Consider the following 456,621-nt stretch of genomic DNA (forward strand, 5'->3'; position numbering starts at 1 on the left):
GCCGTGCGGGTCGAACACCGGGCTTGCCGAGCAGGTCAGGCCAGTGTGGCGGCCGCGAAAGTGTTCGTCCTGGTGAATGGTCAGGGACTGGCGCTCCACCAGACAGGTGCCGATGCCGTTGGTACCTTCGCAGGCTTCGCTCCAGTCGGCGCCAAGCCAAAGGCCGGCGCGTTCGAAAATCTTCCGTTCGGCGGGCGCGGTGACGCAGTTGAGGATCACCCCACGGGCGTCGGTCAGCAGCACCGCGTGGCCGGCGCCGGAGAGTTGCTGGTGGAGGCTGGTCATTTCGTTGCCGGCGATCTGCAGCACTTGCTGCAAACGTTCGCGGCTTTCCAGGATGCGGCCATGTTCCAGCACCGTCGGCGCCATGGTCAGGGCCGGGTCGAGGTGATAGTCCTCAAGGCACCGCAGCCAGGAGCGGGCAATGGACGGATCGCTGCCGGGACCGTGCAGGTGGGACTTACCCTGAGTCACGGTCAACACTTGCTGGGCATGGCGACTCAAATGGTTGTCGTGCATTTCTTATTATTCTCCCCGATAGGTGAGTGCCTACCTATAACCACTTCCTGTGGCGAGGGGGCTTGCCCCCGTTCGGCTGCGCAGCAGTCGTAAATCCTGAGCATGCGGTGTATCTGGTAAATCGAGGTGAATGGTTTGGGGGCTGCTTCGCTGCCCAACGGGGGCAAGCCCCCTCGCCACGCAAGCTCCCTCGCCACAGAGGATCACCTGTGTGTCAATTTGAGGCCCAGCATCCTCCAGCCATCGACGCATTGCAATGCTGGCAAGACCCATCGGTCACAGGCTGTGCCACAAGCGGTACAAAGTGTCACACGGGTTGTACCGCAAGCGTCACAAGCACCGCCCAGCCGTCCGACAAAAAATACACAAGCCCTTGATTTAACTGACCTGCAAGGCGGTGGCCCAACCTTTGCTCTACGCTTGTTACCGCGCTCTGGCGCGTCCTCCCTTATAAGCACAAAAGCCAAGGAGAAACCCATCATGCGTTACGCTCACCCCGGTACTGAAGGCGCTATCGTTTCGTTCAAGAGCAAATACGGTAACTACATCGGCGGCGAGTTCGTCGCGCCTGTCAAAGGTCAGTACTTCACCAATACTTCGCCGGTCAACGGCCAGCCTATTGCCGAATTCCCGCGCTCCACTGCCGAAGACATCGAAAAAGCCCTGGACGCCGCCCATGCCGCCGCCGATGCCTGGGGCGCCACGTCCGCCCAGGCACGCTCGCTGGTGCTGCTGAAAATCGCCGATCGCATCGAACAGAACCTGGAACTGCTGGCGATCACCGAGTCCTGGGACAACGGCAAGGCCGTGCGTGAAACCCTCAACGCCGACATCCCGCTGGCCGCCGACCACTTCCGCTACTTCGCCGGTTGCATCCGCGCCCAGGAAGGCAGCGCCGCCGAGATCGACGGCAATACCGTGGCCTATCACATCCATGAACCGCTGGGCGTGGTCGGGCAGATCATCCCGTGGAACTTCCCGATTCTGATGGCCGCCTGGAAACTCGCTCCGGCCCTGGCTGCCGGTAACTGCATCGTTCTCAAACCTGCCGAGCAAACCCCGCTGGGCATTACTGTGCTGATGGAGCTGATCGGCGACCTGCTGCCACCTGGCGTGCTCAACGTGGTGCAAGGCTTCGGCAAAGAAGCCGGTGAAGCCCTGGCCACCAGCAAACGCATCGCCAAGATCGCCTTCACCGGTTCGACTCCAGTCGGCTCGCACATCATGAAATGCGCCGCCGAAAACATCATTCCGTCCACCGTGGAGCTGGGAGGCAAGTCGCCGAACATCTTCTTCGAAGACGTCATGCAGGCCGAACCGTCCTTCATCGAGAAAGCCGCCGAAGGTCTGGTGCTGGCATTCTTCAACCAGGGCGAAGTTTGCACCTGCCCGTCCCGCGCCCTGGTACAGGAGTCGATCTACGACGAGTTCATGGAAGTTGTCATGAAAAAAGTCCTGCAGATCAAGCGTGGCGACCCGCTGGACACCGACACCATGGTCGGCGCCCAGGCGTCCGAGCAGCAATTCGACAAAATCCTTTCGTACCTGGAGATCGCCAAGGGCGAAGGTGCCGAACTGCTGACCGGCGGCAAGGTAGAAAAACTCGAGGGCAGCCTGGCGACCGGGTATTACATCCAGCCGACCCTGCTCAAGGGCACCAACAAAATGCGCGTGTTCCAGGAAGAAATCTTCGGCCCGGTGGTGAGCATCACCACCTTCAAGGACGAAGCCGAGGCCCTGGCCATCGCCAACGACACCGAGTTCGGCCTGGGTGCCGGCCTCTGGACCCGCGACATCAACCGCGCCTACCGCATGGGCCGCGCCATCAAGGCCGGTCGCGTGTGGACCAACTGCTACCACCTGTACCCGGCACACGCCGCGTTCGGTGGCTACAAAAAGTCCGGCGTCGGCCGTGAGACCCACAAAATGATGCTCGATCACTATCAGCAGACCAAAAACCTGCTGGTGAGCTACGACATCAACCCGTTGGGCTTCTTCTGACGCGACGGATCTGAATCTGGCGTAGGAGCTGCCGCAGGCTGCGATCTTTTGATCTTCGCTTGTCGGTAGCTCCCATCGCCTGGTTCAAAAGATCGCAGGCTTCGCCAGCTCCTACAGGATCGCGCATTACCTGCAGGAACATGGCTTGCCAGCGAAGGCGCCTCCATTGACACCACCCACAGCGCCCTGCCGGTCTGGCATGGGCTTTGCGTGCCCGCTCTACACCTGAAAACGCCATACCCGAAAGTCCAACAGATCAAACAATAAAAAAGACAGAGAGGACTTATGACTTCTACTACACAGCTCAAACCCACACTCGGCACCCTGCATCTATGGGGCATTGCCGTCGGCCTGGTGATTTCCGGCGAGTATTTCGGCTGGAGTTATGGCTGGGGCACCGCAGGTACCCTGGGCTTTCTCGTCACCGCATTGATGGTGGCCACGATGTACACCTGCTTCATCTTCAGTTTCACCGAATTGACCACCGCCATTCCCCACGCTGGCGGGCCGTTTGCCTACAGCCGCCGAGCCTTCGGCGAGCGAGGCGGACTGATCGCCGGCATCGCCACCCTGATCGAATTCGTCTTTGCGCCACCGGCAATTGCCATGGCCATCGGCGCCTACCTCAATGTGCAATACCCGGAACTGGACCCGAAGATCGCCGCTGTTGGCGCCTATTTCGTGTTCATGACCCTGAATATCCTCGGCGTCAGCATCGCGGCCACCTTCGAACTGGTGGTCACCGTGCTCGCCGTCGCCGAATTGCTGGTGTTCATGGGTGTGGTCGCACCGGGCTTCAGCTTCAGTAACTTCGTGCTCAACGGCTGGTCGGGCGCCAATGAATTCAGCATGGCCTCGATTCCCGGCATCTTTGCGGCCATCCCGTTCGCGATCTGGTTTTTCCTCGCCATTGAAGGCGCAGCCATGGCCGCCGAAGAAGCCAAGGACCCGAAACGCACGATTCCCAAGGCTTACGTCAGCGGCATTCTGACCCTGGTGTTCCTCGCCATCGGCGTGATGGTCATGGCGGGCGGTGTCGGCGACTGGCGCCAACTGTCGAACATCAACGACCCGCTGCCTCAGGCGATGAAAGCCGTGGTCGGCAACAACTCGAGCTGGATGCACATGTTGGTGTGGATCGGTCTGTTCGGCCTGGTGGCGAGCTTCCACGGAATCATTCTGGGCTATTCGCGGCAGTTCTTCGCCCTGGCTCGCGCCGGTTACCTGCCGGCCTCCCTGGCCAAACTGTCGCGCTTCCAGACCCCGCACCGGGCGATCCTGGCGGGCGGCGTGATCGGCATCGCGGCGATCTACAGTGATGGCCTGGTCAACCTGCAAGGCATGACGCTGACGGCTGCGATGATCACCATGTCGGTATTCGGCGCCATCGTGATGTACATCATCAGTATGCTGAGCCTGTTCAAACTGCGTAAGACCGAGCCAAACCTGGAACGCACCTTCCGTGCGCCGGGCTATCCGATCGTGCCAGGCATTGCGCTGTTTCTGGCGGTGGTGTGCCTGGTGGCGATGGCCTGGTTCAACGCGCTGATCGGCTGTGTGTTCCTCGGTTTCATGGTGGCCGGCTACCTGTACTTCCAACTGACCGCCAAGCAACGTGCCGATGCACCGGCGGATGCGATGCTCGAAGGCGTCTAAGTTGCACCGGCGCCGGGCTGATTCCCGGCGCCTGCCATATTGAAGTGCACCGCCGTCCCACAGGGGTTCGGCGATGCATTTGAGAGATTCATTGAATCAGGAGGACACCGCCCCATGGCCGTATTTGCCCATACCGTCGGCGCCCAGACCTACCGCTTCAACAGCCTCAAGGACGTCATGGCCAAAGCCAGCCCGGCGCGCTCCGGGGACTTTCTGGCCGGCGTTGCCGCCCTCAACGATGGCGAGCGGGTGGCCGCGCAGATGGCCCTGGCCGACACCCCGCTGGCCCACTTCCTGGAGGAAGTGCTGATTCCTTACGAGGCCGATGAGGTCACCCGACTGATCATCGACACTCACGACAAACAGGCTTTTAAAGCGGTCAGCCACCTCACCGTCGGCGGTTTCCGCGACTGGCTGCTCAGCGAAGCCGCCGATGAACAAAGCCTGCGCGCCCTCGCCCCCGGCCTGACCCCGGAAATGGTCGCCGCCGTGTCGAAGATCATGCGCGTGCAGGATCTGGTGCTGGTGGCGCAGAAAATCCGCGTGGTCACCAAGTTCCGCGGCACTCTGGGCCTGCGTGGCCGGCTCTCGACACGCCTGCAACCCAATCACCCCACCGACGAACCGGCCGGCATCGCCGCCAGCATTCTCGACGGCCTGCTGTACGGCAACGGTGACGCGATGATCGGCATCAACCCGGCCACCGACAGCATCGCTTCGATCTGCGCCATTCTGGAAATGCTCGACGCGATCATCCAGCGCTACGACATTCCGACACAGGCCTGCGTGCTGACCCACGTCACCACCTCCATCGAGGCGGTCAATCGCGGGGTTCCGCTGGACCTGGTGTTCCAGTCAATTGCCGGCACCGAAGCGGCCAACGCCAGTTTCGGTATCAACCTCAACGTTTTACAGGAAGGCTACGACGCGGGCTTGAGCCTGAATCGCGGCACATTGGGCCAAAACCTGATGTATTTCGAGACCGGCCAAGGCAGTGCCTTGTCGGCCAACGCCCACCACGGCATCGATCAACAGACCTGTGAAACCCGCGCCTACGCCGTGGCACGGCATTTCAAACCGTTTCTGGTGAACACCGTCGTAGGCTTCATCGGCCCGGAATACCTCTATAACGGTAAACAGATCATCCGCGCCGGCCTCGAAGACCACTTCTGCGGCAAGCTGCTGGGCGTACCCATGGGCTGCGATATCTGTTACACCAACCATGCCGAAGCCGACCAGGACGACATGGACACTCTGCTGACCTTGCTGGGCGTGGCCGGGATCAACTTCATCATGGGCATCCCCGGCTCCGACGACATCATGCTCAACTATCAGACCACCTCGTTCCACGACGCCCTCTACGCCCGGCAAACCCTGGGCCTGAAACCGGCGCCGGAGTTTGAACAGTGGCTGGCGAACATGGGCATCTTCACCCAGGCGGACGGCAAAATTCACTTCGGCAACAGCCTGCCACTGGCGTTCCGCCAGGCATTGGCGCAACTGGGATGAGTGTTTATATGGATAAGCCCCCCGTCGATCCGCAAAATCCGTTGCTGGAACTGCGTCGCCTGACCCCGGCGCGCATTGCGCTGGGTCGCACCGGTACCAGTATGCCGACCAGCGCGCAACTGGATTTCCAGTACGCCCATGCCCAGGCCCGGGATGCGGTGCACCTGCCTTTCGATCACTCGGCGCTCAGTTCGCAACTGACCGAGCGTGGGCGTGAGAGTTTGCTGCTGCACAGTGCCGCCACGGATCGGAACAGCTATCTGCAGCGCCCCGATTTGGGGCGCAAGTTGAGTGATGAGTCAGCGCAGACTCTGCGTGATTACTCGCGAGCCCATCCAGGCGGGGTGGATCTGGCCGTGGTGGTGGCCGATGGTCTCTCGGCACTGGCCGTTCATCGCCACACCTTGCCGTTTCTGGCACGCATGGAAGAACAGACGGCTATCGAAGGCTGGTCCCTGTCGCCGGTTATTCTGGTGGAACAAGGCCGGGTTGCGGTGGCTGACGAGATTGGCGAGCTGCTGGGTGCGAAAATGGTGGTCATACTGATCGGCGAACGTCCTGGATTAAGCTCGCCAGACAGCCTGGGGCTGTACTTCACCTATAATCCCAAGGTCGGACTGACGGATGCCTACCGCAACTGCATCTCGAACGTCCGGCTCGAAGGCTTGAGTTACGGCATGGCGGCACACCGTTTGCTGTATTTGATGCGCGAAGCCTGTCGGCGGCAGTTATCGGGGGTCAGTCTGAAGGACGAAGCCCAGGTTCAGACGCTGGAGTCGGACACAGGAGCAGACTTGAAAGGTAATTTCCTACTCAGCCCGTCGGATGCCTGAACCGTTTCCGCATTGCGTTTCTATTCTGGTTTAAGGCAGGATCGATGCACGGCCGCCAAGGGTTTCCTATCGCCGTCACCATGTAAGACAGCCACTTGAAGACGAGACCTACCATGCGGATTATTCAAGCGACCCTCGAACACCTGGACCTGCTGACCCCGTTGTTCGTCAAATATCGCGAGTTTTACGGTTCCCTGCCGTATCCGGACTCGTCCCGAGCGTTCCTCGAAAAGCGCCTGCGGCGCAAAGAGTCGGTGATCTACCTAGCCCTGGCCGATGACGACAACAACAAACTGTTGGGTTTCTGTCAGTTGTACCCGAGCTTCTCGTCTCTTTCGCTCAAACGCGTATGGATCCTCAACGACATCTACGTCGCCGAAGACGCCCGCCGCCAGTTAGTGGCCGACAACCTGATCCGCACCGCGAAGAAAATGGCCAAGGAAACCAATGCCGTGCGCATGCGCGTTTCCACCAGCAGCAACAACGAAGTCGCGCAGAAAACCTACGAATCCATCGGGTTCAGGGAAGACACTGAGTTCAAGAACTACGTGTTGCCTATCAGTGACGGACTTTAAGGTCACCAAAAAGATCGCAGCCTTCGGCAGCTCTACATTGACCGGGGCGACCTCGAACCTGTAGGCGCTACTGAAGGCTGCGATCTTTTCCGAAAAACCCTGTAACACATCGACATTCCTCGCTACAAACTCGACGCGTTTTTCACTTTTCACCCCGTATAATGCCCACACCTCACGACTCGTAAGAAAAATCACACCCCGCTGTAGTCTTACGCGAAGCTATCCGCACAGGCCTGCTGAGTCGGGCCATCACCACAGGTGCTTTCCATGGATTTCAACCCGATCGACGTTATTCTGCATCTCGATGTTTACCTCGAGATGCTGGTGAACAACTACGGAGCATGGATCTACGCCATCCTGTTCATGGTGATCTTCTGCGAAACCGGGCTGGTGGTGATGCCGTTCCTGCCGGGCGATTCCCTGTTGTTCATCGCGGGCGCCGTGGCGGCCGGTGGCGGCATGGATCCGGTACTGCTGGGCGGCCTGCTGATGCTGGCGGCGATCCTCGGCGACAGCACCAACTACGTGATCGGCCGCACCGTCGGCGAACGGCTGTTCAGTAACCCGAACTCGAAAATCTTCCGCCGCGATTACCTGCAACAAACCCACGATTTCTACGACAAACATGGCGGCAAAACCGTGACCCTGGCGCGTTTCATGCCAATCATCCGTACCTTTGCCCCGTTCGTCGCCGGCGTTGGCAAAATGCCTTACCCGCGTTTCTTTGCCTTCAGCGTTTTCGGCACCATCCTCTGGGTGGGTGGCCTGGTAACCCTCGGTTACTTCTTCGGCAACGTACCGTTCATCAAGAAAAACCTGTCGCTGCTGGTGGTGGGTATCATCCTGGTGTCGCTGCTACCGATGATCATTGGCGTGATCCGCAGCCGTCTCGCTAATGCCGCGTCCAAAGCCGAACCCCGCTGACTGACAATGTGGTCCCTTAGCGCCTGGCGACGCCGGCGCACCCTGGCCAGGCATCCGATTGCCGACGACATGTGGCAACGGGTGCGCCATCACCTGAGCTTCCTCGACGGCATCAGCGCGGCCGAAGACCAGTGGCTGCGCGAAGCCAGCGTGCTGTTCCTGCAAGACAAACACCTGAGCGCCCTGCCCGGCGTCGAACTCCACCAGGAGCAGCGCCTGCTGCTCGCCGCCCAGGCCCAATTACCGCTCATGCATTTGGGTGATCTGAACTGGTATCAGGGCTTTCACGAAGTCATCCTCTACCCCGACGATTTCCTCAGCCCCCAGCGCCATCGCGATGCCAGTGGTGTCGAACACGAATGGGACGGCGAACACAGCGGCGAAGCCTGGCAGCAAGGCCCGATCATCCTCGCCTGGCCCGGCGTGATGGCCAGCGGTGGCTGGGAAGGCTACAACCTGGTGATCCACGAACTCGCACACAAGCTCGACATGCTCAACGGCAACGCCAATGGCCTGCCACCGCTGCACGCCGACATGCGCGTCAGCGACTGGGCCAAGGTCATGCAGGAAGCCTACGACGACCTCGACCGGCAACTGGAGCGCAACCCGGACGCTGAAACCGCCATCGACCCGTACGCGGCGGAAAACCCCGCCGAGTTCTTCGCGGTCACCAGCGAATACTTCTTCAGCGCCCCGGATTTGCTGCACGAGGCTTATCCACAGGTCTACGAGCAGTTGAGGCTGTTTTACCGGCAGGATCCCTTGGCAAGGCTTAGGCAACTTCAGGCCAATGATCCGGTCTATCAAGCTCACGACTAAGGTCTACACGACCTCTGGCACATAGCAACGGTGGCGGAATATGCCTATAATCGCCGCCACTTTTTGGTCAATCCGGCCAAGTGTTTTTGGTCAACTAACGGGGGCACCGCCCAATGAGCTACAGCAAGATTCCGGCTGGCAAAGACCTGCCGAACGACATCTACGTCGCGATCGAGATCCCGGCCAACCACGCGCCGATCAAATACGAAATCGACAAAGACAGCGATTGCCTGTTCGTTGACCGTTTCATGGCCACCCCAATGTTCTACCCGGCCAACTACGGTTACATCCCGAACACCCTGGCTGACGACGGTGATCCCCTCGACGTGCTGGTCGTGACCCCTTACCCGGTTGCTCCAGGTTCGGTGATCCGCGCGCGTCCAGTCGGCATCCTGAACATGACCGACGACGGCGGCGGCGATGCCAAAGTCATCGCAGTCCCACACGACAAGCTGTCCCAGCTGTACGTGGACGTGAAGGAATACACCGACCTGCCAGCCCTGCTGATCCAGCAGATCGAGCACTTCTTCGCGAACTACAAAGACCTCGAAAAAGGCAAATGGGTGAAAATCGAAGGCTGGGACAGCGCAGACGCTGCCCGCGCCGCGATCACCAAGTCGGTTGCCGCCTACAAAGGCTGAGAAGCAACGGTTAGTTTCTAGCCTCACGCTTCAAGGAAAACCCCGGTTGATCCGGGGTTTTTTGTGCCTGCCTGGAACGCTTTTAACAATGAGTTTTGAGCATTTCGGCCTGGGTGTTTGCCTGTTTATTTTTTACGAAAAGCGTCTTACATCCGGTCTTAAATTTCCCTCGAAATTTGAACGGGTCGTTTATTCAAACCCCCATCCTGCGCCCGTAGACTCGTGTTTATGAAAAAGAACACTAGCGGCCCACGGTTCAGAGCGCTCCTCGAAGCAGCCAACATTACAACGACAGGATTTGCCGCTTTCTTCGACACGGAAGCGCAAAACATCCATAACTGGTACACCCGTGGTGTGCCCGCTTATCGCATGGAAGAAGTCTCCCGACTTCTGTCTGTAAACAGTGACTGGCTGAAAACCGGCGAAGGCCCGAAAGAGTCCTCGCGCCTGCGTGTGCTCGACGAGTCCGGCAACACCTTCGACGCCCAGGCCATCCGTGGCATCTACACGGTGATCGAGCCCATCGACGTCGAACTGCCCTTCTTCAAAGAAACCACCACCGCCCCAGGCTCCAATAAAACCCACGTCGTCGAGGACAAGGGTCAATCCATCCGCCTGCCCCACAGCCACCTCGACTCCCTGGAAATCAAACATGCCAATGCCATCTGCACCCATATGATCGGTAACAGCATGGCGGAGAAGATTGAAGACGGTTCTACCCTCGCCATTGATCGCGGGCTTACGCAGATTATCGATGGCGAGATCTATGCGATCGAACATGACGGGATGTTGCGGATCAAATACCTGCACCGAATGCCGGGAAATGCGCTGCGGTTGCGCAGCCACAATCGTGCCGAGTATCCGGATGAGATCTTCAACGCCGAGCAGATCGACAAGCAGAACATCAGGGTATTGGGGTGGGTGTTCTGGTGGTCCACGCTCAACAAACGCAGACCGTCCGTACCGTTCCTGTAAATACGAAGCCCTGTAGCCTCAGCGCAAAGCTCTACCCCACACGCCAAGCTGGGAATTCCTCAAAAAAATCAGTATGCTGCGCCCCACATTTGCGCATCGACCCTTTCCAAGGCTCAGATCGCACCGACAAGGCAGATCACTTTCTCGCCAAGTCCCACAGCCGGACGCAAGATCCGGGTGTACGTTTTGAAGGCTGGCGCGGTTTACCAAAAATAAACCAAGCCAGTCCCCGAGAAGCCGGCCACAAGCCGGCTTTTTAATGCCCGGAATAATCCCGGCTATCGCGCATCGTACAACTCAGTCTGCGACGATTTGCATGCCCCCCTTGCGCGGTACCGCACTGAAAAACAGAACTTTTACCACGATGACCAACACGGCCAGCGCCGCAAACAGCAAACCAGTGTAGAGGGTGCCCTGCAATCCCATCCGCGCCAGGAACCAGCCACCGGTGGTAGAACCAATGGTCACGCCCAGGTTGATGAACGAGATGTAGATGCCGGTGGCGAACTCCGGCGCTTGCGGCGCTTCGGACGTCAGCCAGATTTGCGTGACGATCAACCCGCTGGTATGGGTTGCGCCCCAGATCACCACGATCACCAGCATGGTCATCAGCGACGGGCCAGCGAACAGGTACAGCAACCCATAAGAAGCGGCCAGCAGGATCGGATGCAAAATCGTCGTCCTGACCATGTTCTGACCGATCAGTTTACCGGCATACAGATTGCCGGCGACGCCACCGATGCCGAAGACCACCAGCAGAATACTGATCAGTTGCGCGCTCATGCCAGCTTCTTTGGCCAGGTACTCGGCCGAGTAGCTGTACACGGAAAACATCGCGGCGAAGATCAGGGTCGAAGCAGTGATGTTCAGCCACAGCGGGAATTTACGCAGGATGGCCAACTGCTCTTTATAGGAAATGGCCAGTTTGCCCGGAGCGTCCGGCAGCCTGGCAATGATCCCCAGGCCCGCAATGCAGTTGACCACGGCGCAGAATAGAAACGAGGCTTCGTAGGAGAACTGTGCCGCGATGAGTGTCGTCAGCGGCACGCCCAACACCATGCCCATGCTGGTGCCGACAAAAGCCTTGGCGGCGGCGCGGGTCGATTCCCCTGGCGGGTAAAGCGAAGTAGCCGCGACGAATGCCAGGGAAAAATACACGGGGTGGAACAACGCCGGGATGACGCGCAGCACCATCAGCGATTCAAAGTTGGGCGCATAGGCCGACAGCACGCTGGTCCCGGCGAAAACGAACAGGGCAATCGTGAGCACCTTCTTGCGGTTGAAGCGCGACAACAGCAACACCATGATCGGGCCGAATACCGCAATGATCAGCGCAAACAGCCCCACCAGCTGGCCCGCCTGCGATGCACTGATCGAAAAGCGTTCGATGATCACCGGAAGAATCCCGACCACACCGAATTCGATGGTGTAAACGCCGAACAGCCCCAGCGCCAGGAAGTAAATCGGATGGAGCATTTTCATGACTCAGACTCCAGCCCGTAGACAGCGTTGCAAAGATCCACGGTGAATTGCCCGAACATGCCTTCGAAGGCCGTGTTGGTGAAGGCGACCACGGTCAGTTGCTCTGCCGGGTCGACGAACCACGAATGCCCATAGGCGCCGCCCAGTCGCCAGCTGCCGGCCGACTCGGCGGTTTGTGCCGCTGCCGGGTCCTTGAGTACCGTGAAACCCAGACCGAAGCCTCGGCCGGGCCAGTTGTCCAGCTCCCGTTCGCCGGTCTGGTTGCTGCCCATTTCATCGACCAGTGCCTTGGGCAGTAATGGCTCGCCGCCCTTGCGCAAGGTTTCGAGCAACTGAAGAAACTCACCCGCGGTGCCGACCAGGCCGGAACCGCCGGAGTTATAGGCCTGTGGGTCCAGTGCCCGGGCCGGTTGCAGCCGGATGCCGGCAGTCCCTTCGAACACCGGAATCACTTCCAGCTCATTCATGCGCCGTGGCTGTGGCAGACCGTTCAGGTACGCAAGACTGAGACGACCGACCTCGGAAACACTGAAGCTGGTATCGCGCCACGTCAGTGGTTGGGCAATCAACTCGTCAATCGCTTCGGCGAGGGACGTGCCGTTGACCGCGGCGATCAGTGCGCCCAGCACATCGGTGGCGATCGAATAGCCCCAACCGCTGCCGGGCTTGTACAGCAAGGGGGCTTGGCTCAGACGGCGCAGGTTTTCTTCCAGCGAAATGTCGCTACGATCCAGACCGTCGGACACCCCGGCATAGCGATAAGGGCCGCCTTGATCGCTTTCCAGAAAACCATACGTCAAACCGGCGGTATGACTCAGTAACTGGCGCACGGTGATGGTCGCGGGTTGGCCGTCACCCAGGGTTGGTTTGAAGTAGGGCAACCACTGGCTGATGTCATCGTCCAGTCTGATTTTACCTTTGGCGACCAGTACCAGCGCCGCCACCGAAGTGATTGGCTTGGAGACCGAAGACAGCAGAAACAAGGCATCTTCGCGCATCGGCAATTGCGCTTCACGGTCGGCCAGGCCGGCCGCTCGGTTATAGATAAGCTTGCCCCGGTGAGCCACCAGCACCACGGCACCGACCAGGCGTTGGTCGTGCAGCGTCTGATCGAGCACGGCGTCGACCCGTGAACCTAGCTCGACGGGTTCGAACGAGCGAAGCGATTGTAATGGGCGAAGCGGTTCGTTGACTGACATGTCTGACCCCGAAATGGCTGGAAGAATGACCTGAATGTGGCGATGGTAGAGCCGGCCGTTACGGGGAAACAGAGGTTACACTTCCGAGGTCCACGGACCTTTTTGTCCGCAATCAAAGGAGTGAGGGTTGGATAAGCTCAATGGCATCACGGTGTTCGTGCAGGTCGCCGAAAGCCGCAGTTTTGTAGGGGCCGGCCGCTTGCTCGGCATCTCCTCCTCAGCTGTGGGCAAGAGCATTGCGCGCATGGAAGAGAAACTCGGCGTGCGCCTGTTCCACCGCAATACCCGCAGCATCAACCTGACCAGCGAAGGCTCGTTGTTTCTGGAGCGCTGCCGCAGAGTGCTCAACGAGCTGGAAGCGGCGGAGCAGGAACTCTCCAGCTCCAGCGAGACACCACGCGGCAAACTACGCATCAGCCTGCCGCTGCTCGGCAACGTACTGTTCATGCAACTGTCGCGGTTCATGCAGCGTTATCCGGAGATACAGCTGGAGCTGGACTTCACCGATCGGCTGGTGGATGTGGTCGAGGAAGGCTTCGACGCCGTGGTGCGCACCGGTCAACTGCACGACTCCCGGCTGATGGCCAGGAAACTCGACAGCTTTGGCTTCTATCTCGTCGGCGCCCCGAGCTACTTTGCGAGCAACGGCTATCCGCAGCGTGTCGAGCAACTGCAAGACCATCATTGCCTGCACTACAAGCTGCCCTCCACGGGCAAACTGGAAAAATGGCCATTGTCGGGGCTTGCCGAAGGCACCGAGTTGAAAGTGCCGGCAACGATGGTCTGCAACAATCTGGAAATGCTGATCCACATGGCCAGACAAGGACTGGGCATCGCCTGCGTCCCCGAATTCGCGGTGCGCGAGGCGCTGGACGCCGGTGAACTGGTGTCGATATTGCCCGATCAGGTGCAGCGCACGTTGAACATACAGGTGGTGTGGCCGTCGAGCCGGTACCTCACACCGAAACTTCGGGCGTTTATTGATTTTATTTGTGGTGGCGGGGCGGGAGTGAGGCTGCCGGCGCGGCGCTAGTCCGGCAGTTTGCGTAATCGTTGGCTTACTCGTCAGCATTCAACGCATAAAACTCATGCAACTTGGCCTGCAACAGTTTTTTGTCCGGCAGCTGAGTCTGATACTCCGCGATCAATGCGGGTGATAGTGAACGGTTCAGGGCGTACTCGACGACTTCGTCATCTTTACTGGCGCACAGCAAGACCCCAAACGCCGGGTTTTCATGGGGTTTGCGAACATTGCGATCCAAAGCCTCAAGGTAGAAGTCCAGTTTTCCAAGGTATTCTGGCTCGAAGCGTCCGACCTTGAGCTCAATCGCCACCAGGCAATTGAGCCCACGATGGAAGAACAGCAGGTCTAATGCAAAATCACGACCGCCAACCTGCAATGGATACTGCGAACCGACGAAACAAAAGTCTCGGCCCAGCTCGATCAGAAAATCCTTGAGCCTGCGCAACAACCCGCCATGTAAATCAGCCTCGACATGGCCGTGCGCCAAGTCGAGAAACTCGACCATGTAAGTGTCCTTGAACACACTCATGGCCTCAGGATGCATTTGTCTCACCAGTGGTGAGATTTTTACGGGATTGATGACGCTACGCTCAAACAGCGCAGCTTTGAACTGGCGCTCGAGCTCCCGGCTCGACCACTTCTCCTGAATCGCCATGCGCAGGTAAAACTCACGCTCTTCCGGGCGTTTGCTCTGGTTGAGGATGATCAGATTTTGGGTCCAGGGTAATTGTCTCAGCAGTGCTGAGACTTTTGTATCGTGCCTATATGCCTCGTAAAACTGGCGCATACGGAAAAGGTTCGGTCGGGTAAAACCACGCAATCCCGGCTGAGTACGAGCGAGGTGTGTAGCCAGTTGAGCGACCACTCCATCCCCCCACTCCGCAGCTTCGATCTTCCGGCTGATATAAGCCCCGACCTGCCAATGCAGTTCAATCAACTCGGTATTGACTGCCTGCATCGCTCGCTGCCGGGCAGTGATGATCAGTTGCGTGATTTCGTTAAAATTTGCACCAACGGACGGCGCAGTAGCGCTGAGGTCATTCACGTGAAGGCGCTCCTGCTTAGTAGGTGACGCCCCTTTTTAGTACTCCTCAACTCGAAACAATAAAAATTACGAAGTGTTTCGGCATGAAACGGTGTCATGGAAAACAGACGGAAAAATAAGTTACACAGGAGCGTTCTGTAGTACAAAAACCCACAGCGTCAATATCTTGTTCGCTCGTTGTTGACTCGGTTACTTGCTTCCGCTGGCTCACTAAACGACCCAGCTTGCAGCTATCCATTGAAGGCTTTCTGGCATGAGATAGCGACTGGAAACCGACTCAAGCCGCTGATTGATTGAGCTCTCAACGCACGCAAATAGCACCTTGCTTTGCTCTGGCGTACTTTGAAATTCCAAGCCTATAGCGGGCTCAAGCAGCCAGCGGCTCACAGCTTCCGGATTCAGCAAGGTTTGGCCGTTTCCAACATGACTCATCACAAACTCCTGGCGCATGCGCTTGCCTTGCTGACTCTGCCAACGAAGCATCGCACCAAACACCGCGCCGATACCGAGGCTTGGGTATTCAAAGGCCGCAATGTGGCCACCAAAGTCGTAACTCAGGGCTTCCCGCAATAAGTACTTCATCAATGGCGAGTTTAGATCAAGCAGCTGAACACCTGAGCGGCTCGCCGCCAACTCGCGATTGACAGTTACATCCAATCGCAGGGAGGACTTAAGCGACATCCCAATTTTTGACCTCGCTGCTTCCGGTATACGAATACGTATCAGCTGGTCTTTGAGAATCTGCTCAATGACCTCAATCCCCACCTGATTAAACATCCCTAGCACAAAACTTTGCAGATGATCTTGAGTAACGACTAACTCATGACGCAACTCTGCTGGGTTGCCGCTAGCGGCATGAGCAAACAGCTCCCGTTGTTTTTCCGCTGCAGACTGGGCCTGCCGCAATGCTTCATCTATCCGCTCACGAGTTCGGTCAATACCCTCCTGAGTGGCAGCCAGCAAAATGTCTTCAACGTCAATAAGTTCCGCAACCTCGCCAAGGATTTCGTCCTTGAGCCCTTCATTAAATTCATACTTCTGTACCTGCGCCATGTCATCGACCACGCTGTCGATGCGCTCGTACATAAGATCGATAATCTGCTGATCCAAGGTGTCTGTTTGATGGATGTTAAACACTAAGACCTTTAGTCTTTGCCCATAGCGATACAGTCGACCGATGCGCTGAACAAGTCTCATGGGATTCCAAGGCAAATCATAATTGACCATAATATGGCAATGTCGCTGCAGGTTGATACCTTCACCGCCAGCTTCAGTGGAGATCAAAAACAGCCCCCTATCCTCAAACCGTGCAATCGCTTCGCGACGCTCCGAGTGTTTCATGGAGCCGTTAATAAGTTCCACTGCCGTATCACCGAAACGGCTGTTTAGGGCTTCACGCAGATACTGCTGAGTAGTACGGTACTCCGTAAATATCAACACCTTTTCGCCGGGATGATTCTGTTGAACCTTGCCAATCACGTCGTCAACAAATAGCTGCAACTTCAAATCATTGTCCTTGAGATCCGCAGCTTCTTCGATCAAAGTTTCCAGCAAATGGATCTCTCCATTAAAGAACTCCTTGACGTCCGTGCTCAATTGCTCTTCCCACTCGCCGAAAAACCTCTCATCTGTTGGTTCTTGTGCTGTGAATACTTCATTGCGCTCGTTCACCAGACGTGCAAGGCGATTGCGTAACGCGTTGTGGATAGCTGCCGAACTTGAGGCCGCGAGCTTTCTGTAAACGGTCATCACGAAGCCGATCGGGTTGCCTTTTCGGCCCTGAGCCGCACTAGCCGCATAGCCACGTCGCAGGTAATTCTGAAGAGTCTCATCAAATGCCGACGAATGTGCGCTTGCAGGCACCCTCATGGCGCGCGTGATTTTTCCCTGAAAAATAAAGTTGCCTTCGGCGTCAGTCACATCGGCCTTGTGATTCCGATAGATCATGTCGTGAAGGATTTCCGGTTTAAGGCTGAGCGTCATCAATTCTTGATGACGTTCGGGTCGCAGCAACTCCAATAGTGCGATGAACTTGTCGTGCAAACCTTGGTGCGGCGTTGCACTAAGCAACAATAGATGCTTTGTCTTGCTACGAAGTGCAGCGGCCAGATCATAACGGTCCGAACTGGTTAGTTTTAGACCGTATTGTCTTCGGCTGAGGCGGTGTCCTTCATCGAAGATAATCAAATCCCATTCGTCGGCCTGCATCAGGCTTTCGAGGTGACCTTCCTGTTTAAAGCGGTCGAGTGAGCCAATCACGCGATCATGCATTTTCCAATGGCGTATTTCATGAATATTGAAGTCTTCGCCATAAATCTGAAAATCATCCAAATCGAACCGACATAATTCTTCTTGCCATTGTCGCGTCAGCCCAGCGGGGGTGATTAGAAGCACTCTTTTCGCAGTACCTCGCTGGTTTAAAGCATGCAGCAACATACCTGTTTCGATGGTTTTACCTAAGCCCACGTCATCAGCAATCAGCCAGTTGTAGTTACCGGAGGCGAGTATGTGATGCACCAGATGAATCTGGTGGGGTAGAGGGTCAATGTCGAGATGAGAGAGCGCCCCAGTATTTTCGTTCCAAGTTTCTATGGCGTGGGCTAAAAGCCGAAGGCGTAGACGTTCCGCATCCACAGGTTCAGCTTTCTGGGCATTAAGAAATCGTAACTTTGCCCGACGGACTTGGCGCAAATTCTGATAGGGCAACCAATGCCGCTCTCCACTTTCTGCAAAGTCCACAAGTACTTGCTCACTGCTGGCGAGCACACGCTGTTGCATCACGCCACCAATGCCGAGAGAGGAAACACCAGCACCTGGTGTGACATCCTCCACATCCATGCCATTTGTGAAACCAGATTTAACTTTACTCGCAGCGACACAACTGGTGAAACGTTCTGGAATTAGCCAGTTCACTTCAAGCTCTGCGCCAGTATCCGCTGGCAAAATCCTCTTGACTATGCCCTTCCTATCGCCATTTCCGCTAGGCAATTGCTGGCTGACCCAACAACCGATGACAGGTATCAGTGTGTGCTCAGCCATTAGGATTTTCCTTCAGTGGTTCAATAGAAAAGAGTTGGAGATGTTCCTGTAAGTCAGTCGGGTCTTTGCGAGGTTCGAATGCGGGGTCAGAAGGTGTGAGACCTACGGTTTCCTCCGCCTGGGGCCGTATCGCCTTATCAGCGTCCACCGTAACTACTATCTGATCGTCTTCGGCTTTTGCGGGTAAGTCGCTGAAGTAGCAATAAGGCTCCAATGGATGTCTGTTGCGTATTAGACCATATGCCCTTAAATCGCCCTCACGTTCGACATCCAGCGTATCGTCCAATCCGAGGTCGCTGTACTCCTCTACCGGGAGATCTCTTGGATTACCAAAGCTGAAGGGCATATTGGCGGGTAGACAACCGCGCAGATTAGACATTCGATACCACAGGAATCGATTGAACGAGCGAAACACTTGACGCAAGTGAGCGCTTTCGTACCAGTACTCGAATTGCGAATCGATGAACTGCTCCAGTTCCTCCACTTGGGGCAATGCTTCAAAAGTGCGCACAATCAAAATTGCCGAAGGCCAAGACAGGATGTACTGCGACAAATTACTGCTGCCGTTTTTATCAAAGGCTATCCAGTAGTGATCATTTTCGGCCCATAGTGCTTTTATATGCGCCGCCAAAATCAGCTCGTCGGGTGTCATGCCTTTACTGATTTCCCGCTCCAAAGCAAGCCGAGTCGCACTCCAACCATTGATGATGAAAATTTGGTGCACCATTGCGTGTGCCGATAACGGCCAACCACTTTTATAGATCAGGTCCGTGGCTTTCTGGAAAGCGCGATCTTCCCAGCTAATTTTTTCACTGGAGAGAGGAAGAACTTCGTCGTCATCCCGAAGCTCATAAAACTCTTCAGGGTCAAAGGCATAGGCCGCGTACTCGTCATCAATTCCTTCGACATCAACCTGTACCGGACTATCAATACCCGAGTCATCGAACCATTCGAGACTCTCGTGAGAGTAGATACTGTCCAATTCCGCATCTTCGAAAAAGTCATCAAGCACGTTCTCTTCGATTTCCTCGACTGACGCTATGGGTACGCAAAGTTCGACCGGCCGGAGTAATTCCTGCTGAATTGGTGGATGTTGAACAACGGGGAATTCATCGGCCCTGACTTTTGGCGAGATTGAAGACCGCACTGTGATTTTTAAAGACTTGCTTTCAGTCTTTTTGACATCGACGCCGCGCGGTTTGGGAAGGGACAGCGTCCTTCTAACTGGCAATGCAGGCAACGCATCGTTGGGTGCAAGCTTTACGATCACTGGTTCTTCGAATCGAAGCTCGTCGTACTGCCATAGATTTTCGATCTCCAAGCCATTTAGAGCTTCGGAGTCAGCAGCCAAGGATTGCAGCTCCTGCTCACTGATAGAATCAGTGCTGGCTTCAGGTACCTCAGTGGAGGAGCGATGGGTTGTAGAGGGCATTCAATCTCCCCTTCCACGTTTGCTCCATCTAGGCAGGTTGTAATCCATACGGTCCTCCTCCTTCAGCGGTTCTTCGTCCGCTTGTCCTGTCCTACTGATGCCGACATCACGTTCCACACGGCCGAACTGAGTGGCAAAGTGCCAGAATTTAAATCTAGCGCATTCAAGACAGCACTGCTCGGCTTATCAGACGAAAGACTTAAACTCACTCAGCCCCCGTCTGCATCCAGTGCATAAAGCTCATGCAACAAAATGCAGCACCGCTATCTGAAGATGTGCGGGGCATTTGGCAATTGGTTTCACAAATGCGCCGTTGGATAATCGGCCTATAGAAAGCCGACATCAGCTCAGCCACCGCTAGCCCTGACGACTGTCTCAAACAGGCGAGATGGGAATTGCACAAAGCCACCGCCGCCAACTGACCGCAAACCTGTGTAGGTCACTTCAAATCGATTCGAAGTTATTGCTATAGCCTGGGCACGGCACCAATTGAGATGATCTTCTGTGGATGGCTCCGGGTATGCAGGGATCGACGGCATCATTTCTCTCGACAAATTAGGTCTAGAGAAGGTGTACGTTCAGGCTAAGCGTTGGCAGAACACCATCGTGTCGACCGGAGCTACAAGTCTTCTAAGGTGCACTCGCCGGACAAAAAGCCAAACGGGGAATCTTTATCACGACGTCCGGTTTCACTGCGCACGCCATCGACTTTGCTAAATCAATAGAAGGTATCGTGCTAGTGGATGGAACCCGCTTGGTGAATCTGATGATGGATCATGAAGTGGGAGTAACGTCGCGCTTGCTTAAGATTCCAGCACTGGATCGGAATTATTTCGACGAAGAATGATTGCGAAATTGGTCAGCAGCCTGACCAATTCTGCCCACCTCCTCAGACAATTGGGCAGCAGTTTGCTGCCCAATTTAAATAGTCTCAGCACTGCTGCGACTATTTCCCCTCACGGATAACTAAACCCCTTAACCAACGTCAACTCCCCCACCGCCCGCATCGGCACCAGGAACGTTTCCATTTTTTCATCAGGCGTCCCCTCCTCCGTAATCACCGTCACTTGCGCGGTGGTCAGCGGCTGAACCGCATCCTCCTGCCCTTCGTCATCACTGCGATACCCGCCACCGTAGTAGTTCACATACACCAGGTATTGCCCCTTGATCGGCGCGGGCATGGCGAAGATTTCCGGGCCGTAGCCGGTGGTCACGTCCACATCCAGCGCCGCACCATTGGGCGCGACACGGTCGCCGTACCAGATGTGTGCGCCATCGGGGGTGACGAGGTGCAAGTCCAGATCCGTGCCGTCGCTGTCCCAGGCCAGCAGCACGCGCAATTTGGCTGGGGTGGCGCCGCCGTTGGCATTGAGGAACTGCGTGCGGTGGCGTTGTTGGCCATCGGGGCTGCGGACTTCAACGCTGTTGCTGCCTTTGGGGAATGAGAATGGGCGGTCGAAGCGACCGGCCGGATCGATCTTCAGTGGCATGCTGACGCCGTTGACGATCAGCTTGCCGGGTTCATTGCTCTTGGGGGTGGATTGGATCTGGCCGGTAATGCGCGCCGTGTTGGCCTGGCCCACCGGGGTGTTAACCGACGAAGCCGGGTAATTGACCGTCTGATGAAAGCTTTCGCCTTCGCCTTCAGGGGCGCCGGTACGCCAGCCGCCAATGGGCGTATCAAGTTCGACGGCGGCAAATGTCGCTGGCAGTACGCAAAAAGCGCAAAGCAACAGCAAGATCTGTGGATAACGGAGTTTCATGGCCTATTCCAGCAAGAGGTGACGGGCGAGCCCTTCGATGTAGGTTTCATCCTGGCCGTTAGGGTGTGCTTCGAAGGCCAGGTGCAGGTATTCGTGGGTCAGGTCGAGGCGGTCTTGCAACGACAGCACGCCGCGCACGTAGATGCGCTGACGTTCGCGGTCGACAAACGGACGACCAAAGGCCAGGCGGCAGACCGCAAAGGTGCTGACTTCGTTGTAGCCGACTTCGCTTTCGAGTCGTTGGCGCCAGCCGCGGCGCTGGTTTTGCAGCCAGTCTTGCGCGGCGGGTAGCGCTTCGCAGGAGGCGACCGGGTTGTCCCAGCGACTGAGGCTGGCGCGCGGGTAGGCGTGCAGCAGTATGGCGTCGTAGCGTTGGCCGGCATTGGCTTGTTCGACGGCTTGCTGCCAGGAGAGTTTGTCCGGCCCCGGTTGGTCGGAGTGATAGGTGACGGCGGTGCCGGCGAGAACCAGATCACTGGTCCACGCGGCGATGTTGCGCGACTCAGTGACGGCCGGACGTGGTGCAACGCGTTGTCGACTGCTGCTGTCGTCGATGCTCAAGCAGTCGCCGTTGCGAGTGGCGTTTTGCAGCAGGTAGGTGCGGATCGCGATGGCCAGGGCTTTGGCCGCTTCGACGGGCTCGGGCCTGGCTTCGCGCTGCAGAACGCGGGCGACGTACTCTTCACGATCGAGGCGCGCGACGAGTTTGTCTTTGAGCAAGAACAACTCGCCCTCGCTGTGGATATCGAGTTGATTGCCGTTGGCGAACTCGACGCGGTAGTCGCCTTGCAAAGGGCCGGGCGCTACAACGCGATCCCCCGACAGCACGCGTTTCAGTGGATAACGCGCGAACAGACCGACCTCAACGCACTTCCCTGCCTCGGCTGGCCACGACGAGGGCAGCACCGTCGCCAGCGACTGACCATAATGGCGCAACACCATTTGGCTGGTGCCACGCCCACCGGCCCAGATCGGCGTGCCGTCTAACGTCCAGCCCGCGAATCCGCCTTGGCGCGACGAAGGATCCTGATCCCCCAGCCAGCTCCAGGTTTTCACCCGCAACCGACCGCCGAGTTCACCCAAAACATTGCCATCCGCGGCATTGAGCACCACATCGAGCAACACCCTTCGCGCCTGATCCTGCGCCGGCATCACGGCCAACACCTTCAACAACTCCGCCACCGAAACCCGGGTCTGCGGTTGCAACGACCGCAAATCCAGCAACCATTTCGGCGCTTGTCTGGCCTGCCAATACTCGCGCCACTGTGCGCCGGCAATGCCCAGGCGCGCAGGCTCAAAGTACAAGCCGCAAGACTTCACCAACGCCTGATCGCGCCCGACCTTGCCGCCCGCCGTGCAGCAATAAACTTCTTCCTTCGATTGCCCGCGACACTCATAAGCCGGCTCACGCGCGCCGGTGTCCACCAGCCAGCCGTAGACAAACAGCTTCCACAAGCTGCCCAACGGCGTCTGCAAGTCATCAGGCAATGGCTCACGCGAGATCACCTGAGTCTGGCTCAACGCAAGCAATTCGCCCTTGAAGCCCAGGCGCAACGGCTCGTCCTGCGCTGTCGCCAGCGCAGGAATCAAACACAGCAACCACCAGACCAGACACCGGGTCATGTCAGTTGACCGTGACCTGACCGAGTGCCGGTTTCTGTTCCTGAGCCTGATGCTGTGGCGCGTAGACCTGCGTGAAACGCACCGGCGGCAGGTTGAACTGGCCTTTTTGCGAGAAGCGCACCAGATGACGCAGGCGCAACTCACCGCTCAGCGCATCCACTGGCACCGCATAGGCCATTTGCCCCGGCTCGAAACGGGCTTTCTCCAGCGCGGTCGGCTCGGTGCCGGCCTTGCCCATCAGCTTGATGCCCCACGTGGTGCGCTCGACGTCCGCACCCGGTGGCAGCGGCACTTCGAGCATGCCGTAGCGCAGCGGTTTCGCGGCTTTGCTGGTGATAATCACTTCGTCCAGGTACAGGCTGTCGCTGGACAACGGCTTGGTGCCGACCGCTTCGAGTTTGAATTCGAACGCCTCGTCACCCGGCACCAGACGCGACAGGCGACGGGTGATGGTCACCGCCATCGGATCGATTGCCGGTTGCTTGGTCTGGAAGCTCAACATGGCGCGTAGCGGGCGCTCTTGCGTTCCGCTCAGCGACAATGCCGCCGGCACTGGAGAAGAGCCCTGCCACGTCCAATACATCTCACCGGTATCACTGTAACGTTTCTTCCAGCCTTCACCCGGTGCCAGTGCGATGGTCGGAGAGGCCTGCTCGATGCTGCGTTGCAACCAGGTCAGCGCCAACGCGCGTTCCAGGGTCGATTGCTGCGGCAACAGGCGTTGCAACAACGCTTGTGCATGCGCCTGATCGAAAGCTTGCAGCGACAGGTTCAAGGCTTCGACAAACGGTTGAGCGCTGGCGGCCACTTGTTGTTGCGCAGCGTCCACCTGACGGCTGAACGCCGGCGGCAGATTGACCTTGGCCTGACGCGCCAAAGACGCGGTCAACACCCGAGCACTGGCCAGCCCCAAGGCCGAATCCGGATCGTTCATGACCAGGCTCTCTGCGCCATCGTCCATCACGCTCGCGGCATTGCCTTCGCCGGCTTTCACCAGGTCGTCGATCAAACCGCTGAGCAGCGTGTTCACCGGCAATTGCATCTGTTTGGCAAACGACAGAATCAACGCCCGCTGCAACAACGGCGTGTTCTGCGCCTGTTTCGCGTACACCTCCAGCACCCGCTGCCAGTGCTCCGGCGGCAGGCTCAGTTCCAGCACTTTGCTGGCGTGCCAGTCGGCGTAATAGGCGTAAGCGGTGAGGAACGCATCCGGCTCGCCGTCAAAGCCCCACCAAGTGAAGCAGGCCGACGGCCCGGCCATTTGCACCAGCCGCAGGCGGCTGTTCTGCATGATCAAACGCAAGCGATCACGAATCTGCGGATTCGACGACAGCGTTGGATAGGCGATGCTCAGCGGCAGCAGACGGCTGGCGGTTTGTTCGACGCCGCCATATGGATAGCTCAGAAGATCGTCGAGGGCCGAACGGAACACCGCTTGCGGGCTGTCATCCAGACGCAGGCGAATATCCGTGGCGTCCGCCGGCAAAGTCAACGGCGTGTCGCCGCTGAGCGCGTCCAGGCTTTGGCTCTGGGTCACCTGCCAGCCTTCGCCAGTCGCGGTCAGGCGTACGGCCAAGGCGTCAGCGGTTTTGCCATCCTGCACCAGCTCGGCGGTCCAATCGCCATTGGCCAATGTGAATGCTGGCAATGGGACGTAGTTGACGCCGTTGTTCAGTGTGACCGGCACACGTTGCTCGGCACCCGCGTAATGAATCACCAGCTCGGCCTTGACCGGTTTCTCGGCCTGACTGAAAGCGAATACGCCAAGATCCGGTTTGTCGCCGTTACGGAATTTGGTCGGGCCACTCCACTTCAGGTACAGCGGTTTTTCCGAGCGCACGAATTGCTTCTTCTGCCCGACCTGACCGTCATCGGCGATGGCGCGGGCGGTGATGCGCCAGCGGGTCAAGGAGTCCGGCATCTTGAAGGTGAAGCGGGTCTTGCCGTTGGCATCGGTGATCAATTCCGGCTGCCACGCGGCGGTGTCGACGTCTTCACGACGCGGCCGCTCCAACACTTTCACCCCACGCTCGCTGCGGTTGGCTTTACCCGGCGCGCCCGGGCTGCCCGGCAGTGCCACGTCGTAGCTGATGAACGACAAACTGGCGCTGGTGCGCACGTTGTTGCGGCGCGGGTGATAGAAAAACTGGTCGATGGTCGGCGCCACTTCCGGCTGCAGCGCGTAGATCATTTCGTCGACCACGCTGACCGTCAGGTGCGCCGGAATCGGCTTGCCGGCGAACAGGGTGGTGAGGTCCACGGACACGGTATCGCCGGGCTGATACGCCTCTTTGTCGGTAGTGATCGCCACATCGATCTGTGGCGCGACCACCTTGATACCGGCGTTCTGGAAGCTGTATTGGCCGCCCTTGGTATAGAGCACGGAGAACGTCAGGTTCGGCGCGAAGTTGTCCTTCACCGCGATGCGCGCGCGGTATTGGGTGTCGCTGAGTTTTTCCATCTTCAGCCAGTCGGCGCCCTTGGACAGCAACGCCGTGGCCTCGACCTTGTCGCGCTCGAGCGACAACAACGCATCGCTGACCGGCTCGGGGAAAGTGATCAACGCGAGGGCTTCGTCGCCGGCCTTGTATTCGGGTTTGTCGAGGACGATTTCCACGGTGCCGGGCACGGCTTTGACGCCATCACCCGTGACCGAATGACCGGTCGCGCCAAGCACGCGGCCATGATCATCTTTCAGCGTCAGGTTGTAAGTGCCCGGACGGTCGAAGGCCAGGCTGAAGCCTTTGTCCTTGGCGGCGAGTTTTCCTTCGCCAGTGGTCTGATCTTCGAGTCGCACCCAGCTGTAGCTGCTCGGGTTGACTGCTTTGCTTTGCTCGCTGCCACCTTCGTTGGCATAGCTGAAGGCAACCTTGCCGCCCACCGCGCTGAACCGTTGCGGCGCGCTCAGGCGGAAACTGGCGGCACCACGGTCGATGAGGATTTCCTTGGTGGTCTTGACCCGATACGCCGCGCCATCGCTGGCGAACACGGTGAGCATATAGCGGCTCGGTTTCTCGGCGGCGGGCAGGTCAAGCGTCGCGTTGCCCTTGGCGTCGGTGGTCAGTTCGGCGCTGGTCAGCTCCACCGGGAATTGCCCCAGGTATTGCAGTTCGTTATCGACCATCGACAACTGCTGGGCGCGCAGGCTCAGGCTCACCTTGGCGTCGGCCACTGGTTTACCGTCCGGGTACAACAACACCAGACTGCCCTTGACCGGTTCGCCGGTGCGGTAATCTTGCTTGGCCAGGTTCAGGGAGATCTCGAAGTGCGGCTTGATGTACTCAGCCACGCGGAAGGCGCTGCTGTAGGCCTGATCCTTGTAGCTGAAACGCAGCTCATAACCACCCGCCACCGCATTGTCCGGCAACTGGAAACGGCCCTGGGTGCCGGCCTTGGAATCGAGCTTCAGCGCCAACGATTGCAGCGCTGTGCCGGTAGCGTCGAGTACGGTGACGTTGACGTCGGCAGCGGTCGGTGCCACGGAATCCCGGGCATTCTTGAACTCGCGGCCGACGATTTTCAGCGACACCCAATCGCCCGGTCGATACAGCGGCCGATCGGTGAACGCATAGAGTTTGGTGTCGTAGATTTCGCTGTCGTAGTAGAAGTTCTCGGAGACGAATACCCCGCCCTCTTCGTCCTCGCCGATCACGAACGAACGCTCCGGGCTGACGTGTTTCAAGCGCAGCAAACCATCGGCATCGGTAGCGCCACTGCTCATCACACCCAGGCCATCGGTCCACAACACATTAACCTTCGGCACCGAACTGCCTTCGTGTTTGCGCGCGGCCCACACCAGCAATTCATCACCGGCAATCTTGCTCACGGCCACGGTGTTGGAGACGAACACCATGGTGGTCGCGCGGTACTTGCCGATCAGCGCTTCCACCAGGTACAGGCCCGGTTTCAGGTTGCCCAACGGGATATAAACGTTGCCCGGCGAGACGCTGACGAACTCACTGGAAGAACCAACCAGTTTCACGCCTTCAGGCGGCTGGATCGGTTTGGCTTGCCATAGCGGATAACGGAATTGGCTGACCACCGGCAGACCCGGAATCAACGCGAATTGCGGCTGTGCGTCGTAGGGCGTTGGCGCGGCGATGGCGGTGCCCATCTTCAGTTCCGGCACTTCCTCGGTGACTTGTTTACGCGACTCGTAGGAAAACGCCCGCTGCATCACCCGACGGGATTTGCGGTACCAGTTGTCCCACAGATACGCGAGGGTGTTCGACAGGCCTTCGCCCTTGAACTGGCCGTCGCTGACCACACGGTGCAGGTTCTTCTGGCGCTTGAGGAAATCCAGCGGCTTGTCGATGCGATACACCCGAATGTCCGCACCGCCGTAAGGCTCCATGCGGAACCGGCGATAGTCACGACCCGGCGCTTCGAGGCGTACCACCGCCTGTTCATCGCTGGCGAAACTACTGTCGGCCAACAGGAAAAAGCTTTCACCGGCCACCGGCGTATAGCCGCTCGGCTCGACGGTGTCTTCGGCGTTGACTGCCGACAGCGGCAGAACCAACGCAAGCAAAAGAGGCAGTTTTGAGCAAATGCGCAGCATGCGGGCACCGATCATTGGGAGAGAAAGTTCAGTCGATAGACGCCGATGAAGTTGGGGTTGGCTGCGTCGGGTATCCATCGGGTGTCCTTCCATGTCATGAGTTGCTGCAGGCTTGCGGAGCGCATGCCGTTGTCGGTGGGGGTGGTGGTGCCGGTGTGATAGGCAATGAAGCGGCCCATCCAGATCATCAGGTGCTGGTCATCGCCCTGATCGAAAAACATCAGGTCGCCAGGCCGGGCCAGGGCCAGATCGCGGCCGACCAGATGACTGTTGAACTGAATCAGTTTGATCGCGTTGACGTAAGGCCCGACCTTACCGCCCCCCTGCTGCCATTGCTGGGCGAGGCCGCGCTGGGCGTCACTCAGTTGCAACTCCGGCGGCAGGTAGCGGTTGGACAGGCCATTGCTGCGCAGCCATTTGTCGTCATGGACTTTCAGCGCTTCGTTGGCGGCAAAGCGCACCAGCCCGGCGCAGTCCTGCTGATACCAGCGCGGGCTCGGGCCTTGGGTCAATTGTTCCTGGGCGATGCGCACGAACCAGGCGCGGAATACCTGGGATTGCTGCGGGTCGAGCGCGGCGGCTTCGCTGGCGAATGTGCGAGTCCCCAGCAGCAACGCCAGCAAGCCGAGGCCTCGGATGAGTGCAGTCACAGGGCTTTCCACTCCAGCGGCAGCCATTGCCAGTGGCCGTCGGGCTCGCTGCCTTTGGGCAAGGTCAGGGCGTATTTGCCGTAGCCGCCGAGGGTGCGCAGTTTCGGAATCAGGTAGGTTTGCGCGGCGTTGTAGAACACCGGCTCCATGTCCTGCGGCAGGCTGTCGAGGGTTTCCTGTTGCATCAGTTGCGCCATGGAATCGGGGCCGAAATAGATCGGCATCAGCAGGTCTTTCGGCAGCACGTCAGCCAGCGGCGGGAAGCGTTTGTCGAGGGTGCCCAGCGCTTTGTCGACGAGTTTGTCGTCAAGGGAGAACAGCAGCGTCGAGCCGTGACGGGCCAGGCTGACGCGCATGAAGGCTTTGCCGGTGATTGCGTCTGGCTGCTCGGCATCCTTGGCCTTATAGGGGCCGAAGTTGGAGCTGACCTGGCGCTGCCACTGATGGGTTTTACCGTCCTGTTTCTCGACCACCGGGAATGCGTGCTCGGCAACATTGCCTTCGTAGGCACCGACCATCGAGCCGAACAGGTTGCCCAAGTCACCATCAAGTTTGGCGCTGTCATCGTCATTCAGGCTGGCCACCAGCAGCGGCGTGTACAGCCGGGAATCGGCGTACCAGCACAGACCAGCAGCACCGGCCATGTGTTCGGTCAGGGCCTGGGCCACGGACTCTTCGGCGCCGAGTTTCACCAGCAGCGGTTTCTGTTGTTCGGCGGCCAGCGGCAAGGCCACGCAAGCGCTGGCGCCCATCGGCATGGCTTGCCAGATCGGTTTGAAATCGAAGTCCGGCTGCTTGTCCAGTTCGTCCATGGCGAGGAAGCTGTGCCAGCCCTTGTCGTCCATGTCGAAACGCAGGCCGGCAAAGTTCGGGATGAAGCGCTGATAACCCATGGCCAACACGCTGGAGTTGACCGAGAGGCGTTGTTTTACCTCGGGCGCACGCGGCGGCAGGCCGAAGGCTTCGGGGAACAGTTTGTCGCCGTTGAGCAAGGCGGCGATCGCCTTGGTCGAAACGCCGCCAGTTTCCTCCAAAGCACCGTTTTCCGGATCGTAGAGTTTGGCCGGATTGGACAGCACCACCAATTTGTCGCCATGGGAAGCGAACACCAACGCCTTGCTGGCGTTGTAGTTGAGCTGATAGAGGGTGACGGCGTCGGCACCGACTTTCACTTCGCCGAGCTTGCTCAGCTGCGAATCATCCAGCGCCACTTTCGCCAGCGGCTCCAGCACCTTGGCCAGTCCGCCGCGATCCATCACCAACAGGAAATCCTTGAGACGCCCATCCGCCCCACGCCACAGCGCCACATCCGCCGGTTGGTCGAAGAGCTGCTCGATCAGGCTGTCCTGCAACTTCAGGTCATGCTCGTAAATGATCCGCCGCAGGCTGCCGATCAAACCGAGGCGATCGGCATGGGCTTCGTAATAGAAGACGAAATCTTCGGTCAGGGTTTCCTTGAGGAACGGCACGGCCAGCAAATCCTTGGGCAACTGGCTCAGGGAATGGGTTTCGAGCAGACCGTCCGGGCGGCTCATGCCCAGTTTGTCGCTGGCCAACTGCGCAGGCGGAGCCTTGGGTTTGTGCAGGAACCAGCCTAACCCGCCCGCTACGCCTGCCGCCAGGCACAGCCCGATCAGCAGCGCCGGCCAACGACGTGGAGTTTTGGCTGCTGGTACGTCGGCGGCCGGAGTCACAGTGTTATCGCTCATGTTCACAAAACCCGATTTCATCCGTGGTGCGGGATGTTTAATAGTTGAAAGTCTTGACCAGCAGCAGGTCGCCGATTGCCCGCAAGGGCACGATGAACGTCTCGCGTTTTTCGTCGACGGTGTTTTCATTGAGCACCAGATTGATTTGCGAGGTGATCACCTCGTTCTGGTTGCTGTTCTCATCGAAGTTATAGCCGCCGCTGCCGTAGTTGCCCCAATAGTTCACATAAACCAGATAGGTGCCGTGCATCGGCGCGGTCATGGTGAACATTTCCGGGCCGGGGCCATCGACACCGTCCGGGTCCAGCCCACCACCGTTGCTCATCGCCGGACTGGCCCAGAACGCGTGCTGGCCGTCGGGGGTAATGATGTGCAGGTCGAGTTCGGCCTTGGGATCGTCCCAGCCCAGCACCACGCGAATCCGCGCCGGGGTGCGCAGGTTGTTGGCTTCATAGAATTGAACGCGCTTGAGCGACTTGCCCTCGGAACTGCGCACTTCGACGCTGTTGGAACCGGCGCCGAACGCATACGGGCGGGCAAAACGCCCTTGATCGTCGGTGTACAGATTCAGGGGATTGCCGTTGACCGCCAGGCTGTGGGGCGGACGGAGCGTACCGAGGGCCTTGAGCTGGCCTTCGATCATTGTGCGATTGCGCTGCACACCCCGGTCGATGGGCGGTGTGGGATAGGCGACGCGAGGGTTTTCACTGCGGTCCAGCAAGCCGTGATAGCGCCAGCCGCCCACCGGTTCCGATAGCTCGGCCGTGGGCTCGGCCCACGCAACTTGAGCGCAAACCAGCGTAATCAGCAGTGAAAGAACCCAACGCATGTGACGCCTCCTGCCATGCATAACGAAACCTGGCGCCCGATCCTCGGCGCGTTACAGATCGAAAAAACTGCGTTTCGTCAGAGAGACCCTGAATATAGGGTCGTTGAAGGCGCGAAGATTAGCCATTCGGCAGTTTTTTAACAATCGGATACATCTATATTTGCGGTGGGAATCACGGTGTTTGTTGGGCGTGAGCCGAATACCGATCTTATTCGGCTCATAAAGTGAGCCGAATAAGACTATTATTCGGCTCATTCACCTTGGAGCACCCGAGTTCATGGCACCTCTCTGGATCTGGCAACGGCCTGATTGGCCAAATTTCAACTGGCAAGCCGAGCGCCTGACACCGTTATTACGCGAGTGTGTGCAAGCACAAGGTCGGTTGATGGGCATGGCCAGTTCCGTGGGTAGCTCACTATGCGCGCAGAACGAACTGGATGCGTTATTGCAGAATATCGTGACGTCTTCAGCTATCGAGGGTGAACAGCTTAATGTTGGTTCCGTGCGCTCTTCACTGGCACGACGGTTAGGTTTAAATCTGGTCGACGGCGATAAAGTGAGCCAACGCAGTGAGGGGCTGGCGCAACTAATGCTCGACGCTACGCAGCATTTTGCTGAAGCACTGACGCTTGAGCGACTACTGGATTGGCATAAATGGGTGTTTCCTGATCAGGATACAGACTTCGCCGCCCGGCCAATCCACGTTGGCACGTTACGCGGCGATGAGCCCATGCAAGTGGTTTCGGGGCGACTCGACAGGCCAACCGTTCACTTCGAAGCGCCGCCTCGCCAAGGCCTGGAGCAGCAACTGGACACATTCCTCAGATGGTTTGAAGCCAGCCGAAATCAGGCTGGCCTCGATCCATTGTTGCGGGCCGGTATCGCGCACTTCTGGTTCGTCACTTTGCACCCCTTCGACGACGGCAATGGCCGCCTTACACGAACCATCACCGACCTGGCGCTAGCCCAGGGTGAGGCTCAGGCCATCCGCTTCTATGCCATGTCGGCGAGCATCCTGGAGGATCGCTCCGGCTACTATCGAGTACTCGAAAACAGTCAGAAAGCCACGCTGGATATCACGCATTGGCTGGAATGGTTTCTACAAACGCTCCTGCGTAGTTTGCAACAAGCCATGAACCGGATCGAGTCGGTGCTGGCCAAAGCGCGCTTCTGGCAGGCACATCGGGAGTCTGAGCTGTCAGTTGAGCAGATCAAAGTGTTGAATCGTTTACTCGATGGCGGAGAGCGTGGTTTCGAGGAGGGGATCAGCGCAGCTCAATACCAGGCAGTGGCAAAGGTTTCCAAAGCCACCGCAACCCGTCATCTGACCGAACTGCTGGAGAAGGGCTGCCTGAAACGCCTGCCCGGTGGCGGGCGCAGCACTCGGTACCAGATCCTTCACCCTGAGGGTGAGGCATTCTGAGTTCGGTTTTTCCGACGCCGCGACAGGGGTTTTCAGGCCCGCTCATTTGCCCATACCCCCCATGTCTGCTAGTGTCGCGCCGGTTTAACGTCAACCGGAAATAGCCGCCATGGCCCGCAAAAAAGCTGCACTGGATTTCGAACAATCCCTCGCTGACCTGCAAACGCTGGTGGAGCGTCTGGAGAACGGCGAATTGTCGCTGGAAGACTCGCTGACCGCTTTCGAGCAGGGCATCGGGCTGACCCGTGATTGCCAGGCGGCGCTGGCCCAGGCCGAGCAGAAGGTTCAAGTGCTGCTCGAGCGTGATGGCGAGTTGGCCGAGGAACCCTTCGACGCGGATCAGCCAGAATGATTGCAGCGTATTCGGCAGCCAGCCAGGCCCGCGTCAATGCAGCACTGGAAACCCTGTTCAACCCGCCGAGCCCTGAGCTCGCCCGCCTCTATGAAGCCATGCGCTACAGCGTGATGAATGGCGGCAAGCGTGTACGTCCGCTGCTGGCCTACGCCGCGTGTGAAGCGCTGGGCGGCAAGGCCGAGCAAGCCAACGGCGCAGCCTGCGCGGTTGAGCTGATCCATGCCTATTCGCTGGTGCACGACGATTTGCCGGCCATGGACGATGACGACCTGCGTCGCGGCCAGCCGACCACCCACAAGAAATTCGACGAAGCCTGCGCGATTCTCGCCGGCGACGGTTTACAGAGCCTGGCCTTCAGCGCCCTGCTCGACCCGCGCCTGAGTGCGTCGGATGCCGAAACCCGGCTGCAGATGGTCAGCGCCCTGGCGCTGGCGGCAGGCCCGGCGGGCATGGTCGGCGGGCAAGCCATCGATCTTGGCTCGGTGGGTCTGAAGCTCGATCAAAATGCCCTTGAATACATGCATCGGCACAAGACCGGCGCGTTGATCGAGGTCAGCGTCAAACTCGGTGCCCTGGCCAGTGGCCGTGCCGAGAAGGACGAACTGAAGTCGCTGCAAAGTTATGCACAGGCCATCGGCCTGGCATTTCAGGTCCAGGACGACATTCTCGACGTCGAAAGTGACACCGCCACCCTCGGTAAACGCCAGGGCGCCGACATCGCCCGGGACAAGCCGACCTACCCGGCGCTGCTCGGTCTCGACGCGGCCAAGGCCTACGCTCTGGAACTGCGCGACCAGGCCCTGCACGCACTGCGACCGTTTGACGCTGCAGCCGAGCCCTTGCGTGATCTGGCCCGGTATATCGTTGACCGCCGCAACTGACGGCGTATCCGCCAAAAAAGACCAACGCGTGGGCAGGGGGCGATGCATCAGGTAAACTGCCGCATCTTTTATACCTATAACGATTCGCCTGATGCCCACGACGTTTCATGAGATTCCCCGTAAGCGCCCGACCACGCCCCTGCTCGACCGTGCCAACACGCCGGACGGCCTGCGCCGGTTAGGCGAAGCCGAGCTGGAAACCCTGGCTGATGAGTTGCGCCTGGAATTGCTCTACACGGTCGGCCAGACCGGTGGGCATTTCGGTGCCGGCCTGGGCGTGATCGAGCTGACCATCGCGTTGCACTACGTTTTCGACACCCCGGACGACCGGCTGGTGTGGGACGTGGGTCATCAGGCTTATCCGCACAAAATCCTCACCGGCCGTCGCGGGCGCATGAGCACCCTGCGACAGAAGGACGGCATCGCTGCCTTCCCGCGTCGCTCCGAGAGCGAGTACGACACCTTTGGTGTCGGCCACTCCAGCACCTCGATCAGCGCTGCGCTGGGCATGGCCATTGCCGCCCGCCTGCAACACAGCGATCGCAAGGCGATCGCTGTGATCGGCGACGGCGCACTGACCGCTGGCATGGCCTTCGAGGCGCTGAACCACGCGCCGGAAGTGGACGCCAACATGCTGGTGATCCTCAACGACAACGACATGTCGATCTCGCGCAACGTCGGCGGGCTGTCGAACTATCTGGCGAAAATCCTTTCCAGCCGCACTTACGCGAGCATGCGCGAAGGCAGCAAAAAGGTTCTGTCGCGCCTGCCCGGCGCCTGGGAAATCGCCCGTCGCACCGAAGAATACGCCAAAGGCATGCTGGTCCCCGGCACGCTGTTCGAAGAGCTGGGCTGGAACTACATCGGCCCGATCGATGGCCACGACCTGCCGACCCTGATCGCCACCCTGCGCAACATGCGCGATCTGAAAGGCCCGCAATTCCTGCACGTGGTCACCAAGAAAGGCAAAGGCTTCGCCCCGGCGGAAGTCGACCCGATCGGTTACCACGCCATTACCAAACTTGAACCGCTGGACGCTCCGGCCGCCGCGCCGAAAAAAGCCAGCGGGCCGAAATATTCCGGTGTGTTCGGTGAGTGGCTGTGCGACATGGCGGCGGCCGATCCGCGCCTGGTCGGGATCACCCCGGCGATGAAGGAAGGGTCCGACCTGGTGGCCTTCAGTGAACGCTTCCCGACGCGCTATTTCGACGTGGCGATTGCCGAGCAACACGCCGTGACCCTGGCAGCCGGCATGGCCTGTGAAGGCGCCAAACCGGTAGTGGCGATCTATTCGACCTTCCTGCAACGCGGTTACGACCAGCTGATTCATGACGTCGCGGTGCAAAACCTCGACGTGCTGTTCGCCATCGACCGCGCCGGTCTGGTGGGCGAAGACGGCCCGACGCACGCAGGCAGCTTCGACCTGTCGTTCCTGCGTTGCATCCCCGGCATGCTGGTGATGACCCCGAGCGACGAAAACGAACTGCGCAAAATGCTCAGCACCGGCCACCTGTACAACGGCCCGGCGGCAGTGCGTTACCCGCGTGGCACCGGCCCGAATGCACCGATCGCGAAAGACCTCGAACCGATTGAAATCGGCAAGGGCGTGGTTCGTCGTCAGGGCAGCACAGTCGCCCTGCTGGTGTTCGGCGTGCAACTGGCCGAGGCACTGAAAGTCGCCGAGAAGCTGGATGCGACGGTCGTCGACATGCGTTTCGTCAAACCGCTCGACGAAGCACTGGTTCGCGAAATCGCCGGCAGTCACCAATTGCTGGTGACCGTCGAAGAGAACGCGATCATGGGCGGCGCCGGTGGCGCGGTCAGCGAGTTCCTCGCCCGCGAGAACATCCTCAAGTCGGTGCTGCACCTGGGCTTGCCAGACATCTATGTCGAACACGCCAAGCCTGCGCAAATGCTCGCCGAATGCGGGCTGGATGAAGCCGGGATCGAAGAGGCGGTGCGTCAGCGCCTGCAATTGCTGAATCTCTAATCCTGCCCCCGGTAGGAGCTGCCGAAGGCTGCGATCTTTTGATCCTGATCTTCGGCGGCTCCATATCTGAAAAACAAAATCAAAAGATCGCAGCCTTCGGCAGCTCCTACAGGGGTTACGTCGTATCTGAACTCGTCGTTTTGATCTGACGTCTGTAGTGTTTGAGCAGACCCTTTCGCGCCTCGGTCTTAACGGTCCGGTGCGATCAACTGACAGAGCTTGGCCGTCGCTTCGATCATCTGCCCACTCGGCCGTTCCAGGCCCTTATCCGCTACCAGCAGCAATTGCCCCTGCGCCACCGCCGTCACCTGGGGCCAGGCCTTCCACGCCTCGAGCTGCGCCTGATCGCTGGCCAGAATCACCTCGGGATTGCGCTGCAACACCGCCTCCACACTGACCTGCGGCGCAGGCTGTGGCAGGTCGGCAAACACATTGCGCGCCCCGCAAACCTGTAGCGCATCACTGATGATCTGCCTTCCGCCCACGGTGTACAGCGGCCGATCCCAGACTTGATAAAACACCCGCAGCGGCTCGTCCCTTCGATAGCGCTGGCGCAGGGAGTCGAGTCGCGAACGCAGTTTTTTGGCCAATGCAACGCCCCGCTCCGCTCGCCCGAGTTGCGTGGCTATCGCCTCAACCTGCGCAGTGAGTTGCTCGAGGTCATGCGGCTCGGCGACATAGGTGGGAATGTTCAGCCGCTTGAGCTGTTCACGCTGAGCCGGCCCTACACTGCCCGGCCAGAGCAGCAGTAAATCGGGCTTGAGGCTGAGCAACCGTTCGATGTCCAACTGACCGTAGCGGCCCACCGAAGGAATGTCTTTGAGCTCGGCAGGACGCTCACCGGCATCCAGCACGCCGACCAGCAGGTCTGCCGAACCCAGTTCAATAACGATTTCAGAAAGCGACGGTGCCAGGCTGACAACCCGCTCGGCCGCAGCTGCCGGACCACCGATGGCCAGCAACAGGACTGCCAGCCAGACGCAGCGCATCAGCCGAGTTGACGCGGGATACGGTAGAGGTAGAACAGCACCGCCGTCGACAACGCCAGCAGCATCAGCGGCACGGCTTCCAGACCAACGAAGACTGCCAGTGCGCCGATCCAGGCGGGCAGGCCAGCGACCAGAAACGCAGCACGGCGTTTCGCGGCCAGGGCGATCCAGGCGGCGGGTTCTTCAGGGGTATCGAGGGCTTTTTGGGTCGCGATCAGCGCATGTTTGTAACCGCCAAAGAACTTCAGGCTGACAAACATCGACGCCACACCGGCAATGAAAAACGGCATGGCCAGCACCGGCAGAATCGCCTCGCTTTGGCCGAATAAGCCATTGACCACGAACAGCGGCAGCAAGGCCAACGCCAGATATTGCCACCAGTTGACGGCCAGTCGTCGCCGTACCTGACCGCGGGTCACGCCCGGTCAACCTCGCCCTGATGCTCGTTGCCCATCATGTGGTCGAGCTTGCTGGCCTTGGTGGCCAGGTAGAGTTTGTTGTGCGGGTTGTGCCCGGTGTGCAACGGCACGCGCTCGGCAACCACGATGCCCATGTCGGTCAAGGCTTTGACCTTGCGTGGGTTGTTGGTCATCAGACGCAGGGACTTCACGCCCAGGTGCTCCAGCATCGGCAGGCACATGGCGTAGTCGCGCTGGTCGGCGGCGAAGCCCAGGCGTTCGTTGGCTTCAACAGTGTCAGCACCGCCGTCCTGCAATTCATAGGCGCGGATCTTGTTCAGCAGGCCAATGCCGCGACCTTCCTGACGCAAGTAGAGCAACACGCCACGGCCTTCACGGGCAATCGCCTGCAACGCCGCCTCGAGTTGCGAACCGCAGTCGCAACGCTGGCTGAACAAGGCATCGCCGGTCAGGCATTCGGAGTGCAACCGGCCGAGTACCGGCGCACCGTCGGCGATCTCACCCAGGCTCAGCACCACGTGCTCGCGCCCGTTCTCTTCATCGAGAAAGCCGTGCATGGTGAATTGCGCAAAAGGCGTTGGCAGCTTGGAAGCGGCGACAAAAACGACAGGCACCGGTGTGCTCCTGATCTATAAGTACTGAAGATTCGCAGAGGCGGCATTGTAACAGCACGTTCCTACAGACGCTTAGGCTGAATTATCGGCCATAACGATCAAAAAGTTCGATATCTGCCCCGCTCCCACATAGAACGCTTTCATTTCGAGCCGAACGGATAGGGTTGCTTCCAGCGTTCGAAAATCGGTTTCAACTGGCCGCTTTTTACCAGCAGGTCCATGCGCTGATCGAACAATGCCATCAATTGCCGTGCCCGAGGAGTATCGGCGAAGCACAGGTAAAGCGGCAGATCTGCGATATGCGTGCGGCGAAACTGCGACGGATCCTTGGCTCGGCTGACGATAGAGTTAACCTCGTCCAGCGCGTCAATGTAGTAGTCGACGTGGTTGTGGATCAGCATCGGCAGAATCCCGGTACGCCGCGCGACTTCGTTATAGCGCTGCACATTGGGCAGGTAAGCCTGGTACTTGTAGCCGCGTACCCAGGCCAAACGGTAATTGCCCAGATTTTCCGCGGTCGGCGCCGGATTGGTGGCCAGGCCCAATGCATAGATCGGATCGGTATCGAAACTCCAGCGCGGATAGAGCACGTCACTGACTTCATCCCGATAGGCACCGACACACGCGTCCACTTCGCCACGCTGTGCCAGGCCCGTGGCGCGTGTATAAGGTTCGATTCGAATATCCAGTTTGACGCCCGCAGGCTCGAACACTTCGCGCAACACGTCCCAGCCCAAACCACGGCCATCGGCGGCGGTAAAGTCTTCCCACGCTTCGCTGGCCAGGTGAATCACGGACGGCGTCGTCGGCGCATCCCCCGCCTGGGCGAAGGAGCAAAACGTCGCGAAAACCATCACCATCAACCAGCGAGCCATCTTTTATCCTCGGCTGTATTCTTCAGGCGAAGAACCACACCAGCCCTTGCATCGCCAACCACGCAAACACCCCGGCCAGCACGTCGTCGAGCATGATGCCGACGCCACCGTGCACATGCCGGTCGATCCAGCGAATCGGCCACGGCTTGAGGATGTCGAAGAAGCGGAACATCAGGAACCCCGCCAGCAACCAATACCAACCTTGCGGCACCAGCCACAGGGTGATCCACATCCCGACCATTTCGTCCCAGACGATGCCTTCATGGTCGTGCACGCGCAAATCGTCGGCGACCTTGCCGCACAGCCAGAAGCCGAACAGCATGGTGATGCCGAGCATCAGCCAGTAGCCCCAGTCGGGCAGCATCTGCCACAACGGAATAAAGGGCAGCGCCACCAACGAACCCCAGGTGCCCGGCGCTTTTGGCAGGGTGCCCGAGCCGAAGCCGAACGCCAGGAAATGCCATGGATTACGCCAGACCGACGGCGGTACGAACTCCGACGGAACCTGTTTGGGATGATCTGTCACGGTGTCTCCCGAAAATGTTGGTAACCCCGGATTGGCGGGGTGATGTCGTGTCCGTCGGCGTCCAGCAGAATCACGCCCTGCCCTGCAACCACCTGCCCGAGCACATGGATCGGCCAGCCGTCCGCCAGTAACGATGGCAACTCGGCAGGCGGCAAGGTGAAGGCCAGCACGTAATCGTCACCGCCACTCAGGGCAGCCTGCTCAGCGCCGGATTGACCGAGGAAAGCCAGCAGTGCCTTCGACAACGGTAGCCTGCTGCGCTCTACCTCAATCCCGACTTTCGACGCCAGGGCAATATGCCCGCAGTCGGCGAGCAGGCCGTCGGAGATGTCCAGCGCGGCGGTGGCCTTGCCACGCAAGGCCTGGCCCAACGCCAGTTGCGGTTGCGGCGACCAGTAGTGGGCCAGCAATGGATCGGCGATGGCCGCGTCCGCTGTCCGCTGGCCGAGCACCAGCGGCAATGCGCCCGCGCCGTTACCCAAATCACCGCCCACACAGAGTAAATCGCCCGGCTGTGCGCCACTGCGGGTCAACGCCAGACCGGTCGGCACCCGGCCGAACACGGTCATGGTCAGGCTCAACGGCCCGCGAGTGGTATCGCCGCCCACCAGTGCTACACGGCAATTCTGCGCCATGAGGTTCAAACCACGGGCGAACGCTTCCAGCCAATCGGAAGTCCCGGTCGGCAAGGTCAAGGCAAGGGTAAAGGCAACGGGGGTGGCGCCCATGGCGGCCAGGTCACTGACGGCCACGGCCAGCGAGCGCTGGCCGAGCAGAAACGGGTCGCAGGGGTCGGCGAAATGCACACCGGCCACCAGCGTATCGGTAGAAATCGCCAACTGCTCCCCGGAAGGAACAGCCAGCAAGGCGCAGTCGTCGCCGATCCCGAGGGCAACGCCTTCGCCGCCCTGCGCACAAGGCGCGGCGGCGAAGAAATTGCGGATCAGCTCAAACTCGCCCATGGCAATGGCAGTTCAAGCGCCGATCAGCGCTTGAACGCCTTCACTTCAGCTTCACGCAGACGCGGGGCCAGCTTGTCGAGCACACCGTTGACGAACTTGTGACCGTCGGTGGAACCGAAGACCTTGGCCAGTTCGATACCTTCGTTGATCACAACGCGGTACGGCACGTCGACGCGCTTGAGCAGCTCCCAGGTGGACAGGCGCAGAACCGCCAGTTCAACCGGGTCCAGCTCTTCGATGGTCAAGTCCAGGCAAGGCTTGAGCGCGGTGTCGATTTCGGTCTTGAACTGCGGAACCCCGTGCAGGATTTCGCGGAAGTACGCGCCATCGACATCGGTGAAATCGTTATCGACCCGGAACTGCGCTTCGATCTCGTTCAGCGACTGCTTGGCCATGTGCCATTGGTACAGCGCCTGAGTCGCGAGCTGACGGGCTTCGCGACGCTTGGCGCTTTTCGATGGCTTGCCGGCATCCGCAGGCTTTGGATCGCGCGGGTTGAAACGATCGCTATCGTCGCTAATCACTTGGCCTCCAACTGCGCCAGCAGGCTGACCATTTCCAGAGCGGACAGGGCAGCTTCAGCACCTTTGTTACCGGCCTTGGTGCCGGAACGTTCGATGGCTTGTTCGATGGAATCAACGGTCAGTACGCCGAAAGCGACCGGTACGCCGAACTCCATGGACACCTGGGCCAGGCCCTTGGTGCATTCGCCAGCCACGTATTCGAAGTGCGGAGTACCGCCACGAATGACCGCGCCCAGGGCGATGATTGCCGCAAACTCGCCCTTCTGAGCGACTTTCTGCGCAACCAGCGGGATTTCGAAGGCGCCAGGCGCACGGATGATGGTGATGTCGCTTTCGCTCACGCCATGGCGAACCAGGGCATCAACTGCACCGCTGACCAGGCTTTCAACCACGAAGCTGTTGAAACGGCCCACTACCAGAGCGTAGCGGCCTTTAGGGGCGATGAAGGTACCTTCGATGGTCTTCAGGGTCATTCGTTAGATCTCTTAAAGAGCCGGGACGCGCTTTCTACGCGTCCCTCAGTGATGTGTTAGCCGCGAATCAAGGACTGGAAACAACCGGTCATTATTCGGAGGGCACGTATTCTACAACTTCCAGATCGAAACCGGATATCGCATTAAATTTCATCGGCGCAGACATCAGGCGCATTTTACGCACGCCCAGGTCCCGAAGGATCTGCGAACCGGCACCCACAGTGCTGTAGGTGGTCGGCTTTTTCACCGCCAGGTGGTCGGCGGTTTCGCGGATGTGCGCCAGCAACACGTCGCCATCGAGCGGGTGACCGAGCAACAGCACCACACCACTGCCAGCCTCGGCAACCGCGGCCATGGCGGCGCGCAGGCTCCAGCGGCCCGGTTGCTTGACCATCAGCAGGTCACGCAGCGGGTCCATGTTGTGCACCCGAACCAGGGTCGGTTCTTCGGCGCACACGTTGCCCAGGGTCAGTGCCATGTGCACGTCGCCTTCCACCGAATCACGATAGGTCACCAGGTTGAACTGGCCCAGTTCGCTGTCCAGCGGCTGCTCGGCAATCCGCTGAACGGTACGTTCGTGGATCATCCGGTAGTGAATCAGGTCGGCAATGGTGCCGATCTTGATGTTGTGCTCGGCGGCAAACGCTTCGAGTTCGGCGCGACGGGACATGGTGCCGTCGTCATTCATCACTTCGCAGATCACACCGCTCGGCTCGAAACCGGCCATGCGCGCCAGGTCGCAAGCCGCTTCGGTGTGACCGGCGCGGGCCAGGGTGCCGCCAGCCTGGGCCATCAGTGGGAAGATGTGGCCGGGGCTGACGATGTCTTCAGCCTTGGCGTCTTTGGCGGCAGCGGCTTGCACGGTGCGCGCACGGTCGGCCGCGGAGATACCGGTGGTCACGCCTTCGGCGGCTTCGATGGACACGGTGAACTTGGTGCCGAAGCCGGAACCGTTGCGTGGCGCCATCAATGGCAGCTTGAGCAGTTCGCAGCGCTCGCGGCTCATCGGCATGCAGATCAGGCCACGGGCGTGCTTGGCCATGAAGTTGATGTGTTCAGCCTTGCAGCACTCGGCGGCCATGATCAGGTCGCCTTCGTTCTCGCGGTCTTCGTCATCCATGAGGATGACCATCTTGCCTTGGCGGATGTCTTCAACCAGTTCTTCGATGCTATTGAGCGCCACAAGGCACCCCCTTGAGTCAGGATTTGAGATAGCCGTTTTGGGCCAGAAAGCTTTCAGTAATCGTGCCGCCAGACTTTTGTGAAGAGCCAGGCTCAGCAGCCTTGTCGCCCAGCAGCAGGCGCTCCAGATAACGGGCCAGCAGATCGACCTCCAGGTTCACCCGGCGACCTGGCTTGTAAGAAGCCATGATGGTTTCGCTCAGGGTGTGCGGAATGATCGTCAGCAGGAATTCGGCGCCATCGACCGCGTTCACCGTCAGGCTGGTGCCGTCGACGGTGATCGAACCTTTATGGGCGATGTACTTGGCCAGTTCTTTCGGCGCACGGATGCGAAATTCCACGGCGCGGGCATTGTCGGTGCGCGAGACCACTTCGCCGACACCGTCGACGTGACCGCTGACCAAGTGCCCCCCGAGGCGGGTGGTCGGGGTCAGGGCTTTTTCCAGATTTACTGGGCTACCGCTTTTGAGGTCATTCATGGCGGTGCAGTCGAGGGTTTCGCGACTGACGTCCGCCGCAAAGCCATTGCCCGGCAGTTCAACCGCCGTCAGGCACACGCCGTTGACGGCAATGCTGTCACCCAGTTTGACGTCGCTCAGGTCGAGCTTGCCGGTTTCTACGTAAACTCGCACATCTCCGCCTTTTGGGGTCAATGCACGAATACTGCCGATGGATTCGATGATGCCGGTAAACATGGAGTCCTCCTCGAGAACAGGGCCTTCTGGGCTGCAGCCGGGAATTATACGCTGACCGTTGGGACAGGTATGGCAATGACTCGCCAGTCATCGCCAACCGCGCGGATTTCGGTAATTTTGAGCTCGGGCGCATCTTTCATCTGCGCCAGCGGCCAGTCCAGCAACGGTCGCGCCGTGGAGCCGAGGAACTTGCCGGCAATGAATATCTGGAACTCGTCCACCAACCCTTGCTGAGCAAACGCCCCGGCCAGACGTGGGCCAGCCTCGACCAGCACCTCGTTGACGTCACGGGCAGCCAGTTCAACCAGCAACTTGCGCAAGTCGACCTGGCCATCGTCGCCCGCCACGATCAGGCATTCCGGACCGTTGGCGTATTGCTCTTCGATCGCCATGCACGTCGCGACCAATGCCGGGCCGGCCTTGAAGAACGGCGCGTCCAGCGGCACCCGCAGGCGACCGTCGATCAGCACGCGCAGTGGCGGACGGCTCATGACCAAGGCCGTTTGTTCGGGATCGAGGCCCAATTCATCGGCTCGCACGGTCAAGCGGGCATTGTCCGCCAGCACCGTGTCGGCGCCGGTCAGCACCACGCTGGCCTGAGCGCGCAGCCGTTGTACCGCCGAACGTGCCGCCGGGCCGGTGATCCACTGGCTCTCGCCGCTTTCCATCGCCGTGCGCCCGTCGAGGCTCATGGCCAACTTGACCCGCACGAACGGCAAGCCGTGTTCCATGCGCTTGAGGAAACCTTCATTAAGCTTGCGCGCCTCGCCTTCCAGCACGCCGCTTTCGGTGGCGATACCCGCCTGGGCCAGACGTTGCAGACCGCGACCGGCGACTTCCGGGTTCGGGTCCTGCATCGCCGCAACGACGCGCGCCACACCGGCATTCACCAGCGCATCGGCGCAGGGCGGTGTACGGCCGTGGTGGCTGCACGGTTCCAGGGTCACGTAAGCCGTGGCGCCTCGCGCCTTGTCACCGGCGGCACGCAAGGCGTGGACTTCGGCATGGGGCTCGCCGGCGCGCACATGCCAGCCTTCGCCGACAATCTGCCCATCACGCACCACCACGCAACCAACCCGCGGGTTGGGGTGCGTCGTGTAATGACCTTTGCGCGCCAGTTCCAGGGCACGGGCCATGTAATGGGCGTCGAGGATGGCTTGTTCCGGGGAGGTGGTCATTCTTTCACCGGTTCACGGGCGAGGCGATCGATCTCTTCGCGGAACTCGTTGAGGTCCTGGAAGCGTCGGTACACCGAAGCGAAGCGGATATAGGCGACTTCATCAAGCTTTTTCAGCTCGGCCATCACCAGTTCGCCGACCACGAGGGATTTGACCTCGCGCTCGCCAGTGGCGCGCAGCTTGTGTTTGATGTGCACCAGCGACGATTCCAGGCGCTCGACACTCACCGGGCGCTTCTCCAGCGCTCGCTGCATGCCGGCACGAAGTTTTTCTTCGTCGAACGGCTGGCGACTGCCGTCGGTTTTGATCAGGCGCGGCAACACCAGTTCAGCGGTTTCGAACGTCGTGAAGCGTTCGCCGCAGGCCAGGCATTCACGCCGGCGGCGCACCTGTTCGCCCTCGGCGACCAGACGCGAGTCGATGACCTTGGTGTCGTTGGCACCGCAGAAGGGACAGTGCATGGTGGCAGGCAACAAAAAATGGGAGGGCCATGGTAGCGCATCCCCGTGGCAAGACAAGCCATAGGGTTTGCGGTATACAGACGGGCTATAATGTTTTCACCTTGCCGGAGCCGCCAATGTCGTTACGACCGCTCGTTTTGCTCAGTCTTTTCAGCCTGCTGGTGGCCTGTGGCAGCGATGCACCCAAGCCCCAGCCACCGACGCCCGGCCCGGCGCCGCAACAGGCACAGAAGAAAGCCAAGGCGTCTGCCGAGCTCGGCCCGCTGCCGGCTTACCAACGTGAAATCAGCGGCACCCTGCTGGGCGTGCCGGCCGACGCCGAAGTCGAACTGGCGCTGCTGGTGATCGACGACAAGGGTCGTCCGCAACAATTGCTCGCCAGTGCCAACCTGATCGGCACCAATCAGGTGTTGCCGTTTCGCCTGCGTTTCAACCCTGAATCCTTCCCGGTTGGCGCTCGCGTTGAACTGCGCGGCCGTGCCAGCCAGTCCGGGCAGTTGATACTGCATCTGCCGGCGCAAATCGTCACACAGCCGACAACCCAGGCCCTGGGTCAACTGCAATTCGTCAAAGCGCCATGATTGCACCGCTCGACCTGCAACAGGCGTTGGGTGAACTGCTCGGTGACGCGCAGCTTGTAGCCTGCGAGTTACCGGGCACCGAGCTGAAACTCTGGCTGATCGACGGCGACAACATGGACCGCGCCTTCAGCCCCGAAGAAACCCGGCGGATTCTCCACGAGCCGCCGTACTGGAGTTTCTGTTGGGCCAGTGGGTTGGCCGTGGCCCGCTATCTCGCCGAACACCCGCACTGGGTCGAAGGCAAACGGGTGCTGGATTTCGGCGCCGGTTCCGGGGTGGCCGCGATTGCGGCAGTGAAGGCCGGGGCGCTGGAAGTGGTGGCCTGTGACCTGGACCCGCTGGCGATTGCCGCGTGTCGGGCGAATGCCGAACTCAATGATGTGCAGCTGCGCTACTCGACGGATTTTTTCGCCGAAGCGGATCGATTTGATCTGATTCTGGTGGCCGACGTGTTGTACGACCGGGAAAATCTGCCGCTACTCAACGAGTTTCTCAGCCGTGGCCGGGAAGCGTTGGTGGCGGATTCACGGGTGCGGGATTTTCGCCATCCGCTGTATCGGCGCATCGAGATGCTGGAGGCGATGACCTTGCCGGACCTGGCCGAGCCCGAAGAGTTTCGGCATGTGAGCCTTTACCACGCGCGGCGCGGTTAGCAAAAAGCTTCACGGGCAAGAGTTGGATCACCCCCGCTTTCAGCCGCCCCCCACCAAGCCTTATAGTGGCCTCATCCACGCTTTTACGAGATCCCCCATGAGTCAGGAAACGCCGTACATCTTCGACGCCACGACTGCCGATTTCGACCAGTCGGTGATCGAGAACTCTTTCCACAAACCGGTACTGGTGGATTTCTGGGCCGAATGGTGTGCGCCGTGCAAGGCCTTGATGCCGATGCTGCAAACCATCGCCGAGAGCTATCAGGGTGAGTTGCTGCTGGCCAAGGTCAACTGCGACATCGAGCAGGACATTGTTGCGCGTTTCGGCATTCGCAGCCTGCCGACCGTGGTGCTGTTCAAGGACGGTCAGCCGGTGGACGGTTTTGCCGGTGCGCAACCGGAATCCGCTGTGCGCACGATGCTCGAACCTCATGTACAAATGCCGCCTCCAGCCGCCGCCGATCCGTTCGAACAGGCTCAGGCGCTGTTCGATGACGGCCGTTTCGCCGACGCCGAAGCCACACTCAAGGTCTTGCTGACTGAAGACAACACCAATGCCAAGGCACTGATCCTCTACGCCCGCTGCCTTACCGAGCGCGGCGAGCTGAGTGAAGCGCAAGCCGTGCTCGACGCGGTCAAGACCGATGAGCACAAGGCCGCACTGGCCGGCGCCAAGGCGCAGATCCAGTTTCTCGGTCAGGCCAGGGATTTGCCGGATGCGGCAGACCTGAAAGCACGCCTGGCGAAAAACCCGCAGGACGATGAGGCGGTCTATCAACTGGCGATCCAGCAACTGGCCCGTCAGCAATACGATGCGGCGCTGGATGCGTTGCTGAAACTGTTCATCCGCAACCGCAGCTACAGCGAAGGCTTGCCACACAAGACCTTGCTGCAAGTGTTCGAACTGCTGGGCAACGATCACCCGTTGGTGACCACGTACCGTCGCAAGCTGTTTGCCGCGCTCTATTAAGATTTTTTTGCGGCTTACTCGATCCAGCTGTAGAGCGGCGTATCCCCGCCGCTCACCACTTTGACGTCCGCGCAGTGGCGCAAGCGCACCAACAAGCGCTTGCCCGCCGCTGCGCTGCCGGTCAGCCCTTCCAGTTGCTCCAGCAAATCCGGCCCGCTCAATTGCCCGGCCTTGCGCAGCAATTCTTTGGCGATCTGCCACAGCGCCTCGTCCTGATTCACCGGTTTGGAGGGGGTCACACTCGCCTCGGGTTTGGCTGCCTGCAACTGCGCACCGAGCTGCGCCCAGTCGCCCTCATCCAGCTCCAGGGTCAAATCCACCGGCCAGTCGCCGATGCTTCCGCGTATACGCAACATAAGTCTGCTCCATCACATACCTGACCCGCATGCTCCCATGGGTCTTGCACAACGCCAAGCAGACGGTCAAACTCTCGGCACTTTCGTTATAAGATTACATAACAAATTCTTCATTTTACTTTTCGGAGACCCGCCATGCGCCGTCTGCTGCTCGCTTTGCCGTTTGCCTTGTTGCCGCTGGCTGTCGCCCACGCGGCTGTCGAGCATGATCACGACCATGAGCACGGCAGCCTCGGCGCCCACGAACACGGCGTCGGTCGTTTGAATGCGGCGCTGGACGGCCAGACCCTGGAGCTGGAACTGGAAAGCCCGGCAATGAACCTGGTGGGTTTCGAACACGTCGCCACCACCGACGCCGACAAGGCTAAAGTCGCCGCCGTCCGCGCCCAACTGGAAAAACCACTGACACTGTTCAACCTGCCGAAAGCCGCCGGTTGCGTGGTCGCGACTCAAGAACTGGAAAGCCCGCTGTTCGGTGACAAGCCGGATGCCGACGAAGATGATCACGAGGAGGCCAAGGACGGTCACGAACATCACCATGATCACAGCGAAATCCACGCCCATTACCAATTCAGTTGCTCGGCCCCAGGCGCGCTGAAAACCCTGGATCTGGCGACTGTCTTCAGCACATTCCCGGCTACCCAGAAGATTCAGGTACAACTGATCAGCCCGAGCGGACAGCAAGGGGTTGAAGTGACGGCCAAGGCCGCCGCCCTGAAATTCTGATCCGACACCAATCCCCATGAAATCGGCGCCATGACCCAAGCACTCATCGAACTGTCCGACCTGGGCTTCAGCTGGCCCGGTCACCCGCCGCTGCTGGACATCCCGGCGTTTCGCCTGGAGCCTGGTGAAACCCTGTTCCTCAAAGGCCCCAGCGGCAGCGGCAAGACCACCCTGCTCGGCTTGCTCGGCGGTGTGCAAAAGCCTGATCGCGGCAGCATCCGGTTGCTCGGCCAGGAATTGACCGAACTGTCTGCCGGGGCTCGCGACCACTTCCGGGTCGATCACACCGGCTACATCTTCCAGCAATTCAACTTGCTGCCGTTTCTGTCGGTGCGGGAGAACGTCGAACTGCCCTGTCACTTCTCGAAACTGCGCGCCGAGCGGGCGAAACAGCGCCACGGCAGCGTCGATCAGGCCGCCGCCACCCTGCTCGCCCATCTGGGCCTGAAGGACGAAAACATTCTGGCCCGTCGTGCCGATTCGCTGTCCATCGGCCAGCAGCAACGGGTCGCTGCCGCGCGTGCGCTGATCGGTCAGCCGGAACTGGTGATCGCCGACGAACCGACCTCGGCACTGGATTACGACGCTCGCGAAAACTTCATTCGCCTGCTGTTCGCCGAATGCCGCGAAGCCGGCTCGAGCCTGTTGTTCGTCAGCCACGATCAGAGCCTCGCGCCGCTGTTCGATCGCCACCTGTCGCTGGCCGATCTCAATCGCGCCGCCACCCCGTCCGAGGTTTGAGATGTATTTGTTTCGTCTAGCCATGGCCAGCCTCGCTAACCGTCGCTTCACCGCGATCCTCACCGCGTTCGCCATCGCCCTGTCGGTCTGCCTGCTACTGGCGGTGGAGCGGGTGCGCACCGAGGCCAAGGCCAGTTTCGCCAGCACCATCAGCGGCACCGACCTGATCGTCGGCGCGCGTTCCGGCTCTGTGAACCTGCTGCTGTATTCGGTATTCCGCATCGGCAACGCCACCAACAACATCCGCTGGGACAGCTTCGAGCAGTTCGCCAACAACCCGAAAGTGAAGTGGGCGATCCCGATGTCCCTCGGCGATTCCCATCGTGGTTATCGGGTGATGGGCACCACTGAGGCGTACTTCGAGCATTACCAGTACGGCCATCAACAGCATCTGGAACTGGCCGACGGCCGTGCCTTCGCCAGCGATCCGTTCGAAGTGGTGCTCGGCGCCGAAGTGGCCGACGCGCTGCACTACAAACTCGGCGACAAACTGGTGCTGGCCCATGGCGTGGCGGCGATCAGCCTGGTCAAGCACGACGACAAGCCGTTCACCGTGGTCGGCATCCTCAAACGCACCGGCACCCCGGTGGACCGCACGCTGCACATCAGCCTCGGCGGCATGGAAGCGATCCACATCGACTGGCACAACGGTGTACCGGCGCGGGGTAACGGTCGGGTCAGTGCCGATCAGGCGCGCAACATGGACCTGACGCCGCAAGCGATCACCGCGTTCATGCTCGGCCTTAACAACAAGATTTCGACCTTCGCGCTGCAACGTGAAATCAACGAATTCCGTGGCGAACCGATGCTCGCGATCCTGCCGGGTGTGGCGTTGCAGGAGCTGTGGAGCTTGATGAGCACGGCGGAAAAAGCCTTGTTCGTCGTCTCGCTGTTCGTGGTGCTGACCGGGTTGATCGGCATGCTCACGGCGATTCTCACCAGCCTCAACGAGCGCCGCCGCGAGATGGCGATTCTGCGTTCGGTGGGCGCGCGGCCATGGCATATCGCGACTTTACTGGTGCTGGAAGCGTTTGCCCTGGCGCTGTCGGGAGTGATTGCCGGCGTGGCGCTGCTGTATGTCGGCATCGCCGTGGCGCAGGGTTACGTGCAGTCGAATTACGGTTTGTACCTGCCGCTGGCCTGGCCAAGCGAATATGAATGGACGCTGCTCGGTGGCATCCTGATCGCCGCGCTGCTGATGGGCAGCGTGCCGGCCTGGCGCGCTTATCGCCAATCCTTGGCCGATGGCCTGTCGATCCGCCTGTGAGGACCTTGAACATGCCCCGCGCCCTGCTTGCGTTGTTGATGCTGGTTGCCCTGCCGCTGTGGGCCGCCGAACCGAAAGACCTGACCTGGTCGGAAATGATCCCGCCGGATGCCCCGCCGGAAGTGCCGAACATGACGCCGCTGCACGACCTGTCGAAGATGAGCGACGCGTTGTCCGCGGAGTCGGCGCCGGCAGCCAAACAAGACATGCCGAACGCGCCGGTAGTGAAGAGTCTCGATGGCCAGAACATTCGTTTACCGGGGTACATCGTGCCACTGGAAGTCAGTGAAGAAGGCCGCACCACGGAGTTTCTGCTGGTGCCGTATTTCGGCGCCTGCATCCACGTACCGCCGCCGCCGTCAAACCAGATCGTGCACGTCAGGAGCGAAGTCGGCGTGAAGCTCGATGAGCTGTACCAGCCGTACTGGGTCGAAGGTGCGTTGCAGGTCAAGGCGTCCACCAGCGAATTGGCGGATGCCGGGTATCAGATGGAGGCGCAGAAGATTTATGTGTATGAACTGCCGGAGTGAATCCGGTGGTTATCTGTCGCCTACAAGACTGCCATCGCGGGTTTGCCCGCGATGAGGCCCTCAAAATCAGCCCATCACTGTTTAATTGAGCTGAGTCAAAAGACCGTATCAGTTGGATCCCTACCATTGGACATCAAACATTTTTAACGTCCTTTGGAGCCCCCATGCACAAGTCCCTGCTCAGCGCTTCGCTGCTTGCCCTCGCGCTCGCAGCCCCGCTCACCCATGCCCATGAGGCTGGCAATATCATCGTTCGGGCCGGTGCGATCACCGTCAATCCGACAGCCGACAGCTCCAGCGTCAAAGTCGATCAAGGCCCGCTGAAGGGCGCCGACTTGGGTGGCAAGGCCACCATGAGCAGCGACACGCAACTGGGCCTGAACTTCGCCTACATGATCACCAACCACCTGGGGATCGAACTGCTCGCGGCCTCGCCGTTCGAGCATGACGTGAAGCTCAAAGGCACCGCGCTCGGCGCCGCCAACGGCAAACTCGGCACCCTGAAACACCTGCCGCCGACCCTGAGCCTGGTCTACTATCCGATGGATGCCAAGTCCGCATTCCAGCCGTATGTCGGCGGCGGGATCAACTACACCTGGATCTACGACGAGCACGTCAGCAGCGAAGCCAGCGCCAATGGCTTCAGCAACTTCAACGCGAAAAACTCCTGGGGCCTGGCCTGGGAAGTCGGTGCCGACTACATGCTGACCGACAACGTGATGATCAACGCCCAGGTGCGCTACATCGACATCGACACCCGTGCCACCGTCGAGAACAACGCCGTGGCCCCGGGCACCCGCGCACGGGTGAACGTGGACGTCGATCCGTTCATCTACATGGTCGGTCTGGGTTACAAGTTCTAAAGAACTGTGGCGAGGGGGCTTGCCCCCGTTCGCCTGCGCAGCAGGCGCCATCCAACCGATGAGGACGTCAGGCGAAATGCAGTGGGGCTGCTTCGCAACCCAACGGGGGCAAGCCCCCTCACCACAAAGAACTGCATCGGTCATATTCGACACACAAAAAAGGCGCCTTCAAGGCGCCTTTTTCACGACTGTGTAAAACCTCAGTGCCCCAACAACCGCGCCAGGCCAACGCTCATCGGCGTCTGCTCCGGGTAGGTGAACCGCTCCAGCAAACGCCGGTTATTCGCTCGTGAATGGCGGATGTCACCGGAACGCGCCGGGCCGTAGCTAACGGGCGGCAGCTTGCCGACCACGGCTTCAAGGGCTTCAAGCATCTGCTTGAGAGTCGTCGCCTGATTCCAGCCGACATTCACCGCGCCGACCTCAACCTGCGGTTTCTCGATGGCTTGCACCAGCACGTCCACCAGGTCCTCGACGTAGACAAAATCCCGAGTCTGCTCGCCATCACCGAACACGGTGATCGGCAGGCCTTTCTGCGCGCGCTCGCTGAAAATGCTGATCACCCCGGAGTACGGCGAGGACGGATCCTGGCGCGGGCCGAAGATGTTGAAGAAGCGGAAAATCACCGGTTCCAGACCATGCTGGCGGCGATAGAAATCGAAGTAATGCTCGCTCGCCAACTTGTCCGCCGCATACGGCGTCAACGGTGCCTTGGGCGTGTCTTCATCGATCGACTCGCCTTCACCGTTGTTGCCATAGACCGCTGCGCTGGACGCGTACAACACGCGTTTGACACCGGCCTGACGCATGGCTTCGCAGACGTTCAGCGAGCCGATGAAGTTGCTCTGGTGAGTTTTCACCGGGTTATCCACCGAAGCCTGCACCGAAGCCACCGCGGCCAGATGCGCCACCGCGCTGCAACCGAGCATCGCCTGTGCCACCAGGGCGGCATCAGCGACATCGCCTTCGATCAGTTCGACAAGGGGATTGTCCATCGGCAGGTTGCTGCGTTTGCCGGTGGACAAGTCATCGAGAATTCGCACCGAATGCCCTTTGGCGAGCAAGGCATCGGTCAGGTGCGAACCGATGAAACCGGCGCCGCCGGTGATTAAAACAGGGCCGTCAGCCATGGCGATAAAACCTATCCAGTAAGCCCGGGAGTGCCGCGCGCCAGGCGCGGGGTTTGATCCCGAAAGTGTGCAGAATTTTCTTGCAGGCCAGCACCGCGTGTTGCGGTTCTTCGGCAGCGTCGGGCCGCGCGGCGTGAGCCTGGGCAGTCGGCGCTTCGATGGCCAGCGGGTGCAGGGCGCGTGCTTCAGTGAGAATCGCCTGCCCCAGTGCCAGCGGCGTGGTCGCCTCATGCCCGGCGTAGTGGTAAGTGCCCCACAGCGGCGCCGCGCAATCGAGTTGCTTGAGCACCGAAATGATCACCCGGGCAGCATCGTCCACCGGCGTCGGATTACCGCGACGATCATCCGCCATCAGCAGTTCTTCCGCTTTCTCGGCCCGGGTGAGGAATCGCCCGAGGGTGCCGTCGGGGCTGTCATCGAGCAGCCAGCCGAAACGCAGCAACACGTGCTGCGGACAGGTGGCGCGCACGCTTTGCTCGATGCGCCACAAAGCTTGACCGCGTAGACCCAACGGTACCGGTTCGTCTTTTTCGCTGTAGGCGGTCGCCCGGGAGCCATCGAACACGCGATAACTCGACGGTTGCACCAGCACGATGTTGTGATGCTGGCACAATTCGGCCAGACGCTCGATGGCGCGCTCCTGCCCGGCCAGACGCTGTTCGCTGACGGTCTCGGCCTGGAACCAGTCGAAATAGTAGGCGAGATTGATCAACGCATCCGGACGGGTATCGTCGAGCAGTTGCGTCAGGCTCGCGGCGTCCCAGCCGTCTTGTGGTGGGCGGGGGGCGAGGAAACCGATGTCTTCCTCCGCACCGAGGCGAATCAGCGCCTGCCCAAGGGCATTTCCGCCGCCCAGTAACATAAGGCGCATTCGCATAGAGTCAGCAGGCCCAGTCTGATTGGAACGATGGCTTTATCGACAGCGCCCGCAGGCGATGTCCTCAATAATTGCCGGAATCGTTGCATTTTGCGGGTTTAGTGCGCAACCGTCACCCGTAAAGTGTAGTTCCCGAGGATTTGTGGTGCGGCTACTGGCCTCAGGATCAACACAGAGCCTGAGCGGTACTTGCAACTTCCCGTCCCCACCCGCATAAATTGGTTCATGAACCTGCCCATCCCCGCAGACAGCGCGCTGAACGGTTTCCACCCCGCCGTCAGCGCCTGGTTCAGCAACACCTTCGCGACGGCTACCGCCGCCCAGGCCCGGGCGTGGCCGTTGATCCGCCAGCGCCGTTCAACGCTGATTGCCGCGCCCACCGGCTCCGGCAAAACCCTCACCGCGTTTCTGGCCGTGCTCGACGATCTGGTCCATCGCGGCCTGGAAAACCCGGATGGCCTGCCGGACGAAACCCTGGTGGTCTACGTTTCGCCGCTCAAGGCCCTGTCCAACGACATCCGGATCAACCTGCAAAACCCGCTGGCCGGCATCACCGAGCAGTTACGCCTGATGGGCCTGCCCGACGTGCCGATCAGCACTGCCGTGCGCACCGGCGATACGCCGCAAAAAGACCGCTCGGCCATGCGCAAAACCGCGCCGCACATTCTGGTGACCACTCCGGAATCCTTATACGTGCTGCTCGGCTCCGACTCCGGCCGGAAAATGCTCGGCACCACGCAAACGGTGATCGTCGACGAAATCCACGCCATCGCCGCCAGCAAACGCGGCAGTCACCTGGCCCTGAGCCTGGAGCGCCTGCAAGCGCTTTGCCCGCAACCGCTGGTGCGAATCGGCCTGTCCGCCACGCAAAAACCCATCGAGGCGGTATCGCGTTTTTTGGTTGGCGGTGATCGCGACTGCGAAATCATCGACATCGGCCATGCCCGCCCACGGGATCTCGATATCGAAGTGCCGCCCGTGCCGTTGTCAGCGGTGATGGCCAACGACGTGTGGGAGCTGGTCTATGACCGCCTCGCCGCCCTCGCCCGCGAACACCGGACCACGCTGATTTTCGTCAACACCCGGCGCCTGGCCGAACGCCTGAGCCGACACTTGAGCGAACGCCTCGGCAAAGACGCGGTGGCCGCCCACCATGGCAGCCTGGCCAAGGAGTTTCGCCTGGACGCCGAGCAACGGCTCAAGCGCGGCGAGCTGCAAGTGCTGATCGCCACCGCCTCGCTGGAACTGGGGATTGATATCGGCGACGTCGACCTGGTGTGCCAGATCGCTTCGCCACGCTCGATTGCCGGTTTTCTGCAACGGGTCGGCCGCTCCGGGCACCAGGTCGGCGGCACGCCCAAGGGCCGATTGTTCGCCACCACCCGCGACGACCTGATCGAATGTGCCGCTTTGCTCGATTGCGTGCGCCGTGGCGAACTCGACACCTTGTTGATCCCCGAAGCGCCGCTGGACGTGCTGGCCCAGCAGATCATCGCCGAGGTCAGTTGCCAGGAATGGCACGAGCAGGCGTTGCTGGAGACGCTGCGTAAAGCCTCGCCTTACGCCAAGCTCGACGAAAAACATTATCAGGCGCTGCTGCACATGCTCGCCGAGGGCTACAACGGTCGCCAGGGCATGCGTAGCGCGTACCTGCACCGGGACGCCGTAAGCCGCACCCTGCGCGGCCGTCGGGGCGCCAAGCTGACCGCCGTGACCAGCGGCGGGACGATTCCCGACAACGCCGACTACAGCGTGTTGCTGGAGCCTCAGGGGCTGAACATCGGCAGCGTCAACGAAGACTTCGCGGTGGAAAGCATCTCCGGGGATATCTTTCAGCTGGGCAATACGTCGTATCGAATCCTGCGGGTCGAAACCGGCAAGGTCCGGGTCGAAGATGCTCAGGGCCAGCCGCCGACCATTCCGTTCTGGCTCGGTGAAGCACCCGGTCGCAGCAATGAACTGTCGTTCGCCGTGGCCCGCCTGCAAGCGCAACTCGATGAACTGCTCGCCGCCACACCCGGCGATCTGCAACCGGCCCTCGACTGGCTGACCGACACCCTCGGCCTGAACCTCGCCAGCGCCGAGCAACTGGTCGACTACCTGGCCCGGGCCCGCCTGACCCTCGGCGCCTTGCCGTCCCAGGACACACTGGTGATGGAGCGTTTTTTCGACGAGTCAGGCGGTACGCAACTGATCATCCACTCACCGTTCGGCAGCCGCATCAACCGCGCCTGGGGCCTGGCCCTGCGCAAGCGTTTCTGCCGCACCTTCAACTTCGAATTGCAGGCCGCCGCCAGCGAGGACGCCATCGTGTTGTCGCTGTCCACCAGCCACAGCTTCGAGCTGGACGACGTCTGGCGCTACCTGCACAGCAACAGCGCCGAACATATCCTGACTCAAGCGGTGCTCGAAGCCCCGCTGTTCGGCGTACGCTGGCGCTGGAATGCCGGGGTCGCCCTCGCGCTGCCGCGCTACAGCGGCGGGCGCAAAGTACCGCCGCAGATCCAGCGGATGAAAAGCGAGGACCTGATCGCCAGCGTGTTTCCCGATCAGATCGCCTGCGTGGAAAACCTCGCCGGCGAGCGCGAGATTCCCGACCATCCGCTGGTGGAACAAACCCTCGACGATTGCCTGCACGAGGCCATGGACAGCGAAGGCTGGCTGGCATTGTTGCGGCGCATGGAACAGGGCGATATCCGCCTGATCAGCCGCGACCTGCCGGCGCCTTCGCCACTGGCGGCAGAAATCCTCAGTGCCCGCCCCTACACCTTCCTCGACGACGCGCCGCTGGAAGAACGCCGTACTCAGGCGGTGCTCAACCGCCGCTGGAGCGATCCGCAGTCCACCAACGACCTCGGTGCGCTGGACGCCGAGGCGATTGCCGCGGTGCGCGACGAAGCCTGGCCAACGCCAACCGGCCTCGATGAAATGCATGAGGCCTTGATGAGCCTGGCGTGCATCACCGACGCCGAGGCCCGGGCCAACCCGAATTGGCTCGAATGGCTGAACACCCTGGCCGAGAGTGGCCGCGCCAGCCGTTTGCAGATCAACGCCAAGCAATCGCTGTGGCTGCCACTGGAGCGACTGACCTGCCTGCGGGCGATTTATCCACAGGCCACGTTGTTTCCGTCGTTGGAGGCCTTGCCCGGTTTCAATGAAATCTGGGAGCCGGACGAAGCGGTGCTGGAAGTGGTCCGCGCGCGGCTCAGTGCGTTTGGTCCGTTGCCGCTGAAGGCGATTGCCGAACCGCTTGGTTTACCGGCACTTCAAGTCACTCAGGCCCTGGCCCAACTGGAACGTGAAGGTTACGTGCTGCGCGGGCAGTTCAGCCCGGACGCTTGCGAAGAGGAATGGTGCGAACGGCATCTGCTGGCGCGGATTCATCGCTACACGGTCAAACGGCTGCGCCGGGAAATCGAGCCGGTGGCGTTGCAGGATTTCATGCGTTTTCTGTTCGACTGGCAGCATCTTTCCACCGCGAGCCGAGGCCAGGGCAGCGCAGTGTTGCCGGCGATCATCAGCCAGTTCGAAGGCTACCCCGCCGCCGCTTCGGCATGGGACAGCGACATTCTGCCGGCGCGGCTCAAAGACTATTCGGCGAGCTGGCTGGATGAGTTATGCCGCAGCGGCAAACTGGTCTGGACCCGCCTGACCGCGCGCAACAAGAGCACCGGCACAGCATTGCGCAGCACGCCGATTCTGCTGCTGCCGCGTAATCAGGTCGGATTGTGGAGCAGCTTGACCGAGCAGACGCCGGTCAGCGAACTGTCGCCCAAAACACAAAAGGTCCATGCAGCGCTCAGCCAGCACGGCGCGCTGTTTTTCGATGAGCTGATGCACGAGGCCCATCTGCTGCGCTCGGAACTGGAAATCGCCTTGCAGGAACTGGTCGGCGCCGGACTGGTCAACGCCGACAGTTTCGCCGGGTTGCGGGCGCTGATCACCCCGGCCAGCAAACGCCAGAATCGCAGCAGTCGACGCGGGCGCGGCGCGTTTGTCGGCGGGATGGACGACGCCGGGCGCTGGGCGTTGCTGCGCCGTGGTACTGCCGCGCCGGTTGTGGATAAGCCGGTTGTGGATAAACAACGCCCGACGTCCACACCCACAGAAACCCTGGAACACATCGCCATGACCTTGCTGCGCCGGTACGGCGTTGTGTTCTGGCGCTTGCTGGAGCGCGAGGCGGACTGGTTGCCGAGTTGGCGGGAATTGTTGCGCACGTTCCATCGGCTGGAGGCCCGGGGCGAGATTCGTGGCGGGCGGTTTGTCAGTGGTTTGGCCGGCGAACAGTTTGCCCTGCCCGAGGCGATCCCGTTGCTGCGCGAAGTCAGGCGGCGCCCGCATGACGGGAGTCTGATTGCAGTGTGCGGGGTGGATCCGCTGAACCTCGCCGGCACCCTGTTGCCGGGCGTGAAAGTGCCGGCGCTGGCGAGCAATCGACTGGTGTATCGCGACGGCTTGCCGGCTGCCGCCGAGATCGCCGGCAAGCAGCAGTTCTGGCTGGAGCTGGATCAGCAATCGACTACAGAAGTACGCAACACACTGATCCGCCACTCCCCCTTGTAGGATTCAATCTCCTGTGGCGAGGGAGCTTGCTCCCGCTGGGGTGCGAAGCGCCCCCAAAACCTGCAAACCCATTTCTCCCGAATGCACCACGCGGTGTGGTTTCACGACTGCTCCGCAGCCGAGCGGGACGGTGCGGCGATCCGACAAGCTCCCTCGCCACAAGGTTTAATACCAGCCGTGAGATATTTGACCTGCACGCAAATATCAAATGCCCATCCCTGTATTTTTCTGCCCCCCCCAAACCCCGACACTGCGCTCCATCAAATCAATCCCCCGGAGTTGCAGCCATGCCCATTGCCTTGCTGGCGCTGACCCTCAGCGCTTTCGCCATCGGGACGACGGAGTTCGTCATCGTTGGCCTGTTACCCACCATCGGCGCCGACCTCGGCGTCAGCCTGCCGTCCGCCGGTCTGCTGGTCAGTCTGTATGCGCTCGGGGTGGCCATCGGCGCGCCGGTGCTCACCGCCCTCACCGGCAAAGTCCCGCGTAAATTGCTGCTGTTGTCGCTGATGGTGCTGTTCACCCTCGGCAACTTGTTGGCCTGGAAAGCGCCAAGCTACGAGTCGCTGATCATTGCGCGGATCGTCACCGGCCTGGCCCACGGGGTGTTTTTCTCAATTGGCTCGATCATCGCCACCAGCCTGGTGCCGAAGGAAAAAGCCGCCAGCGCGATCGCCATCATGTTCACCGGCCTGACCGTGGCGCTGGTCACTGGCGTGCCGCTGGGGACGTTTATCGGTCAGCATTTCGGCTGGCGTGAAACTTTCCTCGCGGTGTCTGCACTGGGTGTGATCGCCTTCATCGGCAGCCTGCTCTACGTGCCGAAAAACATCGCCCACAGCAAACCGGCTTCGCTGTTGCAGCAGTTGCAGGTACTGAAACAACCGCGCCTGTTGTTGGTGTATGCCATGACGGCGGTCGGCTACGGCGGCTCGTTCATCGCCTTCACCTTTCTGGCACCGATTCTTCAGGACATTGCGGGCTTCAGCGCCAGCACCGTCAGCCTGGTGCTGCTGGTGTACGGCATCTCGGTGGCCGTCGGCAACATCTGGGGCGGCAAGCTGGCGGACAAGCGCGGCCCGATCGGCGCCCTGAAAATCATCTTCGCCCTGCTCGCCGCCGTACTGTTCGCACTGACCTTCACCGCCGCCAATCCATGGCTGGCCCTGGCCACTGTGCTGGTCTGGGGTGCGGTGGCGTTCGGTAACGTGCCGGGGCTGCAGGTGTATGTGGTGCGTCAGGCCGAACATCACACCCCGCATGCGGTGGACGTGGCGTCGGGCCTGAACATTGCGGCGTTCAACCTCGGCATTGCCGGTGGTGCGTGGGGTGGTGGCTTGATCGTGGCGCATATGGGCCTGATCCATACCGCGTGGATCGGTGGCCTGGTGGTGCTGGTGGCATTGGCACTGACCGCCTGGAGTGGTCGTCTCGATCGATTGGGCCCGGTGTATGCCGAGCCGGCTGAAGGTTCGGCCCGGATCGTCGCCGGGCACTGATAGATCAAATGATCGTCGCTTTCGGCAACTCCTGCGCGCCTGTGGGAAGCTGCCGAAGGCTGCGATCTTTTGCTTTTACCGTCCGTAGCCCCGTCGAAACTTTCTCGCATGCCTGGCAGTCATCAAAAGACAGGGCTGTCCGAGGATGGGAGGCGACATGGCGGCGATTCATATCGGCATTTCAGGCTGGCGCTACACGCCCTGGCGGGGAGGCTTCTACCCGAAGGGGCTGACCCACAAACGCGAATTGCAATTCGCGTCACGGGCAGTCAACAGCATCGAAATCGATGGATCGCTCTACACCCTGCAACGGCCCGAACGTTATGCCCTGTGGTGCGAACCGGTTGCCGAAGGAGCGCTGCCATGAGCACTCCCGAACCGGTCGGTGGGACGGATGAACAGCAACCCATCATCAATGCCGTGAGCCGCTTCACCGTGCTGACGGTCAACACCCACAAGGGGTTCACCGCACTCAATCGGCGCTTCATCCTGCCCGAGTTGCGCGATGCGGTGCGCAGTGTGTCCGCCGATGTGGTGTTTTTGCAGGAGGTCCACGGCACCCACGAACAGCATCCCCAGCGCTACAACAATTGGCCGGCGATGCCCCAGTACGAATTCCTTGCCGATAGCCTGTGGCCGCAATTCGCCTACGGGCGCAACGCGGTCTACCCGGCGGGCGATCACGGCAATGCACTGTTGTCGAAGTTCCAGATCATTCGCCACGACAACCTCGACGTGTCCATCAGCGGCCATGAAAACCGTGGAATCCTGCATTGCGTGTTGCGGATGCCCGGCGATGGCCGGGAAGTGCATGCCGTTTGCGTCCATCTGGGTCTGCGCGAAAGCCACCGGACGGCACAGCTCAAGCTGCTGATCCGACGCCTGGAAGAGTTACCGCAAGATGCCCCGGTGGTCGTCGCCGGCGACTTCAACGACTGGCGCCTGCGCGCCGATGCGTTGCTCAAGCCTTGCGGTTTGCGTGAGGTCTTTGCCGAGCGGCATGGCAAACCGGCGCGCAGTTTCCCCGCGCGTTTGCCGGCGTTACGCCTGGACCGCATCTACGTGCGCCATCTCAAGGCCAGCCATCCGCAAGTACTGGCGGCACGCCCCTGGTCACACCTTTCCGACCATGCGCCCCTGTCGGTGGAGATCGAGTTATGAGCAGCCCGTCGATGGAAAAAACCACGGTCGAACACGTCTCCCCACCTCCCCCCGTGCGCGAGCCTGCGGTGACTGATGTTGAATACGGCTGGCACGGAAACAATCGGGTCGAGTTGCTGGAAAACGGTGAGGCGTACTTTCCACGGGTGTTTGAAGTGCTGCGCCAGGCCCAGAGGGAAATCCTGCTGGAAACCTTCATTGTGTTCGAAGACAAGGTCGGCAATGAGCTTCAACAGATCCTGATTGAAGCGGCGCAACGTGGCGTGCGTATCACGGTCAGTCTCGACGGCTTTGGTTGTGGCGAACTGAGTACGGCGTTCCTCGCCGCCCTGAGCAATGCCGGTGTGCGCCTGCAAATATTCGACCCTGCCCCGCGCCTTCTGGGCATCCGCACCAACTGGTTCCGCCGTCTGCACCGCAAGATTGTGGTGGTCGACGGCACGATTGCGTTCCTCGGCGGGATCAATTTTTCCGCCGACCATCTGGCCGACTTCGGCCCCGAGGCCAAGCAGGATTATTCGGTTGAAGTGCAAGGCCCGGCGGTGGCCGATATTCATCATTTCGCCTTGCTGCAAGGCGGTCGACCGGCCCGGGCCAAATACTGGTGGCAACGCCGCCGGCAGCGGCATGCTGAACTGGCGGTCGACGATCATGACGGTCAGGTGCGACTGGTGTATCGCGACAACGCAGAACACCCAAAAGATATCGAAGAGGTGTATTTACAGGTGCTGCGCAGTGCCCGGCGTCGCGTGGTGATCGCTAATGCCTACTTCTTTCCAGGCTATCGACTGCTGCACGAGATCCGCAATGCGGCACGCCGGGGGGTCGAGGTGCGCCTGATTCTTCAGGGACAACCGGACCTGCGGGTGGCCAGACTCGCCGCGCGCATGACCTACGACTACCTGCTGCGGGCCGGGGTGGTGATCTACGAATATTGCGACCGCCCCCTGCATGGCAAAGTCGCCCTGGTCGACGAGGACTGGAGCACTGTCGGCTCAAGCAACCTCGACCCGCTGAGCCTGTCCCTGAACCTGGAAGCCAACGTGCTGATCCGCGACCGTGCCTTCAACCGCGATCTGTACGAGCGTCTCGACGAGTTGAGCAGCAACCATTGCAAGGTCATGTCGGTGGACACAGCCCCTCGCGGGCGGATCTGGGACATGACCATCGGCTTTCTGGTGTTTCACTTCCTGCGGCATTTCCCCGCATGGGCCGGTTGGTTGCCGGCGCATAAACCGCGCCTGAAGCCCTTCATCCACCCACCCGGGAGCGCCAAGGCATGAGCCATTCCGAAGCGCAGCCTGCGCCGCACTCCGAGACGCCGGGCAAACACCACTGGCACCGCTGGAAAAGGCCGCTGACGATGCTGTTTTTCCTGGCGCTGATCGTATTGTTCACGATGCTCGCCCAGCGCATCGAATGGAACGAAGTGTTCGATACCCTGGCTGATTTCAAAGTACGCACGTTGATCATTGCGTCAGGTGTGACCCTGGCAAGCTTTCTGGTCTATGCCTGTTTCGACCTTATCGGGCGCACCTACATCCGGCAGAACCTGACCTGGCGGCAGATCCTCCCGGTGGGGATCATCAGCTATGCCTTCAACCTCAACCTGAGCGCCTGGGTCGGCGGCGTCGCCATGCGTTATCGGCTGTATTCGCGGCTCGGCGTGAGCAAAGGCAACATCGCAAAAATCCTCGGGCTGAGCCTGGCGACCAACTGGTTCGGCTACATGGTAATTGCCGGCGCGGTGTTCAGCAGCGGCCTGATGCGAATGCCGCCGGGCTGGAAAGTGAGCAGCAATGCACTGCAAGACGTGGGGATTTTGTTGCTGCTGTTGAGCACCGGATATCTGGCAGCCTGCCGGTATTCCAGGCGCCGGAAATGGTCGGTTCGCGGCGTGGAAATCATTCTGCCGTCGCTACGCATGGCAATCCTGCAACTGGCCCTCGGCGCACTGAACTGGGCGCTGATGGCGGCGGTGATCTTCACGTTGCTGCCGAGCAAACTGGATTATCCGCTGGTGCTTGGTGTGTTGCTGATCAGCGCCGTTGCCGGGGTCATCACCCATATCCCGGCCGGGCTCGGTGTGTTGGAGGCGGTGTTCGTGGCGCTGCTGCAGCACGAAGTATCGCGGGGCAGCCTGGTGGCGGGGTTGATCGCTTATCGGGCAATCTATTTCATTCTGCCGCTGTTGATAACGGTGTTGATGTATCTGGTGGTGGAAGCCAAGGCCAAGTCGTTGCGGATCTCGAAGAAACCTCGGTGAGCGGTCGCATCCACGAATGATCGCAAGACCACCGCATCTCTCAACTCGATTGAATGATGCTCAACCGCTCACCCACCACCATCTCGGTGATCCAATCCACCAGAATCGAGGTGTACGCCTGTTGCGAAACCGGGTCGCTCAAGGCGTGATCCGCACCATCGATGATCCGGTGAGTCAGCGAGTGAGTCTGCTGACACGCGGCGCGGTAACTCATGATCGTCGCGTGGGGTACATAGGCATCGGTCTCGGACTCCACCAGCAACACATCCCCGGTGAATTGCGAGCAGGCGTGCAACGCGCGATTGCTGTCGGCGCGCACCAGCGTGCCGCGATAGTCGCGCAAGTCGGCTTTGTCCAACTCACGCTTGGGCGTGTGCCACAAGTCGTCGCGATACAATGCCGGCACCCGCAGCGCCAACCAGCGCACCGGACGCAACGTCGTCAGGATCGCTGCCAGATAACCGCCATAACTGGTGCCGACCACCGCGATCGCAGAGGTGTCGAGCGCCGGGTGGGCGAGCAAGCGGTCGTAGGCTGCCAGCAGGTCGCGCAGGTTGTCTTCGCGGGTGACCCTGGACAACGGAATGCCGGTCCCGCCGGTATGGCCACGCAAGTCGAACGTCAGGCACACACAACCCAACCCGGCAATGCCTTTGGCGCGATCCAGGTCGCGCTCCTGGCTACCGCCCCAGCCGTGGACGAAAAGCACCCCCGGGACTTTCGATTTGGGGCTGAGGAAGGTCCCGCTCATCTGTTCATCGTCGATGTCGATCTGAATGGTTTCGCTTCTAGCCGTCATAGGATTTGACCGTTACGTACTTGAGAAGAAAATCACTGCGCTCCGCCGGCCCGCGGTACACCTCGATAGCGTTCGCCGGCAGCGTTTGATCGCTATAGGTTTCGACCGACGACACGCGAATCGCACGCAGGCCGGGGTCGTTGACAAAGCTCTGCAACGCCGCGACCTCGGCGCTGCTGGCACCGCCCAGGCGCCAGGATTGTTCGAGCACGCCGCTGCGTTGTCGGCCGTTGCAATCCAGCCCCTGGGCGATGTCGTAGTTGCGCCGCGAAGCATAGAAACCGGGGTAGGCTTCATCCGCCGCACTGTCGAATACCTGTGCCTGCTGGATCGCCAGCCTCACCTCATCCGGCAGTTCCAGCGCCAGCAGGTCCTCGTAATAACCCTGCACCACCAACAGGTTGGACCCTCCATAAACCTGCTCGCCCTGAGCGTCTTCGGTCATGTATTGATCACCGCAATAACTCAGCACTGTGTCGCCGATGAAGCTTTGGCCGACGCTGTGGGTGATCACCTCGGTCAAGTCCTGCTCCAGCACCACGCCTTCGGTGAACAGTGTCTTGGCCTCGGGGCGAGCGAGGATGGCGTCGAACTGGTCGAGGCTCTTGATCACTTCCTGACCGCGTCCGGCGCAGGCGTGAATAGGCTTGATGCGGATCGGGCCGCTGTAGAGCAGGTGCTCCGCCGCCGGGCGCGCATCGTCCAGGGAGAACACGCTGAGGCCATCGAGCACGACGCTGCGCACCCGTTCGCAAAACAACGGTGCCCAGCCTTCGGGCGCGAACGCATCGCGGTTCAACAGCCCATGACTGATGGCTTTGGTACCGATGAAATCGTGGTCGACGTAACCGCCCCACAAATCCTCCGGCCCTTTGACGCCCAGCTGCCGGGCGGCAGCGGCGCCCACCAGCGTCTGGGTCGGCAACAGATAGCGGCCACGACCGCTGTGCAGTTGCGGGTCGTAACTGCCGCCGTATTCGAGCCCGACGATCTGCGCCAGCCAACGGGCCAGCGCGCGATTGGTTTCGACTTCGTGCAGCGGAGCATCGGCACGCACAGAATGGGCGAGTACCAGTTTCTTGCGACTTGTTGGGGTCATGGGGTCCCCTTCAATCTGCGTTTGATAAATGTAGCTGGAGGGGTGCAGGGATCAGGCCAATGGCGGCTGATGAAGAACGACTTCTAAATCAGCCGGTTGCCCAGACAATAATGGCATTACGCCTGTTTGATTCTGCACGACGCCCTTCTGGACTCCGGCATTTTGCACGACTCAAACCTTCCACATTTTTTGATCTGGCGTGTTCTGGCTATCGGGCCACAGCCGCTGGCGGCGTCACGCCAAACCGCGTCCGGTAATCACTCGGCGCCAGCCCGGTAATCTTTTTGAACGTCGCGCGAAACGCACTCGGGTCCTGATAACCCACGGTCCAGGCAATGTGATCAATGGTGCCGTTGGTGAATTCGAGCATCTCGCGCGCCTTGCCGACGCGCAGGTGCTGGCAGTACTCGGTGGGTTTCAACCCGGTCGCCGCGCGGAATCGCCGCAGGAAGGTGCGCTCTTCCAGCCCCGCCCGTTCGGCCATTGCCGCCAGCGATACATCGACCGCCCCGGTGCTTTGCAGCCAATGCTGGACCTTGAGAATCGAGGCATCGCCATGGCTGAGAATCGGTGAAAAATTACTGCCGCACTCACTCGCGCTGTCGCTGTGCTCCACCACCAGAAACCGTGCCGTGCTAGTGGCAATGCTCGGCCCCAGCAGGCGGTTCACCAGCCGTAACCCCAGCTCTGACCAAGCCATCAACCCGGCGGTGGTAATCAGGTCACCGTCATCGACGATGGGCGTGTCAGCCTTGAGCTTGATCGCCGGGTAACGCTCGGCGAAGGCTTTGGCCGAGGTCCAATGAGTGGTGGCGCTACGGCCGTCGAGCAGGCCGCTTTCAGCCAACAGGATCGACCCCACGCAAACCCCGCCCAACGTCGCGCCGCTGGCGTGTTGCTGACGAATCCAGCGGATCAGCCCTTGCGGTGCCTGGCCCTCGGAAAAGCCGCCAATCGACGGCGGAATCAACACCGCGACCAACGCTTCGGCCGGGCCGGGTTGACTGTCGTAGACCCGTTCTGGCGCCTGATCGCCCTCGACCTGCCAATGACTGACCCTCAGCAACGGCAACTGCGTCGCCTGATGCTCGGCGGCAATCCGGTTGGCCACCCCGAACAGATCCGTCAACCCATGCACCGCCGCCATCTGCGCGCCGGGATAGATCAGCACGCCCAATTCGACGACTGCCCTTTCTACGCCCATTGTCAGTTTTCCCCCTTCTATTGTCGGTGCGGCCAATCCTCGGACGGCCTGCAGAACCTGATACTTGAATCACACCCAACAAGCACTTCGAGGAAACACTCATGACCAAGCAAGCACTCATCGTAGTCGATATCCAGAACGACTACTTCCCCCAGGGCAAGTGGCCTTTGGCGGGCGCCGATGCCGCCGCAGACAACGCTGCACGGCTGATCCAGGCCTTTCGCGAGGCCGGTGACGCGGTGGTACACATCCGCCACGAATTCACCTCCGACGCCGCACCGTTCTTCACCCCAGGCTCCGACGGCGCGAAGTTGCACCCCAAAGTCCTGAACCGCGCCGATGAACCGGTGGTGCTCAAGCACTTCGTCAACGCGTTCCGCGAAACCGAACTCAAGGCCATCCTCGACCAGCAAGGTATCGAACACCTGGTGGTGGTCGGCAGCATGAGCCACATGTGCATCGACGGCGTCACCCGTGCCGCAGCAGACTTCGGCTATACGGTCACGGTGATCCACGACGCCTGTGCCACCCTCGACCTGGAGTTCAACGGCGTCACCGTCCCAGCCGCCCATGTGCATGCCGCGTTCATGTCGGCCTTGGGGTTTGCTTATGCGAGCGTGGTGTCCACCGATGAGTTTCTGGCTGGTTAGATGAGAGGCTCGTTCCACAGGATTACGCTTAACTGACCGGAATCATGCTGCTTCCCTTCTTTTTCATACACCTGCGCAACCGTCGAAAAAATCTCACGCGTGAGCTATTGAGGGCTGCAAAAATAGCCTGTAGTGTTATCACGCGTGAGTTTTTCACAACGGGATCAGCACCATGAAAAGCAGCTCTCCATCAGATCCGCCTACCGGGTCTGTTACCGATTCAGCGAGCCGCAAGGGAGAGCGCTCGAAACCCTCCGCGAAAAAACCATCGAGCTTTTACATGAAGCAGATGCGCGCGGGCCTGGGTGCCGCCGGCTATGTGAAACACGAGACTTGGGTGCTTCCCGAAAATCGAAGCCTGCTCAAGCAGATGGAGAAACAGCTACGCCAACCGATTCTGGCTGGCTCATTCATGTCGGAGAATTACATGAGCGCAGGTAATAACTGGAACATCGATCGCCTCTACAGCGCCCTCCAGGCCCTCGACGAAGTGGTTGCGAACGAAATCACCCTCTCCCTCGTTCAAGGCTCCGAATCCAGCATCAAGCTGGAAATGAACGATTTCGGTGGCTTGCCGATTTACATCGCGGTGGTTGGCGATCAGATAATCGTCGATACGGTCCTGGTCGATGTCGAATCGATCAACAACGTCCCGGCATTCAATGATGCCGTTTTGCGCAGCCGGGAAATGTTCCCGCTGTCCTCGATCGGTATCGAGTCCATGCCCAACGGGCAGGTCGTTTACAACATGTTCGGCGCGCTGAGCTCCGACTCCAGCCTGACCAACGTCGTGACTGAGATCAAAACCCTCGTCGACAACGTCCAGCGCGCCAGCGAAGCCTTTGAACGCTTCTTCAATTAATTATTCGGGAACAGGATATATCCAATGACTCAGTCCATCTGGAGCAAATTGTTCACCGCGCTGCGTGGCGGTGCCAACGAAGTCGGCGAATCGATCGTCGACCAACAGGCCCTGCGCATTCTCGACCAGGAAATTCGCGATGCTGACAGCGCGCTGGCCAACGCCAAGCGTGAACTGGTCACCATCATGGCCAAGCACAAGCTGTCGGCTGACCGCGTCAGCGAGTACAACGCCAAGATCAAGGACCTGGAATCCAAGGCCCTGGCCGCCATCCAGGCCAACCGCGAAGACCTGGCACTGGAAGTGGCCGAAGCCATTTCGACCCTGACCAATGAACTGGATGTCGAGCAAAAGCAGGCCACCGAATTCGGCGGTTACGCCGACAACATGCGCAAAGACATCACCAAGGCCGAAAACCGCATCAAAAGCCTGCGTCAGCAAGTGGACATGGCCAAGGCTCGTGAAAGCGTACAGAAAGCCCAGGTCAGCGCTTCGATCGCCAGTGGCGGCGCCAACGGCAAGCTGGAAACCGCCGTCGGCACACTGAACCGCCTGCAGGCCAAGCAGCAGCAACGCGCCGCTGAACTGCAAGCCCAGGACGAACTGGCCGATGCGTCGACCGGCACCGACCTGGAACGCAAACTGCGCGATGCCGGCATCACACCGGACGAAGGCAGCGCCAATGCGATTCTGGAACGCCTGAAGAAAAAATCGGCCGAGTAACCCGGTCAGCCAGTCAGTCAAGTGCACTGACCCTGTGGCGAGGGAGCTTGCTCCCGCTGGACTGCGCAGCAGTCCCTTCTTTTTGGGGATAAGAGGGGCCGCTTCGCGGCCCAGCGGGAGCAAGCTCCCTCGCCACAATTTTACTCAGTGCTTGTTCTATCTCTTAACTGACAGGCATTAATTGATCGCCCTTCTTTACTGCCGAATCGAGGTCAAGGATGGATGCCCTGAAGGGTTTCAAGACAATTGCCGGCCTGGCCATCTTCATGGTTGCGCTGCAACTGCTCAATGTTGCGACCGGCTACAGCCTTAACGCCTTCGGCCTGGTTCCGAGAACCCTGCACGGACTGGTCGGCATCATCACCTCGCCTTTCTTGCACACATCCTTTGCGCACCTGAGTGCCAACCTGATTGCCTTTTTGATCCTCGGTACCCTGGTCATCGTCGAAGGGCTCAACCGGTTCATGGCCGTCAGCGCTATCATCATTTTGCTGGGCGGTTCGCTGATCTGGCTGTTCGGTTTTGCCGGCGTGCACATCGGTGCCAGCGGCTGGGTGTTCGGGCTGTGGGCGTATCTCCTGTCGCGCGCCTGGTTCCAGAGGAGCTGGAGCAACCTGATAACCGCCAGTGTCGTGGCCCTGCTCTATGGCGGGCTGGTTGTTGGCTTCCTTCCGCGCCGGGGCATTTCCTTCGAAGGGCATATTTTTGCTGCAATCGCCGGGTATATTGCAGCCAAGGTACTGTTATCTACGCCGCGCAGCAGGTTTAATGCCGCCCGGTAACCGCACTCGAGCACTTAGATGCCCGAGCGATTACGTCGCCAGGAATGAGCCCCCAAGGAGTCAGGGATGTAATGTCGATTTTCCTTTTATTGCGCGCGTACGCGGCGTCCTTCTTCCATCGCTTCGGCTGGGCCGGCCTGGCCATTGCGCTGGGCGTACACCTGAGCACGGCCTGGCTCGGCCTGGCGTTTCTGGGCGAACAACACCTCATCGCTCCCGCCACGTTCACCTACTTCTATCTCACCACCACGCTCACCGTCGGCTACGGCGATCTTGCGCCACAGACAGCCGCGGGACGGATTTTCGTGGCCACCTGGGTCATGCTCGGGGGCATTGCGCTGCTGACGGCAGCCATTGGTAAAACCACCAGCAGTGTCATCGATGTATGGAGAAAAGGCATGAAGGGCAAAGGCGATTTCACCGGCAAGGTCGGCCATACCGTTCTCATCGGCTGGGAAGGCGCATCCAGCGAGCGGGTCATTGAGTTGCTGCTGCAGGACGAAACGTCCAATGACAACCTGATCGTCATTTGCGATTGCGACCTCGAAGAAAACCCCATGCCGGGCAAGGCGGCCTTTATCAAAGGTGAAAGCCTGTCATCTGCCGCGCTTTTGCTGCGTGCCGGCGTGCCTGGCGCCGAACGCGTACTGGTGCGTACCCATTCAGATGATCTGACCCTGGCCACCGTTCTGGCGGTCAATCAACTGAGCCCGGTCGGGCATGTGGTCGCCCACTTCAATGAAAGTGAAATCGCCGCGCTCGCCAGTGCCTACGCACCCAGCCTGGAATGCACCTCAAGCATGGCCATCGAGATGTTGGTGCGCGCCTCTCAGGATCCGGGCTCGTCAGTGGTCATCAATGAATTGCTGTGCGTGGGCCAAGGCGCCACCCAATACCTGATGAAACTGCCCGAAACCTTTGAAGCAACGTTCGGCGATCTGTACGCACAGATGAAAGAACGCCATAACGCGACCCTTATCGGCTACCGCGCCAAAGGCGCCCGACAGCCTTCAATCAACCCGCCCGGCGCCACTCGCGTCAAGGGCGGCGAACTCTTCTACATCGCCTCCACTCGCCTCAAGGAAATCTCCAATGGGATGGTTTAAACAGTTGCTGGGGCTTGAGGCCCCGAACGCGAGCACGAATACCGATTCGAAATGGACAGCCAACGATAACCTGCCAGTCAGCGGCCCGCTGGGCCTGGCGTTGGGCAAGGGCGTGATGTTCGACACGACCCTGAAACTGCTGCTCGACGAAAAAACCGCGGTGACCATCCCCGGTTCCCAGCAGATCTGGAGTGCCGGCACCATTGATCTCGGGCAGTCGACCTGGTTGTCGCGCTATTACATGAACGACGAAGACTACTGGCTGCAAGTGCACACCACCGGTGACATCGCCGGGCAGGTCGAGTCAGTGATCCTGTTCAACTACCTCAGCTACGTCACCATCAACAGTGAAGCGGAGCTGCGTCGGCTGGCCGGCCCTCAAAGCCTGATCGGGCTGCCGACCTACACCCTCAACGGGGTCGAATACACCCGCGAATGGGGCACCGAGAACGGCCAGACCGAACTGGTGCCGTTGAGCGAACACCTGAAGAATCCGGATGAGACCTACAGCATCGGGCATCGTTCGATGCTGTACGCCCGCGAAACCGGCCTGACCGATCGCCGGGAATTCCTGCTGTTTTCCGTCGAAGAAGACGCCGAAGGCACCATCAGCTTGAGCACTTCGCTGGGTATTTCGCTGTACACCACCGACCTGAACACTTTTTAAAAAGGAAGAACTCCATGCTTGAAGCGCTCTCCATCTCCCTGAACAAAGCCGCCGTGCTCGGGTTTGTTTTGTACATCCTCGGCGCCGCCGTGCTGTTCGCGCTGTTCCAGTTCATCTACACCCGAATCACACCGCACCGGGAATTCGAACTGATCCGTGCGGGCAACGTTGCGGCCGCCATCGCCCTGGGCGGCGCCGTCATCGGTTTCGCCATTCCGGCCAGCAATGTGATCGCCTACTCGATCAGCATTCTGGACTTCGTCGTCTGGGCGGTGATCGCCGCTTTCGTACAACTGCTGGCGTTCCTGGTGACCAGCCTGGTGCTAAAAGGCGCCTCTGAGCGCATCAAGAACGGCGAAATCGCTGCGGGTATCTATGTCGCGGCAGTGGCCATCAGCGTCGGCATGTTGAATGCCGCGTGCATGACCCCTTCCCAGAACTGATTGCGCCTCGGAGATTGCGATGAAACGAAGCAAGTACGTTCAGCTCTCGCTGGCGGCATCGGTCGCCATGGCCATATCAGGCTGCGGGCCGACGGAAAAAACCTACGAGATACACAAAAAGTACAACTTCCAGTCCGTCCAGCAGTGCGCCGATGAAAAACTCCCGGTCGACATCTGTTCTGACGCCTATATGAAGGCCATGGCCCAGCATCGAAGCATTGCGCCGGTGTACGACAACCAGGCTGATTGCGACGCTGACTTTGTTGCCGACTGGTGCCAGCAGGATTCCGCCGGCAAATTCATCCCCAAGCTCGGCGGTTTCGAACTGAGTGCCGATGGCGAGGTGACGCAGTCCGAAGTGGACGCGGCCAAGGCTAGATTGCCCGCATCGGAAGCGAATGCCGCAGGGTCGGGTTTCTCCGGCAGTAGCCTGCTGACCGGGCTGCTGATCGGCAACATGCTCAGCAGCAACCGCAACAGCTACTACTCCGAACCGGTCTACCGCTATCGCGATGATCGCGGTGACTACTCGTCCTCGACACTCAGTCAGCGGGTATCGTCAGGTTCAACCTTCAACAGGTCCAATCAGGCGCGCTACGGCAGCAGTGGCAGTTACACCGACACCATCACCCGCAGCAAGCCGGTGTCCGTTGCATCGTCCACCTCCCGCGGCGGGTTCGGCAGCCAGGCCAGCGCACGCAGTGGCTGGGGTGGATCAGGCAAGAGCTTTGGCGGTTCGAGTAGCTAAGGGAACAAGGCCATGAAGAAAATCCTCTGCGCAGAGCGTCATGACTGGAAACAGACCGCCGAAAGCCTCGGTTTCCTGTTCCATACCATCGACGACGAACCCTATTGGGACGAGAGCGCGTACTACCAGTTCACGCTCAAGCAGATCGAGAACGACCTCGAAGACCCGACCACCGAAGTTCATGAGATGTGCATGGACCTGGTGGCGCGAGTGGTGCAAAGCGAAGAGTTGCTGGAGCGCTTGAGCATCCCCGCGCCGTTCTTCGACATGATTCGCACTTCATGGCTCGAAGGCCACCCGCACCTGTATGGGCGCATGGACTTCTCCTACAACGGCAGCGGGCCAGCCAAGTTGCTGGAACTCAACTACGACACGCCGACCAGCCTGTATGAGGCCGCGGCGTTTCAGTGGGGCTGGCTGGAGCAATGCATCGAACGCGGCTTGCTGCCCAGGCACGCCGACCAGTTCAACAGCATCGATACCAAGCTGCATCAGGCTTTTGCCCAACTGCAGCTCAAACAGCCCTTCTATTTCGCCTCGATGAAAGACTCGGTCGAAGACAAGGGCACCACTGATTACCTGCGCCTGGTCGCGGAAAAGGTCGGCATCGAATCGCGGCACATCGACATCGAAGACATTGGCCTCACCAGCGACGGACGTTTCGTCGACCTCGAAGATCGCTGGATCCCTCACCTGTTCAAACTGCATGCCTGGGAGTTCATCTTCCACGAACCCTTCGGCGCAGCGATTGCGCAGAGCGACACACAGTTTTTCGAACCGCCCTGGAAATCCATCATCTCCAACAAGGGCATCCTGCCGCTGCTATGGGAGTTCAACCAAGGTCACCCGAACCTGCTCGCGGCGCACCTGGACTCCGATCCGAGTAAAGCGGTGCCCAAAGGTTGGGTGCGCAAGCCGTTCTTCTCACGGGAAGGCGCAAACATTGAGCTGCAAACCGCTGAGGGTCTGATCGTAAAAGAGGACGGCCCCTACACTGATGCGCCGTTTATCCTTCAGGAGTTTGCCCCGCTGCCGAAATTTGGCGACAGCTACACGCTGATCGGCTCCTGGGTGATCGGGGATCAGGCGGCCGGCATCGGCGTGCGTGAGGACAACAGCTTGATTACCAAGGATTCGAGCCGGTTCTTGCCGCATCTGATACTCGACTGAGCCCTTCATTGCCCACTAAAAAAGCTTGGTGTCGACATATCGTCAGACACCCACAAGACTTACTGCGCAAATGCCGGATAATGGCGGCCATTCGTTTAGCCGTTATTCTGGTAATCCCCCATGGAAATCAAGGTCAACTTTCTCGACAACCTGCGACTTGAAGCCAAGTTCGATGACTTCACGGTGGTGGCCGATCAACCTATCCGCTACAAGGGCGATGGCTCGGCACCGGGTCCGTTCGACTACTTCCTGGCTTCGTCGGCGTTGTGTGCGGCGTATTTTGTGAAGTTGTACTGCAACACGCGCAATATCCCCACGGATAACATCCGCCTGTCGCAGAACAATATTGTTGACCCGGAAAACCGCTACAACCAGATTTTCAAGATCCAGGTCGAGTTGCCGGCGGACATCTCCGACAAGGACCGCCAGGGCATCCTGCGCTCCATCGACCGTTGCACCGTGAAGAAAGTGGTGCAAGCCGGGCCTGAATTTGTGATCGAAGAAGTGGACAACCTCGACGCCGATGCCCAGGCGTTGCTGATGCCTGCTTCCAGCTCAGAGGCGAGCACCTATATTGCCGGCAAGGATCTGCCGCTGGAGCAAACCATCGCCAACATGTCGGCCATTCTGGCGGACCTGGGCATGAAGATTGAAATCGCCTCGTGGCGTAATATCGTGCCCAATGTGTGGTCGCTGCATATCCGCGATGCGCACTCGCCGATGTGCTTTACCAACGGCAAGGGTGCGACCAAGGAAGGCGCGTTGGCGTCGGCGTTGGGCGAGTTTATCGAGCGACTCAACTGCAACTTCTTCTACAACGACCAGTTCTGGGGCGAACACATCGCCAACGCAGCGTTTGTGCACTACCCGGACGAGCGCTGGTTCAAGCCTGGCCGTAAGGATGCACTGCCGACCGAAATCCTCGACGAGTACTGCCTGAAGATTTACAACCGCGACGGCGAGCTGCGTGGTTCCCACCTGATCGACACCAACTCAGGCAATGAAGAGCGCGGCATCTGCTCGCTGCCGTACGTGCGCCAGTCCGACGGCGAGGTGGTGTATTTCCCGTCCAACCTGATTGAAAACCTGTTCCTGAGCAACGGCATGAGTGCCGGTAACACGCTGGCCGAAGCCCAGGTGCAGTGCCTGTCGGAGATTTTCGAGCGCGCGGTAAAACGCGAAATCATCGAAGGTGAATTTGCCCTGCCGGATGTGCCGGCTCACGTGCTGGCGAAGTACCCCGGGATACTGGCCGGGATTCAGGCGCTGGAAGAGCAAGGGTTCCCCGTGCTGGTGAAGGATGCGTCCCTGGGAGGTGAATTCCCGGTGATGTGCGTCACGTTGATGAACCCGCGTACCGGCGGTGTGTTCGCCTCGTTCGGCGCGCACCCGAGCCTGGAAGTGGCGCTGGAGCGCAGCCTGACCGAATTGCTGCAGGGCCGCAGCTTCGAAGGCCTCAACGACCTGCCCCAGCCGACGTTTGAAGGTCATGCCGTGACCGAGCCAAATAACTTCGTCGAGCACTTTATCGACTCCAGCGGCGTGGTGTCGTGGCGCTTCTTCAGCTCAAAATCGGATTACGAATTCGTGGAGTGGGACTTCTCCGGCCAGGGTGAAAACTCGAATGCCGAGGAAGCCGCAACCTTGTTCGGCATTCTCGAAGGCATGGGCAAAGAAGTGTACATGGCGGTCTACGAGCATATCGGTGCAACGGCCTGCCGCATCCTGGTGCCAGACTATTCGGAAATTTATCCAGTAGACGATCTGATCTGGGATAACACCAACAAAGCACTGTTCTTCCGCGCCGACATCCTGAACCTGCATCGCCTGGACGAAGAGGAACTGCAAGCGCTGGTTGAGCGTCTGGTGGAAAGTGAGCTGGACGACTACACCGACATCACCACCTTGATCGGCATCGAGTTTGACGACAATACGGCCTGGGGTCAGCTGACGATCCTGGAGTTGAAGCTGCTGATTTATCTCGCCCTACAGCAATTTGAAGAGGCGAAAGAGGCGGTGGAAATGTTCCTGCAGTACAACGACAACACCGTCGAGCGCGGCTTGTTCTATCAGGCGGTCAATGTGGTGCTGGAAATGAAGCTGGACGAAGACCTGGAACTGGAAGACTACGAGGCCAATTTCCGCCGGATGTTTGGCAACGAGCGGATGGATGCAGCGATCGGATCGGTGGACGGCAGCGTGCGCTTCCATGGCTTGACGCCGACCAGCATGAAGCTGGAGGGGCTCGATAGGCATCTGCGCTTGATCGAGAGCTACAAAAAACTGCACATGGCGCGGGCCAACATGACCGCTCTATCCAGTTAACAGCGCCAACAAAAAAGCGAAGCCAGATCAATGGCTTCGCTTTTTTTATTACTGACTGGATAGCAGCTTTATCAGAACGGAATATCGTCATCAAAGCTGTCGAAATCCGGAGCCGGTTGCGGTGCGGCCTGCGGTGGAGCCGGGCGCGACTGTTGCGGTGCCGACTGCTGCGGACGCGGAGCCTGCTGGCGTGGAGCTGGAGCGGATTGCTGGTAGTTATTGCCCCCGCCTTGTTGGTCGCCCTGTTGTGGACGGCCGCCCAGCAGTTGCATGGTGCCTTGCATGTCGACCACGATTTCAGTGGTGTAACGCTTGATACCGTCTTTTTCCCACTCGCGGGTCTGCAGTTTGCCTTCGATGTAGACCTGCGAACCTTTACGCAGGTATTCGCCGGCGATTTCGGCTACTTTGCCGAACATCGAAACACGGTGCCATTCGGTCTTCTCGACCTTCTGACCGGTTTGCTTGTCGGTCCACTGTTCGCTGGTCGCCAGACTCAGGTTGGTCACGGCGTTACCGTTAGGCAAGTAGCGAACTTCGGGATCCTGGCCGCAAGTGCCGACCAATATGACTTTGTTAACCCCACGGGCCATAACGTTCTCCTAGGCTACGCACGCTGCCTCGGCCGGGTTGTTCACCAGGCGCTCAAGGGTCGTGCGATCCAATAGTTCTGTGTCCAATTTGATGTAAATCGCCGCTTCATCAGCAACGATCACCGCATCTGTTACCCCTACGACGGCCTTCAGGCGCTCAACCAGACCCGCTTCGCGGATCGCCTCGGGCGACAACGGCAAGCGCAGGCTCGTGACATAAGGTGGTTCGCGCATGGTAACAGCAAAGGCCAACCAGAGGGCAGCCAGGCCGGCGCATCCAAGGAATACAACCGACAAACCGCCATGCTGGAACAACCAGCCGCCGAGGATCCCGCCCAGTGCCGAACCGAGGAACTGACTGGTGGAATAGACCCCCATCGCCGTGCCCTTGCCACCTGCCGGTGAAACCTTGCTGATCAGCGACGGTAATGAAGCTTCCAGCAGATTGAACGCGGTGAAGAACACCACCGTGCCAATTACCAGAGCCCGCAAGCTGTCGCCGAACTGCCAGAAGAATAGCTCAGTGAGCATCAGCGTCAGCACGGCGCCCAATAAAACTCGTTTCATTTTGCGTTTCTTCTCGCCGTAAATAATGAACGGGATCATGGCGAAGAAGGAAATCAGCAGCGCAGCCAGGTACACCCACCAGTGTTGCTCCTTGGGCAAACCGGCTTTTTCGACCAGCGCCAGGGGCAATGCAACGAAGCTCGACATCAACATCGCGTGCAACACAAAAATGCCCAGGTCCAGGCGCAGCAGGTCCGGGTGTTTGAGCGTCGGTATCAGCGCCTGACGCGCGACGCCGGACTCGCGGTGCTGCAATGGCCCGGTGGCGCGCGGCACCATGAACATCACGATGACGATACCGAGCAGCGCCATGCCGCCGGTGGCGAAGAACAGCCCCGAGAGGCCGAAGGCACGGGTCAGCAATGGCCCTACCACCATGGCAATCGCGAACGACAGACCGATCGTCATGCCGATCATGGCCATGGCTTTGGTCCGATGCTGTTCCCGGGTCAGGTCCGACAGCAACGCCATGACCGCCGCGGAAATCGCCCCGGCGCCTTGCAGGATGCGTCCGGCGATGACGCCCCAGATCGAATCGGCATTGGCCGCCAGCACGCTGCCCAGGGCGAAGACGATCAGCCCCAGGTAAATCACTGGACGACGACCGATGCGGTCGGAAATGAAGCCAAAGGGAATCTGAAAAATCGCCTGGGTCAGGCCGTAAGCGCCAATCGCCAACCCGATGAGGGCCGGGGTCGCGCCCGCCAGGTCCATCCCATAGGTCGCCAGCACCGGCAACACCATGAACATGCCAAGCATACGGAAGGCGAACACCAGGGCCAGACCGCTTGCTGCGCGGGTCTCACTGCCACTCATGCGTTCGCTGTGGGGATCGTGCATGGAAAAACCTCATGTGAACCGGCGGCGATTCTACCAGTCCCATCGATTGACGGGGTATATCGCGACGCTATGACGCGTACAGATGACGCAATCTTCATGCAAGGTTGCGCGCCCCTCATTTGATAGTGTGCATCCATCCAGTATTTGGCCGTATACTCCTACGTTTTCGACGCCCGCCGAGCGAGGCCACTTTGGACAAGATCCTGATTCGTGGGGCCCGAACCCACAACCTGAAGAACATCGACCTGACCCTGCCACGGGACAAACTGATCGTCATCACCGGCCTGTCCGGATCCGGCAAGTCGTCCCTGGCCTTCGACACGCTGTACGCCGAAGGCCAGCGCCGCTATGTCGAATCGCTGTCGGCCTACGCCCGGCAATTCCTGTCGATGATGGAAAAACCTGACGTCGACACCATCGAAGGTCTGTCGCCGGCGATCTCCATCGAACAGAAGTCGACCTCGCACAACCCGCGCTCGACGGTTGGCACCATTACCGAAATCTACGATTACCTGCGCCTGCTCTACGCTCGCGTCGGTATTCCGCGCTGCCCGGACCACGACATTCCGCTGGAAGCCCAGACCGTCAGCCAGATGGTCGACCTGGTGCTGGCGCAACCGGAAGGCAGCAAACTGATGCTGTTGGCTCCGGTAATCCGCGAGCGCAAGGGCGAACACCTCTCGGTCTTCGAAGAACTGCGGGCCCAGGGCTTTGTGCGGGCCCGGGTCAACGGCAAACTCTGTGAGCTGGACGAGTTGCCGAAGCTGGATAAACAGAAGAAGCACTCGATCGACGTCGTGGTCGACCGCTTCAAGGTCCGCGCCGATCTGCAACAACGCCTGGCCGAATCGTTCGAGACCGCGCTGAAACTGGCGGACGGCATCGCTCTGGTGGCGCCAATGGACGACGAGCCCGGCGAAGAAATCATCTTCTCCGCACGCTTTGCCTGTCCGATCTGCGGCCACGCCATCAGCGAGCTGGAACCCAAGCTGTTTTCCTTCAACAACCCGGCCGGCGCCTGCCCGACCTGCGATGGCCTGGGGGTTAAGCAGTTCTTCGACACCAAACGATTGGTGAACGGTGAACTGACCCTGGCCGAAGGCGCGATCCGCGGCTGGGACCGGCGCAACGTCTATTACTTCCAGATGCTTGGCTCGCTGGCTGCCCACTACAAGTTCAGCCTCGAAGTGCCGTTCAACGAACTGCCGGCCGATCAACAGAAATTCATCCTGCATGGTAGCGGCTCGCAGAATGTCGACTTCAAGTACCTGAACGACCGCGGCGATATCGTCAAACGCTCGCACCCGTTCGAAGGCATCGTGCCGAACCTGGAACGCCGCTACCGCGAAACCGAATCAGCTTCGGTCCGCGAAGAGCTGGCCAAGTTCCTCAGCACCCAGCCTTGCCCGGATTGCCGTGGCACCCGTCTGCGTCGCGAGGCGCGACACGTGTGGGTTGGCGAGAAGACCTTGCCAGCGGTGACCAACTTGCCGATCGGCGATGCCTGCGAATACTTCGGCGTGCTGAAGCTGACTGGCCGCCGTGGCGAAATTGCCGACAAGATCCTCAAGGAAATCCGCGAACGCCTGCAGTTTCTGGTCAACGTTGGCCTGGACTATCTGTCACTGGATCGCAGTGCCGACACGCTGTCCGGCGGTGAGGCCCAGCGCATTCGCCTGGCCAGTCAGATTGGCGCCGGTCTGGTGGGGGTTCTGTACATCCTCGATGAACCGTCAATTGGCCTGCACCAGCGGGACAACGACCGATTGCTCGGCACACTCAAGCACCTGCGTGACATCGGCAACACGGTGATCGTGGTCGAGCACGATGAAGACGCGATTCGTCTGGCTGACTATGTGGTGGACATCGGCCCGGGCGCAGGTGTGCACGGCGGGCATATCGTTGCCGAAGGGACGCCGGACGAAGTCATGGCTCACCCTGATTCGCTGACTGGCAAGTATTTGTCGGGCCGAGTAAAGATCGCTGTTCCAGCCAAACGCACACCCCGTAACAAGAAGTTGTCGTTGTCCCTAAAGGGTGCTCGCGGCAACAATTTGCGCAATGTCGATCTGGAGATTCCGATCGGCCTGCTGACCTGCGTGACCGGCGTGTCCGGCTCGGGCAAATCGACGCTGATCAACAACACGCTGTTTCCTTTGAGCGCTACCGCACTCAACGGGGCAACCACCCTGGAAGCGGCGGCTCACGACAGTATCAAGGGCCTTGAGCACCTGGATAAAGTCGTCGACATCGATCAGAGCCCGATCGGTCGCACGCCGCGCTCCAACCCGGCGACCTACACCGGATTGTTCACGCCGATTCGCGAGTTGTTCGCCGGCGTACCGGAGTCCCGCTCCCGCGGTTACGGACCGGGGCGTTTCTCCTTCAACGTGAAGGGCGGACGCTGTGAAGCCTGTCAGGGCGATGGCCTGATCAAAGTGGAAATGCACTTCCTGCCGGACATCTATGTCCCGTGCGACATCTGCAAGAGCAAGCGCTACAACCGCGAAACCCTTGAGATCAAGTACAAGGGCAAGAGCATCCACGAAACCCTCGAGATGACCATCGAGGAAGCCCGGGTGTTCTTCGACGCGGTTCCGGCCTTGGCGCGCAAGCTTCAGACGTTGATGGACGTAGGCCTTTCGTACATCAAACTGGGGCAATCGGCGACGACGCTGTCGGGTGGTGAAGCCCAGCGGGTGAAACTGTCCCGCGAGTTGTCCAAGCGCGATACCGGCAAGACCCTGTACATCCTCGATGAACCGACTACCGGCCTGCACTTCGCGGATATCCAGCAACTGCTCGACGTGTTGCATCGTTTGCGCGACCACGGCAACACCGTGGTGGTAATCGAGCACAACCTGGATGTGATCAAGACCGCCGACTGGCTGGTGGATCTGGGGCCGGAAGGTGGTTCCAAGGGCGGCCAGATCATCGCCGCCGGTACGCCGGAGGATGTGTCGGAGATGAAGCAGTCTCACACTGGCTACTATCTCAAGCCACTGCTGGCTCGCGACAAGGCCTGAATCGGGCCCATGAAAAAGCCCCTGTCACTTTGTTGGTGACAGGGGCTTTTTTTGTGCGTGATCTGCCTGAAGGATCAGAACTGCGATTGCAGGTAATTCTCCAGACCGATCAATTTGATCAAACCCAGCTGTTTCTCCAGCCAGTAGGTGTGATCTTCCTCGGTGTCATTCAGCTGAATGCGCAGGATCTCGCGGCTGACGTAATCCTTGTGCAGCTCGCAAAGCTCAATGCCCTTGCACAGCGCGGCACGAACTTTATATTCCAGACGCAGGTCAGCGGCGAGCATGTCCGGCACGGTGGTGCCGACATCGAGATCGTCTGGACGCATGCGCGGCGTACCTTCGAGCATCAGGATCCGACGCATCAGGGCGTCAGCATGCTGCGCCTCTTCTTCCATCTCGTGGTTGATACGCTCGTAGAGCTCGGTGAACCCCCAGTCCTCGTACATCCGCGAATGGATGAAATATTGATCACGCGCTGCCAGTTCGCCTGTCAGCAACGTGTTGAGGTAATCGATTACGTCTGGGTGACCTTGCATCGCCCTACATCTCCCTGCTTGAAAGTCTGTAGTTTGAACCAAGCTGACCCGAAGGTCACTCGCCTGACGCAATAAAAGCGAAGATATTCTGAGAAAAGCGGTTTAAATAACGCAAAAACCGCCCAAATGAGGGCGGTTCTGCTTATCGTTTAGACTTCGTTAAGCTATTTGCCTAACAGTGCTGCGATTGCGGCTCCGTACGCCGGGTCAGCCTGGTAGAAATGCGTCAATGCCAGATCGATGACGTCACCAGAGACACCGTCCATCGAACCGGCGATGTTGCTGACCAACAGCGCTTGCTGTGCAGGGGTCATCAGCCGGAACAAATCTCCGGCATAGCTGTAATAATCCCGGTCTACACGATGATCATAACGATCAGCAGCGCCATTCAGTGGCAATGGCGGCTCGTCGTAGCCTGGATCCTGCTTCGGTGCATTCGGATAGCTGTTTGGCTCGTAGTTGGGCGCGCCAGTGCCGTAATTGCCATACGCCATGGCACCATCACGCTGATAGGTATTCACCGGGTTGCGCGGTGCGTTCACCGGCAGTTGCTGGTGGTTGGTCCCCACGCGGTACCGATGCGCATCAGCGTAAGCGAAGATCCGACCTTGCAACATGCGATCCGGCGAGAAGCCGACGCCAGGCACGATATTGCTCGGAGCGAGGGCAGCTTGTTCCACCTCAGCGTGGTAATTGACAGGATTGCGGTTCAACTCCAGCACACCGACATCAATCAATGGAAAGTCGTTTTGAGACCAGGTCTTGGTCACATCAAAGGGATTATCAGGATGGTTAGCGGCCTGAGCCTCAGTCATGACCTGCATGCGTACGTGCCATTTCGGAAAATCTCCTCGCTCGATGGCATTGAACAGGTCGCGCTGGGCGTAATCCGGATCAGTACCCGCAAGTTGCGCCGCGACTGCTGGATCGAGGTTTTTGATGCCTTGTTGGGTCTTGTAGTGCCATTTAACCCAGTGACGAACGCCTTGGGCGTTGATCAGGCTGAAGGTGTGGCTGCCGAATCCGTGCATGTGCCGGTAGCCATCGGGAATACCCCGATCGGACATCAGGATAGTGATCTGGTGCAGCGCCTCCGGCGACTGCGACCAGAAGTCCCAAACATTCTGCGAACTTTTCAAATTGGTGTGCGGGTCACGCTTTTGCGTGTGAATGAAGTCGGGAAACTTCAGCGGATCGCGAATGAAGAACACCGGCGTATTGTTGCCAACGACGTCCCAGTTACCTTCTTCGGTATAGAACCGCAGAGCGAAACCACGCGGATCTCGTGCGGTGTCAGCCGAACCGCGCTCACCACCCACGGTGGAAAAACGCAGGAAGGTCGGAGTCTGCTTGCCTACCGTCGAAAACAGGGCTGCCCTGGTGTACTGAGTGATGTCATGGGTGACGGTGAACGTGCCGTAGGCACCGGAGCCCTTGGCGTGTACACGACGCTCCGGGATGTTTTCACGGTTAAAGTGCGCCAGCTTTTCTATCAGGTGAAAATCCTGGAGCAGCAACGGGCCTCGAGGGCCGGCGGAAAGGGAGTTCTGATTATCCGCGACAGGTGCGCCGCTGGCGGTGGTCAACGTCTTGTTTTGGCTCATTTTGATCTTCTTCCTCTATCAATTTTGATATGCCGGCTAATCGGCTTGAGGGGAAGTATTAATCTTCTATATGAACGCTACCAATGCATTAATCTGTAGGCCTCAATAGGAAATAACTAACAATAATTTCCCCCTGTCTATAATGCAGACCTAGACAGCATAGAAGCTTGTATGCATGGCGCATTTTTTATAGGCACAAAAAACCGGGCACTAGGCCCGGTTCTTTGTTTCAGACTGACGTCTTACTCAGCGGATACAGCTTCACCGCCGACAGCACGATCAACCAACTCGACGTACGCCATAGGCGCGTTGTCGCCAGCGCGGAAACCGCACTTGAGGATGCGCAGGTAGCCACCCTCACGGGTAGCGTAACGCTTGCCCAGGTCGTTGAAGAGCTTACCAACGATAGCTTTCGAACGAGTACGGTCGAAAGCCAGACGGCGGTTAGCCAGGCTGTCTGTCTTGGCCAAAGTGATCAGCGGCTCAGCAACGCGGCGCAGTTCTTTGGCTTTTGGCAGTGTAGTTTTGATCAGCTCGTGCTCGAACAGCGACACCGCCATGTTTTGAAACATGGCCTTGCGGTGCGAGCTGGTGCGGCTCAGGTGACGACCACTTTTACGATGACGCATGGTTCATTCCTTACCAAACACAACGTTCGGTGATTACGACGATCAGGCAGTCGCCTTGTCGTCCTTCTTAAGACTTGCAGGCGGCCAGTTGTCGAGGCGCATGCCGAGGGACAGACCGCGGGAGGCCAGAACGTCCTTGATTTCAGTCAAGGATTTCTTGCCAAGGTTCGGAGTCTTCAACAGCTCTACTTCGGTACGCTGAATCAGGTCGCCGATGTAGTAGATGTTTTCCGCCTTAAGGCAGTTAGCCGAACGTACAGTCAGTTCCAGATCGTCAACCGGGCGAAGCAGGATCGGATCGATCTCGTCTTCCTGCTCGACAACCACTGGCTCACTGTCACCTTTGAGATCGACGAACGCAGCCAACTGCTGTTGCAGGATGGTTGCAGCACGGCGGATAGCCTCTTCAGGATCCAGGGTACCGTTGGTTTCCAGATCAATAACCAGCTTGTCCAGGTTAGTACGCTGTTCGACACGGGCGTTTTCCACCACGTATGCGATACGGCGAACCGGGCTGAACGAAGAGTCAAGCTGCAAGCGACCGATGCTGCGGCTTTCGTCTTCATCGCTCTGACGCGAGTCTGCCGGTTCATAACCACGACCACGAGCTACAGTGAGCTTCATGTTCAGGGCGCCGTTAGACGCCAGGTTAGCGATTACGTGATCGGGGTTAACGATCTCGACATCATGATCCAGCTGAATATCGGCAGCGGTAACCACCCCCGAACCCTTCTTCGACAAGGTCAGCGTAACTTCGTCTCGACCGTGCAGCTTGATAGCCAGACCTTTAAGGTTCAACAGGATTTCAATTACGTCTTCCTGTACACCTTCGATGGCGCTGTACTCGTGGAGCACACCGTCAATCTCGGCCTCGACTACTGCACAGCCGGGCATTGAGGACAACAGGATGCGGCGCAGCGCGTTGCCCAGGGTGTGGCCGAAACCACGCTCGAGAGGCTCGAGAGTGATCTTGGCGCGGGTTGGACTGACAACCTGCACATCAATATGGCGGGGTGTCAGGAACTCATTTACCGAAATCTGCATGGATGCACCTATTTTCTAGCCCTTACTTGGAGTAGAGCTCGACAATCAGGCTTTCGTTGATGTCGGCGGACAGATCACTGCGAGCAGGAACGTTCTTGAAAACGCCCGACTTCTTCTCAGTGTCTACTTCTACCCATTCTACGCGGCCACGTTGGGCACACAGATCGAGAGCTTGGACAATGCGAAGTTGGTTCTTTGCTTTCTCGCGAACTGCGACCACGTCACCAGCACGAACCTGGTAGGACGGAACGTTTACGGTCTGACCGTTAACGCTGATCGACTTGTGCGATACCAGCTGACGGGATTCGGCACGAGTAGAGCCAAAACCCATACGGTATACAACGTTGTCCAGACGGCATTCGAGCAGTTGCAACAGGTTTTCGCCAGTTGCGCCTTTCTTGCCAGCAGCTTCTTTGTAGTAGCCGCTGAATTGACGCTCGAGAACGCCGTAGATACGACGGACCTTCTGCTTTTCACGCAGTTGGGTGCCGTAATCGGACTGGCGACCGCGGCGTTGGCCGTGGATACCAGGTGCTGCTTCGATGTTGCACTTCGATTCGATCGCGCGCACGCCGCTCTTCAGAAAGAGATCGGTGCCTTCGCGACGAGCGAGTTTGCATTTTGGACCAATGTAACGAGCCATTCTTTACAATCTCCTGGATTACACGCGGCGCTTCTTCGGCGGACGGCACCCGTTGTGCGGGATTGGCGTCACGTCGGTGATGCTGGCGATCTTGTAGCCACAGCCGTTCAAAGCGCGGACTGCGGATTCACGACCTGGACCTGGACCTTTGACGTTAACGTCGAGGTTTTTCAGGCCGTATTCCAGCGCAGCTTGACCAGCACGTTCAGCAGCTACTTGAGCAGCGAACGGGGTGGACTTGCGGGAACCGCGGAAACCCGAACCACCGGAGGTAGCCCAGGAAAGAGCGTTACCTTGACGGTCGGTAATGGTCACGATGGTGTTGTTAAAAGAAGCATGGATGTGGGCGATGCCATCAACCACTGTCTTTTTAACTTTTTTACGAGGACGAGCAGCAGGTTTTGCCATGATTAATTTCCTGTCGATTCGCTGGGGCGATTACTTGCGGATCGGCTTACGCGGACCTTTACGGGTACGCGCGTTGGTCTTGGTACGCTGACCGCGTACTGGCAGACCACGACGATGACGCAGACCGCGATAGCAACCGAGGTCCATCAAACGCTTGATTTTCATGTTGATTTCGCGACGCAGGTCACCTTCAGTGGTGAACTTCGCCACTTCGCCACGCAGCTGTTCAATCTGCTCGTCGCTCAGATCTTTGATCTTTGCCGCTGGGTTTACCCCAGTCACTGCACAAATTTTCTGTGCAGTAGTGCGACCAACACCATAGATGTAGGTCAGCGAGATAACAGTATGCTTGTTATCTGGAATGTTAACGCCTGCAATACGGGCCATTCAGTGGGACTCCAATTGACAGCTACCTACGCCCCGGAAGCCAAGAAATAGGGCGCGAGATAATATCGCTGTAATAACAAATAATCAACCCGGCAGCGCACTAGCTGCCGGGCTTGAAGCACAATCACACTCAGCCTTGGCGCTGTTTGTGACGCGGTTCCGCGCTGCAAATTACTCGAACAACACCTTCGCGGCGAATAATCTTGCAGTTACGGCACAGCTTTTTCACCGATGCACGAACTTTCATCACCAACTCCTCGAACCTTATGGGTACTCAGCGCAACATGCCGCTGCCGTAACCCTTCAGGTTGGCTTTCTTCATCAGGGATTCGTACTGGTGCGAAACGAGGTGCGATTGTACTTGGGACATGAAGTCCATCACAACCACGACCACGATCAGCAACGAGGTCCCGCCAAGGTAGAACGGTACGTTTGCTGCAACCACCAGGAACTGGGGCAACAGGCAGACGGCCGTCATGTAAAGAGCACCGAACATGGTCAAGCGAGTCAGAACGCCATCAATGTAGCGCGCAGACTGCTCACCTGGACGGATGCCCGGAATAAAGGCACCGGACTTCTTCAGGTTTTCCGCTACGTCTTTCGGATTGAACATCAACGCCGTATAGAAGAAGCAGAAGAAAATAATCCCTGCACTAAACAGCAGAATATTCAACGGCTGACCAGGAGCGATCGACTGCGAGATGTCCTGCAACCAGCCCATACCTTCAGACTGACCGAACCAGGCACCCAACGAAGCCGGGAACAGCAAAATGCTGCTCGCGAAAATAGCCGGAATAACACCGGCCATGTTCACCTTCAGCGGCAAGTGGCTGGTCTGCGCAGCGAAGACCTTACGGCCCTGCTGACGCTTGGCGTAGTGAACAGCAATACGACGCTGGCCACGCTCAATGAACACCACGAAACCGATAATCGCTACTGCCAGCAAACCGATGGCAACCAGGGCGAAGATATTGATATCACCCTGACGTGCAGACTCGAAAGACTGCCCGATCGCTCTCGGAAGACCGGCGACGATACCCGAAAAAATCAACATCGAGATACCGTTGCCAACACCACGCTCAGTAATCTGCTCACCCAGCCACATCATGAACATCGCACCAGCCACAAAAGTGGATACCGCGACGAAATGGAAGCCAAAGTCACCAGTGAACGCAACGCCCTGCCCCGCCAGACCAATGGACATGCCAATAGCCTGGACGAGAGCGAGGACGACAGTGCCGTAGCGGGTGTACTGGCTGATCTTGCGACGGCCAGCTTCACCTTCCTTCTTCAACTGTTCCAGCTGCGGGCTGACGGCGGTCATCAGTTGCATGATGATCGATGCCGAAATGTACGGCATGATCCCCAACGCAAAGATGCTCATCCGTTCCAGCGCGCCGCCGGAAAACATGTTGAACAAGCTAAGAATGGTCCCCTCATTCTGTCGAAACAGGTCCGCGAGTCGGTCCGGGTTGATACCTGGAACCGGGATGTGTGCGCCTATTCGGTAGACGATAATCGCCAGGAACAGAAAACGCAGACGAGCCCAGAGTTCAGACATACCGCCTTTGCCGAGCGCAGAGAGAGCACCTTGCTTAGCCATTTATTCCTCGAACTTGCCGCCAGCTGCTTCGATAGCCGCACGCGCACCTTTGGTGGCGCCGATTCCCTTTCCGATGGTGACAGCGCGAGTAACTTCGCCGGACAGCATGATTTTCACACGCTGAACGTTGACGTTGATCACGTTGGCATCTTTCAGGGACTGCACGGTGACGATGTCGCCTTCCACTTTAGCCAGCTCGGACAGACGCACTTCTGCGCGGTCCATGGCTTTCAGGGAAACGAAACCAAACTTCGGCAGGCGACGATGCAGCGGCTGTTGACCGCCTTCAAAGCCTGGAGCAATGGTGCCACCGGAACGGGAGGTTTGACCTTTGTGACCACGGCCACCAGTCTTACCCAAACCGCTACCGATACCACGGCCCGGACGATGCTTTTCGCGACGGGAACCCGGCGCTGGACTCAGATCATTGAGTTTCATCGATTAACCCTCGACACGCAGCATGTAGTAAGCCTTGTTGATCATCCCGCGATTCTCGGGAGTATCCTGGACTTCTACAGTGTGACCGATGCGACGCAGACCCAGACCCTTAACGCACAGTTTGTGGTTAGGGATGCGGCCGGTCATGCTTTTGATCAGCGTAACTTTAACGGTAGCCATGATCAGAAGATCTCCTTGACGCTTTTGCCACGCTTGGCGGCAATGGATTCAGGAGACTGCATTGCTTTCAAACCCTTGAAAGTGGCGTGAACCACGTTTACCGGGTTAGTCGAGCCGTAGCACTTGGCCAGAACGTTCTGAACGCCAGCAACTTCGAGGACAGCACGCATAGCGCCGCCAGCGATGATACCGGTACCTTCAGAAGCAGGCTGCATGTACACCTTCGAAGCGCCGTGGGCGGACTTCATTGCGTACTGCAGAGTGGTGCCGTTCAGATCAACCTGGATCATGTTGCGGCGAGCAGCTTCCATTGCCTTCTGGATCGCAGCAGGCACTTCACGCGACTTGCCACGGCCGAAGCCAACGCGCCCTTTACCATCACCAACCACGGTCAACGCGGTGAAAGTGAAGATACGGCCGCCTTTAACGGTTTTGGCTACGCGGTTAACTTGAACCAGCTTCTCGATGTAGCCTTCGTCGCGCTTTTGGTCGTTATTTGACATAACTTAGAACTCCAGCCCAGCTTCACGAGCAGCATCAGCCAGCGCCTTGACGCGGCCGTGGTACTTGAAGCCAGAGCGGTCGAAAGCCACCTGCGAGACGCCAGCGGCTTTAGCACGCGTAGCGACCAGCTGGCCAACCTTAGTGGCCGCGTCGATGTTGCCGGTGGCACCATCACGCAGTTCTTTATCCAAAGTCGAGGCACTTGCCAGGACTTTGTTGCCGTCGGCCGAAATGACCTGGGCGTAGATGTGCTGCGACGAGCGGAACACGCAGAGACGCACGACTTCGAGTTCGTGCATTTTCAGGCGTGCTTTGCGAGCGCGACGCAGTCGAGTAACTTTTTTGTCGGTCATTTGCTATGCCCTACTTCTTCTTGGCTTCTTTACGACGGACGACTTCGTCCGCGTAGCGCACACCTTTGCCTTTGTACGGCTCTGGTGGACGGAAGTCGCGGATCTCGGCGGCCACTTGACCTACCAGCTGCTTGTCGATGCCCTTGATCAGGATATCGGTCTGGCTAGGAGTCTCAGCGGTGATGCCTTCCGGCAGTTCATAATCCACTGGGTGCGAGAAGCCAAGAGCCAGGTTCAGCACTGTGCCTTTTGCTTGCGCTTTGTAACCAACACCGACCAGCTGGAGCTTACGCTCGAAGCCTTGGCTTACGCCTTGGACCATGTTGTTTACCAACGCACGAGTGGTACCAGCCATTGCGCGAGTTTGTTGATCGCCATTGCGAGCAGCGAAACGCAGCTCACCAGCTTCTTCAACGATCTCAACGGACGAATGGATGTTCAGTTCGAGAGTGCCCTTGGCACCCTTCACCGAAAGCTGTTGGCCTGCGAATTTGACTTCGACACCGGCTGGCAGCTTAACGGGGTTCTTAGCGACGCGTGACATGCTTATCCCCCCTTAGAACACAGTGCAAAGAACTTCGCCGCCGACACCGGCAGCGCGCGCAGCACGATCCGTCATCACACCTTTGTTGGTGGAGACGATAGACACACCGAGACCGCCACGAACTTTTGGCAGATCATCGACGGACTTGTACTGACGCAGGCCTGGACGGCTAACGCGCTTCACTTCCTCGATGACCGGACGGCCTTCGAAGTACTTCAGCTCGATGGACAGCAGTGGCTTGATTTCGCTGCTGATCTGATAACCCGCAATGTAACCTTCGTCCTTCAGGACTTTGGCAACAGCTACCTTCAAAGTAGAAGATGGCATGCTTACGACGGACTTTTCAGCCATCTGGGCATTACGGATTCGAGTTAGCATGTCCGCTAACGGGTCCTGCATACTCATGGGCTAGACGCTCCTAATACACAAAAAATTAGCCTTGCGGCTACTACGTGTCGCCGAGTACATCCGCGCAAAAAAAGCACGGGCTCAGGCGAGCCGGGTATTCTAGACACACCCCACAAATGAATCAAGCCCCAATAGGGGCTTGATTCAAGTTCAAGGTCACCGATGGTCAGGATCTTGCGACCCCGAACACCGAGACTTTGACAGTGCTTACCAGCTGGCTTTAACCAGACCAGGTACGTCACCACGCATTGCAGCTTCACGCAGCTTGTTACGGCCAAGGCCGAACTTGCGGTAAACGCCGTGTGGACGACCGGTCAGGCGGCAGCGGTTACGCATGCGCGAAGCACTTGCGTCACGTGGCTGCTTCTGCAGAGCTACTGTAGCTTCCCAACGCGCTTCTGGACTTGCGTTCAGATCAACGATGATAGCTTTCAGTGCTGCACGCTTTTTGGCGTACTTGGCAACCGTGAGCTGACGCTTCAGCTCGCGGTTTTTCATGCTCATCTTGGCCATTTTCCTACTCCAATCAGTTGCGGAACGGGAATTTGAAAGCACGCAACAGGGCGCGACCTTCATCATCGTTCTTGGCAGTGGTGGTCAGGGTAATGTCCAGACCGCGGAGAGCATCGATCTTGTCGTAGTCGATTTCCGGGAAGATGATCTGCTCTTTAACGCCCATGCTGTAGTTACCACGACCATCGAAGGACTTGGCATTCAGGCCGCGGAAGTCGCGAACCCGAGGCAGGGAGATCGACAGCAGACGATCCAGGAACTCGTACATACGCTCACGGCGCAGGGTCACTTTGACGCCGATCGGCCAACCTTCACGGACTTTAAAGCCAGCGATGGATTTCCGAGCGTAGGTCACAACGACTTTCTGGCCGGTGATCTTTTCCAGGTCAGCAACAGCGTGCTCGATGACTTTTTTGTCGCCGATCGCTTCGCCCAGACCCATGTTCAGGGTGATTTTGGTAACGCGCGGAACTTCCATCACGTTCGAAAGCTTAAGTTCTTCCTTAAGTTTCGGTGCGATTTCCTTCCGGTAAATCTCTTTTAGTCGTGCCATGGTCTTCTACCTAGCAGTGTTCAAGCATCAACCGCTTTTTGGGTCGACTTGAAGACACGAATTTTCTTACCGTCTTCTACTTTGAAACCAACGCGGTCAGCCTTGTTGGTTTCGCCGTTGAAGATGGCGACGTTGGAAGCGTGCAATGGCGCTTCTTTCTCGACGATACCGCCCTGTACGCCCGACATCGGGTTAGGCTTGGTATGACGCTTGACCAGGTTCAGACCACCAACGACCAGACGGTCATCAGCGAGAACCTTCAGCACCTTACCGCGCTTACCTTTGTCTTTGCCGGCGATCACGATGATCTCGTCGTCACGACGAATCTTTTGCATGTCGGATCTCCTTACAGCACTTCTGGGGCGAGCGAGACGATCTTCATGAACTTCTCAGTACGAAGTTCACGGGTCACTGGCCCAAAGATACGGGTGCCGATCGGCTCTTGCTTGTTGTTCAGAAGAACAGCAGCGTTGCCATCAAAGCGGATAATGGAGCCATCTGCACGGCGAACGCCGTGACGAGTGCGGACTACAACAGCAGTCATCACTTGGCCTTTTTTCACCTTACCGCGAGGAATTGCTTCCTTCACGGTAACTTTGATGATGTCACCGATACCAGCGTAACGACGATGGGAGCCACCCAGCACCTTGATGCACATAACGCGGCGAGCGCCGCTGTTATCGGCCACATCGAGCATGGATTGAGTCTGAATCATATAATTTCTCCGACCCCTAGTCCTTAGACTTCCACAGCGCGTTCGAGAACATCAACCAGCGCCCAAGACTTGGTCTTGGCCAAAGGACGAGTTTCACGAATAGTGACTTTGTCGCCGATGTGGCACTGATTGGTTTCGTCGTGCGCGTGCAGCTTAGTCGAACGCTTAACGTATTTACCGTAGATCGGGTGCTTAACGCGACGCTCGATCAGAACGGTGATGGTTTTGTCCATCTTGTCGCTGACAACACGGCCAGTCAGCGTACGGACAGTTTTTTCGGCTTCAGCCATGATTACTTACCTGCCTGCTGGTTGAGCACAGTCTTCACGCGAGCGATGTCACGCTTAACTTGCGAGAGCAGATGAGACTGCCCCAACTGGCCAGTTGCTTTCTGCATACGCAGATTGAACTGGTCGCGCAGCAGGCCGAGCAGTTGCTCGTTCAGCTGCTGTGCGGATTTTTCACGAAGTTCATTCGCTTTCATCACATCACCGTCCGTTTAACAAAGGAGGTGGCGAGCGGCAGCTTTGCAGCAGCCAGGGCGAAAGCCTCACGCGCCAGCTCTTCAGAAACACCCTCGATTTCATACAGGACTTTGCCTGGCTGAATCTGGGCAACCCAGTATTCCACGTTACCCTTACCTTTACCCATCCGAACTTCGAGTGGCTTTTTGGAAATAGGCTTGTCCGGGAATACACGGATCCAGATCTTGCCGCCACGTTTAACGTGACGGGTCAGAGCACGACGCGCTGACTCGATCTGACGAGCGGTGAGACGACCACGAGCAACAGACTTCAGCGCGAACTCGCCGAAGCTGACTTTGCTACCGCGCAATGCCAGGCCACGGTTGTGACCAGTCATTTGCTTGCGGAACTTCGTACGCTTTGGTTGCAACATTTGGCGTACCCCTTACTTAGCAGCTTTTTTACGAGGCGCTGGTGCTTGTGGTTTCAGTTCTTCTTGGCGACCACCAATTACTTCGCCTTTGAAGATCCAAACCTTTACACCGATCACACCATAAGTGGTGTGAGCTTCGTAGTTGGCATAGTCGATGTCGGCACGCAGGGTGTGCAGAGGCACACGACCTTCGCGATACCATTCAGTACGTGCGATTTCAGCACCGCCGAGACGACCGCTCACTTGGATTTTGATGCCTTTGGCACCAATGCGCATGGCGTTCTGAACAGCGCGCTTCATAGCGCGACGGAACATTACGCGACGCTCCAGCTGCTGAGCTACGCTCTGCGCAACCAGCATACCGTCGAGCTCCGGCTTGCGGATCTCTTCGATATTGATGTGCACAGGCACACCCATTTGCTTGGTCAGGTCCTGACGCAGTTTCTCAACATCTTCACCTTTCTTCCCGATAACGATACCTGGACGAGCGGTGTGGATGGTGATACGTGCAGTTTGGGCCGGACGATGGATATCGATACGGCTTACGGACGCGCTTTTTAGTTTGTCTTGGAGATACTCACGCACCTTCAGATCAGCGAACAAGTAGTCCGCATAAGTCCGACCGTCTGCGTACCAGACGGAGGTGTGCTCCTTGACGATTCCCAGGCGAATGCCAATGGGATGTACTTTCTGACCCATCTCTTCGACTCCGTTACTTGTCAGCAACCTTGACAGTGATATGGCAAGACCGCTTGACGATGCGATCAGCACGGCCTTTGGCACGTGGCATGATGCGCTTCAGCGAACGCCCTTCGTTAACGAAAACGGTGCTGACTTTCAGGTCATCAACGTCTGCGCCTTCGTTATGCTCGGCGTTGGCTACGGCCGACTCCAGCACTTTCTTCATGATCTCGGCGGCTTTCTTACTGCTGAAAGCCAACAGGTTGAGCGCTTCGCCCACCTTCTTCCCGCGGATCTGGTCGGCGACCAAGCGGGCTTTCTGGGCGGAGATTCGAGCGCCCGACAACTTAGCGGCTACTTCCATTTCCTAACCCCTTAACGCTTGGCTTTCTTGTCTGCCACGTGCCCACGATATGTGCGGGTACCGGCGAACTCGCCCAGTTTGTGGCCGACCATGTCTTCGTTAACGAGAACTGGGACGTGTTGACGACCGTTGTGTACTGCGATGGTCAGACCGACCATTTGTGGCAGGATCATCGAGCGACGCGACCAGGTTTTAACTGGTTTGCGATCGTTCTTTTCCGCCGCCACTTCGATCTTCTTCAGTAGGTGAAGATCGATAAAAGGACCTTTTTTCAGAGAACGTGGCACTGTCGTATCCCTCTATTTACTTGCGACGACGGACGATCATTTTGTCGGTACGCTTATTACCACGAGTCTTCGCGCCCTTAGTCGGGAAGCCCCATGGCGATACCGGATGACGACCACCAGAGGTACGACCTTCACCACCACCATGTGGGTGGTCAACCGGGTTCATGGCAACACCACGAACGGTTGGGCGAACGCCACGCCAGCGTTTGGCACCAGCTTTACCCAGCGAACGCAGGCTGTGCTCGGAGTTCGAGACTTCGCCCAGGGTCGCGCGGCACTCAGCCAGCACTTTACGCATCTCACCAGAACGCAGACGCAGGGTCACGTAGACACCTTCACGAGCGATCAGCTGAGCCGAAGCACCAGCGGAACGAGCGATTTGCGCGCCTTTACCTGGCTTCAATTCGATGCCGTGTACGGTGCTACCAACTGGAATGTTACGCAGTTGCAGAGCGTTGCCCGGCTTGATCGGTGCCAGAGCACCTGCGATCAGCTGGTCGCCAGCACTCACGCCTTTAGGCGCAATGATGTAGCGACGCTCGCCATCTGCGTACAGCAGCAGAGCGATGTGAGCAGTACGGTTTGGATCGTATTCGATACGCTCAACAGTGGCAGCGATGCCATCTTTGTCGTTGCGACGGAAATCGACCAGACGATAATGCTGCTTATGGCCACCACCGATGTGACGAGTGGTAATACGACCATTGTTGTTACGACCACCAGTCTTCGATTTTTTCTCGAGCAGCGGTGCGTGAGGAGCGCCTTTATGCAGCTCCTGGTTGACCACCTTGACCACAAAACGGCGGCCAGGGGAAGTCGGTTTGCATTTAACGATTGCCATGATGCACCCCTTCCTTACTCAGCACTGCTGCTGAAATCGAGATCTTGGCCTGGCTGAAGGGAGATAACTGCCTTCTTCCAGTCATTACGCTTGCCCAGACCGCGAGCAGTGCGCTTGCTCTTACCCAGAACATTCAGGGTAGTAACACGCTCTACTTTCACGCTGAACAGGCTTTCGACGGCCTTCTTGATTTCCAGCTTGGTTGCGTCAGTGGCAACCTTGAAAACGAACTGGCCTTTCTTGTCTGCCAGAACCGTAGCCTTCTCGGAAACGTGCGGGCCAAGCAGAACTTTAAATACGCGTTCCTGGTTCATCCCAGCAGCTCCTCGAATTTCTTCACGGCCGACACGGTGATCAACACCTTGTCGTATGCGATCAGACTAACTGGATCGGAACCTTGCACATCACGTACATCAACGTGCGGCAGGTTACGAGCAGCCAGGTACAGGTTCTGATCAACAGCGTCCGACACGATCAGAACGTCGGTCAGGCTCATGTTGTTCAGTTTGCCCAGCAGGTCTTTGGTTTTCGGCGTTTCAACAGCGAAATCCTGAACCACGACCAGACGATCAGTACGCACCAGCTCAGCAAGGATGGAACGCATTGCTGCGCGATACATCTTCTTGTTCAGCTTCTGGGAGTGATCCTGAGGACGAGCTGCGAAAGTGGTACCGCCGCCACGCCAGATTGGGCTACGGATAGTACCGGCACGAGCACGGCCAGTACCTTTCTGACGCCATGGGCGCTTACCGCCACCACGAACGTCGGAACGGGTCTTTTGCTGCTTGCTACCTTGACGGCCGCCGGCCATGTAGGCCACGACTGCTTGGTGAACCAGCGTCTCGTTGAATTCGCCGCCAAATGTCAGTTCGGAAACTTCGATCGCTTGAGCGTCATTTACATTTAATTGCATGTCAGCTTCCCCTTAACCGCGAGCCTTGGCTGCTGGACGTACAACCAAGTTGCCGCCAGTAGCGCCAGGAACAGCGCCCTTGACCAACAACAGATTGCGTTCAGCGTCCACGCGCACTACTTCGAGGGACTGCACGGTCACGCGCTCAGCGCCCATATGACCGGACATTTTTTTGCCCTTGAATACACGACCAGGAGTCTGGCACTGGCCGATAGAGCCTGGAACGCGGTGGGATACGGAGTTACCGTGGGTGTTATCTTGCCCGCGGAAATTCCAACGCTTGATCGTACCCTGGAAGCCTTTACCCTTGGACTGACCGGTTACATCAACCAGTTGACCAGCAGCGAAGATTTCAGCGTTGATCAGATCGCCGGCCTGGTACTCGCCTTCTTCAAGGCGGAATTCCATTACGGTACGACCAGCGGCAACGTTCGCCTTAGCGAAGTGGCCAGCTTGCGCAGCTGTAACACGCGAAGCACGACGCTCGCCTACAGTGACTTGCACTGCACGATAGCCATCGGTCTCTTCAGTTTTGAACTGGGTGACGCGATTCGGCTCGATCTCAATGACCGTGACCGGAATGGAGACACCTTCTTCGGTGAAAATACGGGTCATACCGCATTTACGACCGACTACACCAATAGTCATGTTGTAAACCTCATGAGTGTACGGGGCTTTCACCCGCTATGGCCGCCCATTTCAGAGCGTTACACGACTAAGACCGAGTCTTAGCCGAGGCTGATCTGCACTTCCACACCGGCCGCAAGATCAAGCTTCATAAGAGCATCAACGGTTTTATCCGTTGGCTGGACGATGTCCAGAACGCGCTTATGAGTACGGATCTCGTACTGGTCACGCGCGTCTTTGTTGACGTGCGGGGAGACCAGAACGGTGAACCGCTCTTTACGGGTAGGCAGTGGAATTGGACCACGCACTTGAGCACCAGTACGTTTCGCGGTTTCCACGATTTCCTGGGTGGATTGGTCGATCAGGCGATGGTCAAAAGCCTTCAACCTGATACGGATTTGCTGATTTTGCATTGGATTTCAGACTCCGGCTGCTATTCCCACCGGGCGCAATACGCCCGTTAAAAGGAGGCGCAATTCTATAGACGCCCCCGATAGGTGTCAACCCAATAAAAAAGCCCCCGCTAAGCGGGGGCTTTTTCAAAGCATCGAAGCTATCTCAGAAGAGAAGCTTACTCGATGATTTTAGCTACAACGCCAGCACCAACGGTACGGCCGCCTTCGCGAATAGCGAAACGCAGACCGTCTTCCATTGCGATGGTTTTGATCAGGGTAACAGTCATTTGAATGTTATCGCCTGGCATTACCATTTCAACGCCTTCTGGCAGCTCGCAGTTACCAGTCACGTCAGTAGTACGGAAGTAGAACTGTGGACGGTAGCCTTTGAAGAACGGAGTGTGACGACCGCCTTCTTCTTTGCTCAGAACGTAAACTTCTGCGGTGAACTTGGTGTGCGGCTTAACGGTACCTGGCTTAACCAGAACCTGACCACGCTCCACGTCATCACGCTTGGTGCCGCGCAGCAGCACGCCGCAGTTCTCGCCAGCACGACCTTCGTCGAGCAGCTTGCGGAACATTTCAACACCGGTGCAGGTGGTGACGGTGGTGTCACGCAGACCAACGATTTCCAGTGGATCCTGAACGCGAACGATACCGCGCTCGATACGACCAGTCACAACAGTACCGCGACCCGAGATCGAGAATACGTCTTCGATTGGCATCAGGAACGGCTTGTCAGTCAGACGAACTGGTTCTGGGATGTAGCTGTCCAGAGTTTCAACCAGTTTCTTGACGGCAGTGGTGCCCATCTCGTTATCGTCCAGACCATCCAGCGCCATACGAGCGGAGCCGATGATGATTGGAGTGTCGTCGCCTGGGAAGTCGTAAGTGCTCAGCAGATCGCGCACTTCCATCTCAACCAGTTCCAGCAGCTCAGCGTCGTCTACCAGGTCAGCCTTGTTCAGGAAAACCACGATGTACGGAACGCCTACCTGACGGGACAGCAGGATGTGCTCACGGGTTTGTGGCATCGGACCATCAGCGGCCGAGCAAACCAGGATAGCGCCGTCCATTTGAGCAGCACCGGTGATCATGTTCTTCACATAGTCAGCGTGACCTGGGCAGTCAACGTGAGCGTAGTGACGGATCTTCGAGTTGTACTCAACGTGAGCGGTGTTGATGGTGATACCGCGAGCTTTTTCTTCTGGTGCGCTGTCGATCTTGTCGAAGTCAACACGAGCCGAACCGAAAACTTCGGAGCAGACGCGAGTCAGAGCAGCGGTCAGAGTGGTTTTACCGTGGTCAACGTGACCGATAGTGCCAACGTTGACGTGCGGTAGGGAACGATCAAATTTTTCTTTAGCCACGACAATTAACTCCTTGCCTAAAGGACTGAATCAGCCTTGTTTTTTGGTAACGGTTTCGACGATGTGCGACGGAGCCGTATTGTATTTTTTGAATTCCATAGAGTAGCTTGCGCGACCCTGAGACATGGAACGAACGTCGGTCGCATAACCGAACATCTCGCCCAACGGAACCTCGGCACGAATTACTTTACCGGAAACCGTATCTTCCATACCCAGAATCATGCCGCGACGACGGTTAAGGTCGCCCATCACGTCACCCATATAGTCTTCAGGCGTAACAACCTCTACCGCCATGATCGGCTCAAGCAACTCACCACCACCCTTCTGGGCCAGTTGCTTGGTCGCCATGGAAGCAGCCACCTTAAACGCCATCTCGTTCGAGTCGACGTCGTGGTAAGAACCATCAAACACGGTAGCCTTCAGGCCGATCAGCGGATAGCCGGCAACAACACCGTTCTTCATCTGCTCTTCGATACCCTTCTGGATAGCCGGGATGTATTCCTTAGGAACCACACCACCCACTACTTCGTTCAGGAATTGCAGACCTTCCTGACCTTCGTCAGCAGGTGCAAAACGGATCCAGCAATGACCGAACTGGCCACGACCGCCGGACTGACGAACGAACTTGCCTTCGATTTCGCAGCTCTTCGTGATGCGCTCACGGTACGAAACTTGAGGCTTACCGATGTTGGCTTCGACGTTGAACTCACGGCGCATCCGGTCAACCAGGATGTCCAGGTGCAGCTCGCCCATGCCGGAGATGATCGTTTGACCAGTCTCTTCATCAGTTTTGACGCGGAAAGACGGGTCTTCCTGAGCAAGTTTGCCCAGAGCGATACCCATTTTTTCCTGGTCATCCTTGGTCTTAGGCTCTACGGCAACCGAAATAACCGGCTCCGGGAAGTCCATGCGAACCAGGATGATTGGCTTGTCAGCGTTGCACAAAGTTTCACCAGTGGTGACGTCCTTCATGCCGATCAAGGCCGCGATGTCACCAGCGCGCACTTCCTTGATTTCTTCACGGGCGTTTGCGTGCATTTGCACCATACGACCCACGCGCTCTTTCTTGCCTTTTACCGAGTTGATCACGCCGTCGCCGGAGGCCAACACGCCCGAGTAAACCCGAACAAAGGTCAAGGTACCCACGAATGGGTCGGTAGCGATTTTGAACGCCAGAGCCGCGAAAGGCTCGTCGTCGCTTGCATGACGCTCCATTTCCTCTTCCTCGTTATCCGGGTTGGAACCCTTGATAGCAGGAATGTCGGTTGGAGCAGGCAGGAAGTCGATAACGGCGTCGAGAACCAGGGGAACACCCTTGTTCTTGAAGGAAGAACCGCAAACAGCCAGAACGATCTCACCAGCGATAGTACGCTGACGCAGAGCGGCCTTGATTTCCTCGATGGAGAGCTCTTCCCCTTCGAGATACTTGTTCATCAGCTCTTCGTTGGCTTCGGCCGCAGCCTCGACCATGTTGCTGCGCCACTCTTCAGCCAGCTCTTGCAGCTCAGCAGGAATGTCCTTGCGAACAGGGACCATACCCTTGTCAGAGTCATTCCAGTAGACAGCTTGCATGTTGATCAGATCGATCTGACCCTGGAAGTTGTCTTCGGAACCGATAGCCAACTGGATTGGCACCGGAGTGTGACCCAGACGCTGCTTGATCTGACCGATCACGCGCAGGAAGTTAGCGCCAGCACGGTCCATCTTGTTCACGTAAACAAGACGTGGAACGCCGTACTTGTTGGCCTGACGCCATACGGTTTCCGACTGAGGCTCAACACCCGAAGTACCGCAGAACACAACGACAGCGCCGTCGAGTACGCGCAGGGAGCGTTCAACTTCAATAGTGAAGTCTACGTGGCCCGGGGTATCGATAACGTTGAAACGGTGTTCGTGCGAGTACTGCTTCTCAGAACCTTTCCAGAAGGCGGTGATAGCAGCAGAAGTAATGGTAATACCACGCTCCTGCTCCTGCACCATCCAGTCTGTGGTCGCGGCGCCGTCATGCACCTCGCCCATTTTGTGACTTTTGCCAGTGTAAAAAAGGACGCGCTCGGTGGTGGTGGTTTTACCAGCATCCACGTGAGCAACGATACCGATGTTACGGTAGCGGCTAATCGGAGTAGTACGAGCCATAAAGCCCTCGCAAAATTAGTGAAGCTAAAATTAGAAGCGGTAGTGCGAGAAAGCCTTGTTGGCTTCAGCCATACGGTGCACGTCTTCACGCTTCTTAACAGCAGCACCTTTACCTTCAGCAGCGTCCAACAGTTCGCCAGCCAAACGCAGAGCCATAGACTTCTCGCCGCGCTTACGGGCGAAGTCTACCAACCAGCGCATTGCCAGCGCGTTACGACGGGACGGACGAACTTCGACCGGAACCTGGTAAGTAGCACCGCCTACACGGCGCGACTTTACTTCGACCAGCGGAGCGATGGCGTCGAGAGCTTTCTCGAAGATTTCCAGGGGGTCGCTGTTCTTGCGCTCTTTAACCTTTTCCAGCGCGCCATAAACGATACGCTCGGCAACGGCTTTTTTGCCGCTTTCCATCACGTGGTTCATGAACTTGGCCAGGATTTGGCTTCCGTATTTTGGATCGTCAAGCACTTCGCGCTTGGCTGCTACGCGTCTTCTTGGCATGGATAAGCCCTCAAACGGTCTTCAGGTTCGCTCGGAATCGGTGCCCTTTCGGGACGCCTCCGACCTTACTCTTATCGACTCAGAAAAATAGAAATCGGTTTTTTGCTGCAAGCGACTATTACTTCGGACGCTTGGTACCGTACTTCGAACGACCTTGGTTACGACCTTTAACGCCGGAAGTATCCAAAGAGCCGCGAACGGTGTGGTAACGAACACCTGGCAAGTCTTTTACACGACCGCCGCGGATCAGTACCACGCTGTGCTCTTGCAGGTTGTGGCCTTCACCACCGATGTACGAGGAAACCTCGAAACCGTTGGTCAGACGCACACGGCATACTTTACGCAGTGCCGAGTTAGGTTTTTTCGGCGTAGTGGTATACACACGGGTGCATACGCCACGACGTTGCGGGCAGTTCTGCAGCGCAGGCACGTCGGATTTCTCGACGATACGCTTACGCGGCTGACGTACCAGCTGGTTGATAGTTGCCATCTACTAGCTCCACTGTTGTCTTGCGACGCTATTGTCTTGCAAGAAAAGCAAAATGGCAGGAACGAATCCCCGCCAAATTTAGGGGTACAAGAGTCTAAAGAGGATCTTGTCCCCAGTCAAGGCAAGGCCCCGACCTCTCCCCCCATCCAACCTCGACAAATTGTCTCGACTGGATGAACGGAGCGATCAGGGCCTGCACTCATTTACTACCGCAGAACTCAGTTACCGCTCGAGTTCAGCGCTTCGGTCAGTGCAGCTTCCACTTCACTGGCGCTCACGCGCAACGGTTTGTCAGCATCACGGCGGCGCTTGCGCTCGCTGTGATAAGCCAGACCGGTACCGGCCGGGATCAGACGACCCACGACCACGTTTTCTTTCAGGCCGCGCAGGTAATCGCGCTTGCCGGTTACCGCCGCTTCGGTCAGTACGCGAGTGGTTTCCTGGAAGGAAGCCGCCGAGATGAACGATTCGGTGGACAACGACGCCTTGGTGATACCCAGCAGTACACGAGTGAACTTGGAGACAAATTTGTCTTCAGTGCTCAGACGCTCGTTCTCTACCAGTACGTGAGTCAATTCCATCTGGTCGCCCTTGATGAAACTGGAGTCGCCGGACTCAGCGATCTCAACTTTACGCAGCATCTGACGCAGGATGGTCTCGATGTGCTTGTCGTTGATCTTCACGCCTTGCAGACGGTAAACGTCCTGGATCTCGTTCACGATGTACTTGGCCAGCGCACTCACACCCAGCAGACGCAGGATGTCGTGTGGATCGCTCGGACCGTCGGAGATAACTTCGCCGCGGTTTACCTGTTCGCCTTCGAAGACGTTCAGGTGACGCCACTTCGGAATCAGCTCTTCGTACGGATCGCTACCGTCGTTCGGGGTGATAACCAGACGGCGCTTGCCTTTGGTCTCTTTACCGAACGCGATGGTGCCGCTGACTTCAGCCAGGATCGAGGCTTCTTTCGGACGACGGGCTTCGAACAAGTCGGCAACACGCGGCAGACCACCGGTGATGTCACGGGTCTTCGAAGTCTCTTGCGGAATACGAGCGATAACATCACCGATCGCGATTTTCGCACCGTCCGCTACACCGACCAGGGCGTTAGCAGGCAGGAAGTACTGAGCAATTACGTCGGTACCCGGCAGCAAGAGATCCTTGCCGTTGTCATCAACCATCTTCACAGCAGGACGGATATCTTTACCGGCAGCTGGACGGTCTTTGGCGTCGAGTACTTCAATGTTGGTCATACCGGTCAATTCGTCAGTCTGACGCTTGATCGTGATGCCTTCTTCCATGCCCACGTAGGTCACGGTACCTTTCATTTCGGTAACGATTGGGTGAGTGTGCGGATCCCACTTGGCCACGATTGCGCCAGCGTCGACCTTGTCACCTTCTTTAACCGAAATCACAGCACCGTACGGCAGCTTGTAGCGCTCACGCTCACGACCGAAGTCATCAGCGATTGCCAGCTCACCGGAACGGGACACAGCAACCAGGCAACCATCCACTCGCTCAACGTGCTTCAGGTTATGCAGACGGACGGTACCGCCATTCTTCACCTGAACGCTGTCGGCTGCGGAGGTCCGGCTTGCCGCACCACCGATGTGGAACGTACGCATGGTCAGCTGGGTACCCGGCTCACCGATGGACTGGGCAGCGATAACGCCGACCGCTTCACCGATGTTCACCTGGTGACCACGAGCCAAGTCACGGCCGTAGCACTTGGCGCAAATGCCGTAGCGGGTTTCGCAGCTGATCGGCGAACGCACGATCACTTCGTCGATGCTGTTCAGCTCGATGAACTCGACCCACTTCTCGTCTACCAGAGTGCCGGCAGGAACGATAACTTCCTCGGTACCTGGCTTGAATACGTCACGGGCAATGACACGACCCAATACGCGCTCACCCAACGGCTCAACAACGTCACCGCCTTCAATGTGCGGAGTCATCACCAGGCCATGTTCGGTGCCGCAATCGATCTCGGTCACAACCAGATCCTGCGCCACGTCTACCAGACGACGAGTCAGGTAACCGGAGTTCGCAGTTTTCAACGCGGTATCCGCCAGACCTTTACGAGCACCGTGAGTAGAGATGAAGTACTGAAGTACGCTCAAACCTTCACGGAAGTTCGCAGTAATCGGCGTTTCGATGATGGAACCGTCCGGCTTGGCCATCAGGCCACGCATACCGGCGAGCTGACGGATCTGCGCGGCAGAACCCCGTGCGCCCGAGTCGGCCATCATGTACATCGAGTTGAAGGATTCCTGGTCGACTTCGACGCCATGACGGTCGATGACTTTCTCTTTCGAGAGGTTGGCCATCATCGCCTTGGAAACTTCGTCGTTCGCCTTGGACCAAAGGTCGATCACCTTGTTGTACTTCTCGCCCTGGGTTACCAGGCCGGAGGCGTACTGACTTTCGATCTCTTTCACTTCGTCGGTGGCTGCACCGATGATGCGGGCTTTTTCATCAGGGATAACGAAGTCGTTAACACCGATGGAAACGCCGGAGATGGTCGAATAGGCAAAACCGGTGTACATCAACTGGTCAGCGAAGATCACGGTCTCTTTCAAACCAACCACGCGGTAGCACTGGTTGATCAGTTTGGAGATCGCTTTCTTCTTCATCGGCAGGTTGACGACGTCGAAGGACAGACCTTTTGGCACAACCTGGAACAACAGCGCACGGCCGACGGTAGTGTCGACGATACGAGTGTTGGTCACGCTGCCGCCATCACGATCGTTCACGGTTTCGTTGATCCGCACCTTGACCTTGGCGTGCAGTGCGGCTTCGCCGGCACGGAACACACGGTCAACTTCTTGCAGATCCGCGAACACACGACCTTCGCCTTTGGCGTTGATCGCTTCACGAGTCATGTAGTACAGACCCAATACAACGTCCTGCGAAGGAACGATGATTGGCTCACCGTTGGCTGGCGACAGAATGTTGTTGGTCGACATCATCAACGCACGCGCTTCCAGCTGGGCTTCCAGCGTCAGCGGTACGTGCACGGCCATTTGGTCGCCGTCGAAGTCGGCGTTGTACGCAGCACAGACCAGAGGGTGCAGCTGGATAGCCTTACCTTCGATCAGTACCGGTTCAAACGCCTGGATACCCAGACGGTGAAGGGTCGGTGCACGGTTGAGGAGAACCGGGTGTTCGCGAATCACTTCAGCGAGAACGTCCCAAACCTCTGGCAGCTCACGCTCAACCATCTTCTTGGCCGCTTTGATGGTGGTAGCAAGACCACGCATTTCCAGCTTGCCGAAAATGAACGGCTTGAACAGCTCGAGAGCCATCTTCTTCGGCAGACCGCACTGGTGCAGACGCAGAGTCGGACCTACGGTAATTACCGAACGACCGGAGTAGTCAACACGCTTACCGAGCAAGTTCTGACGGAAACGACCTTGCTTACCCTTGATCATGTCAGCCAGGGATTTCAGAGGACGCTTGTTGGAACCGGTGATAGCGCGGCCACGACGACCGTTGTCGAGCAGTGCGTCGACGGCTTCCTGCAACATACGCTTTTCGTTGCGCACGATGATGTCCGGAGCGGACAGATCAAGCAGGCGCTTCAAACGGTTGTTACGGTTGATCACTCGACGATATAGATCGTTGAGGTCGGAAGTCGCGAAACGACCGCCATCCAATGGGACCAGTGGACGCAGATCTGGCGGCAGAACCGGCAGAACGGTCAGCACCATCCACTCTGGCAGGTTGCCGGAACCCTGGAAGGCTTCCATCAACTTCAGACGCTTGGACAGCTTTTTGATTTTGGTTTCGGAGTTGGTTTGCGGAATCTCTTCACGCAGACGGCCAATCTCGTGTTCCAGGTCGATAGCGTGCAGCAGTTCACGGACAGCTTCGGCACCCATGCGGGCATCGAAATCGTCGCCGAACTCTTCCAGCGCTTCGAAGTACTGCTCGTCGTTGAGCAGCTGACCCTTTTCAAGGGTGGTCATGCCTGGATCGATAACGACATAGCTCTCGAAGTAGAGAACGCGCTCGATATCACGCAGGGTCATGTCCATCAGCAAGCCGATACGGGACGGCAGCGATTTCAGGAACCAGATGTGGGCTACTGGCGAGGCCAGCTCGATGTGCGCCATGCGCTCACGACGAACTTTTGCCAGCGCGACTTCAACGCCGCACTTCTCGCAGATCACACCACGGTGCTTCAAGCGCTTGTACTTACCGCACAGGCACTCGTAATCCTTTACCGGGCCAAAGATCTTGGCGCAGAACAGGCCGTCACGCTCAGGTTTGAACGTACGGTAGTTGATGGTTTCCGGCTTTTTAACTTCACCGAACGACCACGAACGGATCATCTCAGGCGATGCCAATCCAATACGGATGGCGTCGAACTCTTCGACTTGACCCTGGTTTTTCAGCAAATTCAGTAGGTCTTTCAAGGCCTTTCCTCCTGGCGGAGCAGAGAGCGGGCAATCCTGCCCCGCTCTCGATTCGCGTCACGTGTTATTCGGTTTCCAGATCGATATCGATGCCGAGGGAACGAATTTCCTTGATCAACACGTTGAAGGACTCGGGCATGCCCGGCTCCATACGGTGATCGCCGTCCACGATGTTTTTGTACATCTTGGTCCGGCCGTTCACATCGTCCGACTTCACTGTGAGCATTTCTTGCAGAGTGTAAGCAGCACCGTATGCTTCCAGTGCCCAGACCTCCATCTCCCCGAAACGCTGACCACCGAACTGCGCCTTACCACCCAGCGGCTGCTGGGTAACCAGGCTGTACGAACCGGTAGAACGAGCGTGCATCTTGTCGTCTACCAAGTGGTTCAGCTTCAGCATGTACATGTAGCCAACAGTAACCGGGCGCTCGAACTTGTTGCCGGTACGGCCGTCGGTCAGCTGCATCTGGCCGCTTTCTGGCAGGTCTGCCAGTTTCAGCATGGCCTTGATTTCGCTTTCCTTGGCGCCGTCGAACACTGGAGTGGCCATTGGAACGCCGCCACGCAGGTTCTTCGCCAGATCCAGGATTTCCTGGTCGGAGAAGCTATCCAGATCTTCGTTACGACCGCCGATCTGGTTGTAGATCTCGTCCAGGAAGGTGCGAAGTTCAGCAACCTTACGCTGCTCTTCGACCATCCGGTTGATCTTCTCGCCCAGACCTTTGGCCGCGAGGCCCAGGTGGGTTTCAAGGATCTGACCAACGTTCATACGCGAAGGTACGCCCAACGGGTTGAGGACGACGTCGACCGGGGTGCCATTGGCATCGTGCGGCATGTCTTCAACCGGCATGATCACGGAGACCACACCCTTGTTACCGTGACGACCGGCCATCTTGTCGCCCGGCTGGATGCGGCGACGGATTGCCAGGTAAACCTTGACGATTTTCAGCACGCCTGGAGCCAGGTCATCGCCCTGCTGCAGCTTGCGCTTCTTGTCTTCGAACTTGTCGTCCAGCAGACGGCGGCGATCAACGATGTAGGCCTGAGCCTTCTCGAGCTGCTCGTTCAGAGCATCTTCAGCCATGCGCAGCTTGAACCACTGGCCGTGCTCAAGACCGTCGAGAACTTCGTCGGTGATTTCCTGACCTTTCTTCAGACCGGCGCCGCCTTCGGCTTTGTGGCCGACCAGAGCGGAACGCAGACGTTCGAAAGTAGCGCCTTCAACGATACGGAACTCTTCGTTCAGGTCCTTGCGGATCTCGTCGAGTTGAGTCTTCTCGATCGACAGTGCACGAGCATCACGCTCAACGCCGTCACGGGTGAAGACCTGTACGTCGATGACAGTACCCTTGGTGCCGGTAGGCACACGCAGGGAGGTGTCTTTAACGTCGCTGGCTTTTTCACCGAAGATCGCACGCAGCAGTTTTTCTTCCGGAGTCAGTTGGGTCTCGCCTTTCGGAGTGACCTTACCTACCAGGATGTCGCCTGCGCCTACTTCAGCACCTACGTAAACGATACCGGCTTCGTCCAGCTTGTTCAGTGCAGCTTCACCCACGTTCGGGATGTCTGCTGTGATTTCCTCTGGCCCAAGCTTGGTGTCACGCGCCACACAGGTCAGTTCCTGGATGTGGATCGTGGTGAAACGGTCTTCCTGAACAACACGCTCGGACAGGCAGATGGAGTCTTCGAAGTTGAAGCCGTTCCATGCCATGAACGCGATGCGCATGTTCTGACCCAGAGCCAGTTCACCCATATCGGTGGACGGACCGTCGGCCATGATGTCGCTGCGCTGAACCCGATCACCTTTGCTCACCAGCGGACGCTGGTTGATGCAGGTGTTCTGGTTGGAGCGGGTGTACTTGGTCAGGTTGTAGATGTCGACACCAGCTTCGCCGGTTTCAACTTCATCATCAGCAACACGAACCACGATACGGCTGGCATCGACGGAATCGATCACGCCGCCACGACGAGCCACGACGCAAACGCCGGAGTCGCGAGCCACGTTACGTTCCATGCCGGTACCTACCAGCGGCTTGTCAGCACGCAGGGTTGGTACAGCTTGACGCTGCATGTTCGAACCCATCAACGCACGGTTGGCGTCGTCGTGCTCGAGGAACGGGATCAGCGACGCAGCAACCGAAACTACCTGCTTCGGCGACACGTCCATCAAGGTGACATCTTCCGGCGCCTTGACGGTGAACTCGTTCAAGTGACGAACAGCTACCAGCTCGTCGATCAGGACTTTCTTGTCGTTCATCGTGGCCGAAGCCTGAGCGATCACGTGATCAGCTTCTTCGATGGCGGACAGGAAAACGATCTCGTCGGTGACCAGAGCGTCTTTCACCACACGGTACGGGCTCTCGAGGAAGCCGTACTGGTTGGTGCGCGCATAGGCGGCCAGGGAGTTGATCAGACCGATGTTCGGACCTTCCGGCGTTTCAATCGGGCATACACGACCGTAGTGAGTCGGGTGTACGTCACGGACTTCGAAGCCTGCACGTTCGCGAGTCAAACCGCCTGGGCCGAGTGCAGAGACGCGACGCTTGTGGGTGATCTCGGACAGCGGGTTGTTCTGGTCCATGAACTGGGACAGCTGACTGGAACCGAAGAACTCTTTCACCGCCGCAGCCACTGGCTTGGCGTTGATCAGGTCTTGCGGCATCAGGCCTTCGCTTTCCGCCATCGACAGACGCTCTTTGACCGCACGCTCAACACGTACCAGGCCAACGCGGAACTGGTTCTCGGCCATTTCGCCTACGCAGCGAACACGACGGTTACCCAGGTGGTCGATGTCATCGACGATGCCTTTACCGTTACGGATGTCGACCAGAGTCTTCAGAACCGCGACGATGTCTTCTTTGCACAACACGCCCGAACCTTCGATCTCGGTACGACCGATACGACGGTTGAACTTCATCCGGCCGACCGCAGACAGGTCATAGCGCTCAGGACTGAAGAACAGGTTGTTGAACAGTGTCTCGGCAGCGTCCTTGGTTGGCGGCTCGCCTGGACGCATCATGCGATAGATTTCGACCAGCGCTTCCAATTGGTTGCTGGTGGAGTCGATCTTCAGGGTGTCGGAGACGAACGGACCGCAGTCGATATCGTTGGTGTACAGAGTTTCGATGCGAACAACGCCCGCCTTGGCAATTTTTGCCAGGATTTCGGTGTTCAGCTCGGTGTTGCACTCTGCCAGGATTTCGCCGGTAGCCGGATGCACGATGACCTTGGCGGTAGTGCGACCCAGGACGTAGTCCAGAGGCACTTGCAGCTCTTTGATCCCGGCTTTTTCCAGCTGGTTGATGTGGCGAGCGGTGATACGACGACCTTGCTCGACAATAACCTTGCCTTTGTCATCCTGAATATCGAGGACAGCAATTTCACCACGCAGGCGCTGAGGCACCAGTTCCAGGCTGAGGTTTTCACCCTGCACATGGAAGACGTTGGTGGTGTAGAACGCGTCCAGCACTTCTTCAGTGGTATAGCCCAGCGCGCGCAGCAGTACCGATGCAGGCAGCTTGCGGCGACGGTCGATACGCACAAATACGCAATCTTTCGGGTCGAACTCGAAGTCCAACCACGAACCGCGGTAAGGAATGATGCGCGCGGAGTACAGCAGTTTGCCGGAGCTGTGCGTCTTGCCACGGTCGTGGTCGAAGAACACGCCCGGGGAACGGTGCAGCTGGGAAACGATTACACGCTCGGTACCGTTGATTACGAAGGTACCGTTCTCAGTCATCAGGGGGATTTCACCCATGTAGACTTCTTGCTCTTTGATGTCCTTGATCGCTTTGTTCGACGATTCTTTGTCGAAAATGATCAGGCGCACTTTTACCCGCAAAGGTACGGCGTAAGTTACACCGCGCAATACGCATTCTTTGACATCAAATGCCGGTTCGCCCAGGCGATAACCGACGTACTCCAGCGCAGCATTGCCGGAGTAGCTGATGATCGGGAAAACGGATTTGAAGGCCGCATGCAGGCCCACGTCGCGGAACTGATCTTTAGTCGCTCCCGCTTGCAAGAATTCACGATACGAATCCAGCTGGATGGCCAGGAGGTACGGCACATCCATGACGTCCGGCAACTTGCTAAAGTCCTTGCGGATACGTTTTTTCTCAGTATATGAGTAAGCCATCAGCGTTCCCCAGCTTGGTCACCTGCTTGTTTGGCCCCTCCCGACGGGAGCAGCCAGAAAATCGTGCAAACCCCATGGTTTGCGCCACCACATCGGGTGGATACAGCTCGTTACCAGCACCGACCCAGTCGGCTGCCAATAACGGAAAAAGGCCGGTGGCAAGAGCCACCAGCCATCAGCCTTTCGCTTAACGCTCGGGCTGGAGGAGCAAAGTCGATGCTTATTTCAGCTCGACTTTAGCGCCTGCTTCTTCCAGAGCTGCTTTGGCTTTGTCAGCTGCGTCTTTGGCAACAGCTTCCAGAACCATGGCAGGAGCGCCGTCAACTACAGCCTTGGCTTCTTTCAGGCCCAGACCGGTCAGCTCACGTACAGCCTTGATCACGTTAACTTTCTTCTCGCCAGCTTCGGTCAGCATGACGTTGAATTCAGTTTGCTCTTCAACAACAGCGGCAGCAGCAGCTGGACCAGCAGCAGCAACAGCAGCGGTAACGCCGAAGGTTTCTTCCATTGCTTTGATCAGCTCAACAACTTCCAGAACGGTTTTCTGGCCGATTGCTTCGATGATTTGTTCGTTAGTCAGAGACATGACTTGAATCCTGTATTGGGGTGACAGCTTACGCAGCCATCAAATTAAACATATGATTTTGAAAGGTCTCGCTGTGCCTTAGGCAGCAGCAGCTTCTTTCTGGTCGCGAACGGCTGCCAGGGTACGAGCCAGCTTGCTGGTAGCGCCTTGGATCACGCTCATCAGTTTCGCAATAGCTTCGTCGCGGGTCGGCAGGGTAGCCAACACGTCGATCTGGTTAGCGGCAAGGAACTTGCCATCAAACGCAGCTGCCTTGATCTCGAACTTGTCCTGACCCTTGGCGAACTCTTTGAAAATCCGGGCAGCAGCGCCTGGATGTTCTTTGGAGAATGCAATCAGGGTAGGGCCGGTGAACACGTCGTTGAGGACACTGAATTCAGTGTCAGCAACAGCGCGCTTGAGCAGGGTGTTACGTACGACACGTACATAAACGCCAGCTTCACGAGCCTCTTTACGGAGTCCGGTCATCGCGCCTACTGTTACGCCACGGGCATCAGCCACGACAGCGGACAGAGCGACTTTGGCAGCCTCGTTGACTTCAGCGACGATGGCCTTCTTGTCTTCGAGTTTAATTGCCACGGGTTTAACTCCTGCTTGTTACCGTTTCATCCAGTCGAAACCGGATGTCGTTTTGGTGTCTGATTCGGTAAGGAACCGGGAGCACCATCTGCGTAGGCTTGAGGTTTAAGACTTGCGTCGCCTACGGTCTTGGATAGCCCCCGCCAGGCAGGGACCCCAATCTTTCAATTGGCGCAATTACTTGCGCCAACCTGCGTCTTACGCGTCGAGCGAACCCTGGTCGATGACCAGACCTGGACCCATAGTAGTGCTCAGGGTAACGCGCTTGACGTAAATACCTTTCGAGGAAGCTGGCTTGATACGCTTCAGATCAGCGATCAGGGCTTCAACGTTTTCCTTCAGCTTGACGGCATCGAAGCCGACTTTGCCAACGGAAGTGTGGATGATGCCGTTTTTGTCGGTGCGATAACGAACCTGACCAGCCTTGGCGTTTTTAACCGCGGTAGCTACGTCTGGAGTTACTGTGCCGACTTTAGGGTTAGGCATCAGACCACGTGGACCGAGGATCTGACCCAACTGACCTACAACGCGCATTGCATCCGGGGATGCGATCACTACGTCATAGTTCAGGTCGCCGCCTTTCATTTCGGCAGCCAGGTCGTCCATACCTACACGGTCAGCGCCGGCAGCCAGAGCGGCCTCGGCAGCTGGACCCTGAGTGAACACAGCAACGCGAACGGTCTTGCCGGTACCGTGCGGCAGCACGGTAGCGCTACGAACGACCTGGTCGGATTTACGCGGGTCAACACCCAGGTTCACAGCTACGTCGAACGACTCGCTGAACTTGACAGTCGACAGCTCGGACAGCAGAGCAGCAGCGTCTACAAAGTTGTAGGCCTTGCCTGCTTCGATTTTGCCGGCGATAGCCTTTTGACGCTTGGTCAGCTTAGCCATTACACACCCTCCACGTTAAGGCCCATGCTACGAGCAGAACCGGCGATAGTACGCACGGCTGCTTCCATATCAGCTGCAGTCAGATCCGCGTTTTTGGTTTTCGCGATTTCTTCCAGCTGAGCACGAGTCACAGTGCCAACCTTAACGGTGTTCGGACGAGCGGAACCGCTAGTCAGACCAGCAGCCTTCTTCAGCAGAACCGAAGCAGGAGTGGATTTGGTTTCGAACGTGAAGCTACGGTCGCTGTAGACAGTGATGATCACTGGAGTCGGCAGACCTGGCTCAAGACCCTGAGTACGGGCGTTGAAAGCCTTGCAGAATTCCATGATGTTCACGCCGTGCTGACCCAGAGCAGGACCAACAGGTGGGCTTGGGTTAGCCTGAGCGGCCTTCACTTGCAGCTTGATGTAAGCGGTAATCTTCTTGGCCATGAGGCACTCCAATTACGGGTTCAAACGCCTCGAAAGGCTCCCCGGTTACTTGCGCGTTTATCCCAGTGACGACAAAACCCCACAGCCTAGGGCTGCGGGGTTGGGATGCTTGCTCAGCTAGACCTTTTCGACCTGGCTGAACTCCAACTCTACCGGAGTAGAGCGACCGAAAATGAGCACCGCCACTTGGATCCGGCTCTTTTCGTAGTTAACCTCTTCAACCGTGCCGGTAAAATCGGCAAACGGCCCGTCGTTGACACGTACCGACTCACCCGGCTCGAACAACGTCTTCGGCTTCGGCTTGTCGCTACCATCAGCAACGCGACGCAGAATCGCTTCTGCTTCTTTATCTGTGATTGGTGCAGGCTTGTCGGCAGTACCACCGATGAAACCCATCACCCGAGGAGTATCCTTGACCAAGTGCCAAGTACCCTCGTTCATGTCCATCTGAACCAGCACATAACCAGGGAAGAATTTGCGTTCGCTTTTGCGCTTCTGGCCATTACGCATTTCAACCACTTCTTCAGTGGGAACCAGAATTTCGCCGAAGCCATCTTCCATGCCAGCCAGCTTTACGCGCTCGATCAACGAACGCATGACATGCTTCTCGTAACCGGAGTAAGCATGCACAACGTACCAACGCTTAGCCACGGGACACCCTTAGCCGACGATCAAGGAAACAAGCCAACCGAGCAGGGAATCAAGCCCCCACAACAGCAACGCCATAACCAGAACAACAGCCACAACGATCAACGTGGTCTGCGTAGTTTCTTGGCGAGTTGGCCAAACGACTTTACGAATCTCGGTGCGCGCTTCCTTAACCAGTACAAAGAAAGACTTGCCCTTAACCGTCTGCAGGCCTACAAAGGCAGCTACAGCAGCAATGACCAGCAAAGCGAGCACGCGGTACAGGATCGGCGAAGCAGAGTAATACTGATTGCCAACAACGCCAACAATCACCAAAGCAACTACTACCAGCCACTTGAGTAGATCGAAGCGAGAGCCTTGAGCTTCAGCTTTAGGAGTCATCTATGAAGATCCTGTGAAAAGAAAGCCAGACACACCTGGTGAATCTGGCAGGTCAGGAGGGAATCGAACCCCCAACCTACGGTTTTGGAGACCGTCGCTCTGCCAATTGAGCTACTGACCTAAAACAAAATCAGGCCGACCATTATGCCGGCCCGAAAAAGACTTTACAACAATTTACTCATCGATCCTGGCCATGCACACCAGCACCAAAGACGCACAACACCCTCTCAGGCAACAACGCGCATCTACAAGCCATTAAAACAAAGGCAGATATTTTCATATCTGCCTTGTTATATGGAGCTCTTGAGCGGATTTGAACCGCTGACCTCACCCTTACCAAGGGTGTGCTCTACCAACTGAGCTACAAGAGCGTAACACTTTGCAGGACCTGCAAACCTGGAGCGGGTAGCGGGAATCGAACCCGCATCATCAGCTTGGAAGGCTGAGGTTCTACCACTAAACTATACCCGCGGAGCTTGCAGCTCTCGCTAAAAATGGTGGAGGGGGAAGGATTCGAACCTTCGAAGTCGTAGACGTCAGATTTACAGTCTGATCCCTTTGGCCGCTCGGGAACCCCTCCTAAGCGAGCCGGCATTCTATACTATGCCAGCCTTCTGTCAAGCATTTTCTCATTAAAAACCTGAGGTTAGCTGCGTTGACCTCGCTTCGCACCGTCAACCTTTAAAAGGTCTTCACTGCGAAGCGGGCGCCATTCTATGCAAACTATTCGACAGGTGCAACCCCCTCACACGGCATTATTTTATGTTTTAACTCATTGAATTCTTTAGAAAGGCTTTGCAACTGCAAGTCGTCCAGCAAACGCCGGCTTTCCGGCGCCACACGCACCCAGTAACCCGCATATTCAGGGAGATCCTTCGGCAAGGGCTGAAACTTGATGTCCATGCCACTCAATCGATGCTCGACTGCCTGAGCGACTTCCTGCCGGGCAGAACCGCCCAGATAGAGACAACTGCTTTCCGTCTGCGTGGATTTTCCTTTGTCTCGGGTCGTATCAGTCGCCTCGCTCAACAAACGAATGTCCTGCTGAGAGCCCCGATACATACTCAAGGGGGTTACATCCTTCGCGCGAAGCGGAGCCTCCTGTTGGTGCCAGACGTAATAGAACACATTGAGAACAAGCAGCAGCAGGAACAACCAACGCATAAAAACCTCAAGACAAGGGACACGCCATAGCCAACCCTACAAACACCAAATCTGGAACCACCCTGGCCCCAGGCACAACCTCGGAGACCAGATCAGCATCTCCTCCTGTGAGGAATACAGCGAAATCCTCCCCCCAATAGCTGCGCGCCAACTCTAGCTGAGCCTGAACAAAGCCTCTCAACATCAGCAAGCAACCTCGCTCGACCGCCTCGACGGTAGTACGCCCAGGAACAAGACTCTCCAAAGCGCGCTCGGCAGCAAGGTCGCCATAGCGGATTCTACGGGTATGAGTACGCAACTGGTTACGCATTAAGGGCATTCCCGGACAGATGAAGCCTCCAAGATGCTCGCCATCCCTAGCGACAAAATCAGCCGTGACTGCGGTACCGAAGTCGAGCACCAGACAAGCACCTGAAGCCAGGTGAAATCCTCCGAGCATTGCAAGCCAGCGATCAAGCCCTAGCCGCTCGAACTCTTCATAGCCATTACGAACCCCGGACATTTCGCGAGCCGGCGTAGCGCACACTACGGAAACACCGAAAGTCTCTGACAACAAAGAGATCAAGGCTCCGGTTTCTTCAGCGGTTCTGACGCTCACTAACCGACAATGCTTGAGAGCGAGCCCCTTGAGCCCCTTCAAACTCTCAAGCAGCGCGAGATCCGAATCAACGACACCCTCACCAACCACCCGCCCGACATCCACGCCGAGCACACGCCACTTGATGAAACTGTTTCCACAATCGAGCTCAAGAATCATCACGCAACCTCAGGCTGAGCTCACCACCACTAAAGACTTTTTCCACGCCATTCACCTTCAAGCGCAAGGCACCCTGACCATCGATACCCAACACCTCTCCATCTATCTGACTAGCTCCAGCAATCAACGACACGGCGCGCCCCTGCCATAGATGATTTTGCTCCCACTCCGCCCGGATAGCCGGAAATCCGTCGACCTGGTGGCGACTCAAGTAGGCCCGGAGCATCACGCCCAACTTCGCAACCAGGTGATTGCGATCAACCGCCTTGCCCGACTCGAGCCGCATGGACGTCCACTGCTGGTCAACCTCATCAGTCATCTGCATGTTCACATTGATCCCGACACCGATCACTACGTGACACACATCTGCAGGATCGCCCACTAATTCGAGCAATATTCCAGCAATTTTTTTCTGACCAACCAGAACATCATTAGGCCACTTCAACCCCGCGCCTGAAATACCAAGCTCTCGCAAGGCCTGCAGTACGGCGAGCCCAACAACTAGACTCAAGCCTTCCAGCTGCCGCATCCCACCCTCAATGCGCAACACCAGGCTGTAATAGATGTTTTCTGCGAACGGACTCACCCACTTGCGTCCACGCCGTCCGCGACCAGCCGTTTGCCGCTCGGCAAGCACCAGAAATGGCGCGATCTGGCCACGTTCGATAGCGCGCAAGGCTTCAGCATTGGTTGAGTCAATTGAGTCGAGGACCAGGATGGGCCACTCACAGGAAGGCTCACGCGCGCATATCTCGACAGGATCAAGCAGCGTCAATGGCGCAGCCAGCTGATAGCCGCGACCGCGCACTTTATGAATGGATAAGCCGAGCTCAGCCTCCAAATGCTGAAGCTGCTTCCATACAGCGCTACGACTGACGCCCAAGGCTACGCCCAGGGCCTGGCCCGAATGGAATCGGCCATCCTTAAGAAGCTTTAACAACGTCAGCATGCAAGTCTCGCCTCACAATGAGGCCCGCATGATAGCCATACACCGAGCAGTTGCATAGAAACCCTAAACGTCAGTTTTTCTGCGGGCAAAACAAAACCCCTACCTGCATACGCAGATAGGGGTTTCGGAATTTAATCTTGACGATGACCTACTCTCACATGGGGAAACCCCACACTACCATCGGCGATGCATCGTTTCACTTCTGAGTTCGGGATGGGATCAGGTGGTTCCAATGCTCTATGGTCGTCAAGAAATTCGGGTACCGAACCGTCTTTCGACGCTTCAGCAAATTGGGTATGCGATAGTTTGTGCGGCTTTTGTGAATGGTTGCGAACTTTCGGTTCATTGCGTCTTCACACACCGCAATCTGGCTCTTAAGCGCAAATTGCTTGGGTGTTATATGGTCAAGCCTCACGGGCAATTAGTATTGGTTAGCTCAACGCCTCACAGCGCTTACACACCCAACCTATCAACGTCGTAGTCTTCGACGGCCCTTCAGGGGACTCAAGGTCCCAGTGAGATCTCATCTTGAGGCTAGTTTCCCGCTTAGATGCTTTCAGCGGTTATCTATTCCGAACATAGCTACCCGGCAATGCCACTGGCGTGACAACCGGAACACCAGAGGTTCGTCCACTCCGGTCCTCTCGTACTAGGAGCAGCCCCTCTCAAATCTCAAACGTCCACGGCAGATAGGGACCGAACTGTCTCACGACGTTCTAAACCCAGCTCGCGTACCACTTTAAATGGCGAACAGCCATACCCTTGGGACCGGCTTCAGCCCCAGGATGTGATGAGCCGACATCGAGGTGCCAAACACCGCCGTCGATATGAACTCTTGGGCGGTATCAGCCTGTTATCCCCGGAGTACCTTTTATCCGTTGAGCGATGGCCCTTCCATACAGAACCACCGGATCACTAAGACCTACTTTCGTACCTGCTCGACGTGTCTGTCTCGCAGTCAAGCGCGCTTTTGCCTTTATACTCTACGACCGATTTCCGACCGGTCTGAGCGCACCTTCGTACTCCTCCGTTACTCTTTAGGAGGAGACCGCCCCAGTCAAACTACCCACCATACACTGTCCTCGATCCGGATAACGGACCTGAGTTAGAACCTCAAAGTTGCCAGGGTGGTATTTCAAGGATGGCTCCACGCGAACTGGCGTCCACGCTTCAAAGCCTCCCACCTATCCTACACAAGCAAATTCAAAGTCCAGTGCAAAGCTATAGTAAAGGTTCACGGGGTCTTTCCGTCTAGCCGCGGATACACTGCATCTTCACAGCGATTTCAATTTCACTGAGTCTCGGGTGGAGACAGCGCCGCCATCGTTACGCCATTCGTGCAGGTCGGAACTTACCCGACAAGGAATTTCGCTACCTTAGGACCGTTATAGTTACGGCCGCCGTTTACCGGGGCTTCGATCAAGAGCTTCGCGTTAGCTAACCCCATCAATTAACCTTCCGGCACCGGGCAGGCGTCACACCCTATACGTCCACTTTCGTGTTTGCAGAGTGCTGTGTTTTTAATAAACAGTCGCAGCGGCCTGGTATCTTCGACCGGCGTGGGCTTACGCAGCAAGTGCTTCACCCTCACCGGCGCACCTTCTCCCGAAGTTACGGTGCCATTTTGCCTAGTTCCTTCACCCGAGTTCTCTCAAGCGCCTTGGTATTCTCTACCCAACCACCTGTGTCGGTTTGGGGTACGGTTCCTGGTTACCTGAAGCTTAGAAGCTTTTCTTGGAAGCATGGCATCAACCACTTCGTGTTCTAAAAGAACACTCGTCATCAGCTCTCGGCCTTAGGAATCCCGGATTTACCTAAGATTCCAGCCTACCACCTTAAACTTGGACAACCAACGCCAAGCTGGCCTAGCCTTCTCCGTCCCTCCATCGCAATAACCAGAAGTACAGGAATATTAACCTGTTTTCCATCGACTACGCTTTTCAGCCTCGCCTTAGGGACCGACTAACCCTGCGTCGATTAACGTTGCGCAGGAAACCTTGGTCTTTCGGCGTGGGTGTTTTTCACACCCATTGTCGTTACTCATGTCAGCATTCGCACTTCTGATACCTCCAGCAAGCTTCTCAACTCACCTTCACAGGCTTACAGAACGCTCCTCTACCGCATCACCTAAGTGATACCCGTAGCTTCGGTGTATGGTTTGAGCCCCGTTACATCTTCCGCGCAGGCCGACTCGACTAGTGAGCTATTACGCTTTCTTTAAAGGGTGGCTGCTTCTAAGCCAACCTCCTAGCTGTCTAAGCCTTCCCACATCGTTTCCCACTTAACCATAACTTTGGGACCTTAGCTGACGGTCTGGGTTGTTTCCCTTTTCACGACGGACGTTAGCACCCGCCGTGTGTCTCCCATGCTCGGCACTTGTAGGTATTCGGAGTTTGCATCGGTTTGGTAAGTCGGGATGACCCCCTAGCCGAAACAGTGCTCTACCCCCTACAGTGATACATGAGGCGCTACCTAAATAGCTTTCGAGGAGAACCAGCTATCTCCGAGCTTGATTAGCCTTTCACTCCGATCCACAGGTCATCCGCTAACTTTTCAACGGTAGTCGGTTCGGTCCTCCAGTCAGTGTTACCTAACCTTCAACCTGCCCATGGATAGATCGCCCGGTTTCGGGTCTATTCCCAGCGACTAGACGCCCTATTAAGACTCGCTTTCGCTACGCCTCCCCTATTCGGTTAAGCTCGCCACTGAAAATAAGTCGCTGACCCATTATACAAAAGGTACGCAGTCACCCAACAAAGTGGGCTCCCACTGCTTGTACGCATACGGTTTCAGGATCTATTTCACTCCCCTCTCCGGGGTTCTTTTCGCCTTTCCCTCACGGTACTAGTTCACTATCGGTCAGTCAGTAGTATTTAGCCTTGGAGGATGGTCCCCCCATATTCAGACAAAGTTTCTCGTGCTCCGTCCTACTCGATTTCATGACTAAGAGATTTTCGCGTACAGGGCTATCACCCACTATGGCCGCACTTTCCAGAGCGTTCCGCTAATCTCAAAGCCACTTAAGGGCTAGTCCCCGTTCGCTCGCCACTACTAAGGGAATCTCGGTTGATTTCTTTTCCTCAGGGTACTTAGATGTTTCAGTTCCCCTGGTTCGCCTCTTGCACCTATGTATTCAGTACAAGATAACCATCTTATGATGGCTGGGTTCCCCCATTCAGACATCTCCGGATCAAAGTCTGTTTGCCGACTCCCCGAAGCTTTTCGCAGGCTACCACGTCTTTCATCGCCTCTGACTGCCAAGGCATCCACCGTATGCGCTTCTTCACTTGACCATATAACCCCAAGCAATCTGGTTATACTGTGAAGACGACATTCGCCGAAAATTCGCACTTGCTCAATTAAGAGCAACTCACAAATTTTACCTTAGCCTGATCCGTTACCAGTGAAAGTAACGTTCAGTCTATCTTTCTATCACATACCCAAATTTTTAAAGAACGATCTAGCCAAAGACTAGAAATCAACATTCACCATCATCACGATGGAATGCTCATTTCTAAGCTTTCAACAACAGAAGCAGTAGTGGTGGAGCCAAACGGGATCGAACCGTTGACCTCCTGCGTGCAAGGCAGGCGCTCTCCCAGCTGAGCTATGGCCCCGTATTTCTACAGGTATTCCCACACAAAATTGGTGGGTCTGGGCAGATTCGAACTGCCGACCTCACCCTTATCAGGGGTGCGCTCTAACCAACTGAGCTACAGACCCAATTTCGGGCTGCTTCGTATCGTCTTCTTCAATGAATCAAGCAATTCGTGTGGGAACTTATGGAGCAGCTGATGTCGTCGATTAAGGAGGTGATCCAGCCGCAGGTTCCCCTACGGCTACCTTGTTACGACTTCACCCCAGTCATGAATCACACCGTGGTAACCGTCCCCCCGAAGGTTAGACTAGCTACTTCTGGTGCAACCCACTCCCATGGTGTGACGGGCGGTGTGTACAAGGCCCGGGAACGTATTCACCGCGACATTCTGATTCGCGATTACTAGCGATTCCGACTTCACGCAGTCGAGTTGCAGACTGCGATCCGGACTACGATCGGTTTTGTGGGATTAGCTCCACCTCGCGGCTTGGCAACCCTCTGTACCGACCATTGTAGCACGTGTGTAGCCCAGGCCGTAAGGGCCATGATGACTTGACGTCATCCCCACCTTCCTCCGGTTTGTCACCGGCAGTCTCCTTAGAGTGCCCACCATTACGTGCTGGTAACTAAGGACAAGGGTTGCGCTCGTTACGGGACTTAACCCAACATCTCACGACACGAGCTGACGACAGCCATGCAGCACCTGTCTCAATGTTCCCGAAGGCACCAATCCATCTCTGGAAAGTTCATTGGATGTCAAGGCCTGGTAAGGTTCTTCGCGTTGCTTCGAATTAAACCACATGCTCCACCGCTTGTGCGGGCCCCCGTCAATTCATTTGAGTTTTAACCTTGCGGCCGTACTCCCCAGGCGGTCAACTTAATGCGTTAGCTGCGCCACTAAGAGCTCAAGGCTCCCAACGGCTAGTTGACATCGTTTACGGCGTGGACTACCAGGGTATCTAATCCTGTTTGCTCCCCACGCTTTCGCACCTCAGTGTCAGTATCAGTCCAGGTGGTCGCCTTCGCCACTGGTGTTCCTTCCTATATCTACGCATTTCACCGCTACACAGGAAATTCCACCACCCTCTACCATACTCTAGCTCGACAGTTTTGAATGCAGTTCCCAGGTTGAGCCCGGGGATTTCACATCCAACTTAACGAACCACCTACGCGCGCTTTACGCCCAGTAATTCCGATTAACGCTTGCACCCTCTGTATTACCGCGGCTGCTGGCACAGAGTTAGCCGGTGCTTATTCTGTCGGTAACGTCAAAACAATTACGTATTAGGTAACTGCCCTTCCTCCCAACTTAAAGTGCTTTACAATCCGAAGACCTTCTTCACACACGCGGCATGGCTGGATCAGGCTTTCGCCCATTGTCCAATATTCCCCACTGCTGCCTCCCGTAGGAGTCTGGACCGTGTCTCAGTTCCAGTGTGACTGATCATCCTCTCAGACCAGTTACGGATCGTCGCCTTGGTGAGCCATTACCTCACCAACTAGCTAATCCGACCTAGGCTCATCTGATAGCGCAAGGCCCGAAGGTCCCCTGCTTTCTCCCGTAGGACGTATGCGGTATTAGCGTTCGTTTCCGAACGTTATCCCCCACTACCAGGCAGATTCCTAGGCATTACTCACCCGTCCGCCGCTCGCCACCAGGTACAAGTACCCGTGCTGCCGCTCGACTTGCATGTGTTAGGCCTGCCGCCAGCGTTCAATCTGAGCCATGATCAAACTCTTCAGTTCAAACATCTTTGGGTTTTTAAGAAACCCTAAACTTGGCTCAGCAATCGTTGGTTACATCTTTGATTTCTCGCGGAGTAACTTGTGATGCTGATAATCTTGTTGACTATCAGTCTGACTCCACAAGCACCCACACGAATTGCTTGATTCAGTTGTTAAAGAGCGGTTGGTTAAGATCTTTCGTCTCAACCGAGGCGCGCATTCTACAGCAGCCTCTGTTACTGTCAAGCGGTTATTTTCAGAAGTTTTCAAAGTTTCCCTTGCAACTTCAACCACTTGCGCTTCCGATCTCTCGTTAGCGGGAGGCGAATTCTACAGCGTTAGTCGCTGCTGTCAACACCTCTTTTTCTCCGCTTTCGACCGAGAAGATCGAACCGTCAATAAGGCGACAACACCCTGCCCTACCAACTCCTTCTGGCTTCGATGAACTGAAGCGTAACCGCTGTCGAAAACCGCGTAACTCATTGTTTACCAAGGAGTTTTCCGTTTCGACTGCGCCGGAAGTGGGGCGAATTATAGACGCCCAGGATCTGCCGTCAACCCCTGATTTCAGCTTTATTCGGATTTGAGCGTAATACGCGCAAATGCCTTCTTCCCGGCCTGGCAAACGTGGGTCGCGCCCAGTGCGTATATAAAGGTGCGATCGACAACTTCACCATCTATACGCACACCACCGGAACCCAGAAGGTCACGCGCCACGGCAGAGTTCTTCACCAGACCCGCCTTATTAAGAACAGCGGCGATCGGCATATCTTCGGCAGCGGTCAATTCGATCTCTGGCAAATCATCCGGCAGCTCGCCATCTTTCATACGGTTGCCTGCTGCACGGTGAGCATTGGCCGCAGCCTCCTCACCATGGAAACGCGCAACGATCTCTTCGGCCAACTTGATCTTGATGTCACGCGGATTCGCACCCGCCTCGACGTCAGCCCGCAAAGCATCGATCTCTTCCATGGAGCGGAAGCTGAGCAGTTCGAAGTAGCGCCACATCAGCACATCAGGAATAGAGACCAGCTTGCCGTACATGACACCCGGCGCCTCCTGGATACCGACATAGTTGCCCAACGACTTGGACATCTTCTTCACGCCATCCAGCCCTTCGAGCAACGGCATGGTCAGAATGCATTGAGCCTCTTGACCATAACTACGCTGCAGCTCACGCCCCATCAGCAGGTTGAACTTCTGATCGGTACCGCCCAGCTCGACATCCGCGCGCAAAGCGACCGAGTCGTAACCCTGAACCAGCGGATAGAGGAATTCGTGAATGGCGATTGGCTGATTGGTCGTGTAGCGCTTGTCGAAGTCGTCGCGCTCGAGCATGCGTGCCACAGTGTATTGCGAAGTCAGGCGAATGAAGTCAGCCGGCCCCATCTGATCCATCCAGGTGGAGTTGAACGCCACTTCGGTTTTGGCCGGATCAAGAATCTTGAAGACCTGAGTCTTGTAGGTCTCGGCATTCTCGAGAACCTGTTCACGAGTGAGCGGTGGACGTGTCGCGCTCTTGCCACTCGGATCACCGATCATCCCGGTGAAGTCACCGATAAGGAAGATCACCTGATGCCCCAGATCCTGGAACTGGCGCAGCTTATTAATGAGCACGGTGTGACCCAGGTGCAAATCCGGCGCGGTCGGATCGAAGCCTGCCTTAATACGTAGCGGCTGGCCACGCTTGAGCTTTTCGATCAGCTCGGACTCGACCAACAGTTCTTCTGCACCACGCTTGATCAGCGCTAGCTGCTCTTCAACCGACTTCATAACAGACCTGCAAGACTCGAATTCAAAGGGGACCAACCATACAAGATCGGGCGTCAAATACAAGTTTTGCCCGGCGCACGGACGCCAATCCACGGACAGAGCGTCCGCAGGCTTGCTTCAGAGATGATTTGGTTATATTTTATACAGTTATTTCGTCTTCATCATGTCATTCATCTTTTCCAATTCATTTTTTCAAAGTCAAAATTACTTATGACCAAAGAATCGTCTAAAGCGCCACCGCTTTACCCGAAGACCCACCTGCTCGCAGCAAGCGGTATCGCCGCCCTTCTGAGCCTGGCGCTTCTGGTATTTCCTTCCAGTGATGTTGAAGCCAAAAAGACGACCCTGAGTCTTGAACTGGAAAGCCCTGTAGAACAACTGACACAAGATCAAGACGCCGCCGACGTCGTCCAAGCCACAAATGAGCCGGCAGCCTCCCCTTTCGCGCAGATCGAAAACAGCGCCGAAAATACTCAGGAAGCCGCCCAGGCCGCCCCCGCGCCAGTCGTCGAAGAAAAGAAGGCGCCAGGCCACAGGGAAGTGATCGTTGCCAAAGGCGACACTCTCTCGACATTGTTTGAGAAAGTCGGCCTTCCGGCCACTTCGGTGCATGAAGTGCTGGCCAGCGACAAGCAGGCCAAGCAGTTCAGCCAGCTCAAACATGGCCAGAAGCTCGAGTTCGAACTCGGCCCGAACGGCCAACTGACCAATTTGCACAGCAAAGTCAGCGACACGGAAAGCATCAGCCTGACCAAGAACGATAAGGGTTATACATTCAACCGCATTACCGCCAAGCCCACTGTTCGCACCGCCTACGTACATGGCGTGATCAACAGTTCGCTGTCGCAATCCGCAGCCCGTGCCGGTTTGTCCCATAGCCTGACCATGGATATGGCCAGCGTGTTTGGCTATGACGTCGACTTCGCCCAGGATATTCGCCAGGGTGACGAGTTCGATGTGATCTATGAACAGAAAGTCGTCAACGGTAAAGCGGTCGGTAACGGTCCGATTCTTTCCGCACGCTTCACCAACCGTGGCAAGACTTACACCGCTGTGCGCTACACCAACAAACAAGGCAACAGCAGCTACTACACGGCTGACGGCAACAGTATGCGCAAGGCGTTCATCCGGACTCCGGTAGACTTCGCCCGCATCAGCTCGAAATTCTCCATGGGCCGCAAGCACCCGATCCTGAACAAGATCCGCGCCCACAAGGGTGTCGATTACGCAGCACCGCGCGGCACACCGATCAAGGCTGCCGGCGACGGCCAGGTATTGTTGGCCGGTCGCCGTGGCGGTTACGGCAATACCGTGATTATCCAACACGGCAGTACTTACCGTACGCTGTACGGCCACATGCAGGGCTTCGCCAAAGGCATCAAGACTGGCGGCAGCGTCAAGCAAGGTCAGGTGATCGGCTACATCGGCACCACCGGCCTCTCCACCGGCCCGCACCTGCACTACGAGTTCCAGGTCAATGGTGTGCACGTCGATCCACTGGGTCAGAAGGTAGCGATGGCCGATCCGATCTCCAAAGCTGAACGCTCACGCTTCCTTGCGCAAAGCCAACCGCTGATGGCGCGTATGGACCAAGAGAAAGCCACCCTGCTGGCTTCGAGCAAACGCTAAGCCATGGCGCTCTATATAGGTGTGATGTCCGGGACCAGCCTTGATGGCCTGGACATTGCGCTGATCGAGCAAGCCCCGGCGATCAAGCTGATCGCCACGCATTACATCCCCATGCCCGAATCCCTGCGCGCCGAGCTGCTTGGCTTGTGCGCCAGCGGTCCGGACGAGATTGCCCGCTCCGCCATTGCCCAGCAAAACTGGGTGAAACTGGCCGCACAGGGCATTCACACCCTCCTCGACCAACAAAACCTCAAGCCCGACGACATTCGCGCGATTGGCAGCCACGGCCAGACCATTCGCCACGAACCGGCACGCGGGTTCACGGTGCAGATCGGCAACCCTGCGCTGCTCACCGAGCTGACCGGCATCACCGTGGTCAGCGATTTCCGAAGCCGCGACGTAGCCGCTGGCGGACAAGGCGCCCCATTGGTTCCAGCCTTTCACGAAGCCTTGTTTGAACAGCAGCCCGGTAACCGCGCGGTGCTGAACGTCGGTGGGTTCAGTAACCTCAGCCTGATCGAACCCGGCAAGCCTGTCGCGGGTTTTGACTGCGGCCCGGGGAACGTCCTGCTGGATGCCTGGATTCACCGGCAACGCGGCGACAACTTCGATCGCGATGGCCAGTGGGCCGCCAGCGGCAAGGTTGAACCGGCTCTGTTGAATGAGCTGCTCAGTGATCCGTTCTTTGTCACTCAAGGCCCGAAGAGCACTGGCCGCGAAGTGTTCAATCTGCCATGGCTGATGCAGCATCTGTCACAGCTGCCAACCTTCGCAGCCGAAAACGTACAGGCCACACTGCTTGAGCTGACCGCCCTGACCATCGTCGAGTCATTGCAAAGCGCTCAATCGGATACCCGGGAGCTGCTGGTCTGCGGCGGTGGCGCACACAACGCCACATTGATGAAACGGTTGGCCAACCTGTTGCCGAACGCGAAAGTCAGCAGCACTGCCGCTTATGGTGTAGACCCGGACTGGGTTGAAGCCATGGCCTTTGCCTGGCTGGCTCATTGCTGCCTGGAAGGTATCGCGACCAACCGCCCAAGCGTCACCGGCGCGCGTGGCCTGCGCATTCTCGGCGCCATCTACCCCGCCTGAACCTTAACCCCAGACAGCAAAACGCCGCAGAGTCCTGAGACCCTGCGGCGCTTGTTGATGCGGTGAGTTGCGATCAGATCGAGAACGAAGAGCCGCAGCCACACGTGGTGGTGGCATTCGGGTTTTTGATCACGAAACGCGAACCTTCCAGACCTTCCTGGTAATCCACCTCGGCACCTGCCAGGTACTGGAAGCTCATCGGATCGACCACCAGGCTGACGCCTTCGCGCTCGACAATGGTGTCGTCATCGGCCACTTCTTCATCGAAGGTGAAGCCGTACTGAAACCCTGAACAACCGCCGCCCGTAACGAATACGCGCAGCTTCAAGCGATCATTCCCCTCTTCATCGACCAGGCTCTTCACCTTGTGCGCAGCACCGTGGGTGAATTGCAAAGCCGTGGGGGTGAAGGATTCGACGCTCATGCTGACTATCTCCCGGCGTTACGCCGCCATAATGCGTGATGACGCGCATTATCCGCTTCTCCCAGAAAATCGGTCAACTATTGTTACGGTATATCAATCAACCCAATTGTCAGACCAGAATGCAAAAAGGCCCGTTCAACGGGCCTTTTTGCATTGCGGATAAAGCCTTACGGCAGCATGCCCGCATGGGAAAGGCCCAGGCGCTCATCCAGACCGAAGAGGATATTCAGGTTCTGCACAGCCTGACCCGACGCGCCTTTGACCAGATTGTCGATGACCGACAACACCACCACCAGATCACCATCCTGCGGACGATGCACGGCGATACGGCAAACGTTGGCACCACGCACGCTGCGGGTTTCCGGATGGCTGCCGGCTGGCATTACGTCGACGAACGGTTCGTTGGCATAACGCTTTTCGAACAGCGCCTGCAGATCCACCGAGCGGTCCACGACAGTCGCGTAGAGCGTCGAGTGAATACCGCGAATCATCGGCGTCAGGTGCGGAACGAAGGTCAGGCCAACGTCCTTGCCCGCTGCACGGCGCAGCCCCTGACGGATTTCCGGCAAGTGACGGTGACCTTTTACGGCGTAGGCCTTCATGCTTTCCGACGTCTCGGAGTACAGCGAACCTACGGAAGCGCCACGACCGGCACCACTGACACCGGATTTGCAGTCCGCAATCAAGCGTGTGGTATCGGCCAGACCGGCTTCGAGCAATGGCAGGAAACCCAATTGCGTCGCGGTCGGGTAGCAACCCGGTACAGCAATCAGGCGTGCCTGCTTGATCTGCTCGCGATTGACTTCCGGCAAGCCGTAGACCGCCTCATCCAGCAGTTCCGGCGCACCGTGCGGCTGGCCGTACCACTTGGCCCATTCATCGGCGTCTTGCAAACGGAAGTCTGCCGACAGGTCGATAACCTTGGTTCCGGCAGCCAGCAACTCACCCGCCAGGGCATGGGCGACACCGTGCGGCGTGGCGAAGAACACTACATCGCAAGCCCCGAGGGTCTTGATGTCCGGAACGCTGAACGCCAGGCCGTCGTAATGGCCTCGCAGGTTCGGGTACATGTCGGCCACGGCCAGGCCGGCCTCGGATCGGGAAGTGATCACCACCACTTCTGCCTGCGGATGCTGTGCCAACAGACGCAGCAGTTCGACACCGGTGTAACCCGTGCCGCCGACGATACCGACCTTGACCATAAACCTGCCCTCAACGAACCCACTGGAAAGCCGTCGATAATAGGGGCCGCGCGGCCCTGCGACAACCGTCAAGGTGACGTGCGGGCGCTCTACCCCCTACTATCTTCACTACCGTGAACCTGGGAATAACCAAAAATGCTTTATCTGTGGCTCAAAGCGCTTCACATCATCAGCATGGTCTGCTGGTTTGCCGGCCTGTTTTACCTGCCGCGCCTGTTCGTCTATCACGCGCAAAGCGAAGACACCGTCAGCAAGGAACGCTTCAGCATCATGGAGCGCAAGCTGTACCGGGGGATCATGGGGCCAGCGATGATCGCCACCCTGGTGTTCGGTATCTGGCTGATCAGCCTCAACCCGAGCGCCTATTTCGGCCAGGGCGCGTGGATGCACGCCAAGCTGACCCTGGTGGTGATCCTGATCGGCTACCACCACATGTGCGGCGCACAGGTAAAACGTTTTGCCCGTGGCGAAAACACCCGCAGCCATGTCTTTTATCGCTGGTTCAATGAAGTGCCGGTTCTGATATTGCTGGCTATCGTAATTCTGGTCGTCGTCCGGCCGTTTTAAATCCGACAGGCACACTCACCCGGGGTACTTCCAATGTCGCTGCCCGCTTTGCTCGAACAACGCTTGCGTCTGCCCGTGGTGGCGGCGCCGATGTTCCTGATTTCCAACCCTGAGCTGGTGCTCGCCTGCTGCCGTAATGGCGTGGTGGGCAGTTTCCCTGCGCTGAACCAGCGTGAGAGCAGCGGTTTCAAGGCCTGGCTGGAGGAAATCGAAGCAGGGCTGGCGACACTGGAAAACCCCGCGCCTTACGCGGTGAACCTGATCGTCCACCACAGCAATCCGCGATTGCAGGCGGATCTGGCGATCTGCATCGAACACAAAGTACCGATCGTGATCACCAGCCTCGGCGCCGTGAAGGAAGTGGTCGATGCCGTGCACAGCTACGGTGGCCTGGTGTTTCACGACGTGACGACCCGTCGCCACGCAGAAAAAGCCGCCGAAGCCGGTGTCGACGGTTTGATTGCCGTTGCCGCGGGGGCCGGTGGTCACGCCGGGACCTGGAGCCCGTTCTCACTGATCGCCGAGATTCGCCAGTTTTTCGACAAGACCCTGTTGCTGGCTGGCTGCCTGAACCATGGCCACGAGATTCTTGCCGCGCAATTGCTCGGTGCGGATCTGGCCTACTTCGGTACGCGATTTATCGGCACCACCGAAAGTCATGCGCCTGACGCCTACAAGGAGATGCTCCTGACTGCCAGAGCCGCGGACATCGTCCATACTCCAGCGGTGTCCGGGGTTCCGGCAAGCTTCATGCGTCAGAGCCTGGAGGCCGCCGGTTTCGACATGGCGGCGCTGCAAAGCAAGGGCGAGGTGGACTTCGGCTCCAAGCTCAAGCCGTTAAACGATGAAGCCAAAGCCTGGAAAACCGTGTGGTCTGCGGGCCAGGGTGTCGGGGAGATCGAGGATCTGCCGAGTGTCGACCAACTGGTCGAACGTCTCGGCACCGAATACCGCAAGGCGCTGGAACTGGCGGCAGCACTGCCCAAACGCTGGCCGCGCTGACAGGAAAGTTTGGCCAGCCCAACCCGGCCAGCCTTACACTCCCTCTTGTTACACTTTCCATTACAACTCTCGCGACAAGGATGCCTCGGCCATGAGCGAAAACCGTTTCAAGATCGTCTTCGATGGTGCTTTGCTGCCCGGTGTTGATGCCACCACCGCCAAGCTCAATCTCGCCGAGCTGTTCAAAAGCGATGTCGCAGCTATTGAACGCCTGTTCAGTGGCCGGACGGTTGCCCTCAAACGCGACCTGTCACATGCCGATGCGCAAACTTATCTTCAGGCGCTGACGAAAACCGGCATCGATGCCCGAATTGAAGCCGTACCCTCGATCGAGCTGAACCTGTCCGACGTTCACACCAGCCCATCGCCATCGGCAGAGCCTGAGTCCCCCTACGCTCCACCGCGCGCCACCGTCGGCGAAGCGCTGCCGGAGTTCGCCACACTCAAGGCATTCAGTTTCAGTGGCCGCATCGGCCGACTGCGCTTTCTGGCCTGGACAATGGCTCTGACGCTGGTGACGTTGGGCATTGGCTCGGTGCTGGCCATTTTCGGCTTCGGCCTCATCAGCACCAACTCGACTGCCGGCCTGATTGTCGCGGGTCTGCTGGCCGTTATTCTGATCGTGATACTCGCGTTCATCAGCATTCAGTTCAGTGTGCAGCGCCTGCACGATATCGGCTGGTCTGGCTGGCTCTGGCTGTTGAACCTTGTGCCGTTCGTGGGGGGCGCTTTCCCGTTCGTGATAATGATCGTGCCGGGTAACAACACTGCCAATCGATATGGCGCACCGCCGCCGCCCAACAGCAACGCAGTCAGGGTACTGGCTTCATTGTGGCTGGTGTTTATTGCGATCATGTTCGTTGGCGGGCTGACCGGAGGTCTCACGGCAATTCAGGATGAGTATGAAAGCGCCACTGATAGCGCCTATCAAAGTAGCTCTGTGACCACCGATGAAGTCGAAGCTGCGCCTGTCGAAGTCGACTCGGCAGCAGATTCAACCGACGATGCAGCCGAAGCGGCCCAGCCCCCTGTAGACTCTGCAAAAGAATGAACAGCGCTCCCCGCCCGTGACACCTGCGTCGCTGGCGCGGAGCTGTTGCGATGGAGAACTGCATGACCCGTTACGCTCTGATCACTGGCGCTTCCAGCGGCATCGGCCTGGCGATGGCCGAAGCGCTGGCCCGGCGCGGCCGCAGCCTGTTACTGGTGGCCCGACAGCGTGATCAGCTGGAAAGTATTGCGATTGAACTGACTCAACGTTTCGGCGTGGAAGTGTTGTTTCGTGCCTGTGACCTGGGAGAACCGTTGCGCCTGTCCGGTTTTCTACTGGAGCTGGAGGAAGGTGAGCGGCAAATCGATCTGCTGGTCAACTGCGCCGGCATCGGTACCTGTGGACCATTCCTGGCCCAGGACTGGATGACCGAGCAGGATCTGATCGAAGTGAACATCCTGGCCCTCACTCGCTTGTGTCATGCCATCGGTAACAGCATGGCCTTGCAGGGCGGCGGGCAGATTCTGAACGTTGCCTCGGTTGCGGCGTTCCATCCCGGCCCCTGGATGAGCACTTATTACGCCAGCAAGGCTTATGTGCTGAATTTTTCCGAAGGCTTGCGCGTCGAACTGAAAAAATGCGCGGTCAAGGTGTCAGTGCTCTGCCCCGGTCCGACCCGCACGGCGTTTTTCCGCACCGCGCAACTGAACACCGATAAGCTGGGCGAGAGCAAACTGCTGATGAGCCCAGAGGAAGTCGCGCTCTATACCGTGCGCGCCCTGGAGAAAAATCGCGCCATTATCATCCCCGGTCGCCTGAATCGCTGGTTCGCCTTCCTGCCACGGCTCGGCTCGCGCTGGCTGACCCGGACAATCGCGGGCATGGTCAATAAGGCGTACTGCCCGCGCTGACCAGCCTTCAAGGTAAAAAACTGGGCTCAGGCAGGGCCCATGCGTACACTCAAGCCAGCCAAACAACGGAGAAAACAGCTGTGGATACTCTGTTCACCAAGATCATCAACCGGGAAATCCCGGCGAAGATCATTTACGAGGACGACCAGGTACTGGCCTTCCACGACATCGCGCCACAGGCCCCCGTGCATTTCCTGGTGGTCCCGAAGAAACCGGTACGCACCCTTAACGACCTCACCGAGGACGATAAGGCTCTGGCCGGGCATATTCTGTTCACCGCGCAGCGTCTGGCTCTGGAACTGGGCTGTGAAGAAGGTTTCCGGGTGGTCATGAACTGCAATGAATTGGGCGGGCAGACCGTTTATCACATACATATGCACGTTCTGGGTCAACGCCAGATGCACTGGCCTCCGGGCTGATTGCAAGCGGTACCGGTTTATGTGGCGAGGGAGCTTGCTCCCGCTGGGTTGCGAAGCAGCCCCAAATCCACGCATCGAGTTTTTCCAGACAGAACCGATGGGCTGAATTTACGATCGCTTCGCGGTCGAGCGGGAGCAAGCTCCTTCGCCACAGATGACCCAGCGCAAACCCTCCCCGGCCGATTGGGTTAAACTGGCCGCCGAGATTCTTCCCGGAGGTCAGCATGACTACCCAACGTCACTACTCGCCAATTGACCGTCTTCTGCTGCAAGCCGATGCCGCGATGCGTACTTTGCTGCCCTTCAGTGGTCAGCCCTATCGTCCGTCGCCTGCCATCGTGCAGCCGGATGCGCAAATGAACGACGAGGACACCCGGCACGTCGCCGGTTTGATGCGCATCAACCATACCGGCGAAGTCTGTGCCCAGGCGCTGTATCAAGGTCAAGCCCTGACCGCCAAGTTGCCGCAAGTGCGCGCTGCCATGGAACATGCCGCCGAAGAAGAAATCGATCATCTGGTCTGGTGCGAACAGCGCATCCACCAGTTGGGCAGCCACACCAGCATTCTCAATCCGCTGTTCTACGGAATGTCGTTCGGGATTGGCGCGGTGGCCGGGTTGATCAGCGACAAAGTCAGCCTGGGTTTCGTTGCCGCCACCGAGCATCAGGTTTGCAAACACCTGAACGAACACCTTGAACAACTGCCCGCCGAGGACGAAAAATCCCGGGCGATCCTTGAGCAGATGCGCATTGATGAAGAACATCACGCCGAAAGTGCGCTGGATGCTGGAGGGTTCCGTTTTCCTGCGCCGGTGAAGTTCGGGATGAGTCTACTGGCCAAGGTGATGACCAAGAGCACTTATCGGATCTGACGGTTGTGTTGTTTGATCGGGCCTCTTCGCGGACAACAGCAATGAAAAAGGCGACTACCTTGCGGTAGTCGCCTTTTTTTGTACTCGGAACTCTCAGCTCGGCATGTTGCGCGCGTAGAAGATTTCGAGCATTTCGTGTTTCACACGCTCAGTCACCTGGGCACGCTGCTCAGAGGACAGGTTGCTGGTGGCGTCGCCGAACAGGTAGTTATCCAGTTCGAAGTTCTTCAGCAGCATTTTGGTGTGGAACAGGTTTTCCTGGTACACGTTCACGTCGGTCATCTGGTACGCGTCGCGGGTGTCTTCGGAGAGATAGTTCTGGATCGAGTTGATCTCGTGGTCGATGAAGTGCTTCTTGCCTTCAACGTCACGGGTGAAGCCGCGCACGCGGTAATCCACAGTCACGATATCCGAATCGAACTGGTGAATCAGAAAGTTGAGCGCCTTGAGCGGTGAAATGACGCCACAGGTCGACACGTCGATGTCCACACGGAACGTCGCGATACCGTCCACCGGATGGATTTCCGGGTAGGTGTGCACCGTGATGTGGCTCTTGTCGAGGTGGGCCAGGATGATTTCGGGCAACGGGCCCGGAGACTCTTCAATCTGACTGTCGGTGGGGGTTACCGGCTCTTCAGAGATCAGAATCGTGACGCTGGCGCCCTGGGGTTCATAGTCCTGACTGGCGATGTTCAGGATATTGGCACCAATGATATCGACAACTTCTGTGAGGATCTGCGTCAGGCGCTTGGCGTTGTACTCTTTATTGATGTACTCGACGTAAGCCTGCTGGTCTTGCGGGGTTTCCGCGTAGCAGATGTCATAGATGTTGAAGCTCAAGGTCTTTGTCAGGTTATTGAACCCGTGGAGCTTGAGTTTGCTTTTCACCGTTAAAAACTCTCTATGTATTGCGGGCTGGCCGCGTGATCAAGCATGCCCGTCAGATGCGAACGACGCACCTGCGTAGGACGGTTAACACCTCTTCGCGATGGCGATTTTGGTTGTCTGTTCAGGCAAGCGACCTGTCGGGTGACCGATCACTGCCCTGAAAAAAGTGGCGCATTATGCAGACGTCAGCTATGGATCACCAGAGTCTGCACCGCTTTTATGATAGTTGAATGTCGATTCAACCGAGCTCGATAATCTCGTAGTCGTGGGTAATCGCCACGCCAGCCGCGCCGAGCATGATCGAGGCCGAGCAGTACTTCTCGGCCGACAGCTCGATGGCACGCTTGACCTGGGCTTCTTTCAGCCCGCGGCCCTTGACCACGAAGTGCATGTGGATCTTGGTAAACACCTTCGGATCTTCGGTCGCACGCTCGGCTTCCAGGAAGGCTTCGCAGCTTTCGACGGCCTGACGCGACTTCTTGAGGATGCTGACCACATCGAAATTGCTGCAACCGCCAACACCCAGCAGGAGCATTTCCATCGGCCGGACACCCAGGTTACGACCGCCGGCATCGGGCGGACCGTCCATGACCACGACATGACCGCTGCCGGATTCACCGAGGAACATGGCTTCGCCTGCCCATTGGATGCGTGCCTTCATCGCCAAGACTCCACTGTATAAAAAAGGGTCGCCAGCTTAGCACAGGGCCCTTGATTGGCAGCGCTTCGCCTTACTAGGACATAACCGTATGCGTCGTAGGTAAATTCTCGAATCTTGAAGGAATGTGTCTGTTAAGCTGACGCCAATTCACTGGCGCTTAGCCAGCTTTGTAGCAAACAAAAAACCAGGCTTCACCAGCCCCCTACAAAAAACAAACACACCGTGCAGTCTTTTCGGGATACAACCATGGTTGCTATTACCCCCATATCCAAAATCAAGAACCTCGACAAACTGTTGATGCACTGCCAGCGCCGTCGCTATGCCGCCAAGAGCAACATCATTTGTGCCGGCGACCGCTCGGACACGTTGTTCTTCATCATCAAGGGTTCGGTGACCATCCTGATCGAGGATGACGACGGCCGTGAAATGATCATTGCCTACCTCAACTCCGGCGACTTCTTCGGTGAACTGGGTCTGTTCGAGCAAGCCGGGCTGGAACAGGAGCGCAGCGCCTGGGTTCGCGCCAAAGTCGAATGCGAAGTCGCGGAAATCAGCTACGCGAAATTCCGCGAGTTGTCTCAACAGGATCCAGACATTCTTTACGTGCTCAGCGGACAAATCGCACAACGCCTGCGCAATACCACGCGCAAGGTCGGCGACCTGGCGTTCTTCGACGTGACCGGTCGCGTTGCTCGCTGCCTGTTGGAGCTGTGCAAGCAGCCAGACGCCATGACCCACCCGGACGGCATGCAGATCAAGGTGACCCGTCAGGAAATCGGCCGGATTGTCGGTTGCTCCCGTGAGATGGTCGGCCGCGTGCTCAAGGATCTGGAAGAGCGCAACCTGGTCGACGTCAAAGGCAAGACCATGGTGGTCTTCGGTACGCGCTAGGCTCTGAAAACCGACGCCTGGAACACTTAAGCCCCGAGCACTTCTGCCAGCATTTGGCGATACAACGCATCGAGCCGTTCCAGCGCATCAGGAGCGGCAAACTTTTCATGCAGGGCAATGTGGCTTTCTGCGCGAACCCGCTGTTCCAGACCGCAGGCTTCGTTGAAACGATTGACCGCTGCGACCATCGACTCTCGCTCGTTATCGATCAGCATCGCCCCGTGCACCAGCCCGACCGGACGCTGACCGCCCTTGCTCTGCCGCCAGCGCTGAGCGGTTCCGACCATCTTGCGACCATCGAGGTTGACGTTGAAACGGCCGTCGCAGAACGCGCCCTCAATTTCGCCCAGGGACGACACGCCGCCCAACTCGTCAAGAAGCTGGCAAATCGGGTCGCAGAGCCGGCGATAGGCGGTTTCGATCCGATTCTGGTCACCCTCGCTGCGCGGTGGCGCGTAGACCAGCGCGATGTTGAGGGTCGATGCCGATTGCGGCACCGGCTCGCCGCCAGTTTCGCGCAGCAGTACCGGCCAACCGGCAGCGGCTGATATCTCGCACGCCGCCTCGAAACCCGGCAAGCGATTCAAGCGGCGCGGCATGACCAATGCCTGGTCTGTGGGTTGCCAGAATAGCAAGCTGAACTCCGAATCACCGGTGCACACATGGGCCAACAGGTCCTGTTCGGCGAGCAGGCCGGCTTCGATGGTCAGAGAGGTTGGCTGGGACATGGACGACTCCGTAAGACATGAAGTCTTTGGGGGGCTTGATGACCTACTCGCGGGCAAGCCCGCTCCCAGAGGGGATCGGGTTGCCTGCGAAAATGTGTTCAGTCGAGCGTAGAGCCGCTCACTGGAACACCGCGTTCAGGAAAGAACAGGCGCTGAAGTTCAGTACCCGGGCTTTCGGCGCGCATGAACGCTTCGCCGACCAGAAACGCATACACGTCGCTGATTTCCATCAACTCGACATCGGCGCGGTTAAGAATGCCACTCTCGGTGACCACCAGACGATTACGCGGAATACGCGGCAACAGGTCGAGGGTGGTTTCCAGGCTGACCTCGAAGGTGTGCAGGTTGCGGTTGTTCACGCCCACCAGCGGCGTGTCGAGGGTTTTCAAGGCCCGCTCCAGCTCGTCGCCATCGTGGACTTCCACCAGCACATCGAGGCCGACACTTTTGGCCACGGCCGCCAGCTCGGCCATTTTCACGTCATCCAGTGCGGAGACGATCAACAGCACGCAATCAGCGCCCAGGGCGCGGGACTCGATGATCTGGTACGGATCGATCATGAAGTCTTTGCGGATCACCGGCAGCTTGCACGCCTCCCGGGCTTGTTGCAGATACGCATCCGCACCCTGGAAGTAGTCGATGTCGGTGAGCACCGACAGGCAAGTAGCCCCGCCCTTCTCGTAACTCCTGGCAATGTCCGCAGGCACGAAGTTCTCGCGAATCACGCCCTTGCTTGGCGAAGCTTTCTTGATTTCAGCAATCACCGCCGGCTGTTTCTTCTTGGCCTGATCGATCAATGCCTTGGCGAAACCACGGGGTGCATCGGCCGCCTTGGCCAGGTTTTCCAGCTCTGCCAGGCTCACACGAGCGCTACGCTCGGCGACTTCCTGGACTTTGCGGGCCAGAATTTTTTCCAGAACCGTCGGTACACTCATCCCTCATTCTCCACTTTGAATACCGCGGTAAATGCACCCAACTCCTCAAGTTTTTCCCGAGCGAGGCCTGTGTGCAGCGCATCGTGCGCCAGGGCAACGCCTTCTTTCAAACTGCTGGCATGGTCGGCGGCGTACAGCGCGGCGCCGGCATTGAGCACGATCATCTCGGCGGCTTTCTGACCATTCTCGGTCTTGCGCTTGCCCAAGGCATCGCGAATCAGTTCCAGGGAAGCCGCCGGGCTTTCCACCGACAGACCGTGCAGGCTCTGGCTCTTCATGCCGAGGTCTTCGGGCTCGACCCAATACTCGGTGATCTGGTCATTCTTCAACTCCGCGACAAAGGTCGGGGCCGCCAGGCTGAACTCGTCCAGGCCATCCTTGGAGTGCACCACCAGCACGTGCTTACTGCCCAAGCGCTGCAAGACTTCGGCCAATGGCCGGCACAACGCCTGACTGAATACACCCACCACCTGATGTTTCACGCCGGCCGGATTCGTAAGCGGGCCGAGCATGTTGAACAAGGTGCGCAAGCCCAGCTCGCGGCGCGGGCCGGCGGCGTGCTTCATGGCGCTGTGATGGGTCTGGGCAAACATGAAACCGATGCCAACGTTGTCGATGCAGCGTGCAACCTGAACTGGGGTCAGGTTCAGGTAGATACCCGCTGCTTCCAGCAAATCGGCGCTGCCGCTTTTGCCCGACACCGCACGGTTACCGTGCTTGGCCACGGTGCAACCGGCCGCCGCGACCACGAATGAGGAAGCAGTCGAGACGTTGAAGATATTGGCCCCGTCGCCGCCGGTGCCGACCACATCGACCACGCCGTCGAGGGTGTTGAGTTCGACCTTGTCCGCCAACTCGCGCATCGCCGTCACGGCGCCGACGATCTCGTCGATGCTTTCGCTCTTCATGCGCATGGCCATCATGAACGCACCAATCTGTGCGTCCGTGCATTGCCCGGTCATGATTTCGCGCATGACATCACGCATTTCATCGGTACTGAGGTCGAGGTGGCCGACGATACGGCTCAGGGCTGTCTTGATATCCATGGAAAGTCCTTAGCGCGTGCCGCCAGTTTGTTTGAGGAAGTTGGCGAACAGCTCGTGCCCCTGTTCGGTGAGGATAGACTCGGGGTGGAATTGCACACCCTCGATGTTCAGCGTCTTGTGACGCAGGCCCATGATCTCATCCACCGAGCCGTCTTCGAGCTGGGTCCAGGCAGTCAGCTCCAGGCAATCGGGCAGGGTTTCGCGCTTGACGATCAGCGAATGGTAGCGGGTGACCGTCAACGGGCGATTCAGACCTTCGAATACGCCCTTGTCCTCGTGAAATACCGGGCTGGTCTTTCCGTGCATGACCTGACGGGCACGGACCACATCGCCGCCAAACGCCTGGCCGATGGATTGGTGACCCAGGCAAACGCCGAGAATCGGCAGCTTGCCGGCGAAGTATTTGATCGCTTCGATGGAAATACCGGCTTCGGTCGGGGTGCAAGGACCGGGAGACACGACGATGCGCTCAGGCTTGAGGGCTTCGATTTCGGCAATGGTGAGTTCATCGTTGCGCACGACTTTGACCTCGGAGCCTAGCTCGCCGAGGTATTGCACAACGTTGTAAGTAAAAGAGTCGTAGTTATCGATCATCAGCAACATGGCGTTAAGAACCTCTTGAATTCACTGACTTTTAATACGGCCTTCGAATGATTTACCCGCAGTGCGCTGCGCTTTGACGGGTGCTGGAGTGGCGCCAGCAAAGCGGCATTTCGTACAGGTAAAGAAGGCAAAGCGGTACAGGTCCGGCCAGGCCGGCAGAAAAGATTCAGGCGCGCCAACGCCAACGGGCGTGTGCCTTGATGACTTGATCCAGGAGTTTGCTGACGATCAACACGGGAAAGGTCTCATTCATACGTCTGGGCACAGTAACGTAGCTGGGCAGAGCGTGCAATATGGCCGGAGCGACAGCTCGCGAAACAATCGAAGGGTTAGCGACAGATGGCAAAAAGCTGGAAGTTTTTTGGCGGTGTCGAGAGCGGCCGAAGCACAAGATCAAAAGATTAAAAGGGGAATGACAGGCATAAAAAAACGCGGCGCCCTCGCAGGCACCGCGTTTTCTATGTGGATCAGTTTTCCGGGGTTTGTTCGGCCAGGGCCACGGCGCGGAACATCGCGCGACGCTTGTTCAGGGTTTCTTCCCATTCCAGCGCCGGTACCGAGTCGGCGACGATGCCGCCACCGGCCTGCACATGCAGTTCACCGTTCTTGATCACGGCGGTGCGAATCGCAATCGCGGTGTCCATGTTGCCGTTCCAGGCGAAGTAACCGACCGCGCCGCCATAGACGCCCCGCTTGACCGGTTCCAGCTCGTCGATGATTTCCATCGCGCGAATCTTCGGTGCGCCGGACAAGGTGCCGGCCGGCAGGATCGCCCGCAGTGCGTCCATCGCTGTCAGCCCGGCCTTCAATTGGCCGGTGACGTTAGACACGATGTGCATCACGTTGGAATAACGCTCGATGACCATCTTCTCGGTGAGCTTCACCGAGCCGATTTCCGAGACGCGCCCAGTATCGTTGCGGCCCAGATCGATCAGCATCAAGTGCTCGGCGATTTCCTTGTCGTCCGACAGCAGGTCTTTTTCCAGCGCCAGGTCCGCCTCTTCGTTGGCCCCGCGTGGGCGAGTGCCAGCAATCGGGCGCACGGTGATCAGGTTGTCTTCGACCCGCACCAGCACTTCCGGCGAACTGCCGACGACGTGGAAGTCGCCGAAGTTGAAGAAGTACATATACGGCGTCGGGTTGAAGCAACGCAGCGCCCGGTAAAGATCGATAGGCGCAGCCTTGAAGTCGATCGACATGCGCTGGGACGGCACGACCTGCATGCAGTCACCGGCCAGGATGTATTCCTTGATGGTGTCGACGGCTTTCTCGTAATCGTCCTGGGTGAAACTCGAACGAAACACTGGATCGGCCGATTGCTGCTTGCTGAAGTCCAGGCCACGGCGCGGAGTGATTGGCTGACGGAGTTGTTCCAACAGCGCTTGCAGACGCGCCTGACCTTGTTCGAAGGCATCTTCCTGCGACGGATCGGCCAGGACAATCGCATGCATCTTGCCGGCGAGGTTGTCGAACACCACCACCGCATCGGACACCATCAGCAGAATGTCCGGCACGCCCAGCGGATCCGGGTTCGGGCATTTACCCAGACGCTTCTCCACATAACGCACGCAGTCGTAACCGAAGTAACCCACCAGACCGCCGTTGAAGCGCGGCAGACCGGCAATGGTTGGCACGTTGTAGCGCGCCTTGAAGGCTTCGACGAAAGCCAGCGGGTCTTCAACGTCATGGCTTTCGATCTCGACACCGTCGTGGGTCACACTGACGTGGTGATCGTGAACCCGCAATACAGTGCGGCACGGCAGGCCGATGATCGAATAACGGCCCCACTTCTCGCCGCCCTGCACCGACTCCAGCAAATAGGAGTTCGGCTTGTCGGCCAGTTTCAGGTAGATCGACAGCGGCGTGTCGAAGTCGGCCAGGGTTTCGCAGGCAAGCGGGATGCGGTTGTAGCCGGCAGCGGCCAAACGCAGGAATTCTTCGCGGATCATGAGGTGCCTCGTGGCTTGAGGGTCTAACGGTCAGGTATGCAAACGCGCCGGTACGCCGGCCAGGAACAAGTCAGGCGCGCCAACGCCAGCGGGCCAGGGCCTTGATGACTTTCATCCAGAGTTTGCGAGTGACCACCACGATGGCGTTTCCAGCAGGGGGTTGAACAGCGTCGGGCAACGTTATCTCAGCGGCCGGATCCAGGCAACCGGGAATTAGTTTGCGCAGATCATCGATCACCAGCGCCGGCGACTCTTCGGCAATCGGTCGACCGTGGTTATAACCGTAACTGAGGGCCACGCATTTGACCCCCGCCGCTTTCGCCGCCAGCACATCGCTGCGCGAGTCGCCGACGAACAACGATTGCGACGCCGGAATGTTGGCCATTTTCATCACGAAAAACAGCGCGGCCGGGTCGGGTTTCTGTTGTGGCAGGGTGTCGCCGCCGATAATCCATTTGAAGTAACGGCCGATTTTCATCTGATCCAGCAGCGGCGCGACGAAGCGCTCCGGCTTGTTGGTAATCAGCGCCATCGCCACGCCCTGCTTGTTCAGCCATTTCAGGGTGTCGCGCACACCGGGATAGACCACGGTCAGCTCATGCCCCTCACCGTAGGCCTCCATGAAAATCTGCAGTGCACCTTCGGCTTCGCCGTCATCGACCGACGAATGATCGATGCCGCCGGCCAGTGCACGGCGCACCAGCACCGGCGCGCCGTTGCCGACCCACTCACGCACCGGTTCGATGCCGACCGGGTCACGCCCGAGTTTGAGCAGCATGTTATCCACAGCCGCTGCGAGGTCAGGGACCGAATCGACCAGCGTGCCATCCAGATCGAACATCACCAGCCGCGGCAAACGCCCCGGGAACAGCTGCTCAAAACCGCTCATGGGCGAGCCAGCGCCAGTTCGGAGCGCATTTTTTCAATCACTTCCTGGTAGTTCGGCGCATTGAAGATCGCCGAGCCGGCCACGAAAGTATCGGCACCGGCAGCGGCGATTTCGCGAATGTTGTTCACGTTCACCCCACCGTCGATTTCCAGGCGAATGTCACGACCGGAAGCATCGATCAGTGCCCGCGCCTCACGCAGCTTGTCGAGGGTGGCTGGAATGAACTTCTGCCCGCCGAAGCCCGGGTTGACGCTCATCAGCAGGATCATGTCGACCTTGTCCATCACGTACTTGAGCACGTCCAGCGGAGTCGCCGGGTTGAACACCAGGCCCGCCTTGCAGCCGCCTTCGCGGATCAGTTGCAGGGAACGGTCGACGTGCAGCGTGGCTTCCGGGTGGAAGGTGATGTAGGTCGCACCGGCTTCGATGAAGTCACCGACGATGCGGTCCACCGGGCTGACCATCAGGTGCGCGTCGATCGGCGCGGTCACACCGTACTTGCGCAGCGCAGAGCAGACCATCGGGCCGATGGTCAGGTTCGGCACGTAGTGGTTGTCCATGACATCGAAGTGCACGAAGTCGGCGCCGGCGGCCAGGACGTTGTCCACTTCCTCGCCCAGGCGGGCGAAGTCGGCGGAGAGAATCGACGGAGCAATAACGAAGGGCTGCATGACGCACCTTTTTTGAGCAGAATCACGATGGCGCGCATTGTATACCTCATGCTTTGACGCGCGCACCGTGCTGCGATGATTGGGGCAAGTCCTAATAGGCCGCTCGGTAGATCTTCTCGATATCGGTGGCGCTCAACTTACGCGGATTGTTGCGCATCAGGCGTTCGGTGCCGGCGGCTTCCACGGCCATGGCGGGGATCGCCTCCTCGGGTACCCCGAAACTGCGCAGACCTCGCGGGATCTCCACGGCGGCGCACAGCTCGGTCATCGCCTCCACGGCTTTATCCGCCGCTTCATAGGCGCTCAGATGAGCGGTCTTCACCCCCATGGCCTCGGCAATATCCTGCATGCGTTCCACGCAGGCCATCTTGTTCCAGGTCATGACATACGGCAGCAGCAAGGCATTGCTGACACCATGGGCAATGTTGAAACGCCCGCCCAGCGGATACGCCAACGCATGCACCGCGCCGACCCCGGCATTGCCGAACGCCATGCCGGCCATCAGGCTGGCGGTGGCCATGTCTTCGCGGGCTTGCAGGTGGGAGGGATTGGCGTAGGCCTTGGGCAGCGCCTTGCTAATCAGCTTGATCGCGCCAATGGCCAAGGCATCGGTGATGGGCGAGGCGTTGAGCGACAGGTAGGACTCGATGGCGTGCACCAGCGCATCGACGCCACTGGCGGCGGTGACACTGCGTGGGCAGGTCAGGGTCATTTGCGGGCTGACCAGTGCCACATCCGGCAACAGGTAATCGCTGATAATGCCCATCTTCAGCTGCGCGACCTTGTCTGAGAGGATGGCCACGTTGGTCACTTCCGAACCGGTGCCGGCGGTGGTCGGGATGGCGATCAGCGGCGGGCCTTTGCGCGGCACCTGATCGATGCCGAACAAATCCTCCAGCGCGCCGTGATAACCGGCATAGGCGGCAACACTCTTGGCGATATCGATGGCACTGCCGCCGCCGAGGCCGATCAGCCCGTCATGCCCACCCTCACGGTAAACCCGCATACAATCTTCGACGATGGCGATTTCCGGGTCCGGCAACACCCGGTCGAAAATCTCATAACTGCGCTCGCCCAGCTGCGCCAGCGCCAGCTCCACCGTGCCGGACTTGACCAGCGCGGCATCGGTGACGATCAGCGGGTTGTCGATGTCCAGACGTGTGAGCTCGGCCGCCAGTTGCTCGATGGCACCTGCGCCGGTGATCAGTTTGTGAGCGATTTTGAAAGAGGAAAGACTCATGTGCGCAGCCTCTTATAGATAGGGGAGCTGGGCACAATAGTAGCTGGGGATTGGGGTTTGTCTGCAGTAGGAGCTGCCGAAGGCTGCGATCTTTTGACTTTGCTTTTGGAAAATCAAAAGATCGCAGCCTTCGGCAGCTCCTACAGAGGACCGCGTCAGGCTTGGGCGGTACGCAGTTTTTCGCTGCGCCCACGCAGCCATTCCAGGGTCAGCAACAGGATCACCGAGAATGCGATCAGCAGCGTCGCGGCAGCGGCGATCGTCGGGCTGAGGTTTTCGCGGATGCCGCTGAACATCTGCCGAGGCAAGGTCGCTTGTTCGGGACCGGCGAGGAACAGCGTCACCACCACTTCATCGAACGAGGTAGCGAAGGCAAACAGCGCACCGGAAATCACCCCCGGCGCAATCAACGGCAAGGTCACCCGGCGGAACGTCGTCAGCGGCGAAGCGCCCAGGCTGGCCGCGGCCCGCACCAGGTTCTGGTTGAACCCCTGCAAGGTCGCCGACACCGTGATGATCACGAACGGCACGCCCAGCACGGCGTGCACCACGATCAACGAGGTATAGCTGTTGCCGAACCCCAGTGGCGCGAAGGTCAGGTAACTGGCCACACCAATGATCACCACCGGCACCACCATCGGCGAAATCACCAGCGCCATCACCAGCGCCTTGCCCGGGAAGTCGCCACGGGTCAGGCCGATCGCCGCCAGCGTACCGAAGATCATCGCCAGCACGGTCGCTGCCGGAGCCACGATCATGCTGTTCTTCAACGAACGCATCCATTCCGCCGAGGCAAAGAAGTCCTGATACCAGTGCAGCGAGAAGCCTTGCAGCGGGTAGACCAGAAAACTCCCCGAGTTGAACGACAGCGGAATGATCACCAGCACCGGCAAGATCAGGAACAACAAAATCAAGCCGCAGAGAATCCGCAAGCTGTAGAACCACACCCGTTCGATGGGCGACATATAAGGACTCAGCATTTCACTCTCTCCTTAGCTCAGGCGCAGGCGACTGGCGCCCACCAGCCAGCTGTAAATCAGATAAAGCACCACGGTCGCCAGCAGCAACAGCCCACCGAGTGCGGTCGCCATGCCCCAGTTGATGCTGGTGTTGGTGTAGAAGGCGACGAAGTAACTGACCATCTGATCGTTCGGGCTGCCCAGCAACGCCGGGGTGATGTAGTAGCCGATGGCGAGGATGAACACCAACAGGCAACCGGCGCCAACACCGGCATAGGTCTGCGGGAAGTACACCCGCCAGAAACTGGCGAACGGGTGGCAGCCCAGGGAAATCGCCGCACGCATGTAAGTCGGCGAGATACCTTTCATCACGCTGTAGATCGGCAGAATCATGAACGGCAGCAGGATGTGCACCATCGAGATGTAGACCCCGGTGCGGTTGAACACCAGCTCCAGCGGCTTATCGATGACGCCCATGGCCATCAGGCCACTGTTGATCAAGCCGCCCGATTGTAGCAACACGATCCACGCCGCGACCCGCACCAGAATCGAGGTCCAGAACGGCAACAGCACCAGAATCATCAGCAGGTTGCTTTGGCGCGAGGGCAGGTTCGCCAGCAGGTAGGCCAGCGGATAGGCAAGCACCAGGCAGATCATGGTGATGATCAGGCCCATCCAGAACGTACGGGCAAAGATGTCGAGGTAGATCGCCTGATCGGGAGTGGCCCGGGCCAGTTCGCCGAGGTCGTCGATACGGTGGTCGACGGCGGCCAGCAGGTAATAAGGCGTCACGCCACTGGTGTTGCGGCGCACCACCTGCCAATAGGCCGGATCGCCCCAGCGCTCGTCGAGTCCTTCCAGCGCTTCTTTATATGAAGCAGGCTCCGTGGCGAACGGCAAGGCGCGCGCGGTTTTGGTCAGCAGGCTGCGGTAGCCGGCCAACTCCATGTTCAAGCGCTTGGACAAATCACCCAAGGTCTGATTCTTGCGGGCTTCGGCGAGGTCTTCGCTGGCGGCCTTGTACACAGGCTCTGCCGGCAGGCCTCGGCCATCCCAACTGGTAATGGCAGCCACGGTGCGCGGCATCACGCCGACCACTTCCGGGTTACCGACGCTTTTGTAGAGCAGCGCCACGATCGGCACCAGGAACACCAGCAACAGAAACAGCACCAACGGCGCGATCAAGGCTTGTGCTTTCCAGCGGTTGATTCGCTCGGCGTGCTTTAGCCGCTGCTTCAAGGTGGGGTCGGTGCCCGCGTTCACGGGAACGGCGATAGCCATGGCGTACTCCGGAAATCTTTGATCAATCGATAAGGGGGAGCGAAATTGTGGCGAGGGGGCTTGCCCCCGTTCGGCTGCGAAGCAGCCGTGAAACCATGCATCCGGTGTACCTGATACATCGCGGTTGCAGGTTTTAGGGCCGCTTCGCGACCCAACGGGGGCAAGCCCCCTCACCACAAAGGCTCGCCCTCACAAGAGGGCTAGCCCTCTGGTTACTTCGCAGCCCAGGAATTGAAGCGCTGCTCCAGTTGCTCGCCGTTGTCAGCCCAGAAGCTGACGTCGATCTGCACCTGGTTGGCGATGTTTTCCGGGGTGGTCGGCATGTCTTTCAGGACATCCTTGGCCAGCAACGGCACAGCCTGGGTGTTGGCCGGGCCGTAGGCGATGTTTTCCGAGTAGGTCTTCTGCTGTTGCGGCTGCACCGAGAAGGCGATGAATTTCTTCGCAGCTTCGGCACGGGTCTTGTCCAGACCTTTTGGAATGGCCCATGCGTCGAAGTCGTAGATGCCGCCGTTCCACACCACTTTCAGGTTGCTTTCTTTTTGTACCGCGGCGATCCGGCCGTTATAGGCCGAGCTCATGACCACGTCACCGGAGGCGAGGTATTGCGGCGGTTGTGCGCCGGCTTCCCACCACTGGATGCTTGGCTTGAGTTCATCGAGTTTCTTGAACGCGCGGTCCTGGCCATCTTTGCCGGCCAGCACTTTGTAGACGTCTTTCGGCGCAACGCCGTCAGCCATCAGTGCGAATTCCAGGGTGTACTTGGCGCCTTTGCGCAGGCCGCGCTTGCCCGGGAATTTCTTGGTGTCCCAGAAATCAGCCCAACTGGTCGGAGCGGTTTTCAGCTTGTCAGCGTTGTAGGCCAGCACGGTCGACCACACGAAGAAGCCCACGCCGCAAGGCTGGATAGCGCCTTTGACGTAGTCTTCAGACTTGCCGAACAGCTTCGGATCGAGTTGCTCGAACATGTCTTCGTCGCAACCACGGGACAGTTCCGGCGATTCAACTTCCACCAGGTCCCAGGACACGCTCTTGGTGTCGACCATGGCTTTGACCTTGGCCATTTCGCCGTTGTATTCGCCAGCGACGATTTTGCCGTGGCCCGCCGCTTCCCATGGTGCGTAGAAGGCTTTGACCTGCGCCGCCTTGTTCGCCCCGCCAAAGGACACCACGGTCAGGTCCGGGCCAGCCGCCATCGCGTGCGCCGCGCCGATCATGCCGACGACCAGGGCGGTGAATTTCAGGGATCTCAACATTTATTGTTCTCTCCACGTGCAGGGTTGGTGTTGGTGAAGCAGGGGGCGATCAATGCGCCTCTAGAAGTGGGTCGAGCGCGCGAACGTGTTCGACCTGCCAGCCAAGCGGTACCACGTCGCCGACAGCCAGCGCAGGATCGAGCTCGGCAATCGGTTGTTTCACGAAGAAGTCGGTCTTGCCGCAGACTTCCAGGCGAACCCGGACGTGGTCGCCCAGATAGATGAATTCCGCCACCCTTCCCGAGAAGCGGTTGACACAGGACTCGCTCGAGCCATTGAGGCTCACGCGCTCCGGACGAATCGACAGCGTGACGGGTTCGCCGGTCTTGCCGACGTTGACCGCCAGTGCTTCAACCTTTTCACCGCGACCGAGCTCGACCACGCAGCGATCACCGGTATGGCTGTGCAAGCGGCCGTTGAGGCGGTTGTTCTCGCCGATGAAGTTGGCGACGAAAGTATTTTTCGGCTCTTCATAGAGCGTGCGCGGTGGCGCGATCTGCTGGATCTCGCCCTGGTGGAACACGGCGACACGGTCGGACATGGTCAGGGCTTCGCCCTGGTCGTGGGTCACGTAGACCACGGTCACGCCGAGGCGCTGGTGCAGGTGTTTGATTTCCATCTGCATGTGTTCACGCAGTTGTTTGTCCAGTGCGCCGAGCGGTTCGTCCATCAGCACCAGTTGCGGTTCGAACACCAGGGCGCGAGCCAGGGCCACACGCTGCTGCTGACCGCCGGACAGTTGTGCCGGATAGCGCTGGGCGAAGGTGTCGAGCTGAACCATGCTCAGCACACGCTTGACCCGGTCACTGACGTCGCTTTTGTTCAAGCCGCGCACGGTCAGCGGGAACGCCAGGTTCTCGGACACGGTCATGTGCGGAAACAACGCGTAGTTCTGGAACACCATGCCGATGTCGCGCTTGTGCGGTGGCACGTTGTTGATGGAACGCCCGGCCAGTTGAATCTCCCCGGCGGTCGGCGTTTCGAAGCCGGCGAGCATCATCAGACTGGTGGTTTTGCCGGAACCGGACGGCCCGAGCAAGGTCAGGAATTCGCCTTTGCGAATTTCCAGGTTGAGGTCTTTGACAATCAGGTTCTCGCCGTCGTAGCTCTTTTGCACTCCACGAAAGCTGACCAGAATATCGCTGGCCCCTGCACTTGAATCAACCTGGCTCATACCCACACCTTTGTTATTGATGACTGCTGTGGACTAAGCCTAGTGGACGCTGGGAGCCGCGCAAATCGGGGCGCAGGAGAGAATCGCCTCAGCCGGATGGAAGGTTGGGGGTAGGGATTGCCCTACAAGGATGGCGGGGATGGATATGTCGATTCTTGATGGCGACAGACGGTGAGCTGCAAGCCGCAAGAACCGGCGAAAACAGTGTTTAAGGCATGTCGCAATTGGGCATGCCGTTACGGTCCCTGTAGGAGCTGCCGCAGGCTGCGATCTTTTGGCGGCTTCAAGATAGCCGAAGATCAAGATCAAAAGATCGCAGCCTGCGGCAGCTCCTACGGGTGATCGCGTACTGCTTCAGAGGAGTTTGTGTTCCATCGCGTACTTCACCAGTTCGGCCAGGGAGGTGATGTTGAGCTTCTGCATCAGCCGCGCCTTGTGGGTACTGATGGTTTTGCTGCTCAAGGCCAGTTGCTGGGCGATGTCGTTGACGTTGGCGCCCTGGGCCAGGCGTTCGAATACCGAGAATTCACGCTCCGACAGCAACGAATGCAACGGCCGTGTATCGGTCAGGCCAACCTCGAAAACCATGCGGTCGGCCAGGTCTGGATCGATGTAGCGCCCGCCCGCCGCGACCTTGCGAATCGCCGTCAGCAACAATGCCGGATCGCTGTCCTTGGTCGCGTAACCCGCAGCGCCGACCTTCAACGCCCGAGCGGCCATCTGCGCTTCGTCGTGCATCGACAGCACCAGAATCGCCGGCGGATTGTTCAAGGCGCGAATCCGCGGGATCGCTTCCAGGCCGTTGACCCCGGGCATGGAGATGTCCAGCAACACCACTTCGCAGGGAACATGGCGCAAGGTATCGAGCAACTGCTCGCCATTGCTCGCCTCCCCGACCACCAGCAAGTCCTTGGCCAGGCCGATCAATTGCTTGATGCCTTCGCGAACGATGGTGTGGTCTTCGGCTACCAATACACGGATCACGTTCTTCTCCATTCTTCTTATGTCAGAACCAGGATCTATCGCGGGCTTGCCTGCAAAGGCGCCAGCTCAAACAACACAAAACCATCAGGCTTCATCCAGCGGCACTCGCACCGTCAGTGTCGTGCCCTCCCCCGGCTCACTCTCAAGCGACAATTGCCCGCCCATGATCAACACCCGCTCACGCATGCCGACCACGCCAAAGGATGTCGGCCTGCCAGGCGCGGCGACAAATCCTACGCCATCATCGCTGACAGTCAGACAAAGCTCATCGCCCTCAAGGGCCAGCGTCAGTTCAACAGTATGCGCCTTGGCGTGACGCATGACATTGGTCAGCGCTTCCTGAAGGATGCGGAACAGGCCGATGGCCTTGGCATCGCTGAGCACCGGCAAGTTATCCGGCACTTGTACCAGACACGGAATATGGGTGCGTGCCTCGAACCGTCGGGCCTGCCACTCGATGGCCGAGGCGATCCCGGCATCGAGAATCGGTGGCCGCAGCGCCGTGGCCACATCACGCACCAGTTGAAACAGCTGCGCGATCAAACGCTTCATGCTGTTCAAGCGCTCGTGCAGGCCAGGGTCGAGCTGCGCATAAGCCAGTTCGCACATGGACGTTTCCAGCTTCAACACAGTCAACATCTGCCCCAGCTCGTCGTGAACTTCCCGGGCAATCCGCGCCTTCTCCTCTTCCCTCACGCTCTCCAGGTGCGCAGACAACTCGCGCAACTGCTCACGGGAGCTGGCCAGCTCCAGCTCGATGCGCTTGCTCTCGGTGATGTCCCAGACAATCCCGTCCCAGACATAGGCGCCGTCTTCCAGTCGGCGGGTAATGGCCTTGATCTCGGCCCAGCGCTGTTCGCCCTGACGAGTCAGAATCCGCCCCTGCCACGACCAGTCGCTGTCGGTGTCCAGCGCATGGTCCTGAGTCTGGTGATAACTGGCCTTGTCATCCGGATGCACCAGGCTGCGCAGGCCTTTGTCCCGATGGGCCAGGGTGGCCGGCGAGTACCCCACCAGGCTCTCGCTGCCTTCACTGATGTAGGCAAAGTCGATCTGCCCGGTTACTGGTGCGCGCTCCAGACGAAAGACCAGTCCGGGGACGTTGGCGGCGATGCCTTGCAGCCGCGCTTCGCTTTCCTGCAAGGCGGCCAGGGCGCGACGACGCTCGGTGACGTCGTTGAGGTAAACCACCAGGTATTCGCCCTCACGAAACCGCAAGAAACTCAACGAAACATCCGCCGGCAGAATACTGCCATCGGCCCGCACGCAATTGGTTTCGAAACTTAGCGGCCCTTCCTCACTGGCCCGGGCGCGCTTCCACAGACTCAGCCAGCGGTCCATGTGCAAACCGGGCTCGAAATCGATCAATGGTCGATCAATGATCCCGCCCGCCGGATAGCCGAGCATACTTTCGGCGGCACGGTTGGCGTAGCGCACATGGCTGTCCCAGTTGACCCAAAGGATGCCGACGGTGCTTTGATCGATGGAGAACTGCGTGAGGCGCAAGGCTTCTTCGCTGGCCTCGCGCAGGGCAATGTCTTCGCGCGCCGCCAGCAAACGTTGCTCCAGACTGTGTTGCTGACGACGCTGCCAGTACACAATGGCCATGCTGCTCAGCAATAACACCAGCAACAGCAGACAGAGGTTTTTCCAGAAAACCGGTGAATCGGACAGCCGCGGGTACTTGGGTTGCAGCCATTGATCGTGCAGTCGCTCGAGGTCTTTGGCCGGTATCGCGCGCAGCGCGTTTTCGACGATGCCGGCCAACTCCGGCCAGTCCCGACGCGTGGCCACTCGCAACAGTTGCGGGAAACCGATGTCGCCCACCACGGCCAGCCCGGCGAACTCAGGCTCTGCAGCCAGACGCCCGAATTGCGCTTCATCGACCACCGCGTAACCGGCTTGCTGACTCAACAACAGTTGCAGCGCCTGGCGCTCCAAAGGCACGCCTTGCAGGTTCAGATGCGGATAGGTGCTACGCAAAAAATCCGCGGTGACGCTGGGCATGCGCACGGCGACGCGGGTCTGACTGTCGAGTTTTTCCAGCTCCACCACACCGGTGCTCTTCTGGTCGCTGACCACCAGTTGCGGCACCCGCATGTACGGATCGGAAAATTGCCAGAGTCGTAAACCGGCGGGAGTCTGGGTCAGTCCCGGCGCGATATCGATATCGCCTTCGCGCGCGGCGGCTTCCAGTTGCGCAAGATCAGGATAATTACGCCAGCTCAGCTCGACCTTGAGCGACTTGGCCAGCCACTTCATCAACTCGATGTTGACCCCGGACAGGCGCTGCAAGCGGCGATCGTATTGGGCATAGGGCGCTTGCAACACCACCCCGACCCGCAACTCTTCATGCTGCGCCAGCCATTGCTGTTGCGCCGAAGACAATGACACGACGTGCGCCGGTGGCGCGGGAGCCGCCCAGCCCATCAAGGGAAACCACAAACAGCCGATAACCCACAGGCAGCGAAAATGCATCATCGAAGTCTCACACACTGACAAATACTGACCAACCCATTAGGCTGCCGGAATAACTTCTGGCCTGGAATATCCGATGCCCCCTGTCTACCGCCTGGCACTGCCAGCATTGTGCCTGTCGTTGATCCTGCCGTGCGCCTTTTCCGTCGAGGCGGCCGACCCGGCATCTGCCACTGCGGAAAAAACCGCCGAAGAAAAACCGGTCGAACGCCAGCCGCTGCTTGAGCGTAGTCAGGAAGAAGCGACGGCACTTGAGCGAAAAATCCCGGCGCAGGAACAGCAACAACTGCAAGCCGGTTCCGACAGCTTTCTCGCCTTGTGGAAACCGGCCAATACCGCCGAGCCCAAAGGTGCGGTGATTATCATCCCGGGTGCCGGTGAAACCGTTGACTGGCCGCAAGCAATCAGCCCATTGCGCCGCCAATTGCCGGACGCCGAGTGGAGCAGCCTGAGTATCACCTTGCCGGATCTGCAAAGCGAAGCCATTGCGCCACGTATCATCGAAGTGGCGCCCGCCCCCAAAGCGCCTGATACCGGCAGCAAAGACTCGACCACCGCGGCGCCCATCGAACAGGCCGCCGGCGGCGAAGCGGAGGTGGCCGACAAGGCTATCGCCGAAACCACCGAAGAACACGCCAAAGCCGACGCCGAGCGAATCTTCGCTCGCATCGACGCGGCCATCGCTTATGCCGAACAGCAAAGCGCTCGAAAAGTCGTCGTGCTGGGGCATGGCACCGGCGCTTACTGGGCCGCGCGCTATCTGAGCGAGAAGCAGCCATCGCAAGTCGAGAAGTTCGTGATGGTCGCCGCCCAGACGCCTGTTACGGCGAAGCCTGAGCTTGCCGAGTTGACACCGACGATCAAGCTGCCGACTGCCGACATCTTCTATATGGACAAACCACTGGATCGCAACGCGGCACTGGAACGCTTGCAGGCCAATAAACGCTTGAAGACATCGGCGTTCAGCCAGGTCTCGCTCAAGGCACTGCCGGGCAATGCCAAGGCTGAGCAAGAGCAGTTGGTTCGCCGGGTGCGGGGATGGTTGAATCCGCAGCCTGCGGCGGACTGATGGATCGCGTCGCCCCATTCGCGGGCGACACAACTCTGCCCTGCTATCGAAAGTCCCGCCGTTCACGAATCAACGTGTAGGCGTTGTGCAATTCACGAGTCTTGTCCGTCGCCTCACGAACCTGCAACGCCGTCGCACCGCTGCCGGCAATCTTGTCCGGATGATGGCGACTGAGCAGGCGTCGATAGGCGCGTTTGATCTGTGCCGGCTCGCTGGTCGCCGACACTCCCAAGAGCCGCAAGGCGTCCTGATACGTAATCGCGCTGCTGACCAATGGTCGCTTCGGCTCATAGTCGCTCGCCAGTGCCTGCACCTGTTGCGGCGTCCAGCCCAACCATTTGCCCCACTGGGCAATCAGTTCGCGCTCGCTGCTACCGGCGCGACCATCGGCCCAGACCATCCGCCAACAGGCACGCAACACGCCTTCCGCGGCATAGGGCTGAGCACTCAAGCGTCGCAGATAACCACGCAACCGATCGTGCCCCGACTTGCCGCGGTTGAACGCCGCTATCGCCCGACGTTGCGCCGACTCGGTCATCTCCAGCGCACGCATTTCCTGCCGTGCCTGCTGGATGTGGCCATCCACTACCCGCCCATCACTCTTGGCCAATCGGCCCAGCAACACGAACAGCAGTTCATCGTTGCGCAGCACCGAGCGGCCACCGAATTTTTCCCATAAATGCGCCCAGCTCTGCAGGTGCAAGCGCCGATCCAACGCCTGTCCCAACAAAGCACCGAGCATGGCCCCCGGAATGCTGGCTATGGCAAAGCCCACTCCGGCTCCAATCAGAGTCCCTGGCCACAACATGTCAGCGTCTCGCTTCTATCAAGGTTTCTACTTCAGCCAGGCGCTCGTGAGTGCCGACATCCACCCAATGTCCATTCAGGCGCTCGCCCGTCACTTGTCCATCGGCCATGGCTTTGCGCAACAATGGCGCAAGCTTGAAGGCCCCGGCCGAGCAACCGTCAAACAGCTGCGGGTGCAGCACGGCGATGCCGCTGTAGGTCAGGGTTGAGGTATCCGGCTGACCGTCCTGCACATGGCCATCGACCAGGGTGAAATCCCCGTTCGGGTGATGTACCGGGTTGTCCGCCAGGATCAAATGGGCGAGCCCGACGATGGGCTGGTGCAACACGCTGAAGTCGTAGTCGGTCCAGATGTCGCCATTGACCACCACAAAAGCCTCATCACCCAACAACGGCAACGCGCGGAAAATACCACCACCGGTTTCCAGCGGTTCACCTTCCGGCGAATACTGAATGCTCACGCCATATTTCGAGCCATCGCCCAGATAATCTTCGATCTGCTGACCGAGCCAGGCATGGTTGATCACGATCTCGGTAAACCCTGCCGCCGCCAGCGCGTGCAGGTGATACTCGATCAAGGGTGCTCCGCCGGCGCGAACCAGCGGTTTTGGCGTGGTCAGGGTCAGCGGACGCATGCGCTCGCCTTTACCCGCCGCCAGAATCATTGCCTTCATGCCTTCACTCCAGCACGCAGACTGGCCAGCAACACATCCAGCTCAGCCAGTTCAGGGCGACGGGCAATGACCGCGTCTATATAAGCAAAGAAACGCGGCACATCGCCGAGATAGCGTGGCTTGCCGTCGCGATGGCAGATGCGGGCGAAGATACCGATGACTTTCAAGTGACGCTGCACGCCCATCAGGTCGCTGGCGCGCAGAAAGTCTTCAAAGTCCGGCTGAACCGGGATGTCGAGCGCACCGGCTTGCTGCCAGTAATCTTCCAGCCAGCCGCGCACGCGTTCTTCAGGCCAGCTGAGGAAGGCGTCCTTGAACAGGCAGGTCACGTCATAAGTCACTGGTCCGTAGACCGCGTCCTGGAAATCCAGCACGCCGGGATTCGGCTCGCTGCGCATCAAATTGCGCGGCATGTAGTCGCGATGTACCAGGACTTTGGGCTGAGCCAGGGCGCTGTCGATCAGCAGGTCGCTGACCTGCTGCCAGAGCACCTGCTGCGCAGCATCGAACTCGATACCCAGTTCGCGCTTCACGTACCACTCGGGGAACAGTTCGAGCTCGCGACGCAGCAACGCGACGTCATAACTCGGTAGCGGCGCCACCATCGGCAACTGCTGGAAAGCCAACAACGCTTGCAGGGCATCCTTGAACAAATCATCGGCGTTTTCGCTGTCGATCACGTCCAGGTACGTCTTGTTGCCCAGGTCATTGAGCAAAAGAAAACCGCGTTCAAGGTCTTCAGCATAAATTTTCGGCACGTTTATGCCGGATTTCGCCAGCAGAAAAGCGATATCCACGAAGGGTTTGCAGTTTTCCTGGGGCGGTGGCGCATCCATCACGACGAAACTTCTGCCTGCGCCTTCCCAGCGGAAATAGCGCCGAAAACTCGCGTCGCTACTGGCCGCGGTCAACGTGGCCGGGGGCACGGCGCCCCAACCTTGTTCTGCAAAGAGGATAGCCAACTGTTCATCGAGCCAAACTTTCAGGTGTTGCAAGCGTACATCTTGGTCAGGCATTGCAAGGGTCTCCGACGGCGCTAGCCGTCAAGCGGGTCATGCTTTATTATCCGACATCTTTTTCAGACCATCGAGAGGCGTGCGGCCCACACCGCGGGCAGATGGCACGCAGGAAGCCCGGACTAATAAGATGGCATTGAAATCCCCCGCGTTTCGTAAAAAATTTCCGTTGTTGGTTACCGGCAGTCTGCTGGCCCTGCAACCCCTGGCCACGTCGTTCGTGGTCGCCGCGGAACAGTATGACTGCTCAGTCTCTGCTTCGGGTGCCTGGGACTGTGCGCCAAAATCACCGGCCGCTGCATTGCCGCCGCGCCCCGTGCATGAGGGCAGCGCAGTCTCCGCCACTGGCGAAGCCCCGGCAGGCACCGCCTCCAGCGAAGACACCGGCGCCAAGCCTGTGCTGGTTACCGAGTCCAAGGGCCGCGGCCTGAAGTCGCGTAGTGAAGACTACAGCCACCTCGACTGGGTTCCGCGCGAGAAGCTCACTGCAGCGCAATTGGCCGAAACCGGTCCTTACTGCTCTGGTTCCTATATCGAACCGATTCGTCCTGGCATGAATGACAAGACGAATAAAAGCGACGCTCCAACCTTTATCGGCGCCAAGGCCTCCCGCTATAAGCAGGAAGAGCAAGTCGCGACCCTGGCCGGTGACGTGGTCATGCGTCAGGGCAGCATGCAGGTCGAAGCCGACGAAGCGAACCTGTACCAGGCCGAGAGCCGTGGCGAACTGGCCGGCAACGTGCGCATTCGCGACAATGGCGCACTGATCGTCGGCGACCACGCCGACGTGCAGCTCGACACCGGTGAAGCCAAGGTCGACAACGCCGAATACGTGATGCACAAGTCGCGCATCCGCGGTAACGCGCTGTACGCCAAACGTGCCGAGAACGCGATCATCCGTCTCAAGGACGGTACGTACACCACATGCGAACCGAACAGCAATGCCTGGCAGCTCAAGGGCAACAACATCACCTTGAACCCGGCCACCGGTTTCGGTACCGCGACCAACGTGACGCTGCGGGTCAAGGACATTCCGGTTCTGTACACGCCGTACATCTATTTCCCGATCGACGACCGTCGCCAGTCCGGCTTCCTGCCGCCGACCATCGGCACAGGCAGCGATACCGGCTTCATGCTGGTCACCCCGTACTACTTCAACCTGGCGCCAAACTACGACGCCACGTTGTACCCGCGCTACATGAGCAAGCGCGGCCTGTTGATGGAAGGCGAATTCCGTTACCTGACCAAGTCCAGCGAAGGTCAGTTCGGCGCCGCGTACCTCAACGACGAAGATACTGAGCGCAGCAAGCAGACCGACTACGAAAAAACCCGCTACATGTACAACTGGCAGCACAAGGGTGGCCTCGACTCGCGCGTCTTTACGCAAGTCGACTACACCAAGATCAGCGATCCGTATTACTTCCAGGATCTGCAGACTGACCAGATTGGCGTGAAAAGCGCTGACTACGTGAACCAGCAGGGCTCTGTCACCTATCGTGGCGACAGCTACACCGCTCGCTTGAACGCCCAGGCCTATCAGCTGGCGACCGTTTCGAACATCACGCCGTATGATCGTTTGCCGCAGATCACCTTTAATGGTCAGCTGCCGTATCATCCGGAAGGTTTGAACTTCGATTACGAGACAGAGATCGTTCGATTTGACCGGGATCTGAAGAGCGGTGACTTCGTAAACCAAGACGGCACGGTTGCATCACGTCTTGATAACAACGTGACCGGCCTGGCACGTGCCAACGGCGACCGCTTGAATCTCAAACCGGCTGTCAGCCTGCCGTTGAACTGGACCTATGGTTTCCTGAAGCCTTCGCTCAAGTACCAATACACCCAGTACCAACTGGATCTGGACGGTACTGGCAAAAGCCAAATCGTAGCCCAGGATCAAGCCGCAGCTGCAGCCGGGACTGAAAACCTCAATGGACATTTCGGCAGCAACCAGAACCGTGGCGTGCCGATTGTCAGTATCGACAGCGGCCTGTATTTCGATCGCGACACCCAATGGTTTGGCAAGAATTATCGCCAGACCCTCGAACCGCGCCTGTTCTACCTCTATGTACCTGAGGAAGACCAGAAGGATATTCCAGTATTCGACACCGGCGAATACACCTTCAACTATGCCTCGCTGTTCCGCGACAACCGCTTCTCCGGCTCCGACCGCGTCGGCGACGAGAACAAACTGTCGCTGGGCGTGACCAACCGCTGGATCGAAGACAATGGTTTCGAACGTCAACGCATCAGCGTTGGCCAAGCCTTGTACTTCAAGGACCGCGAAGTCCAGTTGCCAGGTATCGATGCAAAAACCCGCGCTGATGCTCAAGCCAACGTTTCGCCATATGCACTGGAATACGAATACCGCTGGAACCGCGACTGGCGCACCACGGCAGACTACAACTGGGACCCGGACAGCCGCAGCCCTCGCTCGGGCAGCGCGATGTTCCACTACCAGCCTGAAGACAACCCGAACAAGGTCATCAACGCCGGTTATCGCTATCGCAATGACCAGATCCGTTATGACCAGAACACTGGTAAATGGTCGGTGGGCGGTGGCGATTACGGCACCCCGGGCCAACCTGGCTACGTGAAGGACTACTACAAGATCAAACAGCACGACTTCTCGGTGATCTGGCCGATCGTGCCGCAATGGAACGCCATCAGCCGCTGGCAGTATGACTACAACCGCAACCGTACCCTGGAAGCCTTTGGTGGTTTCGAGTACGACAACTGCTGCTGGAAACTACGCCTGATCAACCGTTACTGGGTTTCCTATGACGAATTCAGTCAGGAAGCTCCACAAAACGAAAAAGGCGACCACGGCGTCTTCCTCCAAATTGTTCTGAAGGGACTCGGCGGCCTCACCGGCGCCAAAGTAGAGAGTTTCCTCGACAAAGGCATCCAAGGTTATCGTGAACGTGAAGACCAAGCTTTCTGATTGTCTGCGCCCGCTGATGCTGGGCGCGCTGTTCCTGGGTACCGCGGCCAACGCCGCGGTACAGTCCATCGATAAAGTGGTGGCTATCGTCGACAATGACGTGGTCATGCAGAGCCAACTGGACCGGCGCGTTCACGAGGTTCAGCAAACCATCGCCAAACGCGGTGCTGCCGTACCGCCTACCGGCGTACTGGATCAGCAAGTGCTCGAGCGTCTGATCGTCGAAAACCTGCAATTGCAGATCGGCGAACGTTCCGGCATTCGCATTACCGATGAAGAACTGAACCAGGCTGTCGGCACCATTGCCCAGCGCAACAACATGTCGATCGAACAATTCCGCGCCGCTTTGGCTCGCGACGGCCTGTCTTATGACGATGCCCGTGACCAGATCCGCCGCGAAATGATCATCAGCCGTGTGCGTCAGCGCCGTGTGGCGGAGCGCATCCAGGTGTCCGAGCAGGAAGTGAAGAACTTCCTGGCGTCCGACCTGGGCAAGATGCAACTGTCCGAAGAGTTCCGTCTGGCCAACATCCTGATTCCTACGCCGGAAAGCGCCAACTCCGACGCAATTCAGAATGCGGCCAAACAAGCCGACGCGGTTTACCAACAGCTCAAGCAAGGCGCTGACTTCGGTCAGTTGGCAATCGCCAAATCCGCCAGCGAAACCGCACTGGAAGGCGGCGACATGGGCTGGCGTAAAGCCGCTCAACTGCCACCTCCGTTCGATCGTTTGCTCGGAACCATGGCCGTTGGCGACGTGACCCAGCCAATGCGCACCCCGGGCGGCTTCATTATCCTGAAGATCCTCGACAAGCGTGGCGGCGAAGCCCAGGTGCGTGACGAAGTACACGTACGGCACATCCTGGTCAAACCGAGCCCGATCCGCGACGAAGAAAAAACCAAGGCCCTGGCTCAGTCGCTCTATACCCGTATCGAAGCGGGCGAAGATTTCGGCGAGCTGGCGAAAAGCTTCTCCGAAGATCCGGGTTCCGCCCTCAACGGTGGTGACCTGAACTGGATCGACCCGAACGCGCTGGTGCCTGAATTCCGCGAAGTGATGGCCAAGACCCCGCAAGGTCAGCTGTCCAAGCCGTTCAAGACCCAATATGGCTGGCACGTACTGGAAGTCCTTGGCCGCCGCGCCACCGACAGCACCGTCCAGGCCCGTGAGCAGCAAGCGATGACCGTACTGCGTAACCGCAAATACGACGAAGAGCTGCAAACCTGGCTGCGTCAGATCCGTGACGAAGCGTACGTAGAAATCAAACTCCCTGGTGCAGACCAGGCAGCGCAGTGAAACCCAAGCGTTTCGCGCTGACCCCCGGCGAACCAGCCGGCATAGGTCCCGACCTGTGCCTGCTGCTCGCCTCGCAAGCTCAGCCACATCCCTTGATTGCCATCACCAGCCGCGACCTGCTCATCGAGCGGGCCGCGCAGCTGGGCGTGGTTGTCGATCTGCTGCCGGTCACACCGGACAGTTGGCCGGATGTTCCTGCACCGGCCAACAGCCTGTATGTGTGGGATACGCCTCTCAACGCCAAGGTCACCGCCGGGCAACTGGACAAGGCCAATGCGGCCTTCGTTCTGGAAACCCTGACCCGCGCCGGGCAAGGCTGCCTTGACGGGCATTTCGCCGGCATGATCACCGCCCCGGTGCACAAGGGCGTGATCAATGAATCCGGGATCGCCTTTTCCGGGCACACGGAATTTCTCGCTGACCTGACCCACACCGCACAAGTGGTGATGATGCTCGCCACCCGCGGCTTGCGCGTGGCGCTGGTCACCACTCACCTGCCCCTTCGCGAAATTGCCGACGCAATCACGCCGGAGCGGCTGGAGCGGGTCACACGGATTCTGCACACCGACCTGAAAGAAAAGTTCGGCATCACCCAGCCACGCATCCTGGTTTGCGGGCTTAACCCGCACGCCGGCGAAGGCGGTCATCTGGGCCACGAAGAAATCGACATCATCGAACCTACATTAGAGCGCCTGCGCGGCGAGGGCATGGACCTTCGCGGCCCCCTGCCCGCCGACACTCTGTTTACCCCCAAATATCTGGAGCACTGCGACGCGGTGCTGGCGATGTACCACGACCAGGGCTTGCCCGTGCTGAAATACAAAGGCTTCGGCGCGGCAGTCAACGTGACCCTCGGCTTGCCGATCATCCGCACATCGGTCGACCACGGCACCGCCCTGGACCTGGCCGGCAGCGGCAACATCGATACCGGCAGCCTGCAAGTCGCCCTGGAAACCGCCTACCAGATGGCCGAGACCCGTTTATGACCGAGCATTACCAACACCGGGCGCGCAAGCGCTTCGGCCAGAACTTCCTGCACGATGCCGGCGTTATCGACCGCATCCTGCGCTCCATTCACGCCAAACCTGAAGACCGCCTGCTGGAAATCGGTCCGGGCCAGGGTGCATTGACCGCGGGCCTGCTCAACAGCGGCGCCCAACTCGACGTCGTGGAGCTGGACAAGGACCTGATCCCGATCCTCAACCAGCAGTTCGCTGGCAAGAGCAACTTCAACCTGCATCAGGGCGACGCGCTGAAGTTTGACTTCAACAGCCTGAACGCCGCGCCAAACAGCCTGCGAGTGGTCGGCAACCTGCCGTACAACATCTCTACGCCGCTGATTTTTCACCTGTTGCACAACGCCAATCTGATTCGCGACATGCACTTCATGCTGCAAAAAGAAGTGGTCGAGCGTCTGGCGGCGGGTCCTGGTGGCGGTGACTGGGGTCGGCTGTCGATCATGGTTCAGTACCATTGCCGGGTCGAGCATCTGTTCAACGTCGGCCCGGGCGCGTTCAATCCTCCGCCGAAAGTCGACTCCGCGATCGTACGCCTGGTGCCCCACGCGGTACTGCCGCACCCGGCCAAGGATCATCGCCTGCTGGAGCGCGTCGTGCGCGAAGCTTTCAACCAGCGCCGCAAGACCCTGCGCAACACACTGAAACTATTGCTGAGCAATGCTGAAATCGAAGCCGCCGGCGTCGATGGCAGCCTGCGCCCCGAGCAGCTCGACCTGGCCGCCTTCGTACGCCTGGCCGACAAGCTCAGCGAACAAGTCCTACAAAAGCCTGCCACCGACTGACAGGCGATGAGCGCTATCGGGTAGGACGCCACTCTGGTTTACTACCCGATACTTGGCCTAGACTGAGTTCTATCAGCTACGCCCCGCGTTCCGCTTCGTTTCTAAGGCCTTTTGCATGTCCGATCCTCGTTATCAGGTCGACGTCAGCGTCGTCACCCGCTATCTGGCAGAACAATCGCAACCCGAGCACGACCGCTTTGCCTTCGCCTACACCATCACCGTGCAAAACAATGGCCTGCTACCCGCCAGACTGCTTTCACGGCATTGGGTCATCACCGACGGTGACGGCCATGTCGAGGAGGTTCGCGGTGCGGGCGTCGTCGGCCAGCAGCCGTTGATCGAAGTGGGCAAGAGCCACACTTACAGCAGCGGCACCGTCATGACGTCCAAGGTCGGCACGATGCAGGGCACCTACCAGATGCTCGCCGAAGACGGTAAGCACTTCGACGCCATCATCGCGCCGTTCCGCCTGGCGGTACCCGGAGCGTTGCACTAATGGCGACGTATGCCGTCGGTGATGTGCAAGGTTGCCTTGAACCGCTCAAATGCCTGCTCAAGCAAGTGGCCTTCGACCCTGCACGGGACCGTCTGTGGCTGGTGGGTGATCTCATCAACCGCGGCCCACAGTCGCTGGAAGCCTTGCGCTTCCTCTATAGCATCCGCGAGTCGCTGGTGTGCGTACTCGGTAACCATGACCTGCACTTGCTGGCCGTCGGGCAAAACATCGAGCGCCTGAAGAAAGCCGATACCTTGCGCGAGATTCTTGAAGCACCCGATCGTGCGGAGCTGCTGGAGTGGGTTCGCCAGCAAAAGCTCATGCACTACGACGACCAGCGCGATATCGCCCTGGTCCATGCCGGCATCCCCCCACAATGGTCGCTGCGCAAAGCCTTGAAATGCGCCGCCGAAGTCGAAGAAGCCCTGCGCGATGACAACCGCTTCGCGCCTTACCTTGACGGCATGTACGGTAACGAGCCGGTGAAATGGGACAACGACCTCAAAGGCGCGGCCCGTCTGCGAGTCATCACCAACTATTTCACCCGGATGCGTTTCTGCACCAGCGACGGCAAACTCGACCTCAAGGGCAAGGAAGGCATCGACACCGCACCGCCGGGTTATGCGCCATGGTTCGCGCACAAGGAACGCAAGACCAAAGGCCTGAAGATCATCTTCGGCCATTGGGCGGCGCTCGAAGGCCAGTGCAACGAACCCGGGCTCTTTGCCCTCGACACCGGTTGTGTCTGGGGTGGCGCCATGACCCTGATGAACGTCGACACCTTCGAGCACCTGCGATGCAAATGCGACGCCCATGGCCACGTTCGACCGGCAGTCGCCACCTCTATTCCCGAACAAACGTCAGCCAGCGCCCCGCGCTAGACTGCGCTTTCAGCCGAGCCACAGGAGCCCGCCATGAGCGAATTCAAACGTATCCCCCCAGAACAGGCCCAGGCCCTGCGCGAACAAGGCGCGGTGGTGGTCGATGTCCGCGACCCGGCAACATTTGCCGCGCTGCACATCAAAGGCTCGAAGCATCTGGATAACCATTCTCTGCATGCTTTCATCCAGGGCGCCGATCTGGATGCGCCGACGGTAGTGGTCTGCTATCACGGAAATTCCAGCCAGGGCGCAGCTGCTTATCTGATCAGCCAGGGCTTTTCCGACGTCTACAGCATGGACGGCGGTTTTGAGCTGTGGCGTACGACCTACCCTTCGGAAACGGCGCAAGGCACTTCCGAATAATTATTTTGTAATGCGCAAGCCCCGGCCCCCGTGGGCTCGCGCGATTACAGACGAACGGTCTGCCACAACTAATTACGTATCTTGCCTTTACCTCCCAAATTCCCAACTATCCTTAAGCGCAGGCCATCCAAAACAGGGGAGAGCCGGTACACCGGCGCACGGGTCATCGGGAGTAGCTTTCGGAGTAGTCAGCTCCGGAAGAGTTCTGGGGGGTAAACAGCAACTGCCTGTTCGGTTGCTGCCAGCATCGACTGAGTGATCCGGCGTCGGCTCCACGTATCGAGCGAGGTGACGTCATGAGTATCTTTAGCCACTTCCAACAACGCTTCGAGTCCACGCGCCAGGAAGAACTCTCGCTGCAAGAGTATCTGGAACTGTGCAAAAAGGACCGCAGCGCCTACGTTTCCGCGGCCGAGCGTCTCTTGCTGGCCATCGGCGAACCGGAACTGCTCGACACCTCAACCAACTCGAGGCTGTCGCGCATCTTTTCCAACAAGGTGATCCGCCGCTATCCGGCCTTTGAAGACTTCCACGGGATGGAAGAATGCATCGACCAGATTGTGTCGTATTTCCGCCATGCCGCTCAGGGTCTGGAAGAAAAGAAACAGATCCTCTACCTGCTGGGCCCAGTCGGTGGCGGTAAGTCATCTTTGGCCGAAAAGCTCAAACAGCTGATCGAGAAAGTGCCCTTTTACGCAATCAAGGGCTCGCCGGTTTTCGAGTCGCCCCTGGGTCTGTTCAACGCCACTGAAGATGGCGCGATCCTCGAGGAAGACTTCGGCATTCCCCGGCGCTACCTCAACACCATCATGTCGCCATGGGCTACCAAGCGCCTGGCCGAATTCGGCGGCGACATCAGCCAGTTCCGCGTGGTGAAACTCTATCCATCGATCCTCAACCAGATTGCAGTTGCGAAAACCGAGCCGGGCGATGAAAACAACCAGGACATCTCGGCACTGGTGGGCAAGGTCGATATTCGCAAACTGGAAGAGTTCCCGCAGAACGACGCCGATGCCTACAGCTATTCGGGCGCGCTGTGCCGGGCCAACCAGGGCCTGATGGAGTTCGTCGAAATGTTCAAGGCACCGATCAAGGTGCTGCACCCATTGCTGACGGCCACTCAGGAAGGCAACTACAACAGCACCGAAGGCTTGGGGGCAATTCCGTTCACCGGGATTCTGCTGGCCCACTCCAACGAATCAGAATGGCACACCTTCCGGAACAACAAGAACAACGAAGCCTTCATCGACCGGATCTATATCGTCAAAGTGCCGTACTGCCTGCGTGTCAGCGACGAGGTGAAGATCTACGACAAGCTGCTGTTCAACAGCTCGCTGGCCAAGGCCCATTGCGCGCCCGACACCCTGAAAATGCTCGCTCAGTTCACCGTGCTCTCGCGCCTTAAAGAGCCGGAAAACTCCAACATCTACTCCAAGATGCGCGTGTATGACGGCGAAAACCTCAAGGACACCGATCCGAAGGCCAAGTCGATACAGGAATACCGCGACGCAGCAGGTGTCGACGAAGGCATGAACGGTCTGTCGACCCGCTTCGCCTTCAAGATCCTGTCGAAAGTCTTCAACTTCGATCCGCACGAAATCGCCGCCAACCCGGTGCATCTGCTCTACGTGCTGGAACAGCAGATCGAACAGGAACAATTCCAGGCCGAGACCCGCGAACGCTATCTGCGCTTCCTGAAAGAGTACCTGGCGCCGCGTTACATCGAATTCATCGGCAAGGAGATCCAGACTGCCTACCTCGAGTCTTACAGCGAGTACGGCCAGAACATCTTCGATCGCTATGTGCTGTACGCCGACTTCTGGATTCAGGATCAGGAATACCGCGATCCGGAAACCGGCGAGATCCTCAACCGCGTAGCCCTGAACGAGGAACTGGAGAAAATCGAGAAACCGGCCGGCATCAGCAATCCGAAGGATTTCCGCAACGAAATCGTCAACTTCGTACTGCGCGCCCGTGCCAACAACAACGGCAAGAACCCAACCTGGCTCAGCTACGAAAAACTGCGGGTGGTCATCGAGAAGAAAATGTTCTCCAACACCGAGGACCTGCTGCCGGTCATCAGCTTCAATGCCAAGGCCAGCAAAGAGGACCAGCAGAAACACAACGACTTCGTCACACGGATGGTCGAGCGGGGCTACACCGACAAACAGGTACGACTGCTGTCCGAGTGGTATCTGCGGGTCAGAAAATCACAGTAACCCGCTGCCGGTCAGACCGGTTGTCGTTAGCCAGAGGCCTGTGTACGCTTTTTCTGTTACACAGACCTCTGGGAGGTGTTCGAAAGTCGGTAACGAGGTTCAGGCAGCATCCAGAAGCGCTTGGGGGAGCGTGAACATCCCTCGGCACAGGTGTCGATGCTGCGTAACCGCTCGCCCCTTTCAGGACAGCTTCTAAGGAGCAGTCATGAGCTATGTGATCGACCGACGTCTCAATGGCAAGAACAAGAGCACGGTAAACCGTCAGCGGTTTCTGCGGCGCTACCGTGATCACATCAAAAAGGCCGTCGAAGAGGCGGTAGGCCGGCGTTCCATTACCGACATGGAACACGGCGAGCAAATCAGCATTCCCGGCCGCGACATCGACGAGCCGGTGCTTCACCATGGCCGGGGCGGCAAGCAGACCATCGTGCACCCGGGCAACAAGGAGTTCACCAGCGGCGAGCACATTGCCCGTCCGCCCGGAGGTGGCGGCGGCAGAGGCCCCGGCAAGGCCGGTAACTCGGGTGAAGGGATGGACGAATTCGTCTTCCAGATCACCCAGGAAGAATTCCTCGAATTCATGTTCGAGGACCTTGAACTGCCTAACCTGGTCAAACGTCACCTGACTGGCACCGACACCTTCAAGACCGTACGCGCGGGCATCAGCAACGAGGGCAACCCGTCACGGATCAACATTATCCGCACGCTGCGTTCGGCCCATGCCCGGCGAATCGCCCTGTCCGGCAGCAGCCGGGCAAAACTGCGCGAAGTCAAAGAGGAGCTCGCCCGGCTTAGACGGGAGGAGCCGGACAACTTCGGCGACATCCAGGAACTCGAAGCGGAAATCGAGAAACTCAGTGCGCGCATTCACCGAGTGCCATTTCTCGACACCTTTGACCTCAAGTACAACCTGCTCATCAAGCAGCCGAACCCCAGCTCCAAAGCAGTGATGTTCTGCCTGATGGACGTGTCCGGCTCCATGACCCAGGCGACCAAGGACATCGCCAAGCGCTTCTTCATCCTGCTGTACCTGTTCCTCAAGCGGAACTACGACAAAATCGACGTCGTGTTCATCCGCCACCACACCAGTGCCCGCGAAGTGGATGAGGAGGAGTTTTTCTACTCCAGGGAAACCGGCGGCACCATCGTCTCCAGCGCCCTTAAACTGATGCAGGAGATCATGGCCGAGCGTTATCCGAGCAATGAGTGGAATATCTATGCCGCCCAGGCGTCCGACGGCGATAACTGGAACGACGACTCGCCGATCTGCCGCGACATTCTGATCAACCAGATCATGCCGTTCGTGCAGTACTACACTTATGTAGAGATTACCCCGCGCGAACACCAGGCCCTGTGGTTCGAGTACGAACGCATCGCCGAAGCCTTCTCTGACACTTTTGCCCAGCAGCAACTGGTCTCGGCCGGAGATATCTATCCGGTCTTCCGTGAACTCTTCCAGCGCAGGTTAGTGACATGACCGCCAAAGAGCAGAAGCGCCAACCCATTTCCACCGGCTCTGAATGGACGTTCGAGCTGATCCAGGCCTACGACCGCGAAATCAGTCGTCTTGCGGCCCGCTATGCGCTCGATACCTACCCCAACCAGATCGAAGTGATCACTGCCGAACAGATGATGGACGCCTACGCCTCTGTGGGCATGCCCCTGGGTTATCACCATTGGTCCTATGGCAAACACTTCCTAAGTACCGAAAAATCCTACAGCCGCGGCCAGATGGGGCTGGCCTACGAGATTGTGATCAACTCGGACCCTTGCATCGCCTATCTGATGGAAGAAAACACCATCTGCATGCAGGCCCTGGTGGTGGCTCACGCCTGCTATGGCCATAACAGCTTCTTCAAGGGTAATTACCTGTTCCGCACCTGGACCGACGCCAGCTCGATCATCGATTACCTGGTGTTCGCCAAGCAGTACATCATGCAGTGCGAAGAACGCCACGGTATCGACGCGGTAGAGGACTTGCTCGATTCCTGCCATGCGCTGATGAATTACGGGGTCGACCGTTACAAACGCCCTTATCCGATTTCCGCCGAAGAAGAACGCCGTCGGCAGAAGGATCGGGAAGAACATCTGCAAAAGCAGATCAACGATTTGTGGCGAACCATTCCAAAAGGCGCGGACAAATTCAGCGACAAGGACAACGCACGCTTCCCCGCCGAGCCCCAGGAAAACATCCTGTATTTCATCGAAAAACACGCCCCGCTGCTGGAGCCATGGCAACGTGAAATCGTGCGGATCGTGCGCAAGATCGCCCAGTATTTTTATCCACAGCGCCAGACGCAGGTGATGAACGAAGGCTGGGCCACCTTCTGGCACTACACCTTGATGAACGACTTGTATGACGAAGGCCTGGTCACCGATGGCTTCATGATGGAGTTCCTGACGTCCCATACCAGCGTGGTGTTCCAGCCGGGCTTCGACAGCCCCTACTACAGCGGAATCAACCCCTACACCCTCGGTTTTGCCATGTATCGCGATATCCGGCGGATATGCGAACAGCCTACCGAAGAGGACTACCGCTGGTTCCCGGAAATCGCCGGCACAGACTGGCTGTCCAGCATCAAATTCGCCATGAGCAGCTTCAAGGACGAGAGCTTCATCCTGCAGTACCTGTCACCGAAGGTAATCCGCGACCTGAAGCTGTTCAGCATTCTCGATGACGATCAGAAGGACGATCTGCTGGTTCCGGCGATCCACGATGAAGAGGGCTATCGAACCATCCGCGAAACCCTGGCGGCGCAATACAATCTGGGCAATCGTGAACCCAACATCCAGATCTATAGCATCGACCGGCGCGGCGACCGCTCGCTGACCTTGCGTCACCAGCAGCACGACCGCAAGCCACTGGGCGATTCCACCGAGGAAGTGCTCAAGCACCTGCACCGGCTGTGGGGCTTCGACATTCACCTGGAAACCCTGCAAGGGGATCAGGTGGTGAAAACCCATCATGTTCCACCCAGAAGCGAGCACGGCGAGGGGGATTACGGCCGGCTAGACCTGGCTGTCATTCATCTTTGATCCTGTTTCGGCCTCCGGAAGTTCGACGCAAAGGTTATTCTGTCGGGCTAACGGAGGTTTTTTATGCAGATTTATAAAGTCGGTGGTGCGGTACGCGATCGCCTGCTGGGCAGGCCTGTCACCGATATCGACTGGGTCGTGGTAGGCGCCACCACCGAAGAAATGCTCGCCAAGGGCTTTCGCCCGGTGGGTGCGGATTTTCCGGTGTTTCTTCACCCCAAAAGCGGTGAGGAATACGCCCTCGCCCGCACCGAGCGCAAAAGCGGGCGCGGTTACGGCGGCTTCACCTTTCACGCCAGCCCCGAAGTCACGCTCGAAGAAGACCTGATACGTCGTGACCTGACGATCAACGCCATGGCCGAAGACGATCAGCAGAACCTGACCGACCCCTACCATGGCCAGCGGGATCTCGAGGCTCGCCTGCTTCGTCACGTTTCCCCCGCGTTCGCCGAAGATCCGCTCCGCGTTCTGCGCGTTGCCCGCTTCGCCGCGCGTTATGCAGGGCTGGGTTTCACCGTCGCCCCCGAGACACTGGCGCTGATGCGGCAACTCAGCGAATCGGGTGAACTGGAGGCACTGACCGCGGAACGCAGCTGGAAAGAAATCGCCCGCGCGCTGATGGAAGACCAACCCCAGGTGTTCATCCAGGTGCTGCGCGAGTGCGGTGCGCTCAAAGTGCTGATGCCGGAAGTCGATGCGCTGTTCGGTGTACCGCAACCCGAAGCCCATCACCCGGAAATAGACACAGGCGTGCATACCCTGAGCGTGCTGGAGCAAGCGGCACAGCACAAACAACCGCTGACCGTACGCTGGGCCTGCCTGCTGCATGACTTGGGCAAAGGACTGACGCCCGAGGAGGAATGGCCTCGCCACATCGCCCACGAGCACAAGGGCCTGAAGCTGATCAAAGCAGTCAACGAGCGCTTCAAGGCACCGAAGGATTGTCAGGAACTGGCACTGCTGGCGGGCGAGTATCACACCCACGGCCACCGGGCTCTGGAGCTGAAACCGTCGACCTTGCTGGAGTTGCTGCAGAGTTTCGACGTCTATCGTCGACCTCAGCGCTTTGAGGAGTTTATCGCGGCGTGCGAGATGGACGCTCGAGGGCGCAAAGGCCTGGAGCAGCGAAGTTATCCACAGGCGGATTATTTGCGTGGCGCGGCGACTGCGGCGCGAAGCGTGGCGGTTCAGCCATTGCTGGAGAAGGGATTCAAGGGACCGGAATTGGGCGAGGCGATCAAGCGCGAGCGGCTCAAGGCGTTGAAGGCTTACAAAGAACAAGCGTAAGCAAGGGCAAAAGATCGCAGCCTGCGGCAGCTCCTACAGGGCCTGGCATACACTCGCGATGTCGCGGGGTGAACCGGTTCGACGTAGGAGCTGCCGAAGGCTGCGATCTTTTGCTTTACAGCATATCGGAGGGGGTCAACTGCTCACCGCGCCACTCAAAAGCCACCGGCGCCAACACCTGATCGATCCGCGCCTCGCTCCACAAGGTCGCAAAGCTTTTGCCTACACCCGGATGCACTCTGTCCGGCGCAATCAGCGACAACGGCCACAGCACGAAGGCGTTTTTCAGAATCTCTGCCCGCGGCAAGACCAAACCATCGAAATTGCCCACCAGATCGCCGAACAGCAGCACGTCGATATCCAGCGGCAAGCCCTTGCGGTCCGGCGCGTAGCGGCCGTTATCCGCTTCGATGAATTTCAGCCGTCGATCCAGTTCCATCAGCGGCAGATCGGTATAGGCCGAGACCACAAAGTTGAAAAACGGCCCGCTCTTGATCCCCACCGGCTGGCTTTCGAACACCGCCGAGCAACGCATATCCACCAGGAAACCCGCCAGGGCGTCCAGGCCAGCCTGCAAATGGGATTCGCGCTCGATGTTGCTACCGAGCCCGAGATACACCTGAGTCAGCGACATCCGCGCTCGATCTCCACGCCCACGCCCTTGGCCGCCGGAACGGCACCTGGCTTGGTCAGCCTGAGGTGCATCCAGGTGATCTTGAATTCACTCATCAGCACTTCAGCCAGACGTTCGGCAAAGGTTTCGACCAGCTGGAACTGCGCCTGCTCGGCAAAAGCCTGGATGCGTGACGAAACGCTCGCGTAGTCAAGCGCCAGGGTCAGGTCATCACCGGCGGCGGCCGGACGATTGTCCCAGGCGAAGCTCAGATCAAGTCGCAGACACTGTCGGATGCCTCGTTCCCAGTCGTAGGCACCAATCACGGTGTCGACTTCCAGGCCCTCGATAAACACTCTGTCCAAGCACTTCTCTCCGCTGCACGACAAGGGCGCAATGCGCCGTTAGAATCAGGGCGTCCTCGCCCGGAATAGTTAGCATGTTTTGGTCACTGGCGATTTTCGCCTACCTGCTCGGCTCTCTGTCCTTCGCCATTTTGCTCAGCCGCCTGACCGGTAACCCCGATCCGCGAATGAGTGGCTCGGGCAATGCCGGTGCCACCAACATGTTGCGTCTGGCCGGCAAAAAACTCGCCATCCTGACCTTGCTCGGCGACCTATGCAAAGGCCTGCTGCCAGTGCTGGTCGCAGGTGCAATGGGCCTTTCACTACAGGAACAAGCCTGGATCGGCGTCTTCGCCGTCATCGGTCATCTGTTCCCACTGTACTTCCGTTTTCGTGGCGGCAAAGGTGTCGCCACTGCGGCCGGCATGCTGCTGGGGCTCTATCCTCCCGCTGCGCTGCTGGCAGTCTGTGCCTGGCTGTTGACGTTCTACCTGACCCGCACCAGCTCACTCGCCGCCCTGATTGCCACACCCCTGACCCTGCCGCTGCTCGCCTGGCAAGAACCGGCGGCACTGCTGCCCATGAGCGCGCTCACGGGGCTGATCGTCTGGCGTCATCGCGGCAATCTACGCGACCTGTTTGCCGGGCGCGAACGGCATTTTTAAATGCCACACGTGAGCACCGCTCATCACAGCGCCGACAGCTGCTCCATCGGCCAACGCGCCTGCACGCTGATCGCCAGGCTTTCGTGCTGACCAGCCTGCAAGCGCTGGCAGCCGGCAAACGCAATCATCGCACCGTTGTCGGTGCAGAACTCCGGACGGGCATAAAACACATCGCCCTTCATGTCGCCGAGCATTTTTTCCAGTGACGTGCGCAACGCCTTGTTGGCGCTGACGCCGCCAGCGATCACCAGACGCCTCATGCCGGCCTGTTTCAGGGCACGCTTGCACTTGATGGTCAAAGTCTCCACCACGGCCTGCTGGAACGCCAGCGAGATGTCGCAACGGGCTTGCTCGCCGTCGTCCCCGGCGCTGACGCATTGCTGCCAGGTGTTCAAGGCGAAGGTTTTCAAACCGCTGAAGCTAAACGCCAGGCCCGGACGATCACACATCGGACGCGGGAAGACGAAACGTCCGTCAACGCCTTGCGCCGCCAGACGAGCAATCTCCGGACCGCCCGGATAATTGAGGCCCATCATTTTTGCAGTTTTGTCGAACGCTTCGCCGGCGGCATCGTCGAGGGTCTCGCCCAAGAGCGTGTACTGACCGATCCCGTCGACCTGAACCAGCTGCGTATGACCGCCCGAGACCAACAAAGCGACGAACGGGAACTCCGGTGGCTGCGGCTCCAGCATCGGCGCCAGCAAGTGACCTTCCATGTGGTGCACGCCCAGCGCCGGGATACCCCAGGCAAAAGCCAGCGCCTGAGCGCAGGAAGCCCCTACCAGCAAGGCTCCGACCAGGCCGGGGCCGGCGGTATAAGCGATGGCGTCGATCTCGGTCGGCACGCAGTCGGCCTCCGCCAGCACCTGACGGATCAAGGGCAGCATGCGTTTGACGTGATCGCGCGAAGCCAGCTCCGGCACAACGCCGCCATAGGCGCGATGCAGGTCGATCTGACTGAACAGCGCATCGGCCAACAACCCGCGTTCACTGTCGTAAAGTGCGACACCGGTTTCGTCGCAGGAGGTTTCTAATCCCAGTACTAGCATGGGTTTGCGCCTTGTAGAGGCTGAATTCGAAGGCGCGCATAATAGTCGTCGCGTGATGCCCCGACCAGCGGTTTTCGATCAGAGGCTTTGCATTCCGAGCGATGAGGGGTTAACATCCGCAACCCTTAAAAACCGACGTCTTCAAGTGCTCTTTTGCCGCGAGGATGTTGACCCCGGTAATGAATGAAGGTAGCTCTGGATGCCAGCCGTCAAAGTTAAAGAGAACGAACCCTTCGACGTAGCTCTGCGTCGTTTCAAGCGCTCCTGCGAAAAAGCCGGTGTACTGGCTGAAGTTCGTAGCCGCGAATTTTACGAGAAGCCTACTTCTGAGCGTAAGCGTAAAGCAGCAGCCGCTGTTAAGCGTCACGCCAAGAAAGTACAGCGCGAACAGCGCCGCGCCGTTCGTCTGTACTAATACGCAGACGATCGTAGCAAGCTTCTGCCAAGCCCGGCCCTCAGCCGGGCTAATGGCATTTGCGGACAACGCTTGATGCTTCACCGTCAAAGCCGCAGACGCGACCGAGACAAACCTGCTTCACAGCGTCAGACCTGGCTCTTTTGCCAGCGGTGCACGTCTTTTCTGACGAGCCTTTCAAGGCTACTGACGAGCACACCCACTGATTCCTCTCACGACGATCAGCCCAAGGCACCTTCTTGCGTGCCCGCTTATGAGCTATCCGAGGCCATTGACTGGCCGTCGCCGGACTCAGCGAAACACTTTCATATAGTCGAATGCTGATCGGTACTAACGTCAGCGGATTTTCGGCAGATACACTTCCTGACAGCGATTACGCAGACGACACCGGTCGAGCCGCACACCCTGCGCGCCTCAAACAATGACCCGCGTTCGGCCGCACTTCGTTTCGGGTCCATTTCAGCGCAGATGACGAGAACGCCATGGCCGGGCTAATTCCCCAGAGCTTCATTGACGACCTTCTGAACCGCACCGACATCGTCGATGTGGTCAGCTCGCGCCTGCAAATGAAAAAGGCCGGCAAGAACTACACTGCCTGCTGCCCGTTTCACAAAGAAAAAACCCCCTCTTTCAGCGTCAGCCCCGACAAACAGTTCTATTACTGCTTCGGCTGCGGCGCTGGCGGTAACGCCCTCGGCTTCATCATGGACCACGACAACCTGGACTTCCCCCAGGCTGTAGAAGAACTGGCCAAAGCCGCCGGCATGGAAATCCCCCGCGAAGAAAGCGGCCGACCGCACAAACCGCGGCAGCCCACCGACTCGCCTCTGTATCCACTGCTCACTGCCGCCGCCGATTTTTACCGTCAGGCCCTGAAAAGCCATCCATCGCGCAAAGCGGCTGTGGATTACTTGAAAGGTCGTGGATTGACCGGCGAAATCGCCCGGGACTTTGGCCTCGGTTTCGCCCCGCCCGGCTGGGACAATCTGTTCAAGCACTTGAGCAGCGACACCCTGCAGCAAAAGGCCATGATCGATGCCGGCCTGCTGGTGGAGAACGCCGAAACCGGCAAGCGCTACGACCGCTTCCGCGATCGCGTGATGTTCCCGATCCGCGACAGCCGCGGGCGCATCATCGCCTTCGGCGGCCGGGTGCTGGGCGACGACAAGCCGAAATACCTGAACTCGCCGGAAACCCCGGTTTTCCATAAGGGCCAGGAACTCTATGGCCTTTACGAAGCGCGCAAGAACAACCGCAACCTCGACGAAATCATCGTCGTCGAAGGCTACATGGACGTCATCGCCCTCGCCCAGCAAGGCCTGCGCAATGCTGTGGCGACCCTGGGCACCGCCACCAGCGAAGAGCACTTGAAGCGACTGTTTCGCGTCGTACCCAACGTACTGTTCTGCTTCGACGGCGACCAGGCCGGCCGCAACGCTGCCTGGCGTGCACTGGAAGCGACGCTGCCGAGCTTGCAGGACGGACGGCGCGCACGCTTTCTATTCCTGCCCGAAGGCGAAGACCCGGACACGCTGGTCCGCTCCGAAGGCACTGACGCCTTCCGTGCGCGGATCAATCAGCATGCACAGCCATTGGCTGATTATTTTTTCCAACAGCTGACCGAGGAATCGGACCCGCGCTCGCTCGAAGGCAAGGCCCACATGGCCACCCTCGCCGCGCCGCTGATCGACAAAGTCCCGGGCGCCAACCTGCGCATTCTGATGCGCCAGCGCCTGACCGAAATTACCGGGCTCAGCGGTGAAGCTGTGAGCCAACTGGTGCAAAGCGCACCTCAGGAAGCACCACCGGCGTACGACCCGGGCATTGATTACGACGCCATGCCGGATTACAGCGACTACCATCAACCGCAGGCGCAAGAGATGTATGTGCCGCAGCAGGAGTGGACGCCGAAGAAACCGGGTGCCGGCGGCAAGAAGTGGGACAAGAAGCCGTGGGACAAGAACGGCAAACGCGGCGGCGATCGCGATCAACCACGCGCGCCACGGGTACCGGCCGCTGTAGAGCCACCCACCCTGGCCGCCTTGCGCACGCTGCTGCATCACCCGCAACTGGCCGAAAAAGTCGAGGATGCCGGGCACTTTGCGGCCGAAGACCACACTAACACGCAACTGCTGGTCGCCCTGCTCGAAGCCGTACAGAAGAATCCCAAGCTAAACTCATTTCAACTGATTGCGCGTTGGCACGGCACTGAACAGGGCCGACTACTGAAAGCGCTGGCAGAAAAGGAATGGCTGATTGATGGAGATAACCTTGAACAACAGTTTTTCGACACCATTACTAGCTTGTCAGCCCGCCAACGCGAGCGAAATCTGGAACAACTTCTTCGAAAAGCGCGTCAAAGTGAGTTGAGTGCCGAAGAGAAAAATCAACTGCGCGATCTTTTAAGCCGCAATGTTTGCGCATCAAACCCGACCTCAACTGGCGCGTGAGGTCATAGCTCAGGTATAATCCTCGGCTTGTTTTTTGCCCGCCAAGACCTTCAGTGGATAGGGTGTTATGTCCGGAAAAGCGCAACAGCAGTCTCGTATCAAAGAGTTGATCACACTTGGTCGTGAGCAGGGCTACCTGACTTACGCGGAGGTCAACGACCACCTGCCGGAGGATATTTCAGATCCGGAACAGGTGGAAGACATCATCCGCATGATCAATGACATGGGGATCAACGTATTCGAGGTTGCGCCAGATAAGGATTCCCTTATGCTGGCCGACGCCGATACCGACGAAGCCGCGGCCGAAGAGGCAGCTGCAGCGTTGGCAGCGGTCGAGACCGACATTGGTCGCACCACCGACCCAGTGCGCATGTACATGCGTGAAATGGGTACGGTAGAGCTCCTCACACGTGAAGGCGAAATCGAAATCGCCAAGCGTATTGAAGAGGGCATCCGCGAAGTGATGGGCGCAATCGCGCACTTCCCTGGCACGGTTGACCATATTCTCTCCGAGTACACTCGCGTCACCACCGAAGGTGGCCGCCTGTCCGACGTCCTGAGCGGTTATATCGACCCGGACGACGGCATTGCGCCGCCTGCAGCCGAAGTGCCACCGCCTGTCGACCCGAAAGCCGCTCCAGCTGCCGACGACACCGACGACGATGACGCCGAAGCAAGCGATGACGAAGAAGAAGCCGAAAGCGGTCCGGATCCGGTCATCGCCGCACAGCGTTTTGGCGCTGTCGCCGACCAGATGGAAATCACCCGCAAGGCGCTGAAAAAGCACGGTCGCTACAACAAGGCTGCGATTGCCGAGCTGTTGGCCCTGGCTGAGCTGTTCATGCCGATCAAACTGGTGCCGAAGCAATTCGAAGGCCTGGTCGAGCGTGTTCGCAGCGCCCTGGATCGTCTGCGTCAGCAAGAGCGCGCGATCATGCAATTGTGCGTTCGTGATGCCCGCATGCCGCGTGCCGACTTCCTGCGCCAGTTCCCGGGCAACGAAGTCGACGAAAGCTGGAGCGATGCACTGGCCAAAGGCAAAAGCAAATACGCTGAAGCCATTGGTCGCCTGCAACCGGACATCATTCGTTGCCAGCAGAAGCTGACCGCGCTGGAAACCGAAACCGGTTTGACGATCGCCGAGATCAAGGACATCAACCGTCGCATGTCGATCGGTGAGGCCAAGGCCCGCCGCGCGAAGAAAGAGATGGTCGAAGCGAACTTGCGTCTGGTGATCTCCATCGCCAAGAAGTACACCAACCGTGGCCTGCAGTTCCTCGATCTGATCCAGGAAGGCAACATTGGCTTGATGAAAGCGGTAGACAAGTTCGAATACCGCCGTGGCTACAAATTCTCGACTTATGCCACCTGGTGGATCCGTCAGGCGATCACTCGCTCGATCGCCGACCAGGCCCGCACCATCCGTATTCCGGTGCACATGATCGAGACGATCAACAAGCTCAACCGTATTTCCCGGCAGATGTTGCAGGAAATGGGTCGCGAACCGACCCCGGAAGAGCTGGGCGAACGCATGGAAATGCCTGAGGACAAGATTCGCAAGGTATTGAAGATCGCTAAAGAGCCGATCTCCATGGAAACCCCGATCGGTGATGACGAAGACTCCCATCTGGGTGACTTCATCGAAGACTCGACCATGCAGTCGCCAATCGATGTCGCCACCGTTGAGAGCCTTAAAGAAGCGACTCGCGAAGTCCTGTCCGGCCTCACTGCCCGTGAAGCCAAGGTTTTGCGCATGCGTTTCGGTATCGACATGAATACCGACCACACCCTCGAGGAGGTTGGTAAGCAGTTCGACGTGACCCGTGAACGGATTCGTCAGATCGAAGCCAAGGCGCTGCGCAAGCTGCGCCACCCGACGAGAAGCGAGCATTTGCGCTCCTTCCTCGACGAGTGATCACAGAACCCCCGGCCCAGGCCGGGGGTTTTGCTTTATACAGATTAAATGCCCCGCACGTCCCACCCGCCGAATAGCCCGTCTACACTCGAAGCATTCCCCCAAAGCCATAACGAGACCGTTATGCCCAGATGGTCGACCGTGCTTTTTTTGCTGTCGCTGATGACCTGGACCGCAACGGCTGGCGCGCTGACTCTGACCGACGAAGAACGTAGCTGGCTGGCGGCTCACCCGGAATTGCGCCTGGGCGTCGATGCGTCGTGGCCGCCGTTTGAATTTCGCGACGACCATGGGCGTTATCAGGGCCTGGCAGCAGACTATATCAACGTCATCCGGCAACGGCTGGCCATCAAACTCACGCCCATCGAACCGGTCAGCTGGACTGAAGTGCTGCAGCAGGCCAAACAAGGCAAGCTAGACATCTTGCCGGGCATCATGTCGACCCCCGAGCGCCAGACCTATCTGTCGTTCACCCGCCCCTACCTCGACTTTCCGATTGTCATTCTGGCCCACGTCGGAGGCCCCCAACCGCGCAAACTCAAAGACCTGTACGGGCTGAAGATCGCCGTGGTGGAAAACTACGCCCCCCATGAACTGTTGCGCACCCAGCATCCCGACCTGAATCTGGTGGCGATGCCCAATGTCAGCTCGGCATTGCAAGCGCTGGCTACCGACGAAGTGGACGCGGTCGTGGGCGATCTCGCCTCAAGTGTCTGGAGCCTGCGCCAGCTCAAGCTCGAAGGGCTCTACGTCAGCGGTGAGACGCCCTACCGCTACCAATTGGCGATGGCCGTCCCCCCGAACAACAAGCTGCTGGTCAGTATCCTGGACAAAGTCCTGGCAGACATGAGCCCGAGTGAAATCAGTGCCATCCAGGAACATTGGGTCGGTAACGTCCTGGATCATCGGACCTTCTGGTCCGACGTGCTGATTTACGGCCTGCCAGGGCTATTGGCTCTGATGATCGTGCTGGCAGTGGTGATCCGGATCAATCGCCGACTGAGTTCGGAAATAGCCCGCAGGGTCGACCTGGAACAGGAGCTGCGCAGCAGCGAATACCATTACCGCGGGCTGGTGGAGAGTCTTTCAGCCATCGCCTGGGAAGCGCAGATCAGCGATTACACCTACAGTTACGTGTCGCCCCACGCCCAGGACCTCCTCGGTTATCCCCTGTCCCATTGGCTGATTCCGGGCTTCTGGCGCAACATCATCCACCCCGCGGACCTCACCCGGGCCCAGGCCTTCTGCGACCGCGAAGTGGCGGCCGGGCGCGATCACAGCGTCGATTACCGGGTCATCACCGCTGACGGCCGCTGCCTGTGGGTCCGCGATATCGTCAGCCTGATCGAACACGGCCATGAACCGGTCCTGCGCGGGCTGATGATCGACATCAGCGAAGCCAAACGCACCGAAGAGGCGCTGCGCCTGTCGGAGCAGAAGTTCGCCTCAGTGTTCCAGCAATGCCCGGATATTCTGGTGATCGCACGGCTTTCCGATGGCTGCCTGCTGGAAGTCAACGAAGCGTTCGAGGAACAGATCGGCCTCAAGGCCGAAGACGTCATAGGCCAGACGGCCACCGACCTGAACATCTGGGGCGTTCCCGGCGTGGGACCGGGTTTGCTGCAGCGGTTGCAGGCCGGCAGTATCCGCAACCTGGAGATGCCCTTTCGCCGCAACAATGGCCAGGTGTTTACCGGCCTGATTTCCGCCGAGCCTTTCGACCTCGACACGACCCCGGCCCTGGTGGTGGTCGTGCGAGACATCAGTCAGCTCAAGGAAACCCAGCAACAGCTGCAAACCTCCGAAGAGAAATTCGCCAAGGCCTTCCACGCCTCCCCCGACGGCTTGCTGCTGTCCCGGCAGAGCGACGGCCTGCTATTGGAAGTCAACGAAGGTTTCAGCCGTATAACCGGGTTCAACAGTGCGATGTCTGTGGATCGGTCGGCGCTGGACCTGGGGATCTGGGTCAATCTCAACGAGCGCAAACAGATGCTCGAATTGCTGCACCGGGATGGTTTCGTCCGCGACTTCAGTTGCCACATCCGCCGCAAGGACGGGCAGATCCGGCTCTGCGAAGTTTCAAGCCGGCCACTGCCCATCGGCGATGAAGACTGCATGCTGACCATCGCCCGGGACATTACCGAACGGCACCTGATGCAGGAAAAACTGCAACAGGCCGCCACCGTGTTCGAAAGCACCGCCGAGGGTGTCTTGATCACCGATACCCAACAGCACATCAGCGCGGTCAATCGGGCCTTCACCGAAATCACCGGCTACAGCGAGACCGAAGCACTGGGCCACACCCCTCGCCTGCTCGCCTCGGGCCTGCACGACAGCGCCTTCTATGCTGCGATGTGGCATCAACTGACCGCCGAAGGTCATTGGCAAGGCGAGATTTCCAACCGGCGCAAGAACGGCGAGCTCTACCCGAGCTGGCTGACCATCAGCGCCGTGCGCAACCGGGACAAACTCATCACCCACTTTGTCGCGGTGTTCGCGGACATTTCCAGCCTCAAGCATGCGCAAGCCAAACTCGACTACCAGGCGCACCACGATCCACTGACCGGCCTGCCGAATCGCACACTGTTCGAAAGCCGCCTGCTGACCGCGCTGAACAACCAGCAGGAAAACGGTGGCCAGGGCGCCGTACTGTTCCTGGACCTGGACCGTTTCAAACACATCAACGACAGCCTCGGTCACCCGGTCGGCGACCTGCTGCTAAAAGGCATCGCCGTGCGCCTCAAGGAGCAGTTGCGCGATATCGATACCGTGGCGCGACTGGGTGGCGACGAATTCATCATCCTGCTCCCCGGCCTGCAACAGGCCAGCGATGCCGATAACATTGCCACCAAGCTGCTCAATTGCTTCAGCGCCCCTTTCCAGGCGGGCGAGCACGAGTTTTTCATCAGCGCCAGCATCGGCACCAGCCTGTACCCCAAGGACGGCTGCGACGTCGCCACACTGGTCAAGAACGCCGATGCCGCGATGTATCGCTCCAAGGCCAAGGGCCGTAACCGGGTTGAAAGCTACACCCGCGACCTCACCGCCCAGGCCAGCGAACGCGTGGCACTGGAGCATGAACTGCGACGTGCCATCGAGCGCAATGAGCTGTTTTTGTACTACCAGCCCAAAATCAGCCTCAAGGATCATCGGCTGGTCGGCGCCGAAGCGCTGATTCGCTGGCATCACCCGACCTTCGGCGATGTGCCCCCCGAGCACTTCATTCCCCTGGCCGAAGAGAACGGCATGATCCTGCAAATCGGCGATTGGGTACTGGAAACCGCCTGCCGGCAAATGTACGAGTGGAATCAGGTCTATGAGTGCCTCGGCCCGCTCTCGGTCAACCTCGCAGGCGCTCAATTACGCCAACCGAACCTGCTCGGCCGGATCGAGCAGCTGCTCAAGGACAACCGCCTCAAACCCGATTTTCTGCAACTGGAGATTACCGAAAACTTCATCATGAGCCAGGCCGAAGAAGCGCTGGCGGTCCTGCATCAACTCAAACGCCTGGGCGTGCAACTGGCGATCGATGACTTCGGCACCGGCTATTCATCCCTGAGCTACCTCAAGCGCCTGCCGCTGGACATCCTCAAGATCGACCAGTCCTTCGTCCGCGGCTTGCCGGACGACCCCCACGATGCGGCGATTGTCCGCGCAATCATTGCCCTGGGCCGCAGCATGCAATTCACCGTCATCGCCGAAGGCGTCGAAACCCATGCCCAGCAACAATTCCTCACCACCGAAGGCTGCGAACAGATCCAGGGCTACATCGTCAGCCTGCCACTTTCCCCCGACGAATTCGCCGCGACGTTTCTTCGTATAGCCGTATCGGATTTTTCGGATAGCACAGCCGAGAAACCATCGCTATAATCCGCGGCCTACTGAGGGCCTATAGCTCAGTTGGTTAGAGCAGAGGACTCATAATCCTTTGGTCCACGGTTCAAGTCCGTGTGGGCCCACCAAACTCAAAGCCGCGCATTGCGCGGCTTTTGTGTTTCTGGCTGGTCCATCACAGATACCGTCCTATGGTCCAAGGGTACAATTCTGGTTCGCCAGCCGCCAAGGCGCTTCAAGGAGGTGCCTTGGCCTACAGGTCATCCTCTGAATTGCGCAACAGCCGCAACTCACCGCGTGCAACCTCATCCGGCACCGCGAAGGAGTACCGTCCCAGCATAGTGCCCAGCTCCAACGCAGCTGACATCTCCCGAGCACGATCATACTGATCGTAAGCCGAATCCAGGTCGAAGCTATTGTTCTCTTGCTTCAGGTCCCACAGCACACTTTCGGACGCCGAATGAGCCGTCGCTGTTGCCGCTGACCGAAAACTGACCTTGCGGGGGTGCGGTAGCTGACGATGAGACCCGTGCAGACGTCAAACTCCCCGGAGCCTCACAACAAAGACCGTTTGCATCTTAGTCACCGCTTGTTGAAAATCATCGTCTTTTTGCACGAATGGATACGCGCATGAAGTTCGAGAAGACTACGCAGTACAGGTCCGAGGAAGGGATCGTCTTCAATCTGTCTCAAATCACCCTCATGGAAAGCGACCGAGGTCGCCTGCGCGAGCTGCACTTTGGCGAAGCGAAACGCGCCCATTACCAAGTCAACAGCATGGTCGTCGATATGTACGACCGAATGCAGGCTCGAAACCTGCCATGCCTGCTGACAGTCTGCATTTCCAATCCCCTGACCCGGCAGCAGGCCGATGCTATCATCACTATGTGCGGCAACGTCGCCAAGGGAATTGCTGCGGCCTCAGGTGGCGTTGCCGGGAGGGTAGGTGCGTTGGGCGGGCCGCTCATTGGCTGGGCTTCAGGTGCAGTCGTGACGACAGGTGTCAACTGGTACCTCAAAGGGGCCCTGCCGAACCTGCATGCAGGTGACGTGCTGGTCAGCATCGAGGGAGAGGTCCATGGCGGGATTGGCCCACAGCGCTCTGTCGTGACGCTGGTCATCAAGGTCTGAGGAACTGCACATGCCCTACATCATGCAAACTGTCGTCCTTCTGGTGCTGGGCGCGATCCTCGTTCAGTTTCTGAAACCATACCCGCTGCGCAAGTGGCTGGGTTTGGCGCTGCTGGCAACGGGCTTGGTCAGCATCTTCAAGGTTGGTGAGCAGCAGGTGCTGGGCTTTGACCTGGAGCTGCTAGCACTGCTGGCCGTGCCGCTGGGCGTGGTGCTTTTCCTGACGCGGCGGCGGTTCACGGAGGGGGACTGAAGCCCTGGCACGATTTCTCGGTGCCGTCTCTGACCCAAAAGCATATGGGACAACAGTCGATCAACAGCGCGTTGATCGATGATCTTAGCGTTGGACCTTGCCGGCGGATTGGGGGTTACTTTGAACATACTGGTAACTCCTAACGTAGGTTAGATGCCGCCAAAATCACTGCTAAATGATGGGTGGCGGCTGTAACGCAGGCCAGGTGCAGTCGGAAATGTGTAATGCCACATTTGACCAGCCTCGCCAACTCTCCGGGCGCGGCCTAATTCTGATCCTAGACAGCACGGATCTAGCGCACATGAAAGGTCACCAGGGCCAGCGCGGCGCCGAGCCCGAACGGCAGTAGTATCGCTCGGGTCGCGGTGGGGGCCGGGCTACGCATGTCTTCAGCCAAAGCAGCCACGTCTCGGTGCAACTGTTCAATGCTGGCTTGAGTCGTGGGAGGTAAGGACATACAGCGTCTTCCTGTCGGAGCTCGGGTCGCGCCTTGTGCGCTGCTCCGAGGCCGGTCGTGCGTTATTTTTCCTGTCTGCCGTCCAGGTTATATTTTGCGCGGACGGCGGGTTATCGGATGACGTCCGCCAAGGTTGTAGGCAAACTCCGAGAGTTGCGTAATGGGCGCATTTGGGCACTTTGCCGCCTTGTGGGGCTTTTCTTCGACGGGATACTCTCCGGACGTCGCTGCCAATCAGCTTACGCCCAAACACCCAATGAAGGGATCGCCTGCACTGGCCCCAGCCGTTCAAGCATTCCCCCCGTCAACACAACCTCATACGTATCCGCCGGCCGCCCCCACTGCTCCACAATGACCATGCGCTCCACCAGAAGCCCTGCCAATCCAGTAATCGTCTCGGCCAATGCCTCGACGATTTCTTGAGTGCGCAACCACAAGCGATCATTAATGTCTGTCAGCTCAGCAATGATGCTGTCGGACGACGCTGGATCCGTATCGGGATAGGCGATATTTCGAAGCAAGTACCGCAATTCTCTTATTTTTGCGTGATCCTGTTCCGCTCCAAACTCTCCGTTCAGGATGGCTGCCGCTTTCGACTTATCGACGCGTTTCTCGGGCGAATGCTTTGGCGGTAATGTCTGCGCCATGGCGCCGGCGAAGAGGACCATTATCCGGGCTTCCAAATGTTCCTTCATGGCTTCGAGCGACGAAATGGACCGCGTCAAGGTAATGGAGGCCCCGCCATGGTGCGTCAGGCCCATGGTCACTTTCAGGGTCACATCACCCGTTTCAAAACCCAGGGCTCGGGCTACGACGTAATGCCCCATTTCGTGATTGGCAATTTGCAATGCATAGTCGCGCAGAGCCGCAGGCATACCCTTCATTTCATCCCCTCGCTTCACAGCCCCTGGTTGCGCATTCGACTACGAGTGACAATTTGTGTCCATCCAATTAACCCGTTGAGGGCATGGACTGCCTGTAATATGCCTGCCCATTGCTCTATACCGCTGGAGATACCCCTTTGCCTGACACTCGCCCGCCTGTTCTCGACGAAATCGACCGCCAATTGATCGCCGCCCTGCAGATCAATGCCCGTGAAAGTGTGGCCATGCTCGCCCGGCAACTGGGCATCGCCCGCACCACCGTCACTTCGCGCCTGGCACGGTTGGAAAAGGCCAAGGTGATCACCGGTTACGGTGTGCGACTGGGTCAGCGTGTGGTGGATGGCGGATTGCAGGCTTACGTCGGGATTACGGTGCAACCGAGGTCTGGCAAGGAAGTGCTGCGACGACTTAGCGCCATGGCTCAGGTGCAGCAGCTGTGTGCGGTGAGTGGCGAGTTTGATTATGTGGCGTGGTTGCGCACCGATTCGCCGGAGCAGCTGGATCAGTTGCTGGATCAGATTGGCAGTGTGGATGGGGTGGAGAAGACGACGACTTCGATCATCCTGAGCAGCAAGATTGATCGGGGGCAGCCGGTTTGAGGCCTTCGGTGTCTGGTCGGGACTCTTCGCGGGCAAGTCGGATCGCTGCACTGCTCACACCTACAATATGTAGTGATACATCGTCATATTGATAAAACAATTAGCAAAACGACGACACATTGCGTCTTATTAACGTGTTCTACGCTCTCTAGAATGGCTGCCATCTTTTCCTATACTCAGACGCGCATCCTGCGTCGGGTCGCCAGCAAGGTCAGCCATGAACAAGAACAATCGCCATCCTGCAGACGGTAAAAAACCAGTCACTATTTTCGGCCCGGATTTCCCTTTCGCCTTCGACGACTGGATCGAGCACCCAGCCGGCCTGGGGAGCATTCCAGCGCACAATCACGGCGCCGAAGTGGCGATCGTCGGGGCTGGCATTGCCGGTCTGGTGGCCGCCTATGAACTGATGAAACTGGGCCTCAAACCGGTCGTCTACGAAGCCTCGAAAATGGGCGGTCGTCTACGCTCCCAAGCGTTCAATGGTGCCGAAGGCATCATCGCCGAGCTCGGCGGCATGCGCTTCCCGGTGTCGTCCACTGCGTTTTACCACTACGTCGACAAGCTCGGCCTCGAGACCAAGCCCTTCCCGAACCCGCTGACCCCCGCGTCTGGCAGCACAGTGATCGATCTGGAAGGCAAAACCCATTACGCACAGAAACTGGCGGATCTTCCTGCACTGTTCCAAGAAGTCGCTGATGCCTGGGCCGATGCCCTGGAAGACGGTTCGCGCTTCGGCGAGATCCAGCAGGCGATCCGCGATCGCGACGTGCCGCGCCTCAAGGAATTGTGGAACACCCTCGTGCCGTTGTGGGACGACCGCACGTTCTACGATTTCGTCGCCACCTCCAAAGCCTTCGCCAAGCTCTCGTTCCATCACCGTGAAGTGTTCGGCCAGGTTGGTTTCGGCACCGGCGGCTGGGACTCGGACTTCCCCAACTCGATGCTGGAAATTTTCCGCGTGGTGATGACCAACTGCGACGATCACCAACACCTGGTGGTCGGCGGCGTGGAACAAGTGCCGCAGGGTATCTGGCGCCATGTGCCGGAGCGTTGCGTGCACTGGCCGGAAGGCACCAGCCTGAGCTCGCTGCACAACGGCGCGCCACGTACCGGCGTGAAGAAAATTGCCCACGCGGCAGGCGGCCGTTTTGCGGTCACCGACAACTGGGGCGATACCCGCGAATACGCAGCGGTGCTGACCACTTGCCAGAGCTGGCTGCTGACCACCCAGATCGAATGCGACGAGAGCCTGTTCTCGCAAAAAATGTGGATGGCCCTGGACCGTACCCGCTACATGCAGTCGTCGAAAACTTTCGTGATGGTCGACCGCCCGTTCTGGAAGGACAAAGACCCGGAAACCGGCCGCGACCTGATGAGCATGACCCTCACTGATCGCCTGACCCGTGGCACGTACTTGTTCGATAACGGTGACGACAAGCCTGGGGTGATTTGCCTGTCGTACTCGTGGATGAGCGATGCTCTGAAAATGCTTCCACAGCCAGTGGAAAAGCGCGTGAAGCTGGCGCTGGATGCGTTGAAGAAGATCTACCCGAAAGTCGACATCGCCGCGCGGATCATCGGCGATCCGATCACCGTGTCGTGGGAAGCCGACCCACATTTCCTCGGGGCCTTCAAAGGCGCGCTGCCCGGTCACTACCGCTACAACCAGCGCATGTATGCGCACTTCATGCAGGACGACATGCCGCCCGAGCAACGCGGGATTTTCATCGCCGGCGATGACGTTTCGTGGACGCCGGCGTGGGTTGAAGGCGCGGTGCAGACGTCGCTCAACGCGGTGTGGGGCATCATGAAACACTTTGGCGGTGAAACTCACGCCGAAAACCCGGGTCCAGGAGATGTGTTCAACGAGATCGGTCCGATCGCCCTGCCCGAGTAAGAGGAATCCGAAATGCGCGTAGCCCTTTACCAATGTCCACCGCGGCCCCTGGATGTCGCAGGCAACCTGCAACGCCTGCATCAACTGGCGCTGGAGGCCAAGGGCGCGGACTTGCTGGTGCTGCCGGAGATGTTCCTGACCGGCTACAACATCGGCATAGACGCCGTCAGCGTGCTGGCGGAGGTGCACAACGGTGAATCGGCGCAGCAAATCGCGCGCATCGCCAAAGCAACCGGGATCGCCATTCTGTATGGCTACCCGGAGCGTACCGAGGACGGGCAGATCTACAACGCCGTGCAGTTGATCGACGCCAATGGCGAGCGGCTGTGCAACTACCGCAAAACTCATCTGTTCGGTGACCTCGATCACTCGATGTTCAGCCCCGGGCCGGATGAGTTTCCGTTGGTTGAACTCAATGGCTGGAAGCTTGGCTTTTTGATCTGCTACGACCTGGAGTTCCCGGAGAACGCCCGGCGTCTGGCGTTAGCCGGTGCCGAGCTGATCCTGGTGCCGACGGCGAACATGATTCCCTACGATTTCATCGCCGACGTCACCGTCCGCGCCCGGGCCTTCGAAAACCAGTGTTATGTGGCTTACGCCAACTACTGTGGGAGCGAGGGCGAGATCCAGTATTGCGGCCAGAGCAGCATCGCCGCGCCGGATGGCAGCCGTATCGCCCGGGCCGGCCTAGATGAATCGCTGATTGTCGGTGAACTGGATCGCCAACTGATGATCGATTCCCGCGCCGCCAACCGCTACTTCCTCGATCGCCGTCCCGAGCTTTACGGCGCGCTGAACAAGCGCTGATCCACTTAGGGGGCGTTCTCAATCAGTTTCCCCGGCGCAGTGTGGAAACTGATTGAGAACGTCCCCTAATCCGCTAGCATTAGCGCTTCTCTGTTCTGGAAGTGCTCATGCCTGCGCTGAATCACCCCCACCTTCACACTGAAACCCTGGCCAACGGTCTGCGGGTGACGCTGCGTCATGCTCCCGGTTTGAAGCGCGGCGCCGCTGCGTTGCGGGTCGCTGCCGGCAGTCACGACGTGCCATCGGCCTGGCCGGGGCTGGCGCACTTTCTCGAGCATTTGCTGTTCCTGGGTACAGAGCGCTTTCCCGCAGGACAAGGGCTGATGGCCTATGTGCAAGGTCATGGCGGGCAGGTGAATGCGCGCACCAGCGAACGGACGACGGAGTTCTTTTTCGAACTGCCGCCCCAGGCGTTCAGCGCTGGGCTGGAGCATCTGTCAGACATGCTCGCCCATCCGCGTATGAATCCGGACGATCAGCGGCGGGAACGGGAAGTGCTGCACGCCGAATTTGTCGCCTGGTCGCGGGATGCCACAGCCCAACAGCAATTCGCGCTGTTCGACGGGCTCTCGGCGGCTCACCCGTTACGGGCGTTTCATGCTGGCAACCGTTACAGCCTGCCGATTCCGCAGCCCGAGTTTCAGCAAGCGTTGAAGGACTTCCATCAGCAGTTTTATCAGACCGGGCAAATGACGTTGAGCCTGGCCGGCCCGCAGAGTCTCGAAGAATTGAAAGGGATGGCGCAGGCGTTTGCCATTGCCATTCCCGCCGGTAAAAAAGTCCCTCAGGCAAAGCCCAGCCTGTTGATGGATTCATCGGCCAATAGTTATCAACAGGCTGGAGAACGTCGACTGGATCTGCTGTTCACCTTCGAAGGGCTGCCCGACTCATCGCCCGAAGCGCTGGCGTTCCTGTGCCATTGGCTGACCGCCGCAAAGCCCGGCGGCCTGTTGGCGCAGCTGCGAGACAGCGGGCTGGCAGACAACCTGAAAGCCGCGCCGCTCTACCGCTACGCCGGGCAAGCCTTGCTGCACATCGAATTCACGTTGCCCGCGAACGCCACGCAATCGGGCAGCGCGATCCGTGAACGGATTCTGGATTGGCTGGGCTTTTTTGCCTCCCGTCAGGATTGGGCCCCATTGCGCGAAGAATATGCCGCCCTGCAACAGCGCCAACAGCAAGTCAGCAGTGCCTTGCAGCTGGCCCAACGGGACAGCGAGCAACTTGAACCGGGGTTATCCGAACAAGGCGTCGTCGCCCTCAAGGCAATCCTGAAACAAATCGGCGCTGTGGATAACTTCACCGGCCAGTGGCAACTACCGACTCCCAACCCGTTTTTGCGTACCGAGACTCCAGCCCCGAATGCCGGCTTGATTCGCGGCCAGACCAGCGCCCACCGCGGCCTGCGGACCTTTGCCCAGGATCGCTCGCGCAGTCGCCGCGAACGATCGCCGATGCAGTTCAGTCAAGCATTGCCGGACAACACGGATGAAGGTGCGGTTTATCTGCGCTGGCGCCTGGAATCCGCACCTCACAGCCGCCTTCAGGCGAATCTGGAAAACAGCCTGCAGCCGTTGCACGAAGATGCTCGTCAGGCCGGTGTCGACGCTTCCTTCAGCGCATCGGGCAATGAATGGCTGCTGAGACTGACGGGGCTGCAGGAACCGATGCCAACAGTCCTCGAACATGTGCTAAAAGCGCTGACAAAACCTGATGCCCGTTTCTCACAGGAAGCACCGACGGCCATCCCTTTGATGCCGATTCGACAGCTGCTCAAGGCGCTGCCCGATTTATGCGCTGAGCACAAAGCAGCCTCGGATGACTTGCAGCAACTCTGGTCGAGTGCGCGCTGGGATGGCCTGACGACCGGACTGTCGGCCCAGACGCAAGCGGCGATGGGGCTGGTCTTGAGTCGTGTGCCGGGAACGCCGGACCATCAATCGACGTCACCTCTATCGATCGGCTCACAGCATCTCTGGAACGCCGTCGATACCGGCTCCAGCGAACACGCGCTGTTACTCTTTTGTCCGACGGCAACCCACGACATCGCCGACGAAGCTGCCTGGCGCTTGCTCGCACACCTGTGCCAGACACCGTTCTATCAACGCTTGCGGGTAGAGCTGCAACTCGGTTACGCGGTATTCAGCGGGCTGCGCCAGATCAACGGTCAGACCGGGCTGTTGTTCGGCGTGCAATCGCCAAGCGTCGCACCTCTGGACTTGTTGCAGCACATCGAACAATTCCTCGGCGAACTGGAAGGGATGATCGAAAGCATCGATGAGCTGACCTTCATCGCCCAACGCCAAGCCCTGGCCGATCAATTCGACAGCACCACCCTGCCCAACGCCCAGGCCGCCGAACTGCTCTGGCAAGGGAAACTGGCCGGCCACTCGTCGGATTATCTGGGCCTTCTACCTCAAGCGATTCTGATGATCGACCGCAAAGCCTTGCTGGCCGCGGCACAGCGACTGAATAGGGCCGAAGGTGGCTGGCGCTGTCTGGCCAGCGGACCTTGCCCGACTACGCGTTGGCAAGTGGCAAAATGATCATTACCGGCGCTGCAATTAGCTTTCTCAAAGATTCGCAGCCAATCGCTCCGTAATTTTGAGTAACATAGCCACCTAACTATCTGAACATCTCCGACTGGAGGTGGACTATATGTATAGGCCTCAACTGTCCCATCCACCTGAAGGAGCGCTCCTATGTCCTGGTCCAAACCTGCTTACACCGACCTGCGTATCGGCTTCGAAGTCACCATGTACTTCGCAAGCCGCTAAGCTCTGCCGTTTGGTAGAGAATGCAGTGCTACGCCTCGGCTTGCCGGGGCGTTTTTATTTTCAGTTTTCAATGATGGAGCGGCCATGTTTGTCCAGATTCTAGGTTCCGCCGCCGGCGGCGGTTTCCCCCAGTGGAACTGCAACTGCGCGAACTGCGCAGGTTTTCGCGACGGCAGCCTGCGGGCCGAGGCGCGTACCCAGTCGTCCATCGCAATTTCCGATGATGGCGTGAACTGGGTGCTGTGCAATGCTTCGCCGGACATCCGCGCCCAGCTCCAGAGTTTCGCGCCGATGCAGCCGGGACGCGCGCTGCGTGATACCGGCATCAGCGCAATCATCCTGATGGACAGCCAGATCGACCACACCACCGGCCTGCTCAGCCTGCGCGAAGGTTGCCCGCATCAGGTCTGGTGCACTGACATGGTCCACGAAGACCTGAGTACCGGGTTCCCGTTGTTCACCATGCTGACCCACTGGAACGGCGGGTTGAACTGGAACCGTATCGAACTCGATCAGAGCTTCACCGTGCCGGCCTGCCCGAACCTGCGCTTCACCCCGCTGCCCCTGCGTAGCGCCGCCCCTCCGTACTCGCCGCACCGCTTTGACCCGCATCCGGGCGACAACATCGGCCTGATCGTCGAAGACCTGAGCACCGGCGGTAAACTGTTCTATGCACCGGGCTTGGGCAAGGTCGATGCTCCGCTGTTGAAAATCATGGCCAGCAGCGATTGCCTGTTGGTGGACGGTACGATGTGGGACGACGACGAAATGCAGCGCCGTGGTGTCGGCACGCGCACTGGCCGGGAAATGGGCCACCTGGCGCAGAACGGCCCCGGCGGCATGCTCGAAGTGCTGGAACAACTGCCCAAGCAGCGCAAAGTGCTTATCCACATCAACAACACCAACCCGATTCTCGATGAGGATTCGCCAGAGCGTGCGGAGCTGGCCCGTCGTGAAGTTGAAGTTGCTTATGACGGCATGAGTATTGTGCTGTAGCGGATGGCCCCATCGCGGGCAAGTCGGATCGCCGCACCGCTCGCTCCTACAGGGATAGCGCTATCCCTGTATACCCGCGAAGGCGCCCGACCAGACACCAAAGAATCCACCGGTTGTTCCCGGAGAACCGCAATGACTGATACCCCAATGTCCCCCGCCGAATTCGAAGCGGCCCTACGCGCCAAGGGCGCCTATTACCACATCTATCACCCGTATCACGTGGCGATGTATGAAGGCCGGGCGACTCGCGAGCAGATCCAGGGCTGGGTCGCCAACCGCTTTTACTATCAGGTGAACATCCCGCTCAAGGACGCCGCGATCCTGGCCAACTGCCCGGACCGAGAAATCCGTCGCGAGTGGATTCAGCGCCTGCTGGACCATGACGGCGCCCCCGGTGAAGACGGCGGTATCGAAGCCTGGTTGCGTCTTGGGCAAGCGGTCGGCCTTGACCCGGATCAGCTGCGCTCCCAGGAGCTGGTGCTGCCCGGTGTACGTTTCGCCGTGGATGCCTACGTCAACTTCGCCCGCCGGGCCCGTTGGCAGGAAGCCGCCAGCAGCTCATTGACCGAGCTGTTTGCGCCGCAGATCCACCAATCGCGCCTCGACAGTTGGCCGCAGCATTACCCGTGGATCGACCCGGCCGGTTACGAATATTTCCGTACGCGGCTGGGCCAGGCTCGCCGGGATGTGGAGCACGGTCTGGCGATCACTCTGCAGCACTACACCACGCGAGAAAGTCAGGAGCGCATGTTGGAAATTCTCCAGTTCAAACTGGACATTCTTTGGAGCATGCTCGATGCCATGAGCATGGCCTACGAACTGAACCGCCCGCCGTACCACAGCGTGACCGAACAGCGGGTCTGGCATAAAGGAATCACCTTATGAGTTTTGATCGCAGCAAAACCCCGACCTGGCGTCCCGGCTACCGTTTCCAGTACGAACCGGCGCAAAAGGGCCATGTATTGCTCTACCCCGAAGGCATGATCAAACTCAATGAGAGCGCCGCGCTGATCGGCGGCTTGATCGATGGCCAGCGAGATGTCGCGGCCATCATCGCCGAGCTCGACAAACAGTTCCCCGGCGTGCCCGAGCTCGGTGACGACATCGAGCAATTCATGGAGGTCGCCCGTGCTCAGCACTGGATCGAACTTGCCTGAGTCTGCGTCAGGCAAGTTGCCAGCCAAACCCGAAATCGGCCTGCCGCTGTGGCTGCTGGCCGAACTGACTTACCGCTGCCCGCTGCAATGCCCGTACTGCTCCAATCCACTGGATTTCGCCGAGCAAGGCAAAGAATTGACCACCGAGCAGTGGATCAAAGTCTTTCGCGAAGCACGGGAGATGGGCGCGGCGCAGTTGGGCTTTTCCGGTGGTGAGCCGCTGGTGCGCCAGGACCTCGCCGAATTGATCGCCGAAGCACGCAAGCTGGGGTTCTACACCAACCTGATCACTTCCGGCATCGGCCTCACCGAGCAGAAAATCAGCGACTTCAAGAAGGCCGGTCTGGACCATATCCAGATCAGTTTTCAGGCCAGCGACGAGCAGGTGAACAACCTGTTGGCCGGCTCGAAAAAAGCCTTCGCGCAAAAACTCGAAATGGCCCGTGCGGTGAAGGCCCACGGCTATCCGATGGTGCTGAACTTCGTCACCCATCGGCACAACATCGACAAGATCGACCGGATCATCGAGCTGTGCATTGCCCTTGAGGCAGACTTCGTCGAACTCGCGACGTGCCAGTTCTATGGTTGGGCTCAGCTCAATCGGGTCGGCCTGCTACCGACCAAGGAACAATTGGTTCGCGCCGAACGCATCACCAACGAATACCGCGCGAAACTGGAAGCCGAAGGGCATCCGTGCAAGCTGATTTTCGTGACACCGGACTATTACGAAGAACGTCCGAAAGCCTGTATGAACGGCTGGGGCAGTATTTTTCTGACGGTCACACCGGACGGAACCGCACTGCCCTGTCACGGCGCCCGACAGATGCCGGTGCAGTTTCCCAACGTGCGCGACCACAGCATGCAGCACATCTGGTACGACTCGTTTGGCTTCAACCGCTTTCGCGGTTACGACTGGATGCCCGAGCCGTGCCGCTCCTGCGACGAAAAAGAAAAGGACTTCGGCGGCTGCCGTTGCCAGGCGTTCATGCTCACGGGTGACGCGAGCAATGCCGACCCGGTGTGCAGCAAGTCGGAACATCACGGCGTGATCCTCAAGGCCCGCGAAGAAGCCGAGCACGCGACCCAGACCATTGAACAACTGGCCTTTCGCAATGAACGAAACTCACGCCTCATCGCCAAAAGCTGAACCCTTGAGCGCCGCCAGGGCCGTCGCGGCCGGCATCGACTTCGCCGAGTTGCAGGTCGGGCCACATGGCCTGTTCTGGAACGAGTACCGCCCCGAAGATGCCGCCTGCCGGATCTGGCAGTGGCGCGACGGTCAGGCGCATTGTCTGACGCCGCCCACCTTCAGTGTGCGCAGCCGGGTGTATGAATATGGCGGTGGCGCGTTTTGTCTGACCGATGACGGGCTGGTATTCGTCAACGAGGCCGATCAGCAGCTGTATCGGCAATCGCTGTCAGATGAAACACCTGAGGTACTGACTTCAAGTGAATGCCGGTACGGCGATCTGCAGTTCGCCAACGGGCAAGTGCTGGCGGTGGAAGAGAACCGCGATCGACATCGCCTGGTGGCAATCGATCTGGCTGACGGCCAACGCCATCTGCTAGCCGAGGGTGCCGATTTCTACGCGGCACCGACCCTGAGTCCTGACGGTCGGCGTCTGGCCTGGATCGAGTGGAATCGCCCGGATCAGCCCTGGACCGCAACACGCCTGATGGTTGCCGAGCGCCAGCGCGATCACACCTTTGCGCAGCCGCGTTGTGTGGCCGGTGACGGTGCTCAGGAGTCACTGCAACAACCGAGATTCGATGATCGCGGCCGTCTGTATTGTCTGACCGATCGCGGCGGTTTCTGGCAGCCGTGGGTGGAGTCGACAGAAGGACTGAGCCCACTTCCGAGCGCTGCCGCCGACCATGGACCGGCGCCTTGGCAGCTGGGTGGTTGCACTTGGTTACCACTGAGCGAAGACACTTATCTGGCGAGTTGGACCGAAGGTGGGTTTGGCCGATTGGGGCTTTGTCATGGCGATGGCTCCTGTGAGGATTTCATCGGCGACTACAGCCGCTTCCGCCATCTCGCACAGGATGAGCAGTTCATTTACTGCATCGCTGCTTCACCAGTCAGTTCGGCGTCGGTGATTGCCATTGAGCGCAAAAGCCGTCAGGTGAAGACCCTCGCCGGTGGCGTTGTCCCCCTGCCGGCCGATCAGATCAGCCGCCCGCAAACCCTGCGTTATCCGAGCGGTTCGGGCGAGGCCCACGGGTTCTTCTACCCGGCAATGAACGACGATACGAAACCGCCCTTGGTGGTGTTCATTCACGGCGGACCGACTTCAGCCTGCTACCCGATGTTCGACCCGCGAATCCAGTATTGGGCACAACGGGGCTTCGCCGTGGCCGACCTCAACTACCGAGGCAGCAGCGGCTACGGCCGTGCTTATCGCCAGGCGCTGCATTTGAGCTGGGGCGACGTGGACGTGGAAGATGCCTGCGCAGTGGTCGGCTACCTGGCCGAGCGCGGACTGATCGACGGCGATAAAGCGTTTATCCGTGGTGGCAGCGCCGGCGGGTACACCGCATTGTGCGCATTGGCCTTTCACAAGGTCTTTCGTGCGGGCGCCAGCCTGTATGGCGTCAGCGATCCCGTTGCGCTGGGCCGCGTCACCCACAAGTTCGAAGGCGATTATCTGGACTGGTTGATCGGCGACCCGGTAGAGGACGCTGAACGCTACGCCGCGCGCACTCCGTTGCTACACGCGAACAACATCAGCGTTCCGATGATCTTCTTTCAGGGTGAACTGGACGCCGTGGTGGTGCCGCAACAGACCCGCGACATGGTCAAGGCGCTACAGGACAATGGCATTCTGGTCGAAGCGCATTACTACGCCGACGAACGCCATGGCTTTCGCAAGGCCGGTAACCAGGCCCACGCGCTGGAGCAGGAATGGTTGTTTTATCGGCGGGTGATGGAGTAGGTGGGCTGAAATCGTAGCGCCTCATTTAATCAACCTGCGGTGTTCGTCAGGGTTCAGTGCGATGCTTCAGGCCAGTATCTCCAGGCCGTGTTTCTGAACAATGCTCAGCAACTTCAGAGCCATACCGCTGGGGTGTTTGGCTCCCGCCTCCCATTGCTTGACTGTCGAAGCGCTGGTGTTCAAATAACGCGCAAATACTGGCTGGCTGACGTTGTTGCGTTCACGTAGCGCTTTGATCTGCTCAGCCGGGATCGCGTCCGGAACCGTTGCAAGGCATGACTCGTCGAATTCGCGCATGGTTGCCTTACTGATGGCACCGATGGCATACAAAGCACTGGCTGACTCGTGTACCGACTCAAACACGTCACTTTTGAATTTCTTACTCATGGGATATCTCCACAAACTCCTCAATGTCCAGCAAGTGCTGGACCTGCATCTCGGTCAATGTGCCATAAACCTTGGCTAATCCCCGCAGTTGAGTCAGCTCCGCAAGGCTGATATTGCTTCGATCCTTCTTGGCGAACAGCAATTGATAGATCCAATAATGCCCACCCTTTGCCAGAACAATTGAGCGGTGACGGTTGGCATTCAAACGTTTTTTCCAGACCCCGCCGCCGAGATTGTCCGCCTGACCATCGAGCATTTCGGTGAATGCCTCCCGAAGTTCTTCATCGCCGACCCAAGCCTTACCGGCCTGCATCGCAAAACGCTTTGTCTTGAATAACCTCGGTGACATCGGCATCCCTTCCACAAAACATACCACCCAGTGGTATAGAATTCAAAGCCATCGCCACAACCATGTTGTTTCGCTGGCACCGGCACTCCTTGCCGACTCCCTCTAAAAAGCCATTGATCCCGCTATCGCTCAAGCACTGAAATGCCTTCGGCAAAACGCAGAGACAAAAAAACGCCCCACGCGAAAAGAGTCAAACGTGGGGCGATGCGTTATACCGCGAGACGGTTCGGAAATTCGTGTAGGGCGGGTCTGATCAGACCGCAATACCTTTGCGGCACTGCAGTTGCGCGGTGCGTACGCGGGAGAAGGCGCGGGCCAGGCGCAGGAGCATTTCGTCGATGTTGGCCTTGCTGACGGTGAGGGCCGGGGTAAAGCGCAGGCAATCGGGTTGCGGGGCGTTGAGCAGCAAGCCTTCATACAACGCGGCCTTGACTACGGCGTCGGCGGAATCGTCGGACAGATCGAGCCCCCAGAGCAGCCCTTGCCCGCGCAATTCGCCGTGACCATAGCGATGGGCCAGACGACTCAGGCCTTCGCCCAGATGCTGAGCGGTTTCCCGCATATGGTCGAGAAAGCCCTTGTCCTGCACGCTGTCGAGCACGACAAGCCCGGCGGCACTCATCAACGCATTGCCATGATGAGTGCCGCTCATTTCGCCGACTTCGAAACAACAGGCCTTGCCTCGCGCCAACAATGCCGCCAATGGCACGCCACCACCGAGCCCTTTGCCGAGCACCACGATATCTGCCCGTACGCCGTAGGACTGTTCGGCAAGCAATGTGCCGCAGCGACCGACGCCGGTTTGCACTTCGTCGAGTATCAGCAGAATGCCAAGCTCTCGACACAGGCGCTCGACACCCTTGAGGTAGTGCTCGGTGGCGGGAATCACCCCGGCCTCGCTCTGGATCGGTTCGAGCATGATCGCGACTGTCTGGGCATCCACGGCCGCATGCAAGGCCGGCAGGTCATTGAACGGAACAGGACTGAAGCCCGGCAGCTGTGGCTCGAATCGGTTGATCAGATTCGAACTGTCCGACGCCGAAATCGTCCCGAGACTACGGCCATGACAGCCTTTACTGGCTACGATGATCCGCGAAGCGCCACCACGATATTGCTGGCCCCATTTGCGCGCCAGTTTGATCGCCGCTTCACAGGCTTCGCTGCCACTGTTGAGCAGGTACGCCTGGTCACTGCCGGTACTGGCGCAGAGCCTTTCGGCGAGGTTGAGCATGTCGCGGTTGTGCAGTCCGAAACCCGGATTGATCAGCGACTGAGCCTGTTCCGAAATCGCTTTGACCAGTGCTGAAGGGCTGTGTCCGAGGCTATTGGCGCCGCCACCCTGAGAGAAATCCAGGTAAGCGCGGTCATCGCTGTCCCACAGCCAGGAGCCTTGGCCACGCACGAAAATCTGTTTCGGCCGTTCGACACTGGGCATCAGGCACTCTCTGGAAAAGTTGTCGCTTCTGGCCGGCAGGGAAGTGTCCATCGCCAGGTCATCAAGGCTCGGTGGCTTGCGTCGCAGGTTGAACAGATTCATCGGATAAAATCTCGTCCGAGGTTTTTTGCCTTGCCTATGTAAACACCATCGCTGTAAACGGTATTCATCGTGCTTTATGGCCCTGTAAGCCTTGTGAATGCAGTTAGACTAGGCGTAGGCAAGGCACTGAGCCATTTCGATTTCTCAGCATTTTCGATAAGTATTACTTATGGATTTCAAACAACTGCGTTATTTCGTCGCGGTCTACGAAGAGGGCCACGTCGGTCGGGCCGCCGAGCGACTTTCAATCTCCCAGCCAGCGTTGTCCCAGCAGATCCGCCAACTCGAACAGAATCTCGATGTGAGCCTGTTCGAACGCAGTAGCAAACGTCTGCTGCCAACCCTGGCGGCCCACACGTTGTACAACCATGCCCTGCCCTTGCTCGATGGCCTGCAACGCGCGCGCGAAGCCTTGGGCAATTTCAAGGGCAAGGCGCTCCGAACCTTGGCCATTGGCGTGCTGCAAACCGTCCACTCCAGCCTGGTGCCGCAAATGCTCGAACGCGTGCGCAAGGCACAGCCGCATTTAGTGGTGCAGATCTATGAACTGACCGGCCTGGAAATCGAGCGGCGACTACTCAATGGTTCGCTGGATATCGGCATCAGTTACCTGCCGCCCCGTCAGCCGGGTTTGCACGGCGTGCAGTTGTATGAAGATGAGCTGACCCTTGTCATCCCGGCCGACCATCCGTTGCGCGAATTCAAGAAGGTCTCCATGAGTCAGGCCGCCGAGCTGCCCATGTTGCTGTTGGGTGAAGAGTTCCAGATACGGCAGATCTGGCAGACACAATTGGCCAACCTGGGACGCCGTCCGCAGGTGCAGGCCGAGTTGAACAACATGACAGGGATTCTCGACAGCCTGCCGCACACGCGGCTGGCGACCGTTCTGCCAGGGCGCTCACAAAAGACCCATGGTGACCAAGAGCTGCTGTGGAAACCACTGAGTGAGCCGCGGGTGCCGCTGAAAGTGGGGTTGGTGTGTCGGGATGTGCAGCGGCAACAGGCTTCGCTGGCGTTGTTGCGAACGCTGCTGGAAGAGGTGATGGATGAGCACTTGCATAGCCCGACGGCCCTGGATGGGTTGAGCTGAACTTTTTTGCGCCCAAAAGAAAACCCCGCCGAAGCGGGGCTTTGCAGACTGTTTCCCTGACATCCATTTCACTCCGCCGTCCTGGCAGAATCCTACGTGTCCGTGTTGTTGCTTTGCGCTTCCTGCGCGACGTCCATGTGAAGTAGATTAGCTCTGGATCCAATCTGCGCATATGGGAAAACAGCAGCACGTCACGTAAGAGAATGCTTACATAACGCTACAGGGTCAGAATTGTCCTGCATCCAACAGGAACAGCGATTCGCTCCCCGCCTTCACCGACGCACTCAACGAGTGAATACGCGGCAGCAAACGGGCGAAATAGAACCGCGCTGTACCGAGTTTGCTCGCGTAGAAATCGTCCTGCGCTTCTTTACCGAAGGCTGCCTTGGCCATCAGTGCCCACATGTAGGCGTAGGCTGTGTAACCGAAAGCTTGTAGATACTCGACCGACGCAGCGCCGATTTCGTTCGGGTTGTTTTTCGCCCGGTCCAGCAGCCATGCGGTCAGATCGTCAAGGGTGTCCACTGCATCGTTCAGCGGTTTGGTGAACTCCGCCAGATCAGCACTGGCCGTCGCGGTGAAATGACGAATCTCGTCAGCGAACAGTTTGTAGAACGCCCCGCCGCTGCCGACGATCTTGCGCCCGACAAGGTCCAGCGCCTGAATACCGTTGGTGCCTTCGTAGATCTGCGTGATGCGCACGTCGCGAACCAACTGCTCCTGGCCCCACTCACGGATGTAGCCGTGGCCGCCAAAAATCTGCTGGCCGTGAACCGTGGTTTCCAGCCCCAGGTCAGTCAGGAATGCCTTGGCCACAGGCGTCAACAGTGCGACCAGGTCTTCTGCACGTTTGCGAGTGGTGGCGTCTTCGCTGAACTTGGCGGTGTCCAGCTGCATCGCCACGTAAGTGGAAAATGCACGGCCGCCTTCGTTCGAGGCTTTCATGGTCAGCAGCATGCGACGCACGTCCGGGTGGACGATGATCGGGTCAGCCACTTTGTCCTTGTTCTGCACGCCGGTCGGCGAACGGCTCTGCAGGCGGTCGCGAGCGTATTCAATAGCGTTCTGATAGGAACGTTCACCCGAGGCCAGGCCCTGGATGCCGACACCCAGACGCTCGTAGTTCATCATGGTGAACATCGCCGCCAGGCCTTTGTTCGGCTCGCCGACCAGGTAACCCACGGCTTCGTCGAAGTTCATCACACAGGTTGCGGATGCCTGGATACCCATCTTGTGTTCGATCGAACCACAGGTCGCCGGGTTGCGCGCACCGAGGCTGCCATCGGCATTGACCATGAACTTCGGCACCAGGAACAGCGAGATACCTTTCGGGCCTGCTGGCGCGTCCGGCAGCTTGGCCAGTACCAGGTGGATGATGTTCTCGGTCAGGTCGTGTTCACCGCCGGTGATGAAGATCTTGGTGCCGCTGACCTTGTAGGAACCGTCAGCCTGAGGTTCGGCCTTGGTGCGGATAATCCCCAGATCAGTACCGGCGTGCGGCTCGGTCAAGCACATGGAACCGGCCCAGACACCGGCGTACATGTTCGGCAGGTACGCGGCTTTCAGCTCTTCGCTGGCGTGGGCGTTGATCGACAGGCAGGCGCCGGCGGTCAGCATCGGGTACAGACCGAACGACAGGCTGGCGGAGTTGACCATTTCTTCGACCTGCGCCGAAACAGCCTTGGGCATGCCCATGCCACCGTAGGTCGGATCGCCACCGACACCGACCCAACCGCCTTCAGCGTAGGTCTGATACGCCTGTGGGAAACCAGCCGGGGTGCTGACGGCACCGTCGGCCCAGTGGCAACCTTCTTCGTCAGCCGCTCGGCTCAGGGGCGCGATGCTTTTGCTGGTGACCTTGCCGGCTTCTTCCAGAATGGCCTCGACAGTTTCAGCATCGACAGTCTCGGCGAGCGCAGGCAGTTCGGCCCAGAGCTTGGCGACCTCGAAAACTTCATTGAGGACGAAGCGCATATCGCGCAGGGGCGCTTTGTAGTCAGCCATGGCAAACCTCGCAAGATCTAAACAGGTGGTTCATAGGAATAGTGATTTCGCTGTGTCCGAGTGTACCTCAACAACTTTTACGACACATAGGGTCAGCCTATGACCATTTTGTTATTTTTAGTCACTGGCTTACTCCCCCATAAAGAAGCCCGCAGCGAGGCGGGCTTCTTTATGGCTGATTTGAATGATTAAAGTGCAAACAACTCCGCCGGCAACTTCATCAAACAGTCGCTACCCGCCTCGATGGCCGCCCGATGAGCAGCCGTACGCGGCAGTAAACGCTTGAAGTAAAACTCGCTGGTCGCCAGTTTTCCTCGGCAGTAATCGGCATCACCGCTGCCCGCCTCCAACTGCGACTGAGCCACCAGCGCCATGCGTAGCCACAGGTAGCCGAGGATGATGTAGCCGCTGTACATCAGGTAATCCACCGAGGCGGCGCCGACCTCATCCGGATTTTTCATCGCGGCCATGCCGATCCTGGAAGTCAACTCGCCCCACTGCTGGTTCAGTCCGTTGAGTTGCGCAAAATAACTGCCGAGTTGCGGATGCTCAGCGTTTGCCGCACAGAACTTGTGGACGATTTTAGTGAAGCCGCGCAGCAGTTTTCCCTGACTGCCAAGGACTTTGCGCCCAAGCAGATCCAGCGCCTGAATGCCGTTGGTGCCTTCGTAGATCGGTGCGATCCGGCAGTCGCGAACCAACTGCTCCATGCCCCACTCACGAATGAAACCGTGGCCGCCAAACACCTGCATGCCGAGGTTGGTCACCTCCAGCCCAGTGTCGGTCATGAAGGCTTTGCAGATCGGTGTGAGGAACGCCAGCAAATCCTCAGCGTCCTGACGCGCCGCTTCATCCGGGCTCAGGTGCGCAGCGTCCAGCAACTGTGCGGTGAAGTAAGTCAGTGCCCGATTGCCCTCGTTGAAGGCCTTCATCGTCAGTAACATCCTGCGCACATCGGGATGAACGATGATCGGGTCGGCGGGTTTTTCCGGCGCTTTCGGACCGGTCAGCGAGCGCATTTGCAGACGGTCGTTGGCGTATTTGATTGCGCCCTGGAAGCTCGCCTCCCCCAGACACAAACCTTGCATGCCGGTGCCGAGCCGCGCGTGGTTCATCATGGTGAACATGCAGTTCAGGCCCTTGTTCGGCTCACCGATCAAGAAACCCTTGGCGTCATCGAAATTCAGCACGCAGGTGGCCGAGGCCTTGATGCCCATTTTGTGTTCGATCGAGCCACAGGAAACGCCATTGCGCTCGCCCGCCTCGCCCTCGGCATTGGGTAGGAATTTGGGCACGATAAACAGCGAAATGCCTTTGGTCCCCGCTGGCGCGTCCGGCAGTTTGGCCAGCACCAGATGAATGATGTTGTCACTCATGTCGTGTTCGCCGGCGGAGATGAATATCTTGCTGCCGGAGATCGCGTAACTTCCGTCGGCCTGCGGTACGGCGCGGGTCTTGATGATGCCCAGATCGGTGCCGCAATGGGCTTCGGTCAGGCACATGGTGCCGGTCCATTGGCCTGCGGTGAGCTTGCTCAGATAGGTCTGTTTCTGTTCTTCAGTGCCATGCGCATGGATGGCCGACATCGCACCGTGGGTCAGGCCGGGGTACATGCCCCAGGACGTGTTGCTGGAGCCGACCATTTCGCTGATGACCAGCCCCAAGGAACTTGGCAAGCCCTGACCGCCGTAAGCAGGATCCGCCGCCAGACCATGCCAGCCGCCTTCCACGTATTGTGCGAATGCTTGCTTGAAGCCTGTAGGCGTTGTGACTACACCGTTGTCGAAATGACAGCCTTCTTCGTCGCCGCTGCGGTTCAGCGGTGCGAGAACGTTCTCGCAGAATTTCGCGCCTTCTTCGAGGATCGCATTGACCATGTCCGGGCTGGCATCGGTGGCCCCCAGCGCGGCGTAGTTGCTGTGAAAATCGAAGACGTGATCGATCAGAAAGCGCATGTCGCGCAGGGGAGCTTTGTACTCGGGCATGGTCATTTCTCCGGCAGCAGATGGCTCAAACCTACTGCCGTGCATCACACCTCACAATCACAGTCCAGACGCTGAATGCGCCATCATCACTCAACCCGCAGCAGCGTCCATGCGCACTGCGCCACGGCGGTTCTGACCGAATGCCATCACACAGTTTCGCCCCGCGCCCTTGGCGCTGTAGAGCGCCTGGTCGGCGGATTTGAGCACTTCTTCAGGGGTGCGTTGTTCCAGCCGTTCGGCGACGCCGATGCTGACGGTGACCGAAACACTCGAGGCGCCCGAACCCGCGCGACGCTGGCGTCCCTGCTGGTCATCCTGGGGACGGCTGTCCTGATTGCGCAGCTGGATATTGTAAGTGGCGATGGATTCGCGGATGACTTCCAGGTGCGGCATGCACTCTTCGAGGGTCTTGCCTGCGAACACCAAGGCAAATTCCTCACCGCCGTAGCGATATGCCCTACCGCCACCACTGATTTTCGACAGTTTGCTGGCGACCAGACGCAACACTTGGTCGCCGACATCGTGGCCGTGGGTGTCGTTGAATTTCTTGAAGTGGTCGACGTCGCTCATCGCCAGCACGTAATTGCGCCCCAGCCGTTGCATGCGTTCGTTCAGGGCGCGGCGCCCCGGCAGGCCGGTGAGTTCGTCGCGGAAGGCCATTTGATAGGCCTCATGCGCAACCGCGGCGGCAATCATCAACATCACCTGGCTGCACATGATGTTCAGGGTGAAGGGCAGGATGAAGGTTTTCGGCAACATCCAGAACAATCCCAACAGCCCCACCAATTGCGCAGCGTGCAAGGGTCTTGGGTTGCGCCAGTATTGCCAGGCAAGCAACAGGAACGAGGCGATGAACACGGGATAAGACAATTGGATCAAGCTCATCCACGCACCATGCAATGCTGGCCAGCGGATCTCCGACAGCCACATCAGCAGCGCCTGTGGGTAACTTTGCTCCAACCCCAGCGCCACACTGCCGAACGCCAGCAACACAGCGAAGCGCGCCACCATGTCCTGGAACAGGTGAGTGCGCTCTTGCCAGGCGGCGAACAAGCCAAACAGCAACGGCAACAACAGACAGCACAGATGGAACACTACGGCGGCGTCTTCACGAACCTTGCCGTTGTCGCGGTAATAGTCGGTCTGGGTGTCGAGCAGGAAGTAGGCAATGTACACCGTGACCATCAGAAACAGTTCACGCTGACGTCGGTAAACCGCGCAATACGCACCGCCGAGCAACAGCACCAGAGTGGGCAGCACGTTGAACAGCGAAGTGAAGAAGACGTTGAGATCCTTGACGTAGGCAGCCGCAAGCCCCGCGAGCAACAACAGCAGCGATGGCAAAAAATGGCTGAAACGTACAGCGGAAGAACGCGGCAAGGGTAAAGCTCCGACCCGGCAAACAAAGATGGCATTGTGCCTGCATTTGGAGCAGCTAAGCACGTGCAATGTGACACGTGTCACATCGCAGCCTCTTTAACGGCAGCAAAGTCGTTCTTCTTAGCGTTTTAGTCAGGAATATTTAAAGACGTGATCGTTTGCGTCAGGCATAAAAAAGCCGCTGCTTCCGAAGAAGCAGCGGCTTTGTGAAGAGACTGCGTAGGGCTTAGTAACCCAGTGCGAAGTCTTCTTCTTTCATGTCCATCAGGTTGTTGGCGCCCGACAGCATGGTTGCAACGTGAGTGCGGGTACGCGGCAGGATGCGCTGGAAGTAGAAGCGCGCAGTCTGCAGCTTGGCGGTGTAGAACGCCTCTTCGGTGGTGCCGGCAGCCAGTTTCTCGGCCGCCAGACGCGCCATGTCAGCCCAGAAGTAGGCCAGGCAGGCGTAACCGGAGTACATCAGGTAGTCCACGGATGCTGCGCCGACTTCTTCGCGATCTTTCATGGCCGCCATACCGACCTTCATGGTCAGCTCGCCCCATTCTTTGTTCAGCGCAGCCAATGGCTCGACGAACTCTTTGACCGCGTCATTGCCTTCGTTGCTCTGGCAGAACTTGTGGACGATCTTGGTGAAGCCCTTGAGCGCTTCGCCTTGAGTCATCAGCACTTTACGGCCCAGCAGGTCGAGTGCCTGAATGCCGGTGGTGCCTTCGTACAGCATCGAAATACGGCTGTCGCGAACGTTCTGCTCCATGCCCCACTCGGCGATGAAGCCGTGGCCACCGTAGATCTGCACGCCGTGGTTGGCGGATTCGAAACCGACTTCAGTCATGAAGGCTTTGGCGATCGGCGTCATGAAGGCCAGCAATGCGTCGGCTTTCTTCTTCTCTTCTTCATCGACGCCGTATTTGACGATGTCGACTTGCTTGGCGGTGAAGTAAACCATCGCACGGTTGCCTTCGGCGAACGCCTTCATGGTCAACAGCATGCGACGTACATCAGGGTGAACGATGATCGGGTCAGCGGCTTTGTCCGGCGCTTTCGGGCCAGTCAGGGAGCGCATTTGCAGACGATCGCGAGCGTATTTCAGGCCGCCCTGAAAGCCGATTTCGGCGTGTGCCAGACCTTGCAGCGCGGTACCCAGACGTGCGGTGTTCATGAAGGTGAACATGCAGTTCAGGCCTTTGTTCGCCGGGCCGATCAGGTAACCGGTGGCCGCGTCGAAGTTCATCACGCAGGTGGCGTTGCCGTGGATGCCCATCTTGTGTTCCAGGGAACCGCAGCTCACAGCGTTGCGCGCGCCGATCGAGCCATCTGCGTTCGGCAGGAATTTCGGCACGATGAACAGCGAGATGCCTTTGGTGCCGGCAGGTGCGTCCGGCAGACGTGCCAGAACGATGTGGACGATGTTGTCGGCCATGTCGTGCTCACCGGCCGAGATGAAGATCTTGGTGCCGGACACTTTGTAGGAGCCGTCGGCCTGAGGTTCGGCCTTGGTGCGCAACATGCCCAAGTCAGTGCCGCAGTGCGGTTCGGTCAGGCACATGGTGCCGGTCCATTCGCCGGAAACCAGTTTGGTCAGGTAAGCCTCTTGCTGCTCAGGCGTGCCGTGCTCGGAAATAGTGTTCATCGCGCCATGGGACAGGCCTGGGTACATGCCCCACGACCAGTTGGCTTCACCCACCATTTCGCTGACAGCCAGGCCCAGAGACTCCGGCAAGCCCTGGCCGCCGTGCTCTACGTCGTGGGCCAGGCTTGGCCAGCCGCCTTCAACGAATTGCTTGTAGGCTTCTTTGAAGCCGGTCGGGGTTTTAACGCCGGACTCGCTCCAGGTGCAGCCTTCGGTGTCACCCACGCGGTTCAGCGGCGCCAGCACCTGCTCACAAAACTTGGCGCCTTCTTCGAGAATGGCGTCAACCATGTCCGGAGTTGCGTCCTGGCAAGCCGGAAGGCTCTGATAGTGCGCTTCGTAGCCGAGCAGTTCGTCACGAACGAAGCGAATATCACGCAAGGGGGCCTTGTAGTCAGGCATAGCGATAAACCTCTGCTGATGTAACCGGGAATGAACGACCGTGGTGATTTGTTGTGACGGTCAAACAGTTGTTTGAAACATACGTTTACGCCCAAATCTTGTCAAGCGCCGATCTTTTGCCGTTCGTCTTCGATCTAGGGAAATCACGGGCGCGCGGTTGCGCAACGTCGTTGATTGAGCAACACGTCATGTAGGAGAGATTAGTTGAGGGAGAAGGACTTACGCAGAAAAACGCCGCGGACAGACGCGGCGCTGGGATAGTGAATTCAGTGAGGAATCAGGCGAAGGTATCGATCAACGTACCGAGCATTTCATCGGAGGCCTTGGCGACTTTGACGCCAAGTTCCACCTGGAACTTGCCTTGAGACATCTCGACCACATTGCTGGCCAGATCCGATTGCTGGCTGCGGTCTACCGAGCGCAGACGATCGACCTGAACCTCGGAGGACTGACTGGTGACCGAACGCTCGATGGTGTTGTTGGCGATCTGCCCCGAAGCCTGATCGACACGGTTCTGCCCTGTCTGAATAGTGCTCAGACCGGCATAAAAAGCGGTGTTTCCTGAGATTTCCATGGGAGAACTCGTCCTACAAAGGATCAACAGCGGCCATTGAACCAGACACGCCGCTAAAAGGCCCGACAAAAACACTAATGGCACAGTGCCTTATCATAGGTAAAACCCACGCCAGAAACGTCAGTCCAGCAGATCCAGCTGTAGATGTTCGGCCACCGCTTCGGCCGTCACCGACTTGAGTTTCGGCACCCGCCCCAGGCACGGCGCGGGAATGCGCTCGGCCAGCGTCGCCAGGTTCTCTTCAAGACGCGAGGTCTTCGGATCGATGATGTTCGCCACCCACCCCGCCAACTGCAAACCATCCCGAGCAATCGCCTCGGCCGTCAGCAGCGCATGGTTGATGCAGCCCAGGCGCACGCCGACCACCAGGATCACCGGCAGATCCAGCGCCATGGCCAGGTCTGACAGATTGTCTTGATCCGCCAACGGCACTCGCCAGCCGCCAGCGCCTTCGATCAAGGTGAAGTCCGCCCGCATATCGAGAATCTGCCGCATCGGTGCCAGCAGCGATTGCACGGTCAACGCCACGCCGGCCTCCCGTGCGGCCAGATGTGGTGCAATCGCCGGCTCGAACGCAACTGGATTGACCTGTTCGTAAGTCAACGGCAATGAACATTCGGTCCACAGTGCCAGCGCATCGGCGTTGCGTAGCCCCTTGGGCGTGAGCTCACACCCGGAGGCTACCGGCTTACCCGCCGCGGTGCTCAAGCCCGCCAATCGCGCGGCATGCAGCAAACCTGCGGCGACGGTGGTCTTGCCGACATCGGTGTCAGTACCGGTGATGAAATAGGCTGCGCTCATAAGGGTTTCTCCAGCACGGCGTAAACCACTTGATAAGTCGCCGGCAGTCCCTGTGCCTGACGAAACTGCTCGTAAGCCTCGATCAAGCCGAGGATTCGCGCCCTGCCGGTCAAACCACCCGGCCGACCGGGGTTCAGGTTATGCGCCCCGAGTGCCTTGAGCTCATGGGTCAGGCTGCGGACATCGGGGTAATGCAACACATGTGGATGTGTTTCAAGACTGATGACCTTCAAGCCACTGTCCGCGCAAAGCTGCTGGTAAACACCGAACTCGCGGAAGCGGTTGACGTGCACCATGCCATCCACCTGACGCCAGCTGTCGCGCAATTCGTACAGAGTCCCTACACACAGACTAGCAAACGCGAAAATACCGCCCGGTTTCAGCACCCGATACGCTTCGTTGAGCACCGAGGCGAAATCCGCGCACCATTGCACCGCCAGGCTGGAGAAGACCAGGTCGCAGGTCGAATCCTGCAACGGCAAGCGTTCGGCATCACCGGCGATGAAATGGTTGGCGCCGCCCAAGGGACGGGCGTGATTGAGCATCCCCTCTGCGATATCAAGGGCCAGCCCGTTGCCGGCGGGAAAACGCTCACCGAGCGCACGGCTGAAATACCCGGTGCCACAACCCATGTCCAGCCATCGACCCGGGACAAAATCCTCCGGCAAGCGACGCAACAATTCATTGCCAACGTCGCGCTGCAATTCGGCCACGCTGTCATAGCTCGCCGCCGCTCGGGAAAAGGACGCCGCGACCTGGCGTTTATCGGGCAAGCCGCCGGGCAGGTTGGGAAGGGACAAATCAGTCATCACCGGACTCATGCAAAAAGGCCTGAATCGCCCCCGCCACACCGTGGGGGTCTTCCAGAAGAAACGCGTGGCTGGCCTGTTCAATCAGACCGATTTCGACATCCGGCAGCAGCGCCAGCAAATCCCCCGCCGCTTCGGCCGGGACCAATCCGTCGAGACCACCGAACAAGTGCAATTGCGGACCGCGAAACGCCTGCAACGCTTGCCGGGTATCCAGCTGTGCAAGCAACTCCAGGCCGCTCATCAGCACCGATGGAGACGAAAGCGGTGCGCCAGCGAGCAACAGCCGCGATAGCCCGCGCGGGTCTGCGGCACCTTGGGTGCACAGCAGCGAGAAACGTTTCAAAGTCATGCCTGGGTCGGCTTTGCAACCGGCCAGAAACGCGTCGAAGGTCTCGCCGGGCATCCCGCTCGACCACTGCTCATGGGCGACAAAAGAAGGATTACTCGCCAGGGTCACCAAACCGCAGCAACGGTCACCACGCTTCGCCGCCAATTCGGACGCCAGCATGCCGCCCAATGACCAGCCACCGAGCCAGGCATCCTGGGGCAGCGTCGAATCCAGTTCATCGAGCCATTCTTCAAGGTCGCTCGATTCCAGTTCCGGCAGTGGTTCGATTTCGACGCGCAGATGCTCATCCAGGCCTTGCAAGGCAGCCGCCAAGGGTTCCAGCGGAGAAATCCCGAGACCCCAGCCCGGCAGCAGAATCAGACGATCACGCATGGCTTGGCTCCGGTCCCAGTTGTTGAAAACAATCGGCCAGTCCATTTAACAATAGCTGCACCTGCGCCTCGCTGTGGGCGGCGGTCAGGGTTACGCGCAAGCGGGCGCTGCCGGCAGGCACGGTCGGTGGACGGATCGCGGTCACCATCAGGCCACGCTCACGCAGCATCTGCGACAGCCGGACCGCGCGCCCGGCATCGCCAATCATGATCGGCTGGATCGGCGTGGAGCTGTCCATCAACTCCAGGCCAATCTGCTCGGCGCCTTGGCGGAACTGGCGAATCAGCGCCTGCAAATGCTCACGTCGCCAATGTTCGCTGCGCAACAATTCCAGGCTTTTAAGCGTCGCGCAGGCCAGTGCCGGCGGCTGGCTGGTGGTGTAGATGTAGGGGCGAGCGAACTGGATCAGGCTCTCGATCAACTCCTCACTGCCAGCCACAAAAGCACCGGCCGTACCGAACGCCTTGCCGAGGGTGCCAACCAACACCGGCACGTCCTCCTGACACAGGCCGAAATGCTCGACGACCCCACCGCCATTGGCGCCCAGCGGACCAAAGCCGTGAGCGTCATCGACCATCAACCAAGCACCTTTGGCCTTGGCTTCCCGCGCCAGCGCCGGCAGATCGGCGATGTCGCCGTCCATGCTGAACACGCCGTCGGTGACCACCAGCGTATTGCCGGTGGCCTTCTCAAGGCGTTTGGCCAGACTGGCCGCGTCGTTATGCAGATAGCGATTGAAACGCGCACCGGACAGCAGCCCGGCATCCAGCAACGACGCGTGATTGAGCCGGTCTTCCAGCACCGTATCACCCTGCCCGACCAATGCGGTAACCGCGCCGAGGTTGGCCATGTAGCCGGTGGTGAACAGCAGTGCGCGCGGGCGGCCGGTGAATTCGGCCAGGGCTTCTTCCAGCGCGTGATGCGGGCCGCTGTGGCCAATCACCAGATGCGAAGCACCACCGCCCACGCCCCAACGCGACGCGCCGGCGCGCCAGGCTTCGATCACTTGCGGGTGATTGGCCAGGCCCAGGTAATCGTTGTTACAGAACGCCAGCAACGGCTGACCATCGACCACCACTTCCGGGCCTTGAGGGCTTTCAAGCAGCGGGCGTTGGCGATAAAGGTTTTCGGCACGACGGGCAGCAAGGCGCGCGCTGAGATCGAAAGACATGCAGACCTCGCGAGTAGAAGAGAGGCACGAACATCTGTAGGAGCTGCCGAAGGCTGCGATCTTTTGATCTTGCCCGTATCAGCGTCGATCCAGAAAAGATCGCAGCTTTCGACAGCTCCTACAGAAAAGCCTGAACGTGGTTAAACAGCAGCGTTATAGAACTGCTCGCTGCTCTTCTGCTCCACCAGTGCCTGTTCGATGGCGGCCTGATGCACTTCGTCGGCGTGCTCTTCGCGGGCTTCCGGCAGGATGCCCAGACGCGAGAACAGTTGCATGTCCTTGTCTGCCTGCGGGTTGGCGGTGGTCAGCAGTTTTTCGCCGTAGAAGATCGAGTTGGCGCCGGCAAAGAACGCCAGGGCCTGCATCTGCTCGTTCATCGCTTCGCGACCGGCGGACAGGCGTACGTGGGATTTCGGCATCAGGATGCGTGCAACGGCGAGCATGCGGATGAAGTCGAACGGGTCGACGTCGTCGGCATTTTCCAGCGGCGTGCCGGCGACTTTCACCAACATGTTGATCGGCACCGACTCTGGATGCTCCGGCAGGTTGGCCAGCTGGATCAGCAGGTTGGCGCGGTCGTCGAGGGACTCGCCCATGCCGAGAATGCCGCCGGAGCAGATCTTCATCCCCGAATCACGCACGTAGGCCAGGGTTTGCAGGCGCTCGCTGTAAGTGCGGGTGGTGATGATGCTGCCGTAGAACTCCGGCGAGGTGTCGAGGTTGTGGTTGTAGTAGTCCAGGCCGGCTTCGGCCAGGGCGACGGTCTGGTCCTGATCGAGACGACCGAGGGTCATGCAGGTTTCCAGGCCCATGGCCTTCACGCCTTTGACCATCTCCAGCACGTAAGGCATGTCTTTGGCCGACGGGTGTTTCCACGCCGCGCCCATGCAGAAACGGGTCGAACCGATGGCCTTGGCGCGAGCAGCCTCTTCGAGGACCTTCTGCACTTCCATCAGTTTTTCTTTTTCCAGGCCAGTGTTGTAGTGACCCGACTGCGGACAATATTTGCAATCTTCAGGGCACGCGCCGGTCTTGATCGACAGCAGGGTGGAAACCTGGACGCGATTGGCGTCGAAATGCGCGCGGTGCACCGTCTGCGCCTGGAACAACAGGTCATTGAATGGCTGAACGAAGAGTGCTTTGACTTCAGCCAAAGACCAGTCGTGACGCAGGGTGGCAGTGGTGCTGGCGCTCATGGGCGATTCCTTGGTTATGCTTGGCAAGCGACTGGGGAATGGAATACCCACAGACGCGACACGGATGTTCGGCATATTTAAGGAAGACTCATGCACTGTCAACCACGATACGAAGGACCGGTTTACATCTGGTTAAAAAACAAACAATCCTGTTTGCTCTGCTCAGAGGTCGCGGACGACACCCTACCGATCTGCATGGCCTGCGAAACCGAGCTGCCCTGGCTGGGCGACCAATGCCATACCTGCGCCCTGCCCTTGCCCGCCACCGGTCTGACGTGCGGCCAATGCCTGAAACAACCGCCAGCTTTCGAGCGAGTCGCCGCTCCCTGGACTTACAGCTTTCCCGTCGACAGTTTGATCACCCGCTTCAAGCACAGCGCAAAATGGCCGTTTGGCCGCCTGCTCGCCGAACTTCTTGCTCAGTTCCTGCAAAATCGCTTCGATGAAGATCTGGATCGGCCCGACGCGCTGATACCGGTACCGCTGGCCCCCAAGCGGCTGCGCCAGCGGGGTTTCAACCAAGCGGCGATGCTCGCCCGCTGGCTCAGCGCCGGCCTCGACATTCTTTGTGATGAAACGCTGTTGGTGAGGACTCAGGACACCAGCGCGCAACAAGACCTTAATGCCGATGCACGTAAAAAGAACCTGCGCCACGCCTTCGCCCTGGCGCCCGAGGCTTCGGTCAAAGGTCGCCACTTCGCACTGGTGGACGATGTGCTGACCACCGGCGCCACCGCACAGGCCCTGGCCCGGCTGTTAATGGCGGCGGGTGCGACGCGGGTCGACGTCTACTGCCTGGCCCGTACCCCCAAACCTGGCGATGGGGCCTGACTTGACTCCCGCACGCCAAGTCGCCAACGTCCCATCCATCGCCACAGCCCAAAGCGCCTTGCCATGTCCTTGCCTACGTTGTTGTCCCAGCACATTGTCCGTCGTCCGCAGCGCATCGCGTTGCTGCAACACATCGCCGAACAGGGCTCGATCACCCGCGCCGCAAAAAGCGCCGGTCTGAGTTACAAGGCCGCGTGGGACGCCATCGACGAGCTGAACAACCTCGCGCAGAAACCACTGGTGGAGCGCAGCGTTGGTGGCAAGGGCGGCGGTGGCGCCAAATTGTCCAGCGAAGGCGAGCGCGTGTTGCGCCTGTATCAAAAGCTGCAAGCGTTGCAGGCTCAGGTTCTGGAAGCCGCCGAAGAGGCCAGCGACCTGGACTTGCTCGGTCGGCTGATGCTCAGAACCAGCGCGCGCAATCAATTGCACGGCAAGGTCGTGGCGATCGATGCACAGGGGCGCAACGACCGGATCCGCCTTGAACTGGCCGAAGGCTTGCTCATTGACGCGCAGATCACTCACGACAGCACCCTGCGCCTGGAGCTGGAAACGGGTACCGAAGTGGTCGCACTGATCAAGGCCGGTTGGCTGGAACTGCTTGGCATCGATCAAGCTGCAACACATGGCAACAATTGCCTGAAGGGCACGATCGAAGAAATCCTCGACGCTGAAGACAGCCCCAGCGAAGTGCGCATCGGCCTGCCCAATGGCCAGACACTTTGCGCCCTGGCCGAGCCGCTGCACCTGAAAAACCTCGGGCTTGCCGCCGGTAAACCGGTGCAGGTGCAGTTCGCGCCATCGAACATCCTGCTGGGTACACCGCTGTAGGAGCTGCCGAAGGCTCGGGCCGCGTTCGGACGATCTTTTGATCTTAAATTCAGGATCAAAAGATCGCAGCCTTTGGCAGCTCCTACGAGGTGACTGCAACAAAAGCTTCATCAACCGCCCTTAAGGTGGCTGCAAAAACCCGCAGGGAGCCTGATGTGAGCCTATTAGAAGACAACCAACCCACCGACCTCGAAAAAATGGTCGGCCTCAGCCGTCGTGGCTTCATCAGCGCCGGCGCCCTCTGCGGTGCGGCGATGTTTCTCGGTGGCAACCTGCTGAGTCGCAGCGTGCTGGCCGCCAGCGTCAGCGCCGGTTCCAGCAAGCTGTTGGGCTTCGACAGCATTGCCGCCGCCACCACCGATACCATCACCCTGCCGCCGGGCTACAAGTCCTCGGTTTTGATTAGCTGGGGTCAGCCTCTGCAAAAGAATGGCCCGGCATTCGACCCTAGCGGTAACGGCACGGCCCAGGCGCAGGAAGTCCAGTTCGGCGACAACAACGACGGCATGAGCCTGTTCGAATTCCCCGGTGACAAAGACCGGGCGCTGATGGCGATCAACAACGAATACACCAATTACCGCTACCTCTACCCCCACGGCGGCATGCCGCAATCGGCGGAAGATGTGCGCAAGGCCCTGGCCTGCGAAGGCGTGTCAGTGATCGAAGTGCAGCGCAAGAACGGCCAGTGGCAGTTCGTCCAGGGCTCGCGCTACAACCGGCGCATTCACGGTAATGCGCCCATCAAACTGAGCGGCCCCGCAGCGGGTCACGACCTGCTGAAAACCAGTGCCGACAAACACGGCAAGAAAGTCCTCGGCACCTTCCAGAATTGCGCCAACGGCAAAACGCCGTGGGGCACTTATCTGACCTGCGAAGAGAACTTCACCGACTGCTTCGGCAGCAGCAATGCCGAGCAAAAATTCGACGCCGCGCAGAAACGCTACGGCGCAGTGGCAACCAGCAAAGACATCAACTGGCATCAACACGATCCACGCTTCGACCTGGCGAAAAATCCCAACGAACTCAACCGCCACGGCTGGGTGGTGGAAATCGACCCGTTCGATCCGCAATCGACGCCGGTCAAACGCACCGCGCTGGGCCGCTTCAAACATGAAAACGCTGCCCTGGCCGAAACCAACGACGGTCGCGCCGTGGTGTACATGGGCGACGACGAACGTGGCGAGTTCATCTATAAATTCGTCAGCCACGACAAGATCAACCACAAAAACCCCAAAGCCAACCGCGATCTGCTGGACCACGGCACCTTGTACGTGGCGCGTTTCGATGCGGGCGACGGCAACGCCGATCATCCGAAAGGCCAGGGTCAGTGGATCGAACTGACCCACGGCAAGAACGGCATCGACGCCAGCAGCGGCTTTGCCGATCAGGCCGAAGTGCTGATTCATGCACGTCTCGCAGCCAGTGTGGTAACCGCCACGCGCATGGACCGCCCGGAATGGATCGTCGTCAGCCCCAAGGACGGCCAGGTTTATTGCACCCTGACCAACAACGCCAAGCGCGGCGAAGAAGGCCAGCCGGTGGGCGGCCCGAACCCGCGCGCGAAGAACGTCTACGGGCAGATCCTGCGCTGGCGCACCGACCGCGACGATCACGGTTCGAATAGCTTTGCCTGGGACCTGTTTGTGGTCGCCGGCAACCCGGGCGTCCACGCCGGCACGCCGAAGGCCGGCTCGTCGAACATCACCCCGCAGAACATGTTCAACAGCCCGGACGGCCTGGGCTTCGACAAGGCCGGGCGCTTGTGGATTCTGACCGACGGCGACTCGAGCAACGCGGGTGACTTCGCGGGCATGGGCAATAACCAGATGCTCTGTGCTGACCCGGTGACTGGCGAGATCCGCCGCTTCATGGTCGGGCCGATAGGTTGTGAGGTGACGGGGATCAGCTTCTCGCCGGATCAGAAGACCTTGTTTGTCGGGATTCAGCATCCGGGGGAAAACGGCGGTTCGACGTTCCCTGAGCATCTGCCCAACGGCAAGCCACGGTCTTCGGTGATGGCGATTACCCGCGAGGATGGCGGGATCGTCGGCGCCTGACAGGGCCTCTTCGCGGCAAGTCTCGCGCCTACTGTAGGAGCAAGGCTTGCCCGCGAAAGCGTCAGCCCAAACAACTCTTACCTCAAGCCCACCCCCTAAAGATGCCCCGTCTGCGCTACCATGCTTGGCCGGACGCGGCAGCCTGCCGCGCGCAGGAGTCAGCATGGCCCACCCGTTTGAAACCCTCACCCCAGACCTCGTGCTCGATGCCGTCGAAAGCATCGGCTTTCTCAGCGACGCGCGCATTCTGGCGCTCAACAGCTACGAGAACCGTGTCTATCAGGTTGGCATCGAAGACTCCGAGCCGCTGATCGCCAAGTTTTACCGTCCGCAGCGCTGGACCAACGAAGCGATTCTCGAAGAACACCAATTCACCTTCGAGCTCGCCGAGTGCGATATACCGGTGGTCGCGCCGATGATCCACAACGATGAAAGCCTGCACGAACACAACGGTTTCCGTTTCACCCTGTTCCCTCGCCGTGGCGGCCGCGCTCCGGAGCCGGGCAACCTTGATCAACTGTATCGCCTGGGCCAACTGCTGGGTCGTCTGCATGCGGTCGGTGCTACAAAACCGTTCGAGCATCGTGAAGCGCTAGGGGTGAAGAATTTTGGTCATGACTCGCTGACCACCTTGCTCGAAGGCAATTTCATCCCGCGCAGCCTGCTGCCCGCCTACGAATCCGTGGCCCGCGACCTGCTCAAGCGCGTGGAAGAGGTCTATCAGGCCACGCCACACCAGAACATCCGCATGCATGGCGATTGCCACCCCGGCAACATGATGTGCCGCGACGAGATGTTCCACATCGTCGACCTCGATGACTGCCGCATGGGTCCGGCGGTGCAGGATATCTGGATGATGCTGGCGGGTGACCGTCAGGAATGTCTGGGGCAGTTGTCGGAACTGATGGATGGCTACAGCGAATTCCACGACTTCAATCCGCGGGAACTGGCGCTGATCGAACCGCTGCGCGCCTTGCGGTTGATGCATTACAGCGCCTGGCTCGCCCGCCGCTGGGACGACCCGGCCTTCCCCCGCAGCTTTCCGTGGTTCGGCACCGAGCGCTATTGGGGTGATCAAGTGTTGGCGTTGCGTGAGCAATTGGCGGCGCTGAATGAAGAGCCATTGAAACTCTTCTAAACACCGCGTCCCTGTAGGAGCGAGCGGTGCGGCGATCCGACTTGCCCGCGAAGAACGATAATGCGGTTTGCCTGACATACCGAGTCATCGTTCTTCGCGGGCAAGCCTCGCTCCTACAAAAAAGGCCACACATCTATACAATCCCTTCTTTGTTAGCTGCCTAAGCAAGGATTCTCATGCAAGCCGCCAACCTGCGTCGCGGGTACATTCTGGGCCTGAGTGCCTACATCATCTGGGGATTGTTCCCGCTCTACTTCAAAGCCATCGCCAGCGTGCCCGCCGTGGAGATCATCATCCACCGAGTGCTTTGGTCCGCGTTGTTCGGCGCCTTGCTGCTGCTCGTCTGGAAGCATCCCGGCTGGTGGCGCGAGCTGCGTGAGAATCCACGGCGGCTGGCGATCCTGGCCCTGAGCGGCACGCTGATCGCGGCCAACTGGCTGACTTACGTCTGGTCGGTGAACAATGGACGCATGCTTGAAGCCAGCCTCGGTTACTACATCAATCCATTGGTAAACGTGTTGCTGGGGATGCTGATCCTCGGCGAACGGCTAAGGCGCATGCAGTGGATTGCGGTGGGGCTGGCAGCGGTCGGTGTCGCGCAGCAAGTGTGGCAAGTCGGCAGTCTGCCGTGGGTGTCGCTGGTGCTGGCATTGACCTTCGGCTTCTACGGCCTGATCCGCAAACAGGCGCCGGTCAAGGCGCTGCCGGGGCTGGTGGTGGAAACCTGGATGCTGGTGCCGATTGCTGTCGCCTGGCTGCTGTTCAACCCGACGGCGACCAGCGCGCAAGCCGCATTCTGGACCAGCTCCGAAGCCTGGTGGCTGGTAGCCGCCGGTCCGGTGACGTTGGTGCCGCTGGTGTGTTTCAACGCCGCCGCACGGCACTTGCCATACACCACCCTCGGATTTCTCCAGTACCTGGCGCCGACGCTGGTGCTGTTGCAAGCCGTACTGCTGTTTGGCGAACACTTGTCGTCCAGCACGCTGGTGGCGTTCATCTTTATCTGGGCAGGTCTGGCGGTTTACAGCATCGACGCGTGGATAAGTCTGCGCCGCCGCAGCTGATCAGAAAACGTACAAACCTCTACAGGCCACGTCTCCCGTGGCCTGCATCCATCCTTCCCAAGGTTATCCACAGCGTGATCCCCGGCGTTTGTGCGCAAGTCACTGAAACTGCTGGTTTTTTGATCAGATCCTGAAGAGCCCCGGCCGGCGCGGGCTGGCGGGGTGTCTCTACAGGTTATCCACAGGCAGGTGCACGTATAACTTGGATAACCTGTTCAAGGTTCGCTGCGCAGCACCAATTCGACCATCAGGTCGTCCGCCAGGGTTTCCAGGCGCGATTGCAGCACCTCCAGCGACAAAGTCAGGGGCACCGCGAGAATTGCTTCGGCATGGAACAACGGCTCGCTGCTCATCGGCGCCGGACGCACTTCGGTCACCAGCCGCTCCAGGCTCACCCCTTGCTCACTCAGCAGACGCGTAATGTCTCGCACAATGCCCGGACGATCATTGCCCACCAGTTCCATGGCAATCGGCTTCCAGGTGCAGGATTGTTCGATGCTGCTTTCGGCGATCATCACGCGGATGCCCTGGGTCGACAGTCCCTGTAGGGCGTCTACCAGTTCATCGTAGGCTTCGGCGGGCACGCCCACCCGAAGAATCCCGGCGAACTGCCCGGCCATGCGCGACATGCGGCTCTCCAGCCAGTTGCCGCCATGCTCGGCAATGCATTGGGCAATGCGCTCGACCTGCCCGGGCTTGTCCGGGGCGAATACCGTGAGTACGAGATGGTCCATGGCGCAGCCCTCTTGTCATGACTTTTGTTATGGAAAGGCAAGTATAGGCAAGGCGCTGGTTGTGGCGAGGGGGCTTGCCCCCGTTGGGTCGCGAAGCGGCCCCTTGAGTTTCTCCAGCGTATTCGCATCAGGCGATCTACGACTGCTTCGCAGCCGAACGGGGGCAAGCCCCCTCGCCACAAAAACCCCCTCTCCATAGCAGGGCATCGAAGATTATGTGTACAAGTTTTTATATTTAGCTGGAACAATCCAATGGTTTTTTGAGAACATCCCGCTCCCCGACATGACTGCAATGCGTCATAGGGTCGCAGAACGACGTAATTAGTCTAATTTTCACAACCGCAATTCATCATGTAGTATGCCGCAGCGCGCACTACATAACGTTGGATCGATGTCTGCCGCAGGCACACTCGCAACCCTGAAAGCCCCGTCAGCAAGGCCGCAATGCCGTTGATCGGAACGAACCCAGCCGCCAGCAATGGCATGTACTGGTAGAAGGGTTTGTGGTTTAAATGGCCAGAGGCTTCATTGTTAAATTGAAGAGCTGAAAAGCGAAATAGCTGAGCAGAGTGAGGCAAGCAATGACTGAACACGTTCAAGTCGGTGGCCTGCAGGTCGCCAAAGTCCTGTTCGACTTCGTGAACAACGAAGCCATTCCCGGTACCGGCCTCACCGCCGACACGTTCTGGGGCGGTGCCGACAAGGTCATCCATGACCTGGCGCCGAAGAACAAAGCCCTACTCGCCAAACGCGATGATTTCCAGGCTCGCATTGATGCCTGGCACCAGGCTCGTGCAGGTGTTGCGCACGATGCGGTGGCCTACAAAGCCTTCCTGCAAGACATCGGTTATCTGCTGCCAGAAGCGGCCGATTTCCAGGCAACGACACAAAACGTCGATGACGAAATCGCCCGCATGGCCGGCCCACAGTTGGTGGTGCCGGTAATGAACGCCCGTTTCGCGCTCAACGCCTCGAACGCCCGCTGGGGTTCGCTGTATGACGCGCTCTACGGCACCGACGCCATCAGCGAAGCGGATGGCGCGGAAAAGGGCAAAGGCTACAACAAGGTACGTGGCGACAAGGTCATTGCTTTCGCCCGCGCCTTTCTCGACGAGGCCGCGCCACTGGCTGCCGGTTCCCACGTCGACTCCACCGGCTACAAAATCGTTGACGGCAAACTGGTCGTCGCCCTCAAAGGCGGCAGCAACACTGGCCTGCGCAACGATGCTCAACTGATCGGTTTCCACGGCGATGCGGCGGCTCCGACCGCGATCCTGCTGAAGAACAACGGCCTGCACTTCGAAATCCAGATCGATGCCAGCACCCCGGTCGGCCAGACCGACGCAGCCGGTGTCAAAGACATCCTGATGGAAGCCGCGCTGACCACCATCATGGACTGCGAAGACTCGGTCGCCGCAGTCGATGCCGATGACAAAGTGGTGATCTATCGCAACTGGCTCGGCCTGATGAAGGGCGACCTGTCGGAAGAAGTCTCCAAGGGCGGTCAGACCTTTACCCGCACCATGAACGCCGACCGCACCTACACCGCTCTCGATGGCAGCGAACTGAGCCTGCACGGTCGCTCGCTGTTGTTCGTGCGCAACGTCGGTCACCTGATGACCATTGACGCGATCCTCGACAAAGACGGCAACGAAGTGCCAGAAGGCATTCTCGACGGTCTGGTGACTTGCCTCGCGGCGATCCATAGCCTCAACGGCAACAGCTCGCGCAAGAACAGCCGTACCGGATCGGTCTACATCGTGAAGCCGAAGATGCACGGCCCGGAAGAAGCCGCGTTCACCAACGAGCTGTTCGGTCGCATCGAAGACGTCCTCGGCCTGCCGCGCAATACGCTGAAAGTCGGGATCATGGACGAGGAGCGCCGTACCACGGTCAACCTCAAGGCCTGCATCAAGGCTGCCAGCGAGCGCGTAGTGTTCATCAACACCGGTTTCCTCGACCGCACGGGCGATGAAATCCACACCTCCATGGAAGCCGGCCCGATGGTGCGCAAGGCCGACATGAAGGCCGAGAAGTGGATCAGTGCCTACGAGAACTGGAACGTCGATATTGGCTTGAGCACCGGCCTGCAAGGTCGTGCCCAAATCGGTAAAGGCATGTGGGCCATGCCGGACCTGATGGCAGCGATGCTGGAACAGAAAATCGCTCACCCATTGGCCGGTGCCAACACCGCCTGGGTTCCATCGCCGACCGCTGCTGCGCTGCACGCGCTGCATTACCACAAGGTCGACGTGTTCGCCCGTCAGGCCGAACTGGCCAAACGTGCGCGTGCTTCGGTGGACGACATCCTGACTATCCCGCTGGCTGTGAATCCGAGCTGGACTGCGGAACAGATCAAGAACGAACTGGACAACAACGCCCAGGGCATTCTCGGTTACGTGGTGCGCTGGATCGACCAGGGCGTAGGTTGCTCGAAAGTGCCGGACATCAACGACGTCGGCCTGATGGAAGACCGTGCGACGCTGCGTATTTCCAGCCAGCACATCGCCAACTGGCTGCGCCACGGCATCGTTACCGAAGCGCAAGTGATGGAAAGCCTCAAGCGCATGGCGCCGGTGGTTGACCGTCAAAACGCCAACGACCCGCTGTACCGCCCGCTGGCACCCAACTTCGACAGCAACATCGCCTTCCAGGCGGCGGTCGAGTTGGTGGTCGAAGGCACTAAACAGCCGAACGGCTACACCGAGCCGGTTCTGCACCGTCGTCGTCGCGAGTTCAAAGCTGCCAATGGCCTTTGAGTAGACGCTGAAGCCGGACGTAAAAAAGCCCTGATCGAGAGATCAGGGCTTTTTCATTTACGCTGTCTAGTCCTGAAATAGGTTCACACCTGTTTCAGGACTAGACATGCAATTCCTGTGGTGAGGGGGCTTGCCCCCGTTGGGTTGCGAAGCAGCCCCATGCACTTTTTCAGTGAGAATCTACGACTGCTGCGCAGCCGAACGGGGCGGTGCGGCGTTCCGACAAGCCCCCTCGCCACAACAGCCCCTCGCCACAAAAGCTGCCAACCTGGAAGTCCGCGCTATACATCCATCCCCAGCTCATGCTTGACCAGTTCAAGCAATTTTTCGCTATCAATGGGCTTGAGCAGAAAGTCCACGACGTGCAAGTGCATCGCTTCGATCGCATCCTTCACATCGGCATCGCCGGAAACGATGATGATCGGCATCGCCGCACGTGCCGATTCCCGCACCTGGCGGATCAATTCCAGGCCATCGACATGCCCCATCCGCAGATCGGTAATCACCAGACCGATCGATGGCTTCTCCGCCAGCATTTTGAGCGCCGTTTCGCCGCTGGCCGCCGTCATGCAGTGAATGCCATCGAGCCCCAGAATTTCCAATAGCAATTCGCGGGCATCCTTATCGTCATCGACGATAAGCACCCGCTGCGGCGGCAAGTCTGGTTCCAGCATGACGGCGCTGAGCGCTTCGCGCTCGGCATCACTCAAAATATCGTGGTCGGACATGGCGTTCTCAACGTTTTCGATGCGATCCCTGACACAGGGCGTCAGACATCGCTCAGCAGACTTCAATGTGCACTTCGTCGGAAACTTTTCCAATAGACAATGTAGGAGGTTTTTCCCACCGTTGTGTCAGACATTTCCCATATTTCGGCCGCTGCACCGCCTACCTAGACTTACGTCCAATGGGCACCCTGCCCGCAGGGGTCGACCATGCCTGGAACGATCTGAAACAACGATCCGACACAACAATCAGAAAAAGACTGCGGTAATGGTTATGAGTAAAGCGGACGCCTTCACCCAGGCAGGGAAAACCGCGGTGTTGCAGAACATCCAGGGCACTTTGCAATTCCTGGGGCGTTTCCCACCCTTCAATCAGATGGAAAACGCCCATCTGGCTTATCTGGTCGAGCAGTGTCAGCTGCGCTTTTATGCCCCCGGCGAAAGCATCATTAAACCCGCCGATGGCCCGATCGAGCATTTCTACATCGTCAAACAGGGCCGGGTCGTGGGCGAACGCCCGCACACGGCCAAGGGTGGCACCGAAACCACCTTCGAAATCACCACCGGCGAGTGTTTTCCCCTGGCCGCGCTGCTGGGCGAACGTGCGACCCGTACCGAACACCTGGCGGCCGAAGATACCTTTTGCCTACAACTGAACAAGCTGGCGTTCATCAAACTGTTCGCACTGTCCAACCCGTTCCGCGACTTTGCCCTACGCGGTGTCAGCAGCTTGCTGGATCAGGTCAATCAGCAAGTCCAGCAAAAAGCCGTGGAAACCCTCGGCACCCAGTACTCGCTCAATACCCGGCTGGGCGAATTGGCCATGCGTCACCCGGTAACCTGCAGCCCGATCACGCCCCTGCGTGAAGCGGTGACGCTGATGCACGATCAGCAAGTCGGCAGCATTGTGGTGGTCGATGAGCAAAAGGCGCCGCTGGGCATTTTCACCCTGCGTGACTTGCGGCATGTGGTGGCCAACGGCACCAGCGATTTCAATGAATCCATCGAGCGGCACATGACCCGGGCGCCGTTTTTCCTGACGCCGGACCACAGTGCCTTCGACGCAGCGATCGCCATGACCGAGCGACACATCGCCCACGTCTGCCTGGTCAAGGACCAGCGCCTGTGTGGCGTGGTTTCGGAGCGTGACCTGTTTTCCCTGCAAAGGGTCGATCTGGTGCACCTGGCGCGGACCATTCGCAGCGCCCAGCGGGTGGAAAACCTGGTGGCGATCCGCGGCGAAATCGGCCAATTGGTCGAGCGGATGCTAGCCCACGGCGCGTCCTCGACGCAGATCACCCATATCATCACCCTGCTCAACGACCACACCGTCTGCCGGGTGATCGAACTGGCCATCGCGGAGAAAGGTGATCCCGGTGTGCCGTTCAGTTGGCTTTGCTTCGGCAGCGAAGGCCGCCGCGAGCAGACGCTGCACACCGATCAGGACAACGGCATTCTGTTCGAAGCTCGCGATGCGGCCCACGCCGCCGAGATTCGCGGCAAGTTGTTGCCCATCGCCCAGCAGGTCAATCAGAGCCTCGCACTGTGCGGCTTTACCTTGTGCAAAGGCAACATCATGGCCGGCAACCCCGAGCTGTGTTTGTCCCGGATCGAGTGGGCACGACGCTTTGCAGCGTTTATCCGCGAGGCAACGCCGGAAAACCTGCTGGGGTCGAGTATCTATTTCGATCTGCGCGTGGTCTGGGGCGATGAGCGGGGCTGCGAGCAACTGCGCCGGGGCATTCTCGATCAGGTCGGCGACAACCGGTTGTTCCAGCGCATGATGGCCGAGAACGCCCTGCGCAACCGTCCGCCCGTAGGACGTTTCCGCGAATTCGTCCTGGCGCGCAAGAATGGCGAGAAAGCCACCCTCGACCTGAAACTCCAGGGCCTGACTCCATTCGTCGACGGCGCGCGAGTGCTGGCCCTGGCCCACGGCATCGATGCCAACAACACCCTGGAGCGCTTTCGCCAATTGGTGGAAAAAGAGGTCATCGATCAGCTGGACGGCGCGGCCTATGAAGAGGCGTATCACTTCATCCAGCAAACCCGCATGCAGCAACATCAGCTACAGACCCGTGAGAACTTGCCCTACTCCAACCGGGTCGATCCCGACAGCCTCAATCATCTGGACCGACGCATCCTGCGTGAATCCCTGCGCCAGGCCCAACGCCTGCAAAGCAGCCTGACCCTGCGGTATCAGTTATGAGCCTGTTTTCATGGCTGCGCCCGGCCAGTCCCGTTTTGCCCGGCGAACTGCAACACCGTCTGGAGCGCTTGCCGGCCGTGACCCAGCTGAGCGACTGCAGCCTGCGCGAGCAACGCTGGGTGGTGCTCGACCTGGAAACCACCGGGCTGAACCTGAACAAGGATCGGCTGCTGTCCATCGGGGCCGTGGTGATCGAGGACGGCGCGATCGATTTCAGCCAGCAGTTCGAGCGCACGCTGCAATGCAACGAACTCAAACTCGGCCCCAGCGTGTTGATTCACGGCCTGGGCCCGAGCGCCATTGCCGCCGGCAGCGACCCCGCGCAGGCCCTGCTCGAATTCATGGAATTTGTCGGCGACAGCCCGGTGCTGGCCTTTCATGCGCCGTTCGACCAGCACATGCTGGGGCGCGCACTGAAAGAACATCTGGGTTACAAGCTGCAGCATCCGTTTCTGGACGTGGCAGACATCGCCCCGCTGCTTTGCCCCCAGGCACACTTTCGCGAGGCCGGGCTGGATGAGTGGATCGACTGGTTCAAGCTGGAGGTCTTCGAACGGCATAACGCCAGTGCCGATGCCTTGGCAACGGCGGAGCTGATGCTGATTTTGTTCAGCCGAGCGCGGCAGCAACAGATTCATAGCCCGTTGAACCTGCAGCAGCGGTTGAGTCAGTGGAAGCGGCGGCGGCAAGCGCCTTCTTTCTGACCTGTGGCGAGGGGGCTTGTCGGACCGCCGCACCGCCCCGTTGGGTCGTGAAGCGGCCCCCTGCATTTCGCCATATAGACCGCATTCGGCGGTTTTACGACTGCTGCGCAGCCGAACGGGGGCAAGCCCCCTCGCCACAAGCTCGCTCCCACACTCAAACACTAAAGCGCTATGCTCCCGACACTGCCCATGATCGAGATGCCGACATGTCCGCCCCCAGCATGACCCTGTTCCACAACCCCGCGTCGCCCTTTGTTCGCAAAGTCATGGTGCTGTTGCACGAGACCGGTCAAACCAACCGCGTGGCGCTGCAAGCCAGCCAGCTCACGCCGGTCAGCCCGGATCCGGCTCTCAACGAAGACAACCCGTTGGGCAAGATTCCTGCGCTGCGCCTGGCCGACGGCAATGTGTTGTACGACAGCCGGGTGATCCTCGATTACCTCGATCACCAGCACGTCGGCAATCCGCTGATTCCTCGTGAAGGCTCGGCGCGCTGGCGGCGCTTGACCCTGGCCTCTCTGGCAGACGGGATCATGGATGCCGCAGTGATGGTTCGCTATGAAGTGGCCCTGCGCTCGCCGGAAAAACATTGGGACGCATGGCTCGACGGTCAGCGCGACAAGATTCGCCGCGCCTTGGCGCTGTTGGAGGCCGATGCGATTGCCGAGCTGACCAGCCATTTCGATGTAGCGGCGATCAGTGTTGCCTGTGCCTTGGGTTATCTGGATTTGCGCCATCCGGATCTGGAATGGCGCACGGAAAATCCAAAGTTGGCCGAGTGGTATTTCGAAGTGAGTCAGCGGCCTTCGATGATCGCGACGATGCCCAAGGTTTGATCGTTGGTCGGCCATGCCGGCCTCAGAAGATCGCAGCCTTCGGCAGCTCCTACGCCGAACGCGTGCTCCTGTGGGAGCTGCCGCAGACTGCGATCTTTTGATCTCTGTGCAAACAACCTGGCAATCCGCGTCGCCAACACCTCACCCACACGCTGATCCTCGCGCAACCCCAACCACCGGCTCATTCCACGGCACCTATATCAAAGTCCAAGGGCTTCGCGGTTTTCTGCCCGATCCCGTACCAGTCCAGCTTGCGGGTCAGCACCATGAACACACCCAGTAGCCCGAACAACAGCAGCGAGCCCATCAACAGCGCGTAATCCTCGGCGCTCAACAAGCCGTAAAGCAGCCCGTATAACGCCGCCAACCCCGCCGAAAAGCTCAAACCGTGACGCACGCTGCGCAGCACATGGCAGACATAAAAACCGATCAACGCCACACAGCTACTCGCCGACAGCAGATACGCCAGGGCAAAGCCGATGTGTTCGGACAGCGACAGCAACAACAGGTAGAAGAACGCCAGCGCCACACCCACCAAGGCGTACTGCACCGGGTGCACCGCCAGGCTTTTCAGCACTTCGAAGAGGAAGAAACCGGCGAAGGTCAGGACGATGAACAGCAATGCGTATTTGATTGCCCGATCGCTTTTCAGGTACTGGTCCACCGGGTCGATGAAACTCACGCCGAAACTGCGACCGCTGAACGCCTCGCAATGACCGCCCGACACGCAACTGTTCAACGCTTCTTGCAGGTTGGTGGAGAAAAACGACGTCTGCCAGTTGGCGGTAAAGCCCTGATCGGTGATTTCCCGCTGGGCCGGCAGGTAATTGCCGATGAAGCTGGGGTGAGGCCAATTGGCGGCCAGTGAAACCTTGCTGGTCTTGCCCACCGGCAGAACTTGTAACTGGCCGGTGCCTTGCAGACGCAAGTCGAAACCGAAGGCCAGTTCCGTGGCCTGTTGGGTGTCCAGCGCCGGCAGCGTCACGTGCACACCCTCGCCCAGCCAGCCCACCTGGCTACCCGGTACAAAATCCAGCTTCTGGCCATTGAGTTCGAGTTTCAGCGCATTCTCGATGCCGCGAATGTCGCTGATGCCAACGGCCAGAAACGGCTGATCGAAGCGGTAATCGGCGAAGTCCTCCTTGATGCCCAGTTGTGCCGGAACCGAAAAATGCCCGCTGATGCGGTTATCGGCATGGAACAGTCGCGCCTCGTAGATACCCCGGGCGCGCAGCTCGGTCTGGACCTGGCCGTCGAGTTCGAAACGCTCCGGCAAGAAATACAAACGCCCGCGCTCCTCGACGACATCCTGATAACGCTGGTTGGTTTTTTCGTTGGTTTTCCAGGTGCGCACTGTTTTGCGATAGGGCACCACCATCAGCGGGCCGCTCAATTGCTGGCTGTAACTGGAACTGCGGGCGATGTCTTCGAGTACACCGTCACGCAGTTGCTGGCGCTCCTGGATCACACCGTTGATCATCAGTAGCGGGATCAGCAGCAACAGAATCAGCAGGGCAATTGCCCCGAGTTTTAGGGTCAGGCTTCGGTTCATGGGACTCTCCCTGTTTGGATGGGGAAAGTCTGGATTGGGTATGTGGGGGTTTTGTGGGAAGAATGTGGAGAGTGTGTGGAATTTGCGCTCGGCGCAGGTGCTGACGAAGGCTGCGATCTTCAGCGGCTTGAAGGCAACCGCAAACGCACTTGAACACCGCCGTCGACGTTGCCGATACTCATCGCACCGCCATGCAGCTTGACCACTTCCTCAACGAAGTTGAGCCCCAAACCGGTGCTCTTGCGTCCACTGTCCGGACGCGGCAGTGAGTAGAAGCGCTCGCTCAAGCGTGGCAACGCATAGTCGGGAATCGCTTCGGCCTGGTTGAACAGCCTGAACTCGATCTGCTCACCGACTCGCTCGGCACACAATCGCAGCACGCCGTGCGCTGGGGTGAAGTCCAAGGCATTCTCCAGCAGATTGCCCAGCGCCTGGCGCAACAGAAACGGCTCGCCAAGCAGATTCAGATCCGCTGCAATTTGCCGTTCCACACGCAATTGCTTGCCTTCGATTCGCGCAGCCTGCGCGTTCAACAGTTCTTCCACCAGGCCCGCCAATGGCACCGCCACCCGCTCCTCCAATCCTTGGCGTTGTTCAACCTGCGCCAGATTCAGCAGTCGCTCGATCAACTGCTGCATGCGCGCACTTTCGCTGTCGATGTTACTGACGAAGCGCTGCTGCTGGGCCGGCGGCATTTCGCCTTGCAGCAGCTCCGCCGCGCCGCGAATCGCCGCCAGCGGGCTTTTCAATTCATGGGTCAGGGTGTGCACATAACGCTCGACGTAGGCTTTGCCCTCGAGTTGGGTACGCATGTGCTCCAGCGCCGTGGCCAGTTGCTCCAGCTCGCCGCCGCGGTAATGCGGCACCTCGACCCGTCGACCTTCGCTGACGGCCTGGGCATAAGCCGTCAACCGCCGCAGTGCCGCGCTCAGCCACCAGGACAACAGCGCACCGAACAACAAACCGAGGCCAATCAATCCGGCGCCATACGTCAGCAATCGCCGTTCGGTGCGATCGACGTAAGGCTGCAGTGAGCTGTTGGGTTTGGCCACGGTCACCACGCCGATGATCTGGCCGTTGTCGCGAATCGGTGCCCCGACGTGCATCACCGACGAGTTCGAGTCATCGGGGTTGCTGCGCGTCGAACGCGCGCCGTACTCGCCACGCAGAGTCAGGTAGACGTCGTTCCAGCGCGAGTAGTCCTGGCCCACCGCAATCCCGCTGGAATCCAGCACCACAATGCCCTTGGCATCGGTGACGTAAATGCGGTGATTGACCTGATTCTTCGACAGGCCCCAGATTTTCGCCTTCGGTTGCCGCTCGCCATAAGCCTTGAGCAACTCGGGCCAGCGGTTCTGGCTGAGGGTGCCGGCCTTGAAGTCGTCGCGCAGGATCTCGGCCATCAGGTTGGCGGTGTCCACCAGGGTTTCTTCAGTGGACTGGCGCACACCGGGGCGGACTTCTTCCATCACGGTGTTGAGCACGAAGTAGCCGGTCAGGCCGATGAACAGCACGTAGACCAGAAAAATCCGGATCCCCAGTGACATCAGCTGTGCCCCGGGCTGTAGCTGTAGCCGAGGCCGCGATGAGTCTGGATCGGCTCGGCGTCGGCCTTCACCAGGCGCAACTTGGCGCGCACGCTCTTGATATGGCTGTCGATGCTGCGCTCGTAACCGGCATCGGCGGACACACCCAGCGCATCGAGCAATTGCTCGCGACTGAAGACTCGCTCAGGTTGTTCCAGCAGGCATTGCAGCAAACGAAACTCATGGCGAGTCAGGCTCAGCGGCTGGTTGCGATAGCTGATCTGCACCCGTTCGCCGTCGATGCGAAACAGCGCTGAAGCCACCTCCGACATCTCCGCCACCGGTCGTGGCGCCATGCGCTTGAGAATCGCCCGGACCCGCGCCGCCACTTCCCGAGGGCTGAACGGCTTGACCACGTAGTCGTCGGCGCCGATTTCCAGGCCCACCACGCGGTCGATCTCGGCGTCACGTGCACTGAGGAACATCACCGGCACTTCGCTGAAACGCCGCAATTGCTTGCAGGTCTCGAAGCCGCTGATATCCGGCAGGCCGATATCGAGAATGATCAGGTCGGCCGGCGTGGCGCGCTGATGTTCGAGCGCCGCCGCGCCAAGGCTCAACCAGGTGGTGGTAAAGCCCTCGCCCTGCAAGGCGAAAATCAGGGTGTCGGCAATCGCCGCTTCGTCTTCGACAATCAGGATATGAGGCATGGCGTCCGAGCCCGCTGGTTAAGTGGACGAACGGTGCCCCAAGGCTGATTCGCCGTCAATCAGCAGTCGGGTTTGTCGGCTGTAAAGCGACGCGCCGGGTTCACTGCCGCGCCAAACTCGCGCAGGGCTTTGGCGCCGATCAGCAACGGGTAATTGAAGCTGCTGCGGTCGGTGAGGTTGACCTCGACGGTGCGCTTGACGTTGCCCAGGCACAGTTCCAGATCGACCACTGGGCGCTTGGTCACTTCGCTCACGGCCTTGTCTTCATCTTCTTCATCGGCACGGTTCTTGATCTTGCTGATACGCGCGACCTTGTGTTCATAGACCTTGTTGCTCGCGCCTTTGGTGGCGAGGCGAAAGCGCACCCACTCGTCGCCGTCGCGGGTGAAGGTTTCGATGTCTTTGGCCGACAGCGATGCGGTCAGGGCACCGGTGTCCATTTTGGCCTTGAGGACTTCACCGCCGATTTCCGGCAGCGCGATGTATTCGTAACGCCCGTAAAGGGTCGGCTCAGCGGCCAGAACCGGCAAGGTCACGAGGGCAAGCAGTGCAAGGAGAGATTTCACGTAAGGGGCTTCCTTGAGGATGTGGACGCATGGCCGAATTCTAGACCGCAAAAAACAACGATAGTTGGACCACTTCCCACTTTTGTGGCGAGGGAGCTTGCTCCCGTTCGGGTGCGCAGCACTCGTAAAACCGTTGCCTGCGGTACACCTGAAAATCGCGGTGCCTGGTTTTGGGGCCGCTACGCAGCCCAGCGGGAGCAAGCTCCCTCGCCACAAAGGCAATTGTCGATACGTCGAGAGCATATCGCCGCAAAGGTGAAACATTCGTCATCGGTGATTTGGCCTGTCACCCGAAGCTGCTTATCATGGCGCGCCCACACGCTTTCAAGAGTTATCTATGCGCCGCCTGCTCACCGGCTGTTTCGTTACCCTGCTGCTATTGCTTAACACGCTGGTCCTGTTCGGGCCTTTGATGGTGTTCGCGCTGCTCAAACTGCTCCTGCCCGGGCGCTTTCGCGATTACGCCTCGGCGGCGGTGATGTGGATTGCCGAGACCTGGGCCGAGATCGACAAGCTGATCTTCCGCCTGTGCATTCCCACCCAATGGGATATTCGCGGCGGCGATGAGCTGCGCGGCGACACCTCGTATCTGGTGATCGGTAACCATCAGTCCTGGGTCGATATCCCGGCGCTGATCCAGGCACTGAACCGGCGCACGCCGTTCTTCAAGTTCTTCCTCAAGAAAGAATTGATCTGGGTGCCGTTCCTGGGCCTGGCCTGGTGGGCGTTGGACTATCCGTTCATGAAGCGCTACAGCAAGGCGTTCCTGGAGAAGCACCCGGAGCTGGCCGGCAAGGACCTGGAGATCACCAAACAAGCCTGCGAGTTGTACAAGCGCCAGCCGGTGACCGTGGTCAACTACCTGGAAGGCACCCGCTACACCGCGGCGAAAAGCGCCCAACAACAGTCACCGTTCACCCACCTGCTCAAGCCCAAGGCGGGCGGCGTGGCGTTCGTGCTGGCGGCGATGGGCGAACAGTTGGACGCCATTCTCGATGTGACGGTGGTGTATGCGCAGCAGAAGATTCCGGGGTTCTGGGATTTGCTCAGCGGCAACGTACCCAAGGTGATCATCGACATCCACACCCGCGAACTGGACCCGGCGCTGTGGCAAGGCGATTACGAAAACGATCCGGAGTTTCGCGAAACAATCCAGAACTGGGTCAACCAGCTCTGGATCGAGAAAGACCGGCGCATCCAGGCACTACGCGCAGAGGGCTGACTCAGCTACCGGCGCCTGTGCCCCAGATCCCGCCGAGGTTTTGCAGCAACGAACCGGCAACGCCTTGCTGACCGAGGTATTGCAGGATCACCGGGGCAAACACGCCGACCATCCCGGTGTCCATGCCCAGGGCGCTGAAGGCGTTGTTCAGGTCCTTGGTGTCCTTGACGTTACCCAGCAAGCCATTGAGCAACGCATTCTTGTCTGAACCCGCACCGAGCAACCCACCCAAGCCAGTCAGGCCACTGATCGCGCTGTTGCCGGCGATCTGAGCGAGGCCCGGCACGGTTTTGCTCAGTTCGGAGAAGTCCTGGCCGCTGAGCTGATTCCTCGCCAGCCCCAGCATCGCACCGGCACCGCCGATGGCCTGCTCCGGGGTAATGTCGAGCTGCGAACCCAGGGTATTAAGCAAACCGGCCGCCTTGGGCGCCGCCGCCACGATGCCGTCGACATCATCGGCCTCGACACCCTCGACATCCTCGTCGTCCTGCATCGATGACACCGCCTTGACCGCATCGCTGAGGCTTAACTGTGCAAAAGCCGGGCTGGCGGCCAGCGTCGTCAACGAAGCGACAACCATGAGCGATGCCAGTGCAAAACCGCGTGAAACGTTCATCCAGACATCCTCTTGTGCCATGAAAAACCGCCCGGTAACGGGAGCGGCAAAACTGCCGATTGGACCGGGTATCCGGAGGCATGTTCCTTGTCTAGTTCGCTTATTTCATATTCGAATAATTAAGCTACTAACGATTCGAAAACAGCATAAAAAACTATCAAATCTGACAGTAGGCACAAAAAGGAAAGCCCACCAGCATTGGCACTCCAATTACGTAATGGAGTACTAAATAATGCAAAGCAAAATTGCGGTGGGTGTGTTTGCAATGATGGCGCTGATGGGCAATGTTTATGCAGCAGACGTCAGCACCTGCCCTAAAGTGGGTGATATCAAATCATCGCCTTATACAAGTGACGACAAGAATATTCCCGCCCCTTTCAATGAAGGTTACAAATACACCGCGACCGCCAATGGCAAAACATGGACTGGCGTCACAATGGCTACCAACGATGATTATCTGGCCAAAAAATACGAACTGAAAGCCGAAAGCTTTGATGGCTCCATCTGCAGCTACGGCGGCAAAACGTTAGTAGAGAATGGCGAGACAGCGGTTCCTTATCTGAAGCTCAAGGCAAGCTAATGCCGGGTACCTTTTACTGAGTACCTTTGATTCATATAAAAAACGGGCGACCCAAGGGCCGCCCGTTTTTTTACTTATGCCGCACTAAACAACTTGTGCGGATCGATCACAAACTTCTTCGGCACGCCGGCATCGAACTCGCCGTAACCCCGTGGCGCATCATCCAGGCTGATGACTTCCACACCGACGATGTCGGCAATCTTGATGCGGTCCCACATGATCGCCTGCATCAGCTGGCGGTTGTACTTCATCACTGGCGTCTGGCCGGTGTGGAAGCTGTGGGATTTGGCCCAGCCCAGGCCGAAGCGGATGCTCAGGCTGCCCATTTTCGCGGCAGCATCCACTGCACCCGGATCTTCGGTGACGTACAGGCCAGGAATACCGATTTTGCCAGCGACGCGAACCACGCCCATCAGCGAGTTGAGCACGGTGGCCGGAGCCTCGTGCTTCACGCCGGCATGGCCGTGACCGCGAGCTTCGAAGCCTACGGCATCGACGGCGCAGTCCACTTCCGGTTCGCCCAACAGTGCAGCGATTTGTTCGTGCAGCGGGGTGTCTGTCGACAGGTCAGCGATTTCGAAGCCCTGAGCCTTGGCATGGGCCAGGCGGATCGGGTTGACGTCACCGATGATCACCACCGCAGCACCCAGCAGGCGAGCGGAAGCGGCAGCTGCCAGGCCAACCGGGCCGGCGCCGGCGACGTACACGGTGCTGCCAGGGCCAACGCCGGCAGTCACTGCGCCGTGGTAACCGGTCGGCAGGATGTCGGAGAGACAGGTCAGGTCACGGATTTTTTCCATGGCCCGGTCGCGATCTGGAAGTTTCAGCAGGTTGAAGTCGGCATACGGCACGAACGCGTATTCAGCCTGGCCACCGGTCCAGTCACCCATGTCGACATAACCATAGGCACCGCCCGGACGCGCCGGGTTAACGCTCAGGCAGACGCCAGTATGTTGCTCTTTGCACGAACGGCAACGGCCACAGGCAACGTTGAAAGGTACCGACACCAAGTCGCCGATCTGCAGGTTCTCGACACCGCTACCCTTCTCGATCACTTCACCCGTGATCTCGTGGCCCAGCACCAGACCGGTCTGAGCGGTGGTACGCCCGCGCACCATGTGCTGATCGGAACCACAGATGTTGGTGGAAACTACGCGCAGGATGACACCGTGCTCGATCTTCCTGCCGCGCGGGTCCTGCATTTTGGGATAGTCGATTTTCTGTACTTCGACCTTGCCTGCGCCGAGATACACCACACCACGATTACCAGACATGCTTTCACCTCGCTGTTGTTTTTATGTAGCGGTCGCGTCGCCAGGAAACGGCGGCGCGTTGATTGCTCGATAAATCAAAAGATCGTCCGAACGCGGCCCGAACCTTCGGCAGCGTCTACAGAGACAGGCGATCTTTTCAGGCAGTAAAAACGCTAGAGAACAACTGTCCTGTTAGCGTTAAGGAACACGCGTCTTTCAATGTGATAACCCACGGCCCGCGCCAACGTCAGCCCTTCGATATCCCGCCCCTTGGCGATCAAGTCTTCGGGATAGTGACTGTGATCAACGGCTTCCACGCCTTGGGCGATGATCGGACCTTCATCCAGATCGTTGTTGATGTAATGCGCCGTGGCGCCGACCAGTTTCACGCCTTTGTTGTAGGCCTGGTGATACGGCTTGGCGCCCTTGAAGCCCGGCAGCAGCGAGTGGTGAATGTTGATCGCCTTGCCGTCGAGTTTGCGGCACAGCTCTGGCGACAGAACCTGCATGTAGCGGGCAAGGATCACCAGCTCGGCGCCGGCTTCTTCGATCACCTGCCAGACCTGGCGCTCTTGCGATGGTTTGTCGTTGGGGTCCAACGGAAAGTGGTAGTACGGAATCTGGTGCCAGTCGGCCAACGGCTTGAGGTCCGGGTGGTTGGAGACCACCGCGACCACGTCCATCGACAACTGGCCGATGCGCTGGCGGTAGAGCAAGTCGTTGAGGCAGTGATCGGCCTTGGAGACCATGATCACCACTTTCGGCCGGTAGTTCGGCGGGGTCAGCTCGAAGACCATCCCGAAGGCGGCACCACGCTCCGCCAGGCCTGCGCGGAAGGCTTGTTCGTCGAAAGCGTCGGGTTGCCGAAACTCCACTCGGATGAAGAAACGGCCTGAGAGCCGGTCATCAAAGGAGTGGTGCTCGGTGACGTAGCAGCCCTGCTCGAACAGAAAGCGGGTCACCGCATCCACGGTGCCGAGGACGCTTGGGCAGTCGGCGGTCAGAATCCATGTGTCTGGGGCGCGGCTCATAGTGCGGTGACTCCTGCTGCAACATCTGTGATCAGAGAGAACTCTGTGGCGAGGGGGCTTGCTCCCGCTGGGTTGCGAAGCGACCCCAAAATCAACATCCGCATTCCTGCAGAAGGAACGCGGAGGCAGGGTTTACGACTGCTGCGCAGCCGAGCGGGAGCAAGCTCCCTCGCCACAAAAGCAGTCACAAACCTAATTACGCCTGGACGCTAAGCCCGTACTCAGCCGCCGCATCCTGCAACCACAACCACCAGTAATCCGAGAAGCTGCGGCGAATCAGCAGTTCCCAGGTGTCTTCGGCGGTATGGCGGATCATCAGTTGCGACTTGGCGAACACTGTGCCAACAGCCTTGCCCACCGGGAAGTTGTTGGGGTGCACGTCGTAGCTGGTGGATTTCATCAGCACTTGACGTACGTTCGGGCCGCTGAGTTCGAGGATCTGCTGGCCACCGCTGACGTTGACGATCTGAATGTGCAGGTCGCCCAGCGCTTCACGGAGTTTTTTCTCGGCGGCGAATTCTTCACCGGTCGGCACGATCAGCAGCCATTCATCCGGCCCCATCCATTGCAGGCTGGTTTCGCCTTTGATGATCACGGTCAGCGCACCTGGCAATTCGATGCCAAGGGCCTTGTGCACACCAGCAGCGAACGCGGCGTCGTGGCCATCGCCACGGATGGTCAGGTGACCGAGGAGTTTTTTCTCACGCACGATCACGCCGGCGTTTTTGCGACCCTTGCCCACCAGGCTGGCGAGGTCGGCGTGATGCAGCGACGACTCGGCCTTGGCCCCAGTGGTTGGGCGTTGTTGGTAAACATTGGCTGCGGTCATAAAGCACCTGTCCTGAATTCTTTGTCGCCCCCCGCGCCTGGCGCGGGGGGTGATCGATTACACGTTCTGGCGATCGCCTTTCGGATCGAAGAACACCGAAGAAACGATTTCCGCCTCGATCACGCTGCCGTCGGCCAGCGGTGCGAACACCCGCTCACCCATGCGCTTCAAGCCGCCTTTCACCACGCCCATGGCAAACGAATAGCCCAGGGAGTTGTGCAGGTAACTGGAAGTCACGTGGCCCACCATGGTCATCGGGATGGCTTGCTTGGTGTTGAACACCAGTTGAGCACCTTCCGGCAACCATTTGGTCGGATCGATCGGCTTCAGGCCAACCAGCTGTTTGCGCTGATCACGCACGCAGTCTTCACGGTTCATGCCACGCCAGCCGATCCACGAGAACGGTTTGGTGCGACCGACACACCAGCCCATGTTCAGGTCGTCCGGGGTCATCGAACTGTCAGTGTCCTGACCGACGATGATGAAGCCCTTCTCGGCCCGCAGTACGTGCATGGTTTCAGTGCCATATGGCGTCAGGTTGTACTTCTTGCCAGCATCGACAATTTTTTCCAGCACGCCCATCGCATAGTCGGCCTGCACGTTGACTTCGTACGACAGCTCACCGGTAAACGAAATCCGGAAAATCCGCGCCGGCACGCCACCGACCAGGGCTTCTTTCCAGGTCATGAACGGGAAGGCTTCGTTGCTCAGGTCGGCGTCGGTGACTTCGCTGAGCAGCTTGCGGCTGTTCGGCCCGGACAGGGTCATGGTTGCCCAGTGATCCGTCACGGAAGTGAAGTACACCTTCAGGTCTGGCCATTCGGTCTGGTGGTAGATTTCCAGCCATTGCAGCACGCGCGCAGCGCCGCCGGTGGTGGTGGTCATCACGAAATGGTTGTCGGCCAGGCATGCAGTCACGCCGTCGTCGAACACCATGCCGTCTTCTTTACACATCAGGCCGTAGCGCGCCTTGCCCACGTCGAGCTTGGTCCAGGCGTTGGTGTAGATACGGTTGAGGAACTCGCGGGAGTCCGGGCCCTGGATGTCGATCTTGCCCAGGGTCGAAGCGTCCAGCAGGCCGACGCTGTCGCGCACGGCTTTGCATTCGCGCTTGACCGCGGCATGCAGGTCTTCACCGTTTTTCGGGAAGTACCAAGGACGTTTCCACTGACCGACGTCTTCGAACTCGGCGCCGTTCTTCACGTGCCAGTGATGCAGCGCGGTGAAGCGAACCGGCTCGAAGATGTGCCCACAGTGACGACCGGCCACGGCGCCGAAAGTCACCGGCGTGTAGTTCGGGCGGAACATGGTGGTGCCCATCTGCGGGATGGTCACGTTCAGCGAACGGGCGGCGATGGCCAAGCCGTTGACGTTGCCGAGCTTGCCCTGATCGGTGCCAAAGCCCAGTGCGGTGTAGCGCTTGACGTGCTCGACCGATTCGAAACCTTCGCGGGTCGCCAGTTCGATGGCGGCTGCGGTGACGTCGTTCTGCAGGTCGACGAATTGCTTCGGCGCACGGGCAGTGGCTTTTTCGTGAGGCACCTGGAACAGCGCCAGCGTCGGCTCTTCGAGTCGGCTCAGGGCTTTGGGCAGTACGCCTTCGACCTTGCCGAAACCAGCTTCGCTGGCAGCGCGAGCACCGCCTTCAAAACCATCGGCCAACGAATCGCCGAGGCTGTAGACGCCGTTGATGCCACCGACGCACACGCGTTTCTGCGGTGCTTCGCCCGGTACGAAACCGAGGATGTCTTCACGCCAGATCGGCTTGCCACCCAGGTGCGAAGCCAGGTGAACCACTGGGCTGTAACCGCCGGAACTGGCGACCAGGTCGCAATCGAGCCATTCGCCCGGGCTGGTCACGGTGTGTGCTTTTACATCAATCGCTGCAACGCGAGCGGCGGTCACGTGCTTGCTGCCACGGGCCTCGATCACGGCGCTGCCGGTCAGGATGCGAATGCCTTTGGCGCGCGCTTCTTCCACCAGCGCACCGCGAGGGTTGCTGCGGGCGTCGGCGATGGCCACCACTTGCAGGCTGGCGTCGAGCCAGTCCAGGGCAACGCGGTAGGCGTGGTCGTTGTTGGTCGACAGCACCAGTTTCTTGCCCGGTGCCACGCCATAGCGACGTACATAAGTCGACACAGCGCCGGCGAGCATGTTGCCCGGCACGTCGTTGTTGCCGTAAACCAGTGGACGCTCGTGGCTACCTGTCGCCAGCACCACGCGCTTGGCGCGAACCCGGTGGATGCGCTGACGCACCTGGCCGATCGGAGCGCGGTCGCCGAGGTGATCGGTGAGGCGCTCGTGAATGGTCAGGAAGTTATGGTCGTGGTAACCGTTGACCGTGGCGCGCGGCAACAGCAGCACGTCAGGGGTGTTTTTCAGCTCGGCGATGACGCTGGCAACCCACTCGGTAGCTGGTTTGCCATCGAGGCTTTCGCGGGAGTCGAGCAGGCTACCACCAAACTCTTCCTGCTCATCGGCCAGGATCACACGGGCGCCGCTGCGGGCAGCCGCCAGTGCAGCCGCCAGACCCGCAGGGCCAGCGCCGACGATCAGCACGTCGCAGTGCTGGTTCATGTAGTCGTAGGTGTCCGGATCGTTCTCGGTCGGCGAACGGCCAAGACCGGCTGCCTTACGAATGTACTTCTCGTAAGTCATCCAGAACGATTGCGGGTACATGAAGGTTTTGTAGTAGAAGCCCGGTGGCATCAGCTTGCCGCCGACCTTGCCGAGAATCCCCATCATGTCGTTGTTCACGCTTGGCCAGCCGTTGGTGCTGGTGGCGACCAGGCCTTGATACAGCGCTTGTTGCGTGGCGCGTACGTTCGGGATCTGCGTGGCTTCGGTCGCACCGATCTGCAGCACGGCGTTCGGCTCTTCGGCACCGGCGGCGAAGATGCCGCGTGGGCGCGAATACTTGAAGCTGCGGCCGACGATATCGACACCGTTGGCCAGCAAGGCTGCGGCCAGCGAGTCGCCTTCAAAACCTTTGTAGACCTGGCCGTTGAAGGTGAAACTCAGCACTTTGTTGCGGTCGATGCGTCCGCCGTTGGACAGGCGATTGATCTGGCTCATACCTTCTCTCCCAGAGCCGTGGCGGCCGCTTTCGGGCTGTCGGTCTTGTCGGTGAACTGCGGCTTGGTGCCGATCTTGTAGGTTTCGAGAATCTCGTAGGTCACGGTGTCACGGGTCACGTTGAAGTACTGACGGCAACCGGCGACGTGATCCCACAGTTCGTGGTGCAGACCGCGAGGGTTATCGCGGAAGAACATGTAGTCGCCCCACTCCTCGTCGGTGCAGCTGTTCGGATCCAGTGGACGCGGGATGTGCGCCTGGCCGGATGCATGGAATTCCTCTTCGGAGCGCAGTTCGCCACAGTGAGGACAGAAGATATGCAACATAGGGATTTCTCCTGTTAGTGGGCGACTGCTGCAGCGCCGTGTTCGTCGATCAACGCACCGCTGTGGAAGCGGTCGATGGAGAAAGGTGCAGCCAATGGGTGCATTTCACCCTTGGCCAGGCTTGCGGCAAACACGTTGCCCGAGCCAGGTGTAGCCTTGAAGCCACCGGTGCCCCAACCGCAGTTGAAGAACATGTTCGGTACCGGAGTCTTCGAGATGATCGGGCACGCATCCGGCGTGGTGTCGACGATGCCGCCCCACTGACGGTTCATGCGTACGCGCGACAGCACCGGGAACATCTCGACGATGGCCTGGATGGTGTGCTCGATCACCGGGTACGAACCACGCTGGCCGTAGCCGTTGTAGCCGTCGATACCGGCGCCGATCACCAGGTCGCCCTTGTCGGACTGGCTGATGTAACCGTGTACGGCGTTGGACATGATCACGCTGTCGATAATCGGCTTGATCGGCTCGGACACCAGCGCTTGCAGCGGGTGCGATTCGATCGGCAGGCGGAAACCGGCAAGTTTGGCCATGTGCCCGGAGTTACCGGCAGTCACCACGCCGACGCGCTTGGCGCCGATGAAGCCCTTGTTGGTTTCAACACCGATGCACACACCGTTTTCCTTACGGAAACCGATCACTTCGGTCTGTTGGATCAGGTCCACGCCCAAGGCGTCGGCGGCACGGGCAAAGCCCCACGCCACGGCATCGTGACGGGCCACGCCGCCGCGACGCTGGACGGTAGCGCCCATCACCGGGTAGCGGGTGTTCTTGGAGCAGTCGAGGTACGGGATCTCGTCTGCCACTTGCTTGGCATCGAGCAGTTCGCCGTCCACGCCGTTGAGGCGGTTGGCGCTGACCCGACGCTCGGAATCACGAATGTCCTGCAGGGTGTGGCACAGGTTGTAGACGCCACGCTGGGAGAACATCACGTTGTAGTTCAGGTCCTGGGACAGGCCTTCCCACAATTTCATCGCGTGTTCGTACAGGTGTGCCGACTCGTCCCACAGGTAGTTGGAGCGCACGATGGTGGTGTTGCGCGCGGTGTTACCGCCGCCCAGCCAGCCCTTCTCGACCACGGCCACGTTGGTGATGCCGTGTTCCTTGGCCAGGTAGTAGGCGGTCGCCAGACCATGCCCGCCACCGCCGACGATGACCACGTCGTAGACCTTTTTCGGGGTCGGCGTACGCCACATGCGCTGCCAGTTTTCATGGTGGCTGAGGGAGTGTTTGAAGAGGCCGAAGCCCGAATAGCGTTGCATAGTCATTTACTCCAAAACCGCGCTCAGCGATAAACCGGGAAGTCCGCGCACAGGGCTGCCACATGCTGCGCGACATTGGCCTCGACATCGGCGTCGCCGAGGTTGTCGAGGATGTCGCAGATCCAGCCAGCCAGTTCAACACACTGGGTAACCTTGAAGCCGCGAGTGGTCACCGCCGGGGTGCCGATACGCAGGCCGGAGGTCACGAACGGCGACTGTGGATCGTTCGGGACAGCGTTCTTGTTCACGGTGATGTGGGCGCGACCGAGTGCTGCGTCCGCCTCTTTACCGGTGAGGCCCTGACGGATCAGGCTGACCAGGAACAGGTGGTTATCGGTACCGCCGGACACTACATCGTAGCCGCGTTTGATAAATACGCCGGCCATTGCCTTGGCGTTGTCGATCACTTGTTGCTGGTAGGCCTTGAAGCCAGGCTCCAGTGCTTCCTTGAAGCACACTGCTTTACCGGCGATGACGTGCATCAACGGGCCGCCCTGGGCACCAGGGAATACCGCGGCGTTGAGCTTCTTCTCGATTTCTTCGTTGGCCTTGGCCAGGATCAGCCCACCACGTGGACCGCGCAGGGTCTTGTGGGTGGTGGTGGTCACTACGTCGGCGTAAGGCAGCGGGTTCGGGTACAGGCCAGCAGCGACCAGACCGGCGACGTGAGCCATGTCGACGAACAGCAGGGCACCGACCTTGTCAGCGATCTGGCGGAAACGTGGGAAGTCGAGGGTCTTGGAGTAGGCCGAGAAACCGGCAACGATCATTTTTGGTTTGTGCTCGACGGCCAGGCGCTCGACTTCGTCGTAGTTGATCAGACCGGTGTCGGTGTCGATGCCGTACTGCACAGCGTTGTACAGCTTGCCCGAGGACGACACTTTGGCGCCGTGGGTCAAGTGACCGCCGTGGGCCAGGCTCATGCCCAGAATGGTGTCGCCGGCTTGCAGCAGGGCCAGATAAACGGCGCTGTTGGCCGAAGAACCGGAGTGCGGCTGCACGTTGGCGTAATCGGCACCGAACAATTGCTTGGCGCGTTCGATGGCCAGGGCTTCAACCTTGTCGACGTGCTCGCAGCCACCGTAGTAGCGCTTGCCCGGATAGCCTTCGGCGTATTTGTTGGTCAGGCCACTGCCTTGCGCTTCCATCACGCGCTTGCTGGTGTAGTTCTCTGACGCGATCAGCTCGATGTGATCTTCCTGGCGTTGCTCCTCGGCATTCATCGCCGCCAGCAGTGCATCGTCGTAACCCTGAATCTGGTCTTGCTTGCTGAACATCGCGTCTCTCCCAGCGGCGGCGGTGCGCCTTTCGTCTCGGTGAGGCACTGGCATTTCGGCAGTGCCCTTTGATAGCGATGGTATGACCGGCGCAGACAGGTCAAATGCCTATGGACGCCACGCAAAGGTGCGTTTACGACATGGGCCGAAATGGGTGAACGGGCGAACACTCCTGTGGCGAGGGAGCTTGCTCCCGCTCGACTGCGAAGCAGTCGTGAAACCGACAAATTCGATCTAACTGACTAACCACATGCGCCGGGTTTGGGTCTGCTGCGCAGCCCAGCGGGAGCAAGCTCCCTCGCCACAGGGGACGGGCGTCAGGCGACGAGTTGGCGCAAGGCCAGAAGCGCGAGGAAATGCCCAGGATAAAGGGCATAGGCCCAGCGGCGCATCGGCGGTGGCTGGATGCCTTGGGCATGTCGCAATAGCAGCAGGCCCGACAATGGCGCAATCAGACAAACGACAATACCCAAAATCGCCGCACCGCTGCCGAACCAGGCAGCGGAGTACAGCACTTGCCATTGATTGGCCGCCAGGCACACCAGCCCCGGCAACAGGCCGAAATACCAGGGCCGCTGGATCACCAGCAACATCGCCAGCGGCAACAGCACGCCGAAGAAACCGAACATCAGTCGCTGCGGGAACAGTGCCGCCAGCACCAAGGCAACGACCGCCAACAGACGCGACTGAACTGGCCCGTGCTGCCAGCCACGGGCCACCAGCAACCCCATGACCAGCGTAGGCAATACATTCAAGGTGTCGTGATCAGGAATGTACATCCGATACGGAATTTCGCTCAGGGCACTGAACAGCAACAACCAACCGAGGTAGCGCCACTGGCCGTCGGTCGTCACTGTACGGACACGCGCCAGGTTCGCCGCCATCGCCAGACAGAACCACGGGAACGCCAGTCTGCCCGGCACATACAGCAGATCGAGGGAATAACCGACATATCGCAGGTGATCGAGCACCATGCTCAACAGCGCCAGCCACTTGAGCAGATCCAGTGCACCGTCCCTCTGCGTCATGTGCATAATTGCCCAAGGTGTTTGTATTTTTCTGACAGACTCATCCCGTGTGCTCCCCGGACGATCTTCGGTAAAGTGCACATCATCATTGACCAACGAAGCGCCACAAGCGCCTCGATCACGGAAGCCGGCCATGACCGACAAGAGCCAACAATTCGCCAGCGACAACTATTCCGGTATTTGCCCTGAAGCCTGGGCTGCCATGGAACAGGCCAACCACGGCCACCAACGCGCTTACGGCGACGATGAGTGGACCGCACGCGCGTCCGATCAATTCCGTAAGCTGTTCGAAACCGACTGCGAAGTGTTCTTCGCTTTCAACGGCACCGCGGCCAACTCGTTGGCCCTGTCGTCGCTGTGCCAGAGTTACCACAGCGTGATCTGCTCGGAAACCGCCCACGTCGAAACCGACGAATGCGGCGCACCGGAGTTTTTCTCCAACGGTTCCAAGCTGCTCATCGCCCGCACCGAAAACGGCAAGCTGACGCCGGAATCGATCCGCGAAATTGCTCTCAAGCGCCAGGACATCCACTATCCCAAACCACGCGTCGTGACCCTGACCCAGGCCACTGAAGTCGGCAGCGTGTACACCCCGGAAGAAATCCGCGCCATCAGCGTCACCTGTAAAGAACTGGGCTTGAACCTGCACATGGACGGTGCTCGTTTCTCCAACGCCTGCGCGTATCTGGGTTGCTCGCCAGCCGACCTGACCTGGAAGGCCGGCGTCGACGTGCTGTGCTTTGGCGGTACGAAAAACGGCATGGCGGTGGGCGAAGCGATTCTGTTCTTCAACCACAAACTGGCCGAAGATTTCGACTACCGCTGCAAGCAGGCTGGGCAACTGGCGTCGAAGATGCGCTTCCTCTCGGCCCCCTGGGTCGGGATTCTGGAAAACGACGCCTGGCTTAAATACGCCCGCCACGCCAACCACTGCGCGCAGTTGCTGGCCGAACTGGTGAGCGACATTCCTGGCGTCGAGCTGATGTTCCCGGTGCAGGCCAACGGTGTGTTCCTGCAACTCTCCGAGCCGGCCATCGCCGCACTGACCGCCAAGGGCTGGCGCTTCTACACCTTCATCGGCAACGGCGGCGCACGGTTCATGTGCTCGTGGGACACCGAAGAAGAACGCGTGCGGGAACTGGCGGCGGATATTCGGCACGTGATGGCGGCCTGACTCCCTCCCTCCCAGCCACAGGCTCTGTGTTCCACCTCAGCTATTTGGTTGAAATGCGACTTTGTGGCGAGGGAGCTTGCTCCCGCTCGGCTGCGCAGCAGTCGTAAAACCAGCCAACGCGGTCCACCTGACAGACCGCATGCTCAGGCTTTGGGGCTGCTTCGCAACCCAACGGGAGCAAGCTCCCTCGCCACAGGTTCTGCGCTCGACCTCAGCTATTTGATTGGCAAGAGATCTTATGGCGAGGGGCTTGCCCCCTTGCCACAGTCCCGCACGAGTTGGTCTACATTGACTGCGAGCCGTTTCGATCCGCTCGGATCACGCCAATCGGGAGCGTCCGCATGTCATTACAAGGCAAAACCCTGTTCATCACCGGCGCCAGTCGCGGGATTGGTCGCGAGATTGCGCTGCGGGCCGCGCGCGACGGGGCCAACATCGTGATTGCCGCGAAAAGCGCCGCCCCTCACCCCAAACTGCCCGGCACCATCTTCAGCGTTGCGGCGGAAGTCGAAGCTGCGGGCGGCAAGGCGCTGGCATTGGAGGTGGATGTGCGCGAGGAAGCCATTGTGCGCCACGCGATGGCTGACGCCAGCGAACATTTCGGCGGCATCGACGCACTGATCAACAATGCAGGAGCGATCAAGCTGACCGGCGTGCAGCACATCGAACTCAAGCGCTTCGACCTGATGCACCAGATCAACACCCGCGCCGTGCTGCTGTGCAGCCAGGCCGCCCTGCCCTATCTGAAAAAATCCAGCGGCCACATCCTCAACCTGTCACCGCCGCTGAACCTGGCCACCAAATGGTTCGCCCAATACAGCCCCTACACCGTCACCAAGTACGGCATGAGCATGCTCACCCTGGGCATGAGCGAGGAATTCGCCGCCTACGGTATCAGCGTCAACTCTCTATGGCCGCAGACCATGATCGCCACCGCGGCAATCGAGTTTCAGCTCGGATCGCGCGAATCATTCAAACATGCCCGCACACCCGCGATCATGGCGGATGCCGCCCACATCATTCTCGACAGCAGCTGTCGCAGCATTACCGGTCGGTTGCTGATCGATGAGGAGATTTTGGGCGAGCATGGGGTGACGGATTTTGAAGGGTATCGGTATGCACCGGACAGCGACGCGCTGCTGATGCCGGATCTGTTCGTTGATTGATGGATCTACACACACCCTGTAGGAGCTGCCGAACGCGGCCCGAGCCTTCGGCAGCTTCTACGGGAGTTATTCAGTGGTCATCTCGACCGATCAATACTCGATCCGCACGTCACCCTTCGGCACGCTGCAGCAAGACAGGATGAACCCTTCGGCTTCGTCTTCCTCGGTAATCCCGCCGTTGTGTTCCATTTCCACTTCGCCGGCAAGCTTCATTACCTTGCAGGTGCCGCAGATGCCCATGCCGCAAGCCTTGGGGATCATCAGGCCCAGTTTGGCGGCAGCGGCGTGAACGGTTTCGCCCGGGGCCACGCGGATGCTTTTGCCGGAGGCGGTGAATTCCACCTGGTTCAGGTCGGCGGCGTCGATTGCGGGGGCGTCGGCCGCTTGTTCAGCGTGTTCCTCTGCATCGGCGATTGCCTCTGGCGGCGTGGCGCCGAAGGACTCTTCGTGGTAGCGCTTCATATTGAAGCCGGCGTTCTCCAGCAAGCGCTTGACCGCGTTCATGTATGGCGTTGGGCCGCAGCAGAACACTTCCCGCTCAAGGAAGTCCGGGACCATCAGTTCGAGCATCTTGTGGTTGAGATAACCGCGGTATCCGGCCCACGGCTCACCAAAACCGTGTTTCTCGCAGATCAGGTGCAGGCTGAAGTTTTCGATCCGCGACGCCATGTGCTCCAGCTCGCGGTGATAAATGATGTCTTTCGGCGAGCGGGCGCTATGGATGAAGGCCATATCGACATTGCCGTTGGTATCGAAGAACCAGCGCGCCATGGACATCACCGGGGTGATGCCCACGCCGCCGCTGAGGTACAGCACTTTCGGGTTCGGAAAGTCGATGGCGTTGAACAGCCCGACCGGGCCGTGCACCGCCAGTTCGTAGCCTTCATGCAGGGTGTCATGCAACCAGTTCGAGACCTTGCCGCCCGGTACGCGCTTGATCGTCACCGAGAAGCTGTATGGCACCGACGGCGAGCTGGAAATGGTGTACGAACGCATGATCTGCTGGCCTTCGATTTCCAGCTCCAGGGTGACGAATTGCCCCGGTTTGAAGAAGAACATGATCGGCTGGTCGGCCATAAAGCAGAAGGTGCGCACATCCCAGGTTTCCTGGATGACTTTGACGCAACGGACAATGTGTCGACCATTGGCCCAGGTCTGGGTGGTTACCGGGTTCAGGAAGTTGTTGGACATGCTGATCTCCACGGCCGACTACCGGCCTTTATGTTGGCGATTCTGCGTATAGAGCAGCCCCGCCATTTACCTATCTGCGACATTGACATACTTATCGCGACCAGCCCCCAATTACCGGGGGTTGCGCGTCGGGAACAGATTGGGCCATGTCGCCCATGGATAAGGTTCCGGGGAGCGCCGGCCCCACACTCGCCCCATACCAAGACACAACCTTTACACCTTGCGTAGCAAACCTGATTAGCCACTTTCGCCGGCCACACAGAATGGCCTTGAGGATTAAACGATGGACGTCACCACTACCCTGAGCCTGGGCGATCCACTGGAACCCGCACGCAAGGCCACTGCGCAGATGCTGCAAGAGCGCGAGCGCACTTTCTCGCTGCCGCAGCCGTTTTACTCTGACGAGCGGCTGTTTGATATCGACATGCAGGAAATCTTCCAGAAAGAGTGGTTGATCGCCGGCATGACCTGCGAGATCCCGACCAAGGGCAACTACCTGACGCTGCAAGTCGGCAAGAACCCGATCATCGTGATTCGCGGCGCCGATGGCGTGGTGCATGCGTTCCACAACGTCTGCCGCCACCGCGGTTCACGGCTGTGCACCAGTGAAAAAGGCAAGGTCGCCAAACTGGTCTGCCACTACCACCAGTGGACGTACGAGCTGGACGGTCGCCTGCTGTTCGCCGGCACCGAAATGGGCGCCGACTTCGACATGAAGCAATACGGCCTCAAACCGGTGAACGTGAAGACCGCCGGCGGTTACATCTTCATCAGCCTGGCAGAAAACCCGCCGGCCATCGATGACTTCCTGTCGACGCTCAGCCATTACATGGAACCGTACGACATGGAGAACACCAAGGTGGCGGTGCAAACCACCTTGATGGAAAAAGCCAACTGGAAACTGGTGCTGGAAAACAACCGCGAGTGCTACCACTGCGGCGGTTCACACCCCGAATTGCTGAAAACCCTGCTGGAATGGGACGACGTCACCGACCCGCGTGCCGACCAGGCCTTCAAGGACCACGTAGCCGCTTCCGCCGCTGCCTGGGAAGCCGAGAAGATCCCTTACGCCCACGCCAGTTTCGGCCTGCGTAACCGTATCGTGCGCATGCCGCTGCTCAAGGGCACCGTATCGATGACCATGGACGGCAAACAGGGCTGCGCCAAACTGATGGGCCGCATCAAGAACCCGGACCTGGGCTCGATGCGCATCCTGCACCTGCCGCACTCGTGGAACCACTGCATGGGCGACCACATCATCGTGTTCACCGTGTGGCCGATCAGCGCCCAGGAAACCATGGTCACCACCAAGTGGATCGTCCACAAGGACGCGGTCGAAGGCGTGGACTACGACGTGGAGCGCATGCGCCAGGTCTGGGATGCGACCAACGACCAGGACCGTCGCCTGGCCGAAGAGAACCAGCGCGGGATCAACTCCACCGCGTACCAGCCAGGGCCTTACTCCAAGACCTATGAGTTTGGTGTGGTGAACTTCGTGGACTGGTACAGCGAGCGCCTGCTGAACAACCTCGGGGCCGAGCCTGCGCCTTACCTCAAAGGCGTGCCGGTTCAGGGTTAATCAAGATCAAAAGATCGCAGCCTGCGGCACCTGTAGGAGCTGCCGCAGGCTGCGATCTTTTCAACGGCAACGCACAATTACTGTAATACCGAAGACCACCGCACCGAACCATCCTCGCCAATAAACGTCTCTTCGATGTTCTCCCCCACCAGCCGCACCTTCACATAACCGTTCAACACCCGATCCGGGTACGCCTCATCCCGCGCATTCTGCGTTTCCGACCACAGCACCCCCGGATGCCCGTTCAGCTCGCTGGCATTGCCATAGGGAATCGCCCCATGCCCTGCGCAACGTGCATGCAAGCCACCTTGAGTGGCATAGCAGATGCCGTTATGCAAATGCCCCCAATACCAGTAATCCGGCTCGCGTCCCAAGGCATCGCACACCGGCTTGTACAACGCGGTCTTGTCACGCCCGGTAATGTCAAAGCCCTGGTGATGACTGAGCACCATGATCTTCTTGCGTTTGGGCAAGTCTTTCATCCAGTCGATCTGCTGCTTGTTCAGCGCGCCGTCCATATACAGGTTGATTGGACTGGAGGCATAAGCCGAGTCGATCCCGACCACCAGCCAGTCATCGTTGTACAACGCAAAATAACTGGTGCCCTGCTGTGCTGGAAAACGCTTGGCCAGTTCCTTGAAGTAGCCATGGGCGCCGCTGTACATCTCGTGGTTGGAGTTGAGGGTGAACGAGCCGTGCTTGCCCATCGGCCAGCCGACCATGTCGACGTCTTCCTGGGAGCGGGTGCCGGCGTAATACACATCCCCCAAATGGATGGTGAAGTCGGCCTGGGCCAGTTGCATCTGATTGGCCACCGCTACCGCCGGGGCATGACTGTCGAACGGCCCGGTGCCCCAGTCGCCGGCGATGGCCAGGGTCACGTCACTGTCCATGCGCATCAACGCCGGATTGGTGGCGAACGGTGCGTGATGCCGCAGGTTCTCGATCCACTTGAGCAGCGCTTCGCTCCACAACAGATCCAGCAGCTCCCATTTGCGACAACCGAGCAGGCTACCGTCCTTGAGCACTCGGGTTTGCAGTTCATCTACCGATTGCGGCAAGGGGCTGGCGTTGCCGATGTGCAAGATCGACAAGCCGTGGGACAACTCCCACGGCACACTCGGTTGATCGTCCGGCATGTCGCCGTGCTTGAGCACGTATTGCGCCTGATCGTGCCCCCGCTGCAGCAGCGCGACGATGGCCTGGTACTCCTCAGGCTCAAGCTCACTGACGAGCTTCTTCCAGGCCATTTCCAGGCGGGTGACCAAACCATGCAAACGTAGCTTGACCTTGACGTACTCATGTTCCCAATGACTGACCAATGACATGTCGACTTCCTCCATCCGTAGTGGAATCACAGGGTTTTCATGAACTCGATGAGCGCCCGCTTATCGAGTTCCGACAATTGCGTGCCGTACAGGTGACCACCGTTGTGGTTGCCCTCCAGGCGCGTGTCGTATTTGAAGTCCGCCGAGGCTTTCACCTGCTCGCCACCGGTGACGAAGCCGACCTTGTCCTTGTCGTAAATGTCGGAGCCGGTGAAGAACACCTGCGGCCGCAGTTCCGGTGGTTGCAGCAAATCCCACAGGGTCGGCACCGAACCGTTGTGCAAGTACGGCGCGCGCAACCAGATGCCGTCGGTGGGCGTGTTGCTGTAGCTCTGGGTCTTGCGGTAAGCGCCAAAGTCGAACGGCGGTTTCTTGAAGCCGTGGAAGGCTGTCACTAAACCGGTGGTGAACGAGTTCAGCCGATGGGGATCGGTGCCCAGTTCATCAATAGTGGTGGTGACCTGACCGGTGTCGGTGCGGCCGAAGTCATGGCAACCGGCGCAATTTTTTTCCCAGACCGGCTTGCCCCGGGCGATTTTGGCCTGATCCAGCGCGAACGGCCAGGCCGGTGCCTTGTGGCCCAGCAGCCAATTGGTCACCCGGTTGAAACTGTCCGGCAGCACCGACTCCGGCGTCGCGCCCACGGCCATGGCCGCCGCGTAGTTGCGCTCATGGATATCGTTGTTGTTGCCGTCCCAGTGCAGGTACAGCGACTCCCGGGGTTTCTGGTTCCAGACTTGCGGCAAGTCGACGGTGCCGATGGTCGAGTCATCCGGGAAGCCGAACACCACCATTTTCGTCGGGTTGAAGGTGTCGGTACGCCCCGGCCCTTGCGGTGCGCGCAGCTTCTGCCAGGCATAGGCCTGCTTTTGTTTGATCAGCGCGCTGGTGGCCATCGGGATGATCAGATAACGGTTGTACAGGCGCTCGAAGAACCCAAGCTGAAACTTGCTGTTGATCGCCGTCATCACCGCGTCAGGCGTGAATTTGGGGTCACTCGCGCAATCGTAGGCGAACCACTGGAAGGCCTGCAGCTGCAGGGTATTGGCCGGCGCGGAGGCCACCGGGGTCGCAACGTCGCTGGCATTGGCGCGGTAGGAGCCGGTGTGGCACAAGGCGCAGTTGGGCTCCACGGTCGGGTAGCCGATCTGCCGCTTGGCCATGCCGATCGGCAGGTCCTTGCCGTTCTCGTAGAGGAAACCGAACACTTCGTAACCGCCGGGCTTCGGCAGTTTCTCCGGGCACATCTGCGGCAACACGGCGAACAGGTAATAGGGAATCCGTGCTTCGATGCCCAGCCCGATGGCGGCGTATTTGTAGTGGTCTTCGTCAGAAGCGTATCGCTCGGCCGGCACCACTCGCAGCATCTGGTACCAGGTTTCGTAGCCGATAAACCCCAGCGCCAGCACCACGACCAGCGTGGCGACCTTGAAGCTGTGCCGCCGCCAGCGTCGCGCCCACGCTGCGCACCACTCACGCCAGCCATCGCGAAGCAGGGCGAACGGCCGATTGGCCGGCGCGCTGCCCAGGTACAGCAGAATCCCGAGGATCAGGAACATGCCCAGGTCGCCCAGCAGCATCGGCACGAACACCTGGGCCTGGTTGCTGGTGTTGATCAGGTAAATCCAGAACGCCACGGCGACCAACCGCGACAATACGCACAGCCACGAATGCACCACGTATTTGGGGGCATTGAAGCCTGACGGCATGTAAAAAAGGCTGATCCCCACCAGCAACATGCCGGCGTTCTCCAGCCAAGGATCGGAGAGTTGTGGAGGCATCCCGAGCATCGAGGTCAGCAACGCCGGTGCAAACAGCGCCGGAATCGCGAAGACCATGTTCATTGCGATGCCTATCCAGATGAAGCGTTGAAACCAGCGGATGTAACTGTCCATGGCATCCATTTCCTTGTAGTCGCCAATCCCAAGTCAGCACACGGCTATTGTGGCGAGGGAGCTTGCTCCCGTTCGGCTGCAAAGCAGTCGTAAAACCAGAAAACGCGGTGTATCTGATCGATCGCATCCTCAGGTTTTGGGGCTGCTGCGCAACCCAGCGGGAGCAAGCTCCCTCGCCACAAAAAGCCCGATCAGCCGAGGGCGGTTTTCTCCAGGTGCTGCAGGATGATCGGGTACACATCGACCACCGCGTTCTTGCCGAACATGCAGTCAATATGCCCGTAACCCGGCACCACATGCCGGCTGTAGCGCTCCGGCCCATGGACTTTGCACACGCGCTCATAGGTCCTGAGCGTGCTTTCGGGCAAGTAGCACTGATTGTCTTCGCCGCTGATGAAGCAGATCGGCATGGTCAGCCGGTCGAAGTGCGGCATGTAGACGTCCTGGCCCTTGAAGTCCACCAGATGGCCTTTGCGCAGGATCAGCGCCAGGTGTTCGAAGGTCTGTATGTTCGACTCACCGAACAGCTCGTGCAGGTTGTCGTGCAGGGTTTCGTTGAGTGTGTCGTGGCGGTACAGCGACGCGTACATGAAGGTGATGCGGTGGCACACCGGGTTGGTGCAGTAACCTTGAGCCTCGATGCGGGCGTAGATGTTGAGGGCCTTGTCATAGAGTTTGTTGAACCAGCTCTCCTTGTTGTCGGCATACGCGGTGAGGGATTTGATGCCGATGGCGTCGAGCATCCCCGGCAAATGCAGACCGGCCTTGAGCCCCGTTGCCGTGGCGACCACCGTGTCCGCGGCGATCTGCGAACAGACCACCGAACGCACGCCCTGCAATCCGGCCAGCAGTGACATGAAGAAGGTCGTCGCGCCGTAGCAATGCACCACGCACTGCACGTCAGCGGCGAGGGTGGCCTGCTGGATATGCTCGATGGCGGCCTTGAAGTCGTACTGGGCAATCTGGTCGCCGTTCCATTCATGTTTGCTGGCCGGCAGCAGGATGCTGACCCGGAAATCCAGGAGCCAGACGTCGTACTCGTGCTTGCACAGGTACTCCAGCAGGTTGGTCTGGATGGTGTCGGTGGAGAAAATATTCGAGCCCACACCCAAACCATGCACCAGCATCACCGGCCCCTTGGTGCCGCCCTGATAACGGGTCAGGCGGAGCTGGACGCTGTCTTCGGTCTGGAAGAACTGCACGCTTGGCGTCGGCGCATCCAGCGGCCGTTTCTGCCGGGGCGGCGCATCGGGGTTGAAGTAGATGTCGCCCGCGAACACCCCGCCGTAGCTCTCCCACAAGATGCCGGCGAAGAACTTGCCGAACCGCGCCAGCCCTTCAATGCGCTCACGTTCGTTGCGCGCGTTGAGCACCTTCATGGTGGTCATCTGCTTGGCAAAATCGGCCGGCTCGATGTGCATCACCCCCGAGCCGATCACCTCGCCTGTCTTGTCTGGCCCGCGATACAGCGTCACATAGAGCGTACTGGTGTCGTGCCAGACGTTCAGCACGCCGTTGTCTTCGGGCACGGTCTTGAATGCGCTGAAGTAATAATCGCTGCCGTCCTCAGCGGTCAGCTTCATGTCGTAATTCATGTGCCGCACGCCAACCTGTTCCTGATATTCCTCGAACAGATTGAACACACCATTGCTGGCGGTCAGTGGTTCCGGCGACAAGCCCGGCGCATCCAGAGAGCCGACCAGTGTCGCGGCGTGTTCTGGCTCCTTGATCATGCGATTGAGGTCGTTGGCGGTGATGGTCAAGGTGAATTCGATCGGCGAGTTATCCGACTTGCCGCGTTTGGCCGCCGCTTCGTAGAGTTTGAGATCGGTGCCCTGGGGCTGGGTGAAATCTTTGGAGAAATAGCCCTTCATGGTTTCGGTGAACTGCACGCCGAGGGTCGGTGCCACCACCGGTTTGCGCGGTGCCGAGGGCAACGTGTAGTCGATGTGCCAACCACGATCGGCCGCCAGCAGCCCCATGTTGCGCTCGCTCACGGCAGAGATGGTCAGCAACGGATTGACCGCCAGTGAGGTCGGGATCACCGCACCGTCGGCCACGTATAGCCCGGCATAGACATCGGTGCCGCTGACGCCGCTAAACACCTGGCCCTTGTGGTTGACCACGCCTTGCGTCGCATCCTCGCCCATCACACAACCGCCCAATGGGTGCACGGAAACGATGCTGTGTTTGAGCAGCTCGGTCCAGATCGGGTTCTCGACCCAGATCCCGCCCAATGCCTTGGTGCTCTGGTGCAAGCGCTCGTTGCCGATCTTGACGTTTTCCTGCTCGCCAACGCCCGGCCAGTCGATGCGCAGCTGATCCTTACTGTCGAGCACCATGCGCCCCTTGCCGTCGTCGTGGCTCATGATCAGGTAGGTCTGCATGTTGTGCAGGGCGCCGTGGTACGGGCCGCGCAGGAAGCTTTCGGCTTCGCGCTCGGCATATTTGAGCTTGCCGGTGAAGCTGTCATCGGTGGGTTTGCCGATCAACCCGGCGAATGTGGCCATGCTCGGCACCATGGGCCGGCCGAGTGCGCCGGGAATCGAGCCTTCTTCGATAACCATGCGGCTGCGCCAGTCGCCTTCGGTGCGCATGTCGATGATCGAGGTGATGCACGGGCCGACCGGTTTCATTTCCGAGGCCGGATGGGCACCGAAACCGATGCCGTTGATCGTTTCATCGCAGTTGTGGCCGAAACCGAGGATGTCGCCATTGCCGCTCATGTTTTCGCCGAGCTGATCGGACGTCGACAGGCCTTTGTCCCGAGAGCGCAGGAGGATTTCGGTGGACCCCAGGGTGCCGGCCGACACCACGACAATGTCCGCCTTGACGAACAGCGTCGGCGCGGAGAATTTCTCACGGCCGCTGTCCAGGTATTGGAAGTGCACGATCCAGCCATCGCCGTCGCGCTCCAGATGCCGCACCTCGGCCTGGCAGAAAATCTCTGCGCCGTGGTTGCAGGCATCCGGCAGGTAATTCATCAACGTGGTGTTCTTGGCCTTGTTGTTACAGCCCGAAACGCAGTCGCCGCAGTGGTTGCACGGCAATTGCTCGACGCCGACGTGGTTGAGGTTGTTCGGCAGTTTGTCGAAGGTCACGTTGATCGGCGGCTTGTAGAAGTGCGCGCCTTGCTTGAGGTAATCGGCGGACTTCTGGTTAGCCTCGAGTTTGGGCAAGGTCGGAGCGGTTTTCGGATAGGGATTGGGCTTGAGCATCTCCCGAGCCCGGGCGTATCCGTCCTTGAGCAGCGTGTCGCGATGTTCACGTACCGCCAGCGGCCAACGCGGATCGTCGAACACACCGGGTTCCGGTTCCAGCGCGACGTTGGCGTTGATCAGCGACGTGCCACCCAGGCCGCAACCGACCACTACGTTCTGCTGGGCGTTGACGTGCAGGTCGAACAGCCCGGTGCGCGAACCGATGTGCCCGTCCGGGTCATGCACTTGCAGCTCTTCAGTGGCCGCCAGCATCGTATTGGGGTATTCGCCGGGCTGGATTTCCCGGCCTCGCTCCAGCAGGCATACCCGCTTGCCGGCCCGGGACAGGCGCGACGCCGCGATCCCGCCGCCGTAGCCGGAGCCAATGACGATCACGTCGTAATGTTCCTTGATATCGCTGATGGGCGTGGCGATCCGTGTCATGGGTCATTTCCTCTCAGGCAGATGGAGCAACTCTGCGGTTGCCTGCAATCGATAGACGAACAAACGCCTGGTCACCGGGCACGGTCGGGCCTCAATGGCAGCGGCGTAATGGCATAAGGGGGCCAGGTGCTATAGACGAGCGCGCTGATTGGCGGCGCGACGATGAATCCGCTTGTGCAACAAGGTGGCGGATGTCGGGACACAGGTCGTGCAGGGGCTTTGGTGCGAATGTGGCTGCGAGCGATGTGGCTGGCTATCCATCACGCGTTCTCCCTGAACCAGATGTGGATAAGTGACAGTTGTCCTTATGCGATGAGAGTGAAGACAGGCGACAGATCGAAGTCAAGGAAGTGCCTTAGAACTGTATGAAATCTGATCTATCGCGTTCCGGCCTATACGGGCCGTGGCTTACAGGGTTCAGCGAACAAGTTATCCACATCTCCACCCACAGCAAATGGGGACAACTGTGGGTGACAGGCTAAATCTATTCACAAAAACCGAAGAAAAACCGTGACTTATCCAGAAGCAGGGTTTTAGCCAGACACTGGTTATTTTTTAATCAGAAGCTTGCAGAGCACGGTTTACATGGCGCGCAGGGGATGGCGAACACCTTATCCACAGAAGCACCAACAGACTTTGGGGGCAACTTTGCTCGTTCTGTGGAAAACCGCTGAAACCCGCGAGAATTCGGGGTTTGCGGGAGGATTAGTGGGGGAAAACGTCGAATTGGACAATATTTGATCAACCTACTGAAAGCCGCGATCTATATGGGCTGTAGCGATGGGCGAACATGTTATCCACAGAAGCGCCAACAGAGATTGGGGGCAAGTGTCGGCCAGTGAGCGAGGTTATGCTGTGGAAAAAGCCCGAAAAAACCGTGGCTTAGGCTGGTTGTTTTTTGTACGGAGGGCTGCAGGGCTTGATTGGCATGGGGTGTAGCGAGGGGCGAACATGTTATCCACAGAAGCGCTAACAGGGATTGTGGGTAATGTTGGGGCCAGGTGTTGGGAGTGCATATCCATTTCTGCGGTAACGGCGGCTTATGGTTCCGCTCTTACAGCGGGTCACTTTGGAAAAGCGCCAAAGTAACCAAAACGCTTTTGCCCCGCCATTCGGTGCCTCGCCTAGGCTCGGCATGCCCTCACTCCGGCATTGCTCCGGGGGCCCGCCGCCATCGGCCATCCATGGCCGGGGGCGGCTACCGCGGCATCCCTGCCGCGGTGCCCCCTGCGCAACGCCTGCGTTCGGCCTCTGGGAAAGGGGCGTACAGATCAAGATCAAAAGCCAAAGCAAAGCAAAGCAAAGCAAAAGCAAAAGCAAGATCAAAAGATCGCAGCCTCGCTTCGCTCGACAGCTCCTACAGGGAAATGCGTGCACGTGAGATCAGGCCGGCCGGTAGGCCGCCTTGCTTTTGATTTTGACGCACCGCCCCCTCGAGAGGCCGAGTGGAGGTTCTGCGTAGTGGGCAACCCGGCATGGATGCCGGGTTAGCCGCCCCCGGCCATGGATGGCCGATGGCGGCGGGCCCACGGAGCAGGACCGGAGCGAGGGCACCCTGAGCCTAGGCGAAGGGCCGAACGAAAGGGGCAAGAGCGCTTTGGTTACTTTCGCGCTTTTCGAAAGTGACTCGCTGTAAGAGCGAAACCGCCAGCCGCCATTACCGCAGTAAAGGATATGTACACAATCAAAACCGGCCTCTTAAGGCCGATGCATGAGATAGGCATCACCCGTCACCCGAATCATCGGATGAGGAACAACCTGGCAGGTTTTAACAATCCCAAAACCGTGGCGTTCATAAAAGCGCCGGGCCCCGATATTCGCCGCATAGTCGATCAGGCTCAGGCCGTTGAGTTCCAGTTGATCGGCACGCTGTTGAGCATGCTCGAGAAAGCGCACACCCAAGCCTTTGTTGCGCCAACCTTCATGCAGGGCCAGGCTCGAAATATAGAGGGTATCGGGGACTTCCATGTCGGCGTAAGGCGCCAGGACCGGATCAGTCACCGGAGCCGCCAACGGATCGTGACGCGTCACGTAACTGTGCATCATGCCGATGACCCGCCCCTGCACCTGCGCGATAACGCAGTTCTGATAGGAGAAATCGACATCTTCACGGGCGTAACGAATGGCCCCCACTTCCAGCAGATCCTGCCCGGGCTCCGCCAACTGGCTCCAGATGTAATCCGAAGCCCCCTCTGACGAAATCTGGAACAAACGGGCAATCTCCCGCGCATCCGTGCGCAATGCCGGACGAAATTCAACTTCCATTATTTCCCCATAAACTTCGGTGAGATGGTTTTCAGGCCTGCGTCTCCAGCACGTCAGGAGCACTTTGTGGCGAGGGGGCTTGCCCCCGTTTGAGTGCGTAGCACTCACAGGATCTTTGGTACATCAGAGATTTCAGGACTGCTGCGCAGCCCAACGGGGGCAAGCCCCCTCGCCACACAGGCTCCCACATCTATGGTGACTACTTGTCAGCGGACTACGCCTTCTTCAATCAGCAACTTGAGAATGGCTTCAGCGCCCGCCTGCGCGGTCACGCCCTTGAGCACTTGCCCGCCGCCGCCACTGGCCTTGGCCGTCGCGGCCTTCATGCGGTCGGCACCGCTCTTGGCCTTGATCACTTTCAAGCGTTTGGGTCGTGGCTTGGCCGGTTGCAGCGTGGCCACAGCCAGCAGTTCATCGTCGACCACTTCCACTTCATCCGCCTGCAACACCCCGCGTCGCGCCGGACCGTAGGCGCTCTGCCGAGGCTTGGGCGCTGCGTTATCCACAGTCGCCAGGAACGGCAGACGCACTTTCAAGCGACGGCGCTGACCGCGAGGCAAGGCCTGCAGCACCAGCGCCGAACCGCCGTCGATGGATTCGACTTGCGCCAAACCCACCACCAGCGGCCAGCCAAGGCTTTCGGCCAGCAGGAACGGCAACATGCCCGAGCCTTCACCGGTTTCCGCCTGGCTACCGGTCAACACCACCTGTGCCCCGGCGTCACGCAAATAAGCGGTCAATGCCGGCAGCGCATCTGCGCCGACCGGTTGTTCCAGCACATGCAACTGTTCCAGGCCCATGCCCAGATAGGCACGTAGCGCCGGTTCCGCAACGTCGCCGGCGTGCAGCACTTGCAGGTTATCCCCAGCCAGTTGCAAACCCAGCTCAACGGCCCGCGCGTCCTGCTCGGCGCGGCGTGGCCGGCCGGAGGTCGGGTGGGCGCCGATGGACACCAGGCTGATGATTTTCGTGCTCATAACCCTTTCCTTCCCTTAAGCCGCATCGCGCTTGGCGTCGTTGCGGTAAGCCTCTACCGCATCGATCAAGGCTTGAAGAATCTCGGCGCTCTCGCCGATCACCGACAGGTCGGCCCGTTTGATCATGTCGCAACCCGGATCGAGGTTGATCGCCACCACCTTGTCACAGGCACCGATGCCTTGCAGGTGCTGGATCGCCCCGGAAATCCCCACCGCCACGTAAACCCGCGCGGTGACCCAGGTGCCGGACGCGCCAACCTGACGGTCGCGCGCCATGAAACCATCGTCCACCGCCACCCGCGACGCACCTTCGGTCGCGCCCAACGCTTCGGCCGTCCTGTGGAAAAGTCCCCAGTCCTTGACCCCGTTGCCGCCCGAGAAGATGAACTCGGCTTCGGCCATCGGAATCGCCGCCGGGTCCACCGCCACCGCGCCCAGATCTTCGATCCGCGACAGGCTGCGAGCGACCGCTGTGGATAACTCCACCGGCAACGCTTCGTGACGGGTTTCGCTGACCGGTTCGGCGCATTCGGCAGCCGCCAGAATCAAGCGTGCCACCGGCCGCGCAAGGTCCTGCAAACCGGCACCGGCACGGCCGATGCACTCTTGATCCTTGACCTGCCAGACCCGTGTGGCCGGACGTTCGCCCAGTGCGGCAGCAAAGCGTCGACCCAGTTCGCCGCCACCGCTGCGGCTGTCCGGCAGCAACCAGTGACGCGGGCTGAACTGGTTATCCACAGCCCGCAGGCCCTGCACGCGTTGTTCCGGTGCATATCCGCTGAATTCGTCGCCTTCCAGTACCAGCAAGCGGTCAACGCCAGCCGTGGCGAAGGCATTTTCCTTGTGCTCACCGAAGACCACCGCCAGTACCGCGCCGTCCTTGCCGGCCAATTGATGGGCCAGGCCGAGCAAATCGCGGTCGTGGCTGCTCAAGCGCCCGCCGACCATGTCTGGCACCACGCTGATGTAGAACGCCGGTGCAGGCACTTGATGCAGCGGCAATTGCACTTCAACCGCGGCCGAGCGTTTAGTCGCCCCGCCCTGCTGAGCGCCACTGCGGTCGATCCGTTTGATCCCGTTGGGACCGATAAAACCGATCCCGTGAGGATTCTTGCGAATGACGCCGTTAGGCCCCATCCAGCTGTGTTGCGCCGGTTGCATGGCCGCGTGCAGCGGGTGCAGACGGTTGCGGGCGATCCATTCAGCGCGAGGGTCGCGGCGGATAATGTCGCTCATCAATGCACCTCCGCAGGTTCACGTTTGGCCGGTGCCGAAGGCTTTCCCGGCGCGGCGTCTTCAAGCAGCGCATCAGCAACCAGTTCGGCGATGTCCTTGATCAACGGCCGTGGTTCGACCACGCCTTCAAGCATCGCGGTGCACTGTGGACAACCCACGGCCACCAGTTCGGCGCCGGTTTCGCGGATGTCTTCCATGCGCATGTCAGGGATCCGTTGCTTGCCCGGAATGTCGGTGATCGGCGCACCGCCACCGCCGCCGCAGCAGCGCGAACGGAAACCGGAACGTTGCATTTCCTTGATCTCGATGCCCAGGGCGCGCAGCACTTCGCGTGGCGCCTCGTATTCGCCGTTGTAGCGGCCGAGGTAGCACGGGTCGTGATAAGTCACGCTGCTGCCTTTGTGCTGACCGAGATTCAGAGCGCCTTCGCCAATGATCTCCGCCATGTAAGTGCTGTGGTGCTGCACGAGGTAGTTGCCATCGAAAGCGCCGTATTCGTTTTTCAGCACATGGAAGCTGTGCGGGTCGCAGGTGACGATGCGGTTGAAGCGGTATTTGGCCAGGGTCTGGATGTTGCGTTTGGCCAACAGCTGGAACGTCGCCTCGTCGCCCAGACGCCGGGCCACGTCACCGCTGTCGCGCTCTTCAAGGCCCAGCACTGCGAAGTCGACCTTGGCCGCTTTCAGCACTTTGACGAAGGCACGCAGGGTGCGCTGGTTGCGCATGTCGAAGGCACCGTCGCCGACCCAGAACAGCACGTCGGTGGTTTTCTTTTCGCTGAGCAGGTTCAGGTTCAGATCCGCCGCCCAGTTCATCCGCCCGCCCGGCGCGAAGCCGCCAGGGTTGTCGGTGGCGATCAGGTTTTCCAGGACCTCGGCGCCCTTGTTCGGGGTCGCGCCTTTTTCCAGGGTCAGATGGCGGCGCATGTCGACGATGGCATCGACGTGCTCGATCATCATCGGGCACTCCTCGACGCAGGCGCGGCAGGTGGTGCAGGACCACAGGGTTTCAGCGTCCACCAGACCGTTGACGATCGGTTGATGCGGATTACCGGCGTGCTCACCGATCGGCTTGCCTGGGTAAGGGCTGCCGGCAAACTTGGCATCCGTACCACCGGCCAGGCCGACGACCATGTCCTGAATCAGTTTTTTCGGGTTCAGCGGCTGGCCGGCGGCGAACGCCGGGCACGCAGCTTCACATTTACCGCACTGCACGCAGGCGTCGAAGCCGAGCAGTTGGTTCCAGGTGAAATCCTTGGGTTTTTCCACGCCCAGTGGCGCGGTCGGGTCGTTCAGATCCAGCGGCTTCAAGCCGGTGGAGCGACCGCCGCCGAAACGTTCTGAGCGACGGTGCCAGGCCAGGTGCAGGGCACCGGCGAAGGCGTGCTTCATCGGCCCGCCCCAGGTCATGCCGAAGAACAGTTCCGACACGCCCCACAGCACACCGACGCCGAGAATCGCCGCCAGCACCCAGCCACCGAAGTTTTCCGGAAGGATGCCCGCCACCGGCAGGGTCAACAGGAAGAACGACGCCGAGAACGCCAGCAGGCTTTTCGGCAGGCGCATCCACGGACCTTTGGACAACCGGGCCGGCGGATTGCGGCGGCGCAGGAAGACAAAGATCGCACCGACGAACATCACTGCCGTCATCAACAGCAGTGCATAACCGAGGATGCGGTTATGCAGGCCGAAACCGTGAACCAGAATCGCCAGCACAATGGACGCCACCGCACCACCGGCCGTGGCGACGTGAGTATTGGCGATGTATTTGTCCCGCGCGACGACGTGGTGCAAATCGACCATGTAACGCTTGGGCATGGCGAACAGACCGCCGATCAGGTCGACTTTCGAAGCCCGGCCCTGACGCCACATAGCCACCCGCCGCAACGCGCCCAGGACAGCCAGGCCCAGGGCAGCAAACAACAGGATTGGAAGAAGGGTGTTCAACATGGTGGAGCTCCCAAAGACCTCGGGGTCATGTGCGTGCCGATGAGAGCGACGCACCTACTTGTGGCGAGGGAGCTTGCTCCCGCTGGAGTGCGAAGCGCTCCCAAAACAGTCTCAGGTGTACACCTGATACACCTCGACTGCAGGTTTTGGGGCTGCTTCGCAGCCCAGCGGGAGCAAGCTCCCTCGCCACAGGTGATGGTGGTAAATCCGTTAGAAATCCTTGCACAACCGCAGCGCGTCGTAGATCGCCGCGTGGGTGTTGCGCTGGGCTACGCAGTCACCGATGCGGAACAGCAAGTAGCCGTCGCCCGCCTGGCTCAGCGAAGGTTGTGGCTTGATCGCGAACAGGGCTTCAATGTCCATCTGGCCTTTGTTGCGCGAGCCTTCCTTCAGTGCGTAGTAGATTTCTTCGTCCGGACGCACGCCGTTCTCGACGACAACCTGGTCCACTACCCGCTCCTCTTTGGCGCCGGTGTATTCGTTTTCCAGCACCGCCACCAGCTTGTCGCCTTCGCGGTAGACCTTTTCCAGCATCATGTCGCCGGTCATGATCACTTCTTTCGGGTACATGCTGCGGTAGTAAGTCGGGAACGACGTACCGCCGATGGCCACGCCCGGCTTGATGTCGTCAGTGACGATCTCGACCTGGCTGCCCTTGTCGGCAAGGAAGTCGGCAACCGACATCCCGGTGAACTCGCAAATGGTGTCGTAGACCAGCACGTTCTTGCCCGGCGCAACCTTGCCGTCGAGCACGTCCCAACTGCTGACCACCAGGCCTTCAGCCGCGCCCCAGTGCTCGTTCTGCTCCAGGAATGGATGGCCGCCAACGGCGAGCACCACTACATCCGGACGCAGGTCGAGAATGGTCGCCGCATCCGCCGCCACGCCCAGGCGCAGGTCGACTTTCAAACGCGCCAGTTCCAGCTGGAACCAACGGGTGATACCGGCGATCTGGTCCCGTTGCGGGGCTTTCGAGGCGGTGGTGATCTGCCCGCCGATGAATTCTTTCTTCTCGAACAGGGTCACGTCGTGGCCACGTTCGGCGGCTACACGAGCGGCTTCCATCCCCGCAGGGCCGGCACCGACCACCACGACTTTGCGTTTCGGCCCGGTGGATTTCTCGATGATGTGCGGCACGCCCATGTATTCACGGGAGGTCGCGGCGTTCTGGATGCACAAGACGTCCAGACCCTGGTACTGACGGTCGATGCAGTAGTTGGCACCCACGCACTGTTTGATCTGGTCGACCTGGCCCATCTTGATCTTGGCGATCAGGTGCGGGTCGGCGATGTGAGCGCGAGTCATGCCGACCATGTCGACGTAACCGCCTTCCAGAATACGGGTTGCCTGGTTCGGGTCCTTGATGTTCTGCGCGTGCAGCACAGGAGCCTTCACCACTTCCTTGATACCGGCGGCCAGGTGCAGGAACGGCTCCGGTGGATAACTCATGTTCGGAATAACGTTGGCCAGGGTGTTGTGAGTGTCGCAACCCGAGCCCACGACACCGATGAAGTCGATCATGCCGGTGTCGTCGTAGTACTTGGCGATCTGCTTCATGTCCTCATGGCTCAGGCCATCAGGGTGGAATTCGTCACCACAGATACGGATACCAACGCAGAAGTCCGGACCGACTTCCTTGCGCACAGCCTTGATCACTTCCAGGCCGAAACGCATGCGGTTCTCGAAGCTGCCGCCCCATTCGTCGGTACGCTTGTTGACTCGCGGGCTCCAGAACTGGTCGATCATGTGCTGGTGCACGGCAGACAGCTCGACGCCATCCAGGCCACCGGCCTTGGCACGCGCAGCGGCGCTGGCGTAGTTGCCGATCACCCGCCAGATTTCTTCCGGCTCGATGGTTTTGCAGGTCGCGCGGTGCACCGGCTCGCGGATGCCCGACGGCGACAGCAGGGTTGGCCAATGCTCACCGTCCCAGCGCGAGCGGCGACCCATGTGGGTAATCTGGATCATGATCTTGGCGCCATGCTTGTGCATGGCATCGGCCAGATTCTGGAAGTGCGGAATAATCCGGTCGTCGGCCAGGTTGACCGACTTCCACCAGCCTTGCGGGCTGTCGATGGCCACGCTGGAGGAACCGCCGCAAATCGCCAGGCCGATCCCGCCCTTGGCTTTCTCTTCGTAATACTTGACGTACCGATCGGTGGTCATGCCGCCGTCGGTGGCGTAGACCTCAGCATGCGCGGTGCTGAGCACGCGGTTGCGGATGGTCAGTTTGCCGATCTGGATCGGCTGGAACATTGCTTCGAAAGCCATGGCGGGTTCCTCGACTTACAACGGCTTGACGGTGAACAAACCGTCGTCGTGGCCTTCTTCGGAGCCACCGTAAACTTGTTCGGCGACGGTGCGGATCTTGCTGCCGCGAGCGGCCAGGATCTGGTCCATGGCGCCGGCGAACCAGCCAGTGAACATGTAGTCGACCTTGCGTCCGACCTTGCCGTACACGTAGACGAATGCGGAGTGTTCGAGCTTGACGCTGGCGGTGCCTTTGTCGAGGTCGATGTCCTGGATCTTGAACAGGCCCCAACCGCGCTGCGACAGGCGCTTCATGTAGTGCTCGAACACCGCGACGCCTTCCAGGCCGTGGCATTCGGCTTCTTTTTCACACCAGTGCCAGGCGGACTTGTAGCCGGCCTTGTAGAGGATTTCGGCGTAGGCGTCGGCGCCCAGCACTTCCTCGATGCCCATGTGGTTGTTGACGAAGAAGTGACGCGGCACATACAGCATCGGCAGGGCATCAGAGGTCCAGATACCGGTTTCGCTGTCGACTTCGATTGGCAATTGCGGGGCGATCTTGGCCATGGAAACTTAACTCCAGAAAATTTGTTGTATTGCCCCCGGCACGGACGGCCGGGGGAAAGGATTCTTCAGGTGCGGCGGCTTATTCGCCCCAAACGTCTTTCAAAACGTTGACCCAGTTTTCGCCCATGATCTTGCGCACCACGCGCTCGGAATGGCCGCGCTTGAGCAGGGTTTCGGTCAGGTTCGGGAACTCGCCCACGGTGCGGATGCCCAGCGGGTTGATGATCTTGCCGAAGCTGGTCAGACGGCGGGCGTAGCCCTTGTCATGGGTCAGGTATTCGAAGAAGTCCTGGCCATGGCCCTGGGTGAAGTCGGTGCCGATGCCGATGGCGTCTTCGCCGACGATGTTCATGGTGTACTCGATGGCTTCGGCGTAATCGTCGATGGTCGAATCGATACCCTTGGCCAGGAACGGCGCGAACATGGTCACGCCGACGAAACCGCCGTGATCGGCGATGAACTTCAGTTCTTCATCGGACTTGTTGCGCGGGTGCACTTTCAGGCCCGACGGCAGGCAATGGGAGTAGCAGACCGGCTTCTTGGATTCGAGGATGACTTCTTCGGAGGTCTTCGAGCCGACGTGGGACAGGTCGCACATGACACCGACGCGGTTCATCTCGGCAACGATTTCACGACCGAAACCCGACAGGCCGCCATCGCGTTCATAGCAACCGGTACCGACCAGGTTCTGGGTGTTGTAGCACATCTGCACAATACCGACGCCCAGTTGCTTGAAGACTTCGACATAGCCGATCTGGTCTTCGAAGGCGTGAGCGTTCTGGAAGCCGAACAGGATGCCGGTCTTGCCCTGCTCCTTGGCTTTGCGGATGTCGGCGGTGGTACGCACCGGGATCACCAGGTCGCTGTTCTCGCGAATCAGCTTCTGGCTGGCAGCGATGTTGTTGACGGTGGCCTGGAAGCCCTCCCACACCGACACGGTGCAGTTGGCCGCGGTCAGACCGCCCTTGCGCATGTCTTCGAACAGCTCACGGTTCCACTTGGCAATAATCAGGCCGTCGATAACGATGCTGTCGGCGTGTAATTCGGCTGGGCTCATCAGGCAGTCCCCTATTAGCGATTCATGCGCCGAATCGTGTGCCGGCGCTTTGGGGCCAGCATATGCCTGAGGGACGGTGCAGCCGGGTGCAAAAACGACAGGGGAATTGCCGAAAGCGTCAATCCGCGACAAAGGGTCGCCAACCGACGTGATTGCCTACCTGTTCAAGCCCGTTCGCATGGGCCAGAATTCGTCGCATCACCAAATGTTTCACTGAATTAAGGGCGGCGACGCAATGAAATCCATCTTCCTGGCTTTGGCACTGATAGCGACCGGCGTACAGGCGGCCGAAGAGGCCGACGACAACCCCTGCGACGCCGTCGCAAACGAAGTCCAGACCCTGGAGTGCTCGGCTTACAGCAGAAACACCGCCGAACAGCTGCTGAGCGACAACTACCAAAACCTGAGCGAACGCATGCAAACGCGCTACGGCAGTAACAAGGCGCAACTGGCCGACATCACCGCCAAAATCAAGACCGCGCAACAGCAGTGGCTGAAAACCCGGGATGCCGATTGCGCGGTGGAAGCGTTTCCGGCGACGAGCGGCAGCAAGGCATTCAATATTGCGCAAAACGATTGCGTGGCGCGGATGAGTGACGAGCGGTCGGAGTTTTTGGAGTCGATTGGGCAGGAGTGATCCTGAATCGTCCGTCGAAAGCTGGTAGCCCTACCAGCTTTTACCCCCCAATAAAGACCTTTCCCACAAGCCTCACTGAGCAAGACTACAACTCCCCGCCGAGCAAGGCTTAACACAGCTTTTTCGAGCAACATGCTGACAAATTTCATTTGTTGGCCACCTGAAAAATATAAGTAAAGATTCGCAAATCTTATAAAAGACTTATATTCTTCCATGAACAGCATTCACTGGACTCGAAAGGCCGTTAAGCAGCTCTTGAAATTGCATTCCGTTCATCAGATCCAGGTTAGGGATGCCATCACGGCGCTAACTGACATGCCTGACGTAGGCAACGTCAAAGCACTGGTTGGCCATGACTATGCCTATCGACTGCGAGTCGGTAGTTATCGGATCATGTTCGACTGGGATGGCGCGATCAAAGTGGTCAGTATCCAAGAGGTCAAAAAACGCGATGAACGCACCTACTGACATTCAAATTATCAATGATGCGGAGGGAAAACCGGCATTCGTGGTCATTCCGTACGCACAGTATGTGGCACAAAAGATCGAGCCCGATCTGATCCCCCATGAAGTGGTCAGTCGCATCGTCGACGGCGCGACACCGATTCGCGCCTGGCGTGAACACCTGAACCTTACGCAGGATGAAGTGGCCAAACGTATGGGCATCTCCCAACCAGCCTTTGCCCAGCAGGAAACTGTCGCCAAGCCCCGCAAGGCCACGCGTGAGAAAATCGCCGCGGCTTTTGGCATCACCGCCAATCAACTAGAGCTGTAAGCTGAACGCCAGCATCAGGAAAAGGGATTCAAATGAAAATCTGCGGTATCGAAATCAAAGGCAGCGAAGCAATCCTTGCCGTGGCCTCCCTCGACGATCAGGGGCTGACCCACGTCGCGCTGGCCACCAAGAAAATCGCCCTCGACGATGACGACGAAGCCGCCAACGTCAAAGTCTTTGCCGCTCAGGCCGCATCGTTTATTCGTGAGAATTCAATCGACCGGATCGCGATCAAGAAGCGCAGCAAGAAAGGCGAGTTCGCCGGCGGGCCGACCACGTTCAAGATCGAAGGGGTTTTCCAGTTGCTGGAAAATTGCGAGGTGACGCTGCTGTCGCCGCAGACGATCAATGCGCAGAACAAGAAGTTCGACTTTGAACTGCCGGCCACGCTGAACAAGTATCAGCATGAGGCTTACAAAGCGGCCTGCTCGGCACTGATGAAGAAGTAAAAACGACACATCTCCTGTAGGAGCGAGGCTTGCCCGCGAAGGCGTCGTGTCAGACAACAATGATTTCGAATGTGCCGGCCTCTTCGCGGGCAAGCCTCGCTCCTACAGGAGGTCGGTATCAGGCCTTCTGGCTTTGCCGGCGATCCTCCCGCGGGCACCGCTCAAACCTCGCCCGATAACTGCGGGTGAAATACGACGGCGATTCAAACCCGCAGGCGATACTCACCTCCAACACACTCATGTCCGTCTGGCGCAGCAGCTGCCGCGCCTTCTCCAGCCGCAGGCGCAAGTAGAAATTGCTCGGTGTGTCGTTCAGGTGCAGGCGAAACAAGCGCTCTAGTTGACGTCGGGTCACTTTGATCGATTCCGCCAGCTCCAAAGTGCTGAGCGGCGGTTCGCTGTGCTGTTCCATCTCCCCAATGACATGCACCAGTTTCTTGTTGCTGATGCCATATCGCGTGGCGACTTCCATGCGTTGGTGGTCTTTGCGCGGGCGGATGCGCCCGAGTACGAATTGTTCGCTGACCTGAATCGCCAGTTGCGGCCCGTGGGCCTGGGCGATGAGGTCGAGCATCAGGTCGATGGACGCGGTGCCGCCCGCCGAGGTGATGCGCCGGCGATCGATCTCGAACAGCTCCTGGGTGACGCTCAGCTGTGGATAGGATTCCTTGAAGGCGTCGATGGCTTCCCAGTGCAGAGTCAGGCGGTGACCGTCGAGAAGGCCGGCTTCGGCGAGGATGAAGCTGCCGGTGTCGATGGCGCCTAGCGTCACGCCTTCGTTGTCCAGACGACGTAACCAGTGTTCCAGGGCCGGGGTGGCGAACTTCAGCGGTTCGAAACCGGCGACTACCAACAAGGTTGCGCCTTTCTTCAGCGGCTCCAGCGCCGCATCGGCGTTGACCGACATGCCATTACTGGCCAGAACCGCCCCGCCATCGGCGCTCAACACATGCCAGCGGTACAACTCGCCGCGAAAGCGATTGGCGACCCGCAGCGGCTCGATTGCCGAGATAAAACCGATCGCCGAAAAACCCGGCATCAACAAGAAGTAGAAATCCTGGGACATGGAGCGCACTCGACTGGCAGGTAACGAGAGGGCGGGAAGCGTGTGGACGTTGATACGCCACTTGCCGGTGGCATTCAAGTGCGCAGGTCGCCGCAGTGCAAGAGCTGGTCGCCGCAGTGCGTTTTCACGGGGGCTTTGCTGCGTAACTTGGGCATCACCGGCGCATCAGACACCGGAACCCACAATAAACGACCTGCCGAGGAACCCCGACATGAAACGACTGATCAGCAGCTGTGTTCTTGCACTCAGCGGTACTGCTTTCTTGAGCGCCAGTGTCATGGCAGCCGAACCCGCGTCGTGCCAGAACGTGCGCATGGGCGTAGTGAACTGGACCGACGTGATCGCCACCAGCGCCATGACCCAGGTCCTGCTCGACGGCCTCGGCTACAGCACCAAACAAACCAGCGCCTCCCAGCAAATCGTCTTTGCCGGCATTCGCGACCAGCGCCTGGATTTGTTCCTGGGCTACTGGAACCCGCTGATGACGCAGACCATCACGCCGTTTGTCGATGCCAAGCAGGTCAAAGTGCTTGAAGCGCCAAGCCTCAAGGACGCCCGCGCCACCCTCGCAGTACCGACTTACCTTGCCGACAAGGGCCTGAAAACCTTCGCCGACATCGCCAAGTTTGAAAAAGAACTGGGCGGCAAGATTTACGGCATCGAACCTGGCTCGGGCGCCAACACCCAGATCAAGGCGATGATCGCCAAGAACCAGTTCGGCCTCGGCAAGTTCCAACTGGTCGAGTCCAGCGAAGCCGGCATGCTGGCGGCAGTGGATCGTGCGGTACGCCGCAAGGAAGCCGTGGTGTTCTTCGGCTGGGCGCCGCACCCGATGAACGTCAACGTGAAGATGACCTACCTCACCGGCAGCGACGACGCCCTCGGCCCGAACGAAGGCATGGCCACGGTCTGGACCGTCACTTCGCCGAGCTACGCGCAGCAATGCCCGAACGTCGGTCGCCTGCTGAGCAACCTGACGTTCACCGCCGAAGACGAGAGCCGGATGATGCAGCCGCTGCTGGATCACAAGGACGCTTTCGAATCGGCCAAACAGTGGCTCAAGGATCACCCGCAAGACAAGCAACGCTGGCTCGAAGGCGTGACCACTTTCGATGGCAAGCCGGCCGCTGAAAACCTGAAGCTGACCAGCAAATAGAACCGAAATGAACCACCGATTCGCAGCCCGATGCGGGCTGCGAGCGGGATCGCCACGCCCAAGCTCCGCCAAAAACTCAAGCCTGAAGGAAACCGCCTCATGAACCACGACGTCATCATCACCTGCGCACTCACCGGTGCTGGCGACACGACCGCCAAGAGCCCACACGTGCCGGTCACCCCGAAACAAATCGCTGCAGCCGCCGTGGAAGCCGCCAAGGCGGGCGCTACCGTGGTCCACTGCCACGTTCGCGACCCACAAACCGGCAAGTTCAGCCGTGACGTGGCGCTGTACCGCGAAGTGATGGAGCGCATCCGCGAGGCGGACGTCGACATCATCGTCAACCTCACTGCCGGCATGGGCGGCGATCTGGAAATCGGCGCGGGCGAGAACCCGATGGAATTCGGCCCGAACACCGATCTGGTCGGCCCACTGACCCGTCTGGCCCACGTTGAAGAATTGCTGCCGGAAATCTGCACCCTGGATTGCGGCACCCTGAACTTCGGCGACGGCGACACCATTTACGTGTCCACCCCTGCCCAGCTGCGTGCTGGCGCCAAACGCATTCAAGAGCTGGGCGTTAAGCCTGAGCTGGAAATTTTCGACACCGGTCACCTGTGGTTCGCCAAGCAGATGATCAAGGAAGGTCTGCTGGATAACCCGTTGTTCCAGCTGTGCCTGGGCATCCCATGGGGCGCGCCGGCTGATACCACCACCATGAAAGCCATGGTCGACAACCTGCCGGCCGACGCGGTCTGGGCCGCGTTCGGCATCGGTCGCATGCAGATGCCAATGGCCGCACAGGCCGTGCTGCTCGGTGGCAACGTGCGGGTCGGTCTGGAAGACAACCTGTGGCTGGACAAGGGCGTACTGGCGACCAACGGCCAACTGGTCGAACGCGCCTCGGAAATCCTCAGCCGCCTCGGCGCCCGCGTTCTGACCCCGGCAGAAGGCCGCAAGAAAATGGGCCTGACCAAGCGCGGCTGACCCCAAATCACCCTTTCCCCCTGTGGGAGCGAGTTTGTGTGGCGAGGGGGCTTGTCGGACCGCCGCACCGCCCCGTTCGGCTGCGAAGCAGTCGTAAAACATTGCATGCAGTGTGGCTGATGCACCGCGGCAACAGGTTTTGGGGCCGCTTCGCGACCCAACGGGGGCAAGCCCCCTCGCCACACAGGCTCGCTCCCACATTTTTTTTGAACCCAATTCAGGAAGTCGCCATGAGCTTTATCACTGATATCAAAACCTTCGCAGCACTGGGCAGCGGTGTCATCGGCAGCGGCTGGGTGTCCCGCGCCCTCGCCCACGGCCTCGATGTGGTGGCCTGGGATCCGGCGCCCGGTGCCGAAGCGGCGCTGCGCAAACGCGTCGCCAATGCCTGGGGCGCGCTGGAGAAACAAGGCCTGGCACCCGGCGCATCGCAGGATCGGCTGCGCTTTGTCGCCACCATCGAGGAATGTGTTCGCGACGCGGATTTCATTCAGGAAAGCGCCCCCGAGCGTCTGGACCTGAAACTGGAACTGCACAGCAAAATCAGCGCGGCGGCCAAGCCCAATGCATTGATCGGTTCCAGCACCTCGGGACTGTTGCCGAGCGAGTTTTACGAGAGTTCGACGCACCCGGAACGCTGCGTGGTCGGGCACCCGTTCAACCCGGTTTATCTGCTGCCATTGGTGGAAGTGGTCGGCGGCAAGAACACCGCGCCAGAAGCGGTGCAAGCGGCGATGAAAGTCTATGAATCCCTGGGGATGCGCCCGCTGCATGTGCGCAAGGAAGTACCGGGATTTATCGCCGACCGTTTGCTCGAAGCCTTGTGGCGTGAGGCGCTGCACCTGGTCAACGACGGCGTGGCGACCACCGGTGAAATCGACGATGCGATTCGTTTTGGCGCAGGCCTGCGCTGGTCGTTCATGGGCACCTTCCTGACCTACACCCTGGCCGGTGGCGATGCCGGGATGCGGCACTTCATGGCGCAGTTCGGGCCAGCGTTGCAGTTGCCGTGGACGTACCTGCCGGCACCGGAGCTGACCGACAAGTTGATTGACGATGTGGTGGATGGCACCAGCGATCAGTTGGGCAAACACAGCATCTCGGCACTGGAACGCTATCGTGACGATTGCTTGCTGGCGGTGCTGGAGGCGGTGAAAACCACCAAAGAGAAGCATGGGATGGCCTTCAGCGAATAAACACACACCCTGTGGCGAGGGAGCTTGCTCCCGCTCGGCCGCGAAGCGGTCGTAAAACCAGCAAACGCGATTCGACTGATACCTCGCATCCACCGGTTTTGGGACTGCTTCGCAGTCCAGCGGGAGCAAGCTCCCTCGCCACACATGTGTACACCAGCGATTATCTGTGGAGTTCCACCATGCCCACCCTCACCACCTACCAAACCAGAATCATCCCCGACTGGGTCGACTACAACGGCCATCTGCGCGATGCCTTCTACCTGCTGATTTTCAGCTACGCCACTGACGCGTTGATGGATCGGCTAGGTATGGACAGCAACAACCGCGAGGCCAGCGGCCACTCGCTGTTTACCCTCGAATTGCACCTCAATTACCTGCACGAAGTGAAACTCGATGCAGACGTCGAAGTGCATACGCAGATCATCGGCCACGACCGCAAGCGCCTGCACCTCTACCACAGCCTGCATCTGGTGGGCGGTGACAAGGAGCTGGCGGGAAATGAACAAATGCTGCTGCACGTCGACCTCGCCGGGCCGCGATCCGCACCGTTCAGCGAAGAAACCTTGAGCAAGCTGCAGGCCATTGTCGCCGAACAGGCCGACTTGCCCGCACCCGCCTGGATCGGCCGAGTGATCGCATTACCCCCAGAGAAATAACAAGGAGCCCAACCATGAACACCGCCGCCGCTTTTGCCGATTTCCGCACCTATCCGTTGATCAGCGCGTTGACCGCCGTGCACACCCTGGCGGACCGAATTCAAGTGAAGTGGGCGGACGGTCGGGTCAGCCCTTTTCATCATCAATGGCTGCGGGACAACTGCCCGTGCCCACTGTGCGTCTACACGGTGACCCGTGAGCAAGTGCTGGAAATCGTCGATGTCGCAGAGCACCTGATGCCTGAAAACGCCACGGTCGATGCCGAAGGTTGTCTGTGCGTCGATTGGCAGGACGGTCACCTCAGCCGCTTCGATCCGGGCTGGCTGCGGGCCCATGCCTATGACGATGAATCTCGCGCCGAACGCCAGGCCGGAAAACCGAAAGCCAGGCTTTGGCACAGCGATTTGCAGCTGCCGGTATTCGAATACCAGGCCCTGATGGAGAACAACGACGCCTTGTTGCAATGGCTGCTGGCCGTGCGCGATATCGGCCTGACTCAAGTGCGCGGCGTCCCCACCGAGCCGGGCTCGCTGAAGCTGATCGCCCAGCGGATTTCGTTCATCCGCGAGAGCAATTTCGGCGTGCTGTTCAACGTGCAATCCAAGGCCGATGCCGACAGCAATGCCTATACCGCCTTCAACCTGCCACTGCACAGCGATTTGCCGACCCGGGAGTTGCAACCGGGGCTGCAATTTCTGCATTGCCTGGTGAATGACGCCGACGGTGGCGAAAGTATTTTCGTCGACGGTTTTGCCATCGCCCAAGCCTTGCGTCAGGAAGATCCAGAGGCGTTTCAAGCCTTGTGTGAAATCCCCGTGGAGTTCCGCAACAAGGACCGCCACAGCGACTACCGCTGCCTGGCGCCGATCATCGCGCTGGATGCGTTCGGGCAAGTGTCGGAAATCCGCATGGCGAACTTTCTGCGTGGGCCATTCGATGCTTCAGTGGAGCAGATGCCCAGGCTGTATCGCGCTTACCGGCGTTTCATTGCGATGACCCGCGAGGCGCGTTTCCGGGTGATGACACGGCTCAACCCCGGCGAGTTGTGGTGCTTCGACAACCGCCGCACCCTTCACGCCCGCAACGCCTTCGACCCCGCCACCGGTGCACGGCATTTCCAGGGTTGTTATGTCGACCGGGATGAATTGCTGTCGCGCATTCTCGTTTTGCAACGCTAGACCGCGTCATCGTTCATCGCGGGCAAGCCACGCTCCCACAGGTTACTCACGACCCCTGTGGGAGCGTGGCTTGTCGGATCGCCGCACCGCCGCGATGGCGTCCGCACAAACAACACAAATTCTGGATTCGCAGGCAAAAAAAACCCCGATCAAGCCGTGACAAGATCGGAGCTGAGGAGGGTACTGTTGAGGAGCTGATGCGCGAGGGTGACCAAACCTTCGTGAAGCCAGCTGAGTCCAGTGTGCCTACTCCCCTCTTTTGCAAGTTAGCCGAAAGCGACCTGTTCATAGGTATTGCGGCCATTGCGACAAATCGTCCTTGCCGACACCCACAGCCCCTACCAGAATCGAACCACGACACCGTTCCCTGAAGAAGGATTGCGTCATGATGTACGCCGATTTGATAGACCAGGAAGACCTGTTGAGCCAGCTGAAAGCGTTGGGGTTTTCAGTGCCCCCCGGCGCAACCGCCGAGCAAGCCTGCGAATGCGCAGTACGGGGCTTGAACAACGAGCGGGCAATGGAACTGCGAACCATGGTCAAGCAGATGTACACCAGCAGCGCGTCAATCCAGCCGGCCGTGCGTCAGGCCATTGACAAGCAACTGTTACCGGCATTGGCGCAATACCAACAGAGCCATAGCGCCTGATTTCCGGGGTGTGAACACTTTGTGGCGAGGGAGCTTGCTCCCGCTCGAGCGCGAAGCGGTCGCAAAACCGGTACATGTGAATGAAGAATGCATGTACCGGTTTTGGGGCTGCTCCGCAGCCCAGCGGGAGCAAGCTCCCTCGCCACTATAGTTTGCCTGGTTTAGAGCCTTACGCTGGCAAACGTCGATTCATTACGCGCCTGGCTCAACGCCGACAGCGGCCCGGACAACGGCGACAGCACCAAGGCTTGCGGCAGCGGCATCATCGCCACTTGTTGCGTGGTATTGGAGCCTACGCGCTCGTCACGCGGTGGAATGCCGAAGTATTCGCGGTAGCACTTGGAGAAGTGCGGCGTGGACACGAACCCACACACCGACGCCACTTCGATGATCGACATCGGCGTTTGCTTGAGCAGTTGCCGAGCACGGATCAGGCGCAGTTTCAGGTAGTAACGCGACGGCGAACAGTGCAGGTATTTCTGGAACAGCCGCTCCAGCTGACGACGCGAAACGGCGACATAAACCGCCAGTTCATCAAGGTCGATCGGCTCTTCGAGGTTAGCCTCCATCAGCGCCACGATTTCCTGCAGTTTCGGCTGGTTGGTGCCGAGCATGTGCTTGAGCGGCACGCGCTGGTGATCCTGCTCGTTGCGGATACGCTCGTAGACGAACATCTCCGAAATCGCGGCCGACAGTTCACGACCGTGATCACGGCTGATCAGGTGCAGCATCATGTCCAGCGGCGCAGTGCCGCCGGAGCTGGTGAACCGGTTACGGTCGAGGGTGAACAGACGGGTACTCATGGCCACACGCGGGAAAGCTTCCTGCATAGCGGCCAGACATTCCCAGTGCACGCTGCAATCGAAACCGTCCAGCAGGCCGGCGCACGCCAGGGCCCAGCTGCCGGTGCAGACCGCGCCGAGACGACGGGACTGACGCGCCTGGCTTTGCAGCCACGACACATGCTCACGGGTTACGGTGCGCTGAATGCCGATGCCGCCGCAGACAATGACGGTGTCCATGGGTGGTGCTTTGTGCATGGAGGCGTCGGGGGTGATCTGCAGGCCGTCACTGGCCCAGACCTGACCGCCATCGACGGTGAGCGTGGTCCAGCGATACAGCTCGCGGCCGGACAATTGGTTGGCCATGCGCAGGGGTTCTACTGCGGAGGCCAGAGAAATCAGCGTGAAATTGTCCAGCAGCAGAAAGCCGATGGATTGAGGCGCACGGTTCTGGGGTTGGGCCCCGGAGTTGAACGTCGTCATCGCGGTATCTCCTCACACAAAGCGGGTGATGGCCTCAGGCGGAGGCTCTTTTTATTGCCATCGTTCTCGCGTGGGAGACGGGCTTTGTAATGACAGAGCAATTGCCATGCCTAAATTGAATGCGCGTTCAATAACTCCTGAAAACGACGTCGCGATGCGTCTAGATATGGCGCGCAGAGATAAGAGGTTAAAAGTGCCATCAAAGGCCCCAAACCCGTGCCCCTGTTGCGTGTGAGCAAATCGGTAGCACTTGTGGGAACAGGTCTGCGACGCGGCGGTCAAGAGTGTCACCGCTGGCACAGGTGACGAACGGTCAGGGTTTGAATTTGATCCCCGACCGGGGAGCCGGGCTTGCCTGTTTGCGACGCGCCAAAAGGTGGCGCGTTTTAGTGCGCGTGTTCACTTGGTGCGCAGTTTTGACTGGTCTGGTGTAGCACATGAGGTCTTTGTGGAGAGCAGGCTTGCCCCCTCTCCACAGGTCAACTCGGTTTCAGCACTCCACCGCGCTAACCGCCAAGCCACCGCGCGATGTCTCTTTATATTTGTCGTGCATGTCGGCACCGGTATCACGCATGGTACGGATCACCCGGTCCAGCGAGATAAAGTGCTGGCCATCACCGCGCAGCGCCATTTGCGCGGCGTTGATCGCTTTCACCGCGGCAATCGCATTGCGCTCGATGCACGGCACCTGCACCAGCCCGCCCACCGGGTCGCAAGTCAGGCCGAGGTTGTGTTCCAGGCCGATTTCCGCCGCGTTGCACAACTGCTCCGGCGTAGCACCGAGAACCTCCGCCAACCCGGCCGCCGCCATGGCGCAAGCCGAACCGACTTCCCCCTGGCAACCGACTTCGGCACCGGAGATCGAGGCGTTCTTTTTGCACAGAATCCCTACCGCCGCGGCACTGAGGAAGTAATCGACCACATTGGCGTCGGTCACTGCCTCGCTGAATTTCATAAAGTAGTGCAACACCGCCGGAATGATCCCCGCCGCACCGTTGGTCGGTGCCGTGACCATGCGCCCGCCGGCAGCGTTTTCTTCGTTGACCGCCAACGCGAACAGGTTGACCCACTCCATCGCGCTCAAGGTCGAGCCGATCACGTTGGGCTTGTTCAGCTCTTGCAAGCTGCGGTGCAACTTGGCCGCGCGACGGCGCACATTAAGACCGCCGGGCAGGATGCCTTCGTGCTTGAGGCCTTGCTCCACACAATCCTGCATGGCGCGCCAGAGCTTCATCAGGCCGCTGCGGATTTCTTCTTCGCTGCGCCAGACTTTCTCGTTGGCCATCATCAATTCGGCCACGCGCAGGTTGTGCTTCTTGCACAGGCTGAGCAATTCGACGGCACTGGAGAAATCGTAAGGCAGCACGGTGTTATCCAGATCCACCACACCGCTGGAAGCTTGCGCCTCGTCGACGACAAAACCGCCGCCGATGGAATAGTAGGTATCGCGATGCAGCTCGCCGTGATCGCCTTCGGCGACCAGGGTCATGGCGTTCGGATGGAACGGCAGGTTCTCGTCGATCAGGCGCATGTCCCGAGCCCAGATGAACGGGACCGACAAGCGGCCGTCGAGCAATAGCGTGTGGGTTTCACGCAAGGCTTCTATACGGATGCCGATTTGCGACGGATCGATCGCGTCGGGCCACTCGCCCATCAACCCCATGATCACCGCGTTGTCGCTGCCGTGGCCGATGCCGGTGGCCGAGAGCGATCCGTATAGCTGAACTTCGATGCGACACACCTGCTCCAGAAGCCCCCGCTCGCGCAAACCTTGCACGAACAGCGCCGCGGCGCGCATAGGCCCCACGGTGTGCGAACTGGAAGGGCCGATGCCGATTTTGAACAGGTCGAAAACGCTGATAGCCATTACTGCTGAACTCCTGGATGTGCCTGCTCCAGGCGCAAAAGCGCCCAGTGACGGAGCTGCTACTCTCAAGCTGCAATCCGTCGAGATGGCCGCATCATCAGGCTTTTACCATGTCGTTCAACGTCTCACACCGACGCACTCATGCCCACTAGCGCCGCAGGTCTCTTACGCAATGTTTTCGCCGCTTTTTTGCGGATCAGCGGGGCAAATCGGGCTGAAAAAAGCTGTAAACGACGTCACCGACACTGGATGCGACCATCCCTGTACTGGTTACGACGCACCCTGTAGGCGTCAGATTTTCACTGGTACATGATCGTATCGACTCGATTGCAAGGCGCTGTGGTAGAGCTGTCTCCAAAACGCCATCCAACCGCAACAGATAAGTGCGGTGGTCCAGTCGGAACACTGCCAAAAAAAACACTTAGGAGTCGCCCCTATGAAAGGTTCCCCGTCGTTGTTGTTGGCCGCCATGCTGAGTCTGCCGTTCCTGGCTCAAGCCGCAGAGCCGGCCCAATGCAGCACCGTAAACTTCTCCGATGTCGGCTGGACGGACATTACCGCGACCACCGCGACCACCAGCGTTGTGCTCAACGCCCTCGGCTACAAGACCAAGACCACGATGATTTCCGTGCCGGTGACCTACAAGTCCCTGGCCGACGGCAAGAACATGGACGTGTTCCTGGGTAACTGGATGCCGACCATGGAAAACGACATCAAGGCCTATCGGGATGCCGGCACCGTGGAAACCGTGCGCACCAACCTCAAAGGTGCCAAATACACCCTCGCCGTACCACAAGCGCTGTACGACAAAGGGCTGCATGACTTTGCCGACATCGCCAAATTCAAGAAAGAACTCGACGGCAAGATCTACGGTATCGAACCAGGCAACGACGGCAACCGTCTGATCCAGAGCATGATCGACAAAGACGCCTTCGGTCTCAAAACCGCCGGTTTCAAAGTCGTCGAGTCCAGCGAAGCGGGCATGCTGTCGCAAGTCGACCGTGCGCAAAAACGCGACACCGCCGTGGTGTTCCTCGGCTGGGCACCGCACCCGATGAACAAACGTTTCAAGATTCAGTACTTGACCGGTGGCGATGACTTCTTCGGCCCGGATTTCGGTGCTGCCACCGTTGCGACCAACACTCGCAAGGGGTATACCCAAGAGTGCAGCAACGTCGGCCAACTGCTGAAAAACCTGGAGTTCACCGTCGACATGGAGAGTACGCTGATGGGCAACATCCTGGACGACAAGATGAAGCCTGAAGCGGCCGCCAAGGCCTGGCTGAAAAAGAACCCACAGGTGCTCGATACCTGGCTCGCTGGCGTGACCACCATTGACGGTAAACCAGGCCTGGAGGCCGTGAAAGCCAAGCTCGCGCAGTAATCGCTTACGCCGGGCAGGCTCGCCTGCCCGGGCTGTTTATTTCCTTGCATGCGGACGTTCACTACCATGCTGATTGATCAGAAAATACCCTTAGGCCAGTACATCGCGAGCTTCGTTGAATGGTTGACGCAACACGGCGCCAGCACCTTCGACGCCATCGCCGTGTCACTGGAAACGATGATCCACGGCGTGACTTTTGCGCTGACCTGGTTCAACCCGCTGGCATTGATCGGCCTCATCGCGCTACTGGCACATTTCATCCAACGCAAATGGGGCCTGACCGTTTTCGTCATCGCCTCCTTCCTGCTGATCCTCAATCTGGGGTACTGGCAGGAAACCATGGAAACCCTCGCCCAGGTGTTGTTCGCCACCCTGGTCTGCGTGGTGATCGGCGTGCCGTTGGGCATCGTCGCCGCGCACAAACCGATGTTCTACACAATGATGCGGCCGGTGCTCGATCTGATGCAGACCGTACCGACGTTCGTGTACCTCATTCCTACCCTGACCCTCTTCGGTCTGGGTGTGGTCCCGGGTCTGATCTCGACGGTGGTGTTCGCGATTGCCGCGCCCATCCGCCTGACCTACCTGGGCATCCGCGATGTTCCGGACGAACTGATGGACGCCGGCAAAGCCTTCGGCTGTTCCCGCCGTCAGTTGCTCTCGCGCATCGAACTGCCCCACGCCATGCCAAGCATCGCGGCCGGTATCACCCAGTGCATCATGCTGTCGTTGTCGATGGTGGTGATTGCGGCACTGGTGGGCGCCGACGGCCTGGGCAAACCCGTGGTCAACGCACTGAACACTGCTGATATCGCACTGGGCTTCGAAGCAGGCCTGGCGATCGTACTGCTGGCGATCATGCTCGACCGTATCTGCAAACAACCCGAAGCCAAAGTAGGGGGTGACGCATGAGCATTATTCGCTTCGAAGACGTGGACGTGATCTTCTCCAAAGATCCACGCGCGGCTCTCAAACTGCTCGACCAGGGCATGACCCGCAACGAGATTCTGAAAAAGACCGGGCAAATCGTCGGTGTCGAAAAGGCCAGCCTGGACATCGAAAAAGGTGAAATCTGTGTGCTGATGGGTTTGTCCGGCTCCGGCAAATCCAGCCTGTTGCGCTGCATCAACGGCCTCAACACCGTTAGCCGTGGCAAGTTGTTCGTCGAACACGAAGGCCGGCAGATCGACATCGCGTCCTGCACCCCGGCGGAACTGAAGATGATGCGCACCAAGCGCATCGCGATGGTGTTCCAGAAGTTCGCCCTGATGCCCTGGCTGACAGTGCGCGAGAACATCAGCTTCGGTCTGGAAATGCAGGGTCGCCCCGAGAAAGAACGCCGCAAACTGGTGGACGAGAAGCTTGAGCTGGTGGGCCTGACCCAGTGGCGCAACAAGAAACCCAATGAGCTCTCCGGCGGCATGCAGCAGCGTGTCGGCCTGGCCCGCGCGCTGGCGATGGACGCCGACATCCTGCTGATGGACGAGCCGTTCTCGGCCCTCGACCCGCTGATTCGCCAAGGCCTGCAAGACGAACTGCTGGAACTGCAAAACAAGCTGAGCAAGACCATCGTCTTCGTGAGCCACGACCTCGATGAAGCCCTGAAGCTGGGCAGCCGTATCGCGATCATGAAAGACGGCCGGATCATCCAGTACAGCGTGCCGGAAGAAATCGTCCTGAACCCTGCGGACGATTACGTGCGCACCTTCGTCGCCCACACCAATCCGCTGAACGTATTGTGTGGTCGCAGCCTGATGCGCACCCTGGACAACTGCAAACGCATCAACGGTTCGGTGTGCCTGGATCCGGGCGGCGATTCTTGGCTGGACCTGGCCGAAGGCAACACCATCAAAGGCGCACGCCAGAACGGCTCGAGCCTGGACCTGCAGAACTGGATACCGGGGCAAGCGGTTGAAGCCCTGGGTCGTCGACCAACGCTGGTGGACTCCAACATCGGTATGCGCGACGCGCTGCAGATTCGTTACCAGACCGGCAACAAGCTGGTGCTGCACGACAACAACAAAGTGGTCGGGATCCTGGGCGACAGCGAGCTGTACCACGCGCTGCTCGGCAAGAACCTGGGGTAAGCAAGACAGCAGACACGAAAACGCCGCGAGATGATCGCGGCGTTTTTGTTTGTGCAGATATTCAGCTGTAAACGCGGACTACTGTGGCGAGGGGGCTTGCCCCCGTTGGGTCGCGGAGCAACCCCACACCCCGACACCCCGACACCCCGACACCACGGTCATTCAGACTGAGCATGCTATCCGGATTTGCGACTGCTGCGCAGTCGAGCGGGAGCAAGCTCCCTCGCCACAATCGATCAGCGAAGCGCAAAAAAGGGGCTCAATTGAGCCCCTTGGCGTTCCCACGCAAAGCGCGGGAACGATCTATCACTACTCAGCTATAAACCCGGCCAAGCAGCTGCCGATGGCTTTCAAACTGATCGAGCACGTCACGGGTGATCTGATCCTGAGTGAAGCCCATCAAGTCATAGTCCTGGCTGCCGTTGTGCAGGTACACCTCAGCGCGGTAGTAACGTGCGCGCGGTTCATCGGCACTTTCGGCCGACACCGTTTCGCTCGCCGCCGCCAGATAACCGTCCAGGCTCACTTCGTAGACAAAAGGATTGCCCTCTTCCATCTCGATCCGCAGGCCCATGCAACGCTTGGCTTTGCCCAGCAACGTTTGCACGTCCAGGCCCTTGCCGCGCAGTTGAACCACGGCCTCTTCCAGCGCCGGGCTGACTTGTTTGTCCATGAAACGCTGAACAATCGACTGATTCGGCTGCAAATCCAGCTGGGTCAGACGCTCGCTGAAACCACGACGACCACGCGCCGCCAGTTCCGCTTGCTCCTGTTCGATCTGCACGTCCTGGCGCATGGCCTTGTGCAAGCCGAACATGAAGAACACCAGCACCACCGAGAACGGCAGCCCTGCCAGCACCACCATGGTTTGCATAGCTTCGAAGTTACCGGCGAACAGCAGACCGATGGTTACCAGGGTGATCACCACCGACCAGAAAATCCGCAGCCAGTGCGGCGCATCTTCGTCGACGTTGCCGCCCTTGCACGAAAGGTTGGCCATCATCACCGCGCCGGAGTCCGCCGGGGTCAGGAACAGCACGAAACCGACAAAAATCGACACGCCAATGACAACTTTCGACGCCGGGTAATGCTCAAGCAACTGGTAGATCGCCATCGATGGCTGTTCCAGCGCCGTCTTCCCGAGCTCCACCGCCCCATGGTTCATCACCAGGTCCAGGGCCGAGTTACCGAAGATCGACAGCCATGCCAGGGTGAAACCCAGCGGGATCAGCAGCACACCGGCGACCAGTTCCCGCACCGTGCGACCACGGGAAATACGCGCGATGAACATGCCGACAAATGGTGCCCAGGAAATCCACCAGGCCCAGTAGAACAGGGTCCACAGACCCAGCCAGCGGTCAGACTTCTCACTGTCGCCTTCATACACGTAGAGGTCGAAGGTCTTTAGCACCACGCCATTCAGGTAGTCACCAATGTTCTGCACAAAGCCGTTGAGCAGGTGCAGGGTCGGGCCGAACAACAGCACGAAAATCAGCAGACCGCTGAACAGCACGATGTTCAGGTTGGACAGACGACGAATGCCGTTTTCCACACCGGACACCGCTGCAATGGTCGCCACGGTGCTCATCACGATGATCACGATCAGCAAGTTGGTGTTGCTGTGCGCCATGCCGAACAGGTTTTCCAGCCCCGACGAGACTTGCAGCGAACCAATCCCCAGGTTCGTCACCAGCCCCAGCAGGGTCACGAACATGCCGAAACCGTCCACCGCATGACCGGCCGCGCCTTTGACCCAACGCTCGCCGACCAACGGATACAGCGCCGAACGCAGCGCCAGCGGCTGGTTATGACGATAAGCAAAGTACGCCACGGCCAGGCCGACCAAAGCGTAGATCGCCCAGCCATGCAGGCCCCAATGCAGGAACGTCAGCTGCACTGCCTGACGTGCGGCAAGGTTGCTGCCGGCCACGCCTTCCGGCGGGTTGAAGTAATGGTCCAGCGGCTCGGACGCACCGAAGTACAACAGCGAGATGCCGATACCCGACGAGAACAGCATCCCCGCCCAGGCGCCATAGCTGAAGTCCGGGGTATCGTCCTTGCTGCCCAGCTTGAGCTTGCCATAGGACGAAAACGCCAGGCCAACCACAAACACCAGGTAGGCGGCGATCACCACCATGTAGTACCAGCCGAAGCTGCGGGACAACCACGCCTGGGCAATGCCGAGCATTCTGCCGGCCTCTTGCGGGGCGATGATCAGAATGGCGGTCAACAACAGAATCAACGCGGTAGAGGTGTAGAACACCCAACCGTTGACCGTCACCTTCTCGGGTGGGGTCTTTATTAGAGAGGCAGAACTCATGGCACAGATGCTCCGGGCAGTGCGAGAGAAGAACACAAGGCAACGCGTTACCCGACCAATCGATTAGTTGGCAGCCGACCGGCGGGTGATATAAAGACACCCCGAAAAAAGCCCGAAACCCATGGAACGCCAGTGCGTGTGGGTTTCGAGCATGTTCAGATGTCGTTTTTCCGCCCACTACACGTAGGAAAAACCTGTAGGCAGCGACGAATTGTCGCAGATCTTATTCTTTGTTGATTGAACGTTCAATCAAAACAAAATAGACTGGCCCTCAATCCGGTAGGCGTATTTCGTCCACCGGAAGGCCTAAGGAGATGTGCAAGATGCCCAAGGTCGGTATGCAACCCATCCGCCGCCAGCAATTGATCGAAGCCACGCTACAGGCCGTCGATCAGGTCGGCATGGGGGACGCCAGCATTGCGCTGATCGCCCGTTTGGCCGGTGTCTCGAATGGCATCATCAGTCACTATTTTCAGGACAAGAATGGCCTGATCGCCGCCACGATGCGGTATCTGATGAGCGTCCTCAGCGAGAACGTCACCGCGCGCCGTCAGGCGATGGCAGATGACAGCCCACGGGCGCATCTGCAGGTGATTATCGAAGGCAACTTCGACGCCAGCCAGGTCAATGGCCCGGCAATGAAAACCTGGTTGGCCTTCTGGGCCACCAGCATGCACCAGCCGTCTTTGCACAGGTTGCAGCGGATCAACGATCACCGTCTGTATTCCAACCTGTGCTGCCAGTTCCGCCGTGCGTTGCCGCTTGATCAAGCGCGCAGCGCCGCCCGGGGCCTGGCAGCCCTCATTGACGGTTTGTGGTTGCGCGGCGCGCTGTCGGGAGATGCTTTCGACACCGAGCAGGCGCAAAGAATCGCTTACGAATACATGGATATCCAATTGGCCAAGCAGGTGAGTTAGAGCACACATAAAACCGCTCAGCCCCTGAACGCCACTGATCAGCGTCGCCAACGCTACACGGCACGTCCCAGTGGTCAACGCCAACCAACTTATGCACTTGCGAGGACTTTATGGCCCGTTTCGAACTGCAAAAACTCTACATCGACGGCGGCTACAGTGACGCCAGCAGCGACGCCACCTTCGAAGCCATCAACCCGGCTAACGGTGAAGTCCTCGCAAAAGTACAACGTGCGACCAAGGAAGACGTCGAGCGTGCAGTGGTCAGTGCCGAAAAGGGCCAGAAAATCTGGGCCGCGATGACCGCCATGGAGCGTTCGCGCATCCTGCGTCGTGCCGTCGACATCCTGCGCGAGCGCAACGATGAACTGGCCGCCCTGGAAACCCTGGACACCGGCAAGGCGTACTCCGAAACCCGTTACGTCGACATCGTCACCGGCGCTGACGTGCTGGAATACTACGCAGGTCTGGTACCGGCCATCGAAGGCGAGCAGATTCCACTGCGCACCACTTCTTTCGTCTACACCCGTCGCGAGCCACTGGGCATCGTGGCCGGTATCGGCGCGTGGAACTACCCGATCCAGATCGCCCTGTGGAAATCCGCTCCAGCCCTGGCGGCCGGTAACGCGATGATCTTCAAGCCAAGCGAAGTCACCTCGCTGACCACCCTGAAACTGGCCGAGATCTACACCGAAGCCGGCCTGCCGGCTGGTGTGTTCAACGTGTTGACCGGCAGCGGCCGTGAAGTCGGCACCTGGCTGACCGAACACCCACGCATCGAAAAAGTCTCCTTCACCGGCGGCACCGACACCGGCAAGAAAGTCATGGCCAGCGCTTCCGCTTCCACGCTGAAAGACGTGACCATGGAACTGGGCGGCAAATCCCCGCTGATCATTTTCGACGACGCCGACCTCGATCGCGCCGCCGACACCGCGATGATGGCCAACTTCTACAGCTCCGGTCAGGTCTGCACCAACGGCACTCGCGTGTTCGTCCCGAGCCACCTGAAAGCCGCGTTCGAAGCCAAGATCGTTGAGCGCGTTGCACGCATCCGCGTTGGCAACCCGGAAGACGAAAACACCAACTTCGGCCCGCTGGTCAGCTTCGCCCACATGGAAAGCGTGCTGGGTTACATCGCCAAAGGTAAGGAAGAAGGTGCTCGCCTGCTGTGCGGCGGCGCTCGTCTGACCGACGGCGAATTCGCCAAAGGCGCATTCGTGGCGCCGACCGTGTTCACCGACTGCACCGACGAAATGACCATCGTGCGCGAAGAAATCTTCGGCCCGGTGATGAGCATCCTGAGCTACGAAACCGAAGAAGAAGTGATCCGTCGCGCCAACGACACCGACTTCGGCCTGGCTGCCGGCGTCGTTACCAAAGACCTGAACCGCGCGCACCGCGTGATTCATCAACTGGAAGCCGGTATCTGCTGGATCAACGCCTGGGGCGAGTCCGACGCCAAGATGCCGGTCGGCGGCTACAAGCAGTCGGGCGTGGGCCGTGAGAACGGCATCAGCTCGCTGAACAACTTCACACGCATCAAATCGGTACAGGTCGAACTGGGCGATTACGCCTCGGTTTTCTAAGGCCTGCGAGGTCTCTGTGGCGAGGGGGCTTGTCGGAACGCCGCATCGCCCCGTTGGGTCGCGAAGCGGCCCCCATCCAGACATCGCAAGTCTTCAGATAGAGCGTGGTCGCTGATTTTACGACTGCTGCGCAGCCGAACGGGGGCAAGCCCCCTCGCCACAGGTCACGCAGCGCATCGGCGACCCGCGACCTGACCAACTTCAAAGAGGGTGCATTCAATGTCCCAAGTATTCGATTACATCATCATCGGTGCCGGCTCCGCCGGTAACACCCTGGCGACCCGTCTGACTGAAGACGAAGGCGTCACCGTCCTGCTGCTCGAAGCGGGCGGCCCGGATTACCGTCTGGATTTCCGCACACAAATGCCAGCGGCTTTGGCGTTCCCGCTGCAAGGTCGTCGCTACAACTGGGCGTACGAAACCGATCCAGAGCCACACATGGACGGTCGCCGGATGGAATGCGGTCGCGGCAAGGGCCTGGGTGGTTCTTCGCTGATCAACGGCATGTGCTACATCCGCGGCAACGCCATGGACTACGACGGCTGGGCAAAACTGCCAGGTCTGGAAGACTGGACTTACCTCGACTGCCTGCCGTATTTCCGCAAGGCGGAAACCCGTGACATCGGCCCGAACGACTACCACGGTGGTGAAGGTCCGGTCAGCGTGACCACGCCTAAAGCCGGCAACAACCCGCTGTTCAGTGCGATGGTTGAAGCAGGCGTACAAGCAGGTTACCCGCGTACCGAAGACTTGAACGGTTACCAGCAGGAAGGCTTCGGCCCGATGGACCGCACCGTGACGCCGAAAGGCCGTCGCTCCAGTACCGCTCGCGGTTACCTGGACATCGCCAAGAAGCGTTCGACCCTGACCATCGTCACCCACGCCCTGACCGACAAGATTCTTTTCGAAGGCAAGCGTGCAGTCGGCGTGCGTTACCTGATCGGCGCGGCTGAAGAGCGCGTTGAAGTCCGTGCCCGCAAGGAAGTGTTGCTGTGCTCCGGCGCCATCGCGTCGCCGCAGATCCTGCAACGCTCCGGTGTCGGCCCGGCCGAACTGCTGAAAAAGCTTGATATTCCGGTGGTCCACGACCTGCCGGGCGTCGGTGAAAACCTGCAGGATCACCTCGAGTTGTACCTGCAATACGCCTGCACCCAACCGGTTTCGCTGTACCCGTCGCTGCTCCTGCACAACCAACCGGCCATCGGTGCCGAGTGGCTGTTCAACGGCACCGGCATCGGCGCCAGCAACCAGTTCGAAGCCGGCGGTTTCATTCGTACCCGCCCGGAATTCGAATGGCCGAACATCCAGTATCACTTCCTGCCGGTAGCGATTAACTACAACGGCAGCAACGGCGTGAAAGAGCACGGCTTCCAGGCGCACATGGGTTCCATGCGTTCGCCAAGCCGCGGTCGTATCCAGGCCAAGTCCAAGGATCCGCGCGAATACCCGAGCATCCTGTTCAACTACATGGCTACCGAGCAGGACTGGCAGGAATTCCGCGATGGCATCCGCCTGACCCGTGAAATCATGCAACAGCCGGCGCTGGATGCCTTCCGTGGTCGCGAAATCAGCCCCGGCATCGACGTGCAAACCGACGAGCAGCTGGACAAGTTCATCCGCGAGCACGCCGAAACCGCGTTCCACCCGTCCTGCTCGTGCAAGATGGGCACCGACGAAATGGCCGTGGTCGATGGCGAAGGTCGTGTACATGGCATGCAAGGCCTGCGCGTGGTCGATGCCTCGATCATGCCGATCATCACCACCGGCAACCTGAACGCACCAACGATCATGATGGCCGAGAAAATCGCCGACAAGATCCGCGGTCGCAAGCCACTGCCACGCAGCAAGGCCAAATACTACGTGGCCGGCGGTGCACCGGTGAAGGGTAAGCCGTTGCGGGATGTGAGCCCTACCGCTCAGTAACGCAGTTACACCGAGGCGCGGCCTTGATCATTCCCACGCTCCGCGTGGGAATGCATCCCGTGACGCTCCGCGTCACACAGCGGACACAGAGCTTCCATGGCGGCATTCCCACGCAGAGCGTGGGAATGATCAGCCTATAAATTCCTGGCTCAGCCAACCTCAACTCTTCCTACACCTCTCTTCACTTGATCCTACCCCCACGCAGGCCTAATCTAGCGCCACGCAAACGTTTCACCCCCCCTCGCAACACCGATTCGCCGCCACTCCATACCAAGGAGGTTCCCGAATGTTCGATTTCCACCCCCAGCTCAAGCAGCGCTTTGCTGCGTTGCGCACGGGCGCTGAATTCTTTTCGCTGCGTTATGTACGCGAATCCGGCCAGTACCTGTCGGTGCGCAAGAACGTCGCCGAACCGCCGAGCCTGAGCCGGGACGAAGGTGCGATGCTGACCGTTCGGGTCAACGGCGTCGAAGCCTATGCCGCGACCAACGACCTGTCCCAGTCCGGGCTACAAGCCGCGCTGGAGAAAGCCGAGCAGCAAGCCCGTCGGCTCAAGCCCCACGCGCTCCTCGACTTGCGTGAGCAAGCGGTTTCCAGCGACCGCGCCGACTATTTCTCGCCGAGCCTCGACCAGCCCTTCCCGTCTCTCAGCGAATGCTACCAAGTGCTTGGCGCTGAATCCGCCGCCGTGCCCAAGGACGAACGCCTGGTGAACTGGCAGGCGAGCATCGGCATCACCAACGTCGAGCAGATCTACCTCAACAGCGCCGGTGCTGAACTGCGCCAGGCCCAGCGCTTCGTCTACCCGAGCATGGACGTCACCGCCTACGACGGTAGCGACAGCCAGACCCGCACCCTCGGCCGCGAAAATTTCGGTCAGCAGGGCGGCTTTGATGTGATCAGCCGCTGCGGCCTGATCGGCGCCGGCCCGAAAGTCGCCGACCAGGCGTTGCAATTGCTGCTGGCACCGAACACCCCGCAAGGTCCGCGCGACCTGTTGCTGATGCCCGACCAGATGATGCTGCAAATCCACGAGTCCATCGGTCACCCGCTGGAACTGGACCGCATCCTCGGCGACGAGCGCAATTACGCCGGCACCAGTTTCGTCAAGGCAGAAGACTTCGGCCGCCTGCAATACGGCTCCGAACTGCTCAACGTGACATTCGACCCGGACATCCCCGAACAGCTCGCCAGCTACGGCCATGACGACGAAGGCACCGCCGCCAGCAAGCAATTTCTGATCAAGGAAGGTTTGCTGCTGCGACCATTGGGCGGCGCGCTCTCGCAGTTCCGGGCCAGCCTCGACGGCGTGGCCAACAGCCGCGCCTGCGGCTGGAACCGCCCGCCGATCGACCGCATGGCCAACCTCAACATCGAGCCTGGCGATCAATCGCTTGAGCAATTGATCGGCAACATCGAGCACGGCATTTTGATGAGCACCAACCGTTCGTGGTCCATCGACGATGCGCGCAACAAGTTCCAGTTCGGCTGCGAATGGGGCCAGTTGATCGAAAACGGCGAACTCAAAGGCGTGGTGAAGAACCCGAATTACCGGGCGATTTCCGCGCAATTCTGGAAGAGCCTGCGCGCCGTCGGTGACGTCAGCACCTTCAAGGTGCTGGGCACGCCGAACTGCGGCAAGGGCGAACCGAACCAGGTGATCCGTGTCGGCCATGCGTCGCCGGCCTGTGTGTTCAGCAATGTTGATGTGTTTGGGGGAGATGCCTGATGAGTACGTCCACGAGCACTTCAAAAAGCCAGGCCGATTCGTTCAAGGCCTTGGTTAACTGGCTGCGCGATGCGTTGCGCACGCCTGAGCAGTTCACCCTCAGCTACGCCGCCGAATCGTCGGCCTTCGTGCGCTTCAACCACGCCAAGGTGCGTCAGGCCGGGCAGGTGCAGCAGGCAAGCATCGGCTTCAAACTGATCGACGATGGGCGCCACGCCGACCTCGATATCACGTTGTCGGGCGATCCGGAAGTCGATCTTCAGCGTCTGGCCGAGGGGCTGCAGCAGTTGCGCGAGACCCTGCCGCTGCTGCCTCAGGACCCGTACCTGCTGCTCAACCATGACGACTGGCAGAGCAACAACGTGCAGGATCATCCGCTGCCGGATACCGAGCAGGTGGTCGCTGAAATCACTCAGGCCGGCGAGGGGCTGGATCTGGTCGGTTTCTATGCCGCCGGGCCGATCAGTCGCGGTTTCGCCAGTTCTTCGGGCGCGTTCGGCTGGCATCAGGCCAACAGCTTCAACTTCGATTTCAGCCTGTTCCATGAAAACGGTCAGGCGGTGAAAGCCAGCTATGCCGGGCACGACTGGAACAGCAAAGGCTTTGCCCGGCGTTTCCAGCAGGCCCGCGAGCAGTTGGCGTTTCTGGGTCGGCCAACGCGCACGCTGGCGCCGGGTCAGTACCGCGCGTACCTCGCGCCGGCAGCCCTGGAAGAAATCATGGGCATGCTCAGTTGGGGCGGGTTCTCGGCGCAGTCGATTGCCAGCAAGAGCAGTCCGCTGCAGAAGCTCTACGGTGGCGACAGCTCGTTCAGCCCGTTGGTGTCCCTGGATGAAAAAGTCAGCGGCTCCCTGAGCCCGGCGTTTTCGGGTGAAGGTTATCCGCGCAGCGATCTGCGGCTGATTGTTGAGGGCAAGGCGGGCGAGCAACTGGTCGGTTCACGCAGCGCCGCCGAATACGGCCTGACCGCCAACGGCGCCGGCGGCGGTGAAGCCCCAAGTGCATTGAACATGGCGGCCGGCGCTTTGCCTGAAGCCGAGATTCTCAAGCAACTGGGCACCGGTCTGTACATCAGCAACCTGTGGTACCTGAACTACTCGGACCAACCGGCAGCGCGCCTGACCGGCATGACACGGTTCGCGACCTTCTGGGTCGAGAACGGCGAGATTCAGGCACCGGTCAGCACCATGCGTTTCGATGACAGCGCCTACAGCCTGCTCGGTTCGCAGCTGGAAGCGTTGACCGAGGAACGCGAGCTGATGTTGTCGGCCAGCACCTACAGTCAGCGGAACACGTCTTCGGCATTGCTGCCAGGAGCGCTCGTCAGCCGATTGACCTTGACCCTGTAAACACAAAAACCTTGTGGTGAGGGGGCTTGCCCCCGTTGGGCTGCGAAGCGGCCCCAGACCGGCAAATGCGCTCTGTCAGACAGACCGCATTCACCGGATTTACGACTGCTACGCAGCCGAACGGGGGCAAGCCCCCTCGCCACAGGGACCGAGCACTACCTGACAAAGAGGTCCCATGCCCAACCGCCCACCTCTCGACGCTGTCACCGCCCGCTGGTTGCCGTGGGTCGTGGCCATTGCCTTCTTCATGCAGTCCCTCGACGGGACAATCCTCAACACCGCCCTCCCCGCCATGGCCCGGGACCTGGCCGAAGACCCGCTGCGCATGCAAGGTGTGATCATCGCCTACATGCTCACCGTCGCCTTGCTGATTCCCGCCTCCGGCTGGATCGCCGACCGTTTCGGCACCAAGAAAATTTTCTTCGGCGCCATCCTGTTGTTCAGCATCGGCTCATTGCTCTGCGCCTTGTCGAGCACCCTGAGCATGCTGATCGGCGCCCGGGTGATCCAGGGCCTGGGCGGCGCCTTGATGTTGCCGGTCGGACGCTTGGTAGTGCTGCGCGCGTATCCGCGCTCGGATCTGGTGCGGATCATGGGGTTCATCACCATTCCCGGCCTGCTCGGCCCGCTGATCGGCCCGACCATGGGCGGCTGGATGGTGCAATACCTGACCTGGCACTGGATCTTCCTGATCAACCTGCCGGTGGGTGTCATCGGCTGCTATGCGGTGTGGAAATTCATTCCCGACCTGCGCGGCAGTGAACGCACCCGCTTCGATAGCCTGGGCTTCTTGCTGTTCGGCGCGGCGATGGTGCTGATCACCATCGCCATGGAAGGCCTCGGCGAACTGCGTCTGCCGCACTTGCGGGTGATGTTGCTGTTGTTTGCCGGCATGGCCTGTCTGGCGGCCTATTGGCTGCGGGCCGGGCACATCGACAATCCACTGTTTGCGCCATCGCTGTTCAAGACCCGGACCTTCGCCGTGGGCATCCTCGGCAACCTGTTCGCCCGGTTGGGCAGCGGCGCATTGCCGTTCCTGGTGCCGTTGCTGCTGCAAGTGGCGCTGGGCTATTCGCCGTCACAGGCCGGGATGAGCATGCTGCCCCTGGCTGCGGCCGCGATGGTCGCCAAATCGGTGGCGCGGCCGTTGATCGAACGTTTTGGCTACCGCATCGTGCTGACCGGCAACACACTGGCGCTGGGGATCATGCTGGCGAGCATGGGCCTGGTCAGCGAGCAGACGCCGTATTGGCTGTTGCTGGGCCAGTTGGCGATTCTGGGGGCGATCAACTCCTTGCAGTTCACCGCGATGAACACCGTCACCCTGATCGACCTCGACGACGCCAGCGCCAGCAGCGGCAACAGTTTGCTATCGGTGGTCGCGCAATTGTCCCTGAGCCTCGGCGTGGCCTGCGCCGGTGCGCTGCTCGGCGGCTTCACGGCGGAGATCGGCAATGACGGCGTGGACACGGTTCTGGGCGCGTTCCAGCTGACGTTTGTGACGGTCGGAATCATGGCGATGCTGGCTGCAACCATCTTCTCGCAGCTTTCACCAAAGGATGGCCGACGGATGGTCAGCCGTGAGCACGATATCGAGCACTGACCCGTAGCAGCTGCCGAGGCACGAGGCTGCGTTGGGCTGCGAAGCGGCCCCCCGGGGCGGTCCTGCGGACACGCAACGCAGCCTCGTACCTCGACAGCTGCTACGGCTATTCGTCCAGAATTTGCAGGTGGAGAGCCTGGGACTGATACACTGCGCGACATTTTGTTTTGCAGGCCAGTCCCGTGACCACCATCGCCACCGCTTTTAATACTTTGCCGCTGTCCGCCGCCATGCTGGCTAACCTCGACTCCCTCGGTTATGCCCAGATGACGCCGATCCAGGCGCAAAGCTTGCCGGTGATCCTCAAGGGGATGGACCTGATCGCCCAGGCCAAGACCGGCAGCGGCAAGACCGCCGCCTTCGGTATCGGCCTGTTGAACCCGATCAATCCGCGCTTCTTCGGTTGCCAGGCACTGGTCATCTGCCCGACCCGTGAGCTGGCCGACCAGGTCGCCAAGGAAATCCGTCGCCTGGCCCGCTCCGAAGACAACATCAAGGTGCTGACCCTGTGCGGCGGCGTGTCTTTCGGCCCGCAGATCGGCTCGCTGGAGCACGGCGCGCACATCATCGTCGGCACTCCGGGGCGCATCCAGCAACACCTGCGCAAGGGTTCGCTGGTGCTTCACGGCCTGAACACGCTGATCCTCGACGAAGCCGACCGCATGCTCGACATGGGTTTCTACGATTCCATCGAAGAAATCATCGCCCAGTGCCCGGAACGTCGCCAGACCCTGCTGTTCTCCGCCACCTATCCGGTAGGCATCAAGCAGTTGGCGTCGAAGTTCATGCGTAATCCGCAGCAAGTGAAGGCCGAGGCATTCCACGACGACACGCAGATCGAGCAGCGTTTCTACGAAATCTCCCCGGAAGAGCGCATGAGCGCGGTGACCAAGGTGCTCGGCCACTTCCGCCCGGCGTCCTGCGTGGCGTTCTGCTTCACCAAGCAGCAAGTTCAGGAAACCGTCGATCACCTGACGTCCAAAGGCATTTCCGCCGTCGGCCTGCACGGCGATCTGGAACAGCGTGACCGCGACCAGGTACTGGCAATGTTCGCCAACCGCAGTACGTCGGTACTGGTTGCCACCGACGTCGCCGCACGCGGCCTGGACATCGATGCGCTGGACATGGTGATCAACGTCGAACTGGCCCGTGACTCGGAAATCCACATTCACCGTGTCGGCCGTACCGGTCGTGCCGGCGAGAAAGGCATCGCGATCAGCCTGGTCGCACCGTCCGAAGCGCATCGCGCCCAAGCCATCGAGCAACTGCAGAAGTCGCCGTTGAATTGGGATCAGGTGGATAACCTCACGTCCCAGGGCGGCGGTCCGCTGCTGCCGCTGATGAGCACGCTGTGCATTGGTGCGGGCCGTAAAGACAAAGTCCGTCCGGGTGACATTCTCGGTGCACTGACCGGCGAGGCGGGCATTCCTGGTGCCCAGGTCGGCAAGATCGCGATTTTCGACTTCCAGGCGTATGTGGCCGTGGAGCGCGGGATCGCCAAGCAAGCCTTGCAGCGCCTGAACGACGGTAAAATCAAAGGCCGTTCGCTGCGCGTGCGCATCCTGTAAACCGCCACACTTCCCCTGTAGGAGCTGCCGAGTGAAACGAGGCTGCGATCTTTTGATCTTGAAAAGCAAAGTCAAAAGATCGCAGCCTGCGGCAGCTCCTACAGGTATTCCATTCTGAGGACACCGTTTTGCGCTCTACCGAAGTCGTGATCATTGGCGCTGGCGCCGCAGGGTTGATGTGTGCGCTGACCGCCGCCGGGCGCGGGCGCAAGGTGATGTTGCTTGACCATGCCAACAAGGCCGGCAAGAAAATCCTCATGTCGGGCGGTGGCCGCTGCAATTTCACCAACATGTACACCGAGCCGAGCAATTTCCTCTCGCAGAACGCACATTTCTGCAAATCTGCGTTGGCACGTTACACCCAGTGGGACTTCATCGGTCTGGTGGCCAAACACGGCGTGCCATACCACGAGAAGAAACTCGGCCAGTTGTTCTGCGATAACAAATCCAGCGACATCCTCGACATGCTGCTCGACGAGTGCAATCAGGTTGGCGTCAGCCTGCACCTGGACACCTCGATCCAGACCATCGAGAAGCTCGAAAGCGGTTATCTGCTGGATACCACGCTGGACCAGATCACTTGCCAATCCCTGGTGATCGCCACCGGCGGCCTGTCGATTCCGACCCTCGGCGCCACCGGTTTCGGCTATCAGGTGGCCAAGCAGTTCGGCCACGACCTGCTGCCGACCCGCGCCGGCCTCGTGCCGTTCACCATCACCGATCAGCTCAAGGAGCTGTGCACCGAACTGTCCGGTACGTCGGTGGATTGCCTGGTGAGCTGCAACGACCAGAGTTTCCGCGAGAACATCCTGTTCACCCACCGCGGTCTCAGCGGCCCGGCGATTTTGCAGATTTCTTCGTTCTGGGAATCCGGCGACACGGTAGAGATCAACCTGATGCCGGATCACGACGTACCGAGCTGGCTGCAACAGCAGCAAGTCGAGCGCCCGAACAGCGAGTTGAAAACCCTGCTCGGTGAGATCTTCACCAAGAAGATGGCCAACTTGCTGGCAGACAACTGGTTCGTCTCCAAACCGATGAAGCAATACACCCACGCAGAAATTGCAGACATCGCTGAAAAACTGGCGAGCTGGAAAGTCGTGCCGGCCGGCACCGAGGGCTACCGCACGGCCGAAGTGACCCTGGGTGGCGTCGACACGCGCGAAGTGTCATCCAAGACCATGGAGTCGCTGAAAAGCCCCGGCCTGTATTTCGTCGGTGAAGTGCTCGACGTCACCGGGCATCTGGGTGGTTTCAACTTCCAATGGGCCTGGGCGTCCGGTTACGCGGCGGCGCAGTACGTCTGACTACACCGCTCCCCTGTAGGGTGATGCTGTTCACTGATGCTGTTCACTTAAGAGCGTCTTGAATCAGAGAAACCTGTGGCGAGGGAGCTTGCTCCCGCTTGAGTGCGTAGCACTCACAAAAATCGGCAATAGTTGTCAGATTTTTGGGGCCGCTACGCAGCCCAGCGTCGGAACGCCGCCCGGAGCAAGCTCGCTCGCCACAAAGGTAGCCATGATTGGAGAGTGCGTTTAAGTGAACAGCATTACCCCTGCAGGGGAGCGTGTTTCGCCAGGAAGGAACAGATTTTGCTGTCTGATGTGATCGGCGCCATTGCGTCGGCGTCATTAGTGGCTCAATTTAGCGTCATCGCCTCGGAAGGCCTTCGCACTTCATGTCATCGACCACATTTCGGCAGTCTCTGCGTCGCCTCTGGGCGCTGGATAAATTCAGTTACAGCGTTCGGGTGTTCATCGCCCTGACCGGCACCATGGCGCTGTGTTGGTATCAGGATGAAATGGGCCTGCTGATCCCGTTGTTCCTGGGGATCATCGCCAGCGCCCTGGCCGAAACCGACGACAGTTGGCAGGGCCGCCTCAACGCGCTGGCCGTGACGCTGGTGTGTTTTATGGTCGCCGCCCTGTCCGTCGAACTGCTTTTCCCCTACCCCGTTCTCTTTATCATCGCCTTTGCCCTGGCCAGCTTTTGTCTGACCATGCTCGGCGCGCTGGGCGAACGTTATGGCGCGATTGCTTCAGCGACGCTGATTCTGTCGGTCTACACCATGATCGGCGTGGACCAGCGCGGCGGTGCAGTCACCGATTTCTGGCACGAGCCGGTGCTGCTGGTGGCCGGTGCAGCGTGGTATGGCTTGCTCTCGGTGCTGTGGCAGGCGCTGTTTTCCAACCAGCCGGTGCAACAGAGCCTGGCGCGGTTATTCCGTGAACTGGGTTATTACCTGAAACTGAAATCGTCGTTGTTCGAACCGATCCGGCAGTTGGACGTGGAAGCGCGCCGCCTGGAACTGGCCCAGCAGAACGGTCGGGTGGTGGCAGCCCTGAACGCCGCCAAGGAAATCATTCTGCACCGGGTCGGCGATGGCAGGCCGGGGGCGAAACTCAGCCGTTACCTGAAGCTGTACTTCCTCGCCCAGGACATCCACGAGCGCGCCAGCTCCTCGCACTACCCTTACAACGCGCTGGCCGAGGCGTTCTTCCACAGCGACGTGCTGTTCCGCTGTCAGCGCCTGCTGCGCCAACAGGGCAAGGTGTGCCGCGCGCTGGCCGAATCGATCCAGATGCGCCAGCCGTTCATCTATGACGCCAGCTTCGCCGAAGCCTTGAGCGACCTGCACGCCTCCCTCGAACACCTGCGCATCCAGAGCAATCCGGCCTGGCGCGGTCTGTTGCGCTCGTTGCGGGCATTGGCCGCCAACCTCGGCACCCTCGACCGTTTGCTCAGCGACGCCAGCAACCCCGATGCGCTTGCAGACGCCACCGACAGCAGCCTGCTCGACCGTTCGCCACGCAGCCTCAAGGATGTGTGGATTCGCTTGCGCACACAGCTGACGCCGACGTCCTTGCTGTTCCGCCACGCCCTGCGCCTGCCCCTGGCGTTGAGCATCGGCTACGCGATGGTGCATTTGATCCACCCCTCGCAAGGTTACTGGATCATCCTCACCACGCTGTTTGTCTGCCAGCCGAACTACGGCGCCACCCGCCGCAAACTTGGCCAGCGGATCATCGGCACCGCCATCGGCCTGACTGCGGCCTGGGCGTTGTTCGATCTGTTTCCGAGCCCGTTGGTGCAGTCGTGCTTCGCGATCGTGGCCGGGGTGGTGTTCTTTACCAACCGCACGACCCGCTACACCCTGGCGACCGCGGCGATCACCTTGATGGTGCTGTTCTGCTTCAACCAGGTCGGGGATGGTTACGGGCTGTTCCTGCCACGACTGCTCGATACCTTGCTCGGCAGCCTGATCGCCGGCCTGGCGGTATTCCTGTTCCTGCCGGACTGGCAGGGCCGACGCCTGAACAAAGTGCTGGCCAATACCCTGACCTGCAACAGCATTTACCTGCGCCAGATCATGCAGCAATACGCCGCCGGTAAAAGCGACGACCTGGCTTATCGCCTGGCCCGACGTAACGCGCACAACGCCGACGCGGCGTTGTCGACGACACTGGCCAACATGCTGATGGAGCCGGGGCACTTCCGTAAGGAAGCCGATGTCGGGTTCCGATTCCTGGTGCTGTCGCACACCCTGCTTAGCTATTTGTCGGGGCTTGGGGCGCACCGTGAAACCCAACTGCCGTCGGATGTGCGCGAGCACTTGATCGACGGTGCGGGCGTGAGTCTGGCCGCCAGCCTCGACGACATCGCCCAGGGCCTGGCGAGCAAACAGCCGGTGGCAATTCAGAGTGATGAAGAAGAAGCGCTGGCCAATGCGCTTGAGCAGATGCCGGATGAAATCGATGAAGGGCAGCGCCTGGTGCAGACGCAACTGGCGTTGATCTGCCGGCAACTGGGGCCGTTGCGGACGTTGGCGGCGCATTTGATCAAGGACACTGGCGAAGCCTGAGATGTGTAGCGACGAGGCTTGCCCGCGAAGGCGTCAGCCCAGAAACGGCAGGCCTTTCAGATCACATCCCATGTTGCCTGAGCAACTTGTCATAACTCCCATCAGCCTTCATCGCCGCAATTTCGCGGTCGAAACCGGCGACGATCTGTTCATGCTCCGGGTTCTTCAGGCTCACCAGAATATGCAGGCTGTTCTCGCTCAACGGCTTGGGCAGGAACTCCACGGCATTGCGCACTTTGGGTGATTCCCGCGCCAGGTAATACCGGGCGACGAACTCGTCTTCCAAAGTCAGCTTGACCCGATCGGCCGCGACCATGCGCACAGCCATGGCGAAGTTATGCACCGGGACTTTCTGCAACGACACATCCTCATCAAATTCCTGCGAATAGGCATAACCGCGTACCACCGCTATCGGGTAGGTGTGCAGTTGTTGCAGGTTGTTGTATTCGATTGGCGTGTCTTTGCGCTTGAGAAAGCGCACGCGGTTGAGCAAGTACTCGCCGGAAAATTGCCCCAGCTTCGTGCGCTCATCGGCGTACCAGGTGTTGACCAGTACGTCGTAACGTCCCTCGCCCACCCCAAACAAGGCCCGCGCCCACGGCACTTGTTCGAAATCGCTGGCGTAACCGGCCCGGGCCAGCGCGGTACTGACGATGTCCGTGGCCACACCGCCATTGACCAGCGTGGCGTCGGTAAAGGGTGGCCAGGCATCGGCGACCAGACGCAGCTTTTCCGCAGCTTCGGCCTGAGTCAGCAACAGCAATCCGATCAAAGCAAACGCTCGATGAAACCGCGGCATGCCAGAAATCCTTAGCGGGCGAGCTGCCCGACGTGTTTTTCAGCCAAAACTCCAAGGTTCCTCTACCGGCGAACCCAGGTCCTAACATTAGCTCATTGAGGCCATTGCACAGCGCTTCATCGCAGATTACACAAAGAAGACAACTTCGCGAGAAATGAATGATGGCATTTTGGCTTTTATCACAGATTCCTCTGCCATAAAGACATCCCGCCTCAGGGCGCTTAGTATCGGAGCAACGTTGTTCAAGGAATGTGAAGATGACAATCGATTGGGTCTGCAAACACCACAGCGATCTGGGTAAAGAGCAGCTGTATGCCATTTTGCAACTGCGCGCCGAAGTGTTTGTCGTCGAGCAGAAATGCGCTTATCAAGACATCGATGGCCAGGACCTGGAAGGTGACACTTGCCATTTGATGGGCTGGGACGGGGATCGGCTGGTGGCCTACCTGCGATTGCTCGACCCGGAGTTGCAGGGCGGCGATGTGGTGATTGGCCGGGTGATCATTGCACCCCAGGCACGCGGTGCCGGGCTTGGGCATGAGTTGATGAGCCAGGCGTTGAAGCAGGCCGAGAAGCACTGGCCCGAGGTGCCGATCTACCTCTCGGCCCAGGCGCATTTGCAGGGGTACTACGGGCGGTACGGGTTTGTGGCGGTGGGTGAGGAATACCTGGAGGATGAGATTCCGCATATCGGGATGCGTCGCCCGCAATGATCGTTCCCACGCTCTGCGTCCGCTCTTGGGACGCGGAGCGTCCATGGCTGCATTCCCACGCAGAGCGTGGGAACGATCGGGGTCGGTAATTCAGGGATACTCGAGCACCGCTTTAATCTGCCGCAGATTACGCTCGATCCACCCCCGATCAATCGCCCCCCACTCGCGAATCCGATAGCGCCCCGCGTGGTTACGTGCGCCCTCTTCCTGCTCGAATTCACAAACGATATCCAGATCCGCCAACGCCGCGATGGTGTCCTGAGCCGTGCGTCGGGGCATACCGGTCACTTCGGTCAATGCAGGGACGTTACTGGCCAGCCCGCTGTCGATCAGGTACGCCACGTACAATCGGCGGTAGAAGCTGCTCTTGGTCTTGCTCACGTCCATCCATGCGCTCCCGATTAATTAGCAGATTTGTTCAGTGCATATCCCGCCATGTCAGGTATACCCGCAAATCGAACTCCACCTGGTGATACCCCGGCAACATGTGCTCGCACAGCTTGTAGAACGCCTTGTTGTGATCCGACTCTTTGAAGTGCGCCAGCTCATGCACCACGATCATCTTCAGAAACTGCGGCGCCGCGTCCTTGAACAGCGAGGCGATGCGAATTTCTTTCTTGGCCTTGAGCTTGCCACCCTGCACCCGTGAGATCGCGGTGTGCAGACCGAGCGCGCGGTGGGTCAGGTCCAGACGGTTGTCGAACAACACCTTGTCGATGGCCGGGGCGTTACGCAGGTATTCCTGCTTGAGGTCCAGGGCATAGGCGTATAGCGCCTTGTCGCTCTGCACCCCGTGTTTTTCCGGATAGCGCTGGCTCAGGTAATCGCCCAGCCGACCTTCGGCGATCAGTTGGCGCACCTGGTCCTGCAACGCGGCAGGATAAGCCTGGAGGTATTTCAACACAGTCATTGGAGCGGCAACACGCATCACGAAAAGGTCGCCAGTGTAGCGAATTCAACTCGTCAGCGCGCCCCAGTCGAACGGCTCGACAAAGTGACCGGTGTCCTCGGCCATCAACGGCCGCGCCACCAGGAAACCCTGCACATACTGGCAACCGTTGGCTTGCAGCCACTCATATTGCGCCACCGTTTCAACCCCTTCGGCGATCACCAGCAGCCCTAACCGGTTGCACAAATCGATGACACTGCGTGCCAGCGCCGCATCCCGTTCAGACCCCGGCAACCGGGCGATCAAATGCCGGTCGAGCTTGAGCGTGTCCAGTTCCAGGTCGCGCAAATGCGCCAGCGAACAAGCCCCGGAGCCGAAGTCATCCAGCGCCACCCGCACCCCCAGATTGCGCAGTAAACGCAGTTGTTTGCGGGTCTCGTCGGGGTTAGACATCAAGGCCTCTTCCGTGACCTCGACTTCCAGCTGCTGCGGCCTCAGGCCATGGCGCTCCAGCACCTGACGCAGCTCGGTGACCAGGTTGGGCAACCCGAATTGGGTGCTGCTCAAGCTGACGCCCAGCACCAGATCTTCGGCAAACAAGGTTTCCCAGGCTTTGCGCTGTTTGGCCCCGCGATGATAAATCCAGCTACCCAGGCGACTGATCAACCGCGCCTCTTCCAACAACGGCAAAAACAGCCCCGGCGGTACATCGCCGACACTCGGATGCTGCCAGCGCAACAACGCTTCGAACCCGCGGATCTGCCCATCGGCAATCGCCACCTGGGGCTGATACACCAGGTTGAAATCGCGGTTCTCGATGGCCGTGCGCACGCTCTCTTCAAGCATCAGCCGCGAGCGTGCCCGGCCGTTCATTTCGTGATCGTAGAAGCGATATTGCTGACGCCCGGCGCGCTTGGCTTCGTACATGGCAATGTCGGAGGCGCGCATCAGCCCGTCCAGATTAGACCCGCAATCGGGATAAGTGGCGATGCCGATGCTGGCACCCAAGGCGATGTCCATGCCTTCGATCTGCTGACAGATCGACACCCGCTCGATGAGCTTCTCGGCAATCTTTGCCGCCTGCTCGGGGAGCTCAAGATCCAGCAACGCAGTGAACTCATCGCCCCCCATCCGCGCCAGAATATCGAAGGGCCGCAGGCACGCCTTCAACTGCTCGGACACCCAACGCAGCACCCGGTCGCCGGCATCGTGGCCGAGGGAATCATTGACCCGCTTGAAGCCGTCGAGGTCCAGGTACAACAGCACCCAAGTGCTGTCGGAACGTTCGCCGCGCAGCAGCAGGTTTTCAACGGTCTGGTAGAAACCCCGGCGATTGAGCAGCCCGGTCAGCGGGTCGGTCACCGCCTGGAACTCCAACTGCTGATGCAGATGGCGCACCACCGACATGTCCAGCACTGTCACCACCATCGCATGTTGTTCGGCGGGCAAAGGCGCGCAAGACAACGCCACCGGCACTTGCTGGCCGGGCGCGGTACGCAGCAGCGCATCGTGCAAGCGCAGGGTTTCACCGCGTTTGTAACCGGCAAACAACTCGGAATCGGCCCAGATCGGGATGTGCGGTTTTTGCAGGAAATCCAGAAACTCCTTGCCTTGCAGGTCGTTCACCGTGGCATTGAGCAGGCGCGACATCGCCGGGTTGGCAAAGCGAATCAACCCGTCCTCGCCCACCACCAGAATGCCTTCGGCGGCGTTATCCAGCACCGAAGCATTGAAAGCCCGGGCGACTTCCAGATCATGGCTCAACCGCTGCAAGGCACGGCGATTACGCTGGTGCTCGAGCAACGCCTGGACTTTGGGTTTGAGTATTTGCGGGTCGAACGGCTTGAACAGGTAATCCACCGCGCCACTGGCGTAACCCTTGATCACGGCGTCCTGGGACTGTTCGTTGGCGGTAAGAAAAATGATTGGCGTAAGACGGGTTCGCTGGCTGCCGCGCATCAAGCGCGCCACTTCAAAACCGTCCATGCCCGGCATCTGCACATCCAGCAGCACCAGGTCGACATCGTGTTCGAGTAACAGGCCAAGGGCTTCAAAACCGGAAGCCGCGGTCATGACCTGCCAATCCTGGCGCTGTAATAACGCGCGCATGCTGATCAGGTTTTCAGGGTAATCATCAACAATTAACAGGATTGAGTTGCCTTCAGCTGGCTTAGATTGTGCGCATTCCATGCTGCATCTCTTGTTCGGGGCGTCAGGCCGGCCTTTTGTTAAAACCGGTCACCTATTGCGACTTCACTCTAGACCCGGATCCCTTAAAGCAGAAGCTGTCAGTGGGCCAGCATTTAGACAAAGCTTTAGAAGCCGACTAACGGTAAGTCCTACAGCCCCCGGAAACCGGGAAAGATGGCATTTCGACAGGATGTTGGCGTCAACCATTTGCCGAACGGGCATTAACAAAGATCTTTTCTACGCTTATAAAGACCCCCCCCCGAAGGCGCGGGCTAGAGCTTCTGGTACGCGCGTGCAGTAAAAAATGTGGAAGCTTGAATTATGATCGATCTCGCAACCTGGAACCTCAGCGTTCCCGTCGGCAGCCCGCCGTACACCGTCGAAACCACCAAGCTGGTGGACGGCTTCAAGGATCAATACTTCCACTCCGACACCGGCACCTTGTTTTTCTGGACCCCGGTCACCGGCACCCGCACTGAAAACGCGGTCTACCCTCGCACCGAACTGCGCGAAACCTACAGCAACGGCACGCTGAAAAACTGGTATTACCCCGACGCGGACAATTCCCTGCGTGCGACCCTCGCGATCAATAAGGTGCCCAGCTCGGGCAAGATCGTTATTGGCCAGATCCATGCCTACAACAGCCAGAAGCCGATGGTGAAGGTCGAGTATCAATACAAAACCTCCAGCGCGACCGGCAACATCGTCGCCAAAGTCCGCATGCACCCCGACGACGACACCCCCCGGGTCATCACCATCGCCACCGGCGTGAAACTCGATCAGGAATTCTCCTACTTCATCCACCTCAGCCCCGGCGGTGCATTAGGCATCAGCGCGGCGGGCTACCAGTGGGACACCGACATCAGCGCGATGTGGCGTGATAAGCCGCTGTACTTCAAGGCCGGGGCCTATGTGCAAGACAACACCGGGTACACCACTGAAGGCGGGGAAGTGACGTTCAGCAAGCTGGATATCGATCACGATACGTAATCCCTGAAAGACCGCAGGAATCCACCCTTTGTGGCGAGGGAGCTTGCTCCCGTTGGGCTGCGCAGCAGACCCTCTTTTTGGGGGCCGCTTCGCGGCCCAGCGGGAGCAAGCTCCCTCGCCACAGGTTCTTTATGTCCAACTCCATCTCTTCACTGACCGGCATCAGCCCCCACTTAAACGTCCACGTTTAAAGACATTCAGCGTTACTTCATGAGGCCTACAACGGCTTGCGTCACCGCCTACAGGTACGCCAGAATCCGCCGGCTTGTGCGTCTGGGAGGCCATCGGTAACTTGATTCGTGTCACTGATTCGCAGTGATCGGGTTTAGTAGCCCGGCGTGTCCACCAACGTACAAGCGTCATTTAGTCAGGCATTTACCTGTACTTGATGGTGGCTGTGCGCATGGCGCCCTCGGGTGCGCCGGGATTTTGGTGGATTCGCCCGGTCTACTAACTTGCGTACAGCCGCCACCCTTTCGTGTAGTAGCGGATTGGTTGCGGCCCAATTGGGAATACACCAAATGTTCAAAGCTACTCCGAATCCGCCGGTCACAGACCCGGCATCCCCCTACGAATCCCCCGATTCAAAGAAATTCCACGAAGCCGCCGAGCGCGCCCTCGACCATTACCTCAACCCGGCCGCCAAAATCATGGCCACCACCCACGAACCCGAGCCCATGTACCTCGCCAATCCGAAGTACAACACCGAATCCCTGCTGGCCAATGCCAGCGAAACACTCGGCTCGGCCACCGAAATGCTCAACAATTTCGCGGCGTCGCTAGAGACCTCACATCGCAAGACCCTGCTGGGCATCGCCCAGGTGGTCATGCTCGGTGAACTGGCGGTGAACCAGGCGCTGGATCACGTCGAACCGAAGGAGTAATCGCGGCTCGGTTGGTGCTAGGCGAGCTAACTTGCTTCCAATAAGAAACCCGCCTCTTTTCGGCGGGTTTCTTATCTGCGCGGAGCCCGTACGGGTTGATGATCGCCAGCCATCACGAAAATCAACGGTCCGTCTTACCCACAGGTTTGCGCCGTAGCCCCGACGCAACAGTATCGTTCAGCGCAGCCACCCGCCCCGCATCCCATTCACTCTGCATGCCCGCAAGCAATTCACCATCCACACGACTCCGATTGGCCTCTAACGCTTGAGTCATCGCCTCGGCAATACGCTCAATAACCAAGGCCGGCCGCTCCACCGCGCAGTGTTTTCGACCAAACTCAATCAATTGCTGACGATCCGGGTAGCTTTTCACCTTGTTCATCTTGATTGCCAACGTACGGTCAACCAATGAGCGGCCGGATTTGGGGTTGTAGTTTTCGTAGACAGTGGTGCTCGTAACATCGAAGACCGGTGCCAACTGCACCGTTTCAAGCGCGTCTGGATGGGTGTAAATCACTCCGAAATTCTTCAGGTGTGCATCGCCGTTACGCACCATGACCGAAAGGCAGACCGAAGAGAAAAAGCGCTCCAGTTCACGTAACGGATCACCATGCCGGCAGACTTGGCCAATCACGGCGGCAAGGGTTTCATAGCTTTGGGAATACTTGTAGTTGTCATGGGGATCTTTGTTGAGCCCCAAAAGGACGGCCATATCTTCAAACCCGAGCCGACCGGAAGCGGTCAGATCGAATCGCTCCATCACAAACAAATCACCATTCTCCGACAGCCAGAACGGCGGCGTTTCCAGCCCGGCAAGGCGAGCCGCTTCCAGACAGAGAAATTCATTTTGAGCCAGGTGTGCATACTCATCGGCGCCTGACTTAACAATCAGATCGGAGCTGAGCATGGTTTTTCGGTTACCGGTGAGTTTGTCCAGATCAGGCACCAGTACCTTGGGCTGCACACCTGAAATGCCCGATTCGAAGTAGGTATCGACGAGAAAATCGAATACACCTTGCGAGGCATCCGCAGACAGGATTTCTTGCAGCCCGACCTGGGCACGGACGGACACGGGTGCCTCTATCGGATTCTGGTAGGTGATGCGCCCGATTTGATTCCCTCCGATGACCGATAACAGGCGCATTTCATCCACCTGCATGTGCTTGGCCATCCGGCGTTTGATCTGATCGGCCAGAAACCCTTCCGGCACGTTCATATCGAAAATTGGATGCAGCACATTGCTTACCGAAGGCGTCGGGTCATAGGGCATGACCAGCGAGACCTCCCTGGATGCATCGGCAGATTCGTAGGCAAACGAAAACTGTGAGCCCTTGGACAGCTCGCCCGAAAAGCCCTGCGGTGTCATGACGTTGAGCCGTTTGACCTTACTCATCGGGCTCTACCAGATCAGCCAGGGATTTGAGGTCAATCCGGTTATCAACAATTTCAAGCGCCATGCCCAGCGCTGATAACACCCTGAACGCGGTGTAAAGCGCGACATTTTCACCGGCCTCAAGATCAATGATGGTTTTGCGGCTGCATTTTGCTCTGTGCGCCAGTATGGCCTGGCTATAGCCTTTGGCGCGTCGTAACTGGCGGACCCTGTCACCGAACACAGAGGGGTTTTGCAGGAGCATGAATGTCACCTATATCGAACTTTTCTATCTAATAGTTTAATTATGTCCACTATAGGTGACATTTCAAGCGCCTTATGTCAGGCCACGCGTTGGTATTAATTCGCGGGCCAAAAAAAACCGCCTCTCTCGGCGGTTTTTTTATGCGACTCAAACGCTGAAGGTCTTAGTTAACCTTAGCGTTCAACTCACCTTTCAGGTAACGCTGGAACATCGCTTCCAACGAAATCGGCTTGATCTTCGAAGCATTACCGGCAGTACCAAACTGCTCATAACGCGCAATACACACGTCACGCATCGCAGTAACAGTCGCGCCGAAGAATTTACGCGGGTCGAACTCGCTCGGGTTGGTGGCCATCAGGCGACGCATCGCACCGGTGGACGCCAAACGCAGGTCGGTGTCGATGTTGACCTTGCGCACGCCGTGCTTGATGCCTTCGACGATCTCTTCAACCGGTACGCCGTAGGTTTCTTTGATGTCGCCGCCGTACTGGTTGATGATCGCCAGCCACTCTTGCGGAACCGAAGACGAACCGTGCATTACCAAGTGGGTGTTCGGGATGCGTTTGTGGATTTCCTTGATGCGGTCGATGGCCAGCACGTCGCCGGTAGGTGGCTTGGTGAACTTGTAGGCGCCGTGGCTGGTGCCGATGGCGATGGCCAGGGCGTCGACCTGGGTCTTCTTGACGAAGTCCGCGGCTTCTTCCGGGTCGGTCAGCATTTGGCTGTGATCCAGAACGCCTTCGGCGCCGATGCCGTCTTCTTCACCGGCCATGCCGGTTTCCAGCGAACCCAGGCAGCCTAGCTCGCCTTCTACCGAAACGCCGCAGGCGTGAGCCATGGCCACGGTTTGTTGGGTAACGCGAACGTTGTACTCGTAGTCGGTCGGGGTCTTGCCGTCTTCGCCCAGGGAGCCGTCCATCATGACCGAGCTGAAGCCCAGTTGGATGGAGCGCTGGCAGACGTCAGGGCTGGTGCCGTGGTCCTGGTGCATGCACACCGGGATGTGCGGGAATTCTTCGATGGCCGCCAGGATCAGGTGACGCAGGAACGGGGCACCTGCGTATTTGCGAGCACCGGCCGAAGCCTGGACGATCACCGGGGAGTCAGTCTTGTCAGCGGCTTCCATGATGGCGCGCATCTGCTCAAGGTTGTTGACGTTGAAGGCTGGAACGCCGTAGCCGAACTCGGCTGCGTGGTCCAGCATCTGGCGCATGCTGATAAGTGCCATTGTGTGTGTCTCTCCCGGTTGAGGGTCGTTAATCGTGCCAGCCTGCCGTAGCGGCGGCGGCTATTCAAGTTATTGCAGATCGGGGGTTGGCCCGGGCTGCGAATTCGGTACAACAAAAATCCTGTGTCGCTGAAACCCTGTGGCGAGGGGGCTTGCCCCCGTTCGGCTGCGCAGCAGTCGTAAATCGGACAACGCGGTCTAACTTAGCCCCGCGTCCGCTGGCTTCGGGAGCGCTTCGCACTCCAACGGGGGCAAGCCCCCTCGCCACAAAAGCTCGCTCCCACATTAGGTCCGTGGCATGTCAATTACTGCGCTTTACAACCGCGGCCAATCAAATCATTGGTGGCGACCCAGTACACCAGGCCTTCCTCACCTTTTACGTGAAACGCCAGCATGTCGTTGCTGTACAGCGAACCTTCGGCGCCCGGTTCAAGCTTCAGGCGGTAGACCTGATCGGCGCCGCCCAGGCGAACATCGACTGCCTTGCGGCTCACGTCAGTGTAGCGCCAGAGCACTTTGGCCTGGCTGTCGCAGGTCCAGGTGGTCCAGTTGTCCGTTGATTCGGCAGGCTTGAACAGGTCGAAATTCGAACAACCTGCCAGCAATGCCAGCGCCGTAACGGCGATAAAACCTTTCATCCATGTTCCTCGACTGACGGCGCATGCCGCCAGCCCTGAGTAAAGAGTCAGACCCGTCAAGGGCAGCCATGTTCCTTGGCCGGGGTCTGTGTCTCGTATTTGTCCAGGCCATCGGGCCCGGAACGCTTGTTGATCACCGGGTTGGTTTCCGCTTGCCAGTCAGCCTGGTAGCAGCCTTTATCCGACTCGGATGGCGCGGGTTCCGACGTGGCTTTCGGGTTACTCCCGCAAGCCGCCAGCATGCCCGCGGCGATCAACAGCATTAATGTCCTGACCATCTGAACACTCCTTTGCCTGGTCAAATGAGCGGCCTCAGGCCTTGGCCCGGCTTTCCAGGACTTCAACGGCCGGCAGCACTTTGCCTTCGACGAATTCGAGGAACGCGCCGCCGCCGGTAGAAATGTAGGAGATTTGCTCGGCAACGCCATATTTATCGATGGCCGCCAGAGTGTCGCCACCGCCGGCAATGGAGAACGCCGAGCTTTCCGCGATGGCCTGGGCCAGCACTTTGGTGCCGTTACCGAACTGGTCGAATTCGAACACGCCCACCGGGCCGTTCCACAGGATGGTCTTGGACGACTTCAGCAGCTCGGCGAAATTCGCCGCGGTCTGTGGGCCGATGTCCAGGATCATGTCGTCTGCAGCCACGTCGGCGATCAGTTTGACAGTCGCGGTCGCGCTTTCAGCGAATTCCTTGGCGACCACCACGTCCACTGGCAATGGCACGCTGACTTTCGCCGCGATTTCACGGGCGGTGTCCAGCAGGTCCGGCTCGTACAGCGATTTGCCAACCGGGTGACCGGCAGCGGCCAGGAAGGTGTTGGCGATGCCACCACCAACGATCAGCTGGTTGCAGATCTGGCTCAGGCTGTTGAGCACGTCGAGTTTGGTCGACACTTTGGAGCCCGCAACAATGGCGGCCATTGGCTGAGCCGGGGAGCCCAGGGCCTTGCCCAGTGCGTCCAGTTCGGCGGCGAGCAACGGGCCAGCAGCGGCGACTTTGGCGAATTTGGCCACGCCATGGGTCGAGCCCTCGGCGCGGTGAGCGGTGCCGAAGGCGTCCATCACGAACACGTCGCACAGGGCGGCGTATTGCTGGGCCAGTTCATCGGCGTTCTTTTTCTCGCCTTTGTTGAAGCGCACGTTTTCGAACAACACGATGTCGCCGGCTTTCACGTCGACGCCGCCCAGGTAATCGGACACCAGCGGCACTTCACGGCCCAGAGCCTTGCTCAGGTAGTCAGCCACTGGCTTGAGGCTGTTCTCGGCCGAGAACTCGCCTTCGGTCGGACGGCCAAGGTGCGAGCAGACCATCACTGCCGCGCCTTTTTCCAGGGCCAGCTTGATGGTCGGCAGCGAAGCCAGGATTCGCGCATCGCTGGTGACAACACCGTCCTTGACTGGGACGTTGAGGTCTTCGCGGATCAGTACGCGCTTACCTTGCAGATCGAGGTCGGTCATCTTCAACACGGTCATGGGTCGCATTTCCTGGATAGCTGTTTTAGAGAGCAGGTTTTTGAGAAACAGAGAGCGAAGTAGCTGTTTGCAGATAGTGTGTAGCAACGTCCAGCATTCGATTGGCAAAACCCCATTCGTTGTCGAACCAGGCCAGGATGTTCACCAGCCGTGGGCCGGAAACGCGGGTCTGACTGGCATCGACGATGGCCGAATGTGGGTCATGATTGAAATCACAACTGGCGTGAGGCAACTCGGTGTAGGCCAGAAGGCCTTTGAGCGGGCCATGGGTGGCGGCCTCGCGCAGAATCCGGTTGACCTCGGTGGCGTCGGTATCGCTTACGGTCTGCATCGTAATATCGAGGCAGGACACGTTAACCGTCGGCACCCGCACGGCTTTGGCCTGAATTCGCCCGGCAAGTTCCGGCAGCAGGCGTTCAATGCCTCGCGCCAGACCAGTGGACACCGGAATCACCGACTGGAACGCCGAACGGGTGCGGCGCAGGTCTTCGTGGTGATAGGCGTCGATCACCGGCTGATCGTTCATCGCCGAGTGGATGGTGGTGATCGACACGTATTCCAGACCAATGGCCTGATCCAGCAGGCGCAACAGCGGTACGCCGCAGTTGGTGGTGCAGGACGCGTTGGACACCAGCAGCTCGTCGCCGGTCAGGCAATCCTGGTTCACGCCGTAGACGATGGTGGCGTCGACATCCGCCTCGCTGGCCATCGGCTGGGAAAACAGCACCCGTGGCGCACCGGCGTCGAGAAAACGCTGGCCATCCTGACGGGTGTGATAAGCGCCGGAGCACTCCAGCACCAGATCGACGCCCAACGACGCCCAATCGATGCCTTCGGGGGTGGCACTGCGCAGGACCTTCACGCAGTCGCCCTTAATATGCAGACAATCGCCCTCAACCCTCACTTCACCGGGAAACCGCCCGTGAGTGGAGTCGAAGCGTGTCAGGTATTCGATGCTGGCCATATCGGCCAGATCGTTGATCGCGACAATTTCAAACCCGGCCTTATCGCCTCGCTCAAACAACGCACGCAAGACACAACGACCAATCCGGCCGTAGCCGTTGAGTGCAACTTTGTAAGGACGCGGTTGAGGCATGGGGTTCTCGATAGTCGCGGCAGACGAATTCTTGCTAACAACACAAATCCCTGTAGGAGCTGGTAGGAGCTGTCGAGTGAAACAAGGCTGCGATCTTTTAAGATCAAAAGATCGCAGCCTGCGGCAGCTCCTACACAGGGAACGCGGTGGCCATAAAACCACCGCGGCGTGCCTTAGTCTTCCAGCAGCTCTTCAGCCTGACCCAGGATGTTTTCCAGGGTGAAGCCGAACTCTTCGAACAAGGCCGGCGCAGGCGCCGACTCGCCGTAGGTGGTCATGCCGATCACGCGACCTTCCAGGCCCACGTACTTGTACCAGTAGTCCGCGTGGGCGGCTTCGATGGCGATACGCGCGCTGACCTGCAATGGCAGAACCGATTGCTTGTAGCCGGCGTCCTGGGCTTCGAAGACGCTGGTGCATGGCATCGACACCACACGAACCTTGCGGCCTTGCTCGGTCAGTTTGTCGAAGGCTTGAACGGCCAGGCCGACTTCCGAACCGGTGGCGATCAGGATCAGCTCAGGCTCGCCTGCGCAGTCCTTCAACACGTAACCGCCACGGGCGATCTCTTCGATCTGGATCGCATTGCGGGTTTGGTGCTGCAGGTTCTGACGGGAGAAGATCAGCGCCGAAGGACCGTCGTCACGCTCCAGGGCGAACTTCCAGGCCACCGCCGATTCAACGGCATCGGCCGGACGCCAGGTGTCGAGGTTCGGCGTGCAGCGCAGGCTGGCCAGTTGCTCGATCGGCTGGTGAGTCGGGCCGTCTTCGCCCAGACCGATGGAGTCGTGGGTGAACACATAGACGATGCGCTTCTTCATCAGCGCCGACATGCGTACCGCGTTGCGGGCGTATTCCATGAACATCAGGAAGGTCGCGCCGTAAGGCACCAGGCCGCCGTGCAGGGCCACGCCGTTCATGATCGCGCTCATGCCGAACTCGCGAACGCCGTAGTACATGTAGTTGCCGCTGGCGTCTTCGGCGGTGACGCCTTTGCAACCTTTCCACAGGGTCAGGTTGGAACCGGCCAGGTCAGCCGAACCGCCAAGCAGTTCCGGCAGCAGCGGGCCGAACGCGTTCAGGGCGTTCTGGCTGGCTTTACGGCTGGCGATGGATTCGCCCTTGGCCGCGACTTCAGCGATGTAGGCCTGGGCCTTCTCGGCGAAATCGGTCGGCAGGTCGCCGCTCAGGCGACGAACCAGTTCATTGGCCAGCTCAGGGAAGGCGGCGGAGTACGCAGCGAAACGCTGATCCCACTCGGCTTCGGCAGCGCGACCGGCTTCCTTGGCGTCCCACTCGGCATAGATATCAGCCGGGATTTCGAACGGGCCGTAGTTCCACTTCAGCGCTTCACGGGTCAGGGCGATTTCCGCGTCACCCAACGGGGCGCCGTGGCAATCTTCCTTGCCTTGCTTGTTCGGCGAACCGAAGCCGATGGTGGTCTTGCAGCAGATCAGCGTCGGTTGTGCGCTTTTGCGCGCGGTTTCGATCGCGATCTTGATTTCTTCCGGATCGTGACCGTCGACATTGCGGATCACTTGCCAGTTGTAGGATTCGAAACGCTTCGGCGTGTCGTCGGTGAACCAGCCTTCGACTTCGCCGTCGATGGAGATGCCGTTGTCATCGTAGAAGGCGATCAGTTTGCCCAGGCCCAGCGTACCGGCCAGGGAACTGACTTCGTGGGAAATGCCTTCCATCATGCAGCCATCACCCAGGAATACGTAGGTGTGGTGATCGACGACGTTATGGCCAGGACGGTTGAATTGCGCCGCCAGGACTTTTTCCGCCAGGGCGAAACCAACTGCGTTGGCCAGGCCTTGGCCCAGTGGACCGGTGGTGGTTTCAACGCCCGGGGTGTAGCCATATTCCGGGTGACCCGGGGTACGGCTGTGCAGCTGGCGGAAGTTTTTCAGGTCATCGATCGACAGGTCGTAGCCGGTCAGGTGCAGCAGCGAGTAGATCAACATCGAGCCGTGACCGTTGGACAGCACGAAGCGGTCACGGTCGGCGAACGATGGATTGCTCGGGTTGTGCTTCAGGTAGTCACGCCAAAGTACTTCGGCGATATCCGCCATACCCATAGGGGCACCGGGATGGCCGCTGTTGGCTTTTTGCACGGCATCCATGCTGAGGGCACGAATGGCGTTGGCACGCTCACGACGGCTGGGCATCGCTGATCTCCTGCGGATATTGAATCGAGAGTGAATAAAACGAAACGGAAAAAAGGCGAGCATTTTCCCTCACCGACCCGCCTCGGGGCAATGACAGATAGTCATCCAAAGGCGTTTTTCCAATGGATAACGACGTATTCGGCTGATGAAACCTTTCCGCTGTTGGTTTGTGGACTGAAACTAACGTTAAGAAGTGCCATCTATCGACCAATATCAAAACTTTTTGATATTGCTCTTGCGGTGTTTTCTGAGCGTCACTAGACTGCTGGCCTTATGAATCTGCGCGTGCCTTCCATTCAACATGACGATTGCGATGAGCTGGCGGCCCTGTGCAAGGCCGGCGGCGATCCTCTGCGGCTGAATGTATTGCGCGCGCTGGCCAACGATTCGTTCGGCGTACTGGAACTGGCGCAGATCTTCGGCATCGGTCAGTCCGGCATGAGTCATCACCTCAAGGTATTGGCCCAGGCCGACCTGGTGGCGACCCGCCGTGAAGGCAATGCGATTTTCTACCGTCGTGCCCTGCCCCACACCGACCTGCTGGGCGGCAAGCTGCATGCCGCGCTGCTCGAAGAAGTGGATAACCTGACCCTGCCGACTGACGTCCAGGCGCGGATCGGTCAGGTCCACGGGCAACGTGAGGCGGCCAGCCAGGACTTTTTCTCGCGGGTCGCGGAGAAGTTTCGCGCCCAGCAAGACTTGATCGCCGGCCTGCCGCAATACCGCGAAAGCGTGGTGGCACTGCTCGACAAGCTGAGTTTCGGCCCCGGCGCCACGGCCATCGAAGTAGGCCCCGGCGATGGCGCATTTCTGCCGGAGCTGGCGCGTCGTTTCACTCAGGTCACGGCGCTGGACAACAGCCCGGCGATGCTCGAACTGGCCCGTCAGGTCTGCGAACGTGAAACGCTGGCTAACGTCAGCCTGCAATTGGCCGATGCATTGAACGGCGTAAGCCTGCAGGCCGACTGCGTTGTACTGAACATGGTGCTGCACCATTTTGCCGCGCCGGCCGAAGCGCTCAAGCACATGGCCGGCTTGCTGCAACCAGGCGGTAGCCTGTTAGTGACAGAGTTATGTAGCCACAACCAGAGTTGGGCCAGGGAGGCCTGCGGTGATCTCTGGTTGGGGTTTGAACAGGACGATCTGGCCCGTTGGGCCACCGCTGCGGGACTCGTTCCCGGGGAAAGCCTCTATGTAGGCTTACGTAATGGTTTCCAGATTCAGGTCCGCCATTTTCAGCGACCGGCTGGCGACACTCACCATCGGTAAATTCAGGAAAAAATCGAGATGAGCGAATACTCCCTCTTCACCTCCGAGTCCGTGTCTGAAGGACATCCGGACAAAATCGCCGACCAGATTTCCGATGCGGTGCTGGACGCCATCATTGCTGAAGACAAGTTCGCCCGCGTGGCGTGCGAGACTCTGGTGAAAACCGGCGTGGCAATCATCGCAGGTGAAGTCACCACGTCGGCCTGGGTCGATCTGGAAGACATCGTCCGTAACGTGATTCTCGACATCGGCTACAACAGCTCCAATGTCGGCTTCGACGGCGCGACCTGCGGCGTGATGAACATCATCGGCAAGCAGTCCCCCGACATCAACCAGGGTGTTGACCGTGCCAAGCCTGAAGACCAGGGCGCCGGCGACCAGGGCCTGATGTTCGGCTATGCCAGCAACGAAACCGACGTGCTGATGCCAGCACCGATCACCTTCTCGCACCAACTGGTTCAGCGCCAGGCCGAAGCCCGCAAGTCCGGCCTGCTGCCTTGGCTGCGTCCAGACGCCAAGTCGCAAGTGACTTGCCGCTACGAAAACGGCAAGGTTGTCGGTATCGACGCCGTTGTACTGTCGACCCAGCACAACCCGGAAGTGTCCTACAAAGACCTGCGCGAAGGCGTGATGGAACTGATCGTCAAGCACGTACTGCCTGCCGAGCTGCTGTCCAAGGACACCCAGTTCCACATCAACCCGACTGGCCAGTTCATCATCGGTGGCCCGGTGGGCGACTGCGGCCTGACCGGTCGCAAGATCATCGTTGACAGCTACGGCGGCATGGCCCGTCACGGCGGCGGCGCGTTCTCCGGTAAAGATCCATCGAAGGTTGACCGTTCGGCTGCCTACGCCGGTCGTTATGTGGCCAAGAACATCGTAGCTGCCGGCCTGGCCGAGCGTTGCGAGATTCAGGTTTCCTACGCAATCGGCGTCGCTCAACCGACTTCGATTTCGTTGAACACCTTCGGCACCGGCAAGATCAGCGACGACAAGATCGTCAAACTGGTCCGCGAAGTGTTCGACCTGCGTCCATACGCGATTACCACCATGCTCGACCTGCTGCACCCGATGTACCAGGACACCGCGGCGTACGGCCACTTCGGTCGCACCCCGGAAACCAAAACCGTGGGCGACGATACGTTCACCACGTTCACCTGGGAAAAAACCGACCGCGCCGACGCTCTGCGTTCTGCTGCCGGCCTGTAAGACTTCTCCAGTTGTACAAAAAGCCCCGCACGGTTCGCCGTGCGGGGCTTTTTCATGACCCCGAAACACGCAGAATTACACCTCTGCACTCCACACCCGAAACCTGTCTAGCCTTGAAAGCATCCCAACGAGCAAGGACGCTCTCGATGCTGCTCAACCTGCGCCTGTTTTTCGGTTTCCTGCTGACTCTCACCTGCCTGACCGCCAATGCCGCCGACTGCCCTGATTGGCCGCCGGCCCGCGCTCTGGACGAAATCAACGCACTGCAAAAGCGAATCGACCTCTGGGACGACAGCTATCATCGCGAAGGACGCTCTTTGGTCGCCGATGAACTCTATGATCAATCCCGCATACGACTAAGTGAATGGCGCGAGTGTTTTGACTCAGGCCCTTCAGCCGAACCGTTGCGTACTGCCGGTGGCACGATTGCTCACCCCATCGCCCACACCGGCCTGGAAAAACTGCGCGACGAGCACGCCGTCGAAGCCTGGCTGAAAAGTCGGGATGAGGTCTGGATTCAACCCAAGGTCGACGGCGTGGCGGTAACGTTGATCTATCGCAACGGCTGGCTGCACAAGGCGATCAGTCGTGGTGACGGAGTAACCGGCCACGACTGGACTGCCTCGGCGCGCCAGATCGCCGCCATCCCTCAAAAACTTGCGCAACCGCTGGACCTGCTGCTGCAAGGCGAACTCTATTGGCGCCTGACCGAACACGTGCAAGCCGAGGCCGGCAGCCTCAATGCCCGCGCCACAGTGGCCGGATTAATGGCACGCAAAGCGCTGAACCCTGAGCATGCCGCCGGTATCGGCCTGTTTGTCTGGGACTGGCCGCAAGGCCCGAAAAGCCTGCCCACCCGCGTGGCGGCTCTGGATGAGCTGGGGTTCCCGAGTACCGTGCCCTACAGCCTGCCGATCGAGGCATTTGCCGATGCCAAACGCTGGCGCGATCACTGGTATCGCTCGCCTCTACCCTTCGCCAGTGATGGCGTCGTTTTGCGTCAGAGCCAGCGCCCGGCGGCCGAGCGCTGGCAGGCGAAAACGCCTTACTGGAGCGCTGCCTGGAAATACCCCTTCGCCCAGGCATTGGCCGAAGTGCGCAAGGTCCACTTCAAGATTGGACGAACCGGCCGGATCACACCGGTGCTGGATCTGGCACCGGTGATGCTCGATGACCGGCAGATCAAGCGTGTCAGCGTCAGTTCCCTGCAGCGCTGGGAAGCGCTGGACATTCGTCCCGGCGATCAGGTCGCCATCAGCCTGGCCGGGCTGACCATCCCCAGGCTCGACGGTGTGGTATTGCGCAGCACCGAACGGACTGAATTGAACGCACCGCTGGCAGCAGATTTTCATCCGTTGAGTTGCTGGCAGCCGACACCCGGATGCGAAAGCCAGTTTCTCGCACGCCTGGCCTGGCTCAGCGGCAAACAGGGGCTGGCCTTGCCGCATGTCGGGCCGGGCACCTGGGAGAAACTGCTCAAGGCCGAACGTCTCGACAACTTGCTCGATTGGTTGACCCTCGACGAGCAAGAGCTTGCTAACATTGACGGCTTCGGCGAACGCAGTAGTGCTCGTCTTTTGGACAGTTTCAACAGCGCCCGACAACGACCGTTCGCTCGCTGGCTCAAAGCCCTGGGCTTGCCGCCGACCGGCCAGGCACAGCTCGCAGATTCATGGCAGGTGCTGGCGCAACGAAACACCGAACAATGGCAGGCCGAAACCGGCATCGGCCCGGGACGCGCGGCGCAATTGAGCGCATTTTTCCGCGACCCGCAGGTGCTGGCCTTGAGCGAGACATTACGTGTTGCCGGGATTGACGGTTTTTAGCGGCCCGGCGACGCCCGTCAGCCTGGGAACCCATAGGTACCGATGCGCTCAAACAGCCCATCGCTACATCGATTTTTTCACCTGGAGCCTTTATGAAACTTCTTTCACCGCTCGCCGTGTTAACCCTGTGCAGCGTGATGGCCGCTCCATTAATGGCCGACGAAGACGCCCCGGGCCTGACCGGCTGCGCCGCCAAAAAACAAGGCATCATCAACCAGATCGAACTGGCCAAGTCTCACGGCAACGCCGATCAACAGGCTGGCCTGGAAACCGCCCTGAGCGAAGTAACCGCCCATTGCACCGACGCTTCCTTGAAGAAGGAACGGGAAAACAAGGTGCTCGACGCCAAGCACGAAGTCAGCCGGCGTCAGGCCGACCTCGACAAGGCGATGAAAAAAGGCGACGCCGAGAAGATCAACAAACGCAAAGACAAACTGGCTCAATCGCGCAAGGATTTACAGGACGCGCTCGACGAGCTGGATAAGTAATCCGGTTTGAACACGCCGCCTCAATGATCCCGAAACTCTTTATGGCAGGCACTACAGGCGTCTTCGACTTTCTGCACCGCCGGCCCCAGGTTGCTGGCCTTGTAAGGTTGAACCTGGCTGGCGATCACCAGTTCACCGGTGGCGCCTTCAAGGGTGCGGGCCATTTCCTGGAAGCGTGCCTGCTTCTGCCAGACATCGTCCTTGGCGCTGGTGTGATCTTCTTCGCGCACCTGCGGGAAATGCTTCCACGGCTCATGGGACAACGCGTCGAGCTTCACGGCACCGTCGGCGAATTTCGGGCCATCGAACGGAATACGCCCACGCAACATGCCACCCAGGTCTTCGCCGGTCTTGAGCATTTGCTTGAAGATCGCCTTGCGCTGGCCCAGAGGCGAGTTCGGGTCGACACCGCCGCAGGCGGACAAGGTCAGGCAGACCAGCAATACAACAGAGAGTCTTTTAAGAGTCATGGTGGCTTCAGATCACTGGAAACGGCGGCCAGTATCCTCGCGTCACCGGCAAAGACCAATAGCCCTATTATCAATACGGGTTGTTTGAGCGCATGGAGCACTCAGGCAACCGGCAAAGGAATTACTCCATGAACAGCCGTTTCAAGGCGTGGCGTCACAACCTGGCCTGGACCCTTCCGATGGTGGCCGTGCTTGCGGGCTGCACCGGTGGCGACAGCAGCACACCGAAAACCCACGCACTGGCGACCTACTCCAGCGCTACCTGGGAAGCCCTTCCAGCGGTGTCCGACAACGACCTCGTCGCCGGTTTTGGCTCCTGGCGCAGCGCCTGCACCCGACTCAAGGCCGACCCGGTCTGGGGTGGCACCTGTGCCGCTTCCGCCAACGTGCAGCCAACCGCCAGCGACATCCGTGGTTTTCTCAAACAGAACCTCGACGTCTACGGCCTGCGCGCCGCCAATGACAACCCCAACGGCCTGATCACCGGTTACTACGAACCGGTGTATCCCGGCAGCCTGACCCAGACCAAGCAAGCGAACATCCCGGTGTACGGCGTGCCCGAGGACATGATCATCGTCTCGCTGGACAGTATCTACCCGGAGCTCAAAGGCAAACGCCTGCGCGGACGACTCGAAGGTCGCGTGCTCAAGCCTTACGACGATGCGGCAACCATTGAAACCAAAGGCGTGAAGGCGCCGGTGATTGCCTGGCTGACCGACCCGATGAACCTGCAATTCCTGCAAATCCAGGGTTCGGGGCGCATCCAGCTCGATGATGGCCGTCAATTGCGCATTGGTTATGCCGACCAGAACGGCCACCCCTATCGACCTATCGGCCGCTGGCTGGTGGATCAGGGCGAGCTGAAGAAAGAAGAGGTGACCATGAGCGCCATCGATAACTGGGCCAAGGCCAATCCGACGCGCATTCCCGAACTGCTCGGCAGCAACCCCAGCTACGTGTTCTTCAATCGCAACCCGGACAGCAACGAAGGGCCGCGCGGTTCGCTGAATGTGCCATTGACCGCAGGTTATAGCGCGGCAGTGGATCGCAAGGTGATTCCGCTCGGCAGCTTGTTGTGGTTATCGACGACGCGACCGGACGGCAGCGCACTGGTGCGTCCGGTAGCCGCCCAAGATACCGGCGGCGCGATTGCCGGCGAGGTCCGCGCGGATCTGTTCTGGGGTACGGGCGATGCGGCCGGGCAGTTGGCTGGCGACATGAAACAGCAGGGGCAGATCTGGATGCTCTGGCCTAAAGGGGCGGCGTTGCCTCAAGTACCGCAGGTGGCTGACAAACTTTAAACGCAAAAAGATCGCAGGCTCCGCCAGCTTCTACATTGAGCGCGTTCGTCGCAATATCGCAGATGAACACCGATCCCGTAGGAGCTGCCGCAGGCTGCGATCTTTTGATCTTGCTTTCTCAAACAGACACCACAAAGAAACTGACGATCAACCCCATCCCCACAAACCACACCAGCGACCGCAGAATCGCCCAGTCCGCCAGACAGCAAATGATGTACAGCAGCCGACTGGTGATGAACAGCACCGACAGCACATTGATCGTCACCAGTTCGGCATTGCCAGCCAAATGCGCCACGATCACCGCCGCCGCAAACGCCGGGGTCACTTCAAAGCTGTTCAACTGCGCCGAATGCGCACGCCTGGCCACGCCTTCGAGCGAATCCAGAAACGCCCTCGGGTCGTGATTCTGTTTCAGCCCGAACTTGCCACCGCTGAACCTGGCGACGCCTGCGCACAGATACGGTAAGCAGATCGCAATCAAAATGCACCACAGAGCAACCGTCATAACGCAGTCCCTTCTTCAAGTTATAGAGAATCGAATTCCATCAGCGGCGACTAAAACTTCATCACCAACATGCCGATCAATACCAATCCACAGGCTAAGAGCCGTGGCCTGCCAAAAGGTTCTTTGAGGTAGCGCATACCGAACAGCACCACCAGAATCACGCTGATCTCGCGCAGCGCCGCTGCCTCGGCAATCGATCCGAGCTGCATGGCCCACAGCACCAGAGCGTAGCTGAACAATACGCAGAACCCGACCGCCAACCCCAACCGCCACTGCTCACGCCAGAACAGCATGAACGCCGGGCGTTTGCGCACCAGCGCCAGCAATGGGAATGGCCAGGCACTGAGCACTGTGACCCAAACCAGGTAGTCCAGCGGATGGGACCAGCGCCGCAAGGCCTGGCCATCGATGAAGGTGTAGCAACCGATGCACAACCCGATCAGCGCCACCACCGGCAGCATCGACCACGGCAGGCGCACCCCGCCACCGCCCTGCCAGAGCAGGCACACCATGCCGAACGGGATGAGCAAAATCCCGAAGATCTGCTGAGCCGTCAGCACTTCTCCAGCGAAGATCAGCGTCAGTGCCAGCACCACCAGCGGCGACAGGCCACGCATCAACGGATAGACCAGACCGAGATCGCCGACCCGATAGGCCTGGATCAGCAGGTAGCGATAGAGCAACTCGAATGCCGCCGACGCAAGAATCCACGGCCACATATCCAGTGGCGGCAGCGCCACGAAGGGCAGCATCAGCGCGACAAACAGCAACGCCACGCTGTCCATGCAGGCCACCACCAACAGCCGCTCCGCGCTGAACTTGATCAGGGTATTCCACGCCGCATGCAACAGCGCCGCCACCAACACCAGAATCGTCGCAAGCACGGCACACTCCTTGTATTGCCCCCTACATCGCGGGACAGAGATTTGATTCGCCATATGTCCGCAGCTGTTTATACTGCAAGCGACCACGCCGCACTCAGTTGCGCACAGACTAATTCCAATAATTCCTGCCTCTGCCCGCTCTCATCGAGAACGGTCGTCGGCCTGCGTATGCCTGATCAAAGCGTCAAGACTACCGACAGAGACCTTGCGCATGCCACTAGCCTTGCTTGCACTGGCCGTTGCCGCTTTCGGCATCGGCACCACTGAGTTCGTCATCATGGGCTTGCTGCCCGATGTCGCCCGCGACCTCGCCGTGAGCATTCCTCACGCCGGCCTGCTCATCACCGGTTACGCCCTGGGCGTGGTGTTCGGCGCGCCGATTCTCGCGGTCGGCACCGCCAACATGCCGCGCAAAGCCACACTGCTGGGCATGACGCTGATGTTCATTCTCGGCAACATCCTCTGCGCCCTGGCGCCGAACTACGCCACCTTGATGGCTGCACGAGTGATCACCGCGCTGTGCCATGGCGCGTTTTTCGGCATCGGCTCAGTGGTCGCTGCCAGTCTGGTAGCACCGAACAAACGAGCCCAGGCGATTGCCATGATATTCACTGGCCTGACCTTGGCCAATGTGCTGGGCGTGCCCTTAGGCACAGCACTTGGGCAATATGCCGGCTGGCGCTCGACCTTCTGGGCGGTGTCGGTGATTGGCGTGATTGCGGCCATTGCGCAGTGGGTCTGGCTGCCCAAGGAAATCCCCATGGACAAAGCCAACCTGGCCAGCGAATTCAAAGTGCTGGGCAAGGTCAATGTGCTGCTGGCGCTGGGCATGAGCGTGCTGGCGTCCACCAGCCTGTTCAGCGTGTTCACTTACATTGCGCCGATCCTGCAGGACATCACTGGCGTCAGTCCGCATGGCGTAACCATCATGTTGCTGTTGTTCGGGGTCGGCTTGACCGGGGGCAGCATGCTCGGCGGCCGATTGGCGGACAGTCGCTTGCTGCCTTCGCTGGTGGGGATGACATTGGCCGTGGCCATCGTGCTGGCCGCCTTCAGCCAAACCAGCCATTCAGTGATACCGGCGGCGATCACGCTGGTGTTGTGGGGCATCTTCGCGTTTGCGCTGTGCCCGATCCTGCAATTGCTGATCATCGATCAGGCCCATGAAGCGCCGAACCTCGGGTCGACCTTGAATCAAAGCGCATTCAATCTCGGCAACGCCGCCGGGGCGTGGATTGGCGGGCTGGTGGTGGCCAGTGGCGCGGACCTGGCGGACTTGCCGTGGACCGGCGCACTGGTCAGCGTATTCACGCTGCTGACGGCGCTGCTCTTCATCTACCTGCAACGTCGCAGTGCTGCCGCGATCAATGTCTCTGGCTGACATTGATCATTTTTTGACCTTCTGCGGTTCGGATTCCTGAGCCCGCTCCGCAGAGGTCTTCGGCGGCCCGCCTTCACTGCGAATCTGCGCGTGACTGATCAGCGCAAAGATAAAACTGCCGCCAATAATGTTTCCCACCAGCGTGGGACCTGCGAACACCCACCAAAAATCCTTCCACGGCAACTCGCCGGCAAACACCAGGTAAGAAACCTCGACCGATCCGACCACGATGTGGGTGAAATCGCCCAGCGCCATGAAATAGGTGATGAGGATGATGATCCACATCTTGGCGCTTTCCATGGACGGGATCATCCAGACCATGGTGGCGATCATCCAGCCGGAGATGATGCCTTTGGCGAGCATCTTGCCGGCATCGTTCTCCATGACCTTGCGCCCGATCTCAAGGAAGGCCAGATCGGTCTTGCTGTCGAAAATCGGCAGATGCAGCATCACATACGCCACCAGCAAGGTACCGCAGAGATTGCCCACCAGCACCACCGTCCAAAGCCGCAGCAACCGACCGACATTACCCAGCGTCGGCTTGCTCATGATCGGCAGCACGGCGGTCAGGGTGTTTTCGGTGAAGAGTTGCTGACGAGCGAGAATCACCGCGAGAAAACCGGCGCAGTACCCGAAGCTGGCGATCACCTTGAAGCCTTCGCCGTCCGGCAGGCGCGAATTGAGCAGCCCCATGCCCATCAGCGACAGGCCCATGGTCAGGCCAGCCGCCAGGGCCGACCACCACAGCGCCGCAACACTGCGCTCGAGTTCCTGGTCGCCTTGGGTGCGAATGATTTCGTGCAGCACCGCCGCCCGCGGGGGCTGGTTCTTGTCGACCTCGCGCTGTTCCTGTGCCGAGAGCTCCGGGGTCTTGCCGTCTTTGGGCGTGTCCATAAGGCTGCTCCTGAACCGGTGGCGTGTCGTTTACGTACGACACGCGGGGTTCGGAGCTGTTCACTACCAGGGGAACGCAGCAAACCCTGTGGCGAGGGAGCTTGCTCCCGCTGGGGTGCGAAGCAGTCGTAAGCTGACGTGAAGCCTGCCTGAAAGAACCCAATGACAGATTTCAGGGCCGCTTCGCGCTGGAGCGCCAGCCCGGCCCAACGGGAGCAAGCTCCCTAGCCACAGAAACAACAATCACCCGCCGATCACGTCATCCTTGAACTGGTCTTTGACGTACCTGATCTCGGTCCGGCCATGCGCCGCGGGCAAGCCGTCTTCGCCCAGGTTCACGAACACCATCTTCTCTACGGTCAAGATGCTCTTGCGAGTGATCTTGTTGCGCACTTCACAGGTCAGGGTGATCGAGGTGCGACCGAACTCGGTGGCGGTGATGCCCAGCTCGATGATGTCGCCCTGACGCGAGGCGCTGACGAAGTTGATTTCGGAAATGTACTTGGTGACCACGCGCTGATTACCCAGCTGGACGATGGCGTAGATCGCCGCTTCTTCGTCGATCCAGCGCAGCAAGCTGCCGCCGAACAGCGTGCCGTTGGGGTTGAGGTCTTCGGGTTTTACCCATTTGCGGGTGTGGAAATTCATACTCACTCCTGACCGTCTTGCCGATTGATGCCGGCCATCATGGCAGAGCCCGGACTAGAGCTCTATTCAGCATCGACTATGGTCTCGATTACCGTTCGGACATTGACCAACAGAAACGCTTTGGAAGATCAGCATAGCCCGCTATAATCGCCCCCGTTTCAAAACGGTAACGTTCCATTGATACCGTTTTCCCGCCACCTGTCCGAGGGGCGCTGCAGCAGGTTCAACCTGTCAGGCTCGGATGGGGCGTTGACTGGCCACGGCCAGACACTAAACGCACAACGGCGCCCATTCGCATACATTACGAATGGAGGCTCTTCATGAGCGCTGTTATCACGCCTGCAGATTTTAACGATTACAAAGTCGCCGACATGTCCCTGGCTGCCTGGGGCCGTCGCGAAACCATCATCGCCGAATCCGAAATGCCGGCCCTGATGGGTCTGCGCCGCAAGTACTCCGTCGAGCAACCGCTCAAGGGCGCGAAGATTCTCGGCTGCATCCACATGACTATTCAGACTGCCGTGCTGATCGAAACCCTGGTTGCCCTGGGTGCCGAAGTACGCTGGTCGTCCTGCAACATTTTCTCGACTCAGGATCAGGCCGCCGCTTCCATCGCCGCTGCCGGCATCCCGGTGTTCGCCTGGAAAGGCGAGACTGAAGAAGAGTACGAGTGGTGCCTGGAGCAAACCATCCTGAAAGATGGCGCGCCTTGGGATGCCAACATGATCCTCGACGATGGCGGCGACCTGACCGAGCTACTGCACAAGAAGTACCCACAAGTACTGGATCGCGTTCACGGCGTCACCGAAGAAACCACCACCGGCGTTCACCGTCTGCTGGACATGCTGGCCAAGGGCGAGCTGAAAATCCCGGCCATCAACGTCAACGACTCGGTGACCAAGAGCAAGAACGACAACAAGTACGGCTGCCGTCACAGCCTGAACGACGCGATCAAGCGCGGCACCGACCACCTGCTGTCCGGCAAGCAAGCGCTGGTCATCGGTTACGGTGACGTGGGCAAGGGCTCGGCCCAGTCCCTGCGTCAGGAAGGCATGATCGTTAAGGTCTCCGAAGTCGACCCGATCTGCGCCATGCAAGCCTGCATGGACGGTTTCGAACTGGTTTCGCCGTTCATCGACGGCATCAACAACGGTACCGAAGCGAGCATCGACAAAGCGCTGCTGGGCAAGATCGACCTGATCGTAACCACCACCGGTAACGTCAATGTTTGCGACGCGAACATGCTCAAAGCCCTGAAGAAACGCGCTGTTGTCTGCAACATCGGTCACTTCGACAACGAAATCGACACCGCTTTCATGCGCAAGAACTGGGCATGGGAAGAAGTGAAGCCGCAGGTTCACAAGGTTCACCGCACCGGTCCAGGCGCTTTCGACGCCCAGAACGACGACTACCTGATCCTGCTGGCTGAAGGCCGTCTGGTTAACCTGGGTAACGCCACTGGTCACCCAAGCCGCATCATGGACGGTTCGTTCGCCAACCAGGTTCTGGCGCAGATCTTCCTGTTCGGCCAGAAGTACGCCGACCTGTCGCCAGCCCAGAAAGCCGAGCGCCTGACCGTTGAAGTACTGCCGAAAAAACTCGACGAAGAAGTGGCCCTGGAAATGGTCCGCGGTTTCGGCGGCGTGGTCACTCAACTGACCAAGCAACAGGCTGACTACATCGGCGTCACCGTCGAAGGCCCGTTCAAGCCGCACGCTTACCGCTACTGATACGCTGATTGACCGCTCTGCGCAGGAGCTGGCGAAGCCTGCGATCTTTTGATCTTAAAAGATCGCAGCCTAAGGCAGCTCCTACCGGGGCCAGCGTCCGGCTTACGTGTTTCCAAGGATATGACCATGTCCCAAGAACGTCGCTACAGCTTCGAATTCTTCCCGACGAAGACCGATGCTGGGCATGAAAAACTGATCGCCACTGCCCGTCAGCTGGCGACCTACAATCCCGACTTCTTCTCCTGCACCTACGGCGCTGGCGGTTCGACTCGTGATCGCACCCTCAACACCGTGTTGCAGCTGGAAAGTGAAGTCAAAGTCCCTGCCGCTCCGCATCTGTCTTGCGTGGGTGACAGCAAGAACGACCTGCGCGGTCTGCTGACCCAGTACAAGGCAGCCGGCATCCAGCGAATCGTTGCGCTTCGCGGTGACCTGCCCTCGGGCATGGGCATGGCCAGCGGCGAGTTGCGCCACGCCAATGACCTGGTTGAATTCATTCGTGAAGAGACTGGCGATCATTTCCACATCGAAGTCGCCGCTTACCCGGAAATGCATCCGCAAGCGCGCAATTTCGAAGATGATCTCAACAACTTCGTGCGCAAGGCCAACGCCGGTGCCAACAGTGCGATCACCCAGTACTTCTTCAACGCCGACAGTTATTTCTACTTCGTCGAGCGTGTACAGGCGAAGGGTGTGAACATCCCGATCGTGCCGGGGATCATGCCGATCACCAACTACAGCAAGCTGGCGCGCTTCTCCGACGCTTGCGGTGCGGAAATCCCGCGCTGGATCCGCAAGCAACTGGAAGCCTACGGCGACGACACCCAGAGCATTCAAAGCTTTGGTGAGCAAGTCATCACCGAGATGTGCGAACGCCTGTTGCAAGGTGGCGCACCGGGGCTGCACTTCTACACCCTGAACCAGGCTGAACCGAGCCTGGCGGTGTGGAACAACCTGAAGTTGCCGCGCTAATAGCCGTTAACGCAAGATCAAGAGATCGCAGTCTTCGGCAGCGCCTCCAGGGGAATATGTACCTCTGCAGGCGCCGCCGAAGGCTGCGATCTTTTGCTTTTAATGCCCGATCCAGAGCTTCTGGATCCGGTTTCTGGCTCTTTATGATTTCTCGTCGTAATCTCAAGCCATGCCCCTGATCGCCCAGTTACTGACCGTGCTTCTATTCACTTGCCTGAGCTCCACCGCTCGGGGCGAGAAGCTGCGTATTGTCACCGAACCCTGGGCGCCCTACGTCTATGAAGAAGGCGGCAAGAACCTCGGGCTCGACTACGAAACCACGGCCATTGTCTTCAAACGTCTCGGGATTGACGTGGAATGGCAGTTCTTGCCGTGGAAGCGCTGCCTGTCGATGCTTGAGCAAGGCCAGGCGGACGGTGTGCTGGATATTTTCCACAGCGATGAACGCGAAGCGACTCTGCTCTACCCCAGCGAACCGCTCTCGCAAGTCGAATTCGTGATGTTCTACGCCAATGAACGGCCGTTCCCGTTTCGCACCCTGGACGACCTGAAAGGCCTGACCATCGGCACCTCGCCGGGCTACCTGTACAGCAAGGACTTCAGCGAATCGACGTTGTTTACCCGGGAACCGGCGCCTACCCATGAAGCCAACTTCGGCAAACTGGTGCGCGGGCGGATCGACCTGTTGATCACCGATCACCGGGTCGGCCAGCACTTGCTCGATCAACTGGACATCCGCGACAAGATCACCGAGAACCCGACTGTCATCAGCCAGCAAAGCCAGTATCTGGCGGTGCGCCGCAATGCCGGGATGGATTTGTTGGTGCAGCGTTTCGGTGCCGAGCTCAAGCGCTTCAAGCGCGAACCGGCCTATGCCGAACTGAGCTCCCGCTATGGTGCCGGTCCGGCTACCGAAGCCCGGGCCGCCAGCGCCACCGCAACCGGCGGAAAAACCGTTGAGCAGCAGGAAAGCGGCGCGCAGTGATTGCTCTGTTATACTCCGGCCTTCCCGCCAGGCTCACGCCCGGACGCTCGGACTTGTTCAAGGCATCTCGATCCCGCTACAGCGCAGCTTTTCAGCCCGCGCGAGCGCTCCAGACGAGCCTTCGAGGCCCAGCAGGACCGGACGGGATTGCGTCCTCTTAAACGCCATTCGCGCCAGGCAAGACTCCCATTGGGCCAAGCCCTAACTAAAACAGGATTACTCATGTCCTTTGCTTCCCTCGGTCTCTCCGAGGCTTTAGTCCGCGCCATCGAGGCAGCGGGCTATACCGAGCCTACTCCGGTGCAACAGCGGGCCATTCCCGCCGTGTTGCAAGGTCGCGACCTGATGGTTGCGGCTCAGACAGGTACTGGTAAAACCGGTGGCTTCGCCCTTCCGATTCTGGAGCGGTTGTTTCCCAACGGTCACCCGGACAAATCCCAGCGTCACGGCCCGCGCCAACCACGCGTACTGGTCCTGACCCCAACCCGCGAACTCGCAGCTCAGGTGCACGAGAGCTTCAAGGTCTATGCCCGTGACCTGAAGTTCGTCAGCGCCTGCATCTTCGGTGGCGTCGGCATGAACCCGCAGGTTCAAGCCATGTCCCGTGGTGTCGACGTGCTGGTGGCCTGCCCGGGTCGCCTACTCGACCTCGCCGGCCAAGGCAGTGTCGATTTGTCCCACGTGGAAATCCTCGTGCTGGACGAAGCCGACCGCATGCTCGACATGGGCTTTGTCCATGACGTGAAAAAGGTCCTCGCCCGCCTCCCGGCCAAACGGCAGAACCTGTTGTTCTCGGCGACGTTCTCCAAAGACATCACCGACCTCGCCGGCAAGCTGCTGCACAACCCGGAACGCATCGAAGTCACGCCACCGAACACCACGGTCGAGCGGATCGAACAACGCGTATTCCGTCTGGCCGCCAGCCACAAGCGTTCGTTGCTCGCGCACCTGATTACTGCCGGCGCCTGGGAACAGGTGCTGGTATTCACCCGCACCAAGCACGGCGCCAACCGCCTGGCCGAGTACCTGGACAAACACGGCCTCACCGCCGTCGCGATCCACGGCAACAAGAGCCAGAACGCCCGCACCAAAGCCCTGGCCGACTTCAAGGCCGGTGAAGTGCGCATCCTGGTCGCCACCGACATTGCTGCTCGTGGCCTCGACATCGACCAGTTGCCTCATGTGGTCAACTTCGAACTGCCAAACGTCGACGAAGATTACGTGCACCGTATCGGTCGTACCGGCCGTGCCGGTCGTTCGGGCGAGGCGATCTCGTTGGTCGCTCCGGACGAAGAAAAACTGCTGAAAAGCATCGAGCGCATGACCAAGCAGAAAATCGCCGACGGCGACCTGATGGGCTTCGACTCCAGCGCTGTGGAAGCCGAGAAACCGGAAGTTCGCGAGCGTCCGGATGTACGTAACCCACGCGCTCCACGTGGCCCGCGCGGCGACGGCCCGAACGGCAGCGGTGGTGGTGGCGGTCGGAAAGACAAAGGCAAGGACAAGGGCGGCAAGGAAAAGCCTGCCGCTGGCCGTGGCGAGCGCCCGGCCCGTGAACACAAGCCACGCGAAGGCACTCCGGCCCGCGAACAACAGCGCCCGGCTCCTCGCGCCGCCGACCGTGCTCCGGACGAGTTCCTGGACGACGATATCGATAACTTCGGTAACCGCGTCGACTACGTGCCCCAAGCCAAACCGGCTCAGGGCCGTGGCCGCCGTCCGGGCGCACCGGCACAAGGCGCTGGCGCTCCGCGCGCCGGTCAGCCACAAGGTCGCCAGAACGGTCCGCGCAACAGCAGCGGCGCAACCACCGGCACCCCACCGGCCAAGCGCAGTGGCCCACGCAACGGCGCTCCACGTGACGGCCAGGCCCGTCGCGAAGAGTCCCGCAACCGCCGTCCGGCCCGTGACGACCAGTCTCGTTCGGAACCGGCCGTGCAAAACCCGAGGAGCCCGGCACCGAAGATCATTCACAAGGAGTCGAAAAGCGATCGCTTCCCGACCCCTGAGCAACTGGATCAACTGCCAGGCCGTCCGCGCGGCGAAAAACCAGCGTTGCTGACCCGCAACCGCTGAGTTTTTCAAAACCATGAGAAATGCCCCGGATCGAAAGACCGGGGCATTTTTTATGCTCGCGAAGAAACCTGCGGGAGCGGGCTCGGTGCCGTCCGTATGGATTCTGGCAGACCATAAAAAACGCCCCGGATCATGAGATCAGGGGCGTTTTTTATGTCAGGCGCGCAGGTTACTTCGCTTTGACACCTTCAAACGTCACGTACAGATCGACCGCGTCGGACGCTGGGCCCAGGTCTTTCTGCTTGCCGAAATCGGAACGCTTGATGCTGGTGGTGCCTTCGAAGCCGGCACGGTAGCCGCCCCATGGATCCTTGCCTTCACCCAGGAACGTGGCTTTGACCACGATTGGCTTGGTCACGCCCAGCAGGGTCAGGTTGCCGGTCACGTCGGCAGTGTCTTTGCCTGCGGCGTTTTTACCGGTAGGTTTGACGCTGGTGGAGACGAACTTGGCGTCGGCGAATTTGCCCACGTTCAGGAAGTCACCGCTGGCGATGTGCTTGTCGCGTTCGGCGTGGTTGGTGAACACGCTGGCGGTGCGCACATTGAACTCGATCTTGCTGTCTTCAGGCTTGGCAGCGTCGAAGCTGAACTTGCCGTCGATATCCTTGAAGGTACCGATGATGTAGCTGTAACCCAGGTGGCTGATCTTGAAGTCAACAAAGGCGTGCTGGCCTTCTTTGTCGACCACATAGTCGGCCGCCATCACGTTAGCCGACAGCAGAGCAGAACCGATTGCCAGAGCGGCGAGCGTCTTTTTCAACATGCTTTCTATTCCTTTGGAGTCGAGGTAGAACATCAGGCTTTGCGCCCCAGCATTCGCGTCAGGGTCGCATCACGATCGATAAAGTGGTGCTTCAATGCAGCCAACGCATGGAAACCGGAAAAAATTACCAGCAGCCAGGCCAGGTACAAATGAATCACACCCGCGGTGTCTGCCTGGTCCGGTAGTCCGGAAACCAGTGCAGGAATTTCAAACAGGCCAAACACCGGAATTCCGACACCGTCTGCGGTGGAAATCAGATAACCGGCAATCATCACAGCGAACAGACTGAGATAAAGGAACGAATGGCCGAACTTGGCGCCAAGGCGGGTCATGCGGCTATAGCTTGGCAGGAGCGGCGGCGGTGGGCTGATGAAGCGCCACACTACCCGCAGCAACATCACGGCAAATAACACCAGACCAATGCTCTTGTGCAGATCCGGCGCGTCTTTACGCCAGGTGCTGTAGTAATCGAGACCGACCATCCACAACCCCAACGCAAACAGGCCGAAGACGGCCAACGCCACACCCCAGTGCATAAAGATGCTGACCCAACCGTAGCGGGAAGAAGAGTTACGTAGCTGCATTGCCCAAATCCTGTAAGAACTGCGCCCAAGACTATCGAGTTATCTATCGATTTAAAGCGGAAAATTTCGCTCTGAAATATCGAGAAATACGATCAAGACCTTGGGGCCGAGAGGTTAAGAGAGTGTTAACCGGAGGAAAAAACCTTCACGTACCCTCCTTATATTCCTTTGAGGGCCGATACCACTCGTCAGATCTGTCACATTTAACAGTGGCTTTCATTGCAGGTCATTGATGAACTTGAACTTGGACGTGAGTCCAAGCGTCTGAACAGGAGTTCTACCATGAGTCACAATTCGAGTTCATCCCCCGTGATAACACGCAATCAATCCAATTCGATACCCGTAGGGGAAGGACCGCGAGGGATGGCCATCAGCAACGATGGATCGCACTTATTTGTTTGCAATCGCATGTCGGGCAACGTGTCCGTCATCGACACCCGGATCAAAAAGGTAATCCGCACCATCGCCGTGGAGCAGTATCCCCAAAGCATCATTCTCGGCCATAAAGGGAAAAGGGCTTATGTGACCAACTATGGTTCACGCTCGGTTTCGGTTATCGATACCAATACATGCGCGGTTGGGAACGTCACGGTGGGGAGACACCCTTGGGAAATCGTCTTGAGCCGGGATGGAAAGCAGGTTTTCGTCACCGTTCGACAGGATAAAGAGTGGCTGGCAATTATGGATACCCGTACTTATGCGGTAAGCAGAGTCCAAGGTTTACCCTCACCGTCCATCAGTGTGGGTATCAGCCAGTACGATTCGCGTCTTTATATTTCCAGCACCAACTACCCTGGCGGCCCTTATCAGGACGCTCTCACGGTCCTCAGCAGCAAGACTTTCGAAGTCATCAATATCATCAAAACCGAACAATACCCGTCAGCGGTTACTGTCAGCCCCGATGGTAAAAAGGTGTATATCGTGTGTCAGGATGCTCGAAAGTTGACCGTGCTGGACACTGACTCATCGACCATCCAGCATCTCGACTTTGTGACTTGCGAAGGGAAAATAGTGTTCGGCGAAAAGAACGCTTATGCCGTTGATCAAACTGAAAAAGAGGTCGTGGAAGTGAATACCTCCACCCATAAAATTGTTCGCAGGGTTCCCATCCCTGGCGCTTTCGATCCGCGTTACATGGTTGTTGATCGACACAACCGCGCCTATATCAGCGACTACCAAAGCGACCAAGTCCATATCGTCAATCTACCTTAGTACCAAAAAAATCAGCTGCCTCCACGGGAGGACAAAGACATAAAAAAAGCGCGGCATCACTGCCGCGCTTTTTTTTTGATCCCAAAACTTACTGTGTCTTGGTTTCAGTCGCCACCGGGGCCTTCGCAGCGGTACTCGCCACTGGTTTCTTCACTGGCTCAGTCTTTTTCGCCGTTGCCTTGGCCGGAGCCTTTTTGGCCTCGGTTTTGGCAGCAGGCTTTTTCACTGGCGCTTTGGCCGGTGCTTTCTTCACCGGCTCGGCTTGCGCCGGCACCACTGGCTTCGGTGCCTCAACCGGTGCAGGTGCCGGAGCCGGCGCAGCGACTGGTGCGGGTACCGGAGCAACGGGGGCCACGGGTTCTGCCTTGTCGGCCGCTTTATCGGACGAACCACCGAACAGGTTGCTGAAGAAATTGCCTTTCTTCGCCACTACCGCGCCTGCCGCCGCAGCGGTCGCTGCCGGCACAACTTTCACCGGTTCAAACGATTTGCCCGCTGCCAGGTCTTCCAGCTGACTGGCTGCACGCTGACCGGTGCGCAAGGCGCCTTCCAGGGTGCCTGGGTACAAGGTGTCAGTGTGTTCGCCGGCAAACGCTACACGTTGCAACGGACGTTCCCACAGGCGCCAGTATTTGCTGATCTGCCCCGGGCCGAAGGCCAGGTAAGCGCCGCCCATTGATGGGTCGGTGCTGTAGCGGCGGATTTCATAACCGGTGAACGAACCGCGTGCCTGTGGATAAAAGGCGTGCAGACGAATCAGCACCTGATCGGCCATTTGCTTGTCGCCAAAGGCCTGCATCACCCGCGCGTTGTCGCCGGAAATGTTGATCACCACGTTGGCGCCGCCCTTCAAGGCCGGCTCGATCCACAACATGCCCAGACCGGCGTTGCTGTAGATCTCGCCAGACATGCGCGCCTTGCTTTCCCACACTGGCGTCTTGAACTTCAGCATGATCTGGTCACGCCAGCCGTAGTTGGTACCCTTGATGGCGCCCATGTGCTGGGCGTCCAGCGCCGGAGTCATCTGGATTTTGTTCAGTGCGCGCAATGGCACGGCCAGTACGACGTAGTCCGCCTGATAGCCAACGCTGCCGACCTTGACGCTCACACCGTCCTTATCCTGGGTAATGGACGAAACCGGGGAACTGGTCTTGATGGTTTTCAGTTGCTTGACGAAGGCCTGGGCCAACACCGGGCTGCCGCCGGGCAGGCGCGAGGCGCGCAGGTCACGGTCAGCAATGCCACGGTAGACGCGGCTTTGTTGGGCAAAATACAGCAGCGACAGGCGCGAAGGTTCGTCGTAACGGGTACGAATCTCCTGATTCACCAACTGACGCGCAGTGGCTGGCAGATTCAGGCGATCGAGCCAGTTGGCCACGTTGATCTGGTCCAGGGCGAACAGCGTGCTGTTGGCGGCCGGGTTTTGCGGGTCTTCGATCGAACGCGCCAGGTCATCCAGGGTCTTTTCGTAGCGTTTCAGCGCGTCGCTGGTGGCCGGTTGCTTAGTCGCCAGATCGGCGGCGCTAAAGTATTCACCGTCGATCAGGTAACCCGGGGTCCGCACGAACTCGGGGGCTGGCGTGGTGCTCAGCTTGAACGTCGAGATGTACTTGTTCAAAACCGGTTGGGTCTTGTCGTTGCCGATCCACTCGCTGGTGGCCATGCCGGAACGACCGCCCAGGGTCGGTTTGGCTTCCAGCAGGGTGACCTGCCAGCCTTTGCTCTGCAGTTCGTACGCCGCGGTGAGGCCCGAAAGCCCGCCGCCGACCACGATCGCTGTTTTATCCTTGGCCAGCGCCGAAACGCTGAACAGCCCTAACATCACCAGCGCACAGGCGCGCAGCCAACCAGCAGACATTCAGAGAACTCCGGAAATACACGAGGAAATAGCGGTTTTACGAGTCAGACGACTCAAAGAGCCGCGAAGAATACGTCAGCCATCAAAACGCCGCCAGCGACGTCTATCGTCCTATACAAAGTAGCTCAATCGACACAATGGGTTGTCCCCGTGACGCGCATTGCATAGGCTTGCGCGATTGTTTACCCGCCTACGTCACGGGTAGCCTCGAGGAGACAGAAAATGGGCCTGAATAAACAGTGGATGGAACGCGATCTCGCCGTGTTATGGCATCCCTGCACCCAGATGAAAGACCACGAACAGCTGCCGCTGATCCCGATCAAGCGCGGTGAAGGCGTGTGGCTGGAAGACTTCGAAGGCAAACGCTACCTCGACGCCGTCAGCTCCTGGTGGGTCAACGTGTTCGGCCACGCCAACCCGCGGATCAACCAGCGCATCAAGAATCAGGTCGATCAGCTGGAACACGTGATCCTCGCCGGTTTCAGTCATCAGCCGGTGATCGAGCTGTCCGAGCGTCTGGTGAAGATGACGCCCGAAGGCCTGACCCGGTGTTTTTATGCCGATAACGGTTCATCGTGCATCGAAGTCGCGCTGAAAATGAGCTTTCACTACTGGCTCAACCGCGGCCAGCCGAACAAGAAGCGCTTCGTCACCCTCACCAACGGCTACCACGGCGAGACCATGGCGGCGATGGCAGTGGGCGACGTGCCGCTGTTTACCGAAACCTACAAAGCCCTGCTGATGGACACCATCAAGGTGCCGAGCCCCGATTGCTACCTGCGCCCCGAGGGCATGAGCTGGGAAGAACACTCGCGCAACATGTTCGCCGCCATGGAGCAGACCCTGGCCGACAACCACGATACCGTGGCCGCGGTGATTCTGGAGCCGCTGATTCAGGGCGCCGGCGGCATGCGCATGTATCACCCGGTGTACCTCAAGCTGCTGCGCGACGCCTGTGATCGTTATGGCGTGCACCTGATCCACGATGAAATCGCCGTCGGCTTCGGTCGTACCGGCACAATGTTCGCCTGCGAACAGGCCGGTATCCGCCCGGACTTCCTCTGCCTGTCCAAGGCCCTGACTGGCGGTTACCTGCCGTTGGCGGCCTGCCTGACCACCGATGAGGTCTACAGCGCGTTCTACGACGACTACCCGACCCTGCGCGCCTTCCTGCATTCCCACAGCTATACCGGCAATCCGCTGGCCTGCGCGGCGGCATTGGCGACGCTGGATATCTTCGAAGAAGACAACGTCATCGAGAACAACAAGGCCCTGGCCCAGCGCATGGCCTCCTCCACCGCGCACCTGGCCGATCACCCGAACGTCTCTGAAGTGCGCCAGACCGGCATGGTGCTGGCGATCGAGATGGTCAAGGACAAGGCCAGCAAGACCGCTTACCCGTGGCAGGAACGTCGCGGTTTGACCGTGTTCCAGCATGCACTGCAACGAGGTGCTTTACTGAGGCCGTTGGGCAGCGTGGTGTATTTCCTGCCGCCTTACGTGATTACCCCGGAGCAGATCGATTTTCTGGCCGAAGTGGCCAGCGAAGGCATCGACATCGCCACCCGTGACAGCGTCAGCGTGGCGGTGCCGAAGGACTTTCATCCGGGCTATCGCGATCCGGGTTGAAGCCTTGCCCAGATCCCTGTGTGAAAGAGCTTAACTGTGGCGAGGGGGCTTGCCCCCGTTCGGCTGCGAAGCAGTCGTAAATCCGGTTGATACGTTTTCACTGGAATAGCGCAGTTGCAGGTTTTGGGGTCGCTTCGCGGCCCAACGGGGGCAAGCCCCCTCGCCACAAAAGCGACTCGATCCAAATTTCTGATTCAGTAGAGACCCAAGATGAGACTGTCCCGCTTCTTTATCGACGCCCCTTTGAGCACCGGCGAACACGAGTTGCCCGAAGCCCAGGCGCATTACATCAGCCGTGTGCTGCGCATGGCCGAGGGTGATGCGGTGCAACTGTTCGACGGCTCGGGCCACGAGTTTCGCGGCACGCTGGTGGAAGTCGGCAAGAAGCGCGTGGTGGTGCAAATCGATGAAAGCTTTACCGGTCAGGTCGAGTCGTCGCTGGCGGTCCATCTCGGCCAGGGTTTGTCCCGTGGCGAGCGGATGGACTGGGCGATTCAAAAAGCCACCGAACTGGGCGTCACCGAAATCACCCCGATTTTCACCGACCGCTGCGAAGTCCGCCTCAAGGACGAACGCGCCGACAAACGCCTGATGCACTGGCGTCAGGTGGCGATCAGCGCCTGCGAGCAGTGTGGGCGTTCACGGGTGCCGGTGATTCATCCGCCATTGCTGTTGGCTGACTGGTTGAAGCAGACCGCGGCCGAATTGAAACTGGTGCTGCATCCGGTGGCCGAGCCGCTGGTGAGCCACGCCAAACCTGCAAGCCTGGCGTTCCTGATCGGCCCGGAGGGCGGCTTGTCCGACGTCGAAGTCGAACAGGCCAAGGCTGGCGGTTTCCACGCCGCCCGCCTCGGCCCGCGCGTACTGCGCACCGAAACCGCGCCGGTGGTGGCATTGGCGGTTGCCCAACAACTCTGGGGTGACTTCTAGAGCCTTGTGGCGAGGGGGCTTGTCGGAACGCCGCACCGCCCCGTTCGGCTGCGAAGCAGTCGTAAATCCGGTTTATGCGTTGTATCTGAGAAGACGCGTTGCAAGACTGGGGCCGCTTCGCAGCCCAACGGGGGCAAGCCCCCTCGCCACAAAAGCAGTCACAAGACGTAGAACCAAATCGCCACAAAGTGCAGCAAACTCCCGGCGATCACGAACAGATGCCAGATCCCATGGGCGTGGCGCAGACGATGGTCGAGGGCAAAAAAGATAATCCCCACGGTGTACAACACCCCGCCCGACGCCAGCAAGGTAAAGCCGACAGGGCCCAGTGCCGCCAGTAACGGCTTGACCGCCACCAGCACGATCCAGCCCATCACCGCGTAAATCACGACCGACAGAATCCGTGCTTCCGAGCGCGGTTTGATCTCTTGCAGGATGCCAATCAGCGCCAGCCCCCAGACAATCCCGAACAGCGTCCAGCCCCACGGCCCGCGCAGGGTCACCAGGCAGAACGGCGTGTAACTGCCGGCGATCAGCAAGTAGATCGAAAAGTGATCGACCTTCTGCATGATCGCTTTCTTGCGCCCACGCACGCTGTGGTACACGGTCGAGGCGCTGTAGAGCACCAGCAAGGTAAACGCGTAAATCGCCACACTGACGATCTTCCACGGACTGCCATCCATACTGGCGATCACCAGCAGCCACACGCCCCCGACCAATGCCGCCACCGCCCCAACCAAATGCGTCCAGGCGTTCAATCTTTCCCCGTGATACATGTGTTGCTCACCTCAAAATTCATTAACACAAAGCCCCTGCAAGAACTGTGTAGGAGCTGTGTAGGAGCTGTGTAGGAGCTGTGTAGGAGCTGTCGAGTGAAACGAGGCTGCGATCTTTTGATCTTAGGCATCTTCAAGGACACCGAAAATCAAGATCAAAAGATCGCAGCCTTCGGCAGCCCCTACGAAAGCCATCAAGCCAAACGTTAGCCAATTGGGCACAATCAGGTCATTCCAAAAAGAGTTTGGCCCATGCTGATCGATGAAGAGTTGACCCTGAAAAAACTCGAAGTGTTCCTGGCCTTCATGCGCACCGGCAACCTGGCCCGCGCCGCCGTCGAGTTGCAGACCAGCAACGTCAGCGTGCACCGCGCCATCCATTCCCTGGAAAGCGCCTTGCGTTGCCCGCTATTCAAGCACGAAGGCCGCAACCTGACCCCGTTGGAAAGCGCTTATGTGCTGGAAGAGCGGGCGCAGAAGCTGATTCAGGATGTGCTCGAAACCGTGCGCCTGACCCGCGAAGCCGCCGGGTTCTCCGCCGAGCGTTTCAAACTCGGCTCGCTGTATTCGCTGACGGTGAAGACTGTGCCGCAGCTGATCATGGGCCTGAAAATCCGCCGTAGCGAACTCAATATCGACCTGATCCTGGGCTCGAACATCGACCTGTTGTACAAGCTCAAAAACATGGAAGTCGACGCGATCCTGGTGTCGCTGGACGACAGCGTCAACGACCCGGACTGTGAGCAGATCCCGCTGTTTTCCGATGACATCTTCCTCGCCACCCCGGCTGACTCGCCGTTTGCCCAGCGGAGCGAAGTCGATCTGGCCGAGGTGCGCGACGAAACGTTCATCACCCTGACCCAAGGCTTCGCCACGCACCAGGACGGTATTCGGGTGTTCAAGCAGGCGGGGTTCGAGCCGAAGGTGGCGATGCAGGTCAACGACATCTTCACCCTGCTGAGCATGGTCAGCTCGGGGGTGGGTTATGCGCTGCTGCCGGGGCGGATTGCGGCGGTGTATGAGAACCGGGTGAAGCTGATTCCATTGCAGGAAAAGTACCGGTTGCAGCAGCACATTGGCGTGGTATTTCTCAAGGCCAAAGAGCGTGACCCGAATCTGCTGGCACTGTTGGCGGAATGCCGGATGTATGCCAATCGCCAGGCTTGAATGTGGTGAGGGAGCTTGCTCCCTCACCACAAGAAGCAGTCATTCGTTAACCAACAATCCCGCGAACAATGAAGTACAGCAACGAAGGCCCAAGCAAGCACCCCAGCCCGGTGTGGAACGTCGCCGTCAGCGCGCCATACGGCACCAGCCGCCGATCCGTCGCCGCCAACCCGGCGGTCACACCGCTGACAGTCCCGGCCAACCCACCAAACACCATCGCCGAGCGCGGGTTATCCAGGCCCATCCAGCGCGCCGCCACCGGCGTGCCGACCATCACCAGAATCGCCTTGATCAACCCGGTGGCAATCGACAGCGCCATCACATCGGATGAGGCACCAATCGCAGCACCCGTCACCGGCCCGACGATGTACGTCACCGCGCCTGCGCCAATGGTGGTCATGCTGATCGCATCGCGATAACCGAACACCCAGGCAATGCTCGCCCCGACAATGAACGGCAGAATCGTGCCCAGCAGCAGCGCGATGACGCCAATCATCCCGGCCTTTTTCGCTTCGGTGGCCTGCACCTCGAACGCCGTGGCAACGATGGCGAAGTCACGCAGCATGGCGCCGCCCATCAAGCCGATGCCGGAAAACAGTGACAGATCCGCCAGGCCTTTTTGCCCGCCGGTCATGGTGCCGCCAACCCAGGCCAGCACCAGGCCGATGACGATGGCAATCGCCGAGCCGTGAATCCGCCCGAAAGTCAGGCGCTTGGACAGAATCACCGACACCCACATGATTACGCCAACAAACGCGAATGCCGTGACCAGACTGTTATTTACCAGGCCTTTCTCAATGAGTTCCCACATATCAGCGACCTCCTACTGGCGTGCCGACCGGTGTTATGTCCACCGGTTCATCGGGCAAGGGTTCGCCTTTGTGGGTCCGGCTGATCAACGCAATGGTGCAGCCGCAGAGCACCACCGAACCGATCGCCGCCAGCACCGCCACCGGGCCGCCGTGCAGGGCGGTGACGACGTTCTGTTGCGCCGCCATGGCAACCACCACCGGAATGTACATGGCGCCCCAGAAGCCGACGCCCATCTCGCAATCCTTGGTCATGCCGCCGCGTTTTTGCATCCACAACCGCGCGCAAATCAGCAGGATCATCGCGATCCCGACCCCGCCGACGTTGGATTTCACACCCAGCAACACGCCGAGCATGTCACCCATGATCACCCCTGCCAGCGTACAGATCGCCAACAGCGCCACACCGTAAATAATCATTGTTGTAGTCCTCAAAGTGCATCGTCGGAATTGTTGTTTTTGTAGTTCGCAACCTGAGTCGGTGATCTAGGGTTGGCGGCTTCCCTCCTCACGCAACAGCGCCTGCAAGGTATCGAGCCGTGCACCGTCGAAGGCAATCACGGTGCCCTGCTCGAACACCCGGCGCGCCAGCCCGGTCAACACCGCACCGGGCGGCAGTTCGATTTGTAGACGCACGCCGCGCTCGTAAGCGCTTTGCACCGTACCGCGCCAATCGACGACGCGGCACATGTTGAACGCCAAATCATCGCGCAAGGCATCAGTATTGATGACGGGGCGTGCGCGGCTGCCGCTCAGGTAACCCAGGGTCGGCGTTTTCAATTGCACCCTGGCGAACGCTTCGGCCAAGGTCTTTGCGGGAACTTCCAGCAGCGGACAATGGGACGGCACGCTGACCGCCAAGCGCTTGGCCAGACCGGCGCCACGACCTTTCGCCAATTCGGCAACCGCTTTCATCGCAGCATCGCTGCCGGCGATCACCACCTGGTTATCGGCATTGATGTTGGCCAGGTAAACCGGCGTGTCGACGCTGTGAACCTGCGCCAGCAACCCTTCCACCGTCGCCAGTTCCAGCCCGATGATCGCGGTCATGCCATAGCCCTGAGGATAAGCCTGCTGCATCAGCTCACCGCGCAGGCTGACCAGATGCAGCGCATCACTGAAACTCAAGGCGCCCGCAACCACCGCCGCCGGATAGGCACCGATGGACAGTCCCGCCACGTAATCCGGTGCCATTGATAACTGACGCGAAGCGGCGACGCCGGCAATCAGCAGGCACAGCTGAACCGCCCTTGTCGACTGCAACGCCTCGGCAGAATCGAGCAGCAAGACGTCTTCGCCAAGCACCTCGCTCGCCTCGATCAGCGTTTCCCGAGGTAAACGATGAAGCATGCCCGGCTGCTGCGCGCCCTGACCGGGGAACACCAGCAAGCTGCTCACGCTGCTTGCTCCTGCGGGTTCCACGGATCGGACACCAGACACGCTTCATGGGCGTTCTTGAGTAGAACCCGTTGCGACGGGCCAGCCCATTCGCGCAGGGCAACAGCGCCACTTGGCGTCTGCAACTGCACGTCCACCAGACACTCGGCGCTGCCGAGAAGCGTCATCAATGCCCGCGCTTGAGTACGGCTCAACGGCTGCGGTGTACGCAGGATCAAGTCGAGATCGCTGCGCTCATGGAGCGCCGTAAAACCGCTGGCCAATTCGAACCCGGCGCTGCCGCTGACACCCCACACCCAACCGCAGGCGTCGAGCATCGGACGCAGTTGCGCCAGCGCTCGCAGGCTCGGCAGCTTGCGAGTGCTCTCGACATGACAGAGGTCTTCCGGCCGTACCTGATGCGAAATCGCAGCAACGGCCATCGACGTTGCATAACGCTGTTCGCGCAAGCGTCCACGCACCCCGACTGCGACCTGATTCGAAGCGGTTATCGCACGCCGAACCACCACCGGCTGACCCGCGCTGATCGACTCGACCACCCACCCAGGCGCATCCGCCGGCAACTGCTCCGGGGTCATCCCCCAGAGCAGGTCGTGGGCCAGAAACGTGTTCACCACTGCGCTCTCAGCAGTTGGCGAACCTTGCTCGACGCGGCGCGGTTACTCGCGCCCAAGCGGCTGCTCAGATCGCGACCGCTGGTAGCGACATCGCCAATCGCCTGGTGCAGACACTCCGTCACGCGAGCCAGATCCGCCGTCGTCGGCTGCTCGATCTGCTCCACCGACAAGGTTTCCCAGAGCAAACCCAGGCTGGCGAAGCTGTCGATGTCATAGGCCATCGGCGGCACGCTGGCGGCCAGGGCTTCAAGCTCTTCGACACTGCGCAACGTCACCCGCGCCGCCGAAGCCTTGCCCATCGCATGCACCATCACACCCGGATCGCGCAACGCGATCAGCCGGTTGGCCTGATAACCATGAGCGAGAAACGCCCCGGACATCGCCTTGCCCACCAGCAAACCGATCACCGCATGGCCGGCCAGTCGGGCGCGGGCATAACTGTCCGCCGCACCGGCCAACGCCTGATGAATGCCGAGCGCTTCTTCGCGCCGACCGTAAGCCTGGCTCGGCACATCGACGATGGCGATCAACGCCCGTTTGTGCGGTTTATCCCGATCGGCTTCGATCACCTCATCCACCGATTTAGCCAGCCCCCAACCTTCCAGCAGACCCACCTCGCCATTGCGGGCGCGGGCGAAGCGGTTGTCGGGGTCGGCCACCACCGCAATCAATCGCACGGGCTGATCGCCCAGTACACCGTCGGCAACTTTCAACGAAGCCGGCAAACCCTCGACCGATTTCGCGCCAGCGCTCAAGGCGTTGAACCAGTTCAGGCCTCTCAGGGAATACGAACTCATGAGCGCTCTCCTTGATACAGATCGCGAACCGTCGCCGGCTCGATTTGCGGTTCGGCGTCCAGACGGGCCAGCCGTTGCAGGAACCATTCGGCTTGGCGACTACGTTGTTGCTCCGGCAAACCTTGCTTGAGCAATTCGCCGACCTGCTGCTGAATCTGCGCCACGTCGTCCTCGACATAGCGATCCACCAAGCCACTGGCGAACCGTTGCTCACCGCCGGTCAGGCTCCAGATAAACGGGCGATCACGGGAGTCGTATTCCTCAAGCCCGGCTTCCTGCTCGATCACCTGCGGGCCGTTGAGTCCAAGGCGTGCTTCCTGGGTGACCAGTAAGTAGCTGCACAACCCGGCAGCAATCGACATCCCACCAAAACAGCCGACGCTGCCGGCGACCACGCCGATTACCGGTTGGTACTGGCGCAAATCGACGATCGCCGCATGAATATCGGCAATCGCCGCCAGCCCGAGATTGGCTTCCTGCAAACGCACGCCGCCGGTTTCCAGCAGCAACACGGCGCAAGTGGCAATGCCTTTGCGGTTGTCCTCGGCGGCCAGTTCCAGCGCACCGGCAATCTTCGCCCCGCCGACTTCACCCAGGCTGCCGCCCTGAAACGCGCCTTCGATGGCCGCGATCACCACCGGCAAACCGCCAATGCTGCCCTTGGCGATCACCACCCCGTCATCGGCTTGCGGCACCACGCCCTGGCGCGACAGCCATGGCGACATGACGCGCTGAAACGGGTCGAGCAGTTCACGAAAAGTGCCGGCATCGAGCAGCGCTTTTGCCCGTTGCCGGGCACCGAGTTCGACGAAGCTCTGCCTTTCAAGGAATGGGTTGAGAAGTGCTGCGCTGTCAGTCATGGCCAATCTCCTCAAAGCCCTGTTCCAGACGCAAGCGCACCACGCCAGGGGTGGCGCCGAAATCGTGGATATCGATCGCCATCGCGGGCGGTGTCTGGCCATCGAACATCCGTGCGAACAGATGCTGCCAGCGTTGTTCACTGCCATTGACCGAGGTCTGCACCTGGATCGTCAATTTGCCCGCCAGCCCCGGCTCGATCAGCACTTCCAGATCGCCCGAGCCCACACAGCCCACCAGCGCCCTGCCCCGTGGCGGCTGCCCAGCGGGGAATTCAAAGGATAAGGTTTCCATCAAAACGCTCCCTGGAAGATGCCGTCGCACGACTCAATGCGGTCGATGAACAGACAGGCTGCGAGCAAGTCCGCAGCGCCGCCGGGCGAGGCATTCAACGCGATTAATTGTTGGTCCAGCTCATGCAAACGACGGCGACCGGCGAGGCTGGCGCTGCCGCCGGCGTCGAGCACGGCTTGCGCGCCGAATTGCATGGTGTGCAGGCCGGTTTCGCCTGCGCGGTAAAGGACGCAGGTGTCGGCCAGTGTCGTCATGATCGCCAGCAAGGCATCGAGCCGGGCGTTCTGTTCGCCATGGCCGGTAGCGCGGCTGCGTTTGAGTTGCGGCAGTGCGCGTTGAATCACCGCCGGGAAACCGAGCTGTGCCTCTTCACGGGCACCGCGTGCGCCGTAGCGTTGGGCGACCTGGGCACCGTGGCTGAAAGGACGTGGCGAGTAACGGTCGTCGAGCAAGGCCAGGCGTGCAGCGCGCAAAGCGATTGAGCTTGCGGCACAGGATTCAGGTTCCAGCGCGACGACTGTGACCAGAAGCCCCAAGGCCCAGATCGCCCCACGATGGGTGTTCACACCGCCTGTAGTAGCGAGCATCACTTGCTCGCCTTCACGACCAATGCACCCGACAGCTTCACGCAGGGGCAGGCCGACTTCGCCGAACTCGATGGCCGCGTCCGCCATTGCCTTGAACGCCGGCCACAGGGACAACGCCGAAGCGTGCATCAGCCCAAGGTGCAAATCGGTGTGCGCACCATTGCCGCGACGGTCCACTAGCGCCGGTTTCGGCGACAGGTCCGCTTCGTCGATCAGCGCGTCCACCGCCAGGTCCGCCAGCCGTTCGGGCATCGACAAGGGCTGGGTTAACGTTCTCGGTTGCAGGTTGAATGCGTGCATTACCAGCTCCTGAACTTGGCGGGCGGGTTGTAGAGGCCACCGGACCACTCCACCAGATCGGCCACGCTTTTCGCAGCGAGCAGTTCGCGAGTGGCGTCGGTACGGCGGATGCCGAGGTCTTCGGGCAAGGCGATCAGGCCTTCGCGGCGCATGCGCGCGGTGTCTTTGGGGTTGTGGCGCAAGCCGATGGCGGTCACCCCGGCGACAGCAGCGATCATCGCCTGGCGCTCTTCGAGGGAGCGGGCCTTGTACAAGTAGGCGATGCCTTCTTCGGTGAGCAGATGGGTGACGTCGTCGCCATAGATCATGATCGGCGCCAGCGGCATGCCGCTTTTCTTCGCCACCTCCACCGCGTCTAGGGTTTCGACGAAGGTCGGTTTACCGCCCTCCTGGAAGGTCTCGACCATCTGCACCACGAGCTTCTTGCCGCGTTCGAGCATCGGCTCGGCCACGTCGGTGTGGCGCATGTCGAGCCAGGCTGGCGTGCCGTGACGACGCCCGCGCGGGTCGTGCCCCATGTTCGGCGCGCCACCGAAACCGGCCAGGCGACCGCGAGTTACTGTCGAAGAATGACCGTCGCCATCGACTTGCAAGGTCGCGCCGATGAACAGGTCCACCGCGTATTGCCCGGCGAGCTGACTGAACATCCGGTTGGAGCGCAGGGAGCCATCGCGGCCGGTGAAGAACACATCAGGCCGGGCGGCGATGTAGTTTTCCATGCCCAGTTCGGTGCCGAAGCAATGCACGCTTTCGACCCAGCCACTTTCGATGGCCGGAATCAGGGTTGGATGCGGATTGAGCGTCCAGTTGCGGCAGATCTTGCCCTTGAGGCCGAGGGACTCGCCGTAAGTCGGTAGGATCAGTTCGATGGCGGCGGTGTTGAAGCCGATGCCGTGGTTCAGCGACTGGACGTTGTGTTTTTCGTAGATCCCGCGGATCGCCATCATCGCCATCAATACGTGCACAGGCTTGATGTGGCGTGGGTCGCGGGTGAACAGCGGCTCAATGTAAAACGGCTTGTCCGCCACCACCACGAAATCGACCCAGGACGCGGGGATATCCACGCGAGGCAGGTCGCTGACATCGTCCACCAGTTGATTGACCTGGACGATGACAATGCCGTCGCTGAAGGCCGCCGGTTCGATCAACGCCGGGGTGTCTTCGGTACTTGGGCCGGTGTAGATGTTGCCGGCGCGGTCGGCCATGAAACCGGCCGAGAGCACGACGTTGGGAGTCAGGTCCACCACCAGCCGCGCATAGAGCTCGATGTAGGTGTGGATCGCGCCGATTTCCAGCAAACCGTCTTCGAGCAACTGGCTGATGCGCAGGCTTTGGGTACCGGCGAACGAGAAATCGAGCTTGCGCGCGATACCGCGTTCAAACAGATCCAGGTGTTCGGAGCGCCCGACGCTGGGCATGATCATGTGCAAATCATGCAGCTTGCCCGGATCGGCCTTGGCCAGGGAGCGGGACAGGAAATCCGCCTGCTTCTGGTTATTGCCCTCCAGCACCACACGGTCGCCAGGCAGGATCAACGCCTCCAGCGCTGCCACGATCTTGTCGGTGGGCAACACCACACCGTCGGCAAGCCCCTTCACCAATTCGAGACGCCGCTGCTTTTCGCTGCGCCGCCGCGTCCATCGCGAGTCGGGGGATATTGTTGTTGTCATGACCACTCCACGGGTTCGCTGTCGTGGGAGTCACCTTAGGAGTGTTGGGGGCGGGGCATCAATCAAGCGGAGTGTTGGATCGTTACGGTCAGGGTAATGGTTGATCGTTCCCACGCTCTGCGTGGGAATGCCTCAACGGACGCTCCGCGTTCGGCTCTTGGGACGCAGAGCGCCCCGGGCTGCATTCCTTTGCTGCGCGTGGGAACGATCAGGTCCGCGATGAACTGAAGGATGCCATCTGTTCCTGCACTCGAATCAGAAGCTGCCCGGTGCTTTCCAATAGCTGCGCCAATAACGCCGGATCTTCATCCATATAGCCTTCGTATTCCGCCAGGTTTCGTCGCTCATGACACAGGGCGAATAGCCGAACCTGTACTTTGCCAATATCAGCGGTATGAACCAGGCACTGAAACACCAGATAGCGTTTGTCCGAACGGTAGCCGCACAAGCGAAGAGCCGTCAGTGCAAGGGCATGGGCAGCGTTGTAAGCCAGGTCGAAACGACTCGCGAAGGAAAGCGAAGACGTTTGGGCGTCTTTCAATCGATCCACAGCCGAACGCATCAGCCCTTCGCATTCCTTGCGATCCGGCGGCTCAGCTTTCAGTCCACCACTACGTAACAGGTTTTCCAGGTTCTCGTTGCTGCCCATCCTTGGACTCCAAAGGGTTTCCCCCCATCAGATTGATCTTGTCCTGCTGCGCTACCCGCACGACAAAGCTGTTTTCAGCCGCCAGTTTTGCGGCCCAGTCTTCAGGGGTGTAGAGCGTCGGGTTGAGAGTGCGGCCCAGTTGTTCTTCCATAGGCATGAGCCGCTCCATCACTTCACTGTAGTGCAGGCCCTCGCCGATCAGCATGAGATCAATGTCACTGGATGCGTTTGCCTGATCCTTGGCGATAGAGCCGTACACAAATGCCCAAGTGATCTGTGCGACAAAGGGTTGGAGCGCCTGACGCAGAGGCTCGGCAATACCAAAGGTTTTGCGGGCGATGCCCAGCAGTTCGGCATAGATCGGGCAGTCGGGATTGGCTTGATAGTGGGTCTGGTTGCCCTGACGGGTCATGGTCAGCACGCCTGCCCGCTGCAACCGATCCAGCTCGCGCATGAGACTGCCTTTACCCACTTGAGCCCAGCGGGCGATCTCGTTGGCGTAAAAACTTCGGTCGGGTTTACCAAACAGCAGGCCGAGCACTTTTTGCTGGGTGGTGGTGAACAAGGCTTCGCTCAATGACAGGTTTTTCACGGCAACGACCGATAAGTCCCAAAAAAGGAACGATAGGTCCCTTTTTGGGAATCTTCAACCCAATGCAGAAACCTTTGTGGCGAGGTCCGACCGCTTGGGGTTTTGTGTTTAAAAGTTTGTCCGCAGTAACGGTGCGAGGCTACACAACCTTGCGTCGTGACCTACAGCAATGCCGGAACCCGCTGACTGGTGCGGTTTTGCGTTGATCTTTATCGTTTGGGGGTCGCTGCAAACTCAGCGACCGGGATTGGAACCCCGTGGTGTTAACGAGGCAAAAGCGCCTTTCATAACGTATGCTTGCGCACCTTTAATGTGTGCACTCCGTTATGGCGGCTGTGCGCGGGAGACCTTCGGGTCTGTCGGGTTTTGTCCGTTTGCCCGGGTTCCAGCCCGCGTACAGCTGCCACCCCTTCGATTGGAACCCGATGGAGCAGCTGAAACTCATTAAATGGAGCTTCACTATGTTCAAAGCTACTCCCAACCCCCCGGAAACCGGCGTCGATTCCCAAGCTTCCCTCGAAGCCGAGAAACTCAAGGAAGCCGCCGACCGCGCCTTCTCCCATTACTTCCCGCCACCCCACGAAAAACCGGCCAAACGCCGTAAATCCCGCCTCTTCAGCGTCTCCCCCGACATCGACACCGAAGCCCTTCTGGCCAATGCCTCCGAAGACCTGCTGTCTATCAGCGCCATTGCTGCTGACCTCGCGGACGATGTGGAAGGCTCACGTCGCTCTGTAGCCTTGGCGCTCAGCCGTTTGGCAGATGGCGTGCAGTTGTTGGTGGAGCGGGTGCTGGATCATCATGAGTCGTTGCAGATGAAGGCTCGGGCCGGGGTTTAGCGCACACCCCCCTGTGGCGAGGGAGCTTGCTCCCGTTCGGCTGCGAAGCAGTCGTAAAACCATTGTTCTTGGTGTACCTGACACACATCGATGACAGGTTTTGGGGCCGCTTCGCGACCCAGCGGGAGCAAGCTCCCTCGCCACAGGGTCCGGTCAGACCAGACCCGCACTTACAAGCAACTCCTCCAGCGCGAGCAAGTCAGGCACCTTGGCCACTTGCTCCCCCACCTGCACCGCCGCCTTTTCCAGCGAACACAACGGCACATCCACATAGCTCAACTGACTGTCGAGTTTGTAAGAACGTGGAATTCCCTGCACCAGCAGCGCAATGAACTTCAACTCAGGCCGCCCGCCAAGGGCATTGAGGATGACGATCCGCGCCCGTTCCCCGATCACCACTTTGCTGCCACACGCCGACTCGAAACTGAGCAGTGGAATCTGCCGTTCGCGCCAGGTCACCCGCCCCAGGTACCACGGCGGTGTATCGAGATCGAAAGCCCCCGGCTGATAGTCGATGAGTTCAGCGACGGCGACGTTGGGCAGGATCAGGTTGCGGTCGGCCAGGGGCAGCAGCAAGCCGGTAAGGTTGCTGGAGCGGTGTTCATGCATGGATTTTGCTCCAGCGGGCGATGCTGTCGAGCAGCACCGATTCCTGATACGGCTTGCCGAGGTAGTCGTTGACGCCGATGGCCATGGCGCGGTCGCGGTGTTTTTGACCGGTGCGGGAGGTGATCATGATGATCGGCAGATGTTGCAAGCGTTCATCGGCGCGCACCTGGGTCGCCACTTCGAAGCCGTCCATGCGTGGCATTTCGATGTCCAGCAGCATCAGGTCGGGCATGTGCTCTTCGAGCAGCAGCATGGCGTCGACACCGTCCTTGGCGGTCAGTACGTTCATGCCGTGGCGCTCCAGCAGACGGCTGGTGACCTTGCGCACGGTGACCGAATCGTCGACCACCAGCACCAGCAACGGCCGTTGCGCCTCGGGCTCTACGTCCTGCGTCACCGGTCGTTGCGGCACCTGCGCTTGCATCGCGCGGATCGGTGCCAGCAAGTCGAGAATCAGCACCACCCGACCATCGCCGAGAATCGTCGCACCGGACAAACCCTGCACTGCGGCAAATTGCGGGCCGAGGCTTTTGACCACGATTTCCCGGGTGCCGGCCATGGCGTCCACCTGCACCGCAACGTGCCGCTCGTTGCACTGCACCAGCAATACCGGCAACGGCAGGCTCTGGCCCAGCAGTTTCGGGCGGGTGCTGGTTTTCAGCAGATCGCCGAGGTAGCACAGCTCATAGCGTTGCCCGGCGTATTCGTAGCTCGGTGGATCGAGCCGGTAGTGCCCTTCGAGTTCGTTGGGCAGCACGCGAACGATGCCGTCGATGGTGTTCAGCGGGATCGCGTATTGATCCTCCCCGCATTGCACCATCAGCGCGCGGTTGACCGACACCGTGAACGGCAGGCGAATCCGGAAATGCACGCCCTGCCCCAAAGTCGAGTCGATGCTCATGGTCCCGCCGAGCTGCCGGACTTCTTCGTGAACCACGTCCATGCCGACGCCACGCCCGGAAATCTGGGTGATTTTCTCGGCGGTGGAGAACCCCGGTTGCAGGATGAATTGCAGCACGTCGCGGTCGCTGATGTCGCTGTCCGGGGCGAGCAGCCCGCGCTTGATCGCCTTGCGCCGCACGGCGTCCAGCGGCACGCCGGCACCGTCGTCGCAGATGTCGAAAATGATGTCACCGCCCTCTCGCGACAAATCGAGGGTGATCTTGCCTTGAGCCGGTTTACCGGCCGCGATCCGCACCTCGGCCGATTCCAGCCCATGGTCGACGGCGTTGCGCAGCATGTGTTCCAGCGGCGCGGCCATACGTTCGAGGACATTGCGGTCCATCTCGCCTTCGGCGTTGCCGACAACGAAGTCCACGTCCTTGCCCAGTTCGCTGGAAACCTGACGGACGATGCGCTTCAAACGCGGCAGCATTCGCTCGAACGGCACCATGCGCGTGCGCATCAGGCCTTCCTGCAATTCGGTGTTGATGCGGCCCTGCTGTTGCAGCAGGTTTTCCGCATCCTGATTGCGCCGGTCGAGGGTTTCCTTGAGGTCGAGCAGGTCGGAGGCCGATTCGAACAACGCCCGCGACAGCTGTTGCAACTGCGAGTGACGGTCCATCTCCAGCGGGTCGAACTCTTCGTAGCCCAAGCGCTCGGCCTCGACTTGCTGACGACTGAGAATCCGCCCCTGGGTTTCGGTATCGAGGCGGCGCAACTGGTCGCGCATACGCTCGATGGTTGTTTCCATCTCGCTCAGGGCTACTCGTGCATCGTTGACCTGTTGTTCGATACGGCCACGAAAGATCGAAGTCTCCCCGGCGAGGTTGACCAGGTCGTCGAGCAACTCCGCCGAGACCTTGACCGTGTCGGCGCCTTCGGGTTGCAGCGTGGCTGGCTCGGCTTTGGGTGCTGCGGGCATCGCCACCGGTGTCGGTGTTTCGGGCACCGCCGGATGGCTGAAATTCTTGATTGCCTCGATCAGCCGATCGGCCGGTGGCAGTGGCTGACCGGCGCGGGTGGCGTCGAGCATCTGCGCCAGTCGGTCATGGCTGCTCTGCAACAACGTGAACAGCGCCGCAGTCGGTTGCAGCACGCCAGCGGACAAGCCTTCGTAGAGGAATTCCAGCTCATGGGCCAGGTCGCCGATCGGCGCGATTTCGACCATTCGCGCGCCCCCCTTGAGGGTGTGCAGGTCGCGCAGCAGAGTTTCCACTTCCTGACGATTCGAAGGCTCGGCCTGCCAGCGCAACAGCGCCGCGCCGGAGTTTTCAATGATGTCGAAACCTTCTTCGAGGAAGATCTCCAGAAGCTCTGAATCATGGCTCGCTGAATCGTTGCTGGCCGCAGGTTCAATCACGTCCGCACTGCCGGCATTGCCCACGCGAAACTCACGAATGGCCTCGATCAATTCGCCCGGGTCACCCAACGGACGGTTGTGCTGCAACTGCTCGAGGAACTCGGCCAGTCGGTCATGGCTCTGTTGCAGCAACTGCGCCAGCGCTTCGCTGTGGCTGTAACGGCGGTCCACCAGGCCCTCGTAAAGGCTTTCCAGCTCATGGGCCAGATCGCCGACCGGCTCGACCTCGGCCATCCGCGCTCCGCCCTTGAGGGTGTGCAAGTCGCGCTGCAAGGACAATAGCGGTGCGGCGTTATCCGGGTCACCCAACCAGCGCTGCAAGGCCTGGCCGGCGCTGTCGAGGATATCCACCGCCTCCTCAAGAAAGATCGAAACGATTTCGTCGTCCAGATCTACCTGCGTCGCGGCCTGCTCCATTTCGGCCGTGGCGCTGCCCAGTTCCCGAATGCTCAGGGTGCGGCTGCCGTCACTTCGAATCAGGCCCATGGAGGATGGGTCGAGACTCTCATCCAGCAAGTCGCGCAAGGCCCTGACCCGCTGCGGTTGCGCGGTGACTTCCTGGCCGGCGGCCAACTCGTCGAGCATGTTGATCAGCGCTTCGTGGGCACTTTGCGCCTCGTGGAAAAACCTGTCGCTGACCGCCAGGCTGCTTTCTTCCACAGCGCCATAGAGATCGAGCAAGGCTTCACAAAGTTCGTCCACCGGATGCAGGTCGGCCAGGTGCGCACCTTCGCCGAGGGTGGTCAATTCATCCAGCAGCGCGCTGAGTTCCTGGCGCTCGCCGGGATGCTGCTGCCAGCGCTGCAACAGGCTTTCGGCATCCAGCAGGATGTCCATGCCCTGGGCGAGGAAGTTGTTGATCAGTTGCGGATCGCGCTTGATCCGCAACCCCGTATTGGGCGCGCTCGACAGGCTTTGCAGACGTTCGGCCAGCAATGTCCGCGTGCGTTCAATCAACGAACGGGCGCCGGGGATTTCAGCCAGCGGATCGCTCTTGAGCTGTCGCAGCCCCAGGCGGAACAAACCTTCGGCTTCCAGCAGCAATTCGACTTCGTCCAGGTCGAGGGCAATCCGGTGAGCCTTGTATTCCCGGGCCAATTGATCCAGCGACGCCGCCAGCTCGGCAATCGGCAACACGCCGGCCATCGAGGCACTGCCCTTGAGGGTGTGCAAGGCTCGCTGCAACTCGTCACTGGCCTGCAGCGGTACGTGCTCGGCGGCCTGATCGAGGAAGCGATTGAGGCTGTTCAAATGGGTTTCGGCTTCGTTGCGGAAGATCTCCAACAACAGTGGATCGAGCGCCGCGACATCCTGCGCGTCCTCATCGGACAGCGGCTCATCGCCCTTGGCGAGGGCATGGGCACGGGCAGCCAGTTGGTCGACATCGTTGCGCTGGCGCTGGGCATGGGCGGCGAACTCGGCCACCAGTTCCGGCAGCAATTTCAGCGTATCGCCCACCAGTTGCTGCACTGCAGGCCCAGGTGCAACGTTGTGTTCAAGCACGCGGTTGAGCAGGTTTTCCACCGCCCAGGCCAGCTCGCCCAGCACCAGCGCACGGACCATTCGGCCACTGCCTTTGAGGGTGTGGAAGGCGCGGCGTAACTCACTCAAAGCCGATGGGCTGTCGGGATTGGCCGACCAGCGCGGCAGATACTCCTGGAGGATTTCCAGAACCTCATCGGTTTCTTCGAGGAAGACTTCCCGCAGCTCATCGTCCACCGGTTCTTCACCGGCGGGCGGCGGCAATAGACTGCCCGGCATAGTCAGTGCGGGTGGATTGACCGACGACACCGGGCTAGCCAACACATCGGCCAGAGACTGAACGATCTCGGGATCATCCAGCTCCTGCATGTCCTGCATGACCAGGGCTTCATTGGGGCTGAGCACATCCTCAAGCATCGGCACATGCTGTTCGCTGGGGAAGAAGCCGAGTGCGGCCAGGCCTTTTTCCGCGACGTCGAGCAGTTGTTCACCGGGCGCTTCGGGGTCGTCGCTGAGGCGCTCCAGGTAATACTCGATGCTGGTGATGACGTCGGCCAGGCTGTCCAGTTGCTGCCAGCCGGGCTGGCCCGGGTCCACCAATAGATGCTCGCGGATGAAACCGTTACAGGCCTCGACCAGGCTCGCCGCGCGGGCCAACGGAATCATCGCCAGCGCACCGCGCACTTGGGTCAGCAACGCCGGCAACGGTTGCAAATACTGACGGTCCCAGTCGGCTTCGATGTAGTCGACGATCATGTCCTTGGCCTGTTGCAGACAGATGCGCGCTTCCTTGATCACGATCTGGTGGATCTGCGTCAGGTCAGTGGTTGGCAGACGGCTGTCTTCCTGGCTTTCCGGCTCCACGGTACCGACCATGCCGGCCAGGGTCGCTTCGACATAAAGCAAGGCCCCGGCGACGTCCATGAGGGTCGCGTCGTTGGGTTCGCGCTGGCCCTGGGCGAGGCTCAGCACCACCGCCAGTTGATCGATGATGACCTTGCGCGGCTGGCCGAAACCGAGCACCGCCAGGGTGTCGGCGATTTGTCGCAGGGGCGCCAGCAGGCTTTCGAGGTCCGAGGTGTGCTGGCGGTCGCTGCGCACGAACAGGTCCAGGCGCTCCTTGACCCGCACCAGCTCTTCGCACAACGCCGCCAATACCGAGCGCATGGCGTCGCGATCAGGGCCGGCCAGCCTTGCCCGTTCTTCATCGACCATCGCACTGTCGGGTAGCGCGTCGTCCAGTGAGTAGCGATCTTTCATGGTCAGCATCTGCCCGGTGGGGTGTTCGGCCTTGGCAATATAGAACAACAAACTCTTGAGCAGCTCTGGCGGTGCCGGTTGATTGATCGCGGGCATGCCTTGTTCGAGCAAGCGCTTGAGTTCTTTGTCGGCGTCCCTGAACAGGCTGCGCAGCGCGGGGCTGTTGGCGATCGAGCCATTGCGCATGCCTTCGACCAGCGCCGAAGCAACGTGCCATAACGGGCTCAGGGGCGCATTGCCGCACAGCCCTTCAAGGCGTGTAAAAACCCTGGCCAGATAAGCCAAGTGGGTTTCGTCATCCTGCTCACGCAGCAAGCCGACCAGCGCCATCTGCAGCATTTGCCGCAACTTGCGCAGCACATTCGGCAAGTCGGACGGCTCCAGCAGCGCCACGGCTTCTTCGCTCAGGGGCGGCAGTTCAGGAAGTTGTGGGCTGAACAGGCTGGTTTCCGACAACAGGCTTTCGCCACGGGCACTGCGCAGGTCGTTGATCAGCGGCAACACCACCAGCGGCAAGTCACGCCGTGCGCCTTGCACCCGGTCGAGGTAAGTCGGCAATTGCCCCAGGGCATGCAGCAGCAGACGGATGGCTTCGTCACGATGGTTGACACGGTTCTGCTGCAAGGCGCTGGTCAGTTGCTCGATCTCTTCGGCGAGCAGCGCCGCGCCGTAGAACTCGACCATCTGCAAACTGCCGTGCACCTGATGGACACAGGCCAGGCACTCACTCAGCGCGTGCGTCGCCTGCGGGTCGTCGATCAGGGTTTCGATCGCCTGATGAGCCTGCTTCAGCGTTTCGGCAATCTCGCCTTTGACCCATTCGAGGGCCACATAGTCGTGCCGATCACCCATAACTACTCCAATCAAATGCATACGCCCTGAGGCGGTTCAAGCGTTGTCCGCAGCTTGCGCAGGCTTGGCCGGCAAGGTGAAACCGGACACCGAGCGCCGCAGCTGGCTGGCCATTTTCGCCAGGTTGCCAATGCTCTCGGCGGTGGCGGTGGAGCCAGACGAGGTCTGCGTGGTGATCTGCTGGATCACGTTCATCGTCAGGGAAATCTGGCCGGCCGAAGACGTCTGTTGCTGTGCGGCGTTGGAAATACTCTGGATCAGTGCCGCGAGGGTCTTCGATACGCCTTCGATTTCTTCCAGGGCCACTCCGGCATCCTGCGCCAGACGCGCGCCGCGCACCACTTCGGTGGTGGTCTGCTCCATGGAAATCACCGCTTCGTTGGTGTCGGTCTGAATCGCCCGCACCAGCGTTTCGATCTGCCGGGTCGCCGCGGATGAGCGCTCGGCGAGCCGCTGTACTTCGTCGGCCACCACCGCAAAACCGCGCCCGGCGTCACCGGCCATGGACGCCTGAATGGCTGCGTTGAGGGCGAGGATGTTGGTCTGATCGGCAATGTCATCGATCAAGCTGACAATGTCGCCGATTTCCTGAGAAGACTCACCGAGGCGTTTGATGCGCTTGGCGGTGTCCTGAATCTGTTCGCGAATATTGTCCATGCCGTGGATGGTGTTGTGCACCACTTCGTTGCCCTTGTTGGCAATTTCCACCGAACGTTCGGCCACTGCTGAGGACTCGGCGGCGTTGGCCGAGACCTGATCGATGGACTCGGCCATGTCGTTGATCGCCATGGAGGCTTCGGAAATCTGCTGCGCCTGATGTTCCGAGGCCTGGGCCAGGTGCATGGCGGTGGCCTGGGTTTCCTGCACGGCGGCGGCGACCTGGCCGGCGGTGAGGTTGATGGTCGCCACCAGATCGCGCAGTTGGTCGACGGAATAGTTGATCGAGTCGGCGATGGTCCCGGTGAAGTCTTCGGTCACCGAGGCAGTCACGGTCAGGTCACCGTCGGCCAGGTCTTCGATCTCGTCCAGCAGGCGCATGATCGCGTTCTGGTTGCGCTCGTTCTTTTCGGCGGTTTCACGCAGCTGACGGTTGGTTTCGCGCACCATCACCAGACCGATGAGGATGATCGACATCAGAGCGAGCAAACCCAGCACGTAGCCGCCGATGGTATCGGTGTTGCGCCCGCCGGCGAGGTTTTCGAAACGGCTGGCCAGGTGCGAGGCTTCATCGAGCAGGGTTTGTGACAGGGTAAAAATGTTGCTGGCCGATTCGCGGACCTTGAACAGCTCCGGCGAAGTTTCAAGGATTTCGTCCACCGAGCCCGAGACGAATTCAAACAGCTCGGAAATCTCGGTCAAGCGGGCGCGGGCATCACGGTCTTCGACCTGGCTGATTTTCAGGGCCGCATTGCCTTGAAGCATGCCGTTGAGTACCTGGCCGAAACGCGCTGCGTCGCGACCGAACGCGTCGGCGGCTTGCTGCGAGTTTTCGTCGCCGGACAGCACGGTGTTCACCGCACCGAGAATCCGCTCGGCCAGCAGCGACTGACGCTGGGCCATCGCCACCTGAGCGGCCGGGGCGCCACGTTGCAGGAGGGTTTCGACGACTTTTTCATACTCGACCTGCAATTGCGGCACGGTTTCGGCCAGCGTCGCGGCGACTTGATGCAAGGACAATACGGTCTGTTCGCTGGAGAGAATAGCGTCAGTGTTTTTCAGCAACCGCTCCCAATCCAGCTGCACCGCGCGCATTTCCGCGCGCACGGTGGACGGTGCCGGCGGCAGGCCGGTGGAGGGATCGCCTTTTTTCAGATAGCCCCAACGCAGGGCGAAGTCGTTGCGCGCATCACTGAGCAACTTGAACGCCGCAGCCTTGCCGGCGGCGGCTTCGGTGGCATTCTTGGCGATGCGTTGCGACAGCACGCGCAGCTCACCGGCGTGGCCGATGTACTGCTTGTCGTAATTCGCCTGGGTGTTGAGGTACGCGAAGTTGGCGAACAGCAGCATGATGAAGATGATCAGCGCGATGAACAGCACGATGATCTGCGACCGGCTGCGCGACCCTTCCGGCGTACCTGCGTTTGCTTTAATCATCGGTCCTCGCCTGTCCTGCCCAATTCAACCTACTCCCCGGCTACAGCGCTACATTCATGAAACCTTGCGACTGCGCCAACGCAAACGGGCTGAACACCTGCCAATTCTGCTCACGCTGAAAGCGGCCTTTGACGAACGGCGCGATCGGCCCCTGCAGCTCATCCATGGGCACCGGTTCCAGGCTGTCCTGGGCAAAGTGCTGCAAGCCGAAGACCTCATCGACCAGCAACCCGGCGAACACGTCGTTGTGCTCCACCACCAGTATCCGCCGCTGCTTGCGCGAGGCCGACAGTTCATGGCCGGCCTCATAACCATAAAAGAAGCCGTACACATCCATGATCGGCAGCAGCCGCCCACGCAGGTTCGCTACGCCCTTGACCCAGGGCTTGACCCCCGGCATTTGGGTAACGCGCGGTTCGTGCAGGACTTCGCTGACTTCGCCCATGGGCGCGACGTACCCGTGCTCGCCCAAGCGAAAACCGATGCCGCTCCAGCTGTCCTGTCGAGTCGGCTGGGACGGCAGGTCCGCCGCCAGCAGACGACAACGTTGATCAATCTGCAGCAGCAGTTCGAAGGCCGTCAGCGACTCGGTCATGGCCGGACGATCAACCGGCCAGCACGTTGTTCAGCGTCTTGATCAGGGTGTCTTCATCGACCGGTTTGGTCAGGTAGTCCTTGGCGCCCTGGCGCGTGCCCCAGACCTTGTCGGTTTCCTGATCCTTGGTGGTGATGATGATCACCGGGATGTGCCCGGTTTCCGGGTCTTTGGTCAGCTGACGGGTCGCCTGGAAACCATTGAGGCCGGGCATGACGATATCCATCAGCACCGCGTCGGGTTTTTCCTGACGGGCCAGGGCCACGCCGTCGGCGCCGTTTTCGGCTTTCAACACTTCATGACCGTGCTTTTCGAGCATGCCGGTCAGTTTGTACATTTCAGTCGGCGAATCATCGACGATCAGAATACGTGCCATGGTCTTCCCCATTCTTGTCGACGCAAGGCCCACTGGCCGAGCGTCACTGTGCGTGTCCTACTGCGGCGAAACGACGGCAAAGCCCGGTACGTGGGCCTGGATCGCGTTCAGCAGTTCTTCCTTGCTGAAAGGCTTGGTCAAAAACTGGTCGGAGCCGACGATCCGCCCCTTGGCCTTGTCGAACAACCCGTCCCTGGACGACAGCATAATCACTGGCGTGGACTTGAACGCACTGTTGTTCTTGATCAACGCGCAGGTCTGATAACCATCCAGACGCGGCATCATGATGTCGACAAAGATGATGCCCGGGTGATTGTCGGCAATCTTGGCCAGGGCATCGAAACCATCGATTGCGGTGATGACTTCACAGCCCACGTTTTTCAACAGCGTTTCGGCGGTGCGACGAATCGTTTTCGAATCATCGATCACCATGACCTTCAAGGCGCTGGAATGCTGTTCCATAGGGGCTCTACCGTCGCCTTTGTGAATCAATTTGTCCGTTTGCGGCCCGAAACCCTTGATACTCAAGGGCCAGCACCACTTGGCAGCCTTTTTAGCACAGTCTCCCCGTCCAATCTATCGGGTGACCTTTGCGGTGGTTTTTCCTTGACCGGGAACCCACTCAGCGCCACTCTGACGCCACTTTTTCATCACACTTTCCACCCCAATTTCGAGGAAAACCCCATGAGCGTTCGCGTCGGGATTGTCATGGATCCTATCGCCAGCATCTCCTATAAAAAGGATAGCTCGCTGGCCATGCTGCTGGCCGCGCAAAAGCGTGGCTGGGAACTGTTCTATATGGAACAGCGCGATTTGTATCAGGCCGAGGGCCAGGCGCGCGCGCGGATGCGTCCGCTGAAAGTCTTCGCCGACCCGCACAAGTGGTTCGAGCTGGGCGCCGAATCCGACGCACTGCTGAGTGACCTGGACGTGATCCTGATGCGCAAGGATCCGCCGTTCGACATGGAGTTCGTCTACTCCACTTACCTGCTGGAGCAAGCCGAGAACGCTGGCGTGCTGGTGGTCAACAAGCCGCAAAGCCTGCGTGACTGCAACGAGAAGCTGTTCGCCACGCTGTTCCCGCAGTGCACGCCGCCGACCATCGTCAGCCGTCGCCCGGACGTGTTGCGTGAATTCGCCGACCATCACGGTGACGTGATCCTCAAGCCGCTGGACGGCATGGGCGGTTCGTCGATCTTCCGTCATACCGCGGGCCACCCGAACCTGTCGGTGATCCTCGAAACCCTGACCCTGCATGGCAAGCAGCAGATCATGATCCAGGGCTACCTGCCGGCGATCGTTGATGGCGACAAGCGCATCCTGATGATCGACGGCGAGCCTGTGGATTATTGCCTGGCGCGGATTCCGGCAGCAGGCGAAACCCGCGGCAACCTCGCCGCTGGCGGCCGTGGCGAAGCCCGACCGCTGACCGAGAAAGATCGCTGGATCGCCGCGCAAGTCGGCCCGACCCTGCGCGAGAAGGGCTTGCTGTTCGTCGGTCTCGACGTGATCGGTGAGCACCTGACCGAAATCAACGTCACCAGCCCGACCTGCATTCGCGAGATCGATAACGCGTTCGGCACCGACATCGGCGGCCAGTTGATGGATGCCATCGATCAGAAGCTCAAGGCTCGTTGATCGAGAACAGCCAAGAGACAACCAACATTGCGTTATCATCGCCGGCCTGTAAAAAACGCGATGTTGGTTTTCTTGTCATGACACTCCCGTCCGATCTGCCCCCTGAACTCGCCCATCGTGGCGTGCGCCCGGCCGATCGCCTCGGTTTTACCCTGTTTCTCGCGGCGCTGATTCACCTGGCCTTGCTGTTGGGCGTCGGGTTCACCATGGTCGAACCCAAGCAAATCAGCAAAACCCTGGAAATCACCCTCGCCACCTTCAAAAGCGAAACCAAGCCGAAAAAAGCCGATTTCCTCGCTCAAGAGAATCAGCAAGGCAGCGGCACCCTGGATAAAAAGGCCATTCCCAAGACCACCGAGGTCGCGCCCTTCCAGGACAACAAGGTGCAGACGGTCACTCCGCCGCCAACCGCCAAACCCCAAGTGCAGGAAGCCGCGCCCAAGGCCGCCGTGACGACTGTCGCGCCGAAGCCGAAAAAAGCCGCGACCAAGCAGGAAGACGTCAAGACCGAGACCAAGCCCAAGGTCGAAGCACCGACCTTCGACAGCTCACAGCTGTCCAGCGACATCGCCAGCCTGGAAGCAGAACTGGCCAATGAACAACAGCTGTACGCCAAACGCCCGCGCATCCACCGCTTGAGCGCCGCGTCGACCATGCGCGACAAAGGTGCCTGGTACAAGGATGAATGGCGCAAGAAGGTCGAGCGCATCGGCAACCTCAACTACCCCGACGAGGCCCGACGCAAACAGATTTATGGCAATTTGCGCCTGATGGTCTCGATCAACCGCGACGGCTCGCTGTATGAAGTGTTGGTGCTGGAATCGTCCGGCCAACCGCTGCTGGATCAGGCGGCGCAGCGCATCGTGCGGCTGGCCGCGCCGTTCGCACCGTTTACCGGGGATCTGTCGGACATCGACCGTCTGGAAATCATCCGCACCTGGAAGTTTGCGCGTGGGGACCGGTTGTCCAGTAATTAGCCGGAAGATTTGCAGTGATCGAGCCAATGCCTTCGCGGGCAAGCCCGGATCAAAAAGACACCTGCACAGGCATTTCCTGTGCATCCTCAGCTTGTCAGTTCGCCCCTCCAACGCCACACTAGCGCTCATGAAGAACGTCAGCCCCAGCTACCTCAAGCATCACTTCCTGATCGCCATGCCTCACATGGCCGACCCGAACTTTGCGCACACCTTGACCTACATCGTCGAGCACACGGCCAATGGTGCCATGGGGCTGGTGGTCAACCGTCCGCAGGACCTGAACCTGGCCGATATCCTCGAGCAATTGCGCCCCGATATCGAACCGCCAGTGCTCTGCCAGCACGTGCCGATCTTTATCGGCGGCCCGGTGCAAACCGATCGCGGCTTTGTCCTGCACCCGTCGGGAAAAACCTATCAGGCTACCGTTGATCTGGATGGCGAATTGTCGCTGTCGACCTCCCAGGACGTGCTGTTCGCCATCGCCGACGGCGTCGGCCCTGCGAAAAGTGTGATCACCCTCGGCTATGCCGGTTGGGAAGCCGGGCAACTGGAAGCCGAACTGGCCGACAACGCCTGGCTGACTTGCCCGTTCCATGCCGACATCCTGTTCAACACCAGCAGCGAGTTACGTCTCGAAGCGGCGGCCAAGCACCTGGGTATCAACCTCAGCCTGCTCACCAGCCAGGCGGGGCACGCCTGATGGCCCTGCGGCTGATTCTGGGTTTCGACTACGGCACCAAGCAGATCGGCGTTGCGGTCGGCCAGGTGATTACCGGCCAGGCCCGCGAGCTGTGCACCTTGAAGGCACAAAACGGCATTCCCGACTGGAATCAGGTCGAAGCCCTGATCAAGGAGTGGAAACCCGACGCCGTGGTGGTCGGCCTGCCGTTGAACATGGACGGCACGCCCAGCGACATGTGCCTGCGGGCCGAAAAATTCGCCCGGCGCCTGAACGGCCGCTACAACCTGCCCTTCTATACTCACGACGAACGCCTGACCACCTTCGAGGCCAAAGGCGAACGCCTGGTCCGTGGCGGCCAGAAGGGCAGTTACCGCGACAACCCGGTCGATGCCATCGCCGCCGCCCTGCTACTGCAAGGCTGGCTCGACGAAAACACCGCACTGTTCGAATCCTCAAGCACCTGATCCTGACGAGTCGCTGCGCGTCTCTTTTAGCTACAACCCGAGCCCCCACCCAGGCGCTATACCCCAAAAGCAGGGCTCGGGACCAAGAAGGAGCAAACCATGAGCCTGCCTAATCCCGCCGAACTGATCAGCCAGATGGCGATCCGTCTCAAGGCTTACCTGGAAAACCGTGGCATCAGCGAACCGCGTTATATCGGTATTCGGACCGGTGGCATCTGGGTCGCTCAGGCGTTGCTCAAGGAGTTGGGCAGCGACGCGCCGCTGGGCACCCTTGATGTGTCCTTCTACCGCGACGACTTCAGCCAGAGCGGCCTGCACCCGCAAGTACGCCCTTCGGCGCTGCCCTTCGAGATCGAAGGCCAGCATCTGGTGCTGATCGACGACGTACTGATGAGCGGTCGCACCATCCGCGCCGCGATGAACGAACTGTTCGACTACGGCCGCCCGGCCAGCGTGACGCTGGTGTGCCTGCTGGACCTGGACGCCGCTGAGCTGCCGATCCGCCCGAATATAGTCGGAGCGACCCTGTCACTGGCGGCCCACGAACGGGTGAAGTTGTCCGGTCCGGAACTCAAGCTCGAACTGCAAGACCTCGCCCTTTAATTCGCCCTATTGAGAGTCCCCCTCGCGATGACGCCTCTAGAAACCAAGCGCCCGCTGCAGCTCAATGATCAGGGCCAGCTACGCCACTTCCTCTCGCTCGACGGTTTGCGCCGCGAGCTGCTGACGGAAATACTCGACACCGCCGACTCGTTCCTCGAAGTCGGCGCCCGGGCGGTGAAGAAAGTCCCGTTGTTGCGCGGCAAGACCGTGTGCAATGTGTTCTTCGAGAACTCCACCCGCACCCGCACCACCTTCGAACTGGCGGCCCAGCGGCTGTCCGCCGACGTGATCACCCTGAACGTGTCCACGTCATCGGCGAGCAAGGGCGAAACCCTGCTCGACACCCTGCGCAACCTCGAAGCCATGGCCGCCGACATGTTCGTCGTGCGTCACGGTGATTCTGGCGCGGCGCACTTCATTGCCGAACATGTCTGCCCGCAAGTGGCGATCATCAACGGTGGCGACGGCCGTCACGCGCACCCGACCCAGGGCATGCTCGACATGCTCACCATTCGTCGGCACAAGGGTGGCTTCGAAAACCTCTCGGTGGCCATCGTCGGCGACATCCTGCACTCGCGGGTAGCACGCTCGAACATGCTGGCCCTGAAAACCCTCGGCTGCCCGGACATTCGCGTGATCGCGCCGAAAACCCTGCTGCCGATCGGCATCGAGCAATACGGTGTGAAGGTCTACACCGACATGACCGAAGGCCTGAAAGACGTCGACGTGGTGATCATGCTGCGCTTGCAGCGTGAGCGCATGACCGGCGGCCTGCTGCCGAGCGAAGGCGAGTTCTACCGCCTGTTCGGCCTGACCACCGCGCGCCTGGCCGGCGCCAAACCCGATGCCATCGTGATGCACCCTGGGCCGATCAACCGTGGGGTGGAAATTGAGTCGGCGGTGGCCGACGGTCCGCACTCGGTGATCCTCAACCAGGTGACCTACGGCATCGCGATTCGTATGGCCGTGCTGTCCATGGCCATGAGCGGGCAAACAGCCCAGCGCCAATTCGAGCAGGAGAACGCCCAGTGAAGCTCAGCATTCTCGGCGCACGCGTTATCGATCCGGCCAGCGGCCTGGATCAAGTGACTGACATCCATGTTGAAGCCTGCAAGATCGTCGCCCTTGGCGCCGCTCCGGCCGGTTTTGTTGCCGTCGACACCATCGACGCCAAGGGCCTGGTGGCCGCCCCGGGTCTGGTTGACCTGAACGTTGCCCTGCGCGAGCCGGGCTACAGCCGCAAAGGCTCGATCGCCAGCGAAACCCGCGCAGCCGCCGCCGGCGGCGTGACCAGCCTGTGCTGCCCGCCGAAAACCAAACCGGTGCTGGACACCTCGGCCGTGGCCGAACTGATCCTCGACCGTGCTCGTGAGGCCGGCAACACCAAAGTTTTCCCAATCGGCGCCCTGAGCAAAGGCCTGGACGGCGAGCAGCTGGCCGAACTGGTCGCCTTGCGCGATGCCGGCTGCGTGGCTTTCGGCAATGGCCTGGAGAGCTTCCGCAACACCCGCACCCTGTGCCGGGCACTGGAATACGCGGCGACGTTCGACCTGACGGTGATTTTCAACTCGCAGGATCACGACTTGGCCGAAGGTGGCCTGGCCCATGAAGGCCCGACCGCAAGCTTCCTCGGTCTGCCGGGCATTCCGGAAACCGCCGAAACCGTGGCCCTGGCCCGGGATCTGCTGCTGGTCGAGCAAAGCGGCGTACGTGCGCACTTCAGCCAGCTCACCAGCGCGCGCGGCGTAGCGCTGATCGCTCAGGCCCAGGCTCGCGGGCTGAAGGTCACGGCGGATGTGGCGTTGTATCAACTGATCCTCACCGACGAAGCGCTGATCGACTTCAGCAGCCTCTATCACGTCCAGCCGCCACTGCGCACCCGCGCCGACCGCGATGGCCTGCGGGCAGCGGTGAAGTCCGGTGTGGTATCCGCCATCTCCAGCCACCACCAGCCCCATGAGCGCGACGCCAAGCTGGCACCGTTCGGCGCGACCGAACCGGGCATCAGCAGCGTTGAACTGCTGCTGCCGCTGGCGATGACCTTGTTGGAAGACGGTTTGCTCGACCTGCCGACGCTGTTGGCACGCCTGAGTGCCGGCCCTGCCGAGGCGTTGCGCCTGCCGGCAGGGAAATTGGCAGTAGGTGGCGCGGCAGACATCGTGCTGTTTGACCCGACGGCCTCGACCGTGGCCGGTGAAACCTGGCTGTCCAAGGGCGAAAACTGCCCGTTCATTGGCCACAGCCTGCCAGGCGTAGTGCGTTACACCCTGGTGGATGGGCGGATCAGCCACCAGGCGTAGAACCCTGTGATGAGGGAGCTCGCTCCCTCATCACAACTTACTGGAAAGCGCCTCTGTTCTGCGCGTTACGAATCGAAATCTGATCGTTCAGCGTCCAGAAGTCATACAACACCCCCAGAAAGAACAACCCGCCCGTGACCAGGTACAGCAACCCGCTGATCCACTTCCCCTGATACATCCGGTGTACGCCGAATACCCCAAGGAACGTCAGCAGAATCCACGCGACGTTGTATTCGATGGGGCCGGCGGTAAAGCGCAGGTCTGCTTCACGATCCATGGCCGGAATCAGGAACACGTCGATCAACCAGCCAATACCCAGCAAGCCCAAGGTCAAAAACCAGATCGTCCCGGTCACTGGCCTGCCGTAATAGAAGCGGTGAGCCCCGGTAAAACCGAAAATCCACAGCAGGTAACCAATCACTTTGCTGTGCGTGTCTTGTTGTGAAACGGGTTGTCGATAGGTGTTCATGGATGGCCTCGATTCACGCGATAGAGAAATATTCTTGAATTCTTTGTGACTTTTTTACAGGCAGCCGACATACGGCGAATGCTACCTTGGGTCCCGTCAAAGCCTTGTAACACCTGACTTGTGTCCGACAATTGCGCCAAATTGCCGCTTATTTGGTTCCGTTGACCCCAAGGTTGAATCGACCAACGGCCTCGGAAGGGACAAAAAAGCTGTTATAAAGTTGCGCGCTAACCCATACGAGCCTTGCCTAATGCGTCCATTTTTCAAGACATGGCTAACCATTTGCCTATTATTGCCCCTGGCCGCCCACGCCACCAATCGTGAGCAACGTCTTCCGAACGTTAATGGTTACACCCCAAAATCCCATGTTTCTGCTCCTTCGAGCAAAAACCAACAGACAGTAAAACGTTCCACCCAACTGAGCCGCGCCAACGGCAAGCTGGTTCCGCCGATGGCGACCAAGGAAAGCAGCAACGTGTTGAGCCGCGCGGTAAACGTGCTCGGCACACCTTATCGTTGGGGTGGCAGCAGCCCAAGTAAAGGGTTCGATTGCAGCGGCCTGGTAAAATACGCGTTCAACGACGCCACCTTCGACCTGCCACGCACCTCCAATGCCATGGCCAGCGGTCACGGTGAGAAAGTCGATCGCAACGAACTGAAGCCAGGCGACCTGATCTTCTTCAACATCAAGAGTCGCCGGGTCAACCATGTGGCCATCTACCTGGGCAACGACCGCTTCATCCACGCACCACGCCGTGGCAAGTCGGTAAGCATCGACACCCTGAAGAAGCCGTATTGGGATAACCACTACGTGGTTGCCAAGCGGGTTCTGCCGAAAGAACCGAATCAACTGCGCGTCGTACAGCGCTGATTTCAAGCAAGATCAAAAGATCGCAGCCTTCGGCAGCTCCTACGCAGGAATACGCGTTTTCCTGTAGGAGCTGCCGAAGGCTGCGATCTTTTGCTTTTAAGGCACTCAAAAATTATCCGGCGAGCGCGCCTTCTCCCGCGCATGCTCGCGACTGATCACGCCTTTGGTCACCAGCTCCTTCAGGCACATATCCAGCGTCTGCATCCCCAGCGACCCTCCGGTCTGAATCGACGAGTACATCTGCGCCACCTTGTCTTCACGGATCAGGTTACGGATCGCCGAGGTGCCGAGCATGATTTCGTGGGCGGCAATCCGCCCGCCGCCGATTTTCTTGATCAAAGTCTGAGACACCACCGCCAGCAACGACTCGGAGAGCATCGAACGCACCATCGATTTCTCGTCGCCCGGAAACACGTCCACCACCCTGTCGATGGTTTTTGCCGCCGATGTGGTGTGCAGCGTGCCGAACACCAGGTGGCCGGTCTCGGCGGCGGTCAGTGCCAGCCGAATGGTCTCCAGGTCACGCATTTCCCCGACCAGAATCACGTCCGGGTCTTCACGCAGGGCCGAACGCAGGGCCGTGGCAAAGCTGCGGGTGTCGCGATGGACTTCACGCTGATTGATCAGGCATTTGCGCGATTCGTGGACGAACTCGATTGGGTCTTCGATGGTGAGGATGTGGTGATGGCGATGGTTGTTCAGGTAATCGATCATCGCCGCCAGCGTGGTGGACTTGCCGGAACCGGTCGGGCCGGTCACCAGCACCAGGCCTCGGGGGGATTCGGTAATCTTGCGAAACACTTCCCCCATGCCCAGGTCGTCCATGCTCAGGACCTTCGACGGAATGGTCCGGAATACCGCGCCCGCGCCACGGTTCTGGTTGAAGGCATTGACCCGAAAACGTGCCACGCCGGGCACTTCGAAGGAAAAGTCGGTTTCCAGATGCTTCTCGAAGTCCACCCGCTGGAGGTCGTTCATGATGTCGTAGATCAGCTCATGCACCTCCTTGTGGTCCAGGGCCGGCAAGTTGATGCGTCGCACATCGCCATCGACACGGATCATCGGTGGCAGGCCGGCGGACAGGTGCAGGTCGGACGCGCCCTGTTTGGCGCTGAAAGCCAGCAGCTCAGTGATATCCATAGCGCTCCTCAATTCCAGTAGAATGCCGCGAACCTCAGACCCGCTGGCGCCTCTTGAATGTCCACGATAGCAGACAACATTGCTCAGGTTAGTTCACGCATCCACGCTGCGGCCCTAGCCGCAAAGCGTGACGAACACAGCATCCAGCTACTGGCCGTGAGCAAAACCAAGCCCGCCGAGGCCCTGCGTGAGGCCTATGCCGCCGGGATCCGCGACTTTGGCGAAAATTACCTGCAGGAAGCCTTGGGCAAACAGCTCGAATTGGCCGACCTGCCCTTGATCTGGCACTTCATCGGCCCCATTCAATCGAACAAGACTCGTGCTATCGCCGAGCACTTCGACTGGGTGCACTCCGTGGATCGTTTGAAAATCGCACAACGCCTGTCTGAACAGCGCCCTGCCGATTTGCCGCCCTTGAACATCTGCATCCAGGTCAACGTCAGTGGTGAAGCCAGCAAATCCGGCTGCACCCCGGCCGATCTGCCCGCCCTGGCCGATGCCATCAGTGCGCTGCCGCGTTTGAAATTGCGCGGGCTGATGGCGATTCCCGAGCCGACTGAAGATCGCGCCGCCCAGGATGCCGCCTTTGCTGCCGTGCAAAGCCTGCAAGCCAGCCTGAACCTGCCACTCGACACACTTTCCATGGGCATGAGCCACGACCTCGAGTCGGCCATCGCCCAGGGCGCCACTTGGGTCCGCATCGGTACGGCCCTGTTTGGCGCCCGCGATTACAGTCGACCATGAACATGGCTGACTCACCTCTCTATAAGGACCTGACATGAGCAAGACTCGTATTGCCTTTATCGGAGCCGGCAACATGGCCGCCAGCCTGATCGGCGGCCTGCGCGCCAAAGGTCTGGACGCCGCGCAGATCCGCGCCAGCGATCCGGGCGAAGAAACCCGTGCCCGCGTGCACGCCGAACACGGCATCGAAGTGTTTGCCGACAACGCCCAAGCCATTCAGGGCGTGGACGTGGTCGTGCTGGCGGTCAAGCCACAGGCGATGAAAGCCGTTTGCGAAGCCATTCGCCCAAGCCTCAAGCCGAATCAGCTGGTGGTGTCGATTGCGGCCGGCATTACCTGCGCCAGCATGAACAACTGGCTTGGCGCCCAGCCGATCGTGCGCTGCATGCCCAACACCCCGGCTCTGGTGCGTCAGGGCGTGAGTGGCTTGTATGCCACGGCCCAAGTGAGCACCGAGCAACGCCAGCAGGCGCAAGAGCTGCTGTCGGCAGTCGGCATCGCTTTGTGGCTGGACGAAGAACAGCAATTGGACGCGGTCACTGCCGTTTCCGGCTCGGGCCCTGCGTATTTCTTCCTGCTGATCGAAGCCATGACTGCTGCTGGCGTGAAGCTCGGTCTGCCACCCGAAACCGCTGCACAACTGACCCTGCAAACCGCGCTGGGCGCCGCACACATGGCGGTCGCCAGTGATGTCGACGCGGCTGAACTACGTCGCCGCGTGACCTCGCCTGCGGGCACCACGGAAGCGGCGATCAAGTCGTTCCAGGCCGGCGGTTTCGAAGCCCTGGTGGAAAAAGCACTCGGCGCCGCCGCGCACCGCTCGGCCGAGATGGCCGAACAACTGGGCAAATAAGGAGCCTTACATGATTGGATTGAACACTGCAGCGATTTACGTGCTGCAAACCCTCGGCAGTCTGTACCTGCTGATCGTGCTGCTGCGTTTCGTGCTGCAACTGGTGCGTGCAAACTTCTATAACCCGCTGTGCCAGTTCGCCGTAAAAGCCACCCAGCCACTGCTCAAGCCGCTGCGCCGGATCATCCCGAGCCTGTTCGGCCTGGACATGTCCTCGCTGGTGCTGGCGATCCTCGTGCAACTGGCGTTGATGGCGCTGACCCTGCTGCTAACCTTCGGCACCACCGGCAACCCTCTGCAATTGCTGATCTGGTCGCTGATCGGCGTAACGGCGCTGTTCCTGAATATCTTCTTCTATGCCCTGATCATCAGCGTGATCCTGTCCTGGGTCGCACCGGGCAGCCATAACCCCGGCGCCGAGCTGGTGAACCAGATCTGCGAGCCGGCCCTGGCGCCGTTCCGCAAGATTCTGCCAAACCTCGGCGGCCTGGATATCTCGCCGATCCTGGCGTTCATGGTGCTCAAGCTGATCGACATGCTGGTGATCAACAACCTCGCGGCCTTGACCATGATGCCGCAAATCCTGCGCCTGCTGATCTGATCCGGTGAGCTACTTTCGCTGGGACGGTGATGACCTGATTCTGGAATGTCACCTGCAACCTGCGGCCCGCAGCGATGATTTCGCCGGGCTGCACGGTGATCGCCTGAAGATCCGCCTGACGGCACCGCCGGTCGAGGGCAAGGCCAATGCTTACCTGATGGCGTTTCTGGCCAAGGCATTCGGGGTTTCCAAAAGCCAGGTCAGCCTGATCAGCGGCGAGTTGAACCGGCAGAAGCGGGTGCGGATTTGTTCGCCGAAGAAGCTGCCGGATTTGCCGGATCTGGTGCGCCCGGCCTGACCTGCGGGGCTGCACCCTGTAGGAGCTGCCGAAGGCTGCGATCTTTTGATCTGATCTTTGCTTTGGATTCAATTGGCAGGGAAAAGATCGCAGCCTCGTTGCACTCGACAGCTCCTACGGGGGCCGCTTCGCGCCCCAACGGGAGCAAGCTCCCTCGCCACAGGTACGCCAGGGAAAAATCAGGCCCGGCCTTTGCTTGCCGCTAGCCACAGCGGTCTTTAGACTTACGCCTCATTTCAATGAGAGCAGGGTCGATGCCAGCTGCCTTCCCCCCCGATTCTGTTGGTCTGGTGACGCCGCAAGTGGCGCACTTCAGTGAACCGCTGGCCCTGGCCTGCGGCCGTTCGCTGCCAGCTTATGACCTGATCTATGAAACCTATGGCACGCTGAACGCCACGGCGAGCAATGCCGTGCTGATCTGCCACGCCTTGTCCGGTCACCATCACGCCGCCGGCTTCCACAGCCCCGACGACCGCAAACCCGGTTGGTGGGACAGCTGCATCGGCCCCGGCAAACCGATCGACACTCGCAAATTCTTCGTGGTCAGCCTGAACAACCTCGGCGGTTGCAACGGTTCCACCGGCCCCAGCAGCATCAATCCAGAAACCGGCAAGCCGTTCGGCGCCGATTTCCCGGTATTGACCGTGGAAGACTGGGTGCACAGCCAGGCACGCCTCGCCGACCTGCTCGGCATCGGCCAATGGGCAGCGGTGATCGGCGGCAGTCTGGGCGGCATGCAGGCCTTGCAGTGGACCATCACTTATCCTGACCGCGTGCGGCACTGCCTGGCCATCGCCTCGGCGCCGAAACTGTCGGCACAGAACATCGCGTTCAACGAAGTCGCACGCCAGGCGATCCTCACCGACCCGGAGTTCCACGGCGGTTCGTTCCAGGAAGCGGGCGTGATACCCAAGCGCGGACTGATGCTGGCGCGAATGGTCGGGCACATCACGTATCTGTCCGATGACTCCATGGGCGAAAAATTCGGTCGCGGCCTGAAGAGCGAAAAGCTCAACTACGACTTCCACAGTGTCGAGTTCCAGGTCGAAAGCTACCTGCGCTATCAAGGCGAGGAGTTTTCCGGACGTTTCGACGCCAACACCTACCTGTTGATGACCAAGGCGCTGGACTACTTCGACCCGGCGGCGAATTTCGACGATGACCTGGCGAAAACCTTCGCCAATGCCCAGGCCAAGTTCTGCGTGATGTCCTTCACCACCGACTGGCGCTTCTCCCCTGCCCGCTCGCGGGAGCTGGTGGACGCGCTGATGGCGGCCAGGAAAGACGTCTGCTACCTGGAGATCGATGCTCCGCAAGGCCACGATGCCTTTCTGATTCCGATCCCGCGTTACTTGCAGGCCTTCAGCAATTACATGAACCGCATATCGCTTTGAGGAAGACATGAGAGCCGATCTGGAAATCATCCAGGAATGGATCCCCGCCGGCAGCCGCGTGCTCGACCTCGGCTGCGGTGACGGCGAGTTGCTGACCTGGCTGCGCGACCACAAGCAGGTCACCGGCTATGGCCTGGAAAACGACCCGGACAACATTGCCGAGTGCGTGGCCAAGGGCATCAACGTCATCGAGCAGGACCTGGACAAGGGCCTGGGCAACTTTGCCAGCAACAGCTTCGACATCGTGGTCATGACCCAGGCCCTGCAAGCCGTGCATTACCCGGACAAGATCCTCGACGAAATGCTGCGGGTCGGTCGCCAGTGCATCATCACCTTCCCCAACTTCGGTCACTGGCGCTGCCGCTGGTACCTGGCGAGCAAGGGCCGGATGCCTGTTTCGGAGTTTCTGCCGTACACCTGGTACAACACGCCAAACATTCACTTCTGCACCTTCGAAGACTTTGAAGCGCTGTGTCGCGAACGTGAAGCCAAGGTCATTGATCGACTTGCCGTGGATCAACAGCATCGACACGGGTGGGCCAGTAAGCTATGGCCTAATCTGTTAGGTGAGATCGGTATCTATCGCGTCAGCAGCCCCGGTCTGCCGGACCACAAGGTCGCGGTCTGAATCACGACACTTCGAGGAGAACGATCATGGGTCGTCTAGCGCTGTTTTTACTCACTGCCTGCCTGAGCGTCACCGCCATGGCCGCCGACGTCATCAAAGGCGAGCGCAAGGAAACCTTTGGCGACGTGACGGTGCATTACAACACCTTCAATTCGACCTTCCTGACACCGGACATTGCCAAAGCGGCCGAGCTGATCCGCAGCAAAAACCAGGGCGTGATCAATATCTCGGTACTCAAGGACGGCAAACCGCAAACGGCGCAAGTCAGCGGGACGGTCAAAGACCTGACCAGCCAAAGCGTTCCATTGAAATTCAAACAGATTACCGAAACAGGCGCGGTCTACTACATCGCCCAGTATCCGGTGGATCAGCAGGAAGTCCGCACCTTTGAAATCAAGGTGCAAACCGGTGACAAAATCAACACCATCAATTTCAACCAAGAGCTCTTCCCCGGCGAATGATCAATTTCACGCAACTCGTATTGGCCAGCCATAACGCCGGCAAACTCAAGGAACTCCAGGCCATGCTCGGCGAATCGGTGCACTTGCGCTCGATCGGCGAGTTCAGCAGCGTCGAGCCTGAAGAAACCGGCCTGTCGTTCGTCGAAAACGCCATTCTCAAGGCCCGCAACGCCTCGCGCATTTCCGGCCTGCCGGCATTGGCCGACGATTCGGGGTTGGCGGTGGATTTCCTCGGCGGTGCGCCGGGTATCTATTCGGCCCGTTACGCTGACGGCAAGGGCGATGCGGCGAACAACGCCAAACTGCTCGACGTCATGAAAGACGTGCCGCAAGCCGAGCGCGGCGCGCAGTTCGTCTGTGTATTGGCGCTGGTGCGTCATGCCGACGATCCGTTGCCGATCCTCTGCGAAGGCCTGTGGCATGGGCGCATCCTGACCCAGGCCAGCGGTGAGCACGGTTTTGGCTACGATCCGCTGTTCTGGGTGCCTGAACGCGAGTGCTCCAGCGCCGAGCTTAAGCCCAGCGACAAGAACCAGATCAGTCACCGCGCCCGTGCAATGGATCTGCTGCGCCAGCGTCTGGGCTTGAAATGACCATTGAATCATCCGCGTCGCCGCTGATCTTCGGCGGCGCGCAATCGCCTCGGGCCGCTTTGCCTGTGCTGCCGCCCCTGGCGCTGTACATCCACATCCCGTGGTGTGTACGCAAATGCCCTTATTGCGACTTCAACTCCCACACCGCCAGCCCGGTGCTGCCGGAACAAGAGTATGTGGACGCCTTGCTCGCCGACCTCGATCAGGACCTGCATGCGGTCTATGGCCGCGAACTGAGCTCGATCTTCTTTGGTGGCGGTACGCCGAGCCTGTTCAGCGCCGAGGCGTTGGGCCGTTTGCTCAAGGGTGTCGAGCAACGTATTCCGTTTGCCAGCGACATTGAAATCACCCTGGAAGCCAACCCCGGAACGTTCGAGCAGGAGAAATTCCGCGCTTACCGGGCGTTGGGTATCAATCGCCTGTCGATCGGCATCCAGAGTTTTCAGGAAGAGAAACTCAAGGCCCTGGGGCGGATTCACAACGGCGACGAAGCCGTGCGTGCCGCCGGCATGGCCCGTGAGGCCGGCTTTGATAACTTCAATCTGGACCTGATGCACGGCTTGCCCGATCAATCTCTGGACGATGCCCTGAGCGACCTGCGCCAGGCCATCGCCCTGAAGCCGACGCACCTGTCCTGGTACCAGCTGACCCTGGAGCCGAACACGGTGTTCTGGAACCAGCCGCCGACGCTACCGGAAGATGACGCCCTGTGGGACATTCAAGAGGCCGGCCAGGCGCTGTTGGCCGAGCACGGTTACGCGCAATACGAAGTCTCGGCCTATGCCCAGCCCGGCCGTCCGGCGCGGCATAACCTCAATTACTGGAGTTTCGGCGACTTCATCGGTATCGGCGCCGGTGCCCACGGCAAGCTCAGCCATCCGGACGGGCGTATCGTGCGCACCTGGAAGACTCGCCTGCCGAAGGATTACATCAATCCGGCCAAAAGCTTCAAGGCTGGCGAGAAAGCGCTGACCAACGAAGAACTGCCGTTCGAGTTCCTGATGAACGCCTTGCGCCTGACCGAGGGTGTCGAAGCGCGGTTGTATCCGGAGCGCACCGGGCTGCCTCTGGAAAGCCTTGCAGAAGGGCGCCGCGAGGCCGAACAAAGTGGCTTGTTGCAGGTCGAACCGTCACGTCTGGCAGCCACGATGCGCGGACAACTCTTTCTTAATGACTTGCTGCAGACTTTTCTGACATAAGGAAATCGAATGGATCTGGTACTCGACCTGCTCGCCACCGTGTCCCGCTGGAGCCGTAGCAACCTGTCGGAAATCTCTCTGGCGCTGGTGGGCTGCCTGCTGGTGCTGTTTGGCGCCGACCTCAAGGGCTGGGTCGAGCAACGCCTGGGCAGCATCGCCGGCGCCTTGCGCATCCCGCTGATGGCCCTGCTGTGCATGGTCGGCAGCGGCGTAGCGCTGATCTATGCCACGCCATGGATCATCAAAGGCCTGAGCCAGTTCAACAACTACAGCCTGGCGCCGGTGTTGTTGGTGGTGCTGGTGCTGATCGGGGTTGTGGCAGACCGTCGCTGACGTCGAATAACACACAAAACAATGTGGGAGCGGGCTTGCCCGCGATGAGGCCATAACATTCAACCTCTGCGTTGATTGTTAGACCGCTATCGCGGGCAAGCCCGCTCCCACAGTTTTTACAGCGCCGTACTTAAGCCAGTTTTTCGAACTTCAGATCCCACACGCCATGTCCAAGACGTTCGCCGCGACGTTCGAACTTGGTGATCGGACGTTCGGCCGGGCGCGGCACGCATTTGCCGTCTTCGGCGAGGTTGCGATAGCCCGGGGCGACGCTCATCACTTCCAGCATGTACTCGGCGTACGGTTCCCAGTCGGTGGCCATGTGCAACACACCGCCGACCTTCAACTTGCTACGCACCAGCTCAGCGAACGATGCCTGAACGATACGACGCTTGTGGTGACGGCTCTTGTGCCACGGATCCGGGAAAAACAGCATCAGGCGGTCGAGGCTGTTGTCGGCGATGCAACGGTTGAGCACTTCGATCGCATCGCAATCGTAGACACGCAGGTTGGTCAGGCCCTGAGTCAGCACGCCATTGAGCAGCGCGCCGACACCCGGACGGTGAACTTCAACGCCAATGAAATCCTGCTCCGGCGAAGCCGCGGCCATTTCCAGCAGCGAATGGCCCATGCCGAAACCGATTTCCAGCGAGCGCGGCGCCGAACGGCCGAACACCTGATCGAAATCCACCGGCGCATCGGCCAAAGGCAGTACGAACAATGGAGCACCCTGCTCCAGACCGCGTTGCTGGCCTTCGGTCATGCGCCCGGCGCGCATCACGAAACTCTTGATGCGGCGGTGTTGGCGCTCTTCGCCTTCTTCCTGCTGGATAGGCGTGTCGTTTGATTCAGTCATCAATGGCTCTTACTTGATCAGACCATCCAGCGGCGAGGAGGCGCTGGCATAGAGTTTTTTCGGCATGCGCCCGGCGAGGTAGGCCAGACGACCTGCCACGATGGCGTGTTTCATGGCTTCGGCCATCATGATCGGCTGCTGGGCATGGGCGATGGCCGAGTTCATCAGCACCGCTTCACAGCCCAGCTCCATGGCGATGGTGGCGTCGGAGGCAGTACCGACACCGGCATCCACCAGCACCGGAATTTTCGCTTCTTCGAGGATGATCTGCAGGTTGTACGGGTTGCAGATCCCCAGGCCCGAGCCGATCAGACCAGCCAGCGGCATGACCGCGATACAGCCGATTTCCGCCAGTTGACGGGCAATGATCGGATCATCGCTGGTGTACACCATCACGTCGAAGCCTTCCTTGACCAGCACTTCGGCGGCCTTGAGGGTTTCGATCACGTTGGGGAACAGGGTCTTCTGATCCGCCAGCACTTCCAGCTTCACCAGGTTGTGGCCGTCGAGCAGCTCACGGGCCAGGCGGCAGGTGCGCACGGCTTCAATGGCGTCGTAGCAACCGGCAGTGTTCGGCAGGAAGGTGTAGCGATCCGGCGACAGGACTTCGAGCAGGTTCGGTTCGCCCGGGTTCTGGCCGAGGTTGGTCCGGCGCACGGCGAAGGTGACGATCTCGGCACCCGAAGCCTCGATGGCCAGGCGGGTTTCTTCCATGTCACGGTACTTGCCGGTGCCTACCAGCAAACGCGACTGGTAAGTACGACCGGCCAGGACGAAGGGCTTGTCGCTACGAACGATGCTCATGGGAAATCCTCTGTTGGGGTGAGGTTCTTGCACAATGATTCTGTGGCCGCTCGGGCCAGACGGCTAGCCGCCGCCGATGGCGTGTACCACTTCGACCGAGTCGCCGTCGTTCAGCGCGGTTTCAGCGTGCTGGCTGCGCGGGACGATATCCAGATTGAGCTCGACCGCCACCCGGCGCCCGGTCAGTTCCAGACGGGTCAGCAGGGCCGCAACGGTTTCACCGTCGGGCAGTTCAAGGGATTCGCCGTTCAACTGAATGCGCATGCCGAATGCCGCCATCATTTTTAGGGGCTGGCATTCTAGCCCGATCAGTCAGGTCGACCCAAGCCATTCGTCTTGAAACACGATCCTGTAGGAGCTGCCGCAGGCTGCGATCTTTCGACTTACAAAAGAACAAAATCAAAAGATCGCAGCCTGCGGCAGCTCCTACAAGGTCAGCTCAGCCGCCAGGCGGCAAGCCCCAGGCAAACCCAGCCGACCAGAAACGCGAGGCCACCGAACGGTGTAACGATCCCGAGCTTGCTGACGCCGGTCATCGTCAGCAGGTACAGGCTGCCGGAAAACAACACAATGCCAATGGCAAACGAGGCGCCGGCCCAGGTAATCAGACGACCGGGAATCTGCGTGGCCAGCAATGCAACACCCAGCAACGCCAGGGTATGCACCAGTTGATAAGTGACGCCCGTGTGGAAAATCGCCAAATACTCAGGCGTCAGGCGGTTTTTCAGGCCGTGGGCGGCGAATGCGCCCAAGGCAACGCCGGTGAAGCCGAAGAAAGCGGCCAGCATCAGAAAGCCACGCAGCATGAAGAACTCCAGTCAGACTCGATCAACAGGGTCTGTATAATGGCCGGCTCAACGGGTTCGGCCAAGCCATCTCTATGCTGCAGTTAATTTTCCGTCGTTTCATAAAGGCCCTGCTCTGGTTCGCGGTCGGCAGCGTTTTGCTGGTTCTGCTGTTTCGGGTGGTGCCGCCACCGGGAACGGCATTAATGGTCGAGCGCAAGATCGAATCCTGGTTCGACGGCGAGCCCATCGACCTGCAACGCACCTGGAAACCTTGGGATGAAATCTCCGACGACCTGAAAGTCGCGGTAATTGCCGGTGAAGACCAGAAGTTTCCCGAGCATTGGGGCTTTGATTTCAGCGCGATTCAGGCGGCGTTTGCACATAACGAGCGCGGCGGCTCGATTCGCGGCGCCAGCACCCTGAGCCAGCAAGTGTCGAAAAACCTTTTTCTGTGGTCTGGCCGCAGCTGGCTGCGTAAAGGCCTGGAAGCCTGGTTTACCGGGTTGATCGAAGTGTTCTGGCCCAAGCAGCGGATTCTTGAGGTGTACCTCAATAGTGCCGAGTGGGATGAAGGCGTGTTCGGCGCCGAAGCAGCGGCCCGGCATCACTTTGGCGTGGGCGCTGGTTCGCTGTCCCGGCAGCAGGCAAGTTTGCTGGCGGCGGTACTGCCGAACCCGCGAGTGTGGAGTGCCAGCCATCCGACTTCTTACGTTGCAAGGCGGGCGGGGTGGATTCGCCAGCAGATGAATCAGTTGGGCGGTGACAGCTATCTGGTCGGCCTCAACGATTCGCGCCGGGCACCGTGGGCGCAATGATTTGGATTCGAATCGGCAGGTAGAAAAAGATCGCAGCCTTCGGCAGCTCCTACATAGGAATGCGAAACCCTGTAGGAGCTGCCGAAGGCTGCGATCTTTTGATCTTCAAACAAAAACGCCCCGATCAATGATCGGGGCGTTTTTTATTGCCTTCGCGTGGGTTACGCGGCGATCGACAACTTGAGCTTGTTCATCGCGCTCTTCTCGAGCTGACGAATACGCTCGGCCGACACGTTGTACTTCTGCGCCAGGTCGTGCAGCGTGGCTTTTTCTTCTGCCAGCCAGCGCTGGTAGAGGATGTCGCGGCTGCGGTCGTCCAGCACTTCAAGTGCTTCGTGCAGGTTGTGATTGGAGTTGTCGCTCCAGTCGGCGTCTTCCAGTTGACGAGCCGGATCGTACCGGTGGTCTTCCAGGTAGTTGGCCGGCGATTGGAAGGCACTGTCGTCGTCCGCTTCCGCGGCCGGGTCGAAGGCCATGTCATGGCCGGTCAGGCGACTTTCCATCTCGCGTACTTCCCGCGGCTCTACGCCGAGGCTTTCCGCCACACGGTGGACTTCCTCGTTGTTCAGCCAGGCCAGACGTTTCTTCTGGCTGCGCAGGTTGAAGAACAGCTTGCGCTGAGCCTTGGTGGTCGCGACTTTGACGATCCGCCAGTTGCGCAGGATGAACTCGTGGATTTCCGCCTTGATCCAGTGCACCGCAAAGGACACCAGGCGCACACCCATTTCCGGGTTGAAACGCTTGACCGCTTTCATCAGGCCGACGTTGCCTTCCTGGATCAGGTCAGCCTGGGCCAGGCCGTAGCCGGAATAGCTACGGGCAATGTGTACGACAAAACGCAGGTGGGCGAGCACCATCTGCCGAGCCGCCCCCAAATCCTGCTCATAATAGAGACTCTCGGCCAGTTCACGCTCCTGCTCCGGCGTCAGCAATGGAATGCTGTTCACCGTGTGCACATAGGCCTCCAGGTTCGCACCCGGGACCAGAGCATATGCAGGCTGCAAAGAATTGGTCATACGAAAAAACCTCCGACTTACATAACTCGTGCAGTTCAGCACTGCGAAAATTGACCGGAAACCAAAAAACAAGTTCCCATAAACGCTGAAAGGTCAATACGAGCAAAATGATATTACTTTGGCGCAAGCTCCCGCAGGTGGCGTGCGACTGCAATCCATGCACCGATATACCCCAACAGCACCGCGCCAAGCAAGAGCGACAGACCGTCGGCAACTGGCACTCCGGCCAGCGCAAAATCACTGCCGTACAAACCGGCCAGTCCAACCACCGCGTCGTTCAGCCAGTTCAGGCCGAACGCCAATACGCCCCAGGAAAGAATCCCCGCACCGAAGCCATAAAGCGCGCCCATGTACAGAAAGGGCCTGCGCACATAACTGTCCGTGCCGCCGACGAGTTTAATCACTTCTATCTCTGTGCGGCGGTTTTCAATATGAAGACGAATGGTATTGCCTATCACCAAAAGTAATGCAGAAACCAAAAGCACGGTCAGACCGAAGACAAAACGGTCGCCCAGCTTGAGGATGGCCGCCAGACGCTCGACCCAGACTAGATCAAGTTGGGCCTGTTGTACCTTCGGCAACTCGGAAAGTTTTTGTCGTAATGCTTCAAGCCCGGGCTTGTCGACCTCTTTCGGTGTCACCAGAACCACGCCCGGCAGGGGGTTTTCCGGCAGTTCCTTAAGGGCTTCGCCCAGTCCGGACTGCTGCTGGAACTCTTCCAGTGCCTGATCGCGGCCCACGTATTCGGCATCCGCTACGCCCGGCATGCCCTTGATCTGCTCGCGCAACGACTCGCCCTGCTCAGGGCTGGCCTCAAGTTGCAGGTACAGGGAAATCTGCGCCGCACGCTGCCAGGAGCCACCGAGACGCTCGACGTTATTCAGCAAAAGTGACAGGCCCATCGGTAAGCTCAGGGCCACAGCCATCACCATACAGGTGAAAAAGCTGCCGATCGGGTGCTTGCCCAAGCGACGCAAGCTGTCCAGCAGACTGGCGCGATGGCTTTCGATCCAGGCGCGGAACAGCGTGGCGAAATCCGGGCCATCGTCATCGTCGCGTTTTTTCTTCTGCTGTGGTTGCGGATCGGCGGCCTTCGGGGCCACGCGCTCGGAAACCTTGGGGCTACGTGTCGCACTCATACGCCGGCCTCCCCGTCGCCGATCAATCGACCACGCTGCAGGGTCAGCATGCGATGACGCATGCGGGCAATCAGCGCCAGGTCGTGACTGGCGATCAGCACGCTGGTGCCCAGACGGTTGATGTCTTCGAACACGCCCATGATTTCTGCCGCCAGACGCGGGTCTAGGTTACCGGTCGGTTCATCCGCCAGCAGCAAGGCCGGGCGGTGAACGATGGCGCGAGCGATGCCGACGCGCTGTTGCTGGCCGGTAGACAGGTCGCCGGGGTAGAGATCGGTTTTGTCCGAGAGCGCCACGCGCTCCAGGGCCGAGTCCACGCGCTTGACGACCTCGGCCTTGGACAGGCCAAGGATCTGCAACGGCAACGCGACGTTATTGAACACCGTGCGATCGAACAGCAACTGGTGGTTCTGGAACACCACGCCGATCTGTCGGCGCAGGAACGGAATCTGTGCGTTGCTGATGGTGCTCAGGTCTTGCCCGGCCAGCAGCAATTTGCCGGTGGTCGGACGTTCCATGGCCAGCAACAGCCGCAACAAGGTGCTTTTACCGGCGCCGGAATGGCCGGTAACAAACAAGAATTCGCCCCGACGGACTCGAAAGCTCAGCTCATGCAAGCCGACGTGACCGTTCGGGTAGCGTTTACCGACCTGTTCGAAACGAATCATGAACGCTCCCGCTCGGCAAACAATGCCTGGACAAAGGGTTCTGCTTCAAAAGTACGCAAATCGTCGATGCCTTCACCAACGCCGATGTAACGGATCGGCAAGCCAAACTGCTTGGCCAGGGCGAAAATCACCCCACCCTTGGCGGTGCCGTCGAGTTTGGTCAGCGCCAGGCCGGTCAGTTCGACGGTCTGATTGAATTGCTTGGCCTGGTTGATGGCGTTCTGGCCGGTACCGGCATCGAGCACCAACAGCACCTCATGAGGCGCGTCGGCGTCGAGCTTGCCGATCACCCGGCGAACCTTCTTCAACTCTTCCATCAAATTGTCTTTGGTGTGCAAGCGACCGGCGGTGTCGGCGATCAACACATCAATGCCACGGGCCTTGGCGGCCTGCACAGCGTCGAAAATTACCGAAGCCGAGTCGGCGCCGGTGTGCTGGGCGATCACCGGGATCTTGTTGCGCTCGCCCCAGACCTGCAGTTGCTCGACCGCTGCGGCGCGGAAGGTGTCACCGGCGGCGAGCATGACTTTCTTGCCTTCCAGTTGCAGCTTTTTCGCCAGCTTGCCGATGGTGGTGGTTTTGCCGGCACCGTTGACGCCGACCACCAGAATCACGAACGGCTTGTTCTGCGAGGTGATTTTCAGCGGCTGCTCGACCGGTTTGAGCATCGCTGCCAATTCGGCTTGCAGGGATTTGTACAGCGCGTCGGCATCGGCCAGCTCCTTGCGGGCGACTTTCTGAGTCAGACGCTGAATGATCACCGACGTCGCTTCGACGCCGACATCGGCGGTCAGCAAACGGGTTTCGATGTCTTCGAGCAGTTCGTCATCGATGATCTTCTTGCCGAGAAACAGGCTGGCCATGCCCTCGCCAATGCTGGCGCTGGTCTTGGACAGGCCTTGCTTGAGACGGGCGAAGAAACCGGCTTTGGTCTCTTCGGTACGCACAGGCTCGACTGGAGTTTCGAGGGGCGCAACCGGTGTGGCGGCAACAGGAGCGATGACCGGTGCAGGTGCAGGTGCAGGTGCAGGTGCAGGTTCTGGCGCTTGAGCAACCGGAGCAACAAATGCTGGCACTGGAGCCACCGGTGCAGGTTCGGCCACGAACACGGGAGCAACAGCTGCCGGTTCAACCACTGGCGCCCGAACCGGCTCCGGAGCAAACGCAGTCGGGGCCGGAATCGGTGGAGTGATGTGCGGCGCTTGCTCATCTTCAACCAGCGCCACCGGCTCTTCCGCTACCGGCAAAGTCAGCCACGGCGTGGCAACTGGCGTCAGCGGCAATGGGGCCGCGACTTCGGTTTCAGGTACGAGCGCGGCCGCAGGTTGCAGCACCGGCTCGGCAATCGGCGCAGGCTTTTGCTCTATAACCGGTGCCGGGGTTGGCTCAGAAAGTGGCTGTGGCTGTTCGATAACGGGTTCCTGCGGCTTTTTGCGCAGCCATCCGAACAGGCTTTTCTTCTCACCAGCCGCAGCTGGGGTCTTCTTGTCGTCGTTGGAACCAAACATGGAGGACGGCTATCTCACGGTAGCGACGCGCCAAAAGGCGCCTCGGCAAATAAATAATTCGATGCTGAACAGACTGCGATTCATCCAGCTTGTTCACGCGCAACATTTTGTCGAGGAGCCAACGGCGCCTCAAAGGTCGACTAATACGAAGGACTGGAACGGCATCGTCGGCGAAAACGCAGAGTTTAGCTGACAAACTCAAAGCTTCTGCCGGTAACCCATACAACCTGCAAGCCGATCAAAGGCTTGATAGGCGTGGCCGCCAGTAAAACGGATCAGTATCCTAGCACCCTCTCGCCCGCCGACGCTAAGACCAAGCGGGCAGCCCAACAGGTTTAAAAACGAATGAATGCTCTAGCCCGCCGCGCTGCAGGCCTGCTGCTCAGCACAGTTTGTCTGCCCCTCTCGGCCCTGGCTGCCGATCCACAACCGACCCACGAATTCACCCTCGACAACGGCCTGAAGGTTGTCGTGCGCGAAGACCATCGTGCGCCGGTCGTCGTTTCCCAGATCTGGTACAAGGTCGGCTCCAGCTACGAGACCCCGGGCCAGACCGGGTTGTCCCACGCACTGGAACACATGATGTTCAAGGGCAGCGAGAAAGTCGGCCCCGGCGAAGCCTCGCTGATCCTGCGCGATCTCGGTGCCGAGGAGAACGCTTTCACCAGCGACGACTTCACCGCGTATTACCAGGTGCTGGCCCGCGACCGTCTGGGCGTAGCCTTCGAACTGGAAGCCGACCGCATGGCCAACCTGCGCCTGCCGGCCGACGAGTTCACCCGCGAAATCGAGGTGATCAAAGAAGAGCGTCGCCTGCGCACCGACGACAAGCCGATGTCCAAGGCCTACGAACGTTTCATGGCCATCGCCTACCCCGCCAGCGGTTACCACACGCCGACCATCGGCTGGATGGCGGACCTCGATCGCATGAAAGTCGAAGAGCTGCGCCATTGGTACCAGTCCTGGTATGTGCCGAACAACGCCACCCTGGTGGTGGTTGGCGATGTGACCCCGGACGAAGTCAAAACCCTGGCCCAGCGTTACTTCGGCCCGATCGCCAAGCGCGACGTGCCACCGGCGAAAATCCCGCTGGAGCTGGCTGAGCCCGGCGAACGCAAGATCACCCTGCATGTGCAGACCCAATTGCCGAGCCTGATGCTGGCCTTCAACGTGCCGAGCATCGCCACAGCCGCAGACAAACAATCGGTGAACGCCCTGCGCCTGATTTCCGCCCTGCTCGACGGTGGCTACAGCGGCCGCATCCCGACGCAACTGGAACGCGGCGAAGAGCTGGTGTCCGGCGGGTCGTCGAGCTACGACGCCTATACCCGTGGCGACAGCCTGTTCACCTTGTCGGCTTCGCCGAACACCCAGAAAAATAAAACCATGGCCCAGGCCGAAGCCGGCCTGTGGAAACTGCTCGAACAACTGAAAACCACCGCGCCATCCGCTGAAGAACTGGAGCGGGTACGAGCGCAGGTCATTGCCGGCCTGGTTTTTGAGCGTGACTCGATCACCAGCCAGGCCACCGCCATCGGCCAACTGGAAACCGTCGGCCTGTCGTGGAAACTGATGGACACCGAACTCGCCGACCTGGAAAGCGTGACCCCGCAAGACATCCAGAAGGCCGCCAAGCTGTATTTCACCCGCGAACGTCTCAGCGTCGCCCATGTACTGCCACAGGAGACGACTCATGAGTGAGCGTAAAAAGTCGCGTCTGGCCCTGATCGGCCTGATCGCTGTTGCACTGATCGGGTCTGCCGCCTTCTATCTGTCAAAACCCGACGAGTCCAACGCCAGCGAAGCCCTCGACAAGGCCAAGTCCAGCCAAAAGCTGCAATCGCTGGCCGAACTCGACGGCAAGGCCCCAAGCCATCGCTCGCTGAACGTGCAGACCTGGAACACCGCCGAAGGCGCCAAGGTGCTGTTCGTCGAAGCCCGTGAGTTGCCGATGTTCGACATGCGCCTGATCTTCGCCGCCGGCAGCAGCCAGGACGGCGATGCACCCGGCCTGGCACTGCTGACCAACGCCATGCTCAACGAAGGTGTAGCCGGCAAAGACGTCGGCGCCATCGCTCAGGGCTTCGAAGGATTGGGCGCCGACTTCAGCAACGGCGCGTACAAGGACATGGCGCTTGCCTCCTTGCGCAGCCTCAGTGCCGTGGACAAACGCGAGCCTGCCTTGAAGCTGTTCGCTGAAGTCGTCGGCAAACCGACCTTCCCCGCCGACTCGTTTGCGCGCATCAAGAACCAGATGCTCGCCGGCTTCGAATTCCAGAAACAGAACCCCGGCAAACTCGCCAGCCTGGAGCTGATGAACCGCTTGTATGGCGATCACCCGTATGCGCACTCCAGCGACGGCACGGCGAAGAGCATTCCACCGATCACCCTGGCGCAGTTGCGAGCCTTCCATCAGAAAGCCTACGCCGCCGGCAACGTGGTGATTGCGCTGGTAGGGGACCTGTCGCGAACCGAAGCCGAGGCGGTCGCCGCCCAAGTGTCCGCCGACCTGCCCAAAGGCCCGGCCCTGGCGAAAGTCGAACAACCGACCGACCCCAAGCCCAGCATCGGCCACATTGAGTTTCCGTCCAAACAGACCAACCTGATGATCGCGCAACTGGGTATCGACCGTGACGATCCGGATTATGCAGCGCTGTCCATGGGCAACCAGATTCTTGGCGGCGGCGGTTTCGGCACCCGGCTGATGAGCGAAGTGCGCGAGAAGCGTGGCTTGTCGTATGGCGTGTATTCGGGTTTCAGCCCGATGCAGGCTCGTGGCCCGTTCATGATCAACCTGCAAACCCGCGCCGAAATGAGCGAAGGCACCCTGAAACTGGTGCAGGATGTGCTCGCCGACTACCTTAAGACCGGCCCCACCGAGAAAGAACTCGACGACGCCAAGCGTGAACTGGCCGGCAGCTTCCCGCTGTCCACCGCCAGCAACGCCGATATCGTCGGTCAGCTCGGCGCCATGGGCTTTTACAACTTGCCGCTGAGCTACCTGGAAGACTTCATGCAACAGTCCCAGAGCCTGACCGTCGAGCAAGTCAAAGCCGCACTGAGCAAACACCTGAGCACGGATAAACTGGTCATCGTCAGCGCTGGCCCGACCGTGCCACAAAAGCCGTTGCCGGCCCCTACTGACAAACCTGCCGAGCAGCCGCTCGGGGTTCCGGAGCATTAATGGCCAGTTCATCCCGTCCAAAGAAACCCGTTCACAACGTGCATAACGGTGTAAACCAACTGCGTATCATCGGTGGCGAATGGCGTAGCCGAAAGCTCAGTTTCCCTGACGCCCCAGGCCTGCGCCCAACGCCGGACCGGGTGCGTGAAACCCTGTTCAACTGGCTCGCGCCTTACGTCGCCGGGGCCAAGGTACTCGATCCGTTTGCCGGCAGCGGCGCGCTGTTCCTGGAAGCCTTGTCCCGTGGCGCGGCCATGGGTCAGGCGCTGGACGCCAGCAACGTTGCGGTGTCCAGCCTGAAAGAACATCTGGGCACCCTGCGCTGCACCAACGGCCAGGTACAGACTGCCGACGCCTTGCGCTATCTGGAAACCCAACCGGCCACGGCGTTCGACCTGGTATTCCTCGACCCGCCGTTCAATCAGAATCTGTTGCCTGTGGTTTGCACTCTGCTCGAAGAACGTCATTGGCTGGCTGACGATGCGTGGGTCTACACTGAAAGCGAAAGCGCACCGTCGATATTGGGTTTGCCAGAAAATTGGCGCCTGCATCGGGAGCAAAAATCGGGACGTGTGTACTACGCGTTGTGGCAACGTATGGCAGGGATCGCCGGCTAGTCCGGCCTGAGAAAACGGTGCGAAGCTCAGTCAGCTAACGCTGCGGGTACGCGCCGCAGCATCGAGAGCAATCGTGTCCCATCTGCCAGAACGTTTCACCCCTGCCTTCACGCCCGCCTACGGCCTGGGTAATCCGCACTTACAAACCTTGTGGGGACCGCTATGGCGCAAAACCACACATATCGAGCGTGAGCGCGAGCGATTGTGGCTTGAAGATGGCGATTTCCTTGACCTGGACTGGCACGGCCCACACAGCGCGAATGCACCGTTGGTGCTGGTATTGCACGGCCTGACCGGCTCGTCGAATTCGCCTTATGTGGCCGGGATGCAGAAGGCGCTGAGCACCCAGGGTTGGGCCAGCGTCGCGTTGAACTGGCGAGGTTGCTCCGGCGAGCCCAATCTGTTGCCGCGCAGCTACCATTCCGGGGCCAGTGAAGACTTGGCCGAAACCATCAGGCACCTGCGCACCCAACGCCCCCTCGCGCCGCTGTATGCGGTCGGTTATTCCATGGGCGGTAACGTGTTGCTCAAGCATCTGGGTGAAACCGGCAGCAACAGCGGTGTACTTGGTGCGGTGGCAGTGTCGGTGCCGTTTCGCCTCGATCACTGTGCCGATCGTATCAGCCAGGGTTTTTCCCAGTTCTACCAAGCGCATTTCATGCGAGAGATGGTCGCCTACATCAAGAACAAACAGCGCAGATTCCAGCATGAGGGCCATGAGGTTGGCCTGGCGGCATTGGAGGCGCTGGGCTCTTTGGAGAACTTGCGTACCTTCTGGGACTTCGACGGCCGGGTCACCGCACCGCTCAATGGTTTCGCCGATGCTGCAGATTACTATCGTCGCGCTTCGAGTCGTTATTTCCTTGGAGAGATTCGCACGCCAACCCTGATTATCCAGGCGGCTGACGACCCGTTTGTGTTTCCGCATAGCCTGCCGCAAGCCGATGAATTGTCCGCCAGCACTCAATTCGAGCTGCAGGCCAAGGGCGGGCATGTCGGTTTCGTCGAGGGTTCGTTCAGACAACCGGGTTACTACCTGGAACGGCGCATTCCCCAATGGCTGGCCGCCACAGGGCGCAAGTAAACAGTGGAAGTCGATCAGGGCGAGTCGATCCACTTCTGGCAAACGGCACCGCTGGCCGGGGTCGAGTTGTTGTCTGCGCGCTACATCGAGCACCGTTTCGCCCCTCATGTGCATGACGGCTATGTGAACGGCATGATCATGGCCGGCGCCCAGCGTTATCGCTATCGCGGTGCCGAGCATCTGGCGGGCAGCGGCACGCTGGTGCTGATCAACCCGGACGAACTGCACACCGGCCACAAAGGTACGGAAGACGGTTGGTTGTACCGGGCGTTTTATCCCGACAGCGGGCAAATTCTCTCGCTGCTGGAAGAGCTTGAACTGCCGAGCGACACCTTGCCGGTGTTTGGCGCCACGCTGTACCGCGACCCGGATCTGGTGAGGGGGTTCTGCCAATTGCATCGGCTGCTGGAAAGTCCATCCTCGGCCCTGCAGCAGCAAACGGTCTGGCGGGAAATGATGCTGTCGTTGTTGCAACGCCACGCAGCCGTCCCGATCGCCGGCAAACCCGGCAAGGAACACCGCGCAGTGACCTTGGCCAAGGAACGGCTGCAATCGCAATTGGCGGCGCCGCCCTCGCTGGAAGAACTGGCGGCGACGGTGAACCTGTCCCCCTTCCACTTCGCCCGGGTGTTCCGCCGCGCCACCGGCATGCCGCCGCACGCCTGGTTGATGCAGCAGCGCATCGCTCGGGCACGGGCGTTGTTACAGGGCGGTTGCCTGCCGCTGGAAGTCGCGACGCAACTGGGTTTTGCCGACCAGAGTCATCTGAGCCGGCAATTCAAGCAGGTTTATGGCGTTGGACCGGGAGCATATCGCAGCGCGCGGCAATTGCCCGACCATAGATGACAACGAAGATCCAAATGTGGGAGCAGGCCCGCTCCCACATCGGCTCTGCGCTTACTCGCCGGTGGCGACGCCTCGCGCGGGATCGTTAATCCACTCGCTCCACGAACCGGCATACAACGACCCCAACGGATAACCCGCCAGGCACAGGGCGAACAGGTTGTGGCAGGCCGTCACGCCGGAACCGCAATACGCGACCAGCTCCGTCGGCGAACGATCACCGAGCTTCGTGGCAAACCGCTGCTTGAGCTGATCGGCGGGCAGAAAACGCCCGTCGCTGCCCAGGTTTTCGGTGAACGCGGCGCATTGTGCGCCGGGGATGTGCCCGGCAATCGGATCGATTGGCTCCACTTCGCCCTTGAAGCGCGGCATGGCGCGGGCGTCGAGTAAGGTCAATGCGGGCTGACCGAGACGTTTCTGGAGCTGTTTGGCGCTGAGCACCAGCGAAGCATCCGGCGTCCCGGTGAAGGTGCCGCGAGTGATCGACGGCGGATCAAGACTCAGGGGCAATCCGGCGGCATGCCAGGCCTTCAGCCCGCCATCGAGAATGAACACACCGTCGCGCTTGCCCAGCCAGGCCAGCAACCACCAGGCCCGCGCCGCGTAGGCGCCAGGACCGTCATCGTACAAAACCACTTCGCTGTCGGCATTGATGCCCCAGGCTTGCAGGCGCTCGATCAGCTTTTCGGGTTCAGGCAACGGATGACGCCCGGTAACCCCCTTGACCACCGCCCCGCTCAGATCACGCTCGAGATCGGCAAAGCTCGACCCGGCAATATGCCCTTCGGCATAGCTGCGCTGACCGTAATCCGGGTCTTCGAGGGCAAAACGACAATCCAGAATCACCAGCCCCGGAGTCTCCTTTTTCAGGTCCAACGCTTGCGGGCTGATCAGTTGCGCAATGGGCATAACGGGCTCCTGTGATGTTGTCAGTCTTGAATCCTAATGCACTTCTTCCAGCGCCTGGGCCAGCGGTACGTAAAATTCGTCGAACAGCGCATTTACCGCGTCGCGCGATTGATCGGTAACGAACCCTGCCTCAAGCACCAACACCTGATACACGCCGCGCTTAATGGCCTGCTCGCTCAAGTGGTTGGAGTTTTCCCGCGTGGTGCACAGAAACCGCACCCACGACGTGAGGATGATCCAGGCGTTCAGCGTCAGGGACTCGATCTGAACCTTATCCATGTTCAGGATGCCAGCGGCTACGAACCCTTCGTAAATGGCGGTGCCCTGGATCAGGCAGCGCTGGGAAAAGCGCCGGTAACGGGCGGCCAGCTCGGGATCGCTGTCGAGCAAGTGCTCGAGGTCGCGATGCAAAAACCGATAGCGCCACATGGCAGCGAGCAATTCCTTGAGGTAGAAGCGCTTGTCTTCGACCGTCGCGGCGCGGCCCTGAGGCGGGCGCAGGAAGCTGTCCACCAGGCTTTCGTACTCACTGAACAGCACAGCGATGATCGCCTGCTTGTTGGGGAAGTGGTAGTACAGGTTGCCCGGAGAAATCTCCATGTGGGCAGCAATGTGGTTGGTGCTGATGCTGCGCTCGCCCTGCTGATTGAACAGCTCCAGGCTGTTCTGCACGATGCGCTCGCTGGTTTTGATCCGAGGGGCCATGGCTTGAGCTTTAATTCAGAGTGCGGTGACGGGCATCTTACGACCTATCCGGGAGTGGATAAAACAAAGCTGCGTCAGGATGTCATTTGACTTTCTAGAGCATAGACTCTAAAAATCCTCTCATTACAATAAATCCGGAGCCGACCATGCCTGCTGACATCGCCTACCTGAAGAACCTGCAGCAGCCTCTGGACGAGCTCCAATCCCTGTTCGATGCTCAACGCGCGGCGTATGCAGGCAACCCGATGCCACCCGCGGCTCAGCGCCAACAATGGCTAAAGGCGTTGCGGGACCTGTTGAGCAATGAGCGCCAGGCCTTGGTCGACGCCATCAGCCAGGATTTCAGCCACCGCAGCGCCGACGAAACCCTGCTCGCCGAATTGATGCCCAGCCTGCATGGTATTCACTACGCCAGCCAACACCTCAAAGGCTGGATGAAAACCTCACGGCGTAAAGTCGGCATCGCTTTTCAACCGGCGTCGGCCAAAGTCGTTTATCAACCGCTGGGCGTAGTCGGGGTGATCGTGCCCTGGAACTACCCGTTGTATCTGGCCATCGGGCCACTGGTGGGGGCGTTGTCGGCGGGCAACCGGGTGATGCTCAAACTCAGCGAATCGACCCCCGCCACCGGTTTGCTGCTCAAGGAATTGCTGGGGCGGATATTCCCTCAAGACCTGGTTTGCGTGGTGCTCGGTGAGGCCGACATCGGCGTGGCGTTCTCCCGGCTGCGCTTCGATCACCTGCTGTTCACCGGCGCCACCAGCATCGGCAAACACGTGATGCGCGCCGCCGCCGAAAACCTGACCCCAGTGACCCTCGAACTGGGCGGCAAGTCCCCGGCCATCGTTTCCCGCGATGTACCGCTAAAGGATGCCGCCGAACGCATCGCTTTCGGCAAGACCCTCAACGCCGGGCAAACCTGTGTCGCCCCGGACTACGTGCTGGTGCCGGAAGACCGCGTCGGCTCTTTCGTCGAAGCCTATCGCCAGGCAGTTCGCGGGTTTTATCCGACCCTGGCCGACAATCCGGACTACACCGCCATCATCAATGAGCGACAACTGGCGCGGCTCAACGGCTACCTCAGCGACGCCACCAGCAAGGGCGCGCTGCTGATTCCGCTGTTCGATCAGGGCCAGGGCCGACGCATGGGGCATAGCCTGCTGCTCAACGTCAGCGACGACATGACGGTGATGCAGGACGAAATCTTCGGCCCGTTGTTGCCGATCGTCCCCTACAAGGATCTCGATGAAGCGTTTGCCTACATCAACCAACGGCCTCGTCCGCTGGCGCTGTATTACTTCGGCTACGACAAGCGCGAGCAAAACCGTGTTCTCCACGAAACCCATTCCGGCGGCGTATGCCTCAATGACACCTTGCTGCACGTTGCCCAGGACGACATGCCGTTCGGCGGCATCGGCGCCTCGGGCATGGGCCACTACCACGGCCATGAGGGTTTCCTGACCTTCAGCAAGGCCAAGGGCGTGCTGATCAAACAGCGTTTCAACGCGGCGAAGCTGATCTATCCGCCGTACGGCAAATCCATTCAGAAACTGATCCAGAAGCTGTTTATCCGCTAACGATCAACACCGCCGGGTAATAACAATAATGAGCCCAAGCCTGTCCGACACACCCGCGCTGTCACGGCGCGGCCTGCTTAAATTCAGCCTGGGCGCCAGCGCCTTTCTGGCCACGGCCGGATTAGGCGCGAGCCTCAGCGGCTGCTCGTCGAGCACGGCGGCCAGCGGTTTCGCGACTTTGCGCAGCGGTGACCTGTTGTTTCTGCGGGCACTGATCCCGGTAATGCTCGACGGTGCCGTGATCGTCGAGAAGATGCCGGCCGCCGTCGAAGGCACCCTCAAAAGCCTGGATTACAGCCTCGATCACCTGTCGCCGGAAATGCTCAAGCTGACCCGGCAATTGTTCGATGTGCTGGGGATGAGCATCACCCGCGGCCCACTGACCGGGATCTGGGGCAGTTGGGAAAATGCCAGCAGCGAAGACATCCGGCACTTTCTCGATCGCTGGGAAAACAGCTCGCTGAGCTTGCTGCGCATGGGCCATAGCTCGTTGCTGCAAATGGTGATGATGGCGTGGTACAGCCGGGCGGAGTCTTGGGTGCATTGTGGGTATCCGGGGCCGCCTACGGTCTGAAACCGTGGCGTCCCTTTCGCGGGCAAGCCGCCTCACCATCGCACCCAAAACATAACAACAAGAGAACCCGAACATGCCCGTACCCGATCCGTTTCGCGAAGGCCTGGCCCGTGGCTGGAAAACCTATAACGGTTCGCAATTGCCCCAGGACCTGACCCTCGAAGCGGATGTGGCGATCATCGGCAGCGGTGCCGGCGGCGGAACCACCGCCGAAATCCTCAGCGCCGCAGGCTACAAGGTCTTGCTCATCGAAGAAGGCCCACTCAAGACCAGCAGCGACTTCAAGATGCTCGAAGATCAGGCCTACACCAGCCTCTATCAGGAAGGCATCGGGCGCATGAGCAAGGACGGTGCGATCACCATCCTCCAGGGCCGGGCGGTGGGCGGTACCACGCTGATCAACTGGACTTCGAGCTTTCGCACCCCGGATCAGACGCTCGAACACTGGGCCAAAGAACATGACGTCGTAGGCCACACACCGGCCGAGATGGCGCCCTGGTTCGAGAACATGGAACAACGCCTGGGCGTCGCCCCGTGGCTAGTGCCGCCCAACGCCAACAACGACGTCATCCGCAAAGGCTGCGAAAAACTCGGCTACGCCTGGCATGTGATCCCGCGCAACGTGCGCGGCTGCTGGAACATCGGCTACTGCGGCATGGGTTGCCCGACTAACGCCAAACAATCGATGCTGGTCACGACCATCCCGGCGACCCTGGAAAAAGGTGGCGAGCTGCTCTATCTGGCCCGCGCTGAAAAGCTGTCGATCAAGGACGGCAGAGTCACTGGCCTGCACTGTGTGGCGATGGATGAGCGTTGCGTTGCCCCTACCGGACGCACAATCACAGTCAAGGCGCGGCATTACGTGCTGGCCGGCGGCGGGATCAACAGCCCGGCGCTGCTATTGCGTTCAGAGGCGCCGGATCCGCATGAGCGACTGGGAAAACGGACGTTCCTGCATTTAGTCAACATGTCCGCCGGGCTGTTCGACGAGGTGATCAACCCGTTCTACGGCGCGCCGCAGTCGATTTATTCCGACCATTTCCAGTGGCAGGACGGCATCACCGGCAAGATGTCCTACAAATTGGAGGTCCCACCGCTGCACCCGGCGCTGGCCACCACCCTGCTCGGTGGCTTCGGCACGGAAAACGCCCGGCACATGGAAAACCTTCCGCATACCCACGCCATGCTGGCATTGCTGCGAGACGGTTTTCACCCGGACAGCCCCGGCGGCAATGTCGAATTGCGCAGTGACGGCACGCCGGTACTCGACTATCAGGTTTCACCGTATGCCTGGGACGGGTTGCGCCGGGCGTTCCATAGCATGGCCGAGATCCAGTTCGCCGGTGGCGCCAACGCTGTGATGCCGATGCATGCCGACGCCCGTTACGTGAAAACCCTCGCCGAAGCGCGTGCATTAATCGACGGGTTGAGCCTTGAGTTGTATCGCACGCGCCTGGGCAGTGCTCATGTGATGGGCGGTTGTGCCATGGGTGAAGACCCGAAAAACGCCGTGACCGACAGCCTCGGCCGACATCACCAACTGCACAATCTATCGATTCACGACGGCTCGCTATTCCCCACCAGCATTGGTGCAAACCCACAATTGTCGGTCTACGGACTGACGGCACAACTGGCGAATTCACTGGCCGAACGTTTGAAAAACCCATGAAAACGCGGAATATTCCTATCGTCTATAGTGCTTTCTTACCCAACAGGCGACTTGGCCGACCGGGAAGGCTGCGATACCATCCGACTCCCCAACGGACTCCCGCCAGGACGACGCGATGAACCGAGTGTTGTACCCAGGTACCTTCGACCCTATTACCAAGGGCCATGGCGATCTGGTCGAACGCGCCTCGCGCCTGTTCGATCACGTGATCATCGCCGTCGCCGCCAGCCCGAAGAAAAACCCGCTGTTTCCCTTGGAACAACGTGTGGAGCTGGCCCGCGAGGTCACCAAACATTTGCCGAACGTTGAAGTCGTCGGCTTCTCGACGCTGCTCGCGCACTTCGCCAAAGAGCAGAACGCCAATGTGTTCCTGCGTGGTTTGCGCGCGGTGTCGGACTTCGAATATGAATTCCAGCTGGCCAACATGAACCGCCAACTGGCACCGGATGTGGAAAGCCTGTTTCTTACCCCGTCCGAGCGTTATTCGTTCATTTCCTCGACACTGGTCCGTGAAATCGCGGCCCTGGGCGGCGATATCACCAAGTTCGTCCACCCGGTGGTGGCCGACGCCCTCACTGAACGCTTCAAAAAGTAGGCGCTGCCGAAGCTGCACTTGATCGCGCCCGCGTGCACTGCGGGCGCCAATGCGGCACAATTGTGCGCATTGGTTTATTGCGCCAGGGCCTGCCGCCCCGGCTGGAGTTAGCATGTCCCTGATCATCACCGACGATTGCATCAACTGCGACGTCTGCGAACCCGAGTGCCCAAACGCCGCCATTTCCCAGGGCGAAGAGATCTACGTGATCGACCCGAACCTGTGCACGCAATGTGTCGGCCACTATGACGAACCGCAGTGCCAGCAGGTCTGCCCGGTGGATTGCATTCCGCTGGACGAAGCCCATCCGGAAACTGAAGAACAGTTGATGGAGAAATACCGGAAGATTACCGGTAAGGCTTGAAAGCCTGGAAAGATCGTCCGAACCGCGTCCGGACGATCTTTTTTATGCCTCACTCCCGCTGCTCAAACCCTTCCCCGATGCACCCCAGACACCGCACAAACGCCGCTTTCGCCGGGTCGACCACCAGCGCCTGCCCTGCATCGCCAATGCCGCCGCCCAGCGCGGTAAATGGCAGCGACACCACAAACGCCCCGGCACCGATCACTGTCGCCACCACCAGCAACGGTCGGGCAATCAGCAGATCGCCAAGCATGGCGTAGGCCGGTGGATTCTGGATGGTGTAACGCGGGTCGCCGCTGCCGTTCTCAGTAGCCAGCGTGGGCGCAGCGATGCTCAGCAGCAGCGTGACGACAAAGGTTCGAAACAGATTCATGGCACGGTCCTTCGGCTAGGCAGTGAGAACACTGACTATAGACCGTAGCCGATATCAGCTCTGACAGCGCGGACAAAAGACGCTGGCGCGCTGCCCGAGTTTGACTTCCCGCAGCCCCGTGCCACAGACCTTGCAGTGTTCACCACCACGGCCGTACACGAACAGCTCCTGCTGGAAGTACCCCGGTTGGCCGTCGCCGCCGATAAAGTCCCGCAACGTGGTACCGCCCCGTTCGATGGCGAGCGCCAGGATGCGCTTGATCTCGATCGCCAGCTTCAAATAACGCCCCCGGGAAATGCTCTTGGCCTCGCGGCGCGGGTCGATGCCGGCAGCAAACAGCGCTTCGGTCGCGTAGATATTGCCGACGCCAACCACCACCGCGTTATCCATGATGAACGGCTTGACCGCCATGGATCGCCCGCGGGACAGCTGGAACAGACGCTCGCCATCGAACAGATCGGTCAACGGCTCCGGCCCCAGGCGAACCAGCAGTTCGTGATTCAGCGGGTCGAGACTCCAGAGCATCGCCCCGAACCGACGCGGGTCGGTGTAACGCAGGGCCAGGCCCGATTCCAGCTCGATGTCCACATGCTCATGCTTGGCCGCCGGCAAGCCAGCTTCCACCAGCCGCAGATTCCCCGACATGCCCAAATGGCTGATCAACGTGCCGACTTCGGCATTGATCAGTAAATACTTGGCCCGCCGTTCCACCAGCACGATGCGCTGGCCCGACAGCCGCACATCCAGGTCTTCGGGGATCGGCCAGCGCAGACGGCGCTCACGCACGATCACCCGGCTGACGCGCTGGCCTTCCAGGTGCGGTGCAATTCCGCGGCGGGTGGTTTCGACTTCCGGCAGTTCTGGCATGGGGCTCTCGAATCAGGCGAGGTTCGACACTCAACGCGTGGCGAGGTCGCGAATTTCTTGTTTCTGGGTTTCGAAATCGTATTCCGATAGACCGATGTAATCGAGCACCAGATGCCCGACATTGTTCCATTCGTGGTCTTCGGCCTGGTTGCCCAACACTCTATAGGAGGCGCAAATGTGCTCGGCCATCTTCAGGATTGCCAGCAGGTTTTTCAGCGGTGTATTGCGGCACGACTCATCGCTGAAAATGGCCAGGGCATTGTGGTGGTTGGCAATGGCCTGGGTGACATGTTCCGGCAGACGCCAGGACTTGGCGGTGTAATACCCGACCACGGCGTGGTTGGTGTTGTATTGCTTGTTCTCGGTATCCACCACGCGGCATTCGGCGCTGGCGTTGGCATAGGCCTGCTCCAGCACTTTCATGTAGTCGGGGAATTTCTTGAGCATCAGCGGGATGCCGCAATCGTGGAACAGGCCCAGCGCATAAGCTTCATCGCCGGCCTGGACACCGACGCGCTTGGCCAGGCTCAGGCAGGTCATCGCCACGTCCTGCGCCGTGTCCCAGAAACGGTTGAGGGTGACGATTGCATCGTCGTTCAGCTCGCCCTTGATCGACTGCGCGTTGATCAGGTTGATGATCGAACGGCTGCCCAACAGGTTTACTGCACGCTGGATCGCGGTGATCTTGTTACTCAAGCCGTAGTACGGCGAATTGACGATTTTCAGCAAGGCGCCGGAAAGGCCAGGGTCCTGGGAGATCAGCTTGGCGATCACCTCCAGGTCCGGGTCGGGCATATATTGCTCCATCTGCAGATCCACCATGATCTGCGGCTGGGCCGGCACACTGATGCCTTGCAGGGACTGTTGAATCTGTTCAGAAGACAGCTCTTGGGACATAAGTACGCACTCCGGGTCAGGCGGGGATTCTACCCCTTAAAAAGATCGATCCGACAGCCAGTCAAACTCAATCCATACGTGTGCGGGCCCGCGATGGCGTCATGCGCGTTTCATCGTCAGTCAAACCCGCCACTCCCTCAACACGCTATACTCCCGCTCTTTTTTCCGGAGCGACGTCATGTCCCTGCCTAGCCTGCGCCTCAAAGCCAACGCCGACCGACGCCTGCGCAACGGTCACTTGTGGGTCTACAGCAACGAAATCGATGTAGCCGCCACCCCATTGCACGGCTTCAAGGCTGGCGATCAGGCGATCCTCGAAGCCGCCGGCGGCAAGCCGCTGGGCATCGTTGCCATGAGCCCGAACAATCTGATCTGCGCCCGCCTGCTGTCGCGCGACATCAAGTTGCCGCTGGACAAGTCGCTGCTGGTGCATCGCCTGAACGTCGCCCTGTCGCTGCGCGATCGCCTGTTCGACAAGCCGTTCTATCGCCTGGTCTACGGCGACTCCGACCTGCTGCCAGGCCTGGTGGTCGACCGTTTCGGCGACATCCTGGTGGTCCAGATCGCTTCGGCGACCATGGAAGCTCACAAAGATGACGTGATCGCGGCGCTGACCCAAGTGCTCAAGCCAAGCGGCATCCTGTTCAAGAACGACTCCGCCGCCCGTGACGCCGAAGGCCTCAACCGTTACGTAGAAACCGTGTTCGGCCTGGTGCCGGAGTGGGTAGCGCTGGAAGAGAACGGCGTGAAGTTCGAAGCGCCGGTCATCCAGGGCCAGAAAACCGGCTGGTTCTATGACCACCGCATGAACCGCGCGCGTCTGGCACCTTATGCCAAAGGCAAACGCGTACTGGACTTGTACAGCTACATCGGCGGCTGGGGCGTGCAAGCGGCCGCCTTCGGCGCCAGTGAAGTGTTCTGCGTCGATGCGTCGGCCTTCGCCCTCGATGGCGTGGAGCGCAACGCCGCACTGAACGGCTTCGCCGAAAAAATGACCTGCATTGAAGGCGACGTGTTCGAAGCCCTCAAAGAGCTGAAAGCCAGCGAAGAGCGTTTCGACGTCATCGTGGCCGACCCTCCTGCATTCATCAAACGCAAGAAAGACATGAAAAATGGTGAAGGCGCCTACCGTCGCCTGAACGAACAAGCCATGCGCCTGCTCAGCAAGGACGGCATCCTGGTCAGCGCGTCGTGCTCGATGCACCTGCCGGAAGACGATCTGCAGAACATCCTGCTGACCAGCGCCCGTCACCTGGACCGTAACATCCAGATGCTGGAGCGCGGCGGACAAGGCCCGGATCACCCGGTTCACCCAGCCATTGCCGAAACCCGCTACATCAAGAGCATTACCTGCCGTCTGCTGCCAAACAGCTGAGTACGCCGGTTTGACGGGGAGCCGACAGGCTCTCCGTCAGCCATTCTGACGCCGCGACATATCCTCTCCCGCCCCATCGTCTTACTCTTGCAGTCCTACAGACTTGCAGGACATTTCCCTGCACATTTGATTTGAAAGAATATAACTTACAAACTTTCTCCAACCCCAAGACCGCTCCGACAAAATTACTGGAATATTCCTACTTGATCTCCCCTTGATAAGAGCCCATTAAAGCCTATGATTGAGTTGTCACCTCGAAGTGACACTCACTACCAAATGACAAGGAGTCAACAACATGAAAGCAATTACTCTGGAAGCTAACAAAATCGCCAACCTGGCTTTTCTGGTTGCTCCAAAAGCCCGCTAAGTAAATGAGACGCTGGGGAGTGCCGGCTACCCAGCGTTTTCTATGGCACTCGTCCAGAGCGAACCACCCACCATGCAGATAAACCCATATCTATTCATACTTCCTCGCACGCCCGGCCAAATAGTCTGGGATTACAAAAATCACAAACAATTTGAACTAAGCCTTGAATACTCAAGCAGACTTACGCAACTTATCAACAACCCTGAACTGTATAACGACAGCAACATAGTTGATACTCAACTCCTGAACGCAGGAATACTGACAACATCAATACAAGGTACTGTTGAATGGGGTTGGGATGAACTGTCGAAGATATTCCATATCGGTACCAAAAACATCCCCTGCGAACATGTCCCTCAGGATATTCATGAATGGTCCAGACACTACCTGGACCATTGCACCGAAGTGCTGGCCACTCCTGCGCCGAGCAACCGGCCCACAGAACGCCAGGCGCGGGAGCTGATTGACCTGCCAAAGCCTTCCTGCCTGCCGGAAGGGTCTCTGGCCAACGTCCTGATCGGCCGAAAAACCTGCCGCACCTTCACGGATGCAGCGGTTTCACTGGAAGCTATTGGCACGCTGCTTTACCTGTCCCTTGGCTACTTGCATGAGCGCGAAAACGATGTCGACGAAACCCTCGTCGAAGGTCTCGATGCCCGGCGCAGCAGCCCATCCGGTGGCGGGCTGAATGCCTGCGAAGGCTTTCTTCACGTACACAACGTCAGCGGCCTGAAACCCGGGCTCTACGCCTATCACCCCACCGACCACGCCTTGAGTTTCGTCAACCCGACACCTGACTCACCACTGGGGCAGTTGCTGTGTGGGCAGCACTTCATCAACAACCTGCCCGTGGGCCTGTTCATCACCAGTCGGTTCGACAAGCTGTGGTGGAAATATGAACACTCGCGAGCCTACCGAATGGCCTTTGTGGAAGCGGGGCATATTTCTCAAACATTCCAACTGGTGGCCACTGCACTGGGGTTGAACACCTGGCTGACGGGGGCGTTGGCCGATGATCAGGTCGAGGTCTTGCTGGGGATCGAGGACAGCGCGGAACAACCGTTGTTTTTTGTCGGCTGTGGCTACAGCGACGGACAGTTGATGTGCCAGGAATTGAAAGATCTTCTGAGCAGTCGGGAGCCGCAACAATGACCACTCCCATCGTTGCCCCGCTGGACCACCCGGTGTCCTGGGCTCATCGTTACACCCTGGGCGACTGGAATACCCGCGCGTCAGTGCGCACCAGCGAACACGACTATCTATTACCGCCAGATCTGGAGCAGCAACTGGAAACGCGCCACTGGTTTCCTCCAGGCTTCCTGGCTTACCTGACTCACCCGGCTATCCAGGCGGCAGGTCAAACCGTCATCCATCGGCTGTCGGCCAATCATCTAGTGTACTTCCTCGACTACACCACCTTGCTTGAGCACCGCATCGTCAACCGCTCCGTGGAAACCATCATCCATGATGAACTGAACGTCCACATTCCCGCACGGATGAAGACCGCCGCGCTTCAGCTTTATACCGACGAGGGTTATCACGCCCTGTTTTCCAACAGCCTTGCCGAACAGGTTGCCAGGTTCTATGGGATCAGCCGGCGTCCGGTCATGCCCCACCGCATCATGCGATTGAACGCCCTGCTTGACGGCGCCCCTGAAAGATACAGGGCGCTGGCCTGGTTTCTCGTCGGGTTCGTGTCGGAGACGATCATTGCCAAGGAACTGCTCGATGTCTGCCGTAACGACCTGGTTTCCAGCGTCCAGGCAATGCTCAGGGATCATCTGGCGGACGAGGCGCGCCATAGTCGCTATTTCTCTGAAGTATTCCATTACCTGTGGCTGACGCTGAACAGCCCTCAACGCACGTTTGTCGCCAAAGCGCTGCTGGACATCATCCGGATGTTCTTCGAGGCCGATGAGCGATGGATGCGCGAAAGCCTGCACAGCGCGGCTCTTGGCGACACAACCGTCACGGAAATTCTCTGCGGACTGACCAACCCCCAAGCCACCCATCAACGGGCGCGATCCGGTGCTGGCGCAACGCTTCAGGCGTTAAAAAAGGCTGGTTTCTTCGACCTGCCCTCCAACCAGCAACTGTTTATGAAGGCAGGGCTTATCGATGGCTGAAGGACAATCCACGGCAACCGTCAAACAACGTCGGGGAGCGGTCAGCCTGTTGTTGGCCATGGTGCTGCTTGGCGTGTTCCCGCTGGATGTCCTGTTGCCCTCTTTCCCGGCGCTCGCCGAACACTTTCGCAGCACGCCCGCCGATATTGCGCTGTCGATCAGTCTGTTTGCCGTCGGCATAGCGGCCTCTCAACTGCTGATCGGGCCGCTGTCGGATGTGATCGGGCGCAAAGGGCTGTTGCTCGCCGGAATAACCATCTCGATGCTGGGTGCGGTGGGCTGCACACTGACCACGGACTATGTCCACTTCCTGCTGTTCCGTGTCGTTCAGGCGCTCGGCTGCGGGTGTTTCGTGCTGTCGCAGGCACTGATTCAGGACCTGTTCGAGGGTGAGGAGCGTGACCGGTTGCGGATCCTGATGGTGACTGCCACCGGCGTTTTCATCTCGGTCTCACCGTTGGCCGGCACGTTCCTGCAAGCCACGCTGGGCTGGCAGGGCAGCTTTGGGGTGTTTACCGCACTGGCTGGAATAGTGCTGCTCAAGGCCTGTTTTTCTCTCGAAAACACTCGGCCAGCGGCAACCGGAGCGCTATCGAATATCTTCCAGCCCTACCGCCGGGTCTTGTGCAATGTCGACTTCCTGTCCTACTGGCTGATTTCCGCCTTTGCTTTCGCCTGCCATTTTTCCTTCATCGTGATTTCGCCGCTGATTTTCATGGATCAACTCCAGCTGTCAGCCTATGACTTCTCGCTGATCCTGCTGGTATATGGCGGCGCCTACATTGTCGGCGGCACGGTTGCGACGTTGTTGGGTAAACGTATCAGTCCCGGTCATCAAGTCATCAGCGGGCTGAGCCTGATCCTGCTGTCCGGCCTGATCATGCTTTATCTCTCAAGCCACTTTACGCTGTCCCCGATCACTGTCCTGGTACCGATGCTCATCTGTACTGCCGGCACCACCATCGCCCGGCCCGCCGCTACGTCCAAAGCCATGAGCCTGTTCCCCGAAAATGCGGGAACCTCGGCGTCGGCCGGCAGCACGGTGATTTTCATCTGCGGAGGGTTGATCAGTGCGCTCATCAGCTTGAGCCCGGCCAACCTGCAATCCACGCTGGGATACAGCTTCGTCATCTTGAGCAGCGTGGCGCTGGTGCTCAACAGTCGTATCCATAGCCGAGCCAAAAGCCCGGGAGCCAGCCCAAGCGTCGAATAATCCTGCCGGTCGTCATCCCACACGCGCCGTCAGCACTGGATCAGCACTTTCCGGCATTCCCTCCTGACGCCAGCGGTGTAGAATCGCGAGATTCATCGCCAGTCATCCCCCGGCGGGTTTATGAGCTCAAGCTGAAGCGCGCGGCGATCCCGCAAAGTTATCGGCAACTTCCGGACACACGGCCATTTCTGAGTGTTCCAGACGTCAATAGAAGCTCACTTCCCTTTTGATACCTGATTTGCCGCCCGGAGTGCTCCATGCCTGATTACCGCTCGAAAACATCCACCCACGGCCGCAACATGGCCGGTGCTCGCGCACTGTGGCGCGCCACGGGGATGAAAGATGACGACTTCAAGAAGCCGATCATCGCCATTGCCAACTCCTTTACCCAGTTCGTACCGGGCCATGTGCACCTGAAGGATCTGGGTCAACTGGTCGCACGTGAAATCGAACGGGCCGGCGGCGTAGCCAAAGAATTCAACACCATCGCCGTGGATGACGGCATCGCCATGGGCCACGACGGCATGCTCTATTCGCTGCCGAGCCGCGAGATCATCGCCGACTCCGTCGAATACATGGTCAACGCCCACTGCGCCGACGCCATTGTCTGCATTTCCAACTGCGACAAGATCACCCCTGGCATGCTGATGGCCGCCTTGCGCCTGAACATCCCGGTAATCTTCGTGTCCGGCGGCCCGATGGAAGCCGGCAAGACCAAACTGGCCAGCCACGGTCTCGACCTGGTCGACGCCATGGTGATCGCCGCCGACTCCAGCGCCTCTGACGAGAAGGTCGCCGAGTACGAGCGTAGCGCCTGCCCTACTTGCGGTTCCTGCTCCGGCATGTTCACCGCCAACTCGATGAACTGCCTGACCGAAGCCCTTGGTCTCGCATTGCCGGGCAACGGTTCGACCCTGGCCACCCACAGCGACCGCGAACAGCTGTTCCTGCAAGCCGGCCGCACCATCGTCGAGCTGTGCAAGCGTTACTACGGCGAGAACGACGAGTCGGTGTTGCCGCGCAACATCGCCAACTTCAAGGCGTTCGAAAACGCCATGACCCTGGACATCGCCATGGGCGGTTCCACCAACACCATCCTGCACTTGCTGGCCGCGGCCCAGGAAGCCGAGATCGATTTCGACCTGCGCGACATCGACCGCCTCTCCCGCCATGTACCGCAACTGTGCAAGGTCGCGCCGAACATCCAGAAGTACCACATGGAAGACGTGCACCGCGCCGGCGGGATCTTCAGCATCCTCGGCTCCCTGGCCCGTGGCGGCCTGTTGCACACCGACCTGCCGACCGTACACAGCAAGACCATGGCCGAAGGTATCGCCAAGTGGGACATCACCCAGACCAACGACGAAGCGGTGCATCACTTCTTCAAGGCTGGCCCTGCGGGCATCCCGACGCAAACCGCGTTCAGCCAGTCGACCCGCTGGGAAACCCTGGACGACGACCGTGAAAACGGCTGCATCCGCAGTGTCGAACACGCTTACTCGAAAGAAGGCGGCCTGGCCGTTCTGTACGGCAACATCGCGCTGGACGGTTGCGTGGTGAAAACCGCCGGTGTCGACGAGTCGATCCACGTCTTCGAAGGCAACGCGAAGATCTTCGAAAGCCAGGACAGCGCCGTACGCGGCATCCTCGCCGACGAAGTGAAGGCTGGCGACATCGTGATCATTCGTTATGAAGGCCCGAAAGGCGGCCCGGGCATGCAGGAAATGCTCTACCCGACCTCTTACCTGAAATCCAAAGGCCTGGGCAAAGCCTGCGCCCTGCTGACCGACGGCCGTTTCTCCGGCGGCACTTCGGGCCTGTCCATCGGCCACGCTTCACCAGAAGCTGCTGCCGGTGGCGCGATCGGTCTGGTGCAGGACGGCGACAAGGTCCTGATCGACATTCCGAACCGCTCGATCAACCTGTTGGTCAGCGACGAAGAACTGGCCGCGCGCCGGGTCGAACAGGACAAGAAAGGCTGGAAGCCGGTGGAGAAGCGTCCACGTAAAGTGACCACCGCTCTGAAAGCCTATGCCCTGTTGGCGACCAGCGCCGACAAGGGTGCCGTGCGTAACAAAGCGATGCTCGACGGGCTGTAATACTTAACCGTCGAACAAAAAAATGCCCCGCCAAGTGCGGGGCATTTTTTTGATCGTTCCCACGCAGAGCGTGGGAACGAGATCACAGCGCTTATTGAATCTCTTCAGGCTTGACGATCACCCAGTTCTTGTCCGCCGTCACCGCCAACCCTTCTTTGGCCTGAGCTGCAGCGTTTTTGGCCATCATGCCGTTAATCTGGGTCATGTACTTGTCTTTGCGGTTAACCCACAAATGGATGCCGCCCTTGGACACGTCGACACTGTGGAACAGCATGTAACCATCGCTGGTCGGGGTATCGCCGCCCACCAGGACCGGTTTTTTCCATTCATCGATGTAGGTCAGGATCGCCGCTTGCTTGCCGGCCATCCAGGTTGCCGGAGTCCACAGGTACGGGGTCAACTCGAGGCCAAGGTTGGCCTTCTCGTCATACTTGCCCGCAGTAATCTGCTTACGCGCCGTGGTCAGCTCGCCAGTCTTGCGGTCCTTGAGCAGCGTGGTCACGCCGATCACGTTCTGCGGTTTGACGTTGTAGCCGTACTTCGGATCGGCAGCGACCATGCGCACCAGCTCTTCGGAGGCAGCGGTCATCACGTAGACCTCAATGCCATTTTCCATCAGCTTGTTGTAGAGCTCGGCCTGGCCGGTGAAGACTTTCGGCGGCTGGACGTCGATGGTCTTGACCACATCGCCGTCGTAATAAGTGCTCGGCACCGGTTTGCCAGACGCCATCAGCTCATCGACGTAGCCCTTGAGCTCTTGAAGCGTGAAGCCGGAAAACACTTGGGCGACCCATGGATAGCAGACCATGTCGTCGATTTCGCAGAGACGATAGTAGTAGCTGAACAGGCTCTCCTTGTGGTCGGCGGTGTCTTTGAACGGGATCAGTTTCAGCGAGGGGTCGAGGCTCTCGCGGGTGATCAGGCCCTTGTTTTCCATGAACGGCAACAATGACTCTTCGAGGTCGTAGCGGTAACTGGTGTTGTCCATGTCGAACACCGCGAAGTTACCCTTGTTGGCATTGGCCGCGATCATCGCGTCCAGCGCCTTGGCCTGATCCGCTGGCCAGTGCTTCAGGTCGGTAGCGAACGCCTGGCCGGCAAGGCCAAGACTCAAACCCAATCCAAGTGCAGCAGCAAGAAATTTCGGTGCAAGCTTCATCGGCGTTTCTCCCCGGTTCAAAGAAATCGACGCTAACAAATAAGTGTGACAGTCCTCGCCTGCCCGCGACCGCTTGCATCCTGATTCCGTCAGCGGCATTCCTTATAGCGGCATTGGCTTATTCCAAAAACGACAGTTGACCGCTGTTTTTGATATTAAATCATTACATATCAAGCTGTTAGGCTCACCGGTTCGCAGTCACACACGAAGGTGGCTGGCACAAGTCTATGGAGCCTCTATGAATCTGCCACTGATCCTCAATCTGCTGGTGTTCCTCGCCTTGCTCTTTGGCCTGGCGCAACCCCGTCACACCACCTGGAGCCTGGCGAAAAAGGTGTTGCTGGCGCTGGTGCTGGGCGTGGTATTCGGTATCGCCCTGCACACGATTTATGGTGCGGGCAACCCGGTGCTGAAAGCCTCGATCGGCTGGTTCGATCTGGTGGGCAACGGTTACGTGCAGTTGCTGCAGATGATCGTGATCCCGCTGGTGTTCGCCTCGATCCTCAGTGCCGTGGCCCGTCTGCACAACGCTTCGTCTCTGGGCAAGATCAGTTTCCTGACCATCGGCACGCTGCTGTTCACCACCGCCATCGCGGCGTTGATCGGTATCGGCCTGACCAACCTGTTCGGCCTCACCGCCGAAGGACTGGTCGCCGGCACCCAGGAAATGGCTCGCCTGCAAACCATCCAGACCGACTACGCGGGCAAGGTCGCCGACCTGAATGTGCCGCAACTGTTGTTGTCGTTCATCCCGCAGAACCCGTTCGCCGACCTCGCTCGCGCCAAACCGACGTCGATCATCAGTGTGGTGATCTTCGCCGCATTCCTTGGGGTCGCGGCGCTGCAACTGCTCAAGGATGATGTCGAGAAAGGTCAGAAAGTGATCAACGCCATCGACACCCTGCAAGCCTGGGTGATGCGCCTGGTGCGCCTGGTGATGAAGCTGACCCCGTACGGCGTGTTGGCGCTGATGACCAAAGTGGTCGCCGGCTCCAATCTGCAAGACATCATCAAGCTCGGCAGTTTCGTGGTGGTGTCCTACATCGGCCTGGGCCTGATGTTTGTGGTCCATGGCGTGCTGGTATCGGCCGCCGGGATCAACCCGTTGCGCTTCTTCCGCAAGATCTGGCCGGTGCTGACGTTCGCCTTCACCAGCCGCTCCAGCGCCGCCACCATTCCATTGAGCATCGAAGCCCAGACCAGCCGTTTGGGTATTCCACAGTCCATCGCCAGTTTCGCCGCCTCGTTTGGCGCGACCATTGGCCAGAACGGCTGTGCCGGTCTGTACCCGGCGATGCTGGCGGTGATGGTTGCACCAACCGTGGGCATCAACCCGCTGGACCCGCTGTGGATCGCGACGTTGGTGGCGATTGTGACGCTGAGTTCGGCCGGGGTGGCCGGGGTTGGTGGGGGCGCGACCTTCGCCGCGCTGATCGTGTTGCCGGCCATGGGCTTGCCGGTGTCACTGGTGGCGTTGCTGATTTCGGTTGAACCGCTGATCGACATGGGTCGTACGGCGTTGAACGTCAGTGGCTCGATCACCGCCGGGGCGATCACCAGCCAACTCATGCAGCAGACGGATAAAGCGCTGTTGGATGCAGATGAGCATTCGGAGTTGGCTCACGCTTAACCCGTACTGATCGTTCCCACGCTCCCGCGTGGGAACGATCTATGTGCGCTCCCAAACCTCGAAGCTGTACGCCGGCTTGTCGCCTTCCGCCGGATTTGGAACATTCGACACCAGCTTCCACTGGTTCAAATCAAACTCCGGAAACCACGCATCCCCTTCCGGGCTCAGCGCCACGCGCGTCAGGTATAGCCGATCGGCCTGCTCCAGACCTTGCGCATACAACTGCGCGCCACCTATCAGCATCAACTCATCGACGCCCTGCTCCAGCGCCCATTCCTCGGCGCGAACCACGGCCGCCTCCAGTGACGGATAAACCTCCGCGCCTTCCAGCTGCAAATCCGCCTGGCGACTGACCACGATGTTCAACCGGCCCGGCAGCGGACGACCGAGGGAATCCCAGGTCTTGCGCCCCATGATGATCGGCTTGCCGAGGGTGGTGGCCTTGAAGTATTTGAAGTCCCCCGGCAAGTGCCAGGGCATGCTGTTGTCGACGCCGATCACACGGTTTTCACCGAGGGCTGCGATCAGGCTGAGGGGGAGTGATTTAGTCATGCCGGCGAGGATACCAGAGCCTCCCTTACCCCGATAAGCGTCACAGCGGTTATGCTCATCGCTCAATGAAGCGACGGGATGCCGCGTGACTGAACTGACGCCCCTGCAAAACCTCTGGCTGAGCGAAACCATCCGCCTGCGTGAAGAACACGCCGGCCCCCTGGATGATCTGGAAGCCAACCGAGTCGCCCGTAGCGCCGGCGGCGACCTGCCGACGCGCATTCAATGCCGCGCCCGGTGGCTGGCCGAGCGCGACGGGCAGACCCGCGCCCTCAAACACTGGCTGCAAGGCGCGCGACTGGCGTTGATCGTGCTCGCCGTGCTGGCCGTGATCAGTGGCGCCGGCCTGGCGTTTGCCGCGCTGGGCGACGGCCAGACCCCGGTCAATGTGTTCTGGGCCTTGGGCAGCCTGCTGGGGCTGAACCTGATTCTGCTATTGAGCTGGGCCCTGGGCCTGGTGTTCGCCGGCGAACAGAGCGCCGCCCTCGGACGCTTGTGGTTGTGGCTCAGTGAAAAACTCGCCCGCGATGCCAACGCCGCGCAACTGGCGCCAGCCCTGCTGCTGTTACTGCAACGGCAGAAACTCAATCGGTGGGCGCTGGGTGTGCTGGTCAACGGCTTGTGGTTGTTGGCGATGCTCAGTGCCTTGGTGATGCTGCTGACGCTGATGGCGACCCGGCGCTATGGCTTCGTCTGGGAGACCACTATTCTCGGCGCCGACACCTTCGTCGCCATGACCCAGGCCCTCGGCGCCCTGCCGGCCTTGCTCGGTTTCAGTGTGCCCAGCGTGGAGATGATCCGCGCCAGCGGCGATACCGCGCTGAACATCGAAAGCGCCCGCCAGGCCTGGGCGGCGTGGCTGGTGGGCGTGCTGCTGGTGTACGGCGTGTTACCGCGCCTGCTGCTCGCATTGTTCTGCCGGTGGCGCTGGAAAACCGGCCAGGCAGCCTTGCATCTGGACTTGAACCTACCCGGTTACGCCCAACTGCGCGAACGGCTGATGCCCACCAGCGAACGCCTGGGTATTAGCGATGCCGCGCCTGAGCAACTTCACCGGGTTGAAAACGCGGCCAGCGATCTGCAAAGCGATGGCGCACTGTTGGTGGCCATCGAGCTGGACGATCAACGCCCCTGGCCACCGCAGCTGCCGAAAAGCGTCAACGACGCCGGCATCCTCGACAGCCGCGAATCCCGGCACAAACTGCTTGAACAGCTGAGTCGCTTTCCCCCGGCCCGCCTGGCCATCGCCTGCGATCCACGGCGTTCGCCGGACCGTGGCAGCCTCGCGCTGATTGCCGAACTGGCTCGCAGTGCTACGGCTACCCGCGTGTGGCTGCTGCAAGCGCCGCCCGGCGAAGCGCTGGATGCCGAACGCCTGGGCGACTGGCATGTTGCGCTACAACAACTGGACCTGCCATTCGCCGATTGCGCGCCGTTGAACTGGCTGGAGACGGGTCATGACTGATACCTGGAAACAGCCCTTGAAGCTCGCCGTGGTCGGCCACACCAACGTCGGCAAAACCTCGTTGCTGCGCACGCTGACGCGGGATGTCGGCTTCGGCGAAGTGTCCCATCGCCCCAGCACCACGCGCCACGTCGAGGGCGCGCGATTGTCGGTGGACGGCGAGCCTCTGCTCGATCTGTTCGACACGCCGGGCCTGGAAGATGCCATCGCCCTGCTCGACTACCTCGAGCGCCTGGAGCGACCCGGTGAACGCCTCGACGGCCCGGCGCGGCTGGCGCGCTTCCTTGAGGGCAGCGAAGCCCGGCAGCGCTTCGAACAGGAAGCCAAGGTGTTGCGACAATTGCTCGCCTCCGACGCCGGCCTCTATGTGATCGACGCTCGGGAGCCAGTGCTGGCCAAGTACCGCGACGAACTGCAAGTGCTGGCCAGTTGCGGCAAACCGCTGCTGCCGGTGCTGAACTTTGTCAGCAGCGCCCAGCAGCGCGAACCGGATTGGCGTGAAGCCCTGGCGCGGTTGGGCTTGCATGCCTTGGTGCGGTTCGACAGCGTCGCGCCGCCGGAAGATGGCGAACGCCGACTGTATGAAAGCCTCGCGCTACTGCTGGAAAACTCTCGCGGACAACTGGAGCGCCTGATCGCCGATCAGCAGGCCCAACGCTTGGCCCGTCAGCAGAGTGCAGCGCAGCTGATTGCCGATTTATTGATCGATTGCGCCGCCTGCCGCCGCAGTGTCGCCAGCGAAGCGGAGCAGGAACAGCAAGCGATCAGTGAATTGCGCAAAGCGGTGCGTCAGCGCGAACAACGCTGCGTCGAAGCCTTGCTCAAGCTCTACGCCTTCCGCCCACAGGACGCGGCGGCCAGTGACTTGCCGCTGCTCGATGGCCGCTGGGGCGATGACTTGTTCAACCCGGAAACCCTGAAACAGCTCGGTGTACGGGTCGGCGGCGGTATCGCGGCCGGTGCAGCGGCCGGGGCCGGAGTCGATTTGCTGGTGGGCGGCCTGACCCTCGGCGCGGCGGCACTGGCCGGAGCGATCGCCGGCGGCGCCCTGCAAACCGCCCGCAGTTACGGCAGCCGCCTGCTGGGCAAGATCAAGGGCCAGCGAGAACTGACCGTCGACGACAGCGTGCTGCGGCTGTTGGCCTTGCGCCAGCGGCAATTGCTGCAAGCCCTGAACCAGCGTGGGCATGCGGCAATGGACAGCATTCAGGTCGCCACACCGCAGGACAAAACCTGGCGCGAAGGCAAACTGCCGGAAGCGCTGAACAAGGCCCGGGCGCATCCGCAGTGGTCGTCGCTCAATCCTCATTCGAAGCTGAATCAGGCAGAGCGACAGGAGCAGGTTGAGGTGTTGGCTGAAAAGGTGATTGATAGTTAAGTACGCAGCACACGCAACGCCTTTTCCTTCAACACATCCAGATCAATCACCGGCACCCACATCTGCTTGGCCAACTCATCCCACTGGCGCATCCGCAAACTGACGGCACACAACGGATCCTGCTCAAAGGCCTCAGCCTCTTCAGCGCTCATCAGCCCGCCCTGATACTCCAGCGTCCGCCGACTGGCTTCACTCAGACGCTCGTAGTACCCAGGCTCTTTGAGCGTCAGATAACGCTTCGCCTGCACGTGATACTCCACAAGCCGCGCCATGCGTTCGCTGAAGCCGGCCCGACGCAAATAATCAGCGCCCAAACACTCATGGCTGACCACACCAAAGCCGCCCATGCTCTCGACCCCCTCGGCACAGAGATGCCCGATGTCGTGAAAGAACGCCGCCAGTACTACTTCATCATCGAAGCCCTCGGCCATCGCCAGTTCGGCCGCTTGCGACATGTGCTCGATCTGCGACACCGGTTCGCCGATGTAGTCGTTGTCGCCAAACCGCTCGTACAGACCGAACACCTCGACGATCACTTGCTGATGGCGGTCCATCAACCGTCCCCCAATAAGCTGGCGACGTTACGTTCCGCCAACGCCGGCCCGACACTCATGCCGACACCAGTGTGCATCAGCGCCACGCTCACACCCGGCATCGGCCGCAGAAAGGAGAACGGGCCGGGGCCGCGCGAACCGTAAACACCCTGCCAGCGCTCGATCACTTGCACCTTGCAACCCAGGGTTTGTTCGGCCAGTTCGAGCATCCAGTCGTCCACCTGCTCGGCATTGAACGGCGACGGATCGCTGCCGTAATGGTGGGAGTCGCCGATGATTAATTCACCGTATGGTGTCGGGCTGATCAGCAGGTGAATGCCGTTTTCATGCAGATGAGGCGCCTCGCGCAGAATCTGCGCCTGTACCGCCGCAGCTTCCGGCAGATCGGCGAAGGCGCCGTAGTGCACACAACTCAGACCGGTGAGCAGTGCGTGTCGCAGGTTGAGGTTGATCTGCGGCCGGGCGCGGAGCATTTGCAGCCGACAGACTTGCGGGTTGAGTTCGGCAATCGGCTCGGCCAGCAAAGTTTGATAATCGTGGCCGGAGCAAACGATGATCTGCTCGGCGTTGAAGGTGCCGGCGGTGCTGTGCACGCGGCCCGGCTCGATGTCGCGTACCAGGGCAGAGAAGTGAAACTCGACGCCCAACTCACGGCGCAGATAGTCGATCAATGCCGGAATCGCCTCGCGGGAATACAACTGTTGGTCGTCCATGCCGTGCAACGCGGCGCGGTGATGGCTGAACTGACCGCTGTATAAATCCCGCAATGGGTTGCCGCGCAACAGCTCGACACGGTAACCGTGCTCCACGGCACGCCCGGCGCAGAAGGCTTCCAGCAGGTGTTCTTCCGCTTCGGTACGCGCGAACAGGTACGAGCCGTTGCGCTTGAGGTGCAGGCCGGCGAGTTCTGCCCATTGGCCCCAGATTTCTCGACTGGCTCTGGCCAGTTCCAGCATTGGTCCCGGTGGTTGGCCGGTGACCAGTGCCTGGCCGAAGTTGCGTACCGAAGCGCCCAATGGCGTGGCGCTGCGATCGAAGACTTTGACCTTGAGGCCGCGCCTGGCGGCGGCATAGGCGTGGGACAGGCCGAGAATGCCGGCGCCGACGATCAGCATGTCGCTGTGGTGTGTCATGAAGATAATCCCGCTTTTTGTGGCGAGGGAGCTTGCTCCCGCTGGGGCGCGTAGCGGCCCCCCCTCTCTATCTGAAAAGAAGGGGCCTGCTGCGCAGTCCAGCGGGAGCAAGCTCCCTCGCCACAAGGTGTGAGTCAGTTACTTGGCAGCTACTTTCTCGGACTTGCCGTCATAGCGCTTGCGCCATTCAGTCAGGATCTCGTCGCGATTCTTCGAGGCCCAGGCAAAGTCGTTCTTGATCAAGCGCTGCTCATAGTCCGCCGGCAATTCGGTCTGCGGCTTGGCGATACCCGGTTGCGCGAGCACCGCGAAGTTCTCTTTATAAAGTTCCATCGCCGCCGGGCTTGCGGAGAAGTCGGCCAGTTTCTTCGCCGCGTCTTCATTCGGTGTGCCTTTGATCACGGCGGTCGCTTCGATCTCCCAGCCCAGGCCTTCTTTCGGCAGGATGATGTCGAGCGGCGCGCCTTGGCGCTTCAACTGAACAGCCGGGTATTCGAAGGAAATGCCGATCGGGAATTCACCGGCAGCGGCGAGTTTGCACGGCTTGGAACCGGAGTGAACGTACTGGCCGATGTTCTGGTGCAGGTCGTCCATGTACTGCCAGCCCTGCTTCTCGCCGAAGGTTTGCAGCCAGGCGCTGACGTCGAGGAAACCGGTGCCGGACGAGGCCGGGTTGGGCATGACGATCTTGCCTTTGTACTCAGGCTTGGTCAGGTCCTGCCAGCTCACGGGCTTGCTCAAACCCTGCTTTTCGGCTTCGACAGTGTTGAAGCAAATGGTCGCCGCCCACACGTCCATGCCGACCCAGGCCGGTGGGTTGGCAGCATCACGGTAGTTGCCGCCGATCTTGCCCAGGTCCTTCGGCGCGTAGCTTTGCAGCATGCCTTGCTGATCGAGGATCGCCAGGCTCGATGCCGCCAGGCCCCACACCGCATCGGCTTGCGGGCGGGCTTTTTCGGCCAGCAGCTTGGCGGTGATGATGCCGGTGGAGTCGCGCACCCACTTGATCTCGACGTCCGGGTTGGCCTTCTCGAAGGCTTCTTTGTAGGTCTTCAGTTGTTCGGCTTCGAGGGCGGTGTACACCGTCAACTCGGTTTTCGCAGCGAAGGCGTTCAGGCTGAAAGCGGTGAGGACAGCAGCGGCCAGGGCCAAGGGCTTGAACATGGTGCAATTCCTGTGTGAGTTGAAGGTGTGAATCAAAGACCGGGCGCGGTCTGCCGCCAGGCCTGGGAGCGACGCAATAAACCGCGCGAGGCCCAGGCCAGCAGCAGGGACACGCCTGCCGAGGTGAACAGAATCAGGGTCGACATCGCCGCCGCGCCGCCGACGTTGCCGGCGTCGTCCATGTTCAGCACCGCCACCGCCGCGAGAATGGTGTCGGGGCTGTAGAGGAAGATCGCCGCCGAGACGGTGGTCATGGCCGAGACGAACAGGTAGCGCACGATGTCCAACAGCGCCGGCAGGCAGATCGGCACGGTGACCCGCAGGTAGTGCCGATACAGCGGCGCCTTGAGCGACAGCGCGGCGGCTTCGAACTCGGCGTCGAGTTGGCGCAGCGCGGTGGTGGCGGTCATTTGCGCGGTGGTCAAATAGTGAGCAATGGTGCAAACCACCAGCAGGCTCATGCTGCCGTAGAACACATGCAACGGATTGCCGTTGAGGTTGAAGAAGAAGACGTAACCCAGCCCCAGCACCAGGCCCGGCACCGCCATCGGTACGAAACTGAGCATGCGCAACATCAGATTCAGGCCGCGCTGACCACGGGTCTTTTCCATCAGGTACGCGCCGGTGAAGATCAGCACGCTGCCGATCAACGCCGTGCACAGCGCCATCTTCACGCTGTTGCCGTAGGCCAGCCAGCCGCCTCCCGCGGTGTCGTTGAACTGGTAATGGTTGAGCGACAGCGACAGGTTGTACGGCCAGAACTTCACCAGCGACGAGTACACCGCCATGCCGAACACCAGCAGCAATACCGCGCAGATCAGCAGCACGATGGCCAGATAACAACCGTCGCGCAGCTTCGACGGCGCTGGTTGAAACACTTGCGCCCGACCGCTCATGGAGTCGCCGTGACGCCGACGCAGCCAGGCGTCGACACCAAAGCTGAACAGCGCCGGCAGCAGCAGGACCATGCCGATCAGTGCGCCGCGACCGAATTGTTGCTGGCCGACCACCGCTTTGTAGGCTTCCAGCGCCAGCACTTGATAGTCGCCACCGACCACCACGGGCACACCGAAGTCGGTGATGGTCAGGGTGAACACCAAACAGAACGCCGCGAATACCGCCTGACGCGTCGCCGGCCAAGTGATGCTGCGAAAGGCTTTCGCCGGACTGGCGCCCATGCTGGAGGCGGCATCGAACAGTCGCGCATCCGCCAGGGACAACGCCGACAGCAAAATCATCAAGGCGTGTGGGAAGGTATAGATGACCTCGCCGAGCACAATGCCCCAGAAACCGTAGATGTTGTCCGAGAGCAGACCGCGCAACAGGCCCTGATTACCGAACAGATAAACCAGCGCAATCCCCGGCAACATCGACGGCGCCATCAACGGCAGCAGCGACATGCCGCGCCAGATACCTTTGCCGGGAATCATCGTGCGTTGCAGGGCGTAGGCAAACAGGTAGGCCAACGGTACGACAATCGCCGCCACGCTGAGGGAAACCTTCAGGCTGTTACCGAGCAACCAATGGAAATTCGCACTGGTCAGCAATTCACCGGCAGCCACCAGACCACCGCCCTGCCCGGCCTGCGAACTGAGCCCGCGCCAGAAGATCGCCAGCAACGGCATCAACACCGCCACGCCGAGCAACACCAGCAACAGCACCTTGCCGCCGACCACGAACAACCGGTCGCCGATCTCGGCGCGGGAGGTCTGCCGAACCTGCTTGTGCGGTATCGGCAGCGCGACGTTCGCGTTCATCAGGCAAACACCTGCAGGCTGCGCGGCGGCAAGGCGACCATGATCTGTTGCGCACCGAGTCGCGGCATGGCTTCCGGCGCCAGTTCCGCCAGTAGCGCATGGCCCGGCAGCTGATCGAGTTCGAAGCTCATGCGGCAACGATTGCCGAGGAAAGTGATTTCGCGAACCTTGGCCGGGAACAGGTTTTCTTCATGCACCAGCGGATTGACGTTGATCGCTTCGGGGCGGCAGAACAACCGGCCCGACGCGGTTTTCGCACTGCCTTCGGCCAGGCGCATGTGCATCCCGCCGACCTGGGCATGGCTGTCGCTGCTACGGCGGAACGGCAGCCAGTTGCCCTGACCGACAAACTCCGCCACAAACGGTGTGGCCGGACGGTCGTAGATATCCTGCGGCGTGGTGTACTGCTCGACCTTGCCGTTGTTCATCACGGCGATTCGGTCGGCCATCAGCATGGCCTCGTCCTGATTGTGGGTGACCATCAGGGTGGTGATGCCGAGATTGCGCTGCAATTGGCGCAGTTCGGTGCACAGATGCTCGCGGACCCGGGCGTCGAGCGCCGACATCGGTTCGTCCAGCAACAACAATGACGGCGCCGGAGCCAAGGCCCGAGCCAGGGCCACCCGTTGCTGTTGGCCGCCAGATAACTGGCCGGGGTATTTTTTTTCACTGCCGATCAGGCCGACCAGTTCCAGCATCTGACCGACTCGCTGGCGCACTTCCTCGCGACCGCTGCCGGCGAGGCCGTAGGCGATGTTCGCTTCGACGGTGAGATTGGGGAACAACGCGTAGGACTGGAAGAGAATGCCGTAGTCCCGGGCTTGAGGTGCCAGGTGGGAAACGTCGCGATCGCCGAGGTACAACTCGCCGCTGTCCTGGCGCTCAAGGCCGGCGATGCAGCGCAGCAAGGTGGTTTTGCCACAGCCCGACGGCCCCAAGAGGCACACCAGCTCACCCGCTGCCACGTCGAGGGAAACGTTATCCAGCGCGGTGAACGCGCCGAAGCGTTTCTGCACGCCGCGCACTTTCATCGGCGCGCCGGGGTTGGTCAGGGCAGTTGCGATCGAGTGGTTCATGGACAGGCCTCATCAAGCAGATGAGGGCCATCCTAGGTTTGCAATGCGTCTGTCATGTGGCAACGAGGCAAAAACGGCCGATAGTGGTATTCGGGGATTTTAGTTGGATGGAACGAACAGTGAATAACCTGTGGCGAGGGAGCTTGCTCCCGCTGGGTTGCGAAGCGGCCCCAGAAAATGGGCCTGCTGCGCAGTCCAGCGGGAGCAAGCTCCCTCGCCACAGGGATCTACGCCGGGGCCATTTCCTGCGCCAACCCGAGAAACGCCGCCGGCAGCCGGGCGCCTTTTCGTTCCTTGAGGCAGTACAGGTATTCGGGAATCTGCGGCGCATTTTCGAGGGTCAACACCCGCAATTGCGGATCGTGCGGCACTTCCTGCCGGGCGATGATGCTGATGCCGATGTTGCGCAGCACCGCTTCACGAATCGACTCGCGACTACCAATCTCCAGCAACGGCCCGAAACTCACTCCTGCGCTGGCCAGCAACTCTTCGGTCAAGCGCCGAGTGGTCGAGCCCGACTCGCGCATCAACAAGGTATGCCCCGCCAGCGCACTGAGCGGTACATGATCATGCACCGCCAGCGGATGATTGCGATGCACCGCCAACACCAGCGGATCGCTGCCGAGCACCCGGCGAATCAACCGCGCATCGTCGAGCAACTGCGAGGACGCGGCAACATCGACCCGGTAATCCTCCAGCGCTTCGAGCACCTGCTGGGAGTTGCCGATTTCCACCGACACCTCCACCTGCGGCAAGCGCTCGCGAAAGGTCTTCACCAGATCGAGGATGTAATACGGCGCCGTGGCGGCGATGCGCAACGTGCCCTGGACCTGACCACTGTTACGCAGGAAGAACTCGATATCGGCTTCCTGCTGCAACAGTGCCTTGACCATCGGCAACAGCCGCGCGCCTTCGTCGCTGACGCTGAGGCGGCGGCCGCCACGGTAGAACAGCTCAACCGAATACTGGCTTTCCAGATGCCGAATCTGGGTCGTCACCGTCGGTTGGCTCAGGCCGAGCTTTTTCGCCGCCAGGGTAATGCTGCCCAGCCGGGCCACCATGTAAAACGCCTTCAGCTCGGCACTCAGCACACCCGTCCCTCATCGTCTATTTGCGCAACAGGCGCAAACCGTTGAACACCACCAACAGGCTCACGCCCATGTCGGCGAACACCGCCATCCACATGGTGGCGATCCCGGCGAAGGTTACCCCAAGAAAGATCGCTTTGATGACCAATGCCAGGGCAATGTTCTGTTTGAGGATGTTAGAGGTCTGCCGCGACAGGCTGATGAAGGCAGGGATCTTGCGCAGATCATCGTCCATCAGGGCGACATCGGCGGTTTCGATGGCGGTATCGGTACCGGCCGCTGCCATGGCGAAACCGATCTCGGCCCGCGCCAGCGCCGGGGCGTCGTTGATGCCGTCGCCGACCATTCCCACGCGATAACCCTGGGCATACAGCGTTTCGATGGCTTGCAGCTTCTCGGTCGGCAACAGATCGCCCTGCGCCTGATCAATGCCCACATGGGCGGCGATGACCTGGGCGGTGTGAACGTTGTCGCCGGTCAGCATCAGGGTTTTGACGCCCAGCTCATGCAATTGCTGGATCGCTTCGCGGCTGGACGCTTTCACGGTGTCTGCCACGGCGAACAGCGCCAGGGGACCTGACTTGTCGAGCAACAGCACCACCGACTTGCCCTGTTTCTCCAGCGCAAACAGTTTTTCTTCCAGCGCTGGAGAACACAGGCCCAGATCTTCCACCAGTCGATGGTTGCCCAGGTGATAGAGCTCACCATTGATCTCACCGCGTACTCCACGCCCCGCCAAGGCTTCGAAGTTATCCACAGTCAGCGGCGCGCGCTGGTTATCCACAACTGCCGCGTTGGCGATGGCCAGCGACACCGGGTGATCCGAGCGACCAGCCAGCGCCGCCGCAAGGGCCGGGGCTGTTTGATCGGCGGTCGGGTCGAGGGACAAATAGTCGGTCTGCACCGGTTTGCCATGCGTGAGGGTGCCGGTCTTGTCGAGAGCCAGGTAATCGAGTTTGTAGCCGTGCTCCAGGTAGACGCCGCCCTTGACCAGAATCCCTTTGCGCGCCGCTGCCGCGAGGCCGCTGACGATGGTCACCGGAGTGGAAATCACCAAGGCGCATGGGCAGGCGACCACCAGCAACACCAGCGCCCGATAGATCCAGTCGAACCACAGCGCGTCCATGAACAGCGGCGGGATCACCGCCACGGCGAGGGCCAGGATGAACACCGCCGGTGTGTAGATTTTCGAAAAGCTGTCGACGAAACGCTGGGTCGGCGCCCGCGCCCCTTGGGCCTGTTCGACGGCATGAATGATCCGCGCCAGGGTCGAATTGCTCGCTGCGGCAGTCACCACATATTCCAGCGAACCGGACTGGTTGATGGTGCCGGCAAACACCTTGTCGCCAACGGTTTTCTCGACCGGCAGGCTCTCGCCGGTAATCGGCGCCTGATCGATGGTCGAGCTGCCGGACACCACTTCGCCATCCAGACCGATCCGCTCGCCGGGACGCACTCGCACCCGCGCACCCAGCTCGATGTTTTTCACCGGTTGTGCGACCCAACTGCCATCGGCTTGCTGCACCGTGGCTTGCTCGGGCGCCATCTGCATCAGTCCGCCGATGGCGTTGCGCGCCCGGTCCAGGGACCTGGCTTCGATCAACTCGGCGACGGTGAACAGGAACATCACCATCGCCGCTTCCGGCCATTGGCCGATCAGGACCGCACCGGTCACCGCGATGCTCATCAGCGCGTTGATGTTCAGGTTGAGGTTTTTCAGGGCGATCCAGCCCTTTTTATAGGTACCCAGGCCGCCACTGAGGATTGAGATCAGCGCAATCACCGCCACCACCCAATTGGGCGCCGCGTTAGTGAAGTGGATCACTTCAGCCGCCAACGCACCAACGCCGGACAGCGCCAATGGCCACCAAGGTTTTTTCTCTGGCACAGGTATTGGCGCTTCGACGCCTTGTTCCAGCGGCTCGGCGTGCATGCCGAGCGACTTGATCGCCTCGATGATCGGCGCGGTGCCCGGCAGGTCATGGGTCACGCCCAACACCCGGTTGATCAGGTTGAACTCCAGTTGCTGCACACCCGCAAGCTTGCCGAGCTTGTTCTGGATCAGCGTCTGCTCGGTCGGGCAGTCCATGGCCTCGATGCGGAAGCTGCTCAGCCGCGCGCCAGCGGTCGGCGTTTCGCTCAACTTGATCAGCGATGGCGCTGCGGCTTTGGAGGAACAGCAGGAATCGCCGTGGCCGCCATGATCATGGCTACCATGGACATGCTGGGGCACAGGCTGCAGCTTGTGGCTGTGATCGTGATCGTGATCGTGATCAGCCTCGGGTTTGTGGGTGTGAAGAGAATCGCTCATTGGTCGCGTCCATGAAGGTGCCTGTTGCCAAGTAAAGACCCTGTAGCCACTATAGGGTCAAGCACCCTTTTGGAGATTGACGCGATGAAAATAGGAGAACTGGCGAAACTCACCGACTGCGCCGTGGAAACCATCCGCTACTACGAGCGCGAAAACCTGCTGCCGGAACCGGCCCGCAGCGACGGTAATTACCGCGTCTACACCCAGGCCCACGCCGAGCGCCTGACCTTCATCCGCAACTGCCGCACCCTCGACATGACTCTCGAGGAAATCCGCAGCCTGCTGGCCCTGCGCGACAGCCCGCAGGATCAATGCGAAAACGTCAACGCGTTGATCGACGAACATATCCACCATGTGAAGGCACGAATCGACGGTTTGCTGGCGTTGCAGACACAACTGCTCGACCTGCGCCAACGCTGCAGCGAAGGGCCGGATATCGATCAGTGCGGGATTTTGCAGCGGTTGGAGGTGAGTGGCGGGGTTGTGGCGACGGAGGTGGAGCATTCCCATGTTGGCCGCAGTCACGGCCACTAAAAACACCACAACCCCCGTAGGAGCTGCCGAAGGCTGCGATCTTTTGATCCTTAAAGATCAAGATCAAAAGATCGCAGCCTTCGGCAGCTCCTACAGGGGAATCGGCGTGACGCTTTAGACCGCCATCGGCGCGGTCATTGGGGCGTGGTGCTCGTAGCCTTCGAGCGAGAAGTCACTCGGCTCGATCAGCTCCAGCCATTCCGGCTGGTACACGCCGGTCTTGGCGAATTCCGGCACACGGTCGGATATCTTCAGCTTCGGCATAGCGAACGGCTCGCGCTTGAGCTGTTCGTTGAGCATATCCAGGTGGTTTTCGTAGACGTGGGCATCGCCGATGAAATAGGTGAACCAGCGCGGCGTGTAACCGGTCAGGCGGCCGATCAGGCTCAGCAGCGCGGCGCCTTCGGTGAGGTTGAACGGCGTGCCCAGGCCCAGGTCGTTGGAGCGGATGTAGAGGGTCAGGGAGATTTCCCTGGTCTCGACATTCGGGTGGAACTGGTACAGCAAGTGGCACGGCGGCAGGGCCATCTCATCGAGCTGCGCAACGTTCCAGCCGTGGAACAGGATGCGACGGCTGCCCGGGTCCTTGATGATGGTGTCGACGCACTGGCGGATCTGGTCGATCGCCTTGTACAGCACCACATAAGCCTGGCCGTCTTCTTCGCCTTCGGCGATCTGCCGATAACCCTGGCTCAGGGTCTGCTCGATGGCGGCCTGGTTGCTGACCGGAATCTGCTTGTACGCCGGCCATTTGCGCCATTGCACGCCGTAGATCTCGCCGAGGTCGTCTTCGCCCTGACGGAACGGGTTGGCCAGCCACTGGGCGTTTTCGTTGGCATTCTGGTCCCAGACCTTGCAGCCCAACGCACGGAATTCAGCGGCGTTGTTCACCCCGCGCAGAAAACCGCACATCTCGCCGATGGCCGACTTGAACGCCATCTTGCGGGTGGTGATCGCCGGGAAACCTTCCTGCAAATCGAAGCGCAGCATCGCACCCGGAAAGCTGATGGTGTTCACGCCGGTGCGGTTGGCCTGTTTGGTGCCGTTCTTGATGACATGGGCGACCAGTTCGAGATATTGCTTCATGAATTACCTGTGTCCTTGAACCCGGAGCCGTCGCCCCGGGGTTCGAATTTTTTGCGCCGGCTTCTTATGCAGCTGCGGGGGCCGCCGGGGCGCGTCGATAAGCCAGCCAGATCAGGAATAGACCGCCGACGATCATCGGTACGCACAGCACCTGGCCCATGGTCAGCCAGTTCCAGGCCAGATAGCCCAGCTGCGCATCCGGTACGCGAACGAATTCGACGATGAACCGGAAGATGCCGTAGAACAGCGCGAACATCCCGGACACCGCCATGGTCGGCCGTGGCTTGCGCGAGAACAGCCAGAGGATCAGGAACAGCGCCACACCTTCCAGCGCAAACTGGTACAGCTGCGACGGATGACGCGGCAACTGCGCCGGGTCGCTGAACGGCGGGAAGATCATCGCCCACGGCACGTCGGTCGGCTTGCCCCACAACTCGGCGTTGATGAAATTACCAATGCGTCCGGCGCCCAGGCCGATCGGCACCATCGGCGCGACGAAATCCATCAGCTGGAAGAACGACTTGTTGTTCTTTTTACCAAACCACAACGCTGCGAGCATCACACCGATGAAGCCACCGTGGAACGACATGCCGCCCTTCCACACTTCGAAGATCAACATCGGGTTGGCCAGGTAAGCGCTCAGATCATAAAACAGCACATAACCCAGGCGGCCGCCGACGATGACGCCCATCGACATCCAGAACACCATGTCGGAGAGTTTCTCCTTGGTCCAGGTCGGGTCGAAGCGGTTCAGCCGACGGGACGCCAGCAGCCACGCGCCGCCGATGCCGACCAGGTACATCAGGCCGTACCAGTGGATTTTCAGCGGACCGATGGCCAGGGCCACCGGGTCGATCTGCGGGTAAGGCAGCATTGCGACTCCTCGTTAGAGTTGAAACCTTCAAAATTCCCGGGCGACGCTGTCACGCCAGGATTAAGCCAGGATTGCGTTACGTGTCAGAGCAGGAAGTTCAAGCCGACGCAAAACAGCAAAGCGGCAAACAGTCTTTTCAGCAAGCGTGGCGACAGCCTGTGGGCCAGTCGCGCACCGAGGCGGGCGAAGACCATGCTGGTCAGGGCGATCCCCAGCAGCGCCGGCAAATAAACAAAACCGAGACTATGGGCCGGCAGCAGTGGATCGTGCCAGCCCAGAATCATGAAACTTAATGCACTTGCCAAGGCGATGGGCAGGCCACAAGCCGACGACGTCGCCACCGCTTGTTGCATCGGTACGCTGCGCCAGGTCAGGAACGGCACGGTCAGCGAACCGCCGCCGATCCCGAAAATCGCCGAGGCCCAGCCAATCACACTGCCGGCCACGGTCAGGCCGACTTTACCAGGCACCGTTCGGCTGGCCTTGGGTTTGAAGTCCAAAGCGAGTTGAACCGCGATGATCAACGCGAATACGCCGATGATCTTCTGCAGATTCGGCCCGGAGATCGCTTCGGCGGTCAGCGCGCCGAAACCGGCACCGATCAGAATGCCGAGGGTCATCCAGGCAAAAATCGGCCAACGCACGGCGCCGCGGCGATGATGCTCGCGAACCGCATTGACCGACGTAAAAATGATCGTCGCCAGGGAAGTGCCGACTGCAAGATGCGTCAGGATCGACACATCAAATCCCTGCAAGGTGAAGCTGAACACCAGCACCGGAACGATAATGATCCCGCCGCCTACCCCAAACAGCCCGGCCAGCACGCCCGCACAGGCGCCCAGCGCCAGATAGAGCAGAAATTCCATGGCCACATCCCCAAGCATCCCGAAACAGGAGCGGCATGGTAACGGATGCATGGCCTCGGGCTCCACTGCGGATGGCGATGGATCGATGAGCGATGTCTGCGTAGAGTGAGCAAAAAACACACAAGGACCACCTTATGTGCCTGATTGTCTTTGCCTGGCGGCCGGGTCATGCCCAACCGCTGATCGTGGCGGCCAACCGCGACGAATTCTATGCCCGGCCCAGCCTGCCTTTGGCGCAATGGCCGCAAGCTGCGCACGTGTACGCCGGTCGTGACCTTGAGGCCGGCGGTACGTGGCTCGGTGTCGGCGCCCATGGGCGCTTCGCCGCGCTGACCAACATCCGCGATCCACTTCAGCCGCCGGCCGCCAGGTCGCGAGGCGAACTGGTGGCGCAATTTCTCATCGGCGACATGCCGATTGAAGACTATTTAAACGACGTTGTCCGACGTTCGCCTGAATATGCCGGGTTTAATCTGCTGATCGGCAATGCCAGCGAGTTGTGGCACTTCAATGCCCGGGAGACCGAGGCGGTCAGGCTCAAGCCTGGGGTTTATGGGCTATCGAACGCGGGGCTGGATACACCGTGGCCAAAAGTGCTCAAGGCCAAGGCAGCACTGAGCGAAGTACTGGACGACCCGCAGCCGCAGGCGCTATTGGCCTTGCTCAGCGATCCGCAGACGGCGCCGCTTGCCGAGCTGCCGGACACTGGCGTGGGGCAAACCACCGAGACGTTGTTGTCGAGTGTGTTTATCAAGAGCCAGGCTTATGGGACACGGGCGAGCACGGCGTTGATTGTTCAGGCGGATGGGGTGCGGCATATGGTCGAACGGAGCTTCGGGCCGTATGGGGGGCATCTTGGGGAAATAGAGATCAAAATCTAAAAGATCGTCCGAACGCGGCCCGAACCTTCGGCAGCTCCTACAGGGCTTTGCGTACACCTGTAGGAGCTGCCGAAGGCTGCGATCTTTTTGCGTCCACTCGGTTAGAGGGTCTTGACCGAAGCCGGATTGATCATCCGCGCCAACCCAAGGTTCTTCAGCGCCAGTTGCAGTGAGCTGTGGATAACTTGCGGGTTGTCGATGGTCATCAGCTCCGCCAGCAACTCCTTGGCCTTGCTCAGGTTGATCTGACGCAGCATCCACTTCACTTTCGGCAAGTTGGTGGCGTTCATCGACAGGCTGTCGAAGCCCATTGCCATCAACAGCACCGCCGCCGCCGGGTCACCGGCCATTTCGCCGCAGATACTCACCGGTTTGCCTTCGGCATGCGCATCGCGCACCACGCTCTGCAGGGCTTGCAGCACCGCCGGGTGCAGGTAGTCGTAGAGGTCGGCCACCCGTGGGTTGTTTCGGTCCACGGCCAACAGGTACTGGGTCAGGTCGTTGGAGCCGACCGACAGGAAGTCCACTTGCCGCGCCAGTTCCTTGGTCTGGTACACCGCCGCCGGAATCTCGATCATCACGCCAACCGGCGGCATCGGCACGTCGGTGCCTTCGTCGCGGACTTCGCCCCAGGCCCGGTGGATCAGGTGCAAGGCTTCTTCCAGTTCATGGGTGCCGGAAATCATCGGCAACAGAATGCGCAGGTTGTTCAGGCCTTCGCTCGCCTTGAGCATGGCGCGAGTCTGCACCAGGAAGATTTCCGGGTGGTCGAGGGTCACGCGAATGCCGCGCCAGCCGAGGAACGGGTTGTCTTCCTTGATCGGGAAGTACGACAGCGCCTTGTCACCGCCAATGTCCAGGCTGCGCATGGTCACTGGTTGTGGATGGAACGCGGCGAGTTGCTCGCGATAGATCGCCAGTTGTTCCTTTTCACTCGGGAAACGCTGGTTGATCATGAACGGCACTTCGGTCCGGTACAGACCCACGCCCTCGGCACCGCGCTTCTGCGCCCGCGCCACGTCCGCCAGCAGGCCGGTGTTGACCCACAGCGGCATGCGGTGGCCATCGACCGTTACGCACGGCAGGTCGCGCAATGCATCCAGCCCGAGGGCCAGTTGTTTCTCTTCCTCGACCACGTCGGCGAACTGCTTGCGCAGCACGTCACTCGGGTTGGTGTAGACCTCGCCGTGGTAGCCGTCGACGATCATCTGGATGCCGTCGACCTTGGAGTACGGCAGGTCGACCAGGCCCATCACCGTCGGAATACCCATGGCGCGCGCCAGGATCGCCACGTGGGAGTTGCCGGAACCGAGTACCGACACCAGGCCCACCAGCTTGCCTTCCGGCACCTCGCCGAGCATCGCCGGCGTCAGTTCTTCGCTGACCAGAATGGTGTTGTCGGGGTAGACCAGCGTCTGCTGCCGCTCTTCCTGCAAGTAGGCGAGCAAACGGCGACCGAGGTCTTTGACGTCCGAGGCGCGCTCACGCAGGTAGGCGTCGTCCATCAGTTCGAAACGGTTGACGTGATCGGTAACCACCTGACGCAATGCGCCCTGGGCCCACTGACCGGTCTTGATCACGGTGGTGACTTCGCTGCCGAGCGAGGCATCATCGAGCATCATCAGGTAGACGTCGAACAGCGCCCGCTCTTCAGGCCGCAGCTGGGTTGCCAGCTTGGCGGACAAGGCACGCATGTCGGCGCGCACGCCTTCGATGGCCGTCTTGAACAACCCAAGTTCTGCATCGATGTCGGTGATGGTCTTGTCCGGCACCACGTCCAGATCGGCCGGTGGCAGCATGACGACCGCGGTGCCGACCGCCGCGCCCGGCGAACCCGGTACGCCGACGAACTTTGCTTCCTGAATACCTTTGCCCTGACGGCCCAGGCCACGGATCGAACCGGTGGCCTCGGCGTGGGCGATAACGCCGGCGAGCTGCGCGCTCATGGTCACGAGGAAGGCTTCTTCACCCTCATCGAACTGGCGGCGTTCCTTTTGTTGAATGACCAACACGCCGACGACGCGGCGGTGGTGAATGATCGGCGCCCCGAGGAACGACGCGTAGCGCTCTTCACCGGTCTCGGCGAAGTAACGGTAGCGCGGGTGATCCGCGGCGTTTTCGAGGTTCAGGGGTTCTTCACGCGTGCCGACCAGGCCGACCAGACCTTCGTTGGGTGCCATGCTGACTTTGCCGATCGAGCGCTTGTTCAAGCCCTCGGTGGCCATCAGCACGAAGCGGTTGGTCTCTGGATCAAGCAGGTAGACCGAGCAGACCTGGCTGCCCATGGCCTCTTTGACGCGCAACACAATAATCCCCAACGCCGCCTTGAGATCCTTGGCGGAGTTAACTTCCTGGACGATCTTGCGCAGCGTATTGAGCATGGCTCGGGGTCGAACTCCGTCGTCAGTCGCGCGCTAAAAGGCGCGGGGCAAGCTCTTTGAGAGCGCGTCGATACACCTCGCGCTTGAATGTCACCACCTGGCCCAACGGATACCAATAGCTGACCCAGCGCCAGCCATCGAATTCCGGTTTACCGGTCAAATCCATCCGCACCCGCTGCTCGTTGGAGATCAGGCGCAGGAGAAACCATTTCTGCTTCTGGCCGATGCACAGCGGTTGGCTGTGCGTTCTGACCAAACGTTGCGGCAAACGATAACGCAACCAGCCCCGGGTGCAGGCGAGAATTTCAACATCTTCGCGCTCCAGGCCCACTTCTTCGTTCAACTCGCGGTACAAGGCGTCTTCCGGCGTCTCCTGGGGGTTGATCCCGCCCTGTGGAAACTGCCAGGCATCTTGATTGATTCGGCGAGCCCATAGCACCTGGCCAGCATCATTCGTCAGAATGATCCCGACATTGGGGCGGAAACCATCGGGGTCGATCACGGCAACAACCTCGCAAACGCATGTCGCCGCATTGTTCCACAAAGGTTGTGAAAGCAGCAACGAGCCGACCTACCTTATGTGCACTCTTGTGAAAAGTCCGTATTCTGGAGACCTTTCTACAGACTTTTCAGCGAGTAACTGCAATGCGGCTGGCTTTATTCGACTTGGACAACACGCTTCTGGGCGGCGACAGTGACCACGCCTGGGGCGATTATCTGTGCGAACGCGGTTTCCTCGACGCCGTCGCCTACAAGGCACGCAACGACGAGTTCTATCAGGACTACCTGGCCGGCAAGCTGGATCAGGCCGCCTACCTGAACTTCTGCCTGGAAGTCCTTGGTCGCACCGAAATGGCGACACTGGATCAATGGCACCTGGATTACATGCGCGACTGCATCGAACCGCTCGTGCTGCCCAAAGGCCTCGAACTGCTGGCCCAACACCGTGAGGCCGGCGACAAGCTGGTCATCATCACCGCCACCAACCGCTTTGTGACCGGGCCGATCGCCACGCGTTTAGGCGTTGAAACCCTGATCGCCACCGAATGCGAAATGATCGACGGCCGCTACAGCGGGCGCAGCACCGATATCCCGTGCTTCCGTGAAGGCAAGGTGACCCGGTTGAATCGTTGGCTGGAAGAAACCGGCCACAGCCTGGAAGACAGTTATTTCTACAGCGACTCGATGAACGACTTGGCGTTGCTGGAGCAAGTGACGAATCCGATCGCGGTCGATCCGGACCCTAACTTGCGGGCCGAGGCCGAGAAACGTGGCTGGCCGGTGATCAGTCTGCGCGATTGATTACGCCTGTAGCAGCTGCCGAGGTACGAGGCTGCGTTGCGGTCCGCAGGACCGCCCTTCGGGGCCGCTTCGCAGCCCATCGCAGCCTCGTACCTCGGCAGCTGCTACAGATTCCGCGCTATACCGGCTTGGCGCCCATCAACCCCGCAATGGCGATAAAGCAGACAAAACTGAACAACGCCAACGCCAACGTAAACTTCCCATTGCCCGCCGAAGGCGCCTTGCGCAGCCGATTGAGCCGCACCAGCAGCCAGAACCAGCCCAGCGCCGCCACGGTGTACAGCACACTGGACGCCAGCAACCAGGTCTGCCCCAACGGCCAGCCCACCAGATGCACCATCCACCAGCCGGTGAACGGCATGCTCAACAGCGCCAGGCCCATCAACAGCCAGATGAACACCTGCGGTCGCTGCAAGGTACGCGCAGGCGCCGTCGCATCACCGTTACGACGAGTGCGCCAGACCCAGATTGCCAGCCCCAGTGCGCTCAGCAACAGCAGCACCGTCGCCACGCCATGCGCGACTTTGAGGGCGGTTAACGTTTCCATTGTTCGATTTCCTTATAGGCTGCCCATCAGCGTAGCCGCTCAGCCGAGAAACAGCTGATAGGCCGGGTTGTCGCTTTCGTCCCAGTACGGGTAGCCGATTTCTTCCAGCGCCGCCGGTACCAGATGACGTTCGTCGTGGGGCACTTGCAGGCCCGCGACCACACGGCCATCCGCCGCGCCGTGGTTGCGGTAGTGGAACATCGAAATGTTCCAGCGCCCACCGAGTTTGTTGAGAAAGTTGAACAACGCACCCGGACGCTCCGGGAACTCGAAGCGCAGCACCACCTCATCGACCACCTGGGCGGCACGCCCGCCAACCATGTGGCGTATGTGCAACTTGGCCAGTTCGTTGTCGGTCAGGTCGAGTACCGGGAACCCCTGCTCGGTCAGACTGCCGAGCAGCGCACTGCGCGGGTCGTTTTCCGGATGGGTCTGCACGCCGACAAAAATGTGCGCTTCGCTGCCGGTGTTGTAGCGGTAGTTGAATTCGGTGATCTGGCGCTTGCCGATGGCTTCGCAGAACGCCTTGAAACTGCCCGGTTTCTCGGGGATGGTCACGGCGATGATGGCTTCGCGGCCCTCGCCCAGCTCGGCGCGCTCGGCGACGTGTCGCAAGCGGTCGAAATTGACGTTGGCGCCAGAATCAATGGCCACGAAGGTGTGACCGGTGACGCCGCGTTGCTCAACGTACTTCTTGATCCCGGCCACACCCAAGGCGCCGGCAGGTTCAGTGATCGAGCGGGTATCGTCGTAGATATCCTTGATCGCCGCACAGATTTCATCGGTGCTGACGGTGATCACTTCATCAACGTAGTCTTTGCAGATATCGAAGGTGTGCTGGCCGATCTGCGCCACCGCGACGCCATCGGCAAACAGGCCCACGGTCGGCAACACCACGCGCTCGCCGGCCGCCATGGCGGCTTGCAGGCAGTTGGAATCATCCGGTTCGACACCGATGATCTTGATGTCCGGACGCAGGTATTTCACGTACGCCGCAATCCCGGCGATCAATCCGCCGCCGCCCACCGGAACGAAGATCGCATCCAGGCGCCCCGGGTGCTGGCGCAGAATCTCCATGGCCACCGTGCCCTGCCCGGCAATGGTGTGGGGATCGTCGTAGGGGTGAATGTAGACGTAGCCTTTTTCGTCGACCAGTTTCAGCGAGTAGGCCAGGGCTTCCGGGAACGAATCGCCGTGCAGTACCACTTTGCCGCCGCGCGAACGCACGCCTTCGACCTTGATCTCCGGGGTGGTCTTGGGCATCACGATGGTCGCTTTCACGCCCAGCACTTTGGCTGCCAGGGCCAGGCCTTGCGCATGGTTGCCCGCCGAAGCGGTGACCACGCCACGCGCTCGCTCTTCATCGCTCAGTTGCGTCAGCTTGTTGTAAGCGCCGCGAATCTTGAACGAGAACACCGGCTGCAAGTCTTCACGCTTGAGCCAAATCTCGTTGCCCAGCCGCTCGGAGAGCTGGCGAGCAGTCTGCAATGGGGTTTCTACGGCAACGTCATAAACGCGCGAGGTGAGGATCTTTTTGACGTACTGTTCGAGCATCGGAAAGCATCACTGAACGGGTTGGGCAGGGCCAAGGAGTCTAACCCGGCTTTTGGGCGTGCGACCACACGAATCAAGAGGTTTTAGCCTTTGCAGACATCGCGGATCCATTGTGGCGAGGGGGCTTGCCCCCGTTCGGCTGCGAAGTAGTCGTAAAATCTGTTTATGCGGTATGTCTGAAAGAATGCCAGGGGAGCGCTGCGCACTCCAACGGGGGCAAGCCCCCTCGCCACAGGAGTGTTTCCCCCAGCACTATCGCGAGGCCTATAATGCCGGCCTTTCGTCCCCCTCTTCGGCACCTCGGAGCCCGCATGACCCAGGATCAACTCAAACAGGCAGTGGCTCAGGCCGCCGTCGACTTCATCCTCCCGAAACTCGATGACAAGAGCATCGTCGGGGTCGGCACCGGCTCTACCGCCAATTGCTTCATCGACGCCCTGGCCAAGCACAAAGGCGCGTTTGACGGCGCAGTGGCCAGTTCCGAAGCCACCGCCGCGCGCCTCAAGGGCCACGGTATTCCGGTGTATGAGCTCAATACCGTCAGCGATCTGGAGTTCTACGTCGACGGCGCCGATGAAAGCGACGAGCACCTGCACCTGATCAAGGGCGGCGGCGCAGCCCTGACCCGCGAGAAGATCGTGGCGGCCGTGGCCAAGACCTTCATCTGCATCGCCGACGCCAGCAAACTGGTGCCGGTGCTCGGTGCGTTCCCATTGCCGGTGGAAGTGATCCCGATGGCCCGCAGCCACGTGGCCCGCGAACTGGTGAAGCTCGGCGGCGACCCGGTTTACCGTGAAGGCGTGCTAACCGACAACGGCAACATCATCCTCGACGTGTTCAACATGCAGATCACCAACCCGGTGGAGCTGGAAACACAGATCAACGCCATCGTCGGCGTGGTCACCAACGGTTTGTTCGCGGCCCGCCCGGCTGACTTGCTACTGCTGGGCACGAGCGAAGGCGTGAAAACCCTCAAGGCCTGATGCCTTAGCCATCTGTAGGAGCGAAGCTAGCTCGCTCCTACACTTGGTTTTGGGGTGTTGGTCAGGGCTGTGCCGGTTTTTTGAACACGTAGAACAGGTTCGGCTCACTGACCAAGTACAGGGTACCGTCGTCATCCATGGCAATGCCTTCTGCTTGCGGCACAGGCTTGAGCAACCCCTGACGGCCCTTGCTCAGTGACAGCGTACTCAGCGGTCGCCCGTCCACATCCAGCTCGAGAATCAACCGCGACTCATCGGACAGCGCCAGCAAATGCCCGCTGCGCTCGTCGTATTGCAGGCTCGACAAGTCCCGCACGAACATTCCGCCATCGCGCTTGGGATTGTTCACCACGTGCACCGCGTAGGACTTCTCCGGGTTGTAATGGGGAAAGCCCTGCACTTCGTAGATCAGCATCGGGTCGCGCTCCTTGGCGACGAACAAGCGCTTGCCCACCGAGTCATAGGCCAACCCCTCAAATCCCTTGTTGCCGCTCATGTGCACGCCGAGGGCCATCTGCTCGGCGTCCGCGGCATCGAGGAACGTCGTGCCCTTGCGCAGATGAATCTTGATCAGCCGTTGCTCACGCTCATCGGTGATCACGTAAGTGTCAGCGCTAATGAACTCGACTGCTTCCGGGTCGCCGAACCCGACCAGCGCCACACGCCGCAGGATTTTGCCTTCCAGGGACAACTCGATCAGCTCGGCTTTTTTGTGGGTGACAGTGAACAGGCTTTTGCGCACTGGATCGAAGGTCAGCGCTGAAACATCGTCGTCCAGACCGTCAATGACTCGCGCCTCGATCGCCACCTGATACTGGTCCAGGCCAATGGGCTGGGCATTCATCGGCTGCCATAGCGCCTGCACATTGAACCCACTGCGCTCGAACAGGCGCGGGTATTGGCCGACGGCAACCAACACGATCAGGGCAATGACCGACAGGATCAGCATCAGGGGTTTGGGGCGGACAAGTCGACGCATTCAGGCAAACTCGGAAACAGGACGGGCGGATGAAACACCACGGCTGCCTGAATTAAAACCCTAATGGCCCGCGACCTTCTACCGCAACTACCGAACCTGTTGCTTTTCGAAGCGGTAGAACAGGTTCGGCTCGCTCACCATGTACAACGTGCCTGCTTCGTCCATGGTGACGCCTTCGGCACGGGGAATGGTTTTCTTCAGGCCATTGAACCCTCCGAGCAAGGTCATGAAACTGACCTGCTCACCCTTCTCGTCCAGTTCCAGCAACAAGTGAGAGTCGGCGGACAGCACCAGGGTGTGGCCGGTGCGCGGATCGATGGCCAGGGCCGACAGGTTACGGACATCCAGTGCGTCGCTGGAAAGTTTTTGCTTGTCACCCTTGAGGATCTGGCTGCCATCGCTTTTCCAGCTGAACAGCGCCGGTGGACGCTCTTCACCCAGCAGAAGTTGCTGGCGGCGGGCATCCCAGACGACGGCTTCGAAGCCTTTATTCTGGTTTTTCGAGGGACCAAGATCGTATTTCGGGAAATTGGCGATGTTCAGCTCGCGCGTATCGGCATCGACCTTCACGATCGAGAGCAGGTGTTCGCGCTCATCGGTAATCGCCAGCAAACCATTGCCCATTACCGTCACCCCTTCCGGGTTGCTCCAACCCACCAGCGGCATTTTGCGCAACACGTCGCCCTGCAACGTCAGCTCGACCAGGAACGGGTTCTTGCCCATCACGGAGAACAGGGTTTTGGTCTGCGGGTCGTAAGACACGTCCGACGCTTCGTCCTTCTCCATGCCCGGCAGCAGTTTGGCGTCGATCACCGCCCGATAGTCCGGCAGCCAGACACTCTCTTTGCGTTCGGCAGGGCTTTCGAAGCGCTCCTTCACCCAGAGCACACCGCGATCATCCCAATGCATCGCAAACGCAAGGCCATAAGCAGCGACCGCCACCAGTAAAAGCCAGGAATACCAACGCATGACAAAACGCGAGCGGCGTGCAGTTTTCAGCTTGGGCAGCGATTCGATGGCCATTCAGGGATGCGTTCCAGAAATTCAGGCTATGGGTAATAGCACATTGGGACAGGCTCAGATGCCATAAGCCCCGGAATTATCCAGACAAAATGTGAAAAAAACGGGAAATGGCCGGATTGCCCTGTGTGGGCAGCCAAGATCAAAAGATCGCAGCCTGCGGCAGGCTGCGATCTTTTGCCTTTTAGAGAACGCTACTGGTAAAGCGGCTGACACCCGGCAATTCGAGCACCAGTTCGTCACCGACATTCAACGGGCCAACGCCCACCGGCGTGCCAGTGAGGATCACGTCCCCGGCCTGCAGCGAGAAGCAGCCGGCCATGTACTGGATCATCGGCACGATCGGATTGAGCATGTCCTTGCTGTTGCCATCCTGACGGACTTCGCCATTGATGGTCAGGCGGATGCCGATGTCGGTCAGATCAGCAAACGTGCTGCCGGCCACGAATGGCGCAATCACCGCCGCACCGTCGAAGCACTTGGCGATTTCCCACGGCAGGCCCTTGGCTTTAAGCTCGGCCTGCTTGTCGCGCAGGGTCAGGTCCAGGGCCGGGGCGAAGCCGGAGATGGCATCCAGCACTTCTTCGCGGCTCGGCTTGGTCGACAATGGCTTGCCGATCAGCACCGCTATTTCTGCTTCGTAATGCACCGAACCGCGCTCGGTCGGAATGCTGAAGCTGCCTTCCAGTGGCACCACGCAGCTGCCGGGCTTGATGAACAGCAGTGGTTCGGTGGGCACCGGGTTGTCCAGTTCCTTGGCGTGTTCGGCGTAGTTGCGGCCGATGCACACCACTTTCCCCAGCGGGAAATGAATACGCGTTCCGTCGACATACTGGTGCTGATAGCTCATTGACCGACTCCTGCTTCGTGCTCTTAAAGTTCGAAGAATCAAACAGCGAAAATCTTGCCTGGGTTCATGATGCCATTCGGGTCGAACACCGCTTTGACGGCTTTCATGTACTCGATCTCAACCGGTGAGCGGCTATAGGTCAAGTAATCACGCTTGGTCATGCCCACGCCATGTTCGGCGGAAATCGAACCGTTGTACTTCTCGACGGTTTCGAACACCCACTTGTTGACGGTGGCGCACTTGGCGAAGAACTCATCCTTGCTCAGGTTATCCGGCTTGAGGATGTTCAAGTGCAGGTTGCCGTCGCCGATGTGGCCGAACCAGACAATTTCGAAGTCTGGGTAGTGTTCGCCGACGATCGCGTCGATTTCCTTCAGGAACGCTGGGACTTTCGACACAGTGACCGAAATGTCGTTTTTGTACGGCGTCCAGTGGGAAATGGTTTCGGAGATGTACTCGCGCAGCTTCCAGAGGTTCTGCAACTGGGTATCGCTCTGGCTCATCACGCCGTCCAGCACCCAGCCCTGCTCGACGCAGTGCTCGAAGGTTTCCAGGGCGTGGTTGGCCACATCGACGGTGGTCGCTTCGAATTCCAGCAGCGCATAAAACGGGCAGTCGGATTCGAACGGCGCCGGTACATCGCCGCGCGCCATGACCTTGGCCAGGGCTTTGTCGGAGAAGAATTCGAACGCAGTCAGGTCAAGTTTGCCCTGGAACGCGTGCAATACCGGCATGATCGAATCGAAATCGGCAGTGCCGAGGACCATCGCGGTGAGGTTTTTCGGCGCACGGTCCAGACGCATGGTGGCTTCGACGACAAAGCCCAGCGTGCCTTCGGCGCCGATGAACAGCTGACGCAGGTCGTAGCCGGTGGCGTTCTTGATCAGGTCTTTGTTCAGCTCCAGCAGATCGCCCTTGCCGGTGACGACTTTCATGCCGGCCACCCAGTTGCGGGTCATGCCGTAGCGAATCACCTTGATCCCGCCGGCATTGGTGCCGATATTGCCGCCAATCTGGCTGGAACCTGCCGAAGCGAAGTCCACCGGATAGTACAAACCGTGCTCTTCAGCCTTGTTCTGTAATTGTTCGGTAACCACGCCCGGCTGACAAACGGCCGTGCGATCGGTCAGGTTCACATCGAGGATCTGGTTCATGTAGTCGAAGGACACGACCACTTCGCCATTGGCCGCCACTGCTGCGGCAGAAAGCCCGGTACGACCGCCGGACGGCACCAGCGCAACCCTGTGTTCATTGGCCCAACGGACAATGGCCTGGACCTGCTCAATATTCTTGGGAAACACAATGGCCGTCGGGGCCGGGGCGAAATGTTTGGTCCAATCCTTGCCGTAAGCGTTCAGGGAGTCGGCGTCGGTCAGGACCTTGCCAGGCTCAACCAGGGTCTTCAGCTCATCAATCAGCGCAGGATTGGTCATCGACAGAACTCTCGAACAATTCATGGTCATCCTGAGTACGCTTCACGTCGCAGAATGAGTGTTAGCAGGTCGCATATGCTAGCATACCGACCCCGCAGGATAGTGCCCAAAGGCTGTTCTGCGGCGACGGCTTTCCTGCCGTCCGGGTCAGCTCTGGCTGCTCCCTTCCCTGCCATTTTTTCTCCGGGACACAGGTTTACGCAGATGAGCAAGACTTCTCTCGATAAGAGCAAGATCAAGTTCCTTCTTCTCGAAGGCGTCCACCAATCGGCTGTCGACGTCCTCAAGGCGGCGGGCTACACCAGCATCGAGTACCTCACAGGTTCTCTGCCGGACGCCCAGCTGAAGGAAAAGATCGCTGATGCTCACTTCATCGGCATTCGCTCCCGCACTCAATTGACCGAAGAGATCTTCGATCACGCGAAGAAACTGGTGGCTGTCGGCTGTTTCTGCATCGGTACCAACCAGGTCGACCTCAACGCGGCTCGCGAACGCGGTATCGCGGTATTCAACGCGCCGTACTCCAACACTCGCTCCGTTGCGGAACTGGTGCTGGCCGAGGCGATCCTGTTGCTGCGCGGCATCCCTGAGAAGAACGCTTCCTGCCACCGTGGCGGCTGGATCAAAAGCGCAGCCAACTCCTTCGAAATCCGCGGCAAAAAGCTGGGTATCGTCGGTTACGGCTCGATCGGTACTCAACTGTCGGTCCTGGCTGAAGGTCTGGGCATGCAGGTTTACTTCTACGACACCGTGACCAAGCTGCCACTGGGCAACGCCACCCAGGTCGGCAACCTGCACGAGCTGTTGGGCATGTCCGACATCGTCACCCTGCACGTTCCGGAAACCGCTGCCACCCAGTGGATGATCGGCGAGAAGGAAATCCGCGCCATCAAGAAGGGCGGCATCCTGATCAATGCCGCGCGCGGCACCGTGGTCGAATTGGACGCCCTGGCGGACGCGATCAAGGACAAGCACCTGATCGGCGCGGCCATCGACGTATTCCCGGTGGAGCCACGCTCCAACGAAGAAGAGTTCGAAAGCCCGCTGCGTGGCCTGGACAACGTGATCCTGACCCCGCACATCGGTGGTTCTACCGCTGAAGCACAGGCCAACATCGGTCTGGAAGTAGCAGAAAAACTGGTCAAGTACAGCGACAACGGTACGTCGGTATCGTCCGTGAACTTCCCGGAAGTGGCCCTGCCGGCTCACCCTGGCAAGCACCGTCTGCTGCACATCCACGAGAACATTCCGGGTGTGATGAGCGAGATCAACAAGGTCTTCGCCGAAAACGGCATCAACATTTCCGGTCAGTTCCTGCAGACCAACGAGAAAGTCGGCTACGTCGTGATCGACGTCGATGCCGATTACTCGGAAATGGCGCAAGAGAAGCTGCAGCACATCAACGGCACCATTCGTTGCCGCGTGCTGTTCTGATTCAGACTTGAGCGACAAAAAAAGGGAGACCCTCGGGTCTCCCTTTTTTCATGGCAGCTTTTTCATGGCCGCTTTTTCATGGCTGCGGAAAAGTTACTTCACAGTGATGGTGATTTTCTTTGAAACGATCGGCGGATCGAACGGCATGTGACCGCTGTCGCCCAGTTCGAGCTGCAAGGTGTGCTTGCCCGGTGCCAGTTTGATTTCAGCGTGAGTCTGCGCTTTGCCGAAGTGCATATGATTGGCATCGTTTGGAATCGGAGCACCGGCGGCTGGTAGTTTGTCGACATCGATCAGCAAATGGTGATGGCCAGTATTTTTGGTGACATCGCCTGCTGGTGCCAGCGCGATTTCCTTGACGCCGAAATTCACGGTAAAGGTTTGCGCGACCGTGGCTCCGTCCTCAGGAGATACGATGAACACTTCTGCCCCCTTCGGAGCCGGGGTGGCGGCACTGGCCAGCACCGAAACACCCATCAGCACACCAGCCAATGCTGCTCGTGACATAAAGCTTTTCATTCTCTTCTCCAGTTTTTCCGTAAAATTCGCTCAGCCGTGAACAACTTAACGGCCATTCGTTGTCGAAGGCACTCATAACCATAGCAAAGCGAGCCTGAACAGCGCGTCGCGATAAATGAATTCAAAGGAGTGACCATGCGCTTTTTGCCTGGCCTGATCTGCCTGCTACCCCTTTTGAGCCCTTTGGCTCATGCCGAACTGATTGACGATGTAAACGACCGCGGCGAATTGCGCATTGCCCTTGAGGCTAATACACCGCCCTTCAATTTCAAGGACGACGGCAAATTGACCGGGTTCGAGGTCGAGCTGGGTCAATTGCTGGCCAATGAGCTGGATGTACGGGCCGACTTCGTCGTCACCGATTCCGACGACCTGTTGACCGGCGTCGAAAGCGGCAAATACGACGTTGCCATCAATCACATAGCACTGACCCCGGACCTGAAGGATCGTTTCGACTTCAGCGAACCTTACATTCACACCAACGCGCAATTGATCGCGCAGAAAGAAGAACAACCGCGATCAATCCTGTTGGTGCAGTCGCTGACGGAAGAAAAGCCGAAAGCCGCCCCGGCGGTAAGCCTGGCGATTCCGTTTCAGAAGGGTAACCCGGCGTTCCATGCCAGCCTGGAAAACGCCTTGCAGCGAATCAAGGCCGATGGCCGGCTGGAGGCGCTGGAGCAGAAGTGGTTTGGGGCGGATGCGGGTGTGGCGCCGAAACCTTGATTTCGAGCGAATGAGTCACCCTGTGGGCCGTTACTTCAGGGTTGCCAGGGCCTGAGCCGCTTGCGGCAACTCCAGTTCGCTGAAGACTTGCACACCATGGCGCTTGAGCAGCGCGGCGGTCACGCCCTCACCGCTGACCTTCACGCCACTGAACGTCCCGTCATAGGTCAGCAGATTCCCGCAAGACGGGCTGTTGGCCTTGAGCACGGCAATCCGGATGCCGTGCTGTTGCACTAGCTCCAGCGCCTGAGAAGCCCCTGAAAGAAACTCGGCACTAACATCCTCGCCCTCAGTGGTGATGACCGACGCAAGGCCATCAAGCACTTCACCACCCTGCCCGCCGGGAATTTCCGCCGCGGCCCTGGGTGTCGGCAACCCGCCGGCGACTTCCGGACACAACGGCACCACCCGGCCTTCGGCAATCCACTGCTCCAACAGATCGAACGGCCCGCTGGCCCCGCCGTCATAACGGACGCGGTGACCGAGCAAACAGCGGCTTACCAGAATCTTTTGCATGATCAGAACGGCTCGTTGCCACGACGGCGGAACCAGCCCGTCAACGACAGGCGTTCTCGGGTCGCGGGCAGGACTTCGTGAGGGACGTCGCCCGACAGGAACACCACCAGGCATCCACCGGTGGGCACTACATCGTGTTCGACGCCTTCGTCCAGGTACATGCGCAACTGACCGCCATGCTCGGGCAGCCAGGCGTCGTTGAGGTAGATCACCGCCGAGACCATGCGCCGGTCGTCGTCACGGAAACGGTCGACATGCTTGAGGTAGAAAGCACCGGGCGGGTACAGGGCGAAATGGCTTTCGAAATCTTCCAGGCCCAGGAACAAACCACGATTCATCGCCTCACGCAGGCTGTCCATCAACCCCAGGTAGCTGTCGCAGGACTCGGCCTGGCCGGGTTCGAGCCACTGGATATGGTCGCCGCGAATGCCTTCGCGAATCTCCGAAAACGCCCCGCGCCCCACGGCGGCCGGGGCGAGTTCACCCTCAGCGGCACGTTTACGACACTCGGCCGCCAGCGCCCGGGTCAGGTCCAGGGGCAGGAAAATATTCTGCTGCGACCAGCCGTGTTCGGCCAGGTCGTCGACGATTCGTAACAGCAGTGGATGATCAGAGGGTATGTGCATGGCGCGCATAGTATTCCTGTGCCCGCAAATCCGACAGAGCCACGCAGCGGAGGATTGGTCGGATAAGGTACTCAACCTGATACGAATTCTCGACAAGTACGAATGCCGCACGGAGAATAGTCGCCTGCTGACAGGAGTCCCTATGCGTCGCTTGCTTTTCTCACTGTTGATGTTCTGCGTTTTGCCCGCCTGGGCGGACGGCCACGACCAGTTGTACAAGGTCGCCGGTTGGCCAGAACAACGCGCGCATTTCAACGATGCTCTCTCGGCCGCTCAGCAGCGCTATCAGAACAGCTTGCCACCGGCAGTGTTCCAGGCCCTGGTCGACAACAGCAATCTACGGTTCGCCCCCAAGGCCATGGACCAGCGCGCCGAAGCGCAACTGCGCAAGAAGCTCGCCGACCCGAAACCTGCGCTGACCTTCTTTCAATCGCCCCTGGGCAAGAAAATCGTCGCCGCCGAACTGCTGGCGACCCGTCGCGATCAATTGGCGAAAAACGCCAAGGGCTTGCCGAAGATGCAGGCCAGCGATACCCGTCAACTGATCATCGGCCACCTGGCCCAGGCCCTGCCCGCCCGCGAGGCCGGCGCAGAAGTCAGCCTGGCGATCGCAGGCGTGGCGGCCGACAGCCTGAGTTCGATGATCCCCGGCCTGCTCGGCGGCGGTCAGGCTCAGGGCATGTTGAACGGTCAGCGCCAGCGCCTGATGGAGCAGATCGGCGCCGATCTGAACAACACGCTGCTGTATGTCTATCGCGACCTGTCGGATGACGAACTGGAAGAGTTTTCGACCTTTGCCGAGTCCGCTGAAGGCAAGGCTTACTACCAAGCGGCATTGGCGGCGATTCGGGCGGGGTTGGCGGTGGGGCAAAGCACGTCGAGTCTGCAGCCTTGAAATAAGTATCGCGCCGGAAAAGATCGCAGCCTTCGGCAGCTCCTACAGGGATTTGTGAACACCCAAGGAGCTGCCGAAGGCTGCGATCTTTTGATCTTGCCTTATCGATTCTGACGACTCATCCGCTTGGTCAAAAACCCGAAATACTCCTGCCGCAACCCCGGCGACTCATTCGCCAGATGATGCCGCGCCTCAGGCAGCATCAACACCTGAGGCCGATCGAACTTGCCTCGTAACACTTCAAGGTTGTGCTCCCAATCCACGGTCATGTCCGCCTGCCCCTGCACGATCAGCGGCCGCCGCGGGCTGCTCGGTGCCGCTTCGATACGCTTGATCCACCGTCCCAGCGCACCGACCCAGGCCGTCGGCAGGCGTAGCGGCTGCAGCGGATCAGCCTGCAGGAACGCGAGGAAATCAGGGTCGTTGGAGTTCTCGCTGAAGCGCCGTGCGATGCCTTTGACAAACGGCTTGAGCAGGTAATAACTGAGCCGCGACCAACCCCAGGCACGCGGCCGCACCAAGGGCGACAGCAGAATCACTTGCCCCTGGGCCGGGCTGCTCGCACCTTGATTGAGTACATGGTCGATCACAATCGCTCCGCCGGTGCTTTGCCCGCACAAGTGCCAGGGCTGCGGAAGGTCCAACGACTGCGCCTCGGCCAGCAGGCCTTGCAGGGCGCTCTGGTACTCGGCGAAGTCCTTGATACTCGCCCGCTCGCCACTGGACAGGCCATGCCCCGGCAGGTCACAGGCGATTACCGCAAACCCTTGGTCCAGCGCCCACTCGATCACATGCCGGTAGAGCCCGGTGTGATCGTAGAAGCCGTGAAATAGAAACAGCGTCGCCTTCGCCCGCTCGGGCCACCAGAGCTGGCTGACCACTTCATAGCCATCGATCTCGAAACGCCCCAAGCCACGGCGCAGGGTCCGCTGTGGAAAATCCAGCCCGTAAAAACGCTGATAGGCCATGGCCTCCGTCGACAGCGGCTGCCACTCGGCCAATGGCCGCAGGCTGGCACGCAGATGATCGGGGTCGAAAGTGGCAGGCATGAACTATTCCAGAGCGCGAAACAGACTTTATGGACCTGCGATATTCATCTGTCGCGGCAAGCATGGCAAGCTAGCCGACCTTCGAGGATTGAAACCCATGCGCCCGGCCTATCGCACCACACTGCTTGCCAGTCTGCTCGCCCTTGTGTGCGCCGCTGTGCTGTGGGCCGCTTACGACTGGTTTCAGGGACGCTACCTGCGGGCATTCAGTTCGCACACCGCTGTGTTCTCCGGCGACCCGTTGCGCCTGCCGGACGAACTCGCCGGCCCCGGGGCCATTCGCCTGGTGCACTTCTGGGACCCGGCCTGCCCGTGCAATGTCGGCAACCAACAACACCTGAGCGAACTGGTTGAGCAATATGTACCGCAGGGCGTCGAGTTCTATACGGTACAAAAGCCCGGCAGCCACGGTCAGTTGCCCGGCACCTTGAGCCGCCTGAAAACCCTCACGGTCCTGCCTGGCTCCGAACAGATCCCTGCCAGCCCGGCGGTAGCGATCTGGGACCGCAACGGCCAGTTGGCGTATTTCGGTCCGTACAGCGAAGGCCTGACCTGCAATTCGAGCAACAGTTTTATCGAGCCCATTCTGCAAGCACTGAACGCAGGCAGGGCGGTGAACGCCACCCACACGCTGGCGGTGGGTTGCTACTGCCCGTGGCCCGCAGAGGCGAAGTAAGGCATTCCTGACTTTTCCAGGACCGCGATGCCCGGCACAGGAGGTCTGTGCTACACGTTTGCAGCCCGCACGGGTGGCAACCCCCGAAAGAACAAGGAGTCACCATGAAACGCGTCCTGACCGTACTTGCCTTGCTGATCGTCGTACTCGTCGCCGGGGGCGGCTGGTATGTGTACAGCAAACAACCGACGCGCCAGGGCCAGGTGGCGTTGCAACACCTGCAAGGTTCGGTGACCGTGCGCTACGACGAGCGCGGCGTGCCGCATATCCGTGCTGAAAACGAAACCGACCTCTACCGCGCCCTCGGCTACGTGCACGCCCAGGACCGGCTGTTCCAGATGGAAGCCATGCGGCGCCTGGCCCGTGGTGAGCTGGCCGAAGTCCTCGGCCCGAAACTGCTCGACACCGACAAACTGTTTCGCGGCCTGCGCATTCGCGAACGAGCCGAAAGCTACGTGGCCGCGCTGGATCGTCAGTCGCCGGCATGGAAGGCCCTGCAAGCCTATCTGGACGGTATCAATCAATATCAGGACGGCCACGCTGCGCCGGTAGAGTTCGATGTACTGGGAATCCCCAAGCGCCCTTTCACCGCCGAAGACAGCATCAGCATCGCAGGCTACATGGCCTACAGCTTTGCCGCAGCGTTTCGCACCGAACCCTTGCTGACTTACGTGCGCGACCAACTGGGCAGCGAGTACCTGAACATCTTCGATCTCGACTGGCAGCCCAAGGGCGTGCTAGTCAAAGGTCACGCCAACCCTGCGCCAACGCTCGCCGCCAGTGACTGGAAGGATCTGAACGCCCTCGCCCGCCTGAGTGAACAGGCGCTGGCCGACCACGGCCTGCCGCAATTCGAAGGCAGCAACGCCTGGGTGATTTCCGGCAACCGCAGCAAAAGCGGCAAGCCGCTGCTGGCCGGTGACCCGCACATTCGCTTCTCGGTGCCGTCGGTGTGGTACGAGGCGCATCTGTCGGCGCCGGGCTTCGAGCTGTATGGCTACCATCAGGCGCTGGTGCCGTTTGCATTTCTCGGTCACAACCTGGACTTCGGCTGGAGCCTGACGATGTTCCAGAACGACGATCTGGACCTGATCGCCGAGAAGGTCAACCCGGACAACCCGAACCAGGTCTGGTATCGCGGCAAGTGGGTGGACATGGTCAACACCGAACAACAGATCGCGGTGAAAGGTCAGTCACCGGTCACATTGACGCTGCGCCAGTCGCCCCATGGCCCGATCGTCAACGATGCGCTCGGCACCGCCGCCGGCAAGACGCCGGTTGCCATGTGGTGGGCGTTCCTCGAAACCCCGAATCCGATCCTCGACGGCTTCTACCAGCTCAATCGGGCCGACACCCTGGCCAAGGCCCGCGCCGCAGCAGCCAAGGTTCAGGCTCCAGGGTTGAACATCGTCTACGCCAACGCCAAGGGCGACATCGGCTGGTGGGCCTCGGCGCTGCTGCCCAAGCGTCCGGCCGGGGTTAAGCCCGGTTTCATCCTCGATGGCAGCACCCCTCAGGCGGACAAGGAAGGTTTTTACCCGTTCAGCGCCAACCCGCAGGAAGAAAACCCGGCGCGGGGCTACATCGTCTCGGCCAACTTCCAACCGGTGTCGCCGATCGGCATGGAGATTCCCGGCTACTACAACCTCGCCGATCGCGGGCAGCAGCTCAATCGCCAGCTCAGCGACAAGAACGTGAAGTGGGACAACGCCGCCAACCAGAAGCTGCAACTGGGTACCACCACCGCCTACGGGCCGCGCTTGCTGGCACCTTTGCTGCCGGTACTGCGTGAAGTGGTGAGCGATCCGGCCGAACTCAAACTGGTGGAACAACTGGCGCAGTGGAGCGGCGATTACCCGCTGGACTCCATCAGCGCCACCCTGTTCAACCAGTTCCTGTTCAACCTCGCCGACGCGGCGCTGCGCGATGAACTGGGCAATGACTTCTTCGAAACGCTGCTCCCGACCCGGGTGATCGATGCCGCGCTGCCGCGTCTGGCGGCCTCCGCCGATTCGCCGTGGTGGGACAACCGCAACACTCCCGGCAAGGAAACCCGCGCCGATACGGTCAAGTTGGCCTGGCAAGCGAGCATGGCTCATCTCAAAACCACCCTTGGTGCCGACTCCTCGCAATGGCAGTGGGGCAAGGCGCACACCCTGACCCACGGCCATCCGCTGGGGATGCAAAAGCCCCTGGACCAGATTTTCAACGTTGGCCCGTTCGCGGCACCCGGCACCCACGAAGTACCAAACAACCTCTCGGCCAAGATCGGCCCGGCGCCGTGGCCCGTGACCTACGGCCCGTCGACCCGGCGACTGATCGACTTCGCCGACCCGGCCCACAGCCTGACCATCAACCCGGTGGGTCAGAGCGGCGTGCCGTTCGACAGCCACTATGCCGACCAGGCCGAGTCGTACATCGAAGGGGTTTATTACCAGGCGCATTTCAATGATGAAGAAGTGACGGCCAATACCCGTAGTACGTTGAAGCTGTTGCCAGCGCGTTCAGGGCAATAGATTTTTTGTTGGCCCGACTGACGCCTTCGCGAGCAAGCCCGCTCCCACAGTTGACCGAGTTGTTCAGACAGGCACGGTCTAATGTGGGAGCGGGCTTGCTCGCGAAGAGGCCCTGACAAGCAACACCAATTGCCGCTAAACCATCGCCGCAAAATTCAACCTGAACTGCTTCGGCGTCACCCCCAGCCTGCGGTTGAACACACTGCGCATGTGCTGGGCATCGCGAAACCCACACTGGTACGCCACGGTTTTCAGCGGCGCATGGGTGCTTTCGAGCATCACCCGCGCCGCATCCACCCTCGCCCGTTCGACGAATTCCGCCGGGGTGATTTTCGCCTCCTTGGCGAACACCCGGGAAAAGTTGCGCGTGCTCATATTGGCGGCGTTGGCCAGATCAGCAATGGTCAGGTCGCCATTGAGGTTGGCCAACACATAGAGCTGGACCAACGCCACCGCCGAAGTCGGTTCGGCATGGGGCGTGAGGAACGGACTGAACTGCGATTGCCCGCCCGAGCGCTGGGTGAACACCACCAGCCGCTTGGCCACGCTGAGTGCCACGTCCGGCCCGTGATCCCGGGCCAGCAGATACAGCGACAGATCGATTCCCGCCGTGACCCCGGCCGAGGTGTAGAGCTCGCCGTCCTGCACGTACAAGCGATCAGCCTCGACCTGAGTCGACGGGCACAACTGCGCCAGCGCCGCGGCGTCGCCCCAATGAGTGGTGACGGTTCGCCCGTCGAGCAATCCGGCCCGGGCGAGCATGAAGGCACCGTTGCAAATCGAGCCGAAACGTTGCGCACGCGCACACGCATCGCGCAACCAGGCATCGAACACCGCGCCAAAATTCAGGAACGGCAACTGCGGGCCGCCCGCCACCAATAGCAGGTCATACGCTTCCAGCGCTTCACTGAAATGCCGATGGGCATTGAGCGACAACCCGTTGGAGCACGCCATCACACCGCGCTCGACACCGATCACCTCCAGCCGATAGTGATCTTCCTGTGCCAGGAAACGATTGGCCTCGGAAAACACATCCATGGGACCAGTGACGTCCAGCGACTGGACGCCTGGGAATACGACAATGGCGACGGTTTTGTGCATGGCATGAAACGCCTTTTATGGCACTGGGCTGGATGTCAGCTGCTACAGGACTGCATTCTTTCGGGGAACCTGCGCCAACCCTAGCCAATTCGTGCCCGACAAGCGAGGCTTGGCACGATATGTAGGCTGATTGGCCGGGATCGCGGCCATGGATCGATTGTCCGGTGTCTGGTGCGCAGACAGACTAAACCCATCAGCGCCGCCACGGCGTTCGCCATGAGGACAGCACCATGAGCAGCAGCATCGCCGGCATCAAGATCCCCGACAGCGCGTTAGCCAAGACCACCACTGAATATATTCGCGACGCAGAGTCCGACCTGCTGTATCACCACTCACGCCGGGTATTTCTGTTCGGTGCCCTGAGTGGTGAGCGCAAGCAGTTGGCCTACGACCCGGAGCTGCTGTACGTCGGTGCGATGTTTCATGATTTGGGCCTGGTGGAAGGACATCGCAGCGATGACGAACGTTTCGAAGTCGACAGTGCCAACGCTGCCAGAGCCTTCCTCAAACCCTATGGTTTGTCTGACGACGATGTCGAACAAGTGTGGTTGTCGATTGCCCTGCACACCACACCGGGTGTACCGCAACACCTGCGCCCGACCGTGGCGCTGGTGACCGCTGGTGTTGAGATGGATGTGTTGGGCATCGACTATGCGGCGTTTTCGACGGCGCAGCGTGAAGCGGTGGTGCATGCGCATCCACGGGGGGAAGGATTCAAGGAGTGCATCATCTGCGCCTTTGCCGATGGCTTGCGTCATCGCCCTCAGACCACGTTCGGCAACGTGAAGACCGATGTCCTGGCGGATCAGCAACCAGGGTTCAAACCAATGAATTTCGTCGAGGTCATCCGCCAATCACCTTGGGTTGCCTAAAACAACTGTGGGAGCGGGCTTGCTCGCGAAGCGGTATCACAATCAACAAGGATGTTGAATGTCAATCCGTCTTCGCGAGCAAGCCCGCCCCCACATTAAATCCCGGTTGGCCATGACTCCGTAGCCAACCGGGCAAAGCCTACGCCGCTTCCGGTGCCTGCGCCCGACGTACGTCCGGTTGTTTCCAGGAGTCGGCAGCGGCTTCCTCGATGGCTTGCTGGATCGCACGCTTGCGGCTTTCTTCGGCGCGACGGCTGAAGAACCAGACCAGGAAGGTCACCAGCGACACCGCCAGCAGAATCAGGCTGGCCACGGCATTGATCTCAGGCTTCACCCCCAGGCGCACCGCCGAGAACACTTCCATCGGCAGGGTGGTCGACCCTGGCCCGGACACGAAGCTCGCCAACACCAAATCATCCAGCGACAAGGCAAACGACATCATGCCGCCGGCCGCCAGTGACGGCGCGATCATCGGGATGGTGATCAGGAAGAACACCTTCCATGGCCGCGCACCGAGGTCCATGGCGGCTTCTTCGATCGACAAATCCAATTCTCGCAAGCGCGCCGACACCACCACCGCCACATACGCTGCACAGAATGTGGTGTGGGCGATCCAGATGGTGACGATGCCGCGCTCCTGCGGCCAGCCGATCATCTGCGCCATGGCCACGAACAGCAGCAACAGCGACAGACCGGTGATCACTTCCGGCATCACCAGCGGTGCGGTGACCAGCCCACCAAACAGTGTGCGGCCCTTGAAGCGGGTGATGCGGGTCAGCACGAACGCCGCCAGCGTGCCCAACGCCACCGCGGCAATCGCGGTGTAGCAGGCGATCTCCAGGGAGCGCACCACAGAGCCCATCAGTTGCGTGTTGTCGAGCAGGCCGACGTACCACTTGACCGACCAGCCGCCCCACACCGTCACCAGTTTCGAGGCGTTGAACGAGTAGATCACCAGGATCAGCATCGGCGCGTAGATGAACAGCAGACCCAGCACCAGCATCAGGTTCGAGAAACGGAAGCGCTTCATTCTTTACCCTCCATTTCCTTGGCCTGACTACGGTTGAACAGGATGATCGGCACAATCAGGATTGCCAGCATCACCACCGCCAGGGCAGACGCCACCGGCCAGTCGCGGTTGTTGAAGAACTCTTGCCAGAGCACTTTACCGATCATCAGGGTTTCCGGACCGCCGAGCAGTTCCGGGATCACGAACTCCCCCACCACCGGGATGAACACCAGCATGCAACCGGCGATAATGCCGTTTTTCGACAGTGGCACGGTGATCTTCCAGAAGCTGTTGAAGTTGCTCGAACCCAGGTCCGATGCGGCTTCCAGCAGGCTGTGATCGTGTTTCACCAGGTTGGCGTAGAGCGGCAGGATCATGAACGGCAGATAGGAGTAAACCACCCCGATATAAACCGCCAGGTTGGTATTGAGGATCTGCAGCGGTTCGTCGATCCAGCCCATGCTCATCAGAAAACCATTGAGCAGCCCGTTGTTGCTGAGGATGCCCATCCACGCGTACACGCGGATCAGGATCGCGGTCCAGGTCGGCATCATGATCAGCAGCACCAGCACCGTTTGCAGCTCTTTGCGGGCGGTGGCAATGCCATAGGCCATCGGGTAGCCGATCAGCAGGCAGAGGATGGTGCTGAACAGCGCCATCTTCAGCGAGCCCAGGTAAGCGGCGATGTACAACTCGTCATCGCCCAGCATCGCGTAGTTGGCCAGGTTGAGCAGCACCTGCAGTTTCTGGTCAACGAAGGTGTAGATCTCGGTGTACGGCGGAATGGCCACGTCGGCTTCAGCGAAGCTGATCTTCAGGACGATGAAGAACGGCAGCATGAAGAACATGAACAGCCAGATGAACGGAACCCCGATGACCAGCTGACGGCCACCGGGAAGTATTCGATTGAGCCGGCGTTTGAGTTTGCGCATGTTCATGAGCGAAGTACCACGCCGCTGTCGTCTTCCCACCACACGTAAACCTGGTCACCCCAAGTCGGGCGCTGGCCACGGCGCTCGGCGTTGGCGACGAAGGACTGCACCAGCTTGCCGCTCGGCAGTTCGACATAGAACACCGAATGGCCGCCGAGATAGGCGATGTCGTGCACCTTGCCGCTGGACCAGTTGTGTTCGCAGGTCGGCATTTCGGCCGTCACCAGCAGTTTTTCCGGACGGATCGCATAGGTAACGGACTTGTCCTGCACCGAGGTGCTGATGCCGTGACCCACGTAAATGTTGCGGTCCAGATCCTTGCAGGTGATCAGTGCATGGCCCTCGGCGTCGTCCACCACTTCACCTTCGAAGATGTTGACGTTGCCGATGAATTCGCAGACCAGGCGGCTGGTCGGGGTTTCGTAGATGTCGATCGGGCTGCCGATCTGGGCGATCCAGCCCAGGTGCATGATCGCGATGCGCTCGGCCATGGTCATGGCCTCTTCCTGGTCGTGGGTCACCATGACGCAGGTTACGCCGACGCGCTCGATGATCTCGACCAGTTCCAGCTGCATTTGCGAACGCAGCTTCTTGTCCAGCGCGCCCATCGGTTCGTCGAGCAACAACAGCTTCGGCCGCTTGGCCAACGAACGCGCCAGGGCCACGCGCTGACGCTGACCACCGGACAACTGATGCGGTTTGCGCTTGGCGTACTCGCTCATCTGCACCAGCTTGAGCATCTCGGCCACGCGGGCATCGACCTCGGCCGCCGGGATCTTGTCCTGCTTGAGGCCGAAAGCGATGTTCTGCGCCACGGTCATGTGCGGGAACAAGGCGTAGGACTGGAACATCATGTTGATCGGCCGCTCGTACGGCGGCATGTCAGTGATGTCTACGCCATCGAGGAAAATGCGCCCCTCCGTGGGCCGTTCGAAACCTGCCAGCATCCGCAGCAAGGTGGATTTGCCCGAACCCGAGCCGCCGAGCAAGGCGAAGATTTCGCCTTTCTTGATTTCCAGGGACACGTCGTCCACGGCAATCGTCTCGTCGAACTTTTTGGTGACCCGGTCGATTTTGACCAACACCTGTTTAGGTGATTGGTCGCCCTCGAGGGCTTTCTTATAGGCGCCGGAGGCAACTGCCATTTACGAAACTCCCAACAGAATTTGCAGTTCGCTCAATGTGGCGAACCTGGATAGTTTGACGCTATTTGCCCGACTTGACCTTGGTCCAGCTGCGCGTCATCAAACGTTGAATGTTCGGCGGTAACTCGATGGACACGTACATCTTGTCGAGGACCGCTTGCGGCGGATAAACCGACGCGTCAGTGCGTATGGATTGTTCCATCAGTTTGTCCGACCCAGGGTTTGGGTTGGCGTAGCCCACGGCATCGCTGACCTTGGCGATCACCTCAGGCTTGAGCAAATAGTTGATGAAGGCGTGCGCTTCCTTGACGTTGGCTGCGTCCTTGGGGATCGCCAGCATGTCGAACCAGAGCGCGCCGCCCTCTTTTGGAATCGAGTAGGCGATGTTCATGCCTTTGCCGGCTTCAGCCGCGCGGGCCTTGGCCTGGAACATATCGCCGGAAAAACCGATCGCAACGCAGATATCGCCGTTGGCCAGGTCCGCGATGTATTTGGATGAGTGGAAGTACGTCACATAAGGCCGCACCGCCAGCAATTTAGCCTCGGCCTTTTTGTAGTCTTCGGGGTTGGTGCTGTTGGCGTTCAGGCCCATGTAGTTAAGGACCGTAGGCATCATTTCATCGGCGGAGTCGAGGAACGCGACACCGCAGCTGTGCAGCTTCTTGAGGTTCTGCGGCTCGAACACCACATCCCAGGAATCGATCTTGTCGAGGCCCAGCACAGCCTTGATCTTGTCGACGTTGTAACCGATGCCGTTGGTGCCCCACAGATACGGCACGGCATATTGGTTACCCGGATCGTTCTGCTCCAGGCGCTTGAGCAACACCGGGTCGAGGTTGGAATAGTTGGTCAGCTTAGACTTGTCGAGCTTCTGGAAAGCGCCGGCCTTGATTTGCTTGCCAAGGAAGTGGTTGGACGGCACGACCACGTCGTAACCGGTACGCCCGGCCAGCAACTTGCCTTCCAGGGTTTCGTTGGAATCGAATACGTCGTAAATCGGCTTGATACCGGCTTCTTTCTGGAAGTCGGCCAGGGTGGTCTCACCGATGTAGTCCGACCAGTTATAAATATGCACCGTGCCGGTGGCCTGGGCACTGACGGCAAGCGTCAGCCCGGCGCCGACCAGCAGGGCATTGCGCAAAAAAGAAAAAACAGGCAAGTGGAGGTCCTCTAAAATTAGTTGGGCCCAAGTTGCCCCGCGTTACATGACAGCCATGGCTGCCTGACAACAAAACCGGCGCGCAACTTACCCTCGAAAAACCGTTCCAGCAAACTTTATGAAGATCCTGTAGCAGCTGCCGCAGGCTGCGTTCAACTGCGAAGCAGTTGTGCTGTCGAAAAGCGGAGGTCCTTCGGACCTCAACGCAGCCTTCGGCAGCTGCTACAAGGTTTATTACTTATTTACCGGATTTGATCTTGGTCCAGCTGCGGGTCAGTTCACGCTGGGTTGCGGCTGGCAAATCAGCGATCGCATACAGCTTGGCCTGCACTTCAGGAGTCGGATAGATGCCCGGATCCGAAGTGATGTCCTTGCTCACATACTGGGTGGCTTCAGCATTACCGTTAGGGAAACGCACGGCGTTAGTGATGTCAGCCATTACTTTCGGTTGCAGCAGGTAGTTCATGAACTTGTAGGCCCCCTCGACGTTTTCCGCATCCTTGGGGATTGCGACCATGTCGTAGAAGCTGCCAGCGCCTTCTTTTGGAATGGCGTAGCTGACTTTCACCTTGTCACCGGCTTCGGCAGCACGGGACTTGGCTTGCTGGACGTCCCCCGAATAGCCGACGGCTACGCAGATGTTGCCGTTGGCCAGGTCCGAGATGTACTTGGACGAGTGGAAGTAGGTGATCGAAGGACGAATCTTGAGGAACAGTTCCTCGGCTTTCTTGATGTCTTCTTTCTTCTGGCTGTCGGTTGGCAGACCCAGGTAATGCAGGGCGACCGGCAGCATTTCGGTAGGCGAATCCAGGAAGCTCACACCGCAGCCTTTGAGCTTGGCAATGTTTTCAGGCTTGAGCAGGGTGTCCCAGGAATCGATCGTGTCGACGCCCAGTGCTGCCTTGACCTTCTCGGGGTTGTAACCGATCCCGATCGAGCCCCACATGTAAGGGAAGGCGTGTTTGTTGTCCGGGTCACTGACGGAAACCGCTTTAAGCAGTGATTTGTTCAGGTTGCCGTAGTTGGACAGCTTGGACTTGTCCAGCTCCCGGTAAACACCGGCCTTGATTTGCTTGGCGAGGAAGTTGTTCGACGGTACGACAACGTCGTAACCGGACTTGCCTGCCAGCAACTTGGCTTCCAGGGTTTCGTTGCTGTCGAATACGTCGTACACCACCTTGATCCCGGACTCTTTTTCGAAGTTCGCGATGGTGTCCGGTGCGATGTAATCGGACCAGTTGTACACGTGCAGCACTTTATCGTCGGCCTGAACGGCGCCCGCCATCACGCCCATCAGGGACATGGCGAGGAGGGTCTTGCCAGTTATCTTCATACCTAATGCCTTCATGGGTAATGCTCCAGTTTTTCTTTTTAACCACGTGCTCAGCAGCCTGTTACAGGGCATCCGAACAACCGTTAGTCTGGCAAGATCCAAGGCAGGCTTTCAAGGAAAGACCCATCCTTTGTTTGCACTAAGCGAAGTGCAGACATTGCACCTCGCTCAGAGCCTAGCACTTAGCCCTGCAACGCACTCAGGGTCAGGTCCAGGCACTTGCGCGCCTTGGTCACCAACTCGTCGATTTCAGCCGGTGTAATCACCAGTGGCGGAGCAATGATCATGGTGTCGCCGACCGCACGCATGATCAGGCCGTTGTCGAAGCAGAACTGCCGGCAGATCATGCCGACGCCCTTGCCTTCGTAACGTTTGCGAGTGGCCTTGTCCTGAACCAGCTCGATAGCCCCCAACAGACCGACCCCACGCACTTCCCCCACCAACGGATGATCGTTCAGTTCCCGTAGACGCTTTTGCAAATAAGGTGCCGTTTCTGCCCGCACATGCTCGACAATTTTCTCATCGCGCAGGATGCGGATGTTTTCCAGCGCCACCGCCGCGGCCACCGGGTGCCCGGAATAGGTGAAACCGTGGTTGAAATCACCACCTTCGTTGAGCACCTCGACCACATCGTCATGCACGATCAGGCCACCCATCGGGATGTAGCCGGACGTCAGGCCTTTGGCGATGGTCATCATGTGAGGCTTGAGGTCGTAGAAATCGGTACCGAACCACTCACCGGTACGACCGAAACCGCAGATCACCTCGTCGGCCACGAACAGGATGTCGTACTTGGCGAGGATTTCCTTGATGCGCGGCCAGTAGCTGTCTGGCGGAATGATCACGCCGCCGGCGCCCTGGATCGGCTCGGCAATAAAGGCACCGACGTTGTCGACGCCGATTTCCAGAATCTTCTCTTCCAGCTGATTGGCCGCCCAGATACCGAACTCTTGTGGCGTCATGTCACCGCCTTCACCGAACCAGTACGGTTGGGCGATGTGGACGATGCCCGGGATCGGCAAATCGCCCTGTTCGTGCATGTACGTCATGCCACCCAGGCTCGCGCCGGCCACGGTGGAGCCGTGATAGCCGTTCTTGCGGCTGATGATGACTTTCTTCTTCGGCTGGCCCTTGATCGCCCAGTAGTGGCGAACCATCCGCAGCATGGTGTCGTTGCCTTCAGAACCGGAACCGGTGAAGAACACATGATTCATGCCTTCAGGCGCGATGTCGGCGATGACCTTGGCCAGTTCCAGCACCGGCGGGTGAGCGGTCTGGAAGAACAGGTTGTAATAAGGCAGTTCACGCATTTGCTTGGCGGCGGCATCGGCCAGTTCATCGCGACCATAGCCGATCGCGACGCACCACAGACCGGCCATGCCGTCGAGGATCTTGTTGCCTTCGCTGTCCCAGAGGTAAACACCCTTGGCATTGGTGATGATCCGCGGGCCTTTCTCTTTCAGCTGCTTGAAGTCGCTGAACGGGGCCAGGTGGTGATCATTGCTCAGGGTTTGCCATGCACGGGTTTGCGGGTTGTTGCTGGTCATGCGAATTCTCCTTGGATTGCAGTGACGGCGCGACGTCAGAGGGCAATCACGCCCCTTGTCGCGCCCGGCGCATCAGACGGCGAAGAGCAGGAACTCCCGCTCCCACGAACTGATCACGCGCTTGAAGTTTTCATGCTCGGCCCGCTTGACCGCGACGTAGCCTGTGATGAATTTCTTGCCCAGATACTTTTCGATGGTCTTGCTGTTTTCCATGCGATCCAGCGCATCTTCGATGGTTAACGGCAGGCGCAGATTGCGCCGCTCGTAACCACGCCCCACCACCGGGGCACTCGGGTTATGCCCTTCGAGCATGCCGATCAGGCCGCACAACAGGCTGGCGGCGATGGCCAGGTAAGGGTTGGCGTCGGCACCCGGCAGACGGTTTTCCACCCGACGGTTCTGCGGCCCGGCATCCGGCACCCGCAGGCCCACGGTGCGGTTCTCTTCGCCCCACTCCACGTTCACCGGTGCCGAGGTATCCGGCAGGAAGCGGCGGAACGAATTGACGTTGGGCGCGAACAGCGGCAGCAACTCAGGGATGAATTTCTGCAAACCGCCGATGTGATGGAGGAACAGCTGGCTCATGGTCCCGTCTTCATTGGAGAAGACGTTTTTGCCGGTCTCGATGTCGATGATGCTCTGGTGCAAATGCATGGCACTGCCCGGCTCGCCAGTCATGGGCTTGGCCATGAAGGTCGCCGCCACGTTGTGCTTGAGTGCGGCTTCTCGCATGGTGCGTTTGAACACCAGAATCTGGTCGGCCAGGGACAGGGCATCGCCGTGACGGAAGTTGATTTCCATCTGCGCAGTGCCGTCCTCGTGGATCAACGTGTCGAGGTCCAGCTCCTGCAATTCGCACCAGTCGTAGACGTCTTCGAACAACGGGTCGAATTCGTTCGCCGCTTCAATGGAGAACGACTGGCGACCGGTTTCCGGACGACCGGAACGGCCAATCGGCGGTTGCAACGGGTAGTCCGGGTCATCGCTGCGCTTGGTGAGGTAGAACTCCATCTCCGGCGCCACGATCGGCTGCCAGCCGTGGTCGGCGTAGAGCTTCAGTACCTTCTTGAGCACGTTGCGCGGCGACAGCTCGATCGGGTTGCCCTGCTTGTCGTAGGTGTCGTGGATCACGATGGCGGTGGGTTCGATGGCCCAGGGCACTAGGAACACGGCGTTCTGGTCGGGGCGGCAGACCATGTCGATGTCGGCCGGGTCGAGCAGTTCGTAATAGATGTCGTCTTCGACATAGTCGCCGGTCACGGTCTGTAACAGAACGCTTTCGGGCAGGCGCATGCCTTTTTCGGCGATGAACTTATTGGTCGGCGAGATCTTGCCCCGGGTGATGCCGGTCAGGTCGCCAATCATGCATTCGACTTCTGTGATCTTGTGGTCTTTCAACCAATCGGTGAGCTGGTCGAGGTTGTTACTCATAAATGCCTCTTAGGCTTGAGTTTCCTGACTTTTATAAGTCAGGCGTTGTTTGACGCATCGGCGTCGCGTTGTAATGCGCGCTTGCGGCAGGCATCGCCAAATGCCTGGAAAATCGCAAGGTAGTCAGGATTCAAGCTTACCTGCCATTCGGGATGCCATTGCACGCCTAAAGCAAAAGCCTTGCCTTCGATCACAGAGACCGCTTCGATCAGCCCATCGGGCGCCACAGCTTCCACACGAAGGCCCGGCGCCAGCCGCTCGACGCCCTGACCATGAATCGAGTTGACTTGAATGTCGCTCGCCAGACCCAGCCCCGCAAGTACACCACCCGGCTGGACGTGCACCGGGTGACTGGGGGCGTACTGCCCTTCGAGCGGCAGGCTGTCGTCTTCACGGTGGTCCATGAAGGGACCGGCCTCGTGGACCTTCTGATGCAGGCTGCCACCGAACGCCACATTCATTTCCTGGAAGCCGCGACAAATACCGAGCACGGGAACGCCAGCCTCGACAGCGGCGCGGATCAGCGGGAGAGTGGTGGCATCGCGTGCAGAATCATGAGCAGTGCCTGGCGCGCTGGCCGGGCCGTTGTAGTGAAACGGTTCTATATTAGAAGGAGAGCCTGTAAACAGAATGCCGTCCAGAGCGTCCAGAATATCGGACGGCGCCAGTCGATCTGCCAGGGATGGAAGAATCAACGGCAGGCCTTTGGCAGCTGATGCCACGGCGCGTACGTATTTGTCGCCACTGATGTGATAAGCATGCAGACCGATCTGCTTTGAGCAGGCGGTGACGCCGATTAACGGCAGGCGAGACATGAAGCACCCCGGTATTATTGCTGTTATGGGTTTGAATCGAGCTTAGCCTTGTTCATTTTTTTACACAACACCCCCGTAAAAAATACAACACGGCCCGCTCAAGCCCGCGGGCGCCAAGACGTCAGAAGACAAAAATACGCCCCAAAGTGCCTCAAAAAAGCCTTGCGAGCGCTTTTTTAGGGCAAAAAAGGCCTCGCTTGACTTCGGCATGCCGTTCGGGTTGACTGGAATCTGAAAAGATCAATGATTGATATTTTTAACAACAAAGGTGTTGCATCATGTCGGTACCCCCGCGTGCCGTTCAGCTTAACGAAGCGAACGCGTTCCTTAAGGAACATCCTGAGGTTCTGTACGTTGACCTTCTGATTGCGGATATGAATGGTGTGGTGCGCGGCAAGCGCATCGAACGCACCAGCCTCCACAAGGTTTACGAGAAAGGCATCAACCTGCCGGCCTCTCTATTTGCTCTGGATATCAATGGCTCGACGGTGGAAAGCACCGGCCTGGGCCTGGACATCGGCGATGCTGACCGAATCTGCTATCCAATCCCCGACACCCTGTGCAATGAGCCCTGGCAGAAGCGCCCGACTGCGCAACTGTTAATGACCATGCACGAACTCGAAGGTGAACCTTTCTTCGCCGACCCGCGCGAAGTCCTGCGTCAAGTGGTGACCAAGTTCGATGAGATGGGGCTGACCATCTGCGCCGCGTTCGAACTGGAGTTCTACCTGATCGACCAGGAAAACGTGAACGGTCGCCCGCAACCGCCACGCTCGCCGATCTCCGGCAAACGCCCGCATTCGACCCAGGTCTACCTGATCGACGATCTCGACGAATACGTCGACTGCCTCCAGGACATTCTGGAAGGTGCGAAAGAGCAAGGCATCCCTGCCGATGCAATCGTCAAGGAAAGTGCCCCGGCGCAGTTCGAAGTGAACCTGCACCACGTGGCCGACCCGATCAAGGCCTGCGACTACGCGGTCCTGCTCAAGCGTCTGATCAAAAACATCGCCTACGACCATGAGATGGACACCACCTTCATGGCCAAGCCTTATCCAGGCCAGGCGGGTAATGGTCTGCACGTCCACATCTCGATTCTTGATAAAGATGGCAAAAACATTTTTGCCAGCGAGGATCCCGAGCAGAACGCCGCACTGCGTCACGCGATCGGCGGTGTGCTCGAGACCCTGCCTGCGCAGATGGCTTTCCTCTGCCCGAACGTCAACTCCTACCGTCGTTTCGGCGCGCAGTTCTACGTGCCGAACTCGCCGTGCTGGGGCCTGGACAACCGCACCGTGGCGATTCGCGTACCGACCGGCTCCTCCGATGCCGTGCGCATCGAACACCGTGTGGCGGGCGCCGATGCCAACCCGTACCTGCTGATGGCCTCGGTCCTGGCCGGTGTGCACCACGGTCTGGTCAACAAGATCGAGCCGGGCGCGCCCGTGGAAGGCAACAGCTACGAGCAGAACGAGCAAAGCCTGCCGAACAACCTGCGCGATGCACTGCGCGAGCTGGACGACAGCGAAGTCATGGCCAAGTACATCGATCCGAAATACATCGATATCTTCGTCGCCTGTAAAGAGAGCGAGCTGGAGGAGTTCGAACACTCCATCTCCGACCTCGAATACAACTGGTACCTGCATACCGTGTAAACGGTTGCCGTAAAAACAACGCCGCCGGCTTTACAGCCTGCGGCGTTTTTTTTATGGCCAACCACTAAACATTGTGGCGAGGGGGCTTGCCCCCGTAGGGCTGCGTAGCAGCCCCAGAACAGGCAATCTCGTTGTATCAGGGATACCGCGTTAGCTGGATTGGGGACTGCTGCGCACTCCAACGGGGGCAAGCCCCCTCACCACGGGGTATGGATCATCTCTGCGCTCTGCGTACAATGCCCGCTGCCCTGCAGGAGACTTCAATGACCCGACTCGCCACCCCACGCAAACCCCGCGCACGCAGCCAGGCCCGGATCGATTCGATACTCGATGCCGCCCGCACGCTGCTGGCCGCCGAGGGCGTGGCCAGCCTGTCGATCTACAGTGTCGCCGAACGCGCAGAGATCCCGCCCTCCTCCGTCTACCACTTTTTCGCCAGCGTCCCGGCCCTGCTCGAAGCCCTGACCGCCGACGTCCACGCCGCGTTCCGTGCTTGCCTGCAAGCGCCCATCGACCACCACGCCCTCAACGGCTGGCGCGATTTGTCGCGACTGGTGGAACAACGCATGCTCGACATCTACGACGAAGACGCCGCCGCCCGCCAGTTGATCCTCGCCCAGCACGGCCTGACCGAAGTCACCCAGGCTGACCGCCAGCACGACATCGAACTCGGCGACCTGATGCACAAACTGTTCGACCACCACTTCGAACTGCCGAAACTGCCGACAGACGTCGATGTGTTTGCCCTGGCCATGGAGCTGGGGGATCGAGTGTATGCACGCTCGGTGCAGCAACATGGGCAGATCACGCCGCGCATGGCTGAAGAAGGGATGCGGGTGTTTGATGCTTATCTGGGCCTGTACCTGCCGCCGTACCTGGCCAAGCGCGCAACGCTTTAAAAGATCGCAGCCTTCGAATACAGCATCACTACAACTGCACGCATAAAAAACCCCGAAGGGCTCACACCCTCCGGGGTTGTTGTTGGCGCACGCACTTACAACTTGGCGATCGACACCTCGGTGGATTTCACAAACGCGATCACTTCGCTGCCGACCACCAGTTCCAGCTCTTTCACCGAACGAGTGGTAATCACCGAAGTGACGATGCCGGAGGCAGTCTGCACATCGATTTCCGAGAGGACGTCGCCGAGCACGATTTCCTTGATCGAGCCTTTGAACTGGTTACGAACGTTGATGGCTTTGATAGTCATGATGTTGATTCCTGTCGTTGATGAATCTTTAAGTTATTGAGCCCAGCGCAATTGCGTGGGCAAGGGTGAAACAGGTTCCGGTTCCGGCGGTTGGCCGGGTACCGACAGCACGCGGTTAAGCACTTCGGTTTCCAGCGCCGCTAGCCGATGGGAACCGCGAACCCGAGGGCGCGGCAATTCCACTGCCAGGTCGAGGCCGACTTCGCCCTCTTCAATCAGAATCACCCGATCGGCAATCGCCACCGCCTCACTGACGTCGTGGGTCACCAGCAACACGGTGAAACCGTGCGTCTGCCAGAGCCGTTCAATCAGTTGCTGCATTTCAATACGGGTCAGGGCATCCAGTGCGCCCAGCGGTTCGTCGAGCAACAGCAGGCGCGGTTGATGGATCAGCGCGCGGGCCAAGGCCACGCGTTGCTTCTGGCCACCGGACAGCGCCGCCGGCCATTCGTGGGCGCGGTCCGCCAGGCCGACCGACTCCAACGCGTCCAGCGCTTGCGGCCGCCAGTTGCCCTTGAGCCCGAGACCGACGTTGTCGATGACCTTTTTCCACGGCAGCAGCCGCGCTTCCTGGAACATCAGCCGGGTGTCTTCCCGGGCGTCACTCAGCGGCGCGGAGCCAGCAAACAATTCGCCAGCCGTGGGTTTGTCGAGACCAGCGAGCAAGCGCAGCAAGGTGCTTTTGCCGCAACCGCTACGCCCGACCACCGCCACAAACTGCCCGGCCGGAATGTGCAGGTCGATTTCACGCAGCACCTGCCGCGAACCGAAGATCTTTTGCAGCTTGCGCACTGCCAGCGGAATTCCGCGCAGCAGGCGTGGAGGTTGTTGAGCCGTCATGCGGCACCTCCCTTGGCAACCTGATAGGCCGGATGCCAGCGCAGCCACACACGCTCGAGCCCACGGGCCGCGAGATCAGCGAGTTTGCCGAGCACGGCATACAACAGAATCGCCAGCACCACCACGTCGGTCTGCAAGAACTCCCGGGCATTCATCGCCAGGTAGCCGATGCCGGCGTTGGCGGAGATGGTTTCGGCGACGATCAGGGTCAGCCACATGAAGCCCAGGGCAAAACGCACACCGACCAGAATCGAAGGCAGCGCACCGGGCAGGATCACCTGACGGAATAGGCTGAAACCGGACAGGCCATAACTGCGGGACATTTCCACCAGCGCCGGATCGACGTTGCGGATGCCGTGGTAAGTGTTGAGGTAGATCGGGAACAACGTGCCCAACGCCACCAGGAAAATCTTCGCCGACTCATCGATGCCGAACCACAGGATCACCAGCGGAATCAGCGCCAGGTGCGGTACGTTGCGGATCATCTGCACCGAACTGTCGAGCAGGCGCTCGCCCCACTTCGACAGGCCGGTGATAAAGCCCAGCGCCAGGCCAATGCCGCCGCCGATGGCGAACCCGAGTGCCGCGCGCCAGCCGCTGATAGCCAGGTGAGTCCAGATTTCACCGCTGCGGAACAGGCTCACACCGGCTTCGATCACCGCGATTGGCGCCGGCAGAATCCGCGTCGACAACCAGCCCGCCGACACCGACAACTGCCATACCGCCAGCAACAGAATCGGCAACACCCAGGGTGCGAGGCTGTGGATAGTTTTCTTCATGGCCACGCCTCAGCTCTGGGACGCGGCTTTGGGAAGAATGTCGTTGGCCACCATCTCGCCGAACGGGCTGACGTAACCGGCGCTTTTCGGCAGCTCCGGGCGCTCGATGTCCAGGTGCGGGAACAGCAACTCGGCCACCCGATAGGATTCTTCCAGGTGTGGATAACCGGAGAAGATGAACGTATCGATGCCCAGATCGGCGTATTCCTTCACCCGAGCGGCCACGGTCGGACCATCGCCGACCAGCGCCGTACCGGCCCCGCCGCGCACCAGACCGACACCGGCCCAGAGGTTGGGACTGACTTCCAGGTTGTCGCGACTGCCGCCATGCAAAGCGGCCATCCGTTGCTGGCCGACCGAATCGAAACGCGCCAGAGAAGCCTGGGCGCGGGCAATGGTGTCATCGTCCAGATGAGAGATCAGTCGATCCGCCGCTTGCCACGCCTCGGCATTGGTTTCGCGAACGATCACATGCAGGCGAATACCGAATCGCACGGTGCGGCCGAGCTTCGCGGCTTTGGCGCGAACCTGTGCGATTTTCTCGGCAACGGCGGCCGGCGGCTCGCCCCAAGTCAGGACCATTTCGACCTGCTCTGCCGCCAGATCCTGCGCCGCTTCCGACGAGCCGCCGAAATACAGCGGCGGACGCGGTTGCTGGATCGGCGGATAGAGCAACTTGGCGCCCTTCACGCTGATGTGCTGACCGTCGTAATCAACGGTTTCGCCTTCCAGTACCCGGCGCCAGATGCGGGTGAATTCCACCGAGGCCTGATAGCGCTCTTCGTGACTGAGGAACAGACCGTCGCCGGCCAGTTCTTCCGGATCACCACCGGTGACCAGGTTGAACAGCGCACGGCCGCCGGACAGACGATCCAGGGTCGCGGCCTGACGCGCCGCTACCGTCGGGGAAATGATCCCGGGGCGCAGGGCGACGAGGAATTTCAAACGCTGGGTCACCGGGATCAGGGAGGCTGCCACCAGCCACGAATCTTCGCAGGAGCGACCGGTGGGAATCAGCACCCCGCCGAAACCCAGACGATCCGCCGCTTGCGCGACTTGTTGCAAGTAACCGTGGTCGACGGCGCGAGCGCCTTCGGCGGTACCAAGGTAATGGCCGTCGCCGTGGGTAGGCAGGAACCAGAAGATATTGAGGCTCATGGAGTGGTCTCCTTGGGGAATCGAATTACGGCGCTTTGGCGACGGCTGCCGGTGGCGTCCAGATCACGTCCTTGATACTCAAGGGCTTGGGAATCAGCTTGAGCTGGTAGAAGCTGTCGGCGATTTTCTGTTGGGCGGCGACCACCTCAGGGGTCAGGAACAGCGCGCCGTAACCCTGGCGCTTCACCGAAGTCAGGGTGATGTCCGCCGGCAGGCCGAGCAGTGGCGAAACCTGTCGGGTTACGTCCTCGGGATTGGCCCGGGACCATTCACCGACCGCGCGCACTTCTTCCACCAGGGTTTTGATCACTTGAGGATTTTTCTGCGCGTAAGGCTTGGTCGCCAGATAGAACTGATGGTTGTCGACGATGCCTTTGCCATCGCGCAAGGTGCGCGCTTGCAGTTGCTGTTCGGCGGCAGCCTGGTACGGGTCCCAGATCACCCAGGCATCGACACTGCCGCGCTCGAATGCGGCGCGGGCATCGGCGGGTGGCAGGAACACGGTCTGGATGTCGGTGTATTTGAGGCCGGCGTCTTCCAGCGCACGCACCAGCAGGTAGTGCACGTTGGAGCCTTTGTTGAGCACGACTTTCTTGCCCTTGAGTTCCTGCACCGATTTGATCGGTGAGCCCTTCGGCACCAGGATCGCTTCGCTGTGGGGCGCTGGCGGTTCATAAGCGACGTAGAGCAGATCGGCGCCCGCGGCCTGAGCGAAAACCGGAGGCGTTTCGCCGGTGACGCCGAAGTCGATGGAGCCGACGT

Annotated in this window: 421 protein-coding genes, 7 tRNA genes, 3 rRNA genes, 1 pseudogene and 1 riboswitch (2 of these 433 running past the window's edge); of the genes and pseudogenes, 185 read left to right on the forward strand and 247 right to left on the reverse strand. The window is 59.5% G+C overall.

Annotated features, from left to right (window positions below):
• Positions 1-519 carry the 5' portion of a sigma-54-dependent Fis family transcriptional regulator gene (locus ACEN9A_RS26325; RefSeq protein ID WP_258671255.1) on the reverse strand. The gene continues 1,395 nt to the left of window position 1, outside the view, so 519 of the gene's 1,914 nt are visible here — the first part of the coding sequence; the start codon lies at positions 517-519; its stop codon lies off the left edge, out of view.
• Positions 520-999: 480 nt separating this feature from the next.
• Here ACEN9A_RS26325 and exaC point away from each other — a divergent pair, with 480 nt between their 5' ends.
• The 9 genes from exaC (at position 1,000) to ACEN9A_RS26370 (ending at position 10,452) form a co-directional block, all read left to right on the forward strand.
• Positions 1,000-2,520 carry an acetaldehyde dehydrogenase ExaC gene (gene exaC, locus ACEN9A_RS26330; protein ID WP_258671256.1) on the forward strand — a complete coding sequence of 507 codons (1,521 nt, stop codon included), beginning with the start codon at positions 1,000-1,002 and terminating at the stop codon, positions 2,518-2,520.
• A gap of 285 nt (positions 2,521-2,805) precedes the next feature.
• A complete protein-coding gene (gene eat / locus ACEN9A_RS26335; protein ID WP_019581359.1) occupies positions 2,806-4,176 on the forward strand; it encodes an ethanolamine permease in 1,371 nt (456 codons plus the stop codon).
• Between the two features lie 114 nt (positions 4,177-4,290).
• Positions 4,291-5,685: an ethanolamine ammonia-lyase subunit EutB gene (locus ACEN9A_RS26340; RefSeq protein WP_258671257.1), complete on the forward strand. Its 1,395-nt coding sequence runs from the start codon at positions 4,291-4,293 to the stop codon at positions 5,683-5,685.
• Positions 5,686-5,693: 8 nt separating this feature from the next.
• Positions 5,694-6,518 (forward strand): ethanolamine ammonia-lyase subunit EutC, encoded by an 825-nt coding sequence (gene eutC, locus ACEN9A_RS26345; protein ID WP_258671258.1) that lies wholly within the window; start codon positions 5,694-5,696, stop codon positions 6,516-6,518.
• A 113-nt stretch (positions 6,519-6,631) separates the two neighbouring features.
• Positions 6,632-7,093, forward strand: coding sequence for a GNAT family N-acetyltransferase (locus tag ACEN9A_RS26350; protein ID WP_007933573.1), 462 nt, complete (start codon positions 6,632-6,634; stop codon positions 7,091-7,093).
• Between the two features lie 267 nt (positions 7,094-7,360).
• On the forward strand, positions 7,361-8,017 hold the full coding sequence (locus ACEN9A_RS26355) for a DedA family protein (protein WP_019650877.1): 657 nt from the start codon (positions 7,361-7,363) through the stop codon (positions 8,015-8,017).
• 6 nt (positions 8,018-8,023) lie between these two features.
• A complete protein-coding gene (locus ACEN9A_RS26360; protein ID WP_019650876.1) occupies positions 8,024-8,836 on the forward strand; it encodes a M90 family metallopeptidase in 813 nt (270 codons plus the stop codon).
• A gap of 113 nt (positions 8,837-8,949) precedes the next feature.
• On the forward strand, positions 8,950-9,477 hold the full coding sequence (gene ppa / locus ACEN9A_RS26365; protein WP_258671259.1) for an inorganic diphosphatase: 528 nt from the start codon (positions 8,950-8,952) through the stop codon (positions 9,475-9,477).
• A 228-nt stretch (positions 9,478-9,705) separates the two neighbouring features.
• A complete protein-coding gene (locus ACEN9A_RS26370) occupies positions 9,706-10,452 on the forward strand; it encodes a S24 family peptidase (protein ID WP_026345994.1) in 747 nt (248 codons plus the stop codon).
• A gap of 297 nt (positions 10,453-10,749) precedes the next feature.
• On the opposite strand, the gene ACEN9A_RS26375 is transcribed toward ACEN9A_RS26370, so the two are convergent.
• A complete protein-coding gene (locus ACEN9A_RS26375; RefSeq protein WP_258671260.1) occupies positions 10,750-11,934 on the reverse strand; it encodes an MFS transporter in 1,185 nt (394 codons plus the stop codon).
• Positions 11,931-13,133 (reverse strand): serine hydrolase domain-containing protein, encoded by a 1,203-nt coding sequence (locus tag ACEN9A_RS26380; RefSeq protein WP_258671261.1) that lies wholly within the window; start codon positions 13,131-13,133, stop codon positions 11,931-11,933. Before ACEN9A_RS26380 ends, ACEN9A_RS26375 begins: the two co-directional genes overlap by 4 nt.
• A gap of 127 nt (positions 13,134-13,260) precedes the next feature.
• Between ACEN9A_RS26380 and ACEN9A_RS26385 the strand changes: the two genes are divergently transcribed.
• The gene (locus ACEN9A_RS26385; RefSeq protein ID WP_258671262.1) at positions 13,261-14,166 is read left to right on the forward strand and encodes a LysR family transcriptional regulator; all 906 of its coding nucleotides are present in this window, start codon (positions 13,261-13,263) and stop codon (positions 14,164-14,166) included.
• A 25-nt stretch (positions 14,167-14,191) separates the two neighbouring features.
• On the opposite strand, the gene ACEN9A_RS26390 is transcribed toward ACEN9A_RS26385, so the two are convergent.
• The 3 genes from ACEN9A_RS26390 to ACEN9A_RS26400 form a co-directional block, all read right to left on the reverse strand.
• Positions 14,192-15,202: a PDDEXK nuclease domain-containing protein gene (locus tag ACEN9A_RS26390; RefSeq protein WP_258671263.1), complete on the reverse strand. Its 1,011-nt coding sequence runs from the start codon at positions 15,200-15,202 to the stop codon at positions 14,192-14,194.
• A 210-nt stretch (positions 15,203-15,412) separates the two neighbouring features.
• Positions 15,413-18,241 carry a DEAD/DEAH box helicase gene (locus ACEN9A_RS26395; protein ID WP_258671264.1) on the reverse strand — a complete coding sequence of 943 codons (2,829 nt, stop codon included), beginning with the start codon at positions 18,239-18,241 and terminating at the stop codon, positions 15,413-15,415.
• Positions 18,234-19,673: a hypothetical protein gene (locus ACEN9A_RS26400; protein WP_413387400.1), complete on the reverse strand. Its 1,440-nt coding sequence runs from the start codon at positions 19,671-19,673 to the stop codon at positions 18,234-18,236. The genes ACEN9A_RS26395 and ACEN9A_RS26400 overlap by 8 nt, the downstream gene beginning before the upstream one ends.
• Before the next feature lie 504 nt (positions 19,674-20,177).
• Here ACEN9A_RS26400 and ACEN9A_RS26405 point away from each other — a divergent pair.
• Together ACEN9A_RS26405 and ACEN9A_RS26410 are read left to right on the forward strand one after the other, a co-directional pair.
• Positions 20,178-20,390 (forward strand): restriction endonuclease, encoded by a 213-nt coding sequence (locus tag ACEN9A_RS26405; RefSeq protein ID WP_309475221.1) that lies wholly within the window; start codon positions 20,178-20,180, stop codon positions 20,388-20,390.
• A complete protein-coding gene (locus ACEN9A_RS26410; protein ID WP_309475246.1) occupies positions 20,347-20,520 on the forward strand; it encodes a restriction endonuclease in 174 nt (57 codons plus the stop codon). The genes ACEN9A_RS26405 and ACEN9A_RS26410 overlap by 44 nt, the downstream gene beginning before the upstream one ends.
• 109 nt (positions 20,521-20,629) lie before the next feature.
• Here ACEN9A_RS26410 and ACEN9A_RS26415 read toward each other — a convergent pair whose 3' ends face one another.
• From ACEN9A_RS26415 to ACEN9A_RS26440, 6 genes are read right to left on the reverse strand one after another with little or no spacing between them, the layout of a single operon-like run.
• Positions 20,630-21,436, reverse strand: coding sequence for a YfaP family protein (locus tag ACEN9A_RS26415; protein ID WP_258671266.1), 807 nt, complete (start codon positions 21,434-21,436; stop codon positions 20,630-20,632).
• Between the two features lie 3 nt (positions 21,437-21,439).
• Positions 21,440-23,059 carry a DUF2300 domain-containing protein gene (locus ACEN9A_RS26420; RefSeq protein WP_258671267.1) on the reverse strand — a complete coding sequence of 540 codons (1,620 nt, stop codon included), beginning with the start codon at positions 23,057-23,059 and terminating at the stop codon, positions 21,440-21,442.
• Position 23,060: 1 nt separating this feature from the next.
• Positions 23,061-27,620, reverse strand: coding sequence for an alpha-2-macroglobulin family protein (locus ACEN9A_RS26425; RefSeq protein WP_408981096.1), 4,560 nt, complete (start codon positions 27,618-27,620; stop codon positions 23,061-23,063).
• Positions 27,621-27,631: 11 nt separating this feature from the next.
• Positions 27,632-28,297 carry a DUF1175 domain-containing protein gene (locus tag ACEN9A_RS26430; protein ID WP_033063783.1) on the reverse strand — a complete coding sequence of 222 codons (666 nt, stop codon included), beginning with the start codon at positions 28,295-28,297 and terminating at the stop codon, positions 27,632-27,634.
• Complete coding sequence (locus ACEN9A_RS26435; protein ID WP_026345992.1) at positions 28,267-29,979, reverse strand: DUF2138 domain-containing protein; 1,713 nt, start codon at positions 29,977-29,979, stop codon at positions 28,267-28,269. The genes ACEN9A_RS26430 and ACEN9A_RS26435 overlap by 31 nt, the downstream gene beginning before the upstream one ends.
• A gap of 37 nt (positions 29,980-30,016) precedes the next feature.
• Positions 30,017-30,808, reverse strand: coding sequence for a YfaP family protein (locus ACEN9A_RS26440; protein ID WP_258671268.1), 792 nt, complete (start codon positions 30,806-30,808; stop codon positions 30,017-30,019).
• A 277-nt stretch (positions 30,809-31,085) separates the two neighbouring features.
• Between ACEN9A_RS26440 and ACEN9A_RS26445 the strand changes: the two genes are divergently transcribed.
• The 4 genes from ACEN9A_RS26445 (at position 31,086) to dxs (ending at position 35,457) form a co-directional block, all read left to right on the forward strand.
• Positions 31,086-32,231, forward strand: a complete 1,146-nt coding sequence (locus ACEN9A_RS26445) for a Fic family protein (RefSeq protein WP_258671269.1) — start codon at positions 31,086-31,088, stop codon at positions 32,229-32,231.
• Positions 32,232-32,340: 109 nt separating this feature from the next.
• A complete protein-coding gene (locus ACEN9A_RS26450) occupies positions 32,341-32,583 on the forward strand; it encodes an exodeoxyribonuclease VII small subunit (RefSeq protein ID WP_007894317.1) in 243 nt (80 codons plus the stop codon).
• The gene (gene ispA / locus ACEN9A_RS26455; RefSeq protein ID WP_019650866.1) at positions 32,580-33,467 is read left to right on the forward strand and encodes a (2E,6E)-farnesyl diphosphate synthase; all 888 of its coding nucleotides are present in this window, start codon (positions 32,580-32,582) and stop codon (positions 33,465-33,467) included. Before ACEN9A_RS26450 ends, ispA begins: the two co-directional genes overlap by 4 nt.
• Before the next feature lie 91 nt (positions 33,468-33,558).
• Positions 33,559-35,457: a 1-deoxy-D-xylulose-5-phosphate synthase gene (gene dxs / locus ACEN9A_RS26460; RefSeq protein WP_258671270.1), complete on the forward strand. Its 1,899-nt coding sequence runs from the start codon at positions 33,559-33,561 to the stop codon at positions 35,455-35,457.
• Between the two features lie 188 nt (positions 35,458-35,645).
• Here dxs and ACEN9A_RS26465 read toward each other — a convergent pair whose 3' ends face one another.
• From ACEN9A_RS26465 to nrdR, 12 genes are all read right to left on the reverse strand, one after another.
• Positions 35,646-36,446, reverse strand: coding sequence for a cobalamin-binding protein (locus ACEN9A_RS26465; RefSeq protein WP_258671271.1), 801 nt, complete (start codon positions 36,444-36,446; stop codon positions 35,646-35,648).
• The gene (locus ACEN9A_RS26470) at positions 36,446-36,865 is read right to left on the reverse strand and encodes a hypothetical protein (protein WP_019581376.1); all 420 of its coding nucleotides are present in this window, start codon (positions 36,863-36,865) and stop codon (positions 36,446-36,448) included. Before ACEN9A_RS26470 ends, ACEN9A_RS26465 begins: the two co-directional genes overlap by 1 nt.
• Positions 36,862-37,479 (reverse strand): GTP cyclohydrolase II, encoded by a 618-nt coding sequence (ribA, locus tag ACEN9A_RS26475; protein ID WP_007933624.1) that lies wholly within the window; start codon positions 37,477-37,479, stop codon positions 36,862-36,864. Before ribA ends, ACEN9A_RS26470 begins: the two co-directional genes overlap by 4 nt.
• Before the next feature lie 140 nt (positions 37,480-37,619).
• Positions 37,620-38,354, reverse strand: a complete 735-nt coding sequence (locus tag ACEN9A_RS26480; RefSeq protein ID WP_258671272.1) for a substrate-binding periplasmic protein — start codon at positions 38,352-38,354, stop codon at positions 37,620-37,622.
• A 22-nt stretch (positions 38,355-38,376) separates the two neighbouring features.
• Positions 38,377-38,880 carry a phosphatidylglycerophosphatase A family protein gene (locus tag ACEN9A_RS26485; protein WP_019650862.1) on the reverse strand — a complete coding sequence of 168 codons (504 nt, stop codon included), beginning with the start codon at positions 38,878-38,880 and terminating at the stop codon, positions 38,377-38,379.
• Positions 38,877-39,842 carry a thiamine-phosphate kinase gene (gene thiL, locus ACEN9A_RS26490; RefSeq protein ID WP_258671273.1) on the reverse strand — a complete coding sequence of 322 codons (966 nt, stop codon included), beginning with the start codon at positions 39,840-39,842 and terminating at the stop codon, positions 38,877-38,879. The genes ACEN9A_RS26485 and thiL overlap by 4 nt, the downstream gene beginning before the upstream one ends.
• Before the next feature lie 23 nt (positions 39,843-39,865).
• Entirely contained in the window at positions 39,866-40,366 is a 501-nt protein-coding gene (gene nusB, locus ACEN9A_RS26495) for a transcription antitermination factor NusB (protein WP_007933632.1), read from the reverse strand.
• The gene (gene ribH, locus ACEN9A_RS26500) at positions 40,363-40,839 is read right to left on the reverse strand and encodes a 6,7-dimethyl-8-ribityllumazine synthase (protein ID WP_003228649.1); all 477 of its coding nucleotides are present in this window, start codon (positions 40,837-40,839) and stop codon (positions 40,363-40,365) included. The genes nusB and ribH overlap by 4 nt, the downstream gene beginning before the upstream one ends.
• Positions 40,840-40,930: 91 nt before the next feature.
• On the reverse strand, positions 40,931-42,022 hold the full coding sequence (gene ribBA / locus ACEN9A_RS26505; protein ID WP_019581380.1) for a bifunctional 3,4-dihydroxy-2-butanone-4-phosphate synthase/GTP cyclohydrolase II: 1,092 nt from the start codon (positions 42,020-42,022) through the stop codon (positions 40,931-40,933).
• Positions 42,023-42,038: 16 nt separating this feature from the next.
• Complete coding sequence (locus tag ACEN9A_RS26510; protein ID WP_064620656.1) at positions 42,039-42,716, reverse strand: riboflavin synthase; 678 nt, start codon at positions 42,714-42,716, stop codon at positions 42,039-42,041.
• 44 nt (positions 42,717-42,760) lie between these two features.
• Positions 42,761-43,894 carry a bifunctional diaminohydroxyphosphoribosylaminopyrimidine deaminase/5-amino-6-(5-phosphoribosylamino)uracil reductase RibD gene (gene ribD, locus ACEN9A_RS26515; protein ID WP_258671274.1) on the reverse strand — a complete coding sequence of 378 codons (1,134 nt, stop codon included), beginning with the start codon at positions 43,892-43,894 and terminating at the stop codon, positions 42,761-42,763.
• Positions 43,891-44,355, reverse strand: a complete 465-nt coding sequence (gene nrdR / locus ACEN9A_RS26520) for a transcriptional regulator NrdR (RefSeq protein WP_007906838.1) — start codon at positions 44,353-44,355, stop codon at positions 43,891-43,893. The genes ribD and nrdR overlap by 4 nt, the downstream gene beginning before the upstream one ends.
• A 116-nt stretch (positions 44,356-44,471) precedes the next feature.
• On the opposite strand from nrdR, the gene ACEN9A_RS26525 reads away from it, so the two are divergent.
• The 3 genes from ACEN9A_RS26525 to trxA all read left to right on the forward strand — a co-directional run bounded on the left by ACEN9A_RS26525 (position 44,472) and on the right by trxA (position 46,559).
• Positions 44,472-44,936, forward strand: a complete 465-nt coding sequence (locus tag ACEN9A_RS26525; protein WP_258671275.1) for a hypothetical protein — start codon at positions 44,472-44,474, stop codon at positions 44,934-44,936.
• Complete coding sequence (locus tag ACEN9A_RS26530; RefSeq protein WP_258671276.1) at positions 44,933-45,589, forward strand: class I SAM-dependent methyltransferase; 657 nt, start codon at positions 44,933-44,935, stop codon at positions 45,587-45,589. Before ACEN9A_RS26525 ends, ACEN9A_RS26530 begins: the two co-directional genes overlap by 4 nt.
• 97 nt (positions 45,590-45,686) lie before the next feature.
• Complete coding sequence (gene trxA / locus ACEN9A_RS26535) at positions 45,687-46,559, forward strand: thioredoxin (protein WP_258671277.1); 873 nt, start codon at positions 45,687-45,689, stop codon at positions 46,557-46,559.
• 14 nt (positions 46,560-46,573) lie between these two features.
• Here trxA and ACEN9A_RS26540 read toward each other — a convergent pair whose 3' ends face one another.
• Complete coding sequence (locus ACEN9A_RS26540; protein ID WP_019650855.1) at positions 46,574-46,915, reverse strand: hypothetical protein; 342 nt, start codon at positions 46,913-46,915, stop codon at positions 46,574-46,576.
• 135 nt (positions 46,916-47,050) lie between these two features.
• On the opposite strand from ACEN9A_RS26540, the gene ACEN9A_RS26545 reads away from it, so the two are divergent.
• From ACEN9A_RS26545 to ACEN9A_RS26565, 5 genes are all read left to right on the forward strand, one after another.
• Positions 47,051-47,641, forward strand: coding sequence for a DUF2796 domain-containing protein (locus tag ACEN9A_RS26545; protein WP_258671278.1), 591 nt, complete (start codon positions 47,051-47,053; stop codon positions 47,639-47,641).
• A 30-nt stretch (positions 47,642-47,671) separates the two neighbouring features.
• The gene (locus ACEN9A_RS26550) at positions 47,672-48,382 is read left to right on the forward strand and encodes an ABC transporter ATP-binding protein (protein WP_086945959.1); all 711 of its coding nucleotides are present in this window, start codon (positions 47,672-47,674) and stop codon (positions 48,380-48,382) included.
• A 1-nt stretch (position 48,383) separates the two neighbouring features.
• The gene (locus ACEN9A_RS26555; RefSeq protein ID WP_007933653.1) at positions 48,384-49,649 is read left to right on the forward strand and encodes an ABC transporter permease; all 1,266 of its coding nucleotides are present in this window, start codon (positions 48,384-48,386) and stop codon (positions 49,647-49,649) included.
• 11 nt (positions 49,650-49,660) lie between these two features.
• The gene (locus ACEN9A_RS26560) at positions 49,661-50,179 is read left to right on the forward strand and encodes a DUF3299 domain-containing protein (protein WP_258671279.1); all 519 of its coding nucleotides are present in this window, start codon (positions 49,661-49,663) and stop codon (positions 50,177-50,179) included.
• A 164-nt stretch (positions 50,180-50,343) separates the two neighbouring features.
• A complete protein-coding gene (locus ACEN9A_RS26565) occupies positions 50,344-51,042 on the forward strand; it encodes an OmpW/AlkL family protein (protein WP_258671280.1) in 699 nt (232 codons plus the stop codon).
• 200 nt (positions 51,043-51,242) lie between these two features.
• Here the strand turns inward: ACEN9A_RS26565 and ACEN9A_RS26570 are convergent, their stop codons facing one another.
• On the reverse strand, positions 51,243-52,172 hold the full coding sequence (locus ACEN9A_RS26570) for an NAD-dependent epimerase/dehydratase family protein (RefSeq protein WP_258671281.1): 930 nt from the start codon (positions 52,170-52,172) through the stop codon (positions 51,243-51,245).
• Positions 52,165-53,049: an NAD(P)-dependent oxidoreductase gene (locus ACEN9A_RS26575; RefSeq protein ID WP_258671282.1), complete on the reverse strand. Its 885-nt coding sequence runs from the start codon at positions 53,047-53,049 to the stop codon at positions 52,165-52,167. The genes ACEN9A_RS26570 and ACEN9A_RS26575 overlap by 8 nt, the downstream gene beginning before the upstream one ends.
• A gap of 225 nt (positions 53,050-53,274) precedes the next feature.
• On the opposite strand from ACEN9A_RS26575, the gene ACEN9A_RS26580 reads away from it, so the two are divergent.
• The 6 genes and pseudogenes from ACEN9A_RS26580 (at position 53,275) to ACEN9A_RS26605 (ending at position 62,541) form a co-directional block, all read left to right on the forward strand.
• Entirely contained in the window at positions 53,275-57,615 is a 4,341-nt protein-coding gene (locus ACEN9A_RS26580) for a DEAD/DEAH box helicase (protein WP_258671283.1), read from the forward strand.
• A 287-nt stretch (positions 57,616-57,902) separates the two neighbouring features.
• Complete coding sequence (locus ACEN9A_RS26585; RefSeq protein WP_258671284.1) at positions 57,903-59,114, forward strand: MFS transporter; 1,212 nt, start codon at positions 57,903-57,905, stop codon at positions 59,112-59,114.
• A gap of 157 nt (positions 59,115-59,271) precedes the next feature.
• Positions 59,272-59,469, forward strand: a pseudogene (locus ACEN9A_RS26590) (DUF72 domain-containing protein); the annotation flags it as partial.
• An 8-nt stretch (positions 59,470-59,477) separates the two neighbouring features.
• Positions 59,478-60,275, forward strand: coding sequence for an endonuclease/exonuclease/phosphatase family protein (locus ACEN9A_RS26595; protein WP_258671285.1), 798 nt, complete (start codon positions 59,478-59,480; stop codon positions 60,273-60,275).
• Positions 60,272-61,558 carry a cardiolipin synthase ClsB gene (gene clsB / locus ACEN9A_RS26600; protein ID WP_258671286.1) on the forward strand — a complete coding sequence of 429 codons (1,287 nt, stop codon included), beginning with the start codon at positions 60,272-60,274 and terminating at the stop codon, positions 61,556-61,558. The genes ACEN9A_RS26595 and clsB overlap by 4 nt, the downstream gene beginning before the upstream one ends.
• Entirely contained in the window at positions 61,555-62,541 is a 987-nt protein-coding gene (locus ACEN9A_RS26605) for a lysylphosphatidylglycerol synthase domain-containing protein (RefSeq protein ID WP_258671287.1), read from the forward strand. Before clsB ends, ACEN9A_RS26605 begins: the two co-directional genes overlap by 4 nt.
• A 40-nt stretch (positions 62,542-62,581) precedes the next feature.
• Here the strand turns inward: ACEN9A_RS26605 and ACEN9A_RS26610 are convergent, their stop codons facing one another.
• From ACEN9A_RS26610 to ACEN9A_RS26620, 3 genes are all read right to left on the reverse strand, one after another.
• Positions 62,582-63,340: an alpha/beta hydrolase family protein gene (locus ACEN9A_RS26610; RefSeq protein WP_258671288.1), complete on the reverse strand. Its 759-nt coding sequence runs from the start codon at positions 63,338-63,340 to the stop codon at positions 62,582-62,584.
• On the reverse strand, positions 63,330-64,439 hold the full coding sequence (locus ACEN9A_RS26615) for a DUF3182 family protein (protein ID WP_258671289.1): 1,110 nt from the start codon (positions 64,437-64,439) through the stop codon (positions 63,330-63,332). Before ACEN9A_RS26615 ends, ACEN9A_RS26610 begins: the two co-directional genes overlap by 11 nt.
• Positions 64,440-64,647: 208 nt before the next feature.
• Positions 64,648-65,643, reverse strand: a complete 996-nt coding sequence (locus tag ACEN9A_RS26620; protein WP_258671290.1) for a GlxA family transcriptional regulator — start codon at positions 65,641-65,643, stop codon at positions 64,648-64,650.
• Between the two features lie 101 nt (positions 65,644-65,744).
• On the opposite strand from ACEN9A_RS26620, the gene ACEN9A_RS26625 reads away from it, so the two are divergent.
• The 10 genes from ACEN9A_RS26625 (at position 65,745) to ACEN9A_RS26670 (ending at position 75,119) form a co-directional block, all read left to right on the forward strand.
• The gene (locus ACEN9A_RS26625; protein ID WP_258671291.1) at positions 65,745-66,293 is read left to right on the forward strand and encodes a cysteine hydrolase family protein; all 549 of its coding nucleotides are present in this window, start codon (positions 65,745-65,747) and stop codon (positions 66,291-66,293) included.
• Positions 66,294-66,573: 280 nt separating this feature from the next.
• Complete coding sequence (locus ACEN9A_RS26630; protein ID WP_086945165.1) at positions 66,574-67,155, forward strand: YjfI family protein; 582 nt, start codon at positions 66,574-66,576, stop codon at positions 67,153-67,155.
• Between the two features lie 24 nt (positions 67,156-67,179).
• Positions 67,180-67,878 (forward strand): PspA/IM30 family protein, encoded by a 699-nt coding sequence (locus ACEN9A_RS26635; RefSeq protein ID WP_019650839.1) that lies wholly within the window; start codon positions 67,180-67,182, stop codon positions 67,876-67,878.
• A 218-nt stretch (positions 67,879-68,096) separates the two neighbouring features.
• On the forward strand, positions 68,097-68,660 hold the full coding sequence (locus tag ACEN9A_RS26640; RefSeq protein WP_018925666.1) for a rhomboid family intramembrane serine protease: 564 nt from the start codon (positions 68,097-68,099) through the stop codon (positions 68,658-68,660).
• Positions 68,661-68,731: 71 nt separating this feature from the next.
• Positions 68,732-69,766: an ion channel gene (locus ACEN9A_RS26645; protein WP_258671292.1), complete on the forward strand. Its 1,035-nt coding sequence runs from the start codon at positions 68,732-68,734 to the stop codon at positions 69,764-69,766.
• On the forward strand, positions 69,753-70,433 hold the full coding sequence (locus tag ACEN9A_RS26650) for a YjfK family protein (RefSeq protein WP_258671293.1): 681 nt from the start codon (positions 69,753-69,755) through the stop codon (positions 70,431-70,433). Before ACEN9A_RS26645 ends, ACEN9A_RS26650 begins: the two co-directional genes overlap by 14 nt.
• Positions 70,434-70,447: 14 nt before the next feature.
• Complete coding sequence (locus tag ACEN9A_RS26655) at positions 70,448-70,876, forward strand: DUF350 domain-containing protein (protein WP_019650835.1); 429 nt, start codon at positions 70,448-70,450, stop codon at positions 70,874-70,876.
• A 19-nt stretch (positions 70,877-70,895) separates the two neighbouring features.
• Positions 70,896-71,624 carry a DUF1190 domain-containing protein gene (locus tag ACEN9A_RS26660; RefSeq protein WP_019650834.1) on the forward strand — a complete coding sequence of 243 codons (729 nt, stop codon included), beginning with the start codon at positions 70,896-70,898 and terminating at the stop codon, positions 71,622-71,624.
• A 12-nt stretch (positions 71,625-71,636) separates the two neighbouring features.
• Positions 71,637-72,794: a glutathionylspermidine synthase family protein gene (locus ACEN9A_RS26665; protein WP_258671294.1), complete on the forward strand. Its 1,158-nt coding sequence runs from the start codon at positions 71,637-71,639 to the stop codon at positions 72,792-72,794.
• A 120-nt stretch (positions 72,795-72,914) separates the two neighbouring features.
• On the forward strand, positions 72,915-75,119 hold the full coding sequence (locus ACEN9A_RS26670) for an OsmC domain/YcaO domain-containing protein (RefSeq protein ID WP_258671295.1): 2,205 nt from the start codon (positions 72,915-72,917) through the stop codon (positions 75,117-75,119).
• 71 nt (positions 75,120-75,190) lie between these two features.
• Here the strand turns inward: ACEN9A_RS26670 and ACEN9A_RS26675 are convergent, their stop codons facing one another.
• Positions 75,191-75,712 carry a single-stranded DNA-binding protein gene (locus ACEN9A_RS26675; protein ID WP_007933689.1) on the reverse strand — a complete coding sequence of 174 codons (522 nt, stop codon included), beginning with the start codon at positions 75,710-75,712 and terminating at the stop codon, positions 75,191-75,193.
• Between the two features lie 9 nt (positions 75,713-75,721).
• Entirely contained in the window at positions 75,722-77,119 is a 1,398-nt protein-coding gene (locus tag ACEN9A_RS26680) for an MFS transporter (protein ID WP_019650831.1), read from the reverse strand.
• 191 nt (positions 77,120-77,310) lie between these two features.
• Between ACEN9A_RS26680 and uvrA the strand changes: the two genes are divergently transcribed.
• Entirely contained in the window at positions 77,311-80,145 is a 2,835-nt protein-coding gene (gene uvrA, locus ACEN9A_RS26685) for an excinuclease ABC subunit UvrA (protein ID WP_258671296.1), read from the forward strand.
• Between the two features lie 74 nt (positions 80,146-80,219).
• Here uvrA and bfr read toward each other — a convergent pair whose 3' ends face one another.
• The 55 genes from bfr to tyrS all read right to left on the reverse strand — a co-directional run bounded on the left by bfr (position 80,220) and on the right by tyrS (position 122,753).
• Positions 80,220-80,684: a bacterioferritin gene (gene bfr / locus ACEN9A_RS26690; RefSeq protein ID WP_007933692.1), complete on the reverse strand. Its 465-nt coding sequence runs from the start codon at positions 80,682-80,684 to the stop codon at positions 80,220-80,222.
• A 164-nt stretch (positions 80,685-80,848) separates the two neighbouring features.
• Positions 80,849-82,288, reverse strand: a complete 1,440-nt coding sequence (locus tag ACEN9A_RS26695; protein WP_258671297.1) for a catalase — start codon at positions 82,286-82,288, stop codon at positions 80,849-80,851.
• A gap of 242 nt (positions 82,289-82,530) precedes the next feature.
• Positions 82,531-82,917 carry a 50S ribosomal protein L17 gene (rplQ, locus tag ACEN9A_RS26700; protein WP_007924175.1) on the reverse strand — a complete coding sequence of 129 codons (387 nt, stop codon included), beginning with the start codon at positions 82,915-82,917 and terminating at the stop codon, positions 82,531-82,533.
• 42 nt (positions 82,918-82,959) lie between these two features.
• Positions 82,960-83,961, reverse strand: a complete 1,002-nt coding sequence (locus tag ACEN9A_RS26705; RefSeq protein ID WP_003186012.1) for a DNA-directed RNA polymerase subunit alpha — start codon at positions 83,959-83,961, stop codon at positions 82,960-82,962.
• 22 nt (positions 83,962-83,983) lie between these two features.
• Positions 83,984-84,604 (reverse strand): 30S ribosomal protein S4, encoded by a 621-nt coding sequence (gene rpsD / locus ACEN9A_RS26710; RefSeq protein ID WP_003176404.1) that lies wholly within the window; start codon positions 84,602-84,604, stop codon positions 83,984-83,986.
• Positions 84,605-84,622: 18 nt separating this feature from the next.
• Complete coding sequence (gene rpsK / locus ACEN9A_RS26715; protein WP_002555466.1) at positions 84,623-85,012, reverse strand: 30S ribosomal protein S11; 390 nt, start codon at positions 85,010-85,012, stop codon at positions 84,623-84,625.
• 30 nt (positions 85,013-85,042) lie between these two features.
• Positions 85,043-85,399, reverse strand: coding sequence for a 30S ribosomal protein S13 (gene rpsM / locus ACEN9A_RS26720; protein ID WP_003186020.1), 357 nt, complete (start codon positions 85,397-85,399; stop codon positions 85,043-85,045).
• A gap of 130 nt (positions 85,400-85,529) precedes the next feature.
• Positions 85,530-85,646 (reverse strand): 50S ribosomal protein L36, encoded by a 117-nt coding sequence (gene rpmJ, locus ACEN9A_RS26725; protein ID WP_002555468.1) that lies wholly within the window; start codon positions 85,644-85,646, stop codon positions 85,530-85,532.
• Positions 85,647-85,673: 27 nt separating this feature from the next.
• Positions 85,674-87,002 carry a preprotein translocase subunit SecY gene (gene secY, locus ACEN9A_RS26730; protein WP_003228718.1) on the reverse strand — a complete coding sequence of 443 codons (1,329 nt, stop codon included), beginning with the start codon at positions 87,000-87,002 and terminating at the stop codon, positions 85,674-85,676.
• On the reverse strand, positions 87,003-87,440 hold the full coding sequence (rplO, locus tag ACEN9A_RS26735) for a 50S ribosomal protein L15 (RefSeq protein WP_003228720.1): 438 nt from the start codon (positions 87,438-87,440) through the stop codon (positions 87,003-87,005). It lies immediately after the preceding gene.
• A 3-nt stretch (positions 87,441-87,443) separates the two neighbouring features.
• Complete coding sequence (rpmD, locus tag ACEN9A_RS26740) at positions 87,444-87,620, reverse strand: 50S ribosomal protein L30 (RefSeq protein WP_003176408.1); 177 nt, start codon at positions 87,618-87,620, stop codon at positions 87,444-87,446.
• 2 nt (positions 87,621-87,622) lie between these two features.
• A complete protein-coding gene (gene rpsE, locus ACEN9A_RS26745; protein WP_003186035.1) occupies positions 87,623-88,123 on the reverse strand; it encodes a 30S ribosomal protein S5 in 501 nt (166 codons plus the stop codon).
• Between the two features lie 3 nt (positions 88,124-88,126).
• Positions 88,127-88,477, reverse strand: a complete 351-nt coding sequence (gene rplR / locus ACEN9A_RS26750) for a 50S ribosomal protein L18 (RefSeq protein WP_003186037.1) — start codon at positions 88,475-88,477, stop codon at positions 88,127-88,129.
• 10 nt (positions 88,478-88,487) lie between these two features.
• Positions 88,488-89,021 carry a 50S ribosomal protein L6 gene (gene rplF / locus ACEN9A_RS26755; protein WP_003176412.1) on the reverse strand — a complete coding sequence of 178 codons (534 nt, stop codon included), beginning with the start codon at positions 89,019-89,021 and terminating at the stop codon, positions 88,488-88,490.
• 12 nt (positions 89,022-89,033) lie between these two features.
• Positions 89,034-89,426: a 30S ribosomal protein S8 gene (gene rpsH / locus ACEN9A_RS26760; protein ID WP_003186040.1), complete on the reverse strand. Its 393-nt coding sequence runs from the start codon at positions 89,424-89,426 to the stop codon at positions 89,034-89,036.
• A 210-nt stretch (positions 89,427-89,636) separates the two neighbouring features.
• Positions 89,637-89,942 (reverse strand): 30S ribosomal protein S14, encoded by a 306-nt coding sequence (gene rpsN / locus ACEN9A_RS26765; RefSeq protein ID WP_003176414.1) that lies wholly within the window; start codon positions 89,940-89,942, stop codon positions 89,637-89,639.
• 13 nt (positions 89,943-89,955) lie between these two features.
• A complete protein-coding gene (rplE, locus tag ACEN9A_RS26770) occupies positions 89,956-90,495 on the reverse strand; it encodes a 50S ribosomal protein L5 (RefSeq protein WP_003210069.1) in 540 nt (179 codons plus the stop codon).
• A 20-nt stretch (positions 90,496-90,515) separates the two neighbouring features.
• A complete protein-coding gene (gene rplX, locus ACEN9A_RS26775; RefSeq protein WP_007896770.1) occupies positions 90,516-90,830 on the reverse strand; it encodes a 50S ribosomal protein L24 in 315 nt (104 codons plus the stop codon).
• Between the two features lie 11 nt (positions 90,831-90,841).
• On the reverse strand, positions 90,842-91,210 hold the full coding sequence (gene rplN / locus ACEN9A_RS26780) for a 50S ribosomal protein L14 (protein WP_002555479.1): 369 nt from the start codon (positions 91,208-91,210) through the stop codon (positions 90,842-90,844).
• A 23-nt stretch (positions 91,211-91,233) separates the two neighbouring features.
• Positions 91,234-91,500, reverse strand: coding sequence for a 30S ribosomal protein S17 (gene rpsQ, locus ACEN9A_RS26785; RefSeq protein WP_003176419.1), 267 nt, complete (start codon positions 91,498-91,500; stop codon positions 91,234-91,236).
• Positions 91,501-91,502: 2 nt separating this feature from the next.
• A complete protein-coding gene (gene rpmC / locus ACEN9A_RS26790) occupies positions 91,503-91,694 on the reverse strand; it encodes a 50S ribosomal protein L29 (RefSeq protein WP_002555481.1) in 192 nt (63 codons plus the stop codon).
• Positions 91,694-92,107 carry a 50S ribosomal protein L16 gene (gene rplP, locus ACEN9A_RS26795; RefSeq protein ID WP_003228729.1) on the reverse strand — a complete coding sequence of 138 codons (414 nt, stop codon included), beginning with the start codon at positions 92,105-92,107 and terminating at the stop codon, positions 91,694-91,696. Before rplP ends, rpmC begins: the two co-directional genes overlap by 1 nt.
• 12 nt (positions 92,108-92,119) lie before the next feature.
• The gene (gene rpsC, locus ACEN9A_RS26800) at positions 92,120-92,806 is read right to left on the reverse strand and encodes a 30S ribosomal protein S3 (RefSeq protein ID WP_003176422.1); all 687 of its coding nucleotides are present in this window, start codon (positions 92,804-92,806) and stop codon (positions 92,120-92,122) included.
• A gap of 13 nt (positions 92,807-92,819) precedes the next feature.
• The gene (gene rplV / locus ACEN9A_RS26805) at positions 92,820-93,152 is read right to left on the reverse strand and encodes a 50S ribosomal protein L22 (RefSeq protein ID WP_003103908.1); all 333 of its coding nucleotides are present in this window, start codon (positions 93,150-93,152) and stop codon (positions 92,820-92,822) included.
• Positions 93,153-93,163: 11 nt separating this feature from the next.
• Positions 93,164-93,439 carry a 30S ribosomal protein S19 gene (gene rpsS / locus ACEN9A_RS26810; RefSeq protein WP_002555486.1) on the reverse strand — a complete coding sequence of 92 codons (276 nt, stop codon included), beginning with the start codon at positions 93,437-93,439 and terminating at the stop codon, positions 93,164-93,166.
• 16 nt (positions 93,440-93,455) lie between these two features.
• On the reverse strand, positions 93,456-94,280 hold the full coding sequence (rplB, locus tag ACEN9A_RS26815) for a 50S ribosomal protein L2 (protein WP_003210080.1): 825 nt from the start codon (positions 94,278-94,280) through the stop codon (positions 93,456-93,458).
• Positions 94,281-94,294: 14 nt separating this feature from the next.
• Positions 94,295-94,594 carry a 50S ribosomal protein L23 gene (gene rplW, locus ACEN9A_RS26820; RefSeq protein WP_002555488.1) on the reverse strand — a complete coding sequence of 100 codons (300 nt, stop codon included), beginning with the start codon at positions 94,592-94,594 and terminating at the stop codon, positions 94,295-94,297.
• A complete protein-coding gene (gene rplD / locus ACEN9A_RS26825; RefSeq protein WP_003228735.1) occupies positions 94,591-95,193 on the reverse strand; it encodes a 50S ribosomal protein L4 in 603 nt (200 codons plus the stop codon). Before rplD ends, rplW begins: the two co-directional genes overlap by 4 nt.
• A gap of 12 nt (positions 95,194-95,205) precedes the next feature.
• The gene (gene rplC / locus ACEN9A_RS26830) at positions 95,206-95,841 is read right to left on the reverse strand and encodes a 50S ribosomal protein L3 (RefSeq protein ID WP_003186059.1); all 636 of its coding nucleotides are present in this window, start codon (positions 95,839-95,841) and stop codon (positions 95,206-95,208) included.
• An 80-nt stretch (positions 95,842-95,921) separates the two neighbouring features.
• Complete coding sequence (gene rpsJ, locus ACEN9A_RS26835) at positions 95,922-96,233, reverse strand: 30S ribosomal protein S10 (RefSeq protein WP_003186070.1); 312 nt, start codon at positions 96,231-96,233, stop codon at positions 95,922-95,924.
• Positions 96,234-96,391: 158 nt separating this feature from the next.
• Positions 96,392-97,585, reverse strand: coding sequence for an elongation factor Tu (gene tuf / locus ACEN9A_RS26840; RefSeq protein ID WP_007933700.1), 1,194 nt, complete (start codon positions 97,583-97,585; stop codon positions 96,392-96,394).
• A 30-nt stretch (positions 97,586-97,615) separates the two neighbouring features.
• Positions 97,616-99,721, reverse strand: a complete 2,106-nt coding sequence (fusA, locus tag ACEN9A_RS26845) for an elongation factor G (RefSeq protein WP_007933703.1) — start codon at positions 99,719-99,721, stop codon at positions 97,616-97,618.
• A gap of 30 nt (positions 99,722-99,751) precedes the next feature.
• Positions 99,752-100,222, reverse strand: coding sequence for a 30S ribosomal protein S7 (gene rpsG, locus ACEN9A_RS26850; RefSeq protein WP_002555493.1), 471 nt, complete (start codon positions 100,220-100,222; stop codon positions 99,752-99,754).
• A gap of 118 nt (positions 100,223-100,340) precedes the next feature.
• The gene (rpsL, locus tag ACEN9A_RS26855; protein WP_003186084.1) at positions 100,341-100,712 is read right to left on the reverse strand and encodes a 30S ribosomal protein S12; all 372 of its coding nucleotides are present in this window, start codon (positions 100,710-100,712) and stop codon (positions 100,341-100,343) included.
• A gap of 218 nt (positions 100,713-100,930) precedes the next feature.
• Entirely contained in the window at positions 100,931-105,130 is a 4,200-nt protein-coding gene (rpoC, locus tag ACEN9A_RS26860; protein WP_019650829.1) for a DNA-directed RNA polymerase subunit beta', read from the reverse strand.
• A gap of 64 nt (positions 105,131-105,194) precedes the next feature.
• Positions 105,195-109,268 (reverse strand): DNA-directed RNA polymerase subunit beta, encoded by a 4,074-nt coding sequence (gene rpoB, locus ACEN9A_RS26865; protein ID WP_018925655.1) that lies wholly within the window; start codon positions 109,266-109,268, stop codon positions 105,195-105,197.
• 220 nt (positions 109,269-109,488) lie between these two features.
• A complete protein-coding gene (gene rplL, locus ACEN9A_RS26870; RefSeq protein WP_018925654.1) occupies positions 109,489-109,854 on the reverse strand; it encodes a 50S ribosomal protein L7/L12 in 366 nt (121 codons plus the stop codon).
• Positions 109,855-109,932: 78 nt separating this feature from the next.
• Entirely contained in the window at positions 109,933-110,433 is a 501-nt protein-coding gene (gene rplJ, locus ACEN9A_RS26875) for a 50S ribosomal protein L10 (protein WP_018925653.1), read from the reverse strand.
• A 198-nt stretch (positions 110,434-110,631) separates the two neighbouring features.
• Positions 110,632-111,327, reverse strand: a complete 696-nt coding sequence (gene rplA / locus ACEN9A_RS26880) for a 50S ribosomal protein L1 (RefSeq protein ID WP_007933725.1) — start codon at positions 111,325-111,327, stop codon at positions 110,632-110,634.
• Positions 111,327-111,758, reverse strand: coding sequence for a 50S ribosomal protein L11 (gene rplK, locus ACEN9A_RS26885; RefSeq protein ID WP_007933726.1), 432 nt, complete (start codon positions 111,756-111,758; stop codon positions 111,327-111,329). Before rplK ends, rplA begins: the two co-directional genes overlap by 1 nt.
• A gap of 117 nt (positions 111,759-111,875) precedes the next feature.
• Positions 111,876-112,409 carry a transcription termination/antitermination protein NusG gene (gene nusG, locus ACEN9A_RS26890; protein ID WP_007933727.1) on the reverse strand — a complete coding sequence of 178 codons (534 nt, stop codon included), beginning with the start codon at positions 112,407-112,409 and terminating at the stop codon, positions 111,876-111,878.
• A 9-nt stretch (positions 112,410-112,418) separates the two neighbouring features.
• Positions 112,419-112,787, reverse strand: a complete 369-nt coding sequence (gene secE / locus ACEN9A_RS26895) for a preprotein translocase subunit SecE (protein ID WP_007933728.1) — start codon at positions 112,785-112,787, stop codon at positions 112,419-112,421.
• A gap of 45 nt (positions 112,788-112,832) precedes the next feature.
• A tRNA-Trp gene (locus ACEN9A_RS26900) sits at positions 112,833-112,908 on the reverse strand.
• A 174-nt stretch (positions 112,909-113,082) separates the two neighbouring features.
• A tRNA-Thr gene (locus tag ACEN9A_RS26905) sits at positions 113,083-113,158 on the reverse strand.
• 26 nt (positions 113,159-113,184) lie between these two features.
• Positions 113,185-113,258 (reverse strand) — tRNA-Gly (locus tag ACEN9A_RS26910).
• Positions 113,259-113,282: 24 nt separating this feature from the next.
• Positions 113,283-113,367 (reverse strand) — tRNA-Tyr (locus ACEN9A_RS26915).
• Positions 113,368-113,510: 143 nt separating this feature from the next.
• On the reverse strand, positions 113,511-113,951 hold the full coding sequence (locus tag ACEN9A_RS26920) for a hypothetical protein (protein ID WP_019650827.1): 441 nt from the start codon (positions 113,949-113,951) through the stop codon (positions 113,511-113,513).
• Between the two features lie 7 nt (positions 113,952-113,958).
• Positions 113,959-114,708, reverse strand: a complete 750-nt coding sequence (locus ACEN9A_RS26925) for a pantothenate kinase (protein ID WP_258671298.1) — start codon at positions 114,706-114,708, stop codon at positions 113,959-113,961.
• Positions 114,698-115,657, reverse strand: a complete 960-nt coding sequence (gene birA, locus ACEN9A_RS26930; protein WP_019650825.1) for a bifunctional biotin--[acetyl-CoA-carboxylase] ligase/biotin operon repressor BirA — start codon at positions 115,655-115,657, stop codon at positions 114,698-114,700. Before birA ends, ACEN9A_RS26925 begins: the two co-directional genes overlap by 11 nt.
• 135 nt (positions 115,658-115,792) lie before the next feature.
• Positions 115,793-115,908 (reverse strand): 5S ribosomal RNA (rrf, locus tag ACEN9A_RS26935).
• Positions 115,909-116,057: 149 nt separating this feature from the next.
• Positions 116,058-118,950, reverse strand: a 23S ribosomal RNA gene (locus ACEN9A_RS26940).
• 248 nt (positions 118,951-119,198) lie between these two features.
• Positions 119,199-119,274, reverse strand: a tRNA-Ala gene (locus tag ACEN9A_RS26945).
• Between the two features lie 29 nt (positions 119,275-119,303).
• Positions 119,304-119,380 (reverse strand) — tRNA-Ile (locus ACEN9A_RS26950).
• Between the two features lie 82 nt (positions 119,381-119,462).
• Positions 119,463-121,001 (reverse strand): 16S ribosomal RNA (locus ACEN9A_RS26955).
• The 16S, 23S and 5S rRNA genes sit together here with 2 tRNA genes alongside, the layout of an rRNA operon.
• Positions 121,002-121,553: 552 nt before the next feature.
• Positions 121,554-122,753 carry a tyrosine--tRNA ligase gene (gene tyrS / locus ACEN9A_RS26960; protein WP_007941670.1) on the reverse strand — a complete coding sequence of 400 codons (1,200 nt, stop codon included), beginning with the start codon at positions 122,751-122,753 and terminating at the stop codon, positions 121,554-121,556.
• Between the two features lie 210 nt (positions 122,754-122,963).
• Between tyrS and ACEN9A_RS26965 the strand changes: the two genes are divergently transcribed.
• Positions 122,964-124,382: a peptidoglycan DD-metalloendopeptidase family protein gene (locus ACEN9A_RS26965; protein ID WP_019650356.1), complete on the forward strand. Its 1,419-nt coding sequence runs from the start codon at positions 122,964-122,966 to the stop codon at positions 124,380-124,382.
• Positions 124,383-124,385: 3 nt separating this feature from the next.
• Entirely contained in the window at positions 124,386-125,477 is a 1,092-nt protein-coding gene (locus tag ACEN9A_RS26970; protein WP_026345948.1) for an anhydro-N-acetylmuramic acid kinase, read from the forward strand.
• 73 nt (positions 125,478-125,550) lie between these two features.
• Here the strand turns inward: ACEN9A_RS26970 and erpA are convergent, their stop codons facing one another.
• Together erpA and argC are read right to left on the reverse strand one after the other, a co-directional pair.
• Positions 125,551-125,901: an iron-sulfur cluster insertion protein ErpA gene (erpA, locus tag ACEN9A_RS26975; RefSeq protein WP_007906865.1), complete on the reverse strand. Its 351-nt coding sequence runs from the start codon at positions 125,899-125,901 to the stop codon at positions 125,551-125,553.
• Positions 125,902-126,068: 167 nt separating this feature from the next.
• Positions 126,069-127,103 (reverse strand): N-acetyl-gamma-glutamyl-phosphate reductase, encoded by a 1,035-nt coding sequence (gene argC / locus ACEN9A_RS26980; RefSeq protein WP_019580754.1) that lies wholly within the window; start codon positions 127,101-127,103, stop codon positions 126,069-126,071.
• 135 nt (positions 127,104-127,238) lie between these two features.
• Here argC and hemJ point away from each other — a divergent pair, with 135 nt between their 5' ends.
• The 6 genes from hemJ to coq7 all read left to right on the forward strand — a co-directional run bounded on the left by hemJ (position 127,239) and on the right by coq7 (position 131,865).
• Positions 127,239-127,670 carry a protoporphyrinogen oxidase HemJ gene (gene hemJ / locus ACEN9A_RS26985; protein WP_018928879.1) on the forward strand — a complete coding sequence of 144 codons (432 nt, stop codon included), beginning with the start codon at positions 127,239-127,241 and terminating at the stop codon, positions 127,668-127,670.
• A 33-nt stretch (positions 127,671-127,703) separates the two neighbouring features.
• On the forward strand, positions 127,704-128,672 hold the full coding sequence (locus tag ACEN9A_RS26990; protein WP_019650353.1) for an NAD(P)H-dependent flavin oxidoreductase: 969 nt from the start codon (positions 127,704-127,706) through the stop codon (positions 128,670-128,672).
• Between the two features lie 91 nt (positions 128,673-128,763).
• Entirely contained in the window at positions 128,764-129,723 is a 960-nt protein-coding gene (locus ACEN9A_RS26995) for a DUF805 domain-containing protein (protein ID WP_258671299.1), read from the forward strand.
• Between the two features lie 62 nt (positions 129,724-129,785).
• Entirely contained in the window at positions 129,786-130,574 is a 789-nt protein-coding gene (locus ACEN9A_RS27000) for an SDR family NAD(P)-dependent oxidoreductase (RefSeq protein ID WP_018928876.1), read from the forward strand.
• Between the two features lie 80 nt (positions 130,575-130,654).
• A complete protein-coding gene (locus ACEN9A_RS27005) occupies positions 130,655-130,993 on the forward strand; it encodes a histidine triad nucleotide-binding protein (RefSeq protein WP_007906873.1) in 339 nt (112 codons plus the stop codon).
• 224 nt (positions 130,994-131,217) lie between these two features.
• Entirely contained in the window at positions 131,218-131,865 is a 648-nt protein-coding gene (coq7, locus tag ACEN9A_RS27010) for a 2-polyprenyl-3-methyl-6-methoxy-1,4-benzoquinone monooxygenase (RefSeq protein ID WP_018928875.1), read from the forward strand.
• 93 nt (positions 131,866-131,958) lie between these two features.
• Here coq7 and speD read toward each other — a convergent pair whose 3' ends face one another.
• Both speD and ACEN9A_RS27020 read right to left on the reverse strand, forming a co-directional pair.
• Entirely contained in the window at positions 131,959-132,753 is a 795-nt protein-coding gene (gene speD, locus ACEN9A_RS27015; protein ID WP_018928874.1) for an adenosylmethionine decarboxylase, read from the reverse strand.
• Between the two features lie 238 nt (positions 132,754-132,991).
• Entirely contained in the window at positions 132,992-133,414 is a 423-nt protein-coding gene (locus ACEN9A_RS27020; RefSeq protein ID WP_007941657.1) for an OsmC family protein, read from the reverse strand.
• 246 nt (positions 133,415-133,660) lie between these two features.
• Here ACEN9A_RS27020 and crp point away from each other — a divergent pair, with 246 nt between their 5' ends.
• A complete protein-coding gene (gene crp, locus ACEN9A_RS27025) occupies positions 133,661-134,305 on the forward strand; it encodes a cAMP-activated global transcriptional regulator CRP (RefSeq protein ID WP_018928873.1) in 645 nt (214 codons plus the stop codon).
• A gap of 26 nt (positions 134,306-134,331) precedes the next feature.
• Here crp and ACEN9A_RS27030 read toward each other — a convergent pair whose 3' ends face one another.
• The 14 genes from ACEN9A_RS27030 to ACEN9A_RS27095 form a co-directional block, all read right to left on the reverse strand.
• A complete protein-coding gene (locus ACEN9A_RS27030; protein WP_258671300.1) occupies positions 134,332-135,033 on the reverse strand; it encodes a lipoate--protein ligase family protein in 702 nt (233 codons plus the stop codon).
• 98 nt (positions 135,034-135,131) lie between these two features.
• Positions 135,132-135,968 (reverse strand): indole-3-glycerol phosphate synthase TrpC, encoded by an 837-nt coding sequence (trpC, locus tag ACEN9A_RS27035; protein WP_258671301.1) that lies wholly within the window; start codon positions 135,966-135,968, stop codon positions 135,132-135,134.
• A complete protein-coding gene (trpD, locus tag ACEN9A_RS27040; RefSeq protein ID WP_018928870.1) occupies positions 135,965-137,014 on the reverse strand; it encodes an anthranilate phosphoribosyltransferase in 1,050 nt (349 codons plus the stop codon). Before trpD ends, trpC begins: the two co-directional genes overlap by 4 nt.
• Positions 137,015-137,023: 9 nt before the next feature.
• On the reverse strand, positions 137,024-137,617 hold the full coding sequence (locus ACEN9A_RS27045; RefSeq protein WP_018928869.1) for an aminodeoxychorismate/anthranilate synthase component II: 594 nt from the start codon (positions 137,615-137,617) through the stop codon (positions 137,024-137,026).
• 467 nt (positions 137,618-138,084) lie between these two features.
• Positions 138,085-139,566: an anthranilate synthase component I gene (trpE, locus tag ACEN9A_RS27050; protein ID WP_258671302.1), complete on the reverse strand. Its 1,482-nt coding sequence runs from the start codon at positions 139,564-139,566 to the stop codon at positions 138,085-138,087.
• A 70-nt stretch (positions 139,567-139,636) separates the two neighbouring features.
• Complete coding sequence (locus ACEN9A_RS27055) at positions 139,637-140,455, reverse strand: phosphoglycolate phosphatase (protein WP_007941650.1); 819 nt, start codon at positions 140,453-140,455, stop codon at positions 139,637-139,639.
• The gene (gene rpe, locus ACEN9A_RS27060; RefSeq protein WP_007941649.1) at positions 140,452-141,126 is read right to left on the reverse strand and encodes a ribulose-phosphate 3-epimerase; all 675 of its coding nucleotides are present in this window, start codon (positions 141,124-141,126) and stop codon (positions 140,452-140,454) included. The genes ACEN9A_RS27055 and rpe overlap by 4 nt, the downstream gene beginning before the upstream one ends.
• Positions 141,127-141,217: 91 nt before the next feature.
• A complete protein-coding gene (locus ACEN9A_RS27065) occupies positions 141,218-142,366 on the reverse strand; it encodes an iron-containing alcohol dehydrogenase (RefSeq protein ID WP_258671304.1) in 1,149 nt (382 codons plus the stop codon).
• Positions 142,367-142,521: 155 nt separating this feature from the next.
• A complete protein-coding gene (locus tag ACEN9A_RS27070; RefSeq protein WP_018928864.1) occupies positions 142,522-143,346 on the reverse strand; it encodes an ABC transporter permease in 825 nt (274 codons plus the stop codon).
• A 12-nt stretch (positions 143,347-143,358) separates the two neighbouring features.
• Positions 143,359-144,606, reverse strand: a complete 1,248-nt coding sequence (locus ACEN9A_RS27075; protein WP_258671305.1) for an ABC transporter permease — start codon at positions 144,604-144,606, stop codon at positions 143,359-143,361.
• A 212-nt stretch (positions 144,607-144,818) separates the two neighbouring features.
• Positions 144,819-145,862 carry an ABC transporter substrate-binding protein gene (locus tag ACEN9A_RS27080; protein WP_019650345.1) on the reverse strand — a complete coding sequence of 348 codons (1,044 nt, stop codon included), beginning with the start codon at positions 145,860-145,862 and terminating at the stop codon, positions 144,819-144,821.
• A 49-nt stretch (positions 145,863-145,911) separates the two neighbouring features.
• The gene (locus ACEN9A_RS27085; RefSeq protein ID WP_018928861.1) at positions 145,912-147,036 is read right to left on the reverse strand and encodes an ABC transporter ATP-binding protein; all 1,125 of its coding nucleotides are present in this window, start codon (positions 147,034-147,036) and stop codon (positions 145,912-145,914) included.
• 354 nt (positions 147,037-147,390) lie between these two features.
• Positions 147,391-148,020 (reverse strand): response regulator, encoded by a 630-nt coding sequence (locus ACEN9A_RS27090; protein ID WP_495688550.1) that lies wholly within the window; start codon positions 148,018-148,020, stop codon positions 147,391-147,393.
• Between the two features lie 84 nt (positions 148,021-148,104).
• Positions 148,105-150,501, reverse strand: a complete 2,397-nt coding sequence (locus ACEN9A_RS27095) for a PAS domain-containing sensor histidine kinase (RefSeq protein ID WP_258671309.1) — start codon at positions 150,499-150,501, stop codon at positions 148,105-148,107.
• A 73-nt stretch (positions 150,502-150,574) separates the two neighbouring features.
• On the opposite strand from ACEN9A_RS27095, the gene ACEN9A_RS27100 reads away from it, so the two are divergent.
• Complete coding sequence (locus ACEN9A_RS27100) at positions 150,575-151,567, forward strand: alpha/beta hydrolase family protein (protein WP_258671310.1); 993 nt, start codon at positions 150,575-150,577, stop codon at positions 151,565-151,567.
• A 43-nt stretch (positions 151,568-151,610) separates the two neighbouring features.
• On the opposite strand, the gene ACEN9A_RS27105 is transcribed toward ACEN9A_RS27100, so the two are convergent.
• From ACEN9A_RS27105 to ACEN9A_RS27115, 3 genes are read right to left on the reverse strand one after another with little or no spacing between them, the layout of a single operon-like run.
• The gene (locus ACEN9A_RS27105; protein WP_026345947.1) at positions 151,611-152,375 is read right to left on the reverse strand and encodes a TerB family tellurite resistance protein; all 765 of its coding nucleotides are present in this window, start codon (positions 152,373-152,375) and stop codon (positions 151,611-151,613) included.
• A gap of 1 nt (position 152,376) precedes the next feature.
• Positions 152,377-153,048, reverse strand: a complete 672-nt coding sequence (murU, locus tag ACEN9A_RS27110; protein ID WP_258671311.1) for an N-acetylmuramate alpha-1-phosphate uridylyltransferase MurU — start codon at positions 153,046-153,048, stop codon at positions 152,377-152,379.
• Positions 153,045-154,064, reverse strand: coding sequence for an aminoglycoside phosphotransferase family protein (locus ACEN9A_RS27115; protein WP_258671314.1), 1,020 nt, complete (start codon positions 154,062-154,064; stop codon positions 153,045-153,047). Before ACEN9A_RS27115 ends, murU begins: the two co-directional genes overlap by 4 nt.
• A gap of 130 nt (positions 154,065-154,194) precedes the next feature.
• Here ACEN9A_RS27115 and ACEN9A_RS27120 point away from each other — a divergent pair, with 130 nt between their 5' ends.
• The 11 genes from ACEN9A_RS27120 to ACEN9A_RS27170 all read left to right on the forward strand — a co-directional run bounded on the left by ACEN9A_RS27120 (position 154,195) and on the right by ACEN9A_RS27170 (position 168,388).
• Positions 154,195-157,008 (forward strand): LPS-assembly protein LptD, encoded by a 2,814-nt coding sequence (locus ACEN9A_RS27120; protein WP_258671316.1) that lies wholly within the window; start codon positions 154,195-154,197, stop codon positions 157,006-157,008.
• A complete protein-coding gene (gene surA / locus ACEN9A_RS27125) occupies positions 156,989-158,305 on the forward strand; it encodes a peptidylprolyl isomerase SurA (RefSeq protein WP_019650338.1) in 1,317 nt (438 codons plus the stop codon). Before ACEN9A_RS27120 ends, surA begins: the two co-directional genes overlap by 20 nt.
• Positions 158,302-159,291 (forward strand): 4-hydroxythreonine-4-phosphate dehydrogenase PdxA, encoded by a 990-nt coding sequence (gene pdxA / locus ACEN9A_RS27130; RefSeq protein WP_258671321.1) that lies wholly within the window; start codon positions 158,302-158,304, stop codon positions 159,289-159,291. The genes surA and pdxA overlap by 4 nt, the downstream gene beginning before the upstream one ends.
• Positions 159,288-160,106 carry a 16S rRNA (adenine(1518)-N(6)/adenine(1519)-N(6))-dimethyltransferase RsmA gene (gene rsmA / locus ACEN9A_RS27135; RefSeq protein WP_019650336.1) on the forward strand — a complete coding sequence of 273 codons (819 nt, stop codon included), beginning with the start codon at positions 159,288-159,290 and terminating at the stop codon, positions 160,104-160,106. The genes pdxA and rsmA overlap by 4 nt, the downstream gene beginning before the upstream one ends.
• Before the next feature lie 115 nt (positions 160,107-160,221).
• A complete protein-coding gene (gene apaG / locus ACEN9A_RS27140; protein ID WP_258671324.1) occupies positions 160,222-160,602 on the forward strand; it encodes a Co2+/Mg2+ efflux facilitator ApaG/CorD in 381 nt (126 codons plus the stop codon).
• Positions 160,602-161,483, forward strand: a complete 882-nt coding sequence (locus ACEN9A_RS27145) for a symmetrical bis(5'-nucleosyl)-tetraphosphatase (RefSeq protein WP_258671326.1) — start codon at positions 160,602-160,604, stop codon at positions 161,481-161,483. Before apaG ends, ACEN9A_RS27145 begins: the two co-directional genes overlap by 1 nt.
• Before the next feature lie 33 nt (positions 161,484-161,516).
• Positions 161,517-161,846, forward strand: a complete 330-nt coding sequence (glpE, locus tag ACEN9A_RS27150; RefSeq protein WP_258671327.1) for a thiosulfate sulfurtransferase GlpE — start codon at positions 161,517-161,519, stop codon at positions 161,844-161,846.
• 296 nt (positions 161,847-162,142) lie between these two features.
• The gene (locus ACEN9A_RS27155) at positions 162,143-164,065 is read left to right on the forward strand and encodes a PrkA family serine protein kinase (RefSeq protein WP_007904259.1); all 1,923 of its coding nucleotides are present in this window, start codon (positions 162,143-162,145) and stop codon (positions 164,063-164,065) included.
• A gap of 205 nt (positions 164,066-164,270) precedes the next feature.
• Positions 164,271-165,542: a YeaH/YhbH family protein gene (locus tag ACEN9A_RS27160; RefSeq protein WP_018928847.1), complete on the forward strand. Its 1,272-nt coding sequence runs from the start codon at positions 164,271-164,273 to the stop codon at positions 165,540-165,542.
• Positions 165,539-167,101 (forward strand): SpoVR family protein, encoded by a 1,563-nt coding sequence (locus ACEN9A_RS27165; protein ID WP_018928846.1) that lies wholly within the window; start codon positions 165,539-165,541, stop codon positions 167,099-167,101. Before ACEN9A_RS27160 ends, ACEN9A_RS27165 begins: the two co-directional genes overlap by 4 nt.
• A 63-nt stretch (positions 167,102-167,164) precedes the next feature.
• A complete protein-coding gene (locus ACEN9A_RS27170) occupies positions 167,165-168,388 on the forward strand; it encodes a multifunctional CCA addition/repair protein (RefSeq protein WP_258671329.1) in 1,224 nt (407 codons plus the stop codon).
• Between the two features lie 115 nt (positions 168,389-168,503).
• Here the strand turns inward: ACEN9A_RS27170 and folK are convergent, their stop codons facing one another.
• Positions 168,504-169,022 (reverse strand): 2-amino-4-hydroxy-6-hydroxymethyldihydropteridine diphosphokinase, encoded by a 519-nt coding sequence (gene folK, locus ACEN9A_RS27175; RefSeq protein ID WP_018928844.1) that lies wholly within the window; start codon positions 169,020-169,022, stop codon positions 168,504-168,506.
• The gene (gene folB / locus ACEN9A_RS27180; RefSeq protein ID WP_019650332.1) at positions 169,013-169,366 is read right to left on the reverse strand and encodes a dihydroneopterin aldolase; all 354 of its coding nucleotides are present in this window, start codon (positions 169,364-169,366) and stop codon (positions 169,013-169,015) included. Before folB ends, folK begins: the two co-directional genes overlap by 10 nt.
• A 74-nt stretch (positions 169,367-169,440) precedes the next feature.
• Here folB and plsY point away from each other — a divergent pair, with 74 nt between their 5' ends.
• Complete coding sequence (gene plsY / locus ACEN9A_RS27185; RefSeq protein ID WP_019650331.1) at positions 169,441-170,010, forward strand: glycerol-3-phosphate 1-O-acyltransferase PlsY; 570 nt, start codon at positions 169,441-169,443, stop codon at positions 170,008-170,010.
• Positions 170,011-170,033: 23 nt separating this feature from the next.
• Here the strand turns inward: plsY and tsaD are convergent, their stop codons facing one another.
• Positions 170,034-171,059, reverse strand: coding sequence for a tRNA (adenosine(37)-N6)-threonylcarbamoyltransferase complex transferase subunit TsaD (gene tsaD / locus ACEN9A_RS27190; protein ID WP_258671331.1), 1,026 nt, complete (start codon positions 171,057-171,059; stop codon positions 170,034-170,036).
• A 199-nt stretch (positions 171,060-171,258) separates the two neighbouring features.
• Between tsaD and rpsU the strand changes: the two genes are divergently transcribed.
• The 7 genes from rpsU to ACEN9A_RS27225 all read left to right on the forward strand — a co-directional run bounded on the left by rpsU (position 171,259) and on the right by ACEN9A_RS27225 (position 181,057).
• Positions 171,259-171,474, forward strand: coding sequence for a 30S ribosomal protein S21 (rpsU, locus tag ACEN9A_RS27195; protein WP_002551877.1), 216 nt, complete (start codon positions 171,259-171,261; stop codon positions 171,472-171,474).
• Between the two features lie 482 nt (positions 171,475-171,956).
• Entirely contained in the window at positions 171,957-173,924 is a 1,968-nt protein-coding gene (dnaG, locus tag ACEN9A_RS27200) for a DNA primase (protein WP_019650328.1), read from the forward strand.
• A gap of 67 nt (positions 173,925-173,991) precedes the next feature.
• Positions 173,992-175,839 carry an RNA polymerase sigma factor RpoD gene (gene rpoD, locus ACEN9A_RS27205; RefSeq protein WP_019580727.1) on the forward strand — a complete coding sequence of 616 codons (1,848 nt, stop codon included), beginning with the start codon at positions 173,992-173,994 and terminating at the stop codon, positions 175,837-175,839.
• Between the two features lie 123 nt (positions 175,840-175,962).
• Positions 175,963-179,709, forward strand: coding sequence for a bifunctional diguanylate cyclase/phosphodiesterase (locus tag ACEN9A_RS27210; RefSeq protein WP_019650327.1), 3,747 nt, complete (start codon positions 175,963-175,965; stop codon positions 179,707-179,709).
• Positions 179,710-179,724: 15 nt separating this feature from the next.
• Positions 179,725-179,801: transfer RNA gene (locus tag ACEN9A_RS27215), tRNA-Ile, on the forward strand.
• Positions 179,802-180,303: 502 nt separating this feature from the next.
• Positions 180,304-180,804, forward strand: coding sequence for a hypothetical protein (locus ACEN9A_RS27220; protein WP_258671334.1), 501 nt, complete (start codon positions 180,304-180,306; stop codon positions 180,802-180,804).
• A 10-nt stretch (positions 180,805-180,814) separates the two neighbouring features.
• A complete protein-coding gene (locus ACEN9A_RS27225) occupies positions 180,815-181,057 on the forward strand; it encodes a hypothetical protein (protein ID WP_054594326.1) in 243 nt (80 codons plus the stop codon).
• A 292-nt stretch (positions 181,058-181,349) separates the two neighbouring features.
• Here ACEN9A_RS27225 and ACEN9A_RS27230 read toward each other — a convergent pair whose 3' ends face one another.
• Together ACEN9A_RS27230 and ACEN9A_RS27235 are read right to left on the reverse strand one after the other, a co-directional pair.
• On the reverse strand, positions 181,350-181,514 hold the full coding sequence (locus tag ACEN9A_RS27230; RefSeq protein ID WP_258671336.1) for a hypothetical protein: 165 nt from the start codon (positions 181,512-181,514) through the stop codon (positions 181,350-181,352).
• A 239-nt stretch (positions 181,515-181,753) separates the two neighbouring features.
• Entirely contained in the window at positions 181,754-182,398 is a 645-nt protein-coding gene (locus ACEN9A_RS27235; RefSeq protein ID WP_258671338.1) for a peptidase M41, read from the reverse strand.
• A gap of 137 nt (positions 182,399-182,535) precedes the next feature.
• Between ACEN9A_RS27235 and ACEN9A_RS27240 the strand changes: the two genes are divergently transcribed.
• From ACEN9A_RS27240 to ACEN9A_RS27285, 10 genes are all read left to right on the forward strand, one after another.
• Positions 182,536-182,997 carry an Lrp/AsnC family transcriptional regulator gene (locus tag ACEN9A_RS27240; RefSeq protein WP_007980298.1) on the forward strand — a complete coding sequence of 154 codons (462 nt, stop codon included), beginning with the start codon at positions 182,536-182,538 and terminating at the stop codon, positions 182,995-182,997.
• A 217-nt stretch (positions 182,998-183,214) separates the two neighbouring features.
• Positions 183,215-184,897 carry a flavin monoamine oxidase family protein gene (locus ACEN9A_RS27245; RefSeq protein ID WP_018928833.1) on the forward strand — a complete coding sequence of 561 codons (1,683 nt, stop codon included), beginning with the start codon at positions 183,215-183,217 and terminating at the stop codon, positions 184,895-184,897.
• Between the two features lie 12 nt (positions 184,898-184,909).
• Positions 184,910-185,704 (forward strand): carbon-nitrogen hydrolase family protein, encoded by a 795-nt coding sequence (locus tag ACEN9A_RS27250; RefSeq protein WP_258671340.1) that lies wholly within the window; start codon positions 184,910-184,912, stop codon positions 185,702-185,704.
• Positions 185,705-185,811: 107 nt separating this feature from the next.
• A complete protein-coding gene (pqqF, locus tag ACEN9A_RS27255) occupies positions 185,812-188,250 on the forward strand; it encodes a pyrroloquinoline quinone biosynthesis protein PqqF (protein WP_258671342.1) in 2,439 nt (812 codons plus the stop codon).
• 156 nt (positions 188,251-188,406) lie between these two features.
• A complete protein-coding gene (gene pqqA / locus ACEN9A_RS27260) occupies positions 188,407-188,481 on the forward strand; it encodes a pyrroloquinoline quinone precursor peptide PqqA (protein ID WP_009045898.1) in 75 nt (24 codons plus the stop codon).
• 84 nt (positions 188,482-188,565) lie between these two features.
• Positions 188,566-189,477 carry a pyrroloquinoline quinone biosynthesis protein PqqB gene (gene pqqB / locus ACEN9A_RS27265; RefSeq protein WP_018928830.1) on the forward strand — a complete coding sequence of 304 codons (912 nt, stop codon included), beginning with the start codon at positions 188,566-188,568 and terminating at the stop codon, positions 189,475-189,477.
• 132 nt (positions 189,478-189,609) lie between these two features.
• Positions 189,610-190,362, forward strand: coding sequence for a pyrroloquinoline-quinone synthase PqqC (pqqC, locus tag ACEN9A_RS27270; RefSeq protein WP_258671344.1), 753 nt, complete (start codon positions 189,610-189,612; stop codon positions 190,360-190,362).
• A complete protein-coding gene (gene pqqD / locus ACEN9A_RS27275; protein ID WP_018928829.1) occupies positions 190,359-190,634 on the forward strand; it encodes a pyrroloquinoline quinone biosynthesis peptide chaperone PqqD in 276 nt (91 codons plus the stop codon). Before pqqC ends, pqqD begins: the two co-directional genes overlap by 4 nt.
• On the forward strand, positions 190,606-191,781 hold the full coding sequence (gene pqqE / locus ACEN9A_RS27280; protein WP_408981097.1) for a pyrroloquinoline quinone biosynthesis protein PqqE: 1,176 nt from the start codon (positions 190,606-190,608) through the stop codon (positions 191,779-191,781). Before pqqD ends, pqqE begins: the two co-directional genes overlap by 29 nt.
• Positions 191,747-193,570 (forward strand): S9 family peptidase, encoded by a 1,824-nt coding sequence (locus ACEN9A_RS27285; RefSeq protein ID WP_258671345.1) that lies wholly within the window; start codon positions 191,747-191,749, stop codon positions 193,568-193,570. Before pqqE ends, ACEN9A_RS27285 begins: the two co-directional genes overlap by 35 nt.
• Positions 193,571-193,636: 66 nt before the next feature.
• Here ACEN9A_RS27285 and ACEN9A_RS27290 read toward each other — a convergent pair whose 3' ends face one another.
• The 3 genes from ACEN9A_RS27290 to ACEN9A_RS27300 form a co-directional block, all read right to left on the reverse strand.
• The gene (locus tag ACEN9A_RS27290) at positions 193,637-193,957 is read right to left on the reverse strand and encodes a helix-turn-helix domain-containing protein (protein WP_019650317.1); all 321 of its coding nucleotides are present in this window, start codon (positions 193,955-193,957) and stop codon (positions 193,637-193,639) included.
• Positions 193,950-194,306, reverse strand: a complete 357-nt coding sequence (locus ACEN9A_RS27295) for a type II toxin-antitoxin system RelE/ParE family toxin (protein WP_258674223.1) — start codon at positions 194,304-194,306, stop codon at positions 193,950-193,952. Before ACEN9A_RS27295 ends, ACEN9A_RS27290 begins: the two co-directional genes overlap by 8 nt.
• A gap of 253 nt (positions 194,307-194,559) precedes the next feature.
• A complete protein-coding gene (locus ACEN9A_RS27300; protein ID WP_258671347.1) occupies positions 194,560-195,843 on the reverse strand; it encodes an aspartate aminotransferase family protein in 1,284 nt (427 codons plus the stop codon).
• A gap of 169 nt (positions 195,844-196,012) precedes the next feature.
• Here ACEN9A_RS27300 and ACEN9A_RS27305 point away from each other — a divergent pair, with 169 nt between their 5' ends.
• Entirely contained in the window at positions 196,013-196,933 is a 921-nt protein-coding gene (locus ACEN9A_RS27305; protein ID WP_258671348.1) for a LysR family transcriptional regulator, read from the forward strand.
• A gap of 225 nt (positions 196,934-197,158) precedes the next feature.
• Here ACEN9A_RS27305 and ACEN9A_RS27310 read toward each other — a convergent pair whose 3' ends face one another.
• From ACEN9A_RS27310 to bioB, 10 genes are all read right to left on the reverse strand, one after another.
• The gene (locus ACEN9A_RS27310) at positions 197,159-198,937 is read right to left on the reverse strand and encodes an acyl-CoA dehydrogenase C-terminal domain-containing protein (protein ID WP_258671350.1); all 1,779 of its coding nucleotides are present in this window, start codon (positions 198,935-198,937) and stop codon (positions 197,159-197,161) included.
• Between the two features lie 188 nt (positions 198,938-199,125).
• The gene (locus tag ACEN9A_RS27315) at positions 199,126-200,922 is read right to left on the reverse strand and encodes an acyl-CoA dehydrogenase C-terminal domain-containing protein (protein WP_258671351.1); all 1,797 of its coding nucleotides are present in this window, start codon (positions 200,920-200,922) and stop codon (positions 199,126-199,128) included.
• Between the two features lie 90 nt (positions 200,923-201,012).
• Complete coding sequence (locus ACEN9A_RS27320) at positions 201,013-202,302, reverse strand: GGDEF domain-containing protein (protein ID WP_018928822.1); 1,290 nt, start codon at positions 202,300-202,302, stop codon at positions 201,013-201,015.
• 226 nt (positions 202,303-202,528) lie between these two features.
• A complete protein-coding gene (locus tag ACEN9A_RS27325; protein WP_007936490.1) occupies positions 202,529-204,334 on the reverse strand; it encodes a phenylacyl-CoA dehydrogenase in 1,806 nt (601 codons plus the stop codon).
• A gap of 277 nt (positions 204,335-204,611) precedes the next feature.
• Complete coding sequence (locus tag ACEN9A_RS27330) at positions 204,612-204,908, reverse strand: hypothetical protein (RefSeq protein WP_007936482.1); 297 nt, start codon at positions 204,906-204,908, stop codon at positions 204,612-204,614.
• Positions 204,909-205,028: 120 nt separating this feature from the next.
• Positions 205,029-205,709: a dethiobiotin synthase gene (gene bioD / locus ACEN9A_RS27335; protein WP_019650312.1), complete on the reverse strand. Its 681-nt coding sequence runs from the start codon at positions 205,707-205,709 to the stop codon at positions 205,029-205,031.
• On the reverse strand, positions 205,706-206,518 hold the full coding sequence (gene bioC / locus ACEN9A_RS27340; protein ID WP_019650311.1) for a malonyl-ACP O-methyltransferase BioC: 813 nt from the start codon (positions 206,516-206,518) through the stop codon (positions 205,706-205,708). Before bioC ends, bioD begins: the two co-directional genes overlap by 4 nt.
• Positions 206,511-207,242: an alpha/beta fold hydrolase gene (locus tag ACEN9A_RS27345; RefSeq protein ID WP_258671353.1), complete on the reverse strand. Its 732-nt coding sequence runs from the start codon at positions 207,240-207,242 to the stop codon at positions 206,511-206,513. Before ACEN9A_RS27345 ends, bioC begins: the two co-directional genes overlap by 8 nt.
• Positions 207,235-208,413: an 8-amino-7-oxononanoate synthase gene (bioF, locus tag ACEN9A_RS27350; protein ID WP_258671354.1), complete on the reverse strand. Its 1,179-nt coding sequence runs from the start codon at positions 208,411-208,413 to the stop codon at positions 207,235-207,237. The genes ACEN9A_RS27345 and bioF overlap by 8 nt, the downstream gene beginning before the upstream one ends.
• A 140-nt stretch (positions 208,414-208,553) precedes the next feature.
• On the reverse strand, positions 208,554-209,609 hold the full coding sequence (bioB, locus tag ACEN9A_RS27355; protein ID WP_008008198.1) for a biotin synthase BioB: 1,056 nt from the start codon (positions 209,607-209,609) through the stop codon (positions 208,554-208,556).
• A 90-nt stretch (positions 209,610-209,699) separates the two neighbouring features.
• On the opposite strand from bioB, the gene ACEN9A_RS27360 reads away from it, so the two are divergent.
• The 5 genes from ACEN9A_RS27360 to rarD all read left to right on the forward strand — a co-directional run bounded on the left by ACEN9A_RS27360 (position 209,700) and on the right by rarD (position 215,527).
• Positions 209,700-210,440: a ComF family protein gene (locus tag ACEN9A_RS27360; RefSeq protein ID WP_258671356.1), complete on the forward strand. Its 741-nt coding sequence runs from the start codon at positions 209,700-209,702 to the stop codon at positions 210,438-210,440.
• A 63-nt stretch (positions 210,441-210,503) separates the two neighbouring features.
• The gene (locus ACEN9A_RS27365; protein WP_018928815.1) at positions 210,504-211,268 is read left to right on the forward strand and encodes a TOBE domain-containing protein; all 765 of its coding nucleotides are present in this window, start codon (positions 210,504-210,506) and stop codon (positions 211,266-211,268) included.
• Between the two features lie 155 nt (positions 211,269-211,423).
• Positions 211,424-213,325: a PhoX family protein gene (locus ACEN9A_RS27370; protein WP_258671358.1), complete on the forward strand. Its 1,902-nt coding sequence runs from the start codon at positions 211,424-211,426 to the stop codon at positions 213,323-213,325.
• Positions 213,326-213,488: 163 nt separating this feature from the next.
• Positions 213,489-214,463 (forward strand): serine/threonine protein kinase, encoded by a 975-nt coding sequence (locus ACEN9A_RS27375; RefSeq protein ID WP_258671360.1) that lies wholly within the window; start codon positions 213,489-213,491, stop codon positions 214,461-214,463.
• 176 nt (positions 214,464-214,639) lie between these two features.
• Positions 214,640-215,527, forward strand: a complete 888-nt coding sequence (gene rarD, locus ACEN9A_RS27380) for an EamA family transporter RarD (protein ID WP_019580701.1) — start codon at positions 214,640-214,642, stop codon at positions 215,525-215,527.
• Positions 215,528-215,742: 215 nt separating this feature from the next.
• Here the strand turns inward: rarD and ACEN9A_RS27385 are convergent, their stop codons facing one another.
• Positions 215,743-216,261 (reverse strand): glycine cleavage system transcriptional repressor, encoded by a 519-nt coding sequence (locus ACEN9A_RS27385; RefSeq protein WP_007936467.1) that lies wholly within the window; start codon positions 216,259-216,261, stop codon positions 215,743-215,745.
• A 581-nt stretch (positions 216,262-216,842) separates the two neighbouring features.
• Between ACEN9A_RS27385 and ACEN9A_RS27390 the strand changes: the two genes are divergently transcribed.
• Complete coding sequence (locus tag ACEN9A_RS27390) at positions 216,843-219,020, forward strand: malate synthase G (RefSeq protein ID WP_258671362.1); 2,178 nt, start codon at positions 216,843-216,845, stop codon at positions 219,018-219,020.
• A 281-nt stretch (positions 219,021-219,301) separates the two neighbouring features.
• Here ACEN9A_RS27390 and ACEN9A_RS27395 read toward each other — a convergent pair whose 3' ends face one another.
• Entirely contained in the window at positions 219,302-219,748 is a 447-nt protein-coding gene (locus ACEN9A_RS27395; RefSeq protein ID WP_258671364.1) for a response regulator, read from the reverse strand.
• A gap of 265 nt (positions 219,749-220,013) precedes the next feature.
• Between ACEN9A_RS27395 and ACEN9A_RS27400 the strand changes: the two genes are divergently transcribed.
• The 3 genes from ACEN9A_RS27400 to ACEN9A_RS27410 all read left to right on the forward strand — a co-directional run bounded on the left by ACEN9A_RS27400 (position 220,014) and on the right by ACEN9A_RS27410 (position 223,494).
• The gene (locus ACEN9A_RS27400) at positions 220,014-221,954 is read left to right on the forward strand and encodes a putative nucleotidyltransferase substrate binding domain-containing protein (RefSeq protein WP_019650302.1); all 1,941 of its coding nucleotides are present in this window, start codon (positions 220,014-220,016) and stop codon (positions 221,952-221,954) included.
• Entirely contained in the window at positions 221,951-222,658 is a 708-nt protein-coding gene (locus ACEN9A_RS27405; protein ID WP_258671366.1) for a 3'-5' exonuclease, read from the forward strand. The genes ACEN9A_RS27400 and ACEN9A_RS27405 overlap by 4 nt, the downstream gene beginning before the upstream one ends.
• 206 nt (positions 222,659-222,864) lie before the next feature.
• Positions 222,865-223,494 carry a glutathione S-transferase gene (locus ACEN9A_RS27410; protein WP_258671368.1) on the forward strand — a complete coding sequence of 210 codons (630 nt, stop codon included), beginning with the start codon at positions 222,865-222,867 and terminating at the stop codon, positions 223,492-223,494.
• 181 nt (positions 223,495-223,675) lie between these two features.
• Here ACEN9A_RS27410 and creD read toward each other — a convergent pair whose 3' ends face one another.
• The 4 genes from creD to rloA2 all read right to left on the reverse strand — a co-directional run bounded on the left by creD (position 223,676) and on the right by rloA2 (position 227,848).
• Positions 223,676-225,046 (reverse strand): cell envelope integrity protein CreD, encoded by a 1,371-nt coding sequence (gene creD, locus ACEN9A_RS27415; RefSeq protein ID WP_258671371.1) that lies wholly within the window; start codon positions 225,044-225,046, stop codon positions 223,676-223,678.
• Positions 225,047-225,165: 119 nt separating this feature from the next.
• Positions 225,166-226,593, reverse strand: coding sequence for a two-component system sensor histidine kinase CreC (gene creC, locus ACEN9A_RS27420; protein WP_258671373.1), 1,428 nt, complete (start codon positions 226,591-226,593; stop codon positions 225,166-225,168).
• Positions 226,593-227,282: a two-component system response regulator CreB gene (gene creB, locus ACEN9A_RS27425; protein ID WP_258671374.1), complete on the reverse strand. Its 690-nt coding sequence runs from the start codon at positions 227,280-227,282 to the stop codon at positions 226,593-226,595. The genes creC and creB overlap by 1 nt, the downstream gene beginning before the upstream one ends.
• A gap of 59 nt (positions 227,283-227,341) precedes the next feature.
• Complete coding sequence (gene rloA2 / locus ACEN9A_RS27430) at positions 227,342-227,848, reverse strand: retropepsin-like aspartic peptidase RloA2 (protein WP_018928803.1); 507 nt, start codon at positions 227,846-227,848, stop codon at positions 227,342-227,344.
• Positions 227,849-228,185: 337 nt separating this feature from the next.
• Here rloA2 and yihG point away from each other — a divergent pair, with 337 nt between their 5' ends.
• The gene (yihG, locus tag ACEN9A_RS27435) at positions 228,186-229,070 is read left to right on the forward strand and encodes a 1-acylglycerol-3-phosphate O-acyltransferase, YihG family (protein WP_019650296.1); all 885 of its coding nucleotides are present in this window, start codon (positions 228,186-228,188) and stop codon (positions 229,068-229,070) included.
• A 1-nt stretch (position 229,071) separates the two neighbouring features.
• Here yihG and ACEN9A_RS27440 read toward each other — a convergent pair whose 3' ends face one another.
• A complete protein-coding gene (locus ACEN9A_RS27440) occupies positions 229,072-229,686 on the reverse strand; it encodes a DUF2780 domain-containing protein (RefSeq protein WP_258671376.1) in 615 nt (204 codons plus the stop codon).
• Between the two features lie 232 nt (positions 229,687-229,918).
• Here ACEN9A_RS27440 and ACEN9A_RS27445 point away from each other — a divergent pair, with 232 nt between their 5' ends.
• On the forward strand, positions 229,919-230,266 hold the full coding sequence (locus ACEN9A_RS27445) for a hypothetical protein (RefSeq protein WP_258671377.1): 348 nt from the start codon (positions 229,919-229,921) through the stop codon (positions 230,264-230,266).
• Positions 230,267-230,340: 74 nt separating this feature from the next.
• Here ACEN9A_RS27445 and fdhA read toward each other — a convergent pair whose 3' ends face one another.
• The 8 genes from fdhA to ACEN9A_RS27485 all read right to left on the reverse strand — a co-directional run bounded on the left by fdhA (position 230,341) and on the right by ACEN9A_RS27485 (position 240,356).
• Positions 230,341-231,540: a formaldehyde dehydrogenase, glutathione-independent gene (gene fdhA, locus ACEN9A_RS27450; protein ID WP_019580688.1), complete on the reverse strand. Its 1,200-nt coding sequence runs from the start codon at positions 231,538-231,540 to the stop codon at positions 230,341-230,343.
• 152 nt (positions 231,541-231,692) lie between these two features.
• Positions 231,693-232,550 (reverse strand): formyltetrahydrofolate deformylase, encoded by an 858-nt coding sequence (purU, locus tag ACEN9A_RS27455; RefSeq protein ID WP_018928799.1) that lies wholly within the window; start codon positions 232,548-232,550, stop codon positions 231,693-231,695.
• Positions 232,551-232,746: 196 nt separating this feature from the next.
• Positions 232,747-233,379: a sarcosine oxidase subunit gamma gene (locus ACEN9A_RS27460; RefSeq protein ID WP_019580687.1), complete on the reverse strand. Its 633-nt coding sequence runs from the start codon at positions 233,377-233,379 to the stop codon at positions 232,747-232,749.
• Between the two features lie 57 nt (positions 233,380-233,436).
• A complete protein-coding gene (locus ACEN9A_RS27465) occupies positions 233,437-236,454 on the reverse strand; it encodes a sarcosine oxidase subunit alpha (RefSeq protein ID WP_019650294.1) in 3,018 nt (1,005 codons plus the stop codon).
• Positions 236,451-236,780 (reverse strand): sarcosine oxidase subunit delta, encoded by a 330-nt coding sequence (locus ACEN9A_RS27470; RefSeq protein WP_007907563.1) that lies wholly within the window; start codon positions 236,778-236,780, stop codon positions 236,451-236,453. The genes ACEN9A_RS27465 and ACEN9A_RS27470 overlap by 4 nt, the downstream gene beginning before the upstream one ends.
• Before the next feature lie 14 nt (positions 236,781-236,794).
• Positions 236,795-238,045, reverse strand: a complete 1,251-nt coding sequence (locus ACEN9A_RS27475; protein ID WP_007936415.1) for a sarcosine oxidase subunit beta — start codon at positions 238,043-238,045, stop codon at positions 236,795-236,797.
• 23 nt (positions 238,046-238,068) lie between these two features.
• Positions 238,069-239,322, reverse strand: coding sequence for a serine hydroxymethyltransferase (gene glyA / locus ACEN9A_RS27480; protein WP_258671381.1), 1,254 nt, complete (start codon positions 239,320-239,322; stop codon positions 238,069-238,071).
• A 317-nt stretch (positions 239,323-239,639) separates the two neighbouring features.
• Positions 239,640-240,356, reverse strand: coding sequence for a conjugal transfer protein TraX (locus ACEN9A_RS27485; protein WP_258671383.1), 717 nt, complete (start codon positions 240,354-240,356; stop codon positions 239,640-239,642).
• Positions 240,357-240,483: 127 nt separating this feature from the next.
• On the opposite strand from ACEN9A_RS27485, the gene ACEN9A_RS27490 reads away from it, so the two are divergent.
• Both ACEN9A_RS27490 and ACEN9A_RS27495 read left to right on the forward strand, forming a co-directional pair.
• Positions 240,484-241,524, forward strand: a complete 1,041-nt coding sequence (locus ACEN9A_RS27490; protein ID WP_258671384.1) for a threonine aldolase family protein — start codon at positions 240,484-240,486, stop codon at positions 241,522-241,524.
• 341 nt (positions 241,525-241,865) lie between these two features.
• A complete protein-coding gene (locus ACEN9A_RS27495) occupies positions 241,866-242,690 on the forward strand; it encodes an SDR family oxidoreductase (protein WP_258671385.1) in 825 nt (274 codons plus the stop codon).
• Positions 242,691-242,780: 90 nt separating this feature from the next.
• Here the strand turns inward: ACEN9A_RS27495 and gbcB are convergent, their stop codons facing one another.
• On the reverse strand, positions 242,781-243,881 hold the full coding sequence (gene gbcB, locus ACEN9A_RS27500) for a glycine betaine monooxygenase reductase subunit (protein ID WP_258671386.1): 1,101 nt from the start codon (positions 243,879-243,881) through the stop codon (positions 242,781-242,783).
• Positions 243,882-244,164: 283 nt separating this feature from the next.
• Between gbcB and gbca the strand changes: the two genes are divergently transcribed.
• The gene (gene gbca, locus ACEN9A_RS27505; protein WP_019650289.1) at positions 244,165-245,460 is read left to right on the forward strand and encodes a glycine betaine monooxygenase oxygenase subunit; all 1,296 of its coding nucleotides are present in this window, start codon (positions 244,165-244,167) and stop codon (positions 245,458-245,460) included.
• A gap of 77 nt (positions 245,461-245,537) precedes the next feature.
• Here the strand turns inward: gbca and ACEN9A_RS27510 are convergent, their stop codons facing one another.
• From ACEN9A_RS27510 to ACEN9A_RS27555, 10 genes are all read right to left on the reverse strand, one after another.
• The gene (locus ACEN9A_RS27510) at positions 245,538-246,788 is read right to left on the reverse strand and encodes a metallophosphoesterase family protein (RefSeq protein ID WP_258671387.1); all 1,251 of its coding nucleotides are present in this window, start codon (positions 246,786-246,788) and stop codon (positions 245,538-245,540) included.
• A 26-nt stretch (positions 246,789-246,814) separates the two neighbouring features.
• Complete coding sequence (locus tag ACEN9A_RS27515; RefSeq protein WP_258671388.1) at positions 246,815-248,683, reverse strand: c-type cytochrome; 1,869 nt, start codon at positions 248,681-248,683, stop codon at positions 246,815-246,817.
• Positions 248,684-248,874: 191 nt separating this feature from the next.
• Positions 248,875-252,327, reverse strand: coding sequence for a GMC family oxidoreductase N-terminal domain-containing protein (locus ACEN9A_RS27520; RefSeq protein WP_413387779.1), 3,453 nt, complete (start codon positions 252,325-252,327; stop codon positions 248,875-248,877).
• A 1,698-nt stretch (positions 252,328-254,025) separates the two neighbouring features.
• Positions 254,026-254,592: a GNAT family N-acetyltransferase gene (locus tag ACEN9A_RS27525; RefSeq protein ID WP_258671391.1), complete on the reverse strand. Its 567-nt coding sequence runs from the start codon at positions 254,590-254,592 to the stop codon at positions 254,026-254,028.
• Positions 254,593-254,798: 206 nt separating this feature from the next.
• The gene (gene etfB, locus ACEN9A_RS27530; protein WP_007938007.1) at positions 254,799-255,569 is read right to left on the reverse strand and encodes an electron transfer flavoprotein subunit beta; all 771 of its coding nucleotides are present in this window, start codon (positions 255,567-255,569) and stop codon (positions 254,799-254,801) included.
• Between the two features lie 15 nt (positions 255,570-255,584).
• On the reverse strand, positions 255,585-256,805 hold the full coding sequence (gene etfA, locus ACEN9A_RS27535; RefSeq protein WP_019650282.1) for an electron transfer flavoprotein subunit alpha: 1,221 nt from the start codon (positions 256,803-256,805) through the stop codon (positions 255,585-255,587).
• Positions 256,805-258,754, reverse strand: coding sequence for a dimethylglycine demethylation protein DgcB (dgcB, locus tag ACEN9A_RS27540; RefSeq protein ID WP_258671393.1), 1,950 nt, complete (start codon positions 258,752-258,754; stop codon positions 256,805-256,807). The genes etfA and dgcB overlap by 1 nt, the downstream gene beginning before the upstream one ends.
• Positions 258,755-258,964: 210 nt before the next feature.
• Entirely contained in the window at positions 258,965-261,025 is a 2,061-nt protein-coding gene (gene dgcA, locus ACEN9A_RS27545) for a dimethylglycine demethylation protein DgcA (protein WP_019580673.1), read from the reverse strand.
• A gap of 15 nt (positions 261,026-261,040) precedes the next feature.
• Positions 261,041-261,571 carry a DUF5943 domain-containing protein gene (locus ACEN9A_RS27550; protein ID WP_052967365.1) on the reverse strand — a complete coding sequence of 177 codons (531 nt, stop codon included), beginning with the start codon at positions 261,569-261,571 and terminating at the stop codon, positions 261,041-261,043.
• A gap of 79 nt (positions 261,572-261,650) precedes the next feature.
• Positions 261,651-262,628, reverse strand: a complete 978-nt coding sequence (locus ACEN9A_RS27555; protein WP_007907542.1) for a dipeptidase — start codon at positions 262,626-262,628, stop codon at positions 261,651-261,653.
• A gap of 235 nt (positions 262,629-262,863) precedes the next feature.
• Here ACEN9A_RS27555 and ACEN9A_RS27560 point away from each other — a divergent pair, with 235 nt between their 5' ends.
• From ACEN9A_RS27560 to ACEN9A_RS27575, 4 genes are all read left to right on the forward strand, one after another.
• Positions 262,864-263,265: a lysozyme inhibitor LprI family protein gene (locus ACEN9A_RS27560; RefSeq protein ID WP_258671396.1), complete on the forward strand. Its 402-nt coding sequence runs from the start codon at positions 262,864-262,866 to the stop codon at positions 263,263-263,265.
• A gap of 213 nt (positions 263,266-263,478) precedes the next feature.
• The gene (locus tag ACEN9A_RS27565) at positions 263,479-263,733 is read left to right on the forward strand and encodes a type II toxin-antitoxin system RelE family toxin (RefSeq protein WP_019650280.1); all 255 of its coding nucleotides are present in this window, start codon (positions 263,479-263,481) and stop codon (positions 263,731-263,733) included.
• On the forward strand, positions 263,717-264,040 hold the full coding sequence (locus ACEN9A_RS27570) for a helix-turn-helix domain-containing protein (protein ID WP_019650279.1): 324 nt from the start codon (positions 263,717-263,719) through the stop codon (positions 264,038-264,040). The genes ACEN9A_RS27565 and ACEN9A_RS27570 overlap by 17 nt, the downstream gene beginning before the upstream one ends.
• Positions 264,041-264,072: 32 nt before the next feature.
• The gene (locus tag ACEN9A_RS27575) at positions 264,073-264,489 is read left to right on the forward strand and encodes a DUF3010 family protein (protein WP_258671398.1); all 417 of its coding nucleotides are present in this window, start codon (positions 264,073-264,075) and stop codon (positions 264,487-264,489) included.
• 118 nt (positions 264,490-264,607) lie between these two features.
• On the opposite strand, the gene ACEN9A_RS27580 is transcribed toward ACEN9A_RS27575, so the two are convergent.
• Positions 264,608-265,555, reverse strand: coding sequence for a GlxA family transcriptional regulator (locus ACEN9A_RS27580; RefSeq protein WP_258671399.1), 948 nt, complete (start codon positions 265,553-265,555; stop codon positions 264,608-264,610).
• Between the two features lie 211 nt (positions 265,556-265,766).
• Here ACEN9A_RS27580 and ACEN9A_RS27585 point away from each other — a divergent pair, with 211 nt between their 5' ends.
• From ACEN9A_RS27585 to ACEN9A_RS27610, 6 genes are all read left to right on the forward strand, one after another.
• Complete coding sequence (locus tag ACEN9A_RS27585; RefSeq protein ID WP_258671400.1) at positions 265,767-266,711, forward strand: choline ABC transporter substrate-binding protein; 945 nt, start codon at positions 265,767-265,769, stop codon at positions 266,709-266,711.
• Between the two features lie 99 nt (positions 266,712-266,810).
• Positions 266,811-267,698 carry a 3-dehydrocarnitine:acetyl-CoA trimethylamine transferase CdhC gene (cdhC, locus tag ACEN9A_RS27590; protein ID WP_007937987.1) on the forward strand — a complete coding sequence of 296 codons (888 nt, stop codon included), beginning with the start codon at positions 266,811-266,813 and terminating at the stop codon, positions 267,696-267,698.
• A gap of 230 nt (positions 267,699-267,928) precedes the next feature.
• Entirely contained in the window at positions 267,929-268,894 is a 966-nt protein-coding gene (locus ACEN9A_RS27595) for an L-carnitine dehydrogenase (protein ID WP_258671402.1), read from the forward strand.
• A 179-nt stretch (positions 268,895-269,073) separates the two neighbouring features.
• Positions 269,074-269,550, forward strand: a complete 477-nt coding sequence (locus ACEN9A_RS27600; protein WP_019650275.1) for a thioesterase family protein — start codon at positions 269,074-269,076, stop codon at positions 269,548-269,550.
• Between the two features lie 14 nt (positions 269,551-269,564).
• Positions 269,565-270,728: a gamma-butyrobetaine dioxygenase gene (locus ACEN9A_RS27605; RefSeq protein ID WP_258671404.1), complete on the forward strand. Its 1,164-nt coding sequence runs from the start codon at positions 269,565-269,567 to the stop codon at positions 270,726-270,728.
• 385 nt (positions 270,729-271,113) lie between these two features.
• Positions 271,114-271,377: a hypothetical protein gene (locus ACEN9A_RS27610; protein ID WP_019580667.1), complete on the forward strand. Its 264-nt coding sequence runs from the start codon at positions 271,114-271,116 to the stop codon at positions 271,375-271,377.
• Positions 271,378-271,538: 161 nt separating this feature from the next.
• On the opposite strand, the gene gbdR is transcribed toward ACEN9A_RS27610, so the two are convergent.
• Both gbdR and ACEN9A_RS27620 read right to left on the reverse strand, forming a co-directional pair.
• Positions 271,539-272,642: a choline metabolism transcriptional regulator GbdR gene (gbdR, locus tag ACEN9A_RS27615; protein ID WP_007975492.1), complete on the reverse strand. Its 1,104-nt coding sequence runs from the start codon at positions 272,640-272,642 to the stop codon at positions 271,539-271,541.
• Positions 272,643-273,132: 490 nt separating this feature from the next.
• Complete coding sequence (locus ACEN9A_RS27620) at positions 273,133-274,509, reverse strand: L-serine ammonia-lyase (RefSeq protein ID WP_018928774.1); 1,377 nt, start codon at positions 274,507-274,509, stop codon at positions 273,133-273,135.
• Between the two features lie 436 nt (positions 274,510-274,945).
• Here ACEN9A_RS27620 and ACEN9A_RS27625 point away from each other — a divergent pair, with 436 nt between their 5' ends.
• The 3 genes from ACEN9A_RS27625 to choV all read left to right on the forward strand — a co-directional run bounded on the left by ACEN9A_RS27625 (position 274,946) and on the right by choV (position 277,980).
• Complete coding sequence (locus tag ACEN9A_RS27625) at positions 274,946-275,893, forward strand: choline ABC transporter substrate-binding protein (RefSeq protein WP_018928773.1); 948 nt, start codon at positions 274,946-274,948, stop codon at positions 275,891-275,893.
• Positions 275,894-275,959: 66 nt separating this feature from the next.
• Positions 275,960-276,805 carry a choline ABC transporter permease subunit gene (choW, locus tag ACEN9A_RS27630; RefSeq protein WP_007937964.1) on the forward strand — a complete coding sequence of 282 codons (846 nt, stop codon included), beginning with the start codon at positions 275,960-275,962 and terminating at the stop codon, positions 276,803-276,805.
• Positions 276,802-277,980 carry a choline ABC transporter ATP-binding protein gene (choV, locus tag ACEN9A_RS27635; RefSeq protein WP_007937962.1) on the forward strand — a complete coding sequence of 393 codons (1,179 nt, stop codon included), beginning with the start codon at positions 276,802-276,804 and terminating at the stop codon, positions 277,978-277,980. Before choW ends, choV begins: the two co-directional genes overlap by 4 nt.
• Positions 277,981-278,293: 313 nt before the next feature.
• On the opposite strand, the gene ACEN9A_RS27640 is transcribed toward choV, so the two are convergent.
• Positions 278,294-280,243: a BCCT family transporter gene (locus ACEN9A_RS27640; protein WP_230175556.1), complete on the reverse strand. Its 1,950-nt coding sequence runs from the start codon at positions 280,241-280,243 to the stop codon at positions 278,294-278,296.
• Between the two features lie 380 nt (positions 280,244-280,623).
• Here ACEN9A_RS27640 and betI point away from each other — a divergent pair, with 380 nt between their 5' ends.
• From betI to yccS, 9 genes are all read left to right on the forward strand, one after another.
• Positions 280,624-281,217, forward strand: a complete 594-nt coding sequence (betI, locus tag ACEN9A_RS27645; protein ID WP_018928769.1) for a transcriptional regulator BetI — start codon at positions 280,624-280,626, stop codon at positions 281,215-281,217.
• A 110-nt stretch (positions 281,218-281,327) separates the two neighbouring features.
• Positions 281,328-282,800 (forward strand): betaine-aldehyde dehydrogenase, encoded by a 1,473-nt coding sequence (gene betB / locus ACEN9A_RS27650; RefSeq protein ID WP_019650270.1) that lies wholly within the window; start codon positions 281,328-281,330, stop codon positions 282,798-282,800.
• 219 nt (positions 282,801-283,019) lie between these two features.
• Complete coding sequence (gene betA, locus ACEN9A_RS27655) at positions 283,020-284,723, forward strand: choline dehydrogenase (RefSeq protein ID WP_258671405.1); 1,704 nt, start codon at positions 283,020-283,022, stop codon at positions 284,721-284,723.
• Positions 284,724-285,009: 286 nt separating this feature from the next.
• Positions 285,010-286,452 (forward strand): TldD/PmbA family protein, encoded by a 1,443-nt coding sequence (locus ACEN9A_RS27660; RefSeq protein ID WP_258671406.1) that lies wholly within the window; start codon positions 285,010-285,012, stop codon positions 286,450-286,452.
• On the forward strand, positions 286,452-287,801 hold the full coding sequence (locus ACEN9A_RS27665) for a TldD/PmbA family protein (RefSeq protein ID WP_258671407.1): 1,350 nt from the start codon (positions 286,452-286,454) through the stop codon (positions 287,799-287,801). Before ACEN9A_RS27660 ends, ACEN9A_RS27665 begins: the two co-directional genes overlap by 1 nt.
• Before the next feature lie 175 nt (positions 287,802-287,976).
• The gene (mdtD, locus tag ACEN9A_RS27670) at positions 287,977-289,404 is read left to right on the forward strand and encodes a multidrug transporter subunit MdtD (protein ID WP_258671408.1); all 1,428 of its coding nucleotides are present in this window, start codon (positions 287,977-287,979) and stop codon (positions 289,402-289,404) included.
• Positions 289,405-289,634: 230 nt separating this feature from the next.
• Positions 289,635-290,972: an ATP-dependent RNA helicase DbpA gene (gene dbpA / locus ACEN9A_RS27675; RefSeq protein WP_230175555.1), complete on the forward strand. Its 1,338-nt coding sequence runs from the start codon at positions 289,635-289,637 to the stop codon at positions 290,970-290,972.
• A 128-nt stretch (positions 290,973-291,100) separates the two neighbouring features.
• A complete protein-coding gene (locus ACEN9A_RS27680) occupies positions 291,101-292,279 on the forward strand; it encodes a BaiN/RdsA family NAD(P)/FAD-dependent oxidoreductase (RefSeq protein WP_018928762.1) in 1,179 nt (392 codons plus the stop codon).
• A gap of 371 nt (positions 292,280-292,650) precedes the next feature.
• Positions 292,651-294,834, forward strand: a complete 2,184-nt coding sequence (gene yccS / locus ACEN9A_RS27685) for a YccS family putative transporter (RefSeq protein WP_258671410.1) — start codon at positions 292,651-292,653, stop codon at positions 294,832-294,834.
• A 61-nt stretch (positions 294,835-294,895) separates the two neighbouring features.
• On the opposite strand, the gene ACEN9A_RS27690 is transcribed toward yccS, so the two are convergent.
• Positions 294,896-295,633 (reverse strand): substrate-binding periplasmic protein, encoded by a 738-nt coding sequence (locus ACEN9A_RS27690; RefSeq protein ID WP_258671411.1) that lies wholly within the window; start codon positions 295,631-295,633, stop codon positions 294,896-294,898.
• Positions 295,634-295,890: 257 nt separating this feature from the next.
• Between ACEN9A_RS27690 and ACEN9A_RS27695 the strand changes: the two genes are divergently transcribed.
• A complete protein-coding gene (locus ACEN9A_RS27695; protein WP_258671413.1) occupies positions 295,891-296,346 on the forward strand; it encodes a GNAT family N-acetyltransferase in 456 nt (151 codons plus the stop codon).
• Positions 296,347-296,436: 90 nt separating this feature from the next.
• Here ACEN9A_RS27695 and ACEN9A_RS27700 read toward each other — a convergent pair whose 3' ends face one another.
• From ACEN9A_RS27700 to ACEN9A_RS27710, 3 genes are read right to left on the reverse strand one after another with little or no spacing between them, the layout of a single operon-like run.
• Positions 296,437-296,733, reverse strand: a complete 297-nt coding sequence (locus ACEN9A_RS27700) for a winged helix-turn-helix domain-containing protein (protein ID WP_007937940.1) — start codon at positions 296,731-296,733, stop codon at positions 296,437-296,439.
• 31 nt (positions 296,734-296,764) lie between these two features.
• Positions 296,765-297,256 carry a M48 metallopeptidase family protein gene (locus ACEN9A_RS27705; protein WP_007937938.1) on the reverse strand — a complete coding sequence of 164 codons (492 nt, stop codon included), beginning with the start codon at positions 297,254-297,256 and terminating at the stop codon, positions 296,765-296,767.
• 45 nt (positions 297,257-297,301) lie between these two features.
• Entirely contained in the window at positions 297,302-299,425 is a 2,124-nt protein-coding gene (locus ACEN9A_RS27710; RefSeq protein WP_258671414.1) for a putative bifunctional diguanylate cyclase/phosphodiesterase, read from the reverse strand.
• A gap of 321 nt (positions 299,426-299,746) precedes the next feature.
• On the opposite strand from ACEN9A_RS27710, the gene ACEN9A_RS27715 reads away from it, so the two are divergent.
• Positions 299,747-300,415, forward strand: coding sequence for a polysaccharide lyase family 7 protein (locus tag ACEN9A_RS27715; protein ID WP_258671416.1), 669 nt, complete (start codon positions 299,747-299,749; stop codon positions 300,413-300,415).
• A 521-nt stretch (positions 300,416-300,936) separates the two neighbouring features.
• Complete coding sequence (locus tag ACEN9A_RS27720; protein ID WP_258671417.1) at positions 300,937-301,299, forward strand: DUF6124 family protein; 363 nt, start codon at positions 300,937-300,939, stop codon at positions 301,297-301,299.
• Between the two features lie 121 nt (positions 301,300-301,420).
• Here the strand turns inward: ACEN9A_RS27720 and ACEN9A_RS27725 are convergent, their stop codons facing one another.
• The 8 genes from ACEN9A_RS27725 to tkt form a co-directional block, all read right to left on the reverse strand.
• Positions 301,421-302,692, reverse strand: coding sequence for a type II toxin-antitoxin system HipA family toxin (locus ACEN9A_RS27725; RefSeq protein WP_258671419.1), 1,272 nt, complete (start codon positions 302,690-302,692; stop codon positions 301,421-301,423).
• Positions 302,685-302,936 (reverse strand): helix-turn-helix transcriptional regulator, encoded by a 252-nt coding sequence (locus tag ACEN9A_RS27730; RefSeq protein ID WP_205888780.1) that lies wholly within the window; start codon positions 302,934-302,936, stop codon positions 302,685-302,687. The genes ACEN9A_RS27725 and ACEN9A_RS27730 overlap by 8 nt, the downstream gene beginning before the upstream one ends.
• Before the next feature lie 163 nt (positions 302,937-303,099).
• Positions 303,100-304,164: a class II fructose-bisphosphate aldolase gene (gene fba, locus ACEN9A_RS27735; RefSeq protein ID WP_018928755.1), complete on the reverse strand. Its 1,065-nt coding sequence runs from the start codon at positions 304,162-304,164 to the stop codon at positions 303,100-303,102.
• A gap of 305 nt (positions 304,165-304,469) precedes the next feature.
• Positions 304,470-304,802, reverse strand: coding sequence for an MliC family protein (locus tag ACEN9A_RS27740; RefSeq protein WP_258671423.1), 333 nt, complete (start codon positions 304,800-304,802; stop codon positions 304,470-304,472).
• A 56-nt stretch (positions 304,803-304,858) separates the two neighbouring features.
• The gene (locus tag ACEN9A_RS27745; protein ID WP_258671425.1) at positions 304,859-305,080 is read right to left on the reverse strand and encodes a hypothetical protein; all 222 of its coding nucleotides are present in this window, start codon (positions 305,078-305,080) and stop codon (positions 304,859-304,861) included.
• A 34-nt stretch (positions 305,081-305,114) separates the two neighbouring features.
• On the reverse strand, positions 305,115-306,278 hold the full coding sequence (locus tag ACEN9A_RS27750) for a phosphoglycerate kinase (RefSeq protein WP_258671427.1): 1,164 nt from the start codon (positions 306,276-306,278) through the stop codon (positions 305,115-305,117).
• A 25-nt stretch (positions 306,279-306,303) separates the two neighbouring features.
• Positions 306,304-307,374: an erythrose-4-phosphate dehydrogenase gene (gene epd / locus ACEN9A_RS27755; RefSeq protein ID WP_258671429.1), complete on the reverse strand. Its 1,071-nt coding sequence runs from the start codon at positions 307,372-307,374 to the stop codon at positions 306,304-306,306.
• Positions 307,375-307,547: 173 nt separating this feature from the next.
• Entirely contained in the window at positions 307,548-309,545 is a 1,998-nt protein-coding gene (gene tkt, locus ACEN9A_RS27760) for a transketolase (protein WP_018928751.1), read from the reverse strand.
• Positions 309,546-309,575: 30 nt separating this feature from the next.
• Between tkt and ACEN9A_RS27765 the strand changes: the two genes are divergently transcribed.
• The 5 genes from ACEN9A_RS27765 (at position 309,576) to ACEN9A_RS27785 (ending at position 314,337) form a co-directional block, all read left to right on the forward strand.
• Entirely contained in the window at positions 309,576-309,806 is a 231-nt protein-coding gene (locus tag ACEN9A_RS27765; RefSeq protein ID WP_258671430.1) for a hypothetical protein, read from the forward strand.
• Positions 309,807-309,818: 12 nt separating this feature from the next.
• Positions 309,819-310,814, forward strand: a complete 996-nt coding sequence (locus ACEN9A_RS27770; RefSeq protein ID WP_019580651.1) for an ArsR/SmtB family transcription factor — start codon at positions 309,819-309,821, stop codon at positions 310,812-310,814.
• Between the two features lie 18 nt (positions 310,815-310,832).
• The gene (gene metK / locus ACEN9A_RS27775) at positions 310,833-312,023 is read left to right on the forward strand and encodes a methionine adenosyltransferase (protein WP_007937912.1); all 1,191 of its coding nucleotides are present in this window, start codon (positions 310,833-310,835) and stop codon (positions 312,021-312,023) included.
• A gap of 146 nt (positions 312,024-312,169) precedes the next feature.
• A complete protein-coding gene (gene ligB / locus ACEN9A_RS27780; RefSeq protein ID WP_258671432.1) occupies positions 312,170-313,849 on the forward strand; it encodes an NAD-dependent DNA ligase LigB in 1,680 nt (559 codons plus the stop codon).
• Between the two features lie 92 nt (positions 313,850-313,941).
• Entirely contained in the window at positions 313,942-314,337 is a 396-nt protein-coding gene (locus ACEN9A_RS27785; RefSeq protein WP_258671434.1) for a DUF1090 domain-containing protein, read from the forward strand.
• Between the two features lie 20 nt (positions 314,338-314,357).
• Here ACEN9A_RS27785 and ACEN9A_RS27790 read toward each other — a convergent pair whose 3' ends face one another.
• The gene (locus ACEN9A_RS27790; RefSeq protein WP_258671436.1) at positions 314,358-314,807 is read right to left on the reverse strand and encodes a c-type cytochrome; all 450 of its coding nucleotides are present in this window, start codon (positions 314,805-314,807) and stop codon (positions 314,358-314,360) included.
• 128 nt (positions 314,808-314,935) lie between these two features.
• Between ACEN9A_RS27790 and mltA the strand changes: the two genes are divergently transcribed.
• Positions 314,936-316,108 (forward strand): murein transglycosylase A, encoded by a 1,173-nt coding sequence (gene mltA / locus ACEN9A_RS27795; RefSeq protein WP_019650252.1) that lies wholly within the window; start codon positions 314,936-314,938, stop codon positions 316,106-316,108.
• Positions 316,109-316,226: 118 nt separating this feature from the next.
• Here the strand turns inward: mltA and ACEN9A_RS27800 are convergent, their stop codons facing one another.
• Entirely contained in the window at positions 316,227-316,613 is a 387-nt protein-coding gene (locus tag ACEN9A_RS27800; protein WP_258671439.1) for an MAPEG family protein, read from the reverse strand.
• Between the two features lie 50 nt (positions 316,614-316,663).
• Entirely contained in the window at positions 316,664-317,497 is an 834-nt protein-coding gene (locus ACEN9A_RS27805) for an EamA family transporter (protein WP_018928744.1), read from the reverse strand.
• A 211-nt stretch (positions 317,498-317,708) separates the two neighbouring features.
• On the opposite strand from ACEN9A_RS27805, the gene ACEN9A_RS27810 reads away from it, so the two are divergent.
• Positions 317,709-318,878 (forward strand): MFS transporter, encoded by a 1,170-nt coding sequence (locus ACEN9A_RS27810; RefSeq protein WP_258671441.1) that lies wholly within the window; start codon positions 317,709-317,711, stop codon positions 318,876-318,878.
• Between the two features lie 6 nt (positions 318,879-318,884).
• Here the strand turns inward: ACEN9A_RS27810 and ACEN9A_RS27815 are convergent, their stop codons facing one another.
• Together ACEN9A_RS27815 and ACEN9A_RS27820 are read right to left on the reverse strand one after the other, a co-directional pair.
• Complete coding sequence (locus ACEN9A_RS27815; protein WP_258671442.1) at positions 318,885-319,772, reverse strand: formate/nitrite transporter family protein; 888 nt, start codon at positions 319,770-319,772, stop codon at positions 318,885-318,887.
• A gap of 243 nt (positions 319,773-320,015) precedes the next feature.
• Positions 320,016-320,420 carry an acyl-CoA thioesterase gene (locus tag ACEN9A_RS27820; protein ID WP_309475222.1) on the reverse strand — a complete coding sequence of 135 codons (405 nt, stop codon included), beginning with the start codon at positions 320,418-320,420 and terminating at the stop codon, positions 320,016-320,018.
• 198 nt (positions 320,421-320,618) lie between these two features.
• A riboswitch (S-adenosyl-L-homocysteine riboswitch) is annotated at positions 320,619-320,717 on the forward strand.
• Between the two features lie 23 nt (positions 320,718-320,740).
• On the opposite strand from ACEN9A_RS27820, the gene ahcY reads away from it, so the two are divergent.
• The 4 genes from ahcY to rhlE2 all read left to right on the forward strand — a co-directional run bounded on the left by ahcY (position 320,741) and on the right by rhlE2 (position 326,183).
• On the forward strand, positions 320,741-322,150 hold the full coding sequence (gene ahcY / locus ACEN9A_RS27825; RefSeq protein ID WP_258671444.1) for an adenosylhomocysteinase: 1,410 nt from the start codon (positions 320,741-320,743) through the stop codon (positions 322,148-322,150).
• A 126-nt stretch (positions 322,151-322,276) separates the two neighbouring features.
• A complete protein-coding gene (gene metF / locus ACEN9A_RS27830) occupies positions 322,277-323,122 on the forward strand; it encodes a methylenetetrahydrofolate reductase [NAD(P)H] (protein ID WP_258671446.1) in 846 nt (281 codons plus the stop codon).
• A gap of 169 nt (positions 323,123-323,291) precedes the next feature.
• Positions 323,292-324,107: a substrate-binding periplasmic protein gene (locus ACEN9A_RS27835; RefSeq protein WP_258671448.1), complete on the forward strand. Its 816-nt coding sequence runs from the start codon at positions 323,292-323,294 to the stop codon at positions 324,105-324,107.
• Positions 324,108-324,329: 222 nt separating this feature from the next.
• Entirely contained in the window at positions 324,330-326,183 is a 1,854-nt protein-coding gene (rhlE2, locus tag ACEN9A_RS27840; RefSeq protein ID WP_258671450.1) for an RNA helicase RhlE2, read from the forward strand.
• A gap of 169 nt (positions 326,184-326,352) precedes the next feature.
• On the opposite strand, the gene ACEN9A_RS27845 is transcribed toward rhlE2, so the two are convergent.
• Positions 326,353-326,946: a YceI family protein gene (locus tag ACEN9A_RS27845; protein WP_018928736.1), complete on the reverse strand. Its 594-nt coding sequence runs from the start codon at positions 326,944-326,946 to the stop codon at positions 326,353-326,355.
• A 32-nt stretch (positions 326,947-326,978) separates the two neighbouring features.
• A complete protein-coding gene (locus ACEN9A_RS27850; protein WP_018928735.1) occupies positions 326,979-327,530 on the reverse strand; it encodes a cytochrome b in 552 nt (183 codons plus the stop codon).
• Between the two features lie 282 nt (positions 327,531-327,812).
• Here ACEN9A_RS27850 and ACEN9A_RS27855 point away from each other — a divergent pair, with 282 nt between their 5' ends.
• Complete coding sequence (locus tag ACEN9A_RS27855; RefSeq protein WP_258671452.1) at positions 327,813-328,742, forward strand: YncE family protein; 930 nt, start codon at positions 327,813-327,815, stop codon at positions 328,740-328,742.
• Positions 328,743-328,830: 88 nt separating this feature from the next.
• On the opposite strand, the gene ACEN9A_RS27860 is transcribed toward ACEN9A_RS27855, so the two are convergent.
• A complete protein-coding gene (locus ACEN9A_RS27860) occupies positions 328,831-330,600 on the reverse strand; it encodes a flavin monoamine oxidase family protein (protein WP_258671454.1) in 1,770 nt (589 codons plus the stop codon).
• Between the two features lie 222 nt (positions 330,601-330,822).
• Here ACEN9A_RS27860 and ACEN9A_RS27865 point away from each other — a divergent pair, with 222 nt between their 5' ends.
• Together ACEN9A_RS27865 and ACEN9A_RS27870 are read left to right on the forward strand one after the other, a co-directional pair.
• A complete protein-coding gene (locus ACEN9A_RS27865) occupies positions 330,823-332,229 on the forward strand; it encodes an adenosylmethionine--8-amino-7-oxononanoate transaminase (RefSeq protein WP_258671456.1) in 1,407 nt (468 codons plus the stop codon).
• Between the two features lie 210 nt (positions 332,230-332,439).
• Positions 332,440-333,159 (forward strand): 16S rRNA (uracil(1498)-N(3))-methyltransferase, encoded by a 720-nt coding sequence (locus ACEN9A_RS27870; protein WP_018928731.1) that lies wholly within the window; start codon positions 332,440-332,442, stop codon positions 333,157-333,159.
• A 158-nt stretch (positions 333,160-333,317) separates the two neighbouring features.
• Here the strand turns inward: ACEN9A_RS27870 and trhA are convergent, their stop codons facing one another.
• A complete protein-coding gene (trhA, locus tag ACEN9A_RS27875) occupies positions 333,318-333,935 on the reverse strand; it encodes a PAQR family membrane homeostasis protein TrhA (protein ID WP_018928730.1) in 618 nt (205 codons plus the stop codon).
• A 252-nt stretch (positions 333,936-334,187) separates the two neighbouring features.
• Here trhA and ACEN9A_RS27880 point away from each other — a divergent pair, with 252 nt between their 5' ends.
• On the forward strand, positions 334,188-335,102 hold the full coding sequence (locus ACEN9A_RS27880) for a LysR family transcriptional regulator (RefSeq protein ID WP_019580637.1): 915 nt from the start codon (positions 334,188-334,190) through the stop codon (positions 335,100-335,102).
• Positions 335,103-335,148: 46 nt separating this feature from the next.
• On the opposite strand, the gene madM is transcribed toward ACEN9A_RS27880, so the two are convergent.
• From madM to ACEN9A_RS27935, 11 genes are all read right to left on the reverse strand, one after another.
• Entirely contained in the window at positions 335,149-335,913 is a 765-nt protein-coding gene (madM, locus tag ACEN9A_RS27885) for a malonate transporter subunit MadM (RefSeq protein ID WP_258671458.1), read from the reverse strand.
• Position 335,914: 1 nt separating this feature from the next.
• On the reverse strand, positions 335,915-336,331 hold the full coding sequence (madL, locus tag ACEN9A_RS27890; RefSeq protein ID WP_018928727.1) for a malonate transporter subunit MadL: 417 nt from the start codon (positions 336,329-336,331) through the stop codon (positions 335,915-335,917).
• Between the two features lie 66 nt (positions 336,332-336,397).
• Positions 336,398-337,309: a malonate decarboxylase subunit epsilon gene (gene mdcH, locus ACEN9A_RS27895; protein WP_019650243.1), complete on the reverse strand. Its 912-nt coding sequence runs from the start codon at positions 337,307-337,309 to the stop codon at positions 336,398-336,400.
• Positions 337,306-337,926 carry a malonate decarboxylase holo-ACP synthase gene (locus ACEN9A_RS27900; RefSeq protein WP_258671459.1) on the reverse strand — a complete coding sequence of 207 codons (621 nt, stop codon included), beginning with the start codon at positions 337,924-337,926 and terminating at the stop codon, positions 337,306-337,308. The genes mdcH and ACEN9A_RS27900 overlap by 4 nt, the downstream gene beginning before the upstream one ends.
• On the reverse strand, positions 337,920-338,723 hold the full coding sequence (mdcE, locus tag ACEN9A_RS27905) for a biotin-independent malonate decarboxylase subunit gamma (protein ID WP_258671461.1): 804 nt from the start codon (positions 338,721-338,723) through the stop codon (positions 337,920-337,922). Before mdcE ends, ACEN9A_RS27900 begins: the two co-directional genes overlap by 7 nt.
• Positions 338,720-339,583 carry a biotin-independent malonate decarboxylase subunit beta gene (locus ACEN9A_RS27910; RefSeq protein ID WP_258671462.1) on the reverse strand — a complete coding sequence of 288 codons (864 nt, stop codon included), beginning with the start codon at positions 339,581-339,583 and terminating at the stop codon, positions 338,720-338,722. Before ACEN9A_RS27910 ends, mdcE begins: the two co-directional genes overlap by 4 nt.
• Positions 339,576-339,875 (reverse strand): malonate decarboxylase subunit delta, encoded by a 300-nt coding sequence (locus tag ACEN9A_RS27915; RefSeq protein ID WP_007941972.1) that lies wholly within the window; start codon positions 339,873-339,875, stop codon positions 339,576-339,578. The genes ACEN9A_RS27910 and ACEN9A_RS27915 overlap by 8 nt, the downstream gene beginning before the upstream one ends.
• Positions 339,875-340,762 carry a triphosphoribosyl-dephospho-CoA synthase gene (locus ACEN9A_RS27920; protein ID WP_258671464.1) on the reverse strand — a complete coding sequence of 296 codons (888 nt, stop codon included), beginning with the start codon at positions 340,760-340,762 and terminating at the stop codon, positions 339,875-339,877. The genes ACEN9A_RS27915 and ACEN9A_RS27920 overlap by 1 nt, the downstream gene beginning before the upstream one ends.
• Complete coding sequence (gene mdcA / locus ACEN9A_RS27925) at positions 340,762-342,432, reverse strand: malonate decarboxylase subunit alpha (RefSeq protein WP_258671465.1); 1,671 nt, start codon at positions 342,430-342,432, stop codon at positions 340,762-340,764. The genes ACEN9A_RS27920 and mdcA overlap by 1 nt, the downstream gene beginning before the upstream one ends.
• Positions 342,433-342,640: 208 nt before the next feature.
• Positions 342,641-343,081 carry a hypothetical protein gene (locus ACEN9A_RS27930; protein WP_258671466.1) on the reverse strand — a complete coding sequence of 147 codons (441 nt, stop codon included), beginning with the start codon at positions 343,079-343,081 and terminating at the stop codon, positions 342,641-342,643.
• Complete coding sequence (locus tag ACEN9A_RS27935) at positions 343,044-343,673, reverse strand: nucleotidyltransferase domain-containing protein (RefSeq protein WP_258671467.1); 630 nt, start codon at positions 343,671-343,673, stop codon at positions 343,044-343,046. Before ACEN9A_RS27935 ends, ACEN9A_RS27930 begins: the two co-directional genes overlap by 38 nt.
• A gap of 461 nt (positions 343,674-344,134) precedes the next feature.
• On the opposite strand from ACEN9A_RS27935, the gene ACEN9A_RS27940 reads away from it, so the two are divergent.
• Positions 344,135-344,512, forward strand: a complete 378-nt coding sequence (locus ACEN9A_RS27940) for a DUF6124 family protein (protein WP_258671468.1) — start codon at positions 344,135-344,137, stop codon at positions 344,510-344,512.
• 153 nt (positions 344,513-344,665) lie between these two features.
• On the opposite strand, the gene ACEN9A_RS27945 is transcribed toward ACEN9A_RS27940, so the two are convergent.
• From ACEN9A_RS27945 to pilG, 6 genes are read right to left on the reverse strand one after another with little or no spacing between them, the layout of a single operon-like run.
• Entirely contained in the window at positions 344,666-345,121 is a 456-nt protein-coding gene (locus tag ACEN9A_RS27945) for a chemotaxis protein CheW (RefSeq protein WP_028939074.1), read from the reverse strand.
• Complete coding sequence (locus ACEN9A_RS27950; protein ID WP_258671470.1) at positions 345,114-351,017, reverse strand: Hpt domain-containing protein; 5,904 nt, start codon at positions 351,015-351,017, stop codon at positions 345,114-345,116. Before ACEN9A_RS27950 ends, ACEN9A_RS27945 begins: the two co-directional genes overlap by 8 nt.
• Positions 351,018-351,053: 36 nt before the next feature.
• Positions 351,054-353,111: a methyl-accepting chemotaxis protein gene (locus ACEN9A_RS27955; protein WP_258671472.1), complete on the reverse strand. Its 2,058-nt coding sequence runs from the start codon at positions 353,109-353,111 to the stop codon at positions 351,054-351,056.
• 40 nt (positions 353,112-353,151) lie between these two features.
• Positions 353,152-353,706, reverse strand: a complete 555-nt coding sequence (locus ACEN9A_RS27960; protein ID WP_019650233.1) for a chemotaxis protein CheW — start codon at positions 353,704-353,706, stop codon at positions 353,152-353,154.
• Positions 353,707-353,716: 10 nt separating this feature from the next.
• Positions 353,717-354,082 carry a twitching motility response regulator PilH gene (gene pilH, locus ACEN9A_RS27965; RefSeq protein ID WP_007897961.1) on the reverse strand — a complete coding sequence of 122 codons (366 nt, stop codon included), beginning with the start codon at positions 354,080-354,082 and terminating at the stop codon, positions 353,717-353,719.
• Positions 354,083-354,139: 57 nt separating this feature from the next.
• Positions 354,140-354,544 (reverse strand): twitching motility response regulator PilG, encoded by a 405-nt coding sequence (gene pilG, locus ACEN9A_RS27970; protein WP_007897954.1) that lies wholly within the window; start codon positions 354,542-354,544, stop codon positions 354,140-354,142.
• Positions 354,545-354,766: 222 nt separating this feature from the next.
• Here pilG and gshB point away from each other — a divergent pair, with 222 nt between their 5' ends.
• The 7 genes from gshB to ACEN9A_RS28005 all read left to right on the forward strand — a co-directional run bounded on the left by gshB (position 354,767) and on the right by ACEN9A_RS28005 (position 360,746).
• Positions 354,767-355,720 carry a glutathione synthase gene (gene gshB / locus ACEN9A_RS27975; RefSeq protein WP_018928715.1) on the forward strand — a complete coding sequence of 318 codons (954 nt, stop codon included), beginning with the start codon at positions 354,767-354,769 and terminating at the stop codon, positions 355,718-355,720.
• Between the two features lie 77 nt (positions 355,721-355,797).
• Positions 355,798-356,697, forward strand: coding sequence for an energy transducer TonB (locus tag ACEN9A_RS27980; RefSeq protein WP_258671473.1), 900 nt, complete (start codon positions 355,798-355,800; stop codon positions 356,695-356,697).
• 127 nt (positions 356,698-356,824) lie between these two features.
• Positions 356,825-357,397, forward strand: a complete 573-nt coding sequence (locus tag ACEN9A_RS27985) for a YqgE/AlgH family protein (protein WP_019650230.1) — start codon at positions 356,825-356,827, stop codon at positions 357,395-357,397.
• Complete coding sequence (ruvX, locus tag ACEN9A_RS27990; RefSeq protein WP_018928712.1) at positions 357,397-357,843, forward strand: Holliday junction resolvase RuvX; 447 nt, start codon at positions 357,397-357,399, stop codon at positions 357,841-357,843. Before ACEN9A_RS27985 ends, ruvX begins: the two co-directional genes overlap by 1 nt.
• Before the next feature lie 99 nt (positions 357,844-357,942).
• A complete protein-coding gene (pyrR, locus tag ACEN9A_RS27995) occupies positions 357,943-358,446 on the forward strand; it encodes a bifunctional pyr operon transcriptional regulator/uracil phosphoribosyltransferase PyrR (RefSeq protein WP_018928711.1) in 504 nt (167 codons plus the stop codon).
• A 27-nt stretch (positions 358,447-358,473) separates the two neighbouring features.
• The gene (locus ACEN9A_RS28000) at positions 358,474-359,478 is read left to right on the forward strand and encodes an aspartate carbamoyltransferase catalytic subunit (protein WP_007939362.1); all 1,005 of its coding nucleotides are present in this window, start codon (positions 358,474-358,476) and stop codon (positions 359,476-359,478) included.
• A complete protein-coding gene (locus ACEN9A_RS28005; RefSeq protein ID WP_258671475.1) occupies positions 359,475-360,746 on the forward strand; it encodes a dihydroorotase in 1,272 nt (423 codons plus the stop codon). Before ACEN9A_RS28000 ends, ACEN9A_RS28005 begins: the two co-directional genes overlap by 4 nt.
• Positions 360,747-360,783: 37 nt before the next feature.
• On the opposite strand, the gene ACEN9A_RS28010 is transcribed toward ACEN9A_RS28005, so the two are convergent.
• Positions 360,784-361,215: an NINE protein gene (locus ACEN9A_RS28010; RefSeq protein WP_019580618.1), complete on the reverse strand. Its 432-nt coding sequence runs from the start codon at positions 361,213-361,215 to the stop codon at positions 360,784-360,786.
• 250 nt (positions 361,216-361,465) lie between these two features.
• On the opposite strand from ACEN9A_RS28010, the gene ACEN9A_RS28015 reads away from it, so the two are divergent.
• Positions 361,466-362,086 (forward strand): C40 family peptidase, encoded by a 621-nt coding sequence (locus tag ACEN9A_RS28015; RefSeq protein ID WP_018928708.1) that lies wholly within the window; start codon positions 361,466-361,468, stop codon positions 362,084-362,086.
• A 105-nt stretch (positions 362,087-362,191) separates the two neighbouring features.
• Here ACEN9A_RS28015 and ACEN9A_RS28020 read toward each other — a convergent pair whose 3' ends face one another.
• Positions 362,192-363,226, reverse strand: a complete 1,035-nt coding sequence (locus ACEN9A_RS28020) for a type IV pilus twitching motility protein PilT (protein WP_258671476.1) — start codon at positions 363,224-363,226, stop codon at positions 362,192-362,194.
• A gap of 57 nt (positions 363,227-363,283) precedes the next feature.
• Between ACEN9A_RS28020 and ACEN9A_RS28025 the strand changes: the two genes are divergently transcribed.
• From ACEN9A_RS28025 to ACEN9A_RS28070, 10 genes are all read left to right on the forward strand, one after another.
• Positions 363,284-363,970, forward strand: a complete 687-nt coding sequence (locus ACEN9A_RS28025; protein WP_258671477.1) for a YggS family pyridoxal phosphate-dependent enzyme — start codon at positions 363,284-363,286, stop codon at positions 363,968-363,970.
• Between the two features lie 34 nt (positions 363,971-364,004).
• On the forward strand, positions 364,005-364,823 hold the full coding sequence (proC, locus tag ACEN9A_RS28030; protein ID WP_258671478.1) for a pyrroline-5-carboxylate reductase: 819 nt from the start codon (positions 364,005-364,007) through the stop codon (positions 364,821-364,823).
• Positions 364,824-364,833: 10 nt separating this feature from the next.
• A complete protein-coding gene (locus ACEN9A_RS28035) occupies positions 364,834-365,424 on the forward strand; it encodes a YggT family protein (protein ID WP_019580613.1) in 591 nt (196 codons plus the stop codon).
• 4 nt (positions 365,425-365,428) lie between these two features.
• Complete coding sequence (locus ACEN9A_RS28040) at positions 365,429-365,722, forward strand: DUF167 domain-containing protein (protein WP_007987815.1); 294 nt, start codon at positions 365,429-365,431, stop codon at positions 365,720-365,722.
• Positions 365,723-365,976: 254 nt separating this feature from the next.
• The gene (gene metX, locus ACEN9A_RS28045; RefSeq protein WP_258671479.1) at positions 365,977-367,116 is read left to right on the forward strand and encodes a homoserine O-succinyltransferase MetX; all 1,140 of its coding nucleotides are present in this window, start codon (positions 365,977-365,979) and stop codon (positions 367,114-367,116) included.
• Between the two features lie 7 nt (positions 367,117-367,123).
• The gene (gene metW / locus ACEN9A_RS28050; protein WP_007939351.1) at positions 367,124-367,744 is read left to right on the forward strand and encodes a methionine biosynthesis protein MetW; all 621 of its coding nucleotides are present in this window, start codon (positions 367,124-367,126) and stop codon (positions 367,742-367,744) included.
• A gap of 26 nt (positions 367,745-367,770) precedes the next feature.
• Entirely contained in the window at positions 367,771-368,205 is a 435-nt protein-coding gene (locus ACEN9A_RS28055; RefSeq protein WP_019650221.1) for a DUF4426 domain-containing protein, read from the forward strand.
• The gene (gene rdgB, locus ACEN9A_RS28060; RefSeq protein ID WP_007939349.1) at positions 368,202-368,798 is read left to right on the forward strand and encodes an RdgB/HAM1 family non-canonical purine NTP pyrophosphatase; all 597 of its coding nucleotides are present in this window, start codon (positions 368,202-368,204) and stop codon (positions 368,796-368,798) included. The genes ACEN9A_RS28055 and rdgB overlap by 4 nt, the downstream gene beginning before the upstream one ends.
• Positions 368,795-369,997, forward strand: a complete 1,203-nt coding sequence (gene hemW, locus ACEN9A_RS28065; protein WP_258671481.1) for a radical SAM family heme chaperone HemW — start codon at positions 368,795-368,797, stop codon at positions 369,995-369,997. The genes rdgB and hemW overlap by 4 nt, the downstream gene beginning before the upstream one ends.
• A gap of 9 nt (positions 369,998-370,006) precedes the next feature.
• Positions 370,007-370,330 carry a DUF3392 domain-containing protein gene (locus tag ACEN9A_RS28070; RefSeq protein ID WP_019650219.1) on the forward strand — a complete coding sequence of 108 codons (324 nt, stop codon included), beginning with the start codon at positions 370,007-370,009 and terminating at the stop codon, positions 370,328-370,330.
• A 130-nt stretch (positions 370,331-370,460) separates the two neighbouring features.
• On the opposite strand, the gene trmB is transcribed toward ACEN9A_RS28070, so the two are convergent.
• From trmB to ACEN9A_RS28090, 4 genes are all read right to left on the reverse strand, one after another.
• Positions 370,461-371,186, reverse strand: coding sequence for a tRNA (guanosine(46)-N7)-methyltransferase TrmB (gene trmB / locus ACEN9A_RS28075; RefSeq protein WP_258671483.1), 726 nt, complete (start codon positions 371,184-371,186; stop codon positions 370,461-370,463).
• Between the two features lie 9 nt (positions 371,187-371,195).
• Positions 371,196-371,990 carry a thiazole synthase gene (locus tag ACEN9A_RS28080; protein ID WP_007939343.1) on the reverse strand — a complete coding sequence of 265 codons (795 nt, stop codon included), beginning with the start codon at positions 371,988-371,990 and terminating at the stop codon, positions 371,196-371,198.
• Positions 371,991-372,053: 63 nt separating this feature from the next.
• Complete coding sequence (thiS, locus tag ACEN9A_RS28085) at positions 372,054-372,254, reverse strand: sulfur carrier protein ThiS (RefSeq protein WP_177324956.1); 201 nt, start codon at positions 372,252-372,254, stop codon at positions 372,054-372,056.
• Positions 372,255-372,424: 170 nt separating this feature from the next.
• Positions 372,425-372,796, reverse strand: a complete 372-nt coding sequence (locus ACEN9A_RS28090) for a DUF423 domain-containing protein (protein ID WP_019650216.1) — start codon at positions 372,794-372,796, stop codon at positions 372,425-372,427.
• 74 nt (positions 372,797-372,870) lie between these two features.
• Between ACEN9A_RS28090 and mtgA the strand changes: the two genes are divergently transcribed.
• Positions 372,871-373,593, forward strand: coding sequence for a monofunctional biosynthetic peptidoglycan transglycosylase (mtgA, locus tag ACEN9A_RS28095; protein WP_258671485.1), 723 nt, complete (start codon positions 372,871-372,873; stop codon positions 373,591-373,593).
• A gap of 161 nt (positions 373,594-373,754) precedes the next feature.
• On the opposite strand, the gene rpoH is transcribed toward mtgA, so the two are convergent.
• The 4 genes from rpoH to ftsY all read right to left on the reverse strand — a co-directional run bounded on the left by rpoH (position 373,755) and on the right by ftsY (position 377,924).
• Positions 373,755-374,609: an RNA polymerase sigma factor RpoH gene (gene rpoH, locus ACEN9A_RS28100; protein WP_007897890.1), complete on the reverse strand. Its 855-nt coding sequence runs from the start codon at positions 374,607-374,609 to the stop codon at positions 373,755-373,757.
• A 113-nt stretch (positions 374,610-374,722) separates the two neighbouring features.
• Positions 374,723-375,748: a permease-like cell division protein FtsX gene (gene ftsX, locus ACEN9A_RS28105; RefSeq protein WP_258671487.1), complete on the reverse strand. Its 1,026-nt coding sequence runs from the start codon at positions 375,746-375,748 to the stop codon at positions 374,723-374,725.
• Positions 375,745-376,416, reverse strand: a complete 672-nt coding sequence (gene ftsE, locus ACEN9A_RS28110; RefSeq protein WP_018928694.1) for a cell division ATP-binding protein FtsE — start codon at positions 376,414-376,416, stop codon at positions 375,745-375,747. The genes ftsX and ftsE overlap by 4 nt, the downstream gene beginning before the upstream one ends.
• Complete coding sequence (ftsY, locus tag ACEN9A_RS28115) at positions 376,413-377,924, reverse strand: signal recognition particle-docking protein FtsY (protein WP_413387565.1); 1,512 nt, start codon at positions 377,922-377,924, stop codon at positions 376,413-376,415. Before ftsY ends, ftsE begins: the two co-directional genes overlap by 4 nt.
• Positions 377,925-378,269: 345 nt before the next feature.
• Here ftsY and ACEN9A_RS28120 point away from each other — a divergent pair, with 345 nt between their 5' ends.
• The 5 genes from ACEN9A_RS28120 to ACEN9A_RS28140 all read left to right on the forward strand — a co-directional run bounded on the left by ACEN9A_RS28120 (position 378,270) and on the right by ACEN9A_RS28140 (position 383,655).
• Positions 378,270-379,625: a M16 family metallopeptidase gene (locus ACEN9A_RS28120; RefSeq protein ID WP_258671490.1), complete on the forward strand. Its 1,356-nt coding sequence runs from the start codon at positions 378,270-378,272 to the stop codon at positions 379,623-379,625.
• Positions 379,618-381,108, forward strand: coding sequence for a M16 family metallopeptidase (locus ACEN9A_RS28125; protein WP_258671491.1), 1,491 nt, complete (start codon positions 379,618-379,620; stop codon positions 381,106-381,108). Before ACEN9A_RS28120 ends, ACEN9A_RS28125 begins: the two co-directional genes overlap by 8 nt.
• On the forward strand, positions 381,108-381,725 hold the full coding sequence (gene rsmD, locus ACEN9A_RS28130; RefSeq protein WP_258671492.1) for a 16S rRNA (guanine(966)-N(2))-methyltransferase RsmD: 618 nt from the start codon (positions 381,108-381,110) through the stop codon (positions 381,723-381,725). The genes ACEN9A_RS28125 and rsmD overlap by 1 nt, the downstream gene beginning before the upstream one ends.
• A 73-nt stretch (positions 381,726-381,798) precedes the next feature.
• Positions 381,799-382,809: a hydrolase gene (locus ACEN9A_RS28135; protein WP_258671493.1), complete on the forward strand. Its 1,011-nt coding sequence runs from the start codon at positions 381,799-381,801 to the stop codon at positions 382,807-382,809.
• 3 nt (positions 382,810-382,812) lie between these two features.
• Positions 382,813-383,655 (forward strand): AraC family transcriptional regulator, encoded by an 843-nt coding sequence (locus ACEN9A_RS28140; RefSeq protein WP_258671494.1) that lies wholly within the window; start codon positions 382,813-382,815, stop codon positions 383,653-383,655.
• A gap of 51 nt (positions 383,656-383,706) precedes the next feature.
• Here ACEN9A_RS28140 and ACEN9A_RS28145 read toward each other — a convergent pair whose 3' ends face one another.
• Both ACEN9A_RS28145 and ACEN9A_RS28150 read right to left on the reverse strand, forming a co-directional pair.
• Positions 383,707-384,561, reverse strand: a complete 855-nt coding sequence (locus ACEN9A_RS28145) for a sulfurtransferase (RefSeq protein ID WP_258671495.1) — start codon at positions 384,559-384,561, stop codon at positions 383,707-383,709.
• Positions 384,562-384,594: 33 nt separating this feature from the next.
• Entirely contained in the window at positions 384,595-385,266 is a 672-nt protein-coding gene (locus ACEN9A_RS28150; RefSeq protein ID WP_018928685.1) for a TetR/AcrR family transcriptional regulator, read from the reverse strand.
• 146 nt (positions 385,267-385,412) lie between these two features.
• On the opposite strand from ACEN9A_RS28150, the gene ACEN9A_RS28155 reads away from it, so the two are divergent.
• The 5 genes from ACEN9A_RS28155 (at position 385,413) to ACEN9A_RS28175 (ending at position 390,045) form a co-directional block, all read left to right on the forward strand.
• Entirely contained in the window at positions 385,413-386,843 is a 1,431-nt protein-coding gene (locus ACEN9A_RS28155) for a coniferyl aldehyde dehydrogenase (RefSeq protein WP_258671497.1), read from the forward strand.
• 28 nt (positions 386,844-386,871) lie between these two features.
• Positions 386,872-387,417, forward strand: coding sequence for a twin-arginine translocation pathway signal protein (locus tag ACEN9A_RS28160; RefSeq protein ID WP_258671499.1), 546 nt, complete (start codon positions 386,872-386,874; stop codon positions 387,415-387,417).
• A gap of 73 nt (positions 387,418-387,490) precedes the next feature.
• Complete coding sequence (locus tag ACEN9A_RS28165) at positions 387,491-389,086, forward strand: GMC family oxidoreductase (protein ID WP_258671501.1); 1,596 nt, start codon at positions 387,491-387,493, stop codon at positions 389,084-389,086.
• A gap of 115 nt (positions 389,087-389,201) precedes the next feature.
• Positions 389,202-389,681: a pantetheine-phosphate adenylyltransferase gene (gene coaD / locus ACEN9A_RS28170; RefSeq protein WP_007939322.1), complete on the forward strand. Its 480-nt coding sequence runs from the start codon at positions 389,202-389,204 to the stop codon at positions 389,679-389,681.
• 112 nt (positions 389,682-389,793) lie between these two features.
• Positions 389,794-390,045, forward strand: a complete 252-nt coding sequence (locus ACEN9A_RS28175) for a YfhL family 4Fe-4S dicluster ferredoxin (RefSeq protein ID WP_003195146.1) — start codon at positions 389,794-389,796, stop codon at positions 390,043-390,045.
• A 49-nt stretch (positions 390,046-390,094) separates the two neighbouring features.
• Here ACEN9A_RS28175 and ACEN9A_RS28180 read toward each other — a convergent pair whose 3' ends face one another.
• Genes ACEN9A_RS28180 through ACEN9A_RS28190 form a run of 3 tightly spaced genes read right to left on the reverse strand, consistent with a single transcriptional unit; the run spans position 390,095 to position 392,128 of the window.
• Positions 390,095-390,418, reverse strand: a complete 324-nt coding sequence (locus tag ACEN9A_RS28180) for a multidrug transporter (protein WP_019650206.1) — start codon at positions 390,416-390,418, stop codon at positions 390,095-390,097.
• A gap of 54 nt (positions 390,419-390,472) precedes the next feature.
• Positions 390,473-391,285, reverse strand: coding sequence for a bifunctional DNA-formamidopyrimidine glycosylase/DNA-(apurinic or apyrimidinic site) lyase (gene mutM / locus ACEN9A_RS28185; protein ID WP_018928680.1), 813 nt, complete (start codon positions 391,283-391,285; stop codon positions 390,473-390,475).
• Between the two features lie 30 nt (positions 391,286-391,315).
• The gene (locus ACEN9A_RS28190; RefSeq protein WP_177324959.1) at positions 391,316-392,128 is read right to left on the reverse strand and encodes an HDOD domain-containing protein; all 813 of its coding nucleotides are present in this window, start codon (positions 392,126-392,128) and stop codon (positions 391,316-391,318) included.
• A 232-nt stretch (positions 392,129-392,360) separates the two neighbouring features.
• Between ACEN9A_RS28190 and ACEN9A_RS28195 the strand changes: the two genes are divergently transcribed.
• The 5 genes from ACEN9A_RS28195 to ilvD all read left to right on the forward strand — a co-directional run bounded on the left by ACEN9A_RS28195 (position 392,361) and on the right by ilvD (position 399,362).
• Positions 392,361-393,557, forward strand: coding sequence for a class I SAM-dependent rRNA methyltransferase (locus ACEN9A_RS28195; protein WP_017341306.1), 1,197 nt, complete (start codon positions 392,361-392,363; stop codon positions 393,555-393,557).
• A gap of 439 nt (positions 393,558-393,996) precedes the next feature.
• Positions 393,997-395,076, forward strand: coding sequence for a SagB/ThcOx family dehydrogenase (locus ACEN9A_RS28200; RefSeq protein WP_258674225.1), 1,080 nt, complete (start codon positions 393,997-393,999; stop codon positions 395,074-395,076).
• The gene (locus tag ACEN9A_RS28205; RefSeq protein ID WP_258671502.1) at positions 395,073-396,050 is read left to right on the forward strand and encodes a diiron oxygenase; all 978 of its coding nucleotides are present in this window, start codon (positions 395,073-395,075) and stop codon (positions 396,048-396,050) included. Before ACEN9A_RS28200 ends, ACEN9A_RS28205 begins: the two co-directional genes overlap by 4 nt.
• The gene (locus ACEN9A_RS28210; RefSeq protein ID WP_258671503.1) at positions 396,043-397,263 is read left to right on the forward strand and encodes an MFS transporter; all 1,221 of its coding nucleotides are present in this window, start codon (positions 396,043-396,045) and stop codon (positions 397,261-397,263) included. The genes ACEN9A_RS28205 and ACEN9A_RS28210 overlap by 8 nt, the downstream gene beginning before the upstream one ends.
• 257 nt (positions 397,264-397,520) lie before the next feature.
• The gene (gene ilvD, locus ACEN9A_RS28215) at positions 397,521-399,362 is read left to right on the forward strand and encodes a dihydroxy-acid dehydratase (protein ID WP_018928674.1); all 1,842 of its coding nucleotides are present in this window, start codon (positions 397,521-397,523) and stop codon (positions 399,360-399,362) included.
• A 91-nt stretch (positions 399,363-399,453) separates the two neighbouring features.
• Here the strand turns inward: ilvD and ACEN9A_RS28220 are convergent, their stop codons facing one another.
• Positions 399,454-400,521, reverse strand: a complete 1,068-nt coding sequence (locus ACEN9A_RS28220) for an HAD family hydrolase (RefSeq protein WP_258671504.1) — start codon at positions 400,519-400,521, stop codon at positions 399,454-399,456.
• Positions 400,522-400,759: 238 nt separating this feature from the next.
• Here ACEN9A_RS28220 and ACEN9A_RS28225 point away from each other — a divergent pair, with 238 nt between their 5' ends.
• Positions 400,760-402,151: an L-cystine transporter gene (locus tag ACEN9A_RS28225; RefSeq protein WP_258671505.1), complete on the forward strand. Its 1,392-nt coding sequence runs from the start codon at positions 400,760-400,762 to the stop codon at positions 402,149-402,151.
• A gap of 39 nt (positions 402,152-402,190) precedes the next feature.
• Here the strand turns inward: ACEN9A_RS28225 and ACEN9A_RS28230 are convergent, their stop codons facing one another.
• The gene (locus ACEN9A_RS28230) at positions 402,191-402,703 is read right to left on the reverse strand and encodes a dihydrofolate reductase (RefSeq protein ID WP_258671506.1); all 513 of its coding nucleotides are present in this window, start codon (positions 402,701-402,703) and stop codon (positions 402,191-402,193) included.
• A gap of 85 nt (positions 402,704-402,788) precedes the next feature.
• On the opposite strand from ACEN9A_RS28230, the gene ACEN9A_RS28235 reads away from it, so the two are divergent.
• The gene (locus tag ACEN9A_RS28235; RefSeq protein ID WP_258671507.1) at positions 402,789-404,168 is read left to right on the forward strand and encodes a DUF2868 domain-containing protein; all 1,380 of its coding nucleotides are present in this window, start codon (positions 402,789-402,791) and stop codon (positions 404,166-404,168) included.
• Positions 404,161-405,546 carry a GTPase/DUF3482 domain-containing protein gene (locus ACEN9A_RS28240; protein ID WP_258671508.1) on the forward strand — a complete coding sequence of 462 codons (1,386 nt, stop codon included), beginning with the start codon at positions 404,161-404,163 and terminating at the stop codon, positions 405,544-405,546. The genes ACEN9A_RS28235 and ACEN9A_RS28240 overlap by 8 nt, the downstream gene beginning before the upstream one ends.
• Here the strand turns inward: ACEN9A_RS28240 and ACEN9A_RS28245 are convergent.
• From ACEN9A_RS28245 to ACEN9A_RS28275, 7 genes are all read right to left on the reverse strand, one after another.
• Positions 405,543-406,100 carry a phosphonate degradation HD-domain oxygenase gene (locus tag ACEN9A_RS28245; RefSeq protein WP_258671509.1) on the reverse strand — a complete coding sequence of 186 codons (558 nt, stop codon included), beginning with the start codon at positions 406,098-406,100 and terminating at the stop codon, positions 405,543-405,545. The genes ACEN9A_RS28240 and ACEN9A_RS28245 overlap by 4 nt on opposite strands.
• Positions 406,100-407,233 (reverse strand): TIGR03364 family FAD-dependent oxidoreductase, encoded by a 1,134-nt coding sequence (locus tag ACEN9A_RS28250; RefSeq protein WP_258671511.1) that lies wholly within the window; start codon positions 407,231-407,233, stop codon positions 406,100-406,102. The genes ACEN9A_RS28245 and ACEN9A_RS28250 overlap by 1 nt, the downstream gene beginning before the upstream one ends.
• A gap of 138 nt (positions 407,234-407,371) precedes the next feature.
• Positions 407,372-408,397, reverse strand: a complete 1,026-nt coding sequence (locus ACEN9A_RS28255; protein WP_258671513.1) for a putative 2-aminoethylphosphonate ABC transporter substrate-binding protein — start codon at positions 408,395-408,397, stop codon at positions 407,372-407,374.
• Between the two features lie 32 nt (positions 408,398-408,429).
• Positions 408,430-410,154, reverse strand: a complete 1,725-nt coding sequence (locus ACEN9A_RS28260; RefSeq protein ID WP_258671515.1) for a putative 2-aminoethylphosphonate ABC transporter permease subunit — start codon at positions 410,152-410,154, stop codon at positions 408,430-408,432.
• Positions 410,154-411,230, reverse strand: a complete 1,077-nt coding sequence (locus ACEN9A_RS28265) for a putative 2-aminoethylphosphonate ABC transporter ATP-binding protein (protein WP_258671516.1) — start codon at positions 411,228-411,230, stop codon at positions 410,154-410,156. The genes ACEN9A_RS28260 and ACEN9A_RS28265 overlap by 1 nt, the downstream gene beginning before the upstream one ends.
• A gap of 227 nt (positions 411,231-411,457) precedes the next feature.
• A complete protein-coding gene (locus tag ACEN9A_RS28270; protein ID WP_018928662.1) occupies positions 411,458-412,321 on the reverse strand; it encodes a LysR family transcriptional regulator in 864 nt (287 codons plus the stop codon).
• 16 nt (positions 412,322-412,337) lie between these two features.
• Positions 412,338-414,629 carry a heavy metal translocating P-type ATPase gene (locus ACEN9A_RS28275; RefSeq protein WP_258671518.1) on the reverse strand — a complete coding sequence of 764 codons (2,292 nt, stop codon included), beginning with the start codon at positions 414,627-414,629 and terminating at the stop codon, positions 412,338-412,340.
• A gap of 84 nt (positions 414,630-414,713) precedes the next feature.
• Between ACEN9A_RS28275 and cadR the strand changes: the two genes are divergently transcribed.
• On the forward strand, positions 414,714-415,163 hold the full coding sequence (gene cadR / locus ACEN9A_RS28280; RefSeq protein WP_007897786.1) for a Cd(II)/Pb(II)-responsive transcriptional regulator: 450 nt from the start codon (positions 414,714-414,716) through the stop codon (positions 415,161-415,163).
• Positions 415,164-415,277: 114 nt separating this feature from the next.
• Here the strand turns inward: cadR and ACEN9A_RS28285 are convergent, their stop codons facing one another.
• The 3 genes from ACEN9A_RS28285 to ACEN9A_RS28295 form a co-directional block, all read right to left on the reverse strand.
• Entirely contained in the window at positions 415,278-416,249 is a 972-nt protein-coding gene (locus ACEN9A_RS28285; RefSeq protein ID WP_008007347.1) for a thymidylate synthase, read from the reverse strand.
• A gap of 64 nt (positions 416,250-416,313) precedes the next feature.
• Positions 416,314-417,123, reverse strand: coding sequence for a prolipoprotein diacylglyceryl transferase (lgt, locus tag ACEN9A_RS28290; protein WP_019580577.1), 810 nt, complete (start codon positions 417,121-417,123; stop codon positions 416,314-416,316).
• A gap of 83 nt (positions 417,124-417,206) precedes the next feature.
• Positions 417,207-417,989, reverse strand: coding sequence for a sulfite exporter TauE/SafE family protein (locus ACEN9A_RS28295; RefSeq protein WP_258671521.1), 783 nt, complete (start codon positions 417,987-417,989; stop codon positions 417,207-417,209).
• A gap of 134 nt (positions 417,990-418,123) precedes the next feature.
• Between ACEN9A_RS28295 and ACEN9A_RS28300 the strand changes: the two genes are divergently transcribed.
• On the forward strand, positions 418,124-418,870 hold the full coding sequence (locus ACEN9A_RS28300; RefSeq protein WP_258671523.1) for an NRDE family protein: 747 nt from the start codon (positions 418,124-418,126) through the stop codon (positions 418,868-418,870).
• Between the two features lie 101 nt (positions 418,871-418,971).
• Here the strand turns inward: ACEN9A_RS28300 and ptsP are convergent, their stop codons facing one another.
• Positions 418,972-421,251 carry a phosphoenolpyruvate--protein phosphotransferase gene (gene ptsP / locus ACEN9A_RS28305; RefSeq protein ID WP_018928656.1) on the reverse strand — a complete coding sequence of 760 codons (2,280 nt, stop codon included), beginning with the start codon at positions 421,249-421,251 and terminating at the stop codon, positions 418,972-418,974.
• 22 nt (positions 421,252-421,273) lie between these two features.
• Positions 421,274-421,753, reverse strand: a complete 480-nt coding sequence (locus tag ACEN9A_RS28310; RefSeq protein ID WP_007897732.1) for an RNA pyrophosphohydrolase — start codon at positions 421,751-421,753, stop codon at positions 421,274-421,276.
• Between the two features lie 143 nt (positions 421,754-421,896).
• Here ACEN9A_RS28310 and ACEN9A_RS28315 point away from each other — a divergent pair, with 143 nt between their 5' ends.
• Complete coding sequence (locus tag ACEN9A_RS28315) at positions 421,897-422,553, forward strand: histidinol-phosphatase (protein WP_018928655.1); 657 nt, start codon at positions 421,897-421,899, stop codon at positions 422,551-422,553.
• Between the two features lie 118 nt (positions 422,554-422,671).
• Here the strand turns inward: ACEN9A_RS28315 and ACEN9A_RS28320 are convergent, their stop codons facing one another.
• A complete protein-coding gene (locus ACEN9A_RS28320) occupies positions 422,672-423,100 on the reverse strand; it encodes a DUF2269 family protein (protein ID WP_258671525.1) in 429 nt (142 codons plus the stop codon).
• 39 nt (positions 423,101-423,139) lie between these two features.
• Positions 423,140-424,654 carry a threonine ammonia-lyase, biosynthetic gene (ilvA, locus tag ACEN9A_RS28325; RefSeq protein ID WP_258671527.1) on the reverse strand — a complete coding sequence of 505 codons (1,515 nt, stop codon included), beginning with the start codon at positions 424,652-424,654 and terminating at the stop codon, positions 423,140-423,142.
• Between the two features lie 311 nt (positions 424,655-424,965).
• Between ilvA and rpiA the strand changes: the two genes are divergently transcribed.
• On the forward strand, positions 424,966-425,637 hold the full coding sequence (gene rpiA, locus ACEN9A_RS28330; protein ID WP_007939283.1) for a ribose-5-phosphate isomerase RpiA: 672 nt from the start codon (positions 424,966-424,968) through the stop codon (positions 425,635-425,637).
• Between the two features lie 61 nt (positions 425,638-425,698).
• On the opposite strand, the gene ACEN9A_RS28335 is transcribed toward rpiA, so the two are convergent.
• The 4 genes from ACEN9A_RS28335 to ACEN9A_RS28350 all read right to left on the reverse strand — a co-directional run bounded on the left by ACEN9A_RS28335 (position 425,699) and on the right by ACEN9A_RS28350 (position 429,919).
• The gene (locus ACEN9A_RS28335) at positions 425,699-426,616 is read right to left on the reverse strand and encodes an SdiA-regulated domain-containing protein (RefSeq protein ID WP_258671528.1); all 918 of its coding nucleotides are present in this window, start codon (positions 426,614-426,616) and stop codon (positions 425,699-425,701) included.
• A gap of 87 nt (positions 426,617-426,703) precedes the next feature.
• A complete protein-coding gene (locus tag ACEN9A_RS28340; RefSeq protein WP_064621008.1) occupies positions 426,704-427,639 on the reverse strand; it encodes an SdiA-regulated domain-containing protein in 936 nt (311 codons plus the stop codon).
• 181 nt (positions 427,640-427,820) lie between these two features.
• On the reverse strand, positions 427,821-428,486 hold the full coding sequence (locus ACEN9A_RS28345; protein ID WP_019580569.1) for a fumarylacetoacetate hydrolase family protein: 666 nt from the start codon (positions 428,484-428,486) through the stop codon (positions 427,821-427,823).
• 38 nt (positions 428,487-428,524) lie between these two features.
• Positions 428,525-429,919, reverse strand: coding sequence for an FAD-binding oxidoreductase (locus ACEN9A_RS28350; protein ID WP_258674226.1), 1,395 nt, complete (start codon positions 429,917-429,919; stop codon positions 428,525-428,527).
• Between the two features lie 204 nt (positions 429,920-430,123).
• Here ACEN9A_RS28350 and serA point away from each other — a divergent pair, with 204 nt between their 5' ends.
• On the forward strand, positions 430,124-431,353 hold the full coding sequence (gene serA / locus ACEN9A_RS28355) for a phosphoglycerate dehydrogenase (RefSeq protein ID WP_018928647.1): 1,230 nt from the start codon (positions 430,124-430,126) through the stop codon (positions 431,351-431,353).
• Between the two features lie 93 nt (positions 431,354-431,446).
• On the opposite strand, the gene ACEN9A_RS28360 is transcribed toward serA, so the two are convergent.
• On the reverse strand, positions 431,447-431,872 hold the full coding sequence (locus ACEN9A_RS28360; RefSeq protein WP_019650185.1) for a DUF4399 domain-containing protein: 426 nt from the start codon (positions 431,870-431,872) through the stop codon (positions 431,447-431,449).
• A gap of 135 nt (positions 431,873-432,007) precedes the next feature.
• Between ACEN9A_RS28360 and ACEN9A_RS28365 the strand changes: the two genes are divergently transcribed.
• Positions 432,008-432,595: a transporter substrate-binding domain-containing protein gene (locus ACEN9A_RS28365; protein WP_019650184.1), complete on the forward strand. Its 588-nt coding sequence runs from the start codon at positions 432,008-432,010 to the stop codon at positions 432,593-432,595.
• A gap of 30 nt (positions 432,596-432,625) precedes the next feature.
• Here the strand turns inward: ACEN9A_RS28365 and ACEN9A_RS28370 are convergent, their stop codons facing one another.
• Together ACEN9A_RS28370 and ACEN9A_RS28375 are read right to left on the reverse strand one after the other, a co-directional pair.
• Positions 432,626-433,111 carry a 2-thiouracil desulfurase family protein gene (locus ACEN9A_RS28370; protein WP_018928644.1) on the reverse strand — a complete coding sequence of 162 codons (486 nt, stop codon included), beginning with the start codon at positions 433,109-433,111 and terminating at the stop codon, positions 432,626-432,628.
• A gap of 2 nt (positions 433,112-433,113) precedes the next feature.
• Positions 433,114-433,746, reverse strand: coding sequence for a 2OG-Fe(II) oxygenase (locus ACEN9A_RS28375; protein ID WP_018928643.1), 633 nt, complete (start codon positions 433,744-433,746; stop codon positions 433,114-433,116).
• A 133-nt stretch (positions 433,747-433,879) separates the two neighbouring features.
• Here ACEN9A_RS28375 and ACEN9A_RS28380 point away from each other — a divergent pair, with 133 nt between their 5' ends.
• Positions 433,880-434,632, forward strand: coding sequence for a DUF2059 domain-containing protein (locus ACEN9A_RS28380; RefSeq protein ID WP_258671532.1), 753 nt, complete (start codon positions 433,880-433,882; stop codon positions 434,630-434,632).
• Between the two features lie 101 nt (positions 434,633-434,733).
• Here ACEN9A_RS28380 and bipL read toward each other — a convergent pair whose 3' ends face one another.
• Positions 434,734-435,681, reverse strand: coding sequence for a phospholipase BipL (gene bipL / locus ACEN9A_RS28385; protein ID WP_258671534.1), 948 nt, complete (start codon positions 435,679-435,681; stop codon positions 434,734-434,736).
• 97 nt (positions 435,682-435,778) lie between these two features.
• Between bipL and ACEN9A_RS28390 the strand changes: the two genes are divergently transcribed.
• A complete protein-coding gene (locus tag ACEN9A_RS28390; RefSeq protein ID WP_258671536.1) occupies positions 435,779-436,357 on the forward strand; it encodes a DUF6436 domain-containing protein in 579 nt (192 codons plus the stop codon).
• A 104-nt stretch (positions 436,358-436,461) separates the two neighbouring features.
• Positions 436,462-438,873: a penicillin acylase family protein gene (locus ACEN9A_RS28395; protein ID WP_258671538.1), complete on the forward strand. Its 2,412-nt coding sequence runs from the start codon at positions 436,462-436,464 to the stop codon at positions 438,871-438,873.
• 135 nt (positions 438,874-439,008) lie between these two features.
• Here the strand turns inward: ACEN9A_RS28395 and ACEN9A_RS28400 are convergent, their stop codons facing one another.
• Positions 439,009-439,974, reverse strand: coding sequence for a GlxA family transcriptional regulator (locus ACEN9A_RS28400; protein ID WP_258671540.1), 966 nt, complete (start codon positions 439,972-439,974; stop codon positions 439,009-439,011).
• A gap of 230 nt (positions 439,975-440,204) precedes the next feature.
• Here ACEN9A_RS28400 and ACEN9A_RS28405 point away from each other — a divergent pair, with 230 nt between their 5' ends.
• Complete coding sequence (locus ACEN9A_RS28405; protein WP_258671542.1) at positions 440,205-440,846, forward strand: HD domain-containing protein; 642 nt, start codon at positions 440,205-440,207, stop codon at positions 440,844-440,846.
• 139 nt (positions 440,847-440,985) lie between these two features.
• Here the strand turns inward: ACEN9A_RS28405 and ACEN9A_RS28410 are convergent, their stop codons facing one another.
• The 8 genes from ACEN9A_RS28410 to ACEN9A_RS28445 all read right to left on the reverse strand — a co-directional run bounded on the left by ACEN9A_RS28410 (position 440,986) and on the right by ACEN9A_RS28445 (position 450,217).
• The gene (locus tag ACEN9A_RS28410) at positions 440,986-441,876 is read right to left on the reverse strand and encodes an ABC transporter permease subunit (protein ID WP_018928638.1); all 891 of its coding nucleotides are present in this window, start codon (positions 441,874-441,876) and stop codon (positions 440,986-440,988) included.
• Positions 441,873-442,793, reverse strand: coding sequence for an ABC transporter permease subunit (locus tag ACEN9A_RS28415; protein ID WP_018928637.1), 921 nt, complete (start codon positions 442,791-442,793; stop codon positions 441,873-441,875). The genes ACEN9A_RS28410 and ACEN9A_RS28415 overlap by 4 nt, the downstream gene beginning before the upstream one ends.
• Positions 442,790-443,932 (reverse strand): ABC transporter ATP-binding protein, encoded by a 1,143-nt coding sequence (locus ACEN9A_RS28420; RefSeq protein ID WP_105340744.1) that lies wholly within the window; start codon positions 443,930-443,932, stop codon positions 442,790-442,792. The genes ACEN9A_RS28415 and ACEN9A_RS28420 overlap by 4 nt, the downstream gene beginning before the upstream one ends.
• A gap of 61 nt (positions 443,933-443,993) precedes the next feature.
• Positions 443,994-445,091: a polyamine ABC transporter substrate-binding protein gene (locus ACEN9A_RS28425; protein WP_309475223.1), complete on the reverse strand. Its 1,098-nt coding sequence runs from the start codon at positions 445,089-445,091 to the stop codon at positions 443,994-443,996.
• A gap of 238 nt (positions 445,092-445,329) precedes the next feature.
• On the reverse strand, positions 445,330-446,424 hold the full coding sequence (locus tag ACEN9A_RS28430) for a polyamine ABC transporter substrate-binding protein (RefSeq protein ID WP_018928634.1): 1,095 nt from the start codon (positions 446,422-446,424) through the stop codon (positions 445,330-445,332).
• Between the two features lie 182 nt (positions 446,425-446,606).
• A complete protein-coding gene (locus tag ACEN9A_RS28435; RefSeq protein ID WP_019650174.1) occupies positions 446,607-447,971 on the reverse strand; it encodes an aspartate aminotransferase family protein in 1,365 nt (454 codons plus the stop codon).
• 72 nt (positions 447,972-448,043) lie between these two features.
• Complete coding sequence (locus ACEN9A_RS28440) at positions 448,044-449,402, reverse strand: glutamine synthetase family protein (protein WP_018928632.1); 1,359 nt, start codon at positions 449,400-449,402, stop codon at positions 448,044-448,046.
• Positions 449,403-449,440: 38 nt separating this feature from the next.
• Positions 449,441-450,217 (reverse strand): gamma-glutamyl-gamma-aminobutyrate hydrolase family protein, encoded by a 777-nt coding sequence (locus ACEN9A_RS28445; protein WP_064621023.1) that lies wholly within the window; start codon positions 450,215-450,217, stop codon positions 449,441-449,443.
• A gap of 278 nt (positions 450,218-450,495) precedes the next feature.
• On the opposite strand from ACEN9A_RS28445, the gene ACEN9A_RS28450 reads away from it, so the two are divergent.
• Both ACEN9A_RS28450 and ACEN9A_RS28455 read left to right on the forward strand, forming a co-directional pair.
• The gene (locus ACEN9A_RS28450) at positions 450,496-451,872 is read left to right on the forward strand and encodes a glutamine synthetase family protein (protein ID WP_018928630.1); all 1,377 of its coding nucleotides are present in this window, start codon (positions 450,496-450,498) and stop codon (positions 451,870-451,872) included.
• Between the two features lie 263 nt (positions 451,873-452,135).
• Entirely contained in the window at positions 452,136-452,771 is a 636-nt protein-coding gene (locus ACEN9A_RS28455) for a TetR/AcrR family transcriptional regulator (RefSeq protein WP_258671545.1), read from the forward strand.
• Positions 452,772-452,866: 95 nt separating this feature from the next.
• Here the strand turns inward: ACEN9A_RS28455 and ACEN9A_RS28460 are convergent, their stop codons facing one another.
• The 5 genes in view from ACEN9A_RS28460 to ACEN9A_RS28480 are tightly spaced (at most 33 nt apart) and all read right to left on the reverse strand, a layout consistent with a single transcriptional unit that may run on beyond the window.
• Positions 452,867-453,082, reverse strand: a complete 216-nt coding sequence (locus ACEN9A_RS28460) for a TOBE domain-containing protein (protein ID WP_003229256.1) — start codon at positions 453,080-453,082, stop codon at positions 452,867-452,869.
• A gap of 33 nt (positions 453,083-453,115) precedes the next feature.
• Entirely contained in the window at positions 453,116-453,922 is an 807-nt protein-coding gene (gene ssuB, locus ACEN9A_RS28465; RefSeq protein ID WP_258671546.1) for an aliphatic sulfonates ABC transporter ATP-binding protein, read from the reverse strand.
• Positions 453,919-454,701, reverse strand: a complete 783-nt coding sequence (ssuC, locus tag ACEN9A_RS28470; RefSeq protein WP_018928627.1) for an aliphatic sulfonate ABC transporter permease SsuC — start codon at positions 454,699-454,701, stop codon at positions 453,919-453,921. Before ssuC ends, ssuB begins: the two co-directional genes overlap by 4 nt.
• Before the next feature lie 9 nt (positions 454,702-454,710).
• A complete protein-coding gene (gene ssuD, locus ACEN9A_RS28475; protein ID WP_018928626.1) occupies positions 454,711-455,859 on the reverse strand; it encodes an FMNH2-dependent alkanesulfonate monooxygenase in 1,149 nt (382 codons plus the stop codon).
• 25 nt (positions 455,860-455,884) lie between these two features.
• Positions 455,885-456,621: the 3' portion of a sulfonate ABC transporter substrate-binding protein gene (locus ACEN9A_RS28480; RefSeq protein ID WP_018928625.1), read on the reverse strand. The gene runs 229 nt beyond the window's last position; 737 of the gene's 966 nt are visible here — the last part of the coding sequence; the start codon falls outside the window, past its right edge — the gene reads right to left on this strand; its stop codon occupies positions 455,885-455,887.

The organism is Pseudomonas sp. Pseusp18, assembly GCF_059506005.1.

Excerpts from the sequence above, each read along its gene's own strand:
- exaC (WP_258671256.1), top strand. The coding sequence starts at position 1,000 with ATGCGTTACGCTCACCCCGGTACTGAAGGCGCTATCGTTTCGTTCAAG.
- eat (WP_019581359.1), top strand. The coding sequence starts at position 2,806 with ATGACTTCTACTACACAGCTCAAACCCACACTCGGCACCCTGCATCTA.
- ACEN9A_RS26340 (WP_258671257.1), top strand. The coding sequence starts at position 4,291 with ATGGCCGTATTTGCCCATACCGTCGGCGCCCAGACCTACCGCTTCAAC.
- eutC (WP_258671258.1), top strand. The coding sequence starts at position 5,694 with ATGGATAAGCCCCCCGTCGATCCGCAAAATCCGTTGCTGGAACTGCGT.
- ACEN9A_RS26350 (WP_007933573.1), top strand. The coding sequence starts at position 6,632 with ATGCGGATTATTCAAGCGACCCTCGAACACCTGGACCTGCTGACCCCG.
- ACEN9A_RS26355 (WP_019650877.1), top strand. The coding sequence starts at position 7,361 with ATGGATTTCAACCCGATCGACGTTATTCTGCATCTCGATGTTTACCTC.
- ACEN9A_RS26360 (WP_019650876.1), top strand. The coding sequence starts at position 8,024 with ATGTGGTCCCTTAGCGCCTGGCGACGCCGGCGCACCCTGGCCAGGCAT.
- ppa (WP_258671259.1), top strand. The coding sequence starts at position 8,950 with ATGAGCTACAGCAAGATTCCGGCTGGCAAAGACCTGCCGAACGACATC.
- ACEN9A_RS26370 (WP_026345994.1), top strand. The coding sequence starts at position 9,706 with ATGAAAAAGAACACTAGCGGCCCACGGTTCAGAGCGCTCCTCGAAGCA.
- ACEN9A_RS26375 (WP_258671260.1), bottom strand. The coding sequence starts at position 11,934 with ATGAAAATGCTCCATCCGATTTACTTCCTGGCGCTGGGGCTGTTCGGC.
- ACEN9A_RS26380 (WP_258671261.1), bottom strand. The coding sequence starts at position 13,133 with ATGTCAGTCAACGAACCGCTTCGCCCATTACAATCGCTTCGCTCGTTC.
- ACEN9A_RS26395 (WP_258671264.1), bottom strand. The coding sequence starts at position 18,241 with ATGGCTGAGCACACACTGATACCTGTCATCGGTTGTTGGGTCAGCCAG.
- ACEN9A_RS26400 (WP_413387400.1), bottom strand. The coding sequence starts at position 19,673 with ATGCCCTCTACAACCCATCGCTCCTCCACTGAGGTACCTGAAGCCAGC.
- ACEN9A_RS26415 (WP_258671266.1), bottom strand. The coding sequence starts at position 21,436 with ATGAAACTCCGTTATCCACAGATCTTGCTGTTGCTTTGCGCTTTTTGC.
- ACEN9A_RS26420 (WP_258671267.1), bottom strand. The coding sequence starts at position 23,059 with ATGACCCGGTGTCTGGTCTGGTGGTTGCTGTGTTTGATTCCTGCGCTG.
- ACEN9A_RS26425 (WP_408981096.1), bottom strand. The coding sequence starts at position 27,620 with ATGCTGCGCATTTGCTCAAAACTGCCTCTTTTGCTTGCGTTGGTTCTG.
- ACEN9A_RS26430 (WP_033063783.1), bottom strand. The coding sequence starts at position 28,297 with ATGGCTGCCGCTGGAGTGGAAAGCCCTGTGACTGCACTCATCCGAGGC.
- ACEN9A_RS26435 (WP_026345992.1), bottom strand. The coding sequence starts at position 29,979 with ATGAGCGATAACACTGTGACTCCGGCCGCCGACGTACCAGCAGCCAAA.
- ACEN9A_RS26440 (WP_258671268.1), bottom strand. The coding sequence starts at position 30,808 with ATGCGTTGGGTTCTTTCACTGCTGATTACGCTGGTTTGCGCTCAAGTT.
- ACEN9A_RS26445 (WP_258671269.1), top strand. The coding sequence starts at position 31,086 with ATGGCACCTCTCTGGATCTGGCAACGGCCTGATTGGCCAAATTTCAAC.
- ACEN9A_RS26450 (WP_007894317.1), top strand. The coding sequence starts at position 32,341 with ATGGCCCGCAAAAAAGCTGCACTGGATTTCGAACAATCCCTCGCTGAC.
- ispA (WP_019650866.1), top strand. The coding sequence starts at position 32,580 with ATGATTGCAGCGTATTCGGCAGCCAGCCAGGCCCGCGTCAATGCAGCA.
- dxs (WP_258671270.1), top strand. The coding sequence starts at position 33,559 with ATGCCCACGACGTTTCATGAGATTCCCCGTAAGCGCCCGACCACGCCC.
- ACEN9A_RS26465 (WP_258671271.1), bottom strand. The coding sequence starts at position 36,446 with ATGCGCTGCGTCTGGCTGGCAGTCCTGTTGCTGGCCATCGGTGGTCCG.
- ACEN9A_RS26480 (WP_258671272.1), bottom strand. The coding sequence starts at position 38,354 with ATGGCTCGCTGGTTGATGGTGATGGTTTTCGCGACGTTTTGCTCCTTC.
- thiL (WP_258671273.1), bottom strand. The coding sequence starts at position 39,842 with ATGGGCGAGTTTGAGCTGATCCGCAATTTCTTCGCCGCCGCGCCTTGT.
- ribH (WP_003228649.1), bottom strand. The coding sequence starts at position 40,839 with ATGACCCTGAAGACCATCGAAGGTACCTTCATCGCCCCTAAAGGCCGC.
- ACEN9A_RS26510 (WP_064620656.1), bottom strand. The coding sequence starts at position 42,716 with ATGTTTACCGGCATCATCGAATCCATCGGCAGTATTCGTGCATTGACC.
- ribD (WP_258671274.1), bottom strand. The coding sequence starts at position 43,894 with ATGACCACCTCCCCGGAACAAGCCATCCTCGACGCCCATTACATGGCC.
- nrdR (WP_007906838.1), bottom strand. The coding sequence starts at position 44,355 with ATGCACTGTCCCTTCTGCGGTGCCAACGACACCAAGGTCATCGACTCG.
- ACEN9A_RS26525 (WP_258671275.1), top strand. The coding sequence starts at position 44,472 with ATGTCGTTACGACCGCTCGTTTTGCTCAGTCTTTTCAGCCTGCTGGTG.
- ACEN9A_RS26530 (WP_258671276.1), top strand. The coding sequence starts at position 44,933 with ATGATTGCACCGCTCGACCTGCAACAGGCGTTGGGTGAACTGCTCGGT.
- trxA (WP_258671277.1), top strand. The coding sequence starts at position 45,687 with ATGAGTCAGGAAACGCCGTACATCTTCGACGCCACGACTGCCGATTTC.
- ACEN9A_RS26540 (WP_019650855.1), bottom strand. The coding sequence starts at position 46,915 with ATGTTGCGTATACGCGGAAGCATCGGCGACTGGCCGGTGGATTTGACC.
- ACEN9A_RS26545 (WP_258671278.1), top strand. The coding sequence starts at position 47,051 with ATGCGCCGTCTGCTGCTCGCTTTGCCGTTTGCCTTGTTGCCGCTGGCT.
- ACEN9A_RS26550 (WP_086945959.1), top strand. The coding sequence starts at position 47,672 with ATGACCCAAGCACTCATCGAACTGTCCGACCTGGGCTTCAGCTGGCCC.
- ACEN9A_RS26555 (WP_007933653.1), top strand. The coding sequence starts at position 48,384 with ATGTATTTGTTTCGTCTAGCCATGGCCAGCCTCGCTAACCGTCGCTTC.
- ACEN9A_RS26560 (WP_258671279.1), top strand. The coding sequence starts at position 49,661 with ATGCCCCGCGCCCTGCTTGCGTTGTTGATGCTGGTTGCCCTGCCGCTG.
- ACEN9A_RS26565 (WP_258671280.1), top strand. The coding sequence starts at position 50,344 with ATGCACAAGTCCCTGCTCAGCGCTTCGCTGCTTGCCCTCGCGCTCGCA.
- ACEN9A_RS26570 (WP_258671281.1), bottom strand. The coding sequence starts at position 52,172 with ATGGCTGACGGCCCTGTTTTAATCACCGGCGGCGCCGGTTTCATCGGT.
- ACEN9A_RS26575 (WP_258671282.1), bottom strand. The coding sequence starts at position 53,049 with ATGCGAATGCGCCTTATGTTACTGGGCGGCGGAAATGCCCTTGGGCAG.
- ACEN9A_RS26580 (WP_258671283.1), top strand. The coding sequence starts at position 53,275 with ATGAACCTGCCCATCCCCGCAGACAGCGCGCTGAACGGTTTCCACCCC.
- ACEN9A_RS26585 (WP_258671284.1), top strand. The coding sequence starts at position 57,903 with ATGCCCATTGCCTTGCTGGCGCTGACCCTCAGCGCTTTCGCCATCGGG.
- ACEN9A_RS26595 (WP_258671285.1), top strand. The coding sequence starts at position 59,478 with ATGAGCACTCCCGAACCGGTCGGTGGGACGGATGAACAGCAACCCATC.
- clsB (WP_258671286.1), top strand. The coding sequence starts at position 60,272 with ATGAGCAGCCCGTCGATGGAAAAAACCACGGTCGAACACGTCTCCCCA.
- ACEN9A_RS26605 (WP_258671287.1), top strand. The coding sequence starts at position 61,555 with ATGAGCCATTCCGAAGCGCAGCCTGCGCCGCACTCCGAGACGCCGGGC.
- ACEN9A_RS26610 (WP_258671288.1), bottom strand. The coding sequence starts at position 63,340 with ATGACGGCTAGAAGCGAAACCATTCAGATCGACATCGACGATGAACAG.
- ACEN9A_RS26615 (WP_258671289.1), bottom strand. The coding sequence starts at position 64,439 with ATGACCCCAACAAGTCGCAAGAAACTGGTACTCGCCCATTCTGTGCGT.
- ACEN9A_RS26620 (WP_258671290.1), bottom strand. The coding sequence starts at position 65,643 with ATGGGCGTAGAAAGGGCAGTCGTCGAATTGGGCGTGCTGATCTATCCC.
- ACEN9A_RS26625 (WP_258671291.1), top strand. The coding sequence starts at position 65,745 with ATGACCAAGCAAGCACTCATCGTAGTCGATATCCAGAACGACTACTTC.
- ACEN9A_RS26630 (WP_086945165.1), top strand. The coding sequence starts at position 66,574 with ATGAAGCAGATGCGCGCGGGCCTGGGTGCCGCCGGCTATGTGAAACAC.
- ACEN9A_RS26635 (WP_019650839.1), top strand. The coding sequence starts at position 67,180 with ATGACTCAGTCCATCTGGAGCAAATTGTTCACCGCGCTGCGTGGCGGT.
- ACEN9A_RS26640 (WP_018925666.1), top strand. The coding sequence starts at position 68,097 with ATGGATGCCCTGAAGGGTTTCAAGACAATTGCCGGCCTGGCCATCTTC.
- ACEN9A_RS26645 (WP_258671292.1), top strand. The coding sequence starts at position 68,732 with ATGTCGATTTTCCTTTTATTGCGCGCGTACGCGGCGTCCTTCTTCCAT.
- ACEN9A_RS26650 (WP_258671293.1), top strand. The coding sequence starts at position 69,753 with ATGGGATGGTTTAAACAGTTGCTGGGGCTTGAGGCCCCGAACGCGAGC.
- ACEN9A_RS26655 (WP_019650835.1), top strand. The coding sequence starts at position 70,448 with ATGCTTGAAGCGCTCTCCATCTCCCTGAACAAAGCCGCCGTGCTCGGG.
- ACEN9A_RS26660 (WP_019650834.1), top strand. The coding sequence starts at position 70,896 with ATGAAACGAAGCAAGTACGTTCAGCTCTCGCTGGCGGCATCGGTCGCC.
- ACEN9A_RS26665 (WP_258671294.1), top strand. The coding sequence starts at position 71,637 with ATGAAGAAAATCCTCTGCGCAGAGCGTCATGACTGGAAACAGACCGCC.
- ACEN9A_RS26670 (WP_258671295.1), top strand. The coding sequence starts at position 72,915 with ATGGAAATCAAGGTCAACTTTCTCGACAACCTGCGACTTGAAGCCAAG.
- ACEN9A_RS26675 (WP_007933689.1), bottom strand. The coding sequence starts at position 75,712 with ATGGCCCGTGGGGTTAACAAAGTCATATTGGTCGGCACTTGCGGCCAG.
- ACEN9A_RS26680 (WP_019650831.1), bottom strand. The coding sequence starts at position 77,119 with ATGCACGATCCCCACAGCGAACGCATGAGTGGCAGTGAGACCCGCGCA.
- bfr (WP_007933692.1), bottom strand. The coding sequence starts at position 80,684 with ATGCAAGGTCACCCAGACGTAATCGATTACCTCAACACGTTGCTGACA.
- ACEN9A_RS26695 (WP_258671297.1), bottom strand. The coding sequence starts at position 82,288 with ATGAGCCAAAACAAGACGTTGACCACCGCCAGCGGCGCACCTGTCGCG.
- rplQ (WP_007924175.1), bottom strand. The coding sequence starts at position 82,917 with ATGCGTCATCGTAAAAGTGGTCGTCACCTGAGCCGCACCAGCTCGCAC.
- ACEN9A_RS26705 (WP_003186012.1), bottom strand. The coding sequence starts at position 83,961 with ATGCAGATTTCGGTAAATGAGTTCCTGACACCCCGCCATATTGATGTG.
- rpsD (WP_003176404.1), bottom strand. The coding sequence starts at position 84,604 with ATGGCTCGTTACATTGGTCCAAAATGCAAACTCGCTCGTCGCGAAGGC.
- rpsK (WP_002555466.1), bottom strand. The coding sequence starts at position 85,012 with ATGGCAAAACCTGCTGCTCGTCCTCGTAAAAAAGTTAAAAAGACAGTG.
- rpsM (WP_003186020.1), bottom strand. The coding sequence starts at position 85,399 with ATGGCCCGTATTGCAGGCGTTAACATTCCAGATAACAAGCATACTGTT.
- rpmJ (WP_002555468.1), bottom strand. The coding sequence starts at position 85,646 with ATGAAAGTTCGTGCATCGGTGAAAAAGCTGTGCCGTAACTGCAAGATT.
- secY (WP_003228718.1), bottom strand. The coding sequence starts at position 87,002 with ATGGCTAAGCAAGGTGCTCTCTCTGCGCTCGGCAAAGGCGGTATGTCT.
- rplO (WP_003228720.1), bottom strand. The coding sequence starts at position 87,440 with ATGAAACTCAATGATCTGAGTCCAGCGCCGGGTTCCCGTCGCGAAAAG.
- rpmD (WP_003176408.1), bottom strand. The coding sequence starts at position 87,620 with ATGGCTACCGTTAAAGTTACGCTGATCAAAAGCATGACCGGCCGCATC.
- rpsE (WP_003186035.1), bottom strand. The coding sequence starts at position 88,123 with ATGTCAAATAACGACCAAAAGCGCGACGAAGGCTACATCGAGAAGCTG.
- rplR (WP_003186037.1), bottom strand. The coding sequence starts at position 88,477 with ATGACCGACAAAAAAGTTACTCGACTGCGTCGCGCTCGCAAAGCACGC.
- rplF (WP_003176412.1), bottom strand. The coding sequence starts at position 89,021 with ATGTCACGCGTCGCTAAGAACCCCGTTAAGCTGCCAGCCGGTGTCGAA.
- rpsH (WP_003186040.1), bottom strand. The coding sequence starts at position 89,426 with ATGAGTATGCAGGACCCGTTAGCGGACATGCTAACTCGAATCCGTAAT.
- rpsN (WP_003176414.1), bottom strand. The coding sequence starts at position 89,942 with ATGGCCAAGATGAGCATGAAAAACCGCGAGCTGAAGCGTCAGCTCACG.
- rplE (WP_003210069.1), bottom strand. The coding sequence starts at position 90,495 with ATGGCACGACTAAAAGAGATTTACCGGAAGGAAATCGCACCGAAACTT.
- rplX (WP_007896770.1), bottom strand. The coding sequence starts at position 90,830 with ATGCAAAAGATTCGTCGTGACGACGAGATCATCGTGATCGCCGGCAAA.
- rplN (WP_002555479.1), bottom strand. The coding sequence starts at position 91,210 with ATGATTCAGACTCAATCCATGCTCGATGTGGCCGATAACAGCGGCGCT.
- rpsQ (WP_003176419.1), bottom strand. The coding sequence starts at position 91,500 with ATGGCTGAAGCCGAAAAAACTGTCCGTACGCTGACTGGCCGTGTTGTC.
- rpmC (WP_002555481.1), bottom strand. The coding sequence starts at position 91,694 with ATGAAAGCGAATGAACTTCGTGAAAAATCCGCACAGCAGCTGAACGAG.
- rplP (WP_003228729.1), bottom strand. The coding sequence starts at position 92,107 with ATGTTGCAACCAAAGCGTACGAAGTTCCGCAAGCAAATGACTGGTCAC.
- rpsC (WP_003176422.1), bottom strand. The coding sequence starts at position 92,806 with ATGGGTCAGAAAGTACATCCCATTGGCATTCGCCTGGGAATCGTCAAG.
- rplV (WP_003103908.1), bottom strand. The coding sequence starts at position 93,152 with ATGGAAGTAGCCGCTAAGTTGTCGGGCGCTCGAATCTCCGCCCAGAAA.
- rplB (WP_003210080.1), bottom strand. The coding sequence starts at position 94,280 with ATGGCAATCGTTAAATGCAAACCGACTTCCCCTGGCCGCCGTTTTGTG.
- rplW (WP_002555488.1), bottom strand. The coding sequence starts at position 94,594 with ATGAACCAGGAACGCGTATTTAAAGTTCTGCTTGGCCCGCACGTTTCC.
- rplD (WP_003228735.1), bottom strand. The coding sequence starts at position 95,193 with ATGCAATTAAATGTAAATGACGCTCAAGCGATCGAAGTTTCCGAACTG.
- rplC (WP_003186059.1), bottom strand. The coding sequence starts at position 95,841 with ATGACTATTGGTGTAGTCGGTCGTAAATGCGGTATGACCCGTATTTTC.
- rpsJ (WP_003186070.1), bottom strand. The coding sequence starts at position 96,233 with ATGCAAAATCAGCAAATCCGTATCAGGTTGAAGGCTTTTGACCATCGC.
- fusA (WP_007933703.1), bottom strand. The coding sequence starts at position 99,721 with ATGGCTCGTACTACTCCGATTAGCCGCTACCGTAACATCGGTATCGTT.
- rpsG (WP_002555493.1), bottom strand. The coding sequence starts at position 100,222 with ATGCCAAGAAGACGCGTAGCAGCCAAGCGCGAAGTGCTTGACGATCCA.
- rpsL (WP_003186084.1), bottom strand. The coding sequence starts at position 100,712 with ATGGCAACTATCAACCAGCTGGTACGTCAGCCGCGTAAGCGTATCGTC.
- rpoB (WP_018925655.1), bottom strand. The coding sequence starts at position 109,268 with ATGGCTTACTCATATACTGAGAAAAAACGTATCCGCAAGGACTTTAGC.
- rplL (WP_018925654.1), bottom strand. The coding sequence starts at position 109,854 with ATGTCTCTGACTAACGAACAAATCATCGAAGCAATCGGCCAGAAAACC.
- rplA (WP_007933725.1), bottom strand. The coding sequence starts at position 111,327 with ATGGCTAAGCTGACCAAGCGTCAAAAGGCTATCGCCGGCAAAATCGAA.
- rplK (WP_007933726.1), bottom strand. The coding sequence starts at position 111,758 with ATGGCCAAGAAGATTACCGCTTACATCAAGCTGCAAGTGAAGGCCGCT.
- secE (WP_007933728.1), bottom strand. The coding sequence starts at position 112,787 with ATGACTCCTAAAGCTGAAGCTCAAGGCTCTCGCTTCGATCTACTCAAG.
- ACEN9A_RS26920 (WP_019650827.1), bottom strand. The coding sequence starts at position 113,951 with ATGCGTTGGTTGTTCCTGCTGCTGCTTGTTCTCAATGTGTTCTATTAC.
- ACEN9A_RS26925 (WP_258671298.1), bottom strand. The coding sequence starts at position 114,708 with ATGATTCTTGAGCTCGATTGTGGAAACAGTTTCATCAAGTGGCGTGTG.
- birA (WP_019650825.1), bottom strand. The coding sequence starts at position 115,657 with ATGCTGACGTTGTTAAAGCTTCTTAAGGATGGCCGATTCCATTCGGGC.
- tyrS (WP_007941670.1), bottom strand. The coding sequence starts at position 122,753 with ATGAAGTCGGTTGAAGAGCAGCTAGCGCTGATCAAGCGTGGTGCAGAA.
- ACEN9A_RS26965 (WP_019650356.1), top strand. The coding sequence starts at position 122,964 with ATGACCAAAGAATCGTCTAAAGCGCCACCGCTTTACCCGAAGACCCAC.
- ACEN9A_RS26970 (WP_026345948.1), top strand. The coding sequence starts at position 124,386 with ATGGCGCTCTATATAGGTGTGATGTCCGGGACCAGCCTTGATGGCCTG.
- erpA (WP_007906865.1), bottom strand. The coding sequence starts at position 125,901 with ATGAGCGTCGAATCCTTCACCCCCACGGCTTTGCAATTCACCCACGGT.
- argC (WP_019580754.1), bottom strand. The coding sequence starts at position 127,103 with ATGGTCAAGGTCGGTATCGTCGGCGGCACGGGTTACACCGGTGTCGAA.
- hemJ (WP_018928879.1), top strand. The coding sequence starts at position 127,239 with ATGCTTTATCTGTGGCTCAAAGCGCTTCACATCATCAGCATGGTCTGC.
- ACEN9A_RS26990 (WP_019650353.1), top strand. The coding sequence starts at position 127,704 with ATGTCGCTGCCCGCTTTGCTCGAACAACGCTTGCGTCTGCCCGTGGTG.
- ACEN9A_RS26995 (WP_258671299.1), top strand. The coding sequence starts at position 128,764 with ATGAGCGAAAACCGTTTCAAGATCGTCTTCGATGGTGCTTTGCTGCCC.
- ACEN9A_RS27000 (WP_018928876.1), top strand. The coding sequence starts at position 129,786 with ATGACCCGTTACGCTCTGATCACTGGCGCTTCCAGCGGCATCGGCCTG.
- coq7 (WP_018928875.1), top strand. The coding sequence starts at position 131,218 with ATGACTACCCAACGTCACTACTCGCCAATTGACCGTCTTCTGCTGCAA.
- ACEN9A_RS27020 (WP_007941657.1), bottom strand. The coding sequence starts at position 133,414 with ATGAAGGCACGCATCCAATGGGCAGGCGAAGCCATGTTCCTCGGTGAA.
- crp (WP_018928873.1), top strand. The coding sequence starts at position 133,661 with ATGGTTGCTATTACCCCCATATCCAAAATCAAGAACCTCGACAAACTG.
- ACEN9A_RS27030 (WP_258671300.1), bottom strand. The coding sequence starts at position 135,033 with ATGTCCCAGCCAACCTCTCTGACCATCGAAGCCGGCCTGCTCGCCGAA.
- trpC (WP_258671301.1), bottom strand. The coding sequence starts at position 135,968 with ATGAGTGTACCGACGGTTCTGGAAAAAATTCTGGCCCGCAAAGTCCAG.
- trpD (WP_018928870.1), bottom strand. The coding sequence starts at position 137,014 with ATGGATATCAAGACAGCCCTGAGCCGTATCGTCGGCCACCTCGACCTC.
- ACEN9A_RS27045 (WP_018928869.1), bottom strand. The coding sequence starts at position 137,617 with ATGTTGCTGATGATCGATAACTACGACTCTTTTACTTACAACGTTGTG.
- trpE (WP_258671302.1), bottom strand. The coding sequence starts at position 139,566 with ATGATCCGCGAAGAATTCCTGCGTTTGGCCGCTGCCGGCTACAACCGC.
- ACEN9A_RS27055 (WP_007941650.1), bottom strand. The coding sequence starts at position 140,455 with ATGAGCGGTTTTGAGCAGCTGTTCCCGGGGCGTTTGCCGCGGCTGGTG.
- rpe (WP_007941649.1), bottom strand. The coding sequence starts at position 141,126 with ATGCAGCCCTTCGTTATTGCTCCGTCGATTCTCTCCGCCGACTTCGCC.
- ACEN9A_RS27065 (WP_258671304.1), bottom strand. The coding sequence starts at position 142,366 with ATGAGTCTTTCCTCTTTCAAAATCGCTCACAAACTGATCACCGGCGCA.
- ACEN9A_RS27070 (WP_018928864.1), bottom strand. The coding sequence starts at position 143,346 with ATGCTGAGTCCTTATATGTCGCCCATCGAACGGGTGTGGTTCTACAGC.
- ACEN9A_RS27075 (WP_258671305.1), bottom strand. The coding sequence starts at position 144,606 with ATGGCTATCGCCGTTCCCGTGAACGCGGGCACCGACCCCACCTTGAAG.
- ACEN9A_RS27080 (WP_019650345.1), bottom strand. The coding sequence starts at position 145,862 with ATGTTGAGATCCCTGAAATTCACCGCCCTGGTCGTCGGCATGATCGGC.
- ACEN9A_RS27085 (WP_018928861.1), bottom strand. The coding sequence starts at position 147,036 with ATGAGCCAGGTTGATTCAAGTGCAGGGGCCAGCGATATTCTGGTCAGC.
- ACEN9A_RS27095 (WP_258671309.1), bottom strand. The coding sequence starts at position 150,501 with ATGATGCATTTTCGCTGCCTGTGGGTTATCGGCTGTTTGTGGTTTCCC.
- ACEN9A_RS27100 (WP_258671310.1), top strand. The coding sequence starts at position 150,575 with ATGCCCCCTGTCTACCGCCTGGCACTGCCAGCATTGTGCCTGTCGTTG.
- ACEN9A_RS27105 (WP_026345947.1), bottom strand. The coding sequence starts at position 152,375 with ATGTTGTGGCCAGGGACTCTGATTGGAGCCGGAGTGGGCTTTGCCATA.
- murU (WP_258671311.1), bottom strand. The coding sequence starts at position 153,048 with ATGAAGGCAATGATTCTGGCGGCGGGTAAAGGCGAGCGCATGCGTCCG.
- ACEN9A_RS27115 (WP_258671314.1), bottom strand. The coding sequence starts at position 154,064 with ATGCCTGACCAAGATGTACGCTTGCAACACCTGAAAGTTTGGCTCGAT.
- ACEN9A_RS27120 (WP_258671316.1), top strand. The coding sequence starts at position 154,195 with ATGGCATTGAAATCCCCCGCGTTTCGTAAAAAATTTCCGTTGTTGGTT.
- rsmA (WP_019650336.1), top strand. The coding sequence starts at position 159,288 with ATGACCGAGCATTACCAACACCGGGCGCGCAAGCGCTTCGGCCAGAAC.
- apaG (WP_258671324.1), top strand. The coding sequence starts at position 160,222 with ATGTCCGATCCTCGTTATCAGGTCGACGTCAGCGTCGTCACCCGCTAT.
- ACEN9A_RS27145 (WP_258671326.1), top strand. The coding sequence starts at position 160,602 with ATGGCGACGTATGCCGTCGGTGATGTGCAAGGTTGCCTTGAACCGCTC.
- glpE (WP_258671327.1), top strand. The coding sequence starts at position 161,517 with ATGAGCGAATTCAAACGTATCCCCCCAGAACAGGCCCAGGCCCTGCGC.
- ACEN9A_RS27155 (WP_007904259.1), top strand. The coding sequence starts at position 162,143 with ATGAGTATCTTTAGCCACTTCCAACAACGCTTCGAGTCCACGCGCCAG.
- ACEN9A_RS27160 (WP_018928847.1), top strand. The coding sequence starts at position 164,271 with ATGAGCTATGTGATCGACCGACGTCTCAATGGCAAGAACAAGAGCACG.
- ACEN9A_RS27165 (WP_018928846.1), top strand. The coding sequence starts at position 165,539 with ATGACCGCCAAAGAGCAGAAGCGCCAACCCATTTCCACCGGCTCTGAA.
- ACEN9A_RS27170 (WP_258671329.1), top strand. The coding sequence starts at position 167,165 with ATGCAGATTTATAAAGTCGGTGGTGCGGTACGCGATCGCCTGCTGGGC.
- folK (WP_018928844.1), bottom strand. The coding sequence starts at position 169,022 with ATGTCGCTGACTCAGGTGTATCTCGGGCTCGGTAGCAACATCGAGCGC.
- plsY (WP_019650331.1), top strand. The coding sequence starts at position 169,441 with ATGTTTTGGTCACTGGCGATTTTCGCCTACCTGCTCGGCTCTCTGTCC.
- tsaD (WP_258671331.1), bottom strand. The coding sequence starts at position 171,059 with ATGCTAGTACTGGGATTAGAAACCTCCTGCGACGAAACCGGTGTCGCA.
- rpsU (WP_002551877.1), top strand. The coding sequence starts at position 171,259 with ATGCCAGCCGTCAAAGTTAAAGAGAACGAACCCTTCGACGTAGCTCTG.
- dnaG (WP_019650328.1), top strand. The coding sequence starts at position 171,957 with ATGGCCGGGCTAATTCCCCAGAGCTTCATTGACGACCTTCTGAACCGC.
- rpoD (WP_019580727.1), top strand. The coding sequence starts at position 173,992 with ATGTCCGGAAAAGCGCAACAGCAGTCTCGTATCAAAGAGTTGATCACA.
- ACEN9A_RS27210 (WP_019650327.1), top strand. The coding sequence starts at position 175,963 with ATGCCCAGATGGTCGACCGTGCTTTTTTTGCTGTCGCTGATGACCTGG.
- ACEN9A_RS27220 (WP_258671334.1), top strand. The coding sequence starts at position 180,304 with ATGAAGTTCGAGAAGACTACGCAGTACAGGTCCGAGGAAGGGATCGTC.
- ACEN9A_RS27225 (WP_054594326.1), top strand. The coding sequence starts at position 180,815 with ATGCCCTACATCATGCAAACTGTCGTCCTTCTGGTGCTGGGCGCGATC.
- ACEN9A_RS27230 (WP_258671336.1), bottom strand. The coding sequence starts at position 181,514 with ATGTCCTTACCTCCCACGACTCAAGCCAGCATTGAACAGTTGCACCGA.
- ACEN9A_RS27235 (WP_258671338.1), bottom strand. The coding sequence starts at position 182,398 with ATGAAGGGTATGCCTGCGGCTCTGCGCGACTATGCATTGCAAATTGCC.
- ACEN9A_RS27245 (WP_018928833.1), top strand. The coding sequence starts at position 183,215 with ATGAACAAGAACAATCGCCATCCTGCAGACGGTAAAAAACCAGTCACT.
- ACEN9A_RS27250 (WP_258671340.1), top strand. The coding sequence starts at position 184,910 with ATGCGCGTAGCCCTTTACCAATGTCCACCGCGGCCCCTGGATGTCGCA.
- pqqF (WP_258671342.1), top strand. The coding sequence starts at position 185,812 with ATGCCTGCGCTGAATCACCCCCACCTTCACACTGAAACCCTGGCCAAC.
- pqqB (WP_018928830.1), top strand. The coding sequence starts at position 188,566 with ATGTTTGTCCAGATTCTAGGTTCCGCCGCCGGCGGCGGTTTCCCCCAG.
- pqqC (WP_258671344.1), top strand. The coding sequence starts at position 189,610 with ATGACTGATACCCCAATGTCCCCCGCCGAATTCGAAGCGGCCCTACGC.
- pqqD (WP_018928829.1), top strand. The coding sequence starts at position 190,359 with ATGAGTTTTGATCGCAGCAAAACCCCGACCTGGCGTCCCGGCTACCGT.
- ACEN9A_RS27285 (WP_258671345.1), top strand. The coding sequence starts at position 191,747 with ATGAACGAAACTCACGCCTCATCGCCAAAAGCTGAACCCTTGAGCGCC.
- ACEN9A_RS27290 (WP_019650317.1), bottom strand. The coding sequence starts at position 193,957 with ATGAGTAAGAAATTCAAAAGTGACGTGTTTGAGTCGGTACACGAGTCA.
- ACEN9A_RS27295 (WP_258674223.1), bottom strand. The coding sequence starts at position 194,306 with ATGTCACCGAGGTTATTCAAGACAAAGCGTTTTGCGATGCAGGCCGGT.
- ACEN9A_RS27300 (WP_258671347.1), bottom strand. The coding sequence starts at position 195,843 with ATGAATCTGTTCAACCTGCGACGCAAGCCACCGAGCCTTGATGACCTG.
- ACEN9A_RS27305 (WP_258671348.1), top strand. The coding sequence starts at position 196,013 with ATGGATTTCAAACAACTGCGTTATTTCGTCGCGGTCTACGAAGAGGGC.
- ACEN9A_RS27310 (WP_258671350.1), bottom strand. The coding sequence starts at position 198,937 with ATGGCTGACTACAAAGCGCCCCTGCGCGATATGCGCTTCGTCCTCAAT.
- ACEN9A_RS27315 (WP_258671351.1), bottom strand. The coding sequence starts at position 200,922 with ATGCCCGAGTACAAAGCTCCCCTGCGCGACATGCGCTTTCTGATCGAT.
- ACEN9A_RS27325 (WP_007936490.1), bottom strand. The coding sequence starts at position 204,334 with ATGCCTGACTACAAGGCCCCCTTGCGTGATATTCGCTTCGTTCGTGAC.
- ACEN9A_RS27330 (WP_007936482.1), bottom strand. The coding sequence starts at position 204,908 with ATGGAAATCTCAGGAAACACCGCTTTTTATGCCGGTCTGAGCACTATT.
- bioD (WP_019650312.1), bottom strand. The coding sequence starts at position 205,709 with ATGAGCGCAGCCTATTTCATCACCGGTACTGACACCGATGTCGGCAAG.
- bioC (WP_019650311.1), bottom strand. The coding sequence starts at position 206,518 with ATGACTGATTTGTCCCTTCCCAACCTGCCCGGCGGCTTGCCCGATAAA.
- ACEN9A_RS27345 (WP_258671353.1), bottom strand. The coding sequence starts at position 207,242 with ATGCGTGATCGTCTGATTCTGCTGCCGGGCTGGGGTCTCGGGATTTCT.
- bioF (WP_258671354.1), bottom strand. The coding sequence starts at position 208,413 with ATGTCTTTCGATCTCAGCGCGCGCCTTGCTGCCCGTCGTGCCGAAAAC.
- bioB (WP_008008198.1), bottom strand. The coding sequence starts at position 209,609 with ATGAGCGCCAGCACCACTGCCACCCTGCGTCACGACTGGTCTTTGGCT.
- ACEN9A_RS27360 (WP_258671356.1), top strand. The coding sequence starts at position 209,700 with ATGCACTGTCAACCACGATACGAAGGACCGGTTTACATCTGGTTAAAA.
- ACEN9A_RS27365 (WP_018928815.1), top strand. The coding sequence starts at position 210,504 with ATGTCCTTGCCTACGTTGTTGTCCCAGCACATTGTCCGTCGTCCGCAG.
- ACEN9A_RS27375 (WP_258671360.1), top strand. The coding sequence starts at position 213,489 with ATGGCCCACCCGTTTGAAACCCTCACCCCAGACCTCGTGCTCGATGCC.
- rarD (WP_019580701.1), top strand. The coding sequence starts at position 214,640 with ATGCAAGCCGCCAACCTGCGTCGCGGGTACATTCTGGGCCTGAGTGCC.
- ACEN9A_RS27385 (WP_007936467.1), bottom strand. The coding sequence starts at position 216,261 with ATGGACCATCTCGTACTCACGGTATTCGCCCCGGACAAGCCCGGGCAG.
- ACEN9A_RS27390 (WP_258671362.1), top strand. The coding sequence starts at position 216,843 with ATGACTGAACACGTTCAAGTCGGTGGCCTGCAGGTCGCCAAAGTCCTG.
- ACEN9A_RS27395 (WP_258671364.1), bottom strand. The coding sequence starts at position 219,748 with ATGTCCGACCACGATATTTTGAGTGATGCCGAGCGCGAAGCGCTCAGC.
- ACEN9A_RS27400 (WP_019650302.1), top strand. The coding sequence starts at position 220,014 with ATGGTTATGAGTAAAGCGGACGCCTTCACCCAGGCAGGGAAAACCGCG.
- ACEN9A_RS27405 (WP_258671366.1), top strand. The coding sequence starts at position 221,951 with ATGAGCCTGTTTTCATGGCTGCGCCCGGCCAGTCCCGTTTTGCCCGGC.
- ACEN9A_RS27410 (WP_258671368.1), top strand. The coding sequence starts at position 222,865 with ATGTCCGCCCCCAGCATGACCCTGTTCCACAACCCCGCGTCGCCCTTT.
- creD (WP_258671371.1), bottom strand. The coding sequence starts at position 225,046 with ATGAACCGAAGCCTGACCCTAAAACTCGGGGCAATTGCCCTGCTGATT.
- creC (WP_258671373.1), bottom strand. The coding sequence starts at position 226,593 with ATGTCACTGGGGATCCGGATTTTTCTGGTCTACGTGCTGTTCATCGGC.
- creB (WP_258671374.1), bottom strand. The coding sequence starts at position 227,282 with ATGCCTCATATCCTGATTGTCGAAGACGAAGCGGCGATTGCCGACACC.
- yihG (WP_019650296.1), top strand. The coding sequence starts at position 228,186 with ATGCGCCGCCTGCTCACCGGCTGTTTCGTTACCCTGCTGCTATTGCTT.
- ACEN9A_RS27440 (WP_258671376.1), bottom strand. The coding sequence starts at position 229,686 with ATGAACGTTTCACGCGGTTTTGCACTGGCATCGCTCATGGTTGTCGCT.
- ACEN9A_RS27445 (WP_258671377.1), top strand. The coding sequence starts at position 229,919 with ATGCAAAGCAAAATTGCGGTGGGTGTGTTTGCAATGATGGCGCTGATG.
- fdhA (WP_019580688.1), bottom strand. The coding sequence starts at position 231,540 with ATGTCTGGTAATCGTGGTGTGGTGTATCTCGGCGCAGGCAAGGTCGAA.
- purU (WP_018928799.1), bottom strand. The coding sequence starts at position 232,550 with ATGAGCCGCGCCCCAGACACATGGATTCTGACCGCCGACTGCCCAAGC.
- ACEN9A_RS27460 (WP_019580687.1), bottom strand. The coding sequence starts at position 233,379 with ATGACCGCAGCCAATGTTTACCAACAACGCCCAACCACTGGGGCCAAG.
- ACEN9A_RS27465 (WP_019650294.1), bottom strand. The coding sequence starts at position 236,454 with ATGAGCCAGATCAATCGCCTGTCCAACGGCGGACGCATCGACCGCAAC.
- ACEN9A_RS27470 (WP_007907563.1), bottom strand. The coding sequence starts at position 236,780 with ATGTTGCATATCTTCTGTCCTCACTGTGGCGAACTGCGCTCCGAAGAG.
- ACEN9A_RS27475 (WP_007936415.1), bottom strand. The coding sequence starts at position 238,045 with ATGCAACGCTATTCGGGCTTCGGCCTCTTCAAACACTCCCTCAGCCAC.
- glyA (WP_258671381.1), bottom strand. The coding sequence starts at position 239,322 with ATGTTCAGCAAGCAAGACCAGATTCAGGGTTACGACGATGCACTGCTG.
- ACEN9A_RS27485 (WP_258671383.1), bottom strand. The coding sequence starts at position 240,356 with ATGCACATGACGCAGAGGGACGGTGCACTGGATCTGCTCAAGTGGCTG.
- ACEN9A_RS27490 (WP_258671384.1), top strand. The coding sequence starts at position 240,484 with ATGACCGACAAGAGCCAACAATTCGCCAGCGACAACTATTCCGGTATT.
- ACEN9A_RS27495 (WP_258671385.1), top strand. The coding sequence starts at position 241,866 with ATGTCATTACAAGGCAAAACCCTGTTCATCACCGGCGCCAGTCGCGGG.
- gbcB (WP_258671386.1), bottom strand. The coding sequence starts at position 243,881 with ATGTCCAACAACTTCCTGAACCCGGTAACCACCCAGACCTGGGCCAAT.
- gbca (WP_019650289.1), top strand. The coding sequence starts at position 244,165 with ATGGACGTCACCACTACCCTGAGCCTGGGCGATCCACTGGAACCCGCA.
- ACEN9A_RS27510 (WP_258671387.1), bottom strand. The coding sequence starts at position 246,788 with ATGTCATTGGTCAGTCATTGGGAACATGAGTACGTCAAGGTCAAGCTA.
- ACEN9A_RS27515 (WP_258671388.1), bottom strand. The coding sequence starts at position 248,683 with ATGGACAGTTACATCCGCTGGTTTCAACGCTTCATCTGGATAGGCATC.
- ACEN9A_RS27520 (WP_413387779.1), bottom strand. The coding sequence starts at position 252,327 with ATGACACGGATCGCCACGCCCATCAGCGATATCAAGGAACATTACGAC.
- ACEN9A_RS27525 (WP_258671391.1), bottom strand. The coding sequence starts at position 254,592 with ATGGAAGTTGAATTTCGTCCGGCATTGCGCACGGATGCGCGGGAGATT.
- etfB (WP_007938007.1), bottom strand. The coding sequence starts at position 255,569 with ATGAGCACGAAAATCATCAGCCTGGTGTCCATCGGCGCCCACCCGACC.
- etfA (WP_019650282.1), bottom strand. The coding sequence starts at position 256,805 with ATGAGCGACATTATCCGCCGCGACCCTCGCGCTGAATGGATCGCCCGC.
- dgcB (WP_258671393.1), bottom strand. The coding sequence starts at position 258,754 with ATGTTGAACACCCTTCTTCCAATCCTGTTGTTTGCTGCCCTGGGCCTG.
- dgcA (WP_019580673.1), bottom strand. The coding sequence starts at position 261,025 with ATGGCTTTCGAAGCAATGTTCCAGCCGATCCAGATCGGCAAACTGACC.
- ACEN9A_RS27550 (WP_052967365.1), bottom strand. The coding sequence starts at position 261,571 with ATGGCCAAGATCGCCCCGCAATTGCCAATCGAAGTCGACAGCGAAACC.
- ACEN9A_RS27555 (WP_007907542.1), bottom strand. The coding sequence starts at position 262,628 with ATGAGCCCAGCCGAATTACACGCCGACAGCATCGTTATCGACGGCCTG.
- ACEN9A_RS27560 (WP_258671396.1), top strand. The coding sequence starts at position 262,864 with ATGAAATCCATCTTCCTGGCTTTGGCACTGATAGCGACCGGCGTACAG.
- ACEN9A_RS27565 (WP_019650280.1), top strand. The coding sequence starts at position 263,479 with ATGAACAGCATTCACTGGACTCGAAAGGCCGTTAAGCAGCTCTTGAAA.
- ACEN9A_RS27570 (WP_019650279.1), top strand. The coding sequence starts at position 263,717 with ATGAACGCACCTACTGACATTCAAATTATCAATGATGCGGAGGGAAAA.
- ACEN9A_RS27575 (WP_258671398.1), top strand. The coding sequence starts at position 264,073 with ATGAAAATCTGCGGTATCGAAATCAAAGGCAGCGAAGCAATCCTTGCC.
- ACEN9A_RS27580 (WP_258671399.1), bottom strand. The coding sequence starts at position 265,555 with ATGTCCCAGGATTTCTACTTCTTGTTGATGCCGGGTTTTTCGGCGATC.
- ACEN9A_RS27585 (WP_258671400.1), top strand. The coding sequence starts at position 265,767 with ATGAAACGACTGATCAGCAGCTGTGTTCTTGCACTCAGCGGTACTGCT.
- cdhC (WP_007937987.1), top strand. The coding sequence starts at position 266,811 with ATGAACCACGACGTCATCATCACCTGCGCACTCACCGGTGCTGGCGAC.
- ACEN9A_RS27595 (WP_258671402.1), top strand. The coding sequence starts at position 267,929 with ATGAGCTTTATCACTGATATCAAAACCTTCGCAGCACTGGGCAGCGGT.
- ACEN9A_RS27600 (WP_019650275.1), top strand. The coding sequence starts at position 269,074 with ATGCCCACCCTCACCACCTACCAAACCAGAATCATCCCCGACTGGGTC.
- ACEN9A_RS27605 (WP_258671404.1), top strand. The coding sequence starts at position 269,565 with ATGAACACCGCCGCCGCTTTTGCCGATTTCCGCACCTATCCGTTGATC.
- ACEN9A_RS27610 (WP_019580667.1), top strand. The coding sequence starts at position 271,114 with ATGATGTACGCCGATTTGATAGACCAGGAAGACCTGTTGAGCCAGCTG.
- gbdR (WP_007975492.1), bottom strand. The coding sequence starts at position 272,642 with ATGACGACGTTCAACTCCGGGGCCCAACCCCAGAACCGTGCGCCTCAA.
- ACEN9A_RS27620 (WP_018928774.1), bottom strand. The coding sequence starts at position 274,509 with ATGGCTATCAGCGTTTTCGACCTGTTCAAAATCGGCATCGGCCCTTCC.
- ACEN9A_RS27625 (WP_018928773.1), top strand. The coding sequence starts at position 274,946 with ATGAAAGGTTCCCCGTCGTTGTTGTTGGCCGCCATGCTGAGTCTGCCG.
- choW (WP_007937964.1), top strand. The coding sequence starts at position 275,960 with ATGCTGATTGATCAGAAAATACCCTTAGGCCAGTACATCGCGAGCTTC.
- choV (WP_007937962.1), top strand. The coding sequence starts at position 276,802 with ATGAGCATTATTCGCTTCGAAGACGTGGACGTGATCTTCTCCAAAGAT.
- betI (WP_018928769.1), top strand. The coding sequence starts at position 280,624 with ATGCCCAAGGTCGGTATGCAACCCATCCGCCGCCAGCAATTGATCGAA.
- betB (WP_019650270.1), top strand. The coding sequence starts at position 281,328 with ATGGCCCGTTTCGAACTGCAAAAACTCTACATCGACGGCGGCTACAGT.
- betA (WP_258671405.1), top strand. The coding sequence starts at position 283,020 with ATGTCCCAAGTATTCGATTACATCATCATCGGTGCCGGCTCCGCCGGT.
- ACEN9A_RS27660 (WP_258671406.1), top strand. The coding sequence starts at position 285,010 with ATGTTCGATTTCCACCCCCAGCTCAAGCAGCGCTTTGCTGCGTTGCGC.
- ACEN9A_RS27665 (WP_258671407.1), top strand. The coding sequence starts at position 286,452 with ATGAGTACGTCCACGAGCACTTCAAAAAGCCAGGCCGATTCGTTCAAG.
- mdtD (WP_258671408.1), top strand. The coding sequence starts at position 287,977 with ATGCCCAACCGCCCACCTCTCGACGCTGTCACCGCCCGCTGGTTGCCG.
- dbpA (WP_230175555.1), top strand. The coding sequence starts at position 289,635 with ATGCTGGCTAACCTCGACTCCCTCGGTTATGCCCAGATGACGCCGATC.
- yccS (WP_258671410.1), top strand. The coding sequence starts at position 292,651 with ATGTCATCGACCACATTTCGGCAGTCTCTGCGTCGCCTCTGGGCGCTG.
- ACEN9A_RS27690 (WP_258671411.1), bottom strand. The coding sequence starts at position 295,633 with ATGCCGCGGTTTCATCGAGCGTTTGCTTTGATCGGATTGCTGTTGCTG.
- ACEN9A_RS27695 (WP_258671413.1), top strand. The coding sequence starts at position 295,891 with ATGACAATCGATTGGGTCTGCAAACACCACAGCGATCTGGGTAAAGAG.
- ACEN9A_RS27700 (WP_007937940.1), bottom strand. The coding sequence starts at position 296,733 with ATGGACGTGAGCAAGACCAAGAGCAGCTTCTACCGCCGATTGTACGTG.
- ACEN9A_RS27705 (WP_007937938.1), bottom strand. The coding sequence starts at position 297,256 with ATGACTGTGTTGAAATACCTCCAGGCTTATCCTGCCGCGTTGCAGGAC.
- ACEN9A_RS27710 (WP_258671414.1), bottom strand. The coding sequence starts at position 299,425 with ATGGAATGCGCACAATCTAAGCCAGCTGAAGGCAACTCAATCCTGTTA.
- ACEN9A_RS27715 (WP_258671416.1), top strand. The coding sequence starts at position 299,747 with ATGATCGATCTCGCAACCTGGAACCTCAGCGTTCCCGTCGGCAGCCCG.
- ACEN9A_RS27720 (WP_258671417.1), top strand. The coding sequence starts at position 300,937 with ATGTTCAAAGCTACTCCGAATCCGCCGGTCACAGACCCGGCATCCCCC.
- ACEN9A_RS27725 (WP_258671419.1), bottom strand. The coding sequence starts at position 302,692 with ATGAGTAAGGTCAAACGGCTCAACGTCATGACACCGCAGGGCTTTTCG.
- ACEN9A_RS27730 (WP_205888780.1), bottom strand. The coding sequence starts at position 302,936 with ATGCTCCTGCAAAACCCCTCTGTGTTCGGTGACAGGGTCCGCCAGTTA.
- fba (WP_018928755.1), bottom strand. The coding sequence starts at position 304,164 with ATGGCACTTATCAGCATGCGCCAGATGCTGGACCACGCAGCCGAGTTC.
- ACEN9A_RS27740 (WP_258671423.1), bottom strand. The coding sequence starts at position 304,802 with ATGAAAGGTTTTATCGCCGTTACGGCGCTGGCATTGCTGGCAGGTTGT.
- ACEN9A_RS27745 (WP_258671425.1), bottom strand. The coding sequence starts at position 305,080 with ATGGTCAGGACATTAATGCTGTTGATCGCCGCGGGCATGCTGGCGGCT.
- ACEN9A_RS27750 (WP_258671427.1), bottom strand. The coding sequence starts at position 306,278 with ATGACCGTGTTGAAGATGACCGACCTCGATCTGCAAGGTAAGCGCGTA.
- epd (WP_258671429.1), bottom strand. The coding sequence starts at position 307,374 with ATGCCTCAACCGCGTCCTTACAAAGTTGCACTCAACGGCTACGGCCGG.
- tkt (WP_018928751.1), bottom strand. The coding sequence starts at position 309,545 with ATGCCCAGCCGTCGTGAGCGTGCCAACGCCATTCGTGCCCTCAGCATG.
- ACEN9A_RS27770 (WP_019580651.1), top strand. The coding sequence starts at position 309,819 with ATGAATCTGCGCGTGCCTTCCATTCAACATGACGATTGCGATGAGCTG.
- metK (WP_007937912.1), top strand. The coding sequence starts at position 310,833 with ATGAGCGAATACTCCCTCTTCACCTCCGAGTCCGTGTCTGAAGGACAT.
- ligB (WP_258671432.1), top strand. The coding sequence starts at position 312,170 with ATGCTGCTCAACCTGCGCCTGTTTTTCGGTTTCCTGCTGACTCTCACC.
- ACEN9A_RS27785 (WP_258671434.1), top strand. The coding sequence starts at position 313,942 with ATGAAACTTCTTTCACCGCTCGCCGTGTTAACCCTGTGCAGCGTGATG.
- ACEN9A_RS27790 (WP_258671436.1), bottom strand. The coding sequence starts at position 314,807 with ATGACTCTTAAAAGACTCTCTGTTGTATTGCTGGTCTGCCTGACCTTG.
- mltA (WP_019650252.1), top strand. The coding sequence starts at position 314,936 with ATGAACAGCCGTTTCAAGGCGTGGCGTCACAACCTGGCCTGGACCCTT.
- ACEN9A_RS27800 (WP_258671439.1), bottom strand. The coding sequence starts at position 316,613 with ATGACGGTTGCTCTGTGGTGCATTTTGATTGCGATCTGCTTACCGTAT.
- ACEN9A_RS27810 (WP_258671441.1), top strand. The coding sequence starts at position 317,709 with ATGCCACTAGCCTTGCTTGCACTGGCCGTTGCCGCTTTCGGCATCGGC.
- ACEN9A_RS27815 (WP_258671442.1), bottom strand. The coding sequence starts at position 319,772 with ATGGACACGCCCAAAGACGGCAAGACCCCGGAGCTCTCGGCACAGGAA.
- ACEN9A_RS27820 (WP_309475222.1), bottom strand. The coding sequence starts at position 320,420 with ATGAATTTCCACACCCGCAAATGGGTAAAACCCGAAGACCTCAACCCC.
- ahcY (WP_258671444.1), top strand. The coding sequence starts at position 320,741 with ATGAGCGCTGTTATCACGCCTGCAGATTTTAACGATTACAAAGTCGCC.
- metF (WP_258671446.1), top strand. The coding sequence starts at position 322,277 with ATGTCCCAAGAACGTCGCTACAGCTTCGAATTCTTCCCGACGAAGACC.
- ACEN9A_RS27835 (WP_258671448.1), top strand. The coding sequence starts at position 323,292 with ATGCCCCTGATCGCCCAGTTACTGACCGTGCTTCTATTCACTTGCCTG.
- rhlE2 (WP_258671450.1), top strand. The coding sequence starts at position 324,330 with ATGTCCTTTGCTTCCCTCGGTCTCTCCGAGGCTTTAGTCCGCGCCATC.
- ACEN9A_RS27845 (WP_018928736.1), bottom strand. The coding sequence starts at position 326,946 with ATGTTGAAAAAGACGCTCGCCGCTCTGGCAATCGGTTCTGCTCTGCTG.
- ACEN9A_RS27850 (WP_018928735.1), bottom strand. The coding sequence starts at position 327,530 with ATGCAGCTACGTAACTCTTCTTCCCGCTACGGTTGGGTCAGCATCTTT.
- ACEN9A_RS27855 (WP_258671452.1), top strand. The coding sequence starts at position 327,813 with ATGAGTCACAATTCGAGTTCATCCCCCGTGATAACACGCAATCAATCC.
- ACEN9A_RS27860 (WP_258671454.1), bottom strand. The coding sequence starts at position 330,600 with ATGTCTGCTGGTTGGCTGCGCGCCTGTGCGCTGGTGATGTTAGGGCTG.
- ACEN9A_RS27865 (WP_258671456.1), top strand. The coding sequence starts at position 330,823 with ATGGGCCTGAATAAACAGTGGATGGAACGCGATCTCGCCGTGTTATGG.
- ACEN9A_RS27870 (WP_018928731.1), top strand. The coding sequence starts at position 332,440 with ATGAGACTGTCCCGCTTCTTTATCGACGCCCCTTTGAGCACCGGCGAA.
- trhA (WP_018928730.1), bottom strand. The coding sequence starts at position 333,935 with ATGTATCACGGGGAAAGATTGAACGCCTGGACGCATTTGGTTGGGGCG.
- ACEN9A_RS27880 (WP_019580637.1), top strand. The coding sequence starts at position 334,188 with ATGCTGATCGATGAAGAGTTGACCCTGAAAAAACTCGAAGTGTTCCTG.
- madM (WP_258671458.1), bottom strand. The coding sequence starts at position 335,913 with ATGTGGGAACTCATTGAGAAAGGCCTGGTAAATAACAGTCTGGTCACG.
- madL (WP_018928727.1), bottom strand. The coding sequence starts at position 336,331 with ATGATTATTTACGGTGTGGCGCTGTTGGCGATCTGTACGCTGGCAGGG.
- mdcE (WP_258671461.1), bottom strand. The coding sequence starts at position 338,723 with ATGAGTTCGTATTCCCTGAGAGGCCTGAACTGGTTCAACGCCTTGAGC.
- ACEN9A_RS27910 (WP_258671462.1), bottom strand. The coding sequence starts at position 339,583 with ATGACTGACAGCGCAGCACTTCTCAACCCATTCCTTGAAAGGCAGAGC.
- ACEN9A_RS27915 (WP_007941972.1), bottom strand. The coding sequence starts at position 339,875 with ATGGAAACCTTATCCTTTGAATTCCCCGCTGGGCAGCCGCCACGGGGC.
- ACEN9A_RS27920 (WP_258671464.1), bottom strand. The coding sequence starts at position 340,762 with ATGCACGCATTCAACCTGCAACCGAGAACGTTAACCCAGCCCTTGTCG.
- mdcA (WP_258671465.1), bottom strand. The coding sequence starts at position 342,432 with ATGACAACAACAATATCCCCCGACTCGCGATGGACGCGGCGGCGCAGC.
- ACEN9A_RS27930 (WP_258671466.1), bottom strand. The coding sequence starts at position 343,081 with ATGGGCAGCAACGAGAACCTGGAAAACCTGTTACGTAGTGGTGGACTG.
- ACEN9A_RS27940 (WP_258671468.1), top strand. The coding sequence starts at position 344,135 with ATGTTCAAAGCTACTCCCAACCCCCCGGAAACCGGCGTCGATTCCCAA.
- ACEN9A_RS27945 (WP_028939074.1), bottom strand. The coding sequence starts at position 345,121 with ATGCATGAACACCGCTCCAGCAACCTTACCGGCTTGCTGCTGCCCCTG.
- ACEN9A_RS27950 (WP_258671470.1), bottom strand. The coding sequence starts at position 351,017 with ATGGGTGATCGGCACGACTATGTGGCCCTCGAATGGGTCAAAGGCGAG.
- ACEN9A_RS27955 (WP_258671472.1), bottom strand. The coding sequence starts at position 353,111 with ATGATTAAAGCAAACGCAGGTACGCCGGAAGGGTCGCGCAGCCGGTCG.
- ACEN9A_RS27960 (WP_019650233.1), bottom strand. The coding sequence starts at position 353,706 with ATGACCGAGTCGCTGACGGCCTTCGAACTGCTGCTGCAGATTGATCAA.
- pilH (WP_007897961.1), bottom strand. The coding sequence starts at position 354,082 with ATGGCACGTATTCTGATCGTCGATGATTCGCCGACTGAAATGTACAAA.
- pilG (WP_007897954.1), bottom strand. The coding sequence starts at position 354,544 with ATGGAACAGCATTCCAGCGCCTTGAAGGTCATGGTGATCGATGATTCG.
- gshB (WP_018928715.1), top strand. The coding sequence starts at position 354,767 with ATGAGCGTTCGCGTCGGGATTGTCATGGATCCTATCGCCAGCATCTCC.
- ACEN9A_RS27980 (WP_258671473.1), top strand. The coding sequence starts at position 355,798 with ATGACACTCCCGTCCGATCTGCCCCCTGAACTCGCCCATCGTGGCGTG.
- ACEN9A_RS27985 (WP_019650230.1), top strand. The coding sequence starts at position 356,825 with ATGAAGAACGTCAGCCCCAGCTACCTCAAGCATCACTTCCTGATCGCC.
- ruvX (WP_018928712.1), top strand. The coding sequence starts at position 357,397 with ATGGCCCTGCGGCTGATTCTGGGTTTCGACTACGGCACCAAGCAGATC.
- pyrR (WP_018928711.1), top strand. The coding sequence starts at position 357,943 with ATGAGCCTGCCTAATCCCGCCGAACTGATCAGCCAGATGGCGATCCGT.
- ACEN9A_RS28000 (WP_007939362.1), top strand. The coding sequence starts at position 358,474 with ATGACGCCTCTAGAAACCAAGCGCCCGCTGCAGCTCAATGATCAGGGC.
- ACEN9A_RS28010 (WP_019580618.1), bottom strand. The coding sequence starts at position 361,215 with ATGAACACCTATCGACAACCCGTTTCACAACAAGACACGCACAGCAAA.
- ACEN9A_RS28015 (WP_018928708.1), top strand. The coding sequence starts at position 361,466 with ATGCGTCCATTTTTCAAGACATGGCTAACCATTTGCCTATTATTGCCC.
- ACEN9A_RS28020 (WP_258671476.1), bottom strand. The coding sequence starts at position 363,226 with ATGGATATCACTGAGCTGCTGGCTTTCAGCGCCAAACAGGGCGCGTCC.
- ACEN9A_RS28025 (WP_258671477.1), top strand. The coding sequence starts at position 363,284 with ATGTCCACGATAGCAGACAACATTGCTCAGGTTAGTTCACGCATCCAC.
- proC (WP_258671478.1), top strand. The coding sequence starts at position 364,005 with ATGAGCAAGACTCGTATTGCCTTTATCGGAGCCGGCAACATGGCCGCC.
- ACEN9A_RS28035 (WP_019580613.1), top strand. The coding sequence starts at position 364,834 with ATGATTGGATTGAACACTGCAGCGATTTACGTGCTGCAAACCCTCGGC.
- metX (WP_258671479.1), top strand. The coding sequence starts at position 365,977 with ATGCCAGCTGCCTTCCCCCCCGATTCTGTTGGTCTGGTGACGCCGCAA.
- metW (WP_007939351.1), top strand. The coding sequence starts at position 367,124 with ATGAGAGCCGATCTGGAAATCATCCAGGAATGGATCCCCGCCGGCAGC.
- ACEN9A_RS28055 (WP_019650221.1), top strand. The coding sequence starts at position 367,771 with ATGGGTCGTCTAGCGCTGTTTTTACTCACTGCCTGCCTGAGCGTCACC.
- rdgB (WP_007939349.1), top strand. The coding sequence starts at position 368,202 with ATGATCAATTTCACGCAACTCGTATTGGCCAGCCATAACGCCGGCAAA.
- hemW (WP_258671481.1), top strand. The coding sequence starts at position 368,795 with ATGACCATTGAATCATCCGCGTCGCCGCTGATCTTCGGCGGCGCGCAA.
- ACEN9A_RS28070 (WP_019650219.1), top strand. The coding sequence starts at position 370,007 with ATGGATCTGGTACTCGACCTGCTCGCCACCGTGTCCCGCTGGAGCCGT.
- trmB (WP_258671483.1), bottom strand. The coding sequence starts at position 371,186 with ATGACTGAATCAAACGACACGCCTATCCAGCAGGAAGAAGGCGAAGAG.
- ACEN9A_RS28080 (WP_007939343.1), bottom strand. The coding sequence starts at position 371,990 with ATGAGCATCGTTCGTAGCGACAAGCCCTTCGTCCTGGCCGGTCGTACT.
- thiS (WP_177324956.1), bottom strand. The coding sequence starts at position 372,254 with ATGCGCATTCAGTTGAACGGCGAATCCCTTGAACTGCCCGACGGTGAA.
- ACEN9A_RS28090 (WP_019650216.1), bottom strand. The coding sequence starts at position 372,796 with ATGCTGCGTGGCTTTCTGATGCTGGCCGCTTTCTTCGGCTTCACCGGC.
- mtgA (WP_258671485.1), top strand. The coding sequence starts at position 372,871 with ATGCTGCAGTTAATTTTCCGTCGTTTCATAAAGGCCCTGCTCTGGTTC.
- rpoH (WP_007897890.1), bottom strand. The coding sequence starts at position 374,609 with ATGACCAATTCTTTGCAGCCTGCATATGCTCTGGTCCCGGGTGCGAAC.
- ftsX (WP_258671487.1), bottom strand. The coding sequence starts at position 375,748 with ATGAGTGCGACACGTAGCCCCAAGGTTTCCGAGCGCGTGGCCCCGAAG.
- ftsE (WP_018928694.1), bottom strand. The coding sequence starts at position 376,416 with ATGATTCGTTTCGAACAGGTCGGTAAACGCTACCCGAACGGTCACGTC.
- ftsY (WP_413387565.1), bottom strand. The coding sequence starts at position 377,924 with ATGTTTGGTTCCAACGACGACAAGAAGACCCCAGCTGCGGCTGGTGAG.
- ACEN9A_RS28120 (WP_258671490.1), top strand. The coding sequence starts at position 378,270 with ATGAATGCTCTAGCCCGCCGCGCTGCAGGCCTGCTGCTCAGCACAGTT.
- ACEN9A_RS28125 (WP_258671491.1), top strand. The coding sequence starts at position 379,618 with ATGAGTGAGCGTAAAAAGTCGCGTCTGGCCCTGATCGGCCTGATCGCT.
- rsmD (WP_258671492.1), top strand. The coding sequence starts at position 381,108 with ATGGCCAGTTCATCCCGTCCAAAGAAACCCGTTCACAACGTGCATAAC.
- ACEN9A_RS28145 (WP_258671495.1), bottom strand. The coding sequence starts at position 384,561 with ATGCCCATTGCGCAACTGATCAGCCCGCAAGCGTTGGACCTGAAAAAG.
- ACEN9A_RS28150 (WP_018928685.1), bottom strand. The coding sequence starts at position 385,266 with ATGGCCCCTCGGATCAAAACCAGCGAGCGCATCGTGCAGAACAGCCTG.
- ACEN9A_RS28155 (WP_258671497.1), top strand. The coding sequence starts at position 385,413 with ATGCCTGCTGACATCGCCTACCTGAAGAACCTGCAGCAGCCTCTGGAC.
- ACEN9A_RS28160 (WP_258671499.1), top strand. The coding sequence starts at position 386,872 with ATGAGCCCAAGCCTGTCCGACACACCCGCGCTGTCACGGCGCGGCCTG.
- ACEN9A_RS28165 (WP_258671501.1), top strand. The coding sequence starts at position 387,491 with ATGCCCGTACCCGATCCGTTTCGCGAAGGCCTGGCCCGTGGCTGGAAA.
- coaD (WP_007939322.1), top strand. The coding sequence starts at position 389,202 with ATGAACCGAGTGTTGTACCCAGGTACCTTCGACCCTATTACCAAGGGC.
- ACEN9A_RS28175 (WP_003195146.1), top strand. The coding sequence starts at position 389,794 with ATGTCCCTGATCATCACCGACGATTGCATCAACTGCGACGTCTGCGAA.
- ACEN9A_RS28180 (WP_019650206.1), bottom strand. The coding sequence starts at position 390,418 with ATGAATCTGTTTCGAACCTTTGTCGTCACGCTGCTGCTGAGCATCGCT.
- mutM (WP_018928680.1), bottom strand. The coding sequence starts at position 391,285 with ATGCCAGAACTGCCGGAAGTCGAAACCACCCGCCGCGGAATTGCACCG.
- ACEN9A_RS28195 (WP_017341306.1), top strand. The coding sequence starts at position 392,361 with ATGTCCCTGCCTAGCCTGCGCCTCAAAGCCAACGCCGACCGACGCCTG.
- ACEN9A_RS28200 (WP_258674225.1), top strand. The coding sequence starts at position 393,997 with ATGCAGATAAACCCATATCTATTCATACTTCCTCGCACGCCCGGCCAA.
- ACEN9A_RS28205 (WP_258671502.1), top strand. The coding sequence starts at position 395,073 with ATGACCACTCCCATCGTTGCCCCGCTGGACCACCCGGTGTCCTGGGCT.
- ACEN9A_RS28210 (WP_258671503.1), top strand. The coding sequence starts at position 396,043 with ATGGCTGAAGGACAATCCACGGCAACCGTCAAACAACGTCGGGGAGCG.
- ilvD (WP_018928674.1), top strand. The coding sequence starts at position 397,521 with ATGCCTGATTACCGCTCGAAAACATCCACCCACGGCCGCAACATGGCC.
- ACEN9A_RS28220 (WP_258671504.1), bottom strand. The coding sequence starts at position 400,521 with ATGAAGCTTGCACCGAAATTTCTTGCTGCTGCACTTGGATTGGGTTTG.
- ACEN9A_RS28225 (WP_258671505.1), top strand. The coding sequence starts at position 400,760 with ATGAATCTGCCACTGATCCTCAATCTGCTGGTGTTCCTCGCCTTGCTC.
- ACEN9A_RS28230 (WP_258671506.1), bottom strand. The coding sequence starts at position 402,703 with ATGACTAAATCACTCCCCCTCAGCCTGATCGCAGCCCTCGGTGAAAAC.
- ACEN9A_RS28240 (WP_258671508.1), top strand. The coding sequence starts at position 404,161 with ATGACTGATACCTGGAAACAGCCCTTGAAGCTCGCCGTGGTCGGCCAC.
- ACEN9A_RS28245 (WP_258671509.1), bottom strand. The coding sequence starts at position 406,100 with ATGGACCGCCATCAGCAAGTGATCGTCGAGGTGTTCGGTCTGTACGAG.
- ACEN9A_RS28250 (WP_258671511.1), bottom strand. The coding sequence starts at position 407,233 with ATGACACACCACAGCGACATGCTGATCGTCGGCGCCGGCATTCTCGGC.
- ACEN9A_RS28255 (WP_258671513.1), bottom strand. The coding sequence starts at position 408,397 with ATGTTCAAGCCCTTGGCCCTGGCCGCTGCTGTCCTCACCGCTTTCAGC.
- ACEN9A_RS28260 (WP_258671515.1), bottom strand. The coding sequence starts at position 410,154 with ATGAACGCGAACGTCGCGCTGCCGATACCGCACAAGCAGGTTCGGCAG.
- ACEN9A_RS28265 (WP_258671516.1), bottom strand. The coding sequence starts at position 411,230 with ATGAACCACTCGATCGCAACTGCCCTGACCAACCCCGGCGCGCCGATG.
- ACEN9A_RS28275 (WP_258671518.1), bottom strand. The coding sequence starts at position 414,629 with ATGAGCGATTCTCTTCACACCCACAAACCCGAGGCTGATCACGATCAC.
- cadR (WP_007897786.1), top strand. The coding sequence starts at position 414,714 with ATGAAAATAGGAGAACTGGCGAAACTCACCGACTGCGCCGTGGAAACC.
- ACEN9A_RS28285 (WP_008007347.1), bottom strand. The coding sequence starts at position 416,249 with ATGAAGCAATATCTCGAACTGGTCGCCCATGTCATCAAGAACGGCACC.
- lgt (WP_019580577.1), bottom strand. The coding sequence starts at position 417,123 with ATGCTGCCTTACCCGCAGATCGACCCGGTGGCCCTGGCCATCGGTCCG.
- ACEN9A_RS28295 (WP_258671521.1), bottom strand. The coding sequence starts at position 417,989 with ATGGAATTTCTGCTCTATCTGGCGCTGGGCGCCTGTGCGGGCGTGCTG.
- ACEN9A_RS28300 (WP_258671523.1), top strand. The coding sequence starts at position 418,124 with ATGTGCCTGATTGTCTTTGCCTGGCGGCCGGGTCATGCCCAACCGCTG.
- ptsP (WP_018928656.1), bottom strand. The coding sequence starts at position 421,251 with ATGCTCAATACGCTGCGCAAGATCGTCCAGGAAGTTAACTCCGCCAAG.
- ACEN9A_RS28315 (WP_018928655.1), top strand. The coding sequence starts at position 421,897 with ATGCGGCTGGCTTTATTCGACTTGGACAACACGCTTCTGGGCGGCGAC.
- ACEN9A_RS28320 (WP_258671525.1), bottom strand. The coding sequence starts at position 423,100 with ATGGAAACGTTAACCGCCCTCAAAGTCGCGCATGGCGTGGCGACGGTG.
- ilvA (WP_258671527.1), bottom strand. The coding sequence starts at position 424,654 with ATGCTCGAACAGTACGTCAAAAAGATCCTCACCTCGCGCGTTTATGAC.
- rpiA (WP_007939283.1), top strand. The coding sequence starts at position 424,966 with ATGACCCAGGATCAACTCAAACAGGCAGTGGCTCAGGCCGCCGTCGAC.
- ACEN9A_RS28335 (WP_258671528.1), bottom strand. The coding sequence starts at position 426,616 with ATGCGTCGACTTGTCCGCCCCAAACCCCTGATGCTGATCCTGTCGGTC.
- ACEN9A_RS28340 (WP_064621008.1), bottom strand. The coding sequence starts at position 427,639 with ATGGCCATCGAATCGCTGCCCAAGCTGAAAACTGCACGCCGCTCGCGT.
- ACEN9A_RS28345 (WP_019580569.1), bottom strand. The coding sequence starts at position 428,486 with ATGAGCTATCAGCACCAGTATGTCGACGGAACGCGTATTCATTTCCCG.
- ACEN9A_RS28350 (WP_258674226.1), bottom strand. The coding sequence starts at position 429,919 with ATGACCAATCCTGCGCTGATTGATGAGCTGAAGACCCTGGTTGAGCCT.
- serA (WP_018928647.1), top strand. The coding sequence starts at position 430,124 with ATGAGCAAGACTTCTCTCGATAAGAGCAAGATCAAGTTCCTTCTTCTC.
- ACEN9A_RS28360 (WP_019650185.1), bottom strand. The coding sequence starts at position 431,872 with ATGAAAAGCTTTATGTCACGAGCAGCATTGGCTGGTGTGCTGATGGGT.
- ACEN9A_RS28365 (WP_019650184.1), top strand. The coding sequence starts at position 432,008 with ATGCGCTTTTTGCCTGGCCTGATCTGCCTGCTACCCCTTTTGAGCCCT.
- ACEN9A_RS28370 (WP_018928644.1), bottom strand. The coding sequence starts at position 433,111 with ATGCAAAAGATTCTGGTAAGCCGCTGTTTGCTCGGTCACCGCGTCCGT.
- ACEN9A_RS28375 (WP_018928643.1), bottom strand. The coding sequence starts at position 433,746 with ATGCGCGCCATGCACATACCCTCTGATCATCCACTGCTGTTACGAATC.
- ACEN9A_RS28380 (WP_258671532.1), top strand. The coding sequence starts at position 433,880 with ATGCGTCGCTTGCTTTTCTCACTGTTGATGTTCTGCGTTTTGCCCGCC.
- bipL (WP_258671534.1), bottom strand. The coding sequence starts at position 435,681 with ATGCCTGCCACTTTCGACCCCGATCATCTGCGTGCCAGCCTGCGGCCA.
- ACEN9A_RS28390 (WP_258671536.1), top strand. The coding sequence starts at position 435,779 with ATGCGCCCGGCCTATCGCACCACACTGCTTGCCAGTCTGCTCGCCCTT.
- ACEN9A_RS28395 (WP_258671538.1), top strand. The coding sequence starts at position 436,462 with ATGAAACGCGTCCTGACCGTACTTGCCTTGCTGATCGTCGTACTCGTC.
- ACEN9A_RS28400 (WP_258671540.1), bottom strand. The coding sequence starts at position 439,974 with ATGCACAAAACCGTCGCCATTGTCGTATTCCCAGGCGTCCAGTCGCTG.
- ACEN9A_RS28405 (WP_258671542.1), top strand. The coding sequence starts at position 440,205 with ATGAGCAGCAGCATCGCCGGCATCAAGATCCCCGACAGCGCGTTAGCC.
- ACEN9A_RS28410 (WP_018928638.1), bottom strand. The coding sequence starts at position 441,876 with ATGAAGCGCTTCCGTTTCTCGAACCTGATGCTGGTGCTGGGTCTGCTG.
- ACEN9A_RS28415 (WP_018928637.1), bottom strand. The coding sequence starts at position 442,793 with ATGAACATGCGCAAACTCAAACGCCGGCTCAATCGAATACTTCCCGGT.
- ACEN9A_RS28420 (WP_105340744.1), bottom strand. The coding sequence starts at position 443,932 with ATGGCAGTTGCCTCCGGCGCCTATAAGAAAGCCCTCGAGGGCGACCAA.
- ACEN9A_RS28430 (WP_018928634.1), bottom strand. The coding sequence starts at position 446,424 with ATGAAGATAACTGGCAAGACCCTCCTCGCCATGTCCCTGATGGGCGTG.
- ACEN9A_RS28435 (WP_019650174.1), bottom strand. The coding sequence starts at position 447,971 with ATGACCAGCAACAACCCGCAAACCCGTGCATGGCAAACCCTGAGCAAT.
- ACEN9A_RS28440 (WP_018928632.1), bottom strand. The coding sequence starts at position 449,402 with ATGAGTAACAACCTCGACCAGCTCACCGATTGGTTGAAAGACCACAAG.
- ACEN9A_RS28445 (WP_064621023.1), bottom strand. The coding sequence starts at position 450,217 with ATGTCTCGCCTGCCGTTAATCGGCGTCACCGCCTGCTCAAAGCAGATC.
- ACEN9A_RS28450 (WP_018928630.1), top strand. The coding sequence starts at position 450,496 with ATGTCGGTACCCCCGCGTGCCGTTCAGCTTAACGAAGCGAACGCGTTC.
- ACEN9A_RS28455 (WP_258671545.1), top strand. The coding sequence starts at position 452,136 with ATGACCCGACTCGCCACCCCACGCAAACCCCGCGCACGCAGCCAGGCC.
- ACEN9A_RS28460 (WP_003229256.1), bottom strand. The coding sequence starts at position 453,082 with ATGACTATCAAAGCCATCAACGTTCGTAACCAGTTCAAAGGCTCGATC.
- ssuB (WP_258671546.1), bottom strand. The coding sequence starts at position 453,922 with ATGACGGCTCAACAACCTCCACGCCTGCTGCGCGGAATTCCGCTGGCA.
- ssuC (WP_018928627.1), bottom strand. The coding sequence starts at position 454,701 with ATGAAGAAAACTATCCACAGCCTCGCACCCTGGGTGTTGCCGATTCTG.
- ssuD (WP_018928626.1), bottom strand. The coding sequence starts at position 455,859 with ATGAGCCTCAATATCTTCTGGTTCCTGCCTACCCACGGCGACGGCCAT.